The sequence below is a fragment of the Diaphorobacter sp. ED-3 genome, assembly GCF_027625375.1.
Taxonomy (GTDB): domain Bacteria; phylum Pseudomonadota; class Gammaproteobacteria; order Burkholderiales; family Burkholderiaceae_C; genus Diaphorobacter; species Diaphorobacter nitroreducens.
On record NZ_CP115182.1, the window covers coordinates 720,315 to 1,167,156 of the forward strand.

The following is a 446,842-nucleotide window of genomic DNA, read 5'->3' on the forward strand; positions in this document are numbered from 1 at the left end:
GATCCAGGATGTCATGCGGGGCTCTCTTTCTTGCCGGGAAGGAATGGGTTGCGGTGATCGTTCGCCGGTGTGCTCAGGGCCTGGCCCAGCGGCGCAGCAGGTTGTGGTACACGCCCGTGAGCTGTACCAGGCGCGGGTCGTCGGGCGCCACCAGCGGCGTGAGTTGCTGGATGGACTGGTCCAGGTCGAACAGCAGCGTGCGCTCGCCCTCGTCCTGCACCAGGCTCTCGATCCAGAAGAACGATGCCACGCGCGCCCCGCGCGTGACGGGCGTGACGCGGTGCAGGCTGCTGGAGGGGTACAGCACCATGTCGCCGGCGGCCAGCTTCACGGCCTGCACGCCGAAGGGGCCCTCCACTTCCAGCTCGCCGCCGTCGTATTCCTCGGGCTCGGCCAGGAACAGCGTGGCCGACAGGTCGGTGCGCATCTGCTGGTGGCTGCCGGGCAGGAACATGAGCGCGCTGTCCACGTGCGCGCCGTAGGTGCCGCCGTCGGCGTAGCGGTTGAACTTCGGCGGGTAGATGGTGCGCGGCAGCGCGGCGCTGATGAACAGCGGCGTGCTGCTCAGCCGGCGCAGGATGTGCTGGCCCAGGCGCTGGCAGAGTTCGCTGCCGTCGGTGATCTGCTGGTTGCGCTTGACGCTCTTGGCCAGCGTGCCGGCGGTGGCGGCGCCGTCGTCCCAGGCGGCGGCGTCCAGTTGGGCGCGAAAGTCGCGCACCTCCGTCTTGGAGAGGACCTGGTCGATGGAGATCAGCATGGTGGTTGCGGTGTGAGGCAATTGGGGGTGATGTCGCAGAGCTGGGCACAGCCGGCCTGGGCCATGCAGGCGTGCAGCTCCTCGGTCAGCAGCTGCAGCATGTGGGCCACGCCCAGCGCACCCGCCACGGCCAGAGCGTACATCTGCAGGCGCCCGATGAGCACGGCGTCGGCCCCCAGGGCCAGGGCCTTGAAGGCGTCGGCGCCGCTGCGCACGCCGCCGTCCAGCAGCACGGGGTAGCCCTCGCCCACGGCGGCGCGCACGGCGGGCAGGCGATGCAGGGACGCGGGCGCGCCGTCCAGGCTGCGCCCGCCGTGGTTGGAGACGATGAGGCCGGCCGCGCCCGCCGCCTGCAGCGCGCGGGCGTCGTCGGGGTGCATGACGCCCTTGATCCATACGGGCAGGCGGGTCTCGCCCAGCAGCCAGCGCAGGTCGTCCCAGGTAGGGGCGTGGCGCATGGCGCCCTGGAAGATGCGGCTGTCGTCCGCGCCCAGTACGGGCGGCGCGGGCGGTGGGTAGGCCGCCAGGTTGGCGGGCGTGCAGTCGGCGGGCATCACAAAACCCGCCTGCAGCGCGCTGCGGCTGGCCAGCTGGATGCTGGCGTCCAGCGTGAGCACGATGGCGCGGTAGCCCGCGGCCTCGGCGCGGCGCAGAAGGGCGAGCGTGTGTTTTCGCTCGGGCTGCAGGTACAGCTGGAACCAGCGCGCGGGGCCGGCGGCACCCGCGATTGCCTCCAGCGTGCACGACGACAGCGTGCTGGCCACCAGGCAGGTGCCCGTGGCCTGGGCGGCGCGGGCGGTGGCGACTTCTGCCTCGGAGTGGGCCAGGCGCTGGTGCGCCACCGGGGCCAGCAGCAGCGGGTGGGGCAGGTCCAGCCCACCCAGCGTGAGCCGCGTGTGGCCGCCGCGCACGTCGCGCAGCAGGCGCGGCACGATGGCCCAGGCGGCGAAGGCGGCGCGGTTGGCGGCCACCGTGCGGTCCCAGCCGCAGCCGCCGGCCACATAGGCAAGACGGCCCGCGTCCATGTGCTGGGGCGCGAGCCGCTCGTAGTCGATGGCGTTCCAGACGCCTGCGGGAATATGTGGTGTCATCAAATTTGATAGCTGCTAGCGCTTGTCCATCAAGCGCTAGCGGCCGATTTGATTACAAGTCCAGGTTCAGCGTCAGGCGCACTGCGCGGCCGTCGCCCTTGTACAGGAAGGCGCCCGAGCGGTACACGGCGGTGTAGTAGTCCTTGTCGGTCACGTTCAGCACGTTCAGGCGCAGGTCGGCGTGCTTGTTGATGCGGTAGGACGCGAACAGGTCGTACACGCTGAACGAGGGCACCGGCTGCGAGCACATGCCGTTGGTGTAGCCGGCGCCGGTGTCGGGCTGGCCGCCGCAGCGGCTGCTCTCGTAGCGCGCCACGGCGCCGAAGGAGAAGTCGCGCGTGAGCTGGTACTTGCCCTGTACGGTGAAGGAGCGGTCGGCGAAGTTGGACAGCGGGTTGCCCACGTTTGACGCCACGGCCGAGCGCAGCACCTTGGATTTCATAATCGCCGCTCCGGCTTGCAGCTGGAAGTTCTTGGTGACATTGCCGGCCAGGCCCAGTTCGATGCCGCGCACGCGGTTCTTGCCGGTGTTGAAGGTGCCTTCAGTGTCGTAGTTGGCGCCCTCCATCACGTCGTCCTTGGTGGTCTGGAACACGGCGGCGGTGGCCAGCAGCTTGTCGTCCAGCAGGTTCCACTTGGTGCCCAGCTCGATGTTCTGCGAGGTCTCGGGCTTGGCGCCGGCGGCGCTGCCGTTGTGGATCACCAGGCCGCCGTAGCCGCTGCTCGTGCCGGTGTCGGGTTCGCCGCCGTTGATGTCCTGCGCCGTGCCGTAGCTTGCATAGACCATACCCATGGGGTTGATCTTGTAGCTCACACCCAGGTGGCCGTTGAGCAGTGTGTCGTTGAAGCCGTAGTTGCCCGTGATCGCGCCCGTCTGGTTGTTGCGGGTGTCCAGCGACAGGTCGTAGTGGTCGGCGCGCAGGCCGCCGAACACGGTCCACTGGTCGGTCAGGTCCACCGTGTCCATGGCCGACAGCGCGAAGGTCTTCACGCGCCAGTCGCGTGTCCAACTGCGGCGTTCGTAGCTGCGGCCGGCCAGGTCGCCCAGGTTGCTCACGGGGTTGCCGTTCAGATCAGTGATGCACCAGCCGGCCTGCGGGCCGTTGCGGCCCGAAACGCGGCAGTTGGTGGCGCCGGTGTTGGTCACGCCGTAGTTGCCGGACTTCACCTTGTGGTCGGTGTATTCGAAGCCGAAGATGAATTCATGCTTGAGGCTGCCGATCTGCTTGTCCCAGCGCAGGTTGCTCTGGTGCGCGAAATATTTCACGTCCTGCCAGCCGGTGTGGCCGCCGTCCAGCACGCCGGCCGTGCCGATCGGGTTGTTGGCCGCGTCCAGCACCGTGCCGTTGGAGGCTCCCGTGGTGGCGTAGCGGTTGTCCGACTGGCCGTATCGCGTCAGGCTGGTGAGTTTGAGGTCGGGCGCAAAGCGGTAGGCGATGCGCGCGGTGACCGTGTCCACGTCGGAATTCAGGAAGTCGCTGTTCTGCGCATAGACCGGCACACCCGTGGCGGGGCGGCGGTTGGGCACCGTGCCCACGAGGTAGCCTCCCAGGTCGGGATGCTTGTCCTTGGCGCGCAGGCCGTAGTAGTCCAGCGTGACGGACAGGTCTTGGTTCAGCTCCCACAGGCCCGACAGCGCCAGGCCGTCGCGGCGGCGCTGCGAGGGGCTGCGGCCCGGCACGTCCTCGCCCGAGGTCAGGGCGTTGGCGCGCAGGGCGAACTTGTCGGTGAAGCCCTTGTTCATGTCCAGCGTCACGCGGTGGTGGCTGTCGGTGCCCACGCCGGCGGACACGCGGGTGAAGTCATAGTCCAGCGTGGCCTGCTTGGTCACGGCGTTCACCGCGCCGCCCGCCGAGCCGCGGCCCGCGAAGCTGGAGTTGGGGCCCTTGGTGACCTCCACCTGCTCGATGGCGAAGCTCTCGCGCGTGGTCATGCCGGGGTCGCGCAGGCCGTCCACGAACACGTCCGAGCGCGCCTCCTGGCCGCGGATGATGTAGCGGTCGCCAAAGGCGTTGCCGTTTTCGCCCGTTCCCAGGGTGATGCCGGGCTGCGCGGCCAGGATCTGCTTGAGGTCGGTGGCGCCGGAGTCGCGGATGGCCTCGCCGGTGACCACTTGGATGGTCTGCGGCGTCTCGGCCAGCGGGCGGGTGTGGCGCGTGTCGGCGGAGGTCTTGGCCTTGTAGGGCGCGCCGACCTCGGCGTTGGGGTTGGGATCGATGGCCTGCTCCTGCACCGTCACCGTGGGCAGGGTGGTGACGGGGGCGGGCGTGGGCTGCACCTGGGCGATGGCGCTCAGCGGCAGCAGGGCTGCGGCCATGCGCAGGCTCTTGGGCTTCTTGAGAGGGGAGGAGGAGGGCATTGCTGGAAACGAGAGGTTGGAATTATTCGCTAGGGATTATTGTTGCGAATCAATCTCGTTTGCGTCAATAAGTGCAAAAATGCCTCACCCACAGTGGCGGAAACGTCAGCAGCAGTGGTGTTTTGTGGTGGTTTGGCAACAAACACACGGTTGGGCGCGCGAAGTCCCGCCAAGTCCCGCCCAGCGCGGCAAGCATTCGGTCAATGCTGGCGCGTGCCCCGCTGCCGGATGGCACACGGCGGCAGGGCGATCAGGCGTTGAGCAGCGCGCGGCCCTCGCGCCGGGCCGCGCCGGCGTCCACCAGTTCCTGCATCAGCTGCTCGGCCCAGACGGATGCGGTCTGCTGCGCAAAGTGTCGCTGGTGCAGCATGCCGAAGTACGGTGTGGCCGCCAACCAGGCATGCACTTGCGCCAGCGGCGCCTGCTGCCATTCCAGCAGCTTGTACTTGAGCAGCACCTTGGCCGCGTGGCGCGCGTGTTTGACCGGGTCGGCCTCGAAACCCGCCAGCCGGCGCCGCGCCCGCGCCAGCGCGGCGGGCACGTCGCCAAACACGCTGCCGTGGCCGGGGATCACGGTGAGCGGATTCAGCCGCTCGATCAGGTCCAGCGTGGCGCCCACCTCGGCAAAGGCCTGCTCGCCGTCCAGTTCGGGGAACACCACGCCGAAGCCGTTCTCCCAGAGCGCGTCGCCCGAGATCAGCACGCGCGCGCGCGGCTCGAACAGCACCACGGCATGGGTGTCATGCCCCGGGGCTGCGTGCACCTGCCACGCGCGGTCGCCCAGCTGCACCTCGGTGGCGGGGGGCAGCACGCCGTCGGCACGAAAGCGCGGGCACTCTTGGCCGGTGGGCACGTAGCTCAGCGCCACCGGGTCCCAGTCCTGCACCTGTGCCCACTGCCCCGGGGGGATGCGGGTGGCAAGCTGCGGCCAGCGCGCCTGCAGCGCGGCATTGCCGCCGCAATGGTCGCTGTGCAGGTGGGTATTGAGCAACTGGTCCAGCACACGCCCGTCCAGCGCCGACTCCACCAGCGCCACGGTTTGCGGCGCGTGGGCGCAGTAGCCGCTGTCCACCAGCGCCGTGCAGTCGCGCCCCAACAGCAGCACGTTGTTGGCCGACAGCCAGCCGCGCTCGATGACAATGATTTCCGGCGGTAGGGCAGGTGGAACAAGCGGCATCAGCTATGAAAATTGGAGTAACCGGGGCGCGGCATCACTTGCCGTCGCGCAGCTCCCGTCGCAGGATCTTGCCCACGTTGGTCTTGGGCAGTTCGTCGCGGAATTCGATGTATTTTGGCCGCTTGTAGCCGGTCAGGTGTTCATGGCAGTAGCGCACCACGTCGTCCTCGGTCAGCGAGGGGTCGCTGCGCACCACGAACACCTTGATGGCTTCGCCCTGCTTGTCGTCGGCCACGCCCACGGCGGCGCATTCCAGCACGCCCGGGCACAGGGCCACCACCTGCTCCAGTTCGTTGGGGAAGACGTTGAAGCCGCTCACCAGGATCATGTCCTTCTTGCGGTCGATGATGCGCGTATAGCCCTCCTCGTCCATCACGCCGATGTCGCCCGTGCGCATGAAGCCGTCGGGCGTGAAGGCCTTGGCATTTTCCTCGGGTTGGTTGTAGTAGCCGGGCATCACGTTGGGGCCCTTGATGCAGATTTCGCCCGCCGAGCCGATGGGCAGGCTCGCGCCTGCGTCGTCCTTGATGGCGATGTCGATGCCCGGCAGCGGCAGGCCGATGCTGCCGCTGAAGGCGGTGCTGTTCACCGGGTTGTTGGTGCCGATGGCGCAGGTCTCGCTCATGCCCCAGCCTTCGATCATGGTGGCGCCCGTCACGGCCTTCCACTGCTGGGCCGTGGCCTCGGTCGCGGCCATGCCGCCGGCCTGCGCCACGCACAGCTGCGAGAAATCCAGATGGCGGAACTGCGGGTTCTGCAGCAGCGCGTTGAACAGCGTGTTCACGGCGGGCAGCATGTGGAAGGGGCGCTTCTTCAGCACCTCCACGAACTTGGGGATGTCCCGCGGGTTCGGGATCAGCGTCAGGCGCGAGCCCTGGCGGATGGCCAGCAGGCACAGCGTGAGCGCGAAGATGTGGTACAGCGGCAGCGCGGCAATGCTGTTGGCGCGGCTCAGGTCGCCGATCTTGCCCAGCGCGGGGGTGAACCAGGCCTCGGCCTGCAGCGTCGCGGCGACGATGTTGCGCTGGGTGAGCACTGCGCCTTTGGACAGGCCCGTGGTGCCGCCCGTGTACTGCAGGAAGGCCGGCGTGTCGGGCGCGACGCGCGCCGGGGTCAGCGTGCGCCGCTCGCCCAGGGCCAGCGCGCGCTTGAAACTGATCACTTGGCGCCCGCCCGTCAGGGGCAGCTCGTACGCGGGCACCATCTTGGCCAGGTGGCGCACGGCAAAGGTGATCCAGCGTCCGTACCAGGCGCCCAGCAGGTCGCCCATGGAGGCGATCACCACATGCTGCACGGCCGTGTGGTCGATCACCTCGGCCAGCGTGTGCGCGAAGTTCTCCAGGATGACGATGGCCGTGGCGCCCGAGTCCTTGAGCTGGTGCTCCAGCTCGCGCGCGGTGTACAGCGGGTTCACGTTCACGCACGTGTAGCCCGCGCGCAGCACGGCGGCCATGGTCACCGCGAACTGCGGCACGTTGGGCAGCATGATGGCCACGCGCGCACCGGGTGCGAGACCCTGGCCCTGTAGCCACGCGCCGAGCCGGGCCGACAGGCGGTCGAGTTCGCGGTAGCTCATCCACCGGTCCATGCACACCGAGAACGGGCTGTCGGCGTGGCGGTGGAAGGACTCCTCCAGCATCTGCGCCACCGAGGGGTAGGCATCGGCATCCACGTCGTGCGGCACGCCAGCGGGGTAGTTCTTGAGCCAGATTCGTTCCATGCAAGGGTCCTCGTTGCGGTATGGGGCAAGATCGCACCGATTGTGGAAGTGGCCTTGCACGCGCCATACCGGGCTTGTCCTAGTCCGGATGCCGCAGAGGTCACCCAAGCGACACACCACAACCACCACAAGGAGCTTCATGACGAACGCGCGTTGGCAACGCTGGGCGGTGGCCGTGCATCTGCTGTTGATCGCGGGGTGGATTGCCTGGTTCTGGGTCCGTTCGCCGGCGCTGGCGCTGGCGGGCGTGGCCGCGGTCCCGCTGATGTTCCGCCTGGGCATGGCGCCGCAATTTTTCTTGATGGCCTGGGTTTGCCGGGGGGATGCGACGCCGCGTCCGCGCGTCGGGCAGCTGCTGCGCGCCTGGTGGGCCGAGTCACGCTGGGCCAGCCTGGTCTTCGGTTGGTGGCAGCCGTTCCGCCACCAGGCCGTGGCGGACTGGCTGCCACCGCGCGCGTCGGACGTGCCCGGCCCGCGCGGCGTGGTGCTGGTGCACGGCTTCCTGTGCAACCGAGGGTTCTGGACGCCCTGGCTGGCGCTGCTGCGTGCGCGCGGCCATGCCTTTGTGGCCGTGACCCTGGAGCCCGCCTTCGGCTCCATCGACGATTACTGCCGCACCATCGACGATGCCGTGCGCAGCGTGGCCGAGGCCACTGGGCGGGCGCCGCTGATCGTGGGCCACAGCATGGGCGGTCTGGCCGCACGCGCCTGGCTGCGCGCCGTGCCGGGCAGCGAGCAGCGCGTGCACCGCATCGTCACGCTGGGATCGCCGCACCACGGCACCTGGCCCGCGCGCGGCGCACGCAGCACCAATGGCCGGCAGATGCGGTTGCACGGCCCCTGGGTACGCCAGTTGGGGCAAGACGAGCCGCCGGCACGCGCCGCAGTCTTCGTGTGCTGGTACTCCAACTGCGACAACGTGGTCTATCCGCCCGCGGCCGCAATGCTGCAGGGCGCGGACAACCGCTTCATCGAGGGGGTGGCGCACGTCGAGATGGCGTTCCACCCGCGCGTGCTGCAGGACTGCCTGGCGCTGCTCGAGCAGCCCTGAGCGTGTCGGCGACGCGCTTCAGGCCGGGAGCGGCTCGCGCGCATCGGCCGCGAACTCGGGCTGGCCGCGCAGCCGTTCGTAGATCGGCGCGAAATCCTGCGCCGTGAGTTCGAACAGCTGCTCGAAGCTGTCGATCACGAAGTAGGTCTGCTGGTAGGTGTCGATCTTGTAGCGCGTGCGCATGGTGCGTTCCAGCTCCAGTGGCAGGCGCTGCGGCTCGGGGCTGTGCACGGCGTAGGGCAGTTCGCCGCGCGAGCTGAGGATGCCCGCGCCATAGGCGCGCAGCCCGCCTTGCTCGCGGATCAGGCCGAACTCGATCGTGTACCAGTACAGCCGCGAGAGCATCTCGCAGGCGCCCAGTCCCGCCGCTTTCAGGCCTCCTTCGCCATAGCGCTGCACATAGTCGGCAAACACCGGGTTGAACAGCAGCGGCACGTGGCCGAACAGGTCGTGGAACACGTCGGGCTCGACGATGTAGTCGAACTCCTGGGGCGTGCGGATCCAGTCGGTGACCGGGAATTTGCGGTTCGCCAGCAGCGAGAAGAACGGCACCTCGGGGATCAGCCCCGGCACGGCCACCAGCTCCCAGCGCGTGGCGCGGTACAGGTGCTCGTTCACGTCATCGAAGCGCGGGATGCGCTCCTTGGCGCCCAGCAGCGGCAGGGCCTGGATGAAGGCCTCGCTCGCCAGGCCCTGCAGCTGGGCCGACTGGCGCTGGTACAGGCGGTGGTAGGTGTCGTGGTCGGTGGCGGTGTAGGCCGCGAAGTTCTGCGCGCAGGTGTAATCCTCCTGCGCACGCGAATAGTCGCCGCGCGGCGGGCGGCTGGATTGTCCGTAGACGACGGGGGCTTGTCCCATGGTGCTTGTCTCCTTGTTGGAACCGCGCCGTCGTCGTGCACCGCCGGCCTGGTGTGGGCCGGCGGGCGGGAGTGCAGGACGGCGTTCAGTCGATGTGGATCTTGGCGGCCTTGATGAGGAATTCGTACTTGCCCAGTTCCGAGCGCACGAAGCTGCCGAAGCCGCCCAGCGTGAGTTCTTCGGGCGTCAGGCCCATTTTCTGGAACTGCGCTTTGCCGGCCGGCGAGTGCATGGCTTTCGAGAACGCCGTGGCGTACTTCTGTGCATCGGCGGCGGGCAGCGTGGCGGGGGCAAACAGCCCGAACCAGGTGGACACGTTGAAGCCGGGCACCTCGCTGTTGATGCTGGGCACGTGGGGCAGGGCGTCGTCGCTGCCCAGCGATGTCACGCCCAGCGCCTTGAGCTTGCCGCCCTGGATCAGCGGCAGTGACGACGCCAGGTTGTCGAACACGATGTCCACGCCGCCGTCCTGCAGCGCCTTGAGCGCCGGGCCCGCGCCCTGGAAGGGCGCATGGGGCATGCGCGTGTTGGTGAGCGACTTGAACATCTCCCCGGCGATGTGGCCGATGCTGCCGTTGCCGCCCGAGCCGTACTTGAGCTGGTCCGGGTGGGCCTTCATGTACTTCACGAGGTCGGTGGTGGTGCTGATATCCAACGCCTTGGCCCGTTCGGCGCTCATCACCAGCACGTTCGGTGTGCGGGCGACGAGCACGATGGGCGTGAAATCCTTGACCGGGTTGTAGGGGAAATTCTTGTACAGCCAGGGATTCACGGCATGGGTGGCGACCGCACCCATCACCAGCAGGTTGCCGCTCTTGGGCGCCTTGGCCACCGTGTCTGCGCCCAGGTTGCCGCCGGCGCCCGGCTTGTTCTGCACCTGGATGGGTCCGAGCTGGGCCTGCGCCCCTTCGGCCAGGATGCGCGCGCTCTTGTCGAGCGGGCCTCCGGCCGCGTAGGGCACCACGATGGTCATGGGGGCGGATGCATTCTGTGCCTGTACGGCGCAAGCCATGCACAGCGCAAGGGAACCCACCAATTGACGGCGACGCAACATTGAATTTCTCCCGAGTCTCTTTGAAAGGGCGCTCAGTAAAGAAAGCCGTTGTTGCAGTGCGTCATTCCATGGCCGGGCCACGCCCAGGGCTCACGCCTGGGTCTGCAGGACGCCGCGCCGGATCTGGTCACGCTCCAGCGATTCGAACAGCGCCTTGAAGTTGCCTTCGCCGAAACCCTCGCGGTAGTTGCCCTGGCGTTCGATGAACTCAAAGAACACCGGCCCCAGCATGGGCGTGGAGAAGATCTGCAGCAGCAGACGGGGTGTGCCGTCAGCCGTGGTGCCGTCCAGCAGGATGCCGCGCGCCTGCAGTTCCGCCACGTTCTGGCCGTGACTCGGCAGGCGGGTGTCCAGCATGTCGTAATAGATGTCGTTGGGCGCCGGGGCCAGGGGCACGCCCGCCAGCCCCAGCTTGTCCACCACCTCGACGAGCGAGTCGCAGATCAGCGCGATGTGCTGGATGCCCTCGCCGTTGAACTGCATCAGGAATTCCTCGATCTGCCCGCCGCCCTGCTTGGCCTCTTCGTTCAGCGGGATGCGGATCTTGCCGTCCGGCGCCGTCATGGCCTTCGACGTCAGGCCCGTGTACTCGCCCTGGATGTCGAAGTAGCGGATCTCTCGGAAGTTGAAGAGCTTTTCGTAGAAATTGGCCCAGAATCCCATGCGGCCCCGGTACACGTTGTGCGTGAGGTGGTCGATCTCGTTCAGGCCGTGCCCCACAGGGCGCCGGTCCACGCCGGGCAGGAAGTCGAAGTCGATGTCGTAGATGGACTTGCCGTCCTCGAAGCGGTCGATCAGGTACAGCGGCGCGCCGCCAATGCCCTTGATGGCTGGCAGGCGCAGTTCCATGGGGCCGGTGGGGATCTCGATCGGCTGGGCGCCCAGCTCCAGCGCACGCCGGTAGGCCTGGTGCGAATCCTTCACGCGAAAGGCCAGCCCGCAGGCCGAGGGGCCGTGTTCGGCGCCAAAGTACGCGGCCTGGCTGGCCGGCTCGCGGTTCAGGATGAAGTTGATCTGGTTCTGCCGGTACAGCAGCACGTCCTTGGACCGGTGGCGCGCCACCAGCGTGAATCCCAGCTTCTCGAAGACCGCTTCCAGCAGCCCCGGGGTGGGCGAGGTGAACTCCACGAACTCGAAGCCCATCAGGCCCATGGGGTTCTCCCAGGCGTCGGCGTCATGGGTGGCGCGAAGGGGCAGGGCGGCAGTCATCGGTAGTCTCCTTAGGGTGTGTCGCTTCACTGTAGGAGGGGCGGGGCTCATGTTTCTGGCGAATGCGCACGGGTTTGAGTGTGGATATGCAGGAATGTTGCGCAACGTCAATGCGATGTGCATCCATTTCGCGTTAGGGAACACGCGGGTGCGTCTCGTGCGGCGCGTGCCTAGAATCCGCCGCCATGAGCGAACGCACCCCCGCCCTCGACAAGCTGGACCGTGCCATCCTGCGCCGCCTGCAGGACAACGGCCGCGAGACCTATGACGTGATCGGCGAACAGGTGGGCCTGTCGCCCAGCGCCGTGTTGCGCCGCGCCAAGCGGCTGGAGGAAGAGGGCGTGATTGACCGCTACGTGGCTCTGGTACGCCCCGAGCGCGTGGGCCTGGGACTGACCGCCTACCTGAACGTGCGCCTGGAAAAGCACACCGAGAGCCACAAGCGCAACCCGATGGACCTGTTCCGCGCCAGCGTGCAGACCTGGCCCGAGGTGGTGGAGTGCGCGTCGCTCACCGGCGAGATGGACTACCTGCTGCGCGTGGTGGTGGCCGACATGGCGCACTACAGCCGCTTCATCATGGACACGCTGCTCAAGCACCCCAGCGTGCAGGACTGCAAGACCAGCTTCGTGCTGGACCGGGTCAAGGCCACTACCGCCCTGCCGGTGTAGATAAAAAAGGCACGGCAGTCGCGTGGCGGACAGAGGAAGTCCTGTATTGATAGCTGCTTGCGCTTACTGGGTAAGGGCTAGAGGCCATTTTTCCCTTGGATCTGATTTCCCCCACTTTTTTGTTGCATTGCAGCATATGCGCCCCAGATTCCTAGGGAAAACCCTAGAATCGGCCGCATCATGCTTTCAACCAAAGACTGGCTTCGCGCTTCCTGGAACGCAGGGCGACAAATGCTGCGCCCCGCCGCCGGGGGACGCTTCCACCGAGGTTTTGCCATGAACACTGTGATGGTGCCCATCCGTTCGCTCGGCCCGCAGCACCGCGAGCGCATTGCCGCCCACCTGCTGCGCCTGGAGCCGCGCGACCGCTACCTGCGCTTTGGCTACGCCGCCAACGACGACCAGGTGCGCCGCTACGTCGAGTTGCTGGACTTCTCGCGCGACGAGGTGTTCGGCATCTTCAACCGCCGCCTGGAGTTGATCGCCATGGCCCATGTGGCGTTTGCGCCATCGGGCGAGTACGAAAGTTGCGCCGAGTTCGGCGTCTCGGTCTCGGCCACGGCGCGCGGGCGCGGCTACGGCGCGCGGCTGTTCGAGCGCGCGGTGATGCTGGCGCGCAACCGCGGCGTGAGCATGATGTTCATCCACGCGCTCACCGAGAACACGGCCATGCTCAAGATCGCGCGCAATGCCGGCGCCACGGTGCGCCGCGACGGATCCGAATCCGAGGCGTACTTGCAGCTGCCGCCCGCGCGCTTCGACACGCGCGTGTCCGAGATCATGGCCGAGCATTTCGGCGAAGTGGACTACCAGCTCAAGAAGCAGGCGCGGCAGTTCTGGCGCTTCCTGGCCGACCTGCAGGAAATCCGCCAGGGCGTGCGCGACGGCCGCCACCAGGCCGCCGAGTAGGCAGGCGTGCCCCGCGGGTGCGCGGGGCGATCCGCTATCCTTGGGGGCTGATCCACTCCCTGCACAACCTGCACCCGTCCCCGTGTCCGACCCCCACCCTGCGCGCGCCTCCGACAAGGAGGACAAGCGCACGTTCCTGCAGCGCCTCGTCGAGTTCATCAACCCCGGGCCGGACTCGACGGCCGAGCTCATCGCCACGCTGGCCGAGGCCGAGGACAACGACGTCATCAACGCCGATGCGCGGGTGATGCTGGAGCGCGTGCTGCGCATGGCCGAGATGACCGCGGGCGACGTGCTGGTGCCCGCGCCACGCATGGACATGCTGGACATCGACGCGCCGGTGGACGAGCTCATGCACCAGGTGCTGCAGACCGCGCACTCGCGCTTTCCGGTGTACCAGGGCGAGCGCGACAACATCATCGGCATCCTGCTGGCCAAGGATCTGCTCAAGCTCTGGCGCTCGCCGGGGCTGAACGTGCGCACGCTGGTGCGCCCGGCGCTGTTCGTGCCCGAGAGCAAGGGCCTGCATGACCTGGGGCGGGAATTCCGCAACACGCGCAACCACATGGCCATCGCCATCGACGAGTTCGGCCGCATCGCCGGTCTGGTGACGTTCGAGGACGTGATCGAGCAGATCGTGGGCGAGATCGAGGACGAGTTCGACATCCCCGAGGACGAGGGCGACATCTTCGGCCTGGCCGACCGCACCTTCCGCGTGAGCGGCGACACGCCCGTGGAGCGCGTGGCCGAGGCCTTCGGCGTGGCGCTGCAGGGCAGCGACCCCGATGAGAGCTTTGACACCATCGGCGGCCTGATCGCGCACGAGCTGGGCCGCATGCCGCGCAAGGGAGAGTCCGTGGTGCTCGGCGGCCTGCAGTTTGTGGTGATGCACACCAAGGGCGGGTCGGTGCGCTGGTTCAAGGTCGCACCGGCGGCGGCCACGCCCGAGTCCGAACGCTGATGGCCGTCGCACCGCCCCTGGCCGCGCACGCACCGCGCCGCGGCCCGTTGCCCTGGGTGCTGGCACTGGTGGCCGGGCTGGCGCAGGCCGCATCGCTGGCCTGGCCCTGGGGCGGGCAGCCGCTGTGGTGGCTGCAGATCCTGTCGCTGGCCTTGTGGGCGCATGTGCTGCTGGGCGCCGGCGGTACACGCCGGGCCGGCCTGCTGGGCTGGGTGTTCGCCACGGCGTGGCTCGCGGGCACGTTCTGGTGGCTGTTCATCTCCATGCACACGTATGGGGGACTGGCCGCGCCGCTGGCCGTGCTGGCGGTGCTGGGGCTGGCGGCGTTCCTCGGCAGTTATTACGCAGCGGTTTCTGCATGTTTTTGGGCTCTAGCGCCCGTCCATAGAGCGCTGGCAGCTATCGTTTTTGCTGCGCTGTGGTTATTGGCGGAATTGGCACGCGGCCAATGGTGGACCGGCTTTCCGTGGGGCGCGGGCGGCTACGCGCATGTGCAGGGGCCCCTGGCCGCGCTGGCGCGCAGCGTGGGCGTGTACGGCATCGGTGCCGCGGCGGCGCTCTTGGCCATGTTGCTGGCGCAGGCGCGCCGCGCCGACCTGCGCAATGCACGTGCGTGGGCGCTGGTCCTCGCGCTCACGGCCGTGGGGGCAGGGGCCGCCTGGCAGCGCCACTGCGCCGTCGAGGGCTGCGGTGCGCCGCCACCCGTGCATGCGCCGCTGTCGCTGGCGCTGCTGCAGGGCAACATCCCGCAGGACGAGAAGTTCCAGCCCGGCAGTGGCGTGCCGATGGCGCTGCAGTGGTATTACGACCAGATCCACGCGGCCAAGGCCAGCCTGGTGGTGGCGCCCGAGACGGCCATCCCCCTGCTGCCGCAGCAGCTGGTGCCCGGCTATTTGGAGGGCATGGCCGAGCGCTATGCCGCGGGCGGCCAGGCGCTGCTGCTGGGCATCCCGCTGGGCAGCCTGGAAGAGGGCTATACCAACTCGGTGCTGGGCTTTGCGCCCGAGCAGCCGCAGCCCTACCGCTACGACAAGCACCATCTGGTGCCGTTCGGCGAGTTCATCCCGCCGTTCTTCCGCTGGTTCACCGAGATGATGAACATCCCCCTGGGCGACTTCAACCGCGGCGCGGTGGGTCAGCCGTCGCTGGCGTGGGCCGGCGAGCGCATAGCGCCCAATATCTGCTACGAGGACTTGTTCGGCGAGGAAATCGGCGTGCGCTTTCTCGACCCGGCGAGCAGCCCGACCATCCTCGTGAACCTGAGCAACATCGGCTGGTTCGGCAACACCGTGGCGGTGGACCAGCACCTGGCCATCAGCCGTCTGCGCGCGCTGGAGTTCGAGCGTCCCATGGTGCGTGCCACCAACACCGGCGCCACGGCGGTGATCGACCACCGCGGGCAGGTCACGCACCGCATGCCGGCTTATCAGCGCGGCGTGCTGCGCGCCCAGGTGCAGGGGCGTGGTGGCGCCGCCACGCCGTACGCCCGGTGGGTGGCGCGCTGGGGGCTTTGGCCCCTGTGGGCGCTCGGGTTTGCAGTGGCGGGGCTGGCCTGGTGCCTGCGCGGGCGCACAGGGCGGGCGCGGGCTGGAAATTGATCCAGATCATCCCGGCGCGGTAGCCAGCGGGCTTTCCCGGGGCACGGTTACAGGCCAGAGCGCGCGCGAGCCTGGATAATAGAGGGCCTTCGCCGCCCGTGGCCGCGGGCCGCGCGCTGATTTTTTTGCATCAACGACCACCTACCGCGACGGCACGGGCCGTCTGGAGCACGATTGACAATGGCTGATTCCTTCTCGTACGAACAACTCATCGCCTCGGGCGAGGGCCGGTTGTTCGGTCCGGACAGCGGGCGCCTGCCCCTGCCCCCCATGCTGATGTTCGATCGCATCACGCACATCGACACCGACGGCGGCGCGCATGGCCTGGGAAGGATCGTGGCCGAACTCGACGTCAAGCCCGACCTGTGGTTCTTCGCCTGCCATTTCCAGGGCGACCCGGTCATGCCCGGCTGCCTGGGGCTGGATGCCATGTGGCAGCTCATCGGCTTCTATCTCACCTGGCTGCGCCTGCCGGGCCGTGGCCGCGCGCTGGGCGCGGGCGAGGTCAAGTTCACCGGCGAGGTGGGCCCGGACGTAAAGCTCGTGACCTACGAAATCGACCTCAAGCGCGTCATCAAGCGCAAACTCAACATGGCCATCGGCGATGCACGCCTGCTGGCCGACGGCAAGGAAATCTACGTGGCCAACGACCTGCGCGTGGGTCTGTTCCTGCGCGAAGGCGACGCACAGGGAAGCGCAGCATGACCAAGAAACGGGTGGTGATCACGGGCGCGGGCATCGTCTCGTGCATTGGCAACGATCTGCAGACCGTGGAGGAGGCGCTGCGCGCCAGCCGCTCCGGCATCAAGGCCGTGCCCCAGTTCACCGAGCTGGGCCTGCGCAGCCAGGTGGCGGGTGTGCCTGAGATCGACGTCGAGGCGCGCATCGACCGCAAGCAGCTGCGCTTCATGGGCGACGCCGCGGCCTATGCGCAGATTGCCCTGGAAGACGCCATCCAGCAGGCCGGCCTCACCCCCGAACAGGTCAGCCACCCGCGTACCGGCCTCATCATGGGCTCGGGCGGCGGCTCTCCCGCCAACCAAATCGAGGCGGCCGACACGCTGCGCGAAAAGGGCATCCGCCGCGTAGGACCCTACCAGGTCACGCGCTGCATGAGCTCCACCGTCTCGGCGTGCCTTGCGACCAACTTCAAGGTCAAGGGCATCAACTATTCCATTACCTCGGCCTGCTCCACGTCGGCGCACTGCATCGGCGCCGCTGCGCAGCAGATCGCCTGGGGCCTGCAGGACGTGATGTTCGCCGGCGGCGGCGAAGAGCTGTCCTGGGGCATGTCGCTGCTGTTCGACGGCATGGGCGCCATGTCCAGCAAGTACAACGCCACGCCCGAGAAGGCCTCGCGCGCCTATGACGCCAACCGCGACGGCTTCGTGATCGCCGGCGGCGGCGGTGCCGTGGTGCTGGAAAGCCTGGAGCATGCACTGGCACGCGGCGCCACCATCCTGGGTGAGGTCGTGGGCTTTGGCGCCACGAGCGACGGCGAAGATATGGTGGCCCCGTCGGGCGACGGCGCCATCGCCTGCATGCAGCAGGCCATGGAAGGACTGGGCGCGCCCATCGACTACATCAACACCCACGGCACCTCCACGCCTGTGGGCGACATGCAGGAAGTGCGTGCCATGCAGGCGGTGTTCGGCGAGGCCGTGCCGCCGTTCTCCAGCACCAAGTCGCTCACCGGCCATTCGCTGGGCGCCACCGGCGTGCAGGAAGCGATCTACTGCCTGATCATGCTGAACAAGGGCTTCATCGCCGGTTCGGCCAACGTGGAGACGCCGGACCCGCTGCTGGGCTCCATGCCGCTGGTGACCCAGACGCGCGACGCGCAGTTGACACACGTGCTGTCCAACAGCTTTGGCTTTGGCGGCACCAACGCCAGCCTGGTGCTGCGCCGCTGGCAAGGCCAGTGACGGCCTCGGGCCAGGTACGACGGGGGCTGCGGCCCCCGTTTTGCTTGGACGCCTAAAATTGCCGGTTCGCGCGTGCGAGCGCGCCCGCTCTCTCAGACACACAGCCATGCTGACATTCCAACAAATCATCCTCAAACTGCAGTCCTACTGGGCCGACCAGGGTTGCGCACTCTTGCAGCCCTATGACATGGAAGTGGGCGCCGGTACGTCGCATACAGCTACGTTTTTGAGAGCTCTGGGCCCGGAGCCCTGGAAGGCCGCCTACGTGCAGCCCAGCCGCCGCCCCAAGGACGGTCGCTATGGCGAGAACCCCAACCGCCTGCAGCATTACTACCAGTACCAGGTGGTGCTCAAGCCCGCGCCCGACAACATCCTGGAGCTGTACCTGGGCTCGCTCGAAGCCTTGGGCTTTGACCTCAAGAAGAACGACATCCGCTTCGTCGAGGACGACTGGGAGAACCCCACGCTGGGCGCCTGGGGCCTGGGCTGGGAGGTGTGGCTCAACGGCATGGAGGTGACGCAGTTCACCTATTTCCAGCAGGTCGGCGGCATCGACTGCAAGCCCGCCACGGGCGAGATCACTTACGGCCTGGAGCGCCTGGCCATGTACCTGCAGGGCGTGGACAACGTCTACAACCTGACCTGGACCGAGGGCCCGAATGGCGCGAAATTGACCTATGGCGACGTGTACCACCAGAACGAGGTGGAGCAGTCCACCTACAACTTCGAGCATTCCGACGCCGAGTTCCTCTTCACCGCCTTCGGCGCCCATGAAAAGCAGGCCAACCACCTGATGGGCGAGCAGCTCGCGCTGCCGGCCTACGAGCAGGTGCTCAAGGCGGCGCACACGTTCAACCTGCTGGATGCGCGCGGGGCGATCTCCGTGACCGAGCGCGCCGCCTACATCGGCCGCATCCGCAACCTGGCGCGCGCCGTAGCCAAGGCCTACCTGGACAGCCGTGCGCGCCTGGGCTTCCCCATGGCGCCCAAGGCGCATGCCGACGAGGTGCTGGCCGAGCTGGCCAAGGCCGCGGAACAACAGAACAAGAAGGCCGCCTGAGCGCACGCGCCGCGCAGCGAGAAACACACCATGAATCACCAGAATCTTCTTGTCGAACTGTTTGTCGAAGAACTGCCCCCCAAGGCCCTGCAAAAGCTCGGCGATGCCTTCGCGGGCGTGCTGCTGGAGCAACTGCAGGCGCAAGGCCTGACCTCGGCACATTCGCAGCTCACCGCCTTTGCCTCGCCGCGCCGGCTGGCGGCGCACATCACCGAAGTGCTGCCCGCCGCGGCCGACAAGGCGGTGTCGCAAAAGCTCATGCCCGTGGCCGTGGGTCTGGATGCGAGCGGCCAGCCCACGCCGGCGCTGCTCAAGAAGCTGACCGCGCTGGGCGCCGACGCCGCCAGCGTGCCGCAGCTCAAGCGCGTGCACGATGGCAAGGCCGAGGTGCTGTTCTTTGAAAGCATGGCCAAGGGCGCGCTGCTGGCCGACGGCCTGCAGAAGGCGCTGGACGAAGCCATTGCCAAGCTGCCGATCCCGAAGGTGATGCGCTACCAGCTGCAGGACGGTTGGACCAGCGTGCATTTCGTGCGCCCGGCCCACGGCCTGGTGGCGCTCCACGGCACGCAGGTGCTCGTCGGCGTGCAGGCCCTGGGCCTGACGGCCGGCAACACCACGCACGGCCACCGCTTCGAGGCCTCCGTGGACCCGGTCGTGATCCAGAGCGCCGACAGCTACGCCGAGCAACTGCGCAGCGAAGGCGCGGTGATTGCTAGCTTTGCCGAGCGCCGCGCCGAGATCGCGCGCCAGCTGCAGGCGGCCGCCGACCGTGTAGGCGGTGGCGTGCGGCCGATCGAAGACGCCGCCCTGCTGGACGAAGTAACGGCGCTGGTCGAGCGCCCCAATGTGCTGGTCTGCGAATTCGAGAAGGAGTTCCTCGCCGTGCCGCAGGAGTGCCTGATCCTCACCATGAAGGCCAACCAGAAGTACTTCCCGCTGCTGGATGCCGAGGGCAAGCTCACCCACCAGTTCCTGGTGGTGAGCAACATCAGCCCGCAGGACGCCAGCGCCGTCATCCAGGGCAACGAGCGCGTGGTGCGCCCGCGCCTGGCGGATGCCAAGTTTTTCTTCGATCAGGACCGCAAGAAGACCCTGGTCAGCCGCGTGGACCAGCTGGCCAAGGTGGTCTACCACAACAAGCTGGGCACGCAGGGCGAACGTGTGGAGCGGGTGCGCCATATCGCCAAGGCCATTGCCACGCAGCTGTTCACGGCGCTTGCGCAGGGTAACGCGGCGCTGGATTCCCAGGAAGGCGAGATCGCGCAGGACTATCTGCTGACCTGCGTGGACAACGCCGCGCTGCTGGCCAAGACCGACCTGGTCACCGACATGGTGGGCGAGTTCCCCGAGCTGCAGGGCATCATGGGCGGCTACTACGCGGTGAGCGACGGCCTGCCCGACGAGGTGGCGCACGCCATCGAGGACCATTACAAGCCCCGCTTTGCCGGCGACGCGCTGCCGCGCGAGAACGTGGGCGTGGTCGTCGCGCTGGCCGACAAGCTGGAGACGCTGGTGGGCATGTTCGGCATCGGCAACCTGCCCACGGGCGACCGCGACCCGTTTGCGCTGCGTCGCCATGCGCTGGGCGTGATCCGCATGCTGGTCGAGAAAGAGTTGCCGCTGGATCTGGATGCGCTGCTGGCCAGCGCGGTGCCGGCTTTCGGCGACAAGATCGAGGACACCAGCGCCCAGTTGGCCGACTTCATCTACGACCGCCTGGCTGGCTCCCTGCGCGAGCAGGGATACAGCGCGCAGGAGGTGGACGCCGTCATCGCCCTGCGCCCGCAGCGCCTGGCCCTGGTGCCCCGCCAGTTGGAGGCCGTGCGTGCCTTCACCCAACTGGAAGAAGCGCCCGCGCTGGCCGCGGCCAACAAGCGCGTGACCAACATCCTCAAGAAGGCCGGCGAGGTGGATCCGCACGTGAATGAGGAACTACTGCAAGAGCCCGCCGAGAAGGACCTGTACGCCGCGCTGCAGCGCTTCGTGCCCGAGGCCAACGCCCAGTTCGACAGTGGCGACTACACCGCCAGCCTGCAAACCCTGGCCGTGCTGCGCGCGCCCGTGGACGCGTTCTTCGACGACGTGATGGTCAATGCCGAGGAGCTGGCGTTGCGCCTGAACCGCCAGGGCCTGCTCAAGAAGCTGCACATGGCGATGAACCGCGTGGCCGACCTCTCGCGCCTGGCGGTGTGACCGTGCGCGGCTGTGGGGCCTGGACCGTTACGCCGGTGACGGCGGACGCGGGCGGCGCGGCAGCGTTGCTTTGATAATCGCGCCATGAAACTCGCCATCCTGGACCGAGACGGAACGCTCAACGCGCTGGGCGATGGCTTCATCGCCTCGCCCGACGAATGGGTGCCGGTGCCTGGCGCGCTGGAGGCCGTGGCGCGGCTGAACCACGCGGGCTGGCATGTGGTGGTGGCCACCAACCAGCCGGGCCTGGGCCGCGGCCTCTTCGATGCGCAGACCCTGGTGGCCATCCATGCGAAGATGCACCGGCAGCTGGCCACGCTGGGTGGGCGCATCGACGCGGTGTTCTACTGCCCCCACACCGAGAGCGAGCAATGCCACTGCCGCAAGCCCGCTCCGGGCCTGATGGAGCAGATCCGCGATCGCTACGGCGCGGAGGGGCAGGAAATTCTGGTGGCGGGCAGCAGTGCGGCCCACCTGCAGGCGGCGAGCGAGCTGGGCGCGCAACTGCACATGGTCTGCACCGGTCGCTCGGCCCACCTGGACCCGCGCCAGAGCCTGCCGCCCGGCTGGCCCGCCGGCACGCGCGCCCATGCCAGCCTGGGCGCGCTGGCGGATTTCATCGCCCCGCAGAACGGCGCCAGCCTGCCCGTGGCCCTGTGATGCGAAGACTATTGAATTGATAGCTGCTGGCGCTTACTGCATGGGCGCTAGAGGCCAAAAACACTGAAAACTGCTTCATGGCACTGATCCGCTCCATTCTTCATCTGCTGGTGATGGTCGTCACCGTAGTCCCCTACACCCTGGGCATCTTGCTGGTGCGTGTGCTGGGCGGCAGCCCGGCGGCGCGCTACCGCGTGGCGCGCGCCTGGCTGAAGCTGTGCATCGATTCGGCGCGCTGGCTGCTGGGCATCCGCACGCAGATCACCGGCATGGAGCACCTGCCCCAGGGCGAGCAGCAGGGCGCGGTGCTGCTGGTCAAGCACCAGTCCACCTACGAGACCTTCCTGATGCCGGCCATCATGCCGCACCCCCTCGCCTATGTGTTCAAGAAGGAACTGCTCTCGGTGCCGTTCTTCGGCTGGTCCATCGGCAGCCTGGACATGATCCACATCGACCGCGGCCAGCGCGCCCGCGCCTTCGCCAAGGTGCTGCAGCAAGGCCGCCGCCTGTTGGCCAAGGGCACCTGGGTCATCATGTTCCCCGAGGGCACGCGCACGGAACGCGGCGCCAAGGGCGACTACAAGAGCGGCGGCACGCGCCTGGCCATCGACGCCGGCGTGCCCGTGGTGCCGATCGCCGTGACCTCGGCCACGGTCTGGCCGCGCAAGGCCTTCATCAAGCGCCCGGGGGTGGTGCACGTGTCCGTCGGCCGGCCCATCCCCACCGAGGGGCGCAAGCCTGACGAGCTGATGCGCGAGGTGGAGGCGTGGATCGAGGGCGAGATGCGCCGCCTGGACCCCGACGCCTACCCCCCCACCGCCGGCTGACATGCAGCGGTTGGTGCAGCTGGCGCTGGACTTCCTGGGCGGCGGGAGCAGCCCGGATTCCGAGGTGCCACAGCCGAAACGGGCGATGGCGCCGGTCCAACAAGCGCCAGAAGCTCCTTTATTAGTAGCGCCAGCGCCGCCGCTGGGCGATCTGCTCACGCCCGCCGTGTTCCGCCACCCGGCGGCCAGCCGCGAGGTGCTGCTGGGCGACGCGGTGGTGGCCTATGCGCTGCAGCGTGCGCGCCGGCGCTCCATCGGCTTCACCGTGGGGCCCGACGGCCTGTCCGTGCGCGCGCCCTCCTGGGTCACGCTGGCGGGCGTGGATGCCGCGCTGCGCGACAAGGCGCCGTGGATCCTGCGCAAGCTTGGCGAGCAGCAGGCGCGCCGCCAGCAGGAAGAGCGTGCGCGCATCGTCTGGGGCGACGGCGCCGTGCTGCCCTACCTGGGCGAGCCGCTCACCGTGGTGCTGGACCCTACGCACGGCTTCGCCGCGCGCGGTGGAGCGCTCGAGGAGCAGGGCGGCGCAACCGGTCGCGCGCTGCGCATCGCCCTGGCGCGCAGCGCCGCGCCCGCCCAGGTGCGCGACGCGGTGCAGGCCTGGCTGATGCGCGATGCGCGCCGCTGCTTCACCGAGCGGCTGCACCACTTCGCGCCGCTGCTGGATGTGCGCTGGACGCGGCTGCGCCTGTCCAGCGCCAACACCCGCTGGGGCAGCGCGCGGGCCGACGGCTCCATCCGGCTGAACTGGCGGCTCATGCACTACCGCCCGGCCATCATCGACTACGTGGTCGCGCACGAGCTGTCGCACCTGCGCGTGATGGACCACAGCCCGCGCTTCTGGGACACCGTGGCCACCGTGGTGCCCGACTACGCCGCGCTGCGCCGCAGCCTGCGCGAGCAGCCCGCGCCGCCCTGGGACTGATGGGCGCGCGGCGGCCATGGTCTGCCAGAATGGCCGCCATGAACACGCCCACGCCCGACCTCCACGCTTCTGAGCAACCCCTGCCCGCCGAGGGCTACGCCGGCGACGTGAGCCCGCCGCTGGCGTGGCAATGGGTGCGCGCCGGCCAGGCGGTGCTGGTGGACGTGCGCACCGATGCCGAGCGCGACTGGGTGGGCTTCGTGCCCGGCGCCGTGGCCGCGGCCTGGAAGCAATGGCCCGGCATGCAGCCCAATGCCGATTTTGACGCGCAGTTGCGCGCGGCAGTGCCGCCCGGCGGCACGGCGGTGCTGTTGTGCCGCAGCGGCGTGCGCTCGGTGGCCGCGGCGCGGCGCGCGACCGAGCTGGGCATCACGGCCTACAACATCCTGGAAGGCTTCGAGGGCGAGCCGGACGAGAACGGCCAGCGCAACCGGCGCAGCGGCTGGCGCTTTCGCGGCCTGCCGTGGCGGCAGGGCTGAGCGGGTTGCTGGAGTTTTTTGCTCTCAAAAAAATAGCTGCCAGCGCTTGATGTGCAAGCGCTGGCAGCCGTTTTGGCTTGAGATTGCCGGGGCTTACTTGGCCAGCGGTGGAATGCGCAGCTTCTGGCCGGGGTAGATCTTGTCGGGGTGGGTCAGCATGGGCTTGTTGGCCTCGAAGATCACCGGGTACTTGTTGGCGTCGCCATAGAACTTCTTGGCGATGGCGCTCAGCGTGTCGCCGCGCACCACGTCGTGGTACTGCGCTTCGGGCTCGGGGTTGGTCACGCTCATCTGGTTGTCCACGCTGGTCACGCTGGCCACGTTGCCGCAGCACAGGGTGACTTTTTCCTTGGCCGCTTGCGTAGGTGCGGTGCCCTTCACCGTCACCTTGCCCTCGGGGCCTTCGAACTGGACCTGCACGTCGCTCACGCCCAGGTTCTGCGACGCGATGTAGGCCTCGATGGCCTTGCCGGCCTTGTCGTTGAGCTCGGCCTGCGTGGGCGCGGCGGCTGTGGAAGCCTGCGCGTCCTTGCCGCCAAACAGCTTCTCGCCGGCTTCCTTGATGAAACTGAAAAGACCCATGGCTTTCTCTCCTTCTTGGGGGTTGCAGAAACGGTCGGGACCACTATAGCCGTACTGTCCGGCACCGCCATGTCGGAAAAACGCCCGCGCCGGCGGCAGCGCGTGCATTTGCGGCGCTCTGCGGGAGGCAAAGGCAAAAAACGGATAATCCGCGCCATGACTTTCCTGGCCATCGACGTGGGCAACACCCGTCTCAAGTGGGCGTTGTTTGACGCAGCGCAGCCCGGTGCTGGCCTGCTGGCCCATGGCGCTGAATTCCTGGACCATATCGAACGCCTGGCCGAGGGCCCGTGGTCCCACCTGCCTGCGCCCCGGCATATGCTGGGTTGCGTGGTGGCGGGCGACGCGGTCAAGCGCCGCGTGGCCGAGCAGATGGAGCTGTGGGACGTGCCCGCGCGCTGGGTGGTGCCGTCCGCGCAGGAAGCCGGCGTCATCAACGGCTACGACCATCCCACGCGCCTGGGCGCGGATCGCTGGGTGGCCATGATCGGTGCGCGCCACCGCCTGCTGGCCCAGGGGCCCGCGCGGCCGCTGATCGTGGTGATGGTGGGCACCGCCGTGACGGTGGAGGCCCTGGACGCGGAGGGTCGCTTCCTGGGCGGCCTGATCCTGCCCGGCCACGGCATCATGCTGCGCGCGCTGGAGTCCGGCACCGCGGGGCTGCACGTGCCCACGGGCGAGGTGCGCCTGTTCCCATCCAACACCAGCGATGCGCTGACCAGCGGCGGCACCTATGCCATTGCCGGTGCGGTGGAGCGCATGTACCAGCACCTGCGGCAGCACTGCGGGCAGGAACCCGCCTGCATGATGACCGGTGGCGCGGGCTGGAAGATGGCGCCCAGCATGACGCGCCCGTTCGAGTTGGTGGAAAACCTGATCTTTGACGGCCTGCTGGAGATCGCGGCGCGCCGGTTTGCCGAGCTGCCGGCCTGACACGGCCCGCCAGCGCGGGTGTTAACCGGCCTGGTCGTAGGCCCCGACCAGCCGCGCCAGGTGCGCACGCTGGGTGGGCTCCAGGTAGGGCATGAGCAGCCCCAGCACATGCCGCGCGCCGTGCAGCAGCGCAGCCTGCGCGCTCTCGGGTTCCAGCGCCTGGCGCGGAGCGCGCACATACTCGAAGCTGAGCCAGTAGGTCAGCACCACCACCATGCTGGTCGCGGTAGGCTGCATGGCGTCCGCCGGTTCCATCTGCAAGGCGCCACGGCGCCGCAGTGCCTGCAGCAGATCGTGCATGGCGGCGGTCTTGGCTTGTAGCAGCACGGGGAACTGCTCTTCCAGCCGGCGGTTGCACGACAGCAGGTTGTTCAGGTCGCGGTAGAAGAAGCGGTACTGCCAGATCAACTCGAACAGCGTGTGCATGAAGAACCACGCGTCCTCCACGTCCTGCACGTCCGCACCCGCGTGCAGCAGGCCGCTCAGCGCTTCGTCGTAGCGCGCGAAGAGCGCGTTGACGATCTCTTCCTTGGCGGGGTAGTGGTAATAGAGGTTGCCTGCGCTGATGTGCAGGTCCGCGGCGATGGCCGTGGTGGAGACGTTGGGCTCGCCAAAGCGGTTGAACAGCGCCAGGCTGGACTCCAGGATGCGCTCGGCGGTGCGGCGGGGAGCTTTCTTCGCCATGGGCTGTCTCCTCCCATCGGGGGCGTTGTCGTGCTCCGGAAATCTACTCCAGTCGCCCGCGGGTGCACAGCCGGGTTGATGCGGAGGGTCGTTCAACCCTCGTGGGTGGATGGGCGCGACGGCGGCGGCGCGGTTGTCACGCCGTCGCGGTCGGCTTGGCGCTCCTGCAACGCTTGCAATTCCTGCGTGAGGGCGTCGATGCGCTCGTGCAGGGCCTGCACTTCCTGCGCGGTGGGTACGCCGAGGCGCTGCAGGGCCTTGGACACGCGCTCCTCGAAGATGCCCTCCAGCCGGTCCCACTGGCCGGCGGCGCGCTCGCCCAGTCCCGAGGCCATCTGCCCCATGCGCTGCGCGGCCTCGCCCCAATGCTCCTGGGCGGTGTCTTGGGTTTTGCGCTGCAGTGCCATGCCCTCGCGCACCAGGGCCTCAAAGACCCTGCCGCCCTCGGCCTGGGCCTTGGCAAAGGCGCCCAGGCCAGCCAGCCAGATTTGCTGTGCGGACTCCCGGGCCATGCGTGGGAATTCGCGCGCGGGGTCGGTGTCGTCATCGGGAGGAACGCGGGGCATAGGGGGCTCCTTGTGCATTGGCCGGAGTGGTGATTGTGGGTGCCCTCCAGCGTGCGCATGTAGGTGCAGCGCCCTAAATCGCGCCATGGGAGTTTGTTACATGCGGGTGTATGCCGATGGGATAATCCAAGGCTTTGTCCCGCAGGTGTTCTGCAGGCAGCTCTGGAGAAGGATTTCCCCCCATGATTCTGGTAACAGGCGGCGCAGGCTTCATTGGCGCCAACTTTGTGCTCGACTGGCTGGCTGTCGGTGACGAGCCGGTGGTGAACCTGGACAAGCTCACCTACGCGGGCAACCTGCACAACCTGGACAGCCTGCAGGGCGATGCACGCCACTGCTTCGTGCAGGGCGACATCGGTGACCGCACGCTGCTGGACCGTCTGCTGGCCGAGCACCAGCCACGCGCCGTGATCAACTTCGCCGCCGAATCCCACGTAGACCGCTCCATCCACGGCCCCGAGGACTTCATCCAGACCAACGTCGTCGGCACCTTCAGGCTTTTGGAGGCCGTAAGGCACTACTGGCAAGCGCTGCCAGCTACACAAAAAGAAGCATTCCGCTTCCTGCACGTGAGCACCGACGAGGTCTATGGCAGTCTGGCGCCGGCTGCTGCGGCCTTCACCGAAGAGCACAACTACGAGCCCAACAGCCCGTACTCTGCCAGCAAGGCGGCCAGTGACCACCTGGTGCGCGCCTGGCACCACACCTACGGCCTGCCGGTACTCACCACCAACTGCAGCAACAACTACGGCCCGCTGCACTTTCCGGAAAAGCTCATCCCGCTGATGATCGTCAACGCCCTGGCAGGCAAGAGCCTGCCCGTGTATGGCGACGGCATGCAGGTGCGCGACTGGCTCTACGTCAAGGACCACTGCAGCGCCATCCGCCGCGTGCTGCAGGCCGGCCGACTGGGCGAGACCTACAACGTCGGCGGCTGGAACGAAAAGCCCAACATTGAGATTGTGCACACCGTGTGCCGCCTGCTCGACGAACTGCGTCCGCGCGCCGACGGCCAGAGCTACGCCACCCAGATCAGCTACGTGACCGACCGCCCGGGCCACGACCGCCGCTACGCCATCGACGCGCGCAAGCTCGAGCGCGAACTGGGCTGGAAGCCCGCGGAAACCTTCGAGACCGGCATCCGCAAGACCGTGCAGTGGTACCTGGACAACCCGCAGTGGGTGAGTCAGGTACAAAGCGGCGTCTATCGCGACTGGATCGCGGTTCAATATCGAGTCTGATATGACGGAACCTAACCAACTCCCTGTTTGGCGGGTGTTGGCCCGGCAGGCTGATTATTATGGGAGCGAGTTTGACTTGCGAACCGCTTTCTCGGATCAGCCGCAGCGCTTCGGGCAATTGAGCCTGCGTGCGCCTTTTGTTTTCGCCGACCTGTCCAAGCAGCTGTGGGACGTATCGGTTCTGGCCGGGTTGCTTGAACTTGCGCGCACCAGCGGCTTGTCTGAGCGACAGAAGGCGCTGTTGACGGGGCAGATCGTCAATGACACCGAACGGCGCCCGGCTCAGCATGTTCAGCTACGCCGAGCAGTCGTCTGCGCTCCTCAGAGTTGCGAGCCGCTGTGCCGTGGCGTCAACCACATGCTCCAGCAAGCCGAGCAGATTCGTCGCGACAGCAATATTCACGACATCGTCCATATTGGCATTGGCGGCTCTGGCCTGGGGCCGGAGTTGGCCGTGCAGGCCCTGCAACCCTTCAAAACGAGCACCCAGCGTTTGCACTTTGTCTCCAACTTGGACGGACAGGAGCTGCACGAAGTGTTGCAACACGTGCGGCCTGCACACACCCTGTTCGTCGTTGCCTCCAAGTCCTGGTCGACCGCCGAAACCTTGTGCAACGCGCGGTCCGCGCTGCAATGGTTCCAGCAGCAGGGCGGGGCGGACATCGGACAGCATTTTCTTGCTATCACTGCCCGCGCTGAGCGGGCTCATGCGATGGGATTTGCCCAGGTGCTGGATTTACCGGAAGGCGTGGGTGGGCGCTTTTCCCTGTGGTCTGCCATCGGCTTGCCAATCGCTGTTGCCCTCGGCGAAGAGGGTTTCCGGCAGATGCTGCAAGGCGCCGTTGCCATGGATCGGCATTTTGAATGCGAGCCACTATCCGGGAATCTTCCTGTGTGGCTTGGCCTGCTCGACGTGTGGAACAGCACCTTCCTGCACATGGCCAGCCGCTGTGTCGTTCCCTACCACCATGGGCTGCGCCGCCTGCCCGCGTACCTGCAGCAGCTGGAAATGGAAAGCAATGGCAAGCGGGTGCACCGTGATGGTAGCCCCGTCAACTACTCCACTAGTGCCTCCGTCTGGGGCGAGCCTGGCACCAACGGTCAGCATGCTTTTTTCCAGTGGCTGCATCAGGGCACTGGGCGCGTGCCGGTGGAGTTCATCGCTGTTAAGCGCCCCGCCCATTCGCTCACTGAGCATCAGGTACCGCTCCTAACCAACGCTTTTGCACAGGCCCAGGCACTCATGCAAGGTGCTACGGCTGTCGAAGGGCAGATCCCAGGCCATCAGGACTTTCCGGGTAACCGGCCCAGTAGTTTCCTGCTACTCAATGACCTCAGTTCAGCTTCCTTCGGAGCCCTGCTCGCCCTGCAGGAGCATCGCGCCTTTGTTGCTGGCACCGTCTGGGGCGTCAACAGCTTCGACCAGTGGGGTGTGGAACTCGGCAAAACCCTCGCCAAGGACTTGCAGCAGTGTCTAGTCAGTGGGAAGACTGATGGTCTGGACGCCTCCACCGCCGGTTTGCTGGCTCTGTTAAGAGCCGCCTAGAAAATCTAAACCTTATGAAAATCCTTCTATTCGGCAAGAACGGTCAAGTCGGTTGGGAACTACAACGCAGCCTTGCTCCCCTGGGGTCGGTCATCGGCTTGGATCGTCACGGTGCCAGTTCCGACCTTGTCCTGTGCGGTGATCTTGCCGATCTGCAAGGTTTGGCTGACACCGTGCGGCAGGTTCGCCCTGATGTTATTGTCAATGCCGCCGCGCACACTGCGGTAGACAAAGCGGAAAGCGAGCCTGAACTGGCCCGTACTCTCAATGCCCTGGCGCCCGCCGTACTCGCGCAGGAAGCGGAGCGTCTTGGCGCATGGCTAGTGCACTATAGCTCCGACTATGTGTTTGACGGCAGTGGTACGACCCCATGGCGCGAGGCAGACGCGCCCGCGCCGCTCAGCGCCTACGGCCGCACCAAGCTAGAGGGAGAGCAGCTGATCGCGGCCCATTGCCGCCGCCACCTCATCTTCCGGACCAGTTGGGTCTATGCCGCCCGCGGTGGTAACTTTGCCAAGACTATGCTGCGCCTGGCTCAGGAGCGCGATAGGCTGACCGTGATCGACGACCAATGGGGCGCCCCCACGGGGGCTGAGTTGCTGGCAGATGTCACCGCTCACGCTATCTGGCAGGTGATGCAAGACCAGACACGGGCAGGCAAGGATGCAGGTATCTACCATTTGGTGGCAGGTGGCGAAACCACCTGGCATGCCTATGCCAGTCATGTCATTGCCCAGGCGCAGCGTCTGCAGCCCGCGATCACTATTAAAACAAAAGAGGTGGCACCAGTGCCTACCAGTGCTTTCCCAACACCGGCTGCCCGCCCACACAACTCACGGCTAAGTACTGCCAAACTGCAGGCCACCTTTGGTCTCACTCTGCCACTCTGGCAGCAAGGGGTGGACCGCATGCTGACCGAAATTCTCTAAATGCAACAATCAAGCACGACATGAACTCACGCAAAGGCATCATCCTCGCCGGCGGCTCCGGCACTCGTCTGCACCCGGCCACGCTTGCCATCAGCAAGCAGCTATTGCCGGTGTATGACAAGCCCATGATCTATTACCCGCTCAGCACCCTGATGCTGGCGGGCATACGCGAGATCCTCATCATTAGCACGCCGCAGGACACCCCGCGGTTCGAACAGCTGCTGGGCGACGGCAGCAAATGGGGCTTGAAGCTGCAATACGCCGTGCAGGAGAGCCCTGATGGCCTGGCCCAGGCCTTCCTGATCGGCGAGCAGTTCCTGTCGGGCAGCCCCAGTGCCCTGGTGCTGGGCGACAACATCTTCTACGGCCACCACTTCCACGAGCTGCTGGAGAGCGCCAACACCCGCGCCGAAGGTGCCAGCGTCTTTGCCTACCACGTGCATGACCCCGAGCGTTATGGCGTGGCCGAGTTCGATGCACGGGGCAAAGTTTTGTCGCTGGAAGAAAAGCCCAAGGCTCCGAAGTCCAACTATGCCGTCACCGGCTTGTACTTCTACGACGCCCAGGTCGTGGACCTGGCCAAGAGCCTCAAACCCTCGCCGCGCGGCGAGCTGGAAATCACCGACCTGAACCGTTTGTATCTGGAGCAGGCGCAACTCGACGTCGAAATCATGGGCCGCGGCTACGCCTGGCTGGACACCGGCACGCACGAGAGCCTGCTGGAGGCTGGCCAGTTCATCGCCACGCTGGAGCACCGCCAGGGCCTGAAGGTTGCCTGCCCGGAAGAAATCGCCTGGCGCCATGGATGGATAGACACAGCCCAATTGGAAAAACTGGCTCAACCCCTGGCCAAGAACGGCTACGGCCAGTACCTGCAACGCCTGCTGAAAGAAAAGGTGTACTGATATGCGTGCCACCCGTTTGCCCATTCCGGACGTAATGCTGATCGAGCCCAAAGTCTTTGGCGACGCCCGCGGCTTCTTCTTCGAAAGCTTCAACCAGCAGGCCTTCGACGAAGCCACCGGCACCAATTACCAATTCGTACAGGACAACCACAGCCGCAGTAGCCGAGGCGTGCTGCGCGGCCTGCACTACCAGATCCAGCAGCCGCAGGGCAAGCTCGTGCGTGTGGTGCGCGGCGCGGTGTTCGACGTCGCAGTGGACATCCGCAGGAGTTCCCCCACGTTTGGCCAGTGGGTCGGTGTGGAATTGAGCGAGGATAACCATCGGCAATTGTGGGTGCCGCCCGGGTTTGCCCATGGTTTCCTGGTGCTTAGTGACAGTGCGGATTTTCTGTACAAGACTACGGACTACTACGCGCCGCAGCACGAGCGGTGCATTGTCTGGAACGATGCGGAACTGGGCATTGGTTGGCCGAAAAACGTACAGCCGCTGCTCTCGGCCAAGGACGGCGCAGGGGCGCAGTTTTCCCGTGCAGAGGTGTTTTCTTGAATCCGCATGCTGATATACCTGCATCGCCGGTCGCTCTTGTAAGAAGCCTCTGGCGTAATCGGGAACTTATCGCCGCCATGGTCAGGCGTGATGTGGTCGGTCGCTACCGTGGATCGGCCATGGGTCTGCTATGGTCGTTTCTTCACCCCGTCTTCATGCTGACTGTTTACACCTTCGTCTTTTCAGTGGTTTTTAAGTCTCGTTGGGGTACAGATGCTTCCCAAGAGGAAAGCCGGACACTGTTTGCGATGTTGTTGTTCGCCGGCATGATCGTGCACGGTTTATTCGCCGATGTTCTTAATCGTGCACCTGGATTGATATTGTCCAATGCCAATTATGTTAAGAAGGTGGTTTTTCCTATAGAGATTCTACCCGTTGTGACAATGGGGAGCGCCCTCTTTCATGCAATGGTGAGTTTGTTGGTACTGATTGCGGCCTATCTTTTCCTTGATGGAGTGATCCACTGGACGATCATTTTTGTGCCTCTGGTCTTTGTTCCGCTAGTTTTGTTTGTTCAGGGCGTTGCGTGGTTTCTGGCATCTATTGGTGTGTATCTGCGTGATGTGGGTCAGACTATTGCTATTTTCACCATGATGATGCTTTTTTTGTCGCCTATTTTTTATCCGATCACCGCACTTCCTCTGGACTTCAGGCCGTGGCTATTGGCAAATCCATTGACATTTATTATTGAACAGACGCGCTCGGTGCTCATCTTGGGTAATATGCCGGATTGGCAGGGGTTGGGCCTGTATATGGTAGCGGCGTCTCTGGTGTGTTGGGTGGGTTATTTCTGGTTCCAAAAGACCAGAAAGGGATTTGCCGATGTCCTCTGAGAAAATCGCAATCCGCATACGTAATCTGGGTAAATGCTACCAAGTTTACGATAAACCGCGCGATCGACTGAAGCAGTTCGTGGCTCCCCGTTTGCAAGGGCTTTTCGGGATACCAAGAACTCAGTACTTTGATGAATTCTGGGCCCTTCAGGACATCTCCTTTGATATAAGAAAGGGAGAGACCGTTGGCATCATTGGGCGTAACGGTTCAGGGAAGTCCACACTGCTTCAAATCATCTGCGGAACATTGCATCCGACCGCCGGTGATGTTGAGGTGAACGGGCGTGTCGCCGCTCTCCTCGAGTTGGGCTCTGGTTTTAACCCGGAGTTCACTGGGCGCGAAAATGTCTTTTTGAATGCGGGAATACTTGGGCTTTCCCGGGAGCAGACAGAGGCGCGTTATGCCGATATCGTTGCTTTCGCCGATATCGGGGAGTTTATAGACCAGCCCGTCAAAACCTACTCCAGCGGTATGATGGTGCGTTTGGCATTTGCGGTCATTGCCCATGTCGATGCGGATATCCTGGTGATCGACGAGGCGTTGGCGGTAGGGGATACTTTCTTTACCCAGAAGTGCATGCGTTTTCTGCGCAACTTCATGCGCGCTGGCACGGTCTTGTTCGTCAGTCATGACACTACGTCCATTAGAAGCCTGTGTGGACGTGCAGTCTGGTTGGAGACCGGACGAATTCTCCAGGATGGTGATGCCAAGGAGGTGAGCGAACTCTATTTGCAAGCCTTTTATGAGTTGCAGCAAGGCCATAGTACGACGACTCGTCTGAAGCCAATAAAAAAACAGGGTGCCGACGTGCCGCTGAAAGATCAGCGTCTTGAGTTTGTCAATGCCAGTAATCTTCGAAATGATTTGCAGGTATTCGAATTTGATGCCTCCGCTGCTTCTTTCGGGAAAGGTGGCGCGCAAATCATAGATGTAAGGCTTGAGGATTTGAGTGGGAGGCCGTTGTCTTGGATTGTGGGTGGTGAATTCGTCGTCCTTCAGGTTTTTGTCAAGGTCAATGAAAATCTTGATTCCCCCATTATTGGTTTTTACATCAATGACAAGCTGGGGCAGACACTTTTTGGAGACAATACCTATTTGAACTATATGACATCACCCGTGACATGCCATGCGGGGGGGGTCTTGAAGGCGCAATTTAAGTTTCAGATGCCCATTCTTTCGACTGGGAACTTCAGCGTGACCGTGGCCATTGCGAACGGAACACAGGATGAGCACGTGCAACATCACTGGATTCATGATGCTCTTCATTTTAAATCTGAGTCAACCAGTGTATCGACAGGGTTGATTGGTATTCCCATGGCATCCATTACCATGGAGGTGGAAGATGACGTTCAATAAGGTTGGTAATGCAGAATTCATTGAGGCAGACATTCTGGGGGGGCTGCTAAATAGTTCCTCGCTCATTGTGCCGGAACGACTTGAGTTTCCCTATGGATGGATTGGGCATATCCCATTCGCGTCCTGGCTGGTGTCCATATTGAAGCCAAAGGTTTTGGTGGAGCTGGGAACTCATTCCGGTAATTCATACGGTGCCTTCTGTCAATCCATTGATCGAAATTCGTTGGATACGAGGGCCTACGCGGTGGATACCTGGCAGGGTGATGAGCATGCAGGCAATTATGATGAGAGCGTTTATGCGAATCTGAGGGCGTACCATGATTCTCGGTACGGTGCGTTCTCTAAGATGCTCCGGATGACATTTGATGAGGCGGCCGGACTCTTTGCGGATAAGTCGGTTGATCTCCTTCATATCGATGGTCTGCACACTTATGAGGCGGTGCGACACGATTTTGAGAATTGGTTGCCAAAGGTGTCAAGGCGTGGAGTCGTCCTTTTCCATGACACCAATGTTTATGAGCGGGATTTCGGAGTTCACCGGCTATGGATGGAACTCATTCAAACTTATCCGGGATTCGAATTTAAGCATAGCCATGGCCTAGGTGTTCTCCTGGTGGGAGAAGATCGGTCACCGTTGCTTATGTCTATGGTGGATGGCCCCAGTGCCGCCGGTACTCGTTTGTTGTCGCTGGATTTGTTTCAGAGACTTGGAGCGGCAATTGAGCGACAAGGCATTGTGTTGTACAACCAGCGTGAAATTAGTGAGCTTCGAGCCGATATGACGGCATTGGGCGTTGAGTCAGCCAATATTCGCCATATTCTTGAGCAGAAGGAGCTGCATATCGCAGAATTCCGTCGTGCTATAGAAGAGAAAACACATCTTTCTGTTGAGCTCCAACGCGCGAATGGGGAGAAGGATGCCGAAATTTCCCAGTTGAAGAAAGATCTTTCCGAAAGTCAAGTGCACTGCACTCTTGAAGTCGCCAAATTTCAGGCGAGCGTGGTGGCATTGGAGGGAGAATATGCCAATGCCCGTCATCTCCTTGAGCAGAAAGACGTGCAAATCGCAGAGTTTCGTCGCCATATCGACGAGAAGGAGCACCTTTCCACTGAGATTCAGCGGGCGAATACGGAGAAGGATGAAGAGATTCTTCGGCTGAAAAAAGACCTTTCCGAATGCCAAACCTGCAATGCCCATGAAATTGCCGAACTTCGGGGAAGTGTGACGGCATTGGATGCTGAGCATGTCCAGGCCCGTCATCTTCTGGGGCAGAAGGAGGAGCATATCGCGGAATTCCGCCGAGGGCTGGAAGAGAAGGACGTCGAGATTCTCCGGTTGAAGCAGGAGCTTTCCAATAGGCAGGCAGCAGCAGAGTCAGCCGATATGTCTTTGAGGCAGCGGGACGCTTACATCGTAGACTTAACGCAAAAGGTACAGTTTTTGTCTCACGATAATGATGCACTTCGAAACAGCTTTTCCTGGAAGGTGACGGCACTGCCTCGCACCGCCTTGCGCGATTTTCCGGCTACGAGGCGACTCATACGCCAGACTGTGAAACTGGTCTGGTGGGTCGGCACGGGTCAACTGGCGAGCAAGTTGCGGGCGAGAAAATTGCTGCGCGCGGGTGTCAGCGCCCAGGAAATGGGCGCCGCGCAGCAGGCTACAGCTGACGTTGAAGCGATTGGCAGCTTGCCGGCTGGTGAGCAGGCATTGTCGGCGGGCGACCGCGCGGCTGGGCACGCAGCCGTGCTTGAAGGAACGGCGCCGCACTTTGCACCGCCGCAAAGCGATTACAGCCTGGTTGTGCCTTTGTCATACGAGCCCCTCGCCTGGTCGAGCAAGCCGAGCATCGCGGTCATTTGTCATATTTACTACCCCGATCTTGCGGGTGAGATCCGGGGATACTTGCAGAATATTCCTTACCCGTTCGACCTGTTCATCACCACCGACACGGCAGAGAAGCAGGCCGAAATTGAGAAGGCCTTCCAGCAATGGGAAGCAGGGCGGGTGGAGGTTCGCATTGCGGCCAATCGTGGGCGAGATATCGCTCCGAAATTGATTGCCTGCCGTGACGTGTATGAGAACTATGAGTTCTTTCTCCATATCCATTCCAAGAAATCGCCCCATGCGAACGTATTGAATGGCTGGAGGACCTATCTGTTTGAGAGCCTGCTTGGCTCGCGGCAGCTTGTGCAGGGTATTTTTGAGGCCTTCCGCGTTGATCCGCAGCTCGGCATGATCGGGCCGCAGCATCTGTCAGTTGTTCGATCCTCTATAGGCTGGGGGTGGAACTTCAAGCAGGCTCGCGCTTTCGCCCAGTCGATGGGCATTGCCATTGATCTCGATGGTCGCGTGGACTTTCCCTCGGGCTCGATGTTCTGGGGGCGATCTGCGGCACTGAAGCCGCTGCTTGAGCGCAAGCTCAGAACTGAGGACTTTCAGGACGAAGGAAGCCAGATTGACGGCACCCTCGGGCACGTGGTGGAGCGGCTCTACTACTTTGTCTGTGAGGCAGCGGGCTACCGGTGGCTGAAGCTTGTGCAGCCGCGTTTGCCCGGGGCCTTCTTGGAGAGGGTTTGCTTTGTGGATAACCCGGAGCAACTGTCTGCTCTGACGGAAAACGGTCACTACAGCTTGACCGGTGGTGAAGAAAGTACCAGGGCCGTGAGCATTCACCGTCGAGGACCCGACTCGGATGTCTTTGACACGCAGCGGAATATCGATCGCCTCGTTCATGCGCTTTCGGATTATTCCGAGCTGAGCTTCGATACGTTTCAGCACGAATTGCAGAAACATGCGGCGGGGAGCGCCAGCGTGATTGACTTCAACGAGGCGTTCTATCTCGGGATGCACGGCGATGTCGCGCAAGCCCGTGCGCGGGGAGACATCTCGTGTGGATATGTGCATTATTGTCTGGCGGGCCGTGCCGAGCGCAGAATCTACAGCACCAATGCCATAGAGCGCAGATTCTCATTGCTTCCGCACTACCCGGGTGGCATGTTTGCGCCGTCGAATATGCGCCCTTTGCACCGTTCTCTAGCGGATATTTCGGCGTTGCCCGTGAGGGGGGAGCGCTGCCTGCTGGTGTTGTTGTCCCACCTGCAGGATGACTTGTTCTTCGCCGGGTACAGTGCATTTTTCAAGGATTTCAAGCCGGTGTTTGCGCGCTTCGACCGGGTCTATGTCGCGGTCGAAGCGGAGATGTTCGATGCCGAACTGGCGCGGCGGTATGGGGCCAACATCGAGGTGATTCGTCTCGGGGAGATCCCTGCGATCGGTCACAGGCCGGCATTGGTGGTCACATTCAACTCGCAATTGGCGGACCGAGCTCATTGCACATGGCGAGAAAAGTTGAACGTGGTGTATTACTGCCAGGACTTCGAGTCCGGCTTCTTCCCCTGGGGCTCGCGCTACATTCAGGCAGAGTCTGCGGTTGCCAATTCCAGGAACCTCATCGTCTCGACGGTGATGTTGAAGGACTTCCTGGCCGATCAAGGCTTGATCAATGCGGACCAGCGATTGTTCGTCACCAGTCCCAGGATCGCAGCGTTGACGGTGCAGCCCGAGAAGTCTCGGCGCTTGTTCTTCTACTTCCGGCCGGAATGTTTCCAGGAGAGAAACCTGCCGGAACTCTTGTTGGAAGCAATGCAAGAGTTCTGCCGGCGCCGCTCAGGATACGAAATCTATATGGTCGGTACCATTGACACCAGGTTGTCGTATGAACTGAACGGTAATCAGGTCTATGTCACCAGCAAGCTGCCGTTCGAACAGTACATGGAGCTGATTTCGTCCTGCGACGTGGTGGTCTCTATGATCTACTCGGCCCATCCGGGGGTGATAGCGTTCCAGACAGCGGCATCCGGTATTCCGACCATCACGAATGTCTTCGAAAACCGAGATGAGACGGTACTGAGGCAGATTTCGGATAACTTTGTGCCCTATGACCCTGTCCGCCAGGATCTCGTAGACCTCATTGAGAGTGCCTTGGAGATGCCCAAGGGCAAGCCTTCTTTCAATGAAGCCCTCTACGCCGGTTCGTCGAGCGAGACACTGGTGGAATACGTGGAGGGGATTCTCGACGCGGAAGAAAGTAGCGCTGACTATCGCTCAGAACTACAGGGAAATGACGCTCACTGATATATATGCTGCTCAGAATCGCCCTGGACGACAGTACTGCCCAGGTGATACGCCGATGGGGTGACGGGGCGGGCGTATATGCCCGCTTCGTTTCTGCGTGTGTCGATGGTGGCGTTTCGGCACTTTACTGATAGCGATGCTCACTTGTCTCCGCAGGGGTAGTAATGTGCCATATTTGACAACTGCTGGGCGAATGTGCCCAGGGGCGCAATGGCGACATGGTTTGGGAAACTCTTTAATTGTAAAAAATTGCTGTGTTATCTAAATCCGATTTAGTGGCCTTGATTGAACCAAGTCGTTTGGTTGCCCCGCCGCCCTGGGTGGGGCACATTCCATTCGCGGCTTGGCTTGTCCGCTTGATGGCACCGCAAGTCTTGGTCGAGCTGGGGACGCACACAGGCAATTCTTACTGTACGTTTTGCCAGGCAATCGCTGAAAGCGGGCTGGCCACCAAGGCCTATGCAGTGGACACGTGGCAAGGGGATGTGCAGGCGGGTCAATACGACGAGAGTGTCTATGAGGAGTTGACGCAGTTTCACGACCCACGCTATGGCCAATTCTCGACTTTGATGCGCATGACATTCGATGATGCGCGAAGCGCGTTTGCCGATGCAAGCATTGACCTTCTTCATATCGACGGTTTGCACACCTATGACGCCGTGCGACATGACTTCGAGAACTGGCTGCCCAAGATGTCGGTACGGGGCGTCGTGTTACTGCACGACACTTGTGTCGTGCGCGACGATTTCGGCGTTCACCGACTCTGGGCAGAGCTTCGTCAGCAGTATCCGAGCATCAGCTTCCCTCATTGCAACGGGCTTGGCGTCCTGTTGGTGGGGAAGGATCAGCCATCGGAACTGATGGCCCTGACCGATCGTGGGGGAAGCGCTGAATTGCGGGAGGGGGCGATCCGGTTCTTTGCGTTGCTGGGTGGGCGCTTCGAGACCAAGTTTGAAATCTCGGCTCACAAGGAGCATAACGCTAAGTTAGAAGAAGCCATTGCGGAGCAAAACGTGAAGGCCTTGGCTCTTTATGCGGCAATCTCGGACCGTGAGGCACAAATACATCGTCTCGGGGAAGATATGAAAGGACAAAGCGATGCCCTGAAGGAGAAAAGCGATGCCCTGAAAGAGAGGAGTGCTGATTTAGCACAGGCGCAGTTGCAAATTGAGCAACTTTTGAGTTCAAGGTCATGGCGGATGACCTCGGGCTTGCGGGCGATAGTTCATTGGGTGCATGAATGGGCCCATAGACCAACTGTGCGCTTTTTTCGCAATGGGTATGCCGTTGCTAGCGCGCAAGTCCGTCAACATGGATTGCGTGGTTTTATTCGGCGAGTTCCCTATTACATTCGAAACTTCAAAGGAAAGATCGGAGTAATCACCGGCGGCCCGATGCTGTTTGTCGAAAATCAATTCGGGAACGTTCCGCCTGATTTTCGAAGTATTCGACTCCATCCTGATTTGGGTGGGGAAATCCAATCCATTGAGACCAAGGTCTCCGTAATTATCCCGACGTTGAATGCGGGAGATGAGTTTGTCTTACTGCTGAGGAAGCTGCAATCGCAACAAGCAATCCAATCGGTCGAAATCGTCATTGTGGACTCGGGTTCTACCGACGGCACCGTAGGAGTGGCGCGATCAATGGGTTGCGTGGTTGTTGAGATACCGACAACCGATTTTTCGCATAGCTATGCCAGAAATCGGGGTGCCGATGCGGCGAGTGGTGACTACTTTCTGTTCATGGTCCAGGATGCCTATCCGATTGGTGATCATTGGATATATGGCATGGTTCGCTACCTCTTGGACTATGCTGGCGAGAAGCTTGTTGCCGCCTCGTGTGCCGAGTATTGCCGATCGGACAGCGACCTGATGTATGACTCCATGGTGCATACCCATTATCAGTTCCTGGGCTGCCAGAACTACGACCGGATCGGTTCCTTCCGTGGTGACGACCATATGGCCTTGCGTTCGCAGGGGCAGTTAAGTGATGTGTCGTGCCTCATCTCGCGGGAGGTGTTTTCGCGTTATCGGTATCGTGGTGATTATGCGGAAGATCTGGATCTAGGTATTCGGCTGATTCGGGATGGCTACCGGGTCGCCATGCTCGCGTCAGTGAAGGTGATCCATTCACATAATCGTCCTGCCTATTACTACCTTAAACGCTCGTTTGTTGACGTCATCTTCTTGGTGGGGATGTTTGATGACTTCCAGTTTCCAGAGGTGGATTCTTCAACGGGGTTGCTGTGGGGGATTTTTTCGGTTGCTTCGTATCTTGGCGAATGGTTGGCGGCGCGTGGCGCTCCCGACAGCGTACAGACGGTGGGCGAGGATCTGGCACATCTAATTGACGACTGGCGAGGACGCTTTAAGGAAGTCCGGTCGGAGATTGCGCTCCCGACGGGAGATGCAAGGCTGGATGCCTATCTCGCGAGTCTGAGGTCGCGTTTCGCGCTCCCCTTAGGGGAGCAGAATGATAAGGCGGTTCGCGCAGAATCGCAGCGATTCCTGGATGCGTTCCTGGCCCGATTGGATCACTTCAAGTCATTTGTGTCTCAGGTCTATGGGCCACTGGATGCCGCGCTGCAGGAGGAAATTTCGGCAGCCGTTCTGAAGACCTTTGCGGCGACTGTGGGATCCTCATTGGCATTTATGTACTTAAGCGAGGTGCGACGTGAGGGCCTACCTTCGGACATGACCAAGCGTATTTTCGATGAATTGAAGGCGGGGGTCTGATGCGAATTCTGTTTGTGCTGCATCAGTTTTATCCCGAGTTTGCGGGCGGAACTGAGCGGGTCACGCTCAATCTGGCTCGAAGCGCACAGCGTGCGGGGCACCATGTCCAGGTCTTGGCATGCAACGTGAACTCCAACTTGGAGCTGGGGCGGCCGTCGCCGGCTTTGCGGGGGGCCAGGGAGTATGTTCACCACGGCGTGCCGGTTTTTCTGCTGCCGCGGTCGGCTCTCCCGGCGACGGGGGATTTCTCTTTTGAAGTGAGTTCTCTCGCTGTGACGACGTTGGCCGCCTGGATGCGGCAATCGCAGTTTGATATCGCCCATGTGCTGCACTCAATGCGGATGGCCTCGGCCATCTTGGCGGCGCAGCAAGTCGGCTTACCCTACGTGATCACGCTGACAGATTTCTTCACTGCCTGTTTTCGATTCAATCTAGTCAACCTCCAGTCGAAGCTGTGTTCTGGACCGGAGGGGGGAGCCAGGTGCGTGCGGGACTGCATGACTTCGCCGTGGACCGAGAAAAGCTTTCGTGTTCGATATGAACAGGCCTTGTCTTTTCTCACTGCAGCTGGCGAGCGCGTCGTTCCCTCCGAATATGTTGGCAAGCAGCTGCAAAGCTCGTTTCCTGGTCTCGATTTCCGCGTTGTGCCTCATGGCATTGATCTTCTTGCTTTCAAACCAGACGTGAAGGTGCCCGTAACTCCTGGGGGGGGGGAGTCAGCTATCACTTTCGGTTACCTTGGATCTATTGTGAAAGCGAAAGGGCTTGACACGCTGCTCAAGGCCTTCCGGCGAGTTTCAGGCTCGGGACTGAGGCTGCGAGTGGTTGGGGGCTTCTATGGCGATACCGGATACCACCAGGAAATTCGAAAGCTGGCCGAGGCGGACGAGCGAGTCGAACTAGTTGGACAAGTGCATCCTGACGCTGTTCCTCATGAACTGGCGTTGTTTGACGTGTTGTGCCTGCCGTCGCGTGTGCCAGAGACGTTTTCCCTGTCGGTGAGCGAGGCCGCAGTTGCGGGAGTTCCAGCCTTGGTGTCGGACCTGGGCGCGCCTGCGGAGCGTGTGCGCAAAGTGGGAGGCGGGCGTGTTTTGCCTGTGGATGATGTCGATGCTTGGGCGTCAGCGATGACAGATGTGGTGCGCTCGCCAACGCAACTCTGCGCCTGGCAACGCATGCTTCCGTTGCCCTTGCGTGTGGAGGAAGAGGCCTTCTTCTACGAATCGCTCTACCGTCGCTTGAGCCTGTGTAGCAGGCCTTAGAGCAACCCCAGTGCCACTGCACCCAGAAGCCCGGCTTGTGCCAGTCTTCGCTGACGCCTAAGTCCTGCGCGGCGAGCTTGTCGTAGCCGCTCTAACACCGATGCGCCATGGCGCACTTTTCGATAGCTTGCTGCGGCGCTCACGCCTGCGGTCGCTAGCAGTGGCTCAAGATCTGCCAGGGCACCTTCCGTTGCCTGTCCCCATTCCCGGTAATTGCCCTTTCCCAGTTCCCAAAGCCGCTTTATTCTTCGTTTCCAACCAGGGCGCGCACCCACTACGTTGCCCCCGTGTTGCCGGTATAACAGACAGGGTCGCTCGTCATACGTCAACTCTCCTCCGCACGCAGTTGCCGCCAAGTACGTGCTCCAGTCATGCAGCACCATGTGCTCTGGCCGTATGCGTCGTACCGCTTGCAACAGCGCGGCGTTCAGCACCATGGTGTTGCCGCTCGCAGCGTTTTCCACCAGAGCATTGCCCAGACCCAGCCGGCGCGGCCTGCGCGAAAGGTACAGGGGATGAAGGGCCTCGTCGGTCACTACTGTGCGCGCCATGTACAGGCAAGGCCTGCCAGGCATCGCCCTCGCCGCATGCCAGTGCGCCGCCCGAGCGAGCTTGCCCGGCAACCACACGTCATCTTGATCGCAAAACGCCACCAAATCCCCCGTGCCCAGGCCCTGCACCGCGTGGATCAGAGTGCCAAAGTGGCGTGCCGCACCCAAGCCTGGGCCTTTCAGCAGGTGCACATGGCCTGGATGCGCCTGTGCGAACGCATGCAATAGATCCAGCGTGCTATCCGTCGAACCATCGTCGCTCACCCATAGTTTCCAGACCACTCCCTGTTGTGCCTCGATCGAGGCCAATTGCTTTGGTAGATACCGCGCGCCTTGGTAGGTCGCCATTAATATATGAACCGTGGTGTCTTGCATATCCTTTGCCTTGCTTACTCACGATGGATGATCGAAAACCAGAGCCGGCTCCGGTTGTTTGAACACACAGGAGCCGGCTCTGATCGCCTGCCGCTTGATTTGCTGAGCAAGTGCACGGTCGATCATCGCTTTGCGCTCAGCAAGTCGGCCTTATTGAGCGCGCCGGCTAAAAAATCGATCTCCAACGCCTGCCGACCGGTCTTGGCGTGCAAGTCCTTCAGGTCCGCCGCGGGGGCTTGGAAGGGGCGCCACCGGCACCAAACACGTCGGCAGCGCGGATCGAACAACTGGCGATGCCCCTCGGTCACTTGGTTGGGATGCACGCCGTGCTTCTGCGCCGCATCTGCAATCCTCTTGTCGCCCTTGACAGCGTCCAAGGCCACCTTGGCCTTGAAGGCCGCTGAGTGGTTGCGACGGGTCTTCTGCTCATCTGTCTGCTTCTGATCACGGGCTCTATCCTCGCCCAACCGAGCAGCTGATCCACTTTGCAGCGTGTTCCGAATTCCGAAACCGGCTCTCGGGGGGAGAATACCGTCTGATGAAAGCTTCTTCTCCGTCGCAAAATGTTTCTTCTTTTCGATCGTGTTTCCCCGGTAATTTGGCCGTTTCCATCGTAAGCCATGGGCATGGGGCATTTGTGCAGGGGTTGTTGTGGGATCTAGCGCGTATGAGTGCAGCCAGTGTTTCGCGCGTGGTGCTGACCCTGAACCTGCCCGAAACCGAACCACTGCCGCCGGATGGTGGCTGGCCTTTTGTGTTGCAAATAAACAATAATATCCATCCATCCGGCTTTGGCGCCAACCATAACCGGGCGTTGGCTGGCGCGGCCGAGCCTTTTGTGTGCGTGCTGAACCCCGATGTGGAACTGACAGGGGGCGACCCTTTTGCCGCGCTGGTGCAGGCGGCCGCCACACCGGGTGTGGGCTGCTCTTACCCCGTGCAGTTCGATGCGCAGGGCTGTCTGCAAGACAGCGAGCGCGAGTTGCCTACGCCCTGGGCATTGTGGCGCCGCCGCGCCTGGGGGCGGCACGAGACGAGCGTGGACTGGGTCAATGCGGCCTGCATGGTTCTGCCGCGGTCCGTGTGGGAGTCTGTGGGTGGCTTTGACGAGTCGTACCACATGTACTGCGAAGACGTGGACCTGTGCCTGCGGATCCAGTTGGCCGGTTATCGCCTGCAAAAGGCGGATTGCACGGTGGTGCATGCGGGCAGCCGTGCCAGCCACAGAAAATTGAATCATTTGCGCTGGCATATTTCCAGCATGTTGCGGTTGTGGGCGTCGCCCGCATACCGGCGGTACAGGAAAATGCGCCATTTGTTGCGCTAAGAATTCCCTCATGCTCTGGCTTGCTGTTGTTGCCTTTTTTTCCGCGGCCCTAGTGTCGCTGCTGGTGCTGCGCTGGGCGCGGCGACGCAATTTTTTCTATGACGAACAGTCGCCCCAGAAATTCCACGTTGGAGAGATTCCCCGCTTGGGCGGCATCGGTCTGTTGTGCGGAATTTTGATCAGTTGGCTCTTGGGAATGGTTTCGTCCCTATTTTTGGGCGATCCAGCCATTCTCCGCATGGGGGACTGGGTGGGGTTGTGGTGCGTCGCGCTGTTGCCCGCCGTGGTGGGTGGGGTCGCCGAGGATCTGACACAGCGCTTGTCCGTGCGCTACCGCCTGTTCCTAACTATGTCTACTGCCCTGCTTGCCGTTGCCTGGGTGGGCCTGTCTGTTCCGCGGCTGGGGTTGTTCTGGGTGGATGACTGGATGGTCTCCATGCCATGGATAGGGCTAGTATTAGCTGTGCTGGCGATCACCGGCTTGCCCCATGCCTTCAACATTATTGACGGCTACAACGGCTTGGCGGCCATGGTGGCTATTATCATTTGTCTGGCTCTGACTCATGTGGCGCTGCAGGTGGGTGATAGGGCACTGGCTGCCTTGTTGGTGTCCACTGCCGCAGCGACGGCCGGTTTTTTGATCTGGAACTACCCCCGTGGCCTGATCTTTGCGGGCGATGGTGGGGCGTACCTATGGGGCGTGGTGATTGCCTTTGCCAGTATTGCCCTGGTACAGCGTCATCCGCAAGTGTCGCCTTGGTTTCCAATGCTGCTGCTGATTTACCCGGTGTGGGAGACGGTATTCTCCATGTACCGCAAGTGGGCGCGGGGAGTTTCACCGGGCGTGGCGGATGCCTTGCATTTCCACCAGCTGATCTACCGGCGCATCGTGAGGGGGGTCTTCGATGACGATGACGAGGCGCGCGACATGCTCATGCGCAACAACCGCACCTCGCCTTACCTGTGGGCGTTTACGCTGTTGACCGTGGTGCCCGCCGTACTGTTTTGGAGCAATACGCTGGTGCTGATGCTGTGTTGCGCGCTCTTTGTGGTGCTTTACGCCATCGCCTATATGGCCATCGTTCGCTTCAAGCTGCCCAGCTGGCTGCAGTGACGTTGGCGTGTGCGGCACAATCGGCGCCGCATCTCCCCCGTTCGCCACCCCCCTATTTTTTTGCCATGACCGATCTTCTCTCCATTGCGCCGCGCGACAAGGCTGAAATCCTGGCCCAGGCGCTGCCGTACATCCGCAAGTTCCATGGCAAGACCATGGTCATCAAATATGGCGGAAACGCCATGACCGACCCGGCCCTGCAGGCCGACTTTGCGGAAGACGTGGTGCTGCTCAAGCTGGTAGGCATGAACCCGGTGGTGGTGCACGGCGGAGGCCCGCAGATCGAGCAAGCCCTGAACCGTCTGGGCAAGAAGGGCGAGTTCATCCAGGGCATGCGCGTGACCGATGCCGAAACCATGGAAGTCGTGGAATGGGTGCTGGCTGGCGAGGTGCAGCAGGACATCGTGGGCCTGATTCACCAAGCGGGCGGCAAGGCTGTGGGCCTCACGGGGCGCGATGGCGGCATGATCCGCGCCAAGAAACTCAAGATGGTGGACAACAAGGACCCGAGCGTCGAACATGACGTGGGGCAGGTCGGTGACATCGTGGCGATCGACCCGAGCGTGGTCAAGGCGCTGCAGGACGATGCCTTCATTCCCGTCATCAGCCCGATCGGGTTTGGCGAGGAAAACGAAAGCTACAACATCAACGCCGACGTGGTGGCGAGTAAATTAGCGACGGTGCTGCAGGCGGAGAAACTGGTACTGCTCACCAACACCCCCGGTGTGCTGGACAAGGAAGGCAAGCTGCTCACTGACCTGACGGCGCGCGAAATTGATGCATTGTTCGCTGATGGCACCATCTCCGGCGGCATGCTGCCCAAGATCAGCGGGGCGTTGGATGCGGCAAAGGCTGGCGTGAATGCCGTGCACATCATTGATGGCCGCGTACCGCATTCGATGTTGTTGGAAATTCTGACCGACCAGGCCTACGGCACCATGATCCGGAGTCACTAGGCTCTTTTCGGGCACGGCCTGGGTGTATTGGAGTCAAAAATGGCTGCAGCGCTTGTCCAGCAAGCGTTAGCAGCTATTTTTGGAAGCAATTCCAAGGGTTGCAGCAACAGCGAGCAGCCGTCACGCCGCTGGAGTCGTGGTGTGCGAGAATCAATTGCACACACTTGTTGCTCTCCCCCGATCCATGCCCCATGACTGAATTCACGCCTGCTATTGACGCGCCAGCCTCCACCGACGACGCGCCCGCCGCGCGCCGCCGGCCGCGGCCGGGCGAGCGGCGTGAGCAGATCCTGCAGACCCTGGCGGCCATGCTGGAGCAGCCCGGGGCCGAGCGCATCACCACGGCAGCGCTTGCGGCGCGCCTGCAGGTGAGCGAGGCGGCGCTGTACCGCCACTTTGCCAGCAAGGCACAGATGTTCGAGGGGCTCATCGATTTCATCGAGCAGAGCGTCTTTACCCTCGTGCACCAGATCATGGAGCGCGGTGGCGAGTCTGAGGGCGCGCAGCGCGCGGCGCGCATCACTGCCATGGTGCTGCAGTTCGGCGAGCGCAACCCCGGCATGGTGCGCGTGATGGTGGGGGATGCGCTGGTTTTCGAAAACGAGCGCCTGCAGCAGCGCATGAACCTGTTCTTCGACAAGGTGGAGGCCACGCTGCGCCAGTGCCTACGGCCCGTGGCCGACGCGGACGGCTCGGCGACACCCACGGTGCAGACACAGGTGCGGGCGGCCGCACTGTCCGACCTGATCCGCGGACGCCTGCAGCGCTACGCACGCACGGGCTTTCGCCGCATGCCGACGGAACACCTGGACGCCACTCTGGCACTGTGGCTGTAACGCCGGCGCAGGCAAGCGTGATGGCATGACCACCCGCGAAAGGCGCGGTAAGCATTTCGCCCTTGACACGGTCCCCCGCGATGGTGGGGCTCGATAAATCATCCACTTAGGGGTTTACCCCGAAGCGCGTTCTGCGCGCCAGGAAATACTGGCGTTACCTGCGTGTTTTATGCAAAATAGAACGATCGTTCGTTTTATTTTGCTTCATGTCTCTTTCTCCTTCCCCCACCAAGACGGTTCGCGCGCCACGCCGCGAGGGCCGGGCGCTGCACAAGGGGCAACACACCAAGGCCGTCATCATCGATGCCGCCCTGGGCCTGGCTACGCACATCGGCCTGGAGGGGTTGTCCATCGGTGCGCTGGCCGACGTGACGGGCATGAGCAAGTCAGGCGTGTTCGCGCACTTCGGTTCGCGTGAGGAGCTGCAGATCTCGGTGATCCGCGAGTACCACACGCGATTCGAGCAGGAAGTGTTCTACCCCGCGATGCAGGCCCCTCGCGGCGTGCCGCGCCTGCGCGCGCTGTTTGCCAACTGGATGAAGCGCACCTCCATCGAGATCGACTCCGGCTGCATCTACATCAGCGGCGCGGTGGAGTTCGACGATCGCACCGGCCCGGTGCGCGATGCGCTGGCCAACTCGGTGATGACCTGGCAGGCCGCGATGAGGCGCGCCATCCAGCAGTGCAAGGAATGCGGCGAGATCCGCGACGACGTCAGCGAGGACCAGATGCTGTTCGAGATCCACGGCCTGATCCTGGCGCTGCACTACGAGGCGCGCTTCCTGCACACCCCCGGTTCCATCGACCGGGCCAACACGGGCTTTGACAACATCCTGGCGCGCTACAGCGCGCTGCCCGGCCACCGCGGTTGAGCCCTGCCACCCGTATTTCGGTTTTTCTTCTTTTCCACCCTTCCTTCTTCCCAGGAGTCTCCACATGCCTACTTACACGCCTCCGCTGCGCGACATGCAATTCGTCCTGCATGAAGTCTTCAAGGTCACCGACGAATTCAAGGCCATGCCCGCGCATGCTGAAGTGGATGCCGACACGATCAACGCCGTGCTGGAAGAAGCCGGCAAGTTCGCCGCCGGCGTGGCGTTCCCGCTGAACATCAGCGGCGACACCGAGGGCTGCACGCTGAACCAGCAGACGCACGAGGTGACCACGCCCAAGGGCTTCAAGGAAGCCTATGCGCAGTACGTGGAAGGTGGCTGGGCGGCGCTGTCGTGCGACACCGCCTATGGCGGCCAGGGCCTGCCCTTCGTGATGAACCAGTGCCTGTACGAGATGCTCAACAGCGCCAACCAGGCCTGGACCATGTACCCTGGGCTGTCGCATGGCGCCTACGAGGCACTGCACGCCCACGGCACGCAGGAGCAGAAGCAGCTCTACCTGCCCAAGCTCACCAGCGGCGAGTGGACCGGCACCATGTGCCTGACCGAGCCGCACTGCGGCACCGACCTGGGCCTGCTGCGCACCAAGGCCGAGCCCCAGGCCGATGGCACCTACAAGATCACCGGCAACAAGATCTTCATCAGCGCCGGCGAGCACAACTTCACCTCCAACATCGTGCATCTGGTGCTGGCCCGCTTGCCCGACGCGCCCAAGGGCAGCAAGGGCATCAGCCTGTTCGTGGTGCCCAAGTTCAAGGTGAACGCCGACGGCTCGCTGGGCGAGCGCAACCCCATCTACTGCACGGGCCTGGAGCACAAGATGGGCATCCACGGCAACGCCACGGCGCAGATTGCCATCGACGGCGCCATCGGCACCCTGGTGGGCGAGCCCAACAAGGGCCTGGCCGCGATGTTCGTGATGATGAATGCCGCCCGCCTGGGCGTGGGCAACCAGTCGCTGGGCCTGACCGAAGTGGCCTTCCAGAACGCGCTGGCCTACGCCAAGGACCGCATCCAGATGCGCAGCCTGTCGGGCACCAAGGCCAAGGACAAGGAGGCCGATCCCATCATCGTGCACCCCGACGTGCGCAAGATGCTGCTCACCGCCAAGGCCTACGCCGAGGGCGCGCGCGCGCTGCAGATTTTCTGCACGCTGCTGCTGGACAAGGCCCACAGCCACCCCGACGAGAAGGTGCGCAAGGACAGCGACGAGCTGGTGGCGCTGCTGACTCCCATCGTCAAGGCCTTCATCACCGACAACGGGCACATTGCCACCAACGCCTGCATGCAGGTCTTCGGCGGCCACGGCTTCATCAAGGAATGGGGCATGGAGCAGTTCGTGCGCGACAACCGCATCAACATGATCTACGAAGGCACGAACACCGTGCAGTCGCTGGATCTGCTGGGCCGCAAGGTGCTGGGCAACAACGGCGCCACGCTGAAGAAGTTCGGCAAGTTGGTCGGGCAGCTGGTGGCCGAAGAAGGCGTGAACGAGAAGATGGCCGAGTTCATCAACCCCATCGCTTACCTGGGCGACCAGATGACCAAGTTCACCACCGAGATCGGCTTCCGCGGCTTCCAGAACCCCGATGAGGTGGGCGCCGCCGCCGTGGACTACCTGCGCGTGGCCGGCCACCTGGTGTTCGGCTATATGTTCGCCCGCATGGCCCAGGTGGCGCTGCGCGAGATTGCCGCCGGCAACACCGACCCGTTCTACCAGGCCAAGCTGCAGACGGCGCGTTTTTACTTCGCCAAGCTGTTCCCTGAAGTCCACACGCTGATGCGCACCGCCCGCGCCGGCAGCAAGGTGCTCATGGACACCGACGCCGCCCTGGCCTGAGGCAGCGACTGCACGCATTGCCAATTTTGAACGTTATTGCACTGGAGGCCTTATGAGACAAGCGCTAGCAGCTATTATTTTTGCAGCAATCGCGGCCCCTGCATGGGCCCAGATGTCCCCCGTGGGCCTGTGGCGCAGCGTGGACGACAAGACGGGCGAGGCCAAGGCCGAGATCCGTATTGCCGAAACCAGCGGCGTGCTGAACGGCCGCATCGAGAAGTCCCTCAAGAAGGACGCCGACCCGGCCGCCACCTGCACCGAATGCAAGGACGACCGCAAGGGCAAGGCGATCGCGGGTCTGGAGATCATCCGCGGCGTCAAGAAGGCCGATGACAAAGAGGTCTGGGAGGGCGGCAAGATCCTCGACCCCGAAAACGGTAAGGAGTACCGCGCCAGCCTGACCCCCATCGAGGGCGGCAAGCGGCTGGAGGTGCGCGGCTTCCTGGGCCCGTTCTGGCGCACCCAGACCTGGCAGCGCGTGCAGTAAGCAAAGCAGTGAGCGCCACGGCGCCGCAGCCGGCCCGCCCGCGTGGCGCGGGGCCTGGCGCGCGGCCCCGTGCGTATCCCACCATCCAAGGAACAAGCAAATGTCCCGATTCCAAGTGAAGAAAGTCGCCGTGCTCGGCGCGGGCGTGATGGGCGCGCAGATCGCGGCCCACCTCGTCAATGTGAAGGTGCCGGTGGTGCTGTTCGATCTCCCCGCCAAGGAAGGTCCGAAGAACGGCATCGTCACCAAGGCCGTGGAGAACCTCAAGAAGCTTAAGCCCTCGCCCCTGGGCGTGGCGGACGACGCCGCGCTGATCCAGCAGGCGAACTACGAGGAGAACATGGCGCTGCTGGGCGAGTGCGACCTCGTCATCGAGGCCATCGCCGAGCGCATGGACTGGAAGCTCGATCTGTACAAGAAGATCGCGCCGCACGTCGCGCCGCACGCCATCGTGGCGTCCAACACCTCGGGCCTGTCGATCACCCAACTGTCCGAGGCGCTGCCCGACGCCATCAAGCCGCGCTTTTGCGGCATCCACTTCTTCAACCCGCCGCGCTACATGGTGCTGGTGGAGCTGATCAACACACCCACCACCCGCCCAGAGGTGCTCGACCAGCTCGAAGCCTTCGTCACCAGCGGCCTGGGCAAGGGCGTGGTGCGAGCGCACGACACCCCCAACTTCATCGCTAACCGCGTGGGCATCGCCGGCATGCTCTCCACGATGAAGGAGGTGGAGAACTTCGGCCTGACCTTCGACGTGGTGGACGACCTCACCGGCAAGAAGCTGGGCCGCGCCTCCAGCGGCACCTTCCGCACCGCCGACGTGGTGGGCCTGGACACCATGGCCCACGTCATCAAGACGCTGCAGGACAACCTGAACGAGCAGACCGACCCGTTCTACGGCAGCTTCGGCACGCCCGCCGTGCTGCAAAAGCTGATCGAGCTGGGCAACCTGGGCCAGAAGGCCAAGGCGGGCTTCTACAAGAAGGTGGGGCGCGACATCCTGCGCTTCGAGCTGGAGAGCGAGGAATATGTGCCCGCTGGCGCCAAGGCCGACGAGGTGTACGGCCGCATGCTCAAGAAGCCCGCCGCCGAGCGCCTGAAGCTGCTGCGCAACGCCGAGGGCGCGCAGGGCCGGTTCCTGTGGGCCATCCTGCGCAACAGCTTCCACTACGCTGCGGTGCATCTGGCCACGATTGCCGACACCGCGCGCGACGTGGACCAGGCCATGCGCTGGGGCTTCGGCATGAGCCAGGGGCCGTTCGAGCTGTGGCAGGAGGCGGGCTGGCTGGAGGTGGCCAGGATGGTCCAGGAGGACATTGACGCGGGCAAGGCACTGTCCAAGGCGCCGCTGCCCGAGTGGGTGTTCAAGGGCCCGGTGGCGGATGCCGGCGGCGTGCACACGGCGCAGGGTTCGTGGAGCGCGCGCCAAGGCAAGTTCGTGCCGCGCCGCCAGTTGCCGGTGTACGAGCGCCAGTACTTCCCCGAGAAACTGCTGGGCGAGGACAACCTGCCCGACTGGCGCAAGGCCGGCACCACCATCAGCGAGACCGATGCGCTGCGCACCTGGACGCTCGATGGCAAGGTATTGATCGCCTCCATCCAGAGCAAGATGCACGCGATCAGCCCCGACGTGATGGAAGGCCTGATGGAGGCCGTGGACCTGGCCGAGCGCGAGTACGACGGCATGGTCATCTGGTCGGGCGACGCGCCGTTCAGCGTGGGCGCCGACCTGCAGGCCACCATGCCTGCCTACGTGGTGGCCGGCATTGCCGCCATCGAGGGCGTGGAGCATGAGCTGCAGAACCTGATGCTGCGCCTGCGCTACGCCCAGGTGCCGGTGGTCTCGGCCATCCATGGCATGGCGCTGGGCGGCGGCTGCGAGCTGGCCGTGCACAGCGCACGCCGCGTGGCCCACATGGAAAGCTACATCGGCCTGGTGGAAGTGGGCGTGGGCCTGGTGCCCGGCGCCGGCGGCCTGACCTACATCGCCCGCCGCGCGGCCGAGAACGCCGCCGCCAGCACCGGCAAGGACCTTTTGCCCTTCCTGACCGAAGGCTTCACCGCCGCGGCCATGGCCAAGGTAGGCACCAGCGCCCTTGAGTCGAAGAAGCTCGGCTACCTGCTCGACAGCGACCTCATCGTGCCGCACAAGGACGAGGTGCTGTTCGTCGCCATCAACGAAGCCAAGGCCATGGCCGCCAGCGGCTGGCGCGCGCCGATGAAGCGCCTGTTCCCCGTGGCCGGGCGCAGCGGCATCGCCACCATCCGCGGCTCGCTGGTGAACATGCGCGACGGCGGCTTCATCAGCGAGCATGACCAGCACATCGCCACGCTGATCGCCGAAGTGGTGTGCGGCGGCGACGTGGACGCCGGCACGCTGGTGAGCGAGGAATACCTGATGGCGCTGGAGCGCAAGGCGTTCTGCGCCCTGATCGAGCACCCCAAGACCCAGGAGCGCATCCTGGGCATGCTCAACACTGGCAAGCCGGTGCGTAACTGAGGCCGCCCGAGGAGAGAAACCATGAAACAGATCCAAGACGCCTACATCGTTGCCGCCACGCGCACGCCCATCGGCCGTTCGCACAAGGGCTTTTTCCGCAACTACCGCCCGGACGACCTGCTGGCCACCACGCTCAAGAGCGCGCTGGCCCAGGTGCCGGGGCTGGACCCCGCCTCGATCGAGGACATCATCTGCGGCTGCGCCATCCCCGAGGCGCAGCAGGGCCTGAACGTGGCGCGCATCGGCGCCGTGCTGGCGGGCCTGCCCACCAGCGTGGGCGGCATCACGGTGAACCGCTTCTGCGCTTCGGGCCTGTCGGCCGTGGCCATGGCGGCCGACCGCATCCGCGTGGGCGAGGCCGAGGTGATGATCGCCGCCGGCGTGGAGAGCATGAGCATGGTGCCCATGATGGGCAACGCGCCCAGCCTGTCGCCCAGCATCTTCGAGCGTGACGGCGACGTGGGCATCGCCTACGGCATGGGCCTCACCGCCGAGAAGGTGGCCCAGCAGTGGAAGGTGAGCCGCGAGGCGCAGGACGCCTTCGCGCTGGAGTCGCACCGCCGCGCCATCGCCGCGCAGCAGGCCGGCGAGTTTGCCGACGAGATCACGCCCATCGAGGTGACCGACCGCACGGCCCACCTGGAGACGGGCGAAGTCATTGCCAGCACCCGCACCGTGAGCCTGGACGAGGGCGCCCGCCCCGACACCAGCCTGGAAGGCCTGGCCAAGCTGCGCACCGTGTTTGCCGCGCGCGGCACGGTCACGGCCGGCAACAGCTCGCAGACCAGCGACGGCGCCGGCGCGCTGATCCTGGCCAGCGAATCCGCCGTCAAGCGCTTCGGCCTCACGCCGCTGGCGCGCTTCGTCAGCTTCGCCAGCAAGGGCGTGCCGCCGTCCATCATGGGCATCGGCCCGATCGAGGCCATTCCCGCCGCGCTGCGCTATGCCGGTCTGAAGCAGGACGACATCGGCTGGTACGAGCTCAACGAAGCCTTCGCCGCCCAGTCGCTGGCCGTCATCAACACGCTGGGGCTGGACACGGCCAAGGTCAACCCCATGGGCGGCGCCATCGCGCTGGGCCACCCGCTGGGCGCGACGGGCGCCATCCGCTCGGCCACCGTGGTGCATGCGCTGCGCCGCAAGCAGCTCAAGTACGGCATGGTCACCATGTGCGTGGGCATGGGCCAGGGCGCGGCGGGTATCTTCGAGCGCGTGTAAGTAAGCGCCACTGCCGCGCGGCAGCGCGCGGGGATTGCAGCCGAGCCGGCGCAGACCGGCCGCCTTCATGGAGACAAGCCATGCAGAGTGAAACCCTGATGGTCGATGGCGCAGTGCCGCTGGCGCTGCGCGTGTACGCGCCGCGGCCCGGCCCCGCGCGCGCCAGCGTCGTCATTGGCGGCGCCATGGGCGTGCGCCAGGCCTTCTATGGGCCGTTCGCCGCCTGGCTGGCGCAGCAGGGCCTGCGGGTCACCACCTTCGACTACCGGGGGCAGGGCGAGTCGCTGAACGGTGGCATGCGCGAGGTGCGGGCCAACCTGTTCGACTGGGCGCGCGACTACGACGCGGTGATCGCCCATGCAGTCCAGGCACTGCCTGGCCAGCCGCTGCTGCTGCTGGGGCACAGCCTGGGCGCGCAGCTGCCCGGGCTGCTGCGCGAGCATGCGCGCGTGAGCGGCCTGCTGAGCGTCGCCGCGGGCAGCGGCTACTGGCGCGACAACGCACCCCGCATCCGCCGCGCCATGCCTGCGTTCTGGCATGTGCTGGTGCCGTTGTCGGTGCGGCTGTGCGGCTACTTCCCCGGGCGGCGCCTGCGCGCCGTGGGCGACCTGCCCGCGGGGGTGATGCTGCAGTGGCGCCGCTGGTGCCTGCACCCGCGCTACAGCGTGGGGGCGGAGGGAGAATCCGCCCAGCGCAGCTACGCGGCGGTGCGCTTTCCGGTACACGCCTGGTCCATGCAGGACGATGAGCTCATGACCTGGCGCGGCACGCAAAGCCTGTTGGCGCTGTATGCGAACGCGCCGTGCAGCGTGGAGCGCATCGCGCCGCACGAGGCGCAGGCGCGGCGCATCGGGCACTTTGGATTTTTCCGCGAACAGTTCCGCGACACGCTGTGGCCCCGCGCCTTGCAGCAGCTGGAGGCGTTGGCCCAGGCGCAGCCGCAGGGCACCGCAGGCTGAGCCGATTCACGGCACACTCGCACCCATGACTACGCACCACAGCATTCATCCCCTGGACGCGGCGCTGGCGCTCTCGTCCAGCCATTCCGAAGGGGCCGGGCAGTACACCGGCCACACCTCGCCGGCTTACTGGAACATGGTCGGGCCGTTTGGTGGCATCACCGCGGCCACGCTGCTGCAGGCCGTGATGCAGCACCCCGACCGCCTGGGCGAGCCCCTGTCGCTCACGGTGAACTACGCGGGCGCGCTGGCCGAGGGGCCGTTCACGCTGCAGGCCACACCGGTGCGCACCAACCGCTCCACCCAGCACTGGACGCTGTCGATCCTGCAGGCGGGGGCGGACGGAGCGCCCGTGGTCACCACCACGGCCACCGTGGTCACGGCCGCGCGGCGCGAGACTTGGGGTGCCGCCGACACGCCCATGCCGCAGGTCCCCGCGCCGGCGCAGTGCAAACCCGTGCAGCCGGCGTTCCGCTCGGAATGGCTGCAGCGCTACGAGATGCGCCCGGTGACCGGCGCGCTGCCCGAACAGTGGGACGACAGCGGCGACACCAGCCTGTCGCAGCTGTGGATGCGCGACGCGCCCGCGCGGGCGCTGGACTTCTGCGCGCTGGCGGCGCTGGCCGATGTGTTCTTCCCTCGCGTGTGGCTGCGCCGCGCGCGCCAGGTGCCCGCGGGCACCGTGTCCATCACCGTGTACTTCCATGCGGGCGCGGACCTGCTGGCGCAGACCGGCACGGGCTACCTGCTGGGCCAGGCGCGCGCGCAGGAGTTTCGCAACGGCTTTTTCGACCAGACCGTGCAGCTGTGGAATGAGGCCGGCGCCATGCTGGCCACCAGCCACCAGATCGTTTATTACAAGGAATGACCCCGGAGCAACACCCATGAGTACAACGAAAGCAGACATCCTGGTCCACGCCGAAGAGGGCGTGACCACCATCACCTTCAACCGCGTGGAGAAGAAAAATTCCATCACCACGGCCATGTACGCGCAGCTGGCGGATGCGTTCGAGGCCGCGGCGCAGGACGCTTCGGTGCGCGTGGTCGTGCTGCAGGGCGACGTGGCCATCTTCAGTGCGGGCAACGACATCGGCGACTTCCTGCAGCAGCCGCCCGCCACGCAGGACGCGCCCGTGTTCCGCTTCCTGCGCGCCATCGCCACCTTTCCCAAGCCCGTGCTGGCTGCGGTGTGCGGCCCGGCAGTGGGCATCGGCACGACCCTGCTGTTCCACTGCGACCTGGTGTACGCGGGGGACAATGCGGCGTTCTCGATGCCCTTCGTGAACCTGGGGCTGTGCCCCGAGGCCGCCTCCAGCCTGTTCGCGCCGCAGATGCTGGGCTACCACCGCGCGGCCGAGGCGCTGCTGCTGGGCGAGCCCTTCATGGCCGAGGCGGCGTTGGAAGTCGGCTTCGTCAACCGTGTGGTGCCGCCGACCGAATGCAACATGGTGACCCAGGCCCAGGCGCGCAAGCTCGCGGCCAAGCCGCTGTCGGCCCTGATCGAGACCAAGCGCCTGCTCAAGAAGAGCCAGACCGCCGCCGTGCTGGAGCGCATGGCCGAGGAGGGCCAGAGCTTTGGCCGCATGCTGCGCGAGCCCGCCGCCCGCGAGGCCTTCACCGCGTTCATGGACAAACGCCGCCCGGATTTCAGCGCCTGCTGACATCCGCCCCGCCACCGAACGGGGCGGGGCAGGGCGACGCCGGCATGGCGCGTTCGCCCAGCGCCGGGGTCGTGCGTGCTGGACAGGGTGGCCGTGCATTTGAATGAAAAATGGCTCTAGCGCTTGTCCAATAAGCGCTAACAGCTCCTGATAAGAGAGCAAAAATTCCATGAGCAAACCTGCCAGCCTGCCAGTGGGCTTCGAGCCCGAGTTCATCGCCGGCCTGCGCCAGATCTTTGAAGAGAAGATTCCCTTCAACCACTTGCTGGGCCTGAAGATCACGCGCCTGGAGCCCGCGGCCGTCGCTGCGCGCATCGACATGCGTCCCGATCTGGTGGGGCACTTTGCCTACAACCGGCTGCACGGCGGCGTCATCAGCGCGGGGCTGGATGCCATGGGCGGTCTGGCGGTGATGGCGGCCATCGGCGCCAAGCACATGGACGAGGCGCCCATGGACCGCCTGCACCGCTTTGCCAAGCTGGGCACCATCGACCTGCGCATCGACTATCTGCGCCCCGGCATCGGCAGCCACTTCGAGCTGCGGGCCGAGGTGCTGCGCCTGGGCTCGCGCGTGGCCACCACGCGCATGGAGTTCCTCGGCCCGCAGGGCGAGCTGATGTCCGCGGGAGCCGCGGCGTACATCGTCTCTTAGCGCGACCGTGCGAAGACGGCCGCGCCGGGCACGCGCCGTTTGGGGGATACGCGCTGTGTGCTGCTGCAAGCCCTGCAAGTGCATGCAACCATCGAACGGTTTGGTTACCGTTCTTGCGTAACAGGGGCGGTTTTGATCTGTGGCAACTCCTAGCATCTGCGGGTCTTTTCTAGGAGATCCGATCCGATGGCCGTGCAAAACCCCTTCTTTGGCAAACGCGAACCCGACACTTTCCAATCCCGCCAGCCTTCGTCAGCGCTGGGCGGCACCACCACCACCGCAAGCACCCCAACCGCCGCTCCCGCAACCAGAGCCGCTGTGTCCACCGCCTCCAGCGCCACGGCCGAGGGCAGCGGCAGCAAGCTGACCGTGGGCCCCAACATCAAGCTCAAGGGTGTGGAGATCACCGATTGCGACACCCTCGTCGTGGAAGGCACGGTGGAGGCCACCATGGATTCGCGCGTGATCCAGATCACCGAGCAGGGCGCGTTCCGCGGCTCCGCCGAGATCGACATTGCCGAAATCCACGGCGAGTTCGACGGCACGCTCACCGTGCGCCAGAAGCTGGTGATCTTCAGCACCGGCAAGGTGAGCGGCAAGATCCGCTACGGCAAGGTGGTGATCGAAGAGGGTGGCCAGCTCTCCGGCGAGATCGAGGTGGGCCTGGGTGGTGGCGCGCGCATGAGCGCGGCCTCGGGTTCGTCGTCTGCCGCATCCTCGGCCGCGCTGGCCGCGGCCTGACGCCGGCACACCCATCGCCGCCAGCGGGAGGCCGTGAGGCGCTCCCGTTTTTTTTACGGCGCGACGCTTTCGTCGCCCGGCTTCCGAATGGGGCGCGGGCGGCCGTTCTCGTCGATGGCCACATAGGTCAGCGACGCCTCGGTCACCTTCACGTAGCTGCCCTGGGTGCGGATGTGCTCGGCATAGACCTCCACCTGCACGGTCATGGAGGTGTTGCCGATGCGCGTGACTTCGGCAAAGAACGACAGCAGGTCGCCCACGCGCACGGGCTGCTTGAAGATGAATTCGTTCACCGCCACCGTGGCCATGCGGCCGCGGATGTACCGCGCGGGCAGCACGGAGCCGGCCAGATCCACCTGCGCCATGACCCAGCCGCCGAAGATGTCGCCATTGCCGTTGGTGTCGGCGGGCATGGGTATCACCTTGAGTACCAGTTCCTTGTCGGCGGGCAACTGGCTGTGGGAGGCGGGGCGATCCTGGGACATGGGCACAATCTTTGGTTTTGCTTGACTCCACGGATTGTCCATCATGCGCCGCTACGGCGAAGCCATCGCCTCCGACAGCCCACGCGTTCGTTCCGACCGGGCCACCCTGCAGCGCCTGCTGCCCTATCTGTGGCAGTACAAATGGCGCGTGGTCGCGGCCATGGCCTTCATGGTCGGCGCCAAGCTGGCCAACGTGGGGGTGCCGCTACTGCTCAAGAGGCTCGTCGATGCCATGACGCTGCCCGCCGGCAGCACCACGGCGCTGCTGGTGGTGCCCGTGGGGCTGCTGCTGGCCTACGGGGCGCTGCGCCTGGCCAACGCGGTGTTCAACGAGTTGCGCGAGCTGGTGTTCGCCAAGGCCACGCATGGCGCGGCGCGCGCCATCGCGCTCAAGACCTTCGAGCACCTGCATGCGCTGTCCCTGCGCTTTCACCTGGAGCGCCAGACCGGCGGCATGACGCGCGACATCGAGCGCGGCGTGCGCGGCATCGAGTCGCTGGTGTCGTTCGCGCTGTTCAACCTGGCCGCCACGCTGGTCGAGGTACTGCTGGTGCTGTTCATCCTGGCGCGCCAGTTCGACGTCTGGTTTGCCGTCATCACGCTCACCGCGCTGGTGCTGTACGTCGCCTTCACCGTGGGCGTGACGCAGTGGCGCATCCAGTTCCGGCGCCAGGCGAACCAGTTCGACTCGGCCGCGCACAGCAAGGCCATCGATTCGCTGCTGAACTACGAGACCGTCAAGTACTTCAACAACGAGCAGTTCGAGGCGCGCCGCTACGACGAAAGCCTGGAGCAATTGCGGCAGGCCCAGCTCAAGAGCCGCAGCACCCTGGGGCTGCTCAACAGCGGGCAGCAGCTCATCATCGCCGTGGGGCTGGTGGCCATGCTGTGGCGCGCCACCGAGGGCGTGGCCGCGGGGCGCATGACGCTGGGCGACCTGGTCATGGTCAACGCCTTCATGATCCAGATCTACATCCCGCTGAACTTCCTGGGCGTGATCTACCGCGAGATCCGGCAGAACCTGACCGACCTGGACAAGATGTTCACGCTGATGGACAGGGAGCAGGAGGTGGCCGATGCGCCCGGCGCCCAGCCGCTGACGGACCTGCACACGCCCACCGTGCGTTTCGAGGATGTGCACTTCGCCTACGACCCCGCACGGCCCGTATTGCAGGGGGTGAGCTTCACGATTCCCGCCGGCAAGACGGTTGCCGTGGTCGGCCCCTCGGGCGCAGGCAAGAGCACCCTGAGCCGCCTGCTGTACCGTTTCTATGACCTGCAGGGCGGGCGCATCACCATCGCGGGGCAGGACATCCGGGCGGTCACGCAGGACAGCCTGCGCCGCGCCATCGGCATCGTGCCGCAGGACACGGTGCTGTTCAACGACACCGTGGCCTACAACATCGCCTACGGCCGCACCGGCGCCAGCCAGGCCGAGGTCGAGCAGGCAGCGCGCGCTGCGCACATCCATGCCTTCATCGCAGCCCAGCCCAAGGGCTACGACACCATGGTGGGCGAGCGCGGGCTGAAGCTCAGCGGTGGCGAGAAGCAGCGCGTGGCGATCGCGCGCACGCTGCTCAAGAACCCACCCATCCTGATCTTCGACGAGGCCACCAGCGCCCTGGACTCTGCCAACGAGCGTGCCATCCAGGCCGAGCTGGCCAGCGCCGCGCAGAACAAGACGACCCTGGTGATCGCCCACCGCCTGTCCACCGTGGTGGACGCGCACGAAATCCTGGTCATGGAGGCCGGCCGTATCGTCGAGCGTGGCACGCACGCGCAGCTGCTGGCCCACGGCGGGCACTACGCGCGCATGTGGGCGTTGCAGAAGAATGATGGTCAAAATGGGCTGTAGCGCTTATGTGGCAAGCGCAAGCAGCTATCAAAATGAAAGCACGGAGCGTTGAGCATGGATATCGCCGCCCTGCAGCGTGAACTGCGCGCCTTCGCCGCCGCGCGTGACTGGCAGCCCTTTCACACGCCCAAGAACCTGGCCATGGCGCTGATGGTGGAGGCGGCCGAGCTGCAGGAGCTGTTCCAGTGGCTCACGCCGGAGCAGTCGCGCACCTTCACCCAGGACGCCACCGCCCACGAGCGGGTGGGCGACGAGATGGCCGATGTGCTGCTGTACCTGCTGCAGCTGGCGGACTACGCGGGCGTGGACCTGGAAGTTGCCGTGCGGCGCAAGCTGGCCAAGAACGCCGTCAAGCATCCCGTTCCCTGATGCGTGAGGCGTAAAAAAGCGGCTAGCGCCCGTGGTTAGGGCGCTAGCCGCTTTTGATTTGATAGCGCTGGCAGAGCCTGCGCTATGGGGCAAGGCGCCCCATTACTGCGCCATTACTGCTTGCGCGCCGCAATCGCCTTCTCGGCTGCGCTTACCAAATCGGCGCCGATCTGGCCCTTCCACTTCTCGAACACGGGGCGCGTGGCCTTCACGAAGGCGTCGCGCTCGGCGGGGCTCAGCTGCGTCACGGTCACGCCATTCGCGGCGATGTCCTTGAGCAGGGGCTTGTCGGCCTCGACCATGCCCTTGCGCGCGATGGCAATTTCTTCCTTGCCGGCCTCGATGGCGGCCTGGCGCACCGCCTCGCGGTCGGCGGGCGTCCAGCTGTTCCACACGTCCTTGTTCACCACGAAGATCAGCGGGTCGTTCATGTAGCCCCACATGGTCACGTGCTTCTGTGCCACGGTGTGCAGCTTGGCGGCCTGGTACACGGCGATGGGATTCTCCTGGCCATCCACGGCGCCGCTGGCCATGGCGGGCTGCGCGTCGGCCCAGCTCATCTGCGTGGGGTTGGCGCCCAGCGCGGTGAAGGTGTCGAGGAACAGGGGCGAGCCCACCACGCGGATCTTCAGACCCTTGAGGTCGGCGGGGCTCTTGATGGCGTGCTTGGAGTTGCTGATCTCGCGGTAGCCGTTCTCACCCCAGGCCAGTGGCACCACGCCGGCCTTTTCCAGCGTCTGGAAGATGCTCTTGCCGACTTCGCCCTGCGTGACCGCATCGACAGCCGCGTAGTCGGGGAACAGGAAGGGCAGCGAGAACAGGTTCAGCGCCTTCACCTGGGGCGACCAGTTGATGGTGGAGCCCACGGCCATGTCGATCACGCCCTGGCGCAGCGCGGAAAACTCACGCGTCTGGTCGCCCTGGATCAGCGACACGCCCGGGTAGAGCTTGATGTTGATGCGGCCCTGGGTTTTCTCCTTGACCTTCTGTGCCCAGATCTCGCCGCCCTTGCCCCACGGGAAGGCGGTGCCCAGTACCAGCGACATGCGGTATTCGCTCTTGTAGTTCTGCGCCAGCGCGGGTGTGCCGAAGGCAAGGGCCGCAGCAGCGGCGACGGCGGAAGTGAGGAAAGTGCGAAGTTTCATGGGACAGGTCTCCTTGGAAAAAATGCGAACGAATCAATAGCCCAGCTGGGCAGGCAGCCACAGGGCCAGCTGCGGGAAGGCGATCACGGCCACCATCACCAGGAACATGGCCAGCAGCATGGGGCCGACCCAGCGCACGGTGGACTCCATGCGCACGCCTGCGATGCGGCAGCTGACCATCAGGTTCACGGCCAGCGGCGGCGTGAACTGGCCCAGTGCGACCTTCAGGGTGAGGATCACGCCGAACCACACCGGGTCCCACTGGTAGTGCTGCATGATGGGCAGCAAGAGCGGCACGAAGATCAGGAAGATCGAGATGCCGTCCAGGAACATGCCCACGGTGATGAGCAGCAGGATCAAAAGCGCCAGCACGCCGTATTCGCCCAGGCCGGAGTTCACGATGGCGTTGGCCACCGGGTCGATCACGCCCAGTGTGGACAGTGAGAACGCGAAGATGCCCGCCAGCGACACCACGATCAGGATCACGGCCGACAGCTCGCCCGCTTCGCGCAGGATGGTGAACAGGTCGCGCACCCGAATGGTGCGGTGGATCACCATGCCCACGAACAGGCCATAGAACACGGCCACCACGGCGGCTTCGGTGGGTGTGAACCAGCCCGCGCGCATGCCGCCCAGGATCAGCACCGGCGCGGCCAGGCCCCAGGAGGCTTCCTTGAGGCTCTTCCAGAACGGCGGGCGCGGCATGGACGATTCGAGCGCGCCCATCTTGTGTTTGCGGGCCATCCACACGGCCGGGGCGATCAGCGCCACGCCCGCCAGCACGCCCGGCACCATGCCGGCCGCGAACAGCGCCGGCACCGACGCCGTGGGCACCAGCACCGAGTAGATGATGAAGGCCACCGAGGGCGGGATCAGGATGTCCGTGGCCGCTGCGGCGCCCACCACGCTGGCCGAGAAGCTGCCCGGGTAGCCCGCGCGGCTCATGGCCGCAATCATCACGCCGCCCACGGCCGCCGCGTTGGCAGGGCCCGAGCCCGAGATGCCGCCCAGGAACATGGCCACGGCGATCGCCACCAGCGGCAGCATGCCGGGCCCGCGCCCGACGATCGCCACGGCAAAGTTCACCAGGCGCAGCGCCACGCCCGAGCGGTCGAAGATCGAGCCCACCAGCACGAACATGGGAATCGCCAGCAGCGGGTACTTGCCCAGCCCGGCGTAGAAGTTCTGCGGCACGGCGAGCAGGCCAAACCACTGCGTCTCGGCATTGGCCAGCGCAATGGCGGCGGCGCCGGCCAACCCCAGGGCGGCGCCGATGGGCACACCCACGAACATCAGCACCAGGAAGGCGACGAAGAGCAGCGTGGCGATCATGGCTGGCGCTCTCCGTTGTCGTCTGCGTCATTGCCGAGAAACTCCACGTCCGGCTGGCGCGTGCGGCGGATCAGCAGGCCAATGGCGCGCCAGGTGATGAGCAGCGAGAGGATGGGCAGCCAGACCGAGTACCACCACTGCGGCACGCCGATGCCGGGCGAGGTTTCTTCGAAGCGGTAGTCGTCCCAGACCACGCGCACGCTGAGCACGGCGATCACCGCGAACAGCACGGCCACCAGCAGTGCGCCCAGTTGTGCCAACCGGCGGCGGCGGGCTGCGGAGCCGCTGTCGCAGAAGAATTCGATGCGGATGTGGCGGTCGCGCGCCACGGCGGCAGAGCCAGCCACCAGGGCCAGCACGATCATCAGGAAGACCGAGAGCTCCTCGGTCCAGGCAAAGGACGAATTGGTGAAATAGCGCACGAGCACGTTGGCAAACGTGATCAGCGCCAGCAGCGCCATGACGATGACGGTGAGCCAGTCCTCGATGCGCAGGGAACGGGGTTCGCTGGAGGCGGGGGCGCTAGAGACGCGCGCGCCATCCGGGGCGGCATCGTCGGCCGGCCCGGGGGTAGGTAGGGAGGACATGGGGGCAGAGAACAGAAAAGTCGAACATGAAAGGCTGGCCGCTCTGCCCTCCGGTGTTGTGCACCAGGGGCCTGGTCGAAGGATTGCGCTGTGGGCGCGAGGGGGCCTATTTGCAATCAAACGTACGGTGCTCCGCCGCAGGGTGTTCCCCAGGAGGGTGCTGGGGCGGGCCAGTCGCGCTCAACAGGGGGAGAAGGCCTGCCTGGGCGCATCGATAATGCGGGCCATGGAAACCAAATGGCTCGAAGACTTCGTCAGCCTGGCAGAAACGCGCAGCTTCAGCCGCTCGGCGCAATTGCGCCATGTGACACAGCCCGCTTTTTCGCGGCGCATCCAGGCGCTGGAGGCCTGGGCCGGCACCGATCTGGTGGACCGCAGTTCCTACCCCACGCGGCTGACGGCCGCGGGCAACACGCTGTACGACCAGGCGCTGGAGGTGCTGCAGGCGCTGCAGAACACGCGCGCCATGCTGCGCGCGCACACCAGCGCGGGCACCGACATGATCGAGTTCGCCGTGCCGCATACGCTGGCGTTCACTTTTTTCCCGGCCTGGGTGTCGGCGTTGCGGGCGGACTTCGGCCCGCTCAAAAGCCGGCTGATCGCCCTGAATGTGCACGACGCGGTGATGCGCCTCGTGGAGGGCGGCTGCGATCTGCTCATTTCCTACCACCACCCATCGCAGCCCCTGCAACTGGACCCGGACCGTTACGAGATGGTGACGCTGGGGCAGGAGGTCCTGGCCCCCTACGCCAAGGCGGGCGCTGATGGTCAGCCGCTGTTTTGCCTGCCGGGCCGGCCTGGCGAGCCGCTGCCCTACCTGGGGTATGCGCCGGGGGCCTACTTGGGGCGCGTGACGGAGCTGATCCTCAAGCAGGCGGGGACGGCCATCCACTTGGACCGCGTGTACGAAACGGATATGGCCGAAGGCCTGAAGGCCATGGCGCTGGAAGGGCACGGCGTCGCCTTCTTGCCCTACAGCGCGGTGAAGAAGGAGCTGCGTTCGCGCAAGCTCCTGAGCGCGGCGCCGCCCGACGCGCAGGACCTGCAGATGGTGATGGAAGTGCGCGCCTACCGCGAAAAGCCCTCGCGCAAGGAGCCTGCCAAGGGCCTGGCCCAGTCCCTGTGGACGTACCTGCAGACGCGCGCCGGACAGAACCCCATCTGACGCGGGCGCACCACACTTGGCATGCAAGTCTTGCATGCAAACCCACATCCCTGGCATTGGATTGCGTGGTCACGCGACATTACAGTCTTTGAAACTAAATGTGGCAACGCACGGTCGCACCGAAACATGGCGCGCACCTGGTGCGGAGATTGCTAAGCCATGCACAAGGGAGACCCTCTGAATGAATTGCAAGCAAGGATGGAAGGCGCTGGGCGCCGCGGTGGCGCTGTGCTGCGCCGTGGGCGCGCAAGCCCAAGGGGTGCTGGAGCGTGTGCGCGGCGGCGGACCGCTGGTGCTGGCGCACCGTGAATCGTCGGTGCCGTTTTCGTACGTGCACGAGGGCAAGCCCATGGGCTACGCCCTGGACCTGTGCCTGCATATCGCCGAAGTGGTGCGCAAGAAGACCGGCATGAAGAACATGCCGGTGCAGTTGGTGCAGGTGACACCCGCCAATCGCATTGAGATGGTGAAGACCGGCAAGGCCGATATGGAATGCGGCTCCACCACCAACAACGCCGAGCGCCGCAAGGATGTGGCCTTCACCATTCCGCACTTCATCACGGGTGCGCGCCTGCTGGTGCCCGCGGCCAGCACGGTGACGCGCATGGAGGATCTGGAAGGCAAGAAGCTCGTGTCGACCAAAGGCACGACGCCCTACAAAGCGGCCGAGCAGGCCAACCGCGAACGGCTGATGCGCATCCAGATGGTGGAGGCGCCCGACCATGAGGCCGCGGTGGTCATGGTGGAGAAGGGCCAGGCCGACGCCTTCGTGATGGACGATGTGCTGTTGTATGGCTTGGCGGCCAACCGCCCCGACCCCAAGGCGCTGAAGGTGGTGGGCCGCTTCGTCACCACCGAGCCGCTGGCGATCATGCTTCCCAAGAACGATCCCGAGTTCAAGAAGTTGGTGGACGAGGAGATGCGCCGCCTGATCGTGAGCAATGAGATCAACGCCATCTACGACAAGTGGTTCATGCAGCCCATTGCGCCTACCAACCGTGCGCTGAACCTGCCCGTGAGCTACCTGCTGCGGGACTTCTGGAAATACCCTACCGATCAGGTCCCCTTCTGAACCCACAATACGCCCCTGTCTTGAACGCGCCGCAGGGTGTGGCTTGACCGCCATCGGTTCCTCAGAACGGTCGTTCGATTTCAATACACTTCGCTTTTCGCTTCACCCACAAGGAGATATTCATGAAGAAGCATTTGCTGGCCGCAGCCATTACCGTCCTGGCCGCTGGTAGCGCGTTCGCACAGGCCAACGACACCCTGGCCAAGATCAAATCTACGGGTGCCGTGACGCTGGGCGTGCGCGAGTCCTCGGGCCTGGGCTACACCCTGGGCAACGGCAAGTACGTGGGCTTCCACACCGAGATGGGTGAGCGCATCCTGGCCGACATCCAGAAGCAGCTGGGCCTGGCCAACATGGAGATCAAGTACCAGCCGGTGACCTCGCAGAACCGCATTCCGCTGGTGACCAACGGCACGGTGGACATCGAGTGCGGTTCCACCACCAACAACACCGCCCGCCAGAAGGAAGTGGCCTTTGCCGTGACCACCTATGTGGAAGAGGTGCGCATTGCCGTGAACGCCAAGTCGGGCATTACCGGCATCAAGGACCTGAACGGCAAGACCATCGTGACCACCACGGGCACGACCTCCGTGCAGACGCTGCGCAAGCACAAGCGCGCCGATGGCCTGAACTTCAAGGAAGTCATGGGCAAGGACCACGCCGACAGCTTCCTGATGCTGGAGACGGGCCGTGCCGACGCTTTCATCATGGACGGCTCCATCCTGGCGGCCAACATCTCCAAGTCCAAGAACCCCTCTGACTTTAAGATCGTGGGCGAAGTGCTGTCGGTGGAGCCCATCGCCTGCATGATCCGCAAGGACGATCCCGCCTTCAAGAAGGCCGTGGACGACTCCATCAAGCGCCAGATTGCCGATGGCTCTCTGGCCAAGCTGTACGACAAGTGGTTCATGCAGCCCATCCCGCCGGCCAACGTGAAGATCGGCCTGCCGCTGTCCGAAGCTACGAAGAACGCATGGGCCCACCCCAACGACAAGCCTATGGAGTCGTACGAAGTCAAGTAATCGGCTTGCATTGCATCGCCCCTTCGGCCTCTGGGCCCGAAGGGGCGTTTTTTGTTGTTGCGCCAGCGCCGCCATGTGCCGCCGCGGCAACACGGATCGAAGAATAGAAGGGGTGCTCCTATGAATTGGGATTGGCAGGTGTTCTGCCAGGACACCATTACCCAAGAGGTCGGTCAAAGCTGCTTCGGCAAGAACGGCGACATCACCTACCTCGACTGGATGCTGTCAGCCTGGGGCTGGACGGTATCCGTTTCCTTGCTGTCGCTGGCCGTTGCGCTGGTGGTCGGTTCGCTGGTCGGCACGCTGCGCACGCTGGAAGGCCGTCCATGGACGGTGCGCCTGGGCAACGCCTGGGTCGAGCTGTTTCGCAACATTCCGCTGCTGGTGCACATCTTTGTGTGGTACCACGTGGTGCCGTCGATCTTCCCGGCCATGAAATCGCTGCCGGGCTTCGTGCTGGTGGTGTTTGCGCTGGGCTTCTTCACCTCGGCGCGTATCGCCGAGCAGGTGCGCTCGGGCATCCAGGCATTGCCGCGCGGCCAGCGCTATGCGGGCATGGCGCTGGGCTTCACCACGTTCCAGTACTACCGCTACGTGCTGCTGCCGATGGCGTTTCGCATCATCATCCCGCCGCTCACCAGCGAGACCATGAACGTGTTCAAGAACTCGTCGGTGGCGTTTGCCGTTTCGGTGGCCGAGCTGACCATGTTCGCCATGCAGGCGCAGGAAGAGACTTCACGCGGCATCGAGGTGTACCTGGCCGTCACGGCGCTGTACATCATCTCGGCCTTTGCCATCAACCGCATCATGGCGTTCATCGAAAAGCGCACGCGGGTGCCGGGCCTGATTGCCGCAGGCGGGGGAGGACACTGATATGAACCTGAATATCGATTGGTCCTTCTTCACCTGGGAGCTGTTCAGCAACTTCGTGATCAAGGGGCTGTACTTCAGCCTGGTGCTGACGGTGATCGCCACCGTGGGCGGCATCCTGCTGGGCACGGTGCTGGCGCTCATGCGCCTGTCGGGCAAGAAGTGGCTGGACGTGCCGGCCACCATCTATGTCAACGGCATGCGCTCGATTCCGCTGGTGATGGTGATCCTGTGGTTCTTCCTGCTGGTGCCCATGATCATCGGTCGCCCCATCGGCGCCGAGGTGTCGGCCGTGGTGACCTTCATCGCCTTCGAAGCCGCCTACTTCAGCGAGATCATGCGCGCCGGCATCCAGTCCATCCCGCGCGGCCAGGTGTTCGCGGGGCAGGCGCTGGGCATGACCTACGGGCAGAACATGCGCCTGGTGGTGCTGCCGCAGGCCTTCCGCAACATGCTGCCGGTGCTGCTCACGCAGACCATCATCCTGTTCCAGGACACGTCGCTGGTGTACGCCATCGGTGCCTACGACATGCTCAAGGGTTTCGAGATCGCGGGCAAGAACTATGGCCGCCCGATCGAGGCCTACCTGGCCGCGGCCGTGGTCTATTTCATCCTCTGCTACGCGCTGTCCTGGCTGGTCAAGCGCCTGCACAAGAAGATCGCCATCATTCGCTGAAGCGGCGTTCCAAGGAATTGCAATGATTGAACTGAAGAACGTTTCCAAGTGGTACGGCAGCTTCCAGGTGCTCACGGACTGCTCCACGAACATCCAGAAGGGTGAGGTGGTGGTGGTCTGCGGGCCCTCCGGCTCCGGCAAGTCCACCCTCATCAAAACCATCAACGCGCTGGAGCCCTTCCAGAAGGGCGAGATCTTCGTGGACGGCGTGGCCGTGCACGACCCCAAGACCGACCTGCCCAAGCTGCGCAGCCGCGTGGGCATGGTGTTCCAGCACTTCGAGCTGTTCCCCCACCTGTCGGTGACCGAGAACCTGACCATCGCGCAGATCAAGGTGCTGGGCCGCAACCCCACCGACGCCAAGGCGCGCGGCCTGAAGATGCTGGAGCGCGTGGGCTTGACGGCGCACAAGGACAAGTTCCCCGGCCAGCTGTCGGGCGGTCAGCAGCAGCGCGTGGCGATCGCACGCGCACTGTCGATGGACCCCATCGTGATGCTGTTCGACGAGCCGACCTCGGCGCTGGACCCCGAAATGGTGGGCGAGGTGTTGGATGTCATGGTGGGCCTGGCCCAGGAGGGCATGACCATGATGTGCGTGACGCACGAGATGGGCTTCGCACGCAAGGTGAGCAACCGCGTGATCTTCATGGACGTGGGCGGCAAGATCCTGGAGGACTGCTCGAAGGAGGAATTCTTCGGCAACCCCGAGGCGCGCCAGCCGCGCACCAAGGACTTCCTCAACAAGATCCTGCAGCATTGATTCTGCACACCCCCTGAGGCGCTTCGCGCCTTCCCCCACACTCGCAGCGCTGCGCTGCAGGAGGGGGCGCAGCCGGCGGCAGGGCAGAGCCCGGCCCACGGCTGCCATGGTCCGGGGCGCGCCAGTGGGATGGGCCGTGGCCCAGGCTTGCCCGGGTGGCGTACAAAAGCAAAAGGGCAAAAGGGCAAAAGGGCAAAAGGCGCCATTGGCGCCTTTTGCTTTTATTTTGATAGCTGCTAGCGCTTTATGGATGGGTGTTAGAGCCTGATTTGGCTTGAGTCGGTCAAGCCACGCGCCGCAGCCGCGTGCGGCCTTGGGCGCCAGCGCCGCGCGTGCGGCCGAACAGGTCCTTGGGGTCGTCTGTGGGCACCAGCTCCACATCCACACCCAGGCCGCGCGCCTGGGCCTGCTGGTACAGGTAGCGCAGTGCGGAGTAGTCCTCCAGCGCAAAGCCCACGGAATCAAACACCGTGACTTCGTCGGCCCGCGTGCGCCCCGGCGCGTCGCCGCGCAGCACCCGCCAAAGCTCGGTAACGGGATGGTCCGCGGGCAATTGCTGGATCTCGCCCTCCACGCGGCTTTGCGGCTCGTATTCCACGACCACGCGCGCCCCGCGCAGCACATCGGGGTGCAGTTCCGTTTTGCCGGGGCAGTCGCCGCCCACGGCATTCAGGTGCATGCCGGGTTCCACCATCGCGGGAGTGAGGACGGTGGCGCGGCTCTTGTCGGCGGTGACCGTGGTCACGATGTCCGCGCCGCGCACGGCCTCGGCCGTGCTGGCGGCGCGCTCCACGGTGAGGCCATCGACGTGCGCCAGGTTGCGCACCAGCTTGTCGGTGGCGGCGGGGTCGGTGTCGTACACCCGCAGTTCGCGGATGCCCAACAACGCGTGGAAGGCCAGGGCCTGGAATTCCGCCTGTGCGCCGTTGCCGATCAGCGCCATGCGGCGGCTGCCGGGTCGTGCAAGCGCCTGCGCCGCCAGCGCCGACGTGGCAGCGGTGCGCAGCGCCGTGGTCAGCGTCAGCTCCGACAGCAGCAGCGGATAGCCTGTACGGACCTCCGCCAGCACGCCGAAGGCCATCACTGTAGGCAGTCCGCTGGCAGGGTTGCCGGGATGGCCGTTCACATACTTGAAGCTGTAGAGCGCATCGTCAGCCACGGGCATCAGCTCAATCACGCCGCGCGGGCTATGGCTGGCCGTGCGGGCGGACTTGTCAAAAGACTCCCAACGCAGGAAGTCGGCGCGAAGCTCGGTCGCCAGCTCGGTCATGCAGCGTGCGGCACCCCGTTCATGCACGAAGGCAGCAAGGGTCGGCAAATCAATGAGGCGTGTCATGGTGTCGGTCCAACGTGTTTCCCCATTGTGGACAGGCCCTGCGCTTGCGGCCAGCCTACAAACTGCTCAATAAGCGCAAAAAACTGGCGTTTCGCCAGCAACCCGTGGCAGTATGCGCAACATGGACGACGTCGACCGCGAGATCATTGCGCTGCTGCGTGCGGATGCACGCATGCCGGTGGCGGCGCTCGCCGTACGTCTGCGCGTGGCCCGCGGCACCGTTCAGAACCGCCTGCGCCGGCTGGAGGAAGAGGGCGTCATCGTCGGCTACACCGTGCGGCTGCGCCCCGAGTCGGAGCCCCACCGGATCCGCGCCTGGATGAGCATTGCAGTGCAAGGGAACGCGGCGCCTGACGTGATTCGCGCCCTGCGTGGAGAGCCGCTGGTCGGCGCGCTGCACAGTACCAACGGCCGCTGGGACATCGTGGCCGAGCTGCATGCGCAGAGCCTGGAGGAATTCGACCTGGCGCTCACGCGCATTCGGCTCACGCCGGGCATCGCGCGCACCGAAACCAGCATCCTGCTGTCCACGTACAAGCTGTGATCGCCCCGCCCGAGCGGGCGGTGCTTCACTGCATCGACGAGACGTACGCCACGAGCGACTCGATGTCGGCGTCCGTGAGGAGCTTGGTGTTGGGCGTCATGATCGAATTGGCGCGCGTATTTGGGCCGTCGCGGTAACGCTTGAGAGTGCTGCGCAGGTAGTCGGTCTGCTGGCCGGCAATGCGTGCGATCTGGTCGTTGCCCCGGCCCATGTCGCCATGGCAGCGAAAACAGTTCTTGCCGAAGATCTCCTGCCCCTTGGCCAGCAGCGCTGCGTCCGCCACGGGTTTGGGAGTGACGGGCTGCGCGGCGTAGAAGAGCACCATGCCGATCTTCTCGTCGCTGTTCATCGCGCGGATCATGCCTTCCATGAACTCGTAGCGGCGGCGCCCGTCCGCGAACTGCCGCACCTGCTCCAACAGATAGGCCGGGTTCTGGCCCGCGAGGTTGGGTACCGAGGGTTTGGTGCTGTTGCCTCCGTCGCCATGGCAGTTGGCGCACACCGCCGAGACCTTGCGGCCCACCTTGTAGAGCTCGTCGGCCAGCTTGGGGTCCGCCATGGCTTGCTGCAAGCGCGTGTCGATGTCCACCTTGCTGCGGCCGGCCTGGGCCATCGCCGCGGGTTGCCACGCCAGCCCGGCGAACAACGCCAGCGCCAGCATTGCGGGAATGCGCCTTGCCATGGTGTAACCCTTTTTGTGAAAAGGGTCATTTTAGAAGGCGAGTTGTGAAGCCCCGGTGGTGTTTTGGTAGTGCAACGCGCACCTGGACGGTCGATGTCAGCGATCGTTGATGGCGAGCAAGGATTGCGCAAGTTCTGCAAACCCTGCCCCGCGCTCGCCCTGCGTCACATAGCGCGGCAGATGCTGCAGTTGGGGCACGAAACGCGCAATATTGGCCACACCCACGCTGTGCGGGAAGTGCGCAAACATGAGCTGGTCATTGGTGGAGTCACCGATGTAGACCCAGCGCTCCAGCTCGGCGTCCAGATCACGCCCGAACAGCTCGCGCACGATCCATCGCGCACCCTCCAGCTTGTTGTGCGCGCCGAACCAGCCGTTGATGTGGATGCTGCTCACGGTGGCGTTCATGCCCGCGGCATGCATCAGGGCAACCGCCTGGTCGATGGCCGCCTGGGGCAGGTGCGTGAATTCACTGTGGTCGATGGCGATGTCCGTCTCGCGCCCGGGCGAGTCGGTGGCGCGCCGGGCGCCGGGCACGGCGGCTTCAATCTCGGCCAGCACCTGTTGCATGCGCGCGAAGTTGGAGGCGCGCGTGGCGGCGTCCTGTTGATACAACTTTAATAGCTGCTCGCGCTTATCGCACGGGGACTGTAGGCCATTTGGGGCAAAATTTCGGGGCGCCCGCAGCAGCGCCACCGCACCGTTCTCAGCAACGATGCTGTCCACCGGCCAGGCAGCGGCAAAAGGCTCGCTCCAGCCCACCGGCCGGCCCGTGATCGGAATGACGTGCAGCCCTGAGGCTTTCAGGTCGGCCAGCGCCTGCAGGGCATCGGCGGTGATGGCGCCATCGGTGGTCAGGGTGTCGTCGATGTCGGTGAGCACGCCGGTGATGCACGTGCGCGCCAACTCGTCCCATGAGGCAAGAGGGAGCATGGCGGATGGGGGTCGCGTCAACTGTTCTGCAACGCCAACCCCGCATGCTCCCGCAGCGGATGGAAGTGAATCTTCGGGAACCGCTCCTGCGCCAGCCGTACGTCATATGGGCTCGTGCACAGGTAGGCCAGCGTGTCCGCCGCATCGCGCGCCATGCGCATGGGGTAGGCGTTCTCGAACTCGCGCAGTTCGGCCGGCGTGTCGGCAGTGATCCAGCGGGCTCCCGTGTACTGGCAGGCTTCCAGACGGATGTCGCAGTCGTATTCGGTGTTCAGACGGTGTTGCACCACTTCGAACTGCAGCTGGCCCACGGCACCCAGCAGCATGTTGCCGCCGGCCTCGGGCTTGAAGACCTGGATGGCGCCTTCCTCGCCCAGCTGCATCAGGCCCTGCTGCAGTTGCTTGGTGCGCAGCGGGTTCTTCAGCACCACGGTCATGAACATCTCGGGTGCGAAGAACGGCAGGCCGGTGAACTGCAGGTTGGCGCCGTCGGTGATGGTGTCGCCCAGCTGCACGCCGCCGTGCGTGGTGAAGCCGATGATGTCGCCGGCGTAGGCCTCTTCCACCGCCTCGCGGCGCTGGCTCATGAAGGTGACCACGCTGGTGGGGCGCAGTTCCTTGGCGGTGCGCTGGACCTTGAGCTTCATGCCGGGCGTGTACTTGCCGCTGGCCACGCGCACGAAGGCGATGCGGTCGCGGTGGTTGGCGTCCATGTTGGCCTGCACCTTGAACACCACGCCCGAAAAGCCTTTGTCTTCGGGCAGGATGGTCTTCTCGACGGTCTGCTTGTTGACGACGAGCGAGCTCTTGCGCGGGCCGGGCGGGGGCGACATGTCCACCACCGCATCCAGCACTTCCATCACACCGAAGTTGTTCACGCCCGAGCCGAAGAACACCGGTGTGAGCTTGCCAGCCAGGAAGGCTTCATGGTCCCAGGGTGCCGAGGCACCTTGCGCCAGCTCCATGCTTTCCAGTGCGTCGTCAAAGGCCTGACCGAAGCGCGCGCGCAGCTTGTCGGCGTCGGAAAGAGGAATGACCTCGAAGTCCTGCGGGCGCTTTTCGCTGCCGGGCTGGAAGACCGTCATGCTTTGCGTGCGCAGGTTGATGATGCCGCCGAAGCTCTTGCCCTGGCCCACGGGCCAGGTGATGGGGCAGCAGGGCATGCCCAGCTCACGCTCCACCTCGTCGAGGATGTCCAGCGGGTCGCGCACCTCGCGGTCCATCTTGTTGACGAAGGTGATGATGGGCGTGTCGCGCTGGCGGCAGACCTCGATCAGGCGGCGCGTCTGCGCCTCCACGCCGTTGGCCGCGTCGATCACCATCAGGGCCGAATCGACGGCCGTGAGCACGCGGTAGGTGTCTTCCGAGAAGTCCTTGTGGCCCGGCGTGTCCAGCAGGTTGATGACATGGTCGCGGTAGCTCATCTGCATCACGCTCGACGCCACCGAGATGCCGCGCTGCTTCTCGATTTCCATCCAGTCGGACGTGGCGTGGCGGCTGGCCTTGCGGCCCTTCACGGCGCCGGCGATCTGGATGGCGCCGGAGAACAGCAGCAGCTTTTCCGTCAGCGTGGTCTTGCCGGCGTCGGGGTGGGAGATGATGGCAAAAGTCCGGCGGCGCCGGGTTTCTGGGGCGTACGACACAGTGATTCTGGGTGAGGGCCGCGCGGTGCGCTGCGGCCGGTGCGAGAAGAGGCGGGCGCACCCTGCGGGAGCGCCCTGGCATTGGGCGGGGATTCTACGGCGCGGCGCGTGGCGCGGGGGCACCGGTATAATCTTGCACTTTCCGAGGAGCGTTGCAGCGTCCCCAGCACGGCGGGGCGCGAGGCTCGGAAGTCATACCCAGCAACGACGCTCACCCACGCCTTGCGGTGCGGTGAGCCCCATCCCCCAGGCGCGGTTTTTTCAGATACCCATCAAGGAAACCACCATGAGCGCTGTTCTCAAGTCCCCAGCCGACTCCGCGATTGCCGATATCTCCCTGGCCGACTGGGGCCGCAAGGAGATCCGCATCGCCGAAACCGAGATGCCTGGCCTGATGGCCATCCGCGAGGAATTCGCGGCCAAGCAGCCCCTGAAGGGCGCGCGCATCACCGGCTCGCTGCACATGACCATCCAGACGGCCGTGCTGATCGAGACGCTCAAGGCCCTGGGCGCCGACGTGCGCTGGGCCTCGTGCAACATCTTCTCCACCCAGGACCACGCCGCCGCCGCGATTGCCGCCACCGGCACGCCGGTGTTCGCCATCAAGGGCGAGACCCTGGTGGACTACTGGGACTACACCCACCGCATCTTCGACTTCGGTCCCAAGGGCAGCGAGGGCGAAGGCCCGAACATGATCCTGGACGACGGCGGCGACGCCACGCTGCTGATGCACCTGGGCAAGCGCGCTGAAAAGGACGCCTCCGTGCTGGCCAACCCCGGCAGCGAGGAAGAGCGCATCCTGTTCGCCGCCATCAAGGCCAAGCTGGCCGAGGACAGCACCTGGTACAGCCGCAAGAGCGCCCAGATCATCGGCGTGACCGAAGAGACCACCACCGGCGTGCACCGCCTGAAGGAAATGTCGGCCAAGGGCACGCTGCTGTTCCGTGCGATCAACGTGAACGATTCGGTGACCAAGTCCAAATTCGACAACCTGTACGGCTGCCGCGAGTCGCTGGTGGACGGCATCAAGCGCGCCACCGACGTGATGATCGCCGGCAAGGTGGCCGTGGTGGCGGGCTATGGCGACGTGGGCAAGGGCTCGGCCCAGGCGCTGCGCGCCCTGAGCGCCCAGGTGTGGGTGACCGAGATCGACCCCATCAATGCCCTGCAGGCTGCCATGGAAGGCTTCAAGGTCGTGACCATGGAGTGGGCCGCCGACAAGGCCGACATCTTCGTCACCACCACGGGCAACCGTGACGTCATCACCTTCGAGCACATGAAGGCCATGAAGGACCAGGCCATCGTCTGCAACATCGGCCACTTCGACAACGAGATCCAGGTCGCCAAGCTCGAAGAGCACTGCCAGTGGGAAGAAATAAAGCCCCAGGTCGACCATGTGATCTTCCCGGACGGCAAGCGCATCATCCTGCTGGCCAAGGGCCGCCTGGTGAACCTGGGCTGCGGCACGGGCCACCCCAGCTTCGTGATGTCCAACTCGTTCGCCAACCAGACGATCGCGCAGATCGAGCTGTTCACCCACCCCGAGGGCTACGACGTGGGCAAGGTCTACGTGCTGCCCAAGCACCTCGACGAGAAGGTGGCGCGCCTGCACCTGAAGAAGGTGGGCGCCATGCTGACCGAGCTGAGCGACGAGCAGGCCGCCTACATCGGCGTGCCGAAGCAGGGCCCCTACAAGCCCGACACCTACCGCTATTGATTGTTAAAAAGCATAGCTGCTTGCGCTTGCCAGTAGTCGTTTTCAGCATGAAAAATTGCTGAAATTGGCTCGCTGCAAGCGCTGCCAGCTATCGATATGAGAGGATAGCGCGATGCGCGCGGACGTATTTCTGGTGGAAGGCGGCTACGCGGCCACCCGGTCGCAGGCCCAGCGGTTGATTGCCGCCGGCGTGCAGTGGCGCCTGGCGCCCACGCTGCCGTGGCAGAAGGTGGCCAAGAACGGCGACGACATTCCTGCGGGGGTTGAGGTGCAGCTGCTGGACGCTGCGGAGGCCAAGTACCTCTCGCGCGGCGGCCTCAAGCTTGAAGGCGCGCTGGCGGCCACGGGCATGCAAGTGGCTGGCCTGCGCTGCCTGGACGTGGGGCAGAGCACCGGCGGTTTCACCGACTGCCTGCTGGCACATGGCGCCGCCCAGGTGATTGGCGTGGACGTGGGCCACGGCCAGTTGCACGAGCGGCTGCGCGCCGACCCGCGGGTGGTCTGCGTGGAAGGCGTGAATGCCCGGGCCCTCACGCCCGAGGCGTTGCAGAACGCCTGCGACGTGGCGCTGTCCGAAGTCATCGAGGACGCGGAAGACAACGACACCCAGCCCCAGGCCCCCTACGCCTGGATGCGCAACGGCGGCATGGTGGACGATGAGTACGACGACAGCGACGACGCCAAGGAGCATGAGATCGAGAGCTTCAAGGCCGAGCGCGCCGCCAAGGCCAAGGCACGCGCCGAGGGCTCATTGCCCGTGCAGCGCCGCCGCCGTCCCGGGTGCGAGGACGTGGACATCACGCCAGCGTTCGATCTCGTCACCGGCGACCTGTCCTTCATCTCGCTCACGCTGGTGCTGCCTGCGCTGGTGCCGCTATTGAAAGAGCAGGGCCAGCTGCTGATGCTGGTCAAGCCGCAGTTTGAGTTGCAGCCCGGCCAAGTGGGCAAGGGCGGCATCGTGCGCGATGCGCAGCTGTATCCGCAGGTGGAGCAGCGCATCCGAGACTGCTGCACGGAGCTGGGGCTGCACGTGGTGGCCTGGATCGATAGCCCCATCGAGGGGGGCGACGGCAACCGCGAGTTCTTCATCCATGCAAGGAGGAAGGCATGAGCCTTTCCACGGCCTTTCCGGTCAGCTTTGAATTCTTCCCGCCCAAGACGCCCGAGGGCGCCGACAAACTGCGCGCCGTGCGCCAGCAGCTGTATGCGCGCCGGCCCGAGTTCTGCTCCGTCACCTACGGCGCGGGGGGCTCCACGCAGGCGGGCACCTTCGGCACGGTGCGCGAGATCCTCGCCGAGGGCGTGAGCGCGGCCTCGCACTTCTCGTGCATCGGCGCCACCAAGGACGGCGTGCGCGCGCAGCTCGCCGAGCTGAAAGCCATGGGCGTGAAGCGCCTGGTTGCGCTGCGCGGCGACCTGCCCAGTGGCTACGGCATCGGGGGCGAGTTCCATTACGCGAGCGATCTGGTGGCGTTCATCCGCGCCGAGACGGGGCGCGACTTCCACATCGAGGTGGCGGCCTACCCCGAGGTCCATCCCCAGGCCCGTTCGTCTGATGCCGACCTGCAGGCCTTTGCCACCAAGGTGCGCGCGGGCGCCGACTCGGCCATCACACAGTACTTCTTCAATGCCGACGCCTACCTGCGCTTCGTGCAGGACGTGCGCCGCCTGGGGCTGGACGTGCCCGTGGTGCCGGGCATCATGCCGATCATGGGCGCGTCGCAGCTGCTGCGCTTTTCGGACGCCTGCGGCGCCGAGATCCCGCGCTGGATCCGCCTGCGCCTGCAGGGCTATGGTGACGATGTGGCGAGCATTCGCGCCTTCGGCCTGGATGTCGTCACGCACCTGTGCGAGCAACTGCGCCGCGAGGGCGTGCCGGGCCTGCACTTCTACACCATGAACCAGAGCGCGGCCACGTTGGAAATCTGCGACCGCCTGGGGCTCTGAAGCAGCGGGGATGGGTAATATCGGCAGCTTTTTCCCGTCCTCTTCCTCCTATCCCCTGCGCGTTTGCGGTATGAGTCCCGTCATTGCCTTCCTGCTGTTCACCACGCTGTCGCTTGCGATGGCATCGCCCGCGTCGGCGCAGACGCGCTATTCCTGCCGCGACGAGCAGGGCGCCGTCTACACCCTGGCGCGCCCGTGCCCCAAGGGCATGGTGACCACCGCCGTCTCGGCGGGACCGGTGGAGCCACGCGTCGAGCCCCGCAGCTACGCGCCCACCCCGTCCCGGCGCAGCAGTGCGATGCGCGAGGTGCCGGAATACGAGAGCTACATGAGCGGGCGCTGCCGCACGCTGCAAAACAGCATCCGCGGGGCATCGGCCAACGGCTCCAGCTACGACGTCATCGCAGGCATGCAGCGCGAATACCGGCGCGACTGCAGCGACGAGGAGAGCGATGCCGCCTCGCGCTACTACCGCGAGCGCCGCGAGGCACGCAGCCAGCGCCGCACAGAGCGCGAGCGCGAGGAACAAGCCCAACTGGCGCAGGAGGAGCAGGAAAGCCGCAAGGCGCTGCAATGCGCGGAGTCCAAACGCATCCTGGCCGCCAAGAGAGCGCGCACCGACCTGACACCGGGTGAACGCAATGATCTGCGCCGTTTTGAGACCAACGTCATCACCCGCTGCGGCGACTTCTGACCCTTTGCAACCCGGCCGTATGGGACGGTGGTTGGCCGGCGTGCTGTTGGCGGCCGTGCTGGCGGGTTGCGCAGCGCCACCCGCCGATGCGCCCCCTGTGGTAGCACCTGGCCCGACGCAGGCGCTGCCGGGACCGGCGGGCGCGCAGGCGGACAGCCCACCCGACTCCGGCGTATCGGCCCCGCCGCGGGCTCGCAAGGAGGGCAGGGTGCGCTCGGCACCGTCCTCTCCGCGTGAAGCCGATACCGCGATCGAGCGCGGCCGCGAAGACGAGGAAGAAAGCGGCGTGCTGCTCGGGCGCGGGCTGGCCTCCTGGTACGGCGGCAGCCTGCATGGCCGGCGCACGGCCAGCGGCGAGCGTTTTGACCGTGGGGAACTCACCGCCGCACACCGCACGTTGCCTTTCGGGGCGCGGGTATGCGTGCGCAGCCTGGTCAACGGCAAGGTGGTGGTGGTGCGCGTCAATGATCGCGGACCGTTCGCGCCAGGCCGGGTCATCGACCTGAGCCAGGCCGCGGCGCAGGAACTGGGCATGGTGGGCCTGGGTATCAAGCCCGTGGAGATCTGGCACATGGGGCCGGACGACGACAGCTGCCCCGAAGATCTGCCAGAGCTGGACCCGTCGTCCACGCCCGCAGCCTCGCCGGCCGCTGCTCCAGCGGGCGCCGCGCAAGCGCGCACAAATCAGGGCGCAGCGCGCACTACTCCCCGCAAGAGCCGGGCCCGGCGGCGCTAAACCACGGCATCCCAGGGACCGTGCGGGCGCCGCTGCCCCGGGGCTTAACCCACCTCCAACGTGTGGGACGCGTTGCGGTCCTGGGCCAGCAATTGCGCCATCTGCGGCAACGCCTCGCGCAGCACGCCCTGCAGCGTGAAGGGAGGGTTGACCACGAACATGCCGCTGGCCGGCAGGCCGGGCCGGCGCGCGCCTTCGCCGGCCGCAGGGGAGGCCAGTTTGCTGGATTTCACGGTCAGCGTCGCATGCAGCCAGGGCTTGCCCGCCTTCTGGGCCAGCGTCTTGAGCCGGCGCGGCAGATCGTGCGCCTCCGCCCGCGGAATGATGGGGTACCAAACGGCATACACGCCGGTCGCAAAGCGCTTCAGCGCATCCTGCAACAGCGCCTGCACGCGCAGGTAGTCGCTCTTGATTTCATAGCTGGGATCGCACAGTACAAGCGCGCGGCGGGCCGGTGGGGGGATGAACTTCTTGATGCCCTCAAAACCGTCCTCCTGCAGCACGGCCACCTGCCTGCCTGCTTCAAGCTGGGCTATGTTGCCTGCGAGGGAGCGGGCGTCGGTGGGGTGCAGCTCGAACAGTTTGAGCTTGTCCTGGGCGCGCAAGAGGCGCTGCGTGATGAAGGGCGAGCCGGGGTAGACGCGCGTGGCATCGCCCTGGTTGAAGGCGCGCACCATGTCCACGTAGTCCTGCAGCGCGGGTGCCAGGGCGGGAAGAGCCGCTGGCGGCACGAGGCGCAGGATGCCGTCCGCGGATTCGGCGCTGGTGGAGGCATAGTCTCCGTCCAGCCGGTACAGGCCCGCGCCGGCGTGGGTGTCCAGAACGGTCAGGGCCGCGTCTTTCTGTAGAAGGTGTTGCAAGGTGGCAATGAGCACCGTGTGCTTGAGCACATCGGCGTGGTTGCCTGCGTGGAAGGCGTGGCGGTAACTGAACATGCACCCAATGGTAACCAGCGCCATCGCGGGCACAATGCGGGTCCGCCTGGTACGGGAAGTGATGTTTTTGGCAGACAGGATGCGCTTTGTTGCGCGTCGGCCTGGCTGCCTGGCGCATCATGGCGTCCGCTGCGGCGTGCTGCGGCGTGCTGCGGCGTGCTGCGGCGCTTCCTCCGCTTCCTCGTTAGACTTCGCTGCCCTCGCTGATCCGCATCCCTTGTCCGCAACGCCCTCCATGTCTTCGCTTCCCCCCCGCTTCACGCCCGCCAGCGTCGCGCACCACGTCGACGCCCTCCCGGCGGGCACCCGGTTGGGAGAGTTTGAGATCGTGGCGCTGCTGGGCGTGGGCGGCTTCGGCATGGTGTACCAGGCGTTCGACCATTCCCTGCTGCGTTTCGTCGCGATCAAGGAATACATGCCTGCCGCCCTGGCGGGCCGCGCGGACGGGCATTCGCTCTGGGTGCGTTCCTCGTCGGACGAGCAGTCTTTCCAGGCGGGCCTGGCCTCGTTCGTGGACGAGGCGCGCCTGCTGGCGCAGTTCGACCATCCCTCGCTGGTGAAGGTCTTCCGGTTCTGGGAAGCCAATCACACGGCCTACATGGTCATGCCCCTGTACAGCGGCTTGACCCTCAAGCAGGCGCGCGCGCACATGCGCACGCCGCCCCCCGAGGAATGGCTGCGCAAGGTGTTGTGGTCGGTCACCAGCGCGTTGCGGGTGCTGCACGAAGGACAGACGCTGCACCGCGACATCTCGCCGGACAACATCTTCCTGCAGGACCATGGCCCACCAGTGCTGCTGGACCTCGGCGCCGCGCGGCATGCGATCAGCGACCGGGACCAGAAGCACACGGCCGTGCTCAAAGTCAACTACGCGCCCATAGAGCAGTACACGGACGCGGCATCGCACCTGCACCAAGGGCCGTGGAGCGACCTGTATTCGCTGGGCGCCGTCGTGCATGGCTGCCTGTGCAACGACACGCCGTTGCCCGCCACCTTGCGCGCCATACGTGACCGCATGGTGTCGTTCTCCCGCGTAGCACGCACGGTGCGCAAGCAGTTCGGCGTGGAATACTCGCGTCCGTTCGTCGATGCGGTGTCGCAATGCCTGGCGCTGCAGCCGCAAGACCGTCCGCAATCGATCGACGCGTTCCTGCAGACGATGGGCATGACGGCTGCGCCCGCGGGACTGGACGGGTTCGACTTCCGTGCCGAACTGGGCTCCATCTGGGTGGAGCCCTCGAGCAAGGATGCGCAGGGCGTGGCAGTCCCGATGATCGACCTCACGGCGATGTCGCAGCCGCAGGATTCCCGGCCGCAGGCCGCCACCGTTGTGGCGGCGTCGGCTAGCGCGCCGGCAGACCTCATGGCGTCACCCGTGGAGCCTGCGACCGTGTTTGCGGAAACCGTTGCCGATGCGGGCGACACGCAGGCCTTCGCAGATACGCGCGAGATGCAACATGACGCGCCGACCGGTACACGCCACCCGACGCACGCGCGCGCACCCCGCCCCCAGAAGGCTGCACGCCATGCATCAGCCCCCCGTGTTGTCAGAGCAGGCCATGGCGGACGGGCACGCCTGGTGTGGGGTATGGCTGCCTCTCTGGCGCTGCTGGTCATCGCCAGCAGTCCGTGGTGGGGAGGCCGGGAGAGCACGCCGCGGTATACGCCCGAAAACGAGATCATCACGGAACTTGCGTCACCAGCCCCAGCACCGGAGCCGGCAGAGGTGGTGATGGTGTCGCATGAGGCGGCGGACCCCGCGTCGGCGCCAATGGCAGTGCAGCCAGAGGCTGCGTCGGTGGCTGAGGCCCGGCCGGCGGCCGTCTCCAAACCCCGGCTTGCGCGCAAGGCTGCCGAGGCGACCGCGCCTGCCCCAGCGCCCGCCCCTGTGACTCCGGCTCCCGAGCCGGCGCCGCCTCCCCCTGCGCCGTCACGCCCTGCGGTGCCCGCAAGGGTGCCCGGGCCTGACGAGGCCTGCGAGGCATCCAGTTTCTTTGCACGCCCGTTGTGCATTCACGAGCAATGCCAGAAGCCGGGGCTGGCCAACCATCCCGTTTGCGTGGAAAACCGCCGCCGGCAGGAAGCCGAGGAGCGCAGGCGACAGCTTTACTCGCAGTAGGGCACTGCGCAGCGGTCGATTTTGTATAATGGCCGGCTTCGCAGCGATTTTTAGGTCCCGCGGCGAAGCGCGACATCCCACCTAAGAGGCTTTCATCAGAAAAGCACCGACCGTGGAAAAGGACCGCCAAACCACCTCTAGAAAAGAGAAACTCATGTCCACATTCAGCGCAAAGCCCGCTGAGGTCGTGCACGAGTGGTTTGTGATTGACGCCACCGACAAGGTGCTCGGCCGGGTAGCCAGCGAAGTTGCCCTCCGTCTGCGCGGCAAACACAAAGCCATTTACACGCCTCACGTTGATACCGGCGACTACATCGTCATCATCAACGCCTCCAAGCTCAAGGTCACCGGCACCAAGTCCCTGGACAAGGTGTACTACCGCCACTCGGGTTATCCCGGCGGTATCACGGCCACGAACTTCCGCGATCTGCAAGCCAAGCACCCCGGCCGCGCGCTGGAAAAGGCCGTCAAGGGCATGCTGCCCAAGGGCCCGCTCGGCTACGCCATGATCAAGAAGCTCAAGGTGTACGGCGGCGCGGAACATCCGCACACCGCTCAGCAGCCTAAAGCGCTGGAAATCTAAGGAGCCTTGAATGATTGGTGAATGGAACAATGGCACCGGCCGTCGCAAGTCCAGCGTCGCCCGCGTGTTTCTGAAGAAGGGTTCCGGCAAGATCACTGTGAATGGCAAAGACATTCAGCAGTACTTCGGCCGCGAAACCTCGATCATGATTGCCAAGCAACCCCTGGCGTTGACCAACCATGTCGAAACCTTCGACATCCAGATCAACGTGCACGGCGGTGGTGAATCCGGCCAGGCTGGCGCTGCCCGCCACGGCATCACCCGCGCTCTGATCGATTACGACGCGACGCTGAAGCCCGCACTGAGCCAAGCCGGCTTCGTGACGCGTGATGCCCGTGAAGTCGAACGTAAGAAGGTCGGCCTGCACTCCGCACGCCGCGCCAAGCAGTTCTCGAAGCGCTAAGCCTCGGCCACTGCCTTGCGTTATGCTGCAGCGCCCCTCGGCGTGCTGCAGACTGCAGAAACCGCCCTTCGGGGCGGTTTTTTTGTTTTTGGGCGTTGCCGCGGGCGGCGACCATCCCACTGAAAGAAACGTGCACTGCCCATGCGTTACCGACTGCTGCGCCGCCGCCTCACGATCTCCGCTCCGCGCGTCACCGTGCGCAGCGCGCTTCCATGGCCGCTGCGCTGGGCGGCCGTGGCCATCGTCCTGGGCCTGTGCGCGGCCATGACGCTGTGGGCCTTCGACCTGGGCAAACGGATCGCCGGGCTGGACGCGGGCGGCCGGGAGGAATTGCAGCGCCTTCGTGCAGAGGTGTCGCAGTTGCGCGAGCACAACCGTCTCCAGCACGAAAAGCAGGAAGCCGCGGGCAGCCTGCGCATAGCCGAGCAGGCGGCCATGGATCGCCTGCTGGAGCAACTGCGGCAACTCGAAGCCGACAACCGTAGCCTGCGGGAGGACCTGGGCTTCTTCGAGAAGCTGACCCCCACCGGCAAGCCTGGCAACCTGACCATCCGTGGGCTGCATGCCGAGACCTTGGAAGGAGGTGGGCAGTTGCGCTGGCAGGTGCTGGCCATGCAGCCCATGCGCAATGCGCCGGAATTCAAGGGTCGGCTGGAACTGCTGCTGGCGGGCACGCTGAACGGGGCGGAGTGGTCCTCCACGTCTCCAGCGGTCATCCAGCCGCTTCAGTTCCGGCAGTACCGACGGGTTCAGGGCGTGGCGGCCCTGCCGCCGGGCGCCATGTTAAAAACCGTGACCGCGCGCCTGATGGATGGAACCTCGTTGCGCGCCGCCCAGACTTTTTCACTAGAGCCATAGGGCCCGGCTGCGGACCCGCATGGCAATCACCAATACACCCGAGGGAGTACCACATGTTTTCGCGCAAGAAGCCACCCCCGATCAAGAGCCTGATTGCGCAAGGAACGCGCGTGCAGGGCGATGTACTGTTCGCGGACGGATTGCGGGTGGATGGCGAAGTGATCGGCGACCTGCGGTCTTCGGCTGAACCCAGCATTGTGGTGGTGTCCGAATCAGCAAAGGTGGAAGGTGCGGTGCATGCCGCCCATGTCATCGTCAACGGAACGGTGGAGGGGCCCGTATATATGCCACGGAGCTGCTGGAGGTTCAGCCCAAGGCGCGGATCACAGGTAACGTGCATTACAAGGCCCTTGAAATGCACCAGGGCGCGGTGATTGCCGGGCAGCTCTGCCCGGCCGCGCCGCTGCTGCTGGAAGAAAAGCCCACACTGAAACTGGCGTCAAACGCACAGTGAACGGAGCGCTGGGGGGCTATGCCTTACCATCGAAACAAAGACTGACCCAAGGAGCCCTTCATGAGCGCCGTTGCCGAGAACACCACGACCGAGATGCCCGCCCCCATCCTTTTCACCGACAGCGCCGCCGCCAAGGTGGCCGAGTTGATTGCCGAAGAAGGCAATCCTGACCTCAAGCTGCGGGTCTTCGTGCAGGGCGGGGGATGCTCGGGCTTCCAGTATGGTTTCACATTTGATGAAATCACGAACGAAGACGACACCACCATGACCAAGAACGGTGTGTCACTGCTCATCGATGCCATGAGCTACCAATACCTGGTGGGTGCAGAGATCGACTACAAGGAAGACCTGCAGGGTGCGCAGTTCGTCATCAAGAACCCGAATGCCGCCTCGACATGCGGCTGCGGCTCCAGCTTCTCCGTGGAAGACCACTGACGCACAGCCCATGAGAATCCGCCGCCTACGGGCGGCTTTTTTATGGCTGCGTGGCAGGTTGCTCAGGCGGGGTGGATGGCGCCGAGGATGCGCTCCCCGCGGGCGCCCGTGACCGCGGGCAAGTTGGCTGTCTGGCCGCTGATGCATTGATGCGCCAGCCACGCGAAGGCAGCCGCTTCGACCTGCAGGGGAGGCAGCCCGTGGTGATCGGAGCTTTCGACGCGAACCGTCGGCGCCAATTGCTGCAGGCGCTCCATCAGATAGCGGTTCAGTGCCCCGCCGCCGCAGACGATCAACAGCCCGCAGTCCCGTGCGTGCCGTGACAACTCCTGGACGCACGTAAGGGCCGTGTACTCGGCAAGGGTGGCCTGGACATCCTGGGGCGCGGCGCCCTCGGCGCTGGCGGCAAGGCGTGTGGCCAGCCATTGCGGATGGAACAGGTCACGCCCTGTGCTCTTTGGGGGCGCAAGGGCGAGGAATGGCTCGTCCAGCATCACCTCCAGCAGGGCGGGCAGGACATGGCCGCTGCGTGCCCAGGCGCCTTCGTGGTCGTAGGGCTGCCCCGTATGCCGCTCGCACCAGTGATCCATAAGGGCGTTGGCCGGGCCGCAGTCAAACCCCACGGTGGTCCCGTCGGCCCGCAGGATGCTCAGGTTGGAAATGCCCCCCAGGTTCAGCACCGCCACGGTGCGTCCGGCTTGGCCGAACACGCCGCGGTGGAAGGCGGGCACCAGCGGCGCGCCCTGGCCGCCCGCCGCCACGTCCCGGCTGCGGAAGTCGGCCACGACGGTAATGCCGGTGATTTCGGCCAGCAAGGCGGGCTGGTTGAGTTGCAGCGTGTAGCCCGTGCCATCGAACGCCTGCGGCCGGTGGCGCACCGTCTGCCCATGCGCGCCCAGGGCCTGCACCGCGGCCGCCGTGAGGCCCGCTTGGTCCAGCAGACGGTGGACTACCTTCGCATAGGTACGCGCCAGCGCATTCGCGGCGAGCGCCGCGCGGTGCAATTCGTCGTGGCCGGTGCTGTTGAGAGCGAGGAGTTCTGCTCTTAAATTAGGAGCTAGTGGCGCTGATGCATGCTGGGCTACAGCGCATTTTTGGCCTGAAAAATGCGCGAGCACACCATCCACGCCGTCCAGCGACGTGCCCGACATCAGCCCGATGAACCACCGTGGCGGCGTATCCATGGGCGAAGGGCGTTACTCGGCGCTGGCTTGCAGGATCTGTGCGGCGGAGGACAGCTGCACGCGCATGTTGCCGGCCAGGCGGTCGAATGCCGGACGTGCGGCGGCCGAGACCGGCTGGGCTGCCTCGCTCTGGCGCGCAATAACCATCGGGTCCTTGTGCTCGCCCGCGACGCGGAATTCGAAGTGCAGGTGCGGGCCCGTGGCCCAGCCGGTGGAGCCCACGGCGCCAATCTTCTGGCCCTGCTCCACGCTTTCGCCCTTGCGCACGTCGATGCGGCTCAGGTGCGCGTAGACGGTGACGTGCTGGTTGCGGTGCTTGATGTACACCACGTTGCCGTAGCCGTTCTGCACGCCGGCGAAATCCACCACGCCGTCGCCTACCGTGCGTACGGAAGTACCGGTCGGTGCCGCGAAATCGGTACCCAGGTGCGCGCGCCAGGTCTTGTGGATGGGGTGGAACCGCATCGCAAAGCCGCTGGAGACGCGGGAGAACTCGACCGGCGACGACAGGTAGGCGCGGCGCATGCTCTCGCCGTCCAGCGTGTAGTACGAGCCCTTGGTGGCTCCCGGCTCCTGGAACCAGACGGCGCTGTGGGTCTTGTCGCCATTGTGGAACTCGGCGCTCAGCACGCGGCCGCTGCGCAGGGGCTCGCCATCTGCCTCTAGGGTTTCATACACCACCGAGAAGCGGTCTTCCTTGCGCAAGGCGCGCCGGAAGTCGATGTCACCGGAGAACACCTCTGCCAGCTGCACGGCGACGGCGTCGGGAATGTTGGCGGCATCCGTTGCTGCAAACAGCGAGCTGCGGATGATGCCGCCCGCCAGGCGGCTGCCCACCGTCAGCGGCGCCGTCTCGATGCGCGAGGCGAAGCTGCCGTCCTGCTGGCGCTCGACCACCAGGCGCTTGAAGCTCCCGCTGTCGTCGGGGGCCCAGCGCGCCGTCAGGCGGGTGAGGCGGTGGTCGTCGGTCGTCTCGGCGGACATCGAGCGGCCGGTGCGTCCCAGCAGGTTCTGCCGCACGTTGGCGTCACTGCGCAGGAAGGCCGAAGCCGCGGGGTCTGCCACGCCCAGGCGCTGCAGGATGCTCTCGGCGGTATCGGCGCTGCGGGTGACGTCGGAGCGGTACAGCGCGTACTGCGGGATGTCCACCAGCGACGACAGTGGTTCGTCTGCCGCCAGCGACTGCACAGCCTGGGTGACGGTGCGCACGGGCAGGTCGGCCGGGTCGGGAGCGAACGAAGCCACTGCGAAGGCGCCGCCGCCGCCGGTGAGCAGCAGGGTGGCCACGGCGGCGGTGATGCGTTTTGGATGTTTCTGAACGGACTGCTTCAGTTGGTTGAGCAATACCAGGCAGGCGGTCGTCAAGCCGTTGTTCAAGAGTCTTACCCCAGGCGTCTGTGTGCTTCCAGGCCCCGGGCCAGGGGTCTTAAAGGGCGGGAGGCACTGTCAATGTCGTAGTGCTGTGGAAGGGAGCGAACGCCGGGCGTACGGGTGGCCCACTAGAATCCACGGCTGGAAAGTGCCCGGAAGTATAGTCGTTGGGGCCCTGGCGGCACCCCAAAAAACCCTTATGAATCAATCTGCTGTTACAACATTCCCGGTGACCGATGGTGTAGGACGGGCGCTTGAAGTCTCCCTGCGCGGGGTCGACGAGCTTCTGCCCCAAGAAGAATGGACCCAGAAACTGGCGCGTTCGGAGGCCACGGGCCAGCCGCTGCGCATCAAGCTCGGGCTGGACCCCACGGCGCCGGACATCCACCTGGGCCATACGGTGGTGCTCAACAAGATGCGCCAATTGCAGGACCTGGGCCACCAGGTCATCTTCCTGATCGGCGACTTCACCACGCTGATCGGCGACCCGTCGGGCCGCAACAGCACGCGCCCGCCCCTGACGGCCGAGCAGATCAAGGCCAACGCCGAAACCTACTACACCCAGGCGGCCAAGGTGCTGGACCCTGCACGCACCGAGATCCGCTACAACAGCGAGTGGTGCGACCAGTTGGGTGCGCGCGGCATGATTCAGCTGTCGGCCAAGTACACCGTGGCACGCATGATGGAGCGCAACGATTTCCACCAGCGCTTCACCGACGGCAGCTCCATCAGCCTGCACGAGTTCCTCTACCCGCTACTGCAGGGCTATGACTCGGTAGCGCTCAGGAGCGACCTGGAACTGGGCGGCACTGATCAGAAGTTCAACCTGCTCATGGGACGCCATCTGCAGCAAGAATGGGGGCAGGAGCCGCAGTGTGTGCTCACCATGCCGCTGCTGGTGGGGCTGGATGGCGTGGACAAGATGTCCAAGTCCAAGAACAACTACATCGGCATCACGGAGGACGCCAACTCCATGTTCGCCAAGGTGCTCTCCATCTCGGACACCCTGATGTGGGACTGGTACACGCTGCTGTCGTTCAAGAGCCTGGGCGAAATCGCCGCGCTCAAGGCCGAGGTGGCGGCAGGCCGCAATCCCAAGGATGCCAAGGTGATGCTGGCCAAGGAGATCACCGCGCGCTTTCACAGCGCCGCACTGGCCGACGCGGCCGAGCAGGATTTCATCAACCGCAGCAAGGGCGGCATCCCCGACGACATTCCCGAAGTCCGCCTGGCGGGCGCGCCCCTGGGCATCGGTGCGCTGCTCAAGCAGGCCAACCTTGCGCCCTCGACCAGCGAGGCCAACCGCCTCATCGACGGCGGCGGCGTGCGCGTGGACGGCGGCGTGGTCAGCGACAAGGGCCTGAAGCTGGAAGCGGGCAGCTACGTGGTGCAGGTCGGCAAGCGCAAGTTCGCGCGCGTCACCCTGGCCTGACGCCCGGCGGGGCGCGACCGCTTACCGCTTTGCCAAGCCACTCCGCGCAGTGGCTTTTTTCCATGCCCTTTCAGGCCAGGGCGGCGGTGCGTTGCGCCTGCAGCGCCTCGCGCATGAACGGCAGGTAGGCGCGGTGCACCTTGCAGATGTGGTGCACCAGCCATTGCTTGAGGAATTCCAGCGCCTCCAGCGAGACCTCCTGCCCGCCGTCGAAGCGCGTCAGCAGATCCATGGCCTTGCGCGTGAAGCCGTCATGCTCGGCCTTATGGACAGGAGTCTCGGCGTAGTCGTGCTGCTGGAACAGCACCTCCTCCACGATGAAGTGGTTGTGCGCGTAGTCCACCCGGCCTTCCAAAATTTCGCCCACGGCGCTGCGGCGCGGGCTCGCCGCGCTCAGTTCATCGTGCAGGGCGTTGGTCAGCGCGACCAGTTGACGGTGCTGGTCGTCGATTTCGGGCAGGCCAAGTTCCAGTTCCGCGGTCCAGGGCATGAAAGGCATACAGGGTCTTCTCTTCTGTCCATTGGTGTTGTCGGGGGCGGGGCATAGCCTGCCGACGGTCGCAGACCTTTGCGTGACAACCCATAGGGGAAGACCATGCCATTCGCATGGATTTGCATGGGCCTTGATCTTCGTCAGACGAAGCGCCCGGCTGCGTGAGCGGTTTGCCACGCATTCCTGGGCAAAAAAAGCCAAACGCGCCCGCCCATCGCGCGCTAGGTGCTATAAATAGAGGAGCAACCGTGCCGCGCTCAGGAGATGTCTTCGATCAGGTCCGTGTCCGGCACTTCGCCGACGGCTTGGCGCGTGGCTTCGGCCTGCAGCAGCAGCCAGGCGCTGAACGCCTGGATTTCGGGGCGCTGGCCGCTGCGCGGGCCGACGACCAGCCAGTACACCAGCGGAGAGTCCAGCCGGTGGCCCGGCAGCACCTCCTGCAGGTCGCCCGAGGCGAGGCTTTCCGCGATCAGCGGCATGCGCGCCAGCGCCAGGCCCTGTCCGGCCAGCGCGGCCTGCACGATCTGCTGCGCGTAGTTGAAGTACAGCCAGCGCTTGGGCTGCAGCCGCCCCAGGCCGTGCAGTTCGAACCAGCGCCGCCAGGTGATCCACTCGAAATAGGGCATGCGGTGCGCGTCGCCTGCCTCGATGAGCGTGAACTGCGCCACGTCGGCCGGCGTGCGGATGGGCGGCATGCTGTTGAGGAGCCAGGGGCTGGCCACCACCGCCAGTTGCTCGCCAAACAGCCGCTGCGCGCCCGCGGCCTGCGTGCCGGGCACGCTGGAGCGCAGGGCCAGGTCCACGTCGGCCGTCTCCAGGTCCACGATGGTGTCGGTTGCGTCGATGCGGATGTCGATGTCAGGGTTGTCGCGCTGGAATTCCTCCATGCGCGGGATCAGCCACATGGACGCAAAGCTGGCCCAGGTGGTGATGGCAACGCTCTTGCGCCCCGCCGTCTGGCGCACCAGGCGCACGGCCGCGTCCATGCGCTCCAGCGCGGGCGCCACGGCGCGCTGCAGCTGGCCGCCGGCGCTGGTGAGCTCCACGGCGCGTGTGTGGCGCAGAAACAGGGGCACGCCCACTTCGTCCTCCAGCGCCTGGATCTGGCGGCTCACCGCCGACTGGGTCAGGGCCAGTTCCTCGGCCGCGGCGCGGAAGTTCAAATGCCGCGCCACGGCCAGAAATGCGCGCCAATGGCCTACGGCCACGGGCCGGGTGCGCAGATGCGCGATGGGAGGAGCGCTGGCGGGCAAGAGGGGGGAGTTCATGGCAGATTGATGACCATTGGGAATCAAAATGCTAGCGCTTTTTCATCGATCGCGCAGCAGGCTGCTCAGGCAGCGGGAGCACCGCTGGCGGTTGCCGTCCCCCGGGGCATGGGGTGATACCGTGATTGATGCCGTTCCGTAATCGATGAGGCCCTCCGTTTTCATTGGACGGTGCCCGGGTCGCAGTCGCACACTGACGTCACTTCAAAGGGTTTACCAGGAGATGACCGTGACCACCTCGCAAGTTCTGCATTCGCAAGCCTCCAGCGTTCCCGCCGGCGTTGCCGGACCGGAACTGTGCACCATTCCCCAGGGCGCGGCGCGCAGCCTGCACCCCCGCGCGCCGATGCAACTGCGCGTGGTCAGCGGACTGGCCTGGGTGACTTTGAGCGACGGCCCCCATGGCTGGCGCGAGGATTCGGGGGACCTCATGCTGCACGCGGGCCAGAGCGTGTGCGTGGCCTCCGGCCAGCACGCCGTGGTCGAGCCGATGGGCCGCGAGCCGCTGCAGTTCCAGTGGCGCAGCGCCGCCGCGGTGCGCGCACCGTCACCGCAGCACGCCGCCCCCCGGGGCGATGTCTGCCGCGCCTGACCGTCTGGCCATCGCATCAAACTGGCTGCTAGCGCCCGAATGACGGGCGCTAGCAGCTATTTTTTTTAGGAGCAATCAGAGGCGGTGGTGCAGCCGCGCCGCAGAGGGGCAGCGCATGGGCGGCGGGATAATGGCGGAGGGCTGCCGGCCTGGGCTGGCAGGACACGACGACCTTCCACTCTCCACACCTTCATGACAGCACTGGACATCATCATCATGGCCGCGGGCAAGGGCACGCGCATGAAAAGCCGCATTCCCAAGGTCCTGCAGCGCCTGGCCGGCCGGCCCCTGCTGCACCATGTGCTGGGCCAGGCCGCCAGCCTGCAGGCGCGCCGCGTGGTGGTGGTAACGGGCCATGGCGCTACAGAAGTAGAAGCTGCTTGCGCAGGATTGGCGGGCGTTGGAGGCACTTTTGACTTGAAATTCGTGCGCCAGGAGCCGCAGTTGGGCACGGGCCACGCGGTGCAGCAGGCCACGCCCGCGCTGGCGGGCGATGGCACGGTGGTGGTGCTGTCGGGCGACGTGCCGTTGACCCAGGCCGCGACGCTGCGCGCGCTGGTCGAGGCCGGGGCGGGCGAGCGCCTTGCGCTGCTCACCGTGCGCCTGCCCGATCCCACAGGGTACGGCCGCATCGTGCGCGGCGAGGGCGGAACGGTGCAGCGCATCGTGGAGCACAAGGATGCAAACGATGCCGAGCGCGCCATCGACGAGGTCTACAGCGGCATCATGGCCGTGCCCGCGCAGCGCCTGGCGGGCTGGCTGGCGCGTCTGACCAACGACAACGCGCAGGGCGAGTACTACCTGACCGACATCGTGTCCATGGCTGTGGCGGACGGCGTGCCCGTGGCGGCCCACTGCATTGGCGATGCGCTGCAGGTGGCGGGCGTGAACAGCCCCGCGCAACTGGCCGAGCTGGAGCGCGCGCACCAGCGCGCCCAGGCCGCGGCACTCATGGAGCAGGGCGTTCGCCTGGCCGACCCCGCGCGCTTTGACCTGCGCGACGATGCGCGCAGCGGCGCGCGCGGCGAAATCCTCTGTGCGCAGGATGTGGAGATCGACGTGGGCTGCATCTTCACCGGCCGCGTGGAACTGGGCGAGGGCGCGCGCATCGGCGCCTATTGCCACATCAGCAACGCCACCATCGCCGCGGGCGCTGTGGTCCACCCCTTTACCCACATCGATGGCGAGAAGGCCGGCGCCCATGTGGGCGAAGGCGCACTGATTGGTCCCTTCGCGCGCCTGCGCCCCGGCGCGCAACTGGGGCGTGAGGTGCACATTGGCAACTTCGTCGAGGTGAAGAACAGCACGCTGGCCGACGGCGCCAAGGCCAACCACCTGGCCTACCTGGGCGACGCCAGCGTGGGCGAGCGCGTGAACTACGGCGCCGGCAGCATCACCGCCAATTACGACGGTGCCAACAAGCACCGCACGGTGATTGAGGCCGACGTGCACATCGGCAGCAACTGCGTGCTGGTGGCGCCCGTCACCATTGGGGCGGGTGGCACGGTGGGTGGCGGCTCCACCATCACCAAGGACACGCCACCGGGTGTGTTGAGCGTGGCGCGTGGCCGGCAGGTGAGCATCGCGAACTGGAAGCGCCCCGCCAAACAGGCCAAGGGTTGAGGCCATGACCGGCGAGGGCATTCCACCGGCGGACACGCTGGCGCAGCTGCGCAGCGAACTGGCCCAGGCGCGCCAGCAGATCAGCGATATGGTGGCGGCGCAGGAGGACTTTCTACGGGGTGTGTCGCACGACCTGCGCGCGCCGCTGCGCCACGTCACCTCTTATGGCGCGCTGGTGCGCGAGGTACTGCAGGAGCAGCCGCCGCAGGTGGACGAGGCGCTGGGTTTCCTGGCCACGATGGAGCAGTCCGCGCGCCGCATGGCGCAGATGATCGACGGGCTGCAGGCCATCGCCCGCGCGCGCAGCGCTGCGCTGCGGCCCCGGGCCGTTGCGCTGACCGTGGCTGTGCAGGACGCTCGGCAGGCTTTGGGTGCGGCGGCCGAAGGCGCGGCATGGAACATTGCGCCGGATCTGCCCGTCGTGCAGGCCGATGCCGAGCAGTTGGCCCAGTTGCTGGTGCAACTGCTGGGCAATGCGGTGAAGTTCTCGCGCGGCGTGGCGCAGCCCCATGTGCAGGTGCAGGCCGAACCTGCGGCGCAGGGCGGTGTGCGCATCACCGTGCGGGACAACGGCGTGGGCTTTGATGGCACGCGCGCGCAGCAGCTCTTTGGCGTGTTCCAGCGCATGCACCGCGAAGCCGAATTCGAGGGCGTGGGCGCGGGTCTCGCGCTGTGCCAGGCGATCGCGCAGCGCCATGGCGCCCGCATCCAGGCCACCGCGGCGCCCGGTGCGGGCTGCACGGTGGCGCTGGAGTGGCCGGCTGCGGCGCGGTAGCGGCCTGCGCTTGCCGCACTTCCCGCCGCCGCGCTCAAGGCATCGCCGCAGGCAGGCCCAGGCGCGTCTGCAGCTCGCGCAGGCGCTGGCGCAGCGCGGTCACTTCCTCGATCAGGTCTGCCGTCAGTGCGGCCAGCTCGGGGTCGGCGTCAAAAGTGGATTCCAGGCGTGCCAGCCGCCGCGCGCGCACCACACTTGCGCTGCTGAATCGCCAGTGCCCGCCTGCCTGCTCGCCTTGCAGCAAGCCGGCCTCCAGGCGCTCCACGACCCAGTCGGGGCCCATGCAGCAGGTGCGTGCCAGGTCTTCCAGCGTGAGGCGGGGCTGCTCGTCCAGCAGCTCGGCCAGGGCATGATCAACAAATGGGGGCGTGGGCATGCTCAGGCTCCTTGCGTAGAGGGCTTGCGGGGCTGGAATTGCGGGAAGGCCTGCGCGAACGCGCGGTAGGCCTGCTGCTGGGCCTCGTTGGTGGCGGGGGGCAGGGCCACGTGCAGTTCCAGGTACAGGTCGCCGGGCGTGGCGGCGGGAATGCCGCGCTCCTTCAGGCGCAGCTTGCGGCCGGGTTTCCAGCGCGGCGGCACGGTCACTTCCACGGTGGCGCCGCCGGGTGTCTGCACCTCGACGGGGCCGCCCAGTTCGGCCTCCCAGGGCGCGAGGATAACGGACTGGTACACGTCGCGGCCTTCGGCGCGCCAGCGTGCGTCGGGCTTGAAATGCACCTCCAGGAACAGGTCGCCCGCGGGCGCGCCGCCCAAGCCCGGGCCGCCCTGGCCGCCCAGGCGGATGAGCTGGCCCTCGCGCACCCCCTTGGGGATGTTCACCTGCAGCTGGCGTTCTTCATTGACCAGGTGGCCGCTGTCGTCCAGCCGCGCACCGCGCAGCGTCAGCGTGCGCTCGGCGCCCAGGTACGCATCGCGCAGGTCCAGCTCGATGCTGGCGTGGTGGTCGCGCCCGCGCTGTGGTGAGGTTCTGTCGCTCCCATCATGGGCTGACGGGCCCGCGTGCCGGCTGCGCTGGGCGTGGGCGGCGCGGCCGAAGAGCTGCTCGAAAAAGTCGCTGAACTGCGCCGCGTCCATGCCCTCGGCGCCGGGCGTGCCGGTGAACTCGAACCCTGCGTCCCAGTTCGGCGGCGGGCGGAAGTCCTGCCCCGCGCGGTGCGGTGCCTCGCGGCCCAGCGCGTCGTAGGCGGCGCGCTTCTCCGGGTCCGACAACACGGTATTGGCCTCATTCACCTCGGCCATGCGGGCCGCGGCATCGGCCTCCTTGCTCACGTCGGGGTGGTACCGGCGCGCGAGCTTGCGGTAGGCCTTCTTGATGTCGGCGGCAGTGGCGTCGCGTGCCACGCCGAGGATCTGGTAGTAGTCCTTGAACTCCATGCGTCCCTCCATGCATGGCCGGCCCGCAGTGGGCGCGGCCTTGAGGTTCACAGAGTGGAGTCGATGTCCCGGAAGGTCAAGAGGTCGTGCAGGATAGCTATAAATTCAATAGCTGTTGGCGCTTGCTAGATAAGCGCTAGAGGTACTTTTGTTTCAAACTTTGCACGGTGGACCGAGAAGAACGCCTTCACGTTGCGCACATTGGCGTCCTGCGTGAACAGCCGCTGCGACAGGGCCAGGTAGCCCGGCATGTCGCGCGTGTGCACGATGAGCACGAAGTCCGGCCCCGGCGAGACGCGCCAGCATTGCTGGACCTCGTCTTCGGCGACGGCGCGGGCCTCGAACGCGTCCAGGTGCTCGGCACCCTGGCGGTCCAGTGCAACCTCGACGATCGCAGCCAGCCCGTGGCCCTGCAGCGCGGCCAGGCGGTCGGGCTGCAACAGCGCCACCTGCCGCTCGATCAGGCCCAGGGTGTGCAGCCGCCGCACGCGGCGCAGGCAGGTGGGTGGGGAGACATGCACTTGTTCTGCCATAGCTTGGTTGCTGAGGGAGGCGTCGCGCTGCAGCAGGTCCAGCAATTGCAAATCCACGGCATCCAGCGAGGAATCAGATTCCATTAAAGTGTGTTTTATGAAGAAATATTTCTTAGATTATGGCGGAAGAAATTTTTGTTCATATGTAATGAAAATCAGATCGAAAATTTCTTGAGAGGCCGCCTAGCATCTCGCCCATTCTTTCATCGGAGCAGTATTTATGTGCGGCATCGTCGGCGCGGTATCCACCCGCAATATCGTTCCCATCCTGGTGCAGGGCCTGCAGCGGCTGGAGTACCGCGGCTATGACTCCTGCGGCGTCGCCGTGCACGAGGCGAGCCTGGGCGAAATGCCCGCGGGTGGCCTGCACCGTGCGCGCAGCACTGCCCGCGTGGCCGAATTGCTGGCGCAGGTGAACCATGAACACCTCCAAGGCGCCACTGGCATCGCCCACACCCGCTGGGCCACGCACGGCGCCCCCGCCGTGCACAACGCCCATCCCCACTTCAGCCACGGACCCGGTGCCGCGCCGGCGCAGGCAGAGCGCCCCGGCCGCGTCGCGCTGGTGCACAACGGCATCATCGAGAACCACGAGGAGTTGCGCGCCGAGTTGCAGGCGCGCGGCTACGTGTTCTCCAGCCAGACCGATACCGAAGTCATCGCGCATCTGGTGGACAGCCTGTACGACGGCGACCTGTTCCAGGCCGTGCGCGCCGCGACTGCGCGGCTGCACGGCGCATTCGCCATCGCCGTGATCCACAAGGACGAGCCGCACCGCGTGGTGGGTGCGCGCGCGGGCTCGCCCCTGGTGCTGGGTGTCGGTGAGGGTGAGCACTTCCTGGCCAGCGATGCCATGGCCCTGGCTGGTGTGACCGACCAGATCGTGTACCTGGAAGAGGGCGACCTGGTGGACCTGCAATTGGGCCGTTACTGGATCACCACGGCCGATGGCCAGCCGCTGGACGCCGGCAGCCGCCCCGTGCGCACCGTGCACGCACACAGTGGTGCGGTGGAGCTGGGGCCCTATCGCCACTACATGCAAAAGGAAATTTTCGAGCAGCCGCGCGCCATTGCCGACACGTTGCACGGCCTGCAGGGCATCGTGCCCGAGCTGTTCGACGGCGTGGGCCAGCCCGGGCAGCAGGGCGCGGCAGCCTGGCGTGTGTTCAAGGAGATCGACTCCGTGCTCATCCTCGCCTGCGGGACCAGCTACTACAGCGGCTGCACCGCCAAGTACTGGCTGGAGGGCATCGCGGGCATTCCCACCCAGGTGGAAGTGGCCAGCGAATACCGCTACCGCACCAGCGTGCCCAACCCGCGCACGCTGGTGGTGACCATCAGCCAATCCGGCGAAACCGCCGACACCCTGGCCGCACTGCGCCATGCGCAGAGCCTGGGCATGCGCCACACGCTCACCATCTGCAACGTGGCCACCAGCGCCATGGTGCGCGAGTGCGAGCTGGCCTACGTCACCCGCGCCGGCGTGGAGATTGGCGTGGCGTCGACCAAAGCCTTCACCGCGCAGCTGGCGGGACTGTTTCTGTTGACCCTGGCGCTGGCGCAGTCGCGCGGGCGCCTGACCGAGGAGGCCGAGGGCAACTACCTGAAAGCCATGCGCCACCTGCCCGCCGCACTGCAGGCCGTGCTGGCGCTGGAGCCGCAGATCATCAGCTGGTCCGAGGACTTCGCGAAGAAGGAGAACGCCCTGTTCCTGGGCCGCGGACTGCACTACCCCATTGCACTGGAGGGTGCCCTCAAGCTCAAGGAGATCAGCTACATCCACGCCGAGGCGTACCCCGCGGGTGAACTCAAGCACGGCCCGCTGGCTCTCGTCACCAGCAGCATGCCGGTGGTGACCGTGGCGCCCAACGATGCGCTGCTGGAGAAGCTCAAGAGCAACATGGAAGAAGTGCGCGCCCGTGGCGGCGTGCTCTACGTGTTGGCTGATGCCGATACCCATATCGACAGCAGCGAAGGTCTGCACGTCATCCGCATGCCAGAGCACTACGGCGCCCTGTCGCCGCTGCTGCACGTGGTGCCGCTGCAACTGCTGGCCTACCACACGGCCTGCGCGCGCGGAACGGATGTGGACAAGCCCCGTAACCTGGCCAAGAGCGTCACGGTGGAGTAAGGCCAAGCACACCGGCGGCATGGTTAATCCGGGCAATTAAAGTCGTAAACTCGCAAATAAAGTCGTAAACAGGCCTCTAGCATTCATGCGGGTTTGCGGGGCGGTCATTTGTAACTGTAAAGTCGTAAACTCGAATTCAACGGGTGAAGAAGACCAATACATGCGAATGTCGCCTAGGTCTGGATTGGACTTTTTGCTATACAAAAAAGAGCGCTCAAGGTGAGCGCTCTTTTTCTTCGGTTTTCCCAGAAGTTCTTGCGGTCCGAGCAGCCCCTAAACGCTCCGATGACTGCAAGAGGCTGCAAGCCGACGCTCAGTCTCGGACGCTGAGCGGCTGCTTCGAACGATAGCTGTCGTCGGCTATTTGGCCGGCCCTTTGCCGTTGTTGCGCCGGGAGTGCAGCACCAGCAGGCCGATTAGCATCTTGTCCTGCCCCTTGTGTAGCTTGACGATCACGTCTTTCTGCTAGCGATGGGCTGTCAAAGCAATCCTTCATCACTGCGCCCTCATCGGGCCGCAGCGGCCCCTTTATCGTGCGTACGATCTAAGGTGTCAACAGCTTCACCGGATCGGTAGGGCGTTCAGCTTTTTTCCCGGCCAGTTGCTTCTTAAAGTCAACCAACTCTGTCTCCTATTTTGGATCTGTGTCCGCGGGTCACTCAGTCGCTTCGACTTCCACTTCGACCTCGTTGCCCTCGATCTCGACTTCGGTCTGGGCCTGAAGTTCGGCTATTGCTGCGCGCAGCGGTTCATAGATCGTGATTTCGCCGCCCAGGATTTCAAAGGTCACCGCGAGCACATAGCGCGCCGTCGAGTCCGGGTCATGACTCCAACCCTGATGGCCGACCACGGCGATGCAGAAGTGGTCGGGAAGGCTGTTCGAGCGGACGACCGCCCAGTCCTTCTGCACCGTCCCGCTGTTGCGCTTGAAGTCGCGGATCAGGCCATCCTGGGGCTTGTCATGCAGCACCCAAGGCAGCGTGGTGCCAGGCAGCGGCGCCTCGCCGTTTGCCGCGTCCTTCATAGCGCGCACTCGGAAATCATGCAGCCCCTCGCCCAGCCTGCTGGCCTTCCAATCGACCCAGGTTGAAAGATACCGGCGCAGGTTGCGGCGCGTGCGCCGCGGCTGGGCGACGTAGGACATGGTCACGTCAATCCGGATATCGAATTCATCGGCCTGCTGACGCAGCTCGGCGGGAATAGGCACTTGATAGATGTGACACTCACCGGCATGTATACCGATCTCCCTGCTCGTAATGAGTGTCGTTCGATGGTCAGTATTGGTAGTGGCTCGTTCCGCATCCGGAATACCGAAACCCAAGCTGCGTAAAGCACTAGACGCCGAGGCGAGTAGAGCCTGCTTTTCTTGAGGCGTCATGCCGGGCGGCGGATTGCGCAAACGTGTCAGCAGGTCTTCTGCCCACGCCGGCCACTGCGCTGATTGCACGACGAGTGCGCGGTACAGCAGCGCCGGCTCAGCAGGCAGGACACGCTGTATTTGGGCGGCAATGCGCGCGACCTTCGGCACTGCATAAGAGGTGCCGGCAGTGTCACGGTCAGCTGCGGGTCCGGGACCATACAGCGTCGAGCGGACGAGATAGGGGCAAGCGGCAGGGATGACGCCACCGGCCTGTAGGTCGGGCGGCTCATTGTTTGAGAGAGCGGCATCGCCGCCATACTCCACAACTTCAGGCTTGATGACGTTCCAGATGCCAGGGCCCGTCCGCGAGAATGCAGACGGACCTGCAGGCTGCGTAGCGAAGGTGCGCCATGCCCCTTGCTCTGCCGCGTCATAGACGATTGAGCCAACGGTCAATGCCTGCAGGCTTTGACCTGGGTTAGCGATGCGGGCTGAGCTTTCCACCAGGTAAGCCGGGTAGTCGCGGCCGGCGGTCAGATGGTCGGCGATGCCCAGGAATGGCGGCGTGCCTTTCAGCGGCAGGTTGCCGGCGCTTTGCACGATGAGCACATCCCGTTCATTGCACAACTGGTCAATCTCCGCCGCCCACGACGACATGTAGCGCGTGCGACAGTAGCTGCGCGCGTTGATTGAATGATTGAAGATGCGGGTCTGACGCGGGCTGTCGTTGAAGCGTTCGACCGCCTTGCGCAGCGCCTCGGGCGGGAACAACTCGACCGGCATCGCATTCTGGGCATCGAGCACGCGGGCGTTTTGAATCCAGAACGGCAACTGCGGTGCGCCGTCAGCCGGAATATCTTCGCCATAAAGCACTGCGCCAGCGACGCGTGTGCCGTGGCCACCTGGCGCGACTTCATCGGCGACGGCTGTCGCTGCTTGACCCGGTAGGAAGCAATATGAGGTTGCTTGATCGATACCCGGCTGGAGCATGACGTGCGCTTCTTGGATACCGCTGTCGATGACACAGACGGCGGGCGCATCAGCGGCGGGTGCGACCGGCGCGACGGCGGTTGCCGCTTGCACGCCTTGCTGGCTCAGGTGCTGGGGCAGCGCGATATCTTCCGGTTCGACGACTTCGAAGATGTAGGGATAGTTCAGGACGAAGTCCTTCAGCCCCTTGCCCGAGATTTTCAGCCGAACCGTAAAGCTGTCAGGCAAGACGCCCGCGTCGAAGTCGGCGCTATCCCGCATGTGCAGGATTTCGGCTTGGTAGAAATCTGTGAACTTCTGGATGGAAGTCTCGCGTTCGATCTTGATGTCGTCCCACTCGTTGTACGCACTGGCCCGCCGCTCAGACCATTCATACTCCTTGGCCGCCCACTGGGCGTCAGTCGCGCGCTTGCCTCGCACCGGACGAGGCGGAATTTCCTGCGTGCCGGCACAGGCGATGCCAACGTCAACGATGTAGAGCTGGTCTTCGTCGATGTAGCCCCACGAAGCTATCAACTGGTCGGAAAGGATGCGGCCCAGCCGGTCTGTCTGGTTGGGATCGTCGAACAGCGTGTGGACCTCGGCGATGGTCGCCGAGCCGTGCACGGTGACAGCAAATCCCCGGGCCATGTTGCGGAACGCCGTCAGCTGAATGTCCTCAGACGCCACAATCACATAGCCGTCTTCCTGTTCCGCCACGATCTCGAATTCGAATTTGGCGCGCAGCGCGTCTAGGTCGAGGCCGGTGTCGATCTGCAGCAGGATGGGAATGCCCGCCGGGATGTCGGGCAAGACCAGCCCTGCCGCCAGTCGCTGCGCCTTGCGGGCCTGCCAGTTCTGACTGAGCGCCTGCGCCGCCGTGTCCAGGGCGACGCTGTGCGCTTGGCGTTGCGCTCCCTTATTGGCGAGCGTTTGCGGCGACGGATCGCCGCCTCCGCGCAGGCGCGCTTTGCCTTGATAGCGCAGTAGCAGTGGCAGGTGTTCAAAGTTGTGCGCACCCGGCATGGCTTAGGCTTTCTGCGCTGCGTCATGCCGCTGAAGCTCGTCGATGGCCTTAAGCAGCTTGTCTTGCGACAGGGAGGGGTGGCCGGCCAGCACGGCAGCTTTGGCGGCGTCCTGGCCGGCCTTCACGACCATCGCGGCAGACGATCCTTCGAGTCTGGTAACTAGAGCATCCCAGTGGATAGGTTTGTCCATCCGCACGCTGGAGAGCGTCAACTTAAGCAACTTCTCGATCTCTGCTTTTCCAGGCAGCGGGATTGCGAAGACATCGTCAAAGCGTCTGAACAGCGCCGGGTCCAATGCGGACTCCAAATTCGTCGTCGCGACCAGTAGGCCCGGCGCGTCGTATTCCTCCATCAGTTGCAGCAAGGAGTTGACGATGCGAGAGACTTCGCCGATGTCTTTGGAGGCCGTGCGTGACCGGGCAATAAAGTCGCATTCGTCGAGCAGCAGCACGCAGGGCTTCTCGCGGGCGCTGCTGAAGATGGATCGCAGGTTCTGGGCTGACTCGCCGAAAAAAGACGAAATCAGCACATCGAAGCGCACTTTCATCAGTGGCAAGCCAGTATTCCAAGCCAACCGCTTAGCGCCCAGCGATTTGCCGCAGCCCGGTGGCCCGTATAGCAACACAGTCTTGCGGGGCTTGAGCCCGAAGGTACGCAGCCTGTCACGTGCCGCGTACTCGGCTTCGATGCGGGCGAAGCGCTGCTCTACCGCTTCGGGCAGCACCATGTGGTGTTCCAACTGGTCGTGCGGAATGAGCGTGGCCAGCGTCTCCCCGTGACGCCGGCTCATGGGCAGCTCTTTCAGCGTGCGCTCAATGTCAGCCGACGGAGTCGGCGACGGCGGCGCACGTCTTGTCTTGGGCTGCTTAAGGATGGCCTCCAGCTGCTCAGCCAGTCTGACGTGGCCTGTCTTGCGTTCTGCTTCGACGATCTTGCCGGCAAGCCGGTCCAAGTCGGATTGCGAACCATCGGCAATGGCTCGTACTACTCTTTTCAGAATATCGGCGTTCATGCGGTATCACCTTTAATTGCGAGCCGTCGGACGAGTGATAGCACGCAGACAGACTGGATTTCATTGCCGAAGCCTGGTCCGCAAACTTGCGGTCGGATCGAGTGTTGCAGGAGCATCGCAGTCATGCGACAACCTCCAGGCCGCGCTTCTGAACGAGGTGCAGCAGCTTGAGCGCAGTGCCCGCGGGCTTCTTCTGCCCGATCTCCCACTTCTGAACGGTCGAGAGACTTGTGTTCAGCAGGCGCGCAAAAACCGCTTGGCTGACATGAGCGCTTTCGCGGATGCGTTTGATTTCGGCCGGCTCCAATGGCTCGACCGGAGGCAACCACAGCGGGTCGATTTCGCGCAGTGTGACCTGATCCATCACGCCTGCTTTCCGAAGGCCTTTGGTGGTGTCGCGCACGGCTTCAATGACGGGTGACCTCATCTTGCTCATCGCTGTCCACCTCCTCCAGCGTTCCGTCAACTAAACCCGTATCTTATAGCACCTGGTGCTACAGACTCTTAAGCTGGAGTTCCTCAGGAAGGGGCACTGCTCCCAGCGGCCGGTCGCGGTCCGACTGCGGTACTTCGGCCGCCAGGCTCAAATGGCTCCTTACGCTGCATTGCAGAAACCGAGCCGATCCTTCCCTTAGACAACCTGCAGCGGTGACTCGAAATCCTGCAAGACAAGACACCTTGCGGAGCGACCTCCTTCGGCATAGCCTACCGCGATGCCAGAAACGGACAAACTCTTTCCCGAGTACCAGCTCCTGTCCTGGCTGCGTGACGAGACATTCTTCAGTCTGGTTAGCCGTCACCACCAGCTTTGGGGGCATGTCACATCTGCGCAAACCTGCCAACTGATGTTCGGCAGCGCACGTGCCGGTGTCCACCATGATCTACCCAACAGTCTTGGCGTCTTCGCGCAGCGCACGAATGCATTGCTGGGTGACGTCGATTCCATTGCGAGAGAGCGGACACTGCTCAATTTCTACGCGGCTTTCGCCCCACCAGACGAGACTGCAAACGCTGTCGCGTGTATGTCCGGTGCCAGTGTGGCCCATCTGAAGCTGCGCCTGGGCATCGTCAGCATCAGGGACGCGCCTGCGCCGCTGGCGCGCTGCAGACCCCAGGCGAGCGCCACCGGCCCGACCAATGCGCCGAAGAAGGCCACCCCGGCCAGCCAAGGCAAGTCGCGCCTTGTCAGTCGGGCCTCCTGCGAGCCTGGCTGGCGCAGCAGCGCACCCGCAACTGCAGCGCCGGCGTACAGCAGGGCCGCAGTCCAGAAGGGCCCAAGCCCATGGCCGGCGCGCTGCACCAGAGGCGTGCTCAGTCCGAACAGCGCCGCCGCCAGCGCGGCCAGCACCGCGCCGGCCACCGCGGGCCCGCGCAGGCCGGGCGTGCTCACTTGCCGGTGAAGTTGGCCGCCACGACGTTGCCGGGCAGGCTGAGGAACACGTACAGCGTCTGCTTGCTCGCGTCGGTCACCTGCGGGTTCTTGAAGGTGACCTTCCACTCCTTGCCCTTCTTGCCGTCTACCTGCTCGATCTTCTCGTGCTTGACCGCCTTCCAGCTCGCGTCCAGCTTGCCGGACGACACCAAGGAGTCCTTGCGCTGGGCGGCACAGGTCAGGACCGTCTCCTCAGCGGCCGGCTTGGAGCCATGAAAGTGGCAGGAGCTGCCCTTGTCGGCGAAGGCAGGAGCGGCGCCCAAGAGCGCGGCGGCAGAGACGATGGCGATGGTGAGGTGTTTCATTGGATGTCCTTTCAGTGGGTCAGTTGATGTTGTCCCGGGTGGGATCGGGTTTGCTGATCTCCATGTCCTCATGGATGTGCTTGTGCTCCTCGGTCGGGAAGCGGAAGCCGTCGGGGTCGGAGTCGTGCCAGTAGCCATGCAACTGCATCACGAGCAGCAAGCCGCCAATGAACATCAGGGCCGTGTTCGCGGCCACTGAGAACTTGGCAAAGCTCGGGCGCCGCCGCCAGGCAGCCAGCAGCACCAGCATGGCCGTCAGGGCCGCGATCTGACCCAGTTCGACGCCGACGTTAAAGCTCAGGATGCGGCCCAGCATGCCGGCCTTGTCCTCTCCCAACGGCAGTTGCTGCAATCGCGTGCACAGGCCAAACCCGTGGATGAGGCCGAACGCGAACACGGCCCCGAGCATGTTGGGCGACTTCATGTCCAGGTGCCGCTGGAAGCCGCCGTTGTTGTCAAAGCCCTTGTAGATGACGGTCAAGGCGATCACGGCGTCCACCAGCCAGTAGTTCCAGGTGATGCCCAGGAACGTGGCGAAGATCGGGTTGCTGCTGGAGGCAGAGACTGCCGCCCGTAAGTCTCGCAAGCTCAACCGGCTGGTGCGCGTGGCAAGCCTGCCCGAGACGGCAGCGTTCGAGGACCTGGACACGCGGGCGAGCCGCGGCCTCTACAAGGCATTGCTTTCGTCGCTAGCCAGCTGCAGCTGGATCGCGCGAAGGCAGAACCTGATGATCCTAGGACCTACTGGCGTTGGAAAGACTTGGCTGGCCAGTGCCTTCGGACAACAGGCATGTCGTCTTGGCATGACGGCGGCGTTTCATCGGGTCAGCGACCTGTACGGCGCGATCTCTGAGTCGGTGCTGGACGCCTCACTGCCGAAGCTGAAGGCCGCGCTCTACAAACCCAGCCTGCTGATCCTCGATGACTTCGGCATTGGAGAGATGACGCCCGTGGCTGCGCAGGTGCTGCTGGATGTCGCCGACCGTCGAATGCGCTCAGGCTCATTGCTGATTACCAGCCAGTATCCCTCTGAGAAGTGGCACGACTTCTTCCCTGATCCGACAATCGCTGACGCCGTCCTCGATCGCGTGGTGCACCAGGCGCATCGCCTGCAGCTCAAGGGTGAGTCGATGCGAAAACTCAGAGGACGGGCGGCCCTGGCATCTGCCTAAGAGCCAATTCTGGATGGCTTGGAGCAGCCGCAAATCGACCTCTAGGCACTTTTCGCGCTTCGGGCGCGCGCAGACTCACATTGCGCGAGCGCCCGCAAGTCTGGCGCTCACGATCGCCCATTGGATGTTTTGGAAGAAGGCATCAACGTACTTCGCCGCCGCAGAGGGTGTGCAGAATTTTGTGTAAACGGACAATCCACCGCCGGCGTAAGCCGGCCTGTCCGTAAGCACAATGAACACCAAGAAACACGACGTACCCGAAGAACTGCTGTCTGGCCTGCTGGCCAACTACAAGAAGCCCGAAGACCTCATCGGCGAGAACGGCCTGCTCAAGCAGTTGACCAAGCTGCTGGTGGAGCGAGCCCTGGACGCTGAGCTGACTGAGCACCTGGGCCACGAACGCAACGAAGCGGTAGCCAACACCACTGGCAACACCCGCAATGGCAAGAGCAAGAAGACCCTCAAGGGCGATTTCGGCGAGTTGCCCATCGAGGTGCCACGTGACCGCCATGGCAGCTTCGAGCCCCAGCTCATCCCCAAGCACCAGACCCGCTGGGCCGGCTTCGACGACAAAATCATCTCGCTGTACGCCCGCGGCATGACGGTGCGCGAGATACAGGCCCACCTGGAGGAGATGTACGGCACCGAGGTCTCGCCCAGCCTGATTTCCTCGGTGACCGACGCCGTGGCCGATGAGGTCAAGACCTGGCAAGCCCGCCCGCTCGATGCAATCTACCCCATCGTCTATCTGGACTGCATCCATGTGAAGGTGCGCGAGGGCGCTGTGCGGGTCAAGGCTGTGTACCTGGCCATTGGCATCACCATGACGGGCGACAAGGAGGTGCTGGGCCTGTGGCTGGCGCAGACCGAGGGTGCCAAGTTCTGGCTGCAGGTGATGACCGAATTACGCAACCGGGGCGTGCAGGACATCTTCATTGCCTGTGTCGACGGGCTCAAGGGCTTCCCTGACGCCATCGAGGCCGTCTTCCCCAAGGCGGTGGTGCAGCTGTGCATCGTTCACATGGTGCGCCACAGCCTGAACTACGTCTCATGGAAGCGCCGCAAAGAAGTAGCCGCCGACCTGCGACGCATCTACACGGCAACCACCGCCGAGGAGGCCGAGCTGATGCTCGGTGAATTCGAGGCCCGCTGGGATGCCGAGTACCAACCCATCGGCCAGTCCTGGCGCAGGAACTGGAGCCGGCTGATTCCGTTCTTTGACTACCCACCCGAAATCCGCAAGGTCATCTACACCACCAACGCCATCGAGTCGGTCAACATGAGCCTGAGGAAGCTGACCAAGAACCGGGGCTCGTTCCCCAGTGACGAAGCGCTGACCAAACTGTTCTATCTGGCCCTGCGCAACATCAGTCAGAAGTGGACCATGCCCATCCGGGATTGGAAGGCTGCGCTGACCCGCTTTACCATTCAGTTCGGAGACCGCATCTCCGTCAATTGAAGTCCGAACCGTTTACACAAAAATTCGGACACGCCCGGCACGGGGCTTTCGGTTCGTTCTCAGTGCGCCACAGTGAAGCGCCGGCCGCGGTGTTTCGCGGACTCTGCTTCATCCACCATGGCGACCGCATAGTCCTCCAGCGAGATGTCGCTGGGCCCGCTATCGCCCATGATTACGGCATCGTTCGCGGTCCGGTACTGTCCGGTGCGGGTTCCCGGGTGGATCATGGGCGGGGGGCTCAGCACCGTCCAATCCACATCGGGTGTTTCGCGCAGCAGTTTCAGGGCTGCTCGGGCACCCTCGGCCGTCGCTTTCCATTGTTCAGGGAACGACGGTGTGTCGAGCAATTGCACGCCGGGCTCGACCTCCAGACTGCCCGCCCCGCCGACGACCAGCAGGCGGACGCCCGTGGCACGCGCTGCATCGATGATGGAGTGCATTCCTTTGAGGTAATAGCCATATACGTCGGAGTTGGCATGGCCACTGAATGCGCTGATCACCACGTCGTGCCCACGGAGAACCGCGCGCAATTGCTGAGAGTCCAGGGCATCTGCGCCCTGAACCTCAAGGCCCTGCGCGGCGGGGAGTCTTGCGGGGTTGGACACGATGGCGGTCACGTGATGACCGCGCGAGAGCGCCTCTTGGCGGATGGCGGAGCCGATAAAGCCAGTGGCGCCGATCAGTGCGATACGCATGGAATGTTCCTTTCTTTGACCCGCGGATTCGGGGTGCGGGGTCAATGATCCTCTTGCCGCATCGTCAGAAAAAGAGGACAAAAAGAACAATACTGGTATCTAATTCGAACCAATCATGCCATCCCCCGTGGGCGATCTCAACCTGTTGCGCGCTTTCCTGGCCGTCGCCGATGCGCGCAGCTTCACGGCCGCCGCCGAACGTCTGCACATTGCGCGTCCGCAGGTGAGTCTTCAGATTCGCCGTCTGGAGAACGTGCTTGGCGCGGCCCTGTTCCACCGTACGACGCGCACGGTTACGCTCACCGATGCCGGGCAACGGTTGTTCGAAGAAAGCGCGCCTCTCATGCAGGGGCTTGAGCAAGTGCTGCAACACGCCGGATCGCGTGGATCGGGTCTGCGTGGCCGCTTGCGTGTCAGTGCGCCTGTTGAATATGCCGTTCAGGTCATGTCGCCGGTGGTGGCGGAGTTCGCTGTCCGCCATCCCGAGGTCAGTTTGGAACTTGTGGTCAGTGACAAGGTGCAAGACCTCGTTGGCGAGGGCATCGACGTGAGCATCCGTGTGGGGTGGTTGCGCAATTCAAGCGCGCGGGTTGCGAAACTGGGGGAATTTGGGCAGGCGGTCCTGGCGTCACCCGAGTATCGGGCCCGCTGTCCGCGTCCGGAGGCTCCCGAGGACCTGGCGCATCACCGGTGGATCGCGCTGACCTTGCTGCCGGCGCCCCTCACATGGTCATTCACCAACGGGACAAAGGACATCACGGTGCGCATGGCGCCCAAGCTGCGCACCGATTCCGCTGTCGCCTTGCGCGCCTTGCTGCTCAATGGCGCAGGCGTTTCGGTTGGCAGTTTGCTTCACTTGGAGAGTGACATCCGCAGTGGAACGCTGGTTCGGCTGCTCCCGGAATGGACATTGCGCAAAGGAGGCGTCTATGCCGTGTATCCGCCCGGCACAGCCATTGCACCTGCGGCGCGCGCCTTCGTCGAGCTTTTGAAGGGCGAAATGCTCCGGAGGGCTTGATGCAGGGGTCCAAATCCAACTCGAAGTCTTCTGGTCGAAATCCTCTACCTCCTGTAGTGCGCGGTACTGCGCCTCTGTCAGCAGGGTGACGCCCATGGCCGCGGCCGCTTCGATGGCGCTGTTCTGCGGCTTGTGCAGCTTGCGGGCATGCAGGGCCTGTGCGTCGTAGCACAGGCTCCTGCGCCCGCTCGGGCTCTCCGCCGTGCAATCGCAGAAAAGGTAGGTTCCGTCCGCGGTGGCACTGCCGACGATGTCGGGCTCGCCGCCCGTTGCCTCCATGTCCTGCAGCGCCTCCAGTTTGTTGGCATTCAAGCGTGCATGGACATCGGCCCAGGCGACGGTGGGGTGCCGGTGCATGTGGCTCTCGAACCGCTTTTTCAGCGTCTGGCCAAGGACATCACGTTGTGCTGTTTTCATGTCTGCTCCTGGCAACGGCGCCTTCAGCGCTCGGGTGGTGGCTTGTTGCACCGTCAGCGGGCCCAAACGACGACGCATGGCATGTCCTGCGGCGACCTTTTTTGGGCGCGAGCGCTGTGGCATGCCGAACCCGAGTAGGCTGGCATAGACGTCACGGTTTCACGCCACCGGGCCGGTGCGGAGGTGGGCAAGCAGCCGTTTCACCACCGCACGGTGTGGGGGTGTCATCGTGTCCTTCATGTCAACTCCTTGGTCTGGGGGCATGGCCAGGCTGAGGGACCGTTGACGCGGTTCTACTCCAGCAACGCCCTGCCTTTCAGCGTCGCCCGGAGGAAGGCAGGCCCTGCCTCAGGCCGGAAGTGCCGATAAGATTCTGTTCCGAAACGCATCGGACCGAACCTGTACAACAGGGGCGTGAGCCATTCACAGGAGAACCCCATGACCGTCAAAGCCTACGGCGCCCACGCGAGCGACCGCCCCTTGCAGCCCCTGGAGATCGCACGGCGCGCACCGGGCGCGCACGACGTGCAGATTGGCATTGCCTATTGCGGTGTGTGCCATTCCGATTTGCACCAGGTGCGTTCGGAATGGGCGGGCACGCTGTATCCGTGCGTGCCGGGGCATGAAATCGTCGGGCGCGTAGTGGCCGTGGGCGCGCAGGTGTCGGCGTTCCAGGCGGGCGACCTGGTCGGCGTGGGCTGCATTGTCGACAGCTGCCGGCATTGCCAGGATTGCGACGAAGGGCTGGAGAACTATTGCGGCCACATGGTCGGCACCTACAACGGCCCGACCGAGGACGCGCCCGGCCACACGCTGGGCGGATACTCGCAACAGATCGTCGTACATGAGCGCTATGTGCTGCGGGTGCGCCATCCGCAAGGGCAGTTGGCCGCGGTTGCTCCGCTGCTGTGCGCGGGCATTACCACCTACTCGCCATTGCGCCATTGGAAGGTGGGTCCGGGGCATCGCGTGGGTGTGGTCGGCATCGGCGGGCTGGGCCACATGGGCATCAAGCTGGCGCACGCAATGGGGGCGCATGTGGTGGCATTCACCACCTCTGAATCCAAGCGCGCTGCGGCGCTCTCGTTAGGTGCGCACGAAGTGGTGGTTTCCCGTCATCCGCAGGAGGTGGCCGCGCATGCCAACAGTCTCGACTTCATCCTCAACACGGTGGCGGCGCCGCACGACCTGGATGCCTTCCTGCGCCTGCTGCGGCGCGACGGTGCGATGACGCTGGTGGGTGCGCCAGCGTCGCCCCATCCGTCGCCCAACGTGTTCAACCTCATCATGAAGCGGCGCACGCTGGCTGGCTCCTTGATCGGCGGCATTCCCGAGACCCAGGAGATGCTCGATTTCTGCGCGGAGCATGGCATCGTGGCGGATATCGAGTTGATCCGCGCCGATGAGATCAATACCGCCTATGAACGCATGTTGAAGGGCGACGTGCAATACCGCTTCGTCATCGATATTGCCACGCTGGCCGAATCAGCCGGGGCCTAGCGGCGATGGGGCGAGGGGCGGCGCGGTGCGCCGCCGGCACGCGGCTCCAGGTGGCGGAAGGTGATACGGCCCTTGGTGAGGTCGTAGGGGGACATCTCCAGAGACACGGTGTCGCCCGCAAGCACTCGAATGCGGTGCTTGCGCATCTTTCCGCCCGAATAGGCGATGAGGGTGTGTCCGTTCTCGAGGACCACGCGAAAACGGGAATCCGGCAGCACTTCGTCTACCTTGCCTTGCATTTCAATCAACTGCTCTTTATTGGACACGGAACTCCTTTGAGATCAACGGCAAGAGCCAGCATGGGCATGCCCTTGCCTGGGGGCCTGTGAGAGCACAGGCTGCGGAACGCGCCGGCCGTCCGGCGCGATAGACGAGGTATTGCCCGTCTTTTGCTGCGCTGGCGCGTTGCCACCTGCGGCAGTGAAATGAAGGGCCGTAAGCGCGCTGTAGAACGCACAGTGCGGCGGATCACCGAGGGAAGGGGTGGGAAGCCGGCGCTTGCCGCTGCGGGGATCTGCTCCCCCGGGCGCGCGTAACGCGGGAAAGGATGGGAGTTTAGGACAATTACATAAACCTTGCTGACCAGTGATGGATTGGCCCTGCCGGCAGGTGCGACATAAGATCGCTAGAGGGATACGCTGCGGTGAAGACGTTGCCCTACAGGAGCAAGGGACCCGTTGCTCCTGTCATCGCGCGGCAATGTTTACTCCACGTCACACATGACTGTCTCCAGTTCCGATGCTCGGCCCCGTGCGGCCATCCGAGGGGGCATGCCCGTCCGCCTGATGGTGGGATTTGCTTTGGCGGCATTTGCCGCCCTGTTGATCGCCGTGCTCACCTACCGGTCCAACGACGAGCGCGCGAAAGCCGTGGACAACCTCAACGCGACGGTCGAACGGATCACGCAGATCCAGATGGTCTGGTCGCATTTGAAGGACGCTGAATCCGCCAAGCGGGGCTACCTGCTGTCAGGGCAGGAGCAGACGCTGGGCTTGTTCACCGTAGCCCAGGCCGCCGTGCCGGTGGCCCTGGAAAAGCTGCGCGGGATGACGCGCGGGAGCCTTTTGGAGCAGCAGCGCTTCGATCAATTGCAGAGTTTGGCCACCAAACGCATGACCGAACTTGCGCACATCGTTGCGCTACAGCGCGAGGGCCGGCGCGAAGAGGCCCTGGAGGCCATGCGCGGCGACGGTCAAGCCACCATGGAAACCACCCGCACGCTGGTGCGCGAGATGCTCAACACCGAACAGCAGCAACTGCAGGCCCAGCGGGAGGTGTGGGAAGGAGCGTTTGCCATCTCGGCCTACCTGACGTGGGGCAGTGCCGCCGTGCTGTTGCTGCTGACCTGTGCGTCTGCGGTGATGACCATGGCGGAGTACCGCAGCCGCGAGGTCGAGAACTGGATCAAAGGCAACCTTGTAGGGCTGGGCACGCGGCTGCAAGGTGAGCAGCGCATCCATGACATGGCGGGTGCTGTCATCGGCTATCTGGCGACGGAGTTGGATGCCAGGGTAGGGGCCATCTACGTGACGCAAGGCCACGGCATCTTCGAGCGCATGGGCGGCTATGCGCTGGCGCCCGACACCGGCCCTGGGGCCGTGCGGGCGGGAGAGGGCCTGCTGGGCCAGGCGTTGCAGAGCCGCACTCTTCAGCATGTGCGCCACGTGCCCAGCGGGTATCTGCCAGTGACCTCCGGCACGGGCCAGGCCACGCCCGCCGAATTGGTGATGATGCCCATCGTGCTCAATGGCGTAGCGCTCGCGGTCGTCGAAATGGGGTGGTTCCGCGCGGTTGCTCCGCACGAAGTTGACTTCCTTGTGCGCGCCGGGGAGCAGTTGGCCCAGGCCGTTCGGGGCGCATTGGATCGCTCGCGCCTGGAGAGTCTGCTGGACGAGACGCAGCGCCAGGCGGAGGAGTTGCAGGCACAGCAGGAAGAGCTGCGCGTCAACAATGAGGAACTGGAGCAGCAAAGCCGCATGCTGCAGGAGTCCCAAAACCTGATGCAGGCGCAGCAGGCGGAGTTGGAGCACAGCAACGCCCAACTGGAAGCGCAGACCGAGCAGCTGCAGTACCAGAAGCAGCGCCTGCTGACTGCACAGGACGCCCTGGAGGCCAAGGCGCGTGATTTGGCGCAGGCCAGTCAGTACAAGAGCGAGTTCTTGGCCAACATGAGCCATGAATTGCGCACGCCGTTGAATTCCAGCCTGATACTGGCCAAGCTGCTGGCCGACAACAAGCAGCAGAACCTGACGGCGGAACAGGTCCGCTACGCGCAGACCATCCACAACGCTGGCACCGATCTGCTGAACCTCATCAACGACATCCTCGATCTGGCAAAGATCGAGGCGGGGCAGACCTCGGTCGAGATTGGCCAGGTGACGGTGGCCAAGGTGGTGGCGGGCGTGATGGAACCGCTACGGGCCCAGGCGCAGGACAAAGGCCTGCAATTCAACGCGGTGGTGGAGCCGGGCGTGCCGGCATTCATAACCTCCGACGCGCAGCGCCTGGCGCAGATTCTCAAAAACCTGCTTTCCAATGCGCTCAAGTTCACCGCGCGCGGCGAAGTGACCATGCGCGTCTTTGCAGGAGACAACGACACGCTGTGCTTTGCCGTGCGGGATACGGGCATCGGCATCGCGCCCGACCTGCAAGAGCGCATCTTCGATGCCTTCCACCAGGCCGATGGCAGTACCCATCGCAAATACGGCGGCACTGGCTTGGGCCTGTCGATCTCCCGGGATCTGGCGCAGTTGCTCGGCGGCAGCATCGCGGTGCAGAGTGCGCCGGGCGAAGGCAGTGTCTTCACGCTGACCCTGCCCATCACGGCGCCCCTTGTCGGCGATCCGGGCGAGCGCCCTGCAAAGCTGCCAGTGGCGCCGGCGCTTGCCACACGCGCTGCCGAACCGCCGCGTGCGAGCCAGCCAGAGGCCCCGGTGGGGAAACCATGCGCTCCCGTGCACGTCCTGCCGGATGACCGGGAGCAGTTGGAACAGGGGCGTTACACCATCCTGGTCATCGAGGACGACCCGCGGTTTGCGCGCATCCTGTGCGACCTCGCGCATGAGATGGGTTTTCAGTGCGTCATCGCCTCGACGGGCAGCGACGGCCTGGCGGCTGCACAGGAATACGGCCCCAGCGCGGTGGTGCTGGACATGAACCTGCCGGATTTCTCCGGCCTGGGCGTGTTGGACCAGCTCAAGCGCAACCCGGCCACGCGCCATATTCCCGTGCACGTGGTCTCGGTGGCCGACTACATGCAGGAGGCCATGGAGCGCGGCGCCATCGGCTATGCGCTCAAGCCCGTCAAGCGCGAGGAACTGGAGCAGGCGCTGCTCCACATGCAGGCCAAATTCACCCAGAGCATGCGCCGCGTGCTGGTGGTGGAGGACGACGCGCGCCAGCGCGAGAGCGTGCACCATCTGCTGGCAACCGACGGCGTGGAGATCGTGGGCGCCGCCACTGCGCGGCAGGCATTGGACCTGCTCAAGGGCAGCACGTTCGACTGCGTGGTGATGGACCTGCACCTGCCCGACCTGAACGGGTACGAGCTGCTGCAGCAGATGGCCGAGCAGGAAGAGGTGTCCTTTCCGCCCGTCATCGTCTATACCGGGCGCAACTTGTCGCGCGACGAGGAACAGCAACTGCGACGCTTCTCCAAGTCCATCATCATCAAGGACGCGCGCTCGCCCGAGCGCCTGCTGGACGAGGTCACGCTGTTCCTGCACCAGGTGGAATCCACCTTGCCGGACGACCGGCGCCGCATGCTGCAGCTGGCGCGCGACCGTGAGTCCACTTTCGAAGGGCGCACCATTTTGGTGGTGGAGGACGACGTGCGCAACGTGTTCGCGCTGTCCAGCGTGCTGGAGCCCACGGGGGCGCGCGTGGAGATCGCGCGCAACGGACGCGAGGCGCTGGAGGCGCTGGAGCGTTCCAACGCCGCCGGCGAGAGCGCCGTGGACCTGGTGCTGATGGACATCATGATGCCCGAGATGGACGGCTTCGCCGCCATGGCGGAAATCCGCCGGCGCCCCGAGTGGCGTCGTCTGCCGATCATCGCGCTGACCGCCAAGGCCATGAAGGACGACCAGGAAAAATGCCTGGCCGCCGGCGCCAACGATTACATCGCCAAGCCGCTGGACGTGGAGAAACTCCTGTCGCTGGTGAGGGTGTGGATGCCCAAGTGAGCGTGCGCCAGCGCGCGGAGACACACGATATCGGAGCCAACACTTGCCGCACCAACGCAAGACCGCAGAGATCGAGCAGCAGCTGCTGATCGAGGCCATCTACCTGCGCTATCACTACGACTTCCGCGGATATGCGCAGTCGTCGCTCAAGCGCCGGCTCCAGGCCGCGCTCACGCGGTTCGATTGCGAGACGCTGTCCCAACTGCAGCATCGGCTGCTGCACGAGCGCGCGGTGTTTCCTGCGCTGCTGGACTACCTTACCGTGCAGGTCAGCGATGTGTTTCGCGACCCGGAGTACTTTCGCGCGCTGCGCGAAAAGGTGGTGCCGCTGTTGCGCACCTACCCCTCGCTCAAGATCTGGGTCGCAGGCTGCAGTACGGGAGAGGAGGCGTATTCGCTCGCCATCCTACTGCGTGAGGAGGGGTTGCTGGAACGCTCGTTGATTTACGCCACCGACATCAACAGCACGGCACTGCAGCGTGCCGAGGCGGGCGTGTACGACATTGAGCGCGTGCCCGGCTTCACCGAAAACCATGCGCGCTCGGGCGGGCGTTCCTCGCTGTCCGACCACTACAGCGCCGCCTACGGCCGCGTGGTGTTCGACAAGAGCCTGCGCCGGCATATCGTTTTCTCCGACCACAGTCTGGCGACCGACAGCGTATTTGCCGAGGTGCACCTCATCTCCTGCCGCAACGTGCTGATCTACTTCGACCGTACGCTGCAGGACCGCGCCCTGGGCCTGTTCCGCGAGGCCCTGTGCCGGCGTGGATTCCTGGGCCTGGGGGCCAAGGAATCCCTGCGCTTTTCCTCGCACGCGCCGGCATTCGAAGACTTCGTGGCGCCCGAGCGCATCTTTCAGAAGAGAGGTGACGCATGAGGCAGGCGGCTTTGCCACGCGCGCGCCTGGACGCCATCGCCATTGGCGGGTCGGCCGGCAGCATCGAAGCGCTGGGTGTGGTGCTTCCCGCGCTGCCTGCGGGTTTCCATGCGGCCCTGCTGGTCGTGCTGCACCTGCCGCGCGAGCGGCCCAGCCTGCTGTGCAACATCTTCCGCCAGCGCTGCGCCCTGCCGGTGCGCGAGGCCCAGGACAAGGAGCCCGTGGAGCCGGGCACGGTGTATTTCGCGCCGCCTGACTATCATTTGCTGGTGGATTCGGGGCCGAGGCTGTCCCTGTCCGTGGATGCACCGCTGAATTTCTCGCGCCCGTCGATCGACGTGTTGTTCGAATCCGCCGCTGATGAATACGGGCCGCGGCTCATGGCCGTGCTCCTGTCGGGCGCGAACAGTGACGGAGCGCGTGGCTTGCGCGCAGTGCAGGCCGCTGGCGGCGCCACGGTGGTGCAGTCGCCCGACAGCGCTTCGTCCATGGCCATGCCGCAGGCGGCGCTGGCCCTGATCCAACCCGATCAGGTGCTTCCCCCGGCACGCATCGCCGCGCTGTTGACCACCTTGCATAAGGAGGGACTTTCGTGATTTTTGCCCCACCGGCTGCACAGCCCGCGAGTCATCGGACCGGCGCGTGCGTGAAATGCCTCATCGTGGATGACGTTCCTGAAAACCTCGTCGCATTGCAGGCGCTGTTGAAGGATGAGGACGTCGAGATCCTCATGGCCGGCTCCGGCGCCCAGGCGCTGGAACTGCTGCTGGCCCACAACGACGTGGCGCTGGCGCTGCTGGACGTGCAAATGCCCGAGATGAACGGTTTCGAACTGGCGGAGTTGATCCGCGGCAGCGAGCGCACGCGGCACATCCCGCTGATCTTCATCACCGCCGGCTCGCGGGACCAGGGCTGGCAGTTCCGCGGCTACGAAAAAGGTGCGGTGGACTTCCTCTACAAACCCGTCGACCCCCACATGCTGGTCAACAAGGCCCGGGTGTTCTTCGACCTGCAGCGCCAGCGGCATGCGCTGGCACGCGAGCTGCAGGAGCGCACCGAGGCGTTGTACATCAACGAGATGTTCATGGCCGTGCTCAGCCACGATCTGCGCAGCCCGCTCAGCGCCATCATGGCCGTGGCCAGTGTGCTGCAGCGCGCTCCCGAGCCCGCCAAGGTGCAGGCTCTGGCGTGCAACGTGCAGCAGGCCGGGCGGCGCATGGGCCGCATGATCGAGGACCTGTTGGATGTGACGCGCGCCCGCCAGCATGGCAGGCTGGCCATCGAGCCTGCACCCATGGACCTGGGGCAGCAGGCGCAGCGCGTGGTGCAGGAAGTCCGCGCCGGCCACCCCGAGCGCCACCTGCGGCTTGAGCAGCAAGGGGATCTGCGCGGCGAGTGGGACGAAGAGCGCCTGGGCCAGATGCTGGCGAACCTGCTGGGCAACGCCATGCACCACGGCACGCCCGACCAGCCGGTGGAGTTGTCACTGGACGGCGCCGCCGCCGATACCGTGGTGCTGCGCGTGAGCAACGGCGGTGCGATTGACGCCGAACTGCTGCCCCGGCTGTTCGCGCCATTCACCGGCCGGCGCAACCGGGCCGGTCAACACCAGGGGTTGGGGCTGGGGTTGTTCATCGTGCACCAGATCGTGCAGGCCCATGGCGGGACGATCGACGCCGCCTCGCAGGCGGGGCGCACCTGCTTCACGGTGACGCTGCCGCGGCGCGCGGTGGCGGCTTGACAGGACGGGGGCGGGGGGATGCCGGGCCTTCAGCGGCCCGGCAGGTGCCGCCTCAGGCGGGGCTGGCGCTTTGCAGGTGGCTGGCGATCACGTCCAGCAACTCCTCCAGCTCTTCCAGCTCGAACGGCTTGAGCAGGGACCGCACATGCGGGCCCAGCGTGCCCACCCCGTGCTCCAGCGGATAGCCCGAGCACAGCACCACCCAGCGCTGGGGGTTGCTTGCCAGCAGGTGGCGGCACAGATCCAGCCCGCTCATGCCGGGCAGGCTCACGTCGGACACCACCACGTCGTGCGGCTGGGCCGCATCGCGCTGCAAGGCCTCCTCGGCCGTGGCGCAGGTGACGACGGTGCGGCCTTCTCCCTCCATCAGCAGGCCGATGGTGTCTCGCAGTTCGCAGTTGTCTTCGACGTAGAGGATGCGCAAGTGAGGTCCTTGGGATGCGGGCTCTGCCGCAGGGCAAAGGAGCATTGTGCGGGGAACGTCTTACGCCGGTGTAAGACAATGTGCCGTTCTGCGAAATTATCGTTAAAAATGGCTACAAGATCCGCCCAGTAAGCGCAAGCAGCTATCAAACATGTAGCATCAGGTGGCCTTGCGCAGCGTGAGGTTGATGCGGCATTCGCCCGTTGCCGGGTGCTGGCCCGGCGCCACCGGCAGCACGCCGTGAAAGCGCAGTCGGTCCACCCCGCCCCAGACCACCGTGTCGCCATGGCGCAGCGGCACGCGCAAGGCGCGCTCGCCACGTGTGGCGCCACCCCACAAGAAGGTGGCGGGCAGACCCAGCGAGATGGACACGATGGGCGCTGCCAGGTCCTGCTCGTCGCGGTCCTGGTGCAGCGACAGGCGCGTGCCGGGGGCGTAGCGGTTGATCAGGCAGGCGTCGGGCACGAAAGCGGCAAAGCCGGCCTCCTGCGCTGCGGCATGTGCCAGCTGCGCGAAGTCCGCGGGCAGGGCGGGCCAGGGCTTGCCGGTCAGCGGGTCCAGCGCAGCGTAGCGGTAACCGCGCCGGTCGCTCACCCACGACAACGGCCCGCAGCCTGTGGTGGCTACCGACATCGCCTTGCCTCCAGGGGTCTGCATGTGGCGCCACGGCGCTTGGCGCACCACCTGTCGCACTTCTTCCAGCAACTGGGGTGCCTGTGCCAGCGCGAAGCCGCGCAGCAGCACGGCCTGCATGCCCAGCGCCAGCGTGGATGGCTCCGCGGGGTCGTCGGCAAACAGGTCTTCGGAGGGCGCAGATGGCATGCCCGTAGTGTGAGCCAAAACGGCCTCCGGCTCTTAACCATCCAGCGCAACGTGCTACTGATAAAGGAGCAATCGGTTGGTCGGTGCTCATCCCCGCCAGGGATTTCCCTTGTGTATTTCTGCGACTGTGCGCGCTGCCGGCGCTTGCCTATAGTCGCACCAGGAGACAACGCGACAACCCCATGAACATTGCCCACCTGTTGCAGCGCAGCGCGCTGGTGCATGGCGAGCGGCCCGCGCTGCTGGCCGGCACATGCCTGCTGCACGACTACCGTACCCTTGCCGCGCGCGTGGCCGCGCTGGCCGCACACCTGCGCGCGCATTGCGGCGTGCAGCCGGGCGAATGCGTGGCCATCTTCTCGGCCAATGGTCCGCAGTATCTGGAGGCGCTGCACGCCATCCACTGGTGCGGCGCCATCTCGGTGCCCGTCAACTACAAGCTGCATGCGCGCGAGCTGGCCTACGTGCTTGCCGACAGCGGCGTGCGCGTGGTGTGCGTGTCTGCGGCGCTGCACGATGCGGCGCTGGCTGCGGGCGCCGACGCCGCGGCGGTGCAGGTGTTGGGGGCATCCGCCTGGGAGCAGGCGGCGCAGGGCGCGCCGCTGGCGCTGCAGGAGCGCGCCCCCGACGACGTGGCCTCGCTGTTCTATACCTCGGGCACCACCGGGCGGCCCAAGGGCGTGATGCAGACGCACCGCAACCTGCTGGCCATGACCATGGCCTACTTCACCGACGTGGACGATGTGCAGCCCGGCGACGCCATGGTCTATGCCGCGCCCATGTCGCATGGTGCGGGCTTGTACAACTACGCCCACATGCTGCGCGGCGCGCGCCATGTGGTGCCCGCGTCCGGCGGGTTCGACCCGGCCGAGCTGGTGCAGCTGGCCGCGGACGTGGGCCGCCTGTCGCTGTTTGCGGCGCCCACCATGGTGCATCGGCTGGTGGAGCACGTGCGCCGCACGGGTGCCAATGTGGACGGCTTCAAGACCATCGTCTACGGCGGCGGTCCCATGTATGTGGACGACCTGCGCCGCGCCATCGACACCATGGGGCAGAAGTTCGTGCAGATCTATGGCCAGGGCGAAAGCCCCATGACCATCACCGCGCTGGCGCGCGAGCACCTGGCCGACACGGCGCACCCGCGCTGGGCCGAGCGCATCGCCTCGGTGGGCGTGGCGCATGCGTGCGTACAAGTGCGGGTGGTGGATGGCGATGACCGGCCCGTGCCCACGGGCGAACTGGGCGAAGTGGTGGTGCGCGGCGACACCGTGATGGCCGGCTACTGGCGCAATCCCGAGGCGACGGCGCAGACGCTGCGCGGCGGCTGGTTGCACACGGGCGATGTCGGCAGCCTGGACGCGCACGGGTTTCTGACCCTGCGCGACCGCAGCAAGGACGTGATCATCTCGGGTGGCTCCAACATCTACCCGCGCGAGGTGGAGGAGGTGCTGCTGCTGCACCCGCGCGTGAGCGAGGTGGCCGTGGTGGGCCAGCACGATGCCGACTGGGGCGAGGTGGTGGTGGCCTTCCTGGTGGCGGGCGAGGGCGGCGCCGTGGACGATGCCGCGTTGCATGCGGAACTTGACGCGGAACTTGACGCTTTGTGCCTGGACCACATCGCGCGCTTCAAGCGCCCCAAGGCCTACCGCTGGGTGCCGGCCCTGCCCAAGAACAGCTATGGCAAGGTGCTCAAGACCGAGCTGCGCGCATGGCTGCAGGCCGAAGGGGCGGGGCGCGGGCCGTAACAAACCCGGGGCCGGCGCGGACATTGCGCCGCCCCTACCATGGGCGCTTTGCCCCGGCTGGAGCCCTTGCCATGACCCAACCCGTCTCCCTTAAGATCGACTTCGTCTCCGACGTGTCATGCCCCTGGTGCGCCATCGGCCTGCACGCGCTGGAGCAGGCCGCGAAGCGGCTGGACGGCGAGGTGGCGCTGGATCTGCACTTTCAGCCCTTCGAGCTGAACCCGCAGATGGGCCCCGAGGGCCAGGACATCGGCGAACACCTGCAGCAAAAGTACGGCGCCACGCCGGAGCAATCACAGCAAAACCGCGAGGCCATCGCCGCGCGCGGCGCGCAGTTGGGCTTTACCTTCAACATGGACCGGCGCGGCCGCATCTACAACACTTTCGACGCGCACCGCCTGCTGCACTGGCTGGAGGAAGAGGGCACGCCGGAGCAGCAGGGCGCGCTCAAGCATGCGCTGTTCACCGCGTATTTCACGCAGGGCGAGAACCCTGGCGACCACGGCGTGCTGCTGCGGCTGGTGGCGCAGCTGGGGCTGGACGAGGCGCGCGCCCGCGCCGTGCTGGCGTCCCAGGAATATGCCGAGGCGGTGCGCGAGCGCGAGGCCTTCTACCAGGGTCACGGCATCCATTCGGTGCCGGCGGTGATCATCAACGACCGCCATTTGATCCAGGGCGGCCAGCCGGTCGAGGTGTTCGAGCAGGCGCTGCGGCAGATCGCGCAGCAGGCTTGATGCTCTTTTATTGATAGCTGGTAGCGCTTGCCCATCAAGCGCTGCAGCCTGTTTTGGCTTGAAACCTGTCAGCGCAGCGGGATCGGCGTGCCCCGGTCCACGGGCACGGCCGTCACGCTGTTTTGCGGCGAGCCGTCGATGAGCTTCTCGGAGTAGGTCAGGTACACCAGCGTGTTGCGCTTGGCGTCCACCATGCGCACCACGCGCAGGCGCTTGAACAGGATGGACATGCGTTCGCTGAACACTTCCTGCTGCGCCTTGAGCGGCTGCATGAAGGTGATGGGCCCGACCTGGCGGCAGGCGATGGAGGCCTCGGCGCGGTCCTCGGCCAGGCCCAGCGTCCCTTTGATGCCGCCGGTGCGCGCACGCGACACATAGCAGGTCACGCCCTGCACAGCGGGGTCGTCATAGGCCTCCACGATGATGTCGTGGTCGCGGCCGATCCACTGGAAGGCGGTATCCACGGTGCCGATCTTCTCGGCCTGGGCCGCGGCCGGCCCGGCAGCCAAGCCCAGGGCGCATGCCAGCAGGGCCAGGCTTGCCATGCCCGCGCGCAGGCCGCCGCGCGCATTCATGGCGCAACCGCCGAGGCTTCGCTGCAGCGCTGCGCCAAGTGGGCCAGGGCTTCCTCCACCTGGTCCACCAGCACCAGGCACAGGTCGCCCGGTTGCAGGCGCTCCAGCGCATGGTCGATGGCGAGGAACTCGCCGTGGATCTCGGTCACGTAGCGCGTGCGCGGCGCGCCCTGCAGGCCCTGGCGCAGCAGCGCCAGCACCTCGCCGTCGGCACGGCCGCGCTGGCAGGCGTCCTGGTACAGCACCACGTCGTCAAAGGACTGGCCCAGGATCTGGGTCTGCTCGACGATGTCCTGGTCGCGCCGGTCGCCCGCACCGCTGATCACCACGCTGCGTTGCTGGGCCGGCATGGCCTGCACGGCCTGCACCAGCGCGCGCATGGCGTCAGGGTTGTGGCCATAGTCGGCGATCACGGTGGCGCCGCGGTAGTCCATCACGTTGAAGCGGCCGGGCGCGTTGTCGCTGTCGTTCATGAAGCCGGCCAGGCCGCGGCGGATGGTCTGCCAGGGCAGGCCCACGCCCCAGGCCGCGCCGATCGCGGCCATGACGTTCTCGACCTGGAAGCCGATGGTGCCGCCGCGCGTGATCGGGATCTCGCGCAAGGAGATGGTCTCGCGCCACGAGCCCTCGGCCGCCACGATGGAGTCCCCATCCACGTAGACCACTCGGTTGCCCTGGGCGCGGTGCGTGGCCATGACGGGGTGGTGGCGGTCGGCGGCGAAGAAGATCACCTTGCCCGGGCATACGCTGGCCATGGCGGCCACGTGCGGGTCGGCGGCGTTGAGCACGCCGTAGCCATCGGCGGCCACGTTCTGCACGATCACGCGCTTGAGCACGGCCACGTCTTCCACGGTGGTGATGAAGTTCAGCCCCAGGTGGTCGCCCGCGCCGACGTTGGTGACCACGGCCACCTGGCAGCGGTCAAAGCCCAGGCCTTCACGCAGGATGCCGCCGCGCGCGCATTCGAGCACGGCCGCGTCCACCTCGGGGTGGAACAGCACGTTGCGCGCGCTCTTGGGGCCCGAGCAGTCGCCGCTGTCGATCTGGCGGCCGTTCACGTACACGCCGTCGGTGTTGGTCATGCCCACGCGCAGGCCGTGCGCTGCGAACAGCTGGCCGATCAGGCGCGTGGTGGTGGTCTTGCCATTGGTCCCAGTGACGGCCACCAGCGGGATGCGCCCGTCCTGGCCGGGCGCGAACAGCTCGTCCACCATCGGCACGCCCACGTTGCGCGGCTTGCCGAACGACGGGGCCAGGTGCATGCGCAGGCCCGGCGCAGCATTCACCTCGACGATGCCGCCGTTTTGCTCTTCCAGGGGTTTGAGCATGGTTTCGCAGACCACGTCCACGCCGCAGATGTGCAGGCCGATGGTCTGCGCGGCCTCGATGGCGCGCGCGGCGATCTCGGGGTGCACGTCGTCGGTCACGTCGGTGGCACTGCCGCCGGTGGACAGGTTGGCGTTGTTGCGCAGCACCACGCGCTGGCCCTGCACGGGCACGGAGTCGGGCGTGAGGCCTTCGGAGGCGATGCGCGCGATGGCGATGTCGTCCAGGCGCACCTTGGTCAGCGCCGTGCCGTGGCCCGAGCCGCGGCGCGGGTCCTGGTTGACGATGTCCACCAGCTCGCGAATGGTGTGCTGGCCGTCGCCCAGCACCTGGGGCGGCTCGCGGCGCGCGGCGGCCACGAGCTGGTGGCCCACCACCAGCAGGCGGAAGTCGTGGCCGGGCAGGAAGCGTTCGACCATGATCTCGTCGCCGAATTCGCGGGCGGTCTTGTAGGCGGCCTCCAGCCCCTCGCGGGTGGTGATGTTGACCACCACGCCCTTGCCCTGGTTGCCGTCCTGGGGCTTCACGACCACGGGCAGGCCCACTTCCTGGGCCACCACCCAGGCGTCCTCCACGTCGACCACCGGGCGCCCCAGCGGCACGGGCACGCCGGCGGCGTGCAGCAGGCGCTTGGTCAGGTCCTTGTCCTGTGCGATGGATTCGGCCACGGCGCTGGTGGTGTCCAGCTCGGCGGCCTGGATGCGGCGCGCCTTGGAGCCCCAGCCCAGCTGTACCAGTGAGCCGCTGGTCAGGCGCCGGAACGGGATGCCGCGCGCCACGGCGGCGTCGACGATGGAGCCGGTGGACGGGCCGATGCGCTCGTCCTCGTCCAGCTCGCGCAGCTCGGCGACCACGGCGTCGGCGTCGAAGGGGGTATCGGCCAGCGCGGACTGCAGCAGGGCGCCGGCGTGCTCCATGGCCAGGCGGCCCACGGCCTCCTCGGTGTACTCCACCACCACCTGGTAGGTGCCTTCTTCCAGCGTGGCGTGGGTGCGGCTGAAGGTCACGGGGCACCCGGCCTGGGCCTGCAGCGACAGGGCGGCCACTTCGAGCACGTGGGCCAGCGACAAGCGCTGCTCGGCGCCATGGGGCTGCAGGGCGCCGATCTTGGGAAAGCGCGCGCGCAGGCGGTCTTCAAAACCCGCGATGTCTGCGTAGCCGCACTCTTGTGGCTCGCAGTGCACAACGGCTTCGATGGCGGTGTTGCGGCTCCAGAGGTTGGGGCCGCGCAGGGCGCGGATGCGGGTGATCTGCATGGTGTTTTCTTTCAGCCCGATTTTTCAGTCAAATTGGCCTGTAGCGCTTGTGGGATAAGCGGTGGCAGCTATGCTTTTGAAAGCAACGGCGGCGTCACGCGGCATAGTCGAAGGTCTTGATGCCCGCGGCGATCAGGTCCGGCCCGATGTCCATGGACCAGGCTGCGGCAATCGCGGCCAGCATCGCGGCCGTGTCGGGGCGGTGGCCGCCGGGCAGGCTCAGCGCGTCCAGCGTGCCCAGCACGCGTTCGCTGGCGCCCGTGGCCAGCACCACCTGCTCGCCGCGCACGAACACGGCGCGGCCTTCGCCCTCGGCACGGTGCGCGGCGACGAAGGGGTTGTCTGGCGACAGGGAATACAGAAGGACCTCGCCATCACACAGGCGCGCCAGGTCGGCCACCTGCTCGATGTCGGCATTGAGCACGCCTGCGCCCTCGTCCAGCACCACATCGATCTGGGTGCGCAGCACGCGCGTCATCTGGGCCTGCTCCAGCACGTCATGGTCGGCCAGGGTCTCGAAACCGTCCATGTCGGTCACCACGCCGACCAGGCAGCGGTCGTAGGCCAGGCCTTCCTCCAGGATGGAGCGGGCAGTGGTCTGGATCACGGCGGCCTGTGCCAGTCGGTTGGTCAGCAGGCGGTGCGCGCCGGCCCAGTGGGCGGTGGCGCTCTTTTGTGTGCGGCGGTTGTTGAGGAACATGCCTTCGCTGCTGGCCACGCCCGTGAGCTTGCCCGACAGCTGCAGCAGCCAGCCCACGAAGCGCGCGGTGAACGCGTTGTGGCGCGTGCCCGCAATGCCCACGATGGGGATGCGGCCCGCGCCCGTGCCCCTGCCGGCGCCTTCGTCGGTGACCGGGAACAGGTGTTCCACGATCGCCTGGCCCACAGGGCGGGGCGCACCGCTGGTGGGCTTGAGGTGCATCAGCAGGCCGGGGCCGGCGTTCACCTCCAGGATGGCGCCGCCCTGTTCCTTCATGGGCTTGGAGACATCCTGCAGGATCATGTCCATGCCGGCGATGTCCAGGCCCACGATTTTCGCGGCCAACTGGGCGTAGTAGGCCACGTCGGGGTGCACGTCGTCGGTGCAGTCGATGGCCATGTTGCCGTTGCGCTGCAGCAAGATGGCCTGGCCCGACGGCACCACGGTGTCGGGCGTCACGCCTTGGCGCTTGAGCTCCAGTTGCACGGCGCCTTTTTCCACATCGATCCAGTCCAGCGGGTACTCCTGCTCAGGGCCGCGCCGCGGGTCTTCGTTGAGCACGGCCACCAGCTCGCGCAGCGTGGACTGGCCATTGCCGTGCACGCTGACCGTCTCGCCCTTGGTGGCGGCGACCACCTTGCCGCCGACCACCAGCAGGCGGTGCTCCACGCCGTCGATGAACTTCTCGACGATGACATCCGAGCCCTCGGGCTCGGCCAGCGCGAAGGCGGCCTTGATATCGGCCTCGCGCGAGAGCTCCAGCGTCACGCCGCGCGCGTGGTTGCCGTCCGAGGGCTTCACCGTAACGGGGAGGCCGATCTCCTGCGCCACTTCCCAGGCCTCATCGGCGTTGCGGACGATCTGGCCCTCCGGCACGGGCACGCCGCAGGAGGCGAGCAGCCGCTTGGTGAAATCCTTGTCCTGGGCGATGCCCTCGGCGATGGCGCTGGTCTGGTCGCTCTCGGCGGTCCAGATGCGGCGCTGCGCGGCGCCGTAGCCCAGTTGCACCAGGTTGCCGTCGTTCAGGCGGATGTGCGGAATGCGCCGGGCGCTGGCGGCGTCCACGATGCAGCCGGTGCTGGGGCCCAGGTAGCGGTCGTTGATGGCGGTCTTGATGGCGTGGATGGCGGCCTTGAGGTCGAATGCCTCGTCATTGATGGCGGCCATCAGCAGACGGTGGCCATGCTCCAGCGCCACGCGGGCCACGGCCTCTTCGGGGCAGCGGAACACCATGCGGTACACGCCGCGCCGGGAGATCTCGCGCGTCTGGCCGAACTCGGCCGGCATGCCCGAGAGGTTGAGCAGCTCGATGACCACGTGCTCCAGCACGTGCCCCATCCAGGTGCCTTCCTTCAGGCGCAGCAGGAAGCCGCCGCGCTCACCCACGCCGCAGTGGTGTTCCACCAGATCCGGCAGCCAGGTGGTCAGGCGCTCGTTGAGGCCGGGAATCTTGTTGGAGGGGTAGTCTTCCAACTCCCCCAGGTCCAGCCAGACTTCGAGGACCGGGCGGTAGGTCCAGACACTGGGGCCGCGCAGATAGGTGGTGCGCAGGAGTTGGATATCGTTGAATTTGGCCATGAAGTGCAGCGTGGAAGATTCGGATACCCGCCCGGTTCAGGCGAGTGTGGCGATGCCCATGGGCTGAGATTGTGCGCCGATACTGGCGCAGCTCAGCACTGGCGGGTGTCAGCCGCGGGCTGATGATGTGCGTTACGAGGGGATACCGCGGCGGCGCAAGGGCCTGGGGCCCGGTGGCCGACAATGCCCCCCATGGGCCCGGACTGGCCTGCCAACGCCCCGTCCGTGCGGGGGTGGACATACAAAACCAAATGCAACATCACCATTCTGTGGACGCCTCGGGTGTCTTGTCTGGCCCCTGGGGGGCCGAGATGCGGGCACTGCTCGCTCCTGACGAAAACGTGCAGGCCGCCTTCGAGGTTGACCTGACGCCCGACCTGCGCTTTGCCCCCGGCCTGCTGGTGCTGACCGAGCGGCGCCTACTGGCGCGCGCCGGTGACGCGCCGGCGCAGGAATGGCCGCTGGCGCCCGGCATGGCGCTGCGGCTGCTGGACCATGGCGGCGTGGGCACGGTGGAGCTGCACGATACCGACCGGCGCCTGGCGCTGTGGCGCTTCACGCTGGGGCGCCATCCCCAGGCGCTGCACCTGCAGCAGCGGCTGGACGCCCAGGTGCGGCGCCTGGACAGCTTGCAAGGCGCCATCGCGCCCGAAGCGCAAGACGTGCCGCGCTGCGCCGTGTGCGGCACGCCGCTGCCGCCCGACAGCGACGAGTGCACGGCCTGTGCGCGCCAGCAGGCGCCGCAGACCTCCACCTGGGTGCTGTTGCGCCTGTGGCGTTTCGCCCGGCCTTACAAAAAGCAGCTGGCCGCGGGCTTCGCGCTCACGCTGGCCTCCACCGCCGCCTCGCTGGTGCCGCCGTACATGACCATCCCGCTCATGGACGACATCCTCATTCCCTACCAGAGCGGCCAGCAGATCCCCACCGGCATGGTGCTGCTGTACCTGGGGGGGTTGCTGTTGGCGGCGCTGCTGGCCTGGGCGCTGGGGTGGGCGCGCACTTACATCCTGGCCCTGGTGTCCGAGCGTATCGGCGCCGACCTGCGCACCACCACCTACGAACACCTGATGCGCCTGTCGCTCGACTACTTCGGCAGCAAGCGGACCGGCGACCTCATGGCGCGCATCGGCTCCGAAACGGACCGCATCAACGTCTTTCTGTCGCTCAACGCGCTGGATTTCGCCACCGACGTGCTGATGATCGTGATGACGGCGGCGATCCTGTTCTCCATCAACCCGTGGCTGGCGCTGGTCACGCTGGTGCCGCTGCCCTTCATCGCCTGGCTGATCCACACCGTGCGCGACAAGCTGCGCACCGGCTTCGAGAAGATCGACCGCGTGTGGTCCGAAGTGACCAACGTGCTGGCCGACACCATCCCCGGCATCCGCGTGGTGAAGGCCTTCGCCCAGGAAAAGCGCGAGGCGGACCGCTTCCGTGCCGCCAACCAGCACAACCTGGAGGTGAACGACAAGCTCAACAAGACCTGGAGCCTGTTCTCGCCCACCGTCTCGCTGATGACGGAGGTGGGGCTGCTGGTGGTCTGGGGCTTCGGCATCTGGCTGGTGGCGCGCAACCAGATCACCGTGGGCGTGCTGGCGGCCTTCATCGCCTACATCGGGCGCTTCTACATACGGCTGGATTCGATGAGCCGCATCGTTTCCGTCACGCAAAAGGCGGCAGCCGGCGCCAAGCGCATCTTCGACATCCTGGACCATGTGAGCAACGTGCCCGACCCCGTCAACCCGGTGAAGGTGGACCGCGTGCAGGGCGCCATCGAGATGCGCGACGTGGGCTTTCGCTACGGCAGCCGCACGGTCATCAAGAACCTGTCGCTCACCATCCGCCCCGGCGAGATGATCGGCCTGGTGGGCCACAGCGGCTCTGGCAAGAGCACCCTGGTCAACCTCATCAGCCGCTTCTACGACGTGAGCGACGGCGCCATCCTGGTGGACGATGTGGACATCCGCCGCATGGCGGTGGCGGACTTCCGCCGCCACATCGGCCTGGTGCTGCAGGAGCCTTTCCTGTTCTTCGGCACCATTGCCGAGAACATCGCCTACGGCAAGCCCGACGCCACGCGCGAGGAAATCGTCGCCGCCGCGCGCGCCGCGCATGCGCACGAGTTCATCCTGCGCCTGCCGCATGGCTACGACAGCCTGGTGGGCGAGCGCGGCCAGGGCCTGTCGGGCGGCGAGCGCCAGCGCATCTCCATTGCGCGCGCGCTGCTCATCGACCCGCGCATCCTGATCCTGGACGAGGCGACCTCCGCCGTGGACACCGAAACCGAAAAGGAAATCCAGAAGGCGCTGGACAACCTGGTGCAGGGCCGCACCACCATCGCCATCGCCCACCGCCTGTCCACGCTGCGCAAGGCCGACCGCCTGGTGGTCATGGACCGGGGCGAGGTCGTCGAAGTGGGGCCGCACGACGAACTGATGGAAAAGCAGGGTGCCTACTGGCGCCTGTACGAGGCGCAGGCGCGCCGTGCCGAGGAAGACGCCCAGGCCGCGGGCGTGCGCATCGAAGTGCGCGAGCACTCCGCTCACCCCGCGGGCAACACCTGAGCGAGAAAGACACGCGATGACCCTTCACACATCCCTCTCCACCGCTTCGGCACTCGCGACAGGCTGGGACCTGCACCGTAATCCCCATGGCCGGCTGGTGCTGCGCGCGGCCGACGGCACCGCGCATGTGGGCGTGACGCCCGTGCGCGCCTTTCCCATTGCCGCTCCCGGCGAAGGCCTGTCGCTGGTCGGGCCGGACGGCCATGAACTGGCCTGGGTGCCCCGCCTGGAACAACTGGCTCCTGCCATGCGTGCGCTGATTGAGGAGGAATTGGCCGCACGTGAGTTTGTGCCCACCATCACGCGCATCCGCTCCGTGTCGAGCTTTTCCACCCCCAGTACCTGGGAGGTGGACACCGACCGCGGCGCCACGCAGTTGGTGCTCAAGGGCGAGGAAGACATCCGCCGGCTGGAGGGGCGCACCAAGCTGCTCATCGCCGCCAGCGACGGGCTGCAGTTCCATGTACCGGATGTCACGGCGCTGGACCGTGCATCGCGCAAGCTGCTGGAGCGTTTTTTATAGCGCCTGGCGCTTGCCTGGCGCTTGCCTGGGGCGGCCTGTGCCCGTTTGTCCCTGTCATAGCCCACGTCAATCAGACATGGTGGTTGCATGAATTTGTGACAAAAGGCTAATAAGGCCTCAATTTCCCCTTTTGTTTGCCGTAATGAATGTACGACGAGGTGGTAGTTGCGACTGCCGCCGGCCGCATTCACGAGGGGACCCATGCCATGCAACTGCCACCTGTAGACCGATCGCCCGCCCAGTGGCGTACCACGGGCGCGGACTTGTATTCCACGGGCGCCTCGGGGGCCGTGGCGGTGCGACCCGTGAACGCTGCCAATCCTGTCGAGTCCACGGACCGCTTGGGCGAGGGGGCCAGCCTGCGCGAGCCCACCAAGCCCTCGGCGCCCGACGAAAACAACCGCGACTGGACCCTGGCCGAGGCCAAGAAGGAAGCCCCGAAGGAGCCCGAGGAGCCGCCCAAGGAGCCCATCTACAAGCAACTGCTGGAATTCATCCAGTCGATGTGGCGTGCCAGCGGCAGCGCGGTGGAGCTGGCGCAAGACATCAACAAGAACACCCTCCAGGAGCGACTGGCCCAGCAGGGGCAGGACCGTCAGTCGCTCACGTACTCCGATCCCAAGGTCAAGCGCACGGGTGGCTTGTGAGTGGTGTCACGACGGTTGCTATCAGATAAGTAGCTGTTAGCGCTTATTGGTAAAGCGCTGGAGGCCAATTGGACTGGTATTTTTGGGTCCGCCGGCGCTCTCAGCGCGCCGCCGCGCGGGCGCCGTCCCGCTCGGCGCGGTACTTGATGGCGAAGGCGCGCACCTCGTCCAGCGTCACGTAGTTGTCGCGGTTGGTGTCCGCATCATCGAACGCCGCAGCCACCTTGGGCACGATGGCCACTTCAGCACGGCTGAGCTTGCCGTCGCCGTTGAAATCCAGCATCTCGAACTGGCGGATCGCCTTGATCTCGCCCTTGGTCAGGGGCGCACTGGCGCTGTGCCGGGGCGCGGTGGCATGGGCCACGCCCTGCGCCTGAGCGGCCAGCGGAGCCGTCAGCGCGCAGGCCATGAGCCACGCGCAGGCTGTCGGGGCCGTCAGCAGGCGTGTAAAGGGGCGGAAGGAGCGTGAAGGCAACATTCAGGAGTAGAGCCGGCGCGCCGCCACAGGTTCAACGCCGCGGGGGGCGGGCTGTATCACCCTGTAGCGCAGCCGCTGTGTTGGCGATGCCGCTGCTGACATGCCCCGCCGGAACATGGCGTGCGGCGGATGCCACGTGGCCCGTCTGGTCATCGAAGAAGAAGTCGGGCTCGAACTCGCGCAGGAAGGGGCCTTTTTCCAGCCCGCCGAGGAACATGGCCTCGTCCACGGTGATGCCCCAGTCGAGCAGCGTGCGGATCGCGCGCTCGTGTGCCGGTGCGCTGCGCGCGGTGACCAGCGCGGTGCGGATGCGCATCTGCGAGGCGTCCGCCTGCTGCTGCAGCCGGTGCAGCGCGGCCAGCAGCGGCTTGAAAGGCCCTTCGGCCAGCGGCGTGGCGGCATGGGACACCTCGTGCTGCAGGAAGGCCGGCAGGCCGCCCTGCCGGTACACACGCTCGGCCTCGTCGGAGAACAGCACCGCGTCGCCGTCGAAGGCGATGCGCACTTCGCGCGGATAGCGGTCGCCCGCGGGCGTGGAGTCGATCATCACCCGTGCGGCGGGAAAGCCGATGGACAGCGCCTCGCGCACATCCGTCTCGTTGGCTGAAAGGAAGAGGTGCGCGCCCAACGGCCGCAGATAGGAAAACGGGTTGCGCCCGCGCGTGAACACGCCGCGCTCGATGCGCATGCCCGCCGCCTTGGCCGAGGCGAACACGCGCATGCCGCTGGCGGGATCGTTGCGCGACAGCATGACCACCTCGACGCGCGCGGCATCGGGCGTGTTGAACGCCAGGAGCTTTCTCACCAGAGGGAAGGCAATGCCGGGGCGCGCGGGCTCATGCACCAGCTCCAGCTGGCGGCGCATGTAGGCTTGCTCGTCGCCGGCCTCGAACAGGCGGTTCTCTTCCTCGAAATCGAACAGCGCGCGCGAGGAGATCGCGACGACGAGCTTGTCCTGCAGAGTGGCGCTCATTTGACGAACTGGTTGAGCTGGATGATCGGCATGAGCACCGCCAGCACGATCAACATCACGATGCCGCCCATGGCCACGATGAGCAGCGGCTCCAGCACCGTGGCCAGTTGCATGGCGCGGCGCTGCACCTCGGTGCCCAATTGCGTGGCGGCGCGCTGCAGCATGGTGGGCAACTGGCCCGTCTGTTCGCCCAGCCGCGCGAACATGGCCACCAGGCCGGGGAACCGCTTTTTCTGCGCCAGTGCCGAGGCCAGCGGCGCGCCCTCGCGCACCAGCACCAGCGCGTCGAGTGCGTCCGCGCGCAGGGCGCGGTTGTTCAGCGTCTCGGCCGCGGCCTGCAGCGCCTTGAGAATGGGCACGCCCGCGCCTGCCAGCATGGCCAATGTGCCGGCGAAACGCGCCGCGTTGTAGCCGCGCGCCAGCTTGCCGACGAGCGGCAGGCGCAACCAGGCGGCGTCGAATTTCTCGCGCAGCCGCGGCTGGGCCAGCGCGGCGCGGGCGCCGAACGCCAGCAGGACCAGCCCGCCCAGCAACGCCCAGCCGTAGTTGCGCACCACGTCGCTCAAGGCCAGCATGGCCACCGTGAGGAAGGGCAGGGCGTGCTTGGTGCCCGCGAATACGCTGGCCACCTGCGGTACCACGTAGCCCACCAGGAACAGCACGATGACGATCGCGATCACGGTGACGATGGCCGGGTACAGCGCGGCGCCGATGAGCTTGGCGCGCAAGGCCTGGCGCTGCTCCAGATCGTCCGCCAGGCTGTCCAGCACTTCGGCCAGGCCGCCGCTGGACTCGCCCGCGCCGATCACGGCGCAGTAGATGTCGGAGAACTCGCGCGGGTGCTGCGCCAGCGCGCGTGCGAAGGTGGAGCCGGCGTTGACCTCGGCGCGCAGCGCGGCCAGCAGGTGGCGCTGGCGCTCGTCGTCCGCCTCTTCGGCGAGCGCGGTCAGCGCACGCTCCAGCGGCAGGCCCGAGCCCACCAGCCCGGCGAGCTGGCGCGTCCACACGCCCAGCCCCGTGGCGTTGAACACCGGCCGCGTGAACAGCCGCTGCGCCAGCGTGGGGGGTGTTCCGGGGGCGGTGCCAGCGGCCAGCGCCTCCACATCCAGGGGCACCAGGGCCTGGGCGCGCAGCAGGCTGCGGGCGGCCTTGGGGCTGTCGGCCTCCAGGGTGCCGCGGCGCACATGGCCTTGGGCGTCCAGGGCTTCGAAGGAATAGGCGGGCATGCGGGAAAGTCAGCGGCGGTGGGCGAGCAGGGGCAAACTGGGCGGGCCGCAGTCGACCCGTTCAGCCCGCCATGGTAGCCGCTGCGGGTGACAGTGCCGCGTGCGCCTGGGCGGTGATCTCCAGCGAGCGCAGGCGCAGCGCCGGGTCGTACACGTCGCTCACCAGCATGAATTCGTTGGCCTGCGTGGCGGCCAGCAGCGCCTGCAGGCCCTCGCGCACGGTCTGCGGGCCACCGACCACGCCGACCGCGAGGAAGTCGGCCACGGCGGCGCGCTCCTGCGGCGCGAGGCTCTGCAGATAACCTTCTACGGGCGGCTGCAGCAGTCCGCGCTGGCCGGTGAGAATGCCCAGCACGCGCTGGTAGGTGCTGCTGGCCAGATACTGCGCCTCGTCATCGGTGGGTGCGGCGATCACGGGCACACCGATCATCACGTAGGGCTTGGCGCAGGCTGGCGAGGGGCGGAACAGCCGGCGGTAGATGTCGATGGCCGCGTGCAGCATGCGCGGCGCGAAGTGCGAGGCGAAGGCGTAGGGCAAGCCCATCTGCGCCGCCAGCTGCGCCGAGAACAGGCTGGAGCCCAGCAGCCAGATGGGCACCTGCGTGCCGGCGCCCGGCACGGCGGTGATGCGCTGGCCCGGCTGCGCGGGCGCCAAGAGCTGCTGCAGCTCGGCCACGTCGCGGGGGAAGTCGGCCTCGGTCTCCACGCGGTCGCGGCGCAGGGCGCGCATGGTGGCGGCGTCGGTGCCGGGCGCGCGGCCCAACCCCAGGTCGATGCGGCCGGGGTAGAGCTCGGCCAGCGTGCCGAAGGCCTCGGCCACCACCAGCGGCGCATGGTTGGGCAGCATGATGCCGCCCGAGCCCACGCGGATGGTCTGCGTGGCCCCGGCCACGTGGCCCACCAGCACCGCCGTGGCAGAGCTGGCGATGCCCGGCATGTTGTGGTGCTCGGCCAGCCAGTAGCGCTTGAAGCCCAGCGCCTCCGCATGCTGCGCCGTCTGCACGGCGACCTGCAGTGCCTGGGCCACGGTGCCGCCCTCGCGCACGGCCACGAGATCAAGCATGGAAAGTAAAGGTAGGGAATGTGTGGTCATGGCACCGATTGTGGGCAGCGGGTGAAATCCGTGCTGCGCCGCGGGTATGGCGGTGCAGTGGTCCCCGAATGATGCATAGCGTTTTGCTATTGATATACTGAATTTGTTTTAAATCAACACACGAAACATATTGTCACTTTTGGCGTCCTGTGCGACGCTGCCAGGAAGTGATGCACGGGGCGTGCGGGGGGTGTCTATGGGGTTCTTCAGCCGTTTGTTTCAGCCGCGTGCCGACGGCCTGGCCGCGCCTGAGGACTGGACTTCGCTGCCTGCGAGCGAGGCCAGCGCGCTGGTGCTGTACGACGAAGAGGCTTCGCGGCTCCTGGCGGCGTTCGACATCGAGGCTGCCATCGTCATGCACGAGCGCTGGCTGCCCTGGCTGGCCCAAGCGCTGGCGGGCGCGCGCGACGAACAGCTGCGTCCCGAAACGGTGGTGGACGACACCTGTTCCGAGCTGGGCCGCTGGCTGCACGGCAGCGGGCGCGTGGCGCTGGGGCACTTTCCTGCTTTCGACATGCTGATGCGCCGCCACCAGTACTTTCACCACCAGGCGGCTGTGCTGCTGACGCATCTGGCGCAGGGCGATCAATTGCGGGCCGATCAGGCGTTCAAGAGCTGCCAGCATGCGTCGCGCCAGGTGGTGCTGCTGCTCAAGGAGCTGCAGCGCGGGCTGGACCACGGGAAGCGTCCTCCCCAGCCGATGGCCGCAGGTGAACGCTGAAATGCGCTATTGATATAGGAGCTACTAGCGCTTGTCTGTAATGGTTTTCAATGCAATTCGTATTGAAAACCCAGTCTTGGCAAGCGCGCCGCGCTCCTGTTTTTGAAAGGCGCCGCTGCGGCCTGTCCGCTCAGTCGCGCGTCACACGCAGCACTTCTTCGCGGCTGGTGATGCCGGCGTGGATCAGCCGCTCGCCATCGTCGCGCATCAGCGTCATGCCACCGGCCAGGGCCTGGGCGCGCACCTCGGCCTCCGGGGCCTGGTTGTGGATCTGTGCGCGGATGGCGTCGTCCACCACCAGCAGTTCGAACACGCCGGTGCGCCCCGCGTAGCCGGTATGGCCGCAGTGCTCGCAGCCTGCACCGTGGCACTCGCCGCAATATTTGCGCACCAGGCGCTGCGCCAGCACCCCCAGCAGCGACGAGGACAGCAGGAACGGCTCCACTCCCATGTCGGTCAGGCGCGTGATGGCGCTGGCCGCGTCGTTGGTGTGCAGCGTGGCGAGCACCAGGTGGCCGGTGAGCGAGGCCTGGATGGCGATCTGCGCGGTCTCGAAGTCGCGGATCTCGCCGATCATGATCACATCGGGGTCCTGGCGCAGGATGGCGCGCAGGGCCTTGGCAAACGTCAGGTCGATCTTGGCATTGACCTGCGTCTGGCCCACACCGGGCAACTCGTACTCGATGGGGTCTTCCACCGTCATGATGTTGCTGCGCGCGGCGTCCAGCCGCGCCAGCGCCGCGTACAGCGTGGTGGTCTTGCCCGAGCCCGTGGGGCCGGTCACGAGGATGATGCCGTGCGGCTGCTGGATCAGGTGCGCGAGCCGCGCCAGCACCTCGCCCTGCATGCCCACGGCCTCCAGGTTCAGCTTGCTCTCGCTCTTGTCCAAGAGGCGCAGCACGGCGCGCTCGCCATGGGCGTTGGGTAGGGTGGACACGCGCACGTCGACGGCGCGGGTGCCCAGGCGCAGGCTGATGCGCCCGTCCTGCGGCAGGCGCTTTTCGGAGATGTCCAGGTCCGCCATGATCTTCAGGCGGCTGATCAGCGCGGCGTGCAGCGCGCGGTTGGGCTGCACCACCTCGCGCAGCGTGCCGTCCACGCGAAAGCGCACGCTGGAGTGGCGCTCGTAGGGCTCGATGTGGATGTCACTCGCGCCGTCGCGCACGGCCTGCGTGAGCAGGGCGTTGAGCATGCGGATGATGGGCGCGTCGCCCGCGGACTCCAGCAGGTCTTCCACGGCGGGCAGCTCCTGCATCATGCGCGAGAGGTCGGCGCCTTCTTCCACCTCGCTCACCACCGTGGCTGCGCTGGATTCGCTTTGCGAATACGCCGCGCTGATGCGCTGCGCCAGCGTGGGTGCGTCCAGCGGCATGAACTGGTGCACGGCATGCTTGCGCAGCACTTCGGACAGCGCGCCAGCGTCCGGCTGCGGGCCGTGCCACAGCACGAGCTGCTGGCCGTCGTCTTCCAGCAGCAGCTGGCTGCTGCGCGCAAATGCGTAGGGCAGGGGGTGGCGCATGCGGCGGGCCCCTTACTGCGGGCTGTAGGGCGACTGGCCCATGCTGGGCGGCGTGGTGGTGCGCGCGGGCGGCTGGGGTGCGAGCGGCGCCAGCGGCGCAGGTGCGGCCGCGGGCTGCACGGGCGCGGCGGGAGAGGCGGGGGCGGGCAGGGGCGGCAGCACTGGCGCCTCGGACACACCGCTCATCACCGTGCTGGGCGCGGGCTGCGTGCTTTGCTGCAGCGCTCGGATGGCCTCGTAGCGGTCCACCATCAGCGCGTCGCTGGTGGCGCTGTCGCGGATCACCATGGGGCGCAGGAAGACCATCAGGTTGGTCTTCTGGCGCGTGCGCTTTTCATTGCGGAACAGTCCGCCCACCACGGGCAGGTCGCCCATCACCGGCACCTTGTCCTGGCCCAGCGCATAGCTGTCTTCCAGCAGGCCGCCGATCACGATCACGCTGCCGTCGTCCACCAGCACCGTGGACTCGATGGAGCGCTTGCTCGTGGAGGGGCCGTTGGCATTGGACAGCGTGCTCTCCGCAACCTTGGAGACCTCCTGGTACATCGTGAGCTTGACGGTGCCGTTCTCGTTGATCTGTGGGCGCACGCGCAGCATCAGGCCTACGTCCTTGCGCTCCACGGTGGTGAACGGGTTGACCGCGCCGCCGCTGCCGCCGGTGTTGGCGTAGGAGCCCGTCACGAACGGCACGTTGTTGCCGATGATGATCTGCGCCTCCTCGTTGTCCAGCGTGAGCAGGTTGGGGGTGGACAGCACGTTGGCATCGCCCGTGTTTTCCAGGAAGTTGGCCAGCGCCCCGAGGTAGTACTTGCCGTTGATGCGCGGCGCGACGGCCAGGTTCATGCCGGCGGCCGGCTTGGCATTGGCGATGGAGGTCACGTTGCCGGTGGCCGCCGCCAGCGCCAGATCCAGGATGTTGCGTCCGGCCACGCTGGAGTTGTTGCCCAGCACGCCCAGCGTGCTGCCGTAATTGCCCAGCACGCCTTGCCACTGGATGCCGAACTCGGCCACCTTGTTGGCGCTCACCTCCACGATCAGGCTCTCGATGAGTACCTGCGCGCGGCGACCATCCAGCTTGTCGATCACGGCGCGGATCTGGCGGTACAGCGGCTCCGGCGCGCTGATGATGAGCGAGTTGGTCGTTGGGTCGGCCTGGATGATGCCGCCGGTGGACGGCTGGTTGGCATCGCTGCTGCCGCTGCTGCCCTGGCCCGTTCCCAGGCCCGAACTGCCCAGGCCCCCGGCATTGCCGCTGGCATTGGTGCTGTTGCCCAGGCCGCTGGTCTGGCCCAGGCCCGATGCGCCGGTCCGCGTGAGGCCGCCCGACAGGTTGCCGGCTCCCGTGCCGCCGCCGCTGCTGGTGCCGCTGCCCCCCGCGCTGCCCAGCGCTGCGCGCAGGGTGGTGGCCAGCTTCACGGCGTCGGCGTTCTTCAGGTACACCACGTGGATGTTGCCGCTGGCAGCGGAGCTGCCCGGCGCGGCCGGTTGGTCCAGCTTGGCCACCAGTGAGCGCACCAGCGCCACGCGCGCCGGGTTGGCCGCGCGCACGATCAGCGCATTGCTGCGCGGCTCGGCCAGCAGCGTGGTCTTGAACGAATTGTCGGTCTGCCCCTGGGCCACGCCCTGCGCAGTGCCTGTGGCAGTGGCGCTGCCGCCCTCGATCAGGCGCGACACCAGCGGCGCCAGGTCGGTGGCGATGGCGTGCTGCAGCGGGATCACCTCCACGTCGCTGGCGTTGGAGACGTCCATGGCCGCCACGATGCGCGCCAGGCGCTGCAGGTTGTCGGCGTAGTCGGTGATCACCAGCGAGTTGTTGCCGGGGTTCACGTTGATGGTGTTGTTGGGGCTGATCAGCGGGCGCAGCACCGGCACCAGGTTGGCCGCGTTCTCGAAGTTGAGCTTGAAGATCTGCGTGACGACCTGCCCGCCCGCGGGCGTGCCGCCCGCGCCGCCCTGGGACACGCTCACGTTGCCGGTCTGCAGCTTGGCATCGGCCTCGGGCACGACCTTGTACAGGCCCGCCGACTCGACCACCGTGAAGCCCTGCAGCCGCAGCGCGGCCAGGAACTGCTGGAAGGCCGCGTTGGGCTGCACCGCGTTCTCGGTCACCAGCGTGATCTGGCCCTTCACGCGCGGGTCCACCACCACGTTCTTGCCGGTGATGGTGGCCATGGTGCGCGCCACGGCCTCGATGTCGGCGTTGGCAAAGTTCAGCGTCACCGGCTCGCTGGGCCGCACGCTGCCGGCGCGCTGCCCGGAGGTTTGTGCATGAATTTGGCTGCTAACGCCCGTCAGTAAAGCGCTAGCAGCTATCAAATGAAGAGTGAACCGCAGGGAATGGCGGGGCAAGTTGGTCATAGGGTCAACCCACGGTGATGATGGAGCGCGCGCCACTGCGCCGCCCGATGATATTCAGTAGATTCGCCAGGGCCGCCTCCCGCCCGGGCGCGGCGCTGGCCTCGCCCGTGAAGCGCAGGCGTTTGCCCACCCACTGGCCGCTGCCCGACAGCAGCAGCGCGCCCTCCAGGGTGGACAGCTGCAGCGTGGGCGCGCCGCCGCCCTGCACCTGCAGCCGGTAGCTGCCCATGGGCCGCAGCGTGGACAGGCGCGAGGACAGGCCCAGCGCATCCAGCTGCACCTGGCCCTGCATTTGCAGGCGCCCCGCGGCCCATTGCAGCGCGAACGCCTGGGTGCGCAGCTGCAGGCGGCCCTGCGGCTGCACGGTGTTCCAGGGGGTGCCCAGGCCCGCGAGCGCCGCAGCCGGCCACTGGCTCTGGCCATCGGCCACCTGGGCGCGCACGGCACCCAGGCCCAGCGCCACCTGCACCTGCAGCGGCGCGGTGGCGGGAATGCAGCAGTCGGCCATCAGGCGGGCGCTGAGCCCGTTCCACGCGGGGCGCAGCTGCCACTGCAGCCGGCCGGGCAGGGCGGCCTGGTCCTGGCTGTCGGCGCCACCGGTCAGTACCAGGCGGGCCGAGCCGTTCCAGACGGTGCCGCGTGCCTGCTGCAGCTGCAGTTGCCCGCCGCTGGCCTGCTGCACGCCTGTGGCCAGCCAGCGCGCCGGGGCCCATAGCACCAGCGCGGGCAGCGCGCCCAGGCACACGCCGGCCACGGCCCAGCGCCAGGGCGCGCGCGGCAGTGTCAGCGAAGGGGTCGGGCGCAGGGAGCGTGGCACGGGCAGGGGGCGTGGACTATTGCGGGGGCAGCGCCAGCACCAGCGTGCCGTCCCAGCGGACGGCGGCCGCGGCGGCGTTGGCGGGCGCGGCGCTTTGCACCAGGCGGGCTTCCAGCGGCACGGCGCGCGCGGTGCTGCGCGCCTGGTTCAGCCACTGGGCAAGGGCCTCGGCGGGGGCGCCCTTGAGGGTGACGGTGGCGCGGTCGCCCGCGACGTTCATCTGCGCGGCTGCGCCCAATTGCTGCGCCAGCGTGGTCTGCAGTGTGCGCAGGGCCTCGCCGCCGGGTGGGCGGGGCGCGTCCTTGAGCTGCAGCGCTTCGGCCTGCAGGGCCTGCATGCGCTGCAGTTGCGCGTCCACGGCTGCGTGGCGTGCGCCCGAGCCGCGCAGCTGCTGCAGTGCGGGCGCCAGCAGCACCCACCACAGCAGGGCCAGCCCCACCACGGCCGCGGCGGCCAGCACCAGGGACTGTTCGCGCGGCGCCATGCGGGCCCAGTGGGCGCGCAGCGCGGCCAGCGCCGGGCGGATCGATGCGGGCGAGGTCGAAGCGGGGCGGGTGTTCATGGGCGGTCCTCGGCGCGCACCAGCAGGGCGCCATCGCGCGGCTGCGCGCTCAGGCTTTCCGCGGCCAGGCGCTGGTTCATGGCGGTGAGTTCCTCGGGTGCCAGCTCCAGGCCGCGCAGGCGCAGCTCGCCATTGGCATATTCGATCTGCGTGGGCACGCGCGGCGGGGGCAGCGCGGCACCTGCGGCGGCCATGAGCGGCTCCAGGTCGCGCCGCGACACGCTGCCGGCGGCCTGGCGCAGCTGCGCCAGTTCGCGCTCCATCTGCACCGGTGCATCCACGACGACCTTGACGTGCGGGAAGGTCTGGGTCAGCGCGTTGCGCACGCCGGCCTGTTTGGCCGCCAGCGCCTGGCGGTCCTGCCACGCCCAGAGATTGAGCCCCACGACCTGCACCACCACGGCCACGGCCAGTGCCCAGCGCGCGGCCCGCCATTGGGGTGCGCGCGCAAAGGCGCTGGCGCCGCTGCCCAGCTTGCGCAGCGCGCGCGTGTGGCCGGTGCTGGCCAGGTCGAACTGCGCCAAGTCCCAGTCGCCACGCGCGGCCACCAGCGCGCGCTGGCTGGCGGTGTGCAGCTGCACCGGGCGGTTCAGCAGCCGCTCGGCCAGGGCGGCCACGGCGGGTTCGGCGCGCACGGCGGGCGGTGCATCATCGGCGGGGCGCGCCGCCAGCGCGGCGGCCGCGGCCAGCGGCAGCACGGCCACGGCCTGTTGCGGCCCGTGGCCGGTCAGTACCAGTTGGGCGTCCTCGGGAGTGCCGAGCACGTCGCATTCCTCTTGCCCGCTGGCGGTGGGGCCGGGAGCGAACTCGGGCACCACGCGGTCCACCGGCCGCCCCGCGGCTTCCAGCGCCTGCAGGGCGCCGCGCAGCCAGGCGCGGTCGCACACGGCCACCCAGGCAGGGCTGCCCGGCTGGGCGCCGGGCTGCAGCGCGAAGTGCAGTTGCGCGGGGTCGTCGAGCAGGTGTTCTTCGAGCAGTCCTTCCAGGACCGCGCGCAGCCGGCCGGCCTGGGCCGTTGCGCCCTGCGGCAGCGTTACCTGCTGCCATGACAGCGCGCGCGCAGGCACCACGGCCACGATCTCGCCGGCGCGGCCCGGGTCGGGCAGCAAGGCGGCGGTGGTGCTGGCGTGGCGGGTGGCGGTGTGGCCGTCGGCCGTGAGCGTGTAGCTGTATTCGGCGGCGGGCCCCGGCGTTCCCAGGGGCAGAGTTAGGACAAGGGTGCTCATGAATGGGTTAACAGACCATTTTAGGGGCGTGATTTGACGCTTTGTGCCAAGGCGCCCGGTCAACGCGCACCAGTGGCCGCAGTGCCGGGAGCCGTCGTGCGCACGAGGCCGCCACGTTCGCGCCACAGCGTGCGCACGTCCCCGCGCTGTTTGTAGACCAGCGAGCGCTCTTCGACCACGGCCATGTCCAGGCGCAGTCGCCCGCGCACTTCGAAGTAGCTGGACGACACCGTATGCACCGTGGCCGAGATGCGGCTGGAGTTGCCCAGCAGCTTGGCGGCGTCGGCCTCGCTGCGGAAGTGGTTGGAGTCGCGTGCCTGCACCAGGCGCTGCGCCTCGGCCATGTCCAGCCCGTCGGCGCTGGCCCACAGCACCACGGCGCTGGCGGTGTTGAGGTTGACCTTGGTGCGCACGGGCAGCAGCGTGACGTAGGGCGCGAGCGCATCCACGCTGCGTTGCGGCAGGCCCCACCACCCCAGTTGCGCCACGCTTTGCGGCAGCAGCGGCGCGGCGCTCGCGGTGTCACTGTCCTTGGCCTCGGCGCGCAGCATCTGCCGCGCCAGCATGTCCAGCTGTGCCCGCGGCAGTCCGAGGTACTCGAAGAGCCGCTGGAATTGCCGCAGCGCCGTGGCGTCCACCTGCCCCTCGTTGGCCAGGTTGCGCAGGTTCAGCAGGGCCTGCAGGTCGGTGATCTGGCCCGACAGGAAGGCGTTGGTGGTGTCGGTGCTCGCGTCTTCCACCTGGGCCACATTGCGGTCGGCCGCGAGGAACGTGGACAGGCGCGCTTCTTCCAGCGGCACCGACCAGGGTTCGGAGAGGTTGTCGGTGCCGTCGCCGCTGCGGGCAATGGAGTCTTCGCGCAGGATCAGGCGGGACCAGTCCAGCGCGCCGATCAGGATCCACGCCGACTGGATACGTGCGCGCTCGGCGGTTTCGACTTCGATGGCGCGCCACTGCTGCCACATGGCCGCGGCCGCGAACGTGGCAACCAGCGTCACGGTGAGCATGGCGGCCAGCAGTGCGGCGCCGGCTTGATGAGAAACACCCCGAGAGGCTTTGCGTCCACCCACCGCTCCCGTTACGCGGGCGGGGCGGCGCCACCAGTGCGTCGGGACGACCCTGACACGGCGGCCCTCGCCCGGTGCGCGCCAGTCGCGTGTGTTGGAGGCGGCGGGCAGGGCGGCGGATAGCGGGCAGGAATCGGTCACGACTTGCCTCCACCCAGCAGCGGATTGGCCCAGTCCCGCGTGACCACGCCCGAGAGTGCGCCACCCGGCGGCAGCGTGAGCTGCAGGCGCACCCCCTCGGGGATGCTGGCGGCGGCGCTGCTCAGCCCGCCGACCGTGCGCGGTGCGCTGGCGCTGGTATCGGTGGACAGCGCATTGGCCCAGGCGCCGCTGCGGTAGTAGTACAGCTGCCAATTGGCCAGCGGCATCAGCACGGTTTCCTGCCGGCGCTCGGCCTCGCCGGGTGTGCGCGCCCACTGGGCTGCGCGCTGCCAGGCGGCATTCCATTCCGCGCGGGTGCGCACCGGAGGGGACTGCCAGCGCAGCCAGCGGGCGGTGCCGTCCACGCTGCGCCGCGCCCAGGCGACGACCAGCGCCCCCTCGTCGGGCTGGCGCGTGCCGCGCCGCGTGAGGCGCAGCACCTGGCCGTCCCAGGCGATGGGTTCGGTATGGTCGATGGCCTGCAGGGCATCCAGGTCGGCCGCCCACTGGGCCAGCACGGTCTGCAGCACCAACAGCTCGTCGGTGCGCTCGCGCGTGAGCTGCTGCGAGCGCGCCATGCCATCCAGCCCGCGCCAGCTGGCGATGGCGAGCAGCGCCATTACCGCGATGGCCACGAGCAGCTCCACCAGCGTGAAGCCGCGCAGCGTACGGTGGCGCACCTTAGCCGTGTGCTGTCTGTCGCATAGGGCGCATGCTACGCAACGGGCGCTACCCAGCTCAGCAGCAGCCGTGGAGCGGGCTTGGCCCGGCCACCGGCTGCGTCCCACTTCCCGCGCGTAGCGCGAGAGAAGGGGGAAGCGGCGTGGCCGCTCAGGGGGTTGTTGCATATCAATACCGCCCCACGATGGTGGACAGCCGCAGCACGGGCAGCGCGGCCTCGAAGACCTGCGCGTCCACGCGACGGAACTGTGGATTGGGTGTGGGCGAAACCGTCACCGCCACGTCGTAGCGCCGACCCGCCTGCTCGCAGGCCACGCGCGTGTCGCCGATGGACGGCATCTGCGACGACAGGCGCACCCGGCTCAGCTCGTTCTCGGCGCACAGGTGGGCCAGCACCACGTCGGTCTGGCGCGCGGCGTTGCGCGTGAGGGCGGAGGTGGCCTGCAGCCCTGCCATGAGGGCGATGGCGACGATGCCCAGTGCCACCAGCACCTCCACCAGCGTGAAGCCGCGCGCCGCGCCGCGCCGGCGCCGCGCCCCCGTGCCCGATCGCGCGCGGTGGCTCATGGCAGCGCCTGCACGGCAAACGGGCGCAGCCCGTCGGTGGCCACGCGCACCGCGCGGTCGGGGTGCGCGCCGCTCACGATCACCACTTGTTGCGGGCCGATGAGGGGTTCCGGCCCCAGCCACAGTTCCGCAGGGCCCTGCACGCCGGTGGCGCTGTCCAGCCAGCGGTTGGGCAATGTGTCGGGCGGCACGCCCTCGAAGCGAAAGCCCTGGGCATCGGCACGCCAGCGCACCGCCGCGCCGGAGGCGCGCGATTGCGCGCGCGCCGACTCCAGCAGCGCTGCCAGCCGCTCGCCTTCGCGCTGCAGTTGGGTGGCGCCGCTGTCGCGCAGTGCCAGGCCCACGCCGGCGGTCGCCAGGGCGATGATGGAAATGACCACCAGCAATTCAAGGATCGTAAAACCCCGCTGGGCGACGGCTGCGCGGCTTTGCCTGTCTCGCCTGCTGCGCAAGGGGCGGGGGGAGAAGAAGCCTGCGCGGCGTAGTGGCGCGGCCGGCCGAGGCCCCTGCGCGGCGTCCGCTGGGCTGGGGTGTGCCCGTGTCATGCGTGGGATGGCGCCGGCGCCGGGCCCTGCGGCTTACTGCCAGCTGCCGATGTCGGCATCCTTGCCCTCGCCGCCGGACTGGCCATCGGCGCCGAAGGACATCACGTCCACCTCACCCTTGATGCCCGGGCTCAGGTACTGGTAAGGGCGGCCCCACGGGTCGTTGGGCAGCTTCTCCAGGTAGGGGCGCCAGTTGTTCGGCACCGGGCCGGCGCTGGGCTTGGCGATCAGCGCCTGCAGGCCCTGTTCGGCCGTGGGATAGCGCTGGTTGTCCAGGCGATAGAGCTTGAGCGCCTGCATGATGTTGGTGACGTCGGTGCGCGCGGCCGTGCTGCGGGCGTCGTCGGCGCGGTCCAGCACGTTGGGCACGATCAGCGCGGCCAGCACGCCGATGATGACCAGCACCACCATGAGCTCGATCAGGGTGAAGCCCGCGGACTGGCGGCGGCGGGCGCGTTGCGCGAGGGAGGAGGGGCTGGGCTGCATCTCGAAGCGGCGACTCGGAATGGACATATCCGGTCAATCATAATCGTGCGATGGTGACAAACACATACGGCCGCTGGGCCCCGCGCCTGGCCACGCTGCTGCTCTGGGCGCTGGCGGGCGCGACTGCTGTCTATTGGGGGTTGAAGCTGTCCGCAAGCCCGGGCGGCACGGCGCCGGCGGCCGCGGCGCCCGAGCCGGTGGTGACCGACACGCAGGCGCTCGCGCGCCTGCTCGGGGCCAGCCCGGTGCTGGCGGCCGCCGAGGCGGCACCCTCTGCAGCCAGCCGCTTCGTGCTCATGGGCGTGCTGGCCGGCACGGCCAGCGGCGGCGGCGCCGCGCTGATCGCGGTGGACGGCAAGCCGGCCAAGCCCTACCGCGTGGGCGCGAATGTGGAGCCGGGGCTGGTGCTGCAGTCCCTGGGCAAGGGCGCCGCGCGGCTGGGGGCGTCGATGGACGGCGCCACGACGCTGGCGCTGGAGATGCCGCGCAAGCGGCCCTGACCTGGCGGGGATCCCGCGCCGGCGGGGCCTGCATATCCGACGGGAGCGCCCATAACCTAACCGCGCGCCGGTGCTGCCTGCGGTCGGCCTTTCAGTGGCAGAAGTACCGTGGTCCAGGCGCCGTAGCCCGGAGCCGATTGCGGCCATTCATGGGACAGCGGCATGCGTGCGGCGCCGTGCGTCAGCAGCCAGTGCACGCAGCGGGCCACCCCGGCATGCGTGATCCAGACCACATCGCCACCGCCGGCGTGCGCCTGGGCCGCGGCCTCGTCCAGCGCGGCGGACACGCGCGTGAGCATGGCCGCCAGGGGCTCGCCGCCGCCGGGCGCATGGTGGCCGAAGCGCGTGGTCCAGGCGTCGATGTCCGCACGGGCGATGTCGTTCCACGCGCGGCCCTCCCACTGGCCGAAGTCCATTTCGGTGATGCGGGGCTCAGCCTTTGAAGCCAAATCGGCCCGCAGGGCAAGCAGGTCCTGCGCAAGCAGCTCACATCTTTGTAGCGGAGAGTGGTGCAGGGCGGCCAGACGGGGTGGCAGCGCCTGTGCCAGCAGGCGTGCGCTCTCCCGGCTATGGCGCACGTTGGCGGCAACGTCCAGGCGGCCGTAGCACAGGCCGGGTGCCACCTCGGGGCGCGCATGGCGCACCAGCCACAGGCGCGGCGCGCTCATGCCGTCCGTTGCGCCAGCGCGATGGCCGCGCCCAGATAGAAGCCGATCTCGCCCACCTGCTGCGTGGCGCCTAGGCAGTCGCCGGTAAAGCCCTGCAGTCGACGCGCAAAGCGCCACAGCATCCAGGCCGCGCCGGCGGCGCTTGCCAGCAGGCTTGCTATCAATACCAAAGCGCCCAGCGCTTGATATACAAGCGCTAGCGCCGGAAAACACCACAAGGCCGCGGCCGCCAGCGCGCGTACGGAAATCTGGTCCGCCAGCGGCTTGCTCTTGGACGTGGCCGTGTCGCCCACATGCGGCAGCGCGCGCACGATGACGAGCGGCCACAGGCGCGACAGCACATGCGCCCCGGCCAATGCCGCCAGCGCGCTGGACAAGCCGAGGTGGCCGAGCTGCGCCAGCAGGGCCACCTTGGCCTGCAGCGCCAGCACCAGCGCCATGGCCCCGAAGGCGCCGATGCGGGAATCCTTCATGATCTCCAGCGCGCGCTCGGGCTGGTAGGCGCCGCCCAGTCCGTCGGCCACGTCGGCCAGGCCGTCCTCGTGGAAGCCCCCGGTCACCAGCACCGTGGCGATGGTGCAGCCCACCGCCGCCGCCAGCGGTGCAAAGCCCGCGCCGCCCAGCCCCAGCCACAGTGCCGCATAGCTGCCCACCGCCACGGCGGCCACCAGCCAGCCCACACCGGGGAAATGTGCGCTGCTGGCGCGCAGCATCGCAGGGCTGTAGCCCACCCACGTGGCCAGCCGGCCCGTGACGGGGATGCGCGTGAAGAACTGCACGGCCAGCAGATAGTGGCGCAGAGCCTGCATGAACACTATTAAATCAATAGCTGTTAGCGCTTGATAGACGGGCGCTGGAGGCCAAAATGGCTTGCATCATGCGCCGTTGGCCTGCAGGAACAGGCGGTAGGCCGGGTTCTGCGTTTCCTCGACATAGGGGTAGCCCAGCGTCTGCAGGAAGGCATCGAACTGCGCTGCGTCGTCGGCCGGCACCTGCATGCCCACGAGGATGCGCCCATAGTCCGCGCCCTGGTTGCGGTAGTGGAACAGCGAGATGTTCCAGGTGGGCTGCATCAGGCTCAGGAACTTGAACAGCGCGCCGGGGCGCTCGGGGAAGGTGAAGCGCATCAGCCGCTCGTCGCGCGCCAGCGCCGAATGGCCGCCGACGAGGTGGCGCAGGTGCTCCTTGGCCAGCTCGTCGTGCGTGAGGTCCAGCGCCTCGAATCCATGCTTGTGGAAGTTGCGCGCGATCTTCTCGGACTCGCCGCGGCCCGTGGTGGACAGGCCCACGAACACATGGGCGCGCCGCTCGTGGCTGATGCGGTAGTTGAACTCGGTCACGTTGCGCGGTCCGCCGGGCAGGGCCCCCACCACCTCGCAAAAGCGCTTGAAGCTGCCGCGCTCCTCGGGGATGGTGACGGCGAACAGGGCTTCGCGTTCCTCGCCCACCTCGGCGCGCTCGGCCACGAAGCGCAGCCGGTCGAAGTTCATGTTGGCGCCGCACAGGATGGCGGCGTAGGTTTCGCCCTTGGTCTTGTGCTTGGCCACGTACTGCTTGATGGCGGCCACGGCCAGGGCGCCCGCGGGCTCCACGATGCTGCGTGTGTCCACGAAGATGTCCTTGATCGCGGCGCAGACGGCATCGGTGTCGACGATCACGTAGTCGTCCACCAGGTTCTGCGCGACGCGGAAGGTTTCCTCGCCCACCAGTTTCACGGCCGTGCCGTCGGAGAACAGGCCCACGTCCGGCAGCGTGACGCGCTGATGCGCCTTGACCGATTGCGCCATGGCGTCCGAGTCGTTCATCTGCACGCCGATGACCTTGATGCCAGGGCACACGGCCTTGATGTAGTTGGACACGCCGGCGATCAGCCCGCCGCCGCCGATGGCGACGAACACGGCATCCAGCTTGCCGCCCAGCTGCTGCACCTGCCGCAGGATCTCCATGGCGATCGTGCCCTGGCCGGCGATCACGTCCGGGTCGTCGAAGGGGTGCACGAAGGTCAGGCCTTCTTCCTTTTGCAGCTGCGCGGCGCGTTCGTAGGCGTCGGAATAGCTCTCGCCGCTCAGCACCACTTCGCCGCCCAGCGTCTTCACCGCGTCGATCTTGAGCTGCGGCGTGGTGGTGGGCATCACGATCACGGCGCGCGTGCCCAGCTTGCTGGCGCTCATCGCCACGCCCTGCGCGTGGTTGCCGGCCGAGGCGCAGATCACGCCGCGCGCCAGCTGCTCGGGCGAGAGCTGCGCCATCTTGTTGTAGGCGCCGCGCAGCTTGAAGCTGAAGACGGGCTGCTGGTCTTCGCGCTTGAGCAGCACCTTGTTGTGCAGCCGCCGCGACAGGGCGCGGGCGGGCTGCAGGTCGGACTCCACCGCCACGTCATAGACACGCGCGGTGAGGATCTTTGTCAGGTAATCGAACGGGGTGAGAGGCTGGGTCATGGTGCAAACCGGCGGGCGGCGCTGCCGTGGGGACGGGGCGTCCAGGGCGCGCTCAGCCGGGCGCACATCATAGGACGGTGCGCCCGCAGGGTTAGGGACGGCTCACCGCAGGGCAAAAAAAAAGCCCCAAGCGGTAAAGCCTGGGGCTGAATCCATCCTTTGAGGAGATGGAGGAGACAATCGGTGCGAACCCCGCTGTGCGAACAGTGCGAAGCGGGTAACGCATGGGTGCATTGTAGCGCTGCGGTTGTTGCGTTGCAGCAAAATCGCACCTGCGTTCATCATTTGCTACAGATTCACCCTGATTTTTTGGAGAAAAACAACATGGAATGCACCGTCAGCTGGACCGGCAACGCCGGCACGCGCTCCGGCATGGGCTTTGTTGCGGAGACCGGCAGCGGCCATGTGCTGGTCATGGACGGGGCGCCCGACGCCGACCGTCCCGAGAACGGCGGCCAGAACCTGGCCCCGCGTCCCATGGAGACCGTGCTGGCCGGCACGGGCGGCTGCACGGCCTACGACGTGGTGCTGATCCTCAAGCGCGGCCGGCACGATGTGCGCGGCTGCAGCGTGAAGCTCACCTCCGAGCGGGCGCAGGTCGATCCCAAGGTGTTCACCAAGATTCACATGCAGTTCACGGTGACCGGGCGCGGCATTCCGCCGGCGGCCGTGGAGCGTGCCATCGCCATGAGCCATGAGAAATACTGCTCGGCCAGCATCATGCTGGGCAAGACCGCGCAGATCACGACGGGCTTTGAGATCGTCGAGGCCTGAGGCGCGGCGGGACGTACTAGATGTAATGTGCAGTCGTCGTCATGACCTTGGCGGCGGCTTTCATCAGCCAACGCGCCGGGGGCGGTAGAGGAAGGGCGCCTGCCGCCTGCGCCTGGGCCGCGTGGCGTTCCTCATCCCGCTGCATGCGGTCGACGATGGCGCGCGAGGGCAGGTCCGCCTCCGGCAGGCGGCGCAGGTGCCCTTGCAGATGGGCGGATACCTGCCGCTCCGTCTCCACCACAAAACCCAGACTGGCCTGGTCGCTGACCCGGGCCGCCACCAGACCGATGGCGAAGGCGCCAGCGAACCACAAGGGGTTGAGGAGACTGGGCCGGCTCCCCAGGGCGTCGAGCCGCTCGCGGGTCCAGGCCAGGTGGTCGGTCTCCTCGCGCGCCGCGGCCAGGAGATCGCTGCGCAGCTGGGGGGCGCGGGTCACGCACGACTGGGCCATGTACAAGCCCTGGGCACACACCTCCCCGACATGGTTGACGCGCATCAACGCGCTGGAGAGACGCCTTTGCTCGACGGACAGGTCCACCGCAGGCAGGGAGCGTGCCGGTGAGGGTTCTCCCGCTCTCGGACGAGCGAACAAGGTTCGCAGGGCACTATCTGCGGCAACGAGGAGTGTGTCCATGGGTAACAAAAACGTTGTTTACGCGCACGTAATGGCGCAGGTAACGCAAAAACCGTACGGTAAGTGCTTACTCGGAGCAACAATAAGACGGTTTTGCTGCCGTTTTGGCCATGTTGCGGTACAGCAACGAAAACCCGCTTTTGGCCCGATTCTGAGGGATTTCCTTTGCGAAACCTGGCGGGCTCTGTTGCAATAGGACCAACTTCCCCACCAGGAGGTTGGCCCGGGGAACCGGCGGGGCTGTGCGTGAGCCGCACATCCAAGTCCTCTACGATCCGGGGCCCTCTGTTTAACCTTGGAGTAACTCGCAATGAAAAAATCCCTGATTGCACTGGCAGTGCTGGCTGCTTCCGGCGCCGCAATGGCCCAATCCTCCGTGACGCTGTTCGGTATCGTTGACACCGCTTTCGGCTACGTGGACAACGCTAACGCCGCTGGCGACAGCGTGTATGGTCTGAGCACCAGCGGCAACGCAACGAGCCGTCTGGGCTTCCGCGGCGTGGAAGACCTGGGTGGCGGTCTGAAGGCTGGCTTCTGGCTGGAAGGCGAAATCTTCGGTGACAACGGCAACGCAGCTGGCTTCAACTTCCAGCGCCGTTCCACGGTCAGCCTGGCTGGTGGTTTCGGTGAAGTGCGCCTGGGCCGTGACCTGACCCCTGGCTACTCCAAGTTCATCTCCTACGACCTGTTCGGCCAGGTCGGCATCGGCCAATTCATGGGCTGGAGCAACTGGTACGGCACGAGCGGCGATGCCAACGGCATCCGTTCGAGCAACATGATCAGCTACTACACCCCCAACTTCAGCGGCTTCACCGCTGGCCTGGGCTATGGCTTTGACGAGCAAACCTCTGGCAAGGCCGGCCGCTACGTCGGTGGCTACGTTGCCTACGAAAACGGCCCCCTGGGCGTGGCTGTGTCGTACGACCAGCGCAACCTGGCTGCCGACGTGGACCGCAACGCTCTGACCGTGGCTGGTTCTTACAACCTGAACGTTGTGAAGCTGAACGCCATCGTCCAGCAGACCAAGGATGACGTGCCCGGCGCTTCCGACCGCAAGGTCAACGCCTACGCTCTGGGTGCTTCCGCTCCCGTGGGCGCTGGCGAAGTCAAGCTGCAGTACGCTCTGTACGACCAGAAGGCTATCGACTCCAAGGCTCACCAGATCAGCCTGGGTTATGTCCACAACCTGTCCAAGCGTACGGCTCTGTACGGCACCGTGGCTTACATGAAGAACAAGGACGCTTCCAACCTGGGCCTGGCTGCCAAGAACCTGAGCACCGGCGGCCCCGGCGCTGGCGAGAACCAGACTGGCGTGCAACTGGGTATTCGCCACTCCTTCTAATCTCGGGCTGGCGTGAGGCCAGCTTGGATAAAGAAGACAAAACCGCTGCCTTCGGGCAGCGGTTTTTTTTCGTCTGCGGTTTGGTGTCTCTTGTGCGACGATTTTTCGGGTTAACCCCTGTGGCTGTAAAGCGATGGACTCTTGCCCCTGCTCGGCGGGTTTTCAACAATGAAGCCTCCTCGCTTCCTGCCAAGAACACGATTTGGCCGCAGGGCCCCTGGTGGAGGAGAAGTCGAGTGTTGTGAAGCGAGTGGCGCACGTCCAGTGAGCGAGTTCATCAAGGCGTGGCTGCGAATCTTGAGCCGGTTATCAATCCAAGAGGAGTCTGTCGTATGCAAAAGAAAATTGTGGCTGCCCTGGCGCTGTGCGGCGCGGGCGTGGCAATGGCCCAGTCCGCCGGTACCAGCAAGGTGGAGCTGTGGGGTATCGTGGATGCCGCCGTGCGCCACACCAACAACGAAGGTGCCGGCAAGGATGGCCTGACGAGGATGATCGGTGGCGGCATGTCGCAAAGCCGCTGGGGTATCAATGTGGAGGAGGACCTGGGTGGCGGGTCCAAGGCCCTGGTGGTGCTGGAAAACCGTCTCAATGCTGATGACGGCAGTGTTTCCACCCCCTTCTTCCAACTGTCCTATCTGGGTCTGCAAGGCCCTTATGGCCGCCTGACTGTCGGACGTCAGTGGAATGTCCTGTTCGACGTGGTGACCAGCACCTACGGCTCGTTCCCGTACTCCCCCTACATGGAAGCCTACAAGCCTGAGTTGGGAATGGCCATGGGCGCGCGTACCAGCAACATGCTGAAGTACACCTTCGCAACGCCGGACCGCAGCTTCGTAGGCTCGCTGCAATATTCGTTTGACGAGAACAACGACACCAAGGCATTGGAAGCTGGCCTGCCTGCCTCGGCGGCGCAAGTGCCTGCCTACGTTGCAGGCACCCTGGGTGGTGGCGCCTGGAAGACGGCTGGCGGCTACCTGCGCTACTCCGCGAGCGGGTTTGCCGTCGGCGGCGGCTACATGCGCACGACGCTGCCAGGCGGCACCGACGTAGACGCCTGGACTCTGGGCGGTTCGTACCGCACGGGTCCGTGGTACTTCAACACGGGCTATGGCCTGAACAAGGCGAAATACGCTACGGTGACCAACCCGATCCAGGGTTTCCGTAACCTCGTAGACGGAGCGATCCTGGGGCAATTCTGGGCCGGCCAGACCAATGGCGGCTTCCAGCCGGGCGACGCCAACAAGCGGCAGCTGTTCAAGGTGGGCGTGGGCTATCAGTTGACGCCTCAGCTCAACCTGGGCGCGCACTACTTCCGCGGTAAGCAGTCGGGCTCGGCCACGGGTGCTTCCAACGGCAATGTCAACTTCTACGTGGCCGTGGCGGACTATGCCTTCAGCAAGCGCACCGATGCCTATTTCGGCGTGGACCACACCAGCATCAGCGGTGGCAGCGCACTCGTGCTGGATGCGGCGAGCGGCGCACGCAGCCGTACCGGCATCACCGTGGGTGTCCGCCATCGCTTCTAACGCGCATTGAGTGGGGAGGGGAAGGGTCCTTGTGGGCCCGCCCCGATTTCAAACAACCTCCTTCGGGAGGTTGTTTTTTTCTCGAAGTACGGTTTTTGCCCCGCCGAGCGTAGATACGCAGTCCGGGCATTGGTTTTGCATCAGCACTGCGGATGAATGGCGGCGCATCTGCGATGCACCATTTCAGGGATTTCCCTTTGCCAGTGGCCACGGCCACGCTGCCATAGTCGCTCCTTTCTATAAAAGAGGATTCCCATGCGAATCAATGCCTTGATCCTTTCTCTTGCGGCGGTCTGCGCGGCGGCTGTGGTTCCAGCGGCGCATGCCAAGACCTTCAAATGGGCCAGCCAGGGCGAAATCGCCACCTGGGATATCCACTCCCAAAACAATGCGCTGCAAAACGCCATCCATTCGTATGTGTACGAGAGCCTGGTGTACTACAACAGCCGTACCTTCGAGGTCGAGCCTATGCTGGCGACGGCGTGGCGAGAGGTCAGCCCCACACAAGTGCGTTTCACGCTGCGCCAGGGCGTGAAGTTCCACGATGGTTCCGCCTTCACGGCCGATGACGCCGTGTACTCGCTGCAGCGCGCCATGTCCAAGACATCGAACTACACGCCGTATGTGCAAGGCATCGACAAGGTGGTGAAGGTGGATGCGCAGACCATCGACATCTTCCTCAAGTCGCCCAACCCCGTGCTGCTGCGGCAGATGACCGAGTTGCGCATGATGAGCAAGGCCTGGGCCGAGAAGAACCGATCGGTGGAGCCGAAGGACATCAAGGGCACCGATGAGAACTTTGCCCATCGCAATGCCATGGGCACGGGCCCCTATACGCTGGAGACATGGTAGCCCGACGTGAAGATGGTCTTCAAGCGCAATCCGAACTGGTGGGGCCAGATGGAAGGCAATGTGACCGAGATCGTCTACACCCCCATCAAGTCGGCCGCCACGCGCATTGCCGCCCTGCTGTCGGGTGAGGTGGACCTGGTGCTGGACCCCTCGCCGCAGGATCTGCCCCGCCTGCGCTCGTCGGGCACCATCAAGGTGGTGGACGGGCTGGAGAACCGTACCATCTTCCTGGGCATGGACCAGTTCCGGGATGAACTCGTGGGCTCCAACATCAAGGGCAAGAACCCCTTGAAGGACCTGCGCGTGCGCAAGGCGCTGTACCAGTCCATCGACGCCAATGCCCTCACGCGCAACATCCTGCGCGGCCTGGGCAAGCCGACGGGTACCCTGGTGGCGCCGCAGGTCGCAGGCTGGTCGGAGGCCGTGGGCAAGCGCATGCCCTACGACGTCGAGGCCGCGAAGAAGCTGCTGGCCGAGGCCGGCTATGCCGACGGTTTCGAGGTGGACTTCGCCTGTCCCAACAATCGCTACATCAACGACGAGGCCATCTGCCAGGCGGTCACCGCCATGTGGGCGCGCATCGGTGTGAAAGCCAAGCTGCGTACGCTGCCGCTGGTGACCTACTTTCCCATGATCCAGCGCAGCGAAGCCAGCATCTACATGCTGGGTTGGGGCGTGCCGACCTTTGACGCGCTGTACAGCCTGCAATCGCTGGTGCGCAGCGTGGGCACTGGTGGCGATGGCAACTACAACGTGGGCCGCTACCGCAATGAGCGCATGGACTACCTGGTGGACCGCATCAAGGCCGAGACGGACGCTCCGGTGCGCGCGCGCATGCTGACCGAGGCGCTGCAGCTCTCCAACGACACGGTCTCGCATCTGCCGCTGTACGACCAGGTCATCCCCTGGGCCATGAAGAAGAATGTGGAGCTGGTGCATCGCGCCGACAACCGCATCGACATGCGCACCGTCAAGGTCCAGTGAGCGGCCGTGCCATAACGTATCGCCTGCGTGCGGAAAGCCCCCGCGCAGGCGAACCACGGCCAGGCTAAGCACCCGGCCGCTGCGGGGACGAGCCTTGGCTGCGCCCCGATGCCTGCTAGCATGGCCCGACATCTTGCAATAGCCCGAGAATGCTTGCCTTCATACTGCGCCGACTTATCCAGGCCGTGATCGTCATGGTCGCCGTGGCCTTCATCTCGTTCATGCTGTTCCAGTTCGTGGGCGACCCCGTGGTCTTCCTGCTGGGGCAGGACGCCACGCCCGAGCAGATCACCGAGATGCGTGCTGCCCTGGGGTTGGACCAGCCATTCATCGTGCAGTTCTGGCACTTCCTGGTGAATGCGGCGCAGGGCGAATTCGGGCTCTCCCTGCGCCAGGGGGCCAAGGTCTCGCGGCTGATCGCCGAGCGCTTCCCGGCCACGCTGGAGCTGGCGCTGGTGGCCGCCTTCATCGCCCTCGCGGTGGGAATGCCCATGGGGGTGTATGCGGCGCTCAAGCGCGGCACCTTCACCAGCCAGGTGTTCATGACGCTGTCGTTGCTGGGTGTGTCGCTGCCTACGTTCCTGATCGGCATTTTGCTGATCCTGGTGTTCTCGGTCACGCTCGGGTGGTTCCCGAGCTTTGGGCGCGGTGATGTCACGCAGCTGGGCTGGTGGAGCACGGGTTTGCTCACGGCCAAGGGTTGGCACCACATCACGCTGCCGGCCATCACGCTCGCCATCTTCCAGCTCACGCTGATCATGCGCCTGGTGCGCGCCGAGATGCTGGAAGTGCTGCGCACCGACTACATCAAGTTCGCCCGTGCGCGTGGCCTGACCGACCGCGCCATCCATTTTGGCCATGCGCTCAAGAACACGCTGGTGCCGGTGATGACCATCACCGGCCTGCAACTGGGCGGCCTGATTGCGTTTGCCATCATCACCGAGACGGTGTTCCAGTGGCCCGGCATGGGCCTGCTGTTCATCCAGGCCGTGACCTTTGCCGACATCCCCGTGATGGCCGCTTACCTCTGCCTGATCGCGCTGATCTTCGTGGTCATCAACCTGGTGGTGGACCTGCTGTACTTCGCCGTGGACCCGCGCCTGCGCGTGGGCGGCAAGGCGGGAGGGCACTGACATGCAAGCTGTGCAGCAACGCTTGAAGGCAGGCGGACGCGCTTTCGCCCACATCGCGCAGTACCACCCGGAGCTCACCGCATTCCGCCGCGACCTGCATGCCCACCCCGAGCTGGGCTTTGAAGAGGTCTACACCAGCGCCCGTGTGCGCGAGGCGCTGCGGCACGCCGGCGTGGACGAGGTGCACGAAGGCATCGGCCGTACCGGCGTGGTGGGCATCATCCACGGCCAGGGACGCAGCAGCGGCAGCATGATCGGTCTGCGGGCCGACATGGACGCGCTGCCCATGGCCGAGCACAACGATTTCGCCTGGAAGTCCTGCAAGAGCGGCCTGATGCATGGCTGCGGCCATGATGGGCACACGGCCATGCTCGTGGGTGCAGCGCGCTACCTGGCGGCCACGCGCCATTTCGACGGCACGGCGGTGCTGATCTTCCAGCCCGGCGAGGAAGGCCTGGGCGGTGCGCGCGTGATGATCGAGGACGGGCTCTTCGAGCGCTTTCCCGTGCAGTCGGTGTACGCCATGCACAACTGGCCGGCCATGCGGCCCGGCACCGTGGGTATCAACAGCGGCGCCATGATGGCTGCGGCCGACCGCGTCACGATCGAAGTGACCGGGCGCGGCGGCCACGGTGCGCATGCGTACCAGACGGTGGACGTGGTGCTGGTAGCCGCGCACATCGTCACCGCCGTGCAGGGGATCGTCTCGCGCAACGTGCGGCCGCTGGAGAGTGCAGTCATCAGCCTGTGCGCGGTGCAGGCGGGCGACCTGGGCGCGTTCAGCGTGCTGCCGGGCACGGCCACGCTGGTGGGTACGGTGCGCACGTTCGACCCCGCCGTCCAGGAGATGGTGGAGCGCCGCATCAAGGAGCTGTGCAACGCCATCGCGCTGGGCTTTGGCGCTACCGCCACCGTTCGCTACGAGCGCATCTACCCGGCCACCATCAACACCGAGAGCGATGCGCGCTTCGCAGGCGACGTGGCTGCGTCGCTGGTGGGCGAAGAAAACGTGGACCGCGACCTGGAGCCGAGCATGGGCGCGGAGGACTTCTCCTTCATGCTGCAGGCCCGGCCCGGCGCCTACCTGCGCCTGGGGCAGGGCATGGGTGCTGGCAACAGCACCTTGCACAACAGCCGCTACGACTTCAATGACGACGTGCTGCCCCTGGGCGCGGCCCTGCATGCCGGCCTGGTCGAGCAGGCCATGCCCCTGGGGCAAGCGCAGTGAGACCGCACGGTACAGCAGCATGATGCGGAGCACGGTCTGGATGCGAAATATGGCCCTGGCGCTTGTACTGCAAGCGCTGGCAGCTATATTTTTGGTAGCTAATGCGCAAACCATCCGTGTGGCCAACCAGGGCGATGCGCTGTCGATGGACCCGCATGCGCTCAATGAATCGCTGCAGCTCAGCCTGACCGGCAATGTGTACGAGCCTCTGGTGGGACGCAACAAGGATCTGAGCCTGGTGCCTGCGCTGGCGCTGGCCTGGCGCGCGACCACTCCCACCGTGTGGCGCTTCGAGTTGCGCCGCGGCGTGTCCTTTCACGACGGTGCGCTTTTCACGGCCGACGATGCGGTGTTTTCGCTGCGGCGCGCGCAGTCCGAAGGCTCGGACATGCGCAGTTACCTGAGCGGCGTGCGCGAGGTGCGCAAGCTGGACGCGCACACCATCGAGATCGAAACCCGCGAGCCCACGCCGCTGCTGCCGGCCCTGCTGTCGCACGTCTACCTGATGAACCAGCGCTGGAGCGAGGCGCAGGGTCTCGCGCAGGTAGGCGACGCGCGCGGGGCCGCGGGGCAGGCCGCCGCGCTGCGCGCCAATGGCACGGGGCCTTTCCGCCTGGCCGAGCGCCGCCCGCAGCAGCGCACCGTGTTCGAGCGCAACACGCGCTACTGGGGCACCATCGAGAGCAACGCACGCCAAGTCGTCTTCCTGCCCATTCCGGACAACGAGGCGCGCGTGGCCGCGCTGCTGGCCGGCCGCGTGGACGTGATGGAGCCCGTGCCGGTACAGGACATCGAACGCGTGAGCGCCGCCGGACTGGTCCGCGTGGTCACGGGGCCCGAGTTGCGCTCGCTGTTCCTGGGCATGGACCAGCACAGCGACGAGCTGCCGTACGCCAGCGTGCGCGGCGCCAACCCCTTCAAGGACCGGCGCGTACGCCAGGCCTTCTACCAGGCCATCGACATCGATGCGCTCATCAAGAACGTGATGCGCGGCGCTGCCACGCCGGCCGCGCTCATCGTGGGACCGGGCGTCAATGGCTTTCAGCCCGACGTCAAGCGGCTGCCGCACGACGTGGCGGCCGCGCGCGCGCTCATGGCGCAGGCCGGCTATGGCGAGGGCTTCGCGCTCACGCTGGACTGCCCCAGCGACCGCTATGTGAACGACGCGGCACTGTGCACCGCCATCGCTGCACAGCTGGCGACCCTCCAGGTGCGCGTGACGGTGCGCGCGGAGCCCAAGGCGCAGTACTACCCGCGCATCCTGCGACGCGACGCGGGCTTCTACCTGATGGGCTGGACGCCCTCCACCTACGACGCACACGGTGCGCTGAACGCGCTGGCGGCCTGCCCGCGCGGCGAAGGCGCGGGCCACTTCAACCTGGGGGGCTATTGCAACCCGCGGCTGGACGCGCTGCTGCTGCAGGTCCAGACGCAGACCGACAAGACCCGGCGCGATGTGCTGCTGCGCGAGGCTTTGCTGCTGCAGGCCGCCGACATTGCCTACATCCCGCTGCACCAGCAGGCCCTGGCCTGGGGCGTGTCCAAGAAGATCCGCCTGGTGCAGATGGCCGACAACACCATGCCTTTCAAGTGGATGGGCGTGGGCCCCTGACCGTACGACCTTGCCGCCTTCCCCTTTTTTGCCTTGACCCTTCGCTCATGAAACAAACGCTCTTGCGCTGGTACGACAGCGACGTGGCCCACAGCTTTCGCACCTCGCCCGTGGCCATCATCGCGGCGCTGATTGCCGCCGTGTGCGTGTTCTGCTCCATCTTTGCCGGCTGGGTGGCGCCACACAACCCGTTCGACCTGAGCACGCTGGAGCTGTCGGACGCGCGCTTGCCGCCCGTGTGGCAGGCCGAAGGCACCTGGAAGTACGCCCTGGGCACCGATGACCAGGGCCGCGACATCCTTTCGGCGCTGATCTACGGCGCGCGCATCTCGCTGGTGGTGGGCCTGGCCTCCGTGGCGCTGTCGGTCGTCGTGGGCGTGGCGCTGGGGTTGGTGGCGGGCTTCCGCGGCGGATGGGTGGACGGCGTGCTCATGCGCCTGTGCGACGTGATGCTGTCGTTCCCCGCCATCCTGATCGCGCTGCTGATTGCCGGCGTGGGGCGTGCGGTGTTCCCCAACGCGCCCGATTCGCTGGCCTTCGGCGTGCTGATCCTGTCGATCTCGCTCACGGGCTGGGTGCAGTACGCGCGCACCGTGCGCGGCTCCACGCTGGTGGAGCGCAACAAGGAATACGTGCAGGCCGCGCGCGTCACCGGCGTGTCGCCGCTGCGCATCATGCGCAAGCATGTGCTGCCCAATGTGCTGGGGCCGGTCATGGTGCTGGCCACCATCCAGGTGGCCACTGCCATCATTACCGAAGCCACGCTGTCCTTCCTGGGAGTGGGCGCGCCGCCCACGTCGCCCTCGCTGGGCACGCTGATCCGCATCGGCAACGACTACCTGTTCTCCGGCGAGTGGTGGATCACTGTCTTCCCCGGCGTGATGCTGGTGCTGATCGCGCTGTCCGTGAACCTGCTGGGCGACTGGCTGCGCGATGCACTCAACCCGCGCCTGCGCTGAAATGGAACGGCCCCTGAGTCGCTTTGCGCCTTCTCCCCGCTCTCGCATGGCTGCGCCATGCGGGCAGGGGGGCGCAGCCCTCGCTGCGGCGCGGCGCGGCCGGCCCGGACCCCTGCTCGGCTGCCCTCGTTTTGGGGGGCGCCCGTTTCATGCGATGCGGGCGGCGCGCACTGCACTGGATAACTGATATGTCACTTCTCGAAGTCCACAACCTCGTCGTCGAATTCCCTGGCCGCCGCGGCACGCTGCGCGCGCTGGACAACGTGTCGTTCTCCATCGCGCCGGGCGAGATCCTGGGTGTGGTGGGCGAGTCCGGCGCGGGCAAGTCGCTCACGGGCGCGTCCATCATCGGTCTGCTGGAGCCGCCGGGGCGTGTGGCCTCGGGCCAGATCGTGCTGCAGGGCCAGCGCATCGACAACCTGCCGCACGAGCAGATGCGCCACATCCGCGGGCGCAAGATCGGCGCGATCTTCCAGGACCCGCTGACTTCGCTCAACCCGCTGTACACCGTGGGCCAGCAGCTGGTGGAGACCATCCTCACCCACCTGCCCATGAGCGCCGCGCAGGCGCGCCAGCGGGCCATCGACCTGCTCAAGGACACCGGCATTCCCGCGGCCGAGCAGCGTATCGACCACTACCCGCACCAGTTCTCGGGCGGCATGCGCCAGCGCGTGGTGATTGCCCTGGCGCTGGCGGCCGAGCCGCAGCTCATCGTGGCGGACGAGCCCACCACGGCGCTGGACGTGTCCATCCAGGCGCAGATCATCCAGTTGCTCAAGAGCATCTGCAAGACGCGCGGCGCGGCCGTGATGCTGATCACCCACGATATGGGCGTGATCGCCGAGACCTGCGACCGCGTGGCCGTGATGTACGCCGGCCGCGTGGCCGAAATCGGCCCCGTGCACGAGGTCATCAACCAGCCCGCCCACCCCTACACCGCCGGCCTCATGGCGTCCATTCCCGACATGGAGCAGGACCGCGAGCGCCTCAACCAGATCGACGGAGCCATGCCCCGCCTGAACGCCATTCCCGAGGGCTGTGCCTTCAATCCGCGCTGCCCGCGCGCCTTCGACCGCTGCCGCCAGGCGCGCCCCGACCTCATGCCCGCCGGCGCTACGCAGGCCGCCTGCTGGCTGCACGACGTGACGAGCGAGGTGGCCGCATGAGCTCCACGACGACCACCACCGCACCGCTGGTGCAGGCGCATGACCTCGCCAAGACGTTCGACGTCTCCGCGCCCTGGCTCAACCGCGTCATCGAGCGCAAGCCGCGCGCGCTGCTGCATGCGGTGGACGGCGTGGGATTCACGATCGAGCGCGGCAAGACGCTGGCCCTGGTGGGCGAGTCCGGCTGCGGCAAGAGCACCGTGGCGCGCCTGCTGGTGGGGCTGTACGAGCCCACGCGCGGCGGCCTCACCTTCGACGGGCAGGACGCGCACGCCGCTTTCAAGGGCAAGGATGCGCGCGCCATGCGCCGGCGCATCCAGATGATCTTCCAGGACCCCTATGCCAGCCTGAACCCCCGATGGCTGGTGGAGGACATCATCGGCGAGCCCCTGCGCGAGCATGGTCTCATCACCGACGCTGCACAGCTCAAGAAGCGCGTGGGCGAACTGCTGCAGTCCGTGGGCCTGTCGCCGCTGGACATGGCCAAGTACCCGCACCAGTTCTCGGGCGGGCAGCGCCAGCGCATCTCCATCGCGCGTGCCCTGGCCACCGAGCCCGAGTTCCTGGTGTGCGACGAACCCACCAGCGCGCTGGACGTGTCGGTGCAGGCGCAGGTGCTCAACATCATGAAGGACCTGCAGCGCCAGCGGCAGCTCACCTACCTGTTCATCAGCCACAACCTGGCCGTGGTGCGCCACGTGAGCGACCAGGTGGGCGTGATGTACCTGGGCCGGCTGGTGGAGCTGGCCGACAAGAAGGTGCTGTTCGAGAACCCGCGCCACCCTTACACGCGCATGTTGCTGGACGCCATCCCCAAGATGCACGACACCGGCCGCGCGCGCACGCCCGTGCAAGGGGAGGTGCCCAACCCGCTCAACCCGCCGCCGGGCTGCGCGTTCAACCCACGCTGCCCCTACGCCAACGACCGCTGCCGCACCGAGCGCCCCCAGCTCATTGATGACGGCGGCACGCGCGTGGCCTGCCACGGCGTGCAGGAAAAACGCATCCCGTTGGTGGAGTTGGCGGTATGAGGGTTCGATAGAAAAACGGCCCTAACGCTTGTACAACAAGCGGTAAATGCTCTTTTTATGTGAGCAAAAAGGGGCCGCGCGGCCCCTGTTCAATGGGCGCGCGCGTGGGGCTTTCACGGCGCTGTCATCCTTGCTTCCCACCATCTCCACTCTGTAACGATTCAACAGGGAGCGAGAACATGGGTTCGTGGATGCCATGGGCCAACAAGCCCTACGGGCGGCGGGTGCGGATGGGCGCGGTGGCGCTGGCGGCATGTGGCGTGCTGGCGGCATGCGGTGGCAACGATGACGACGAGGCCCAGCCGCTGGAGCTGACCGTCCTGCACATCAACGACCACCACTCCACGCTGGACGCCAAGTCCAAGACGCTGAAGCTGTTCACGGGCGGCGCTGCGCCTGTGGACGTGGCCGTCGAAGCCGGTGGCTTTGCGCGCGTCACCGCGGCCTTCGACAGCCTGGCCAAGGCCGCGGGCGCCAACGTGCTCAAGCTGCATGCGGGCGACGCGCTCACCGGCACGCTGTACTTCAACCGCGCTGGCGCGGACGGCGAGGCCGACGCCGCGCTGATGAACACCGTGTGCTTCGACGCCTTCACGCTGGGCAACCACGAGTTCGACAAGGGTGACGCGGGCCTCAAGGGATTCCTGGACCTGCTCAAGAAAGGGTCCTGCAAGACGGCGGTGCTCAGCGCCAATGTGAAGTTCGGTGCCGGCTCGGCGCTCAACGCCACCAAGGCACCCGGTTACGTGCAGCCTTCCACTGTGGTGGAGCGCAGCGGCCAGAAGATCGGCATCGTCGGCCTGACGATTGCGGGCAAGACCAAGGCCTCGTCCAGCCCGGATGCGGACACCACCTTCGAGGACGAAGTCACGGCGGCGCAGCGTGAGATCGACAAGCTGCGTGCCCAGAGCATCAACAAGATCATCGTCATGAGCCACGTGGGCTATGGCTACGACAAGGAAATCGCCGCCAAGCTCAGCGGCGTGGACGTGATCGTGGGCGGCGATTCGCACACGCTGCTGGGCCCCGATGCGCTCAAGACCACGGGCGTGGGCACGCCCGGTGGCGCCTATCCCACGCGCGTGACCGACAAGGACGGCAAGAACGTCTGCGTGGTGCAGGCCTGGGAATACGCGCAGGTGGTGGGCGAGCTGAAGGTGCGTTTTGACGGCAAGGGCGAGGTCACGCAGTGCAGCGGCACGCCGCATGTGCTGATCGGTAGCGACTTCACCATCAACAAATTGCCCCCGACCGATGCCGAAAAGAAGGCCATCGATGCCGACGTGGCGGCCAAGGGCTTTCTGCGCGTGACGCAGCCAGCCGCCGCTGCCACCACGGCGCTGCAGCCGTTCAAGGACCGCGTGGCCGTTTTCAACAAGACCAACGTGGCGGTGGTGCCGAAGGAGTTGTGCTTCCGCCGCGTGCCGGGCAATCCCGGCTCGGGCGGCTCCAGCCCCACATGCAACGCCGAGGGCAGCGTGCATCTGCGCGGTGGCGACATCCAGCAGCTGGTGGCGCAGGCCTACGTGGACGAGGGCAATGCCAAGTACGGCGGCGCCGACATCTCGCTGCAAAGCGGCGGCGGTGTGCGCATTGCGCTGGACGGCACGGTGACAGCAGCGCAGGTGATCCAGGTGCTGCCTTTCGGCAACATGCTGTTCCGTCTGGACGTGACCGGCGCGGAGGTGAAATCCATGCTCGAAGACGGTCTGGAGGCCGTGTTCAAGGCGGGCGGCTCGACCGGGCCCTATCCCTATACCGGCGGCCTGCGCTTCGACGTGAACGCCTCGGCCGCCTTCGGCCAGCGCGCCTCCGGTCTCGAAGTGCGCAACGCCGCCACCGGCACCTGGGGGCCGATCGATCCGGCCAAGACCTACAGGCTCTTCGTGTTGAGCTTCAACGCCACGGGCGGCGACGGCTACAAGACGCTGGCGGCCGTGCCCGCGGCGCGGCGCCTGGACATCGGCGTGCTGGATGCCGATGTCTTCTTCAGCTACATCGACAAGCAGCCGCGCGACGCCGCCACCGGCCTGCCCGTGCTGAACCGGCTGCCGCACGAGCTCTACAGCACCAAGAGCTTCGCGGGGCAGTGACGGGACCCGTGAAGTGAATGGCGGGAATGCGCGGGCATACTGACGCTTTCCCGTCAACGAACCGCAGGAGTACCGCGCATGACCGCCTTCACCCTCACCAGTCCCGACATCGCCGACGGCAGCACCATTGCACAGAGCTTCGAGTTCGACGGCTTTGGCTGCAGCGGTCGGAACCAGTCGCCCGTGCTGCGCTGGAGCGGCGCGCCCGAGGGCACGAAGGGCTTTGCCGTGAACGTGTACGACCCCGACGCGCCCACGGGCTCGGGCTTCTGGCACTGGTATGTGATCGATCTGCCGGCTTCGGTGAGTGAGCTGCCCGCCAACGCCGGCGCCAAGGGCGGCGCCCACCTGCCGGCTGGCGCGCGCCAGATCCGCAACGACTACGGGCAGTACGCCTGGGGCGGCATGTGCCCGCCGCCGGGCGACAAGCCGCACCGCTACATCTTCACGGTGCATGCGCTGTCGGTGGAGCGTATCGATGTGCCCGACGACGCCCCCGCCGCGCTCGCCGGCTTCATGGTGAACGCCCACACCCTGGCCAAGGCGAGCTTCACCGCCACCTACGGGCGCTGAAACGACGCTCTGAAAAAGAGAGCTGCTACCGCTTGTTATTGCTTGATTTCAGATGCTTTTGAACCTGAAATCAAAGCAGGACAGGCGGTAGCAGCTATTGTTTTTGTACTTCGCCATAGGGCGCCCGGCATGGAACTGGCGCGCCCCATCCCAGCAACCGCCGCGCAACGGGCTTGGCCCGGGCGCTGGCGGTGTCCCTCTCCCGTAGCGCAGCGCGTAGAGAGAAGGGGGGAAGCGGCGCAGCCGCTCAAGAGGATACCCTCAGGTATACCGCTTGGCCCGCAGGTTGTTCTTCATCTGCTGCAGCACCGGCTGCAGCGGCTCGCCGATGCGCAGCGCCACGCAGGTGGCGACTACGTCGATGATGAGCAGGTGCAGCAGGCGCGACACCATGGGGCTGTAGCGGTCGTAGCCCTCGGGGTGGTCGGCCGCCAGGTGGATGCGGCAGGTGTGTGCCAGCGGCGAGCCGCTGGCGGTGATGGCGATGGTGGTTGCGCCGTTCTTGCGCGCGATGTCGGCTGCGTCCATCAGGTCGCGCGTGCGGCCCGAGTTGCTGATGATCACCGCGCAGTCGCCCGGGCCCAGCAGCGTGGCGCTCATCACCTGCATGTGGCCGTCGCTGGTGGAGATGCTGGTGATGCCTAGGCGAAAGAACTTGTGCTGCGCGTCCTGCGCCACGATGCCGGAGTTGCCCGCGCCGTAGAACTCGATGCGCCGCCCCGTCTGCCAGGTGCTGGCGATGGCCTCGGCCGCACGCTCCAGCGCATTGGTACTGGCGGCGTTGCGGTACTGCAGGAAGGCGGCCACGGCGTTGTCCACCACCTTCACCAGCACGTCGTTGGTCTTGTCGTCGGCGTCCACGCTGCGGTGGATGAAGGGCACGCCCTCGCTCACACTGCCGGCCAGCTTGAGCTTGAAGTCCGCCAGGCCGTCATAGCCCATGCTGCGGCAAAAGCGCACCACTGTCGGCTTGCTGACGCGCGCGCGCGCGGCCAGCTCGCGCACCGGCAGGTGGGCAAAGGCGCGCGGGTCGTCCAGCACGAGCTGGGCCACGCGCTGCTCGGCGGGGGCGAGCGAGGGCAGGGAAGCGGTGATGCGGTCTAGCATTCTTCCATCCAGGTGTGTCCTTCGCGGGCCACCAGCGCGCTGGCGGCGCTGGGGCCCCAGCTGCCAGCGGCATAGGGGCGCGGGCCTTCACCACGGGCGTCCTGCTCGGCCCAGGCCTGCATGATGGGTTCCACCCAATGCCAGGCGGCTTCCTGTTCGTCGGCGCGCACGAACAGATTCAGGCGCCCGGCGATCACGTCCAGCAGCAGCCGCTCGTACGCTCCCACGCGCTGGCTGCCAAAGCGCTGGTCGAAGTCCAGGTCCAGCTGCACGGGCGCCAGCGCCTGGGCTTCGGAAATGCGCATGCCGCGCTTTTCCTGCCCCGCGGCAAACAGGTGCAGCGCCACGCCGTCGCGCGGCTGCAGGTGGATCACCAGGCGGTTGGCCGCGCCCAGCGGCGTGCGGTAGATGGCGTGGGGCGTGGGGCGGAAGTTGATGGCGATGTGTGCCTCGCGCGCGGCCAGGCGCTTGCCGGTGCGGATGTAGAACGGCACGCCCGCCCAGCGCCAATTGGCGATCTCGGTGCGCAGGGCGACGAAGGTTTCGGTGGTGCTGCCGGGCGCCACGCCGTCCTCGTCGGCATAGGCGCGCACGCCCTCGCAGGCCGTGGTGCCGGTGGAATACTGGCCGCGCACCACGTCCCGCAGCAGCGTGGCGGGTGTCCACGTACTCAGCGAACGCAGCACCTTGAGCTTCTCATCGCGGATGGCATCGGCATGGGCGTTGATGGGCGGCTCCATGGCGATCGCGCACAGCAGCTGCAGCGCGTGGTTCTGCACCATGTCGCGCAGCGCGCCGGTCTGGTCGTAGAAGGCGCCACGCTGCTCCACGCCCAGCTGCTCGGCCATGGTGATCTCGATGCTGGCCACGGTCTCGCGCCGCCACAGGGGTTCGAACAGCGCGTTGCCAAAGCGCAGCGCCAGCAGGTTCTGCACCGAGGGCTTGCCCAGGTAGTGGTCGATGCGGAAGATCTGCCGTTCGTCGAACACGCTGCGCACCGCGGCGTTGATGGCACGGTTGGAAGCCAAATCGTGCCCCAGGGGCTTTTCCAGCACCACGCGGGTGGCGGGCGTCGCCAGGCCGGCAGCGCCGAGCTGCTCGCAGACGGTGGTGAACAGCGCGGGCGCGGTGGCCAGGTACATCACCACCGTGTCGGCGTGGCGCTCGTGCAGGCGCCGCGCCAGCAGGGCGTAATCCTCTGGCTGGGACAGATCCATGCGCTGGTACTGCAACAGCGCGGCAAAGCGTTCGAATTCTTCGTCGCTGGGGCGTTTTTCTCCCTCCACATCGGCAAAGCGCCGGGCAATCAGCGCGCGGTAATCGCCGTCGCTCAGCGCGTCGCGCGCCACGCCGATGATGCGCCCCTGCGGCGGCAGCGACCCGTGGCGAAAAGCCTGGAACAAGGCAGGCAGCAGCTTGCGCCAGGCGAGGTCGCCCGTGCCGCCGAAGAGGACCAGATCAAAGCTCATGAGCCAGCTGCGGTGATGTGTAGAGGGTTGATCGATGGGAAAACGGTGCCCGCATGTGGTCCGTATCCAGTGCACGATGTTATCGAGTTTCATGGTCGGCATTGACCGATACGGGACGGGCCGTGGCCGCGCATACACTTGCCGGTTACGCGCCGGGGCTGGGCTCCCCGCGCCTTTCTCCCTGGACAACACGCCATGAACCAACTCGACGCGCTCAAGCAGTACACCACCGTGGTGGCCGACACCGGCGATTTCAAGCAGCTGGCCCAGTTCCAGCCGCAGGACGCCACCACCAACCCTTCGCTGATCCTCAAGGCCGTGCAAAAGCCCGAGTACGCGCCGCTGCTCAAGGACTGCGTGACGCGCTGGCATGGCCGCGCCATCGACGAGCTGATGGACCGCCTGATCGTGCGTTTCGGCTGCGAGATCCTGTCGATCATCCCTGGGCGCGTGTCCACCGAGGTGGATGCACGCCTGTCGTTCGATACCGCGGCGACCGTGGCGCGTGCGGAGCGCATCGTGGAGCTGTACCAGGCCGAAGGGCTGCACATCGACCGCGTGCTCATCAAGATCGCCGCCACGTGGGAGGGCATCCAGGCCGCGCGCCAACTGGAGCAGCGCGGCATCCACACCAACCTTACGCTGCTGTTTTCGTTTGCACAGGCGGTGGCCTGTGGTCAGGCGAAGGTGCAGCTCATTTCGCCTTTCGTCGGACGCATTTACGACTGGTACAAGAAGCAGGCCGGCGCAAACTGGGACGAGGCCGCCATGGCTGGCGCCAATGACCCGGGCGTGCAGTCCGTGCGCGCCATCTACAACCATTACAAGCACTTCGGCATCGGCACCGAGGTCATGGGTGCCAGTTTTCGCAACACCGGGCAGATCGTCGCGCTGGCGGGCTGCGACCTGCTGACCATTGCCCCCGAACTGCTGGCCCAGCTGGCCGCCAGCGATGCACCGGTGGCACGCGTGCTCGACCCCGAGGCGGCACGCCGCGTTGCGCTGCAACCCGTGCAGTACGACGAGGCGGGCTTTCGCTATGCGCTCAATGCCGACGCCATGGCCACCGAGAAGCTGGCCGAAGGCATCCGCGCATTTGCGGCGGACGCGGCCAAGCTGGAACAACTGATGCAAGCCGCTGCATGAATTTTGACGATCCCCGCACCCGCTGCGACCACACGACCGCGTGGCAGCGCCTGCGTGCCCATTACGAAAGCGCCGGCCGCAGCTTCGACCTGCGCGCCGCATTTGCGCAGGATGCGCAGCGTTTCGAGCGCTTCAGCCAGGACGCTCCGCATGTGTTTGCGGACCTGTCCAAGAACCTGATCGACGCGCCCACCGAAGCGCTGCTGCTGCAGCTGGCGCGTGAATGCGGCGTGGTGGCCTACCGCGATGCGATGTTCGAGGGCCGACCGATCAACAACACCGAGCAGCGCGCGGTGATGCATTGGTTGTTGCGAAAACCGGCTCCAGGGCATACAGGTCAAGCGCGAGTAGCTATCGATACAGTAGCGCCTGAAATTGCCTCTGCCTTGCACGACGTGCACGCCACGCTGGAGGACATGCTGGCCCTCGCCGAGCGCGTGCGCACTGACGACGGCATCACCGACATCGTGAACATCGGCATCGGCGGCTCGGACCTGGGGCCGGCGATGGTGGTCAAGGCACTGGACGACCTGCGCCACCCGGGCAAGCGCCTGCACTTCATCTCCAACGTGGACGGCATGGAGCTGGGCAGCCTGTTGCGCCAGCTGCGGCCCGAAAGCACGCTGTTCCTCATTGCGTCGAAGACCTTCACCACCGCCGAGACCATGTCCAACGCACAGGCGGCGCGTGCATGGTTCCTGGACCAGGGCGGCAGCGAGGACGCGCGGGCGCGGCTGCCGCTGGCGCGCCATTTCTATGCACTGACGACCAACCTGGAAGCGGCGGCGCAGTTCGGCATCACCACCACGCTGGGCTTCTGGGACTGGGTGGGCGGACGCTATTCGCTGTGGTCCGCCATCGGGCTGCCGATTGCCATTGCCGTGGGTGCGCCGCAGTTTCGCGCACTGCTGGCGGGTGCACATGCGATGGACGAGCATTTCCGCACCGCGCCGTTGGAATCCAACCTGCCCGTGCGGCTGGCGCTGCTGGACCTGTGGTACCGCAATTTCCACGACTTCTCCAGCCGCAGCATGGCACCTTATAGCCATGGCCTGCGCCGCCTGCCGGCGTACCTGCAGCAATTGGAGATGGAGAGCAACGGCAAGGGGGTGGATGCGCACGGCCAGCCGCTGCCCTATGCCACTTCTCCCGTGGTTTGGGGCGAGCCGGGCACCAATGGTCAGCATGCGTTCTTTCAGATGATCCACCAGGGGCCCGACACCGTGCCCGTGGAGTTCATCGCGCTGCGCGAGCCGGGGCGTGATTTGCCGGACCAGCACCCGCGTCTGGTGGCCAACGCTTTGGCCCAGGCCCGGGCGCTGATGATGGGACGGCCCGAAGAAGCCGACGGCCACCGGCGCTTCAGCGGCAACCGGCCGAGCACATTTCTGGTGCTGGAGCGTCTGGACCCGGCGTCGCTGGGCGCGCTGATCGCGCTGTACGAGCACCGGGTGTTCACCAGCGGGGCGCTCTGGGGCATCAACAGCTTCGATCAGTGGGGTGTGGAACTGGGCAAAGGCATCGCCAAGGACCTGGAGCCGCGTCTGGCCACGGGGGATGTGCAGGGGCTGGACCCGTCCAGCGCGGGGCTGTTGCGCCGTCTTGCGGCCTGAAACGGGGTGCGCTTCCCGCTCTGACGGGGCTCAGGCGCGCGCTGCCTGGGGCGTGGCCGGCGCATCATCTACAGGCGCCGGCTGGAGTTCTGGAGCCAGGGCCACCCGGTTGCGGCCCTGGTCCTTGGCGGCGTAGAGCGCCTGGTCGGCACGCTCCAGCGTTTCCTGGGGTGACGAATGGGGCAGGTGCAGCGCCAGGCCGGCGGACATGCTCAGGCGCAGGCCCGGCGGTGCGTTGGGCACGGGCAGGGCAGCGATGGCTTCGCGCGTGCGCTCCAGCAGGGTCTGGGCGCTGCGTGGTTCGATGTCGCTGAGCAGCAGCAGGAACTCGTCGCCGCCCCAGCGCGCCAGCACATCGGTTTCGCGCACATTGGCGCGCAGGGCGTCGGCGAACACCCGCAGCACATGGTCGCCCATGGCGTGGCCGTGGTGGTCGTTGACGCGCTTGAAATGGTCCACATCGATCATGGCGAACAACAACGTGCCCTGCCCGCGACGGCGCCGCCGGCACTCCAGCTGGATCAGCTCGACCATGGCGCGGCGGTTGTACAGGCCCGTGAGCTCGTCGCGCATGGCCAGCGCCCGGTTTTCCGCGAGGGCTTCGGCCAGCGCCTCACGTTGCCGGTCCAGGCGCTGGCGCATCTGCTGCACGCGCAGGTTCACCACCATGCACCCGGCCAGCACGATCAGGATCATGGCTGCGTAGGCGCCATCCATGACGTCGAACGTCGTGGTGCGTAGAAACGCGGCGAGACGACCACCGACACCGAGAACGCCGCCATCGCGTAGAGCCCGATGCCTACGACCTGGCGCGGCGGCAGGCCCAGTGCACCGAAGAACAGGATCATGGCCAGCACGGAGGGCACCACGCCTCGGCCTTCCCCTGCCAGCACGTAGGCCACGGCGCCGCTGGTAATGGTCCACGCCATTTGAACCAGGGTCAGGGACGGATCGCGCAGCCGCTCGGACCAGCCGGTGCGGATCAGCAGCGTGATGACTGCGAGCCCCCCCACCGAAAGTGCCGCCCACCACCGCACAGCGTCCAGGTGGTGGTTTGCGCTGGGGTGGTGCAGAAACAGCATTACCAGGGCGCTGGAGCTCATCAGCAGCAGCGCGAGCAGCGCCATGCCGACGCGCACACGCCGGTAGGGGTCGCGGGAGAGGATGCAGGGAAAGAGACGGCGAGGGGTCGTGTGCATGGCGGAGGCTCCTGCGAAGGGCCGTGCGATGGCGGTACGGCCAGAGTGAACCGCTAGCAATGAATTACTAATATTTACACATAAATACAATTATGCGAGGAGCGCAAAGCTTGCTTTTGCGTAGGGGTATTGGGGGACGGCAGGCCAGATCCGCGCGCGGTGCGCCGCGGAAGGTCACCCGCCACACACGCAGGCGAAAAAAAACCCGCAAGCACTGCTTGCGGGCTGGGTGCTGCCTGCGCCTTCAGGGCGCAGACAGGGTCCTGGCAATTACATGCCCATGTCACCCATGCCGCCGGGCATGGCGGGGGCTGCGGACTCGTCCTTCGGAGCCTCGGCCACCATGGCTTCGGTCGTCAGCAGCAGCGAGGCCACGGAAGCGGCGTTCTGCAGGGCCGTGCGGGTCACCTTGGTGGGGTCCAGAATGCCCATTTCCAGCATGTCGCCGTAGGTGTCGTTGGCTGCGTTGAAGCCGTAGTTGCCCTTGCCGTTGAGCACTTCGTTCACCACCACCGAGGGCTCGCCACCAGCGTTGGCCACGATTTCGCGCAGCGGAGCTTCCACAGCCTTGAGCACCAGCTTGATACCGGCATCCTGGTCGACGTTGTCACCCTTGACCTTGTCGCCCACGGCTTGCTTGGCGCGCAGCAGGGCCACGCCGCCACCGGCCACAATGCCTTCTTCCACGGCAGCGCGGGTAGCGTGCAGGGCGTCTTCCACGCGGGCCTTCTTTTCCTTCATCTCGACTTCGGTGGCAGCGCCCACCTTGATCACGGCCACGCCGCCGGCCAGCTTGGCCACGCGCTCTTGCAGCTTCTCACGGTCGTAGTCGCTGGTGGCTTCCTCGATCTGGATGCGGATCTGCTTCACGCGGGCTTCGATGTCGGCAGCGGCACCAGCACCGTCGATGATGGTGGTGTTTTCCTTGCCCACTTCGATGCGCTTGGCCTGGCCCAGGTCGGCCAGCGTCACCTTCTCCAGCGTCAGGCCCACTTCCTCGGCGATCACCTTGCCGCCCGTCAGGATGGCGATGTCTTCCAGCATGGCCTTGCGGCGGTCGCCGAAGCCGGGCGCCTTCACGGCCACGACCTTCAGGATGCCGCGGATGGTGTTCACCACCAGCGTTGCCAGGGCTTCGCCTTCGACATCTTCAGCAATGATCAGCAGAGGACGGCCAGCCTTGGCCACTTGCTCCAGCGTGGGCAGCAGGTCACGGATGTTGCTGATCTTCTTGTCGAACAGCAGCACGAAGGGGTTGTCCAGGATCGCGGACTGCTTCTCGGGGTTGTTGATGAAGTAGGGCGACAGGTAGCCGCGGTCGAACTGCATGCCTTCCACGACTTCCAGCTCGTTTTCCAGCGACTTGCCGTCTTCCACGGTGATCACGCCTTCCTTGCCCACCTTGTCCATGGCGTCGGCAATGATCTTGCCCACGGACTCGTCGGAGTTGGCGGAGATCGAACCCACCTGGGCGATTTCCTTGGAGGTGGTCGTGGCCTTGGAGGCTTTCTTCAGCTCTTCCACCAGGGCCGCCACGGCCTTGTCGATGCCGCGCTTGAGGTCCATGGGGTTCAGGCCGGCGGCCACGTACTTGGAGCCTTCGCGCACGATGGCCTGGGCCAGCACGGTAGCGGTGGTGGTGCCGTCACCAGCGATGTCGTTGGTCTTGGAAGCCACTTCCTTCACGAGCTGCGCGCCCATGTTCTGCAGCTTGTCTTTCAGTTCGATTTCCTTGGCCACGGACACGCCGTCCTTGGTCACCGTGGGGGCGCCGAACGAGCGCTCCAGCACCACGTTGCGGCCCTTGGGGCCCAGGGTCACCTTGACCGCGTTGGCCAGGATGTTCACGCCTTCAACCATGCGAGCGCGGGCTTCGCCGCCGAACACTACGTCTTTTGCTGCCATTTTTGGCTCCTACAAATTTGAATCAAATGGGCTGCCAACGCTGGTCTATCAAGCGCAGGCAGCTATGAAAAATGAGTTGACCAGAAGGGATTACTTCTCGACGACCGCGAACAGGTCGTCTTCCTTCATCACCAGCAGCTCGTCGCCATTGACCTTCACGGTCTGGCCGCTGTATTTGCCGAACAGCACGCGGTCGCCGACCTTCACGTTCAGGGCGATCAGCTCGCCCTTGTCGTTCTTCTTGCCAGGGCCAACGGCCAGCACTTCGCCTTGATCGGGCTTTTCCGCAGCGTTGTCGGGGATCACGATGCCCGAGGCGGTCGTGGTTTCGCTTTCGATACGTTTGACGATCACGCGATCGTGCAGGGGGCGAAGATTCATTGCATCTCTCCTGATAACAAAAAGGATTGCGACATCAAACAACGCGCCCTCAACGCGGGCGCAGGGAACTGACACAGCGGTGTTGTTAGCACTCGTCTGTTTCGAGTGCTAATGATAGAGGCATTCGTGACAGTTTCAAGGCCGCAGTGTCGGCAGGGCCTGCGATCAAGGTGCTGGACTGCGGAGGGCAGCCGCACTTCTCCGTCCGCCTCAGTGGACTGTGAGGCGCAAGAAGTGGTCCAGCATGTGGAAGTGGTCTTCAAAGAACGCTTCTTCCATGCCCGCGAGCCGGTCGATGGCCACCCACTCGGCATGCGCCGCGTCGTCAGCCGCCTGCACCGGGGGCAGCGGAGCGTCCTGCAGGTCGAAGTAGTGCGCGTGGGTGATGGTGCGGCCGCGTTGGCTGCGGTCGGGGTGGTCGAACACCGTCACACTGCGCAGCGCCGCGCGCAGCGTGGCCTCGGGCAGGGCGCAATTCGTTTCCTCTGCCAGTTCACGCAGGCAGGACTGCCACAGCGTCTCGCGTTGTTCGATGAAGCCGCCGGGCACCGCCAGCAGGCCACGCCCTGGTGCGTGGGCGCGGCGGATGAGTAGCACGTGGTCCTGGCAGCGCAGTACCGCGTCCACGGTCACGAACACGGGCGGGTAGGGCGCCGTTGCCCAGGCGGCGCGGTAACCGCGCAGCATCTGCCATTCCTGCTGCAGTGTGGCGAAGTGCGGCGTGTGGGCGAATTGCTCCAACAGCGCTTGCGTGGCGGGCGGCAGCATGGGCGCCAGCGGCTGCAGCGCATGGGCCACGGTGGCGGGTGTGGCGCCGAAGTAGGCGTCGCGGATGGCGGTCGCGTCGATGCGGCCCTGGCGCTCCATGCGTATCAATTCCCAGCCCGGAAAGGCGCTGAGGTAGCTGCTCGTGGCGTCCTTGAAATGGCCGACCAGCCCCACGCGCGCCTGCGGCGGGCTGTGGCGCGCCACCGCGTTGCGCACGGCTTCCACCCACACCGCCTCGTTGTAGTAGTCGCGCACCGGCAGCACGGTGAGGCGCGTGCGGTCGCCCTCGGGCAGAGCACCGCGCAGCATGGCTTCGCGTTCGTGCCAGGTGAACGGATTCTTGGGTGTGCGCGCCTGGAAGGCCGAGCCGACGATGACGATGACCTGCCGCGCCTGCACCAGCGCTTCGCGCAGCAGGGCGAGATGGCCGGTGTGGACGGGCTCGAAGCGGCCGATGAGGATGGCGGTGTCGTACATGCGGCGATTCGTGTGTTCTCAAAAAAGTGAGCTGCTCGCGCTTGATGGATAAGCGCTAGAGGCAAATTTCGCTTGAAGTCGCCAGCCGTGCACCCTGGGCGTGCATCGCCTCCAGGAAGGCCTCATGCTGCGCCTCGAAGCCGGCCACGGGGCTCATGCAATCGGTAAGCAGCACCAGGCGCCGCGGGCTCCACCCGGGGTGCAGGCGGGCCAGGTGCTGGATGATGTGCTCGGTGGTGGCGCGCACGCAGTGGCTGCTGGCCTCGCCTGCGATGAGCAGCAGGTCTGCGCTGGCCAATTGGTCCAGCAGATGGGTGTTCAGGGCGGTGTGCGGGTCGGCCGCGTCGGGTACTTCGGCCTGCACGGCGCTGTAGTGCTCGGTCCAGGGGCTCATGCCCTTGAAGACGGACTGCACGGCGCGCACGCGATGCGCCTGCCAGTCGCTGCACGCGGCCAGCACGTCGGTATGCACGCCATGGCCCCAGCTGCCGATTTCGCAATGCACGGGCCAGACCATGAGGGTGTAACGGCCCTGGGTTTCCAACGTGTCCAGGTAGTCCAGTGTGCGCGCCAGCGCGGCAGGGTCACGCGGCGCAAACGCACCCGCGCGGACCTGCGCAGCGGTGATGGCGGTGAAGGGCGCCACCGCGCCCCCGTCGCTGCGCTGCCAGTAGGCGGGGTGCGCCACGTCGTACCGCTGGTGCGAGTCGAGGGTGACAGTGATGTGGTCGATACCTGCCCCCTGCGCGCGGATGAACGCTGCCAGGCGCTGCATGTCCGCATGCGCGCCGGGAACGGGCAGCGCCGGGACGGTTACCGCGCCGCCATGGGGATCGCGCGAGTGCCACGCGGCGGGCAGATCGCAGAAGTCGTTCTGGGGATCGATGGCGAGCAGGTGGACGGTGCGGGTCATGGCGCGGATGCGAGCGTGCAGGGCCTGCAGTGTAGGCAACTGCGGGGCCGCATCCGGCCGGCACCGCTATTTGATGGCTTTGCGCGCGGCCCCGATACCCAGCAGCGCGAGCACCACGAACAGCACGGCCAATACCAGGAACACCACGAACAGCACCTTGGCGATGGCGGCCGAGCCAGCGGCCACGCCGGTGAACCCGAGCGCGCCGGCGATGAGCGAAATGATGGCGAAGATGATCGCGTACTTGAGCATGGGATAGGCCTCCTTGGGATGGGCCGCCGGCGGGTGCGGCGGCTGGGCACCAGAGTAGGGGCGCCGGCGCAGGCGCTCCGTCATCTGGCGAAACGGCAGCGTGTAGGAGGGTGTTGACAGTGCTGCCGGTTATCGCAGCGCATGCAGCGCCACGCCGCCGGCGATCGGCAGCAGCACGGCGCCCGTGCGTTCTGTAGCGGCCATTAGCAGTTCCCTTTCAGCATGATGGCAACCGTCCAGGCGCTGTACAGCCGCTGCTGCACAGGCGGCGTGCCCGCCAGCAGCAGGAACAGGTGGGCGTGAGCAGCGCATTCTCAGGCAGCCTGGACGCGGGGGGCAGGGGGTGTATTGGAAAAAAATGGCGTCTGCGGGGGCATGCATTCGCGGCCTTGCCCAGGGCATCGCTGCGGCCCTGCAGCAGGCCGCCGCCCTTAGCGCCGAGAATCTCCCGGCGCAGTCGCCACGCCTTCGCGGAACGCGTTGTGGAAGTGGCGCTTCAAAGCCCAGTTCCTGCGCCACCGCGGCCGGCGCACCTCCAGCGGCCAGCAGCGCGCGCGGCGTTGACACGCGCGCCTGCACAGGATTACAAGCCGGCCGCTTAGCGCCACGCGGCGGCGTACTGGTCTGCGTTCGCAACGCGGCGCGATATGAACTCTGCCCCCAAGCTCAGGGACTGCCTGGACGCAGACGCGGGGTTCATAGCCCCGCCGCTGCGCGCAGCGCCTGGGCTTTGTGCCGCAAGGCTGCCGCACCCGCTGGTGGGGGTCGCCGTGCCTTACAGCCCGGCCGCTGCACGCAGCGCGGCAGCCTTGTCCGTCCTCTCCCAGGTGAACTCGGGTTCCTCGCGGCCAAAGTGGCCGTAGGCGGCGGTCTTCGCGTAGATGGGGCGCAGCAAGTCCAGCATCTGGATGATGCCCTTGGGGCGCAGGTCGAAGTGCTCCTGCACCAGTTGGGCGACCTGGTCGTCGGGGATCACGCCGGTGCCCTCGGTGTACACGGTGATGTTCATCGGGCGCGCCACGCCGATGGCATAAGCCACCTGGATCTGGCACTGGCGCGCCAGGCCGGCGGCCACGATGTTCTTGGCCACGTAGCGCGCAGCGTAGGCGGCGCTGCGGTCCACCTTCGTCGGATCCTTGCCGCTGAACGCACCGCCGCCGTGCGGGCAGGCGCCGCCGTAGGTGTCCACGATGATCTTGCGGCCCGTCAGGCCGCAGTCGCCCTGCGGCCCGCCGATGACGAAGCGGCCCGTGGGGTTGATGAGGTACTTGGTGTCCTGCAGCCATTCCTTGGGCAGCACCGGCTTGATGATCTCCTCGATGATGGCCTCGGTGAAGCTGGCCTTCATCTTGGTGGCGGTCTCGCTCTGGTCGGGGCTGTGCTGGGTGGAGAGCACCACGGTGTCGATGCTGTGGGGCTTGCCGTCCACGTAGCGCATGGTCACCTGGCTCTTGGCGTCCGGGCGCAGGAAGGGCAGGCGGCCGTCCTTGCGCAACTGGGCCTGGCGCTCGACCAGGCGGTGCGCGTAGTAGATGGGCGCGGGCATCAGTTCGGGCGTCTCGTCGCAGGCGTAGCCGAACATCAAGCCCTGGTCGCCCGCGCCGGTGTTCAGGTGGTCGTCGCTGGCGTGGTCCACGCCCTGGGCGATGTCGTTGGACTGCTTGTCGTAGGCCACGAGCACTGCGCAGCCCTTGTAGTCGATGCCGTACTCGGTGTTGTCGTAGCCGATGCGCTGGATGGTGTCGCGCGCCACCTGGATGTAGTCCACGTGTGCGTTGGTGGTGATCTCGCCGGCCAGTACCACCAGGCCGGTGTTGGTCAACGTCTCGGCTGCCACGCGGCTGCGGGGGTCTTGCGTGAAGATTGCGTCCAGAATGGCGTCGGAGATCTGGTCCGCCACCTTGTCGGGGTGGCCTTCAGAGACCGATTCGGACGTGAAGAGGAAATCGTTCGCCATTTGAATAAACTCCGTGTTGTCAGCATTTGGGCGTTGCCCAGAGCCTCATGGAGCCTCGGCGAACGCTTTAGCAGTTGTGTTTAACGTCGCCCTGCAAGTTGCTCATTTAACTCGGCGACGGCCGTCATTGTAATGTCATCCCTCTTTCGGCTCGTTTCCGCGCTGCCCTTGTGGTTGCTGCATGTCATTGGCGCGGCGCTTGGCTGGGTGGCGTTTTGCGCATCGCCCACCTACCGCCGCCGCTTCATCGACAACGCCGCGCGCGCGGGCTATGCCTTGCGTGACGTGCGTGCGGCCATAGCGCACGCGGGGCGCATGGTGGCCGAGGCGCCGCGTCTGTGGCTGTGGCCCGAGCCGCCGGCCTGCGAGATACGCGGGGCCGAATGCGTGCAACGGGCCTGGGGCCAAGGCCGCGGCATCGTGTTCCTCACGCCGCACATTGGCTGTTTCGAGTTGTCGGTGCAGGCGGCGGCGCGGCGCTGGTCGCCGGAGCACGGCCCCATCACCATCCTGTACCGGCCCGCGCGCCAGCGCTGGCTGGCCGAGGTGATGCAGACCGCGCGCAACCGCCCCGGCATCCAGGCCGTGCCCACCACGTTGCAGGGCGTGCGCCAGATGATCAAGGCGCTGCGGCGCGGCGAGGCGGTGGGCCTGCTGCCTGACCAGGTGCCGCCGCAGGGGCTGGGGGTGTGGTCGCCGTTCTTCGGCCGCCCGGCCTACACCATGACGCTGGCTGCGCGCCTGGTGCAGCAGACCGGTGCGGCGGTGATCCTGGCGCGGTGCGAGCGCCTGCCACGCGGACGCGGCTATGTGCTGCACCTGGAGGATTTGCCCCAGCCGCTGGCGCCTACACTCGACGCGGCCGTGCTGCAGCTCAACCAAGCCATGGAATACCTCATCCGCCAAAGCCCCGACCAATACCTGTGGGGCTACGCCCGCTACAAGCAGCCCCGCGCGGAGATGCATACCTCTGCCGGGGCCGATGCACCGCCGGAGGGCCGCGCATGATGGCGCGCGCGGGCATCGCGCTGCTGAATTTGCTGGGTCGCCTGCCGCTGCCGGCGCTGCGTGCGCTGGGGCGATTCATCGGCCGGGTGCTGTTCGTGCTGGCCGTGCCGCGGCGCAGGGTGGCGCTGCGCAACCTGGCCCTGTGCTTCCCGGAGGTGCCCGAGTCGCAGCGCCGCGCGTGGGCGCGCGAGTCCTTCGTGGTGTTCTGCCAGACCTTCCTGGACCGCGGCTGGTTGTGGTCGGGCTCCGAGGCGCTGGTGCGCAGCCGCGTGAAGCTGGTGGGCGCGCTGCACGAGCTGGAAGGCGACACGCCGACCATCGTCTTCGCGCCGCACTTCTACAGCATGGACGCGGGCGGCCTCGCCTTGCCGCTGAACACGCGGCGTGAGTTCACCTCGATCTTCGCCACCAACCCCGACCCGGTGCTGGACGCATGGTTCATGGCGGGCCGCCAGCGCTTTGGCAACGTGCGCATGCTCAACCGCGCCGACGGCGTGAAACCCATCATCTCGTGCCTGCGCAAGGGCGGGCTGCTGTACCTGCTGCCCGACATGGACTACGGCAGGAACGACTCGGTGTTCGTGCCCTTCTTCGCCATGCCGGACGCGGCCACCATCCCGTCACTGTCGCGCTTTGCGCGCCTGGGGCGCGCCAAGGTGGTGGCGCTGTACAGCCGCATGACGCCCGAGGGCTACGTGGCCGAGCTGACCCCCGCCTGGGACCACTTTCCCACCGAGGACCATGTGGCCGACACGGCGCGCATGAACCGCGAGCTGGAAGCCGCCATCCGCACCATGCCCGCGCAGTACTACTGGGTGCACAAGCGCTTCAAGACCCGCCCGGAGGGGCAGGATTCGGTGTACCAGTAAAAATGGCTCTAGCGCTTATCTGGTAAGCGCTAGCAGCTACGAAAATCATAGTTCCTGGCGAAGAAGATCCGCCAGGGTGTCGCGCACCAGCCCCGGCTGCTCGTGCACCACCCAGTGCGTGGCGCCTGGCACTTGCTGCACCTGCAGGCGTGGCACCCAGGCTTGGAGCCCCTGCAGCAGACCGGGCAGCAACGCGGGGTCGTCCATGCCCCACAGCACTTGCGTAGGTACGGGCACCTGCAGCATGTCGGCGGGCAGCGTGAGGGAGCGGATGTCCGGCGTCCCGTCGTCCTGGGAAGACGAGGGCAGCGGCGGCCGCAGCGGGCTGGCGCGGTAGTAGTTGCAAGGCCCGGCAAGCCCCGCCGCCCACTGCGCGCGGTAGTGCGCGCGCAGTGCAGGGGTGAGCCAGCCGGGCGCGCTGCCATCGGCGCGGCGAAAGAAGCCGAACAGGCGCGCGAAATCGTTCTCGGCCAGCAGCGACTCGGCATCGGGGCGGCACAGGAAGTGCATGTACGCACTGGCCTCCTGCTGCGCGGCACTGCCCTGCAACTCGCGCAAGAGGGCGCCAGGGTGAGGCGCGTTGATGACCATCAGGCGCTTGAGCAGTCCGGGATGCTGGTTGGCCAGGTTCCAGGCCACGGCCCCGCCCCAGTCGTGTGCCACCAGTGCCGCCAGCGGCGTGCCGGCACCGGCTTCCTGGGCGATCAGCGCGGCGATGTCCTGCACCAGATGTTTGGGGCGGTAGGCCTCTATTGCAGCCGGCGCGCTGGAGGGTGCGTAGCCGCGCAGCCAGGGCGCCACGCAGCGGTAGCCGCCGTGTGCCGGATCGGCGAAATGGCCCAGCAGCGCGTCCCAGATGAACGCGCCCTCGGGAAAGCCGTGCAGGAACAGCAGCACCGGGCGCCCCGGCATGCCGGCCACGCGGCAGTGCAGCGTGATGCCGTGCGGCAGTGTGTGGGTGATCGTCTCCGCCATACGCTACGCCTTTCATAGCTGCCAGCGCTTGATGGACGGGCGCTGGCGTCAGTTTTGGTCTTCAGATGGCGGCAGGGCTTCCACGGCCGCATCCTCTTTTTGGACGGGGTGGGCCCACTGCCACAGCAGTTGCGCCACTTCGTCCACGCCCTGCTTCTTGAGCGCGGAGAACATCCTGACCTCACCGCCGCCGGCCTGCAGTCGCGTGATGGACAGTGCCTTGGCCTGCTCGGCGCGCGTGAGCTTGTCGGCCTTGGTGAGCAGCACCAGGAACTTGAGCCCTGCCTCCACGCGCGGCCGCACGGCGTTCAGCAGCGCCTCGTCCAGCTCGGTCAGGCCCAGGCGCGGGTCGCACAGCAGCACGATGGCGGTGAGACTTTCGCGGCTCACCAGGTAGCTCAGCATCACTTGCTGCCAGCGCAGCTTGTCCGAGCGCGACACGGCCGCGTAGCCGTAGCCCGGCAGGTCGGCCAGCACCGCGTCCGTCGCGCCCTGCTTGCCCAGCGCGAACAGGTTGATGTGCTGGGTGCGCCCGGGCTTCTTGGATGCAAACGCCAGTTGGCGCTGCTGGGTGAGGGTGTTGATGCAGGTGGATTTGCCTGCGTTGGAGCGGCCCACGAAGGCGATCTCGGGCACCTCGATGGCGGGCAAATGGTGCAACTGCGCGGCCGTCGTCAGGAAGCGCGCGGTGTGCATCCACCCCATGGCGACCTTGGCGTCCGGCGCTGGCGGGAGGGAGCCAGCAACTGGCGCATGTGATGTGGTCGGCATATATGGGTTTTCCAAGGGATAGGGCGAAACAGGGGGCATTGTAGAATCGCGGGGTTTTGCGCTCATAACACAAGATCCCCCGATATGAAGTTGCTCGCCTCCCTGCTGATGGCTGCCGCACTGGCAGTCCCCGCTGCCTCGGCCCTTGCCGCAGGCGAAACCCCGGCGCCGCAAAAGGCAGCGAAGCCTGATCTCGTGAAGGGCGAGGCCAGCTACGCCGCCGTGTGCGCCGCCTGCCACGCCGCCGACGGCAATTCCACCATCGCAGCCAACCCCAAGCTGGCGCAGCAGCACCCGGAGTACCTGGTCAAGCAGCTGCAGGAGTTCAAGGCCGGCAAGCGCGCTGACCCGATCATGCAAGGCATGGCCGCCATCCTCTCCGAGGACGACATGCGCAACGTGTCGTGGTGGCTGGCCTCCAAGCAAGCCAAGGAAGGCTTTGCCAAGGACAAGGATCTGGTCGCCATGGGCGAACGCATCTACCGCGGCGGCATCCAGGACCGCAACATTGCCGCCTGCGCCGGCTGCCACAGCCCCAACGGTTCCGGCATTCCTGCCCAGTACCCGCGCCTGTCGGGCCAGCATGCCGACTACACGGTCAAGCAGCTGGTGGACTTCCGCGACGGCAAGCGTGGCAACAACGTGCAGATGCGCGACGTGGCCGCCAAGCTCAACGACCGCGAGATCAAGGCCGTGGCTGACTACATTGCCGGTTTGCGTTGATTCACGTCAAATTTCCAGGGGTGCTCCGATGCGCCTTTGGAACCTACCGCCGATAATCGCACCCAAGACGGGCGGGCTCATCTGAACGGATGGCCCGCCTTTTCTCATGGGCCTACGCACGCAGGGTTGACTGGCGTAGGTGGATTCCTCCCGGCCTTCGCGTCTTTCATGTCTGACACCACTTTCGGTCCTAGCAGCGCCCCCCGGACGCACGCCATGCGGTCGATGACCGAGCTGCTGGCGTCCATGCGCTTCGCGATCGCGTTGCTGACCGTGATCTGCATTGCCTCGGTGATCGGCACGGTGCTCAAGCAGCACGAGCCGGCCGTCAACTATGTGAACCAGTTCGGCCCATTCTGGGCGGAGGTGTTCCTGGCGCTCAAGCTGAACGCGGTCTACAGCGCCTGGTGGTTCCTCGTGATCCTGGGCTTTCTGGTGGTCAGCACTTCGCTGTGCATTGCCCGCCATGCGCCCAAGTATCTGGCGGATCTGCGCACCTACAAGGAAGACATCCGCGAGAAGAGCCTGCAGGCGTTCCACCACAAGGCCAGTGCGGAGCTGGCGGCCGAAACGCCCGAGGCGGCCGCGCGCCGCGTGGGCCAGCAACTGGTTGCCAAAGGCTGGAAGGTACGCCTGCAGCAGCGCCAGACCCCGGCAGGTGACGGCTGGATGGTGGCCGCCAAGGCCGGTGCCGCCAACAAGCTGGGCTATATCGCCGCGCACAGCGCCATCGTGCTGGTGTGCCTGGGCGGCCTGCTGGACGGCGATCTCGTCGTGCGGGCACAGATGTGGTTTGGTGGCAAGACGCCCTATGCCGGCTCTGGCCTGATCTCCGAGGTCAAGCCCGAACACCGGCTGTCCGAGCGCAATCCCACGTTCCGCGGCAATCTTGTGGTGGCCGAGGGCACGCAGTCCGGCACCGCCATCCTGAGCCAGTCCGACGGCGTACTGCTGCAGGAGCTGCCGTTTGCCGTCGAGCTCAAGAAGTTCATCGTGGAGCATTACTCCACCGGTATGCCCAAGCTGTTCGCCAGCGAGATCGTGATCCACGACCGCGCCACGGGCGAGGCCACGCCGGCGCGCGTGGAGGTCAACCATCCCGTGAGCTACCGGGGCATCGAAATCTACCAATCCAGCTTTGACGATGGCGGCTCCGAAGTGCACCTGCGTGCGCGTCCCATGGCGCCGGGCGCGGAGCCCTTCGATGTGCAAGGCGTGATCGGCGGCTCCACGCGCCTCACGCACTCGGGCTCGGGCGAAGGCATGACGCTGGAGTTCACGGGGCTGCGGGTACTCAATGTGGAGAACTTCGGCGATACCGGCGCCAGCGGTTCGGGCGCTGACGTGCGCAAGGTGGATCTGCGCGAATCGATCGAATCGCGCCTGGGTGCCGGTAACAAGACCGTGAGCAAGCGCGAACTGCGCAACGTGGGCCCCAGCATCACCTACAAGCTGCGCGATGCCGCGGGCCAGGCGCGGGAGTTCCACAATTTCATGCTGCCCGTGGACACGGGCGACGGTCAGCCCATGTATTTGCTGGGTGTGCGTGAGACCCCCGCGGAGCCCTTCCGCTATCTGCGCGTGCCGGTGGATGCCGAGGGTGGCATGGACGGCTTCTTGCGCATGCGCCTGGCACTGGCCGATCCGCAGATACGCGAACTGGCGGTGCGTCGCTACGCGGCAGCGGCCGTGGATGGGGCGCGCCCCGAGCTGGCCGAGCAACTCGCGCAGTCGGCGGGGCGCGCGCTCGCGCTGTTCGCCGGTGCGATCGACGAGCCTGCTGCGGCGGGCGGCCGGCCGCGCGGCGGGCTGCAGGCGATATCGGACTTCATGGAGGCCAATGTGCCCGAAGACGAGCGCAACCGCGCCAGCGAGGTGCTGGTGCGCATCCTCAACGGCGCCTTGTTCGAACTGGCGCAGATCACCCGCGAACGTGCAGGCCTGGCCCCCTTGCCACAGAATGGCGCAACGCAGGCGTTCATGACGCAGGCGGTGTTGAGCCTGAGCGATGCACAGGCCTATCCGGTGCCCCTGGCGTTCGAGCTGCGTGACTTCAAGCAGGTGCAGGCCAGCGTGTTCCAGGTGGCGCGCGCGCCGGGCAAGAACGTGGTGTACCTGGGCTGCGCGCTGCTGATCATCGGAGTGTTTGCCATGCTCTACGTGCGTGAACGCCGCGTATGGGTATGGCTGGCACCCCAGGAGACTGGCGCTCGCGCGACGATGGCGCTGTCCACCAACCGCAAGACGCTGGACGCGGATCGTGAATTCGCGCAGCTCACCACCCAATTGATCGGAACATCCCCGCACGGAGGTGCCTCATGAATACAGCCACGACCACGCTCACGTTGAGCGAAGGGTATTTCGCACGCCGCAGCTGGTGGGACTGGCTGTTTGCGTTGTTGGTGGTCGCGGGGGGCGTGTTCGCGCTGCAGCGCTATGCGGCGTACATGGATGTGTATGAGAAGGCCATTTTGCTGGGCTCCATTCCCAGCGTGATCTGGCTGGGCTGGTTCTGGCGCCCGCTGAGCACACTGATGCTGATGGTGGCCGCGTGCTCGCTGCTGGCCATCGGGCTGTACCAGAACAATGGCGCGGGCGACCTGGCGCGCGCGGACACGGTCTTCGGACTCAAGTACTTTCTGTCGAGCCAGTCGGCCATCCTGTGGATGAGCATGCTGTTCTTCATGAGCACCGCGTTCTATTGGGTGGGCATGCTCTCGCGCGGTCAAGGGCAGACGATGATGCGCATCGGCTCGCGCATTGCGTGGGTGGCCGTGGCGCTGGCACTGATCGGCACCATGGTGCGCTGGTACGAAAGCTACCTGATCGGCCCGGATATCGGCCACATCCCGGTGAGCAACCTCTACGAGGTGTTCGTCATGTTCTGCTGGATGACGGCCGTGTTCTACCTGTACTACGAGGAGCAGTACGAAACCTGCGCGCTCGGCGGCTTCGTGATGCTGGTGGTGAGCGCCGCCGTGGGCTTTCTGCTGTGGTACACGGTCGTGCGCGAGGCGCATGAGATCCAGCCGCTGGTGCCCGCGCTCAAGAGCTGGTGGATGAAGCTGCATGTGCCGGCCAACTTCATCGGCTACGGCACCTTCGCGCTGTCGGCCATGGTGGCCTTTGCCTACCTGATCAAACAGCAGGCGAGCGAAACGCGCTGGTGGAAACTGGCACCGCTGTGGCTGTTGGGCGTGGTGCTGTGCTTTGAGCCCATCGTCTTTCGCCAGGGTGCGGCCGACAACGGCGGTGGCTACTGGATGGTGTATTTCGGTGTTTCTGCGCTGATCGTGGCGGGCATCTTGCTGGCGCGCCGGCGCATTGCCGAGCGGTTGCCGTCCTTCGAGATCCTGGACGATGTGATGTACAAGTCCATCGCCGTGGGCTTTGCGTTCTTTACCATCGCCACGGTCCTGGGAGCGCTGTGGGCCGCGGAGGCCTGGGGCGGTTACTGGAGCTGGGACCCCAAGGAAACCTGGGCGCTGATCGTGTGGCTCAACTACGCGGCATGGCTGCACATGCGGCTGATGAAGGGTTTGCGCGGCACCATGTCGGCGTGGTGGGCGCTGGTGGGCCTGGCGGTGACCACCTTCGCCTTTCTGGGCGTGAACATGTTCCTGAGCGGGCTGCACAGCTACGGAACCTTGTAACCCTCGGCGTCCAAGGGGGGAACCTGCGGGCCCTGCGGGCAGTCTGTGTCTCATGCAGACTGTGGCAGATGCGGCTGCCAGAAGGACCCCCATGTTGATTCCTACCCGAGACAACGGTTACATCCACCCTTGCGCCGGCGAGATCACGCCGCGCGCCGTCTATGAGCAGCGACGCGCCATGCTCCGCCTGCTGGCAGCGGGTGCGGGTTGCGCGGCGATGGCGGGCTGGGCAGGGCGTGTTGCCCTCGCTGACCAAGTCCGCCGCCCGGGGCGGCTCGCACCCCTGCCGGGTGCGCCGTCCGCCGTGCCGGGCGCGGTGACCATGGAGAAGGTCACCGAGTACCAAGATGCCACCACGTACAACAATTTCTACGAATTCGGCACGGACAAGAGCGACCCCGCGCGCAATGCCCATACCCTGAAAACCCACCCCTGGACCGTGGAAGTGGAAGGCTTGGTCAACAAGCCACGGCGCTTCGATATCGACGAGCTGCTCAAGCTCAGCGCGCAGGAGGAGCGCATCTACCGCCTGCGCTGCGTCGAGGGCTGGTCCATGGTGATCCCCTGGGTGGGGTACTCGTTGGCAGAGTTGATCAAGCGGGTGGAGCCGCAGGGCAGTGCCAAGTACGTCGAGTTCGTCACGCTGGCGGACAAAGCCACCATGCCTTATGTGGGCTCGCGTGTGCTGGACTGGCCTTACACCGAAGGCCTGCGCTTGGACGAGGCCATGCATCCGCTCACGCTGCTAGCCTTCGGCATGTATGGCGAGGTGTTGCCCAATCAGAATGGCGCACCGGTGCGCATCGTCGTGCCGTGGAAGTACGGCTTCAAGAGCGCCAAGAGCATTGTCAAGATCCGCTTCGTCGAGAAGGAGCCTGGTACCGCGTGGAACAAGGCTGCACGGCAGGAGTACGGCTTCTATTCCAACGTGAATCCGGATGTGGACCACCCGCGCTGGAGCCAGGCCACCGAACGGCGTATCGGCGAGGGCGGACTGTTCGCCAAGAAGCGCAAGACCCTGCTGTTCAATGGCTACGAGGCCCAGGTGGGACAGCTCTACGCGGGCATGGATCTGCGCAAGTTCTACTGATGGCGCGTGCACGCCTTTCGGGCAATACTCCCGCGCTGACGGGTCGCGGCTGGGGCGCGCGCGTGTTGTTGCACCCGGCAGCCAAGCCGGTGCTGTTTGTGCTGTGCCTGCTACCGCTGGCCTGGCTGGTGTATGGGGCGGCCGCCGATCGCCTGGGCGCCAACCCTGCCGAAGCCCTGATCCGCTCCACGGGCGACTGGACGCTGCGCATGCTGTGCCTCACCCTGGCAGTCACACCCCTGAGGCTGGCGCTGGCCCAGCCGCCGCTGGCACGCTTTCGGCGCATGCTGGGGCTGTACACCTTCGCCTACGCGGCACTCCACTTGCTGTGCTACAGCTGGTTCGACATGGGGCTGGATGTGCCGGAAATCCTTCGTGACGTGCTCAAGCGCCCCTTCATCCTGGTGGGCATGGGCTGTTTTGCGGTGCTCCTGGCGCTGGCGGCCACGTCGTTCAACCGGGCCATGCGCTGGATGGGCGGGCGGCGCTGGCAGCAACTGCACCGCGGCGTGTACCTGGCCGCGGGGCTGGCGATCCTGCACTTTTTCTGGATGCGGTCGGGCAAGAACGACTTTGTCGAGGTGGCGGTCTATGCCGCCATCCTGGCGGCGTTGCTGCTCGCTCGGCCTTGGTTGCGCCGGCGCCGCCGTGCGGACTGATTGCTATTATTTAGATAGCTGCTAGCGCTTTCTGGGTAAGCGCTAGAGCCGATTTTCTATCAAACCTTCAGGCGCGCACGGCCTGCAGCGCAGGGCGCACCTGGCGGGTGACGGGATCGATGTGACCCGTGGGGATCTGGTAGGCGCGGTCATCAAACAGGTCGATGCCACACATCAGGCTGTCGAGCCATTGGAAGAAGTCGTCGATGGCCGGCTTGCCCATGATGGGCGCGCCGTGCTGCGGAACCACCATGGCGATGTCGAGTTGCCGCGCCATGCGCGTCCACAGGCGCAGGATCTTGTTGGAGACCATGTAGCGGCGGTGAAAGCCTTCCATGCGTGGAATGTGCGGTGCCAGATGGGTCACCGGCACGCGTGCGTCGGCGCCCGAGGTCATGGACACGCCCAGGTCGCCCGTGAACAGGATGCGGCTGACCGGGTCGTAGAAGTGGAAGTTGCCTTCGGAATGCATGAAATGCGCCGGCAGCAGCACCAGTTCGTGCCGGCCCAGCGGCAGGCGGCCGCCGCTGTCGGGCACCCCGATGATGCGGTTCTCGGTTTTGCCGAGCTTGGTGAAGTGCGGCGCGAAGCGCTCCCAGATGCGTGAGATGACCAGCGTCGCCTTGGTGCTGCTCAACCAGCGGTCCAGCGAGGCGATGATGTCGGGGTCGGCGTGCGACGCAATCAGGTAGGACAGCTTGTGGGGCGGAAAGTGCTTGGACATGCCCATGAACAACTCGTTGAACGCCAGATTGCCGCCCGGGTCGATGATGGCGCCCGTGTCGTCGTCCACGATCAGGAACTGGTTGGCCTGAACCGCCTGCCCATCCTCCTCGACAAGGTCCGAGAACATCAGACAAGTGTGGTTCTTGTCCCGGTAGAGTTCAAGAGGTTCCTGAGGCATGCACGTGACTCCGCAATGAAAGTGCAATAGTACTCAAAGCGAAATGGTTATTCCTTGATGGTTATCAAGGGTTGCCCTGCGGTACCAGCTTTTCGCTGCGGAAGATGTCGTTCACGCTTTCGCGCGTGCGGATGAGGTGGGCTCGCGCTCCGTCCACCAGCACCTCGGCGGGTCGGGGGCGGGTGTTGTAGGTGCTCCCCATGGAACTGCAGTACGCCCCGGCGGACAGCACCGCCAGCATATCGCCCGCTGCCACCGCCAGGTTGCGGTCACGGCCGATCCAGTCCCCGCTTTCGCAGATCGGGCCGACGACGTCATACACGTGCGACACGGCCGTCGGGGTGGCCGCCTGCAGGGGCACGATGGCGTGGTAGGCCTGGTACATCGCCGGCCGCGGCAAATCGTTCATGGCCGCATCGACGACGCAGAAGTTCTTTTGCTCGCCGGGCTTGAGGTAGAGCACCTCCGTCAGGCAAACACCGGCGTTGCCCACCAAGGAGCGACCGGGCTCGATCATCAATTGGCGGTCACCGTAGCCGCGCGCGTCCAGCTTGGCCAACAGCTTGGCCCACAGCGCGTCGGCCCGTGGTGGCGTGTCGCCGTTGTAATCGATGCCCAGACCACCGCCAAAATCGATGTGGTGGATCGCGATGCCTGCGGCCTCGATGGCTTGCACGAGGTCCAGCATGCGATCCATGGCGTCCAGATACGGGCTCTCTTCCGTGATCTGGGAGCCGATGTGGCAATCGATGCCCACCACGCGCAAGCCGGGCAGGGCGGCTGCGCGCTGGTAGGTGGCAACCGTGCGTTCATGGGCGATACCGAACTTGTTGCCCTTGAGGCCCGTGGAAATGTAGGGGTGGGTCTTGGCGTCCACGTTGGGATTGACACGAATGCTGATCGGTGCGCGCAATCCCATGGATTGGGCCACTTCGCTCAGCACGTCGAGTTCTGCCTCGCTCTCCACGTTGAAGCAGCCAATGCCGACCTCCAGCGCCTGGCGCATTTCTGCGCGCGTCTTGCCTACGCCGGAAAAGATCACCTTCGCCGGGTCGCCGCCGGCTGCAATCACGCGTTGCAGTTCGCCGGCAGAAACGATGTCGAAGCCGCAGCCATGGCGTGCGAAAAGCTGCAGGACAGCGAGCGACGAGTTCGCTTTCATGGCATAGCAGATCTGCACCTTGCGCCCAGCGAACCCGCGCTGGTAGGCCCCCAGGGCGTCCAGCATGGCTGCCTGGGAATAGACGTAGAGGGGCGTGCCGAACTCCCGGGCCAGGTCGGCAAGGCGAAGGCCCTCCAACTGAAGCGCTTGGTCGTGGTAGTGCAAGTGGGGGTGGCCGGGCAGAACGGGATGGGTCATGGACGGGTGGTGGAAGCGGAATCGGCTGGCGACGAGGCGGGAGCCCGCGAGGCGGTGGGGTTGAGGGTTTCAGGGAGTGTGGCGCGCTGCGCGGCAGCCGGGTCCGTGGGCAGGTAAAGCGGACCCCGTTGGCCACAGGCCGCGAAGGCTGCCGTGCTCACAGCAAGGACAATCGTCCTGACTAGAATTTGACGGGCTCTGAACATACGCAAATTGTACTTTTCGACCTCAACGCCCACTTTGATTGCTATGACAAAGAACCAAGTACTTTTTTCGTGCACTCGTGATTTTTTCCGCGCCCTATTTATTTGCCGTGGTGAAACAAGACGACTAGCCATGCGGCTGGAATGGCAAACATTCTGGAAAACCCTTCGGACCGACCTTGGCTAAAGCAAAATACAGGCGCGCCGTGACAGCTACGCCCCAATCCTCGCACGCGTGAGATACGGCGCATCGGGACGAATCACGCGATAGATGGCGCACTTCACAGTGCCTATCCCAACGCCCCACAAATCAGCCAGCTCACGCATAGTGCGACCGCCCGCCAAGTACATGGCAACCAATTCCGCTTCATCATCCGGCGAAAGCACGCGCCTACGACCCCAACGCTTGCCACGCGCACGCGCCGCCGCCTGCCCCGCCATGACCCGTTCACGGATCATTGACCGCTCAAGCTGCGCCACGGCACCGAGCACCTGAAACGTAAATTCCCCAAAAGGGCTTGTCGTATCAAGCGGCTCAGTAAGACTCCGAATACATGCGCCCGCACCCTTTAGCCGCCCCTGAATCGCAAGCAAATCAGGCAAGCTCCTAGCGACTCGATCGAGCTTCCAAACGACAAGAGTATCGCCACGCTGAAGCGTTGAAAGCGCCACCTGCAATTGCGGCCGAGGCCCCACACCCGAGCCCGACTCAGTAAAAACACGACGCACGCCGTGACGCTCAAGCGCGTCACGCTGCAAAGCCGTATCCTGATCCTGCGTGCTAACACGCGCATAGCCGACCAACATCACCCCCTCCTTTGCGTCACCGGGAACGAAACGCCAAAATCTAGCGTCAATACCACCGCCCCAATTTCGCAAATAGCGCCTTAAAACCGCTTTGGCTACACTCCCCGAAATGGACTCAATAGCGTTGGCGGCACAATGGACAATCACCCATCCATGGCATCTACTGGGTGGACTGGCGATCCTGGCGGCAGCGGTGAAGATCGCAGGGAATCTGCGCGCGGGTTCGAGACGCCGGAAAGCATCGGCAGTGAGGTTACGGACGCGGCGTGAGCAGAACCAGTTTGATCCCGTTCAGACCGTATATTCTCCGAAACAGTACCGGAAGCCGCGCCCACCGCGCTAGCCTGCGGCGGGAGCGTGTAGGGATCAAACGGCCTACGCTTGATCCAGCTTGAACATGCTTCACTGGACACTTCAAGCTCAGCGCCGTCACTAGACACACACACGCACCGCCCACCCATGCACACACCACCCGCGATAACAGGCATGCGAACGACCTGACGCAGATGATCATAGGCGGGCGCAGTCCAAGGACGATCCGACAACCGGGGAACAAACGCCACGCGCTCATCCGGCGCAGCCGCCATATCTACAGCCGGCGAGGCCTGCATGGCGGGATTCACAGCAGAAGGCGCAGCAGACGCACCCGACGAAGCTGCAACCACGGCAGCGGGCTTAGGATTCATCCGCTCGCCAATCTTTTGATAGGCGAGCCAGGACAACGCACCAACAGACACCAGTGCGCCGAACATGACAACAAGCATCCAGGGCACGGACCGCACAGGCTTTACGTGCAAGCTCGCGCTTTTGTACTTACTGAAAATGTGCTTCGGGAGTCTGTAACGCTTTTTAATCGGCGCATTCTTCCACGCCGTTCGACAGTTATCCGCACATTCCGGCCACTCGTACCACCAGCGGCCCAACACTCCCAAGTCACGCAAGTGAACGTGCCGTCCAACCAGCGCGCGCACGTTCGAATCAACCAGATTAGGCCCCTGCGTGATGATGTACACATCCAGGCCGCGATGGCGATGCGTCTCCAACATCGCCACATGATCAGGCACCTTTTGACCAGGACCGCGAGGCCGCCAAATGCGCTGCACTTCATCAATAACGATAACCGCCCCATCTGGCACCAGCTCAGGCCAGCGCTCAGGCTCTTCCAGCTTTTCATGCGGGATGAGCAATTCAGGGATGCCATTGACGTACAACTGCCGCCCCGCGCCCAGCTCTTCCAGCATCGAAACAAGCGCAGCAGTTTTCCCCGTACCGGGACCACCTGTAAGCAGCGTAATCATGATGCCCCCTGGCCGGTTGTCTGTAGCGCGAAACGCTTCATGACCATCCACGCGAGCCCTGAAACAATGCCCCCGCTAGTGATCGCCATGGCATCAAAAAATCCAGCCATGGCCAGCAACTGAAGCACCTCAGGGAGCATGCCAGTCATCGCCGCCTTTGCACCATTCAACGCGCCACGCAGCGCCGTATCCGCACCTTCATAAGTGGTGTATCCGAAACCAAGCGCCACCAGCACCCGCGACACCAACGGCCAGGAAATGCGCGCCAGCCAATCAGCAATGCCTTCCATGCTCACACCTCCTTACGACTCAGACCGAGAAACGCGAGCGCCGCACTCAGGTACGCGAACCCCACCAAAAGAGGACGAATGCCACTTGCGAAATCGCATATCAAATCCCACCGAAATGCCATTTGCTTACCGAGAATGACGAACTCTTTCGGCGCGGGGCACGCCCCATCCGCCGGCCCGAAACCATCTTCCCTCTGAATCGACACAGGAACCGTCTTAGACGCCAACGCCTCAGGCTGCACATCGCCCAACTTCTGACAAGCAACGATGTCAGGATGCTTTTCGCACAACGACTGCTGCTCTTCGGGTTTAGGCCTATCCCCGTCACCGGGTTCAGGATCGGGCTGCGGCTGTGGATTCGGGTCAGCAGACCCCACCGGACGATCCACAGGCTGCATATCCACTTGCCACGGATTACTAGGAGTCGGGCTAGGGACGATGCGCACCCCAGGCTGCAAATAAGGCTGATTGGCAGGCCCCACCGGGCTATTGGGGTCATACTTGGGATTCGGCACAGGGTTGCCAGTAGGGACAAACTGCGGGCGATGCGCAGGATTCGGCCCAGGCTCAGGATTAATAAAGGGCTGCTCAACAGGCAAAGGAGTACCCGGAGGAAGCTCAAGAGGAACACTGTCGGGCATGGGCCAGCCCGGCTGATTAGCAGGGTTCAACAACTCTTCAAACCGAGGCTGCTGCACAGCGGGACTTAGGCAACCAGCAGGCGAAAACGTCCACCCGGAGGGGCACTGCGTCGCAGTTGCAGCACGCTTAATCAAAGAAGTACTATCCGGATCAGCCGTGCACGTCCGGCCTCCAGTACCGCAAACGTAGGTGGCGATAAAGGTAACATGACTTGCATTACAGCCAACGATTGAAAAGCTAGTACCCGCCGCTGCATTTTCTTGATAAACCGCAATAGCACGCGCGCAAGCGCCATCGGGATTCGGGAACCATCGATTCAGCGGATCGATAGCAGCGGCGTATTCAAATCCATCAGTACTTATCTGATCCCCAACTTCGCGCCACATGCCGCCAGATGCATCCCAAACGAGCTTGCCAGCACCAAGCCATAAAGCGATCCCCGCCGCAGTACGAATGCCAGGATGCAAAAAAATAGCCTGCGCAGCTATACGAGGAGCATTGGCCGCAAGCCTATATGCCGCAGGCATCCTGACCGCCTGCCCGCCCACGTTTGCAGTAAGCGCACCAGACTGGTGGATGACACGCCCAAACACCTGATCATTAGCGGCAGCGGCATAGCCGAATGCACCAGCACCGCCAGAAAACCCTGGTGGCGGCGCAAGTTGAGCATAACCAGCATGCGCAGTCAGAGAAAAGGCAGCAAGTAGCACCGCTACCAGCGCGCGCAGATAAGCCATACAGCCCCCAGGACGCCGATAAATGCGGCATAAAACTCAGGCGTCGCCATCGTTATCACCCCCGACATGAAAAACGGTGCGCGCAATGAACACGATGGCATACACCGCGATCCAAACGCCCGCGACCATCCAACCCATGCTTAAACCATCCTCAACACCGAGGAGATTGCAGGGTTGCGCGACAAAATCACTAACGAGCTGGAGAGGCACACCACCACCCACAGGCCGAAGCCCGTAAGTGATAGACGCTTCGGTCACCGACAGCAGATCGACCACATAGGCCGATCCGCCATGGTTCACCACTGCGCCAAGCTGGGCCGAAGCCACAGCTTGCGCAGCTTGCAGGGCCGTGCCATAGCAGGCTGCACCGACCTGAAACATCACCAGCGCCCCCGGCGCTCTTCACCAGAGATAACACCCCGGAGAAAATTGAACGTCATCACGGCGATGCGGGCAGAAAAAACCGCTATGGCTATGAGTAGAGCGTTGGCAGCCATGTCAGCCAACGCTGCCAACACCAACGGCATTACAGACCTTTGCGGATGAACTTGAACGCGTACACCGCGACGATCGCAGCGAGGACGATGCCCGCAACGGTCAGAGCATCGGTGGACAGGTTATCCAGGGCAGTTTGCACTTCCGTAGGAATGGCAGCGTGAGCGCTGCCAGCGGTAGCAGCAACGAATGCGGGGATCAGAGCCAGACGGGCCTTCACAGACTTGGTCATTTCATTTCCTTTGGTTAAAACGGTGCGGATTGCACCCGGAGGCCCTCGACGTTTCACAACGCTGGAGGGCTACCGGCTGGAATCAGCTACTGCCGCACATCGAAGGTGCGGAACACCACACCCTCACCGCTCAAATGATCCTGCACGGCATCAACCGCCGCTTCGGGCGTGCTGAACGGAGTCGCGTTGGTAATCAACGGCGTGGAGTCAACGCCGCCTTCACCATCCGCGCGCAGAAACGTGTAGTCATCGGTGGACTGCACGAAATAGCGTGGCGTGATCTGCATGGCGTACCCGGGAACGTTTTGAGTACTTTTAGCGTTGATAGGGAGGTGGCCTTAGGCCCCCTTAGCCCCTGCAACGGCCTTGGGCGTCAACACATGCATCACGGTCTTCATGGTCTTGCCATTCGTGACCATTTCCATCTCAGCTTCTGCCGTGAAAGGAAATGGCAGATGCTTGTATTTCTGGAACTCTTCGCTGGTGCCGAGCGTAAATTCACTGACAGCACTACCCTTTGCAGTGCCCTTGCTGTCATCCAGCGGCATCAACGCATAGACCTTGGTGCTGTCATAGGCCATGCCACTTTCGAGCTGGCCTTTACTGGACTTCATCCCGACCACCTGAATGGTTTGATTGAACTTCATAGCTTGATTCCTTTACTTGAATTCCGGCAGAGTCAAAGAGCCACTGCGGCCGGTGCGCAGGGGTTAGTGAATTTCTTGAGCGCGCACTCCAGGCCATGCGCCATCGTCGCGTGATCGAGGCCACGAAGCCCGCGAGGGATACGGCGGTGCGCCTGATCAACAACCAGACCGATCAACCAGTCCTCATTGGGCATGACCTTGGACACCTGCACCAAGGTAGGCGCGACAACACGCTGCAACCAGTTCACAACGCGCTGCGCGCTGGCCTCAGCGACTTTTTGGCCGGTAGGAATACGGGTAGCCGTATCGGTGTTCGCCACAAGCTGGAGCGCAGGGTATGCACCCGCGAAATACTCAGCGGTGCTGATCAACGCATCCCAAGGAATGATGCGATTGACGTTACGCAGCTCAGCCTCGGCACGGAGCCACCGGCTGTCCATCATTGCGAACTGGTGGCCCTTTTCATAGAAGCGTGCGAGCTTGCCGCTCTCGCGCTTGCCGACCTGAAAAGTACGACTATGACCAAGCATCGGCATGCCATCAGCATCGCGACCAAGAGACCAACAACCGTGCGTGGTGTACTTTGGCTTGCGGTTGCGATAGCTGAATTCATCGTGCTTATAGAGGTGCACAACTTCCTCGATGGTCAACTCGCCCTCAAAAAAATCCTTCGCCAAATCCACCCGCGTAATGGTCGGGTGCATATCCGCGAAATAGTCATGCACGCGCTTTTCCCAACCCTTGCGCGCCATGGTGCAACCCTCGCCTTTGAGGGTGAAACAGATAGTTCCGCGCTGCCCTTCGCCACCCGCGCTCACGCTGGCGACTTCATGACCAAAGGCGTTATCAATGGTGGTGGTGAACTCGTAGTAATCACGCCCCGGACGATCCATGCCCAACGTGTAGCCCAGCAGTTGCGCAAACACGTTGGCGTACCACCGGGCCAAGTCCTGGTCATCGGTGTAGCGAGGAATGCGCTTCGTTTCCGGGATTAATTCACGGCGCAGGGTGAAGCGCAGGTAGTCAACGATGACACCGTTTTGAGCCTTGGCCTCAAGCTGGCGTTTCTGGCAGACAACTTTCAATTTGCCGCCCTCAATAACCAGCTTTTCATCATTGGTGTTCATCGCCGTTCCCCACTTCCGAAATTTTGTTTACCCCCGTGTTACTCGGGGGGGCATCGATGCGCGGCGCGCCCGCGTCCGCGCTTCGCTTGCATGACGCGGGCGCGCCGACGCAAGCAGGGCCGCAGCCTGCGCATGACGCAGGGCACACAGAGGCCGAACGCACGCCAGTGGCCAGGAAATCCGCAACCGCCCGCCATGCCTGCGCGTTGGCAGAGCAGGGGACAGGAGCAGAGGGAGCAGGAGAGACAGACAGGGGCGCAGATGGCGCGGCTGCTGCGGATTCAGGCACTGGGCGCGTCCCTGCGGGACCGGGCTCTATGGCTTCGCCACCAAGCCCCTGCGGATCTTGGCCCATGCGGGTGACGATCCCTCGCGCTGGAGAACCAGCGACGGCGCGCACAGCATGGGGCACGGGTTGCGCAAGGCTTGACATGGGGTTTGGCACCCCATACCCCGCCCCCACCGAGCCCGCTTCGCGGGACGCGCTATTCGCGCTTCGGCGGGGCCCCAGCTTGTCTCCAAGAAGGGGGGTGGGCAGGACGCGCGCCAAATGGGTAAGAATGCGCTTCATGCAGCACTCCGAGCCCAGGCAGCGAAGGCGGCGCGCTTAGCCGCAGCACGCAAACGACGCGCAGCCTGGTCGCTGTTACTGCAACCCTGGTCCGCTGCAACAGCGACCAGGCACGACTGCACCGCGGTGGCTGCGACAGCCGACGGGCCGCAGCTCGGAGTAACAGCGAGATGCGCGGCCGGCGGCTGTAACTGCGAGCCGGCACACTTCGCGGCCAGCTCGACCAAGAAGGCCGCAAACGCGGGCGGGGTACGCTCACGATCAGCGGGCGACAGCTCCAACGTGCGACCAGCAGCTCGACGTAACTGCACGGGCAACTCGCCCACCTGATCGCGGCTTGCGCCGACGATGTACAGATAAGTGGGCTTCGGGGCGGCATGGCCCCACCAGCCTTGATCTACCAGCAGCGTCCAACCACCCCAGGCATCCACATGGCCGGGGTGAGGCAGGCCAGCAACGGGCCATAACGTGCTACCCCAAGGATGCTCCAGCACACCACCGCAGCGGCGCACCTGCTTAACCGCGAAAAGGGCCAGAGCTTTTTCGCCGGGGCGCGGTTTGGCCCACTGGCGCAGACGGCCCCAGCCACGACATGGCGGATGACAGACAACAGGATTGGAGCCCACGTATCCGCGCGCATCACGCTCGGCATCCCACACATCGGCCACCAGGTCAAAGTAACAAGAGTCCGAACGGGCAAAGAGGACCGACACACCTGGCCGCTGTAACTGACTCATGGCAGCAGCCCTTGCGCGCCCTCGAGACGCAGGACGTACAGGCGGGCGCGGTCGGGCGTCTTGCCGTCGCGCAGGTACGCGGCGCAGGCCTGCGCGGCGGCTTTGTAGTCGGCTACAGAGCGGACATTGCCGTCGCGGACGGATGCAGGCACCGGCGCCGCAAGGGCGCGACGACAGCGGTATTGCAGGTCGCGTTTGGCTTCGGGGCTCATTGCAGAACCCCGTCACGGCGCGCGCCATACAAGCCGACGTGCTTCCAATTGCGATTGCACTGAGCAAAGCGCACCATCGACTGAAGCAACTCGTTCACGCTGCAATCGAGCATGGCGGCCGTCTCGCGCAGCTTCGCAATAATCTCGGGCTTGTCGGTGAAATCGACCCGAGCCTTATCAGCGCGGTAAGCAGCCTTACGGGCGGCAGCGCTGGCATGCTTCGCCTTACGACCACGACGCGCCGCAGCATGCCTTTCACGGAATTCACGCGCCAACTCATCCGGCACAAGAAAAACATCATCGATGTTCTCAGGCTCGGTGCCACCCTCGCCGCCAACCTCAGCCAGGAGGGATGCAGGCGCGCCCGCACAGACGGGAGGGTGACAAACGTTTACCGCATCGCATGCGGCAATCTCAGGGAAAAGCAGTTGAAGGTCTGGCATAGCTGGCCCCATGCGTGATAAAGTGGCATTAGCATTTTTGCGATACATAGCAAAGTTGCTAACTAGTCCACATATTAGCAAAGGTGCTAACTATGAGCCAATTGAATTTATTAATCGAAAAAGCGGCATCGATAGCTGGTAGCGAATACAAGCTAGCGCAAATGCTGGGCATGCAGCAGCCCACCATCACCGCATGGAAAACGGGCAAACGGCCATGCTCAGCACCAGACCGCGCGGCACTCGCAGATGTAGCAGGAGAGAACGCAGCCGAAGCCGCAGTAGAGGCAGTGATCGAGGGAATCAACCTCGAGACGCCAAAGGGTCAACGCGCTAAAGACGCTCTAATGCGGGCCCTAGAGAACATTCGAAAACTGTAATGACCGACCTCGAATTCATGGACCGTGCAGAAAAGCTGCTGCTGGCGGTGGAACAAAGCTGCGACCGTATCAACGACACCACCGACGCTGATCTGGATGGCCAGCGTACGGGGGGCATGGTGACCATCACCTTCCGCAACCGCAGCCAGATCGTGATCAACCTTCAAAAGCCGCTGCACGAGATATGGATGGCGGCGCAATCCGGCGGATATCACTTCCGCCATGACGGGACGGCGTGGATGGATACCAAGGGTGCCGGCGAGTTCTTTGCAGCGCTCAGCCACAACGCCACTTTGCAAGCGGGGGAAGCGCTCCAGTTCACCGACTAGCGGCGACAGCGCGGCTCGGCCAACAAGCGAAGGGCTGCGCAAATGATTGCGCGGGCGCACAGGCTCGCCTCTTCATCAATTACGGAACAGGTCTAGGATACGGTTGCGCTCTTCGGGTGGAGGCGGTGTTCCCGGAGCCGGCGCACCGTCGGTGGGGGTGGCGCTCTCCATACCCACACTGGCGACGCCCGCGTTGCGTGCATATTCTTCGTAGAACCATTCGCCACTCACGTTCACGACGCCAGCGGGTACGGTGGGCTCTGCCACTGGGACGCCCTTAAGCGCTTTTTCCATGAAGCTGATCCAGACCGGCAGGCTGAGTCCGCCACCGGTCTCACGGCTTCCGAGGTTGCGCGGCGTGTCATAACCGATCCACGTCACAGCAGCCAGCGTGGGCTGGAAGCCTGCAAACCACGCATCGACTGCGTCATTGGTCGTTCCTGTCTTGCCATAGATATCGGGGCGTTTGAGCGTGGCCTGTGCACGTGCCGCCGTGCCGGAGCGCGCGACTTCCTGAAGCATGCTGTTCATGATGAACGCGTTGCGTGGCTCAATGGCGCGGGGGTTGTCTGTGACGGCGGGAGGTTGGAAATCCGACAGGATGCGTCCCTTGTGGTCCGTGACACGGGTGATGAGATAGGGGTTGACGCGGTAGCCGCCGTTGGCAAACACCGCGTAGGCCGAAGCGAGTTGCATCGGGGTGACAGAGCCTGCGCCCAGCGCCATCGTCAGATAGGGAGGATGCTTGTCGGCTTCGAATCCGAAACGGGTCACCCAGTCCTGCGCGTTCTTGGGGCCGACAGCCTGCAGGATGCGAATGGAGACGACGTTCTTGGAGCGGGCAAGCCCTGCGCGCATGGTCATGGGACCGTCGTACTTGCCATCGTAGTTCTTGGGCTCCCAGGGTTGCCCGCCTGTCACGCCCGCACTGAAGAACAAGGGAGCGTCGTTGATCACCGTGGCAGGTGTGAAGCCCTTTTCCAGAGCGGCGGAGTAGATGAACGGCTTGAACGCCGAACCTGGCTGGCGCCAGGCCTGGGTGACATGGTTGAACTTGTTCTTGTCGAAGTCAAAGCCGCCCACCAGGGCACGGATGGCACCGGAACGCGGATCGATGGCCACGAAAGCACCTTCCACCTCAGGAAGCTGGGTGATTTCCCAAGTCTTCTTGGGTGTTTGTACGACCCTGATGACCGCGCCCCGGCGCAGTTTGATGTTGGGCGGGGCTTTCTCGCTGAGTCCGGACTGCGCGGGCTTGAGGCCTTCGCCCGTGATCTCGATCTGTTCGCCATCGGCGCGGGCCGCCAGAATCCTCTTGGCGTTGACCTCCAGCACGACCGCGGCGAGCACATTGCCGTTATCCGGGTGGTTGGCCAGAGCGTCGTCGATGGCGTCTTCGGTCTCCTCAGACGCGGAGGGTAGGCTGACAAACCGCTCAGGCCCGCGGTAATGCTGTCGGCGCTCGTAGTCCATGATGCCCTTGCGCAACGCGGTGTAGGCTGTCTCCTGCTCGCCGGCATTCAGCGTGGTGTACACATTCAATCCGCGCGTGTATGCCTCGGGGCCGTACTGCGCGTAGATGAGTTGACGCGCCATCTCGGCCACGTACTCCGCATGGATGCGGGTCGAGTCCGTCGACGAGCGCAGCTTGAGATCTTCTTGCTTTGCAGCAGTGGCTTCCTCGGCAGTGATGAAGCCGTTTTCCAGCATGCGATCAATGATGTACAGCTGCCGGATCCTTGCGCGCTTGGGGTTAGAGATGGGGTTGTAAGCGGACGGGGCCTTCGGAAGGCCAGCAAGCATGGCTGCTTCGGCAATGGATATGGACTTCAGCGGCTTGCCAAAATAAGTTTCTGCGGCTGCTGCAAATCCATAGGCGCGATTTCCCAGATAAATCTGGTTCATGTAGATCTCGAGAATCTGGTTCTTTGTTAACAGATGCTCGAGCTTAAATGTGAGCAATATTTCGTAAATTTTTCTGGTAAATGTTTTTTCGGAAGAAAGATAAACATTTCGCGCCACTTGCATGGTAATAGTGGAAGCACCCTGGCTTTTTACGCGTCCTAGATTGGCCAGCGCAGCGCGCAACACCCCTTTGTAGTCCACGCCACCGTGCTGGAAGAAGCGTGCGTCTTCGATCGCCAACACTGCATTGGTCATCACAGGGGGGATGTCCTGGATGGGCGTCAAGTTGCGCCGCTCCTCACCGAACTCTCCCAGCAATGCGCCTTCTGCGGAGTACACCCGCAGGGGTAGCTTAGGGCGGTAGTCCGCCAGATCGGACACATCAGGCAGATTGGGATATGCCACCGCAAGGCCCAGTCCGATGGCGAGAGCACCGGTCAACGTTGCGGCGGCGCCCAGGCCAAGGATCCACGTGAACCCCAGCAGAAGCCAGCGCACGGCGCGTGGCATTGAGGATGTGGGCGGGGAAGATGTTCTGTCGGGAGGCTGTGGCATAGGGTCTCGATACGAGGCAACCCGTCATTATAAAAATCTTGGCGTTTCGCCTTGGCTGGGACGCCTTGCCTTGGTCACCGCGCGAAAAATAGGACCGACGATTCAGCGATAGCACCTGAAAATCGTCTGCTTTTGACAACGCCGCTTTTGTGTGAGAAAGGTAAAACTCTTGGCTGGTGAAGAACCTTACTGATAGCATTCATGTGAAGTGTTAAGTTTTGTTGCGTCATATAGATAAGTAGCGGAGGGGCACCTTGATCTCAATGGGGTCGTTGTTCAGTCGTCAGTCTGCCCCATTGCTGGGTGTGGACATCAGCTCTTCCAGCGTCAAGCTGGTGGAGTTGGGACGAGATAAGGGAGGGGCGCTGGTTCTCGAGTGCTGTGCAATCGAGCAACTGGAGCGTGGGTGGATCACGGATGGCAACATCGAAAAGTTCGATGAAGTCGCCGAGGCGTTGCGTCGCGTTGTGAAGAAGAGCGGGACCAAAACCAAGAATGTCGCCCTTGCATTGCCATCCTCTGCTGTGATCACCAAGCGCATCACGCTGCCCGGCGGGATGTCCGAGCAGGAACTGGAAGTGCAGGTGGAATCCGAAGCCAACCAGTACATTCCTTTTTCGCTAGACGAGGTGAGCCTCGACTTCTGCGTGGTGGGCCCCAGCAAGAGCGCGCCAGGCGATGTCGACGTGCTGATTGCGGCCTCTCGCAAAGAGAAGGTGCAAGATCGTCAAGGTCTCGCGGAGGCGGCTGGACTGAAACCCGTGGTCGTCGACATTGAGTCGCATGCGGCACGCTTGGCAGCAGGGCGGCTGATTGAAGGGTTGCCCAATCGGGGCGTCGATGCGGTCGTTGCCCTCTTTGAGGTGGGGGCAATGACGACGAGCATGCAGGTCATTCGGAATGACGATGTCTTGTATGAACGCGACCAAGCTTTTGGTGGTGCGCAGTTGACCCAGTTGATCGTGCGCCAATATGGGTTTTCACAAGAAGAAGCAGAGGGCAAGAAGCGCAATGGCGACTTGCCTGAAGACTATCAATCTGCTGTCCTGCGCCCCTTCGTGGACAGTCTCGCTCAGGAAATCAGCCGCGCGCTGCAGTTCTTCTTTACGAGTACACCATACAACCGCGTGGATCACATCATGCTCGCAGGCGGATCTGCCCCTCTGCCCGGCTTGACGGAATCCGTCATTCAGAACACGGGGTTTGCGTGTAGCGTCATCAACCCCTTTGATGGCATGGAAGTGGGCGGGGGGGTTCGCCTCAAAAAGATGGTGCGCGAGGCGCCGTCCTACTTGACCTCCTGTGGGCTGGCAATGCGGAGGTTCCTGCAGTGATTCTTATCAACCTACTCCCGCATCGGGAGGCCGCTCGTAAACGCAGGCGAGAGGCGTTTCAAGCCATCATGCTCGCTTCAGCATTGGTGGGGCTTGCCATTGCCGCGGCTATTTATTGGTGGTTTCAGATGATGATCACTGACCAGCAAGATCGCAATAATTTTCTACGAAGCGAAATCGGAGTCCTTGAGGGACAAATCAAGGAAATCGCGACTATTGAAGAAGAAATTGCAGCTCTACAAGCGCGGCAGAAAGCAGTAGAGGACTTGCAATCTGATCGAAATTTGCCTGTGCACCTCCTCAATGAATTGGTGGCGCAATTACCTGATGGTGTCTATATCACCAGTTTGAAGCAAATAGATCAAACTGTAACTATGCAGGGTATGGCTCAGTCTAATGAGCGCGTCTCTGAAATGCTGCGCAATCTTGCCAACAATACCCCATGGTTTTCGAAGCCTGAATTGGTGGAAATCGTCGCAGCAAATGTTGCCTTAACTCCAAAGGACCAGCGTCGGGTTGCCTCTTTTAATCTGCGTTTCCGGCTGGTGCGAAGCGCCGAAGCGCAGAAGGCGATGGAGGCCGCCAGTGCCGTGGCTGCGAGGAAGTAACATGGCAAAAAAGAATAAGCCAAAACTTGATTTCGCAAAGCTGCAGGGTGATCTGCAACGGCAGTTTCACAACTTAGATCCTAAAGATCCTTCTTTATGGCCAGTGTTGCCCCGTGCATTGCTTTGTGCACTCATCGCTGCGGGCGTCGCCACCTTTCTTTGGTTCTTTAAGTTGACTGAGTATGAGCAAGAACTGACGGCCGAGCGGAATACTGAGCAGACGCTTCGGGAGGATTACCAGAAAAAACTGGTTAAGGCGGTCAGTCTGGAAGCGTTAAAAAAACAACGAGAACAGATTCAGCAGTATGTGATTCAATTGGAAAAGCAACTGCCTAGCAAGGCGGAAATGTCTGCTCTGCTCTCTGATATCAACCAGGCGGGGCTTGGGCGGAGTCTGCAATTTGAATTGTTTAGGCCCGGGCAAATAGTGGTCAAGGACTATTACGCTGAGCTGCCTATTGCTATTCGCGTGGCAGGGAAGTACCACGACATGGGTGCTTTTGCCTCAGATGTGGCCAACTTATCCCGCATTGTTACTTTGAACAATTTGGCAATTACTCCTATTTCAAAGGATGCAGCCGGCAATTTGACGCTTGAGGCGACAGCAAGAACGTTCCGTTATCTGGATCCTGAGGAAATACAGGCGCAGAAGGCGGCTAAGGGGGGTAAGAAATGAAGCGGATTACTGCCCTGATTGCCTTGAGTGCTGTCTTTGCGCTGGCGGGATGCGGACCCAGCGGGGAAGAAGAGCTTCGTCAGTGGATGTCGGAATTGCGCGCAACAACCAAGCCGCGTATTACCCCGCTGAAAGAGCCTAAGCAATTCTTTCCTCAAGATTATGTTTCGGATAGTGGTATTGATCCGTTCAATTCAATGAAACTGACATTGGCTTTGCGGCGGGACTCGGCGGAATCAGCGGCTAATGCTTCCCTGATTGCCCCGGAGATGGCAAGGCGGAAGGAGCCGTTGGAGGCATATCCGCTCGATGCAATCCGGATGGTGGGGAGCATGAATAAGGCAGGTATACCTACCGCATTGATCAGTGTCGATAAGTTGCTGTATCAAGTCCGGGCGGGTAACTATCTAGGACAAAACTACGGGAAAATCGTCGGTATTACCGAGACCAATATGCGCCTGCGAGAGATTGTCCAAGATCCGACGGGCGATTGGGTAGAGCGTATGACAACACTGGATCTGCAAGAGGGGAATGAGGTGAAGAAATGATTCAAGAGAAGCTTCGTTTACACGCGTACTGGCGGATGTTGGGAGCCGCAGTTGTGGCTGCGCTGACGGTGTCTGTGGCGCAAGCTCGCGGATCTATTGATTCCATCTCTGTTTTTTTGCAAGGTGGTGCCGAAGTTCTGCGGATTGAATTTTCTGAGCCGCAAGCAGAATTGCCCACTGGGTTTTCTATCCAAAACCCTGCGCGCATTGCACTGGACTTTCCTGGAGTGAGCAATGGGACCGGGCGCTCATCAATAGATATCAATCAGGGGAATATCAAGTCTGCCAACATTGTGCAAGCAGGAGCGCGGGCACGTGTAGTTTTGAATCTCAAGCAGCCCACTTCTTACCGCGCAGAGTTGCAAGGCAAGACAGTCCTGGTGCTGTTGGATGCTGCGTCCTCGGCTGTAAAGATGCCTCCTCCTCAGGTGACGACATTCGCAGAAAGTCAAAATATTGACAATTTGCCGCTGAAGGATCTTGATTTTCGACGTGGAGCAGATGGGGCCGGTCGTATTGTTGTTGGGTTGCCTAACAATCAGGTGGGCGTCGATTTGCAGCAGCAGGGTAAGGGGCTGATTGTTGATTTCCTGCGTTCATCATTGCCCGAAGGCCTGCGCCGCAAATTGGACGTTTCTGACTTCGGTACACCCGTGCAAACCATTACTGCATCACAACAGGGTGAGCGTGTGCGTCTGACAATTGACCCTGTTGGTGAATGGGAGCATAGCGCTTATCAAAGTGATAATCAGTTTGTAGTCGAGGTGCGGCCGAAGAAGGTTGATTTGACTAAATTGACACAAGGTCCTGCATATTCTGGAGAGAAACTCTCTCTGAATTTTCAAAATATTGAAGTTCGTTCGTTGCTGCAAGTGATTGCGGATTTTACTAATTTCAATATTGTCACATCGGACACTGTTACTGGTGCTTTGACCTTGCGGCTGAAGGATGTTCCCTGGGATCAGGCTCTCCAGATCATCATGGACGCAAAGGGGCTTGGTATGCGCAAGTCTGGCACGGTACTGTGGATCGCGCCCAAAGACGAAATAGACGAGCGCACGAAGAAGGATTACGAAGCCGCTTTGGCGATTCAGAAACTGGAGCCTTTGCGAACCCAGGCTTTCCAATTGAATTATGCAAAAGCCGCCGACATGGTCACCCAACTGACCATGAGCAGTCAGGGTGGATCGTCCACGAGCGGTTACTCCAATCGATTCCTGTCGGATCGCGGGAGTGCAATCTCGGAGCCGCGCACCAATCAGCTATTTGTTACGGATACTTCGGCCAAACTTGAAGAAGTTCGCCAGTTGTTGGCGACGCTTGATGTACCGGTGCGGCAGGTGATGATCGAGGCGCGTATCGTGGAAGCGCGGGATACGTTTGGTCGTTCCTTGGGGGTGCGACTGGGAGGAGGGTCGCGCACGGGCGGAAGTGCAGTTGGCGGTACCTACGATAATGTGGCCGGCCCCACCGGGGGGAGTGGCATGTCACCGTTCGTTAGCCTGCCTGCATCTTTATCAGGGGTCTCCACTGTTGGATCATTCGCATTGTCGATCTTCAATTCCAACGCCAGTCGCTTCCTCTCTCTGGAGTTATCTGCGATGGAAGCGGATGGACAGGGCAAGATCGTTTCCAGTCCGCGTTTAATTACGGCTGATCAGACCAAGGCGCTTATCGAACAGGGGACGGAATATCCTTATTCGGTTACCGCTCCGAACGGTGCGACAACCATCGCCTTCAAGAAAGCCGTATTGAAACTGGAAGTGACGCCTCAGATCACCCCTGAGGGCAACATCATTCTTGATCTGGACGTCAACAAGGACAGTCGAGGAGAGACCACCACGCAGGGGGTGGCCATCGATACTAAGCACATCAAGACCCAAGTGTTGATCGAGAACGGCGGCACCGTCGTGATCGGGGGTATTTTTGAGATGGAAGAGACCAACCAAGAGAACAAAATACCTGTCTTGGGTGACGTTCCCGTGGTCGGGAATCTATTCAAAAATAGAACGAAGGAGTCCACCAAGCGGGAGATGCTGGTGTTTATTACTCCGAAGGTCATCACAGATCGCGGGCCGGTACGCTGAGGCACGTGTTCAGTTGGTTCGACAGGGGGTGGTTCACCCCCCTGTTTTTATTGGGTAGATGGAGTGGCATGTATGGCAAAGATGGCTACGGTACAGATCGAACTAGGGGATCGGGGCTACGCCATCTATATCGGCAACGGTCTGCTGGAGAATGCAGGCACCTACAAGGGCTTGCCCGCAGCGTACGCCGCGCTCATTGTCAGCAATACCTCGGTTGCACCGTTGTATGCGCAGAGATTGCGGAATGCCCTGCGGATGCAATATGCGCAGCTGCACGAAGTTGTCTTGCCAGATGGCGAATCACACAAGGATTGGCATACGCTGAATCTGATCTTTGACGGTCTGCTGAAGCACGGCTGCGACCGTAGGACGGTTTTATTCGCGCTGGGCGGCGGCGTCATCGGTGACATGACCGGTTTCGCTGCGGCGTGCTACATGCGCGGCGTGCCCTTCGTGCAAGTGCCCACCACATTGCTGGCGCAAGTGGATTCGTCGGTGGGCGGCAAGACTGCCATCAACCATCCGCTGGGTAAGAACATGATCGGCGCGTTCTATCAGCCTCAGTTGGTGGTATGTGATCTGGACACGTTGGACACTTTGCCGGCGCGCGAGTTGGCGGCGGGCCTGGCCGAGGTGATCAAGTACGGGCCAATCGCAGACATGGAGTTGTTTGCCTGGCTCGAGGCCCACATGGACGCGCTCGTCGCGCGGGAGCGCGGCGCGCTGGCCCATGTGGTCAAGCGCAGCTGCGAGATCAAGGCGGCGGTGGTAGGCGCGGATGAACGCGAAGCCGGGCTGCGTGCCATTTTGAATTTCGGCCATACCTTTGGCCATGCCATCGAGGCGGGCATGGGCTACGGCGTGTGGCTGCATGGCGAAGGGGTTGCCGCAGGCATGGTGATGGCCGCGCATCTATCGCAGCGGCTGGGTTTGGTGGACGGCTCCTTCGTTGAACGCCTCACGCGCCTGATCGAGCGGGCCGGTCTGCCCACACGGGGGCCGGTGCTCGACGCGCAGGACAATGCGGGGCGCTATCTGGAACTCATGCGCGTGGACAAGAAGGCAGAAGGCGGTGAGATCCGCTTCGTGCTGATCGACGGACCCGGCAAAGCCGTCATGCGCGCCGCGCCGGATGCGCTGGTGCGCGAAGTCATCGACCAGTGCTGCGCATCCTAATGTTTGCTATAAAAATAATAGCTTATTGCGCTTGTCTGGTGGGCGTTATGGGGCAGTTTGGTGCTTGAGGCGCATTTGGCGTCGTATGCCTGTCATTCGGCGTGCACTCAAGGCAGGCGCCATCCCGAGGCGCCGGCGCCTACGCGTACGGAATACCAGCGGGACCGCGACCGCATCGTGCATTCCACCGCGTTCCGGCGGCTGGTCTACAAGACCCAGGTATTCCTCAACCATGAGGGCGATCTGTTCCGTACGCGGCTCACGCATTCACTGGAGGTTGCGCAGTTGGGGCGCTCCATCGCGCGGTCGCTGAGGCTGAACGAAGACCTTGTCGAGGCCATTTGCCTGGCGCATGACCTGGGACATACGCCATTCGGCCATGCAGGGCAGGATGCGCTCAACGAGTGCATGGCGGACCATGGAGGCTTCGAGCACAACCTGCAGAGCCTGCGTGTGGTGGACACGCTGGAAGACCGCTACCCCGCCTACGATGGCATCAACCTGACCTACGAGACGCGCGAGGGCATCCTCAAGCACTGCTCGCGGCGCAACGCCGAGCAATTGGAGGCGCGCGAACCCGGCGGTGTGGGGCGGCGTTTCCTCCTCGGCCAGCAGCCGAGCCTGGAGGCGCAGCTGTGCAACCTGGCCGATGAGATTGCCTACAACGCCCATGACATCGATGATGGTGTGCGCTCGGGCCTGATTACGCTGGAGCAGTTGCGCGACGTACCGCTGTTCGACCGCTACCGCGCGCAAGCGCAGAACGACTACCCGCATCTCGCGCAGTCCGAAGGGCGGCGCCGTTTACTGAGCGAGGCCATCCGTCGCATGCTCAGCGAGCAGGTGTACGACGTGATCGATGCCACGCGCGCAGCGCTGGCAGAGCATGCGCCCGCTGATGTGGAAGCGGTGCGCCGGCTGCCTGCCCTGGTCGGCTTCTCGCAGGCCATGCGCGCGCAGTCGCAGGTGCTCAAGCGGTTCCTGTTCCAGTCGCTGTACCGCCATCCCCAGGTCATGCAGACCACGGACCGTGCCCGTCAGGTGGTGCGCGACCTGTTCGCCATCTACCAGGCGTACCCGCGGGAAATGCCACCGGTGCAGGCCGGCTGGGCGTTGGATGGCGACGATGCACGCCGTGCGCGCACGGTGGCGGATTTCATCGCAGGCATGACCGACCGGTTCGCCGCCCGAGAGCACGAACGCTTGACCGGTCAGCGCTTGCTGGCCTGACGCGCCAGCCCCGGTCCGCCTGTGCGCCAGGGCAGAGACATACAATGCGAGCCCTCTTCAGACCACGCCCGCCATGACCACCAGCCCTATGCCCGACCAGCCCCGCGAGGATGCAGCCGCCTGCGATGACAACGTGGTGGTGGCGGACATGGTGCGCTGGCTCGAGCGTGCCGTCATCGGACTCAACCTGTGCCCGTTCGCCAAAAGCGTGCATGTGAAGGACCAGATCCACTACGTGGTGAGCCATGCCACGGATGCGCGTGAACTGTTGCAAGACCTGGCTGCCGAGTTGGAGGCGCTGGCCGAAGCCTCTCCCGAAAAGCGGGACACCACGCTGCTCATCGCGCCGCTGGCCATGCCGGACTTTCTGGATTTCAACGACTTCCTGGAGTTGGCCGACGAGCTCGTCGAATCCATGGACCTGGCGGGCATCCTGCAGGTTGCGTCGTTCCACCCGCACTTCCAGTTCGAGGGCACCCTCGCTGACGATGTGACCAACTGCACCAACCGCGCGCCTTATCCCACGCTGCATTTGCTGCGCGAGGAAAGCATCGACCGCGCGGTGGAAGTGTTTCCCGAGGCGCAAGAGATCTTCGAGCGCAACATTGAACTGCTGGAGCGCCTGGGCGCGGCCGGATGGGCCGATCTGGACGTGGGGCCCCACTGGCCAGAGGGCGCGGCTGCGAAGGGTGCTCCGCAAGTATGAGCCGCTCCACCACCACCGGGCAACCGCACCGCAGTGCGCGTGCCAAGTCGGGCACGCAGCAGACGGGCGCCGCCGACGCTGCGGTGCTGGCCGAACTGCGGCCAGGCCAATCCGTGGAGTTGCTCAAGGAACTGCACATCCTCACGCGCGAGGGACGGCTCAACCAGGACTCGCGCCGCAAGCTCAAGCAGGTCTATCACCTCTACCAGTTCATCGAGCCACTGCTCGCCGAGCTGTCCGCCGATGGCCACGCGCCACTGCTGGCCGACCATGGCGCGGGCAAGTCCTACCTGGGTTTCATTCTCTACGACCTGTTCTTCAAGCAGCTCGGACGTGGCGAGATTTACGGTATCGAGTGGCGCGCGGAATTGGTGCAGCGTTCACGTGAATTGGCGCAGCGCTTGGGGTTCGCACGCATGCACTTCCTGGACATGGCGGTGGCGGATGCTGCGGGCGCGGCAGAGCTGCCCGAGCGCTTTGACATCGTGACTGCGCTGCATGCCTGCGACACGGCGACTGATGATGCGATTGCCTTCGGCCTGCGCAAGCAGGCGCGTGCCATGGTGCTGGTGCCTTGTTGCCAAGCCGAGGTGGCGGCCTGCCTGCGCGGCACCAAGGCGCTGAGCCTGTCGCGCACGCCGCTGGCCGAGTTGTGGCGCCACCCGATCCACACGCGCGAGATGGGCAGCCAGATCACCAATGTGTTGCGGTGCCTGCATCTGGAAGCCAGCGGCTACCAGGTCACGGTGACGGAGTTGGTGGGCTGGGAGCACAGCATGAAGAACGAGCTGATCCTGGCGCGCTACACCGGCCAAAAGAAGCGCAGCGCGCGTGAGCGGCTGGCGGCCATACTCGAAGAGTTCGGGTTGGCGCAAGCCCTGGGGTCGCGCTTCGGTCTGGATGACGCCGGGTCGGTGGCGGTATGAGCCATTTAAGCCTCTAGCGCCCGCCAATAAAGCGCTAGAAGCTATAGATTTAAGAGCAATTGAACGGTCCCAAGACGGTTTCATGGCCCGCCTTCCCCGCCTCGCCCTCGCTGGCTACCCGCACCACATCATCCAGCGCGGCAACAACCGCCAGCCGATTTTCCTGGATGCCGCGGACCGGGAGCTCATGTGGTCGTTGCTGGTCGAGCATGCGCGGCAGCAGCAAGTGGCGGTGCACGCCTATGTGCTCATGGACAACCATTTCCACCTGCTGGCCACGCCGCAGGAGGGCAAATCGCTGCCTCTGATGATGCAAGCCGTGGGGCGCAGCTATGTGCGGCGCTTCAACCAGCGCCATGGGCGTTCGGGCACGCTATGGGAAGGGCGCTACCGCAGCGCCGTATTGCAGGCCGAGCGCTATCTGCTGCCCTGCATGGCATATCTGGATCTCAACCCCGTGCGCGCGGGCCTGTGCGTAGCGGCGGCGGACTTCCGGTGGTCCAGCCACGGCCACTACATCGGCCTGCGCAGTGATCGTCTCATCACGCCGCATGCCCTCTACTGGGCCTTGGGCAACACCCCCTTTGCCCGCGAAGCGGCCTATGCCGCACTCGTGCAGGCGGGGATTTCCGCCAGCGAACAGGCGGCACTGACGCAGTCGGGCCTGAACGGTTGGGCCCTGGGGGATGACGGGTTTGTGCAGGCTCTGCAACAGCTGACCCCCCGTCGGCTCACCCGAGCACGCGCGGGGCGTCCCGCTTCCGTGGTTCCACCCAAACCGTAATTGGCCTGCACTTCCTTTGTAATGACTGGGTTTTCTGCTCCTGAACTTGATATGTCCCTAATAAAAATGCACCAATAAAGTGCGTCAACTTTTTGGTATCTGACCCCAATTAAAATGCTTGCGTGGCCATGTTGCGTTGCACTACGCTTGCGTTCCCTGCGAATCTTTGAGGAAGCGCGCCATGACCAAGGCTGCCGAAATCCAGCATCTGCAACAGCACGGCCTGTATGCATCCAGCAATGAACACGACGCCTGTGGCCTGGGCTTCGTGGCCCATATCAAGGGCGTGAAGCGGCACGACATCGTGACCGGCGCGCTCAAGATTCTGGAGAACCTGGACCACCGCGGCGCCGTGGGGGCCGACAAGCTCATGGGCGACGGCGCGGGCATCCTGATCCAGATTCCCGACCAGCTCTACCGCGAGGAAATGGCGCGTCAGGGCGTGGAGTTGCCCCCCGCCGGCGAATACGGCGTGGGCATGATCTTCCTGCCCAAGGAGCATGCCAGCCGCTTGGCCTGCGAGCAGGAGATGGAGCGCGCCATCAAGGCCGAGGGCCAGGTGCTGCTGGGCTGGCGCGACGTGCCGGTGAATCTGGACATGCCGATGTCGCCCACCGTGCGCGAGAAGGAGCCCATCCTGCGCCAGGTGTTCATCGGCCGCGGCTCCGACGTGATCGTGCAGGACGCCCTGGAGCGCAAGCTCTACGTGATCCGCAAGACCGCCAGCGCCGCCATCCAAGCGCTCAAGCTCAAGCACAGCAAAGAGTATTACGTGCCCAGCATGAGCAGTCGCACGGTGGTCTACAAGGGCCTGCTGCTGGCCGACCAGGTGGGCGTGTACTACAAGGACCTGGCCGATGATCGCTGCGTCTCGGCCATTGGCCTGGTGCACCAGCGCTTCTCGACCAACACCTTCCCCGAATGGCCGTTGGCCCACCCCTACCGCTATGTGGCCCACAACGGTGAAATCAACACCGTGCGCGGCAACTACAACTGGATGCTGGCGCGCGAAGGCGTGATGGCGTCGCCCGTGCTGGGTGAAGACCTGAAGAAGCTGTACCCCATCAGCTTCGCCGGCCAGTCCGACACGGCCACGTTCGACAACTGCCTGGAACTGCTCACCATGGCGGGCTACCCCATCAGCCAGGCCGTGATGATGATGATCCCGGAGCCCTGGGAGCAGCACGAATCCATGGACGAGCGCCGCCGCGCGTTCTATGAGTACCACGCCGCCATGCTGGAGCCCTGGGATGGCCCGGCCTCCATCGTGTTCACCGATGGCCGCCAGATCGGCGCCACGCTGGACCGCAACGGCCTGCGCCCCTCGCGTTACGTGGTGACCGACGACGATCTGGTGATCCTGGCCTCCGAAGCCGGCGTGCTGCCCGTGCCGGACGGCAAGATCGTGCGCAAATGGCGCCTGCAGCCGGGCAAGATGTTGCTGATCGACCTGGAGCAGGGCCGCCTGATCGAGGACGACGAGCTCAAGGCCAACATCGTCAACACCAAGCCCTACAAGCAGTGGATCGAGAATCTGCGCATCAAGCTCGATGACGTGAAGGTGGGCGAATCGGCCGTGCATCCGGCCGCGTCCGCGCTGCCGCTGCTGGACCGCCAGCAGGCGTTTGGTTTCACGCAGGAGGACATCAAGTTCCTGCTGGCGCCCATGGCCAAGAACGGCGAGGAGGGCGTGGGCTCCATGGGCAACGACAGTCCGCTCGCCGTGCTGTCGGACAAGAACAAGCCGCTGTACAACTACTTCCGCCAGATGTTCGCGCAGGTGACCAACCCGCCGATCGACCCGATCCGCGAGGCCATCGTTATGTCGCTGGTCAGCTTCGTGGGTCCCAAGCCCAACCTGCTGGACATCAACCAGGTCAATCCCCCGATGCGCCTGGAACTGCAGCAGCCGATCCTCGACTTCGAGGGCATGGCCAAGCTGCGCCAGATCGAGCAGTACACGCACGGCAAGTTCAAGAGCGCGACCATCGACATCACCTACCCGCTCGACTGGGGCAAGCAGGGCGTCGAAGCCAAGCTCGCCTCGCTGTGCGCACAGGCCGTGGATGAGATCAAGGGTGGCGCGAACATTCTGATCATCAGCGACCGCAACATCTCGCCCACGCAGGTGGCCATCCCTGCGTTGCTGGCGCTGTCGGCCATCCACCAGCACCTGGTGCGCGAAGGGCTGCGCACCACGGCCGGCCTGGTGGTCGAAACGGGCACCGCGCGTGAAGTGCACCACTTCGCCGTGCTCGCGGGCTATGGCGCCGAGGCCGTGCATCCCTACTTGGCGCTGGAAACGCTGCAGGACATGCACAAGGACCTGTCGGGCGACCTGTCTGCCGACAAGGCCATCTACAACTACATCAAGGCGGTGGGCAAGGGCCTGTCCAAGATCATGTCCAAGATGGGCGTGTCCACCTACATGAGCTACTGCGGCGCCCAGCTCTTCGAGTGCGTCGGCCTGAACAGCGAAACGGTGCAGAAGTACTTCACCGGCACCGCCAGCCGCGTGGAAGGGATCGGCGTTTTCGAAATCGCCGAAGAAGCGATCCGCACCCACCTGGCCGCATTTGGCGACGACCCGGTGCTTGCCACCATGCTCGATGCCGGCGGCGAATACGCCTGGCGTGCCCGTGGCGAGGAGCACATGTGGACGCCCGACGCCATCGCCAAGCTGCAGCATTCCACGCGTTCGGGCAGCTTCAACACATACAAGGAATACGCGCAGATCGTCAACGACCAGAGCAAGCGCCACATGACGCTGCGCGGCCTGTTCGAGTTCAAGTTCGATCCTGCCAAGGCCATTCCCGTGGAAGAGGTCGAACCCGCGTCCGAAATCGTCAAGCGCTTCGCCACCGGCGCCATGTCGCTGGGGTCGATCTCCACCGAGGCCCATGCCACCCTGGCCGTAGCCATGAACCGCATTGGAGGCAAGAGCAACACCGGCGAAGGCGGCGAAGACCCCAAGCGTTACCGCAACGAGCTCAAGGGCATTCCGATCAAGAAGGGGGAAACGCTGGCCTCGGTTATCGGCACCGACAAGGTCGAGAGCGACATTGAGCTCCGTGACGGCGATTCGCTGCGTTCCAAGATCAAGCAGGTGGCTTCGGGACGCTTTGGCGTGACGGCGGAGTATCTGGCGTCTTCCGACCAGATCCAGATCAAGATGGCCCAGGGCGCCAAGCCTGGCGAGGGCGGCCAGCTGCCCGGCGGCAAGGTATCTGACTACATCGGCCAACTGCGCCACAGCGTGCCGGGCGTGGGCCTCATCAGCCCGCCGCCGCACCACGACATCTATTCGATCGAGGACCTGGCCCAGCTCATCCACGATTTGAAGAACGTCGCGCCGCATGCCGACATCTCCGTCAAGCTGGTGTCCGAAGTGGGTGTGGGCACGATCGCCGCGGGCGTGGCCAAGTGCAAGAGCGACCACGTCGTGATCGCAGGCCATGACGGCGGCACGGGCGCCTCGCCCTGGTCGTCCATCAAGCATGCGGGCTCGCCCTGGGAAATCGGCCTGGCCGAAACCCAGCAGACCCTTGTGCTCAACCGCCTGCGCGGCCGCATCCGCGTGCAGGCCGACGGCCAGATGAAGACGGGCCGCGACGTGGTCATCGGCGCGCTGCTGGGTGCCGACGAGTTCGGCTTCGCCACGGCGCCGCTGGTGGTCGAAGGCTGCGTCATGATGCGCAAGTGCCACCTCAACACCTGCCCCGTGGGCGTGGCCACGCAGGACCCGGTGCTGCGCAAGAAGTTCACCGGCAAGCCCGAGCACGTGGTGAACTACTTCTTCTTCGTCGCCGAGGAAGTGCGCCAGATCATGGCGCAGCTGGGCGTCCGCAAGTTCGACGAGCTGATCGGCCGCACGGACCTGCTCGACACCCGCAAGGGCATCGCGCACTGGAAGGCACAGGGTCTCGACTTCTCGCGCCTGTTCGCCCAGCCGCAAGTGCCTGCCGATGTGCCGCGCTACCACGTGGAAACGCAGGACCACAAGCTGGACAAGGCGCTGGATGTGAAGCTCATCGAGCGCTGCCGCCCCGCCATCGAGCGCGGCGAGAGCGTGCGCATCATGGAGGTGGCCAAGAACGTCAACCGCTCGGTGGGCGCCATGCTGTCGGGCGCGGTGACCAAGGTGCATCCCGAAGGGCTGCCGGACGACACCGTGCGCATCCACTTCGAGGGCACGGGCGGCCAGTCCTTCGGCGCATTCCTGTGCAAGGGCGTCACGCTGAACCTGACGGGCGAGGCCAACGACTACACCGGCAAGGGCCTGTCGGGCGGCCGCGTGATCGTGCGCCCCAGCCACGAGTTCCGCGGTGAGGCCGTGGGCAACACCATCGTCGGCAACACCGTGATGTTCGGCGCCACCAGCGGCGAGGCGTTCTTCGCCGGCGTGGCGGGCGAGCGCTTCGCGGTGCGCCTGTCGGGCGCCACGGCAGTGGTCGAGGGCGTGGGCGACCACGGCTGCGAGTACATGACCGGCGGCACCGTGGTGGTGCTGGGCAAGACGGGCCGCAACTTCGCGGCGGGCATGAGCGGCGGCATTGCCTACGTCTACGACGAGGACGGCAAGTTCGACTCGCGTTGCAACCTCTCCATGGTGACGCTGGAGCGCATCCTTCCGGGCGAGGAGCAGGCGGTCCACATGGGCCGCGGCATCTGGCACCGCGACCAGACGGACGAGGCCCAGCTCAAGAAGCTGCTGGAGGACCACAGCCGCTGGACGGGTAGCAAGCGCGCCCGCGAGATCCTGGACAACTGGGCCGCGTCGCGCAGCAAATTCGTCAAGGTCTTCCCGACCGAGTACAAGCGTGCCCTGTCGGAAATCTATGAAAGAAAAGTGCTGGAAGAGCAGGCTACACCTGCGGTAGCAGCTCCTAAAACGGAAGCGGTAGCCGCCAAATAACCCGCGCGGGCGGGGCCTGGGGCCCCGCTGCGGCAGCATGCACAAAGACAGGACACCACGATCATGGGCAAGACCACGGGTTTCATGGAATACGAGCGCATCGAAGAGGGCTACAAGCCCGTTGGCGAGCGCCTCAAGCACTACAAGGAGTTCGTCATCGGCCTTGATGACGCCCAGGCCAAGATCCAGGGCGCGCGTTGCATGGACTGTGGCACGCCGTTCTGCCACAACGGCTGCCCGGTGAACAACATCATCCCGGACTTCAACGACCTCGTTTACCACCAGGACTGGAAGAGCGCGATCGCGGTGCTGCACAGCACCAACAACTTCCCCGAGTTCACCGGCCGCATCTGCCCCGCACCCTGCGAGGCCGCCTGCACGCTGAACATCAACGACGACGCGGTGGGCATCAAGAGCATCGAGCACGCCATCATCGACCGCGCCTGGGAGCACGGCTGGGTGCAGCCGCAGCCGGCTGCCCGCAAGACGGGCAAGAAAGTGGCCGTGGTGGGCGCCGGCCCGGCGGGCCTGGCGGCCGCGCAGCAACTGGCGCGCGCCGGGCATGACGTCACGCTGTTCGAGAAGAACGACCGCGTGGGCGGCCTGCTGCGCTACGGCATCCCCGACTTCAAGCTGGACAAGGCGCACATCGACCGCCGCGTGGAGCAACTGGTGGCCGAGGGCGTGACGATCCGTACCGGCGTCTTCATCGGCGCGGCCAAGGACGGTCTGGGCAAAGGCAGCAAGGTCACCAACTGGTCCAAGGAAACCATCACGCCCGAGCAGCTGCGCAAGGACTTCGACGCCGTGCTGCTGACGGGTGGCGCCGAGCAGTCGCGCGACCTGCCCGTGCCGGGGCGCGAACTGGACGGCATTCACTTCGCGATGGAGTTCCTGCCGCAGCAGAACAAGGTCAACGCGGGCGACAAGCTCAAGGGCCAGATCCGCGCGGACGGCAAGCACGTCATCGTCATCGGCGGCGGCGACACGGGCAGCGACTGTGTGGGCACCAGCAACCGCCATGGCGCGGCCAGCGTCACGCAGTTCGAGCTGATGCCCATGCCGCCAAGCCAAGAGAACAAGCCCCTGGTGTGGCCCTATTGGCCGTACAAGCTGCGCACCAGCTCCAGCCACGAGGAGGGCTGCGAGCGCGCGTTCGCCATCGCCACCAAGGAGTTCATCGGCGACGGCAAGAAGGTCACGGGCCTCAAGACCGTGCAGGTGGAGTTCAAGGATGGCAAGTTCATCGAGGTCCCCGGCACCGAGAAGGAATACCAGGCCGACCTGGTGCTGCTGGCCATGGGTTTCGTGAGCCCGGTGGCTGCCGTGCTGGACGCCTTCGGGGTGGACAAGGATGCGCGGGGCAATGCCCAGGCCACGACGGACTTCACCGGCGGCTATGCGACCAGCGCGCCCAAGGTGTTCGCCGCCGGCGACATGCGCCGCGGCCAGTCGCTGGTGGTCTGGGCCATCCGCGAAGGCCGCCAGGCCGCGCGTGCGGTGGATGAATTCCTGATGGGGGAAAGCAGTCTGCCGCGCTGAGGCGGGAATCCCTCGCCATTGGGCAATTACAGAAGGCGGTCGCAGCCGCAGTCTGCATGCCCGTCTATCCGCACAACGGCGCCCTGGGCGCCGTTGTGCTCATTTTTTGATAGCTGCTTGCGCTTGCTGGACGTGCGCTGCGGCAGTTATTGGCATCAAATCCCCCGTTCCAACGCTGGCAGTGGGCGCAGTCTCCGCATCGGTGGGACAATTCAGGGTTTGCCCGGTCATGGGCTTGCTGCGCGACCTTAATGGTCGGGTGGCGTGCCCGGGCCGTTTGTTCGTTCCGACTGTTCTTTTCAAGAATCGCTACACCATGAAGAAGTTTGCCGCCGTTGCCCTGCTGACCCTGGGCGCCGTGCTGGTGGGTTGCTCCAAGCAGGAACCCGCCGCCCCCGCAGCCGCGCCTGCACCCGCCCCGGCCGCCGTCACGAAGATCGTCGTGGGCCTGGACGACAACTTCCCGCCCATGGGCTTCCGCGACGAGAAGAACGAGCTGGTGGGCTTTGACATCGACATGGCCAAGGAAGCCGCCAAGCGCCTGGGCGTGGAGGTGGAGTTCAAGCCCATCGACTGGAGCGCCAAGGAAGCCGAGCTGTCCGGCAAGCGCGTGGATGCGCTGTGGAACGGCCTGACCATCACCGAGGAGCGCAAGCAGAACATCCTGTTCACCGCGCCCTACATGGAGAACCACCAGATCATCGTGGTGCCCGCAGGCTCCGCCATCAAGGCCAAGGCCGATCTGGCCGGCAAGGTCGTCGGTGCGCAGGAAGGCTCCAGCGCCGTGGACGCCATCAAGAAGGAAGAGGCTGTCTTCAAGTCGTTCAAGGAACTCAAGACCTTCGGCGACAACGTGACCGCCCTGATGGACCTGACCACCGGCCGCCTGGAAGCCGTGGTGGTGGACGAGGTGGTGGGCCGCTACTACGTGGCCAAGAAGCCTGACCAGTACGCCGTGCTGGACGACAACTTCGGCACCGAAGAGTACGGCGTGGGCGTGCGCAAGGACGACACCGAACTGCACGGCAAGCTGGACAAGGCGCTGGCCGACATGAAGCAGGACGGCAGCGCCGCCAAGATTGCCGAGCAGTGGTTCGGCAAGAACATCATCAAGTAATAGCGAACAACCCCCTGTGTCGCTTCGCTCCTTCCCCCTTCTCTCGAATTGCTGCGCAATTCGGGAAGGGGGACGACGCCAGCGCGGCGGGGCGGCCCTTGCGCGGCGTCCGCTGGCCTGGGGCGCGCCAGTTTCGACGGTTGCGTGCTGTGCAAGGCACTGAATTCTCGTGACCCCATGGACTACCTACTCTCCCTCCTGGGGCCGCTGGCGCAGGGCGCCACCGTCACCCTGAAGCTGTTCTTCATCACGCTGGTGCTGGCCGTGCCGCTGGGCCTGGCGCTGGCGCTCATGCGGCTGTCGCGCTGGAAGGCCCTGTCGGGCGCGGTGAACGGCTACATCTGGCTCATGCGCGGCACGCCGCTCATGCTGCAGATGCTGTTCATCTACTTCGCGCTGCCCTTCGTGCCGGTGATCGGCGTGCGCCTGCCGGACTTCCCCGCCGCCGTGGCGGCCTTCGCACTGAACTACGCGGCCTATTTCGCCGAGATCTTCCGCGCCGGCATCCAGTCGGTGGACCGTGGCCAGTACGAGGCCGCCAAGGTGCTGGGCATGAGCTACGGCCAGACCATGCGCCGCATCGTGCTGCCGCAGATGGTGCGCAGCATCCTGCCGCCCATGAGCAATGAGACCATCACCCTGGTCAAGGACACGTCCCTCATCTACGTGCTGGCCCTGAACGACCTGCTGCGCGCCGCGCGCGGCATCGTGCAGCGCGACTTCACGACCACACCCTTCATCGTTGCCGCCGCCTTCTATCTCGTCATGACCCTGGTGCTCACCTGGGGCTTCCAGCGCCTGGAGAAACGCTATGCCAAGTTTGACCAGTGACGCCACGCAGATGATCGAGGCGCGCGACGTGCGCAAGGCCTTCGGCCATGTGCAGGTGTTGCGCGGCGTGTCGCTGTCGGTGCACCGTGGCGAGGTGGTGGCGGTGATTGGTCCCTCGGGCTCCGGCAAGAGCACCTTTCTGCGCTGCCTGAACCACCTGGAAACCATCGACAGCGGCCACATCGCCATCGAAGGCGAAACCCTGGCCACGACCGACGCGCAGGGGCGCTGCGCCTACGTGTCCGATGCCGAGGTGCGCCGCATCGGCGCCAAGACCGGCATGGTGTTCCAGCATTTCAACCTGTTCCCGCACCTCACGGTGCTGGAGAACCTCATCGAGGCGCCCATGGTGGTGCAGGGCCTGGCGCGCGACGCGGCCATCGCCCGCGCCGAGGCCCTGCTGGACAAGGTGGGCTTGGCGCAGAAGCGGGACAACTATCCCTCGCGCCTGTCGGGCGGCCAGAAGCAACGCGTGGCGATCGCGCGTGCGCTGTGCATGGAGCCCGACATCATGCTGTTCGACGAGCCCACCTCAGCGCTGGACCCCGAACTCACGGGCGAGGTGCTGCGCACCATGCGCGAGCTGGCCGAGGAGCGCATGACCATGCTGGTCGTCACGCACGAGATGGGTTTTGCGCGCGAGGTGGCGAATACCGTGGCCTTCATGGACCAGGGTGAACTCATCGCGGCGCGTCCGGCCGGGGAGTTCTTTGCCGATCCCGGGCATGAGCGGGCGCGGGCGTTCCTGCAGCACATGCTTTGAAGGTCTAGCGCCGAATTGGGCTCTAGCGGTTATGGGATAAGCGCTGGAAGCTATGCTTTTGGTAGCTAATGGGGTTCTGTGTCACTGGCGGGGACGGCCTCGGCCAGCGACATCCAATCCTGCGCAGGGGCTTAAAAAAGATAGCTGCCAGCGCTCGCCCAGCAAGCGCTAGGCGGCGATTGGGCTAGACATTACGCGGCAGCGGACACCACCACCTCCGGCAACTCCGCCGGGTCCCGCACCTCTTCCAGCACATCCCCGCTGTGCAGCGGCAGCGCAGGCCGATCCAGCAGCGCACGCACGAAGTTCGGCTGCGCCAGCAGCGCATGGTGCACGGCCCCGTTGTACAGCTGCAGATCGCCCAGGCCGCGCGCGGCGATGCGTGCGTCCACCTCGTCGGCGCTGAGCCGGGCGGGGTCGGTGCTGTCCGATGCCATGCCCATGCACCACAACGTGCCGTACAGCGGCACGTACTGCAGGTAGGGCCGGAAGATGGGAAACACCGCGCGCACCGAGGCGGCGATGCGCCCCAGGCTCTCGGGCAGGTGCACGGGCGAGCCCAGGTGCAGCGACAGCACGCCGCCGGGGTTCAGCGCGCGGCGGCAGGCGGCGTAGAACTCCACGGTGTACAGCTCCACGGCGGGGCCGAAGGGGTCGGTCAGGTCCAGGACGATCTGGTCGAAGCGCTCCTCGGTCTGGCCGATGAAGGCGCGCGCGTCGCCCAGGCGCACCTCCAGGCGCGGGTCGTCAAAGGCGCCACGGTGGATCTGGCCCAGCCAATCGCGGGCCATGGCAATAACCTCGCCATCCAGCTCGGCCAGCACCACCTGCTCGATGCCGGGCAGCTTCAGCAACTCCTCGGCGGCGCCGCCGTCCCCCCCGCCCACGACCAGCGCACGGCGCACGCCGGGGTGGGCGATGGCCGGCAGGTGCACCATCGGCTCGTGGTAGAAGAATTCGTCGCGCTCGCTGGTCATGAAGCAGCCGTCGATGCGCATCACGCGGCCGAACTGCGGGTTGTCGAAGACCTCGATGTGCTGCCAGGCCGACTGGCGTTCGGCCAGTAGGCGGCGGTCGCTGAGGTAAAAGCCGAAGTCGGCGTTCAGGCGCTCGGCCACGTAGCGCGTGGCCTGCGCGGTGGGGGCGCCGCTCATCAGGCGCGGTCGACGCGGTGCAGGTGCGGATCGGCCGGGTTGAAGGCGGCCTGCAGGTCGTCGAAGAGCTTCTGCGCCTTGGGGCGGTTGTTCTCGGTGTAGTTGCACACGTACACGTCCAGCGTGACGTAGCCCGCCTCGGGCCAGGTGTGGATGGACAGGTGCGACTCGGCCAACACCACCACGCCGGTGACGCCGCCGCCTTCGCCAAAGCTGTGGAACAGGCTGCCCACGGTGGTCAGCCCGGCGGCGGCCACGCGCTCCCTGCAGAACGATTCCAGGTGCGCGGCGTCCAACATCAGGCGGCTGTCGCAGAGGCAGCCATACAGGTCGCCGATCAGGTGCAGGCCCGTGGCCTGGCGCTGGGGGACAGGAGCCGGGATGGGAACGACGGACTGGAGATTCTTCATTATCTGGAGCCTTTTCTCTTTCTGCGGGGGTGGCAGGAAACGGCGCCGCGGTCGGACGCCGTCCGCCGGGTACCGACCAGCACGCTGCCGGGAGGCAGACGCGCAACGGAAGAAAAGGGAATGTCGCAGGCACATTGCCGCGCCTTCGTTCCGTTGTGCGTCGATGACGCCCATGCAGCAACGCTGACAAGCAATCCGCCCGGAGGGTCGGGCGGGACATTTCTTAAGAACCGGCAAGTATAGCCAAACGTCATATGCAAACCACAGGTTTTAATGAGAGGCGCAGCCGAGCAGAGGGGTTTCCCCTATGATGCCGGGTTCGCCTCGCGCTCTGTCGTAGAGCTGGGCGTATCTGCATACACCATGTCCTCCCCACCCTCATCGCCGGGCGACGCCCTCGTGGAACTGCGCAACGTCACCTTCGGGTACGGCGAGCGGGTGATCCTGCGCGACCTGTCGCTGGCCGTGCCGCGTGGCAAGGTCACGGCGCTGATGGGTGCTTCGGGCGGGGGCAAGACGACGGTGCTGCGCCTCATTGGCGGCCAGCAGCGTGCCCAGCAGGGCGAGGTGCTGGTGGGCGGCCAGGACGTAGGGCGCATGGATACCGCACAGTTGTATGCCGCGCGCCGACGCATGGGCATGCTGTTCCAATTCGGCGCATTGTTTACCGACATGAGCGTGTACGAGAACGTGGCCTTTCCGCTGCGCGAGCACACCGATCTGCCCGAGGACCTGATCCGCGACATCGTGCTCATGAAGCTGCATGCCGTGGGCTTGCGTGGCGCGCGGGACTTGATGCCCAGCCAGATCTCCGGCGGCATGGCGCGGCGGGTTGCCCTGGCACGGGCCATTGCCCTGGACCCCGAGCTCATCATGTACGACGAGCCGTTCGCCGGGCTTGACCCGATCTCGCTGGGTACTGCTGCGCAACTCATTCGCCAACTCAACGATGCCATGGGGCTGACCACCATCGTCGTCTCGCACGATCTGGAAGAGACCTTCCGCCTGGCGGACCACGTCATCATCCTGGGACCCGGCACGGTGGCCGCCCAGGGCACGCCCGAAGAGGTGCGCGCCAGCACGGATCCGCTGGTGCACCAGTTCGTGCACGCGCTGCCTACCGGGCCGGTGCCGTTCCACTACCCCGGCCCCAGCGTGGCCGACGATTTCGGCCCCTTGCGCTCGCCCAGCGTGGACGCCCACGCCAGCGGAGGTACCCCATGAGCTGGTGGCGTCCCACGCACGTAGGCTACGCCGTGCGCACGAAGCTGGCCGATGTGGGCATGGGCGCGCGCCTGTTCGCGCGGCTGCTGGGGCTGTTCGGCGACGTGATGCGCCGCCCTGGCCTGGTGCGTGACCAGGTGCACTTCCTGGGCAACTATTCGCTGTCCATCATCGCCATGTCGGGCCTGTTTGTGGGCTTCGTGCTTGCGCTGCAGGGCTACAACGTGCTGCAGCTCTATGGCTCGGCCAACTCACTGGGCCTGGTGGTCACGTTGGGCCTGGTGCGCGAGCTGGGGCCGGTGGTCACGGCGTTGCTGTTTGCCGGACGCGCGGGCACGTCGCTCACGGCCGAGATCGGTTTGATGCGCGCCGGCGAACAGCTGTCGGCCATGGAAATGATGGCCGTGGACCCGGTGCGCCGCATCCTGGCGCCGCGCTTTTGGGGCGGCGTGATCGCCATGCCGCTGCTGGCACTGGTGTTCAACGCGGTGGGTGTGATCGGTGGCTGGCTGGTCGGCGTGGTGCTCATCGGCGTGGACGGCGGGGCGTTCTGGGGCCAGATGCAAAGCGGTGTCGACGTCTGGAAGGACGTGGGCAACGGCATCGTCAAGAGCCTCGCGTTCGGCGTGGCCGTCACCTTCATCGCGGTGCTGCAGGGCTTCGTGGCCAAGCCGACGCCGGAAGGCGTCTCGCGCGCCACCACGCGCACGGTGGTGATGGCGTCGCTGTCCGTGCTGGGGCTGGACTTCGTCCTCACCGCCTTGATGTTCAGTATCTGACGGCGACCATGCGTCTGTCTTGAGGAAATTCACCATGCAGCATTCCAAAAACGATTTCTGGGTGGGGCTGTTCGTCCTGCTGGGCGGCGCGGCGCTGGTCTTCCTGGCCCTGCAGTCGGCCAACCTGTTGAACCTGAACTTCCGCTCGGGCTATACCGTGACGGCGCGTTTCGACAACATCGGCGGGCTCAAGCCCAAGGCCGCGGTGCGCAGCGCCGGCGTGGTGGTGGGGCGCGTGCAGTCCATTGGCTTCGACGTCACGACCTACCAGGCGCGCGTGACACTGGAGCTGGAAAAGCGCTATGTGTTCCCCAAGGACAGTTCGCTCAAGATCCTGACCAGCGGCCTGTTGGGCGACCAGTACATCGGCATCGAGCCGGGTGCCGACGAGAACAACCTGGCCGAGGGCGACATGGTGACCGCCACCCAATCCGCGGTAGTGCTGGAAAACCTGATCGGCCAGTTCCTGTATGGCAAGGCCGAAGAAGGTGCTTCGTCCAATGGAGGTACCAAGAAATGACAAATCAACCTCGCTTCACGGGCTGGACTGCCCGCTGGGCGGCGCTGTTGCTCGGCGCGGCCCTCATGAGCGGCTGCGCCACGGGCCCCAACGCCAACCCCGCAGATCCGTTCGAACCCTTCAACCGCGGCGTGCATTCGTTCAACGACAGTGTGGACAAGGCGGTAATCAAACCCGTCGCCACCGTTTACCGCGACGTGACGCCGCAGCCGGTGCGTACGGGCGTGAGCAACTTCTTTGGCAACCTGGGCGATGCCTGGTCGTTCGTCAACAACCTGCTGCAGTTCCGCGGGCTGGAGGCTTACGAGAGCCTCGTGCGCTTCACCACCAACACCTTCTTCGGGCTGGGCGGCGTACTGGACATTGCCAGCGAGGCAGGCATCGAGCGGCACAAGCAGGACTTTGGCCTGACGCTGGGCCGCTGGGGCGTGCCCACGGGGCCGTATCTCGTGCTGCCGCTGCTGGGGCCGTCCACCGTGCGCGACACGGCCGCTTTGCCGGTAGACAGTTGGGGCAACCCGCTGGGCCAGCTCGACCCGGTGGAGGTCCGCAATTCCCTGTACGGCCTGCGCCTTGTCGATAAGCGCGCTAGCTTGCTGCGCGCGGGCTCGGTGCTGGATACGGCGGCCCTGGACCCCTACAGCTTCACGCGCGACGTGTACCTCAAGGTGCGTAGTGGCGTGTCAGGCGCACGCGACGAGGGCGCCTATGAGGAAAACGGGGGCAAGCTGCCTGACGACGAGTACTGAAAACCCGCAAAGGCCGGCCTGACAAGCACTCGGGCCCCTGGCTGACAGGCGCGGTTGCAGTTGCTTGCATCCCTGCACGGTGGCGACGCATGTGCAGCGCGGGGCGCCCTCCACAATCTACCCAACGAAACCAGACATGGCAGCGCACGGCGTGGCGCTGCACGCAAGGAGCCTCACCATGATGAACCGCCGTACCCTGATCCATGCCGCCGCCGCGATGGCGGTGGCCACGTGGGTGGCCGTGCCCCAGGCCGCGCTGGCGGCCGACGAGGCGCCGGATGCCCTCGTCAAGCGCCTCTCGGTCGATGTGCTGGAGACGCTGCGCAAAGACAAATCCATCAAGGCCGGCGACGTGGACCGCATCATGGCGCTGGTGGACAAGACCATCATGCCCCACGTGAACTTCCGCCGCATGACGGCAGCGTCCGTCGGGCCGGGCTGGCGCAAGGCTACGCCGGAGCAGCAGGCGCGCCTGCAGGACGAGTTCAAGACACTGCTGGTGCGCACTTACGCGGGCGCGCTCAGCCAGGTCACGGACCAGAGCATCGTTGTGAAGCCGCTGCGCGCAGCCGCCGAAGACAAGGACGTGCTCGTGCGCACCGAAATCCGCGGCCGGGGCGACCCGATACAACTGGACTACCGCCTGGAGAAGACGCCGGGCGAGGGTGCGGGCTGGAAAATCTACAACCTCAACGTTATGGGTGTGTGGCTGGTGGAAACCTACCGCAGCCAGTTCGCGCAGGAGATCAACGCCAAGGGCGTGGATGGCCTGATCGAGGCGCTGGTGGCGCGCAACAAGGCCAACGCCGCCTCCAGCGCCAAGTAACCAGAACAGAAAGAACCGAAAGGCCTGTGCATGCTGGTGCTGCCCGCTGAACTCACCCACCGCCACGCTGGCGCCACCCTGCGCATGCTGCTGCAAGGGCTCAAGGCCCAGGACGAATCGCTGGTGGTGGTGGATGCCGGTGCGCTGACGGCCTTCGACTCCTCCGCACTCGCGGTGCTGCTGGAGTGCCGCCGCGCAGCGGTGTTCGAGAACCGCGGTTTCGTGGTCAAGGCCCTGCCGCCGGCGCTGTCCAGCCTGGCGGGGCTGTACGGGGTGCAGGAACTGCTGCCCGCCCTGTAGCGGCGGCCTGCGGGGCTGCCCGCACCTGCGGGTTGCCTGCCGGCCAAACCCCTGCGGACACGCGCGCAAGAGCCCCCCTTTAGAATGCCGCTCTTCCATGCCCGCCGTCTCCTTCCAATCCATCTCCAAGAGCTTTTCCACTCCCCGAGGGCCTTTCCAGGCGCTGCAGGATGTCAGTCTGGACATCGAGGAGGGCGAGTTCTTCGGCCTGCTGGGCCCCAACGGCGCCGGCAAGACCACGCTGATCAGCATCCTCGCCGGGCTGGCGCGCGCCACCAGCGGGCGCGTCAGCGTGCTGGGCCATGACGTGCAAACCCAGTATGCCGACGCGCGCAGGCTGCTGGGCGTGGTGCCTCAGGAACTGGTGTTCGACCCGTTCTTCAACGTGCGCGAGACGCTGCGCATCCAGTCCGGCTACTTCGGTGTGAAAAACAACGATGCCTGGATCGATGAGCTGCTGGAGAACCTGGGGCTGGCCGACAAGGCCACGGCCAACATGCGCCAGCTCTCGGGCGGCATGAAGCGCCGCGTGCTCGTGGCCCAGGCGCTGGTGCACAAACCGCCCATCATCGTGCTGGACGAGCCTACGGCCGGTGTGGACGTGGAACTGCGCCAGACGCTGTGGCAGTTTGTGGCGCGCCTCAACAAGCAGGGCCACACGGTGCTGCTGACCACCCATTACCTTGAAGAGGCCGAGGCGCTGTGCACGCGGCTGGCCATGCTCAAGCGCGGGCGCGTCGTGGCCTTGGCGCGCACGTCCGAGCTGCTGCAGGCGGCCTCCACCAACGTCCTGCGGTTCAAGACCGACGATACGCTGCCGGCCGACCTGGCAGCGCTGGCGCGCGTGACCGGCCGCGTGGCCCAGTTGCCCGCGCAGGACGCGCAGGAGATCGAGCAGTTGCTGGCCCGGCTGCGCGCCGCCGGCGTGCTCGTGGAGGATGTGGAGATCCGCAAGGCCGACCTGGAGGATGTGTTCCTCAACGTCATGGCGGCCGAGCAGGAGGAGCACGCATGATCGGCTGGCAGACCCTGTTCTACAAGGAAGTGCTGCGCTTTTGGAAGGTGGGCTTCCAGACCGTGGCGGCGCCGGTGCTCACGGCGGTGCTGTACCTGCTGATCTTCGGCCATGTGCTCGAAGACCATGTCAGGGTCTATGACCGGCTGAGCTACACCGCCTTCCTGGTGCCCGGCCTGGTGATGATGAGCGTGCTGCAGAACGCCTTTGCCAACAGCTCGTCCAGCCTGATCCAGAGCAAGATCATGGGCAGTCTGGTGTTCGTGCTGCTCACGCCGCTGTCGCACCGTGCCTGGTTCGCGGCCTACGTGGGCTCGTCCATGGTGCGCGGCCTGGTGGTGGGCCTGGGTGTGTTCATCGTCACGCTGGCGTTCGCCACGCCGCAGTTCGCCGCGCCGTTGTGGATTCTTGCGTTCGCGCTGCTGGGCGCGGCGCTGCTGGCCACGCTGGGGGTCATCGCGGGACTGTGGGCCGACAAGTTCGACCAGATGGCGGCATTCCAGAACTTCATCATCGTGCCCATGACCTTCCTGTCGGGCGTGTTCTATTCGGTGCAATCGCTGCCGCCGTTCTGGCAGGGCGCAAGCCACCTGAACCCGTTCTTCTACATGATCGACGGCTTCCGCTACGGCTTCTTCGGCGTGAGCGACGTCTCCCCCTGGCTCAGCCTGGGCGTCGTCAGCCTGGCATGGGCGCTGGTCAGCTTGCTGGCGCTGCACCTGCTGCGCACGGGCTACAAAATCAGGAACTGACATGACTGCAGACCAACTCAAGGACATCATCAGCGCGGGCATGGCCTGCGACCACATCACGCTGGAGGGCGACGGCCGCCACTGGTACGCCACCATCGTGTCGTCCGAGTTCGAGGGCAAGCGCCCCATCCAGCGCCACCAGCGTGTCTACGCCACACTGGGCGCACGCATGCAGTCGGACGAGGTGCATGCGTTGTCCATGAAGACCTTCACCCCCGCCGAGTGGGCGCAGGCCCAGGCGGGCGACTGATACGGCCCCGTCCTTCGCAAGATGGCCGTGCGGCCGGGACCGTGCCCCGGCGCGGGGGCGGCATGGGCGTCATGCCCCGGTCCTCGCCGGTGGATGGGCGCATACACCGTCGCGCGGCGTTCCCCCAAAGAAGTCGCGCACTATTCTTTTAATAGCTGCTACCGCTTGATAGATAAGCGCTAGAGCCATTTTTGGCACTGAATGCAGCAACCGGCAAACCCATGGACAAACTCCTGATTCGCGGTGGCCGCCCCCTGGTGGGCGAGGTGCCGATTTCCGGCGCCAAGAACGCCGCGCTGCCCGAGCTGTGCGCCGCGCTGCTCACGACCGACCCGGTCACCCTGCACAACGTGCCGCGCCTGCAGGACGTAGCCACCATGCTGCGGCTCATCCGCAACATGGGCGTGCAGGTGGACCGCATCGCCAACCCCGACTGCTCCGTGGCCGATGCGGCCGGCATAGTGCGCCTGGACGCGGGCGGCCTGTCCACGCCCGAGGCGCCCTACGATCTGGTCAAGACCATGCGCGCCTCGGTACTGGCGCTGGGGCCGCTGCTGGCGCGCTTCGGCGAGGCCACGGTGTCGCTGCCGGGCGGCTGCGCCATCGGATCGCGTCCGGTGGACCAGCACATCAAGGGGCTGCAGGCCATGGGCGCGCAGATCGTGGTCGAGCACGGCTACATGATCGCCAGGCTGCCGCAGGGGTGGACGCGACTCAAGGGGGCGCGCATCACCACCGACATGGTCACGGTGACCGGCACCGAGAATCTGCTCATGGCCGCCACGCTGGCTGAGGGGGAGACCGTGCTGGAGAACGCCGCGCAGGAACCCGAGGTGGCGGACCTGGCCGAGATGCTCATCAAGATGGGCGCGCGTATCGAGGGCCATGGCACCAGCCGCATCCGCATCCAGGGTGTCGAGCGGCTGCACGGCTGCGAGCACGCCGTCGTGGCCGACCGCATCGAGGCCGGCACCTTCCTGTGCGCCGTGGCCGCCACGGGCGGCGATGCGCTGCTGCGCCACGGGCGTGCCGACCACCTGGACGCCGTGATCGACAAACTGCGCGACGCGGGCGTGCAGGTGGCCCCGGAAGAGGGTGGCATCCGCGTGCGCAGCCCTGGCGCGGCGCTGCTCAAGGCGCAGGGCTTTCGCACCACTGAGTACCCGGGCTTTCCCACCGACATGCAGGCGCAGTTCATGGCGCTGAACGTGGTGGCCCAGGGCACCGCCACGGTGGCCGAGACGATCTTCGAGAACCGTTTCATGCACGTCAACGAGCTGCTGCGCCTTGGCGCGAAAATCCAGACCACGGATGGCCGCGTAGCGGTGATCGAGGGGCTGGGCGGCGCCGCGCCTGCGGGCGCGCGGCTATCGGGCGCCACCGTCATGGCCACCGACCTGCGCGCCTCGGCCAGCCTGGTGATCGCCGGGCTGGTGGCCGACGGGGAAACGCTGGTGGACCGCATCTACCATCTGGACCGCGGCTACGACTGCATGGAAGCCAAACTGCGCGGCCTGGGGGCCGACATCGAGAGAATTCAATGACGCAGCAGATCACACTCGCCCTGTCCAAGGGCCGCATCTTCGAAGAAACCCTGCCTCTGCTGGCCGCTGCCGGCATCGAGGTGCTGGAAGACCCGGAGAAGTCGCGCAAGCTCATCCTGCCCACCAGCCGCCCCGAGGTGCGCGTGGTGCTGGTGCGTGCCACCGACGTGCCGACCTACGTGCAATACGGCGGCGCCGATCTGGGGGTGGCCGGCAAGGACTCGCTCATCGAGCACGGCGGCCAGGGGCTGTTCCGCCCGCTGGATCTGAAGATTGCCAAGTGCCGCGTGAGCGTGGCCGTGCGCGCCGATTTCGACTACCGCGAGGCCGTCACCCAGGGCTCACGCCTGAAGGTGGCCACCAAATACACCAGCATCGCGCGCGATTTCTTCGCCAGCAAGGGCGTGCACGTGGACCTCATCAAGCTCTACGGCAGCATGGAACTGGCGCCGCTCACCGGCCTGGCCGATGCCATCGTGGACTTGGTCTCCACTGGCAACACGCTCAAGGCCAACAACCTGGTGGAGGTCGAGCAGATCATGGACATCAGTTCGCACCTGGTGGTGAACCAGGCCGCGCTGAAGCTGAAGCAGGCGCCGCTGCGCCGCATCATCGACGCATTCGCCTCCGCCGTGCCGCAGGGCTGAGGGGTGCGCAGGGCTGCGTCTGCGCCGCTTTGGTTCCGCGTCCATCGCCCGGCGTTGCAACCGCGCGCCGTGGCCCGAGTTATGGTGAGAACATCGTGGCCGGGCACCCCTCGGCTTCCGCAACGGCGCGCCGATTTCTTTCGTACATTCTGAGTAGGTCCACTATGCAATTCGTAGCTGCTCCCGTCCGCCTGTCCACCGCTGACGACACTTTCGAGGTGGAGTTTTCCGCACGCCTGCACTGGTCGGCGGACACGGATGCGGCCATCGAGCAGCGCGTGGCGGGCATCCTGGCCGACGTGCGCGAGCGCGGCGACGCCGCAGTGCTGGAGTACACGCAGCGCTTCGATGGCCTGCATGCGCAGGGCTTGCCGTCGCTGGAGCTCAAGGCCAGCGAACTGCAAGCCGCCTTCGACGGCCTGCCCGCGGCGCAGCGCGACGCGCTGACGGCCGCCGCTGCCCGCGTGCGCCGCTACCACGAGGCGCAGAAAAAGGCCAATGGCGAAAGCTGGAGCTACCGTGACGAGGACGGCACCCTGCTGGGCCAGAAAGTCACGCCGCTGGACCGCGTGGGCATCTACGTGCCGGGCGGCAAGGCCGCGTACCCGAGCAGCGTGCTCATGAACGCCATTCCCGCGCACGTGGCGGGCGTGCAGGACATCATCATGGTCGTGCCCACGCCCCAGGGCACCAAAAACCCGCTGGTGCTGGCCGCGGCGCATGTGGCGGGCGTCACGCGCGCCTTCACCATCGGCGGCGCGCAGGCCGTGGCGGCGCTGGCCTATGGCACGCAGACCATTCCCAAGGTGGACAAGATCACCGGCCCCGGCAACGCCTACGTGGCTAGCGCCAAGAAGCATGTGTTCGGCACCGTGGGCATCGACATGATCGCCGGCCCCAGCGAGATTCTGGTGCTGGCCGACGGCAGCACGCCGGCGGAATGGGTGGCGATGGATCTCTTCTCGCAGGCCGAGCACGACGAGCTGGCGCAGTCCATCCTGCTGTGCCCCGATGCGGCCTACATCGACCAGGTCCAGTCCGCCATCGACCGCCTGCTGCCCCAGATGCCGCGCGCCGAGATCATCGCCAAGAGCCTCACCGGGCGCGGCGCGCTCATCCACACGCGCAGCATGGAAGAGGCGTGTGAGATCAGCAACCGTATCGCTCCCGAGCACCTGGAGGTGAGCAGCCGCGAGCCGCACCGCTGGGAGCCGCTGCTGCGCCACGCGGGCGCGATCTTCCTGGGCGCCTACACCAGCGAATCGCTGGGCGACTATTGCGCCGGGCCCAACCACGTGCTGCCCACCAGCGGCACGGCACGCTTTTCGTCGCCGCTGGGCGTGTACGACTTTCAAAAGCGCAGCAGCATCATCGAGGTGAGCGAGCAGGGCGCGCAGAGCCTGGGCCGCATCGCCAGCGTGCTGGCGCATGGCGAGGGGCTGCAGGGGCATGCACGGGCGGCGGAGATGCGGCTCAAGTCCTGACCACTCCGACAGCCTGTACGCCTCTACCAAGCCACCTTGCGAGGTGGCTTTGTCTTTTCAAAAATGAGAGCGCTTGGCGCTGAATGAACAAGCCTTAGAAGCGAAAAACACATCAAACTGAATGAACACGAATTTCGTGTGACACGAAATTCGTGTACGATGAGCGCATGAAGAACGTCACCATTACCGTGGACGACCCGGTGCTCGAATGGGCCCGGATCGAGGCGGCGCGGCGCGGCACCAGCGTGTCGCGCATGGTGGGGGACTTTTTAGGCGAGATGCAGCGCCGCGAGGACGCCTACGAGCGTGCCTACCTCGCCTGGCGCACGGACGAGCGCACCTGGCGCGCGGGCGCCGCAGCGCGGCGTATCCACGGCTTCGAGCGCAGTCCTGCCCACGTAGGTGAGGCGCCGCAGCCGCTGCAGCGCAGCCTGGCGCAACCCGTGTTTGTGGACACGGCCGTGCTGGTCGCCGCCGAGGACGGCGCCGATGCCGCCCTGCAAGCCCCGGTGCTGGCCTGTCTGGACTTGCTGTGGCGCGAGCGCCTGGGGCGTGTCAGCAGCCAGGTGCTGGCCGAGTTTTACGACACCGTGACGCGCGCCGCCAGCGCGCCCATGCCGCACGGCGATGCACGCGCGGCCATCCGCCGCTACCACAGCTGGACGCCCTGGCAGATCGATGCTGCCACGCTGGAGACCGCCTGGGCGCTGGAGGCGCGGCACCAACTGGCCTGGGGCGACTGCCTGGCGCTGGCCGCCGCGCAGCATAGCGGCTGCGCGAGTCTGTTGTCGCTGAGTCTGCCGCAGGGTGCGCAGTATGGCGGTGTGGAGGTGCTGCACCCGCTGCATTGCGCGTTGGCTGTCCCTTGATGTGGCGGCGCCGCCCGATCGAATGGAGTGAAGAACGCATGACAACCCCCTCTGCCGAACTGCCCGCGCTGGCGCGCATCCGCGACGACGTGCGCGCCATGCAGGCCTACGTCGTGGCCGATGCGACCGGCTACCTGAAGATGGACGCGATGGAGAACCCCTTCGGCCTGCCGCCCGCGCTGCAGGCCGCGCTGGGGCAGCGCCTGGGGCAACTCGCGCTCAACCGCTACCCCGGTACGCGCCAGAACGACCTGAAGGCTGCGCTGGCAGCCTACGCCGGGGCGCCGGCAGGCTCGGCCGTGCTGCTGGGCAATGGTTCCGACGAGCTCATTTCCCTCGTGGCGCTGGCCTGCGCGCGTGCGCAGGCGACCGTGCTGGCGCCCGTGCCGGGCTTCGTGATGTATGCGATGAGCGCGCAGCTGCAGGGCTTGGGCTTCGTGGGCGTGCCGTTGACGGCGGACTTCGAGCTGGACGAGGCCGCGATGCTGGCCGCGATCGCCCAGCACCGCCCGGCCATCACCTTCCTGGCCTATCCCAACAACCCCACGGCCACGCTGTGGGACGAGGCCGTGGTGCAGCGCATCATCGACGCCGCCGGCGCGCAGGGCGGCATCGTGGTCATGGACGAGGCCTACCAGCCCTTTGCCAGCCGCAGCTGGATCGAGCGCATGCGCGCGCAGCCCGAGCGCAACGGCCATGTGCTGCTGATGCGCACGCTCTCCAAGTTCGGCCTGGCCGGCGTGCGCCTGGGCTACATGATCGGCCCCGCCGCGCTGGTGGCCGAGGTCGACAAGGTGCGCCCGCCGTACAACGTGAGTGTGCTGAACACCGAGGCCGCCCTGTTCGCGCTGGAACATGCCGACGTGTTCGCCGCCCAGGCCGACGAGCTGCGTGCCGCGCGCACCGAGCTGCTGGCCGCGCTGCGCGCCATGCCCGGCATTGAGCGCGTGTGGGACAGCCAGGCCAACATGGTGCTGGTGCGTGTGCCCGATGCCGCCCGCGCCTATGAGGGCATGAAGGCCCGCAAGGTGCTCGTCAAGAACGTTTCTACAATGCATCCATTGCTGGCAGGCTGCCTGCGTCTGACGGTGGGCAGCAGTGCCGACAACGCCCAGATGCTCACAGCGCTCCAGGCATCCCTATGACTTCCTCCGCACTCGTTCCTTCTTCCGCAGAACTCTGCCCCGACCGCACGGCCGAGGTCAGTCGCACGACGGCCGAGACGCGCATCACCGTGCGCGTGAATCTCGACGGCACCGGCGCGGCCAGCCTGCACACCGGCATCGGCTTCTTCGACCACATGCTCGACCAGATCGCGCGCCATGGGCTGATCGACCTGCAGATCGACTGCGACGGCGACCTGCACATCGACGGCCACCACACGGTGGAAGATGTGGGCATCACGCTGGGCCAGGCTTTCGCGCGGGCCGTGGGCGACAAGAAGGGCATCCGCCGCTACGGCCATGCCTACGTGCCGCTCGATGAAGCCCTGTCACGCGTGGTGGTGGACTTCTCGGGCCGCCCGGGGCTGCACCTGCACATTCCGTTCACCGCCGGGAGCATTGGCGGTTTCGACACCCAGCTCACCTACGAATTCTTCCAGGGCTTCGTGAACCATGCGGGCGTGACGCTGCACATCGACAACCTGAAGGGCATGAACGCCCACCACCAGTGCGAGACGGTGTTCAAGGCCTTCGCGCGCGCGCTGCGCGCCGCGCTGGAGCGCGACCCGCGCGCCGCAGGCGTGATCCCCTCCACCAAGGGTTCCCTGTAAAATTCAAGCCAAATTGGCCTGTAACGCTTATCCATCAAGCGCAAGCAGCTATGAATAGTGAAGCAAAAACCGTCGCGGTCGTGGACTACGGCATGGGCAACCTGCGCTCCGTCTCGCAGGCCGTGCAGGTCGCGGCGCAGGGCAGCGGTTTCCGGGTAATGGTTACCGCGCACCCCGATGAGGTGCGCGCGGCCGACCGTGTGGTGTTGCCCGGCCAGGGCGCCATGCCGGACTGCATGCGCGAGTTGCGGGAGTCGGGCCTGCTCGAATCCGTGCTGGAGGCTGCCGCGTCCAAGCCGCTGTTTGGCGTATGTGTGGGCATGCAGATGCTGCTGGACCACAGCGCCGAGGGCGACACCCCCGGGCTGGGCCTGATCCCGGGCGAGGTGCTCAAGTTCGACCTGGCCGGGCGCACCCAGCCCGACGGCAGCCGCTACAAGGTCCCCCAGATGGGCTGGAACCGCGTGCGCCAGGCGCGCCACGGCGGCGTGGCGCACCCGGTATGGGCGGGCGTGCCCGACGACAGCTACTTCTACTTCGTGCACAGCTTCTACGCGCGCCCGGCCAACCCGCTGCACTGCGCCGGCGAGGCTGACTACGGCGGCCCCTTTGCTGCGGCCATCGCACGCGATAATATTTTTGCTACCCAGTTCCACCCGGAGAAAAGCGCCGAGCACGGCCTGGCGCTGTACCGCAACTTCTTGCACTGGAAGCCCTGATTCTTCAACCCGGCAGGGCCGGGCCTTGTGCGGCTCGCCCCATTCCCCGCTCACCATCATGCTGCTCATCCCCGCCATCGACCTCAAGGACGGCCACTGCGTACGCCTCAAGCAAGGTGACATGGACCAATCGACCACCTTTGGCGAAGACCCCGCCGCCATGGCCCGCAAGTGGGCGGATGCGGGCGCGCGCCGCCTGCACCTGGTGGACCTGAACGGCGCGTTTGCCGGCCAGCCCAAGAACAAGGCGGCCATCAAGGCCATCCTGGCCGAGGTGGGCGCCGACATTCCGGTGCAGCTGGGCGGCGGCATCCGCGACCTGGACACCATCGAGCGCTACATCGACGCCGGGCTGCGGTACGTCATCATCGGCACGGCCGCGGTGAAGAACCCCGGCTTCCTCAAGGATGCGTGCAGCGCGTTTGGCGGCCACATCATCGTGGGCCTGGACGCCAAGGACGGCAAGGTGGCCACCGACGGCTGGAGCAAGCTCACCGGCCACGAGGTGGTTGATCTGGCGCGCAAGTTCCAGGACTGGGGCGTGGAATCCATCATCTACACCGACATCGGCCGCGACGGCATGCTCTCGGGCATCAATATCGAGGCGACGGTGAAGCTGGCCCAGGCCCTCACCATCCCAGTGATCGCCTCGGGCGGCCTGGCCGGCATCGCGGACATCGAGAAGCTCTGCGAAGTCGAAAACGAAGGCGTGGAAGGCGTCATCTGCGGGCGCGCCATCTACTCGGGCGACCTGGACTTCGCCGCGGCCCAGGCGCGCGCCGACGAGCTGGCCGGCGCGTAGGAAAGCTCAGCAGCCGGGCAGGGCGCGGCCCTTGTTGATGGCGTCCGCCGTGCCCAGCATCTGCTCCCAATAGGCCGGAAGCGTGGCCCAGGGGTTGCCCGTGTTCGTGGGGTAGTCATAGTGCCGGTCCGTGGCGTAGACCAGGCCGGTGTTGCGCTGAGGCGTGTTGGCGGACCGCAGCACCTCCTGCATGGCGCCGCAATTCGCCGCGTCATGCACCAGCGCCGCCTGCGCGCCGTTGGCCAGGTTGTAGACCCACTTGTTTGCGGGCTGGGGGGTGACGCTGCGGTAATCGACGGCCTGGCCCTCGAAGCTCACAAGGGCATCGACCACGCTGGCGGAATCGGCGACCGGGTAGGTGCCAGGGTTGCCCACCACGCGCAACCGGGAGTCCAGGCCCTTGATGTACTGGTAGATCTCGCGGTAGAAGCCCAGCTGCTTGCTGGTCGCGTCCATCTCGTCGAGAAAGAAGCCATCGACCTGCGTGCCGTAGATCTTGCGGTAGTTGTCGATGTTGCGCTGGATGTCGGCGACCGAGCGCGCTCCTGTGCCATAGCGGGTGTAGACGTAGCCCAGCACCTTTCCGCCGTTTTGCCGGAAGGCGGTGATGGCCGCCGTGAACAGGGGGTCTTCCTTCGTGAAGATGCCGTTGCTCGGGTTCAGGATGGCCGTGATGGGCACCGCCGGAAAACTCTGCGCGCCGCTGGCCAGCTTTTCCCAATCCGAACCGGGGCCCGCGCTGAAGTACGCCGGGACCAGCAGTTCCAGCGGCTGGGGCTGCGGGCGGATGTACAGCGTGCGCGTGGCGGCGCCGGCCTTGTCCTGCGTTGCCGCCGCGAGGGCCTGCAACTGCATCTCGCCGGCTTGCGCGGCGGTCAGGCTGGAGGTGGCCACCCCGCCGCGGGTCTGCGGCTGCACGGGCGCGAAGCTGGCGCTGGCCGGGCCGCTCAGGGTGATGGCCGTGCCGTCGGGTGCCGCCGCGCCGGCGATCTTGACGCTCAGCTGCAGTTGCACGGGAGTGTTGACGGTATGCACGTTGTCGGCTTCGGCGGGGGCGGTGAAGGCCACCTCGGCGCTGGATGCGGCGGGCGAAGAGCCGGAGTCGCTTCCCTGGCCCGATCCACCGCCGCAGCCGGTCAAGGCCGCGGCCAGGGTCAGCAGAGATGCGGCAAGGGAATGAGAGGGGCGCGAACGGAGATGCATGGGGTCTGGGAAGTACTTGCGGGACTGCAGCTGCGATTGTGCCCACAGCGCCGGTTCCCGAATCGCTCTATTGCAGCATGAAAGTCTGGTACTCCAGCCGATGCAGGCGCCGCGACAGCAGCAGCAGGCCTGCGGCCAGGGTCAGCAGGGTGGCCAGGGCGAAGCCGTAGCCATACAGGGCGGCGCCGAACGCCAGGGTCAGGCCCGTGAGCGCCACGTTGAGCAGCACGAACATGGCGCACAGCAGCAGCACGGTGCGCCGCTGGTCCAGGTAGAAGAACACGTTGAGCACGGCCATCAGGCCCACCTGCAGGCCGGCGCCGACCACCTGCACGTGCAGCAGCGGCAGGTACAGGCGCGAGATGCCCAGGGTGTCGAGCAGCCAGGGGCCGGCTACGAAGGTCACGAGCACGGCCAGGGTCTGGATCTTGGCGATCTCGCCCAGGCCCTGCTGGATGGCGTAGACCATCTCATCGCGCATGGCCTCTATGTATTCGAGCGAGCCGCCGCCGCGCACCGCGTCGTAGAACTTGTCGTAGTACTCGACGAAGTCGGTCTCTATGCGCACCAGGAACACCGCCATGCCGGGGATGATGGACAGGTAGGACAGGAACACCGGCAGGTCGTAGATCAGCGAGGCGCGCAGGTGGCCGATGATGGGCTGCGAGGTGGGCGGGAAGAACCAGAACATGAACTTGTCCGCCCAGATGCCCAGGTTGTAGAGGAGGCCCACCGCCACCAGCGACGGGTAGAGCTTGTCGGGCTGCAGGAAGTCAAAGGAGATCAGCTGCCGCGCGGGATGGAACTCCTTGACCACCAGCAGCCACATGCCCGCCAGCAGCACGAAGTGGCCGAGCACGAAGGCGCCCAGCAGCCCCTCCAGGCCCCAGGGGCGCAGCAGCAGGGCGCTGGCCACGATCAGCCCGTAGGCCAGGCCGAACAGGCCGACGATGGCCTTGTAGCGCTTCATGCCCGACAGCAGCACCGTGAGCACCCATACGCCGCTCATCAGCATGAAGCCCGCCAGCATGAGCAGCCGGTAGGCCAGGCCCAGGCCCGGCAGCACGATGAACAGCGCCAGCGTGGCCAGAACCCCAGCCCCCAGCAGCACGATCACCATCAGGCCGTGCAGGTTGGGCATGACCAGGTGCTTGTGCTTCTCGAACAGGCGGTCGGAGATGAAGCGGGTGAACGCGAGCTGCACCAGGCTGGTGTAGATCAGACTGCTGGCCACCAGGTAGGTGACCGAGGTCTGGAACTGCGTCACCAGGGTGGCCGGCACGACCACGCTGGCGCTGAAGATGCCGACGAGCAGGATGCCGACGATGGACAGCACCCAGGGCCCCGAGCCGATCACGCCCGCGTAGGCGTAGGCCTGCACCAGGCTCAGCAGGGTGTTCTTGCGCAGCATGTGGCGCAGTTCGAATCCAATGCCGGCCATCAGGCTGCTCCCGGGGTGCGTGCCAGGGCGTGTTCGTAGACCTGGCGGTAGCGGTCGAACATCAGGGTGTCGGTGTAGTAGCGCTCCACGCGGGCGATGGCCGCGCGGCTGGCGGCCTGCCAGGCGGCGGTGTCACCCAGCAGCTGCAGGGCGGCATCGGCCAACTGCTGCGGCTCGGCGATCGGCACCACCGCGCCAGAAGGCCCGAGCGCGCGGTCTTCCTCGTCGAGCCCTTCGAGGAGCTGGCGGCACGAGCCCACGTCGGTGGAAACGGCAGGCACGCCGGCCGCGTAGCCTTCGAGCAGCACCAGGGGCAGGGCTTCGCTGATGGAGGACAGCACCACCAGGCCGATGCGCGGCATCAGGTCCTCCACGCGCTGCATGCCGAGGAAGCGCACATGCTCCTGCAGGCCCAGGCTGCGCACCAGGTTACTGCATTCCTCGGCATAGGCCGGGTCTTCCTCGGCGGGGCCGGCGATCCAGCCCTGGGCGTCGGGGCGCTGGTTGACCACGCGGCGCATGGCGCGGATGAAGGTCTTGATGTCCTTGATGGGCACCACGCGCCCTATCAGGCACAGCACCGGCGGCGGCTCAAGCGGCCGCTGCGCGCGCAGCGGGGCGAAGCGTTCGAGCTTTATGCCGTTGGGGATGTTGGCGGTGCGCTCGGGCGCGGCGCCGTCCTGCACCTGGCGCAGCCGGTTGGCCTCGTACAGGGCCAGGATGGGATCGGCATGCGCGTAGCAGTAGCGCCCCAGCCACTCGAAGAAGTGGATCCACATCTGGCGGAAGTACGACAGCTCGGTCGGGTCGCGCTGGAAGATGTTGCGGTTGTCGCGTATCCACTCGCTCTTGAACAGGTCGATCTTGCGTTCCTTGGTGTAGATGCCGTGCTCCGACAGGATGAGCGGCACCCCGCGCGTCTGCGCCAGCAGCGCGCCCAGGAAGCCCGCGTAGCCGGTGGAGGCGCAGTGCACCGCGCGCACGGGGATCAGCTGCCGCGCCACGCGCGCCAGCAGCCACAGCGGCTGCAGCATGAGGCGCACGGTCCAGAAGAAATCGACGAACGAGGGGTCGGCGCAATGTGCGCGGTAGATGCCGCAGATGATGTCCCAGGCGCGCTTGCTGTAGAGGAAATCCCCGAGCTGCACGGATCCGCCGGGCATCATCTGCTGCGCCACTTCGCGGAATGCCTCCATGGCTCGGGGAGCCGCCGGGCCCTGGTCGAAGGCGTCCAGCAGGCGCTGCACCAGCGCCTGGCCCTGCGCGTCGCCCCTGCGCGCGGCCGGCTGCGGGTGCCAGTGGGCCTGCTCGTGCAGGAAATGCTCCTCGAAATGCACCACGTTGTCGGGCAGCGGGTACTTGAAGCCGCCGTAGTCCTCGCGCCGGCTGCCCAGGAAGACGATGGCGAAGCGGTACTCGGGGTAGGCGCGGATGATCTGGTTGATCCAGCTCGACACTCCGCCGCTCACGTAGGGGAACGTGCCCTCCAGCATCAGGGCGATGTCGGCCGACTGTGCCTTGGGGTGGTTCATGGCCGCTGGCTCCAGTAGTCGATTACGGGGCGCAGGCGCGGCAGCGCTCCCCATTGCCTGAGCTCGCGCATCAGCGCCTGCGCCTGCGCGTGGTCGCGCCGCTCGAAGGCCAGCTGCGCCAGGTAGGGCAGCACCCGGGTCGCGGGCAGGCCCAGGGCGCGGGCTTTGTCGTAGGCGTGTTCCGCTTCCTGGGTGCGGCCCAGCGCATGCAGCAGGCGCCCGCGGCGCAGGTGCATGGCGGCGTTGCCTTCCTGCCGCTGCAGCACCAACTGGCAGTAGCGCAGGGATTCCTGGATGGCGTGCGCGTGTAGGTCGCCCTGCACCAGCGCCTGGTACACCAGCTCCCAGTACAGGTCGGACAGGCGGTGCGCGCTTTGCAGCTGCTGGCTGCTGTCCGGGAGCGCGGCCTGCAGGGCGTCGAGCTCGCTGTCGATGGCGCGGTTGATGCGTTTCTCCAGGTTGTCGAGCATGCCGTAGGCCAGTAGGCGCAGGTCTTCGCTCGCGTCGCCGAGCACGCTGCGCAGGAGCGGCGAGGCCGTGCGCCCCGAGGCGTATTGCAGCGCGGCCATGGCGCGCATGCGCGCCTGTACCGGCACCTGGGCGTTGGTCAGGAACGAGTGCAGGCCGGCGTGGCGGAACTGGCTCTGCCGGCGCTGGTGCTGGTCGAATTCGGGCAGCTGCACCGCATCGAAGTCTTCCGGGAGCGACCTGCGGCGGTACAGGCGCAGGATGACGAAGGCCGCTATCACGCCCAGGAACCCCGCCACGGGCACGGCGTAGCTGCAGGCCGTCATGAGCAGCAGGGTGGCCCAGCGCGGCTTGGACAGGCGCGGCGGCAGCAGCGGCAGCAGCGACAGCGACAGCAGCACGCTGGCCGCGGCGTGCAACAGCAGATAGCTGGCCAGGGCCGCGTCCGAGCGCTCGGCCAGCAGCCATGCGCCGCTCCAGGCGCTGACCTCCAGCCCCAGTGCCGACAGGCCTAGCTTGAGGTTAAGCATGGGCGATGGCGTGCAGGCGCTGCACGGTGCGCACGGGCTGCGCGCTGTCGGGCTGCACCACGTGCGGGAAGATGCCGGCCTGGGCCAGCGATTGCTGGCTCTTGTGCTGCATCCAGCCCTCCAGGCGGTGGATGTAGCCCTCGGCCGTGGTGGCGTTGCCCAGCGGCATGAGCACGGCCAGCACCTGGCGTCCGGGCGCCTCGATCCGCCAGACCTCGTCGAGCTCGCGTTTGAGGCGCTCGATCTGCGGGGGCAGGTCCTGCTCCAGCGCGCGCTGCTGGAGCTCCAGGGCCACGACGATGCTGGGCACCTGGGTGCTTCTGTGGATGTGGGCCAGGCGCTGGAGCTCGAAGGCGAAGAGCGGCGGGCAGTCCGGGAACTGCTGCACGATGGGCTGGGCCAGCTGGCTCATGGACAGGCCGTCGGTGTAGTAGCCCAGCAGCAGCTGCATGGTCTGCAGGCTTTCCTCCTGCAGGGCGAAGAAGGGCATGTCCTGTACCACCAGCAGGCCGTACATGTCGCCCGCCAGGTCGAGCAGCGGCGCGGCGACCAGGTAGCGCGTGTCCTGCTGCGCCGTCACGGCCTGGCTCACGTGGCACAGCTGGCCCGTTTGCAGGGCCTGGCGCACCAGCGGGTCGTCGGCGTGCAGGCCGTCGTAGGCGCCTATGCTGGCGCTGGGCCGGGCGGCGGCGTGCCCGTCGGACACCGCGTGCATGGCCGCGCACTCCAGCTGGCAGTACTGCGACAGCAGCCGCAGCAGCGCCTGCGGGGCGAGGGCGTCGCCGCCGTCCTCGCTCCCGGCGTGGCGCAGCGCCGCGAGCGCGTCGCGCATGGACATGGGGCGGGCGATGAGCTCCTGCTCCAGGCGGTCGTGCGACAGGCGCAGCAGGTAGTGCTGGCGCACCAGGTGCTCCAGGCGCTGGTCCAGGTACAGCTGCAGGGTCTCGGCGCGGCGCGTGCGCGCCTGCCAGAGGCTGGAGAACTCGCCCACCAGCATCACCAGGATCAAGCCCCCCAGGAAGTACAGCTGGGGGAAGTCGCCCCAGTGCCCCGCGTTGAGCCCCAGCCAGCAGGCCAGCAGCACGCTGGCGCCGCCCAGGCCCGCCATGGGGCCGTAGCGCAGGGCCAGCACCACGGGCGCCAGCCAGGGCCATGGGAATGTGGCCTGGATCTGCAGCGGGTCCTGTGGCGCCCAGGCCAGGCCCAGTGCGACGGCCAGCAGGGGCAGCAGCAGGGTCTCGCCCACGGTGACGGCGGGATGGGTGGCCGCGATGGCCAGCCTGCCCAGCAGATGCCTGGGCAGGCCCGTGCCTGGGAGCGCCCGTGGACGGGCGTTTTCACCGGCCGTCTGGCGGCGTGCGCCGGGGCTGTCGGAGGGTGTTGGCATGCGGCGTTCAGCGGCTGCCGGCCAGGCCGGATTGCAACAGCTTGCGGATCAGCTTCTGCGCCACCGCCGACAGCGCCTCGCGGCTCCAGCCGCTCTGGCCGCCCGAGCCGCTCCACAGGGTGTCGCCCGTGGCCACGTCCAGAATCTGCAGGGTGACGCCTGCGGCGGGCTCACCGTCCACGCCCACCTTGTAGCGCCACTCCTCCACGCTGCCCGCGAGGGCGTAGCGGATCTTCTGCTCGCGCGCCCAGGCCAGCGCGTCTTCGGAGCGCTGCGCGTCGCCGGCGCCGAACAGCGCTTCCTGCTGCGTGGTGGCGGGAGTGCGGCGCACCTGGCCCACGCCCTGCGCGCTCAGCAGCGCCTGGGCGATGGCCTCGGCGCGCTGGCCCGCCAGCGGGGTCTCGGTGTGGTTGGCGAAGGGCAGCACCACCCAGCTCGCCTGGCGGGCCAGCTGCGGCGGGTGGCTCTGGTCCAGGGTGGAGCAGGCGCTGAGAAGGGCGATCGCGCCCGTGGCCAGCAGCAGTCCCAGCTGGCGTGCACGAGAGGGGCGGCGGTGGAGCATGAAGGGTTCTCCTCGATGGTCTTAAAAATGAAGCCGGTACGACAGTTCCAGCACGCGCGTGAGTCCCAGGGACTGCACGCCTGACTTGCCCAGGCCGAAGCTCAGGCGCAAATGGTCCGGGCCCAGCACGCTGCCGGCCAGCCCCAGGCGCAGGTCGTAGCCCGCGCCCAGCAGGCTGTGCCGGGTGAGGCTTACGCTCGCGAAGGGCCGCAGCGCGCGCGTGTGGTCCTGCTCGAAGCGCATGTTGGTGGACAGCCGCACGCCGTAGAACTGGAAGCTCTCGGGCAGGAAGTAGTCCAGGCCCAGGCTCGTGACGCCCGCGGGCGCGAAGCGCTGCAGGAAGTCCTGGCCCTGCTGGCCCAGGAAGAAGGGGTGGCGGCGCTCGAAGCGGTGGGTGGACCAGAAGGCGCCCCATTCCCACGTGGGCGCGTCCTGGCGGTAGGCGTGCGAGTATTCGATCGCGGTGTGGCGCCCGCGGCCCACCTCGGCGCCCGTCTGCAGGCGGTACTGCTCGCTCCACTGCGACAGCAGCAGGCTGTCCTGGCGCGTGGCCTGGTAGCGCAGGTGAGCGGCCACGCGCGTCTTCATGCCGCCCAGGCGCAGCGCCAGGCTTTCCTCGCTGGGCAGGTGCCAGCCCAGTTCGCCGCGCAGGGACAGGCGGTTGTCCAGGCGCTGCTCGTGCTCGATGGACAGGGGCGTGGTGTCCGCGTACCCCCGGCGGCTGGCCACGCGCAGCCGGGTCTCGCCGTCGGCATGGCCCCAGCGCAGCAGCGCGCCCGCGATGTCCTCGCCGGGTGCGTCGCGCAGCTGGTCGGGCGCCGTGACGCGGCGCTGGATGCGGCTCGCGTCCAGGTCCAGCGACAGGCGCGGGCTGATGGCCAGGTGCAGCCGGGCCTCGGCCTGATCTTCGTCGATGGCGCCCAGGTCGCTGTGCCGCGAGAGCATGCCGGCGTGGTCGCTGAAGGCCAGCAGGTTGTCCGTGAGCTGCAGGTGCAGCGGGTTGTCGTCGGGCTGGCTTTCCTGCGTCTCGAAGGCGGCGCTCTGCGCCAGGCGGATGTCGCCCACCGCGGCAGCGGTATTGACGCGGTCGTAGCGCGGCAGGCGCTCGTCGAATTCCTGCAGCAGCTGGCCCGCGGCGGCCTTGTCGTCCTCGGCCAGGGCCACGGTGATCTCGGCCCACAGCGGGCGATTGGTGCGCAGGCTGCGGCTGCGCGCGTACTGGTGCCACAGGAAGCCGCGTTCGGCCGTGTATTCGCCGGCGTCCTGCAGCCAACCTATGGCGGTTTCGGCCGCGGCGTTGGAGTAGCCGCCCTGGGCATCGCGATCCAGGCGCAGTAGCTCGCGCAGCACCTCCTGTGCAGGGTCGCCGGGCCTTTGCAGCAGGATCAGGCGCGCGCGGGCGACGCGCTGCGTGGCCTCCAGCCCTTCCTCGGTGAGCCAGCGCTGGCGCGCCTGCGCGGGAGTCAGGCGCCGGCCGTTCCGCCCCTCCTGCCATTGTTGCGACAGCAGGTGGCGGCGCAGGCGCCAGGCGCGATCCGCCTCCTGGTTCTGCTCCAGGGCATCGGCGTAGTTCATGAGCCAGAGGAAGTCGCCTTCGCGTTCGGCCACATGGGGGCTGAGGTAGCGGTGCAGCGCCACCTGGGGCAGCGACAAGGCCTGGTAGGCGGCCGCCAGCGCCTCATGCAGGTCCTCGTCCGCGCTCCAGGCCTGTTCGTGCGCGGCCAGCAGCCGGCGGATCGAGGCCGCGTCGTTGCTGTCGATGAGCAGCCACAGCAGTGCCTGGCGCATGTCGGAGGACGCCGGATCGATGGCCAGCCCCTCTTCGTAGTACTGCCGCGCCTCTGCGAACCGCCCGGCGTTGTGGTGGTAGCCGCCCACCAGGCGCAGGAATTGCCCCGAGCGGCGCATTCGGGCCAGGGAATGGCGCGCGGCGTCGGGGGTGGGGTCGAGCTGATCCAGGGCGTGCGCGAATTCGTTCCACTGGTTGCGGCTGGAGTACAGGGTCAGGGCCTCGATCAGGTGGCGCGGCTCATCGTGCTGCTGCCAGGCCAGCAGTGCCACCTTGGCGGCCTCCAGGGGCTGGTCCTGCTGCAGCAGGCCGATGAGTGCGTCGTAGTCCGCGACGTCGGCATGTTGCGCGTCCACCAGCTTGCGGTAGGCGGCAATGGCGAGCTGGTCGCGCGCCCGGCTCCTGGCCAGGTCGCCCGTGAAGCGCCACAGCTCGGCGGCCGCTTCAGCGGACGCAGGAGGGTGGTCCTGCACGGCCTGCAGCCATTGCAGGCCCAGTTCGGGCTGGCGGTGCTGCAGGGCCAGCACGGCGGCATGCATGGCGCGCTCGGGGGTGATCTGTGCAGGGTCGGCCAGCAGTTGCCGCCAGGTCTGCAGGGCCAGATCGGGCTGGCCTGCGCGTTCGGCCAGCTGCGCCAGCAGCTCCAGCGCCTCGGGGTCCTGCGCGTGCTGGCGCAGGTAGTCGATGGCGGGCTGGGGTTCACCCAGGCGTTCCTGCGCATCGACCAGGGCGCGCATCAGGCGCGGGTCGCCGGAGCGGCTGCGCAGCTGGTGGCGCAGCGCCTGCACCAGCGCTGCATCGTCGAACTGGCCCGGCGCCAGCCGCAACACGGCCTGCCAGGCGGCGTCCTGGTTCGTCTGGCGCGCCAGGACGAGCCAGTTCTCCAGCGCGATGCCGGGGCGCTGCGTCCACTCAGACACCTGTGCCAGGCGCTCGCGCCATCGCATGTCGGCGGGGTTCTGGCGCACCGCGGCGTTGGCGATGGTCCAGGCGTCCTCGAGCTTGCGGTTTTCCAGGAACACCTCGTAGCCCAGGGTGTAGGTCTTGTCGTCGAAGGGCAGGGCGGGCGAAGGCCGGGCGGAGGCCTTGTCCGCCACCTGCTGCGCGAGGCGCAGGGCCGGATGCACGAGCAGGTCGGCGCCATCGTCGAACACCGGCCCCGCCAGCGCGGCAGGCGGCTGCGGGCGCCAGGCGACGGGCCGCAGCGCGAAGTCCTGCTCGGCGCTGGCCCATTGGGTGGCCTGCCGTTCGAGCGCCATGCGCAGCAGGCGGCGCACGTAGTGCTCGGCCACGTCGGGGCGGCCTGCGGCGCGTGCCAGCTGCGTGAGCATGAACAGGGTCTGCGGGTCGTCGGCCAGGGGGCCCAGCTCGCGCTCGGCCAGCTCCAGGGCGGCCGCGGTCTGGTTGCCCGACCGCAGTGCGGCAATGGCCGCGCCGTAGTACGCCTTGGCCTGGGCTGGGTCGGGGGTGCTGTCGCGCGCGGACAGGTAGAGCTGCGCGCAGCCCTCGTAGTCGCCGCGCGCCAGCGCTTCCCTGGCTTCGCGCTCGTAGTACAGGGCGGCCTCGCGCGGGTCCTGCGGGGCTTCCCGGCGACTGAGTGCCAGGGCGATCTCCTGCTCGCCGAACTGACTGGCCAAGGCTGCCAGCCTATCCTGCCGCTCCTGGGGCCAGCCTTCCTGCGCCAGCTGGCGTATGTGCCGCCGCAGCCCATCGAGCAGCGCGAGCCGCCTGTCAGGCTCGCGGTCCGGGACATGCCGGTACTCGGAGTGGAGCAGGTCCCATTGCGCCCACAGCGCTTCCTTGCGCAATGCGGGGTCGGCCGAGTCCAGGGCGGGCTGCAGCGTCGTGCGCGCGCTGGCGGTGTCGCCATGGGCGATCTGGCGCTGCGCGAGCAGCAGGCGCAGGCGCGGGTTGTCGGGGTCGCTGCGCAGCAGGTTGTTCAGGTAGGCGGTGGACAGCTCGGTCTCGCCGCTCGTCGCCAGGCGCTGCTCCAGGTCCTGGCGCGGGTATAGCAGCCACAGCGCGCCGCACGCCATGGCGGTGAGCAGCGCGACGAGCCAGTTGGGCGCAAGGATGGGCCGCTCAACGCTCTGGGCAGAGGATCTGGATCTGGGCGGCGGCATCGGGCAGCTTGAACTGTTGCACTGCGGTGCGGTCCTGTGCGGCAGGGCGCAGGGCGGTGAGGGTGCGCTGGCCGGCGCGCACCTGGCAGGCCTGGGTGTTGGCCAGGGCAAACTCCAGCGGCACATGGCCCTGGAGCGTGAATTGCACGCGCCGGCCATCGCCCTCGGCCTGCCAGTCGACCAGGCGGGCGTTGGCGTCGTGCAGGTAGGGGGTGGCGGCCTCGCGGCCGTCCGTTTGCAGGAAGGCGGACGGTCCGCTCAGGTGCACGTACAGGCCTTCGCCGCCCCGGCGCCAGCCCGCCACGGCCTGGCTGGCGCCTAGCCGGGGCAGCCCCAGCGCCGGGGGCAGCCGCACGGTGCGCAGGGCGCCATTGCTGCTGCGCAGGCGCCAGCCCTCGCCATCGCGGGCCATGGCGTAGTCGTAGAAGTCCTGCACCTTGGTGACGAACTCGGAGGCGTGTACGGGGTGCAGGGGCTGCGCGAGGGCCCAGTCGTAGACTTTCTTCAGCGCCTTGAGCGCGGCGGGCTTGCTGGCCGAGTAGGTGTGGTAGTAGATGCCCACGGGCTTGATGCGCCGGGGGCTGTCCGTCATCTCGAAGGTCTCTATGGCGCGCTCGAAACCGTAGTACGGCCCCGTCCACAGGTTGGTGTAGATGTTCTCGTTGGTGATGGGGGCGTAGACCTGCAAGAACCCGCCCTTGCGGATGCCCAGCGCCCCCACGGCCGTGAGCGAGGGGTTGGCGCGGCTGATGGAGGTGTCGCCGCCGTTGATGTTCAGCAGCCCGGCGCGGTGGGTGATCTCCAGCGCACGGGCGCTGGGCGCCGTGTCGCCCGTCCATTGCAGGACCTTGACGGGCTTGCCGCTGGGCGCCAGGCGCTCGTTGATGTAGTGGCTTGAGCCCACGATCTCGCGCTCCAGGTCCATGGTGTAGCCGGGAACCACCAGGGACTGCGCCGCCTCCGGGTTCTCCTTGAAAAGACCGTGCTGCACGTTCGCGTCCCACAGGAAGGGGTGGCTATAGGTATGGCTGCCGACCTCGATGTGGGGCAGGCGGAACATCTTGCGCGCCACTTCCTCCATGCGCGGGCTCAGGCCGGGGTACAGGCCGTCGGGGGCCACCTCGGCTTCGATGACGGACATGGTCTGGGGGATGCGGTACTTCTCGAATATCTCCTTGAGCAGCACCTGGGCGGCCAGCGGGCTGCCGGGGAACTCCGCCAGCGAGGGAAAGCCGTCGCCGTCCACATGGGCCAGCAACAGGCGGCGGCCGTTCTCCGTGGTCGTGTCGGGCACCGGAATGGCGGGCAGGCGCAGGGCCTGCTGCAGGAAGGCGAAGGGATCGACCAGCCAGCGCGCGTCCTCCGTTCCGGGGATCTCGAACAGCACGTTGGGGTCGAGAATGAAGCCGCCCCAGGGGGTGATGGCGCCGCCAACGAAGGTGCGGCCGCGGGCGTCGCGCAGCTCCACCAGGGGCTGGGCCTGGCGCGCCATGTCGGGCGCCAGCTGCACCAGTTCGGTCTGCCGGGAGGGCAGGGGGAGCGGGTTCTCCAGCCCCATCATGGGGGCGAGCTGCACCTGGCGCAATGCGCCCTGGGGCTCGGCCCTGTCGAGCGCCAGCCCCAGGCTACGCGTGAGGACGCGGTCGGGCGTCATGCCCCAGTCGCCCACCACCGCCAGCGGCATGCCTTCGTGGATGCGCGCCTGCAGCCATTGGCTCAGGCCGGCGCGTTTCGCCGCAGGCACGTAGCCGGAGAACCAGCTCACCACGCCGGCATAGCGGTCGCGCGCCATCAGGCCGGGCAGGCTGTCGCGTACGTCCACGTAGTCCGTCACGTAGCCCATGTGGTTGAGCGGCATCTGCAGGAAGCGGTGGGCGTTGGCGTAGTTGAGCGCGGGCGATTCGCCGCCGTTGTAGAGCACCAGCACGCGCCGCGGCACCGGTTCGATGCTGCCCATGCCGATGGTCGCCAACTGCGCGTCGGTGACCCAGGGGATGAAGCCATCCTGCAGGATCCTTTGGGCTGTGGCGCGCGTGAGCGCCCGGTCGTGCGGCGAGACGTAGTCGATCACCAGCACGGGCAGGCCGTCGCGCTGCCGGACGGTGCGCAGCTGGTCCATGAGCCATTGCCGGTCCTGGTTGGGCACTTCCTCGTAGCGCCGGGTCTTGGCATTCCAGCGCTGGTAGAGCGATTCGGCGGCCACCATCTCGACCATGCCCCGCACCTGCGGCAGGATGTCGAAACCCCGGTTGAGGATGAGCCGGATGCCGGGGAAGCGCTGGTGCAGTGTCTCGATCACCCGCACAAGCCCCTGCTGCTGGGCCTGCTCGTCGAACGTGCCCGCCAGGCGGTAGGAGTCCAGCGTGTCGAGGAAGAACCCCCGGAAGCCGCGCTCCCACAGGGGGGCGACGACGCGGCTGGCGAAGAAATCGGGCCATGCCGCCACGCTCTGGTCGATGACCTCCGACTGCCAGTCCTGGTTGCGCGCCAGTTTCCAGTCCGCCGGGATGTCCGCGTGGTAGCCGCGCGAGGGCTGCACTTCGGTCACCGAGACATAGGCATACACCTTGGTGGCGGGCTCCAGCGCGCGGGCCTGGCGCGCCGCCTCGTGGTCGGGGTCCACCACCAACAGATCGAAGGCGCGGAACTCGCCCAGGGGGATTTCATGGCCGTAGTACAGCGCCACCGCGGGCGTGGCGGCCTGGGCGCTCCAGGCCAGCGGCAGCAAGGCCAGCCCCCATGCCAGGCGCGTGCACAACTGCAACAACTGCAAAAGGAAGCGGAAGGCCATGGGACCGGAAGGGGCTGCCAATAGGGTTTTGGAGGGCTTGCGTACCCAAAATTCGAATTGTATTGGGTGCAAAATCGTATCGATTGATTTCCCAATCCATCGGATTGTCACGTTTGTTAACACTGCGTTTGCCACAATCCCGACCAGACTTGTACGCATATAGGAGGGATCTGTGATCTTGGTGACCGGAGGCGCGGGCTACATCGGCTCGCACATGTGTGTGGCGCTGGCTCAGGCGAACGAGCCGTTCCTGGTATTGGACAACTTTGGCAACAGCCGCCCCTCGGTGCTGGAGCGCATCGGGCGCATCACGGGGCGCGAGCCCGAATGCGTGCGGGGCGACGTGCGCGACGCGGCGCTGCTGCAGCAGTTGTTTGCACGCCACGAATTCACGGCGGTGATCCACTTCGCCGCGCTCAAGGCGGTGGGCGAATCGGTGCGCGAGCCCCTGGCGTACTACGACAACAACGTCGCGGGCACGGTCACGCTGCTGCAGGCCATGCGGCAGGCGGGCGTGCGCCAGCTGGTGTTCTCGTCGTCCGCCACGGTGTATGGCGACCCGGCCTCCTTGCCGATACGCGAGGACTGCCCGCTCTCGGCCACCAACCCCTACGGCTGGAGCAAGCTGATGATGGAGCAGGTGCTGGCCGACGTGGACGCGAGCGAGCCCGGCCAGTGGCGCATTGCGCGGCTGCGCTACTTCAACCCCGTGGGCGCGCACGAGAGTGGCCTGATCGGCGAGGACCCGCAGGGCGTGCCCAACAACCTCATGCCCTACGTGGCGCAAGTGGCCTCCGGCCAGCGCGAGTTCCTGAACGTCTGGGGCAGCGACTACCCCACGCCCGACGGCACGGGGCTGCGCGACTATATCCATGTCTGCGACCTGGCCGAGGGCCACGTGGCGGCGCTGCGCTACCTACGCGAGCACCCGGGCCTGCTGACGGTGAACCTGGGCACGGGCCGGCCCGTGTCGGTGCTGGAGATGGTGCGCGGCTTCGAGCAGGCCAGTGGCCGCCCCGTGCCCTACAGGCTCGCCGAGCGCCGCCCGGGCGACGTGGCGGCATGCTGGGCCGACCCGGGCCTGGCCGAGCGGCTGCTGGGCTGGCGCGCCACGCGCGACGTGCAGGCCATGTGCCAGGATGCCTGGCGCTGGCAGGACGGCGTGGCGCGCACGCTGCAGCCGGCGTGAGCCGTGGTATCTTGCGCGCCCCAGCCGTAGAACGATTCCCATGCTTGCCAAACGCATCATCCCCTGCCTGGACGTGACCGGTGGCCGCGTCGTCAAGGGCGTCAACTTCGTCGAACTGCGCGATGCGGGCGACCCGGTGGAGATCGCCGCGCGCTACAACGAGCAGGGCGCCGACGAGCTCACCTTCCTCGACATCACCGCCACCAGTGACGGGCGCGACCTGATCCTGCCCATCATCGAGGCCGTGGCTAGCCAGGTCTTCATTCCGCTCACCGTGGGCGGCGGCGTACGCACGGTGGCCGACGTGCGCCGCCTGCTCAACGCGGGCGCGGACAAGACCAGCTTCAACTCCGCGGCCATCGCCAATCCCGACGTGATCGACCAGGCGTCCGGTAAGTACGGCGCGCAGTGCATCGTGGTGGCCATCGACGCCAAGCGCCGCCAGGGCCAGGAGGTGGCCGAGCGCGGCGAGGGCTGGGACGTGTACAGCCACGGCGGGCGCAAGAATACGGGGCTGGACGCCGTGCGCTGGGCCGAGGAGATGGTGCGCCGCGGCGCGGGCGAGATCCTGCTCACCAGCATGGACCGCGACGGCACCAAGAGCGGCTTCGACCTGCAGCTCACGCGCGCCGTGAGCGACGCCGTGGGCGTGCCCGTGATCGCATCGGGCGGCGTGGGCAACCTGGATCACCTGGCCGACGGCGTGCAGCAGGGCGGCGCCGACGCGGTGCTGGCCGCCAGCATCTTCCACTACGGCGAATTCACCGTGCGCCAGGCCAAGGAGCGCATGCGCGAGCGCGGTATCCCCGTGCGGCTCTGATGCCGCGAATGGATGCCGATAAGGCCTGTAGCGCGCTTCCAGCAAGCGCTGTAAGCTATAAAAAATGCAGCATACATCGGCGTTATAGCTGCCGATGACCGACAATGGACACCATGAACTGGCTTGATCAAGTGAAATGGGATGCGCAGGGCCTGGTGCCCGTGATTGCGCAGGAGGCCGCCACGGGCGACGTGCTGATGTTCGCCTGGATGAACCGCGAGGCGCTGGCCAAGACCGCCGAGCTGGGCCGCGCCGTGTACTACAGCCGCTCGCGCGGCAAGCTGTGGTTCAAGGGCGAGGAGTCGGGCCATGTGCAGCAGGTGCATGACATTCGCCTGGACTGCGACAGCGATGTGGTGCTGCTGAAGGTGACGCAGCTGGGCCACGAGCCCGGCATTGCCTGCCACACGGGCCGTCACAGCTGCTTCTTCAACGCTCTCCAGAATGGCGCGTGGCAGGCTGTCGATCCGGTCTTGAAAGACCCCGAATCCATCTACAAATAAGAAGCCATGACCCGCACCGATACCCATGCCCCTCTGTCGCAGGACGCGCTTGCGCGGCTGGCCGGCGTCATCGAAAGCCGCAAGCCCGCCAACGGCGGCGACCCTGACAAGAGCTACGTCGCGCGGCTGCTGCACAAGGGGCCTGACGCCTTCCTCAAGAAGGTGGGCGAGGAGGCGACCGAGGTGGTCATGGCGGCCAAGGACTTGGACCATGGCGCCGACAAGGCGAAGCTGGTGTACGAGGTGGCCGACCTGTGGTTCCATTCGATGATCGCGCTGGCGCACTACGGGCTTGCCCCCGCCGACGTGATTGCCGAGCTGGAGCGCCGCGAGGGCATCAGCGGCATCGAGGAAAAGGCCCTGCGCAAGGCCGCAGCCCGCAGCAGCGAAGAAGGAGGTGCGTGATGAACAACGATATCGTCGACGTGGAGCCCAGCGAGCGGGCCGAATCCCTCAAGACGGTCGGATGGGTCAGCTACATCCTGCACCTGATCGTGGCCGTGGCGGCGGTGCTGCCGGGCGCGCAGCCTAGCGCCGCGCTGCTCATCGTCGCGCTGGTGATCGACCTGGTGAAGAAAAGCGATGCCGCGGGTACCTGGCAGGCCAGCCATTTCTCCTGGCGCGTGCGCACCGTGATCTGGGCCGGCGTGCTGTACGCGGTCACTGCGCCGCTGTGGCTGGTTTTCTTTTTTCCGGGTTGGATCGCCTGGGGCCTGATCTCCATCTGGTTCCTCTACCGCATCGTGCGCGGCATGGTGGCCATGAACAAGGGGCAGGCCATCGATGCCTGAGCAGGGCGCGCCGCAGCGGCTCAACCTCGCGCTGCAGGGCGGCGGCTCGCATGGCGCGCTGACCTGGGGCGTGCTGGATGCGTTGCTCGAAGACGGCCAGTTCCTCATCGACGGCGTGAGCGGCACCAGCGCCGGTGCCATGAATGCCGTTGCGCTGGCCCACGGATTCGCCCAGGCCGCGCGGGAACACAAAGACCCGCTGGAGGCGCACCGCGCCGGCTGCGAACTGGCGCGCGCCACGCTGGCGCGGCTGTGGGAAGGCGTGGGCACACTCGGCAGCCTGACCTGGGGCATCCCCTTGCCCGGTGCCGGGCCGCTGCTGGGCATGATGTCCCACTGGCTGTCGCCCTACCAGACCAATCCGCTGGACATCAACCCCCTGCGGAGGGTGCTGGAGCGCGAGGTGGACTTCGAGGCCCTGGCTTCTGCGCGTGTGCCGCAGTCCACCACTGTGCCGCAGGTGTTCGTGTGCGCGACCAATGTGCGCACCGGGCGCGGGGAGATTTTCACCGGCAAGCGGCTCAGCGCCGATGCCGTCATGGCCTCGGCCTGCCTGCCGCTGCTGTTCAAGGCGGTGGAGATTGACGGCGAGCATTACTGGGACGGTGGCTATTCCGGCAACCCCGCGCTGCACCCGCTGATCTACAAGACCGACTGCGCCGATGTGCTGCTGGTGCAGATCAACCCCATCGAGCACCAAGGCGTGCCCGACAGTGCCAGCGAGATCATGGAGCGCATGAACGAGATCACGTTCAACGCCGCCCTGCTGTCCGAGCTGCGCGCCATCGAGTTCGTGCGGCGGCTGCTGGCCGAAGGCAAGCTGGACGCGCGCCGCTACAAGAGCGTGCGCATGCACCGCATCGATGGTGGCGCGGTGCTCGAGCCGTTCGGAGCCGCCAGCAAACTGCGGGCGGACCTGGCCTTCGTGCGCCGCTTGTTCGACCTGGGCAGGGCGGCCGGCCAGGACTGGCTGCAGGCCCACCGGGCGGACGTGGGCGTGCGCACCACGGTCAACATCGCCGACAATGCATGACCTTTCCACTGCCTGTTGACCGCCTTTTAGCCCTCCGCCATGCAGCACGACCCGAACTGCCTCTTCTGCAAGATCATCGCCGGCCAGATCCCCTCGAAGAAGGTGTACGAGGACGAGCGGGTGTTTGCCTTCCACGACATCCACCCCTGGGCGCCGGTGCATTTTCTCGTGGTGCCCAAGGTCCATCTGCATTCCATGGCGGCGGTCACGCCCGAGCACGCGGACCTGCTGGGGCACATGATGACGCTGGCGCCCAAGCTGGCGCAGGAGCAGGGCTGCAACCCTTACCCGGATGGAGGATTCCGCATCGTGGTAAATACCGGTTCCGAGGGCGGCCAGGAGATCCACCACCTGCACATGCACGTGATCGGCGGTCCCCGTCCCTGGCTCAAGGGGTAAGTCGGCACGCCTGCAGCTGCCGTGAAGTTGCTAGGGATATGAGGGGCCCGACATATCCGCCGTCTAGAATGGGCCGTATTCGTTAGGAGATTTTCATGGGTTCGTTTTCCATTTGGCACTGGCTCATCGTGCTGCTGATCGTCGTGATGGTGTTCGGCACCAAGAAGCTCAAGAACATCGGCTCCGACCTGGGCGGCGCGGTCAAGGGTTTCAAGGACGGCATGAAGGATGGCGCCAGCACCGATGACTCGGCCACCACCAGCGCGCCCGCGGGCCAGGTGACCAACAACAGCACGGCTGCCGACAAGACCACCATCGACGTCGAAGCCAAGCACAAGAGCTGAACGCCCACGCCTTTCCTGCCTGAGCGTTCCTCATGATCGACATTGGCCTGTCCAAAATGGCGCTGATTGGCGCCGTGGCCCTCATCGTCATCGGCCCCGAGAAGCTGCCGCGCGTCGCGCGCACGGTGGGCACCTTGCTGGGCAAGGCGCAGCGTTACGTGGCCGACGTCAAGGCGGAGGTCAACCGCTCCATGGAGCTGGACGAGCTGCGCAAGATGAAAGACACCGTGGAGAACGCGGCGCGCGACGTGGAGCAGACCATCCACACCAGCGCCAGCGATTTCCAGAAGGACATGGAGCACAGCCTGGGCGACGCCTCCGCTTCCGGCAACAGCTACGGGGTGGACCAAGGCCTGTCCACCGTGGTCCCGGCGTACAAGCACCCAGCCAAGAACTGGCGCCTCAAGCGCGGTGCCATGCCCCAGTGGTACAAGGCGCGCGCGGGCGTGCGCACCCGGGTGCAGTCAGGCGCGGCGCGCGTGGCACGGTTCCGCCCCCAGAAATTCCATTGATCCCCTGATGGGCTGCGCCCTGCGCAGCCCGCGCGGGCCATGATCCCGCCCCCACCCCCACCATGTCCGAAACACCGAACCAAGAAGACGAGCTCGCCGGTACCGAGCAGCCTTTCGTGCAGCACCTGATGGAGCTGCGCGACCGCCTCGTGAAGGCTATGATCGCGGTGGGGGTCGTCGCGGCCGCCCTGTTCTTCTACCCCGGTCCCGGCCAGCTGTACGACTTCCTGGCCGCGCCCTTGGTGGCCCACTTGCCGCAGGGGGCGACCATGATTGCCACCTCGGTGATCTCGCCCTTCATGGTGCCGCTCAAGATCCTGCTGATGTCGGCGTTCCTTGTGGCGCTGCCCTTCGTGCTGTGGCAGGTGTGGGCCTTCGTGGCCCCGGGGCTGTATTCGCACGAGAAGCGCCTGGTGCTGCCGCTGGTGGTTTCCAGCACGGTGCTGTTCTTCATCGGTGTGGCGTTCTGCTACTTCTTCGTGTTTGGACAGGTGTTCAGCTTCATCCAGGGTTTTGCACCCAAGAGCATCACCGCCGCGCCGGACATCGAGGCCTACCTGGGCTTCGTGATGACCATGTTCCTCGCCTTCGGCCTGGCCTTTGAGGTGCCGATCGCCGTGGTGGTGCTGGCGCGCCTGAACGTCGTGAGCGTGGAAAAGCTCAAGAGCTTCCGCGGCTACTTCATCGTGGTCGCGTTCGTGATCGCCGCCATCGTTACGCCGCCGGACGTGGTGTCGCAACTGGCGCTGGCGATCCCCATGTGCCTGCTCTACGAGTTGGGCATCTGGGCGGCGCAGCTGTTCATCCGCCATACCAAGGCACCCGAAGATCCGCAGGAATCCGCGCCGTGAGCGTGCACTGAGCCACCGCCGCGCTGCGAGGGGGCGCCGGCGCCCGGTGGTGCACCGTTCAGGAGTGGAACAAAAATAGCTTCCCGCGCTTTGTAGACAACCGCGGGAAGCTTTTTTTTTGATAGCAATGCCGTTCAGCGGCGCTGCTGCACGCGGGGCCGCGTGCCCGGCACGACCGATACCTCCAGCCGCGCGTCGCCGCGCTGCAGCGCAAAGCTGGCCGCGGAGCCGGGCTTGAGGGACGCCACCGCCGTGAGCAGTTGCGACACATTGTTGGTGGCTTTGTCCTCCACGCTCAGGATCACGTCGCCCGGCCGCACCCCCGCCACTGCCGCGGGACCGCCCTGCAGCACGCCGGTGATGATCACGCCCTCCGTGGCCTTGACGCCAAAGGTCTGCGCCAGTTCCGGGGACAGTTCGTTGGGCTCCACGCCGATCCAGCCGCGCGTGACCTGCCCGTCGCGCACGATACCGTCCAGCACCAGCTTGGCCGTCGACACGGGAATGGCGAAGCCGATGCCCATGCTGCCGCCTGAGCGTGAGTAGATGGCGGTGTTGATGCCCATCAGATTGCCATTCACGTCCACCAGCGCGCCGCCGGAGTTGCCGGGATTGATGGCCGCGTCGGTCTGAATGAAGTTCTCGAAAGTGTTGATGCCCAGTTGGCTGCGACCCAGGGCCGACACGATGCCGCTGGTGACCGTCTGGCCCACGCCAAAGGGGTTGCCGATGGCCAGCACCTGATCGCCCACGGCGAGCTGGTCGGAATCGCCCAGCACGATGACGGGCAGCTTGTCGAGATCCACCTTCAGCACGGCCAGGTCGGTTTCAGGGTCGGTCCCGATCACGGTGGCGCGTGCGCGCCGGCTGTCGGTGAGCGTGACCTCGATCTCGTCGGCGCCCTCCACCACGTGGTTGTTGGTGAGGATGTAGCCGTCGGGGCTGATGATCACGCCGCTGCCCAGGCCGGTTTGCGCCTGGGTGCCCTGGTCGCCAAAGAAGAACTGGAACCACGGGTCGTTGCTGCGCGGGTGGCGCACGGCCTTGCTGGTGTTGATGCTGACCACCGCTGGCGCCGCCTTGCGCGCCGCCCCACTGAAGCTGCCCGCCGCGGGCTGGGCGGACGTGGAGGAGGGCGCCTCGATGAGCGATATGCCAGCGCCGCTGCGTGTGGCGCCGCGCTGCAGCCAGTCGGGCTGCAGGGTGGCCACCACGAAGTACGCAGCCAGCAGCACGGTGACGGATTGGGAGAGCAGGAGCCAGAGGCGTTTCATGGGGCGTGATGCGGTTGGAAGGCGAGCGCAAATTGTAGGCGTGTGCCCCGGTTTCGGGGCGTGGGACGGCGCGGAGCGAGTCCCCACGGATGTAGTTGCGGGCCTGGCGTTGCGAGGGGCCTGCCTCGCGTCGCATCAGCGCATCTGGAACAGTTCCTGGTGGAAGGCCTGCGTGGGCAGGCCGTGCGCGGCCAGGTCTGCCCGCAGGGCAGAGGCGAACGGTATCGGGCCGCAGAACCAGACGCTGGCGTTTCGCCATTCGGGCACCAGCGCTCGCAGACGCTCGCCGTCCAGGCGCCCGTCCTGTGCATCCACGAAGAGGTGCAGGCGCACGCCGGCGGCCTGCGCATCGACACGCAGCTTGTCCAGCGCCACCGGGTCGTGGTCGGCGGTGGTGTGGAACAGGTCGATGGGCCGGGCGGAGTGGGAGCCCCCGTGCGCGAGTTGTTTCATGCGTGCGATGAACGGCGTAATGCCGATGCCGGCGCCGATCCAGATCTGGCGTGGACGCGCGTCGTCGAATGTGAAGCAGCCGTACGGCCCCTCCACCGTCACGTGGTCGCCCACGCGCAGGCGGTCGGGCAGGCGGCTGGTGTGGTCGCCGAGGGCCTTGGTGATGAAAGTGACGCACGGGTCTTGTGGCATCCACGCCGATGCGATGGTGTAGGGGTGCGCGCCTTCCTTGGGGTCGGAGGTGACGAAGGCGAATTGCCCCGCGCGGTGCCCCGGCCAGAGGCCGTCGAGACGGATGCGCGTTTCCAGCACGCGCAGCGCGGGATAAGGCTGCAATGAAACGATGCGACCCTGAACGGTGCGGCGCCCGCCCACGCGGCGGGTTAGTACCAGCACGGCTGATACCGTGCCGGCGGCCACCAGCAGGGCCAGCAGCCAGCCGATCGGCTGCGACCAGTAGCTCCACTGCACCAGCACCACGGTGTGGAAGACCAGCGCCAGGTAAGCCACGGCCAGCAACTGGTGCGTCTTGGCGAACAGCCGGTACGGAAAGCGCTTGACCAGCGCCAGCACGATGAGCAGTACCGCTGCGTAGAACGCCCACTCGCCCACGCCTTCGGCGAGGCCGCGCCAATCGCGCAGCGTGGCCTCGGCAAGGCCCAGATTCTCGGCAGGCGGGCGCGGCCCGCGCGGCGGTCGGGTAAGCCAACCCCATCCCACGGCCCATTTGGTGCCCTTGGCCCAGAGCCAGTGCACCGTGCCGATCGCCAGCGCGGCGATGCCCAGCCACTTGTGCAGACGGTACATCTTGTCCAGCCCGTCCAAATGCCGCTCCAGCCACACGGGGCGCACGGCCAGCAGCATGGCGAGCGACATCGCGCCCATCACCAGCACACCGCTGTATTGCACCCAGACGGTGCGCAGCGCGAAGTAGCCCGGCTGCGCGGGCCATAGCGTGTCGGCCATCAGCCACAGCGCGGTGAGGCCGAGCAAGAAGGCCCAGAAGGCCCACGTGATGCGTTTCATCCCAGTTCCCTGTTGGTTGTCATGGTGGTTTGCCAGGCAGTCTAGGAGCGCGTTTGCGCGGGATTTTTTAAGCAGTGTGAAGCATGGGTAAACACGTTTGATGTGGGTCAGCGCAGGGGCACATCGCGGACAATTGCCGCATGTCTCATCCTTCGCATACCGACCGGGACGCGCTGCTGGCGGCCTTTGATGCCGAACTGCAGCCCGAACGCTTCAAGGATTACGGGCCCAATGGGCTGCAGGTAGAAGGCAGGCGCGAGATCGCGCGCATCGTCAGCGGAGTCACGGCCAGCCGCGCGCTGATCGATGCCGCCGTTGCCGCGCGGGCCGACGCCATCTTCGTGCACCACGGCTTGTTCTGGCGGGGCATGGACGGCCGCGTGACCGGCTGGATGAAGCAGCGCCTGCAGCGCCTGCTGGCACACGACATCAATCTGTTTGCCTACCACTTGCCACTGGACGCGCATGCGCAGTGGGGCAACAACGCACAGCTGGGGCGCGTGCTGGGCTGGCAGCCCGACCAGCGGTTTGGCGAGCAGGACCTGGGCTTTGCTGCGCCGGCGGACTTCGCAGATGTGGGTGCGCTGGCCGCGCACGTGCAAGCGGCGCTGGGCCGTGCGGCCACGGTGGTGGCGCCGGAGCAGGTGCGTCCCATCCGTCGCGTGGCCTGGTGCACGGGCGGCGCGCAAGGGTTCTTCGAGTCCGCCATCGCCGCGGGGGCGGATGCCTTCATCACCGGCGAGATCTCCGAACAGCAGACCCACCTCGCGCGCGAGACGGGCGTGGCCTTCATCGCAGCCGGCCACCATGCCACTGAACGCTACGGTGCGCCGGCGCTCGCGGCCCATGTCGCGCAGCGGTTGGGGTTGGAGCACCGCTTCATCGATATCGACAATCCTGCTTGAGCTGTGCTATTAAAAATATAGCTACTTGCGCTTTATGGTAGAGCGCTAGAGCCCTATTTGATCTATAGGCTTATTCATGAATGCACTTCCCGCGCTTGCCATCACCCAGGGGGATCCCGCAGGCATCGGTCCGGAAATCGTGGCCAAGGCGTTTCGCGATGCGCCACAGGTGATGCGCGGCTGCTTCGTGGTGGGAGACCTGCCGACCATGCGCCGCGCGGCGTCGTGCATCATGCGGCCGGGCCAGCCCAGTCTGCCCGTGGCGCGCCTGGATGCGTACCGTGCGCCGGTCGACCTGGCCGACATTCCGCCGCGCTGCCTGCCCGTATGGCAACTGCCGGAATTGGAGGGCGTGGCCCCTGCGCCCTGGGGGCGGGTGAGCGCCGAAGCCGGGCGTGCCGCGGCGGCGTGCGTGGTGTGGGCTGCGCGTGCTGCATTGCGTGGCGAGGTTGCGGCGCTGGTGACGGCGCCTTTGCACAAGGAGGCGCTCGCGGCCGCGGGCGTGCACCATCCCGGTCACACGGAACTGCTGCAAGCCGAGGCGGCGCTGCATGCGGGCGTGTCCCTGGAGCAGATGCCCGTGCGCATGATGCTCGCGAATGACGAGCTGCGCACCGTGCTCGTCAGCATCCACGTCGCGCTGCGCGATGCCATTACCGCGGTGACGCAGGACAGCGTGCTGCAGACGCTGCGGATCACCCATGCCGCGCTCTCGCGCAGCCTGGGGCGCGCTCCGCGCATTGGCGTGGCGGGGCTCAATCCGCATGCGGGCGAGGGGGGCTTGTTCGGCCGCGAGGAGCTCGAAATCATCGCGCCGGCCGTGACGCAGGCGCGCAGTGAGGGGATCGATGCCCACGGCCCGTTTGCACCCGACACCATTTTCATGCGCGCCCGCTCCACGCCGCAGCGCGCCGGCGAGTTTGACGTGGTGCTGGCCATGTACCACGACCAGGGCCTGATCCCGGTGAAGTATTTGGGCGTGGACAAGGGGGTGAACGTCACGCTCGGGTTGCCGCTCGTGCGCACCAGCCCCGACCACGGCACGGCCTTCGACATCGCGGGGCAGGGGACGGCGGATGCGGAGAGCCTGATCGAAGCCGTGCGCATGGCGCGGCAGTTGGCGCGGCCCTGAACGTCTCCCTGAAATGCAAAGGCCCGCCGCCCCGGGAAGGGCGGTGGGCCTTTTTACGCGCCCTCTGCGTGCTGTCAGCGCTTGAGGCTGTCGCGGATCTCGCGCAGCAGCTGGATGTCCTCGGGAGTGGCGGGCGGGGCTGGCGGCTCGACGGGTGTCTCACGCTTGAGCCGGTTGATCTGTTTGACCATCACGAAGATGATGAACGCGAGGATCACGAAATTGACCGCGACGGTGATGAAATTGCCGTAAGCCAGTACCGGCACGCCCGCTTTGCGAATCGCCTCCAGCGTATAGGGCGTGCCCTCCGGCACGCTGCCCAGCACGATGAACAGGTTGGAGAAGTCCAGCTTGCCGAGCACCAAGCCCACGACCGGCATGATGAGGTCGCTGACGACGGAGTCGACGATCTTGCCGAAGGCACCACCGATGATCACGCCGACCGCGAGGTCAATGACGTTGCCCTTAACGGCAAACTCCCGAAACTCTTTGGCAATGCCCATTTCGTTTCTCCTTTGATATAGATGAAAACACTGAACTATTGCCTAGCTTAAGTCCAGCAGCAGCGTTGGAATAACCATTTTCACTCCGCTACAATTTGCGGTTGACCCCTTAGCGAAGCATACCGAGGATCCCCATGAGTGAAACTCCGATCGACTCCAGCAAGCGGACGTGGCTGATTGCGTCCGGCTGCGCTGGTGCGGTGGGCGGCGTGGCGACTGCCGTTCCTTTTGTGAGCACTTTCCAACCGTCTGAAAAGGCCAAGGCAGCAGGTGCTGCCGTCGAGGTGGATATCTCGGGTCTCAAGCCCGGCGAAAAAATCACCGTGGAATGGCGTGGAAAGCCTGTTTGGATTGTCAAGCGCACGCCCGAGCAGCTTGCCGAGCTGCCCAAGCTGGATGCGCAGCTTGCCGATCCCAAATCGGCGCGCAACCCTGCGGAGCTCACGCCGGAATATGCGCGCAACGAATGGCGCTCCATCAAACCCGAGGTGTTCGTGGCCGTGGGTATCTGCTCCCACCTTGGCTGCTCTCCCACGGAGAAGTTCGCGCCGGGTCCGCAGCCTTCCCTGCCTGACGACTGGAAGGGCGGTTTCCTGTGCCCTTGCCATGGCTCCACATTCGACATGGCGGGCCGTGTGTTCAAGAACAAGCCTGCGCCTGACAATCTCGAAGTGCCGCCGCACATGTACCTGTCGGAGACCAAGCTCCTGATCGGTGAAGACAAGAAGGCCTGAGGGAGGCACTGACAAATGGCTGCTTATCGCGAATTCAAGGAAGTCTCGCCCAACGCGTCCGCGCGCGTGAAGGTCACCAACTGGCTGGAAAACCGTTTCCCCACGGCTTTCGATGCCTACAAGGTGCACATGTCGGAGTACTACGCTCCGAAGAACTTCAACTTCTGGTACATCTTCGGCTCGCTGGCGCTGCTGGTACTGGTGATCCAGATCGTCACCGGCATCTTCCTCGTGATGCACTACAAGCCCGACGCTGCCAAGGCGTTCGAGTCTGTCGAGTACATCATGCGCGATGTGCCGTGGGGCTGGCTGATCCGCTACATGCACTCGACCGGTGCGTCGGCCTTCTTCGTGGTCGTGTACCTGCATATGTTCCGCGGCCTGCTGTACGGCTCCTACCGCAAGCCACGCGAACTGGTGTGGATTTTCGGTTGCGCGATCTTCCTGGCGCTGATGGCCGAGGCTTTCATGGGCTATCTGCTGCCCTGGGGCCAGATGTCCTACTGGGGCGCACAGGTGATCGTGAACCTGTTCTCCGCCATTCCCTTCATCGGCCCCGATCTGGCGCTGCTGATCCGTGGCGACTATGTGGTGAGCGATGCGACGCTGAACCGCTTCTTCAGCTTCCACGTGATCGCTGTGCCGCTGGTGCTGCTGGGCCTGGTGGTTGCGCACTTGCTGGCGCTGCATGACGTGGGCTCCAACAACCCTGATGGCATCGAAATCAAGGGCCCCGGCAAGCCGGTGGATGAGCATGGCCACCCGCTGGACGGCGTACCTTTCCACCCTTACTACACGGTGCACGACATCCTGGGCGTGGGCGTGTTCCTGTTCATCTTCTCGGCGGTGGTGTTCTTTGCTCCGGAACTGGGTGGCTACTTCCTGGAGTACAACAACTTCATCCCGGCCGATCCGCTGCAGACGCCTGCCCACATCGCCCCGGTGTGGTACTTCACGCCCTTCTATTCCATGCTGCGCGCCATCACCACCGAGATGATGTACGTGTTGATCGCATGTGTGGTGCTGGGTGCGGGCTTCGGTGTATTCAAGGCCCGTTTGCCTGCGCTCATCAAGGGTGGCGTAGCGCTGGCAGCCGCCGTCGCCATCGCCCTCATGCTGGCTATTGATGCCAAGTTTTGGGGCGTGGTGGTGATGGGTGGTGCCGTGATCATTCTGTTCTTCCTGCCCTGGCTGGACCAGAGCCCTGCACGCTCGATCCGCTATCGCCCGACCTGGCACAAGTACCTGTACGCAGTATTCGTGGTTGTGTTCGTCATCCTGGCCTACCTGGGCGTGCAACCGCCATCGCCCATCGGCGAGCGGGTTTCGCAAGTGGGTACGCTGTTCTACTTTGGTTTCTTCCTGCTCATGCCCTGGTGGAGCCGCTTGGGTACACCCAAGCCTGTGCCGGACCGCGTGACTTTTGCTGCGCACTGAGCTGGAGACGACAACAATGAAAAAACTCATCCTCACGTTGGTTGCAGCTCTGGGTCTGGTGGCTGGGGCGCATGCCGCCGGTGGTGGCATGGCCTGGGACAAGGCGCCTGTCAATACCAGCGACACGGCGTCCTTGCAGAACGGTGCGAAGCTCTTCGTCAACTATTGCCTCAACTGCCACTCGGCTGCCTTCATGCGTTTCAATCGCTTGAAGGACATCGGTCTCACGGACCAGCAGATCAAGGACAACCTGCTGTTCACGACCGATAAGGTGGGCGAGACCATGAAGTCCGCCATCGATCCCAAGCAGGCCAAGGTGTGGTTCGGCGCCAACCCGCCTGATCTCACGGTGATTGCACGTTCGCGTGCAGGCGCTGGCGGAACGGGCGCCGACTATCTCTACACCTTCCTGCGCACCTTCTATCGGGACGACACCAAGGCCACGGGCTGGAATAATCTCGCGTTCCCCAATGTGGGCATGCCCCATGCCTTGTGGCAACTGCAAGGCGAGCGCCGCCCGATCTTCGAAGAGCGTGAAAGCCACGGCAAGACCGAGCATGTGCTCAAGGGCTGGGAGCAGGTTACTGCAGGCAGCATGACGCCGTTGCAATACGACCAAGCTGTAGGTGATCTCGTGAATTATCTGCAGTGGATGGGCGAGCCAGCGCAAAATACACGTGTTCGCATTGGCGTATGGGTGTTGATCTTCCTCGGCGTGTTCACGTTCATCGCATGGAGGCTCAACGCCGCCTTCTGGAAAGACGTTAAGTAAACGCTAGGTTCTTTGTCGCGCATTTCTGCGCTGCCGAGCATGTACAGAGTGGGTGCCCTGGCACCCACTCTTTTGATTTTTAGGAGCTGCTCACCATGATGGTGCTTTATTCGGGTACGACCTGCCCCTTTTCCCATCGCTGCCGTTTCGTCCTCTTCGAAAAAGGCATGGATTTCGAGATCCGCGATGTGGACCTGTACAACAAGCCCGAAGACATCAGCGTGATGAATCCCTATGGCCAGGTTCCCATCCTGGTCGAGCGCGACTTGATCCTGTACGAGTCCAACATCATCAACGAGTACATTGATGAGCGCTTCCCCCACCCGCAACTGATGCCGGGTGATCCGGTGGACCGCGCGCGCGTGCGCCTGTTCCTGCTGAACTTCGAGAAGGAATTGTTCGTTCACGTGAACGCGCTGGAGTCGCGCGCCACGAAGGGGAATGAAAAGGCATTGGAGAAGGCGCGCACGCACATTCGCGACCGGCTGACGCAGCTCGCTCCGGTGTTCTTGAAGAACAAATACATGTTGGGCGAGGGTTTTTCCATGCTTGATGTGGCTATTGCACCCTTGTTGTGGCGCCTGGACTATTACGGCATCGAGTTGAGCAAGAACGCTGCACCATTGCTCAAATATGCCGAGCGCATTTTCTCCCGCCCGGCATATATCGAGGCGCTGACGCCTTCCGAGAAAGTCATGCGCAAATAAGCTGCTGCGCCTTTTTCTTTTGCTTGCGTACGATGAAGCCCCAGGAATTTCCCTCCACGCGCCCCTATCTCATTCGTGCTCTTTATGAGTGGTGCACGGACAACGGCTTCACGCCCTATCTGGTGGTGCGTGTGAACGAATCCGTTCAGGTACCGCGTGAGTACGTCAACAACGGCGAGATTGTCCTGAACGCAAGCTACGACGCGACGAGCGGGCTGCAACTGGGCAACGATTTCATCGAGTTCAAGGCACGCTTCGGCGGCAGGCCGCACGACATCATGGTCCCGGTGCGCCGGGTCGTCGCCATCTACGCCCGTGAAAACGGACAGGGTATGGCCTTCCCGTTGGAAGAAGAAGTGTCCGTGCCGCCGGCCGCTGCTGTAGTGTCATCCGAGGACTTGGACGCTGGACCGGGTGTCCCTGGCTCCGCGGTTTCCGAGCGTGGACCTGTTCAGTTGCAATCGGTTGACGGCTCTTTGAGCGATGCGCACGAGGAGGCGCCGCGACCGCCTCCGCCCACAGGAGGCGCAGGGCGTCCTTCGCTCAAGCGCATCAAATGAGGCATCTTTCAAGGTGCATCAATTTGAGCCGTGCGTTTTGAACGCTAGAATCTGGAGTTCGCCGATTTAGCTCAGTTGGTAGAGCACCCGCCTTGTAAGCGGTAGGTCGTCAGTTCGAATCCGACAATCGGCACCATTGCACAGGCCGCATGTTCGCAGGGACATGCGGCTTTTCTTTTGCGTGCGGCCTTTTCTTTACGACGCCATGCCTGCGGCATAGCTGGCGTCTTTCGCCTGAGTGCTCAGGTTTGAACTTTCAGGCGTATGGAGTTAACCTCCCATCCCCGACTGCGCAGATGTGCCTCGAATGCGGGCAGCAATTGCCGGACTTTTGCGGCGGCGGCATTGCTGCGGACCAGCAGGCACCAACAAGCGCCTTCAATCGGCCCTGCCTGAATGGCGGGGCGCAGCATCGGGGGTATCAAGCCCTCGATGGCTTTCAGCCGGGCACTGGACTCCTGGGTGAGCGCGGTCAGCTTCGCCAACGTCGGCGACTCCTGCGTGGCTTGCTGGAGTGAGATGGCGTGGTGACGACGATTCATACAGAGACTGGTCCAACCAGCGACGAGGGAAAAACGTGCAGGTGATTATTACGGATGCGTGGCTCGCGCGAAGCCGCGCCATACACCTCAGTGGTGTGCAACTGATCTGCGCTCTAGCTGGGATTTTCTTGGCACTGCTGTTCATGACCGTGATGGCATACCACTGGGTGCTGATGCATGGCGTGCGCGAGGGCTGGCCCGTAGTGGGCTCCATGGCACGACTGGCTGTGCAGGATGAGCAAGCCCAGCGCGAGCGGTTCATGCGCGCCAACATCGATGCGATGGCGCGCAAGCTCGGAGACATGCAAGCCCGTGTGCTCCAGCTGGAATCGCTGGGTGAGCGTGTGCGAGGCCTGGCCGGGCTGCCTGCGTCCGAGGTGCAGAGAGCCTGCCGGGCCGTGGAGGCATGCTGGTGGCTGGGCGCTCGCTGGGGCTCGACGAACTGAATGCGGCCTTGGACGACCTGGTCGCCATCACCGGCCGGCGGACGGATTTGATGACGGTGGCAGAGTCACGCCTCTTTGACCAGCACATCCGCAAGCACTTGGTCCCGACCCAGGTTCCCGTGCGCGACACGGCTGTTGGTTCGCCGTTCGGCTGGCGCATTGATCCTTTTACCGGCCAGTCCGCGTTGCATACCGGGCTGGACTTCTCGGCCGGAACCGGCACGCCCATCGTGGCCGCGGCCGGCGGCGTGGTGATCGCCCAGGAGTACCATCCCGCCTATGGCAACATGGTGGAAATAGACCACGGAAGCCAACTCGTCACCCGCTACGCCCACGCCTCCAAAACCCTGGTGAAGGCGGGAGACATCGTGCGCCGGGGACAGAAAATCGCGGAAGTGGGGAGTACGGGCCGCTCCACGGGGCCGCATTTGCATTTCGAAGTGTGGGTGCAAGGCGTGCCGCAGGATCCGCAGAAATTCCTCTTCGCGGGAGAGCCCGCACCGATGTCACACGCCCTCACGGGGCGCGCGGCCATGGGGCACCTGGCGCACAGGTAGAATCTTTCGATCAGGCCCGCCACCTCGGATTGCAGGCACTTGCAATGGTGGACGGGGGTCTCCATCTGGATTCACATCATCACAGGGATTCCGGTCGCTCTGCCGCTCGTTGGCGTGTAGTGCGGTCGTGTTCGCATGGCCACCAACTTCCTCACCAAAATATTCGGCAGTCGCAATGACCGCCTGCTCAAGCAGTATCGCAAGACGGTTGCTCGCATCAATGCGATGGAGCCCGACTATGAGAAGCTGAGTGACGAGGCGCTGCGGGGCAAGACGCAGGAATTCAAGGATCGCATTGCACAGGGCGAATCGTTGGACGCTCTGCTACCCGAAGCCTTTGCCGTGGTGCGCGAGGGTTCCAAGCGCATCATGAAAATGCGCCACTTCGACGTGCAGCTGGTGGGTGGCATGGCGCTGCATTACGGCAAGATCGCCGAGATGCGCACGGGCGAAGGCAAGACGCTGACGGCGACGCTGCCCGTTTACCTGAACGCCCTGTCGGGCCAGGGCGTGCACGTGGTGACAGTGAACGACTATCTTGCGGGCCGTGACGCGCAATGGATGGGGCGGCTGTACAACTTCCTGGGTCTCACGGTGGGTATCAACCTGCCTCAAATGCCCCGCGAAGAAAAGCAGGCCGCCTACCAGGCGGACATCACCTACGGAACGAACAACGAGTATGGGTTCGACTACCTGCGCGACAACATGGTGTACGACGCGCGCGAGCGCGTGCAGCGCGGCCTGAACTACGCCATCGTCGATGAGGTGGACTCCATCCTGATCGATGAGGCGCGTACCCCCCTGATCATCAGCGGCCAGGCAGAGGACCACACGGCGCTATATGTGGCCATGAACAAGGTGGTGCCCCTGCTGGTGCGCCAGGAGGGTGAGGCCGACCCGCGTACGGGCGAGGGCGTGACCAAACCGGGGGATTTCACCCTCGACGAAAAGACGCACCAGGTGTTCCTGACGGAGCAGGGCCACGAGAATGCAGAGCGCATCCTGGCCAGCCAGGGCCTGATTCCGGAAGGGGCGTCACTCTACGATCCGGCCAACATCACGCTGGTGCATCACTTGTACGCGGCGCTGCGCGCCAACCATCTCTACCACCGCGACCAGCACTACGTCGTGCAGAACGGCGAGATCGTGATCGTGGACGAGTTCACGGGCCGCCTGATGGCCGGCCGCCGCTGGAGCGAAGGCCTGCACCAGGCCGTCGAAGCCAAGGAAGGCGTGAACATCCAGGCCGAGAACCAGACGCTGGCCTCCATCACCTTCCAGAACTACTTCCGCCTCTATAACAAGCTGTCGGGCATGACCGGTACGGCCGATACCGAGGCCTATGAGTTCCAGGAAATCTACGGACTGGAAACCGTGGTGATCCCGCCCAACCGGCCCAGCAAGCGCGACGACCAGCTCGACCGCGTGTACAAGACGACGCGTGAGAAGTACGAGGCTGCGATTGCCGACATCCGCGAATGCCACGAGCGTGGCCAGCCGGTGCTGGTGGGTACCACTTCCATCGAGAACTCGGAAATCATCGCCGAGTTGCTGAACAAGGCAGGCCTGCCGCACCAGGTACTCAACGCCAAGCAGCACGCGCGCGAGGCCGATATCGTCGCCCAGGCGGGACGCCCCGGCATGATCACCATCGCCACCAATATGGCGGGCCGCGGTACCGACATCGTTCTGGGCGGCAACGTGGAAAAGGCGATCGCCGCGCTGGAGGCCGATGAGTCGCTGTCAGAAGCCGAGCGAGCCGCGCGTGTGCAGGAACTGCGCGCGCAGTGGAAGCTCGACCACGAGAAGGTGACGGCACTCGGCGGCCTGCGCATCATCGCGACCGAGCGCCATGAATCCCGCCGTATCGACAACCAGCTGCGCGGCCGCTCGGGCCGTCAGGGCGATCCGGGCTCTTCGCGCTTCTATCTGAGTCTGGATGACCAATTGATGCGCATCTTCGCGGGCGACCGCGTCAAGGCCATCATGGACCGGTTGAAGATGCCCGACGGCGAAGCGATCGAGGCGGGTATCGTCACGCGCAGCATCGAGTCGGCGCAGCGCAAGGTTGAGGCGCGCAACTTCGACATCCGCAAACAGCTGCTGGAGTACGACGACGTCGCCAACGACCAGCGCAAGGTGATCTACCAGCAGCGCAACGAGATCCTGGACGCCCCCGACCTGGGCGTGTTGATCGACGCCATGCGCGACGATTGCATGGCCGACGTGGTGCGCCAGTACGTGCCTGCCGAGTCCGTGGAAGAACAGTGGGACCTCGCAGGCCTGGAAAAGGCGCTGGCCAGCGACTGGCAAGTATCGTTGGCGCTGCAGAAAGAGGTGGAAGGCTCGGACGCCATCACCGACGAAGAGATTCTGGAGAAGGTGCAGCAGGCCGCTCGCGAGGCCTTCCAGGCCAAGGTGAGGCAGGTGGGCGCGGAGAACTTCACGCAGTTCGAGCGCATGGTGCTGCTGCAGAGCTTCGACACCAACTGGCGCGATCACCTCTCCGCGCTGGATTATTTGCGCCAGGGCATCCACCTGCGCGGCTACGCGCAGAAGCAGCCCAAGCAGGAATACAAGCGCGAGGCGTTCGAGCTCTTCCGCCAGCTGATCGACCAGGTCAAGAACGAAGTCACGCGCCTCATGATGACCGTGCAGGTGCAATCCAGCGCCCAACTGGACGAGGCCACGCAGGCCATGGAAGACCGGGGTGAGGGCATCAGCAACGTTACCTACAGCTCGCCCACCGAGACCGGCGAAGTGGAGACGGTGGCCGATGCCGCCACCGCCGCGCAGCCTGCCGCCGCCGGCGTGCGCGTGGGCCGCAACGACCCCTGCCCGTGCGGCAGCGGCAAAAAGTACAAGCAGTGCCACGGCAAGCTGGCGTGATGCCGGCACAATGAAGAACACGGGCTGCGGCCCGTGTTCGCACTTTGGCAGTGCCTTTTCTCCTGTTTCCCCGACGTCTCTTTCTGAAGGAATACGACGCATGCCCGTGAATCTCTCCGCTCCTCTTGCATCGGATTTGCACCCCGTGGCCGGTGTGCGCATCGGCGTGACCGAAGCCGGTGTGCGCAAGGCGCAGCGCAAAGACCTGACCGTGTTCCTGCTGGACGAAGGCACCACCGTCGCGGGCGTGTTCACGCAGAACCGTTTCTGCGCCGCGCCGGTACAGGTGTGCCGTGAGCACCTGGACGGCGGCCAGGCGATTCGCGCCATGGTGGTGAACACGGGCAACGCCAACGCCGGTACGGGCGCGGACGGCCTCGCGCGTGCGCGCGCCACCTGCGAGGCACTGGCCGGCCACCTGGGTCTGGCGGCCAGCCAGGTGCTGCCGTTTTCCACCGGCGTCATCATGGAGCCGCTGCCGCACGAGCGCATTGCAGCCGCGCTGCCCGCCGCGCTGGCCGATGCACAGCCCGGCCACTGGGCGCGCGCGGCCGAAGGCATCATGACCACCGACACGCTGCCCAAGGCGTTCAGCACGCAGGTGCAGTTGGGCGGTGCAACAGTGACCATTACCGGCATCTCCAAGGGCGCGGGCATGATCCGCCCCAACATGGCGACCATGTTGGGCTTCCTGGCCACGGATGCCTGCATCGCGCCCGAGTTGCTGCGCCCGCTCGTGCGCGAGCTGGCGGACCAGTCCTTCAACCGCGTGACCATCGACGGCGACACCAGCACCAACGACTCGTTCGTGCTGATGGCCACGCACAAGGCGCGGCACGCACCCATCACCTCGCTCGACAGCGCCGAGGGCCGTGTGCTCAAGGCCGCGTTGCTGGAAGTGGCGCAAAAGCTGGCACAGGCCATCGTGCGCGATGGAGAGGGTGCGACCAAGTTCATCACGGTGCGCGTGGAGGGCGGCCAGACGGGCGAAGAGTGCCGGCAGGTGGCCTATGCCATCGCGCATTCGCCGCTGGTCAAGACGGCCTTCTTTGCCAGCGACCCGAACCTGGGCCGCATCCTGGCGGCCGTGGGCTACGCAGGCATTGCGGACCTGGACCAGACCAAGATCGACCTGTTCCTGGACGACGTGCATGTGGCCGTGCAGGGCGGGCGCAATCCGGCCTACCGCGAGGAAGACGGCCAGCGCGTGATGAAGCAAAGCGAGATCACCGTGCGCGTGGTGCTGGGCCGCGGTACGGCGGTGGACACGGTGTGGACCTGCGACCTGAGCCACGACTACGTGACCATCAACGCGGATTACCGCTCTTGAATGCTTCCCTTTTGATAGCTGTCAGCGCTTGTTAGATAAGCGCTAGAGCCGGAAATGACTGATAAATTCGACCAGCTGATCGCACGTGCGGAGCAGCTCATCTCCCGTATCGAGGCGGTCTTGCCGCAGCCATTGTCGGCGCCGGACTGGGCGGCCTCCATCGCCTGGCGTTACCGCAAACGCAGCGGCGGCCATGGTGTGCTGGAGCCGGTGCGCCATGTGGCCGCCATGCAGCTGTCCGATCTCAAGGAGATCGATGCGCAGAAAGAAAAGATCCAGCGCAACACCCAGCAGTTCGTCGAAGGCAAGCCCGCCAACAACGTGCTGCTGACCGGTGCGCGCGGCACGGGCAAGTCCTCGCTCATCAAGGCATGCCTGAACAGCTATGCACCCCAGGGCCTGCGTCTGATCGAGGTGGACAAGGCGGACCTGACGGATCTGCCCGACATTGTGGACGTGGTCTCCGGCCGGCCCGAGAAGTTCATCGTTTACTGCGATGACCTGAGCTTTGAGGATGGAGAGGCCGGGTACAAGGCCCTCAAGTCGATCCTGGACGGCTCGGTCGCCGCGGCCACGCCCAATGTGCTGGTGTATGCCACCAGCAACCGGCGCCACCTGCTCCCTGAATACATGAAGGAGAACCTGGGCTACACCCACACCGACGATGGCGAGGTCCATCCGGGCGAGGCGGTGGAGGAAAAAATCTCGCTGTCCGAGCGCTTCGGCCTGTGGGTGAGCTTCTACCCGTTCAGCCAGGACGAGTACCTGGCCATCGTGGCGCAGTGGCTGGCTGCGCTGGGCGTGCCCGCCCAAGCTATCGAGGCCGCGCGCCCGCAGGCGCTGGTGTGGGCGCTGGAGCGCGGCTCGCGCAGCGGCCGCGTGGCCTATCAATTTGCCCGGGATTTCGCAGGGCGGGAGGGCGAGGGCGCATGAGCGAATCGACCAGCACGCCACAGCGCAAGCACACCGAGGTCGCCGTGGGCATTCTGCTGCGAGAGGACGGGGCGATGCTGTTGTCCACCCGCCCCACGGGCAAGCCCTACGCGGGCTACTGGGAGTTCCCGGGCGGCAAGATCGAAGCCGGGGAAACCGTGGAGCAGGCGCTGCGCCGCGAACTCATCGAGGAACTGGGCGTGACCATCGGCCCGGTGGAGGCCTGGAAGGTGACCGAGCATGACTACCCGCATGCCCTCGTGCGCCTGCACTGGTGCAAGGTGCGGGAATGGAGCGGTGCGTTCGAAATGCGCGAGGGCCAAACTATGGCCTGGCAGCACTGGCCGCTGCAGGTCAAGCCGGTACTGCCGGGCGCCTATCCCGTGCTGCAGTGGCTGGCCGAGGAGCGTGGCGAGGTCTTCGACGCTTCGCTGCTGGCGTGAGACATTGCTTCAAAATACATAGCTGCTTGCGCTTGCTGGATAAGCGCTAGCAAGCCTTTTCTTCAAATATCACGGCTGGCGTTTGGGATCGCCGAACTCCGCATCCTCCGGCGGCGCCTCGGCCGGCATGCGGAAATTTTCGGCTGCCCAGGCCCCCAGATCGATCTGCTTGCAGCGTTCACTGCAAAACGGGCGGAAGCGGTTGGCCGGGCTGTACAGGCTCGGGCCGCCGCAGGTCGGGCAAGGCACTCGCTTGCCTTGGGGCGCAGGTGTGTCGGAGCGGGAGGGTGTGCCGGTCATGTCGTGTCAGGCGCACAGGGTCAGTTCAAATGCCGCGTCCTCGGTGCTGGGAACCAGGCGGCCGCCTTCTTCCTGGCGCATCAGCCGCACCGAAACGATGAGGCGGTTGCCGCTGATCTCCGGGATGAGTTGCAGTGCGGGGTCGATCGCCATGCGCAGCAGCTGGAAGGTGCGGCCCTGGGGCAGGTTCTGCTGGAACTGCCCGCGCTCGGCCGCCACTTTCTGCGGCAGCCCCGAATCACGCAGCAGGCGCAGCAGCACGTAGACGGACTCTGCCAACGGCCCCAGCGTGGCGGCCCAGTGGTGCAGGTCGTGCTGGCGGTCCTGGGGCAGACGGTGCTGCCACGCGTAGTAGGCGGGCAGATCAAAGCCGCAGGTGCCCCCGGGGATGCCCACGCGGCTGCGAATGCTCATGAGCCAATCGTTCTCGGTCAACGCCTGGCCGGCCTTGCCGGTTTGCGCGTTGAGTGCGGCAAAGCACTGGTCGAGCTGGGCGATCACGCCGTCCAGGGCTTCCTCGGAGATGGAGGGGTTGCCGCGATAGGCATCCAGCTGGTGCTTGTGCTTTTCCAGATCCTTGAGCACGTCGGCTTTGAGATCGGCGCGGGCCGCCACGTCCATGACCTCGAACATGGTCACGAGGGCATAGTGATGGTCCAGGGGATGCGGGCGCGCGATGAGCTCGCCCAGCCGGCGAAACAGCTGCTCAAGCCGCAGATAGGTTCTCAGGCGTTCGTTGAAAGGGTATTCGTAAAGGATCACGCTACGGGGTTCCTGAGTGCGCACGGTGTGGGGCGGGGTGCGAGCGCTGCGCTGCGGCAGACCATTGCACACCACGCCGGTGCGAACACATCATAGCCCGAAGAATACGGCGATCTCGCGTGCCTTTGTTTGCAAATCTGACAGCGCCAACCCGTCGTTGTAGATCACCAGGTCGGCGGCCGCGCGGCGCGTGGCGCGTGGGCTCTGTGTGGCCATGATGGCGCGCACGGCATCGGCGGTCAGACCGCTGCGCATCTGCACACGCTGGATCTGCGTCTCCTCCCGGCAGTCCACGACCAGGACGGCGTCCAGCTGCCGGGCCCAACGGGGCGACTCCGTCAGCAGCGGAATGTCGAACACGATGAGTGCGTGGCCCGCGCGGTGCGCCTGTGCTGCAGCGTGTGCGATCTCGCGTCCCACGAAGGGGTGAACGATGGCTTCCAGGCGCTGCTTCGCCGTGGGATCGCTGAAAACGAGGGTGCGCATGCGTGCCCGGTCCAGCGCGCCGTCGGTGATGTAGTCGGGGCCGAACTCGTCGCGCAGGGCCGCGATGGCGGCGCCTTCCGCCTCGGTCACCGAGCGGGCGATGGCATCGGCGTCGATCAGTGCCGCGCCGTTCTGTCGCAACATGCCGGCCACCGTGCTTTTGCCGCTGCCGATGCCGCCCGTCACGCCCAGTTTCACCGAGCGGGGACCGGCCTGCCGAGAGCCCACCTTAGAGCCCCAGCACGGAAAAGACGGCCTGCATGATGCGCCCGGGGCCCCATAGCATGGCTGCCATGCCTCCTCCCACCAGGAACGGGCCGAAGGGAACGTACTTGCCTTCGCGCAGGGTGCTGGCCAGCTTCATGGCGATACCGACGATGGCGCCGATGACAGAGGCCAGCAGAATGATCGGCACGAGCGCCTGCCAGCCAAACCAGGCGCCCAGGGCGGCGAACAGTTTGAAGTCGCCATAGCCCATGCCCTCCTTGCCTGTGGCCAGCTTGAACCCCCAATACACGGACCAGAGGGACAGGTAGCCCGCCGCGGCGCCGATGACGGCATCCACGGGCTGCACTTCAATCCAGCGCAAGACGGCCGCAAGCAGGCCCGCCCACAGCAGCGGCAGCGTGATGTCGTCGGGTAGAAGCGTGGTGTCCCAGTCGATGCATGCCAGCGTGACCAGCGCGGCCGAGAAACCGCACCATGCGGCGGTCGTGAGGCTCCAGCCCCAGCGGAGCGCGCATGCATAGAACAAGGCACCCGTCGCCAGCTCTACCAGCGGATACCGGGGGCTGATGCGCGTGCCGCAACCCGCGCACCGGCCTCGCAGGGCTAAATAGCTCAGGACCGGAATGTTTTCGTACCAGCGGATCGCGTGGCCGCAGCAGGGGCAGCGTGAGCGCGGCTTGGACAGGCTGAGGGGCTCGTTGTCGGCCTCAGGAAGCGCCGCCGAGGAAAGCAGCCCTACATCCTGCCCGTACTGCCGGCATTCTGCGGCCCATTGCCGTTCCATCATGCGCGGAAGGCGATGAATCACGACGTTGAGAAAGCTTCCGATCAGCATCCCCAGGACGCCCACCAGCACGGCGTCCACTGCTAGCGAGCCTGACATCAAACCACTTGCCCGAGCTTGAAGATCGGAAGGTACATCGACACCACGATGCCACCGATCAGCGTGCCCAGGAACACGATGATGATGGGCTCCATCAGGCTGGACAGGCCGGCCACCATTTCATCCACTTCGGCTTCATAGAAGTCGGCGGCCTTGCCCAGCATGTGGTCGATGGAGCCTGATTCCTCGCCGATCGCGCACATCTGCAGCACCATGGAGGGGAATACGTTGGCATTCCCCATGGCGGCCGTCAGGCTGGTACCTGTGGAGACTTCCTGCTGAATCTTCTCCGTCGCGATGGCGTAGACCGAGTTGCCCGATGCACCAGCCACCGAGTCCAGTGCCTCCACCAATGGCACACCGGCAGCGAACATGGTCGACAGGGTGCGGGTCCAACGGGCAACGCAGGACTTGTCGATCAATGCACCGAAGATGGGCATTTTCAGCAGGAAACGGTCCATGAAACGCTGCATTTTCTCGCTGCGCTTCCAAGCCTGCATGAAGAAGTAGAACCCCCCGCCGATGACGCCGAATATCAGCCACCAGTAAGCCACGAAGAATTCGCTGATGGCCATCACGAACAGGGTAGGAGCGGGCAGGTCGGCTCCGAACGAGGTGAAAACCTCTTTGAACGCGGGAATCACGAAAATCATGATGATCGTCACCACGACAAACGCAACGATGATCACCGAGATCGGGTACATCAGCGCCGACCGGATCTTGGATTTGATGGCCTCGGTCTTCTCCATGTACAGGGCCAGCCGGTCGAGCAACGCTTCCAGGATACCGGCGGCTTCGCCGGCCTCTACGAGGTTGCAGTAAAGGCTGTCGAAATACATCGGATATTTACGGAATGCGGCATTCAGGGACGTTCCTGTCTCCACATCTCCGCGGATATCGTTGAGCAGCTTGGTCACACTGGGATTGGTATTACCCCGGCCCACGATATCAAATGCCTGAAGCAGCGGAACGCCGGCCTTCATCATCGTGGCCATCTGGCGCGTGAACAGCGCGATGTCTTTGGGCTTGATCTTCTTGCCCGCGCTCATCCGGCGCTTCTTGATCTTGGTCGGCAGAACGCCCTGCCGCCGCAGCGTCGCCTTGACCTGGTTCTCTCCCGCAGCGCGTACTTCGCCGCGCACGATCTTGCCGCTACGATCCTTGCCCTCCCACTCGAAGACAAAGTCCTTGATGCCCCTCGATGCAACGGTCGCCATTGTTTTCTCTCTCGATTTGTTTATTCGTTGGTGACAGCCAAGACCTCTTCCAAGGAGGTCAATCCCATTTTTGCCTTGTGAAGCCCGGATTCACGCAGAGAACGGACGCCTTCCAGGCGTGCCTGTTCGGCAATTTCCAGTGCGCTTCCATCGCGCAGGATGATGCGCTGGATTTCTTCGGACACCGGCATGACCTGGTAAATGCCCACGCGCCCCTTGTATCCGTTATTGCAGGCGGAGCAGCCCACCGGTCGGTAGGTAACCCATGAGCCGTCGATCTCCTCGTCCCGGTAGCCGGCCTCCAGCAGCGTCTCATGCGGAATGTCCACGGGCGCCTTGCAATTGGGGCACAAGCGACGCGCCAGTCGCTGCGCCGTAATAAGAATCACGCTGGATGCGATATTGAAGGGCGCGATGCCCATATTGCGCATGCGCGTCAATGTCGTGGGAGCGTCATTGGTGTGCAGGGTAGAGAGCACCAAGTGACCCGTCTGCGCGGCTTTGATTGAAATGTCTGCCGTTTCCAGATCCCGGATTTCACCCACCATGATGATGTCCGGATCTTGGCGAAGGAATGACTTAAGCGCGACGGCAAACGTGAGGCCGGCTTTCTCGTTGACGTTGACTTGGTTCACACCGGGGAGGTTGATTTCCGAAGGGTCCTCAGCGGTCGCAATATTGACGCCGGGCTTGTTCAAAAGATTGAGACATGTGTAGAGCGATACGGTCTTCCCGGAGCCCGTGGGTCCGGTCACCAAGATCATTCCATAAGGGCGGTTGATGGCCTGCAGCAAACGCTCCTTTTCCTCGGGCTCATATCCCAGTGCGTCAATACCCAGCTTGGCGCTGCTCGGATCGAGAATACGGATCACGATCTTCTCGCCAAAGAGCGTAGGCAGGGTGCTGACGCGGAAATCGATAACCCGGTCCGGCCCAACCTTGAGCTTCATGCGGCCATCCTGGGGCACGCGTTTTTCCGAAATATCCAGGCGGGAGATCACCTTGATGCGCGAGGCCAGCTTCTCCTTGATGGCAATAGGCGGCGATGCGATTTCGCGCAATTCGCCATCTATGCGGAAGCGGACACGGTAATGGTGCTCATAGGGCTCAAAATGCAGATCGGATGCACGCATATTGAAAGCATCCAGCAGCATCTTGTGCAGAAATTTGACAACGGGAGCATCCTCGACTTCCGCGGGATTGTCGGCATCCTCGTCCGGAGCTTCATCAACGGGAATATCGCCGAACTCAAAATCATTACTGCTGTTGATGCCGTCGAGCGTTTCTGTACCGCTCTTCGTGCTCGCCTCAATCAAGCGGAGCAGCTTGTCATATTCCGCGATGATCCAGTCCACCCCCATTTGTGTGGTGAACTTGATCTTTTCTGCGGCCTCTTGAAATGTCGGATCCGCGGTGGCGACGATGAGCCGGTTATTGCGCTTACTGAGAGCGATGACTTTGTAGGACTGGCACAGTTTGACGTCCAACAGATCTTTGGGGATGCGCTGCCGGTCGATCGCATCGACATCTAGCAAGGGGGCACCAAATACGGTTGATACCGTATGGGCCAGATCACTTGGCGTGATGATTTTCGATTCCGTGAGCTCTGCAATAAAGCTACTGCGGCTATTTTGTGACTTTTTGTAAATTTCTTCCGCCGCTTTTTGATCCAATTTGCCCACAGACATCAACGCGCGCGCCAGTCCGGGTAGGGCAATCGGTTGAGCTTCTTTCTGTGTGTCGATAGCAGCCATGTAACTAGCGGATTCTTATGGAAGGAAGGGAAACTCTTCAATCATCGCCGATCGCCCAAGGTGTGTACAGGCTTAATGGCGCAAGCGTTGTGTGAGTGACATTTGCTCCAGCCGGCGGCTTAAGGGCAGCATGGGCTCTGCGAGGGCAACCGCATTAAAGATCTGCGGTTCCTTGGCATTCCGGGCGGCGTCCAGATGCAAAAAAGCCCCGCGATGCAGGGCTTGGGCATGAAAATAACTGGTCGGGGTGAGAGGATTCGAACCTCCGGCCTCTACGTCCCGAACGTAGCGCTCTACCAGGCTAAGCTACACCCCGATTCTGCCACGATCGCCGATGTTAAGTTCGACGCTCCAACAGCTGAGCCGCCAATTGTAGCAAACCTTTGGAGTGCGGATTGCTTGGTAAGTGAGCCGCTGCATCCATCGCGAGTTGCGCCTGTGTGGCGGCAGCCTGGCGCGTGGCATCCAAGGCGCCGGTCTTTTTGATAATGGAAATGACGGAGGATAGTTCGTCGGTGCTTCCCGTCTCGATGATGCTGCGCAGCAATGCTTGCTCTTGGGTATTGCCTCGCTGCATAGCGATGATCAGCGGCAGGGTGACTTTTCCTTCCCGCAGATCGTCGCCCAGATTCTTGCCCATTTCCTGGGCATTTCCATCGTAGTCCAGCACATCGTCGATTACTTGGAACGCGGTGCCCAGAGCTTGGCCGTAGCTCGCGCAGGCGTGTTCTATTCCTGGCGGACTGGCTGCCAGAACGGCCGCGAGACGCGCGCTGGCCTCGAACAGCTTGGCCGTTTTTGAACGTATGACGTTCAGATATCCTGATTCACTCAGGGACGCGTCATGCGTGTTCATGAGTTGCTGTACTTCGCCCTCGGCAATGACATTGGTTGCCTCTGCCAGGATCTCCATCACGCGCAGGCTACTGGTCTCCACCATCATTTGGAAGGCGCGCGTGTACAGGAAGTCACCCACAAGTACGCTGGCGGGATTGCCAAAATTTTCATTGGCTGTCGGTCGCCCGCGCCGCAGCGTAGATTCATCGACCACGTCGTCATGCAGCAAGGTGGCTGTGTGAATGAATTCCACTACTGCCGCCAGATTGAACCGTTGCGAACCGGTATATCCGAGGGCGCCGCTCATCAGCAGAAGCAGTGCCGGCCTCAGGCGCTTGCCGCCGGCGGAGATGATGTAACGGGCGACTTCGCCGACAAGCGGGACGGCGGATTGCAGGCGGGATGCGATGACCTTGTCCACCTCTTGCATGTCGTCGGCTATCAAGGCGAGGGTGGCGGCGGTGCTGGGGGAGTTGGCGGCCAAGGTGAGTGCGGGTGCGGAGAAGAAAGAAGGATTATAGGAAGGGTGGCGGGGCTGTCTGCCTGCGGGAAGCACAGGAGGCTGCTGCCTCTAGGCGGAGTTGACGACTCATGCTAGAATCGCCGGCTCTGCGGAAGTCCGTCCGTAGAACTCCAACTCAGATGAGGTTTACATGTACGCGGTCATAAAAACCGGTGGCAAGCAGTATCGCGTTGCTGCCGGCGAAAAAATCAAAGTAGAACAGATTGCTGCGGAAGTAGGCCAGGAGATCGTGATTGACCAAGTTCTGGCTGTCGGCAACGGCGCTGAACTGAAGGTTGGCACGCCCCTGGTGTCCGGCGCAACGGTGAAGGCCACGGTCGTGGCTCATGGCAAGCACGACAAAGTGCGCATTTTCAAGATGCGTCGTCGCAAGCACTATCAGAAACGTCAAGGCCATCGCCAGCAGTTCACCGAACTGCAGATCCAGGCGATTGCTGCTTAAATCAGGGAGCTGATCTCATGGCACAGAAAAAAGGCGGCGGCTCTACGCGAAACGGGCGCGACTCCAAGCCCAAAATGCTCGGCGTGAAGGCTTACGGTGGTGAGCTGATCAGCGCGGGTTCCATCATCGTGCGCCAGCGTGGCACGCGCATCCATCCCGGCGTGAACGTCGGCTTGGGCAAGGACCACACGCTGTTTGCCCTGGTGGATGGCCACGTGTCGTTCGGCACGAAGGGCGCTCTGTCCAAGCACACGGTCAGCGTGACGCCTGCTTAAGGCCCTTCGCCGCTGAAGCGACAACAAAGCCCCGACCCGTCGGGGCTTTGTTGTTTTCAGCGCCTGGCGCAGCCGCGCGCATGCGTGATGGCGCCCTTTTGCGCACCCTCCGGCGCCCAGGTGCGCTTTTTGTAAACTGGATACCCATGAAGTTCGTCGACGAAGCCTTTATTGACGTAGCCGCCGGTGACGGTGGCAACGGCTGTGTCTCGTTCCGGCACGAGAAATACAAGGAGTTCGGGGGGCCCGACGGTGGAGACGGCGGGCGTGGCGGGCATGTGTTCGCCGTGGCGGATCCCAATCTCAATACGTTGGTGGACTTCCGTTATTCACGCCGGCACGAGGCCAAGCGTGGCGAGCACGGCAAGGGCTCCGATATGTTCGGTGCCGCGGGTTCCGATATCACGCTCAAGATGCCCGTGGGCACCATCATCAGCGACGCCGACACGGGTGAGGTGCTGTTCGAACTGCTGACGCCGGGCGAAGTCATCACCATCGCCAAGGGCGGCGACGGTGGTTTTGGCAACATGCGCTTCAAGAGCGCGATCAACCGTGCGCCGCGGCAAAAGACGCCCGGCTGGCCCGGCGAGCGTCGCAACCTCAAGCTGGAGCTGAAGGTGCTGGCCGATGTGGGCCTGCTGGGCATGCCGAACGCCGGTAAGTCCACTTTCATTGCGGCGGTGTCGAACGCGCGGCCCAAGATTGCCGACTACCCTTTCACGACGTTGCACCCCAACCTGGGCGTAGTACGCGTGGGGCCGGAGCAGAGCTTCGTCGTCGCCGACATTCCCGGCCTGATCGAAGGGGCCTCCGAGGGCGCTGGCCTGGGGCACCAGTTCCTGCGCCACCTGCAGCGCACACGGCTGCTGCTGCACGTGGTGGACCTGGCACCCTTCGACGAGGCGGTGGACCCGGTGGCCCAGGCCAAGGCCATCGTGGGCGAACTGAAGAAATACGATGCCGGACTGTATGAAAAGCCCCGCTGGCTGGTCCTCAACAAGCTGGACATGGTGCCATCCGAAGAGCGCGCTGCGCGGGTGAAGGACTTCGTGAAGCGCTTCAAATGGAAGGGCCCCGTGTTCGAAATCTCCGCGCTGACGCGCGAAGGCTGCGAGCCCCTGGTGCAGTCCATCTTCCAGCACGTGCACGCCCAGCAGCTGGCGCAGAATGCGCCGGCTGAGGTGGACCCGCGCTTCGCTGGTGAGCCACCGCGTGGGTGATGCGAGGATTGCTATTTAATTTATAGCTGTTGGCGCTTGCCTGACAAGCGCTAGGGCCTAATTTCTTATAAAAATGGTGTCCAGTGTATTGCGCGACGCGCGTCGCATCGTGGTCAAGGTAGGGTCCAGTCTCGTCACGAATGAGGGACGGGGGCTGGACGAGGTGGCCATTGGGGAGTGGTGCCGCCAACTGGCAGCGCTGGTGCGGGGGCAGGGGGGCGAGCCGCGCGAGGTCATCATGGTCTCCAGCGGAGCGATCGCCGAAGGCATGAAGCGCCTGGGCTGGAGCAGCCGCCCCGGCGAGATCCACGAACTGCAGGCCGCTGCTGCCGTGGGACAGATGGGGCTGGCGCAGATGTACGAGACCAAGCTGCGCGAGCAAGCCATGGGCAGTGCGCAGGTGCTGCTGACCCATGCCGACTTGGCGGACCGCGAGCGCTACCTGAATGCCCGCTCCACCCTGCTGACGCTGCTGCGCCTGGGCGTGGTGCCGGTGATCAATGAGAACGACACCGTAGTCACCGACGAGATCAAGTTCGGTGACAACGATACTCTGGGGGCTCTCGTCGCCAACCTCGTCGAAGCCGACGCGCTGGTGATCCTGACCGACCAGAAGGGGCTGTACACCGCCGATCCGCGGCGCGACCCGCAGGCGCAGTTCGTCCACGAGGCACAGGCTGGCGATGCGGCGCTGGAGGCGATGGCCGGCGGCGCGGGCTCCAGCATCGGCAAGGGCGGGATGATCACCAAGATCCTCGCGGCCAAACGTGCGGCGGGCTCGGGTGCTTCCACCGTCATCGCATGGGGGCGGGAGCCGGACGTGCTGCTGCGGCTGGCCCGGGGCGAATCGATCGGCACGTTGCTCGTGGCGCAGACGCAGAAGAACCAGGCGCGCAAGCAGTGGATGGTGGACCACCTGCAACTGCGTGGCTCCGTGACGGTGGATGCCGGCGCGGCGGCCAAGCTGCGCGAAGACGGCAAGAGCCTGCTGCCGATCGGCATGGTGGCGGTGGAGGGCGACTTCGTGCGCGGCGATGTGATCGCGGTGCGCGACCCCGGCGGCACAGAGATTGCCCGCGGTCTCGCCAACTATGCGAGCGCCGAGGCGCGCCTGCTGTGCCGCAAGCCTTCCGCAGAGTTTGAGCGCCTGCTGGGGTACGCGGCCGAACCGGAGATGGTTCACCGCGACAACATGGTGGTGCTCGGCGCGCGATGACGCTTAAGAAGGGTGCGTCTTGCGGACGCGTGCCTTCTTACACACGCTAGGCGTCCAGTGGTTTCTTGGGGACGGGCAGGGTAGGCAGCGCCTCCAACGGCGCTGGCACGCTGTTTTGCGGGTCAGGGTCGAAGCTGGCGCCCGGAGGCAGTTCCATACCGGGCTTGACCAACAGTGAACTGGTACGGGGCAGCGAGGCTTGGCCGCTGCTCTCGTGCTCGCGCGTACGCATGCCGCTGCGCAAATAGCGGTTGCGCTGTTCATGGCGCGGCAGAAAACGCGCCAGTTCAGTCAGCGCCATCTCATATACGCCTCGCTTGAACTCGACCACCACGTCCAGCGGAACCCAGTAGTCGTTCCAGCGCCAGGCATCGAACTCTGGATGGTTGGTGGCGCGCAGGTTCAGGTCCCAGTCGTGCCCCAGCAATTGCAGCAGGTACCAGATCTGTTTCTGACCCTTGTAGTGTCCGCGTGCATCGCGGCGGATGAACCGGTCTGGCACCTCGTAGCGCAACCAGTCCCGCGTACGGGCAATCACACGCACCTGGGGCGGCAGCAGTCCTACCTCTTCGTGCAGTTCCCGGAACATGGCCTGCTCGGGGGTTTCTCCGCGGTCGATGCCGCCTTGAGGGAACTGCCAGCTATGGGTGCGTATGCGCTTGCCCCAGAATACCTGGTTTCTCTGGTTGAGCAGGATGATGCCGACATTTGGGCGGAATCCGTCCCGGTCGAGCATAATCTAACCCCAAATTTTTAAAACTGCGGTCATTATGCACGCTACCTCGCGTGCGGCAAGCGCACCCGCCCCAGTTGTCAAGCCCGTTCGATGAAAGCTTCCCAATTTTTCATTTCCACCTTGAAAGAGGCGCCTGCCGACGCCGAGGTTGTCAGTCACCAACTCATGATGCGCGCAGGCCTCATCAAGAAGTTGGGTGCCGGGATTTACAACTACATGCCCATGGGCCTGCGCGTGATCCGCAAGGTGGAAGCCATCGTGCGCGAGGAGATGAACCGCGCAGGTGCAGTGGAATGCACCATGCCCCTGGTGCAGCCCGCCGAGCTGTGGCAGGAGACCGGGCGCTTCGACAAGATGGGCCCCGAATTGCTGCGTATTCACGACCGCCATGGGCGTGACTTCGTGATCCAGCCCACCAGCGAGGAAGTGGTCACTGACATCGCACGCCAGGAGCTGCGCAGCTACAAGCAGCTGCCCAAGAACCTCTACCAGATCCAGACCAAGTTCCGCGATGAACGCCGCCCGCGCTTCGGACTGATGCGCGGGCGCGAATTCATCATGAAGGACGCCTACAGCTTCGACCGGGACCAGGCCGGCGCCAAGGCGAGCTACCAGGTGATGGCGCAGGCCTATCGCCGCATCTTCGACCGCTTCGGCCTGCGCTACCGCGCCGTGGCGGCGGATTCGGGCGCCATCGGCGGCGACTTGAGCGAAGAGTTCCAGGTGATCGCCGCCACGGGTGAGGACGCGATCGTCTACTGCCCCGCCAGCGATTACGCGGCCAACATGGAAAAGGCCGAAGCGCTGGCCCCCGCGGGCGCGCGTCCCGCGGCCAAGCAGCCGCTGACGGTGACACCCACGCCCGGCAAGAGCACCTGCGCGGACGTGGCCGAACTGCTGAGCGTGCCGCTGAGCACCACGGTGAAGTCGCTGGTGCTGGCCACGGACGAAACCGACGCGGCGGGCGAGATCATCCGCAGCCAGGTCTGGCTGCTGCTGCTGCGCGGCGACCACGACATGAACGAGATCAAGGTGGCCAAGGTGCCGGGCCTGGACGCGGGTTTCCGCTTTGCCACCGTGGCCGAGATCGTGGACCACTTTGGCTGCAAGCCGGGCTACCTGGGCCCGCTGAACCTGCAGAAGCCGGTGAAGCTGGTGGTGGACCGCGACGTGGCCGTGATGGCCGACTGGATCTGCGGAGCCAACCAGGAAGGTCACCACCTCACCGGCGTGAACTGGGGCCGCGACCTGCCGGAGCCCGACATGGTGGCCGACCTGCGCAATGTGGTGGCTGGCGACCTGTCGCCGGACGGCCAGGGGGAACTTGCCATCGAGCGCGGCATCGAAGTCGGCCACGTGTTCTACCTCGGCACCAAGTATTCCAAAGCCATGAATGCCACCTTCCTCGGCGAAGACGGCAAGCCCGCCTTCTTCGAGATGGGCTGCTACGGCATTGGCGTCACGCGCCTGCCGGCAGCGGCCATTGAGCAGAACCATGACGAGCGCGGCATCATCTGGCCCGACGCCATCGCCCCGTTCACCGTGGTCATCTGCCCCGTGGGCATGGACCGCAGCGAAGCCGTCAAGGCACAGGCCGAGTCGCTGTACGCCGACCTGCTAGCCGCCGGTGTGGACGTGATCCTGGACGACCGTGGCGAGCGCCCGGGCGCCATGTTTGCCGATTGGGAACTGATCGGCGTGCCCCATCGCGTGACCATTGGCGACAAGAGCCTCAAGGAAGGGCAGGTCGAATACCAGCACCGCCGCGATGCATCTGCCACCAAAGTGGGCGTGGCGGACATCCTGGCGCATGTGAAGGAACGGCTGGCAGCATGAACGCGGCGGGAGGTGGTCCAATGACCGACGAACGGCAGGGCCGGCTGTCGCGCCGCGCCTGCCTGGCTTCGCTGGCGGCGGGGCCGGCTGCATGGCTGGGCGTGGCTGCACCTGCGCATGCGGGGAGCCAGCTGGAGGAGCCGTTGATCGATTCCGTGCGCACCGCGCTCAGCTCCGCCGTGGCAGACCTGGCACCGCCCGAGCCGCTGTTTGCCTCCACCGAGGCACGTCTGCTGTATTTGCGCTGGCTTGGCACCATGAGCGACCGCCTGCGCCGGCGCAAGCCCGAATGGGAAGTGCGCCGCGACTTCCTGCAGACGGTGTGGTACGAGTCCAAGCGCTCGGGGCTGGATGTGTCCCTGGTCATGGGTCTGATCCAGGTGGAGAGCGCATTTCGCAAGTTCGCCGTCTCTCCGGTGGGCGCGCGCGGCTATATGCAGGTGATGCCATTTTGGACCCGCGTGATCGGTGACGGCGACCCGGGCAAGCTGTTCCACATGCAGACCAACCTGCGCTTTGGCTGCGTGATCCTGCGCCACTACCTCGACCGCGAGCGGGGCGACCTGTACATGGCGCTGGGCCGCTACAACGGCAGCCGGGGCAAGGCGCCGTATCCGAGCGCCGTGTTCGCAGCGCAGCGCAACTGGTTCTTCCAGGAGCGTACTTCGGACGCCTGATCTGCCGTCGGCCAGCGGGCCATACCCGTCTTGCGGATGGCCACGCACGCCGGCAGGTGCTGCCCTTGTCAGCAGCGCCGCTCCTTATTCAACGGGCAGCACTGGTTTGGACGCGCCTTCCAGCCTTGACACCATCACCTGGTCGATGCGATAGCTGTCCACGTCCAGCACTTCGAACTTGTAGCCCCCGAAGGTCACGCTGTCGGTGCGGCGCGGCACCCGGCGCAGCATCACCATCAGAAAGCCCGCCAGGGTCTCGTACTCATCGGCGTGCGGCAGCTCGTCCAGGCCCAGGGCGTGCAGCACGTCGGACACGGGCGTGGTGCCGTCGATGAGCCAGGAATTCTCGTCGCGGCGCACGATCTGCTCCTCGTCTGCCGGGCCCACCAGGTCACCCATCACCGTGCTCATCACATCGTTGAGTGTGACCACGCCCACGACCAGGCTGTATTCGTTGACGATGACGGCGAAGTCCTCATGCACCTGGCGGAACTGCTCCAGCACTTCGGCCAGCGACAGCCGGTCCGGCACGATGAGCACCTTGCGTACCAGGCCTTCGTCGGCCAGCGAGATGGGCTGGTTGTTCAGCACGCGCTGGAACAGGTCCTTGGCGTCCACGTAGCCGACCACGTGGTCGATGTCGCCTTCGCACACGGGGTAGGTGGAAAACGGCTCGGCCGCAATGCGTGCGCGGATCACCGTGTCGGGATCGTCGCGCAGGAAGTAGGCCACGCGGTCGCGCGGCGACATGCTGCTCGCCACACTGCGCGTGTCCAGCTCGAACACGTTCTCGATCACCTGCTGCTCGCGCGCGGCCAGCACACCGGCGCGTGCGCCAGCTTCCATCATGGCCAGGATGTCATCGGAGGTGACGCGGTCGTCGCGCAGCGCGTTCATGCCCAGCACGCGGAACAGCAGGTCCGCGCAGCGGCTGTACAGCCACACCACGGGCCGCAACAGCGCCATGGTGGCCTGCATGGGCGCCACCACGCGCAGCGCCAGGCGCTCGGGCTCCGCCATGCCCATGCGCTTGGGGAACAGGTCGGCAAACAGGATGAACAGCGACGTGATGACGGTGAATGACAGCAGGAAACCCGCCGTCTGCGCATGCGATGCGCCCAGCCACATACCGAAGAAGCCGGAGAAGTGCGGGCTCAAGGCGCCTTCGCCCACGATGCCGCCCAGCACGGCCACGGCGTTCTGACCGATCTGCACGGCGGTGAAATAGTCGCCCGGGTTTTCCTGCAGCCGCAGCACGCGGTCGGCGCGGTGGTCCCCCTCGTCGGCCAGTTGGCGCAGCCGCAGGCGGCGCGATGCCGCAAGGGAAATCTCGGCCAGCGAGAAGAAGGCACTGGCCCCGATGAGGGCGGTGATGACGATCAGGCTTTCGGACAAAGGCATGGAGCGAGGATGCAATGCCGCGCGCCTGTCGTGCAGCGGGGTGTGCCAAGCACGCAGACACGGGGCCACAGGTGCCGCCAAGTGTAGCGGGCCCGCGTGGCGGGGCGCTGCGCGCCGGCGGACAAAAAACCGCCCGAAGAGGGCGGTTGGTCCACTAGCGGCAGGACGCGGCGCTTCAGGCGGCGTCGCCGGTGCCCAGCACCTGCTGCAGTTCACCGGATTCGTACATCTCCATCATGATGTCCGAGCCACCGATGAACTCACCCTTTACGTAGAGCTGGGGGATGGTGGGCCAGTGGCTGTAGTCCTTGATGCCCTGGCGGATTTCCTGGTCGTCCAGCACGTTCACGGTGGCGATGTTCTTGGGGTCCACGCCGCAGGCCTTGAGGATCTGCACGGCGCGGCCCGAGAAGCCGCACATCGGAAAGCTGGCGTTGCCTTTCATGAACAGCAGGATGTCGTTGGTCTTGACCAGTTGGTCGATGCGTTGCTGGACGTCGCTCATGGGGTTCTCCTGAAGGGGGGCGCCCTGGGGCAGGGCGGCCATGGGGGGATTATTTCACTGCGGGGCGCCGCCGGGCATTGACCCGCCGGAGCATCGGGCTATGCCGGCCAGATCGTGGCGGCTTTGCACCTGGTCAAAGCCTGCGTCGCGCAGCAGTGCTTGCACGGCCTCGGCCTGGTCCCACCCATGCTCCAGCAGCAGCCAGCCGCCGGGCGCCAGCCGCGCAGGCGCCTGCGCCACGATGGTGCGGATGTCCTCCAGGCCGTCGGCGCCGCTGGCCAGCGCGGACAGCGGCTCATGGGTGAGCGCGGCCAGGTGCGGGTCCTGCGCGGGGATGTAGGGCGGGTTGCTGACGATGGCATCGAACGGACCATCCACCCCATGCAGCCAGTTGCCTTGGATGAAGCGCACGGGCAGGCCCAACTGCCCGGCATTGGCGCGGGCGACGGCCAGCGCGCCGGCGCTGGCGTCCACGGCCAGCACCTGGGCGTCGGGGCGCTCGTGCTGCAGCGCCAGGGCGATGGCCCCGCTGCCCGTGCCCAGATCGGCCACGCGCGGCGCGGCGCGGGTGGCCAGCACCTCCAGCGCCCACGCCACCAGTGTCTCGGTGTCCGGGCGCGGGTCCAGCACGCGCGCGTCCACGGACAGTGGCAAGCCCCAGAACTCTTTGCGCCCAAGGAGGTAGGCCACGGGTTCTCCCTTGGCCCGGCGCGCGCACAGCGCGGCGTACTGTTCCATGGCCGCCGCGGGCAGCGTGTCGCCGTCGTGCGCCAGCAGCCAGGCGCGGTCGGCCGGCGCACGCCCCAGCACATGCAGCAGCAGCATCTGCGCGTCGATGCGCCCCAGCCCTTCGGCTTGGGCCTGGGTCAACGCCTGGGCCAGCGTGGGTGAAGGCATGGGTGCTTCTCTATGGATAGCTGTTGGCGCTTGCTGCGTGGGCGCTAGAGGCCAAAATCACTCCAAACCCAGTTCGGCCAGCAGCTCGGCCTCGCGCGCATGCTGCAGGGCCTGCAGCACCTCGCCCAGGTCGCCTTCCATGATGGCCAGCAGCTTGTACAGCGTGAGGTTGATGCGGTGGTCGGTGAGGCGCCCCTGCGGAAAGTTGTAGGTGCGGATGCGGTCGCTGCGGTCGCCGCTGCCGATCAGGCCCTTGCGCAGCGCGGCCTCCTTGGCGGCGCGCTCGCTGCGCTCTTTCTCCTGGATGCGCGCCTGCAGCACCTGCAGCGCCTTGGCCTTGTTGCTGTGCTGGCTGCGCCCGTCCTGGCACTCGGCCACGATGCCGGTGGGCAGGTGCACCACGCGCACGGCCGAGTCGGTCTTGTTGATGTGCTGGCCGCCCGCGCCGCTGGCGCGGAAGGTGTCGATGCGCAGGTCCGCCGGGTTCAGCGTGATGGCCTGCTGCTCGTCGGGCTCGGGCATCACCGCCACGGTGCAGGCGCTGGTGTGGATGCGGCCCTGCGTCTCGGTGGCGGGCACGCGCTGCACGCGGTGGCCTCCGGATTCGAACTTGAGCGCGCCGTACACACCGCTACCGGAGGGGCCCGTACCGGGCTGGCCCTCGATGCGCAGCACCACTTCCTTGTAGCCGCCGATCTCGCTCTCGTTGGCGCTCATGACCTCGACCTTCCAGCCCACGGTGGCGGCGTAGCGCGTGTACATGCGCGCCAGGTCGCCCGCGAACAGGGCGGATTCGTCGCCGCCCGTGCCGGCGCGGATTTCGATGAAGGCGTTGCGCTCGTCGTCGGGGTCTTTGGGCAGCAGCAGGCGCTGCAGCTCGTCCTCCAACTGCACGAGTTCGGTCTCTGCGGCGTGGATTTCCTCCTGCGCCATCTCGGCCATGTCGGGGTCTTCGAGCATCTCGCGCGCGCCGGCCAGGTCGGCCTCGCGCTGCTGGTAGCGGGCGTAGCGGCCCGCGACCTGGGTGACCTCGGCGTGCTCGCGCGAGATGCTGCGGTACTGCTGCATGTCCGCCATGATGTCTTCGCGCGAGAGCAGGAAGTCGAGTTCCTGCAGGCGTTGCGCGTAGCGTTCCAGCTGGCTGCGGAGAAAGGGTTTCATCAAGGGGTGTGAAAGAAGGGTTTTGCTACCAGTCTGGTAGCTGCTTGCGCTTGTCTGGTAAGCGCGGTAGGCCGATGGGGCTTATGAAATCAGGGGTGCGCGAGCGAGCGCCGCTACAGCCCGTTTTTGCTGTGCGAGCGCAGGAACAGGCGCGAGACGGCCTGTGCGGTCTGGGCGCGCGCTTCGGCATCGCCCGCGCGCAGCTCGGCCATGGTGCCGTGCAGCATTTTTTGCGTGAGGCCGCGCGACAGCGCCTCAAGCACGGTCTCGATGTCCTCGCCCTTGGCCAGGCGCTTCTTGGCGCGGGCGATCTCCAGGGCGCGCCATTCGTCGGCCTGGGAGTTGAGTTGCTGGATCAGCGGCACCACGCCGCCGTTCTGCGTGGCGGGGCTGCGCAGCTCCATCCAGTGCACGAAGCTCTGCACGCCCGCGTCGATGATGGCCTCGGCCTGCGCCACGGCGGCCTGGCGATGCGCCTGTGCCGTCTGTACCACGCTGGCCAGGTCGTCCACGGTGTACAGGTACACGTCTTCGAGCTGCTTGACCTCGGGCTCGATGTCGCGCGGCACGGCCAGGTCCACCATGAAGATGGGGCGGTGGCGGCGCTTTTTCAGCGCGCGCTCCACGGCGCCCAGGCCAATGATGGGCAGGGTGCTCGCAGTGCAACTGATGACCGCGTCGAACTCGTGCAGGTGGTCGGGCAGGTCGGCCAGGCGCATGACCTCGCCGCCAAAGCGCGTGGCGAGCTTTTCGCCGCGCTCCAGCGTGCGGTTGGCGATCGTGATCTGCTGGGGCGTCTTGGCCGCGAAGTGCGTGGTGCACAGCTCGATCATCTCGCCCGCGCCCACGAACAGCACGCGGATCTTCGTCAGGTCTTCGAACAACTGGCCGGCCAGCCGCACGGCCGCGGCGGCCATGCTGATGCTGTGTGCGCCGATGTCGGTGCTGGTACGCACCTCCTTGGCCACGGCAAAGCTGCGCTGAAAGAGCTGGTTGAGCGTGGTGCCGAGCGCTCCTGCGCCTTCAGCGGCGCGCACGGCGTCCTTCATCTGGCCGAGGATTTGGGCCTCGCCCAGCACCATGGAATCAAGCCCGCTGGCCACGCGGAAGGCGTGGCGGGCGACGAGGCCGTTTTCCAGGCTGTAGGAGTGCGAACGCAGCAGCGCGGGGCTCACGCCGCCGCTGTGGGCCAGCCAGTCCAGCGTGTGGTCCAGCGCCGGGGCCTCGGCTGCGCAGTAGATCTCGGTGCGGTTGCAGGTGGAGATGATGGCCGTCTCCACGCCCGGGTGGCGGCCCGAGGCGCTGGACAGCGAATCGCGCAGCCCGTGCAGCGTGGGTGCGATCTGGTCCAGGGCGAACGCGAACCGGCCCCGCAGATCAAGCGGAGCGGTGTGGTGGTTGATGCCGAGGGCCCAGACTGCCATGGGGTGGGATTATAAAATCCGCCGCGCACTCAGGCAGGCCACCGCGCCAATGGCTTGATCTGCATCATGACTCCATGGACCTGCTGCTCGCCCTCAACCATCTGCTGAACTTCACCGCACCCGCGCTGGCGGTCGCCGTGCTGCTGGTGGCATGCAGCCACGTCTTTATGCGAAAACTGGCCAGAGCGCACGGCTGGATTGCGCCAATAGCTATCAACTTTGTAGTGGGGTGTTGCGTCCTCGTGGCGGGGTTGGTGCTGCTGGGGCGCGACGGCCGCATGGCCACCTACGCTGGCTTGGCGGCTGCCTGCGCCACCAGCCAGTGGTTGCTGCTGCGCGCCTGGCGCGGCTGATTCAACTCCCGCCCTGTCCGCACGCCTGCGCCAGCAGCCAGCCGCGCAGGTCGTCCAGGGCCGGATTGGGCGCGCGCCCCGTCGGAATGCACAGGTGGTAGCCGCGGTCCAGCAGCACGGGGTGGTCGATGGCGATGGCGATGCGCCCGGCGGCCAGCTCCGGCTCCACCAGCGCGCGCTGCACCACCGCCACGCCCAGGCCGGCGATCACCGCCTGCACCAGCAGCGACACCAACTCGAAGTCCGCCGCCGGCGTGAGCGGCCCGTGGACACAGCCCACACCGGCGAACCAGTGCGCCCAGTTGTCCGGGTAGTTCGTGTGGAACAGCAGCGGCCGCGCGAGCAGATCGGCCGGTGCGCGGATGGCCTGGGGCCCCTGCAGATCGGCCGGGCGGCAGATGGGTACCAGCTCGCGCCCCACCAGGTAGTCGGCCGCGATGCCCGCGGGCCAGTCGGCGCGGCCCACGCGGATCCAGGCATCGATCTCAGGTGCGCTCAAAGGGTCGTCGCGCCGGTAGGGTGCGAACGACAGTGCGATGCCGGGGTGGCGCGCGTGGAAATCGGGCAGGCGCGGGATCAGCCAGTGGCTGAACAGCGTGGGCGCCACCGACAGGCGCAACTGGCGCGGGTTGCGCCGCGTGCGCACGGCCAGCGTGGCGGATTCGATGGTGGCGATCGACGGGCCCACCGCCTGCAGGTAGTCGGCCCCCGCGCGCGTGAGCACGCTGCGCCGGCCCTCGCGCGCGAACAGCGCCACGCCCAGGTGCTCCTCCAGCCGGGCGATGGCGCGGCTGATGGCGCCCTGGGTCACGCTGAGTTCATCGGCCGCCTGCGAGAAGCTGCCCAGCCGCGCCGCGACGGCAAAGGCGTGCAGTTCGGGCAGCGACGGCGAGTGGATGCGCATGGGCGGTCGATTGATGAGTGTTGGTAATGGGTTGCCGCCATTTTGTCGCTTTTCGTCAACGCGGGGGCGCTCAAGAATGGGGCTGTCCCCATTCATCCAAATACCGAGGAGATCTCCATGGCACTGCGCCGCACCCTGCTGTCCACCCTGGCTGCCTGCGCCGCCGCTGCGGCCTTCGCACCCCTGGCGCACGCCCAGGCGGGCGACTACCCCAACCGCCCCATCAAGCTGATCGTGCCGTTCGCGCCCGGCGGCTCCACCGACATGGTGGCCCGCCTGCTGGCTGACAAGATGGGGCCCATCCTGGGCAAGGCCGTGGTGGTGGACAACAAGGGCGGAGCCGGCGGCTCCATCGGCGCCGACGCCATCGCCAAGGCGGCACCGGACGGCTACACCATCGGCATGGCCACGGTGAGCACCCACGGCGCCAACCCCGCCATCTACGCCAAGCTGCCGTATGACGCGGTGAAGGACTTCGCCCCCATCACCAACGTGATGAGCGTGCCCAGCGTCTTCGTGGTGCACCCCAGCGTGCCCGCCAAGACCATGCAGGAGTTCGTGGCGCTGGCCAAGGCCAACCCCGGCAAGTACACCTTCGCCTCGCCAGGCACGGGTTCGCTGGGGCATGCCAACATCGAGAACTTCATGAACCTGGCGGGCATCGACCTGCTGCACATCCCCTACAAGGGCGCGGGCCAGGCCGCGACCGATGCGCTGGCGGGCCAGGTCAACGCGATGACGGACAACCTGCCCTCCACGCTGGCCAACATCCAGTCGGGCAAGCTGCGCCCGCTGGCCGTGCTGGCCTTGAAGCGCAGCCCCGTGCTGCCCGACGTGCCCACCTACACCGAGCTGGGCTACGCCGGCATGGGTGACGGCGGGTGGTTCGGCCTGGTGGCGCCCGCGGGCACGCCCAAGGAGATCATCAGCCAAGCTGAACGCCGCCGCGCACAAGGCCATGGCCATGCCCGACTACCTGGAGAAGCAAAAGAGCATCTCCGGCGAATCCATGGCCAACACGCCCGCGCAGTTTGCCAAGCAGATCGACGCCGCCATCGCGCGCTACACGGCCGTGGCCAAGCGCGCCAACATCAAGCTGGACTGATGGTGCGCCTTTGACAGCGTTGCATGACGACCTGAGCCCCAGGCCGGACACCCCGGTCGAGGTCTGGCAACCCACGGGGCAGCCGCTGCCGCTGGTGTGCGACTCGCCCCACAGCGGCACGGCCTATCCCGAAGACTTCGGCCACGCCGTGCCGCTGGCGCTGCTGCGCCGCGGCGAGGACACGCACGTGCACCGCCTCTGGCATACCGCGCCCGCGCACGGTGCCACGCTGATCGCCGCGACCTTCCCGCGCACCTACATCGACGTGAACCGGGCAGACAACGACCTGGACCCCGCGCAGATCGACGGCGCGTGGCCCGTGCCGCTCGCACCCGGCCCCAAGACGCGCCAGGGCCTGGGCCTGGTCTGGCAGCAGATCAGCAAGGACGGCGTGGCCACGCCGCTGTATGCGCGTGCGCGCACGGTGGCCGAGGTGCAGCGGCGCATCGAGGGCTACTGGCGCCCCTACCATGCGCAGCTGCAGCAGGCGATCGACGCGAGTGTGCAGCGCTTTGGCCGCGTGTGGCACCTGAATTTGCATTCGATGCCCAATGACGTGTACCGGCGCCTGGGCCGCACGGACGCGCCGCCGCTGGCCGACTTCGTGCTGGGCGACCGCGACGGCACCACCTGCGCGCCCGAGTTCGTGCACCTGATCGCCGAGCAGCTGCGCGGCTTTGGCTACAGCGTGGCGCTGAACGAGCCCTACAAGGGTGTGGAGCTGATCGGCCGCATCGGCCAGCCGCACCTGGGGCGCCACAGCCTGCAGATTGAGATCCGCCGCCCGGTGTACATGGACGAGGACACGCGTGCGCCCAACGCCGGCTTTGCACCGCTGCAGCAGCACCTGGACCAGTTGCTGGGAGTGGTGGCGGGCTATGTGCGGTCGCAGCTGTCGGTTTGAAGCAAAATTGGCCTGTAGCGCTTGCCTGATAAGCGCTAACAGCTATTGAAACAGGAGCGAATCAGGCGCCGTTCAGACGCGCTCCGACAGCGGCGGCGCCTCCTGGGCGGCGTCGCGCGGCGCCTGCGCCACCGAGGTGGTGGCTGGAGGCGACAGCGACAGGCCCGCGTCGCGCAGCGCCTCCAGGATGGCGAACAGCACGTCGCTGCGCACGCCTCCCGCGTTGCGCGGGCTGCTCACGTAGCCGATCGCCAGGAAGGTGAGCGTGCCGCTCTGGATGCCTTCCAGCGTCACCGATGGCGCGGGGCTCTCCAGGATGTCCTCGTGCGCATGAAAGGCCTGCAGGATCAGCTCGCGCATGCGCCGCGCGTCGGTGTCCAGCGGTGCGGGCAGGCGCAGCAGCACCCGGCCCTGGGCGCTGCCCAGCGTCATGTTGCGCACGGTCTTGGTGATGAATTCCGAGTTGGGCACGATCACCGTGGAGCGGTCGCCCAGCTGGATCTCGGTGGCGCGCACGTTCACGCGGCGCACGTCGCCCTCGGTGTCGCCCAGCACCACCCAGTCGCCCACCTTCACCGGCCGTTCGGCCAGCAGGATCAGGCCCGAGATGAAGTTCTGCACGATGGCCTGCAGGCCGAAGCCGATGCCCACCGACAGCGCGCTCGCCACCCAGGCGATGCGCTCCACGCTGATGCCCAGGCCCGCCAGCGCCACGGCGATCACCACCACGCCGCCCACGTAGCCCAGCAGCGTGACGATGGAGCTGCGCATGCCCGGCTCCAGCGATGTGTGGGGGAAATAGCGGTCGCTGAGCCAGCGCTTGACGATGCGTATCGCCAGGAAGCCCGCACAGATCACCGCCAGCGCCGTGAGCAGTGCCTGGGGCGCCAGCGTGAAGTCGCCGATCTGCAGGTTGTGGTCCAGCTTGCTGCCGCGGCGGAACAGCTCGTCCGGGTTGGTGCCCAGCGGCGCCATCAGCGCGATCGCCATGTAGAAGAACAGCGCCACACGCAGCACGCCGGCCAGCAGCACCGCGGCCTGGTCCAGCAACTGGGCGTCGATGGCCAACGCGGCGTGGATGCGCGCGCCCAGGCCGCCGTGGGAGGAGAGCAACGCGTCGCACAGGTCGTCCACCAACTGCATCAGCAGATAGGTGGTGGCAAACACCACGCCCGACCACACCATCTGCCGCGCCAGCGTGCCGCCCAGCGCCACGAAGCCCAGCAGCACGGCCAGCGCGGCCGCGGCCGCGGCAAGGCCTGCGCTGGCCAGGATCAGCCCCACCCAGAGGGGGCGGCCCGCCTTCTCCGCGGGCGCCGCGTCGGTGGCGCTATCGGCCGCGTCCGCTGCCTGGGGCGTTGCCCACAGCCGGCCCAGCGCGACGGCCACCGTCACCGACAGCAACACCGCGGACACGGCGTGCACCAGCACTTCGGCCGCCAGGCTGGCGCCCACGATGGCGTTGACCTGTGTGACCAGCCCGCCCAGCGCCGACAGTGCCCCGATCCACCACGGGAAGGGGCTGAGCCGGCGGGCGAGCGCGTCGGAGATGGGCAGCAGCCGCCAGGAACTGCGCCGGCGCGACAGCAGTGCGTGCCCCAGCGTGATAACGAAGGTGGCGTAGGCCGCGGCACGCAGGCTGGCCTGCTGCACGGCGCGCACGTCCTCGTCCAGCTCGCCGCCGAGCTTGACCCCGCTCCACGCGAGTTGCAGCGCAGCGCTGACGATCAGCACGTTCGCCACCACCGCCGCCGCCGCCAGCAGCGTGCGCCGCAGCCGGGTGGCCGGCAGCCGCGCGGGCAGCGCGCGCACCAGCACACGCTCCGCCAGCCAGGTGCCCCCCACGGCCAGGGCGACGGCCAGGGCCAGGTAACCCAGGAAGGTGCCGCGGCGCGGCGAGTCCAGCGTGGCCTGCACGGCGCGGCGCAGGTTGGCGCCCAGCGCCTGCAGCCGCGCACTGTCGCCGGGCGCGGCGTAGCGCAGGCTGCGCCAGAAGGCGGGGGCCAGTGGCGAATCGACGCGCGTTGTGAGGGCCGCCTGGAATAGCGCTCGCCGCTGGCGCCCGATCTCCGCGCTGCGCTGCTCGGCATCCACGGCCACCAGGCGGGCGAGCTTGAGTTCCGCATCGATCACGCCGCGCTGCTTGTTCAGCGCGGTGCGCTGCTCGGCCACGTCGGGCGCATCCGCGGGTGCGCCCTTTTCGGGCGTGGGGCCCAGGCCTTCCAGGCGGCGGTCCAGGTCCGCCAGGTCGCTGGTGCGCTGGGCGACCACGCGCTCGGCCGCGGTGCCGATGGCGGCCAGCTCGGTCAGCAGCTTGCGGCCGTCGTCCTCCTCGCCGAGCTTTGCGGGAATGGCGTCGAGCTGCTTGCGCAGTTCATCCACCGAGGGCAGGGGGGCGTTGTCCTCACCCAGCGTGTCCACCGCGCTGGCCGCGGCGGAGGCGGTGGCCGCAGCGGGCCGGGTCTGGGCAAGGGCGGGCGTGCCGCCCAGCCACAGGCAGCAGGCCAGTACCAACCACTGCCAAAGGTGGCGTGCGCTCTGCGGGGGGAGACGGCGGCGCAGCGGGCGCGCGCCGGTGCGGGAAAGGCGATGCATGCGCGCATTGTCCGCTGTCGAGCGGCCCCGGCCTTGCCAGACGGCAGCGCGAGTGGCGTGCCCGGCACGGCCCGCCGGCGTGGATGGGTGGCGCCGCGTCAGGCCTCGGCGGGGCTGAACAGGTCCACGCGGTCGGTGATGATGCCGTCGGTGTGCAGCGCCACCAGCCGCTGGGCGGCCCAGTCGTCGTTCACGGTGTAGCTCAGGGCGCGCATGCCGGCCAGGTGCACCTCGGCCACGGTGGCGGCGCTCCACAGCGCATGGTTGCAGACCACGGCCACGCAGCCCCACTGGCGCGCAGTGTCCAGCCAGCCGTCATGCAGTTGGTCCAGCAGCAGGCCGCGGGGCAGATGCGGCGCGGTCTCGCGCGCGCCGGCCAGTGCCTGCGGTTTGAACGAGGTGAGCAGCGGTGGCACGCTCTGGCCGTGCCACAGGCGTGCCGCCAGCGCGGCCACGGCGCGGCCGGTTTCGGCTTCGGTACCGGGCGTGGGCTTGATCTCGATGTTGAGAAAGTGGCCGTTGGCGATGCACCAGCGCGCCAGGTGCTCCAGCGTGGGCAGCGGCTCGCCCGCGTACGTGCGCGAATGCCAGGCACCGGCGTCCAGCTGGGCCAGCGTGCCCCAGGGCTGATCGCCTGCGGTGCCGTGGCCGTTGGTGGTGCGCTCCAGCGTGGCGTCGTGCAGCAGGAAGGCCACGCCGTCGCTGCTCAGCTTGGCGTCGCATTCGAACATGCGGTAGCCGTGCTGCGCGCCCAGGCGGAAGGCGGCCAGCGTGTTCTCGGGCGCCAGCTTGCCGGCGCCGCGGTGGGCGATCCAGCGGGGGTAGGGCCAGGCGGAAGGTGTCGTCATGCGCGGTGCTCCAGGCGGTCGGGTGCTACAGGCGCTTGCCGGTGCCGGCATCGAAGGTGTGCAGGCGGTGGGCGCGCGGCGTGACGTGGATGGTGTCGCCCGGCTGTGGCGCGGGGGCGCCTTCCTCGATGCGCACGATGAGCTGTTCGTCGCCCACGCGGCCATACACCAGGCGCTCGGCGCCCAGCAGCTCCACCGTCTCTACCTGCACGGCCCAGCCGCCGTCGGCGGTGATGTCCAGGTGCTCGGGGCGGATGCCCAGCGTGGTGCCGGCCTGGGCGCCCGGGGCGTGGTTGAGCAGGTTCATCGGCGGCGAGCCGATGAAGCTGGCCACGAAGGTGGAGGCCGGTGTGTGGTAGACCTCCTCGGGCGTGCCGAACTGCTCCATGTTGCCGGCGTTCATGACGATCATGCGCTGCGCGAGCGTCATGGCCTCCACCTGGTCGTGGGTCACGAACAGGCTGGTGATGCCCAGTTCGCGGTGCAGCTTCTGGATTTCGATACGGGTCTGCGCGCGCAGCTTGGCGTCCAGGTTGGACAGCGGCTCGTCGAACAGGAATACCTGGGGCTGGCGCACGATGGCGCGGCCCATGGCCACGCGCTGGCGCTGGCCGCCCGAGAGCTGGCGCGGCTTGCGCTCCAGCAGGTGGCCCAGTTCGAGGATCTTGGCGGCCTTGTCCACGCGCGCCTTGATCTCGTCCTTGGCCACCTTGGCGATCTTCAGGCCGTAGGCCATGTTGTCGAACACGCTCATGTGCGGGTACAGGGCGTAGTTCTGGAACACCATGGCGATGTCGCGCCTGGCGGGCTCCAGGTTGTTGACCACGCGCTCGCCGATGGCGATGGTGCCGCCGGTGATTTCCTCCAGGCCGGCCACCATGCGCAGCAGGGTGGATTTACCGCAGCCCGAGGGGCCGACGATGACGATGAACTCGCCGTCCCGGATCTCGGCGTTGACGCCGTGGATCACGGGCACGATCTGCTTGCCGCTGCCGTAGTGCTTGACGACGTTGGTGAGGGTAAGGGATGCCATATGTGCTATTTAATCAATAGCTGTTTGCGCTTGTAGGGTGGCGCTACAGCCGGTTTTGATGTTTATTTCTCGGTGTCGACCAGGCCCTTGACGAACCACTTCTGCATCAGGATCACCACGGCCGTGGGCGGCAGCATGGCAACGATGGCGGTGGCCATCACGATGTTCCAGTCCACGGCGGCCTCGCCGCCGGCCAGCATGCGCTTGATGCCGATCACCACCGGGTACATGTCTTCGGAGGTGGTCATCAGCAGCGGCCACAGGTACTGGTTCCAGCCGTAGATGAACTGGATCACGAACAGCGCAGCGATCGAGGTGCGCGACAGCGGCACCAGCACGTCCTTGAAAAAGCGCATGGGCCGGGCGCCGTCGATGCGCGCGGCCTCCACCAGCTCGTCGGGCACCGTCAGGAAGAACTGGCGGAACAGGAACGTGGCGGTGGCCGAGGCGATCAGCGGCAGCGTGAGGCCGGCGTAGCTGTTGAGCAGGCCCAGGTCTGCCACCACCTTGTAGGTGGGCAGGATGCGCACTTCCACCGGCAGCATCAGCGTCACGAAGATGGCCCAGAAGCACAGCATCTTGAACGGGAAGCGGAAGTACACGATGGCGAACGCCGACAGCAGCGAGATGGCGATCTTGCCCACGGTGATGACCATGGCCACCACGAAGCTCACCCACATCATGTGCACCACGTTGGTGTTGGAGCCCAGCTTGCCCGAGCCGAACAGCGCGGCCTGGTAGTTCTCCCACAGGTGGCTGCCCGGCAGCAGCGGCATGGGCGACTGCACGATGGCATCCGCCGTGTGGGTGGAGGCCACCAGCGCCAGGTACAGCGGGAAGGCCACGATGGCCACGCCGAGGACCAGCACGGCGTGCGAAATGAAATTGAGCCAGGGGTTACGGTCGATCATGGTCAGTACTGCACTTTCTTCTCGACGTAGCGGAACTGCACCACGGTGAGCGCGATGACGATCAGCATCAGGATCACGGACTGCGCCGCCGAGCCGCCGAGGTCCAGCGCCTTGAAGCCGTCCTGGTACACCTTGTAGACGAGGATGGACGTGGACTGCCCCGGCCCGCCCTGCGTGGCCGCGTCGATGATGCCGAAGGTGTCAAAGAATGCGTACACGATGTTGATCACCAGCAGGAAGAACGTGGTGGGCGACAAGAGCGGCAGCTGGATGTTCCAGAAGCGCCGCCATGCACCCGCGCCGTCGATGGAGGCCGCCTCGATCAGCGCCTTCGGAATCGACTGCAGGCCCGCCAGGAAGAACAGGAAGTTGTAGGAGATCTGCTTCCACACCGAGGCGATGACGATCAGCGTCATGGCCTGGTTGTCGTTCATCATGTGGTTCCAGCCGTAGCCCAGCTCACCCAGGTAGTAGGTCACCACGCCGATGGAGGGCGAGAACAAGAACACCCACAGCACGCCCGCGATCACCGGGGCCACGGCATAGGGCACGATGAGCAGGGTCTTGTAGACCATGGCAAAGCGCACGATGCGGTCCGCGAAGATGGCCAGCGCCAGCGACACCACGATGCCGATGCCCGCCACCAGCACCGAGAACAACGCCGTGCGCTGGAAGGATTCCAGATAGGACGGATCGTCGAAAAGCTGCTTGAAGTTGTCCAGTCCCACCCACTCGGTGCTCATGCCAAACGCGTCTTCCATCTGGAAGGACTGCAGGATGGCCTGGCCCGCGGGCAGGAAGAAGAAGATGCCGATGACGAGCAACTGCGGGGCGATCAACACCCAGGGCAGCCACGCCGAGCGGAAAAGTACGCGTTTTTCCATGACGTTCACAAACGAGAAAACCGCTGGCGCAAGGCTGCACCAGCGGGAAAAGGAAAAGCGGCCCCCAGGCAGGGGCCGCTGACCGAAGGGGCGTTCATGGGAACGCCTCGCCCGTCACGGATGACAGGGCTTACTTCTTGTACGAGCGCTCGAAGCGCGCCAGCAGTTCGTTGCCGCGGCTCACGATGGAGTCCAGGGCTTCCTTGGCCGTCTTTTTGCCGGCCCACACCTGTTCGAGTTCTTCGTCCTCGATGGTGCGGATCTGCACATAGTTGCCCAGGCGGATGCCGCGCGAGTTGTCGGTCACCTTGCGCACCATCTGGTTCACGGCCGTGTCGGTGCCGGGGTGCTTGGCGTAGAAACCGGACTTTTCGGTCAGCTCATACGCACCCATGGTGATGGGCAGGTAGCCCGTGCGCTGGTGGCTGGCGGCCTGCACCTTGGTGTCGGACAGGAACTCGAAGAACTTGGCCACGCCCTTGTATTCGGCGGGCTTCTTGCCGGCCATGACCCACAGCGATGCGCCGCCGATCACGGTGTTCTGCGGTGCACCCTTCACGTCGGGGTAGTAGGGCAGGGGCGCCAGGCCGTAGGCGAACTTGGCGTTCTTGGCCACATCGCCGTAGAAGCCCGACGACGTCTGGATCATGGCGCACTCACCCGAGGTGAACGACGCCTGGGCCGCCGAGCCGCGGCCCTTGTAGACGAACTCGCCCGCCTTGGCGGCCTGCGACAGGTTGTCGATGTGGCGCACGTGCAGCGGCGAATTGATCTTCATGCGGGCCTTGTAGCCGTTGGGCGACAGGCCGTTCTTCTCGGTGGCGAACTCCACGTTGTGCCAGGCGGAGAACGATTCGAGCTGCGTCCAGCCCATCCAGGCCAGCGTCATGGGGCAGCTGTGGCCGCTGGCCTTGAGCTTCTTGGCAGCCTCGAACACTTCGGGCCAGGTGGCGGGAGCCTTGTCGGGGTTCAGGCCGGCCTTCTTGAAGGCGTCCTTGTTGTAATAGAAGATGGTGGTGGAGCTGTTGAACGGAAAGCTCAGCATCTGGCCGTTGGGGTCGGTGTAGTACGCAGCCACGGCGGGGATGTAGGCGCTCGGGTCGAAGGCAGCGCCCCCGTCCTTCATCACCTTGCCCACGGGTACGGTGGCGCCCTTGCTGGCCATCATCGTGGCCGTACCCACCTCGAACACCTGCAGGATGTGCGGTGCATTGCCCGAGCGGAACGCGGCGATCGCGGCCGTCATGCTTTCGTCATACGACCCCTTGAAGGTAGGGATGACCTTGTACTCCTTCTGGCTCTCGTTGAACTGCTTGGCCAGGTCATTGACCCACTCGTTGTTGACAGCCGTCATGGAGTGCCACCACTGGATCTCTGTTTGAGCTTGTGCGGCCAGGCTGGTGGCGGCCACTGCGGCGGCCAGCGCCAAGTGTTTGATCTGCATGAATACTCCTCGTTGATAGACGATAGGCAGGAAAGCGGCGATGGTGGTCGCGTTCCGTGACAGGAATGTGTCGTTCTCGCACACTGCAAAAAGCGCAGCAACGGGGTAAACCCCGCGGCGCTTGGGTGACGAATTGTGTCACTGGCATGACGGTGTTGTGACAAACATCCGGCCGCGCTGGGGGCATGCATGGGCCGCCGCGGGCAATCGCATGGAAGCCGACAGGGATTTGTGCATTGCACAATGATCCCCTCTCCTGCCCAGCGGTGCGCGCCGCCTGGGTGTTTTCATTTCCTCTCAATTTGCACGCCATGGCCAAGACTTCCCTGGATAAAAGCAAGATCAAGTTCCTGTTGCTGGAGGGCATCCATCCCTCTGCGGTGGAAGTGTTGCGGTCCGCGGGGTATACGCAGGTCGAGGTGCTGGCCGGGGCGCTGGAGGGCGAGGAACTGCGCCGCAAGATCGCCGACGTGCACTTCATTGGCATCCGCTCGCGCACGCAGCTCACGGCGGACGTGTTCGCTCATGCGCACAAGCTCGTGGCCGTGGGGTGCTTTTGCATCGGCACCAACCAGGTAGACCTGAACGCTGCGCGCGAGCGCGGCATCGCCGTGTTCAATGCGCCGTATTCCAACACCCGCTCCGTGGCCGAGCTGGTGCTGGCCGAGGCCATCCTGCTGCTGCGCGGCGTGCCCGAGAAGAACGCTGCGGCCCACCGCGGCGGCTGGCTCAAGAGCGCCACGAACGCCTACGAGATCCGCGGCAAGACGCTGGGCATCGTGGGCTACGGCTCCATCGGCACCCAGCTGTCGGTGCTGGCCGAGGCGCTGGGCATGCACGTGATCTTCCACGACGTGGTGCACAAGCTGCCGCTGGGCAATGCGCGCCAGGTGGGTTCGCTGCACGAGCTGCTGGGCCAGGCCGACATCGTGACCCTGCACGTGCCTGAGCTGCCTTCTACCCAGTGGATGATTGGCGCCGCCGAGATCGCGGCCATGAAGCCGGGCGGCATCCTCATCAACGCCTCGCGCGGCACGGTGGTGGAGATCGACCCCCTGGCCCAGGCGCTGAAGGGCGGCAACTTGCTGGGCGCGGCCGTGGACGTGTTCCCGGTGGAGCCCAAGAGCAACAAGGACGAGTTCGTCTCGCCGCTGCGCGGGCTGGACAATGCCCTCCTTACGCCCCACATCGGCGGCTCCACCATGGAGGCGCAGGCCAACATCGGCCTGGAGGTGGCGGAAAAGCTTGTCAGGTACAGCGACAACGGCACCAGCACCTCGTCGGTCAACTTCCCCGAGGTGGCGCTGCCCGAGCATGCGGGCAAGCACCGCCTGCTGCACGTGCACCACAACGTGCCGGGCGTGCTCTCGCAGATCAACAGCATCCTGTCGGACAACCACATCAACATCGCGGCGCAGTACCTGCAGACCAACGAGAAGATCGGCTACGTGGTGATCGACCTCGACGCGCGCTCGTCCGACCTGGCGCTGGAGAAGCTGGCCCAGGTGCCCGGCACCATCCGCAGCCGCGTGCTGTATTAAATAGCTATTGTTTTAATAGCTGCTTGCGCTGAATGGACGGGCGTTGGAGCCTGATTTGGCTCTTGCCCGTCCTTGGCCGCCCCGCGCCAGCGGCGGGGCTCTACGGGCAGGACAGTGCGGTAACGGGCACTGGCTTAAAATCCCGACCCCGAGGCACGAGGGCGCCCTGCACGCCCAACCCAGGTTGATCCCATGAATGTTCCGATTGCGCTGGCCGCCCTGCAGACGCAAGGCGCCGAGCCTGCCCGTTTGCGCGAAATTCCGTACAACTACACCTCGTTTTCCGACCGGGAAATCGTGATCCGCCTGCTGGGCGCCTCCGCCTGGGATGTGCTGGACCAGTTGCGCCGCGAGCGCCGCACGGGCCGATCCGCCCGCATGCTGTACGAAGTGCTGGGCGACATCTGGGCCGTGCAGCGCAACCCCTACCTGCAAGACGACCTGCTGCACAACCCCGCCCGGCGCAAGCTGCTGGTGGATGCGCTGCAGCACCGCATGGCCGAGATCGAAAAGCGCCGCCTGCCGCAGGAAGACGCCGAGCGCGACCGCCGCGTGGGCGTGCTGGTGGACGCAGCGCGCCGGGCCATCGACGAGTTCGACGCCACGCTGGTCGAGGCCAGCGACCTGCGCAAGAAGGTGGCGCGCCGCCTGGGCCGCCACACCGCCAAGGACAACATCAAGTTCGACGGCCTGTCGCGCGTGTCGCACGTGACCGATGCGACCGACTGGCGCGTGGAATACCCGTTCGTGGTGCTCACGCCCGACACCGAGGCCGAGATGGCCGCGCTGGTCAAGGCCTGCATCGAGCTGGAGCTGACCATCATCCCGCGTGGGGGCGGCACCGGCTACACGGGGGGCGCCATTCCGCTTACCTGGCGCAGCGCCGTCATCAACACCGAAAAGCTCGAGGCCATGACCGAGGTGCAGATGCGCCGCCTGCCGGGCCTGGACGCCGAGGTGGCCACCATCTGGACCGAGGCCGGCGTGGTCACCCAGCGCGTGGCCGACGCGGCCGAGGCCGCCGGTTTCGTGTTCGCCGTGGACCCGACCAGCGCCGAGGCTTCGTGCGTCGGCGGCAACATCGCCATGAACGCGGGCGGCAAGAAGGCCGTGCTGTGGGGCACGGCGCTGGACAACCTGGCCAGCTGGCGCATGGTGACGCCTGAAGGGCAGTGGCTGGAGGTCACGCGCATCGGGCACAACCTGGGCAAGATCCACGACGCTGACGTTGCCAGCTTCGAACTGCAGTACTTCCAGGCCGACGGCAAGACGCCGATCCGCACCGAGCGCCTGGACATCCCGGGCAAGACCTTCCGCAAGGAGGGCCTGGGCAAGGACGTGACGGACAAGTTCCTCAGCGGCCTGCCCGGTGTGCAAAAGGAAGGCACCGACGGCCTGATCACCAGCGCGCGCTGGATCGTGCACCGTATGCCCGAGCACACGCGCACCGTGTGCCTGGAGTTCTTTGGCAACGCCAAGGACGCCGTGCCCAGCATCGTGGAGATCAAGGACTTCATGTTCGCTGAGCAAAAGCGCAGCGGCGTGCTGCTGGCGGGCCTGGAGCACATGGACGACCGCTACCTGCGTGCCGTGGGCTACACCACCAAGTCCAAGCGCGGCGGCCTGCCCAAGATGCTGCTGGTGGGCGACATCGTGGGCGACGACCCCGACGCCGTGGCCCGCGCCACCGCCGAGGTGGTGCGCATCGCCAACAGCCGCAGCGGCGAGGGCTTCACGGCGGTGAGCGCCGAGGCCCGCAAGAAGTTCTGGGCCGACCGCAAGAAGACGGCCGCCATCAGCCGCCACACCAACGCCTTCAAGATCAACGAAGACGTGGTGATCCCGCTGCCGCGCATGGCCGAGTACACCGACGGCATCGAGCGCATCAACATCGAACTCAGCCTGCGCAACAAGATCGAGCTGGCCGACGCGCTGGAGGAGTTCCTCGCGCGCGGCAACCTGCCGCTGGGCAAGCCCGAGGCGGGCGGCGAGCCGCCTTCGCCCGAGCTGCTGGAGGAAAAGCTGGCCCTGGCCCTGGCCCTGGTGCGCGAGACGCGCGCGCTCTGGCAGGACTGGCTGCAGCGCGTGGAAGAACTGTTCCCCCAGCTGCAGGACCACCGCCTGCGCGCCAGTTGGAAGACGCAGATCCGCGATCCGCTGCGCAACATCTTCACCGGCAGCGACTTCGAGCCGCTGATGCAGGCGCTGGGTGACGTGCAAAAGCGCGTGCTCAAGGGCCGGGTGTGGGTGGCGCTGCACATGCACGCCGGCGACGGCAACGTGCACACCAACATCCCCGTGCACAGCGACAACTACGCCATGCTGCAGACCGCGCACGAGGCGGTGGCGCGCATCATGGTGCTGGCGCGCAGCCTGGGTGGCGTGATCTCGGGCGAGCACGGCATTGGCATCACCAAGCTGGAGTTTTTGACCGACGAGGAACTGGCGCCGTTCGCCGAGTACAAGCGCAAGGTGGACCCGCAAGGCCGCTTCAACCGCGGCAAGCTGCTACGCAATCAGGAGCTGCTCGCGCAGGACGGGCAAGCGCTGCAGGCCCATTTGGCGCATAAAGGCTCGCGCACCTCGCTGATGTTCGCGGACCTGACCAACGCCTACACGCCCAGCTTCGGGCTGATGGGGCACGAGTCGCTGATCATGCAGCAGAGCGACATCGGCGACATCGTTGCCAGCGTGAAGGACTGCCTGCGCTGCGGCAAGTGCAAGCCCGTGTGCTCCACGCACGTGCCGCGTGCCAACCTGCTGTACAGCCCGCGCAACAAGATCCTGGCCACCTCGCTGCTGGCCGAGGCGTTCCTGTACGAAGAGCAGACGCGCCGCGGCGTGTCCATCCGCCACTGGCAGGAATTCGAGGACGTGGCCGACCACTGCACCGTGTGCCACAAGTGCTACTCGCCGTGCCCGGTCAAGATCGACTTCGGCGACGTGACCATGAACATGCGCAACCTGCTGCGCAAGATGGGCAAGAAAAGCTTCCGCCCCGGCAACAAGATGGCCATGGCGATGCTCAACGCCACCAACCCCGACACCATCAAGCTGCTGCGCGCGGGCATGGTCAACGTAGGCTTCAAGGCCCAGCGCATGGCCGTGGACGTGCTGCGCAGCGTGAGCCGCAAGCAGACCGCGCACCCGCCCGCCACCGTGGGCACGGCGCCGGTCAAGGAGCAGGTGATCCACTTCGTGAACAAGAAGCTGCCCGGTGGCCTGCCCACCAAGACGGCGCGCGCGCTGCTGGACATCGAGGACAAGGACTACGTGCCCATCATCCGCAACCCGGCCGCCACCTCGGCCGACACGGAGGCGGTGTTCTACTTCCCCGGCTGCGGGTCGGAGCGCCTGTTCAGCCAGGTGGGGCTGGCCACGCAGGCCATGCTCTGGCACGCCGGCGTGCAGACTGTGCTGCCGCCGGGCTACCTGTGCTGCGGCTATCCGCAGCGCGGCAGCGGCCAGTTCGACAAGGCCGAGAAGATGATCACCGACAACCGGGTGCTGTTCCACCGCGTGGCCACCACGCTGAACTACCTGGACATCAAGACGGTGGTGGTCTCGTGCGGCACCTGCTACGACCAGCTGCAGGGCTACCAGTTCGACAAGATCTTCCCCGGCAGCCGCATCATCGACATCCACGAATACCTGCTGGAAAAGGGCATCACGCTGCCCGCGGGGCAGGGCGGCTACCTGTACCACGAGCCCTGCCACAACCCGATGAAGCAGGGCGACTCGATGAAGACCGTGCGCGCCCTGGTAGGCGACAAGGTGCTCAAGAGCGACCGCTGCTGCGGCGAGTCGGGCACGCTGGGCGTGACGCGCCCCGATGTTGCCACCCAGGTGCGCTTTCGCAAGACCGAGGAAATCCGCAAGGGCGAGGCGGCCTTGCGTTCCAGCGGCGCGGTGGGCGCGCAGGACAACATCAAGATCCTGACCAGCTGCCCCAGCTGCCTGCAGGGCATCTCGCGCTACCAGGACGACCTGTCCACCGGCCTGCTGGAAGCCGATTACATCGTCATCGAGATGGCCAAGCAGCTCCTGGGCGAGAACTGGCTGCCCGAGTACGTGCAACGCGCCAACGCCGGCGGCATCGAGCGGGTGCTGGTATGAGCCAGGCCGCCATGCCCGGCATGTCCGCGCCTTCCACGGGTGGCGCTGGCGCGTGCCCCCTGTGTGACTCCGACGCGGGTGCGTTGGTCTGGCGCGGCGCCAAGCTGCGCGTGATCCATGCGCAGGAGGCCGGCTTTCCGGCCTTCTACCGCGTGATCTGGGCGGACCATGTGGCGGAGTTCTCCGACCTCTCCCCCGCCGACCGCCAGCACTGCATGGAGGCCGTGACGCTGGTGGAGCAGGCGCTGCGCGAGCAACTGGCGCCGGCCAAGATCAATCTGGCCAGCCTGGGCAACGTGGTGCCGCACCTGCACTGGCACGTGATCGCGCGCTACGAGTGGGACAGCCACTTCCCTGCACCCGTCTGGGCGCACCCCCAGCGCGAGTGCGACACCGCGCGCGAGACGCTGGTGGCCGAGCGCTTGCCCGCCCTGCACGCGCTGATGCGCGAGCGCCTGGAGCGCTGGGCCGACCTGGGTGAGCAGTGATACTCATCAATTGATAGCTGCCAGCGCTTTCCCCTTGGGCGCTGGGGGCTGATTTGGCTCGCATCGCGCCGCCTTGGCTCCGGCGGCGGACAATAGCGGCAGGGCGGCGGTGCGCGGTCTCCGCCGCCGGTGTTCATTCCTTTTCATTGCGCAGGTGAAATCCATGGCAGGTCTGACGGCGGGCGCGCCCATGCCCCAATCCATCACGGTGCACGAGCAGTCGCGCGTGCTGGAGGTGACGTTTTCCGACGGCGCACACTTTCGCATCCCGTTCGAGCTGATGCGCGTGTATTCCCCCTCGGCCGAAGTGCAGGGCCATGGGCCGGGCCAGCAGGTGCTGCAGACCGGAAAACGCGACGTCACGTTGACGCGGCTGGAGCCGGTAGGCAACTACGCCGTGCAGCCCGCCTTCTCCGACGGGCACGACAGCGGCATCTTCTCGTGGGACTACCTGTACGAACTGGGCCGTGACGAGCAGGCGCTGTGGGCAGACTATGTCGAGCGGCTGGCCGCCGCCGGCGTGGACCGTGATGCACCCATGGCGCCCAAGGCCGGCGGCCACGGCTGCGGCGGGCATTGAGGCGCAGCACGGCCCGCCCGCGTGGCCGCGCCGCGCCACGCTTTAGCCTAAATAGCGACAGATGACCTAGGCGCATGCGGGGTTGCCGCTGTACGCATGGTCAGTGGGCGCTTAGCATCGTGGTATGAGTACCACGCATTTCGGATTCCAGTCGGTTCAGGAAGAGGACAAGGCGCGCCACGTGCGCGGCGTGTTCGATTCTGTCGCGCCCAAGTACGACCTGATGAACGACCTGATGTCGGCCGGGTTGCACCGCGCCTGGAAGGCCTACACCGTCATGGTGGCCAACCTGCGCGAGGGCGACCAGGTGCTGGACATCGCGGGCGGCACGGGCGACCTGTCGCTGGCCTTTTCCAAGAAAGTGGGCGCCACGGGCCGCGTCGTGCATACCGACATCAATGAGGCCATGCTGCGCGTGGGACGCGACCGGCTGATCAACGAAGGCGTGGTGCTGCCCACGACGGTGTGCGATGCCGAGCACCTGCCGTTTCCTGACAACCACTTCGACCTGGTGAGCGTGGCCTTCGGCCTGCGCAACATGACGCACAAGGACGCTGCGCTGCGCGAGATGTGTCGCGTGCTCAAGCCGCGCGGCCGGCTGCTGGTGCTGGAGTTTTCCCGCGTGGCCAAGCCGCTGGAAAAGGCCTATGACTGGTATTCGTTCCAGGTGTTGCCGCGGCTGGGCAAGCTGGTGGCGGGCGACGATTCGAGCTACCGCTACCTGGCCGAGTCCATCCGCATGCACCCGGGCCAGGAAGAGCTCAAATCCCTCATGCAGCAAAGTGGCTTTGGGCATGTGGACTATCACAACATGACCGGCGGCATCGTCGCGTTGCATGTTGGAATCAAGTGCTGAAAGAGTTCATTGAAAACTATCGATATTTCGGAGAAGCCATGATGAAACTGTGGTCAGTGGTCTTGGTCGCCATGTTGGCGGTCGTGCATCTGGATGCGGATGCGCGCCGTCTCGGGGGCGGCAAATCCATCGGCAAGCAGTCCAGCAACGTGACCCAGCGCGACGCTGCGACGCCCCCCGCCGCTCCTGCCGCACCCACGCAGAATGCGGCGGCAGGCACCACTGCGGCCAAGCCCGCCGCGGCGCCTAATACCGCCGCAGCCGCCCCCAGGAAGCCTTGGGGCGCCATGCTGGGCGGCCTGGCCGCGGGCCTGGGCCTGGCCTGGCTGGCCAGCTCGCTGGGCCTGGGCGCAGAGTTCGGCCAGTTCCTGCTGATCGCCCTGCTGGCACTGGTGGTCATGGTGGTGGTCGGCATGGTCATGCGTGCGCGCAAATCCGCGGGCGCACCGGTGAACGCCTCGCCCTTCGCCTTCCAGGGCGCGGGTTCCGCGCCCGCCGCAGATGCGCGCATGCCGCGCCAGTACAGCCCGGACAAGGTGGGTAACGACGCGTCCGCGCGCCCGTGGGAGCGCGGCGGGATGGCCTTCCAGGCGCCGGCCGCAGCCGCTAACGGCGGGATCATCGGCTCGGCGCTGTCGGGTTCGCAGAACTGGGGCGTGCCGGCCGGCTTCGACACCGAAGGCTTCCTGTCGGCCGCCAAGCGCAACTTCACTACGCTGCAGGCCGCCTGGGACCGCTCCGACGTCGCCACGCTGCGCTCCATGATGACCGACAGCATGGTTGACGAGATCCGCACGCAGCTCAACGAGCGCGAATCGCACCGCGGCGACCAGCAGCCCAACCAGACCGATGTGATCATGCTCGAGGCGCAACTGCTGGGTATCGAGGACCTGGGCGACGGCTACATGGCCAGCGTGGAGTTCTCCGGCATGATCCGCGAGGAGCCTTCGGCCGGCCCGAGCCCGTTCCGCGAGGTCTGGAACATGACCAAGCCCAAGAACGGCGCCAGCGGCTGGCTGGTTGCGGGCGTGCAGGCGCTGCAGTAAGCATGGCGCCGCTGGAACCGGGCGGCGCACGGCGAAAAAGCCTGCTGCGCTGCGCCCAGTTCGGGGAATAATCGGGGACTATGGCAACACGGTCCCCTTTTTCTTTCCTGGACGGGCTCTTCGAACGCGTCATGTCTGGCCCCCTGCCGCCCGCGTGGCTGGTGCATGAGGTGCAGCACCGCACGGTGCTGTTCCTCAACCATGTGCTGATGCAGGAGCGGGAAGCCATGGACCGTCTGGCACGCCAGCGCGGCCGCGTCGCGCGCGTGCAGTGGCGCATCTTCTCGATGGCGCTGCAGGTGACGCCCGCCGGGCTGTTCGATCTCGCGCCCCCAGAGGCCGTGGCCGACCTCCGGCTGGAAGTGTCCGAGACCTCCCCGCTGTCGCTGGCCGGCAGTGCGCTGCGCGGCGACAAGCCCACCATCCGCATCGAAGGCGACGTGCAGTTCGCGGCCGAGATCAATTGGCTGGTGGACCATGTGCGCTGGGATGTCGAGGAAGACATGGCGCGCGTGATCGGCGACGCCCCGGCCCGCGCCGTGGCATCCGTCGTGGGACGCGCCGTGCAGGCGTTGCGCAGCTTCGTGGGCGCACGCGTGCCCGGCGGCCAGGCGCCCGCGCCCGCAGCGGGCGAGTTGCCGGACCGCTCCCCGCCATGAGCCGCTTTGCCCGCGGCATCACCATCGTCTGGGTGGTGCTGCGCTATGGACTCGACGAACTGGTGCTGTCGACCTTCCGGCAGCCGTGGCTGCGCGCCGTCACGCGGGTCATCACCTTCGGTCGCAAGCTGGACGCGCCGCGCGGCCAGCGGCTGCGCGAGGCCTTGGAGAGCCTGGGTCCGATTTTCGTGAAGTTCGGGCAGGTCCTGTCCACGCGCCGCGACCTCATGCCGCCGGACATTGCGGACGAGCTGGCGCTGCTGCAGGATCGCGTGCCGCCGTTCGACCCCGATGTGGCGATCGCCACCATCGAGCGCGCGTTTCGCCGCCCGATCGGCGAGGTGTTCGTCTCGTTCGACCGGCAGCCCGTGGCCAGCGCGTCCATCGCACAGGTGCACTTCGCGGTGATCCGTGACCGCCAAGGGCACGCGCGTGAAGTCGCCGTGAAGGTGCTGCGCCCCGGCATGCTGCCGGTGATCGACAAGGATTTGGCGCTCATGCGCATGATGGCCGGGTGGGTGGAAAGCCTGTCCGCCGACGGCAAGCGCCTCAAGCCCCGCGAGGTCGTGGCCGAGTTCGACAACTACCTGCACGACGAACTCGACCTGGTGCGCGAGGCGGCCAACGCGGCGCAGCTGCGCCGCAACATGCAGGGGCTGGACCTGGTGCTCATCCCGGAGGTGTTCTGGGATTTCTGCCATGCCGAAGTGTTGGTGATGGAGCGCATGAAGGGCGTGCCCATCAACCAGGTGGATCGCCTGCGCAGCGCGGGTGTGGACATTCCCAAGCTGGCCCGCGACGGCGTGACCATCTTCTTCACCCAGGTGTTCCGCGACGGGTTCTTTCATGCCGACATGCATCCCGGCAACATCCAGGTGAGCCTGGCGCCCGAGACCTTCGGCCGCTACATCTCGCTGGACTTTGGCATCGTCGGGACGCTGACCGAGTTCGACAAGGAATACCTTGCGCAGAACTTCACGGCTTTTTTCAGGCGCGACTACAAGCGCGTGGCCGAACTGCATATCGAAAGCGGTTGGGTTCCCGCCCATACCCGCGTGAACGAACTGGAGGCCGCTATCCGCACCGTGTGCGAGCCGTATTTCGACCGGCCGCTCAAGGAAATCTCTTTGGGCATGGTGCTGCTGCGGCTGTTCCAGACCTCGCGGCGCTTCCAGGTGGAGATCCAGCCGCAGCTGGTGCTGCTGCAAAAAACCTTGCTCAACATCGAAGGGTTGGGCCGGCAGTTGGACCCCGACCTGGACCTGTGGAGCACGGCCAAGCCCTTCCTGGAGAAGTGGATGCTCGATCAGCTGGGTCCCCAACGCCTGTGGCGCGAGCTGCGTGCCGAGGCGCCGCACTACGCCAAGATCCTGCCCGACCTGCCACGCCTGCTCCACGACTTCCTGCGCCAGCGGCCCCATGACAACCGGGGCGATCTGCAGGAACTGCTGGCCACCCAGAAGCGCACCAACCGGCTGCTGCAAAGCATCATCTATGGCGGCCTGGGCTTCGTGCTGGGGCTGCTGGTCATGCAGCTCTTCGTGCGCGTGCGCATCTTCTAACTTCCTTCCCTCTCTCATTCCTCAGGAGTACCAGCGTGTTGCTCTTCATGGTGATTGCCTACCTGTTTGTCACCATCGGCATTGGCTTGTGGGCTGCCCAACGGGTGAAGAACACGGCTGATTTCGCGATTGCCGGGCGCCACCTGCCCATGTACATGATCATCACCACCACGTTCGCCACGTGGTTCGGCTCCGAGATCGTGTTGGGCGTGCCCGCCAAGTTCATCGAAGGCGGGCTCAAGGCCGTGGTGGAAGACCCGTTCGGCGCCGGCATGTGCTTGATTCTGGTGGGGTTGTTCTTCGCGGCCAAGCTCTACCGCATGACGCTGCTGACCATCAGCGACTACTACCGCGAGCGCTACGGCCGTGCAGTGGAGGTGATCTGCTCGCTCATCATCATGCTCAGCTACCTGGGCTGGGTGTCGGCGCAGGTCACGGCGCTGGGGCTGGTGTTCAACCTGCTGTCCGGCGGTGCGGTGAGCATCCCCATGGGCATGGCCATCGGCGTGCTGTCCATCCTGGTCTACACGCTGTGGGGTGGCATGTGGTCGGTGGCGGTGACCGATTTCATCCAGATGATCATTCTGGTGGTCGGCCTGGTGGTGCTGGCCTGGTTCGCCAGCGACATGGCGGGGGGCGCGGGCAAGGTGATCGAGCTGGCCACCAGCCGCGACCTGTTTCAGTTCTGGCCCGAACCCACCTGGCACGAGATCATCTTCTTCTTCGGTGCCGCCATCACCATGATGCTGGGCTCCATCCCGCAGCAGGATGTGTTCCAGCGCGTCATGTCGGCCAATACCGAGCGTGCCGCCACGCATGGCACGGTGATCGGCGGTACGGCCTACATCTTCTTCGCCTTCGTGCCCATGTTCCTCGTGGCAAGCGCGCTGCTGATCATGCCGCAGGAGACGGCTGAACTGCTCAAGGATGACCCGCAGAAGGTGCTGCCCACTCTGGTGATGGACAAGATGCCGCTCGTCATGCAGGTGCTGTTCTTCGGTGCGCTACTGTCGGCCATCAAGTCCTGCGCCTCGGCCACACTGCTGGCGCCCAGCGTCACCTTCACCGAGAACATCTGGCGGCAGTTCCGCCCTGAAAAGATCAGCGACCGCGAGAACCTGCTGGCCATGCGCATCAGTGTGCTGGTGTTCGCGGTGGGTGTGCTGGCCTATTCCATCAAGATGGAAGGCACGCCCATTTACGAGCTGGTGTCCAGCGCCTACCAAGTGCCGCTGGTGGGGGCGTTCGTGCCGCTGGTATTCGGCCTGTACTGGAAGCGTGCCAACACGCAAGGCGCGCTGTGCGCTGTGGCGTTGGGCATTGGCGTGTGGCTGGTGTTCATGGTCACCCCCGCGCTGCATGAGGCGTTCCCCCAGCAACTCGCCGGCCTGCTGGCCGCCATGGTCGGCATGGTTGCCGGTTCGCTTGCGCCGCAGGTGGTGCGCAATTCCCATGCGCCGCACCACCGGGTGGTGGGGGTGGAGTGACGCACGGGCGCACGGTGCGGCCTGGGGTGCATGCCTATAATTGAAGGTTTTGCACATTCTTCGCACTTCTTCGTAATGCCTATTTACGCCTATCGATGCGGTTCCTGCGGCCATGCCAAGGACGTGCTGCAAAAAATCTCCGACGCGCCGCTCACCGTCTGCCCGTCCTGCGGTGCGCCGGCTTTTTCCAAGCAGCTGACGGCCGCGGGCTTTCAACTCAAGGGCACGGGTTGGTATGCCACCGATTTCAGCGGCCGTGCCAGTGCGCCTGCTGCGGCATCGGATGCTCCTAAAACAGAAGCTGCCAGCGCTGCTCCAGCAAGCGCTACGGCCAATTCTGACTCCTAACCTCGGATAACTCGCATGGCTGCCTTGCGCAAGTGGCTGTTCACGGGTCTGCTGGTCATCGTGCCCGGCGTCATCACCGCATGGGTGTTGAGCTGGATCGTGAGCACCCTGGATCAGACCCTCGCCATCCTGCCGGGCTCCTGGCAGCCAGACAAACTGCTGGGCTTTCACATCCCCGGCTTCGGGGTGCTGCTCACGCTCAGCATCCTGCTGGTGGTGGGGGCCTTGGCGAGCAACTTCGCGGGGCGCAAGCTGGTGGAGTGGGGCGACCGTCTGGTCAGCCGCATTCCCGTGGTGCGTTCGATCTACTCCAGTGTCAAGCAGGTTTCCGACACGCTGTTCTCTGAAAGCGGCAACGCCTTTCGCACCGCCGTGCTGGTGCAGTGGCCGCGCGAGGGGGTGTGGACGGTGGCCTTCATCACCGGCGCGCCCAGCGGCGAGGTGGCGGCTTACCTGCGTGACGAGTATGTGAGCGTCTACGTGCCCACCACGCCCAATCCCACGGGCGGGTACTTCGTGCTCATGCGCAGGAGCGACTGCATCGAGCTGGACATGAGCATCGATGCGGCCCTCAAGTACATTGTGTCGATGGGGGTGGTGTCGCCACCCGACCCCGTTGCCACGGAACCCGCTCCATAAGAAAACCGTCGTCGCCCGCCCGTGCCTGTGCGCCGAGTGGGTGGAAAGAACAACCATCGTCGCGTCCCACGAGGACGCAGGAAGACTGATCCATGGCCATGCGCTCCCACTACTGCGGTCTTGTGACCGAAGCCCTCCTGGGCCAAACCGTCACCCTGTCGGGCTGGGTGAACCGTCGCCGCGACCATGGCGGCGTGATCTTTATCGACCTGCGCGACCGCGAAGGCTATGTGCAGGTGGTCTGCGACCCTGACCGTCCCGAGATGTTCAAGGTGGCCGAGGACGTCCGCAACGAGTTCTGCGTGCAGGTCAAGGGTTTGGTGCGCGCGCGCCCCGAAGGCACGACCAACGACAGCCTCAAGAGCGGCAAGATCGAGGTGCTGTGCCAGGAGCTCAACGTCCTGAACCCGTCCGTGACGCCGCCCTTCCAGATGGACGACGACAACCTGTCGGAAACCACGCGCCTCACGCACCGCGTGATGGACCTGCGCCGCCCGTACATGCAGCGCAACATGATGCTGCGCTACAAGACGGCCATCCAGGTGCGCAACTTCCTGGACAAGGAAGGCTTCATCGACATCGAAACACCCATGCTGGGCAAGAGCACGCCCGAGGGGGCGCGCGACTACCTCGTGCCCAGCCGCGTGCACGACGGCCAGTTCTTCGCGCTGCCCCAGTCGCCCCAGCTCTACAAGCAGATGCTGATGGTGGCCGGCTACGACCGCTACTACCAGATCACCAAGTGCTTCCGCGACGAGGATCTGCGCGCCGACCGCCAGCCCGAGTTCACGCAGATCGACTGCGAGACCTCGTTCCTGAATGAGGAAGAGATCCGCGCCATCTTCCAGCGCATGATCAAGGAAGTGTTCCAGCAGCAACTGGGCGTGGACCTGGGTGAATTCCCCACCATGACCTACCAGGAAGCAGCGCACCGCTTCGGCTCCGACAAGCCTGACCTGCGCGTGAAGCTCGAATTCACCGAGCTGACCGATGTCATGAAGGACGTGGACTTCAAGGTCTTCTCCGGCGCCGCCAACATGAAGGGCGGCCGTGTGGTGGCCCTGCGCGTGCCCGGTGGCGCCCGTGAAGAGGGCGGCCTGTCGCGCGGCGAGATCGACGGCTATACCGAGTTCGTGAAGATCTACGGCGCCAAGGGTCTGGCTTACATCAAGGTCAACGACAAGGCCAAGGGCCGTGACGGCCTGCAGTCGCCCATCGTCAAGAACATCCATGACGCCGCACTGGCCGAAGTGCTCCAGCGCACGGGCGCGCAGGACGGCGACCTGCTGTTCTTTGGCGCCGACAAGGAAAAGATCGTCAACGACGCCATCGGCGCACTGCGCCTGAAGGTCGGCCACAGCGAATTCGGCAAGAAGAACGGTCTGTTCGAGAACCGCTGGGCGCCGCTGTGGGTGGTGGACTTTCCCATGTTCGAGCATGACGAGGAAGAAGACCGCTGGGTGGCCGTGCACCACCCCTTCACGTCGCCGAAGGACGGCCATGAGAACCTCATGGACACCGACCCCGGCAAGTGCATTGCGAAGGCCTACGACATGGTGCTGAACGGCTGGGAGCTGGGCGGCGGCTCGGTGCGTATCCACCGCGCCGATGTGCAGGCCAAGGTGTTTGCGGCGCTCAATATTGGCCCGGAAGACCAGCGCGCCAAGTTCGGCTACCTGCTGGACGCGTTGCAGTACGGCGCGCCTCCGCACGGCGGCCTGGCCTTCGGCCTGGACCGCCTGATCACGCTGATGACAGGAGCCGAGTCCATCCGCGACGTGATCGCCTTCCCCAAGACCCAGCGCGCCCAGGATCTGCTGACCCAGGCCCCTTCGCCTGTGGACGAAAAGCAGCTGCGCGAACTGCACATCCGCCTGCGCAACCCGCTGCCTGCAGCCCACTGAGGGGCGCGCGGGCTCCGACACCTAAGCGGCAGGCGCGTTCACGTGCCTGCCGTTTTTGTTTGCCATAACGTGTCCACAAGCTCTTGGAGGGAGACCATGCGCATGCTGTTTCGACGGCTGTCCCATACCGGTTTGCTGCTGTGCGTGGCGCTGGGGGTATCGGCTTGCGGCGAGAAGAAAACCGAGCTGGGCGAAGGCGGTTCGGTGGTCACTGGCTCGGCCGGGCCCCAGGGCCCGCGCAACGCCGCGCGCGAGCTGCTGCGCTGCGACAGCCCCGTGGCCACCGTGGCGCTGGCCGAGAGTCCCCACGGCTATGCCACGGGTGGTTACAACCTGCCCACCTCGCCCGTGCCGCTGATCAAGCTCATGGTGCAACAAAGCGGCTGCTTTCGCGTGATGGATCGTGGCGCGGGGCTGCGTGGTACGGTACAGGAGAGCGAGTTGCGTGAATCCGGCGTGCTGCGCCCCAACTCAACCGTGGCCAAGGGGCGCGGCTATGAGGCGCAGTACACGCTCACTCCCAGCCTGACCTTCAGCGAAAGCGATGCCGGGCGCGGCCTGGCGGGCATCATGGGCATGATTCCGGTGCTGCGCGACCTGGCCGGCCTGATCGGCCTGGCCGAGCAGGTGAAGTTCAAGGAGGCGCAGACGGCGCTACTGCTGTCGGACAACGAAACCACCGAACAGGTGGCTGCCGCCACGGGCGCGGCCCGCACCACCGATCTGGGCATCGGCGGCATCATGATCGGGCGGCTGGGGGGCGCATCCGGGGCAGGTTGGAGCAACACCAACGAAGCGAAGGTGGTTGCCGCCGCCTTCTTGGATACGCACAACGCCCTGGTGGAGCAGGTGCGGGCGCTGCAAGCCAAGCCCCTGCCGCCGCCGGTGCCGAGCCGCTAGCGCAGCGCGCATGCAAAGGGACGGCGCCATGTACAAAATTCCCGAATCCGTGCTGGTGGTGGTGCATACGCCTGCGCTGGACGTGCTGCTGCTGCGCCGTGCCGACTCGGCCGAAGATTTCTGGCAATCGGTCACCGGCAGCAAGGATTTTGCGGGCGAGGACTGGGCCGTCACCGCCGCGCGCGAGGCGGCGGAGGAAACCGGCATCCAGGCCGCCGCTGCGTGCTGCGCGCTGCGCGACTGGGGCATGGAGAACATCTACAGCATCTACCCGCAATGGCGGCACCGCTACGCGCCGGGTGTCTGCCTGAATACCGAGCGTGTCTTCGGCCTGTGCGTGCCGGCGCAGACGCCAGTGGCCTTGAATCCGCGCGAACACACGGCATATGCTTGGATGGGCTGGCGCGAAGCCGCAGACCGCTGCTACTCGCCTTCCAATGCCGAGGCCATACTCTGGCTGCCACGATTCGTTGGACGATGACCGCAACACCGATCGAACTGCCTGCCGAGCATTCCGGCATCCTGCGCGTAGCGACCTATAACATCCACAAGGGTGTGCAGGGGCTGGGCCCCGCGCGCCGGCTGGAGATCCACAATCTGGGCCTGGCGGTCGAGCAGCTCGATGCAGACATCGTCTGTCTGCAGGAGGTGCGCAGGATGAACCGCAAGGAGGCCAGCTACTTCGAGCGTTGGCCCCATGTGCCGCAGGCCGAGTACCTGGCCCCCGAAGGTTACGAAGCCATCTACCGCACCAATGCCTTCACGCGCCACGGAGAGCACGGCAACGCGCTGCTCACGCGCTGGCCGGTGATCGGCCACCAGCACGAGGACATCTCCGACCATCGCTTCGAGCAGCGCGGCCTGCTGCATGTGGAAGTGGAGATACAGGGCCGCCGGGTGCATGCCATCGTGGTGCACCTGGGCCTGGTGCCCGGCAGCCGCATCCGCCAGGTGGCGCAGCTGCAGCGCTTCATCGCGCGCGAGGTGCCCGAGGATGCCCCGCTGGTCGTTGCGGGTGACTTCAACGACTGGGGGCTGCAGATCAAGCGCATGCTTGCGGGCTTCGGGCTCTTCGAGTACGACGATGCGCCCCAGGCCTTCACCTACCCCGCCCGCCTGCCCATGGTGCAGCTGGACCATGTGTACGTGCGGGGCCTCACCCCGCTGGGGCTGCAGGTGCCACGTGGGCGGATCTGGTGGCGCATGTCGGACCATTTGCCGCTGATCGCAGAGTTCAAGCTCTGACTCCATGGTCGCCCCCACGCGCGCGCACGCTACCGGCCGAGACCACCAGATCCAGCTGCTGCAGGGCACGCAGGAGTTGTTCCCGGCGCTGATCGCCGAGATGGATGCGGCGCTGTCCGATATCCAGTTCGAGACCTACATCTTTGACTGCACTGGCGCGGGCGCCGACGTGGCCGAGGCGCTGATGCGCGCAGCCCGGCGCGGCGTGCGCGTGCACCTGGCGCTGGACGGCGTGGGCACGGGGCGGCTGCCCGAGCCTTGGCGCACCCGCATGGTGCAGGCCGGCGTGCACGTGCAGGTGTATTCGCCGCTCGGCCCGCTGGGCCTGCTGCTGCCGATGCGCTGGCGCCGGCTGCACCGCAAGCTGTGCGTGGTGGATGGCTGCGTGCTGTTCTGCGGCGGCATCAACGTGCTGGACGACTTCCACGACCCCAACCACGGCGCGCTCACCGCGCCGCGCTTTGACTTTGCCGTGCGCGCCGAGGGCAGCCTGGTGCAGCAGGCCAGCGAGACCATGGAGCAACTGTGGTGGCGCATGCGCGCGGTGCGCGACGTGCGCCAGCGCCGCCTGTCGCTGGCGCTGGCCGACCTGCGCGCCGCCAGCGCCGCACGCCTGGCGGCGCGGCGCGCCGAGAGCCGTGCGCGGGGCATGCGCGCCGAGCTGGTGCTGCGCGACAACGTGCGCAACCGTGCACGCATCGAGCGCGCCTACCTGCGCGCCATTGCCCGCGCGCGGCATGAGGTCATCATCGCCAACGCCTACTTCGTGCCCGGTGGCAAGCTGCGCCGCGCGCTGGTGCTGGCGGCGCGGCGCGGCGTGCGCGTACAGCTGCTGCTGCAGGGGCGGTACGAATACTTCATGCAATACCACGCAGCGCGGCCGGTGTACGGCACGCTGCTGGCGGCGGGCGTGGAGATTCATGAATACGCGCCCAGCTTCCTGCACGCCAAGGTGGCGGTGATCGACGCGGACAGCCGCCGCGCCTGGGCCACGGTGGGCTCGTCCAACCTGGACCCGCTGTCGCTGCTGCTGGCGCGCGAGGCCAATGTGATCGTGCGCGACGCCCCCTTTGCCCAGGACCTGCGCAAGCGGCTGCGCCACGCCATGGCCCACGAGGGCCGCCGGCTTGACCCGCAGCGCTACGCCGAACGCCCCTGGCGCGAGCGCGCGCTGGACCGCATCGCCTTCGGCATCATGCGCGCGGCCCTGTGGGTGACGGGCAACCGCTACTGAATGCCGCGCCCCTGCCGGTGGGAAAATATTGCTATTGTTTCGATAGCTGCTGGCGCTTGTCCCATAAGCGCTAGAGGCATAAAAGGCTTATAAAGCCTGGATCGGCATTCGCTGGTACCATGCCGCCATGTCTTCAGAACCCCCAGCACCCCTGAGCGGCGCCGCGCCCGACGAGGGTACGCCCGTCTCCGTCAAGATTCGCGAACGGCTGAACGCGGCGCGCCGGCGCTTCCATGCCAACGACAACATCGCGGAGTTCATCCAGCCCGGCGAGCTGGAGCGCCTGCTGGACGAGGTCGAGGCCAAGATGCAGGGCGTCCTCGACAGCATGGTGATCGACACAGCGGGCGACCACAACACGCAGGCCACGGCGCGCCGGGTGGCCAAGATGTACCTCAACGAGGTCTTCAAGGGCCGCTACGTGCAGCCGCCGGCGATCACCGAGTTTCCCAACGCCGAGCACCTGAACGAGCTGATGATCGTCGGCCCCGTCACCGTGCGCAGCGCCTGCAGCCACCACTTCTGCCCGGTGATCGGCAAGATCTGGATCGGCGTGCTGCCCAACGAGCACACCAACGTGATCGGTCTGTCCAAGTACGCGCGCCTCGTGGACTGGGTCATGGGGCGTCCCCAGATCCAGGAGGAGGCCGTGGTGCAGCTGGCCGACCTCATCATGGAAAAGACCCAGCCCGACGGGCTGGCCATCGTCATGGAGGCCAGCCACTTCTGTATGTCCTGGCGCGGTGTGCGCGAGATGGACAGCAAGATGATCAACTCGGTGATGCGCGGGGTGTTCCTCACCAACCCCACGCTGCGCCGCGAATTCCTGGCCCTCATTCCCCGAAGGAGCTGACCCATGCTGGTCCGTCTTCTCTACGTCAGCCGCGCCGTCGATACCTCGTCCGAGGCCATCGAGGCCATCCTCACCCAGTCGCGCCAGCACAACCCCGCCAGTGGCATCACGGGCGTGCTGTGCTACGGCGGCGGCATCTTCCTGCAGGCCATCGAAGGCGGGCGCTCGGCCGTCAGCGACCTGTACGGCCACATCCAGCGCGACCCGCGCCACAAGGACGTGGAATTGCTGGCCTTCGAGGAAATCACCGAGCGCCGCTTTGGCGGCTGGACCATGGGCCAGGTCAACCTGACCAAGCTCAACCACTCCATCGTGCTCAAGTATTCCGAGCGGCCCGAGTTCGACCCCTATGCAGCCTCGGGCAAGGTGTCGTTCGCGCTGCTCGAAGAACTCATGGCCACGGCCAGCATCATCGGCCGGGCCTGAGGGTGGGCCGCCCCCTGAGCGGCTTGCGCCGCTGTCCCCGACTCCCGCGCGACGTGCGGGACGGGGGCGCCGTCAGTATGGCGGGGCGGTGGGGCCGGTCCAGGCGCTTGCCGGGCGGCTCCCGTCTGGCGCATGCCGGTGCCGCCGTGGCGCACTGATGCCGCCGACCACCTCCTGAACGCCGCAGCCGGCCGCGAGGCGCTGCGGCGGCGGGCCCTTCATGTCGCTCAACGCCTTCGCACTCATCCTCCTCGCCGGCCTGATCCACGCCGGCTGGAACATCGCCGCCAAGAAGGCCGGCGGCGATGCGCGTTTCGCCTTCTTCACCTCGGTGCTCATGATGCTGGTGTGGGCACCGCTGGGCTGGTGGCTTGGGCGCGACGCCGTGCCGCTGTGGGGCGCGCGCGAGTGGGCCATCGTGGCCCTGAGCGGCGTGCTGCACGTGCTGTACTACGTGATCCTGCTGCGCGGCTACCGCAAGGCCGACCTCACCGTGGTCTACCCCCTGGCGCGGGGCACGGGGCCGCTGCTGACCGCGCTGGTGGCCGTCACGCTGCTGGGCGAGCGGCTGTCCGCCTGGGGCGTGCTGGGCATCGTGGCGGTGGTGGGCGGCGTCTTCCTGATTGCGGGCGGCCCCGGGCTGTTGCGCGCGGCGCACGACCCCCAGGCGCGCCTGCGGGTGCGCGCGGGCCTGCGCTACGGCGTGCTGACCGGCATCTTCATCGCCAGCTATACCGTGGTGGACGGCTACGCCGTCAAGGCCATGCTGCTGTCGCCCGTGCTGGTGGACTACATGGGCAACTTCGTGCGCGTGGCAGTGCTCGCCCCCGTGGCCCTGCGCAACCGCGCCGAGACGGCGCGCCTGTGGGCCGGGCAGTGGCGCTTTGCGCTGCTGGTGGCCGTGGTGAGCCCGATCGCCTACGTGCTGGTGCTGTTTGCCATGCAGGAGGCGCCCATGGCCCACGTGGCGCCGGCGCGCGAGGTCTCCATGCTGTTCGCGGCGCTCATCGGCGGGCACCTGCTGGACGAGGGCGACCGCGCCGCGCGCCTGGCGGGGGCGCTGCTGATTGCCGCCGGCGTGGTGGCGCTGGCGCTGGGCTAGGGACTGTTCACACTGTTTTTGCCAGATGCGTTGCGATCAAAAGGGGCCAGGCGCAAGGCGCCAAACGAAGCTGGGGTGTGACCCCGGCGCGGCTTGGCACCGCCGCGAATGTCCCGTTTTGATCGCAACCCGAGGGGGCCGGAGTGAGAACCGCGCTACGCGTCGTTGCCCTCCTAGCCAAGGCCCCGGCCTTGGCGTCGTCACGCGCCTAGATTGGCGCGGTTTTCACGCCCTTCGCACTGGCAAAAATAGTGTGAACAGGCTCTGGCTGCAATGCTGCTGGTAGGGTGCGATTTTTCCAGCAGTCCCAGCCGGCGCAAGCCCATCGTGCTGGCGCTGGGCGCGCTGCAAGGCGGCAGCGTGGTGCTGCAAGACCTGCAGCCGCTGGATACGCTCGCCGCCTTCGGCCGATGGCTGGCCGCGCCGCGCGCGTGGGTGGGCGGCTTCGATCTGCCCTTCGGCCTGCCCCGCGAACTGCTCACCGGACTCGGCTGGCCGCTCGAATGGGCGAGCAGCATCGCGCACTACCGCGGCCTCACGCGCGCGCAAGTGCGTGAAACCTTTGCCGCGTTCTGCGCCGCGCGCCCTGCCGGCGCCAAGCTGGCCCACCGCGCCACGGACCGTCCCGCGGGCTCCAGCCCGTCGATGAAATGGGTGAACCCACCCGTGGCCTACATGCTGCATGCGGGCGTGCCGCTGCTGCTGGAGGCCGGCGTGCACCTGCCTGGCCTGCATGCCGGGGACCCGCGGCGCGTGGCGCTGGAGGCCTACCCCGGCCTGCTGGCGCGCGAGCTGATCGGGCGGCGCAGCTACAAGAGCGACGCGCGTGCGCGCCAGACGGCCGACCGGCACGCGGCGCGCACGGAACTGCTGCGCCGCCTGGAGTGCGGCGACACCCGCCTGGGCCTGCGCCTGACAGTGGATGCCGCGCAGCGCGCGGCACTGCTGGACGACGGCAGCGGCGACCGCCTGGATGCGGTGCTGTGCCTGCTGCAGGCTGCATGGGCATGGCGCTGCCGGCAGCAGGGCGACCTGCGCTACGGCCTGCCGCCCGACATGGACCCGCTGGAGGGCTGGATCGTCACGGCGTAACGTCTGGTCGTGCAGGTGCCGCGTCCAGCTCCACCCAGCCTGCGCCGCATTGCACATGCGCGCCGCCATGCCGCGCCAGGCAGAGCAGCGCAGCGGCATCCAGTGGCGGGACTGGCTGGGACGCGAATGCCGCCAGGCCGGCGTCCGCCTGTCCGTCCGCCTGCACCCGCAGGCCGCTGCGGCCTTGCACGGCCTGCAGCGTGATGCGTGCGGGAGGCGGGGAGCCCGCTTCCGCCAGGTGATAGAGGGCGCCCAGCAGCAGGCACAGGGTGGTGTGTGCCGCGACGGGCGTCTCGGGCAACGGGCCGGGCGCTTGCAGGTCGGTGCCGCGCATGGCCAGCAGCGGCCGGGCCAGCTGAACCGTCTGGGCGGCCACGGCCGCCAGGGGCTGAGCGCTGTCCTGCGCGGGCAGGTCCCAATGGCGCAGGCGCTTGGCACTGTCGGCCAGGCGGGTCAGGTGGCCTTCGAACTGCTCCACCCGCTCCACTGCCTGTGCGGGCGGCAACTCGCCCGTACCGAGCCGGCGTTTGAGCACGGTGGCCGCCATGCGCATGGCCGACAGCGGCCCCGCCAGGTCGTGCCGCACGGCGGGCATGGTGCGCGCAAGGATGGCGCTTTGCACGCCCAGCGCCATCCAGGCCTGGACGGGATCGTTGTCGGTGGGGAGGGTATTCATGGGCTGGCTGATTGGAACCGGGCGCCGGCGCCGGCAGGGTAGGACGGGGGCGCGAGTTGCCGCGCCCGCCGCGCTTCAGCGCGCTGGGCCGGTCAGGGCGAGGTAGGCGGCGCGCGTTTCCGGCGAAACCGCAGCCACCAGCTGGGCGTGCGGCGTCTGGTGGCGCGCCAGCGTGCGGGCCGATGCCACGGTCTTGGACTTGCAGAACCAGTGGCAGGTGTGCTGCATCAGCAGCAGCTCGGCCGTCATGGTGAAGGCCTTGTCGCGCGGCGACAGGCCGGCGTCGTTGCGCGCCACGCGGGCGATGCCGCGCGCGTGCACGTCAATGGCCTCGCGCATGTCGAAGGTGGCGGCGGGCAGCAACTGCGTGGCAAACGGCAGGCCCAGCGCCAGGCGGCTCGCGCGCGCCAGCGGTGCGGGCACGCGGCGGAAGTCCGCCGCAAAGCGCTCAAACTGTTCGCTCAACTGTGCCTCGCTGCTGGCCAGCAGGTTCAGCACCTGCTGGCGGCGCTCGGGATCCTGTTCGCCCATGGCGCGCAGGTAGCCCTGGGTCAGTGTCTCCATGAGCCGTTCGATCTGGTAGGGCTGCAGATGCTGCGCCAGCAGCACGATGCGCCGGCGCTGCTGCTGGGTGTTGAGCATGTAGGCGCCGGTGGCCGCGAGGGCCACCACGAATAAAAGGTCCATGGCAGACAAGTCCGTGAAAAGCGGGCGAAACCGTCGATTGTCGTGCCTGCGCACGCGGGCGCCGTGTGCGCGGTGCAGAATGGTGCGCCGCCGCTCCGGCGGTTCTCTGTCCCACCCTCAGACCGTCCCATGCCTTCGATCGAAACCCTTGTCGCGTTCTTTGGTGTTTCCGTGCTGCTGGCGCTCACGCCGGGGCCCGACAACCTGTTCGTGCTGCTGCAGTCGGCCCAGCGCGGCTGGCGCGCGGGCATGTGCGTGGTGCTGGGGCTGTGCCTGGGGCTGGTGGGGCACACCACGGCCGTGGCGCTGGGACTGGCGGCCGTGTTTGCCGCGTCGGCCGTGGCGTTCACGGTGCTCAAGTTCTGCGGCGCCGCCTATTTGGCCTATCTGGCCTGGGGGGCGTTGCGGGCGCCGGCCAGCGTGCCCGAGGAGGCGCCCGCCACGGGCGCGGCGATGGCGCCGGGCGCCCGCGTGCCCGGTGGTGCACTGCGCATGGTGGGGCGCGGTGTGGTGATGAACCTGACCAACCCCAAGGTGCTGATCTTCTTCCTGGCCTTCCTGCCGCAGTTTGCCGACCCCGCGCGCGGCGGCATGGCGCGGCAGATCCTGGTGCTGGGGGTGGTGTTCATGCTGGCCACGTTCCTGGTGTTCGGGGCCATCGCATGCTTCAGCGGGGCGTTCGGCGCGCTGCTGCAGCGCTCGGCGCGCGCGCAGCGCATGCTCAACCGCGTGGCGGGCCTGGTGTTCCTGGGCCTGGCCGTGCGGCTGGCCACAGCCGAGCGCTGATACTTCACTTTTTATAGCTGCTAGCGCTTGTCTATCAAGCGCTGGAGGCCATTTTGGCTTGTGCCTTCAAGGTGCGGGCGGCGCGGGCCAGGGCCGCTGCGCGCCGCGCAACTGCTCGAAGGCGTGGGCCAGTTGCAGTACGCCCAGGTCGTCAAAGCGCTGTCCGGCAATCTGCAGCCCGATGGGCAGGCCGCTGGCGCTGTAGCCGCAGTTGACCGACGCGGCCGGCTGCTCCGACATGTTGAACGGCACGGTGAAGGCAATGTGCTCCAGCGGCCGCAGCGGGTCGTCGGTGGGCGAGGGCAGCTCGGCCGCGAAGGCGGTGATGGGCGCCACGGGCGAAAGCACGTAGTCGTACCCCGCGCAGGCGCGCACCGTGGCTACGCGCGTGGCGTGGAACTGCTGGCTGGCCTCGTACACCTGGGCCGCGTTGAGCGTGGCGGCGCTATCCGCCCAGGCGCGGATGTAGGGCAGCACCTTGGCCCGCTGCTCGACGGTGAGCGTGCGCATGTCCATGTGCGAGCGCATGCGCCAGAAGTGGTCCATGCCGTCCAGCATGGCGCGCGTGAGGAACGGCTCCATGGGCTCGACGATGGCGCCCGCGTCGGCCAGGCGCTGCGCGGCGGCCTGCACGGCGGCGCGCACCTCGGGATCGGTAGCCAGGCCGCAGCCCGCGTCCAGCAGCAGCCCCAGGCGCAGGCCGCGCAGGCGCTGCGTGCCGGGCGCGAGCCGCAGCCAGTCGATGGGCTGTGCTGGCAGGCTCATGCTGTCGCGCGCGTCGGGCTGCGACAGCACCTGCATCATCAGCGCGGCGTCCTCCACGCCGCGCGTCATGGGGCCGGCCGCGCGGCCGGTGTAGGGCGGATCGATGGGAATGCGGCCCAGGCTGGGCTTGAGCGTGAAGATGCCGCACCAGCTGGCCGGCAGGCGCAGCGAGCCGCCGATGTCCGTGCCCACGTGCAGCGGCCCGTAGCCCGCCGCCGCCGCCGCGCCCGCACCGGCGCTGGAGCCGCCCGGGCCCTTGGACAGGTCCCAGGGGTTGCGCGCCAGCGGATGAAAGCTCGACAGCCCCGAGGACAGCATGCCGTAGTCGGGCATGGTGGTCTTGGCCAGCAGCACCGCGCCTGCCTCGCGCAGACGGGCTGCAGGCGGTGCGTCGGCCGCGGCGGGCACCAGGGGGAGCGCCGCGGTGCCCAGCGGTGTGGGATCGCCCTGTGTAGCGATGTTGTCCTTGAGGGTGACCGGCACGCCGTCCAGCGGGCCGCAGGGGGCGCCGCGCAGCCAGCGGGCCTCGCTCTGGCGGGCCTGGGCCAGCGCAGCCTCGGGGCGCAGCAGGTAGGTGGCCTGCAGGTGGGGCTCCCACCGCGCGACGTGGCTGAGCACGTCGAGCAACGCGTCTACCGGAGAGATCTGGCGGCTGCGGTAGCCGGCGAGCAGTTCGCTGGCGGACAGCTCGTGCAATTGCGTCATGGCGATCCTTGTGTCATCGCGGAGGCGGTGTGGAGAGAACGGCTGTTCCACCCGGGCGGAAGTGGCCGTGCCGAGGGGGCTGGCGCTACCGCGCGCCAGCTCCTTATGCCCAGTGCAATGCCGACAGGTCGTTGACGAACACCGGCATGTCCTTCCACAGACCGCGCAATTGCTTGTGGGCCACGGTGACCCATTGCGGCTGGTACAGGAAGGCGTGCACTGCGTCCTCGGCCAGCAGGCGCTGCGCGTCGCCCAGAAGGCGGGCGCGGTCGGCCGGGCGGGTGGCGGTCTTGATCTGCTCGTACAGCTGGTCGAATTTTTCCGAGTGGTAGCCCCAGTAGTAGTCCGGCTTGGCGAAATTGCCCAGGTCGAAAGGCTCCACGTGCGAGATCAGCGTCAGGTCGTAGTTCTTGTTGCCGTAGGTGCCGCTGAGCCATTGGGCCCACTCTACGTTCTGCAGCTTGGCAACGATGCCCACCTTGGCGAGCTGTGAGGCAATCAGCTCGCCGCCCTGGCGTGCGTAGGGCGCCGGCGGCAGCGTCATGGTGAGGGTGAGGGGTGTCTTCACGCCGGCCTCGGCCAGCAGGCGCTTGGCCTTCTCCACGTCATGCGGATTGATGCCCGTGGTGTCCACGTAGCCGAAGGCGCCGGGCACGTAGTGACTGCCGATGGGCACGCCCAGGCCGTCGGCCGCGCCCTGGATGATGGCCTTGCGGTCGATCGCGGCGGCGATGGCGCGGCGCACGCGCACGTCGTTCAAGGGCTTGCGCGCGTTGTTGATCGCGAGGATGGTCTTGGCGCGCGAGCCGCTCACCACTACCTGAAAGCGCGGGTTGTTCTTGAACTGCGCCATGCTGCGCGGCGTGACGCGCGGGAAGGCGTCCACGTCGCCCGCCAGCAGCGCGGCTACCTGCGCCGCCGCATCGGGAATGAAGCGGAACGTGGCGCGGCGGATGCGGATGCTGGACGGCTGGCGCCACCCCGGCCATGCGGCCAGCGTGATGGAGGCGCCGCGGCTCCAGCCGGCGAGCTTGTAGGGCCCCGTGCCCACAGGCTTGGTGGCGTTGGTGGCGGCGCTCTTGGGTTCCACGATGATGGCCGTGGCCTGGCCCAGCACGAACAGCAGGTCGGGGTCGATGTCCTTGTTGAGCACCACCACGGTGTACTCGTCCACCGCCTGCGTGCTCAGGTTGGCAAAGCTGCGCTTGTCCTTGTTGGTGCTCTTGTCGCCGCCCGCGCGGTCGAAGGAGAACTTCACGGCCGCGGCATTGAGCGGCTCGCCGTTGTGAAACGTGACGCCCTTGCGCAGGCGGAAGGTGTAGGTCTTGAGGTCGGGTGAGACCTCCCAGCTCTCGGCCAGCAGCGGCGAGACGCTGCCGTCCGGGTTGATCTTGGTGAGCGTCTCGTAAATGTTGTAGAGCGTGACCTCGGCAATCGAGGACGCCGCGCCGGCCGTGGGGTCCAGCCCCGGCGGCTCCAGGGCGAGGGCCAGGGTCACGGCGTCCTTCTTGCCTTGCGCCAGCGCGTGCAGCGGCGTGGCCAGCGCGGCGGTGGCCAGGGCGCCGGAGGCGAGGGCGGTACGGCGGGTGAACATGGGCGGGATCTCCTTGGACGGGTGGAATGCGTGCGGCGGGTTGTGCTCTGCTTTTTACTACAGGGCGCGGCCGGGCGTGGCGCGCTGGCGCCGTGCGGCTAGAGCGCGATGCGCGGTACCGCGGCCACCAGCGCCTGCGTGTAGGGGTGTTGCGGCGTGCTGAACAGCGTGTGCGGCGCGCCGCGCTCCACCACGCGCCCCTCGTACAGCACCAGCACCTCGTCGCACAGGTGCTGCACCACGGCCAGGTCGTGGCTGATGAGCAGGTAAGTGACGCCCAGGCGCTCCTGTAGGTCCTGCAGCAGGTTCAGCACCTGGGCCTGCACGGACACGTCCAGCGCGCTCACGGGCTCGTCGGCCACGATGAGGCGCGGCCGCGTGATGAGCGCGCGCGCGATGGCGATGCGCTGGCGCTGGCCGCCCGAGAATTCGTGCGGGTACTTGTGCGCATCGCCCGCGCGCAGGCCCACCTGTTGCAGCACGGCGGCGGCCTGCTCGCGCAGTTCGGCGCGTGTGGCGCTTCCCAGGGCCTGCAGCGGCTCGGTGACGATGCGCTCCACCGTCTGGCGCGGGTCCAGCGAGCCGTAGGGATCCTGGAACACCATCTGGAAGTCGCGCCGTGCGGCGCGCAGCGCGTGCGCGGGCAACCGGTGCAGGTCGCGCCCCAGCAGGTGCACGCTGCCGGCGCTGGGCGTGTCCAGCGCCATCACCAGGCGCGCCAGCGTGGACTTGCCCGAGCCCGATTCACCCACCACGCCCAGGCTGCGGCCGGTGTTGATGTCCAGGTCCACACCCCGCAGCGCCTGCACCTGCGCACGCGGCCCCCACGGCCGTGTGCGGGGCAGCGGATAGTCCCGCTGCAGGCCGCGTACGCGCAAAAGGGGTGCATTCGCGTCAAAATGGCCTGTAGCGCTTGTAGGGAAAGCGCTGGCAGCTATTGAATTGATAGTGTTCACACGCTCTCCCCCAGCCGTATGCAGCGCGCCATGTGGCCCGGGCCCAGCGCCGTGGCGGGCGGCAGGGCGGCGTGGCAGTCGGGCACGGTGAGCGGGCAGCGCCCAGCGAACGGGCAGCCCGGCGGCAGATCGGCCAGGTCGGGCACGGTGCCAGAGATCGTGGGCAGGCGTGCACCGGGCACGCGTGCGGAGCCCCACTGCGGGCGTGCGGCGAACAGGCCGCGGGTGTAGGGATGGGCCTGCGTGCGGAAGACTTCGCGCGTGGGGCCGGCCTCGACCACCGTGCCGCCATACATCACCAGCGTGCGCTGCACGTTCTGCGCGATCACGCCCAGGTCGTGCGAGATGAGGATCAGCGCCATGCCGCGCTCGGCCACCAGACCCTGGATCAGCTCCAGGATCTGGCGTTGCAGCGTCACGTCCAGCGCCGTGGTGGGCTCGTCGGCAATCAGGAGCTGCGGCCCGCAGGCCAGCGCCATGGCGATGGTGATGCGCTGGCGCTGCCCGCCCGAGAACTGGTGCGGGTAGGCGTCCAGCCGCTGCGCGGCCTGTGCGATGCCCACACGTTCCAGCAACGCAACGGCCTCGGCACGCGCCTGCCGGTCGGACAGGCCGCGGTGCAGGCGCAGCGGCTCGGCCACCTGCCGCCCGATGGTGTGCACGGGGTTGAGCGCGGTCATGGGTTCCTGGAACACCATGCCGATGCGGTCGCCGCGCAGCCGGCACCACTGGGGCTCGGTCATCGGCAGCAGTTCCTGCCCGTCCAGGCGGATGCTGCCCTGCACGCGCGCGCCTTCAGGCAGCAGGCCCATGAGCGCGAGCGCGGTAAGGGACTTGCCGCAGCCCGATTCACCGATCAGGCCCAGCGTGGCGCCGGGCTGCAGGGCGAAGTCCACGTCATGCACGGCGCGCACCGGGCCGCGCGGCGTGCGCAGCGTGATGGTCAGTTGCTGTACGTCCAGCAATGGCGCAGGGGAGGGAGGTGCGTGCGCTGGTGTCATCGCTGGCGGGACAGTCGGGGGTCCAGCAGGTCGCGCAGCCCGTCGCCCAGCAGGTTCAGGCCCAGCACCGCCAGCGCAATCGCCACGCCCGGCCACACGGCCAGCAGCGGCGCCTGGAACATGAGGGTCTGGGCCTCGGCCAGCATGCGTCCCCACGACGGTTGCGGGGGCTGCGTGCCCAGGCCCAGATATGAAAGCGCGGCCTCGGCGAGGATCGCCAGCGCGAACTGGATCGTGGCCTGCACGATGAGCACGGAAGCGATGTTGGGCAGCACATGCTCGAAGGTGATGCGCCATGGGCCTTTGCCGCAGGCGCGCGCCGCCAGGATGTATTCACGCGCCCACACCGCCTTGGCCGATGCGCGCGTGACGCGGGCAAAAGTCGGTATGTAGAAGATGCCGATGGCGATGATGGCGTTCACCATGCCGGGGCCGAAAACGGCCGTGAGCATGATGGCCAGCAGCAGCGCGGGGAACGCGAAGGTGAAGTCCGCCAGGCGCATGACGGCTTCCTCCACCCAGCCGCCGCGCGCCGCTGCCAGCAGCCCCAGCGCGGCGCCCAGCGCCAGGCCGATGCCCACGGCGATCACGCCCACCGCGATGGACGCGCGCGCGCCCACGAGCAGTTGCGAGGCCACGTCGCGCCCGTAGGCGTCGGTGCCCAGCCAGTGCTGCGCGCCGGGGGGCTGCAGGGCGGCATCCATCGCCATCTCATAAGGCGGCCATGGCGTCCAGACGAAGGAGAGCAGGGCGGAGAGCACCAGCGCCAGCGTGAGCACGGCACCGATCGCGCAGCTGGGGTGGCGCAGCGCGCGGCGCCAGAACGCCGGCGTGTGCGGCTGGGGCGCGGGGAAGGTCGGCAGCGCGCTCATAGGCCGCGGGCCTTTACGCGCGGGTCGATGGCCGCGTACAGCAGGTCCACCACGAAGTTCACCACCACCACCATGGCCGCCAGCAGCATCACGCAGTTGCGCACCACCACCAGGTCGCGGTTGGCGATGGACTGGAAGATCAGCCGGCCCAGCCCGGGCAGGTAGAACACGTTCTCCACCACGATGGTGCCGGCCAGCAGGTTGGCGAACTGCAGGCCCATCACCGTCACCACGGGGATCATGGCGTTGCGCAGCACATGGCCCCACAGCGCCGCGCGTTGCGAGAGCCCCTTGGCGCGCGCCGTGCGCACGAAGTCCTCGCGCAGCACGTCCAGCACGGCGGAGCGCGTGATGCGCGCCAGGATGGCGGCCTGCACCACGGCCAGGGCCACGGCGGGCAGCAGCAGGGCCTGCAGCGCGGGGAGCACGCCGCCGCCGGCTTCGACGCTCCAGCCGGGAAAGCCCCCGGCCGAGAACCATTGCAGCTGCACCGAAAACAACAGGATCAGCAGGATGGCAAACCAGAAGTTGGGAATGGCGATGCCCAGTTGCGCCAGCCCCATCACTCCCCAGTCACCCAGGCGGTTGTGGCGCGATGCCGCATACACGCCAGCGGCCAGCGCCAGCGCGGTGGTCAGCAGCATGGCCAGCAGGGCCAGCGGAATGGTCAGCGCCAGGCGCTCGCCGATCAGGTCGGCCACGGGCGCGCTGTAGGCATGGCTGTCCCCCAACTGGCCCGTGAGCAGTCCACCCAGCCACTGCCCATACCGCACGAGCGCGGGTTGGTCCAGGCCCAGCCGGGCGGCGAGCTCGGCCACGGCCTCGGGTGTGGCGTCAGGCCCCAGCAGCACTTCGGCCGCGTTGCCCGGCAGGACCTCCAGCACCACGAACACCACGGCCGACGCGCCCAGCAGCGTGGCGATCAAAGTGGCGAGGCGTTGGAGGAAGAACAGGGCCATGGGAGGGAAGGCCGCGGCGCGCGGCCGGGGCGGTGGTGGGCCGAGCATAGGACAAAAACCGCGGGCGCATGGCGGCCATCCCCACGGGGGCACAGGGGTGGGCGGATAATTGCAGGATGCTGTTCACCGCCCGCCTGTCACCGCATTACGCCATGTGCCGCAAGGGAGTTGCGCCATGGCGTTGATGATCACGGACGAGTGCATCAACTGCGACGTGTGCGAGCCCGAATGCCCCAACGAGGCCATCTTCCTGGGCCAGGAGCATTACGAGATCGAGCCCTCCAAGTGCACCGAATGCGTGGGCCATTTCGATGAGCCCCAGTGCGTGGCCATCTGTCCCGTGGCCTGCATTCCGGTCCACCCGGCCCACCAGGAAAGCCGCGAGACGCTGTGGCAGAAGTTCCAGCGCCTGAAGCCACCAAAAGTGGCCTGAATGTGGAGGTCTTTGGGCCGCTAGCGCTTATCTGGTAAGCGCTACCAGCTATCAAAACAATAGTTAATCTGCGCCCGCTTGTGGTGCGGCCTGCGCCTGGGCGGGGCGTGCGGTCTTGGGGCGGGGCGGCTTGGTGGTGTGCACGAGGAGCGTGGCCTTGTCCATGTCACCGGCCAGCAGGGCGGGGTAGGCCTTGAGCGAATGCAGGATGCTGTCCTCGATCAGCGTGCGCTGGTCGGGCGCGGGCTTCTTGAGCACCCAGTTCACCACCTCCGCCTTTACGCCGGGGTGGCCGATGCCGATGCGCAGCCGCCAGTAGTCGCTGGTGCCCAGTTGCGCGTGGATGTCACGCAGCCCGTTGTGGCCTGCGTGGCTGCCGCCGCGCTTGAGCTTGGCCTGTCCGGGCGGAATGTCCAATTCGTCGTGTGCGACGAGGATTTCCTCCGGCGGAATCTTGAAGAAGCGCGCAAGGGCCGCCACCGACTTGCCTGAGAGGTTCATGAAGGTCTGCGGCTGCAGCAGCCAGACGCTGTGGCCGGCAACGCTGGCGCGCGCGACCAGGCCGTGGTAGCTGCGCTCGGGGACCAGGGTGACCTTGAGTTCGCGCGCCAGCGCGTCGATCCACCAGAACCCCGCGTTGTGGCGTGTGGCCTCGTACTCCGGGCCGGGGTTGCCCAGGCCCACAAACAGTTTGATCATGTTGCGATTATCCGGCGCGCCTGAAGCGGCGCGACGTGCGCCTGCAGGGGACCACAAAACGCCAACGGCCCACGCGAGGTGGGCCGTTGAGAGGCAAGAGGCCGCCCCTGAGGTCGACGGCCCGGCAGAAGTGCTTACTTCTTGCCCTTCTTGGCGGGTGCGGCTGCGGGTGCTGCGGCTGCGGTCGCGTCGGCCACCACTTCGGGCAGCTTGATCGACACCAGGGCGGGGTTCTTGTTGGAACCACGCACCACGGCCTTCACACCGTGGGGCAGCTTCACGGACTGCAGGCCCATGGTGGACTTGGAGGTCAGGCCGCTCAGGTCCACCTTGATGAACTCGGGCAGTTGCGCGGGCATGCACATCACGTCCAGTTCATGGATCAGCGGGGTCACCGTGCAGCCTTCCACCTTCACGGCCTGCGAGCCTTCGACGCCTTCGAAGTGCAGCGGCACCTTCAGGTGCACACGGGTCTTCTCGTCCACGCGTTGGAAGTCCACGTGCAGCACTTGCTGCTTGAAGGGGTGGTACTGCACGTCACGCAGCAGCACCTTGGTGACTTGGCCGTTCAGCTCCATGTCCAGGATGCTGGAGTGGAACGCTTCCTTCTTGAGGGCGTGCCACAGGGCGTTGTGATCGATCTCGATCAGCTGGGGCTCGGCGGAGCCGCCATAGACGATGCCGGGGGCCTTGCCCGAAATGCGCAGACGGCGGCTCGCACCCGTACCTTGCTTGGCGCGCTCAAAAGCGACGAATTGCATGTTTGAACTCCTGAAGGGGCCGGCCGCGACCAGCCTGGCCCTGTTGATAAAGACCGCACGCCACCATGGCATGGGCCCGTGCTGTCTCCGAACAAGCAAGCCTCCCGAAGGAGGCTTGGGGCTGTGACACCTCCGCCAGCGGCGGAGCGATCATCAAGCCTGGTCGGAGAACAGGCTCATCACCGACTCACCCTTGGCAATGCGCTGGATCGTTTCGGCGATCAGCGGCGCCACGGAGAGCTGGCGAATCTTGGAACACCCCTTGGCGGCATCGCTCAGGGGGATCGTGTTGGTCACCACCACTTCATCGAGGGCTGTGCCTTGCGCGATGCGCTCGATGGCCGGGCCCGAGAAAATGGGATGCGTGCAATAGGCGTAAACGTTCTTGGCGCCGCGTTCCTTGAGCACTTCGGCGGCCTTCACCAGCGTGCCGGCGGTGTCGATCATGTCGTCCATGATCACGCAGTTGCGGCCTTCGATGTCGCCGATCACGTGCATGACTTCCGACACGTTCGCCTTGGGGCGGCGCTTGTCGATGATGGCCAGATCGGTGCCGAGCTGCTTGGCCAGGGCGCGTGCACGCACCACGCCGCCCACGTCCGGGCTCACCACGATCAAGTTCTCGTACTTCTTCTGGTTCAGGTCACCCAGCAGCACCGGCGACGCGTAGATGTTGTCCACCGGAATGTCGAAGAAACCTTGGATCTGGTCGGCATGCAGGTCCATGGTCAGCACGCGGGCGACGCCCACTGCCTGCAGCATGTTAGCCACCACCTTGGCGGAGATCGGAACGCGTGTGGAACGCGGACGGCGGTCCTGGCGAGCGTAACCAAAGTAGGGAATCACGGCGCTGATGCGTTCGGCCGAGGCGCGCTTGAGCGCGTCGACCATGATCAGCAGTTCCATCAGGTTCTCGTTGGTCGGCGCGCAGGTCGACTGCACCACGAATACATCGCGGGCGCGGACGTTTTGCTTGATTTCGACGGTGACTTCGCCGTCGGAGAACCGGCCCACATCAATGGCGCCGAGAGTGGTGCCAAGATTTTGAGCGATCTCGGCAGCCAATCCAGGGTTGGCATTGCCCGTGAAAACCACGAAGTCGGGGGGATTGGTTTGCATGAGCGACTCAGCCGTCTGAATTTAAATCCCGTGTGGGAAATAATCTTTGGCAGGGGAGGAAGGACTCGAACCCTCGCATGCCGGAATCAAAATCCGGTGCCTTAACCAACTTGGCGACTCCCCTACGCAGGTCAGCTGTCTTGCGTCAGCTCACCCAGTATTTTTTCATCCAAAAACCCAATCCGCTAGCGGATGAGACTTTAGATTTTCACACACTTTGACATGCCATGCAGCGGGTGCATCGTGCAGATCGACAGCGTGTGTGATTTGTGCAAACACCGCACTTCCAGAGCCTGTCATGCGTCCTTGCAACCCTTTTGATTCAAGCCAATTGATGGCTTGCGTAATCTCGGGGCACAAGGCCTGTGCGACTGGCTGCAGGTCATTACTTCCAAATTGGTAGTGTGTTGCAGCAAAGCCTGAAATTGTAGCACAACTCGAATCACGTTTAAGGGAGGGATGCGAAAAAATCATTCTCGTATCCAGCCCCGCTTCGGGCTTGACCACCGCGAAAGCCGCAGGCGGAAGTTGGTGCTCCAACTCAAGAGGGCAAATTATGTCACCAATTCCCTCGACCCAGGCGCTTGCGCCGCACAAAAAAAACGGAACATCGGCGCCCAGCGTCAGGGCGATCGAGTGCAACTGCTGCCGAGACAGTTTCAACTTCCACAAGCGGTTGAGCGCCAGCAACGTGCTGGCCGCGTCCGAAGATCCGCCACCCAAGCCGGCTTGTGCGGGGATGTGTTTAGAGACGCCGATATGTACCCCTTGCGGGCAACCGGTGGCCTTTTGCAGCGCACGTGCGGCGCGCACGACCAGATCGTCCGCAGGCAGGGCGCTGGTAAGGTCTTCACGTGTGACGGTCCCAGTGCCGCGCACCTCGAAATGCAAAACATCGCACCAATCGATCAACATGAAGACCGACTGCAGCAGGTGATAGCCATCGGGCCTGCGACCCGTGACATGCAGAAACAGGTTCAGTTTGGCCGGCGCCGGCACATCGTACAGGGCTTGCATGGAAAGCGGTCAGAGGCTCAAGACAATGCGCAGCGTAGTGCGAGGCAGCGGCTGCTCGCGCGTGGCCGACAAGCGGCCCTGCTGCAGGGCATCGAGGTTGGTGCGCCAGCCGGCGACCTGGAGGGCTTCGCCCTTCAGCCAGCTGAAAAGCGCGTAAATGGGTAGGTCGCTGCCGGTCAGGTCATGTACCAGGGTCTGCAGCGAGGCAGCCTCCCTGCGTTCCTGCCCCTGGACGAGCACGGCGCGATGCGGAGTCCATTCCACACGCGCGATGATGTTGCCCAGCGGGTTGATGAGAGTGAGCTCTCCCGCAGAGGGGTGGCCCTTCAATTCAAAACCGGCACTGAAGGATTGGCCTGCATCGTCTTCCACCTGAACGGCCAGCCGGCCCGACCAGTGGTCCGGGCTGGCGTCCGCAGGGCGTGGCGGCTGCGCGCAGGCGACCAGGGTTGCCGCTGCGACGATCCCGAGCACCAGCCGGCCGCGCAGAGGGCGGGGGTCAGCCGCCAGTTGCGGTTGGCTCACAGACGCACTCCCAGCCGGTCGAGCGTGCCCTTGAGTGTGTCGTTGTCTTTGTTGATACGCAGGCCCTCGCGCCAAATGTCACGCGCGCGATCATGCTGTCCCAGAGACCACAGAACTTCCCCGATGTGGGCCGCTATCTCTGCGTCCGGTTGTGTTTCGTAAGCGCGTTTCAGGATGGTCAGCGCTTCCTGGCGGTTGCCCAGGCGGAATTCCACCCAGCCCAGACTGTCGGTGATGAACGGATCGTTCGGTGCAAACTCCAGCGCTTTGACGATGAGCGCCTTGGCTTCCTCCAGACGCACGCCCCGCTCTGCGAGGGAAAAACCCAGGGCATTGAGTGCGTGGTGGTAGTCGGGTTGGCGGGCGATGATGGCGCGCAAGAGGCGTTCCATGTCGTCGAGGCGGCCCGCCTTTTCCGCCAGCATGGCTTGGTCGTAGGCGAGGTCGTTGTCCGCGGGCGCCAGCGCTACGGCCTTGCCGAGGACCGTGTAGGCCTGTGCATATTGTTTTGCTTCGCGCAGCAACTGGGCTTCGGCCTGCAACTTGAGGCGTTCCTGATCCGGGGTGCTTGCGGGCACGGCGCGGATCAGTGCGCGCGCCTCTTCCAATTTGCCCTGGCGTGCGAGCAGTGCAGCGCGGCGGCTTTGAGCCGTGAGCAGTTCGGCGGCATCTTCAATGCGCGAAAGCCAACCTTCGGCCCCGGCGTAGTCGCCACGCTTCTCCGCTACTTGCTCGTGCATCAGATACGCCTGGGTGAGCGCGCGCTTGCGTTGGGGCGTGGCGGGCAGGTCTTCGAGCAAGCCGGTAAAACGCCGCAGTGCCTCCTCCGCCTGGTCCAGCCGTCCGCCTTGCAGGTGTAGCGAAGCCTGCAACAACCAGGCTTCGGGCATGTCGGCCTGTTCGCGATTGACTGCATCCAGCTGGAACTGTGCGTCTGCCAGGCGCTGAGACTCCAGCAGCAGGCGTGCGTAGGCCATGCGGACTTCGGGCAGGGGCTTGCCGGCCAGGTAACCCGCGAGCAGCGGCTCCGCCTGCGTGACGCCCTCTGCGAGCAGCTCGAGCGCCAGCATGGCGGCGCCATCGTCGGCGGGGTCTTGTGCATGGGCCTGGCTCGCCGCCTCCAGGGCGCCCGCCTTGTCGCTGGCTGCCAGGTCCATGCGCCCCACGGTGGTCCATGCAATGGGACCGATGGCCGGGTGGTTCAGTTCTGCCTGCAGGGCCTGGCGCACCACCTGCGCGGCCAGTGCCTTGTCGCTGGCACGGCCATAGAGCTGAGGCAGCGCGCGGATGGTGGATATCTTGTCGCGCGTCGGCGCGGTGCTCAATTCCTGCTTCAAGGGTTCGGCGCTATCGCCGATGCGATTGAGGGCGACCAGGATGCGCAGCATGTAGCGATTGGCATCGCGCGACTGCGGCAGGGCCTCCTTCCACGCTCGCGCGGCCATCAAGGCGTATTCGCCCGAGCGCGACTGCAGGGCGATCTCGGTGGCGCGGCGGTACAACTGTGGGTCGCCGCTGCGGCGTGCAGCGTCCAGCATCAGGGCATAACCGGTGCCGGGGTCGCCCCGGCTGGTGGTCATCTCGCCCAGCAGCAATTCGTAGAACAGCTCGGCATTCAAGGCGGCTGCATCGTCGCTGGCAGCCGCATCGGTATCTTCCAGCTCGGCTGGGGGGGCGGGGACGGTGGACTGGGCAGGCGTCTGGGCCATGGCCGGCAGCATGCTCGCTGCAGCCCAACATGCCAGTGCGACGGCCCTGAAACGAAGAGATTGCACCATCGGCCCATAATAATCCATGGCTCTTGAACTTCTTGACGAGTATTGCGATGCCTGAGCTGCCGGAGGTGGAAGTCACGCGGCGCAGCTTCGCTGGCGCGATCGAGGGCGCAACTGTCCGCGGCATTGCGGTGGGCAAGCCCTTGCGCTGGCCGCTGGGCATGGAGCCCGCAGTATTGATCGGACGGCGCGTGTGCGGTGTGCGCCGGCGCGGCAAATACCTGTTGCTGGATCTGGATGAAGGGCTGCTGCTCATTCACCTGGGCATGTCGGGCAGCTTGCGCTTTGCGCGCGACCTGCCCGCGCGCGGCGCCCACGATCATTTCGAACTGATAACGGACCAGGGCACGCTGCGGCTGCACGACCCGCGGCGCTTCGGCGCCGTGGTCTGGGCGGCGGGTGAGTCCGATCCCCGTGCACGCAAGCTGCTCGATGGGTGGGGATTGGAGCCGCTGGGCGAGGACTTCGCCTTCGAGTCCTTCCACGCGGGGCTGCGCGCCAAACGCACCCCCATCAAGCAACTGCTGCTCGCTGGCACGGTGGTCGTGGGCGTGGGCAATATCTATGCCTGCGAAGTGCTGTTCCTCGCGGGCATCCGGCCAACCATCCGCGCTTGCGCGATCGGACCCCAGCGAGCCCGGCGCCTGCACGGCGCAATCCGCGAGGTGCTGGCGCGCGCGGTGGAGCGGGGCGGCAGCACGCTGCGTGATTTCTCCAGCGCCGACGGCAGCGCCGGGCATTTCCAATTGGAGGCCAATGTCTATGGCCGCGCGGGCCTGCCGTGTCGCCAGTGCGGCACGCCCGTGCGTCTGTTGCGCCAGGGGCAGCGCAGCACCTATTTCTGTCCGCACTGCCAGCGCGCCTGACCGGGCTGCGTGGCGGCGGACCGGCGCAATGGCGATGCTATATTGCGCCATCTCCCGCCCACGCGGGCGCTTGCATTGATATCCGGGAGCAAAGTGGGACCTTCATTCAACGAACAGTTTGACCAGCACGGCGCATGGAGGCGTGCTTTCGCCCAGCAACTCAAGCGCCTGGGGCAATGGATGGGTTCGCACGACCTCATGGACGCGGCTGTGGAGGAGCGTCTGCAGCGGCTGGAAGAGCAGGTGCGCAGCGACAAGGTGACTGTCGCTTTTGTGGCGGAGTTTTCGCGCGGCAAGTCCGAGCTCATCAATGCGATCTTCTTCGCCGGCTATGGCCGGCGCATCATGCCGGCCAGTGCGGGGCGCACCACCATGTGTCCGACCGAGCTGGGCTATGAAAACGGCACCGCCCCCAGCCTGCGCCTGCTGCCTATCGACACGCGCATGCAGTCCCTGGGGCTGGCCGAGTGGCGCCTGAAGGCAGACCGCTGGGTGAAGGTGCCGCTGGACATGGACGACCCGGCCCAACTCGCCCAGGCGCTTGAAAAAGTATCGGAAGTGCGCCGCGTGTCCGTGGATGAGGCGCGTGCGCTGGGTTTCTGGAGCGATGAGGCCGCAGACGAGAACCCCGTGCTGGACGCTGCGGGCATGGTCGAGGTGCCGATGTGGCGGCACGCGGTCATCAACATTCCGCATCCGCTGCTCAAGCAGGGGCTCGTGATCCTGGATACGCCGGGCCTGAACGCCGTGGGCGCGGAGCCCGAGCTCACCATCAACCTCATCCCGCAGGCCCACGCCGTGGTGTTCATCCTGGGCGCGGACACGGGCGTGACGCGCTCGGACCTGACTATCTGGCGCGACCACCTGGGCACGGCTGAAGACGCGACCGATGCGCGGCTGGTGGTGCTCAACAAGATCGACACGCTGTGGGACACGCTCAGTTCCCCGTCGCAAGTGCAAGCACAGCTGGAGCGCCAGCGCCAGACATCGGCCGAATTGCTGGGCGTGCCGCTCAGCCATGTCGTGCCCGTGTCGGCCCAGAAGGGCTTGGTGGCCAAGATCAACTGTGACGACATCCTGCTGGAGTCCAGCGGGCTGCCGCTGCTGGAGGAAGCGCTGGCCGAGGGCATCATGGGCCGGCGCCAGGCCATCCTGCGGGCCACGGTGGCCAGCGGCGTGGCAAGCCTGCAGTCCGAGACGCGGCGGGTGATCAACATCCGCCGGCGCGATCTGGATGATCAGATGCTGGAGTTGCGCAGCCTGCGCGGCAAGAATGCCTCGGTGATCGACGCCATGCGCGGGCGCATCGAGCAGGAGCAGCAAGAGTTTGAAGCCAGCACGGCCAAGATCCAGGCCGTGCGAGCAGTGCACCTGAAGATGCTGCGCGAGGTGTTCCACCAGCTTGGGCCGCGTTCGCTCAAGGCGCAACTGGTGGAGCTCACCGAGGCGCTGCAGCCCAAAGGGCTCAAGCTGGGCGTGCGCAAGGTATATGGCGACACCTTCGCCAAGGTGCGCACCATCATGGAGGCCGCGCAGTCCACGGGCATCGAGATCCAGGCCATGCTGGGCGGCACCTTCCGCCAGCTCAACACGGAGTTCGGCTTCTCGTTGCAAGTACCTGCGGCGCCCCAATTGGGTAACTATGTGCAGGAGATCGTGGCCATCGAGCAGCGGCACCTGCAATACGTGGGCATGGGCAACACGCTGCGCCTGGCGCAGCCAGAGTTCGCGCAGCGCTTGTTGCGGGCCATGGGCCTGCGCCTGCGCACCGTGTTCGAGTCCGCGGCCAACGAGCTGGAGCTGTGGAGCAAGACGGCCACGGCGCAGCTGGACGCGCAACTGCGTGAGCGCAAGCGCAGCTTCTCGCGGCGTATCGAGGCGGTGAACCGCATCCAGCAGGCCGCCAACGGGCTGGTGGACCGCATCGCCGAGATCGAAGAGGCCGAGCAGCACCTCGCCGAACTGGAGCAGCGGCTGGCCGAGCTGACCTCCGACCTCGTGCGGCAGCCGCAAGCGCCTGAGGGCGTGGACATCGACATACCCCTTACCGAACCCCAGCCGCTCGCGGCGTCATGAGCGGTCCGTCCGCAGAGCTGGCGACCCAGGTGGTGCGCTGGCAGGCAGCGCATGGGCGCAACCACCTGCCTTGGCAGAACACGCGCGATGCATACCGCGTGTGGCTGTCGGAGATCATGCTGCAGCAGACCCAGGTGGCCACGGTGCTGGAGTACTACGCGCGCTTTCTGGCGCGCTTTCCCGACGTGCGCCAACTGGCTGCTGCGGCGCAAGACGAGGTACTGGCGCTGTGGAGCGGACTAGGTTACTACAGCCGCGCGCGCAACCTGCACCGCTGCGCGCAGATCGTCGTGCACCAGCACGGTGGGGAATTCCCCCGCACGGTGGATGAGCTGGCGGCCCTGCCGGGCATCGGCCGCTCCACGGCAGGGGCGATAGCCGCTTTCTGCTTCGGCGCACGGGCGCCGATCCTGGATGCCAACGTGCGACGCGTGCTCACGCGGGTGCTGGGGTTCGGCGCCGACCTGGCCGAGGCGAAGAACGAGCGCGCGCTATGGCAGCAGGCCGAGGCGCTGCTGCCACGGCAGGACCTGTCCCATGCCATGCCGCGCTACACGCAGGGCCTGATGGACCTGGGTGCCGGCATCTGCCTGCCCCGCAACCCCAATTGCCTGCTGTGCCCCTTGCAAGAGGCCTGCGTGGCGCGCCGCGACGGCAACCCGCAGGACTACCCGGTGCGCACGCGCAAGCTCAAGCGCAGCGCGCAGGCCTGGTGGCTGCTGCTGCGCCAGGATGGTGCGGGCCGGCTGTGGCTGGAGCGGCGTCCGCCCATCGGCATCTGGGCGGGGCTGTACTGTCCGCCGGTCTATGACAGCCGCGCGGCGCTGGATGAGGCGCTGCAGCTGCACGCCAGCTGCGATGCGCGGGATCTGCCGGCCTTCACCCACGTGCTGACGCACCGCGACCTGCACCTGCATCCGGTGCTGGCGCGCGATGCAACGCCGCAGCCGAACGCGCATTGCGCCGAGCAGCAGTCGGGGTGGTTCGCTCCGGCGCAATGGCCGGCGCTGGGGCTGCCCGCGCCCGTGCGCAAGCTGCTCGCCTCCCTTGGGGACGGCTGTCAAAAATGAGAGCTGGCAGCGCCCGTAGATAGGCGACTTCCGGTAGAAAACTATTGCAAGTCATTCAATAGCAAGCGCTAGCAGCTACTAAAACAATAGCTGTCACCTAGCGGTGCATGCTAGATGCCGTCGAGCTCGCGGTGGCGGCGCAGCGTATTCCAGCGGCCCTCGAAGCGCGCCGCCAGCTGCTCCACCAGGTAGACGGAGCGGTGCTGTCCTCCCGTGCAACCGATGGCCACGGTCACGTAGCTGCGGTGGTTGTGGGCCAGCGCGTCCAGCCAGTGGTCCAGGAAGTCGCCAATGTGCGCCAGCATCAGCGCTACTTCGGGCTGCTGACGCAGGTAGTCGATGACCGGCGCGTCCTTGCCCGTGAGGGCGCGCAAGAGCGGCTCGTAGTGGGGATTGGGCAGCATGCGCACGTCGAACACATAGTCGGCGTCCATGGAGATGCCGCGCTTGAACGCAAACGACTGGAACACCAGGGTCAGCCGACTCGGCGGCACCGACAGCAGGTCCTTCACATAGCTCAGCAATTGCGCGGACCGCAGGGTGCTGGTGTCGATGACGTGTGCCTGCTCGCGCAGCGGGGCCAGTAGCTCGCGCTCCAACCGCATGGTGTGCAAAAGCGGGCGCGGACCTTCGCGCATCTCGGCCTGGGACAGAGGGTGGCGGCGCCGGGTTTCTGAAAAACGCCGCACCAGCACGTCGTCGGTAGCGTCCAGGAACAGTTGGCGCACCTGCACGCCCTGCTCGCGCAGGCCGGCCAACTGCTGCGGCACCAAGGGCAGGGCGGTGGCGCTGCGCACGTCCATGGCCACGGCAACGCGGTGGCCGTGGTGCGCGTGCTCCAGCTCCACGAAGGAGGTCAAAAGTTCCGGCGGCAGGTTGTCCACGCAGTAGTAGCCCGCGTCTTCGAGCGCATGCAGCGCGACGGACTTGCCCGAGCCGGACATACCGGTGATGACGACGACTTCCAGGTCCATGGCTCAGGGTGTGGGTTTGGCGGCGCCCTGCAGCATCTCGCGTGCATGCGCCAGGGTGGTAGGGGACAGACGCTCGCCGCCCAGCATGCGCGCAATCTCGGCCACGCGCGCCTCCTCGTTGGCGGCGGCCACGCTGCTGGTGGTGCCCTCGGCGTGCTTGTGTTTGGCCACCACAAGGTGATGGTCCGCGCACGCGGCCACCTGGGGCAGGTGGGTGACGGCCAGTACCTGCCGGGCCGTCCCGAGCTGCTGCATCAGACGGCCCACGGTCTGCGCCACGGCGCCGCCCACGCCCGAGTCCACCTCGTCAAAGATCAACGTGGGCGCCTCGCCCAGCTCGCTGGTGGTGACCGAGATCGCCAGCGCCATGCGCGACAGCTCGCCCCCCGATGCCACCTTGCCGATGGGCCGCGGCGTCATGCCCGGGTGGCTGCTGACCAGGAAAGCCACCTGGTCGATGCCGTGCGGCCCAGGCTCGGCCTTGTCCAGTTGCACCTCGAAGCGCCCGCCCGCCATGCCCAGGCCCTGCATGGCGCGGGTGATGGCCTGCGCCAGTTGCGGCGCAGCCTTGGCGCGCTTTTGCGACAGGGCGCGTGCGGCCTTCTGGTAAGCGGCGCCATGGGCTTGCTCGGCAGCCTGCAATGCGGCCAGGTCAGTGGCGCTGTCCAAACGGTGCAGCGTGTCCTTCCAGTCTTGCAGCAGCGCGGGTAGTTCGGGTGGGGTGCGCTTGTAGCGGCGCGCGAGCTGCATCCACTGCGATACGCGGGCGTCCAGCTGCTGCAGCCGATCCGGGTCGGGCTCGGCGTGGCGCAGGTAGCTTTGCAGAGAGTGCGCCACATCGCCCGCCTGGGCGATGCAGGAGGTCAGCACCTCATTCATGGTGCGAAACGACGGGTCCACATGCTCGTAGTCCTGCAGCAGGTGCTGTGCCTGCGCCAGGGCCCGCAGCGCGCCGCCCGCGTCTTCGTCCTCCAGCACACTCAGGGCGGCCTGGGCGTTGTCCAGCAGCGACTGGGCGTTGGACAGTCGCGCATGCTCGGCATTGAGTTCCTCCCATTCGCCATCGCGCGGCGCCAGCTTGTCCACTTCGCCGATCTGCCACTGCAGGCGCTCGCGTTCCTGTTGCAGCGTGTCCTGGGCAGCGCGGGCGTGGGTCAGCGCCTGCTGCGCGTCGCGCCAACTCGTCCACAGCGCGGCCAAGGGTTGCACCTGCGCGCCAGCATAGGCGTCCAGCAGGCCGCGCACGGCGTCGGGCCGCGTCAGGCTCTGCCAGGCGTGCTGCCCATGAATGTCCAGCAGATGCTCGCCCACGGCACGCATCTGCGCTGCCGTGGCGGGGATGCCGTTGATCCAGGCGCGGCTCTTGCCTTGCACATCGACGGTGCGGCGCAGCAGCAGCGTGTCGTCGCGCGGAAAGCCCGCCTCGTCCAGCCAGGCTGCCAGCGCGATGGTGCCACCGTCGAATTCGGCGCAGACGTCGGTGCGCTGCGCGCCTTCGCGGATCACACCGGAGTCGGCACGCGCGCCCAGCACCAGTTGCAACGCGTCGATCAGGATGGACTTGCCGGCACCGGTTTCACCGGTGAGCACGGTGAAGCCGGCATGCAGGTCCAGCTCGAGCGATCGCACGATCACGAAATCGCTCAGGGCGATCCGCCTCAGGGCCATGGTCAGGAACCTCCCTCGTACCAACCCAGCTTCTTGCGCAGGGTGGCAAAGTAACTCCAGCCGCGCGGGTGCAGAAAGCACACCCGGTGCGCGGAACGGCGCACCAGTATGCGGTCGCCATGTTGCAGCGATGCGAGCGACTGCATGTCGAAGTTGGCGCTGATGTCGCGCCCGCCCGCCACCTCAATGGCCACCTCGGTCGCGTCGGAAAGCACGATCGGCCGGTTGGACAGGGTGTGCGGCGCGATCGGCACCAGCACCCAGCCGGGGATCGATGGGTGCAGCATGGGGCCGCCTGCAGACAGGGCATACGCCGTGGAGCCGGTGGGCGACGCGACGATCAGGCCGTCTGCGCGCTGGTTGGAAACGAATACGCCGTCCACCTCCACGCGCAGCTCCACCATGCCGGAGGTGGAGCCGCGGTTGACCACGACGTCGTTGAGGGCCAGCGCCTCGAACACGCACTCGCCACCGCGCATCACGCAAGCCTGCATCAACGGGCGCACGTCTTCTTCGTAGTCTCCGTGCAGGATGGGCGTGAGCGCGTCCTGGTAGCCCTCCAGCGGAATGTCGGTAATGAAGCCCAGCCGCCCCTGGTTGATGCCCACCAGCGGCGTGCCGTAGCCGGCCAGCCGCCTGCCCACGCCCAGCATGGTGCCGTCGCCGCCCACGACCAGGCACAGGTCGCATTGCCGGCCGATCCCCTCCACATCCAGCGTGTGGTATTGCGTGAGGCCCGTGTGGGCGGCGGTTTCGGCCTCCAGCGTCAACTCGCAGTCCTGCTGGGTGACGAACTGGGCAATGCTCTCGATGATCTGCCGTGCGCTGTCGGACGCTGAAACGGCGCCAGGCCCCGGGTATTTGCCTATGACTGCAACGCGGCGGAAGATGGGCTTCATGCAGAAATTACATCATTAAAATGATTCAATGCTTGATGACCGCTCCAAGTTGTTACTCAAGGCCTTGGTGGAACGCTACATAGCCGAGGGGCAGCCAGTCGGCTCCAGAACCTTGTCGCGGGCATCAGGGCTTGAATTGTCGCCCGCCACCATACGCAATGTGATGGCAGACCTGGAGGACCTGGGGCTTATTGCCAGCCCCCACACCTCCGCGGGCCGCGTGCCCACCGCCAAGGGCTATCGCCTGTTCGTCGACACCATGCTCACCGTGCAGCAGGAGCAGTTGCCGACAGTCCAGCTCATGCCCGAGCAGCCGCAGAAGGTGATCGCCAACGCCGCCCACCTGTTGTCGAGCCTGTCGCAGTTCGTGGGTGTGGTGATGGCGCCGCGGCGCGCCTCGGTGTTTCGCCACATCGAATTCCTGCGGCTGTCCGAGAAGCGCTTTTTGGTGATCATCGTCTCGCCCGACGGTGATGTGCAGAACCGCGTGACCTTTACCGAGGTCGATTACTCCCAGTCGCAACTGGTGGAGGCCGCCAACTTCCTCAACGCCAACTACGCGGGCCTCACCATGGAGCAGGTGCGCGAGCGCCTGAAGCTGGAGGTGGACAAGCTGCGCGGAGAAATCGCGGCGCTGATGCAGGCCGCGGTGAGCGTGGGCTCGGAGGCCATGTCCGGGTCGCAGGACGAGGTGGTGTTCTCGGGCGAGCGCAACCTGCTGTCCGTGAGCGATTTTTCCAGCGACATGAGCCACTTGCGCCGTGCGTTCGACCTGTTCGAACAAAAGACGCAGATCCTGCGCCTGCTGGACATTTCCAGCCGGGCAGAAGGGGTGCGCATCTTCATTGGCGGAGAGAGCCAGGTGGTGCCATTTGAAGAGCTGTCCGTGGTGAGTGCACCCTATGAGGTCGACGGTCAGGTGGTGGGCACCCTGGGCGTGATCGGCCCCACGCGCATGCCCTATGACCGCATGATCCAGATCGTGGACATCACCTCCAAGCTGGTCTCCAACGCCCTGAGTCACCGAAAGTAGCCCCTACAATACGCGCCGCTGCGCCGCCTACGAGGCAGGGCAGCGCACCCCTTGGGGCGTTAGCTCAGTTGGTTAGAGCAGAGGACTCATAATCCTTTGGTCGTTGGTTCAAGTCCAACACGCCCTACCAAAATGTTGAATTGAATCAGGCACTTACTGCGGAAGCGCGGTAGGTGCCTTTTTCTTTGCTTCATTGGCAAATTTTTTGGCGCTGTTCGCGTTACGTATTGATTTCGTCCATACTGTTGACCAGCAAGGGAGGCAGTGATGCGACTCGACCACTTCCAGCGCGTTCTAGGCAAGATAGGAAACATGACCCTTGACCAGCTCAAAGAGTTGGCTCAGGCCATTGAACAACGACAAGCGGCCCTGGAGTCCTTCCGTGCGCTGGACGAGGCTCGCGGCCTCGTATGCTGCCGCCACTGCGGCAGTCTCTCGGTCGTCAAAAACGGTCGAGCTCATGGGTTACAGCGGTATCTCTGCCGCGATTGCAACCGCACATCCGGCGTAACAACGAATACGCCCTTGGCTCGCCTGCGTCGCAAGGAACGGCTGGCCGCTAATGCCGCCTGCATGGCGTCTGGAATGACGGTTCGCGATACCGCTGCCGACACCGGTGTGGCGGTCTCCACCGCCTTCCGGTGGCGCCATCGCTTCCTTACTGCCGTCGTTCCGCAGCAGCCCAAGGCTCTGGAGGGCTTATTGGAGGTGGACGAGACCTACTTTTTGCACTCCCGCAAAGGCGAGCGGAATCTACCGCGCGAAGCCCGCAAGCGCGGGGGCAAAGCATCAAAGCGGGGACTCTCCAAGGAGCAGGTTCCCGTCCTCATAGCCCGGGCCCGTGGCCAGCAGCACACAGCTGACCGGGTTATGCCTGCCATGAACGGCAAAGAACTGGTGGCCACGCTCCGACCGCTGGTGCGTCCTGACACCGTAGTGTGTTCCGACGGTAACTCGGCCTATTACGCGCTGCCGCGCGAACTGGGCGTCACGCTGAAGATGTTCAGCGCGTCCAAGCATGGCTCACCACAGAACCCCTCATTCCACGTCCAGACTGTCAACGGCTATCACTCACGCCTCAAGGGCTGGCTGAATTGCGAGTTGCGTGGCGTCGCCACCAAGTACCTGCCCAACTATTTGGCCTGGCAGCGGCTCCTGACATGGTTCAAAGACGGGATTTTGCCTGCGCAGTTCATCGCATCGGCCCTTGGTCGACAGCTCATCAATACTTAACGCGAACAGCGCCAATTTTTTTGCCAGAAATTTGCCAGAAATTCAGCCGAACCCCTTTGATTGGCTCCATGCTCGTTTGCCGCCTGTACTATCTGTTCCAGGGAGGCAAGCCGGCAGGAGGACTATGGTGAAATTCGTGCGGTGGTTGAGGGCTTTAGCTCACTGGATGCGTAGTGTCCCAGTCAAGTCCCACTACTGGTGGGCTTTAGCTGTTGTAGTGTTTTTCGTTGCAATGGCTGGCGTTCTCGGGTGGTCTGAGAAAGCTTTCCGTCTCTTGGGTATGGGCTTGCAGCTCGGTGGTGTGTTGACCGTGGTGTAAGACCGCTGCATAACTGGTAGCACTCCTGATGCGCGTCCTTGGCCGATGCGCTCCAATCGCCCCAGGAGGTGATGACCGATGGACAGCTTCTTTCTGATGGGCGCGCGCCCGCTGGTCGAGTTCAGCCCGAGCATGAAGCTGCACGAGTTGCTTGACTGGAGCGCCATTGCTGGGCAGTTGACGGGCCTGTACCAGCGCGAGATCAGCGGCGCCGGTGGTCCCCAGCCTTATTCGTCGCTGGGCATGTTCAAGCTCATGCTGCTGGGTCAGTGGCACGGTCTGTCCGATACCCAACTGGAGCAGGCCCTGCGCGTGCGCCTGGACTTCATGGTCTTCACTGGTTTCGAACCCTCGGCCGGTGAGTTGCCCGATGCCAGCACCATTTGCCGCTTCCGCAACCGCCTGGTCAAGGCCGAACTCGAGCAGAAACTGCTGGCGCTCATCAACAGCCAGTTGGAGCAACGAGGCCTGAAGGTGCAAGGCGCGCGCGGGGCCATCATTGATGCCACCATCATCCCCAGCGCTGCACGCCCGAGGCAGCACGTCGAAGGTGAAGGCGAGCAAGCCAGACTCGTTGACAGCGCCGACAGTGAAGCGCGCTGGGTCAAGAAAGGCAAACACGCCTTCTTCGGCTACCGGGGCCACACGGCAGTCGACAGCGAAGACGGCTACGTCGAGCATGTGCAGGTGCACCCAGCCAACGAAGCCGAGATCAACAAGTTGCCTGAGATCGTCGAGGCACTCTCGCCTGGGATAGAGGCCGTGCTGGCCGACAAGGGTTATGCGAGCAAGGCCAACCGGCAGTGGCTCGCCGAGCGTGGCATCGGTGATCTGATCCAGCACAAGGGCAGCGCGGGCAAGCCGGTGCATGCGCTACTCAAGCAATTCAACAAGCAGATCGGCTCCATCCGCTTCAAGGTTGAGCAGGCCTTCGGCACGATGAAGCGCAGGTTCCACTTGGGCAGGGCGCGCTACTTCGGCACAGCGAAGGTACAGGCGCAGATGTGCTGGGCGGCATTGGGGATGAATCTGCTGAAGGCCCATCGCAAGCTCAAAGCGATGGAGCTTGCTGGGGCAGGTGCGCCCTGAAAGGCGAAACGGGGCGCTGAAACGCCCCCAAGCACAGAAATCCGGGGCAACAAACGCTCGAAAACATCCAAGATGGCGCCGTAGACCAGCATCACGCCTCCATCCGAGCGGTTATGCAATGGTCTTCTGGCGATTTGAATAAATATTTGGCTGACTACTTGGCACCGGCATCCGCTGCACTTGCTGCTCTGGTTGCATATGTCGCTGTTTACAGAAACTCTCAGCCTCAGTTAGTTGCGTACTATCAACCCAGCAAGCGGACGCAATCTATTATTGAACTGGTAATTGAAAATGTGGGCACTGGAAATGCCTACGACATAAAATTTTCGAAGCCTATACCGATAAGCTGGTTTGGTATCGAAACCCCGTCTGGAGACGGGCGCTACATTCCAACATCAGGAATTCCATCTCTTGCCCCAGGGCAACGACTTGTGTTTTTTGGTGGCCAGTACAGCGGACTTCTGAAAGTTTTGGGAGACGCGGGAATGCCTGTAGAAATTTCGTACAGGTTCCACCCGCCTCTGTGGCGTGAAACATCGGCTACAGACAAATGCGTGCTCTCTGTTAAGCATCTTGAGGGTATGGCATCTGTGAAAAGCCTTGAGCAGGCAGTGGTTGACGCTATCGAGGGGACTAACGCAACTACTATCAAGGATATATGCGGCTCCCTTCAGAAGATTGAAAAGCATTTGGAAGCGATTAGCCGCGCGAAAGCTTCAGATGGCGGGCCGGAAAAATCGGATTCAAATGACTAGCAGGCTTGGGATTCCACAAACATTGTGGAAAGGCCACGGTAAACGCTCGTGATGCCTCCGACTCGGATCAATCCACTGAAGACAAACTAGCCTTCGCCTGCAAGCGCATTCGGCGCTCCACATCCATGAGCAGCTCTGACGGTGCGATGTCGAGGGCGTCACACAGTCCGAACATCAGGCGCACACTCGGACTGTTTCGGCCACGCTCGATCAACGAAACATAGTTGCGGTCAACGTCAGCCCGCAACGCCAAGTCGGTCTGCGTCCACTTCCGGATGGTCGTAAACGTGCCCGCCTTCAGGTGGTCTACAAGGGCTTCGTCATTGATCGCGTCAACGTCTACGCCGATACCGGTCAGCGTGGGATAGGGAAAGGGCGCTCAAGAACCCAGCGTTACCTACCCCCAGGCGGTGGAAATCGCACTCTGTTGGGGCTGGATCGACGGTCAGAAAAAAGCTCTCGACGATCAGCACTACCTCCAGCGTTTCACGCCGCGGCGCGCGCGCAGCATCTGGTCGAAAGTCAACATCGACAAGGTCGAGGCACTCATAGTGGCGGGCCGCATGCAGGCGCCTGGCTACGCCCAGATCGAAGCGGCCAAGGCCGATGGGCGCTGGGCACGGGCTTACGACAGCGCTCGTACGTCTACCGTACCCGAGGATCTGTTGGCCGCGTTGGAAATCGCTCCAAAGGCAAAAGCCTTCTTTGCAACGATCAATGCGGCCAATCGTTACGCAGTACTGTGGCGTATCCAGACAGCCGTGAAAGCAGAAACGCGCGCCAGACGAATCGCCCAGTTGGTTGATATGCTCGCACGCGGCGAAACCATCCACCTTTTCAAAGCTCGTTCTCGCGCCGGACAGTGAATGCCACGCGCATGGCGCGACGGCTTGGCGCATGAGCGTCACAGGGCCAGCGGAGGTAACGATCCGCCATCGTCACGGAGCTGCCGATATTAGTGTCTCCGCTGCTCTGCGCAAAATGGCGGCACACACCATACAAACGATGGGAGGCAGCCATGGCGAGACGTAAGAAAACCAGTCCATTGGAGGATGTCCTCGACCTGCTTGCAATGCTTCCCTGGTGGGCGTGCGTGATGCTGGCCGCGGTGAGTTATCTCTTGCTGCACCGCTTGGCGGCGCCCATCCAGGCCTCTGATCTCCAGGGTCAGGGTGGCGCGATGGTGAGCGCAATGATGCAGAAAGCCGTGATCCACGGCATGGCAACGGCTGGTCAATACATCGTCCCGCTGCTTTGCCTTGCTGCGGCGGGCCTTTCTGCCTTGCGAAGAAAGCAGCGCCAATCGTTGCTCGCGGACGTTGCACAAGCGTCCAATGCCGCCGCCCTGGACGGCATGAGCTGGCGGGAATTCGAACTGCTGGTCGGCGAGGCCTACCGCCTGCAGGGGTACCGCGTTACAGAGCTAGGGGGCGACGGGCCAGATGGTGGCGTTGATCTGGTGCTTACCAAAGGCGGCGAGAAGTTCTTCGTGCAGTGCAAACAGTGGAAGGCATACAAGGTGGGAGTGACCACCGTGCGCGAACTGTATGGCGTCATGGCGGCCAAGGGGGCGACGGGAGGCTTCGTTGCCACATCGGGACGCTTCACCGAGGATGCCAAAGAGTTCGCGCAAGGGCGGAACATTCAGCTGATTGACGGTCCCCAACTCTTCGCGATGGTTCAACGTGCAAGACAGGCACAGGGGCAGTTTGCCAATCAGCAACGCGAATCTGCGAACGAGATGGACACCCCACGGACCCAAGCTAAGGCCTCCACCACTGAGCCTATAACCCCTGCCCAAGACGCCCCTCGACCAGACTGTCCGCGTTGTGGGGCGGCCATGCAACTGCGCACTGCCCGCCAGGGTGCCAATGCTGGCAGCGTTTTCTGGGGCTGCTCAACGTATCCGAAGTGTCGCGGGACGCGTGCGGCTGGGTAGGTTCTATTTCCGTTGCGCGCTCCTTGCGCTTCTTGCCAACTTCTGGCTTCGCTCTTGAACTCTTCTGCGCAATGGTGCGCCATGTACTTCTCGTGCTCCGGGCCAGTGCGATCGTCCAAGCTTGGCCGCCTTGGATGGCCCCAGAGAACGGTACTTCAGCAGACCCGCTATCTTGTTGATAGCGGGGTCCTGTCTTTTCGTCTGCGATCAACGCGACAGCGGTCGGCTGCGCGGCTGCTTTGTTCGGAAATTGCATTACGCGCAAATAGGCCGTCGCCTACGGCGCGGGACCGGTCCGCCTCACACCATGGGCTTCTCTTGCATTCCAACCCCACAACCTGGAGAAGACCCATGCCCAAGCCACGTTATGACGAAGTCCAGCTCAAGGATCTGCTGTTGCAGATGATGGAAACCGAGCTGGGTGGTGAGCAGGTGTACCGCGCGGCGATCGACTGCGCGACCAATGAAGACCTCAAGAAGGAATGGGAGGGCTACCTCGACGAGACGCTATCGCACCAAAACGTGGTACGCACGACCTGCGAAAAGCTGGGAATCGACCCCGACGAGGTGGTGCCTTCGCGCCTGGTGGTCAAGCACATCGGCGATTCGCTGGTCAAGGCGATCGAACTGGCCCGGCAGGCCGGCAATCCTGCGCAGGCCCAATTGGTTGCCTGCGAATGCGTGGTGCATGCCGAGACCAAGGACCACGCCAACTGGGAGCTGCTGGGCAAGGTGGCAGAGGTGGCGACCGGGGATGTCGGTCGCGCCCTGAAAGATGCCCATGAGCGCGTGGAGAAAGACGAGGATCACCACCTGTACCACACCAAGGGCTGGTGCCGCGAGCTGTGGATTGCAAGCCTGGGCATGCCGGCGGTGCTGCCTCCGCCGGAAGAGGTCAAACAGGTGGAGACCGCCATTGGCGCGTCGCGCGCGGAGCAGCAACGCGACGCGATGCTTTGAGGAGGCTGCGTGGCGCGCCCCGTTGCATTGCGCCGCACGCCGCTGCCGCGCAGCAAACACGTGCTGCTGTTGGTGGATGTGATCAATCCGCTGAATTTCCCTACAGCGGCAGACCTGCTGCCGGGAGCGGTACGCGCCGCGAACGCCATTGCGCGGCTGAAGACACGCCTGGCGCGGCGCGGGGTCACGGCGATCTATGCCAACGACAACTACGGCACGTGGCACAGCGACTTCCGTGACATTCTTACGGCCTGCCGCGCGCTGCCGGGGGCGCGCGGCGAGATGGCCTGCCTGCTTGCGCCCGCGCCGCAGGATCTGGTGATCCTCAAGCCACAGCATTCGGCGTTCCATTCGACTCCCTTGCAGCATTTGCTGGACAAGATGCAGACCGAGCAGCTGATCATCGTGGGCCTGGCCGCCGACATGTGCGTGATGCTGACGGCCACCGATGCGCGCATGCTGGGCTATAAGGTGTGGGTGCCGTCGGATTGCACCGCCGCGGAATCGGAACACCGCAAGACGGGGGCCCTGCGGCAATTGCATGAGGTGTTCAAGTGCGCCGTACGGCCTGCGGTACGGGCGGCTGCACGCTGACTGACCGGAGCGACCGCTATGTTCAACCTGGACTTACCCGCCGCGGAGCTGGTGCTGCGCGCCGTCATGGTCTACGGCCTGCTGCTGGCGCTCATGCGCGTCAGCGGCAAGCGCACCGTCGGGCAATTCACGCCGTTCGACCTGCTGGTGGTGATGCTGGTCAGCGAGGCCGCGGGCCCGTCCATGACGGGCAAGGACCAGTCGCTGTGGGGCGGTCTCATCGTCTGCCTGGTGCTGATCGGATTGAACATCCTGATGGGGGTACTCACGGCGCGCTTTCGCATGGCCGAGAAACTGCTGGAGGGCGAGGCGATCCTGCTGGGGCGCAATGGGCATGTCTTTGACACGGTGCGCAAGCGGCATCGCATATCGGAGAACGACGTGGAGCGGGCGTTGCGCGAGGCTGACTGCGAGAAAGAGGAAATGCGCTACCTCTTCCTGGAAGCCGACGGCAGCTTGAGCGTGCAAAAGCACCGCGAGGATTAGCCCAGTCTCCGCCGGGTTACCGATGGTGACGGCCCGTGCACCGCGGCTGCGGTATGGTGCTGCATTTTTCGGAGCAGGAGGCAACAGGCATGCGTTATTTCTTAAAGGCAGGCGGCGCCGTGGCCGTGGTGGGGCTGATGATGGCAGGTTGTTCGTCGATCGGACCGGGCAGCAGCCCGGCGCCCGCGCCCATTGGCGCCAGCACGGCCCCGGTGGGCGGTGAATGCAACGCCCAGGGCGCGCAGGCGGCGGTGGGTAAGAATGCCACGGCCAAGGTGGTGGAGGACGCGCGCGTGCGCTCCGGCGCGCGCTTGGCGCGCGTACTGCGCCCGGGCCAGATGATCACCAAGGAGTTCGACGGCCAACGCCTCAACCTGGAGGTGGACGCCAGCGGCAAGATCATTGCCGTGCGCTGCGGCTGATCAGCCGCAGGAATGTGGCGCTGATGAAGTGTGCGCGGCTGTGACCGGGCACGCTTCGTCGGTATGCTTTCGGCGCCCGCTCAGTCCGCCAGGAAGAGCGCCTGCAGGTCGCTTAGAAAGTCAAAGCCCCGCTGCGTGGGACGCACGCGCTCCATGTCGCGCGTGATCAGGCCCTGCGCCTCGGCCTGCTGCAGGCCAGCGGCTATGGCCGTGATCGCCAAGCCCGTACGGGCGGTGAAGTCCTGCAGCGCAAAACCCTCCTGCAGCCTTAGCGCATTGAGCATGAACTCGAACGGCAGGTCCGCGCGGCGCACGTCGTCGTCTTGCGCGATGGCGCGCCCTGCGAGTGCTCCGGCCATGTAGAGCTGCGGATCGCGCAGGCGCACCTGGCGCACCACCCGGTGCGCAAAGCTGAGCTTGCTGTGCGCGCCCGCGCCAATGCCCAGATAGTCGCCAAACTGCCAATAGTTGCGGTTGTGCACGCATTGGTGGCCCTCGCGTGCATAGGCCGATACCTCGTAGCGTGCAAGGCCTGCCGCGCCCGTCAGTTCGGTGATGCGGTCGAGCATGGCATAGGCTGCATCGTCCTCGGGCAGCGGTGGGGGGTATTTGGCGAAGTAGGTGTTGGGCTCGATGGTCAGGTGGTAGATGGAGATGTGCGGCGGCTGCAGCGCGAGCGCGGTGCGCATGTCCTCGTCCAGCTCGGCCGGCGTCTGGCCGGGCAGGGCGTACATGATGTCGAGGTTGAAGGTGTCGAAGGCCTGTGCGGCCTCTTCCACCGCGGCCAGCGCCTGTGCGCGGTTGTGCACGCGGCCCAGCGCCTGCAGGTGCCGGTCGTTGAAGCTTTGCACGCCGATGGACAGCCGCGTGACCCCCGCGCCGCGGTAAGCGCGAAAGCGCTCCTTCTCGAACGTGCCGGGGTTGGCCTCCAGCGTGATCTCGCAGCCCGCGTCCAACCGCAGGCGCGCGCGGATGTCGCCCAGCAGCCGGTCGATGGACTCGGGCGCAAACAGGCTGGGCGTTCCGCCGCCGATGAAGATGCTGTGCACCGTGCGGCCCCAGATCAGCGGCAGGGCGGCCTCCAGGTCGGCCAGCAGGGCGTCGATGTAGCGCGCTTCGGGCACGCCGCCATCGCCGCCCATGCCGCCGCGCGCCTCGTGCGAGTTGAAGTCGCAGTACGGGCATTTGCGCAGGCACCACGGCAGGTGCACGTACAGCGACAGCGGCGGCAGGCTGGACAGTTGCAGCAGGCCGGGGCGCATGTAGTGCTGCACGTCGCGTAGCGGCGCGCCGGACTGCGCGGCAGGGAGGATGGGGATGGTCATACGAGTCTAAAAACCATAGCTGCTGGCGCTTGCCTGACAACCGTTTCAGCATCAAAAGACATTGAAACCCTTATCTGGCAAGCGCTAACCGCTCACCTTTCTGATGTTCCGGCAAACCAATGCTCGCGCATCAGTTCCAGCATCTGGCGCGATGAGCGGCCGCGGTGGCTGTGGGCGTTCTTCACCTCGGGCGGCAGCTCGGCAAAGGTCTTGCCGAAGGCGGGTAGCACCATCACCGGGTCAAAGCCGAAGCCGCCCGTGCCGCGCGGCGCGCGTGCAATCTCGCCGGCCACGCGGCCCACGGCGATCAGTGGCTCGGGGTCCTGCGGGCTGCGCACGGCCACCAGCGTGCTGACCATCGCGGCGCGGCGGTCGTCGATGCCCTGCATCTGCTCCAACAGCGCGCGCACGTTGTTGGCGTCGCCCTTGTCGTAGCCGAACTGCGTGGCGTAGTAGGCCGTCTGCACGCCGGGCTGACCGCCAAAGGCCTGCACGCACAGGCCGGCGTCGTCCGCCAGCGCGGGCAGGCCGGTGTGGGCGCTGGCAAAGCGGGCCTTGGCCAGTGCGTTCTCGACGAAGGTGTGGAACGGCTCCTCGGCCTCGCCCACGCCCAGTTCGGCCTGGGGAATGAGCTGCACGCCCAGCGGGGCCAGCATGGCCTGCAGTTCGGCGAGCTTGCCGCGGTTGTTGGAGGCGAGTACGAGTTTCATGGTCAAAAAGGTCTTTAGCGCATATCAATCAAGCGCAAACAGCTATCAATTGCGTAGCGACTGCCGTTGCAGGGCGAGCAGCTCGGCGATGCCCTTCTCGGCCAGCGCCAGCAGTTGGTCCATTTCCTGGCGCGAGAAGGTCGCGCCCTCGGCCGTGCCTTGTACCTCCACATAGTGGCCGGTGCCGGTCATCACCACGTTCATGTCGGTGTCGCAGGCCACGTCCTCCACATATTCCAAGTCCAGCAGCGGTTGGCCCTGCACGATGCCCACGGACACGGCGGCCACCGCACCGGTGAGCGGCGATGCGCTGATCTTGCCCGCAGCCAGCAGGGTGTTGACCGCGTCCTGCGCCGCCACCCAGGCGCCCGTGATCGCGGCGGTGCGTGTGCCGCCGTCGGCCTGGATCACGTCGCAGTCGATCTGGATCGTGCGCTCACCCAAGGCTTTGAGGTCAAAGACTGCCCGCAGGCTGCGGCCGATGAGGCGCTGGATCTCCTGCGTGCGTCCGCTTTGCTTGCCGCGCGCGGCCTCGCGGTCGCTGCGGGTGTGGGTGGAGCGGGGCAGCATGCCGTACTCGGCCGTCACCCAGCCTTCGCCGCTGCCGCGCTTGTGCGGCGGCACCTTCTCCTCGACCGACGCGGTGCACAGCACGCGCGTGTTGCCGAACTCGATGAGTACCGCGCCCTCGGCATGCATGGTGTAGTGGCGCGTGATGCGGATGGGGCGCAGCTGGTCCAGGGCGCGGCCGCCGCTGCGGGCAAAGGGGGTGGTGTTCATGGCAGGTCCAGGTCAAAGAAGGGGCTCCCCGCGCTCCTGGCGGAGAGCGGAGGAGGCGGTGCGCCCGGGCCGCGGCCTACAGCTTGCGCGCGGCAGAGCGCCGGATGGCTTCGTTGATTTCGGCGATCGAGCGTTCGATGGTCTCGTCGTCCAGGTCGTCCGCAAAGCTCTCCAGCGGGCCAGCCTGGATGGTGGAGGCGAACACGTCGTCACTGATGCTGTCGGTGGAAATGCCCTGGGTGGACTCGAACGTGTCGGGGGTTTCCCACTCCATGGCCACCACGGTCACGTTGTCGCTGCCGTCCCCGGCCTTGCGCAGGGCGTCCTCGACCAGGTCGGGCACGGCGTTGGAGACGGTCTGGCGGCCCAGCTGGCGTACGATGGTCTCATCGTCCAGCGCGCCCCACAGGCCGTCGGAGCACAGCAGGATGCGGTCACCCTGCTCCAGCAGCACGGGGCCGGCCACGTCGTACAGCGGCTTGGTGGGAGAGCCCAGGCAGGTGAACAGCACGTTGCGGTTCACGCGCTCCAGCCCGGCGATGGCGGCGTTGCGCAACTCCAGGTAGGAGTGGTCACGCGTGCGCATGAGCAGCTCGCCCCCGCGCACGAGGTACAGGCGCGAATCGCCGCAGTGGATCCAGCTGGCGCGCCCGTCTTGCACCACGGCGATCACCAGCGTGGTGCGCGGCGTGTCGAGCATGTCCTTGGTGGTGCCATAGCGCAGGATCTGATGGTGCGCGCCCAGCAGTGCGGTGGAGAGGAACTCCTGCACGTCCTTCAGCGTGGGCTTGGCTTGGCGCTGGAACATCGCGGAGACCGTCTGGATGGCGATCTGCGCGGCGACCTCGCCCTCCGGGTGGCCGCCCATGCCGTCAGCCAGCACGAACAGCACCGACTCGCGCGTGTAGCAGTACCCCATGCGGTCTTCGTTCTTCTCGCGCCCGCCGCGGCGGCTGATCTGAAAGACAGAGAACTTCATTTAGGCCGCGCTCCCAGACCGGTGGCTTCGCCCACCTTTTGCACGTTTTTCTTGGTGTCCGACACCAGGGTGTCGAGCTGCATGCGCATCTTCTCGGCCACCGACAGCTTGGTATAGCGGCGCTCGCCCTCGCGGCTGAGCTCCTTTTGCAGCGCGAACACCGATTGCGGGCGCGACAGCGGATCGAGCGCCATGCACCATTCGACCACCTCGATCAGGTTGTCCGAATACACGCCGCGCAGCTTGTTCAGCGCCAGCGACAGGCGGTCCTTCTCCTGGCGCTGCGGCGCCTCGTTGGGCGGAAATCCCTGCATGCACGCATAGATGCAGGCGCCAACGGCGTAGATGTCCGTCCAGGGGCCCATCTGCGAGTCGCGGCGGTACATCTCGGGCGCAGCAAAGCCGGGGGTGTACATCGGGCGGATGAAGTTGCCCTCTTTGGAGAGTACCTCGCGCGCGGCGCCAAAGTCGATCATCACCGCGCGGTTGTCGTCGGTGATGAAGATGTTGGCGGGCTTGATGTCCAGGTGCAGCATCTTGTGCTGGTGCACGATGCGCAGGCCGCGCAGCACCTCATCGAACAGTGAGCGGATGGTGGACTCGCGGAACACCTTTTGCGTCTTGAGGTCGCGTGCGGTGATGATGAAGTCCTGCAGGGTCGCGCCCTCCAGGTAGTTCATCACCATGTAGACGGTCTCGTTCTCGCGGAAGAAGTTGAGCACGCTCACCACGGAGGCGTGCGAGATCTGCGCGAGCGCACGGCCTTCCTCGAAGAAGCTCTTGAGGCCCAGGCGGTAGAGCGAGAGCTTCTCGGGGGGCACCTTGGGCAGTAGTTCGCCCGGTGCACGCGTGGCCAGAGAAGCGGGGAGGTATTCCTTGATGGCCACTTGCTGGCCTTCGGCGTCAATGGCGAGGTACACCACGCCAAAACCACCGGAGGACAGCCGTCGCACCACGCGGTAGCCGCCAATGGCGGTATCGGGGGGCAGGGGGGCCGGCTTGATTTTTGACATAGGAAGCGAAGGCAGTCGTGGGCGCGGGTGGGGAACCCGGATAATCGCTGGATCGCAAGCAACCAACCACCGAAAAGTCCAATGGCAGTTTACAGCATGACCGGATACGCCAGCGTGCAGCGCGGCGTGGCTACTGCAGGGGACGACAAGGACGGGCCCGTACGGCGCCTGGGCCTGGAAATACGTGCGGTCAACAGCCGCTTTCTGGACCTGTCTTTCCGCCTGTCCGATGAACTGCGCGCCCAGGAGCCGGCGCTGCGCGCCCTGCTCACGCAGCGCCTCAAGCGCGGCAAGGTCGAGGTGCGCGCTTTCGTGGACAACGACGACTCCGCCGCGCTCGCCGAGCCATCCCCGCGCATCTTGCAACGGGTAGGCGCGGTGCAGGATGCAGTGCGTTCGTGGCTGCCCGACGCCAGGCCGCTGTCGGTAGCCGACGCGCTGCGCTTGTGCGCCAATGCCGGTGCCCCCGCGCTGGACTGGAGCGAAACGGCAGCGCGCGCGGCCGAGCAGGCGCTGGACGACCTGGTGGCCGCGCGCCAACGCGAGGGCGAACGCCTGGCCGCCATGCTGCAGGAGCGCATCGCGCAGTTGCGCGAGCTGGCCCGCCAGGCGGTGCCGCTGGTTCCGCAGCTCGTGGAGCAGCAGCGCCAGCGCTTCATGGAGCGCTGGAAGGAGGCCATGTCGCTGGCCGAAGGCGCGGTGGTGCCCGAAGCGGCCCAGGACCGCGCCCTGACCGAGGCCACGGCCTTTGCCATCCGCATCGACGTCGCGGAGGAAGTCACGCGGCTGCAGTCGCACCTGGACGAGATTGCCCGCCTGCTCAAAAAAGGCGGCGAGGTTGGCAAGCGGCTGGACTTTCTGATCCAGGAACTGCACCGTGAAGCCAACACGCTGGGCTCCAAGTCTGCCGCCATGGACCTCACGCGCATCAGCGTGGACATGAAGGTACTGATCGAGCAGATGCGCGAGCAAGTGCAGAACATCGAGTGATAATCCTGTTTTGATAGCGGCTCACGCACACTCCATATGGACTATCCCGGAAATTTGTTTGTAGTCTCTGCCCCCAGCGGGGCGGGTAAATCCAGCTTGGTCAAGGCCCTGCTGGAGCTGGACTCACATGTGCAGCCCTCCGTGTCGCACACGACCCGCGCGCCGCGCGGGCAGGAAAAGCACGGCCGCGAGTACTTCTTCGCTTCCGAGCAGGAGTTCGACGCGATGGTGGCGGCTAACGGCTTCGTCGAGTGGGCGAACGTCCATGGACGCCGTTATGGAACCTCCCGCAAGGTGATCGAGGAGCGCGTGGCCCAGGGGGCGGACGTGGTCTTGGAAATCGACTTTCAGGGCGCGCTGCAGATCAAGCAGGCCTTCGCGAACGCCGTGCTGGTCTTTGTGCTGCCGCCCAGCTGGGACGAGTTGCGCGCCCGGCTGGAACGCCGGGGCGAAGATGCGCCGGACGTGATCGACCTGCGCCTGGAGAACGCGGCAGAGGAAATGGCGCAGGCCAGCAAATTCGACTTCGTTATAATCAATGAGGTCTTTGAGCGAGCGCTTTTCGACCTGAAAACCATCGTTCATGCCCAGCGTCTCAAGTACGCAGCCCAGCGCCGCGCCCGGGCCGAAACCTTCGAGTCGCTCAATATTCCCTGATCCCTGGAGAACACCATGGCCCGCATTACCGTGGAAGACTGCCTCGAGCAGATTCCCAACCGTTTTCAACTGGTGCTCGCCGCCACCTACCGTGCCCGCATGCTCAGCCAGGGCCACGCCCCCAAGATCGAGAGCCGCAACAAGCCAGCCGTGACGGCACTGCGCGAAATCGCCGCCGGCAAGGTCGGCCTGGAAATGCTCAAGAAGGTTCCGGGCTGAGCGATCGTCGGCCTCCGGTGATCCCGGTAAAAGAGCACCGCGTGGCGGTGCTTTTTTTTGCCTGCGCTTGCCGCTCGGGCGGGGCGCGCTACATTTAAGCCATGAACGTCGTGTTGAACAAGGCAGCTGTTGACAATCCGCAGGCCGCCCCTGTGGCGGTTGACAGTTCTTCTGCTGCGGCCGCCAACGCCGCGGCGGCGAGCTTTGCTGCGCTGCTGGAAAAACTCGACTACCTTGACGAAGCTAGCGTCGAGCAGGTGCGCCAGGCGTACCGTTACGCCGATGAAGCGCACTTGGGGCAGTTGCGCAGCAGTGGCGAGCCCTACATCACGCACCCGATTGCCGTGGCGGCGCTGTGCGCGAGCTGGAAGCTGGATGTCCAGGCCCTCATGGCAGCCTTGCTGCACGACGCCATGGAAGATTGCGGCATCACCAAGTCCGATCTCATCGACCGGTTTGGTGCGCCTGTTGCGGAACTGGTGGATGGTCTCACCAAACTCGATAAGCTGCAGTTCAATACCCGTGAGGAGAATCAGGCCGAGTCGTTTCGCAAGATGCTGCTGGCCATGGCGCGCGACGTGCGCGTCATCCTCATCAAGCTGGCGGACCGCACGCACAATATGCGCACGCTCTCCGACATGCCGCGCAGCAAGTGGGGCCGCATTTCGTCGGAGACGCTGGAGATCTATGCGCCCATCGCGCATCGATTGGGGCTGAACCAGACCTACCGCGAACTGCAGGACCTCGCCTTTCGCCACCTGCATCCATGGCGCTATGCCACGCTGTCCAAAGCGGTCACGAAGTCGCGCAACCGACGCCGCGACATCGTGCAGAAGGTGCAGACGGAAGTGGATGCCGCATTTGCGCGGTTGGGCATGCACGTGCGGCTGGCGGGACGTGAGAAGACACTCTTTGCGATCTACCAGAAGATGATCACCAAGCACCTGAGCTTTGCGCAGGTGACGGATCTCTATGGCTTCCGTGTCATCGTGCATTCGGTGACGGACTGCTATACCGCCTTGGGTGTGTTGCACCAGATGTACAAACCGGTGCCCGGCAAGTTCAAGGACCATATCGCCATTGGCAAGCTCAATGGCTATCAGTCGCTGCATACGACGCTGGTGGGACCTGCTGGCCTGAATATCGAGTTTCAGGTTCGCACCGAGGAAATGCACATCGTGGCGGAAGCGGGTGTGGCGGCGCACTGGCTCTACAAGGCGAAAGATGCGGATGGCGCGGTGGCAGAACGCCTGGGCACCAAATGGCTGCAGTCCTTGCTCGACATCCAGAATGAAACGCGCGACGCGGCCGAATTCTGGGACCACGTCAAGGTGGACCTGTTCCCAGATGCCGTCTATGTCTTCACGCCCAAGAGCCAGATCATGGCCTTGCCCCGCGGAGCCACTGCGGTGGACTTTGCCTATGCGATCCACAGCGACGTGGGCGACCGCACCACGGCGGCGCGCATCAACAACGAACAGGTGCCCCTGCGCACCGAACTCAAGAACGGGGATGTGGTGGAAATCGTTACCACCCAGGGCGCCCGGCCCAACCCGGCTTGGCTGGGGTTCGTGCGCACAGGGCGCGCGCGTTCCAAGATTCGCCACTATCTCAAGACGCTGGCGCAGAACGAGTCGGCGGGCCTGGGCGAGAAACTGCTGACCCAGGCGCTGCGCGCCGAGGGCATCGAACAACTGCCTGACGTGCAGACCCAAGCGCCCATTTGGGAAAAACTGCTGCGCTTTACGGGCAATCGCAGCCGCGCGGAACTCATGACCGATGTGGGACTGGGCAAGCGCATTGCCGGCATCGTGGCCAAGCGCCTGGTCGTGTTGCTATCGGAAGATGGCCAGCGGCCTGATGCATTGCTGCTGACCCGCGAGCGCTACAGCTCCCATGAAACAGTCTCGCAAGGGAGTATCACCCTCGACGGCAGCGAGAATGCATCTGTTCAATATGCAGCGTGTTGCCGCCCGGTGCCGGGTGACCCCATCGTGGGATACCTGGGCCGCGGCGAGGGCCTGGTGGTCCATCACGCGCAATGCGGTGTAGCCAAGAAACTGCAGCACAAAGATGGCGAGCGCTTCATTGCCGTCGACTGGTCCGATGAGCCTACCCGCCAATTCGAGACCGGTATCACCGTGACCGTGACCAATGGCAAGGGGGTACTGGCTCGCATCGCATCCGAATTTGCCAACTCAGAGGCAGATATCGTCCGTGTGGACATGGACGATGCGATGGACACCACTGATCTGCGTTTTGTGGCAGCGGTGCGTGATCAACACCACGTAGAGGCCGTGTTGCGCAATCTGCGCCGCACGCATTCCGTATTGCGAGCGTTCCGCGTGCTTCCCCAGCCCGCTTGAGGGCCTGGGTTCGTCACCGAGGCGCCGCGACGGGGTATTCGACACGCAGGATTTCCAGGGTACGTAGGCCGGCGGGAGTCTGCAGGGTCACTTCGTCTCCCTCCCGGGCTTTGAGCAGCGCGCGCGCCACGGGAGAAATCCAGCTGATCTGCTGCAGGCTGTTGTCGGCTTCGTCAATGCCCAGAATCGTCACCGTGCGCTCCATGCCGTCCTCCTCGGCGTAGGTGACCGTGGCGCCGAAGAAGACTTGGTCACTGCCCGCGTGTACCGATGGGTCCACGACATCCGCGATTTCCAGCCGTTTCGTCAGGAAACGGATGCGCCTGTCGATCTCGCGCAGCCTTTTCTTGCCGTACAGGTAGTCGCCGTTCTCCGAACGGTCTCCGTTGCTGGCAGCCCAATGGACAATTTCCACCACCTTGGGGCGCTCATCATCGATAAGGTCCAGCAACTCGCGGCGAAGGCGCGCATATCCCTGGGGTGTGATGTAGTTCTTGCCGGGCCCCACCGGCGCCTGCGGGGGGAGGGACGGTTCGTCGTCGGTATCGGTTTCTTTGGTGAATGCCTTGCTCATATGCTTATCGTGCCTGAAAGGGAGCAAATGCCAAAAACGAAAAAGCCCTGGAACCTTGCAGTTCCAGGGCTTACCGTTTGGTGCGGCTGGCAGGAATCGAACCCACGACCCCTTGGTTCGTAGCCAAGTACTCTATCCAGCTGAGCTACAGCCGCTAAGCTTTGAATTATAGCACGAAGTTTTCAAGCTATTTCAAAAAATCGTCACTGGTTAATTAACTAACTCAGTCGATCAGCGCATTGTGACGATGGCGTGATTGTAGCGGAGTTTTCGCCCGGTTTTGCGAAATCGCTCGATGTTGCTCACTTGCGTGTGTAGCCCAGGCAGGCGCCTGCGTTGGGCATGCCCTTGCACTCCCGGTAGAGGCGCCGGTCGCGCTCTGCCTGGCTTTCGCCGGAATGGTTCTGCGTGTGCTTGATCCGGATGGCTTTGGACCTCTTTGAAGCGCTGGCTGCCTTCTCGGGTGTGGCTGCGGCATGGCTGTGAAGTGACGTAAAGGACAACAAGAGCGCGGTCACGCCGACACCCACTGGCAGGGAAAGAGACCGGCGGACAAACGTATCCATGAAGCGCATAGTGGTCTTTCAGAAAGGGCGTTGCAACGTTTTGCAGTACGGTTTGCATCATGCCCGAAAGCCTGCTGCACAGGGGTTGGGCGGCGGCGAAGAAGTGGGGAAAAGCGCAGCGGTATAATCTCAAGGTTTTGCATGGTGCAAGACGCACGCTGTCGACCCTTCCAGTCGCGGCGCAAGTACAACCAGAGCCATAGGCAGTTGGTGCAGCAATGCGGCTGCCTGCTTGGGCTCTTCTATCAAGGAAAAAACATGATCGCATCATCCGTCAAGGCCGAAGTCGTCAAGGCCAATGCCCGTTCCGCCAACGATACGGGTAGCCCGGAAGTCCAGGTGGCACTGCTCACCGCCCGCATCAACGAGCTGACTCCTCACTTCAAGCAGCATGCCAAGGACCATCATGGCCGCCGTGGTCTGCTGCGCATGGTGAGCCGTCGTCGCAAGCTGCTGGACTACCTCAAGGCCAAGGACGCCGACCGTTACACGGCACTGATCGCCAAGCTGGGCCTGCGCAAGTAAGCGCGCCGGCATGCCGAGACGCCTGGGTTAGCTCTGTCTAGCTCAGGCGTTTTTTACTTCGGAGACGCAACTGCAGAGCGAAGCTGTGTCATTCCAGGGGCCTTGCCTTCCGATGGGCAGGGCAGGGTCGCTGGAATGGCATCGTGTTCTGAATTGCGCTCCAAGCCTTGCTGGTACCGCGTTGCCAGCTATTATTTTGAGAGCAAGGAGTCATTATGAGCATTTTTAACAAGGTCACCAAGTCGTTCCAGTGGGGTGACAAGACCGTTGTCATGGAAACGGGTGAGATCGCCCGGCAGGCCTCAGGCGCCGTGCTGGTGAACATTGACGACACCGTAGTGCTCGCTACCGTGGTGGGGTCCAAGCAGGCCAAGCCTGGCCAGGACTTCTTCCCGCTGACGGTGGACTACATCGAGAAGACCTACGCCGCCGGCAAGATCCCCGGCAGCTTCTTCAAGCGCGAGGCCAAGCCCAGCGAGTTGGAGACGCTGACCAGCCGCCTGATCGATCGCCCGATCCGCCCGCTGTTCCCCGAGGGCTTCTACAACGAGGTGCATGTGGTCATCCACACCATCTCGCTGAACCCCGAAGTGGACGCTGACATCGCCGCCATGATCGCCGTGAGCGCAGCGCTGTCCGTTTCCGGTATTCCGTTCAATGGCCCCATCGGCGCCGCACGCGTGGGCTACGTCAATGGCGAATACGTGCTGAACCCCGGGCAGACCGCGCGCAAGAGCTCGCAGCTGGACCTGGTGGTGGCGGGCACCGAGGCCGCTGTGCTGATGGTGGAGTCCGAAGCGCAGCAGCTGTCCGAAGAGATCATGCTGGGCGCCGTGGTGTTCGGCCACGAGCAGGGCAAGGTGGCGATCAACGCCATCCATGAGCTGGTGCGCGACGCTGGCAAGCCCGTGTGGGACTGGCAGCCGCCTGCCAAGGACGAGACTTTCATCGCCAAGGTCACGGCCCTGGCAGAGGACAAGCTGCGCGCGGCTTACCAGATCCGCAGCAAGCAGGCCCGCACCCAGGCCTTGCGCGAGGCATCGGCCTCGGTGCTGGAATCGCTGAAGGGCGAGGGCGTGGAGTTCGACGCCGTGAAGGTCGAGGCCCTGCTGTTCGACATCGAAGCCAAGATCGTGCGCAGCCAGATCCTGGCCGGCGAGCCCCGCATCGACGGCCGCGACACGCGCACCGTGCGCCCCATCGAGATCCGCAACTCCGTGCTGCCGCGCACCCACGGCTCCGCCCTGTTCACGCGTGGCGAGACCCAGGCGCTGGTGGTGTCCACGCTGGGCACCGAGCGCGATGCGCAGCGCATCGACGCACTGGCCGGCGAGTTCGAAGACCGTTTCATCTTCCACTACAACATGCCTCCCTTCGCCACGGGTGAAGTGGGCCGCATGGGCTCGACCAAGCGCCGCGAAATCGGCCACGGCCGCCTGGCCAAGCGCGCCCTGGTGGCTTGCCTGCCGAGCAAGGACGAGTTCCCCTACACCATCCGCGTGGTGTCGGAGATCACCGAATCCAACGGCTCCTCGTCCATGGCATCGGTCTGCGGCGGCTGCCTGTCGCTGATGGATGCCGGCGTGCCCATGAAAGCGCACGTGGCCGGCATCGCCATGGGCCTGATCAAGGAAGACAACCGCTTCGCCGTGCTGACCGACATCCTGGGCGATGAGGACCACCTGGGCGACATGGACTTCAAGGTGGCTGGTACGACCAACGGCATCACCGCCCTGCAGATGGACATCAAGATCCAGGGCATCACCAAGGAAATCATGCAGGTCGCCCTGGCGCAGGCCAAGGAAGCACGTATGCACATCCTGGGCAAGATGCAGGAAGCCATGGGTGAAGCCAAGACCGAGATCTCGTCCTTCGCGCCCAAGCTCTACACGATGAAGATCAACCCCGAGAAGATCCGCGACGTGATCGGCAAGGGCGGCGCCACGATCCGTGCCCTGACGGACGAGACCGGGTGCCAGATCAATATCGAGGAAGACGGCACCATCACCATCGCAGCCACCGAGGCTGCCAAGGCTGATGAAGCCAAGCGCCGCATCGAAGAGATCACGGCCGAGGTTGAAGTGGGCAAGGTCTACGAAGGCCCGATCACCAAGATCCTGGACTTCGGCGCGTTGATCAACCTGCTGCCCGGCAAGGACGGCCTGCTGCACATCAGCCAGATCGCCCACGAGCGTGTGGAAAAGGTGGGCGACTACCTGCAGGAAGGTCAGATCGTGAAGGTCAAGGTGCTGGAGACCGACGACAAGGGCCGCGTCAAGCTGTCCATGAAGGCGCTGGCTGACCGCCCCGCTGGCGACAGCGGCCGTCCCGCCCCTGCGGAGCGGGGCGAGCGTCGTGAGCGCCGTGATGGCGGTGCTTCCGAGCAACAGCAGCAGTAAGCCGGGGGTGTTCCTTCGGGAACGCCTGTTTGCTATTGAAATGAGAGCTGCTAACGCCCGGTGGACGGGTGCTAGCGGCTCAAATGATTCAAAACTGCCATGAATGACGTGATGCAGGCCGTAGAGATTGCGGCGTTTGGCCCGCCTGAGGGGCTGCGTCTCGCCGAGCGCCCGGTGCCGCAGCCGGGAGACGGCGAGTTGTTGATCCGCGTGGCGGCCAGCGGGGTGAACCGCCCCGACGTGCTGCAGCGCAAGGGCAACTACGCGCCGCCCGCGGGCGTCTCCGATCTGCCCGGGCTGGAAGTGGCGGGCGTTGTCGAGTCCGGCGATGCCGCCGCCATGGCGCAGGCGGGCCTTCGCGTGGGCGACCGGGTGTGCGCTTTGGTTGCGGGCGGCGGTTATGCGCAGTGGTGCGTCGCGCCTGTTGCGCAATGCCTGCCGGTGCCGCAGGGCTTGAGCGACGTGGAGGCGGCCTCGCTGCCGGAAACCTTCTTTACCGTCTGGAGCAATGTGTTCGACCGCGGCCGCCTGCAGGCGGGAGAGGTCCTGCTGGTGCAGGGCGGCAGTAGCGGCATTGGCGTTACGGCTATTCAGTTGGCGCGTGCACGCGGCGCCACGGTCATCGTCACGGCGGGTTCGGACGAAAAGTGCGCAGCCTGCCTGGCGCTGGGTGCGCACCACGCGATCAACTACAAGACGCAGGATTTCGTGGCCGAGGCGCGGCGCCTTACCGATGGGCGCGGCGTGGACGTAGTGCTGGACATGGTGGCCGGCTCCTACGTGGCGCGCGAGGTTGAGTGCCTAGCCGAGGACGGCCGCGTGGTCATCATCGCGGTGCAGGGCGGGCTGGATGCGCAGTTCAATGCGGGGCTGGTGCTGCGCAGGCGGCTGACCATCACGGGCTCCACGCTGAGGCCGCGTCCCGTGGCGTTCAAGGGCGCCATTGCGCAGGCATTGCGTGAGCATGTCTGGCCGCTGCTGGCGTCGGGCGCGGTGAAGCCGGTCATCCACAGCACCTTCCCGGCCGCGCAGGCCGCGCAGGCGCACGCGCTGATGGAATCCAACCAGCACGTGGGCAAGATTGTTTTGACATGGACGACATGACACAGAAAAAGAAACTCATTGCCGGCAACTGGAAGATGAACGGCAGCCTGCAGGCGAATGCGGCGCTGCTGCAGGCGTTGCGTGATGGCTTGGGCGCGCCCGGTTGCGGCGTGGCGGTGGCCGTGCCAGCGCCCTACCTGGCGCAGGTGCAGGCCTTGGTCGCGGGCAGCGAAATCGCTCTGGCCGCCCAGGATGTGTCGCAGCATGAAAGGGGCGCGTTCACCGGCGAGGTCTCCGTGGGAATGTTGCGCGACTTTGATGCACGCTACGCGCTTGTGGGGCACTCCGAGCGTCGCCAATACCATGGCGAAACCGATGCCGTGGTCGCGGCCAAGGCCCAGCGGGCGCTCTCGGGCGGCGTCACGCCGATCGTATGCGTGGGGGAAACCCTGGCGGAGCGCGAGGCGGGCCAGACCGAGACCGTCGTCAAGCGCCAACTGGCGGCTGTGATCCATGCCGTGGGGCACTGCGTGAGCGAGATCGTGGTGGCCTACGAGCCTGTCTGGGCCATCGGCACCGGCCGCACGGCAACACCAGAGCAGGCGCAGCAGGTGCATGCGGTGCTGCGCGCTCAGCTCGCCGCCGCGACCGAAAGCGCGGATCGCGTGCTCATCCTGTATGGCGGCAGCTTGAATGCTGCCAACGCAGCCGAACTGCTGGCGCAGCCGGATATCGATGGGGGCCTGGTGGGCGGTGCGTCGCTCAAGGCCGCGGATTTCTTGAAAATTATCGCTGCAGCGCATAGCTGACAAGCGCTGCTAGCTATTAAATTAGGAGTGATGGGATTATGGGACTGGTTGTGAACGTGATTCTGGCGGTGCAGATGCTGACCGCCCTCGGGATGATTGGGTTGATCCTGATCCAGCACGGTAAGGGTGCGGACATGGGGGCAGCCTTCGGTAGTGGCAGTTCCGGCAGCTTGTTTGGGGCCAGCGGCAGCGCCAACTTCCTTTCGCGCACCACGGCGGTCCTGGCGACGGTGTTCTTCGTGGCAACCCTGGCATTGGCATACTTTGGCAACCAGCGTCCGGTGAGCACTGGTAGTGTTCTGGAGACGCCCGCAGCAGCTGTCCCCGCCTCGACGGCACCTGCGGTCGATGCCTCTGCGGCAGCTCCAGCGCCGGCGGTGGAGCCTGCCTCGGGCGCCGCTCAGATCCCGACCAAGTGAACGTTTGAGGCGTCGCAAAAAAACGCCTCATCCGTTTGTGACAGGGTTTTTCCGGGGTAGAATCCCGGATTGTCTGGAAAGCCAAAACCGTTATTTCCGGTCCTCATGCCATCCAGATGCATACAGCAGCCGTCGTGGTGAAATTGGTAGACACGCTATCTTGAGGGGGTAGTGGCGAAAGCTGTGCGAGTTCGAGTCTCGCCGACGGCACCAATCACAAGAAGCCGCCTCCCTGGTCCCCGTTGCGGGACATGCGAGGCGGTTTTTCAGCGGTGAGCACATCTGCCAGATGAACCTCGATCAATACCTCCCTGTCCTATTGTTCATTCTGGTCGGCATCGGTGTCGGTGTGGTGCCGCTTCTTCTGGGCTATGTGCTTGGCCCCAATCGCCCGGATCCGGCGAAAAACTCCCCCTATGAGTGCGGCTTCGAGGCATTTGAAGACGCGCGTATGAAGTTCGACGTGCGCTACTACCTGGTGGCCATCCTCTTCATCCTGTTCGACCTGGAAATTGCCTTCCTCTTCCCTTGGGCGGTGACTCTGCAAGAGGTGGGGGTGACGGGCTTTGTCGCTGTGCTGGTTTTCCTGGCCATCCTCGTGGTGGGCTTTGCCTACGAATGGAAAAAAGGCGCCCTCAACTGGGAATGAGCCGCCGCTCAAAGGAATGACGCAATGATTGAAGGTGTGATGAAGGAAGGCTTCATCACCACGAGTTATGACTCCGTGGTGAACTGGGCCAAGACCGGATCCCTTTGGCCCATGACCTTCGGACTGGCCTGCTGCGCTGTCGAGATGATGCATGCTGCCGCCGCACGTTATGACCTGGGGCGTTTTGGCGCGGAAGTGTTCCGGGCGAGCCCGCGACAGTCGGACCTGATGATCGTGGCCGGCACGCTGTGCAACAAGATGGCGCCCGCTCTGCGCAAGGTGTACGACCAAATGGCCGAGCCGCGCTGGGTCATCTCCATGGGCTCTTGTGCCAACGGCGGGGGCTACTACCACTACAGCTATTCGGTGGTGCGTGGCTGTGATCGCATCGTCCCTGTGGATGTGTACGTTCCGGGTTGTCCTCCGACGGCCGAGGCGCTGATCTACGGGATCATCCAGCTGCAGCAGAAGATCCGCCGCACCCACACCATTGCGCGCGCCTGAAGGGACGAAGATGACTGCTATTGCCATTCACCCCGAGAGCCTGCGGGACGTGGTTGCCTCCGCTCTGGGTGACCGCGTGCGCCAGATCTCGGTGGCGCTGGATGAGGTGACCGTGGTGGTGTCCGCTGCGCGCTATCTCGAAGCCATGCAAATCCTGCGCGATGCGCCCGATTGCAAGTTCGAGCAATTGATTGATCTGTGCGGCGTCGACTATTCTGCCTATGGCGCCACGGGCTCGGAAGGACCGCGCTACGCCGTGGTTTCCCATTTGCTCTCCGTTTCCCTCAACCAGCGGTTGCGCGTGAAGGTGTTCTGCTCCGACGACGACTTCCCCATCGTCGCCTCGGTTACCGACATCTGGAACTCGGCCAACTGGTTTGAGCGCGAGGCATTCGATCTGTTCGGCATCGTGTTTGATGGGCACAACGATCTGCGCCGCATCCTGACCGATTACGGATTCATCGGCCACCCGTTCCGCAAGGACTTCCCCTTGTCCGGCTATGTCGAGATGCGCTATGACGCCGACCAGCGTCGCGTGATCTATGAGCCCGTGACCATCGAGCCGCGCGAAGTGACGCCGCGCGTCATCCGCGAAGACAAGTACGGAGGCCTGCACTGAGGCGGCATGCCGCTTGGTGATCGACCATGGCTGAAATCAAGAACTACTCCCTGAACTTCGGACCGCAGCACCCGGCAGCACACGGCGTGCTGCGCTTGGTGCTGGAACTGGATGGCGAGGTCGTACAACGTGCCGACCCGCACATCGGGCTGCTGCACCGTGCCACCGAAAAGCTGGCAGAGCACAAGACCTACATCCAGTCCTTGCCCTACATGGACCGTCTCGATTACGTGTCCATGATGTGCAACGAGCAGGCCTACTGCCTGGCCATCGAGAAGATGCTGGGCATCGAGGTGCCGCTGCGCGCGAAGTACATCCGAACGATGTTCGGCGAAATCACGCGCCTGCTGAACCACCTGATGTGGCTGGGTTCGCACGGCAACGACTGCGGCAGCTCCACGATCCTCATCTATACCTTCCGTGAGCGGGAGGACTTGTTCGACATGTACGAGGCCGTTTCTGGCGCTCGCATGCACGCGGCCTACTTCCGTCCGGGGGGCGTGTACCGGGACCTGCCGGACAGCATGGCCCAGTACAAGGTCAGCAAGATCAAGAACGCCAAGGCTATCGAGGAGCTCAACCGTAACCGCCAGGGTTCGCTGCTGGATTTCATCGACGATTTCACGCAGCGCTTCCCCAAGTGCGTAGACGAGTATGAGACCCTGCTGACGGACAACCGGATCTGGAAGCAGCGTACGGTGGGTATCGGCGTGGTGCCGGCTGAGCGCGCGTTGAACCTAGGCATGACCGGTCCGATGCTGCGCGGCTCGGGCATCGCGTGGGACCTGCGCAAGAAGCAGCCCTATGACGCCTATGACCGTGTGGACTTCGATGTGCCGGTCGGGGTGACGGGCGATAGCTATGACCGCTACCTCGTTCGCGTGCAAGAGATGCGCGAGTCCAATCGCATCATCAAGCAGTGCGTCGATTGGCTCAGAGCCAACCCCGGCCCCGTCATCACGGACAACCACAAGATCGCGCCGCCCTCGCGCGAGGCCATGAAGTCCAACATGGAAGAGCTGATCCACCATTTCAAGCTCTTCACGGAAGGCTTCCGCGTGCCGGCCGGCGAGGCTTACGCGGCCGTTGAGCACCCCAAGGGGGAGTTCGGTATTTACATGGTGAGCGACGGTGCGAACAAGCCCTACCGCCTGAAGATCCGCGCACCCGGGTTCGCGCATCTGGCCACACTCGACGAAATGGCGCGGGGCCACATGCTGGCCGACGCCGTGGCCATCATCGGCACCATGGATATCGTGTTCGGAGAGATTGACCGATGATTACCGAAGCGACCAAGCAACGTTTTGCCCGCGAAGTGGCGAAATACCCCGCAGACCAGAAACAGTCGGCGGTGATGGCGTGCCTGTCCATCGTCCAGCAGGAACAGGGCTGGGTCAGCGCCGAGAGCGAGGCCGTGATCGCCGAGTACCTGGGCATGCCCCAGATCGCCGTGCATGAGGTCACCACGTTCTACAACATGTACAACCAGCAGCCGGTGGGCAAGTACAAGCTGGCCGTCTGCACCAATTTGCCATGTCAGCTGCGCCGTGGGCAGGATGCGCTGCACCACCTTGAGAAGAAGCTGGGCATTTCCATGGGCGAAACCACCGCCGATGGCCTTTTCACCTTGCAGCAATGCGAATGCCTGGGGGCCTGCGCCGACGCGCCCGTGATGCTGGTGAATGACCGCAACATGTGCAGTTTCATGGACGACGACAAGCTCGACCAGATGGTGGATGGCCTGCGCGCTGCGGAGGGCAAACAATGACCACGGCTGCACAAGTGCTGTCGCAATTTCAGGCGACGGGCGTACAGACCTGCTTCCATGACCGCCATATCAATCCGCAGATCTATGCGGGCTTGAACGGCAGCAACTGGAGCCTCAAGGATTACGAGGCCCGGGGAGGCTACCAGGCCCTGCGCAAGCTGCTGGGCAAGGATGGTGGTGAAGGCCTGACCCAGGACCAGGTGATCGCCACCATGAAGGAATCCGGTCTGCGCGGCCGTGGTGGTGCGGGCTTCCCGACTGGCCTGAAGTGGAGCTTCATGCCGCGTCAGTTCCCTGGCCAGAAATACTTGGTCTGCAATTCCGACGAGGGGGAGCCGGGCACGTGCAAGGATCGCGACATCCTGATGTACAACCCGCACATCGTGATCGAGGGCATGATCATCGCGGCCTACGCGATGGGCATCTCTGTGGGCTACAACTACATCCACGGCGAGATCTTCCAGGTCTACGAGCGCTTTGAAGCGGCGTTGGAAGAGGCGCGCGCTGCGGGCTATCTGGGTGACAACATCCTGGGCAGCAGCTTCAGCTTTCAGCTGCATGCGCACCATGGCTTTGGGGCGTATATCTGCGGCGAGGAAACGGCGTTGCTGGAATCGCTGGAAGGCAAGAAGGGCCAGCCGCGTTTCAAGCCCCCATTCCCGGCCAGCTTTGGCCTGTACGGTAAACCCACCACGATCAACAACACCGAGACGTTCGCCGCGGTGCCGTGGATCATCCGCAATGGCGGCCAGGCATACCTCGAGTGTGGCAAGCCCAACAACGGCGGCACCAAGATCTTCTCGGTGTCCGGCGACGTAGAGCGTCCAGGCAACTATGAAGTGCCCCTGGGCACGCCATTTGCCAAGCTGCTGGAACTGGCGGGTGGCGTGCGCAAGGGTCGCCAGCTCAAGGCGGTGATTCCGGGCGGTTCTTCCGCTCCTGTGTTGCCGGCGTCCATCATCATGGAATGCACGATGGACTACGACTCCATCGCCAAGGCCGGCTCCATGCTGGGCTCGGGCGCCGTGATCGTGATGGACGATTCCCGCAACATGGTGGAGAGCCTGCTGCGCCTGTCGTATTTCTACGCGCATGAATCCTGCGGTCAGTGCACACCCTGCCGCGAAGGCACGGGCTGGATGTGGCGCGTGATCAATCGTATCCAGCACGAAGCCGGGCGGGAGAGCGATCTGGACCTGCTCAATTCCGTCGCGGACAACATTCAGGGCCGGACCATCTGCGCGCTGGGCGATGCGGCAGCCATGCCGGTGCGCGCCATGCTCAAGCATTTCCGTCCGGAGTTTGAAGCGCTGATCCGAAACGCCCACCCATCGGGTTCCACCCCCGCCAGCGCCTGAACGCGAGTACAGCATATGGTTGAAATCGAACTGGACGGGAAGAAGGTAGAAGTCACCGAAGGCTGCATGGTGATGCATGCGGCCGAGAAGGTGGGTACCTACATTCCCCATTTCTGCTACCACAAGAAGCTTTCCATTGCCGCCAATTGCCGCATGTGCCTGGTGGAGGTGGAGAAGGCCCCCAAACCCCTGCCTGCATGCGCCACGCCTGTGACGCAGGGCATGATCGTGCGCACCAAGAGCGACAAGGCGATCAAGGCCCAGCAGTCGGTGATGGAGTTCCTGCTCATCAATCATCCGCTGGACTGCCCCATCTGCGACCAGGGCGGCGAATGCCAGTTGCAGGATCTGGCCGTAGGTTATGGCGGCGATTCCTCGCGCTATGGCGAGGAAAAGCGCGTGGTGGCGCACAAGGACGTAGGCCCGCTGATCTCCATGGAAGAGATGAGCCGCTGCATCCATTGCACGCGTTGTGTTCGTTTCGGCCAGGAAATCGCCGGCGTGATGGAACTTGGCATGGTGAACCGTGGCGAGCATTCGGAGATCACGACCGTGATCGGCGATACGGTCGACTCGGAACTGTCGGGCAACATGATCGACCTGTGCCCGGTGGGCGCACTGACCAGCAAGCCCTTCCGCTACAGCGCCCGCACGTGGGAACTTTCTCGCCGCAAATCCGTGAGTCCGCACGACTCCACGGGCGCCAATCTCATTGTGCAAGTCAAGAACCACAAGGTCATGCGCGTCGTCCCGTTCGAGAACGAGGATGTCAACGAGTGCTGGATTGCTGACCGCGACCGTTTTTCCTATGAGGCATTGAATTCCCCCGACCGCCTGACACGTCCCATGCTCAAACAGGGTGGGGAGTGGAAGGAAGTCGATTGGCAGACGGCCCTGGAATATGTGGCCAACGGTCTGCGGTGCGTCAAGACTGAGCACGGCGCCCAGAGCATCGGAGCGCTGGTAAGCCCGCACAGCACAGTAGAAGAGTTGTTCCTGGCCGGCGCGCTGGTGCGTGGGTTGGGTAGCGACAACATCGACCACCGTCTGCGCCATGCGGAGTTCGGCAAGGCCGAAGGTGTGCGCTGGCTGGGGACGTCCATCGCATCCCTGAGCACGCTGCAGTCCGTGTTGGTCGTTGGCTCGAATCTGCGCAAGGATCATCCCTTGTTTGCACAGCGAATTCGGCAGGCAGCGCGCCATGGGTGTGTGGTGAGTGCTATTAATTCAGTAGCAAGTGATTGGGCCATTCCGAATGTCCGCACCAAGCTGGCCCCAGCGGCCGGCTGGAGCACGGCGCTGGCGGAAGTCGCAGCCGCCATCGCTGCAGAGAAGGGCGTGGCTGCCCCCGTGCAAGGAGCTGCCACCAGCGAAGAAGCCCGGGCCATTGCTGCTGCATTGCTGACGGGGGAGCGCAAAGCCATTCTGCTGGGCAATGGTGCTGCCCATCATGCCCAAGCGTCAAGCCTGCTGGCGCTGGCGCAGTGGATCGGTGCCCAGACCGGAGCGACGGTGGGTTACCTGACGGAGGCCGCCAATACGGTCGGTGCGCAGTTCGTGGGTGCGCAACCCCAAGAGGGCGGGCTGAACGCTGCACAAATGCTGGATGGCCGCCTGAAGGCAGCCCTGCTGCTGAATGTGGAGCCTGAGCACGACTCCGCCATGGGTGCTGCAGCGGCTCAAGCTTTGGCGCAGACCGACATGGTCGTCACGCTGAGCCCGTTCAAGACCAACCTCGAGTTCAGCGACGTGCTGCTGCCGATCGCTCCGTTCTCCGAGACCTCGGGTAGTTTCGTCAACGCCGAAGGGCGCCTGCAGAGCTTCCATGCCGTGGTCAAACCGGCCGGCGAGGCGCGTCCCGCGTGGAAGGTATTGCGCGTGCTGGGCAATCTGCTCGGGCTGGAAGGCATGGACTACGAGACGTCCCAGGATGTGCTGGTCCGTGCGACCGGCAAGCCCGCAGGTGAGTGCACGCTGCTGCCTGCGGAGCGCCTGAGCAACGCCACATCGGCCGAGCCGAAGCTGGGCGGCGAGTGTGCTGAACCCGTCGTGGCAGCCATCTATCAGCTCGACAGCCTGGTGCGCCGCGCACCGTCGCTGCAACTGACTGCCGACGCGCGCGCGGCACGTGAAGGAGTCGCCGCATGATCGATGCAATCTACAACGGCGGCCTCAATCTGGTTGCGGCCGGATGGTGGACCGGGGTGGCTTGGCCCGTACTCTGGATCCTGATCAAGATCGTCTGCATCGTGGGCCCCCTGATGGGTGCCGTGGCCTACCTGACGCTGTGGGAGCGCAAGCTGCTGGGCTTCATGCAGGTGCGCATGGGTCCCAACCGCGTGGGCCCCTTCGGTTTGCTGCAACCTCTGGCTGACGGTCTGAAATTGCTCTCGAAGGAGTTGATCCAGCCCACGGCCGCGGCCAAGGGCTTGTTCTACCTCGGCCCGGTCATGGCCATCATGCCTGCCCTGGCGGCCTGGGTGGCGATTCCCTTCGGACCCGATGTAGCGCTGGCCAACGTCAATGCGGGTCTGTTGCTGATCATGGCCATCACCTCCATCGAGGTTTACGGCGTGATCATTGCGGGATGGGCGTCCAACTCCAAATACGCCTTTCTGGGCGCGCTGCGTGCGTCTGCACAGATGGTGAGCTACGAAATTGCCATGGGCTTCTGCTTCCTGGTCGTCATCATGGTGTCGGGCAGCATGAACCTGACCGAGATCGTGCTGGGCCAAGGGCAGGGCACGATGGCGGCCATGGGCCTGAACTTCCTGTCGTGGAATTGGCTGCCCCTGTTGCCCATCTTCTTGGTCTACCTGATCTCGGGCGTGGCCGAAGTGAACCGCCACCCGTTTGACGTGGTGGAAGGTGAGGCGGAAATCGTCGCCGGTCACATGGTCGAGTATTCAGGCATGGGTTTCGCCATCTTCTTCCTGGCCGAATACGCCAGCATGTGGCTGGTTTCCATCCTGGCGGTGGTGATGTTCCTGGGCGGCTGGCTGCCGCCGATCGAAGCCCTGGGCTTCGTTCCGGGCTGGATCTGGCTGGGCATCAAGACGTTCCTGGTGGTATCCATGTTCATTTGGATTCGTGCCACGTTCCCGCGCTTCCGCTATGACCAGATCATGCGTCTGGGTTGGAAGATCTTTATTCCGGTCACGCTGGTATGGCTGTTGATCGTGGGCGCCTGGTTGCTGTCGCCCTGGAACATCTGGAAATAAGCGGGGACATCCATGGCTGCTGTTGCTGCTCCTGCATCCTTTTCAATCAAGGATTTCTTCAAGAGCTTCATGCTCTGGGAACTGGCGAAGGGCATGGCCCTGACCGGTCGCTATACCTTCCGTCGCAAGGTCACTGTGCAGTTCCCCGAGGAGAAGACACCGTTGTCGCCGCGGTTTCGCGGCCTGCACGCGCTGCGCCGTTACGACAACGGCGAAGAGCGCTGCATTGCCTGCAAGCTGTGCGAAGCGGTGTGCCCGGCGCTGGCCATCACCATCGAGTCGAACGTGCGTGAGGACGGTTCGCGCCGTACCACCCGTTATGACATCGACCTGACCAAGTGCATTTTTTGTGGCTTTTGCGAAGAGAGCTGCCCGGTGGATTCCATCGTGGAAACGCAGATTTTCGAATACCACGGCGAGAAGCGCGGTGATCTGTACTTCACCAAGGACATGCTGCTGGCCGTGGGCGACCGCTACGAGCCCGAGATCGCAGCCGCCAAGGCGGCGGACGCCAAGTACCGTTGATCGGGTTGCCTCACCGCACCTGACTTTTTGAAAAGACCCGATTCATGGACGCCAAAACCGGTTTCTTCTACTTGTTCTCGGTAGTGCTGCTGTACGCGGCCTTCCGGGTCATAACGGCGCGCAACCCCGTGCATGCCGTGCTGCATCTGATTCTTGCCTTCTCGCAGGCCGCCGGCGTGTGGTTTCTGCTGAAGGCGGAATTCCTCGCCATCACGCTGGTGCTCGTCTACCTGGGCGCCGTGATGGTGCTGTTCCTCTTTGTCGTGATGATGCTGGACATCCGCATCGATACCGTGCGACGCGGTTTCTGGAAGCACTTTCCTTTGGCGGCATTCATCGGTGCCCTGGTGGCATTCGAGATGGCCGCTGTGCTCATGACTGGTTTTCGTGGCATCGAAGAGCCCAAGGCCGTCGAAGTGCTGGTGAATGCTGCGGGGCAGGTGGTGCCTTACTCGAACACCAAAGCCTTGGGCAAACTGCTCTACACAGAGTACCTGTACCCCGTTGAAGTGGCTGCGGTGATCCTGCTGGTGGCCATGATTGCAGCCATCGCCCTGACCTTGCGCCAGCGCAAGGACTCCAAGGCCATTGACCCTTCGGAGCAGGTGCGCGTGCGTGCCCGTGATCGCCTTGTCATGGTCCAGTTGCCCGTCACGCAGCAGGCCGCTGCGCCAGCAGTTCCCGAGTCTGCAGAGGAGAAGAAGCAATGACATTGACTCTGGGTCACTTTCTCTCGCTAGGCGCCATGCTGTTCGCCCTGGCGGTGATTGGCATCTTCCTGAACCGTAAGAACCTCATCGTCCTGCTCATGGCGATCGAGCTGATGCTGCTCGCGGTCAACATCAACTTCGTGGCCTTTTCTCATTACCTGGGCGATATGCACGGTCAGGTATTCGTGTTCTTCATCCTCACGGTGGCGGCTGCTGAGTCCGCCATCGGCCTGGCCATCCTGGTGCTGCTGTTCCGTAACAAGACCAGCATTGATGCGGAAGATCTCAACACCCTCAAGGGTTGATGGGTCGCCCCGGTACTTGCAAGGTTCTCAAGAATGAGTCAAACCCTTTCTGCTTCGACGCTGCTGGCGGTGCCCCTGGCGCCGCTCGTCGGCTCCGTGCTTGCGGGCATCTTTGGCACGGCCTTCGGCGGCAACTGGTTCGGTCGCCGTGCTTCCCATTCACTCACCATCCTGGGGGTGTTGGTCGCCTTCGTGCTCTCGGCGATGACGCTCAAGAGCGTGGCTGTGGATGGCGCCCGTTTCAACGAGACCATCTATACGTGGATGGTGGTGGGCGGTCTGAAGATGGAGGTGGGCTTCCTCATCGACAGCCTCACCGCCATGATGATGTGCGTGGTGACCTTCGTCTCCTTGATGGTGCACATCTACACCATCGGCTACATGGAGGAGGACGAAGGCTATAACCGTTTCTTCGCCTACATCTCGCTGTTCACGTTCTCCATGCTCATGCTTGTCATGAGCAACAACCTCTTGCAACTGTTCTTCGGCTGGGAGGCGGTGGGCTTGGTGTCCTACCTGCTGATCGGCTTCTGGTTCAACAAACAGTCGGCGATCTTCGCCAACATGAAGGCCTTCCTGGTCAACCGCGTCGGCGACTTCGGCTTCATCCTTGGCATTGGCTTGATCGCTGCCTACGCGGGCACCTTCAACTACAGCGAGATCTTCGCCAAGTCGGGCGAACTGGGCGCGATTGGCTTCCCCGGCACCGACTGGATGCTGATCACCGTGATCTGCATCTGCCTGTTCATCGGCGCGATGGGCAAGTCTGCTCAGTTCCCGCTGCACGTGTGGCTGCCCGACTCGATGGAAGGCCCGACACCGATTTCGGCGCTGATTCACGCGGCCACCATGGTGACGGCCGGCATTTTCATGGTGTCGCGCATGTCGCCGCTGTTTGAGTTGTCGGATACCGCGCTGAACTTCATTCTGGTGATCGGCGCGATCACCGCACTGTTCATGGGTTTCTTGGGCATCATCCAGAACGACATCAAGCGGGTGGTGGCGTATTCCACGCTGTCGCAGCTGGGTTACATGACCGTCGCCCTGGGCGCATCGGCCTATTCGGTGGCCGTCTTCCACCTGATGACGCATGCGTTCTTCAAGGCCTTGCTGTTCCTGGGCGCCGGCTCGGTGATCATGGGCATGCACCACAACCAGGACATCCGCTGGATGGGAGGCGTGCGCAAGTACATGCCCATCACTTGGATTACCTCGCTGTTGGGATCTCTGGCCCTGATCGGCACGCCGCTGTTCTCAGGCTTCTATTCCAAGGACAGCATCATCGAGGCGGTGCATGCCAGCACGCTGCCGGCTGCGGGCTTCGCCCATTTCGCCGTACTGGCCGGCGTGTTCGTGACGGCGTTCTACTCCTTCCGTATGTATTTTCTTGTGTTCCACGGCAAGGAACGCTACGACCAAAATCCCGATGCGCACCACGGCGACCACCATGGCCACGATGACCATCATGAGCCGCATGAGTCCCCGTGGGTGGTGACCGTGCCGCTGATTCTGTTGGCCATTCCCTCCGTGCTGATCGGCTTCATGACCATCCAGCCGATGCTGTTTGGCGATTTCTTCAAGGACGTGATCTTCGTGGACGCCGCCAAGCACCCTGCGATGGCGGAACTGGCGGAGATCTTCCACGGTCCGTTGGCCATGGCTCTGCACGGCCTGCAGACGGCACCGTTCTGGCTGGCACTGGCTGGCGTCGCGATGGCGTACTACATGTACATGGTCAACCCGGCGCTGCCCGCGGCCATCAAGCGTATGTTCCAGCCGATCTATACCTTGTTCGAAAACAAGTACTACCTCGACTGGATCAACGAAAACATCATCGCGCGTGGTGCCCGTGGCTTGGGCATTGCTCTGTGGAGGGGCGGCGACCAAGGCGTGATCGACGGGGCCCTCGTGAACGGCTCGTGGAAGCTCGTGGGACGTATCGCAGGCCTGGTGCGCTGGCTCCAGTCGGGCTATATCTACCACTATGCGCTGGTGATGATCCTGGGTGTGTTCGCGCTCATGACTTATTTCGTCTGGCTCAACAAGTAGGAGAAAAAAGAAAATGGGTTTGTTGAGTCTTGCCATCTGGGTGCCCATTGCCTTCGGCACCCTCCTGCTGGCCTTGGGGCGCGATGAGCATGCACGCATGGTCCGCTGGCTGGCGCTCATCGGCGCGCTGCTGGGTTTGGCCGTCACGCTCCCGCTCATGGGCGGCTTCGACAACGGCAGCGCGGCTGCACAGTTTGTCGAAAAGTCCATGTGGATCGAGCGCTTCAACGTCTACTACCACCTGGGTGTGGACGGCATCGCTTTCTGGTTCGTGCCGCTGACGGCGTTCATCACCGTCATCGTCGTGATTGCCTCCTGGGAATCGATCACCGAGCGGGTGAATCAGTACATGGGCGCGTTCCTGATCCTTTCGGGTCTGATGGTCGGCGTCTTCAGCGCCATGGACGGCATGTTGTTCTACGTGTTCTTCGAGGCCACGCTGATCCCGATGTACCTGATCATCGGTATCTGGGGCGGGCCGAACAAGATTTACGCGGCTTTCAAGTTTTTCCTGTACACGCTGCTGGGCTCGCTGCTCACGCTGATTGCGTTCATCTACCTGTACAACCAGTCGGGCGGCAGCTTTGACATCGCTACGTGGCACAAGCTGCCCCTGTCGGCGACCGCGCAGACCCTGCTCTTCTTCGCCTTCTTCGCGGCATTTGCCGTGAAGGTGCCTATGTGGCCGGTGCATACCTGGTTGCCCGATGTGCACGTGGAAGCGCCCACGGGCGGCTCCGCTGTGCTGGCCGCCATCATGCTGAAGCTGGGCGCGTATGGTTTCCTGCGCTTCTCGCTGCCGATCGCACCAGACGCTTCGCGCGAATGGGCGTGGCTGATGATCGCCCTGTCGCTGGTGGCTGTGATCTATGTGGGGCTGGTGGCCATGGTGCAAAAGGACATGAAGAAACTCGTGGCCTACTCGTCGGTTGCGCACATGGGCTTTGTCACGCTGGGCTTCTTCGTCTTCAATGAAATGGGTGTCTCGGGCGGCCTGGTCCAGATGATTGCGCACGGCTTCGTGTCCGGCGCCATGTTCCTGTGCATTGGCGTGCTGTACGACCGCGTGCATTCGCGCGAGATCGCTTCCTATGGCGGCGTGGTCAACACCATGCCCAAGTTCGCGGCCTTTGCGCTGCTGTTCACCATGGCCAATTGCGGGCTGCCGGCTACGGCGGGCTTCGTCGGTGAATGGATGGTCATCATCGCCGCCGTGAAGTTCGACTTTTGGGTCGGTCTTGGTGCGGCGTTGGCGTTGATCCTGGGCGCCAGCTATTCGCTATGGATGTACAAGCGCGTCTACCTGGGCCCCGTCACGAACGACAACGTGCGCGGCCTGACGGATATTGGCGGACGGGAATTCCTTGTGCTGGGGTTGCTCGCGATTGCCGTGCTGTACATGGGCGTCTATCCCAAGCCGTTCACGGACGTGATGGATGTGTCCGTGGCAGAGTTGCTCAAGCATGTGGCGCAATCCAAGCTCAACTGACCAGACTGAACCGAGAGATACGAGATGATTGACAACATCAGCTGGCTGGCGATTTATCCCGAAATCGTGCTGCTGGTCATGGCTTGCGTGATTGCCCTGGTGGACCTGGGCGTCAGCAGTGCGCGCCGCACGGGAACTTACGTGCTCACCATGCTCACCCTGGCGGTGGTGGCGGCGCTTCAGGCCATGTACGCCAGCAGTGGCAACACCTTCTATGCCTGGGGCAACATGGTGGTCAGCGATGCCATGGGCAATTGGCTCAAGTGCTTCGCGACCGTGGCCGTGATGGTCCTGCTCGTTTATGGCCGTCCCTATGCCGCGGACCGCGACATGTTGCGTGGTGGTGAGTTGTTCACGCTGACCATGCTCGCTCTGCTGGGGATGTTTGTGCTGATCTCGGCCAACAACTTCCTGCTGATCTATCTGGGCCTGGAACTGCTCACGCTCTCCAGCTATGCACTGGTGGCCCTGCGGCGCGACAACACCACGGCCACCGAGGCCGCGATGAAGTATTTCGTACTGGGTGCCATGGCCAGCGGCTTCCTGCTGTATGGCCTGTCCATGCTCTACGGCGCCACCGGTTCGCTGGACATCGGCCAGGTATTCAAGGCCATCAACGCGGGGCAGATCCGTCACCAGGTACTGGTGTTCGGCCTGGTGTTCGTGGTTGCCGGGCTGGCTTTCAAGATGGGCGTGGTCCCGTTCCATATGTGGGTGCCTGACGTGTACCAGGGCGCGCCCACGGCCGTGACGCTGTTCATCGGTAGCGCCCCCAAGCTGGCCGCGTTCGCCATGACCATTCGCCTGCTGGTGGACGGCCTGTTGCCGCTGGCCATCGACTGGCAGCAGATGCTCGCGGTACTGGCCATCGGGTCGCTGCTGGTGGGTAACCTTGCTGCGATCATGCAGACCAATCTCAAGCGCATGCTGGCGTACTCGACGATCTCGCAGATGGCATTCGTGCTACTGGGCCTGATGTCGGGTGTGGTGCATGGCAACGTGGACGCCACCGCTGTGGAGAACGCCTACAGCTCCGCCATGTTCTACGTGGTGACCTATGTGCTCACCACGTTGGCGGCCTTCGGTGTGATCCTGCTGTTGGCGCGCGAAGGTTTTGAAAGCGAAGAAATTTCCGACCTGGCCGGTCTGAACCAGCGCAGCCCGCTGTACGCAGGCGTGATGGCCGTGTGTCTGTTCTCGATGGCCGGCATTCCGCCGCTGGTCGGTTTCTATGCCAAGCTGGCCGTGCTGCAAGCGTTGGTCGCGTCCGGGCAGGTACTGCACATCGCCTTGGCGGTATTCGCCGTCATGATGTCGTTGATCGGCGCGTTCTACTACCTGCGCGTGGTGAAGGTGATGTACTTCGACGCACCATTGACTGCTACCAGCGTGTCCGCACCGTTGGACGTGCGTGTGGTGCTGACCATCAATGGCGCTCTGGTCCTGGTCCTGGGACTGCTGCCGGGTGGGCTGATGGCCCTGTGCGCCGATGCCATCGTGCGCGCCCTCGCCACCTGACCGGGCGCCGCGGCTGCCATGACCCAGACGGGGGCCATCTGGCTGGTAATTTTGGCCGCCCTTGTGGCGGCCAATCTCCCTTTCATCAATGACCGGTGGCTGGTCGTCGGCGCACGCGCCCGGGAAGGCAAACCCTTCTTCGTCCGCGCGCTGGAATTGGTGTTGCTGTACTTCCTGGTCGGTGGTCTGGCGTTGGCGCTCGAAAAACGGGCAGGGCAGATTGCGCCCCAGGGCTGGGAGTTCTACGCGGTCACCGGGGCGCTGTTCGTGACGCTGGCATTTCCGGGGTTCGTCTACCGCTACCTGATGCGTCGCCGCGACCGCAGTGCCGCCGAGGACTGATGAGGGTTGGCCTTGAAAGTACTCGACCTGCTGTGTTCGCTCGACCACACGTTTGAAGGCTGGTTTGCGAGTGAGGGCGACTTTCACAGCCAGCAGGCACGTGGCCTGGTGCAGTGTCCGATGTGCGGAGACTCGCAGGTGCGCAAGGGGGTCAGCGCTCCCCGGTTGAACCTGAGCACCGGGGCCTCCACATCGCGGGAAGCCACTGCGACGGCTCCCGCTCCCGTTCCGCCAGAGGGGGTATCCGCCGCCTTTCAGGCCGCATGGCTTGCCATGGCGCGCCGGGTCATGGCGCAGACCGAGGACGTGGGAGACCGCTTCGCATCCGAGGCACGCCGCATGCACTACGGCGAGACGGAAGAGCGCGGCATACGCGGCCAAGCGACGCCTCAGGAAACCGCCGAGCTGCTGAATGAGGGCATTGCGGTGCTGCCGCTGGCGTTGCCGCAGGCAGCGAAAGAGCCTCTGCACTAGGGTTCTGGCTCTGGCTGGCTCTAGCGCGTCGGCGCCGCCCCCACTTTCCCTTCAACGCGAGAACTGCAGCGCTGCCAAGCGGGCATAGACGCCGCCCTGGTGCAGCAAGTCCTCGTGCCGCCCCTGCTCGACGATGCTTCCATGGTCCATGACCACGATGCGGTCCGCATGCTGGACGGTGGCCAGCCGGTGGGCGATGACCAGGGTAATACGTTGGCGGGAATGCTGGCGAAGCGCGGTGTCCAGCGCAAGCTGCACGGCACGCTCGCTGTGCGCGTCCAGGGCGCTTGTGGCCTCGTCCAGGAGCAGTACGGGGGCGTTCTTGAGCAGCGCGCGGGCTATGGCAATGCGCTGGCGTTGGCCTCCTGAGACGCGCACGCCATGCTCGCCGAGAAAGGTGTCGTACCCCTGCGGCAGCGCGTCGATGAATTCATGGGCAAATGCGGCGCGTGCTGCCGCTTCCACGGCGTGTCGGCTCGCCTGCGGATCGCCATAGCGGATATTGTCCAGGGCCGATGCGGAAAAAATCTCGGCGTCTTGCGGAACCACGCCAATGTGGCTTCGCAGCACCTGCGGGTCCATGTCGCGCAAGTCCACGCCACCCAACGTGATGCGGCCCTCGCTCACGTCGTAGAAGCGTTGCAGCAATTGAAAGACGGTGGACTTGCCGGCGCCGCTGCTGCCCACCAACGCAACGGTTTCTCCTGGCAGCAGGCGCAGGTCGAAGTGGCGCAGCGCGGGTGGCACGGGGCGCGAGGGATAGGAGAAGCCTACGCCCGTGAACTCGATCGAAAGGTCTGTGGCCCGCGGCATGGCGGGCCGGGATGGTGCGGCAAGCGTGGGGCGTGTTGCGAGCAGTTCCATCAGCCGCTCCATCGCACCCGCGGCGCGCAACAGGTCGCCATAGACCTCGCCCAGCACGGCTACGGCACCCGCGAGAAACATCGCATAGAGAATGGTCTGCCCCAGTTGCCCGGCCGACAGCGTCCCTGCAAGGACCGCCTGGGCCCCGAGATACAACCCCCACAGCAACAGCGCGGCGCTGGCAATGATGATGAAGGCCATCAGCGCTGCACGGGCGCCGCTGCGGCGCAGGGCTGCACGCAGCGCACTCTCCGTAGCCGCCGCGAAGCGGGCGGCTTCCCGTGCTTCAGCCGTGTAGCTTTGCACCACGGGAATGGCGCCCAACACCTCTGCGGCGATGGCGCTGGCATCTGCCACGCGGTCCTGGCTTGCGCGTGACAGACGCCGTACACGCCGTCCGATCCACATCGACGGCAGCACGATGGCGACGATGGCCCCGAAGGCGAGCGCCATCACGTAGGGCGTGCTCCAGATCAGCATGCCCAGCGCCCCGGCGCCCAGCACGGCATTGCGCAGCCCCATGGACAGCGATGAGCCCACGACGGTCTGCACCAGTGTCGTGTCGGCCGTGAGGCGCGACAGCACTTCTCCCGTTTGCGTGGTTTCAAAGAACTCCGGGCTCTGCCGCAGCACGTGCGCGTAGACGGCGTTGCGCAGATCTGCCGTGACGCGTTCGCCCAGCCAGCTCATGAGGTAGTAGCGTGCGGCCGACGCCAATCCAAGTGCCACGGCGACCGCGAACAGCACTGCAAAGTGCGTGCGCAAGGCCGGTGCGCCGACGCCTTTTCCCCCGGGGGTGGCTGCGCTAATCGCGCCATCGATCAATTGACGCAGGGCCGTGGGAAAGGCCAGCGTTGCCAAGGCGGCGAGCAGCAGAAACGCCATCGCGCCAGCGAGGTGTATCCGGTAGGGACGCAGGAACGGCGCCAGTTCCCTCATCAGGTGGCGCATGTCCTGGGGTCTTTTCTGGGCGTTGGTGGACCTTGCCATGCGCCAGTGTAGGGCGTAAGAGTCGCTGGGTTACGTGGCGCCGAAGCGGTCCATGAACGCCGCTGCAAAGGCCGGGCCGCCACTGAGGGACAGCGTCAAGGTCACCCATGCCTGGGGCTGGGATTGTGGTCGTGGATGAATTTGCCGTTCGTGGATGTCGAACCCCAGCGCCAGCAAGGGCAACCCGTCGCGCTCGCACTGCAGGTCGTAGTCCCACAGTCCTCCCGTCTCGACCGGGCCGCGCAGAGCGCCGAACTCGGTGTGCGCCCAGTCCAGCAGCGCTGTAATCTCCGCCAGCAGCTCGGGCAGGCGTGCCGTGGGCACGCTGGCCACGGCATCCCAGGTGGCCGTGCCTTCCTCATCCTCGCTGTAGTCAAAATCCAGAAAATGCAAAGTCATGCGACAACCCAGCCCTGTGATGCGGGCGCTGTTTCCTCAGGAGAAATCATGCTGAAGTGCCCCGAGCCTATTGCATCCCCGCCCGCGTTGCGGGCCGACGGGATCTGCTTCGGCTTTGCGCAACGGCCCTTATTCCAGCATTGGAGCGCGGATTTTCCCGCAGGCCTGGTGCTGGTGCAGGGTGGGGATGGGGCGGGCAAGACCAGCCTGTTGCGCCTGATGGCCGGAGAGTGGACGCCGCAGGCCGGGCGGATGCTGCTGCATGGCACGAGCGCGACGCAGCATCCGGCGCAATACCGGGCACAGGTCTTTTGGCGCGACCCGCGTGCGCCGTGGCCGCAGGCGATGACGGCGCAGGACTGGGCCGCCGGGCAGCGCACGCTCCATGCGCGCTGGTCCGAGGAGGACTGGCGCGCCCACGCCGCGGGCTGGGGCATTGCCGGGCATTTGCACAAGGCCATGCACCAGCTTTCCGCAGGCAGCCAGCGCAAGGTGCTGATGGCCGGCGCACTGGCCAGCGGCGCCCCACTGACATTGCTGGATGAGCCGCTGGCCGGCCTGGACAAGGCGTCCATCACCTACCTGCTGCAGGCGCTGCAGCGGGAGGCAAGTGCACCCCGCACCCCTGGGCGCGTGTTGGTGGTGGCGCATTACGATGCGTTGGGCGATCTGCCCTGGCGCCACCGGGTGGTACTGCCGGAATAAACTGACGCACCTTTTTCCGCGCCCGCTGGCGCAAGGAGTTGTCGTGGAAGCCCTGCTGTTTGCCCCCGCCGCCGTTGCCATTGCGCTCACGCCCGGCCCCAACAATTTCTGCGGGCTCAACAACGGCATCCGCGCCGGTGTCGCAGCCGCGCTGATCGCGACCGTGGGGCGGGTGGCCGCATTCGCCATTTTCCTCAGTGTCTCGGCCGTGGGATTGGGGGCCATGCTGCTGGCTTCGGAGGCCGCCTTCACGGCCGTTAAATGGGCCGGCGCCGTTTATCTGTTCTGGATTGGCTGGCGCGCATGGCGCAGCCGGGAGTTCGGTGGCGCGGCGCTGGTCGAGGGAGATGAGGCACCCGCACCCGCGCACGCCTCGGTGCGCGCCCTGATGGCACAGGAGTTCCTGCTGGGCATCACCAACCCCAAGGCCATCATCCTCTTTGCGGCCGTCTTCCCGCAGTTCATCGATCCGGCACAGCCCGCGGCGCGGCAGTTCCTGGTACTGGGCAGCATCTACCTGATGGCGGAATTCGTGGCCACAGCGGTGTATGCCACGTGCGGGCGGCAGATCCGCCGCGTGATTCGCACGCAGCGCGGCGTGGTGCGGCTGAACCGTGCCACAGGTGGCTTCTTCATGGGAGCTGGCGGCTTGTTGCTGACGGCCAACCGCTAAAAAAAAGCCGGCCCAGGGGCCGGCTTGCGCGGTGTGCCGCAGGCGCGGGGCCTGCGCAGGGGTATCAGACCACGCCTTGCGCCAGCATGGCGTCGGCCACCTTCACGAAGCCAGCCACGTTGGCACCGTTGATGTAGCTCACGCTGCCATCGGCGCGCTTGCCGTATTGCAGGCAGGCGGCGTGGATGCCCTGCATGATCTGGAGCAGGCGCGCATCCACTTCGTCGCGGGTCCACGACAGGCGCATGGCGTTCTGGCTCATTTCCAGGCCCGAGGTGGCCACGCCACCGGCGTTGCTGGCCTTGCCCGGTGCGTACAGCACGCCCGCCTGCTCGAACAGTTTGGCTGCCTCGTTGGTCGAGGGCATGTTGGCGCCTTCGGCCACGCACAGCACGCCGTTCTTGATGAGGGTGCGGGCGTCGTTTTCGTCCAGCTCGTTTTGCGTGGCGCAGGGCAGGGCCACGTCCACCTTGACATGCCAGGGACGCACGCCGGCTTCGAACTTCACGCCGGTACGCGCGGCGTAGTCGCTCACGCGGCCGTAATGGTGGTTCTTCACGTCCATCAGGATGGCCAGCTTCTCGGGGGTGAAGCCGTCTTCGTCGATGATGGTGCCGCTGGAGTCCGACACGGTGATGACCTTGGCACCGAGTTGCATGGCCTTTTCCACGGCGTACTGGGCCACGTTGCCCGAGCCGGACACGGACACGCGCAGGCCGTCGAAGCTGCGGCCGCGGGTCTTGAGCATCTCGTCGGCGAAGTACACCGTGCCGTAGCCGGTGGCCTCGGGGCGGATCAGCGAGCCGCCGAAGGCCAGACCCTTGCCCGTGAACACGCTGGCGGCGTTGTTGGCCAGCTTCTTGTACATGCCCGCCATGAAGCCGACCTCACGGCCACCCACGCCGATATCACCCGCAGGCACGTCGGTGTCGGGACCCACGTGGCGGAACAGCTCCGTCACGAAGGCCTGGCAAAAGCGCATGACTTCGGCCGGGCTCTTGCCCTTGGGGTCGAAGTCCGAGCCACCCTTGCCGCCGCCCATGGGCAGCGTGGTCAGCGCGTTCTTGAAGGTCTGCTCGAAGGCCAGGAACTTCAGCACCGACAGGTTGACCGAGGGGTGAAAGCGCAGGCCGCCCTTGTAAGGGCCGATCGCCATGCTGTGCTGGATGCGGTAGCCGCGGTTGATATGCACATTGCCGTGATCGTCGAACCAGGACACGCGGAACATCACCACCCGCTCGGGCTCCACCAGGCGCTCCAGCAGGCCTTGCTCGGCATAGCGCGGATTCTTTTCGATGAATGGCCACAGGCTTTCCATGACCTCGGTCACGGCTTGCAGGTATTCGGGCTGGCCGGGGTTGCGCTGTGCAACCTGTTCAAGGAAATGGCCCACGGATTGGTGCTTCATAAGGACTTTCTGCTCAAGGGAAATTTAGCGATGCGGCAATGCAGCATCGAATTATGTCAAAAAGACATGTGGTTATGCACCATTTTGGATTTGATGCCTCGCAATGGGACAGGTTTTCGGGGTTGTCGCGCGTTGTTGGTGCGTTTTCTTGCGCGCTTTTGGTGCGAAGTCGGCGGCGAATGCCCTGTTGCGCGGGATTGCGCAACGGTTTGACAGGGGCACGGCTGCGCCGCCCTGGGCACCGCCAAAGCAGCGCTGGCAGTGCAAGGCAGTCGAGGGAGAAAGGTAGGGGAGAAAGGAATGCCGCTGGGTGGTAGCGGCGTGAGAGGGTGTGTGGATGCGCTCAGCGCCCGCGCAGGAACAGCGCGTCCAGCTCTTTCATGCTGAGCTGGCGCCAGGTGGGGCGGCCGTGGTTGCACTGGTCGGAGCGATCGGTGACTTCCATCTGGCGCAGCAGGGCGTTCATCTCGTCCAGCGTCAGCCGGCGATTGGCCCGCACGGCGCCATGGCAGGCCATGGTGGCAAGGATCTCGCTCTGCGCGCGCTGCACCACGGTGCTGGCGTCATGGGTGGCCAGCTCAGCCAGCACGCTGCGCGCCAGCTCCACGGGGTTGCCCTGGGCCAGCGTGGTGGGCACGGCGCGCACGGCCAGGGTGCGCGGCGAGAACGGCACGACCTCCAGTCCCAGCAGGGCCAACGTGTCGGCATGCGCCTCGGCGGTCGCCACCTCTTCGGGGGTGGCGGCAAAGGTGGCGGGGATGAGCAGTGGCTGGCTGGCGATGCGTGCACCTTGGTCCACCTGGGCCTTGAGCCGCTCGTACACGATGCGTTCGTGCGCCGCATGCATGTCCACCACCACCAAGCCCTGCGCGCTTTCGGCCAGGATATACACGCCATGGACCTGCGCCAAGGCGCGGCCCAGCGGCCACGTGTGTCCATCCTCGACGTGCGCAGTCGCCATATCGACGGCAGCCAGTGGAGCCGCGCTGGCGGGCGAGAAGGACGGCGCCGTGGGCGTGCCTGGAGCGACCGGTGCCATGGCGGTGGTTGCCGGCATACCGGGCGGTGGCGCAGCCGTGGATGTGCCCCAGAGTGCTTGTAAGTCAGAGACCTTGTGGCCTGCGCGTTCTTCAAATTTGATAGCTGCTTGCGCTTGCCAATAGGACGGTTGAGCTTGATTTTTATCCGCATCACCCACGGGTGGCGCGGCAGGTGCTACAGAAGTTGAAGCGGCAGCCGCCAGCGCCTGCGCGCGCGGCGCCGCCAGAGCGTTCTCCACCGCGTGGCGCACGGCCTGGTGCACCTCCCGGCTGTCGCGAAAGCGCACCTCGATCTTGGTCGGGTGCACGTTCACGTCCACACGCTGTGGGTCGATCTGTACGTACAGCGCGTATACCGGCTGCTTGTGGCCGTGCAGCACGTCCTCGTAGGCGCTGCGCGCAGCGTGCGTGAGCACCTTGTCGCGCACGAAGCGGCCGTTCACGTAGCAGAACTGCTGGTCTGCACGCGAACGGGCGGCATCGGGCAGCCCGGCGCGGCCCGTCACCGTGACCGCGCCCAGGCGCAGGTGCACGGGTACGGAGTCGCGAATGAAGTCCTCGCCCAGCACGTCGCTCAGGCGCTGCTGCAGGGCCTGCTGGCGTTTGCCCTCGTCCGCAGTGGCAGCGGGAGCCAGTGTGGCGCGCCACTGCTCCACCAGCTTGCCTTCGTGCCAGATGGCAAAGCCCACATCGGGCCGCGCCAGCGCATGGCGGCGCACGGCCTCGATGCAGTGGGCGAGCTCGGTTGCGTCGGTCTTGAGGAACTTGCGCCGCGCGGGGGTGGAGAAGAACAACTCCTTGACCTCCACGGTCGTGCCACGGCTGCGTGCCGCGGGGCGCAGTTCGCCGCTGCGCGCATCCAGCAGAAAGGCGCTGGCCTGCTGAGCGGTGCGCGACAGCAGCGCCATCTCGGACACCGACGCGATGGCGGCCAGCGCCTCGCCGCGAAAACCCATGGTGGCGACCGATTCCAGGTCGTGCAGGTTGGTGATCTTGCTCGTGGCGTGGCGGCGCAGGGCCACCGGCAGCTCATCCTGCGGGATGCCGCTGCCGTCGTCCTCCACGGCGATCAGGCGCACGCCGCCGGCCAGCAGGCGCACGGTGATCTGGGTGGCGCCCGCATCCAGGGCGTTGTCCACCAGCTCGCGCACGGCAGAGGCGGGGCGCTCCACCACTTCGCCCGCCGCGATCTGGCTGATGAGCTCGTCGGGCAGGTCGCGAATGGGGCGCCGGGGCGCGGGGGCGAGGGCGGTGTCGGAAGGCTGTGCGGTCACGCGGGGATTTTAGGTGGCGATGCGACCGCGGGTGCTGTAAGGGTCAGTGGCGGTGGCGGTAGCCGCGGTCGTTGTTGCGGCCGACCTCGTTACCGATCAGCGCGCCGGCAGCGGCGCCGCCCACGGTACCCAGCGTGGAGCCGAACACCGCGCTGCCCACCAGGCCGCCGGCCACGGCGCCGACGCCCGTGCCGATCTGTGCGTTGCTGGGCCGGTGGGCGCAGCCGCCCAGTGCAAGGGCGCCCGTGAGCAGTGCGGCAGTGGCGATCAGGCGGCTGTGGCGGAGGACGGTCATGGCGGTTCCTTTCGGGAAAATGGTCTTGTAATGAGGTGCGGCGCGGTGCGCACGCCGTGGGTGCACTATGGCGCGGCCGTGTGAAGTGTGCCCCGCGGTTTGTTTGCCAATTGCCAACAAGTGTGAGCAATTGCCAATGGTGGTGTGGTGCAACCAGGGGCATTGGGGGCGCGGGTACATTACGGCGCACTTCGCCAACGGGAGGTTTGTGTTTTGGAAGTCTTTGCGTTCCTGATCGATTTCATCCTGCATGTGGACAAGCATCTCGCCGCCTTCGTGGCCAGCTATGGCCCCTGGGTGTACGCGCTGCTGTTCATCATCGTGTTCGTGGAGACGGGCGTGGTGGTCATGCCCTTTCTGCCGGGTGACTCGCTGCTGTTCGTGGTGGGGGCGCTCAGCGGTGCAGGGTTGATGAACTTCCCGCTGGCCTGCGCGGTTCTGCTGGCTGCGGCGATCCTGGGCGACCAGTGCAACTACAGCATCGGGCGCTATTTCGGACCCAAGGTATTCCAGTGGGAAAGCTCGCGCTGGTTCAACAAGAAGGCCTTCGACCAGGCCCATGCGTTCTATGAGCGCTATGGCGGCATCACCATCGTGCTGGCGCGCTTCATGCCCTTCATCCGCACGTTCGCTCCCTTCGTGGGCGGCGTGGCGGCCATGGGGCGGGGCAAGTTCACGGCCTACAACATCGGTGGTGCGGTACTGTGGGTCGTGGGCATCTGCACGGCGGGGTACTTCTTTGGAAACATGGCCTGGGTGCAGCGGCATCTGGACAAGATCATCTGGGCCATGATCTTCATCCCCGGCCTGATTGCCATCTTTGGCGCATGGCGCGCCGGGCGCAAGGCACAGGGAACTGCGGTTGCTATTGAATAGATAGCTAGTCGCGCTTACTAGAAACGCGTTAAGGCCATATTCCATATAAAACGCCACCGCCTCGCGAGAGGGGTGGCGTTCTGCATGGTGAGGCTCTCAGGCGGGCCGTCAACGGCGGCGATCGCGGTCCCGGTCCTCACCCAATTCGTGGCCGATCAGCGCGCCAGCGGCGGCGCCGCCAATGGTGGCGGCCGTGCCGCCCACGGCGCTACCGAGTGCGCCGCCAGCCACGGCGCCGACACCGGTGCCGATCTGGGCGTTGGTGGGATTGGACGAGCAGCCCACCAGGCCCAGGGCGGCTGCGCAGGCGGCGGCGGAGAGAAGGTGGCGGTATTGCATGGTGGCTCCTTATGGTCAACAGACCCCGGTGTAGGGCCGTGACTCAACTGTCACCCCGCCGGCCCGGCGCCGGTGTAGGCCCGTCTTGCCGGCGCGTGTAGGACGCGGCGGCCCTCGGCCCTACCCCGGCGCGAGACAGATCGTCACCAGCAGCGAGGCGTCCTGCATCGCCCGCAGCACATGCGGAATGCGCGGCACCAGGTGCAGGAAGTCGCCTTCGCGCAGGGTATGCGACTGCGCGCCCGCCTGGAAAAGCACCTCGCCCTCCAGGCACAGCAGCGTGACCTCGCCCGGCGCGTCGTGCTGGTGCTGCTCTTTACCGGCAGGCAGCACGACACAGATTACTTCCAGCTGAGCGGCCTTGATGAGGGCGCTGGTGGGGGTGTCGCGCAGGCGCGACCCCAGGTGCCCGAGGTTCACTACTTCGCAGGACTGGGCGTGGGGCAGTGCCATGGCGGTCTCCTGGCCGCCGGCACGGCCGCGCTGCTCAGACGGTGCGGCTGCGCGCCAGCGGCGGGTTTTTCGCGAAGTATCGGACGATGCCGCGCATCAGCGCGTCGGCCAATTGCTCTTGATACGCGGCGGACCGCAGCTTGGACTCTTCCTCGGGGTTGCTGATGAAGGCCGTCTCCACCAGCACGCTGGGAATGTCGGGCGCCTTGAGCACGGCAAAGCCTGCCTGCTCCACGCGCGGCTTGTGCAGCTTGGCCATGCCACCGATCTCGCCCAGCAGCACGCTGCCGAGCTTCAGGCTGTCGTTGATCTGCGCCGTGGTGCTCATGTCCAGCAGCGCGCGCTGCACATGGCGGTCCTGCTGGGCGCCCAGGTTCACGCCGCCGATCAGGTCGGCCTCGTTCTCCTTGTTGGCCAGCCAGCGCGCGGCCGAGCTGGACGCGCCGCCCTGGCTCAGCGCGAACACGCTGGCGCCGCGTGCCGACGGGGTGGTGAAGGCGTCGGCGTGGATGGACACGAACAGGTCTGCCTGCACGCGCCGCGCCTTGTCCACGCGCGCCGCCAGCGGGACGAAGAAGTCACCGTCGCGCGTGAGAAAGGCGCGCATGGGATTGCCGCCCACCTGCGTGGCATTGATGCGGTCGCGCAGCAGGTGCGCCACTTTCAGCACCACGTCCTTTTCGCGCGTGCCGCGCGGGCCGATGGCGCCCGGGTCTTCGCCGCCGTGGCCGGGGTCCAGCGCGATGATGATGAGGCGGTCGGTGGAATACGCCGCGCGGGCCGTCGTAGGCGGGGTGGCGGGCGCGGCAGGGCGTGCCGGGGCGGCGGGTGCCGGCGCCACGGGTGCGGTTGCCACCGCCGTGCCCGGCACGGGCAGGGCAGGGGGCATGGCCTGCGGTGCGGAATGCCGTGCGATCAGGTCACCCAGAGGGTCCGTCAATGGGGTGACTGCCATGGCGCGCCCCGTACCCGCGCTGCCGGGCAGCGGCGCGGTGGCGTCGCGCAGCCGCTCGGCGATCAGTGCCTCCAGCGGGTCGGGCGGCTGCGCGGGATACAGGTCGAACACCAGCCGGTGCTGGTACGCGGCCACGGGCTGCAGCGTGAAGACCTGCGGCCGCGCCGCCTGCTTCAGGTCCACCACCAGGCGCACCACGCCGGGCGCGTTCTGGCCCACGCGGATGCCGGCGATGTTGGGATCGTCTGCGCGCACCTTGGCGACCAATTCGCGCAGCGAGGGGTTGAGGTCGATACCCTCGATGTCCACGGCCAGGCGCGGCGGCGTGTCCACGAAGGTCTGGCGGGCCGTGAGCGCGCGGTCCGATTCGATGGTCACCCGTGAATAGTCGGGCGCGGGCCAGACACGCACCGCGACGATGGTGGCGCCGCGTGCGATCTGTTGCGTGCCCAGCAGCAGCACCAGGCTACCCGCGCGCAGCAGGGTGCGGCGGCTGTGAAGGGGGGAAGGGCGGCGGGCATCGCTCATGGGGTGTCCAGTCCTTGCAGTATGGCGCTGCCATGGGGCGTGTGGGCTCGCAGCGTCACGTGCCGGGCTGAATCATCCTCCGCTTCAATGTGAATAGCAATATCCGCAGGCGGGATGAGGGTTCCTGCATGGCCAGGCCACTCGGCCAGCTTCAGGCCGGGGCTGGCGAAGATGTCGCGAAAGCCTGCGTCTTCCCACTCGCGCGGGTCGCTGAAGCGGTAGAAGTCGAAGTGCCAGATGTTCAGTCCTGGTGCCTGGTGCGGCTCGACCACGGCGTAGGTGGGGCTCTTGACGCGCCCCTGCACGCCCAGGGCGCGCAGCAGGTGGCGCACCAGCGTGGTCTTGCCTGCACCCAGGTCGCCATGCAGGGCGATGAAGGCATTGCGCAGGCCGGGCTGCGCGGCCAGGCGCACGGCGAAGCGCGCCGTGTCGTCCTCGTCCTTCCATTGCAGCGACAGGCAGTGCGGCGTTTTTACAATCGGGTGTTGATGGTGTGCAGCAGTCAACTCGTTCCTCAAATACAAGGCTGGGCCCGCGAGCTGGGATTTTCCCAAATCAAGGTGGCCGGCGTGGACTTGTCCTCCGCCGAGCCCGGATTGATGCAATGGCTGGCCCAAGGGTTCCATGGCGAGATGCATTACATGGCTGCGCATGGCTTGAAGCGTGCGCGCCCGGCGGAACTGGTGCCCGGCACCGTGAGCGTGATCACTGCGCGCATGGACTACCTGCCGCGCGCGATGGCGCTGGAAGCCTCCGAGGGCTGGCAGGCCATTGAACTTGGCCGGCTGGCGCGACCCACCGAGGCGGTGGTTTCCGTCTACGCCCGGGGACGCGACTACCACAAGGTGCTGCGCGCGCGGCTGCAAAAGCTCAGCGACCGTGTCGCCGAGGCAGTAGGGCCCTTTGGCCACCGCGTGTTCACCGACTCGGCGCCGGTGCTGGAGGCCGAGCTTGCGCGCCGCAGCGGCCAGGGTTGGCGCGGCAAGCACACACTGGTGCTGAGCCGCGAGGCCGGCTCGATGTTCTTTCTGGGCGAGATCTATGTGGATATGCCCCTTGAACCCACCGAGCCCGTCACGCACCACTGCGGCAGTTGCCAGGCATGTATCGACGTCTGCCCCACGCAGGCCATCATCGCGCCGTACCGCCTGGATGCGCGCCGCTGCATCTCCTACCTCACCATCGAGCACGCCGGGCCCATTCCGCTGGAGTTGCGCCCGCTCATGGGCAACCGCATCTATGGCTGCGACGATTGCCAGCTCATCTGCCCGTGGAACAAGTTTGCGCAGACCAGCAGCCTTCCCGATTTCGATGTGCGCGCGGGGCTGGTGGGGCAGCAGCTCGTGCATCTGTTTACGTGGGACGAGGAGACCTTCCTGCGCATGACCGAGGGCGGCCCGATCCGTCGCATCGGCCATGAGCGCTGGCTGCGCAACATCGCCGTGGCGCTGGGCAATGCGTTGCGCGCGACCCGCGACCCTGTCGTTCGCGCCGCGCTGGCTGCGCGCGCCAATGACCCGAGCCCGCTTGTGCGCGAGCATGTGGCCTGGGCGCTGGCACAGGAAAATGAATAAAAATGGCCTGAAACGCTTGCAGAACAAGCGCGAGTAGCTATTAATTAAATAGCGTCAACGCAACAAGCCCAGCGCGAAGGGCAGGCTCACCACCCCCAGCACGGTGGACAGCGTGACCAGGCCTGCGACATACGCGCCGTTGTAGCCCATGCGTGCGGCGAGTACATAGCAGGTGGATGCGGTGGACACGGCGCAGAACGCCATCAGCACCGAGGTCTGTATGGCGTCCAGCCCCAGCAGATGCGCGAACCCCCAGGCGATCAGCGGCTGCGCGAGGTGGCGAATGGTCAACACCGACACGGACAGCAGCTTGCTGCGCGTGAGCAGGCCGAACTGCATGCCCGCGCCCGCCGCCATGAGCCCCAGCGCCAGCGACGCGGCGCTGATGCGACCCACCGTGGGCTCCAGCCACGGCGGGATGCGAAAGCCCAGCAGGTTGGCCGCCAGCCCCGTCGCCGTGGCGATGATCAGCGGGTTGCGCAGCAGTTCGCGCACGAAGCCCTGCTGGCCGCCGCGCGCCATGGGCCACACGGCGGCCACGTTCAGCAGCGGTACGCACACGCCAATCAGCACCGCCACCATGAGCAAGCCCTGCGCACCCGCCAGGCGCTCGGCCAGGGCCAGCACGATGAAGGAGTTGAAACGGAAGGCCACCTGCGCCGCCGCTGCGTGGTCGCGCCGGTCGATGTGCCTGCCCAGCCAGGGCAGGTGCGGCAGGCTGTAGGCCAGTACCACGCCGCACAGGCCCGTGCCCACGCCAGCCACCACCAGGCCGGTGGCCTCGCCCACGTTGATGGGGCTCTTGACGATGGACTGGAACAGCAACACCGGGAACAGCAGGTAATACACCAGGCTTTCCACCGGCTGCCAGACGGAGCGGTTGAGGGGCGTGTAGCGGCACAGCAGGTAGCCGAACAGGATCAGCGAGAAATCCGGGAGAAGAAGCTGCACGTAACTCACGGCGCGCAGCATACCGTGGCGCTGTAGGCCGGCGGCGCGAATCATTGGGGAAACTCCCAACAAATCAGCGCGGCGCCCGCGGTGATCAAAGCGGCATGGCACCGTAGGATCGCCGCCTACCCCCTGTTTTTTCCACCAAACACAATTTGATGAGGAGATTTCGCATGCAACGTCGCAACCTGCTGGCTTTGGCGCTGGCGGCCACCGCGGGCACCGCCTTCGCCCAGGGCTACCCCAACAAGCCCGTCAAGCTGCTGGTGCCCTTCGCGCCCGGCGGCACCACCGACATCATCGCCCGCGTGATCGCCGACCCACTGTCGCGCGCGCTCGGCCAGTCGGTGGTGGTGGAGAACCGGGGCGGCGGCGGCGGCGTGATTGGCGCGCAGGAAACGGCGCGCGCAGCGCCCGATGGGTACAACCTGGGCGTGGCCACCGTGTCCACCACGGCGACCAATCCGGCCATCAACTCCAAGATCCCGTACAACCCGATCACGGACTTCACGCCCATCATCAACATCGCGGCCACGCCCAACATCATCGCGGTGCATCCCAGCTTCCCGGCCAAGGACTACAAGTCCTTCCTGGCGGAGATCCAGAAGAACCCCGGCAAGTACTCGTACGCGTCCTCGGGCACAGGCGGCATCGGCCACCTGCTGATGGAGCTGTACAAGAGCCTCACCAACAGCTTCGTCACGCATATTCCCTACCGCGGCGCGGGTCCGGCACTCAACGACACCGTGGCGGGTCAGGTGCCCATCATCTTCGACAACCTGCCCTCGGCGCTGCCCTTCATCAAGAGCGGCAAGCTCGTGCCCATCGTGGTGTCCGCGCCGCAGCGCGTGGCGGCACTGCCCAATGTGCCCACCTTCAAGGAAGTGGGTCTGGAGCCGGTGAACCGCATGGCCTACTACGGCATTCTGGGTCCCAAGAACCTGCCCAAGGAGGTGGTGGACAAGATCAACGGCGGCGTGAAGAAGGCGCTCGAAGATGCCGCCGTGCGCAAGCGCATCGAGGACACCGGCTCGATCATCGTCGCCAACACGCCCGAGCAGTTCGCCGAGCAGATCAAGGCCGAGTTCGGCGTGTACAAGCAGGTGGTGCAAAAGCAGAAGCTCACGCTGGAATAAGCGCGCCCCCAGCCCTCTGAAAAACGCCCGCCTGCCGCGGGCGTTTTTTTGATGCTATGGTTTTCGCCATGTTGCCCGACAGCCAGAACGCCATAGACCCCTTCATCGACGCCCTTTGGCTGGAGGACGGCCTGTCGCGCAACACGCTGGCCGCCTACCGCCGGGACCTCACGCTGTATGCCCAATGGCTGGCGCAGCAGAACCCTCCGCTGGCGCTGGATGCCACGGCCGAGCACCACCTGCAGGGCTACTTCGCTGCCCGCCACGCGCAAACGCGCGCCACGTCGGCCAACCGCCGCCTCACCGTGCTGCGGCGCTACTTTCACTGGGCATTGCGCGAGCGGCGCATCGAAGCCGATCCCACAGTGCGCCTGCAGGCCGCGCGCCAGCCGCTGCGCGTGCCCAAGACGCTGACGCAGGCGCAGGTGGAGGCCCTGCTGCATGCGCCGGACGATGCCACGCCGCTGGGCCTGCGCGACCGCACCATGTTGGAGCTGATGTACGCGAGCGGCCTGCGCGTGAGCGAGCTGGTCACGCTGAAAACCTTCCACCTGGGGCTGGCCGAAGGCGTGCTGCGCGTCATGGGCAAGGGCGGCAAGGAGCGGCTGGTGCCCTTTGGCGAAGAGGCGCACCGCTGGCTGCAGCGCTACCTGGCCGAGGGGCGTGGCGCCATCCTGGGCGGGCAGCAAACGGATGACCTGTTCGTCACGCAGCGCGGCGCGGCCATGTCGCGCGTGATGTTCTGGGTCATCGTCAAGAAATGCGCGCAGGCTGCAGGCATCACCGCGCCGCTGTCGCCCCACACGCTGCGCCATGCCTTTGCCACGCACCTGTTGAACCACGGTGCGGACCTGCGCGTGGTGCAACTGCTGCTGGGCCACGCCGACATTTCCACCACCACCATCTACACCCACGTGGCGCGCGAGCGGCTGAAGGCGTTGCATGCGCAGCACCATCCGCGCGGTTGAAGGGGCATGGCGCGGAGTGCCGGCGGACAGTGGCAAACGGGTGAAAAATCGCGCTCTTTCTTGAAACTCTGGAGTTGCAATGACAGATTCCGTGCGCCGTCGCGTGCTGGCCTCCCTCGCGCTGGCTGCCGCGCTGCCTCTGGGCGCGCAGGCCCAGACTTGGCCCGCCAAGCCCATCCGCATCATCGTGGCCTATCCCGCGGGCGGCGTCAGCGACGTGGTCGCCCGCGCGTTGGGCGACAAACTGTCCGAACGCCTGGGCACGGCCGTGGTGGTGGAGAACAAGGCCGGCGCGGGCGGCACCATCGGCATGGATGCGGTGGCCAAGGCGGCGCCGGATGGTTACACGCTGGGCTTCTCGGCGATCAGCCCGCTGGTGCTCAACCCGCACCTGGGCACGCCGCCGTACGACGCAACGCGCGACATCGTGCCCGTGGCCAGCGTGATGTACTCGCCCGTGCTGTTGTTGGGCACGCAGGCCGCCAAGGAGCGTGACTTCCGCAGCCTGCTGGCGACCGCCAAGGCGCAGCCGGGCCAGGTGCGATGGGCCACATCGGGGCTGGCGTCGCTGGGCCACATCATGCTGGAACACATCATGCAGGGCAGCGGCGTGCAGATCACGCACGTGCCCTACAAGGGCGGCGGGCAACAACTGAACGATGCGCTTTCGGGTCAGTTCGAGGTGCTGTCCACCAACGCCGGCCCGGCCGTGATGCAGCAGATCAAGGCGGGCAAGCTGCACCCGCTGGCCGTGGGTGCGCCCGCGCGGCTGACCACCCTGCCGAACGTGCCCACGCTGGGCGAACTGGGCCTGCCCGCGGCCAACCTGAATTCGGTGTTCGGCATGTTCGCGCCAGCGGGCGTGCCGGCCGCGGTGCTGGAGCGCTTGAATGCCGAGATCAACCGTGCGCTGGCGCTGCCCGACATCCAGGCGCGCCTGGAGGCTTCGGACAACGTGCCCACGGGCGGCAGCGCCGAGGCATTTCGCCGGCAGATCGCGGCGGAGTCGCAGAGCAATGCGCGCATCATCCGCGCCGCCAACATCCGCCTGAACTGACGGCTGCCCCGTGCGCGCGCCGGCCGGCCCGCGCACAGGGGGCATCGGGTTTATTCGTCGGCCGTCAGGCTCTCGGCCCAGGCCAGTGCCTGCAGGTGGGCCCAGTTGACCTGGCGGTTGGACAGGTGCAGCGCTTCGGCCGTGCGCGCGAAAGCCTCGTCGTCACCGCTTTCGCAGGCCTTGGTGAGCTCCAGGAAGGGGGCGAACACGCCCTTGTTGTGCAGCAGTGCGTCAAGCACCGGCTGGGGCAGGGCCACCGTTTCCAGGGCGTGCTCCAGCGGCACGCCCAGCATCGCATCCAGCAGCGAGAAGACCCCCACCACGAAGGCGTTGTCGCATTCCTCGGGGGGCAGCAGCTCGGCGGCCAGCAGTTCCATGAGGCGGCCGCGCACCACGGCCGTCTGGCCCACGGCGGGCGGCGAGCCGCTGGCGCGCGAGGTCGTCATCAACAGCGCCGCCCAGCGGAACAGCTTCTTCAGGCCCAGGATCATCACCGCGTGACGGAACGAGGTCACCTCGCACGACAGGCCGAAGCCCGAGGAATTGATGAAACGCAGCAGGTTGAAGGACAGCGTGGGGTCCTTCTTGAGCAGTTCCTCGATTTCTCCGGTGCTGGCCTGCTGGCGCACCAGGTTGATGAGCTGGATGATGGTCGCCTGCGAGGGTCGGATGGTTTGCGCCTTGACCAGCGAGGGCTGTGCGAACCAGTAGCCCTGGAACAGCTTCACGCCCAGCGAAGCCATGCGCTGGTACTGTTCGGCCGTTTCTACCTTCTCGGCCACCAGGGTGGCCTGCGAGTGGGCCTGGGCGAACTTCACGAGCGGCTCGGCGAGCTCCGGCTTGAAGGCCTGCATGTCCAGCTTGATGAACGAGGCCAGAGGCACCCAGCTGCTGTAGGCGCGCCGCAGCACGTCCTGGTTGAAGGCCAGCCGAAAGCCGCGCGCGCGCACCGCTTGCAGCGTGGGGATGTACTGCTCGATCTGCTCGGCCGTGGCCTGGGCGCCGAGCGTGGGTACTTCCAGCACCACTTTTTCAGGGTGGATCAGCTCCAGGTGTCCGCCGGCCAGGCTGTCATGCGTGCAATTGATGAAGACGGTTTTCTTGCCCACCAGCGCCTCGGAGCCCGCATACGACAGCGCGTTGAACAGCAGCGCCGCATCGCTGGCGGCGGTGTGCGCGTCCGCGGCGGTGGACCGGTCGAACAGTTCGTAGCCAAAGACGGTGCGCTGTTCGTCCAGGATGGCCTGTCGTGCGATGACGACCTGGTTCTGCGCCTCGGTGGCCTCGGGTGACGGCTGGGCGGAATCGGCGGGGAGCTGTGCGGCGGTGTCTGGAAGGCTCGACATGGATGGCGTGGGAAGTTCGTTGGATTCTAGGAGGTCGGCGCGGCAGTGGCTCAGGCGGGCGCCATCTGGTCCGCCCAGGCCAGGGCTTGCAAGTGGGCCCAGTTGATCTGCTGGTTCGTCAGGTGGAGCGATTGGGCGATCTGGTCGAAGGTGTGGTCGTCGCTGGTCTCGCAGGCTTCGGCGAGCGTCAGCAGTTGTCCGTACACGTTGCTGCGTTGTAGCAGGGCAGTGGACAGCTCTTCGGGCAGGTTGAGCAGCCCCACGGCGGAGGCCAGCGGCATGCCGAGCATCTGGTCCAGCATGGAGAAGATGCCGATCACGAACGCCTGGTCGGCTTCTTCGGCGGGCAGAAATTCCTGGGCCAGCAGTTCCATGAGGCGGCCGCGCACCACGGCCGTCTGCCCCACGGCCGGGGGCGTACCGCCGCTGCGCACCGCCGTGAGCAGCAGGGCGGCCCAGCGGAACAGCTTCTTGAGTCCCAGCAGCAGCACCGCCTGGCGAAAGGAGGTGATCTCGCGCGTCATGCCCAGCCCCGCGGAGTTGATCAGGCGCATCAGGTTGAAGGCCAGCCCAGCATCCTTTTTGAGGACCTCTTCGATCTCGTCGGTACTGGCCTGGCTGCGCACCAGGTTGAGCAGCTGCACGATGCTCGCCTGGCCGGGGGTGAGCAGTTTGGCCTCCACCAGCGTGGGGCGCGAGAACCAGTAGCCCTGGAACATTTCCACGCCCATGGACGACACCATGTCGTACTGTTGCGCAGTTTCGAGCTTTTCCGCGATCAGTTCGGCCTGGGAATGGCGCCCCGCGTAGTTGATCAGCACCGCGAGCTGGTCGCGCGCAAGCACCGACATGTCGAGTTTGATGTAGTCGGCCAGCGGCAGCCAGGGCGCGTAGGTGGATTCCAGCACCGTGTGATTGAAGGCGAGGTGAAAGCCCCGGCTGCGCAGCGCCTGCAGGATGGGAAGCCGCGCATGCACCTCGGCTGCGGCCACGTGGCCCAGCGGAGGGATCTCCAGCACCACCTTGTCGGGGTTCACCAGTTCCAGGTGCCCGCCCGTCAGGCTTTCGTGGGTGCAGTTCACGAAAATCAGCATCTTGCCCATCAGCTCTTCGGTGCCCGCATGCGACAGCGCGGTGAAGACCAGGATCACGTCGCTGGCGGCCGTGTGGCCGACGGTGGAGCGCGAGCGGTTGAAGAGTTCGTAGCCGACGACCGCCTGCTGGCCGTTCATGATGGCCTGCCGGGCGATCATGGAGCCGGTGCTGCCAGCCTGGGAGGCGCCGGCCGCCGAGGGAGAAGCGGGAGGTGTGGAGTTCGTCATGGAATGCCTGGGCGTGTGCGGAATACCGGGCGATGCGGATGCCCGCCGCAGGCGCGAGGGCTGGCGGCAGCGGCGTGGCGTATCGCTGCTGGCATTGTAGGGAAGAACCCCCGATGGCTCGGGGATGGCAGTGCGGCTGGAGGCGATTCAGCCGTGCTGCAGCCAGCGCATCTCCGCCTCGCTGAAACCGGCGGCGCGGCGTGCCGCCTCGTTCAGCGGCGGCTTCGGGCGGGGGGCTTCGTAACGCTGGACCAGCGCGGCGTAGTGCGCCACGGGGTCCAGTCCGGCGCGCGTGCACAGCCAGCCGTACCAGTGGTTGCCGATGGCCACGTGGCCCACTTCCTCGCGCAGGATGGTGTCCAGGATCGCCACGGCGGCCAGCGCGTCCGGTGTACCGACCTGGCGCAGTTTGTGCTGGATCAGCGGCGTGGCGTCCAGTCCGCGCGCCTCCAGGGTGCGCGGCACCAGGGCCATGCGCGCCACGATGTCGTCGGCCGTCTTCTCGCACATGCCCCACAGGCCCTGGTGCGCGGGAAAGTCGCCATAGTCATGGTGCAGTTGCCGGCGCAGGTGGTCACGCAGCAGGCGAAAGTGCTTCGCCTCCTCGGCCGCCACGCGCAGCCAGTCGCGGTAGAACGTCTCGGGCATGCCGGCAAAGCGCCAGATGGCGTCCAGCGCGAGGTTGATGGCGTTGAACTCGATATGGGCGATGGCGTGGATCAGCACCGCGCGCCCCTCGGGCGTGGCGGGCGAGCGGCGTGCCACGGCGGTGTGGTGCAGCAGCTGCGGCCGCGCGGGGCGGCCGGGCAGGGTGTCGGCGGGCGGGGCGGTGAGACGCATTTCCGTCGCTATTGAAATGCGAGCTGCTTGCGTATACATATCCAGCGCTGCGGCCGATTTTTCTTCAGGGTCGCAGAGGCGCAAGACCTCCAGGGCACGTTGGCGAAGCTCCATCCCTACAATTCTAGGTTCCCCCTACACAAACAACGGAGACAGACAAGCGATGGCGATCTATGAACTCGACGGCGTGGCGCCGCAGGTGGCCGCATCGGCCTGGGTGGCCGACAGTGGCCAGGTGATGGGCGACGTGGTGCTGGGCGAGGACGCCAGCGTATGGTTCGGCACCGTGGTGCGTGGCGACACGGCGCGCATCACCATCGGCGCGGGCACCAACGTGCAGGACGCGAGCGTGCTGCACGCCGACATCGGCCAGCCGCTGGTGATCGGTGAGCGCGTCACCGTGGGCCACCAGGTCATGCTGCATGGCTGCACCGTCGGGGATGAATCACTGATCGGCATTGGCGCCATCGTGCTCAACGGCGCGAAGATCGGCCGCAACTGCCTGGTGGGTGCAGGCTCGCTGGTCACCGAAGGCAAGGAATTTCCCGACGGATCGATGATCCTGGGCAGTCCGGCCAAGGTGGTGCGCCAGCTCACACCCGAGCAGATCGAAGGGCTGCGCCAGAGTGCGCGGCATTACATGGAAAACGCGCGCCGCTTCAAGGCGGGTCTGCGCAAGCTGGGGTAATAGCCCGGCCGTTGATTGACTGGAAATACTGCGTGTCCGAACTGCACAAGTTTTTGTTTGATGGCCTGCCCGTGCGCGGCATGATCGTGCGCCTGACCGACGCCTGGACAGAGTTGCTGCGCCGCCGCGCGGCCAACACCGAAACGGGGCCATACCCGGCGCCCGTGAGCGAGCTGTTGGGTGAGATGGCCGCCGCCGGCGTGCTGATGCAGTCGAACATCAAGTTCAACGGCGCGCTGGTGCTGCAGGTCTTTGGTGACGGCCCGGTCAAGCTGGCCGTGGCCGAGGTGCAGTCCGACCTGAGCCTGCGCGCCACCGCGTCGGTGTCGGGCGAACTGCCCGCGAACGCGGGCCTGCCGGACATGGTGAACGTGGGCGGCGGCGGGCGCTGCGCCATCACGCTGGACCCCAAGGACCGTCTGCCCGGCCAGCAGCCCTACCAGGGTGTGGTGCCGCTGTATGGCGACCACCAGGAAAAGCTGCACAAGCTCAGCGACGTGCTGCAGCATTACATGCTGCAGTCCGAGCAGCTCGATACCACGCTGGTGCTGGCTGCCAACGACCAGGTGGCCGCGGGCGTGCTGATCCAGCGCATGCCCCTGAAGGGCGAGGCCAACCTGGCCGGCGGCCATGGGCGCGAGGACGAGGACCAGATCGGCCGCAACGAGGACTACAACCGTATCGCCACGCTGGCGAGCAGCCTCACGCGTGAGGAGCTGCTCACGCTGGACGTGGACACCATCCTGCGCCGCTTGTTCTGGGAGGAAAAACTGCTGCGCTTTGCGCCTCAGCAGGGCGATAGCGGCCCGCGCTTCGCGTGCTCCTGCAGCCGCGAGCGTGTGGGCAACATGCTGCGCAGCCTGGGCACGGAAGAGGTCGAGAGCATCCTGGAGGAGCGTGGCAACATCGAGGTGGGCTGCGAATACTGCGGCCAGCAGTACCACTTCGACCCGGTGGATGCCGCGCAGCTGTTCACCGATCCGCACAAGCAGCCGCCCGCGCCGTCGCGCATGCAGTGATCCAGGCGGCCGCTCTGGGCGGCTTTTGCGAGCCAGCCTTGCGCGCCGCGGCGCTGCAGGTGGTCGCGCTTCAACGAGCGTGAAGCGTCCGCCTCACGCCTCTGCACCCAGGCCGCGCAGCGCGGTGAACAGCCGGTGCTCGCACTGGGGCTCCACGCATTCTTCGCAACCCCAAGCGCGCAGCCGAGGACGGCTGGGTTCAGGTTTCAATTCGACTTCTGCGCTTGATGGGAAAGCGCGAGTAGCTATTAAATCAATAGCGTGCAGTGCATTGCGAAGTTGCGCCGCTGGCGGCCCGTACAGCACCTGGTAGGCCGTGCCGGCCTGAGCCAGCGCGGCGCGCAGTTGCAGCTCGTGTGCATCGGGAAGGTCCAGTGCGCACAGCAGCGTGAGGTCCGCCGGCAGGGCTGGCAGATCGGGGCCGGCCGCCGCGACTGCGAGCGCGGGACAGTGCTGAGCGATGCCGTCGCGTAAGGCGGTGCAGGCGGGCGCGTGCGCACCCAGGATCGCGATGCGCACCGCCGCAGCGCCGGGCACGGGGCCGGGCGAGAGGCTCACTTGCGGGCCGGGGTGACGTGCACGTAGATCTCGCCAGGCTTGACCATGCCCAGTTCGCTGCGCGCCTTTTCCTCGACCATCTCCAGGCCGTCCTTCAGGTCCTGCACTTCGGCGGCCAGGCGCTCATTGGCCTGGCGCGCCTGCGCATTCGCCGCCTGCTGGGCGGCGATCTGCCGGCGCATGTCCTCTACATGGCCGACACTGCCGCGCCCGGTCCACAGCTGCGCGTGGATCCCCACGAGGAGCAGCAGCAGGGCGAGCGGAACGATGCGTGTGCCCATGGCGGGGCGCAGCGGCGCGGGTGGGCTTAGCGCAGGTTGTAGAACGCGGCGCGGCCGGGATAGAAGGCGATGTCGCCCAGGTCTTCTTCGATGCGCAACAGCTGGTTGTACTTGGCGATGCGGTCGGAGCGCGAGAGCGAGCCGGTCTTGATCTGGCCGGCGTTGGTGCCCACGGCGATGTCGGCGATCGTCGAGTCCTCGGTCTCGCCCGAGCGGTGGCTGATCACGGCGGTGTAGCCGGCGCGCTTGGCCATCTCGATGGCGGCGAAGGTCTCGGTCAACGTGCCGATCTGGTTGATCTTGATGAGGATCGAATTGGCGATGCGCTTGTCGATGCCTTCCTTCAGGATCTTGGTGTTGGTCACGAACAGGTCGTCGCCTACCAACTGCACGTTCTGGCCCAGGCGCTCGGTCAGGGTCTTCCAGCCGTCCCAGTCGCCCTCGGCCATGCCGTCTTCGATGGAGATGATGGGGTACTTGTCGCACCAGGTGGCGAGCATGTCGGTCCACTGCTGGGCGGTCAGGCGCAGGCCGCCTTCGCCTTCCAGGACGTACTGGCCGTCCTTGTAGAACTCGCTGGCGGCGCAGTCCAGGCCCAGGGCGATCTGCTCGCCCGCGGTGTAGCCGGCGGCCTCAATCGCCTGCAGGATCAGCTGGATGGCGGCTTCGTGGTTTTCCACGGAAGGCGCAAAACCGCCTTCGTCGCCCACGGCGGTGCTCATGCCCTTGTCGTGGATGATCTTCTTGAGCGCGTGGAACACCTCGGCGCCCCAGCGCACGGCCTCGCGGAAGCTCGGTGCGCCCACGGGGATGATCATGAACTCCTGCAGGTCCAGGCTGTTGTTGGCGTGCGCGCCGCCGTTGATGACGTTCATCATCGGCACGGGCAGCTGCATGCCGCCCATGCCGCCGAGGTAGCGGTACAGGGGCAGGCCGGACTCTTCGGCGGCGGCGCGGGCCACGGCCATGGAGACGGCCAGCATGGCGTTGGCGCCCAGGCGGCTCTTGTTGTCGGTGCCGTCCAGGTCGATCAGGGTCTTGTCCAGGAAGGCCTGCTCGGAGGCGTCCAGGCCCAGTACGGCCTCGCTGATCTCGGTGTTGATGTGCTCCACGGCCTTGAGCACGCCCTTGCCCAGGTAGCGGGCCTTGTCGCCGTCGCGCAGCTCGATGGCTTCGCGCGAGCCGGTGGACGCGCCCGAGGGCACGGCCGCGCGGCCCATCACGCCCGATTCCAGCAGCACGTCGCATTCGACGGTGGGATTGCCGCGGCTGTCCAGCACTTCGCGGCCTACGATGTCAACGATGGCACTCATGGGTTTCCTTTTGCGGGAGTTTTTAATCAAATTGGCCGCTAGCGCTTTTCCATCAAGCGCTGGCAGCTATCAAATGGGTAGCGTCAAAGGCCTTCGACGCACACCAGCCGCATGATGGCCGCGCCCTCGCGCGCCGCACGGGCCTTGCCGTATTCGGGCGAATGGTAGAACGCCTTGGCCGCCTCGAAGCTGGGGAACTTGGCGATCACCACACGCTCGGGCTGCCAGTCGCCCTCCATCACCTCCACCTGGCCGCCACGCACGCAGATCTCGGCGTTGTGCGCCGCGAAGGCGGCGGTGGACCACTTCTTGTATTCCTCGTACTGCGCGGGGTTGGTCACGCGGACGTTGGCGATGATGTAGCCGCTGGGCATGGTGTCAGGCTCCAAAGTTGTTTTCGAGAAAACCGTTCTTCTTGGTCACGTCGTCGAGCGCCACCAGCGTTTCAAGCAACGCGCGCATGTGCTTGAGCGGCACGGCGTTGGGGCCGTCCGACCAGGCCTCGGCGGGCTTGGGGTGCGTTTCCATGAACAGGCCCGCCACGCCGACGGCCACGCCGGCACGGGCCAGCACGGGCACCATGTCGCGCGCGCCTCCGCTCACGGCGCCCAGGCCGCCGGGCTTCTGTACCGAGTGGGTCACGTCGAACACCACGGGCGCGCCGGAATTGCGCATCTCGGCCAGGCTGGTCATGTCGGCCACGAGGTTGTTGTAGCCAAAGCTCACGCCGCGCTCGCAGGCCAGGAAGCGGTCTTCCGACAGGCCCACCTCGCGCGCGGCGGCGCGGGCCTTGTCGATGACGTTCTTCATGTCCCAGGGCGCAAGGAACTGGCCCTTCTTGATGTTCACCGGCTTGCCGGACTGCGCCACGGCGCGGATGAAATCCGTCTGCCGGCAGAGGAAGGCGGGAGTCTGCAGCACATCAACCACGCTGGCCACCTCGGCCACGTGCGAGGTGTCGTGCACATCGGTCAGGATGGGCAACTGCAGCTGGCGGCGCACTTCGTCCAGGATCTTCAAACCGGCATCCAGGCCGACACCGCGCTTGCTGGTGCCGGACGAGCGGTTGGCCTTGTCGAACGAGCCCTTGTAGATCAGCGGGATGCCCAGCGGCGCGCAGGCTTCCTTGAGCTGGCCTGCGACGTCTAGGGACATCTCCAGGCCTTCAATGGAGCAGGTGCCCGCGATCAGAAAAAAGCGATGTTGAAGGCCAACGTCGAATCCGCACAGCTGCATGGGCTTTCCTTCCAATCAGGCTTTCGCCGCTGGCTTCTGGTGTTCCACGGCCGCCTTGATGAAGGCGTTGAACAGCGGGTGGCCGCTCCAGGGCGTGGACTTGAACTCGGGGTGGAACTGCACGCCGATGTACCAGGGGTGAACGCTCTTGGGCAGCTCGACGATCTCGGTCAGGTGCTCACGCTGCGTGAGCGCCGAGATCACCAAGCCGGCGGTGCGCAGCTTGTCCAGGTACTGCACGTTGGCCTCGTAGCGGTGGCGGTGGCGCTCGGTCACCACGTCGCCGTAGATGCTATGGGCCAGCGTGCCCGGCTGCACGTCGGAGGACTGCGCGCCCAGGCGCATGGTGCCGCCCAGGTCGGAGTTGGCATCGCGCGTCTTGATGGTGCCGTCCTCGTCCTTCCACTCGGTGATGAGGGCGATCACGGGGTGCTTGCAGTGTGCGTCGAACTCGGTGGAGTTGGCGCCCGCCAGGCCCGCCACATTGCGCGCATATTCAATGGTGGCCACCTGCATGCCCAGACAGATGCCCAGGTAGGGCACCTTGTGCTCGCGGGCATAGCGGGCGGTGGAGATCTTGCCCTCCACACCGCGGCTGCCGAAGCCGCCGGGCACCAGGATCGCGTCGTATTGCGCCAGCTGTTGCGCGGCGTTGTCGTCGGTGATGGTCTCGGAATCCAGGTGGGTGATCTTCACGCGCACATGGCTTTGCATGCCTGCATGCTTGAGCGCCTCGTTGACGGACTTGTAGGCGTCCGACAGTTCCACGTACTTGCCCACCATGGCGATCTGCACCTCGCCGCGCGGGTGCTCGGTCTCATACACCAGGTCGTCCCAGCGCTTGAGGTTGGCGGGCGGTGTGTTCAGGCGCAGCTTGTCGCAGATCAGTCCGTCCAGGCCCTGCTCGTGCAGCATGCGCGGCACCTTGTAGATGGTGTCCACGTCCCACATGGAGATCACGCCCCATTCGGCCACGTTGGTGAAGAGGGAGATCTTCTCTTTCTCTTCCTCGGGCACGGCGTGCAGCGCGCGGCACAGCAGTGCGTCGGGCTGGATGCCGATCTCGCGCAGCTTCTGCACGGTGTGCTGCGTGGGCTTGGTCTTGAGTTCGCCGGCCGCGGCGATCCACGGCAGGTAGGTCAGGTGCACGAAGGCCGAATTGTTCGGGCCCAGCTTCAGCGAGAGCTGGCGCACCGCCTCCAGGAAGGGCAGCGACTCGATGTCGCCCACCGTGCCGCCCACCTCGCAGATGGCCACGTCCACGGCGTCTGGCGTGCCGATGCCGGCGCCGCGCTTGATGAACTCCTGGATTTCATTGGTCACGTGCGGGATCACCTGCACGGTTTTGCCAAGGTAGTCGCCGCGGCGCTCCTTCTCCAGCACGGACTGGTAGATGCGGCCGGTGGTGAAGTTGTTGGCCTGCTTCATGCGCGTTTCGATGAAGCGCTCGTAGTGGCCGAGGTCCAGGTCGGTTTCGGCGCCGTCGTCGGTCACGAAGACCTCACCATGCTGGAAGGGCGACATGGTGCCCGGGTCCACGTTGATGTACGGGTCGAGCTTGATGAGGGTGACTTTGAGACCCCGCGATTCGAGGATCGCGGCAAGGGAGGCTGAGGCGATTCCCTTGCCCAGGGAAGACACCACACCGCCGGTGACGAAGACGAATTTGGTCATGTCTTTGATGGTGGTGGGAAATTGGGATTGTAATCAGCCCACTGCAGGGATGCAGTGGCAGGGGCCATGCCCTCTGCTAAATTGCGCCCCCATGAACGAACAGTTGGCTGGCAAACACATTGTCCTGGGCTTGAGCGGCGGCGTGGCCTGCTACAAATCGGCGGATCTGTGCCGGCTGCTGGTGAAGGCCGGCGCCACGGTGCAGGTGGTCATGACCGAGGCGGCTGCGCAGTTCATCACGCCCGTGACCATGCAGGCGCTGTCGGGACGCAGCGTCTACACCTCGCAGTGGGACGCGCGCGAGGCGAACAACATGCCCCATATCAACCTGAGCCGCGAGGCGGACGCGATCCTCATTGCGCCGTGCAGCGCGGACTTCATCGCGCGGCTGGTGCAGGGGCGGGCCGACGAGTTATTGAGCCTGCTGTGTCTGGCACGGCCCCGGGATCGGGTGCCGTTGCTGCTGGCCCCCGCCATGAACCGCGAGATGTGGGGCCACCCGGCCACTCAGCGCAACCTGGCCCAGGTGGCGCGCGACGGCGCAACGGTGCTGGGCGTGGGCTTTGGTGACCAGGCCTGTGGCGAGACGGGCGACGGCCGCATGCTGGAGGCCGCGGAGATTCTGGAGGAACTGGAGGCCTTCTTCACCCCCCAGTTGCTTACGGGCCAGCACGTGCTGATTACCGCTGGCCCCACCTTCGAGGCCATTGACCCGGTGCGCGGCATCACCAACCTGTCCAGCGGCAAGATGGGCTTTGCGATTGCCCGCGCGGCGCGTGCCGCTGGCGCACAGGTCACATTGGTCGCCGGGCCGGTGCATCTGCCCACCCCGCGGGGCGTGCGCCGCATCGACGTGCGTTCAGCAAAAAATATGCTTGCAATCGTTGAGGAGCAAGCGCGAGAAGCTACTATTTTCATAGCTACGGCCGCGGTGGCGGACTGGCGTCCCGCCACTGCTGCGCTGCACAAGATCAAGAAAGACGGCACGGGCGACGTGCCGGCGCTGGAGTTTGTGGAGAACCCCGACATCCTGGCCACGGTGGCGCGCACCGAACGCGCGCGCGCTGGCCGTCTGTACTGTGTGGGGTTTGCCGCCGAGAGCGAGAACCTGCTGGAGCATGCCAGCGCCAAGCGCGAGCGCAAGGGCGTGCCGTTGCTGGTGGGCAATATCGGCCCGGCCACGTTCGGGCAGGACGACAATGCGCTGCTGCTGGTCGACGCGCAGGGCCATCGTGAACTGCCCCGTGCTTCCAAGGAGGCGCTGGGCCATCAGCTCGTGGCGGAGATCGCGCGGCGCCTTGCCGCCGTTTGAGCGGGTAGGGGCGCACCGGTTGGGCGATGATCGCGGGCTCGGCTCGCGGTGCTGCCGGCGTGACGCCGCTCGACCATTCCTTTGAACCTCTGCTCCCATGAAAATCGACGTCAAGATTCTCGACCCCCGCATGGTGGATCAATTGCCAACGTATGCCACGCCCGGCAGCGCGGGGCTGGACCTGCGCGCGTGCCTGGATGCGCCGCTCACGCTGGAGCCCAACGCCTGGCAATTGGTGCCCACGGGCATCGCCATCTACCTTCAGGACCCGGGCTATGCCGCGCTGATCCTGCCGCGCTCGGGGCTGGGTCACAAGCACGGCATCGTGCTGGGCAACCTGGTGGGCCTGATCGACAGCGACTACCAGGGGCAACTCATGGTCAGCGCGTGGAACCGCAGCCCCCAGGCCTTCACCCTGCAACCCATGGAGCGCCTGGCGCAGTTGGTCATCGTGCCGGTGGTGCAAGCCCAGTTCAACGTGGTGCAGGAGTTTCCGGCCAGCGAGCGCGGTGAGGGCGGCTACGGCTCCACGGGCAAGCACTGAGCGCCAGCGCCGCTGTCGGCCCCTGCCTACATGGCGGGTGCGCACTTCACTACGAGGCCCGCCGGGCGTGGCCGGCAGTGTGCAGGATGCTGTGGTGCTTCAATCTCCCAATGGGTGGCCGCTTTCATGTAGCCATGCTTGCATTGTTAAACCAAGGAGATTTCCATGCGTCCTCATTCCCGCTTCATCGCCTTGGCCGGCTCCGCGCTGGTGGCTGGCGCACTGGTCGCCTGCGCCGAACAGCCGCGCTATTCTGACTACCATCCGACGCCCGGTTACACCAGCCAACCGGCGCCGGGATACACCACCTACCCTAACCAGCAAGGTACCGAGTACGGCACCGTGGCCTACATCGAGGGACTGCAGGCGCGCAACCGCACGTCCGGCGCTGGCGCGATCCTGGGTGCCGTCGTGGGCGGCGTGCTGGGCAATCAAATTGGCTCGGGCTCCGGCCGCACGGCGGCTACCGCCATCGGGGCCGTGGGTGGCGCGGTGGCGGGCAACGCTATCGAAGGCCGCAATAACACCGGCGATTACGAGGCCTATCGCATCACGGTGAACCTGGACCGGGGCGGCCAGCGGGTGTACGAAGTGCCGTCGCCAGGCGATTTGCGCACCGGCGACCGCGTGCGGCTGTATGGCGGACAGATATCACGCATGTAAGACGATTGACGCGCCGATGGCGGCGCCGCGCACACACAACGGGCTCCCGAGGGGAGCCCGTTTTTTTGGGGCTGCTGTGTGTCGAAAGGTGCGTGGTTCAGTGGATCAGGTCGCTGCCCGGCGCCTGCGGCTGAATGCGGAAGAACCCCGTGCCCGCTGTGCCACGGCCGATTTCTTCCTCCGTGGCTTCGCGCACCGCGTGCACCTTGAGCTGCAGCCGCAGTGCGATGCCTGCCAGCGGATGGTTGCCGTCCAGCACCACGTGCTCAGGGTAGATCTGCGCCACGGTGTACAGCGCGTCGCGCCGTGCATCGGGGTTGACGCCTTGGGGCAAAGCCGTTCCCTCGAACGTCATGCCTTCTTCGATATCCGCGGGAAACAGTTGGCGGGGCTCCAGGAAGAGCAGCTTGTCCTGGTAGTCCCCAAAAGCTTCCTCGGGCTCCAGGTGCAGCGAGAGTTCGGCGCCGACGCCATGGCCCTGCAGGGCCTGGTCGATGCGGCCCAGCAGGTCGTCGCCCCCCACGAGGAATTCCACGGGATCGTCGAGCACATCCAGTTCCTCGCCCAGCGTGTCTTTCAGGACCCAGGTCAAGGCGACCACACATTGTTCGGTAATTTCCATAGGAGAATTGTCGCAGTTCACTGCCCTGCCGCGCGCGCGGCCATTTCGATTCCATGGACGTTCAACAACCGCTGGCCCTGCTCGGGGGCCTGAGCCCGGCGCAGTTCATGCGCCGCCACTGGCACAAGAAGCCGCTGCTGGTGCGCCAGGCCATCCCCGGCTTCAAGCCGCTGTTGAGCCGCGCCGAACTGCTGGAGCTGGCGGGGCAGGACGGTGTGGAGTCGCGCTTCATCCAGGATAAGGCCGGCCAATGGGTGCTGCGCCACGGGCCGTTGGCACGCCGCTCCCTGCCGTCCCTGGCCACGCCGCGCTGGACCGCGCTGGTGCAAGGCGTGGATCTGCACAACGATGCCGTGCACGCGCTGCTACAGCAGTTCCGTTTCGTGCCCGAGGCGCGGCTTGATGACCTGATGATCAGCTACGCCACCGACGGCGGAGGCGTGGGGCCGCATTTCGACAACTACGACGTCTTCCTGCTGCAGGCCCATGGGCGGCGGCGCTGGCGCATTGGCCGGCAAAAGGACAAGACGCTGCGCCCCGGCTTGCCGCTGAAGATCCTCGCGGCTTTCGAGCCCGAAGAAGAGCATGTGCTCGAGCCCGGCGACATGCTCTACCTGCCCCCGGGCTGGGCCCACGATGGCATTGCCGAGGGGGAATGCATGACCTATTCCATCGGCTTTCGCTCGCCCAATGGTGCCCAGTTGGCGCATGAGGTGCTGCAGCGCATGGCGGAGGCGGCGGCCGAAGAGGAGGGGGTCATCTACCGTGACGCACAGCAGTCCGCTGTTGCGAACCCGGGAGCCATCCCGGCCGAGTTGCAAGACTTCGCACGCAAGGTGGTGCAGCGCGCGTTGCAGCAGCCTCAGGCGCTGGAGTGCGCACTGGGCGAGGCTCTGACCGAACCCAAGCCCAACGTATGGTTCGAGCCGTCTCCGGCGGGCATGCTGGAGAGCGTGGTGCTGGACCGGCGCACGCGCATGATGTATGACGACAGGCATGTGTTCATCAACGGCGAAAGCTATCGCGCGGCCGGTCGCGATGCGGTACTGATGCGTCGCTTGGCCGACGAGCGTCTCCTGGACTCGCGGGACCTCGCGCGGGCGAGCGATGAAGCATTGGAGCTGCTGTCCGCTTGGTGCGAGGCAGGCTGGGCCCATGCGGGCGCGCAGGCCTGACGTGTCGCCGCCGGAGACAAACCATGGAAGACGCCATCTCGCACGCACAGTCATCGCTGCCCGCTGGCCGGTTTGAAGGGCGGGTGGCATTTCAGCAACTGGTGCGCGATGCCCTGGCATGCGCTGCGCGCGAAGGTTGGCCCGAGCTCATCCTGTCGGACGCCAGCTTCCACGATTGGCCGTTGGGGGAGCGCTCCGTGGCCGATTCCCTGCAGGACTGGGCGCGGGCGGGGCGGCGCTTCGTGCTGGTGGCGGCGGGGTTCGATGAAATCGTGCGGCGGCACGCGCGCTTTGTGCAGTGGCGCGTGCGCTGGGACCACATCATTGTCTGCCGCAAGGCGTCCGTCGCAGATCCGCAGGATGTGCCCAGTGCACTGTGGTCGCCGCTGTGGGCGCTGCAGCGGCACGACCCGGTGCGGTGCAACGGCGTCGCCGGCGCCGAGCCGGAGCGCCGCATCATCCTGCGCGAATCGCTGCAGGAGTGGGTAGACCGCAAGAGCACTCCTGGATTCCCTGCATCCGTACTTGGCCTGTGACGGATTCACCCTCTTTGTAACAAGGGTAGCCAGTTATTCGTGTTATCTACTATTGACGAAATCTTTCTATAATTCCGAACTGGTTTTGCCCCCCCGGCGTTTGCTTCGCAAAGCGTAGCGCCACTGCCTGACTAGCCGCGTGGATGGCGGCGTTGGGCTGTTTGATAACAATCGTTCCGCTTGATAGGACACCAAATGAAGAACTCCGTCGTTCTGGCTGCTTTGATCGCTGCTGCCGCTCTCGCCGCTTGCGGCAAGAAGGAAGAGCCCGCACCTGCTCCCGCTCCTGTGGAAGCTCCTGCTCCTGCACCGGCTGTTGAGCCCGCACCTGCTCCCGCGCCCGCAGCGTCTGTCGAGGCACCTGCTGCTGCCGCTTCCGATGCCGCCAAGGCGGCTGCTGATGCTGCTGCTGCCGCCGCTACCGGCGCTGCCGCTTCCGAAGCCAAGTAAGAACACTCTGATGCCGGGCCCCTCCAAGGGTCGGGCTTGCTGCAAACCCCGTACCGCAAGGTCGGGGTTTTCTTTTTGGCTCTGTCACCTAATCGTGTTGTTCCCCTCGACGAGTAGGGTTGCGGCAAGTCGGCCAAAGCACGCGCCACGCCTGGCTTTGCGGGGGATGCCCCATTTTCACCAACACAAACAGGTGACAGAGCCTTCTTTTTTGGGCAATGGCTCAGTAGCTGGCCTCGATCCAGGGAGTGCCCTCGCGCGGATCGGCCACTACGATGTCACTTGCATGCCACCCCACAGCTTGCGCCAGAGCGGATTGCGCGAGTTCCGGTCGGTTGTTGCGTGCGCTCAGGTGTGCAGCCACCACGTGTCGCAGATTCGGGTGATGTACGGCGTGCAGGATGTCCGCGCTGACATGGTTGGGAAGGTGCCCACGCGGACCTGCGATGCGCCGTTTCAGGAACACGGGATAGTCGCCCGACGCCAGAAGGTCGGCGTCGTGGTTGGCTTCGAGCAGCAGCGCGTGACAGCCCTGTAGCCGTTCCACCACCGTTTCTGCCGCATGGCCCAGGTCGGTCAGTAGGCCGATGTGCGTCGCGCCATCGCTGCAGCGCAAGTGCAATGGTTCACGTGCGTCATGCGGCACGCTGAAAGGATGTGCGCAAAAGCTGCCCATATCGACGGGTACGCCATCGCACGCCACATGCAACAGGCCGTCAAGGTCGGGTGACCCTAGGGCGCCGTAGGTGCCCTCGCTCATCCAAACGGGGATGCGTTCGCGCAGGGCGAGCTTCAGCACGCAGCCCACATGATCGGAATGCTCATGTGTGATGAAGACGGCATCCAACTGCGCCGGGGCCGTACCGGCAGCCTGCAGGCGCCATTGCAGTTGCCGGATGCCCAGCCCGCAATCCACGAGCAGGCGCCGGGTATGCGCGCCGCTGCGCCCTTCAACCAGCGTGGCGTTGCCGGTGCTGCCGCTGGCCAGATTGCGAAAGCGCAGCATCGTGTAGGCGCAAGCAGCGCGGCGCCGCCCCTTTTACTTCAGATCATCCGCGAGCACGCGCACGATGCGCTGTGCATTGGCGGAGGTCTCGGGCGCGCCTGCGGCGTTGAGCACCGACACCGTGCTTCGGTTGCCCTCGCTGCGCACCACGATGCGGTACTTCAGCGGCGGCACCGCGTCGGGCGAGCGGCTGAACAGCTTGCTGAAGAAGCCTTGCTCCTTCTTCTCGGTCGGGGCGACGTAGCGGACGAAGTACACGCCCTGGCTGCGGTCTCGGTCCTCCACGGTGAAGCCGGTGCGGTCCAGCGACACGCCTACGCGGCGCCAAGCGCGGTCGAAGCCTTCATCAAGCTGCACCACCGGCACGTTGTCGACCGTGGCCATGCGCGCGGACGGGGCGGAGGGTACGGGCGCTGCGGCGGCGGCCTTGGATTGCTCCTCGCTCACGCCCAGCTTGACCATCAGCCGGCGCAGGAATTCGGTTTCCAGTTCCGGATCAGCCGGGCGGGGCTGCCAGACGGTGTTGTCCTTCTGGGTGTTGGTGTAGACCTCCACCATGCCGCGGTGGCTGATGTAGATCTCCGTGCCGCCGCTGGCGTTGCGCTCCAGGCGGGTCCGGAACTTGTCGCGTTCGCCCGTGGAATACAGCGAATCGAAGACCTTGCCAATCGTGGAGCGGATGATGTCCTGCGGCAGCTTGGCGCGGTTTTCGGCCCAGTCGGTCTCCAGCAGGCCGAGCTTGGGTTGTTCCAGCACGTACACGAAGCCGTTTTCGATCCAGAAGTCACGCACCGGGTCCCACAGTTGGTCGGCAGGGCGGTCCACCACCAGCCATCGTTGGTTGCCGTCGCGCTCGATGCGTACGTCTCCAATGGACTTCGGGGCTGCGCTCGCCGCGCCGCGGGGCTGTTGCGCCTGGCCGGCTTCGAAAGCGGCAGCAGACACGACGCCGCCAGGCACCGTGTAGCGTGTGTCGCGCGAGAGCTGCGTCAGGTCCGGAGGCACCTCCAGCGTTGCCCCCTTGGTGGCGCTTTTGTAATCGATCTTGTCGTTCTCCAGCACGGAGCAAGCGGACAGGGTCACGGCAAGGCCCAGCAGGCCCAAACGGGTGGTAGCGTTCACGCGAAAATCCTCATTGATCCAGATTCGGCCGGGAGCGTTCCAAATACGCTGCAAGCTGGCAACAGGCTGGGTGAAATTAGAGCTTAGAGCAGCCCCGCGGCGCGCAGGGCGGCCTCGACCACGGCTTCGTTGCCCTGGCTCAGGGGCGTCATGGGCAGGCGCATAGCGCCGCCGCACAGGCCCATGCGTTGCACAGCCCACTTCACGGGGATGGGGTTGGCCTCTACGAACAGTTGCTTGTGCACGGGCATCAGGCGGAACTGGATCTCCATGGCACGGCGGGTGTCGCCGGCCAGCGCGGCTACGCACAGCTCGTGCATCAGGCGGGGCGCCACGTTGGCCGTCACGCTGATGTTGCCCTGGCCGCCGCACAGCATGAGCGCCACGGCCGTGGGGTCATCGCCGGAATACACGGCGAAGCCCTTGGGCACGTCGCGGATGAGCCATTGCGCGCGTTCGATGTTGCCTGTGGCTTCCTTGATGCCCACGATGCCCGGCACCTGCGTGAGGCGCAGCACGGTTTCGTGCTGCATGTCCGCCACCGACCGGCCGGGCACGTTGTACAGCACCATCGGCAGGTCGCCCACGGCCTCGGCGATCGCCTTGAAGTGGCGGTACTGGCCTTCCTGTGTGGGCTTGTTGTAATAGGGCACGACCTGCAACTGGCTGTCGGCGCCGACCTTCTTGGCGAACCTGGCCAGCTCGATGGCCTCGGCCGTGGAATTGGCGCCGCAGCCCGCCATGATGGGTACGCGCTTGGCGGCTTGTTCCACGGACACGCGAATGATTTCGCAGTGCTCCTCCACGTTCACCGTGGGCGATTCGCCGGTCGTGCCCACCACGCCGATGCAGTCGGTGCCTTCTGCGATGTGCCAGTCGATGAGTTTGCGCAGCGCGGGGTAGTCCACACTGCCGTCGTCATGCATGGGCGTGACGAGGGCGACGATGCTGCCGGTCAGGGGGGCGCTGGGAGAAGTCATGTCCGCGTTCAAAAACGGTAAAAACACATTCTAACTAGACGGGGCCCTGCAGCGGCGTGCGCAGCGGCGTGCGCAGCGGCGCGCGCAGCGGCCCGTCCATGGACGGCGCAGGCCGCACGGCGGCGATGCGCTGCACGAAGCGCGCGGGCGCGTCGAGGAAGCCTTCCTCGTAAGCCACGATGCGCAGGGCCCGGCAGGCCTGCAGCAGTTCGCCCGGCCTCAGCAGGAATTCGGCCCGCGCGGGCCGGCCGACAGTTTCGTTGCCCACGGCGAAGGTCTCATAGAGCAGCACGCCACCGGGCGCCACGCTGTCCACGATGGTGGGCAGCAAAGGACGCCACAGGTAATTGGTGACCACCACGCCGGCAAAGCGCTGCCCGGGCAGGGGCCAGGGGCCAGCCTCGATATCCGCAACGATCGTCGCGCCCCATGGTGCTATGCTTTCAATAGCTTCTGGCGCTTTATCTATGCCCGTTACCGGGTGTTTTCTTTCATAGAACCAGCGCATGTGACGGCCGTGACCGCAAGCCACGTCCAGCACACTGCCGCCCGCAGGCACCAGGTGGGACCAGCGCTGTATCCATTCCGAGGCCGCGGGCAGCGGCGCATGGGCGGTGCCGTGCGGGGCCATCGTCAGAAGCAGGCCCAGATCTGGTCCGCCAGCGTCAGCATGAAGTCGGGCTGCAGGTACAGCGCGAACACCCCCAGCAGCACCGCGAGCAGCGCAACTGCGACGATCGACCGCTTGTACAGGGTGCGCATGGTCAGGCCGCCTGAGGGGTGGCGCGCACGATGGCGCCCTCGCGTACGGGCAGGTTCACCAAGCCGGCGAGGATGCCCAACACAATCGCCAGGTACCACACGATGTCGTAGCTGCCCGTGCGGTCATACAGATAGCCGCCCAGCCACACGCCCAGGAAGCTGCCGATCTGGTGGCTGAAGAACACGAAGCCGCTGAGCATGGACAGGTGCTGCACCCCGAAGATCTGCGCAACGGTGGCATTGGTGGGGGGCACCGTGGACAGCCACAGTGCGCCGATCACGGCCGAGAACACGTAGACCGACAACGGCGACAGCGGCACCAGCAGGAAGATGGTGATGGCCACGGCGCGGGCGAAATAGATGAACGCCAGGATGTGGCGCTTCGGGATCCGTTGGCCCAGCGAGCCCGCGATATAGGTGCCGAACACGTTGAACAGCCCGATCAGCGCCAGCGCATAGCTGGCCACCTGGGGCGTGAGGCCCTGGTCGCGCAGATAGCTGGGCATGTGCACGCCGATGAACACCACCTGGAAGCCGCACACGAAGTAGCCGGCGGTGAGCAGCAGGAAGCTGCGGTAGCGCAGCGCCTCAGCAAAGGCCTCGCCCACGGACTGGGTACGTTTGACGGGGGCGCTGCCATGAAAGCCCGGCTCGCGCAGGCCGAAGGCCAGCGGAACGATCAGGATCACCATGGCCGAGAGCACCAGCAGGGCCTCTTGCCAGCCCAGGCGCAGGATCAGTTGCCCCTCCAGCGGCACCATGAGGAACTGGCCGAACGAGCCCGCCGCAGCGGCCACGCCCATGGCCCAGGAGCGCTTGTCGGCCGGGATCTGCCGGCCCAGCACCCCGTAGATGATGGCGTAGGTGGTGCCCGCCTGTGCAGCGCCGATCAGCACGCCCGTGGTCAGCGAAAACAGCAGCGGCGTGGGAGACAGCGCCATGCCGGCCAGGCCCATGGCGTAGAGCGCTGCGCCGCCGATCAGCACGCGGAAGGCGCCCAGGCGGTCGGCCAGCATGCCGCCAAAGATGCCGAACAGACCCCAGGACAGGTTCTGAATGGCCATGGCCAGGGCAAAGGTCTGGCGTGTCCAGCCCATGTCCTGGGTGATGGGCTGCAGCCACAGGCCGAAGCCGTGCCGGATGCCCATGGACAGAGTGACGATGGCGGCGCCGCAGATCAGCACCTGGGCCATGGACAGTTTTCGGGTTGCGTCGTGCATCCGGCGAATGTAGCGAAAACCCGTGTCGCCTGCTTGGCGCCCCCCTGTGCAGCACGCTGGCGGGGCAAGAAAGCGTCACCATCCTGGTTTTATATCCAGCACTACAATCCGCCGCCATGGCAGTCAAACCCGCATCCACCTCCGCCAGCGACTACTCCGAAGGCTCGATCCGCGTCCTCAAGGGACTGGAGCCCGTCAAGCAGCGGCCGGGCATGTACACCCGCACCGACAACCCCCTGCACATCATCCAGGAGGTGCTGGACAACGCGGCCGACGAGGCACTGGCGGGCTTTGGCAAGAAGATCAAGGTGACCTTGCACACCGACGGCTCGGTGAGCGTGGAGGACGACGGCCGGGGCATTCCGTTCGGCCTGCATCCCGAGGAGAACGCACCGGTGGTGGAGCTGGTGTTCACCCGCCTGCACGCGGGCGGCAAGTTCGACAAGGGCAAGGGCGGGGCCTACAGCTTCTCGGGCGGCCTGCATGGTGTGGGCGTAAGCGTCACCAACGCCCTGGCCACCCGGCTGGAGGTGGCCACCCACCGCGAGGGCCAGGTGGCGCGCCTGGTGTTTGCGGGCGGCGATGTGACCGAGCCGCTGGCGGTGCGCCCGCTGCAGGCGGGCGAGCGCAAGCAGGGCACCACCGTGCGCGTCTGGCCCGACGCCAAATACTTTGAGTCCAGCAACCTTCCGATGGGCGAGCTGACGCACCTGCTGCGCAGCAAGGCGGTGCTCATGCCCGGCGTCACGGTGCAGCTGGTCAATGAAAAGACGCGCGACACCCAGACCTGGCAGTACAAGGGCGGCCTGCGCGACTACCTGGCGCAGACGCTGAGCGCTGACCCGGTGATCCCGCTGTTCGAGGGCGAGGGCTTCGCCGACCGCCACAACGAGAGCTTTGCCGAGGGCGAGGGCGCCGCATGGTGTGTGGCCTTCACCGAGGAAGGCCAGCCGGTGCGCGAGAGCTACGTGAACCTGATCCCCACCAGCGCCGGCGGCACCCATGAAAGCGGCCTGCGTGACGGCCTGTTCAACGCGGTCAAGAGCTTCATCGAGCTGCACTCGCTTCTGCCCAAGGGCGTGAAGCTACTGCCCGAGGACGTGTTTGCGCGCGCCAGCTATGTGCTGGCGGCCAAGGTGCTGGACCCGCAGTTCCAGGGGCAGATCAAGGAGCGGCTGAACTCGCGCGACGCCGTGCGGCTGGTGTCCAGCTTCGTGCGCCCGGCGCTGGAGCTGTGGCTGAACCAGCACGTGGAATACGGCAAGAAGCTGGCCGAACTGGCCATCAAGGCCGCGCAGACACGGCAAAAGGCCGGCCAGAAGGTCGAAAAGCGCAAGGGCTCGGGCGTGGCCGTGCTGCCCGGCAAGCTCACCGACTGCGAAAGTCGTGACCTGGCCTACAACGAGGTCTTCCTGGTCGAGGGCGACTCGGCCGGCGGCAGCGCCAAGATGGGCCGCGACAAGGAAAGCCAGGCCATCCTGCCGCTGCGCGGCAAGGTGCTCAACACCTGGGAGGTCGACCGCGACCGCCTGTTTGCCAACACCGAGGTGCATGACATCTCGGTAGCCATCGGCGTGGACCCGCACGGCCCGAGCGACACCCCCGACCTGTCCGGCCTGCGCTACGGCAAGATCTGCATCCTTTCGGACGCGGACGTGGACGGCTCGCACATCCAGGTGCTGCTGCTCACGCTGTTCTTCCGCCACTTCCCCAAGCTCATCGAGGCCGGCCATATCTTTGTTGCCCGGCCACCGCTGTTCCGCGTGGACGTGCCGGCGCGCGGCAAGAAGCCCGCGGCCAAGGTGTATGCGCTGGATGAATCCGAGCTGGAAAGCATCCTCGACAAGTGCGCCAAGGACGGCGTGCCGCGCGAGAAGTGCCAGATCAGCCGCTTCAAGGGCCTGGGCGAAATGAACGCCGAGCAGCTGTGGGAGACCACGCTCAACCCCGACACGCGCCGCCTGCTGCCGGTGCAGTTGGGCACGTTCGACTTCACCGCCACCGAGGGCCTGATCACCAAGCTCATGGGCAAGGGCGAGGCCGCCGCGCGCCGCGAGCTCATGGAGCTGCACGGCGACCTGGTGGATGTGGACATCTGACGAAGGCACTCGCCATGACTGCGCGCCCGGGATACCGCATGCGTAACAGCCTTTTGGGGCTTTTGCGCACGGCTGGCATGTGCTGCGCGCTCCTGTTTTTGCAGCAAACCGCGCATGCGGACCTGTGGGCCTTCGTGGACGAGCGCGGCGTGACGCACTTCGCCGCGCAGCAGCTGGACGAGCGTTACGCGCTGTTCTTTCGCGGCAACGACTTCGACTCCGAGCGCGACGGCTCCAACACCGGACGTCAGGGTGCGGCCGATGTCTCCACCGGGCCGGCCAGTCCCTCGGGGGCGCGGCTGCTGGCCTTCTTCGAGGTGTCGCACGACTACAAGCTCGTGCGCCAGCACCTGCGCTCGGCGTCGGCGCGCCATGGCGTGGACTACGCGCTGCTGCAGGCGGTGATCGCCACCGAGTCGGGTTTCAACACCCGCGCGGTTTCGCCGCGCGGCGCCGTGGGGCTGATGCAGCTCATGCCCGCCACCGCCAGCCGCTTCGGCGTGAGCGGCGACGCCAGGCGCTCGGTGGAGCAAAAGCTGGTGGACCCCGCCACCAACGTGGCCGCGGGCACGCGCTACCTGCGCTACCTCATGGATCTCTTCGAGGGCCGCCTGGACTTGGCGCTGGCAGCCTACAACGCGGGCGAGGGTGCCGTGCAGCGCGCCGGCAACCGCGTTCCCGCCTACCGCGAGACGCGCAACTACGTACAGAGCGTGATGGGCCTGTATGCGCTGCTCAAGCCGCCGCTACCGACGCGCAATCAGCGCGCGAACCCGGGGCGCGTGCGCATGGAACTGCCCGCCACGCCCCATTCCCTATCCGATGCCGGTGAGCGCGGCGACACGCAGCGCATGTCCACGCCTGCGCCCACGCGCCTGGCCCGGCAGTCACCGACCGAGTCTGTCTTCACTGAATGAGCGACCAACCCACTCTCGACTTCTCCGCGCCCGCCGACCACGGCGACAGCCTGGAACTGGCCGGCTATGCCCAGCGCGCCTATCTGGAATACGCCCTCTCGGTCGTCAAGGGCCGCGCGCTGCCCGACGTGTGCGACGGCCTCAAGCCCGTGCAGCGGCGCATCCTCTACGCCATGGACCGCATGGGCCTGGGCTACAGCGGGCCAAACCGCAACGTGGCGGCCAAGCCCGTCAAAAGCGCCCGCGTGGTGGGCGACGTCCTGGGCCGCTTTCACCCGCATGGCGACCAGTCGGCCTACGACGCACTGGTGCGCCTGGCGCAGGACTTCAACCAGCGTTACCCGCTGATCGACGGCCAGGGCAACTTCGGCAGCCGCGATGGCGACGGCGCGGCGGCCATGCGCTACACCGAGGCGCGCCTGACCCGCATCGCCGGCCTGCTGCTGGACGAGATCGACATGGGCACGGTGGATTTCGTGCCTAACTACGACGGCAGCACGCAGGAGCCGCGCCAGCTGCCCGCGCGGTTGCCGTTCGCGCTGCTCAACGGCGCCAGCGGCATCGCCGTGGGTCTGGCCACGGAGATCCCCAGCCACAACCTGCGCGAGGTGGCCGACGCCTGCGTGGCCCTGGTCAAGAAGCCGCAGCTGAGCGACGAGGAGCTGTTCGCGCTGGTCCCCGGCCCTGACTACCCGGGCGGCGGCCAGATCATCAGCACTGATGCTGACATCCAGGACGCCTACCGCACGGGCCGCGGCAGCCTCAAGGTGCGCGCGCGCTGGAAGATCGAGGACCTGGCGCGCGGCCAGTGGCAGATGGTGGTGACCGAGCTGCCGCCGGGCGTCTCTGCGCAGAAGGTGCTGGAGGAGATCGAGGAACTCACCAACCCCAAGGTCAAGACCGGCAAGAAGGCGCTCACACAGGAGCAGACGCAGCTCAAGGCCGCGCTGCTGGCGCTGCTGGACGGCGTGCGCGACGAGTCCAGCAAGGACGCGCCGGTGCGCCTGGTCATCGAACCCAAGACCGGCAAGGTGCCGCAGCAGGACCTCATCACCGCGCTGCTGGCGCACACCAGCCTGGAGACTTCCGCGCCCATCAACCTGACCATGGTGGGGCTGGACGGCAGGCCCGTGCAGAAGTCGCTGCGCGAGATGCTGCAGGAGTGGATCGACTTCCGCCAGACCACCATCACGCGGCGCAGCCAGCACCGGCTGGACAAGGTGTTGGACCGCATCCACATCCTGGAGGGGCGGCAGCTGGTGCTGCTGAACATCGACGAGGTGATCGCCATCATCCGCCAGGCCGACGAGCCGAAGGCGGCGCTGATCGCGCGCTTTCACCTGTCGGACCGCCAGGCCGAGGACATTCTGGAAATCCGCCTGCGCCAACTGGCGCGGCTGGAAGCCATCAAGATCGAGCAGGAGCTGAAAGAGTTGCGCGACGAGCAGGGGAAGCTGGAGGACATCCTCGCCAACCCCGCCTCGCTGCGCCGCCTGATGGTCAAGGAGATCGAGGCAGATGCCAAACTGTTCGGCGATGCGCGCCGCACGCTGATCCAGGCCGAAAAGAAGGCCGTGGCCGAGGTCAAGGTGCTGGACGAACCCGTCACCGTGGTGGTGTCCGAAAAGGGCTGGGTGCGTGCGCGCCAGGGCCACGGGCACGAGGCGGGCAGCTTCGCCTTCAAGTCGGGCGACGGCCTGTACGGCACCTTTGAGTGCCGCACGGTGGACACGCTCATCGTCTTCGGCAGCAACGGGCGGGTGTACTCGGTGGCCGTGTCCAGCCTGCCGGGCGGGCGTGGCGACGGCCAGCCCATCACCACGCTGATCGAGCTGGAGGCCGGCACGCAGCCGGTGCACTACTTCGCCGGACCGGCCAACGCAGCGCTGCTGCTTGCGGGCTCGGGCGGCTATGGTTTCCTGTCCACCGTGGAGCACATGACCGCACGCAACCGCGGCGGCAAGGCCTTTGTGAACCTGGGTGAGGGCGAACGCCTGTGCCGCCCCTCGCATGCGGCGTTCACCAGCGGCAGCCAGCCGCTGGCGCCCGCCACCCATGTGTGCTGCGCATCCGTGGGTGGGCGAGTGCTCACGTTTGAGATCGCCGAACTCAAGCTCATGGAAAAGGGGGGCCGCGGGCTGATGCTCATCGACCTGGAGCCCAAGGACCAACTGGCCGGCGCGGCGGCCTACACGCGCAGCGTGCGCTTCGTGGGCGTGGGCCGTGGCGGCAAGCCGCGCGAGGAGCAACTGGAGATCCGCTCGCTCAACAACGCGCGCGCGGCGCGCGGGCGCAAGGGCAAGGCGGCCGACCTGGGTTTCAAGCCGTCCGACGTGCTGCGCGTAGAGTGATTCAAAAACAATAGCTGGTCGCGCTTGCTGGTACAAGCTTTTACGGATAAAAGCCGTTGAAGTTCCGGTGTAGAAAGCGCGAGAAGCTATTTTTTTGATAGCGATAGTATGTCGCGTGGGCGGCGGGGCTTCTTTGTTGCGTTTGGTAGCATTCTCGCAACCCTGCCATAACGAATTCCAGGAGCCCACCCCATGAGATCGCTGCGCATTTCCCACAAACTCTGGCTCGCCGTGGGCTGCATCGTGCTGGCCCAACTGACCGTCGTGGGCGTGGCTGGTGTGCGCTCTGCCAGGGCGCAGGCCGAATCCGACGCCTTGAGCCGCGAGATGACGCAGCGCGTGCAGACGGCCACACGCTGGGCCGGTCTGACCGAGACCAATGCGGCCCGCACGCTGGCGCTGGTGCTCAGCACCGACGCCGTGGTGGAGCAGGCGTTCAAGGGCGACATTGCCGCCACCTCGGCGCGCATCAGCGAATTGCAAAAGGGGCTGGAAGCCATGGCCCTCACGCCCGCCGACCGCGAGCAGATGGGGCGCATCGCCACGGCGCGCAAGGCCATGATCGATCTGCGCAACCAGGCCCGCCAGCTCAAGGACGCCGGCAGCCATGACGAGGCGGTGCGCCTGGCGCAGCAGTCCTACGTGCCCGCAGTGACCGCCTACCTGGGCACGCTGCAGGATTTCGTGCGCATGCAGGAGCAGACCGCCCAGGCGCGCCAGGCAGAGATGGCCGCCACGCGCATGCTCACGGTGAAGCTGGCGGCCGCGGCCGCAGTCATGATGCTCGCGGCCATCGTGCTGGGGGCGTATTTCCTGATCCGCAGCATCCAGCGCCCGCTGGCCGAGGCCAACGCACTCGCGGCGCGCGTGGCGGACGGCGACCTGCGCGAGCAGGCGGTGGATGTGCAGCGTGGCGATGAATTTGGCGAGCTGCTGCGCTCGCTGGCAGGCATGCGCGACTCGCTGGCGCGCATGGTGCAGGAGGTGCGCCACACCACCGACAGCATTGCCGTGGCCAGCGCGCAGATCGCCACCGGCAACCAGGACCTGTCCGCGCGCACCGAATCCACCTCCAGCAACCTGCAGCAAACCGCCGCGGCCATGGAGGAGTTCACCAGCACCGTCCAGCACAGCGCGGCGACGGCGGGCCAGGCCAGCCAGCTGGCCGGCGGCGCGAGCGACGTCGCGCGCCGCGGCGGCAGCGTGGTGGGGGAGGTGGTGTCCACCATGGACGACATCCAGCACAGCAGCCGCAAGATCGCCGACATCATCGGCGTCATCGACGGGATCGCCTTCCAGACCAACATCCTGGCGCTGAATGCGGCCGTGGAGGCCGCGCGCGCCGGTGAGCAAGGCCGGGGCTTTGCCGTGGTGGCGGGCGAAGTGCGCAACCTGGCGCAGCGTTCGGCATCGGCCGCCAAGGAGATCAAGGACCTGATCAGCGATTCCGTGGGCCGCGTGGAAAGCGGCTCGCGCCTGGTGCACAGCGCCGGCTCCACCATGCAGGAGGTGGTGCAGTCGGTGCAGCGCGTGGCCGACATGATGGGCGAGATCACCGCCGCCGCCACCGAGCAAAGCGCGGGCATCTCGCAGGTGAACCAGGCCGTGGGTCAACTGGACCAGATGACGCAACAGAACGCGGCGCTGGTGGAGGAGAGCGCCGCCGCGGCGCAAAGCCTGCGCGAGCAGGCCGATCACCTCACGCGCGTGGTGGCAGCATTCCGCATCGATGGCGCGGTAGCTGCTGTGCCGTCAGCCGCACGCCCCGTGCCGGCCGCTCCACAGGCACGTCCCATGCCGGTGGCACCAGTGGGCAAGGCACCCGCCGCGCCCCGCGCGGCGGCAGCGCCGGCACGGGCGCCGGCGCAGCGTGCAGCGGCCCCCCTGCGTGCGGCTGCTGCACCTGCCGCCGCCGCACGGCCTGCGGCACTGGCCCAAGGTGGTGAGGACGATTGGGAGTCCTTCTGATCCGCGTGCGGTCGCACGCCTTGCGCTGACGGGGCGCCTTGCTTGCCACGCGGGCGCGCGGGGCTGGCTCCTTCACCTTCCGCATGCCGCGACGAGCGCACGCGGGAGGCTGGGAAAGAACGCGGTGCGCGGCTCAGGCCAGCTCGGCGATCAACTCGATCTCCACGCAGGCACCCAGGGGGATCTGTGCCACCCCAAAGGCGCTGCGCGCGTGCTTGCCCTTGTCGCCGAACACTTCGCCCAGCAGTTCGCTGGCGCCGTTGGTCACCAGGTGCTGCTCGGTGTAGTCGCCCGTGGAGTTCACCAGGCTCATCACCTTCACGATGCGCTGCACGCGGTTCAGGTCGCCGCCGGTGGCGGCATGCAGCGTGCCCAGCAGGTCGACGGCCACGGCGCGTGCGGCGGCCTTGCCTTCCTCGGTGGTGATGTCGCGGCCGAACTGCGCGGCCCACGGCTTGCCGTCCTTGCGGGCAATGTGGCCGCTCAGGAACACCAGGTTGCCGGTCTGCACATAGGGCACGTAGGCGGCGGCGGGCACGGCCACGGGGGGCAGGGTGATGTTGAGTTCCTTCAGCTTGTCGTAAACGCTCATGGCAATCCTTGAAAACGAGGGCGGGCGCGGCACGGCCCGGGAAGCGCGCCCACGGCCGCCGACGCAGCGTGGGACCGGGCGAGTGTTGCACATCGCCACGCCGGCGGAGCGTTCACCGCGTGCGTTCGCATAGCATGCGGCCATGGACCAGTGGGCGCCCGAAGGGCCACAGCACCAGCAGGGAGGGAGCACCGCCGCGCGGGTGGCGACGGCGTCCGCTCGCGTGCCGGTCGCTCGCGTGCCTGTGGTGCGGGCCTGGCATCTGCCCGTTGCGCTGGCTGCGGGGGTGGTGGGCGTGGCGCTGCAACTGCAGCAGCCTGCGCTGTGGCCCTGGCCGTCCTATGCGGGGTTGATGGTTGGCGCGTTGCTGGCGGCCGGGGCGCTCGCCTGGTGGGCCGGTGTGCGCGGCACGCGCCGCTGGCACGGCAGCGGCGTGGCGATTCTGGCCGCGGTGCTGATGTACGGGCTGTGCGGTATGCGCGCTGCGGTCTTCCTGGAGCAGTCTCTGGCGCCGGCGCTGGAGGGGCGTGATCTGCGCGTAACGGGCGTGGTTGCCGCCATGCCGCAGCCGCGCGAGACCGGGTTGCGCCTGCGGCTGGAAGTGGAGGCGGCGCAACTGGACGGTGCGCCCGTGCGCGTGCCGCCGCTCATCGACCTGACCTGGTATGCCGGCGGGCTGGGTGGTGAGGCAGGCGCGGACAGTCCACCGCCCGCTGTGCGCGCCGGTGAACGCTGGCGCCTGACCGTGCGCCTGAAGGCGCCGCACGGCGGGCGCAATCCGCACGGCTTCGATTACGAGCTGTGGCTGTGGGAGCAAGGGGTGCAGGCCACGGGCTACGTGCGCACCAGCGCGCGGCTGGATGCGCTGCACGGCCCGCCTGAGCGGCTGGGCGCCACCTGGCGCCACCCCGTGGAGCAACTGCGCCAGCGGGTGCGCGACGCCATCGTGCGCACGCTGGTGGACCCTGCGCAGGATGCAGCCCGCCAGCGTGCGGCCGGGGTGGTGGCGGCGCTGGTCACGGGCGACCAGCGCGCCATCGAGCGGGCGGACTGGGATGTGTTCCGCGCCACGGGCGTGGCCCACCTCATGAGCATCTCGGGGCTGCACATCACGCTGTTTGCCTGGCTTGCGGCCGCACTGCTGGACCGGGCCTGGCGCCGCTCGCAACGCCTGTGCCTGGCCGTGCCCGCGCCCACGGCGGCGTTGGTGGGCGGTGTGCTGCTGGCCGCTGCCTATGCGCTCTTCAGCGGATGGGGCGTGCCCGCGCAGCGCACGGTGTGCATGTTGGCCACGGTGGCGCTGCTGCGCCTGTCGGGGCGGCGCTGGCCCTGGCCGCAGGTGTGGCTGCTGGCCTGCGCGGTGGTGCTGGCGGTCGATCCGTGGGCGCTGCTGCAGCCGGGCTTCTGGCTGAGCTTTGTGGCCGTGGCTGTGCTGTTTGCTACTGATTTGGGAGCTGCTAACGCTTATCCCGTGGGCGTTGCAGGTCGTTTTTATGCATTGCTGCGTGAACAGTGGGTGGTGACGCTGGCGCTCACGCCCCTCACGCTATTGCTGTTCGGGCAGGTTGCGCTGGTGGGGCTGCTGGCCAATCTGGTGGCGATTCCGTGGACCACGCTGGTGGTCACGCCGCTGGCGCTGCTGGGGGTGCTGTGGGCGCCGCTGTGGCAGGCGGCGGCGTGGTGCGTGCAGGCGTTGTCGGTGTTGCTGCAGTGGCTGGCAGCCTGGCCCTGGGCGCAGGTCGCTTTGCCCATGGCCCCGCTGTGGGCCGGCGCGGCAGCCGTGACCGGCGGCGTATTGCTGGCGCTGCGCCTGCCGTGGGGCGTACGTGCCCTGGGCCTTGCGCTGCTGCTGCCGGCGCTGTGGTGGCAGCCCGCGCGCCCGCAGCCGGGGCAGTTCGAACTGCTGGCCGCCGACGTGGGCCAGGGCCAGGCCGTGCTGGTGCGCACGGCGCGCCATGCGCTGCTGTACGACGCCGGCCCGCGCTACCACCAGGACAGCGACGCGGGCGAGCGCGTGCTGGTGCCCCTGCTGCGCGCGCAGGGCGAACGGCTGGACCTGCTGGTATTGAGCCACCGCGATACCGACCACACCGGAGGCGCCGCGGCAGTGCTGGCGCAACAGCCGCAGGCACGCCTGCTGGGGTCGATTGAGGCCGACCATGCACTGCAGGCCCTGCGGCCTGCCGAGCCTTGCCTGGCAGGCCAGCACTGGAACTGGGACGGCGTGCTTTTCGAAGTGCTGCACCCGCCGCGCGATGCGGGCGATGGGCCGGGCGCCCGTGCGCCGACGTCCAACGCCACGAGCTGTGTGCTGCGCATCGCAGCCGCGCGGACCAGTGACAACACCGGCGGTGCGGTGGCCCTGCTGGTGGGCGACATCGAGCGCGCGCAGGAACAGGCGCTGATCGATGGCGGTGCCGCGCTGGCGGCAGACCTGCTGCTGGTGCCGCACCATGGCAGCAAGAGCTCGTCCAGCGCGCCATTCCTGGATGCCGTGCAGCCGCGCACCGCGCTGGTGCAGGCCGGCTACCGCAACCGCTTCGGCCACCCCGCGCCCGACGTGGCGGCGCGCTACCGGCAGCGCGGCGTCTTGCTCGTGCAGTCGCCGCCCTGCGGCGCGGCGCGTTGGGTATCCGATGCGCCGCTGGCCGTGCACTGTGAACGAGAGGCCACGCGGCGCTACTGGCACCACCGCGTGCCCGAGGCGTCACTTTTGCCGCAGCCGTAGCGTTGCCGGGCCTGCAACTTGCTATCCTGGGTGCAGGAGGCACGCCGCATGCAGCAGTTCGACGAGATGTACACCGTGCTGCCCTTCGGGGGCAGCGACGTGCGGGCGCACTACCGGCATTACGGCCAGTGGCTGGCGCAGCAGCCGGCCGATGCCATGCAGGCCCGCCGCGCGCAGGCCGAGGTGATCTTCCGCCGCGTGGGCATCACCTTCGCCGTGTATGGCGACAAGGACGAGGAGGGCGCCGGGACCGAGCGGCTGATCCCCTTCGACCTGATTCCGCGCATCATCCCCGCGCAGGAATGGCGCCGCATGCGGCGCGGCCTGGTGCAGCGCGTCACGGCGCTCAACCGCTTCATCCACGACATCTACCACGGCCAGGACATCCTGCGCGCAGGCATCGTGCCTGCCGACCTGATCCTGGCCAATGCGCAGTTCCGTCCCGAGATGGTGGGCCTGGACGTCCCGCAGGACGTGTACGCGCACATCGCGGGCATCGACCTCGTGCGCGCGCCGGGCGCGGATGGCGAGGGCATCCACTACGTGCTGGAGGACAACCTGCGCGTGCCGTCCGGCGTGTCATACATGCTGGAAAACCGCAAGATGATGATGCGGCTGTTTCCCGAGCTGTTTGCGCTGCACAAGGTGGCCCCCGTGGCGCACTACCCCGACCTGCTGCTGGACACGCTGCGTGCCAGCGCGCCGGCCTGGAGCAGCGCCGACCCCACCGTGGTGGTTCTCACACCTGGCATGCACAACAGCGCCTATTTCGAGCACGCCTTCCTCGCGCAGCAGATGGGCGTGGAGCTGGTCGAGGGCCAGGACCTGGTCGTCAAGGACAACGTCGTCTACATGCGCACCACGCGCGGCCTGCAGCGCGTGCATGTCATCTACCGGCGCGTGGATGACGACTTCCTCGACCCACAGGTGTTCCGGCCCACCTCCACACTGGGCTGCGCGGGGCTCATGCAGGCCTACCGCGCGGGCAACGTGGCCATCTGCAACGCCGTGGGTACGGGCATTGCGGACGACAAGTCGGTGTACCCGTACGTGCCCGAGATGATCCGCTTTTACCTGGGCGAGCAGCCCATCCTGGCCAACGTGCCCACCTGGATGTGCCGCCGCCCTGAAGACCTGCAGTACGTGCTGGGGCATCTGCCGGAGCTGGTGGTCAAGGAAGTGCACGGCGCGGGCGGCTACGGCATGCTCATCGGACCCGCGGCCACGCGCGCCGAGATCGAGGCCTTCCGCGCCGCGCTCCTCGCCAATCCCGCGGGCTACATCGCCCAGCCCACGCTCTCGCTCTCGACCTGTCCCACCTACGTGGATGCGGGCATCGCGCCGCGCCACATCGATCTGCGGCCCTTCGTGCTCAGTGGACAGAAAGTGCAGATGGTGGCCGGCGGTCTCACGCGCGTGGCGCTCAAGGAGGGCTCGCTCGTCGTCAACTCGTCGCAGGGCGGCGGCACCAAGGACACCTGGGTGCTGGGGGACGAGGATGGAGGTCAATGAGATGCTGAGCCGCACTGCCGACCATCTGTTCTGGATGTCCCGCTACACCGAGCGGGCAGAAAACACCGCCCGCATGCTCAACGTCAGCTACGAGACCTCCCTGCTGCCGCAGTCCGATGCGCAGGCGCAGGAGGGCTGGCGCGGGCTGCTGTCGATCAGTGAGCTGATTCCCGCCTACACCGCGCGGCAGGGTGCGATCACGGCCACGGGTGTGCTGCGGTTCATGGTGTGCGACGAGGGCAACCCGTCGTCCATCGCCGCGTGCCTGCGCGCGGCGCGCGAGAACGCGCGCGCCGTGCGCGGTGCCCTCACCACGGAGGTGTGGGAGACGCTGAACCAGACCTGGCTGGAGCTGTCACGCCAGCTGCGCGAGGGGGCCTTCGAGCGCGACCCTGGGCAGTTCTTCGAATGGGTCAAGTACCGCTCGCACCTGTCGCGCGGGGTCACGCTGGGCACCATGCTGCAGGACGAGGCGTTTCACTTCCTGCGCCTGGGCACCTTCCTGGAGCGCGCCGACAACACGGCGCGGCTGCTGGACGTGAAGTTCCATGCGGTGCAGAGCGATTTTCATGGGTTGGCGGGCGATGCCCGCCGTTCCACGCCCGAGGCCGACTTCTACCACTGGAGCGCCATCCTGCGCAGCGTTTCGGCGTTTGAGGTCTACCGCAAGGTGTACCGCGACGTGATCACGCCCGAGCGCGTGGCCGACCTGCTCATGCTGCGGCGGGACATGCCGCGTTCGCTGCATGCCAGCATGCACGAGGTGGTGGACAACCTGGCCGCCGTCGCGCATGAGCATTCGGGGGAGACCGAGCGGCGGGCCGGACGCCTGCTGTCCGATCTGCGTTACGGCCGCATCGACGAAATCCTGGCCACCGGCCTGCATGCCTACCTCACGCAGTTCCTGGACCGCGTGAACGAACTCGGCGGCTGCATCAGCAGGGACTTTCTCGCGCCCGCGGCGGACTGACCGGCACTTCCGGGCCCGGGCTCCGGGGGGTGTTTATTGGCCCTGTGCCATCTGGCGGCTCTGGGCATCGTGCGCGCAGTTCGCGCGCGCGCCCTGGCGGGCAGGGGGCACCAGGCCGTACTGGGCCAGCACGCTGGCCTCCAGCTCGCCCGACTCGCGCGCGCATTGCAGTTCGGCAATCACTTCAGCGCGTGTGCGGCCGACAGCGTTGGTACGGTCGTGGGTGGAATGGGGCATGGCGGCCACCTGCGTCTGCGCCGCCGGGGGCGCGGGGGCGTGCTGCGGCACCTGGGCCAGCGCGCCCGTGGTGGCGGTGCCGGCCAGCGCCAGTACGGCACTGGCGATGGCGCCGCGCAGCAAGGGGCGGCGCGTGGAAGGGACCTGCGAGGTCAGCGTATGCAAGGCGTTCATGAGGGCTCCTGTGGGGGACACTGCCGGCGGCACCATGCCGTCCGTGGAGCCACTGTGCTGGCCCGCCCGTCGGCGTTCCAGCGCATTGCGACGAACCGCGCGCCGGCATGCGCCAGCTGCCGTGCACGTTCGCCAGTGCGACCGTCCCCGCGGTCAACGCGATGCGTTGCGCCGCTGCTCGCGCAGCATGAACAGGTACAGGCCCTCGACCTTTTCGCGCGCCCATGGCGTCTTGCGCAGGAACTTGAGGCTGGAGGCGACGCTGGGGTCGCTCTGGAAGCAGCGCACGGGAATGCGGCTGGCCAGACACTCCCAGCCGAAGTATTGCTGCAGCGCCACGACCATCGCCTCCAGCGTGATGCCATGCAGCGGATTGCGGGGCTGTGCGGGTGGTTGTGGGGCGGGCGCTGCAGGTTGGTCGGTCATGGACGGCGAGCATACGCGCTTGCCGCCCACGAACGCTGATTTGAAGGAAATTGCCCTATAGCGCTTATTTGGTAAGCGCCAACAGCTATTAAAAATATAGCAATTGCCTCTACTGGTGTTGCAGCAGCGGCTCGTTGGCAAACAGCTCCGCAGCCCAGTCGACGAAGGCGCGTACCTTGGCGCTCAGATGGCGGTTGGGCGGATACACCACGTACACGGGCAGCAGGGGGTGGGACCAGTCGGGCAGCACGCGCACGAGTTCGCCGCGCTCGAAGTGCTGCTGGGCCTGGAAGGTGGTGATCTGCCCCACGCCCTGGCCGGCGACGAGGGCGTTCAGATAGGCGTTGCTCTCGTTCACGGCCAGGTGAGAGGGGCCCGAGGTTTCGATCACCTCGCCGTCCTTGTGAAACTCCAGCGGATAGCGGCGCGCCGAGACGGGCGAGAAGTAGATCACGGTGCGGTGGCTGCGCTCCAGGTCCAGAGGGTGCGCGGGCACGCCAAAGCGCTACAGGTAGGCGGGCGCGGCCACGGTGATGAATTCCAGGTTGCCGATGCGCCGCGCCACCAGGGACTGGTCGGCCAGCTCGCCGCCGCGGATCACGCAGTCGACGTTGTCGCCGATGAGGTCCACGGTGCGGTCGCTCACGCCCAGGTCGATCTGGATGTCGGGGTAGCGCTCCTGGAACTGCGCCAGGTTTGGCACGATGAGCAGCCGCGCCACCGACGATCCGACGTCCACGCGCAGACGCCCGCGCGGGTTGGCGCGCGCCTGGCTCATGCTGGCTTCGAGGTCGTCGAAGTCGGCCAACAGGCGCACGGTGCGGTCGTAGAACGCGGCGCCGTCGGCCGTCACGGTGACGCGGCGCGTGGTGCGGTTGAGCAACTTCACGCGCAGGCGCTCTTCCAGCGCCTGGACGTGCTTGGTCACGGTGCCCTTGGGCAGTTGCAGTGAATCGGCGGCGCGTGAAGGTGCCAGCTTCGACCACCCGCGCGAATATGCGCATGGCCTGTATCTGGTCCATGTGCTTCTCCTTCTCGCTGGTGGATGAGAGTCTGGAGGCCTACCGCGGCACGCTGTACCTCACGCAGCGCCGCTACCAGGCGGGCGACGTGGCGGAGCTGGACGTGGCGCGCGTGCAGACGGAGGTGGCGGCCACTGAATCCGAAGCACTGGCGCTGGAGCGCCAGCAGGCGCAGCTGCGGCATGCATTGGCCGTGCTGGTGGGCGACGTGGCCATGGGCTTCTCGCTGCCACCGGCGGCGGTCGAGGCCGCGCTGCCGGTGATTCCGCCCGGCGTGCCCAGCACGGTCCTGGCGCGCAGGCCCGATGTGTCTGCGGCCCAGGCCGCGGTGCTGGCGGCGCAGGCACGCGTGGGCGTGGCGCAGGCGGCGTGGTTTCCCGCGCTGGCACTCACGGGCAGTGCGGGCTTTGCATCGCCCGATCTGGGCGGATCTGTTCAAGTGGTCGGCGCGTTCGTAGGGCATTGGCATGCTGCTGTCGCTGCCGCTCTTCGATGGCGGCCAGCGCGCCGCCCCGGAGGAGGGTGCGCGCGCCCGGCTGGAAGGGGCGCTCGCCGCCCACCGCGGCCAGGTGCTCACGGCCTTTCGCGAGGTGGAAGACCAGCTCAGCGCGCTGCGTCTGCTGGCCGGCCAGGCGCAGGCACAGGACCGCGCCGTGCAGTCCGCCGCGCGCGCTGCGCAGCTGTCCGATTCGCGCTACCGCAACGGTCTGGTGAGCCAATTGGAGTTGCTGGATGCGCGCCGCAGCGAGCTGCGCAACCGCCGCCAGGCGCTGCAGGTGCGCACAGCGCAGTACGTGGCCACGGTGGGGTTGGTGCGCGCGCTGGGCGGGGGTTGGGATACCACCAGCTGAGCGCGTGGGGATTCGCGCCCACGCGACTGCGCCGCGGGGCGTTGCACTCTATAGTGACCAGTTGCGGCCGGCGCGGGTCTTGCTCCTGCGCCTGGCGCCCGATTTTTCTTGACATGACACCCAGGAGCCTATTGCATGACCTATCCCGACACGCGCCTTTTCATCGCCGGCCAATGGCAGGACGCCGAGAGCGGCAAGACCATCGCCGTGCACAACCCGGCCACGGGCCAGGAAATCGGGCGGGTGGCGCATGCGGGCATTGCCGACCTGGACCGTGCGCTGGCGGCTGCGCAAAAGGGCTTCGAGGTGTGGCGCGACACGCCCGCCATCGAGCGCGCCAAGACCATGCGCCGGGCGGCGGCGCTGATGCGCGAGCGCGCCGACGCCATTGCCGCCATCCTCACGCAGGAGCAGGGCAAGCCCCGGGCCGAGGCGCGTGTCGAGGCCATGGCCGCGGCCGACATCATCGAGTGGTTTGCCGATGAGGGCATGCGCGTGTACGGCCGCATCGTGCCGTCGCGCAACCTGGCCGTGCGCCAGATGGTGGTGAAGGACCCGGTGGGGGTGGTGGCCGCGTTCACGCCCTGGAACTTCCCCATCAACCAGGTGGTGCGCAAACTGGGCGCGGCGCTGGCCGCGGGCTGCGCGGTGCTGGTCAAGGCGCCCGAGGAGACGCCCGCCAGCCCGGCCGAGTTGATCCGTGCGTTTGCCGATGCCGGCGTGCCCGCCGGTGCGGTGGGCCTGGTGTACGGCAACCCGGCCGAGATCTCCAACTACCTGATCCCGCACCCCATCGTGCGCAAAGTCACGTTCACCGGCTCCACCCCCGTGGGCAAGCAACTGGCGGGGCTGGCGGGCCAGCACATGAAACGTGTGACCATGGAGTTGGGCGGCCACGCCCCTGTGATCGTCTGCGAGGACGCGGATATCGAACTGGCGGTCAAGGCCTCGGGCGGCGCCAAGTTCCGCAACGCGGGGCAGGTCTGCATCTCGCCCACGCGCTTTTTGGTGCACGAGAGCGTGCGCGCCGACTTCGTGGCCGCGCTCACGCGCCATGCCCAAGGACTGAAGGTGGGCGACGGCCTGGCCGAGGGCACGCAGATGGGCCCGCTGGCCAACCCGCGCCGCGTGGCGGCCATGGCCGACCTGCTGGCCGATGCCGTGCAGCAGGGCGCCACGGTGCGCACGGGTGGCGAGCGGCTGGGCGAGGTGGGCAACTTCTTTGCGCCCACGGTGCTCGACAACGTGCCGACCCATGCACGCATCTTCAACGAGGAACCCTTCGGACCCGTCGCGGCCGTGCAGGGTTTCACGCAGCTCGAAGCGGCCATCGCCGAGGCCAACCGCCTCGCCTACGGCCTGGCGGGCTACGCGTTCACGCGCTCGCTCAAGAATGCGCACCTGCTGAGCCAGCGCGTCGAGGTGGGCATGCTGTGGATCAACCAGCCTGCGACGCCCTCGGCCGAGCTGCCGTTTGGCGGCATCAAGGATTCGGGCTACGGTTCCGAGGGCGGCCCCGAGGCGCTGGAGGCTTGCCTGAACACGCGCGCGATCTCCATCACCCACGTCTGACGCCGCCCTTCAGCACCACCAGCCCCGGCCTGCCGGGGCTTTTTTTACACCGCGCTCAGAAGCGGTAGGTGCCCGTCAGCAGCACGTTGCGGCGCTCGCCGTAGAAGCAGTCGCCGCGCGCCAGGCACTGGGTGATGTTGACCTTGTCCGTCAGGTTGTTGATGTTCAGCGCCAGGCGCCAATCGCCCGCGTCGTAGGCCACCATGGCATCGGCCAGCAGCACCGACGGGGTATCGATGGCCGGTGTGCCGGTCCACTGCGATCCGGTGTAGCGCACGCCGGCGCCTACCGTCCAGCCGCCCCGGCCCTGGGCCGCGAAGCGGTGCATGAGCCAGCTGGACGCCGTGTGCCGCGGCACGCCCGCCACGCGCTGGCCCTGGTCGCCCGCGTTGCTGCGGCTGATGGTGGCGTCGGCATAGGCATAGCCCAGCGTCCAGTCCCAATGGCGCGCCAGGCTGGCGGTCATCTCGGCTTCGAGACCCTTGATGGTGACCTCGCCGATCTGCAGGCTGTTGAGCGGGTTGCTCGGGTCGGTGGTCTTGCGGTTCTTCTCGCGCAGGTGGTAGAGCGCCGCAAAGGCCGAGATGCCGCGCCCTTCGGGCATCCACTTCACGCCGGCCTCCCACTGCTGGCCGCGCTGGGGTTTGTAGGCCGTGCCGTACACGTTGACGCCGCCCAGCGGTTGGAACGACTCTGAATAACCGACATACGGTGCCCAGCCCCCGCCGGCCTGGTAGGTCAGGCCCAGGCGCTTGGTCCAGGCCTTGTCGTCCACCGCCGCGGCGGGGCGGCCTTCGGTGTCGGTCTTGGCGCGGTCATGGCGCAGGCCCACCGTGGCGGTCCACGCACCCCAGCGCATCTGGTCCTGCAGGTACAGGCCCAGCTGGCGCTGTGTCACGTCGGGCAGGGCCGTCAGGGCGGCGCTGCTGGGCGGGGTGAAGTTGCCGTACACCGGTGCATACACGTCGATGGCGGGCGCCACGGCGCGCCAACTGGACTGGCTGGTGTGGTTGCGCTGACCATCCACGCCGACCAGCAGCGTGTGCTCTACCGCGCCCGCGCGCAGGTGGCCTTCCAACTGCGTGTCGATGAGCAGCAGGCGGCTGGCGTTGCGTTGCCAGGCGGCGTCGCGCAGCACGGTGCGACCATTGGCGTCGAACACCGGACGTGCGGGTCGGCCGCTGGCGGCATTGGCAGTGAAGCTGGTGTAGAGCGTGCGGTAGTCCACGTCGCTCACGGTGCGGCGCAAGTTCTGGCGCAGCGTCCAGTCGCCGTTCAGGCGGTGGCTGAAGAGGTAGCCCCAGGAGGCGTTCTCGGTGTCGTAGGCGTCCCAGCCCGGCTCGCTGATGAAGGTGTTGGTGGGAATACGCCCGTAGGCACTCGGCAGCCGCGTGCCCTGCCAGGGGAAGAAGCCGATCAGCGAGCCGCTTTGGTCCTTCTGGTAGTGCGCCTGCAGCGTGAGTGAGGTGTCCGCACTCGGCCGCCAGGTGAGCGATGGCGCGAACACCACGCGGTCATCGTCCACGTGGTCCACCTGCGTGCCGCTGTCGCGGCCTACGGCCACCAGGCGGTAGAGCCACCGGCCCTCGGCATCCAGCGGGCCGGTCAGGTCGGCGGCGATCTGCTTGCGCGCATGGCTGCCTACCTGCACCTGCACCTCGCGCTGGCGCTCGGCCAGCGGACGCTTGGACGTGAGGTTGAGCACGCCGCCCACGCTGCCCTGGCCGTAGAGCACCGAAGAGGGGCCGCGCAGGAATTCCACGCGCTCCAGCGTGTAGGGCTCTGCCTTGACATTGTTGTACGTGCCATAGGTGCGCAGCAGGCCGTCCAGGTACTGCGTCACATCGCCGCCGCGCGCCTTGAAGCTGTCCACGCGGCTGTCGAAGTAGCTCGACACGATGCCCGCGCTGTAGCGCGTGGTCTCGCGCAGCGTCCCTACTCCCTGGGCTTCCATCTGGTCGCGCGTGACCACGCTGATGGCCTGGGGTGTCTCGATGAGCGGCGTGTCGGTCTTGGTGGCCGACAGCGCGCGGCGGGCCACGAAGCCCCGTACCGGTTCGGTGGCGCTTTGCTGCGCCGGGTCGGCGCTGATGGTGACCGCGGGCAGGGCGGCTTCGGTGGTCTGGGCATGCGCGGCGGCGCCGCACAGCAGCGCCACGGCGGCCTGTGCGGCGGCAGTGCGCGTGGCGGGGAAAGGGCGAAAGATCATGGTGCTATGAATGGTGAAGCTGGTTGCGCAGGATGGACGGACGCTGCAGCGTGTTTTGATAGAAATTGAGGGGCTCAGAACGTGTAGTCCAGCGTGACGTAGAGCGAGCGCGGCTCGCCCGGTGTGACGGCCGCAAAGCCCGCGGCCGTGGTGGATGCGTCCACGTAGTAGCGCCGGTTGGCGGCGTTCTTCAGGTTGGCTTGCAGTCGCACGCCACCGCCGAACTGGTAGCCCAGCGCGAGGTCCGCCACGGTGTAGCCGGGCAGGCGCCACCGGTTGTCGTTGGCGGTGAACTTGTCGCCCTGGTGGACCAGCCCGCCGCCGACCCACAGGCCGGGCACCCCGGGCAGGCGGTACTGGGTCCACAGCGAGGCGGTGCGCCGCGGGGCGAGCGCGACGCGGTGGCCCACGTTGGCGCCGGGCACGGTGTCGGCCAGCACCTTGGGGTCGAGGAAGGTGGCCTGCGCGGTGACGCTCCAGCCCGGGGTGATGCGGCCTTGTGCCTCCACTTCCAGCCCCTTGATGCGCTGGCGGCCTGTCAGCACCGAGTAGCCGGGGTGCTCGGGGTCGTTGGCCGGTGCGTTGGTCAGTTCCAGCGCGAAGGCCGATACGGTGGTGAGCAGGCGCTGGCCCAGCCATTCCTGCTTCCAGCCCACCTCCAGCTGCTTGCCCTCGGAGGGCGGTGCCGCGCGGTCGCCCCACAGCAGCGTGCCCGAGTTCGCCTGGAACGAGCGCGCATGGCTCACATAGAACATGCTGGCGGGCAGGGGCTGCCAGCTCAGCGCGGCGCTGGGCTGGGTCTTGCTCAGATCCGTGGCGGGCTTGGTGTAAGCGTCCTTGAGCCGGTCGTGGCGCAGGCCCAGCAGCAGGCTGAAGTCGCCCAGGGCGAGCCGGTCCTGCACGAACAGGCCCGTGTTGCGCGTGTCCGAGGCCACGGCGGCCCTGCCGCCCGAAGCCGCGGGCGGCACCAGGCCCGTCACGGGCTGGTACAGGTCCACTGAACCCAGGTTGCCCGCGCCACGCGCACCGTACACGCCCTCGATGGCACGCCAATCCAGCCCGGCGAGCAGCGTGTGGCGCACGGGACCCGTCCGCACTTGTGCGCGCAGTTCGGCCAGCGCGGTGTCCGACGTGTAGTTCTGCCCCGGTGCCAGCCAGTAGCTGCGCGCCACCTGGCCGCCCGTCACCGGGCCGATGGGATAGACCATGTTCACGTTGCGAAAGGTCTCGTTGCGCGACAGGTGCACCCGCCCTTCAAGGCTGTCGGTGAAGCGGTGCTGCAGCTCGGTGGAATAAAAGCGCAGGTGCCCGTCGGTGCGCAGCCAGGGCTCGCCATAGAAGGTGCCTACCGGGAGCACGTCCGCGCTGCGCGGGTTCTGCGGGTCGGGCACCGCCAGCCCCACGGTGGATACGCCTTCCAGGCTTTGGTACTCGGCCTGTGCGCGCCAGCGCGTGTCCGGCGTGAGCTGCCATTCCAGGCTGCCGGCCAGGCCCTGCTTGCGCGGCGTGTTGCCGTCCACGAAGCTGCCGCCGCGGCTCGCGCCGCCGTCCAGCCGGTAGCGCAGCGTGCCGTCGGCATTCAGGGGGCCGGTGAGGTCGAATTCGGCATTGCGCCAGCCGTGGCTGCCCGCGCCGATCTTCACGCTGCGCAGCGGATCGGCCTGGGGCCGCTTGCTCACGTAGTTGACGAGGCCGCCCGGCGCCACCTGGCCGAACTCCAGCGCGGCCGGGCCCTTGATGACCTCGACGCGTTCGATGTTGAACAGCGGTGGATCGAGCAGGTGCACGAACTTGGCACCGTCGCGCAGGTAGTTGTAGGTGTTGTTGGCCCACAACCCGCGGATCGCGAACTGCGAGTACGAGCCTGCGTACTCGCTGCGCGAGGACACGCCGGCCGCGTTGCGCAGCACGTCGCGCTCCGTGGTGGCCAACTGCTGCTCCAGCAGCGCGCTGTCGATCACGCTCACGGCGCGCGGCGTCTCCAGCACTGGCAGGCCCAGGCGCGAGCTGCTTTGCGCGCGGCGCGCGGGCGTGGCGGCGGCGCCCGCCGTGGAGTCGACCACGTCTACCTGGCGCAGGGTGGCGGTTGCCGCCGGCGCGCCCGGCGGGGCCTCGGCGGTCTGCGCGATCGCGCTGCCGCACAGCAGCCACAGCGCGGCCTGCGCGGCCTGCGCGGCCAGGGCCACGGCCGTGCGCCGCGGGCGGGGAACAAGGGGAGGTTTCATGGCGGTGGGGGCTGCAAGGGGCGGGACACCGCTCAGCGCGCCTTGGCGGTCGGTGCGGGCAGGGCGGGCAGGGCGGGCAGGGCGGGCAGGGCGGGCAGGGCGGGCGATATGGCGCCGTGCGTCTGCACGAAGCTCAGCGTGGTCACGTAGCTCGCTTCGCCATAGGGCTGGCCCAGGTGCTCGCCGGGGGTCTTGTCGGTGTGCTGGACCTCGGCCACGTACTGGCCCTGCCATGGCAGGGCAAAGCGCACCGTGCCGTCTTCGCCGGTGGTGGCCTCGCGCGACCAGCCGGAGGGCGCCACCAGCGTCACCTTGGCCTTGGGCAGCGGGGCGCCCTGGAACACCACGCGCAGCGTGCCGTCCTGCCCCGTGGGCACGAGGTCCAGGGGCGCGGCGGCGTCCACCGGCTGCGCCAGGCTGGACACCCAGCGCGCCGCGGGGCGCCACAGCAGCGGCGGACGCTGCGTCTTGCTGCGGTCGATGAGCGGGTACGGGGCTTCCGCCCAGAGCGTGTCCGCAGCGCTTTGCGGCGCATAGACGAAGGCCGTGGGCGTGCGGCGGCCTTCGGTCGACCGCGC

420 protein-coding genes, 6 tRNA genes, 11 pseudogenes and 1 riboswitch (2 of these 438 only partly in view) are annotated in these 446,842 nt (G+C 65.8%); of the genes and pseudogenes, 252 read left to right on the top strand and 185 right to left on the bottom strand.

All coding sequences use genetic code 11. The annotated features are described in order from the left end of the window. From PCQ86_RS03550 to PCQ86_RS03575, 6 genes are all read right to left on the bottom strand, one after another. Positions 1 to 15 carry the 5' end (the start) of a PepSY domain-containing protein gene (locus PCQ86_RS03550; RefSeq protein ID WP_011803970.1) on the bottom strand. It extends 255 nt beyond the left edge of the window, so 15 of the gene's 270 nt are visible here — the first part of the coding sequence; its start codon is at positions 13 to 15; its stop codon lies off the left edge, out of view. Positions 16 to 73: 58 nt separating this feature from the next. Beyond that, positions 74 to 757 carry a Fe2+-dependent dioxygenase gene (locus PCQ86_RS03555; RefSeq protein ID WP_103738538.1) on the bottom strand — a complete coding sequence of 228 codons (684 nt, stop codon included), beginning with the start codon at positions 755 to 757 and terminating at the stop codon, positions 74 to 76. Then, the gene (locus PCQ86_RS03560; RefSeq protein WP_270174879.1) at positions 751 to 1,848 is read right to left on the bottom strand and encodes an alpha-hydroxy acid oxidase; all 1,098 of its coding nucleotides are present in this window, start codon (positions 1,846 to 1,848) and stop codon (positions 751 to 753) included. Before PCQ86_RS03560 ends, PCQ86_RS03555 begins: the two co-directional genes overlap by 7 nt. Positions 1,849 to 1,900: 52 nt before the next feature. Beyond that, the gene (locus PCQ86_RS03565) at positions 1,901 to 4,207 is read right to left on the bottom strand and encodes a TonB-dependent receptor (RefSeq protein ID WP_270174880.1); all 2,307 of its coding nucleotides are present in this window, start codon (positions 4,205 to 4,207) and stop codon (positions 1,901 to 1,903) included. A gap of 250 nt (positions 4,208 to 4,457) precedes the next feature. Further along, complete coding sequence (locus PCQ86_RS03570) at positions 4,458 to 5,384, bottom strand: MBL fold metallo-hydrolase (RefSeq protein WP_270174881.1); 927 nt, start codon at positions 5,382 to 5,384, stop codon at positions 4,458 to 4,460. A gap of 34 nt (positions 5,385 to 5,418) precedes the next feature. After that, positions 5,419 to 7,104, bottom strand: coding sequence for an AMP-binding protein (locus PCQ86_RS03575; RefSeq protein WP_047350070.1), 1,686 nt, complete (start codon positions 7,102 to 7,104; stop codon positions 5,419 to 5,421). Positions 7,105 to 7,243: 139 nt separating this feature from the next. On the opposite strand from PCQ86_RS03575, the gene PCQ86_RS03580 reads away from it, so the two are divergent. Then, a complete protein-coding gene (locus tag PCQ86_RS03580) occupies positions 7,244 to 8,155 on the top strand; it encodes an esterase/lipase family protein (protein ID WP_270174882.1) in 912 nt (303 codons plus the stop codon). An 18-nt stretch (positions 8,156 to 8,173) separates the two neighbouring features. Here the strand turns inward: PCQ86_RS03580 and phhA are convergent, their stop codons facing one another. From phhA to hppD, 3 genes are all read right to left on the bottom strand, one after another. Continuing rightward, a complete protein-coding gene (gene phhA / locus PCQ86_RS03585; RefSeq protein WP_270174883.1) occupies positions 8,174 to 9,013 on the bottom strand; it encodes a phenylalanine 4-monooxygenase in 840 nt (279 codons plus the stop codon). Between the two features lie 85 nt (positions 9,014 to 9,098). Further along, positions 9,099 to 10,067 (bottom strand): Bug family tripartite tricarboxylate transporter substrate binding protein, encoded by a 969-nt coding sequence (locus tag PCQ86_RS03590; RefSeq protein ID WP_172205772.1) that lies wholly within the window; start codon positions 10,065 to 10,067, stop codon positions 9,099 to 9,101. Between the two features lie 90 nt (positions 10,068 to 10,157). Next, positions 10,158 to 11,276 (bottom strand): 4-hydroxyphenylpyruvate dioxygenase, encoded by a 1,119-nt coding sequence (hppD, locus tag PCQ86_RS03595; protein ID WP_011803979.1) that lies wholly within the window; start codon positions 11,274 to 11,276, stop codon positions 10,158 to 10,160. A 185-nt stretch (positions 11,277 to 11,461) separates the two neighbouring features. Here hppD and PCQ86_RS03600 point away from each other — a divergent pair, with 185 nt between their 5' ends. From PCQ86_RS03600 to PCQ86_RS03655, 12 genes are all read left to right on the top strand, one after another. After that, the gene (locus tag PCQ86_RS03600) at positions 11,462 to 11,947 is read left to right on the top strand and encodes an Lrp/AsnC family transcriptional regulator (protein WP_011803980.1); all 486 of its coding nucleotides are present in this window, start codon (positions 11,462 to 11,464) and stop codon (positions 11,945 to 11,947) included. Positions 11,948 to 12,127: 180 nt separating this feature from the next. After that, positions 12,128 to 12,856 (top strand): GNAT family N-acetyltransferase, encoded by a 729-nt coding sequence (locus PCQ86_RS03605; protein ID WP_270174884.1) that lies wholly within the window; start codon positions 12,128 to 12,130, stop codon positions 12,854 to 12,856. 82 nt (positions 12,857 to 12,938) lie between these two features. Beyond that, positions 12,939 to 13,817, top strand: a complete 879-nt coding sequence (locus tag PCQ86_RS03610) for an HlyC/CorC family transporter (RefSeq protein ID WP_270174885.1) — start codon at positions 12,939 to 12,941, stop codon at positions 13,815 to 13,817. Continuing rightward, positions 13,817 to 15,415 carry an apolipoprotein N-acyltransferase gene (lnt, locus tag PCQ86_RS03615; protein WP_011803983.1) on the top strand — a complete coding sequence of 533 codons (1,599 nt, stop codon included), beginning with the start codon at positions 13,817 to 13,819 and terminating at the stop codon, positions 15,413 to 15,415. The genes PCQ86_RS03610 and lnt overlap by 1 nt, the downstream gene beginning before the upstream one ends. A gap of 180 nt (positions 15,416 to 15,595) precedes the next feature. Next, the gene (fabA, locus tag PCQ86_RS03620) at positions 15,596 to 16,120 is read left to right on the top strand and encodes a 3-hydroxyacyl-[acyl-carrier-protein] dehydratase FabA (RefSeq protein ID WP_047350077.1); all 525 of its coding nucleotides are present in this window, start codon (positions 15,596 to 15,598) and stop codon (positions 16,118 to 16,120) included. Beyond that, positions 16,117 to 17,340, top strand: a complete 1,224-nt coding sequence (fabB, locus tag PCQ86_RS03625; RefSeq protein ID WP_011803985.1) for a beta-ketoacyl-ACP synthase I — start codon at positions 16,117 to 16,119, stop codon at positions 17,338 to 17,340. The genes fabA and fabB overlap by 4 nt, the downstream gene beginning before the upstream one ends. Before the next feature lie 106 nt (positions 17,341 to 17,446). Next, positions 17,447 to 18,400 (top strand): glycine--tRNA ligase subunit alpha, encoded by a 954-nt coding sequence (gene glyQ / locus PCQ86_RS03630; RefSeq protein WP_011803986.1) that lies wholly within the window; start codon positions 17,447 to 17,449, stop codon positions 18,398 to 18,400. A 30-nt stretch (positions 18,401 to 18,430) separates the two neighbouring features. Then, positions 18,431 to 20,593: a glycine--tRNA ligase subunit beta gene (gene glyS / locus PCQ86_RS03635; RefSeq protein ID WP_011803987.1), complete on the top strand. Its 2,163-nt coding sequence runs from the start codon at positions 18,431 to 18,433 to the stop codon at positions 20,591 to 20,593. 84 nt (positions 20,594 to 20,677) lie between these two features. After that, entirely contained in the window at positions 20,678 to 21,253 is a 576-nt protein-coding gene (gmhB, locus tag PCQ86_RS03640; RefSeq protein ID WP_012655568.1) for a D-glycero-beta-D-manno-heptose 1,7-bisphosphate 7-phosphatase, read from the top strand. Between the two features lie 77 nt (positions 21,254 to 21,330). Beyond that, complete coding sequence (locus tag PCQ86_RS03645) at positions 21,331 to 22,080, top strand: lysophospholipid acyltransferase family protein (protein WP_012655569.1); 750 nt, start codon at positions 21,331 to 21,333, stop codon at positions 22,078 to 22,080. Position 22,081: 1 nt separating this feature from the next. Then, complete coding sequence (locus PCQ86_RS03650; RefSeq protein ID WP_172205782.1) at positions 22,082 to 23,002, top strand: M48 family metallopeptidase; 921 nt, start codon at positions 22,082 to 22,084, stop codon at positions 23,000 to 23,002. A gap of 29 nt (positions 23,003 to 23,031) precedes the next feature. Continuing rightward, positions 23,032 to 23,481 (top strand): rhodanese-like domain-containing protein, encoded by a 450-nt coding sequence (locus PCQ86_RS03655; RefSeq protein WP_370567729.1) that lies wholly within the window; start codon positions 23,032 to 23,034, stop codon positions 23,479 to 23,481. Positions 23,482 to 23,574: 93 nt separating this feature from the next. On the opposite strand, the gene lysM is transcribed toward PCQ86_RS03655, so the two are convergent. Next, positions 23,575 to 24,063 (bottom strand): peptidoglycan-binding protein LysM, encoded by a 489-nt coding sequence (gene lysM, locus PCQ86_RS03660; protein ID WP_172205784.1) that lies wholly within the window; start codon positions 24,061 to 24,063, stop codon positions 23,575 to 23,577. A gap of 156 nt (positions 24,064 to 24,219) precedes the next feature. Here lysM and PCQ86_RS03665 point away from each other — a divergent pair, with 156 nt between their 5' ends. Then, positions 24,220 to 24,996, top strand: coding sequence for a type III pantothenate kinase (locus PCQ86_RS03665; RefSeq protein WP_011803993.1), 777 nt, complete (start codon positions 24,220 to 24,222; stop codon positions 24,994 to 24,996). Positions 24,997 to 25,017: 21 nt separating this feature from the next. On the opposite strand, the gene PCQ86_RS03670 is transcribed toward PCQ86_RS03665, so the two are convergent. Continuing rightward, a complete protein-coding gene (locus PCQ86_RS03670) occupies positions 25,018 to 25,680 on the bottom strand; it encodes a TetR/AcrR family transcriptional regulator (RefSeq protein WP_270174886.1) in 663 nt (220 codons plus the stop codon). A gap of 92 nt (positions 25,681 to 25,772) precedes the next feature. Further along, positions 25,773 to 26,246, bottom strand: coding sequence for a phasin family protein (locus PCQ86_RS03675; RefSeq protein WP_270174887.1), 474 nt, complete (start codon positions 26,244 to 26,246; stop codon positions 25,773 to 25,775). A gap of 182 nt (positions 26,247 to 26,428) precedes the next feature. Between PCQ86_RS03675 and rfbB the strand changes: the two genes are divergently transcribed. The 10 genes from rfbB (at position 26,429) to PCQ86_RS03725 (ending at position 41,739) form a co-directional block, all read left to right on the top strand. Further along, on the top strand, positions 26,429 to 27,487 hold the full coding sequence (gene rfbB / locus PCQ86_RS03680; protein ID WP_270174888.1) for a dTDP-glucose 4,6-dehydratase: 1,059 nt from the start codon (positions 26,429 to 26,431) through the stop codon (positions 27,485 to 27,487). Between the two features lies 1 nt (position 27,488). Beyond that, positions 27,489 to 29,033 (top strand): glucose-6-phosphate isomerase, encoded by a 1,545-nt coding sequence (gene pgi, locus PCQ86_RS03685; RefSeq protein WP_270174889.1) that lies wholly within the window; start codon positions 27,489 to 27,491, stop codon positions 29,031 to 29,033. Positions 29,034 to 29,047: 14 nt separating this feature from the next. Further along, positions 29,048 to 29,962, top strand: a complete 915-nt coding sequence (rfbD, locus tag PCQ86_RS03690; RefSeq protein ID WP_270174890.1) for a dTDP-4-dehydrorhamnose reductase — start codon at positions 29,048 to 29,050, stop codon at positions 29,960 to 29,962. 20 nt (positions 29,963 to 29,982) lie between these two features. Then, positions 29,983 to 30,867 (top strand): glucose-1-phosphate thymidylyltransferase RfbA, encoded by an 885-nt coding sequence (rfbA, locus tag PCQ86_RS03695; protein ID WP_270174891.1) that lies wholly within the window; start codon positions 29,983 to 29,985, stop codon positions 30,865 to 30,867. A 1-nt stretch (position 30,868) separates the two neighbouring features. After that, on the top strand, positions 30,869 to 31,414 hold the full coding sequence (gene rfbC, locus PCQ86_RS03700; protein WP_270174892.1) for a dTDP-4-dehydrorhamnose 3,5-epimerase: 546 nt from the start codon (positions 30,869 to 30,871) through the stop codon (positions 31,412 to 31,414). Beyond that, positions 31,411 to 32,247: an ABC transporter permease gene (locus PCQ86_RS03705; protein WP_270174893.1), complete on the top strand. Its 837-nt coding sequence runs from the start codon at positions 31,411 to 31,413 to the stop codon at positions 32,245 to 32,247. The genes rfbC and PCQ86_RS03705 overlap by 4 nt, the downstream gene beginning before the upstream one ends. Next, positions 32,237 to 33,604 carry an ABC transporter ATP-binding protein gene (locus PCQ86_RS03710; protein WP_442874541.1) on the top strand — a complete coding sequence of 456 codons (1,368 nt, stop codon included), beginning with the start codon at positions 32,237 to 32,239 and terminating at the stop codon, positions 33,602 to 33,604. The genes PCQ86_RS03705 and PCQ86_RS03710 overlap by 11 nt, the downstream gene beginning before the upstream one ends. Next, positions 33,591 to 37,742, top strand: coding sequence for a rhamnosyltransferase WsaF family glycosyltransferase (locus tag PCQ86_RS03715; RefSeq protein WP_442874542.1), 4,152 nt, complete (start codon positions 33,591 to 33,593; stop codon positions 37,740 to 37,742). Before PCQ86_RS03710 ends, PCQ86_RS03715 begins: the two co-directional genes overlap by 14 nt. A 254-nt stretch (positions 37,743 to 37,996) precedes the next feature. Further along, on the top strand, positions 37,997 to 40,477 hold the full coding sequence (locus tag PCQ86_RS03720) for a class I SAM-dependent methyltransferase (protein ID WP_270174894.1): 2,481 nt from the start codon (positions 37,997 to 37,999) through the stop codon (positions 40,475 to 40,477). Beyond that, complete coding sequence (locus tag PCQ86_RS03725; RefSeq protein WP_270174895.1) at positions 40,477 to 41,739, top strand: glycosyltransferase; 1,263 nt, start codon at positions 40,477 to 40,479, stop codon at positions 41,737 to 41,739. Before PCQ86_RS03720 ends, PCQ86_RS03725 begins: the two co-directional genes overlap by 1 nt. Here PCQ86_RS03725 and PCQ86_RS03730 read toward each other — a convergent pair. Together PCQ86_RS03730 and PCQ86_RS03735 are read right to left on the bottom strand one after the other, a co-directional pair. After that, the gene (locus PCQ86_RS03730) at positions 41,736 to 42,665 is read right to left on the bottom strand and encodes a glycosyltransferase family 2 protein (protein ID WP_270174896.1); all 930 of its coding nucleotides are present in this window, start codon (positions 42,663 to 42,665) and stop codon (positions 41,736 to 41,738) included. The genes PCQ86_RS03725 and PCQ86_RS03730 overlap by 4 nt on opposite strands. A gap of 122 nt (positions 42,666 to 42,787) precedes the next feature. After that, complete coding sequence (locus PCQ86_RS03735; protein ID WP_270174897.1) at positions 42,788 to 43,300, bottom strand: hypothetical protein; 513 nt, start codon at positions 43,298 to 43,300, stop codon at positions 42,788 to 42,790. Positions 43,301 to 43,332: 32 nt separating this feature from the next. Between PCQ86_RS03735 and PCQ86_RS03740 the strand changes: the two genes are divergently transcribed. The 14 genes from PCQ86_RS03740 to PCQ86_RS03805 all read left to right on the top strand — a co-directional run bounded on the left by PCQ86_RS03740 (position 43,333) and on the right by PCQ86_RS03805 (position 57,852). After that, positions 43,333 to 43,992: a glycosyltransferase gene (locus PCQ86_RS03740; protein WP_270174898.1), complete on the top strand. Its 660-nt coding sequence runs from the start codon at positions 43,333 to 43,335 to the stop codon at positions 43,990 to 43,992. Between the two features lie 10 nt (positions 43,993 to 44,002). Continuing rightward, on the top strand, positions 44,003 to 45,106 hold the full coding sequence (locus PCQ86_RS03745; RefSeq protein WP_270174899.1) for a glycosyltransferase family 4 protein: 1,104 nt from the start codon (positions 44,003 to 44,005) through the stop codon (positions 45,104 to 45,106). Positions 45,107 to 45,171: 65 nt separating this feature from the next. Then, a complete protein-coding gene (gene argB / locus PCQ86_RS03750) occupies positions 45,172 to 46,062 on the top strand; it encodes an acetylglutamate kinase (protein ID WP_011804042.1) in 891 nt (296 codons plus the stop codon). Between the two features lie 191 nt (positions 46,063 to 46,253). Beyond that, entirely contained in the window at positions 46,254 to 46,898 is a 645-nt protein-coding gene (gene slmA, locus PCQ86_RS03755; RefSeq protein ID WP_270174900.1) for a nucleoid occlusion factor SlmA, read from the top strand. Positions 46,899 to 47,104: 206 nt separating this feature from the next. After that, positions 47,105 to 47,770, top strand: coding sequence for a TetR/AcrR family transcriptional regulator (locus PCQ86_RS03760; protein ID WP_270174901.1), 666 nt, complete (start codon positions 47,105 to 47,107; stop codon positions 47,768 to 47,770). Positions 47,771 to 47,834: 64 nt separating this feature from the next. Continuing rightward, complete coding sequence (locus tag PCQ86_RS03765) at positions 47,835 to 49,631, top strand: acyl-CoA dehydrogenase C-terminal domain-containing protein (protein WP_270174902.1); 1,797 nt, start codon at positions 47,835 to 47,837, stop codon at positions 49,629 to 49,631. Positions 49,632 to 49,683: 52 nt separating this feature from the next. Next, on the top strand, positions 49,684 to 50,118 hold the full coding sequence (locus PCQ86_RS03770) for a DUF2147 domain-containing protein (RefSeq protein ID WP_270174903.1): 435 nt from the start codon (positions 49,684 to 49,686) through the stop codon (positions 50,116 to 50,118). 100 nt (positions 50,119 to 50,218) lie between these two features. Then, on the top strand, positions 50,219 to 52,621 hold the full coding sequence (locus PCQ86_RS03775) for a 3-hydroxyacyl-CoA dehydrogenase/enoyl-CoA hydratase family protein (RefSeq protein WP_270174904.1): 2,403 nt from the start codon (positions 50,219 to 50,221) through the stop codon (positions 52,619 to 52,621). 21 nt (positions 52,622 to 52,642) lie between these two features. Beyond that, positions 52,643 to 53,839, top strand: coding sequence for an acetyl-CoA C-acyltransferase (locus tag PCQ86_RS03780; RefSeq protein ID WP_196996020.1), 1,197 nt, complete (start codon positions 52,643 to 52,645; stop codon positions 53,837 to 53,839). Between the two features lie 80 nt (positions 53,840 to 53,919). Then, positions 53,920 to 54,798: an alpha/beta hydrolase family protein gene (locus PCQ86_RS03785; RefSeq protein ID WP_270174905.1), complete on the top strand. Its 879-nt coding sequence runs from the start codon at positions 53,920 to 53,922 to the stop codon at positions 54,796 to 54,798. A 25-nt stretch (positions 54,799 to 54,823) separates the two neighbouring features. After that, entirely contained in the window at positions 54,824 to 55,666 is an 843-nt protein-coding gene (locus PCQ86_RS03790; RefSeq protein ID WP_011804051.1) for an acyl-CoA thioesterase, read from the top strand. A gap of 16 nt (positions 55,667 to 55,682) precedes the next feature. After that, positions 55,683 to 56,459, top strand: coding sequence for an enoyl-CoA hydratase (locus tag PCQ86_RS03795; protein WP_103738627.1), 777 nt, complete (start codon positions 55,683 to 55,685; stop codon positions 56,457 to 56,459). Positions 56,460 to 56,628: 169 nt separating this feature from the next. Continuing rightward, positions 56,629 to 57,111 carry a thioesterase family protein gene (locus tag PCQ86_RS03800; RefSeq protein WP_011804053.1) on the top strand — a complete coding sequence of 161 codons (483 nt, stop codon included), beginning with the start codon at positions 56,629 to 56,631 and terminating at the stop codon, positions 57,109 to 57,111. 186 nt (positions 57,112 to 57,297) lie between these two features. Then, positions 57,298 to 57,852, top strand: coding sequence for a bactofilin family protein (locus PCQ86_RS03805; protein WP_011804054.1), 555 nt, complete (start codon positions 57,298 to 57,300; stop codon positions 57,850 to 57,852). Between the two features lie 53 nt (positions 57,853 to 57,905). Here PCQ86_RS03805 and PCQ86_RS03810 read toward each other — a convergent pair whose 3' ends face one another. Beyond that, positions 57,906 to 58,337 carry an acyl-CoA thioesterase gene (locus PCQ86_RS03810; protein WP_135148808.1) on the bottom strand — a complete coding sequence of 144 codons (432 nt, stop codon included), beginning with the start codon at positions 58,335 to 58,337 and terminating at the stop codon, positions 57,906 to 57,908. A gap of 43 nt (positions 58,338 to 58,380) precedes the next feature. Here PCQ86_RS03810 and PCQ86_RS03815 point away from each other — a divergent pair, with 43 nt between their 5' ends. Together PCQ86_RS03815 and PCQ86_RS03820 are read left to right on the top strand one after the other, a co-directional pair. Next, the gene (locus tag PCQ86_RS03815) at positions 58,381 to 60,192 is read left to right on the top strand and encodes an ABCB family ABC transporter ATP-binding protein/permease (protein WP_196996017.1); all 1,812 of its coding nucleotides are present in this window, start codon (positions 58,381 to 58,383) and stop codon (positions 60,190 to 60,192) included. A 54-nt stretch (positions 60,193 to 60,246) separates the two neighbouring features. After that, positions 60,247 to 60,561, top strand: a complete 315-nt coding sequence (locus PCQ86_RS03820) for a nucleotide pyrophosphohydrolase (RefSeq protein WP_220638490.1) — start codon at positions 60,247 to 60,249, stop codon at positions 60,559 to 60,561. Positions 60,562 to 60,674: 113 nt separating this feature from the next. On the opposite strand, the gene PCQ86_RS03825 is transcribed toward PCQ86_RS03820, so the two are convergent. From PCQ86_RS03825 to PCQ86_RS03835, 3 genes are read right to left on the bottom strand one after another with little or no spacing between them, the layout of a single operon-like run. Further along, positions 60,675 to 61,706, bottom strand: coding sequence for a DctP family TRAP transporter solute-binding subunit (locus tag PCQ86_RS03825; protein WP_270174906.1), 1,032 nt, complete (start codon positions 61,704 to 61,706; stop codon positions 60,675 to 60,677). A gap of 33 nt (positions 61,707 to 61,739) precedes the next feature. Then, on the bottom strand, positions 61,740 to 63,038 hold the full coding sequence (locus tag PCQ86_RS03830) for a TRAP transporter large permease (protein WP_270174907.1): 1,299 nt from the start codon (positions 63,036 to 63,038) through the stop codon (positions 61,740 to 61,742). Further along, positions 63,035 to 63,625 carry a TRAP transporter small permease gene (locus tag PCQ86_RS03835; protein WP_012655605.1) on the bottom strand — a complete coding sequence of 197 codons (591 nt, stop codon included), beginning with the start codon at positions 63,623 to 63,625 and terminating at the stop codon, positions 63,035 to 63,037. Before PCQ86_RS03835 ends, PCQ86_RS03830 begins: the two co-directional genes overlap by 4 nt. Before the next feature lie 226 nt (positions 63,626 to 63,851). On the opposite strand from PCQ86_RS03835, the gene PCQ86_RS03840 reads away from it, so the two are divergent. The 6 genes from PCQ86_RS03840 (at position 63,852) to PCQ86_RS03865 (ending at position 69,190) form a co-directional block, all read left to right on the top strand. Then, entirely contained in the window at positions 63,852 to 64,790 is a 939-nt protein-coding gene (locus PCQ86_RS03840; RefSeq protein ID WP_011804061.1) for a LysR family transcriptional regulator, read from the top strand. Positions 64,791 to 64,971: 181 nt separating this feature from the next. Beyond that, a complete protein-coding gene (locus PCQ86_RS03845) occupies positions 64,972 to 65,862 on the top strand; it encodes an amino acid ABC transporter substrate-binding protein (protein ID WP_270174908.1) in 891 nt (296 codons plus the stop codon). 122 nt (positions 65,863 to 65,984) lie between these two features. Continuing rightward, a complete protein-coding gene (locus PCQ86_RS03850) occupies positions 65,985 to 66,884 on the top strand; it encodes a transporter substrate-binding domain-containing protein (RefSeq protein ID WP_270174909.1) in 900 nt (299 codons plus the stop codon). Positions 66,885 to 67,004: 120 nt separating this feature from the next. Then, the gene (locus PCQ86_RS03855) at positions 67,005 to 67,757 is read left to right on the top strand and encodes an amino acid ABC transporter permease (RefSeq protein ID WP_011804064.1); all 753 of its coding nucleotides are present in this window, start codon (positions 67,005 to 67,007) and stop codon (positions 67,755 to 67,757) included. A 1-nt stretch (position 67,758) separates the two neighbouring features. Continuing rightward, a complete protein-coding gene (locus PCQ86_RS03860) occupies positions 67,759 to 68,430 on the top strand; it encodes an amino acid ABC transporter permease (RefSeq protein WP_011804065.1) in 672 nt (223 codons plus the stop codon). Between the two features lie 22 nt (positions 68,431 to 68,452). Further along, on the top strand, positions 68,453 to 69,190 hold the full coding sequence (locus PCQ86_RS03865) for an amino acid ABC transporter ATP-binding protein (protein ID WP_011804066.1): 738 nt from the start codon (positions 68,453 to 68,455) through the stop codon (positions 69,188 to 69,190). Positions 69,191 to 69,473: 283 nt separating this feature from the next. Here the strand turns inward: PCQ86_RS03865 and PCQ86_RS03870 are convergent, their stop codons facing one another. Then, positions 69,474 to 70,526, bottom strand: a complete 1,053-nt coding sequence (locus tag PCQ86_RS03870; protein WP_270174910.1) for an ornithine cyclodeaminase — start codon at positions 70,524 to 70,526, stop codon at positions 69,474 to 69,476. A 112-nt stretch (positions 70,527 to 70,638) separates the two neighbouring features. Here PCQ86_RS03870 and PCQ86_RS03875 point away from each other — a divergent pair, with 112 nt between their 5' ends. Next, complete coding sequence (locus PCQ86_RS03875; RefSeq protein ID WP_012655610.1) at positions 70,639 to 71,070, top strand: Lrp/AsnC family transcriptional regulator; 432 nt, start codon at positions 70,639 to 70,641, stop codon at positions 71,068 to 71,070. Between the two features lie 25 nt (positions 71,071 to 71,095). On the opposite strand, the gene PCQ86_RS03880 is transcribed toward PCQ86_RS03875, so the two are convergent. From PCQ86_RS03880 to PCQ86_RS03890, 3 genes are all read right to left on the bottom strand, one after another. Then, positions 71,096 to 71,752, bottom strand: coding sequence for a c-type cytochrome (locus tag PCQ86_RS03880; protein WP_011804069.1), 657 nt, complete (start codon positions 71,750 to 71,752; stop codon positions 71,096 to 71,098). Positions 71,753 to 71,848: 96 nt separating this feature from the next. Then, positions 71,849 to 72,685, bottom strand: a complete 837-nt coding sequence (locus PCQ86_RS03885; protein WP_270174911.1) for an HAD-IIB family hydrolase — start codon at positions 72,683 to 72,685, stop codon at positions 71,849 to 71,851. A gap of 17 nt (positions 72,686 to 72,702) precedes the next feature. Further along, complete coding sequence (locus PCQ86_RS03890; RefSeq protein ID WP_270174912.1) at positions 72,703 to 74,328, bottom strand: peptide chain release factor 3; 1,626 nt, start codon at positions 74,326 to 74,328, stop codon at positions 72,703 to 72,705. Positions 74,329 to 74,466: 138 nt separating this feature from the next. Next, positions 74,467 to 74,548, top strand: a riboswitch (S-adenosyl-L-homocysteine riboswitch). A 66-nt stretch (positions 74,549 to 74,614) separates the two neighbouring features. On the opposite strand from PCQ86_RS03890, the gene ahcY reads away from it, so the two are divergent. The 5 genes from ahcY to PCQ86_RS03915 all read left to right on the top strand — a co-directional run bounded on the left by ahcY (position 74,615) and on the right by PCQ86_RS03915 (position 79,422). Next, positions 74,615 to 76,045, top strand: coding sequence for an adenosylhomocysteinase (ahcY, locus tag PCQ86_RS03895; RefSeq protein WP_270174913.1), 1,431 nt, complete (start codon positions 74,615 to 74,617; stop codon positions 76,043 to 76,045). A gap of 112 nt (positions 76,046 to 76,157) precedes the next feature. Beyond that, positions 76,158 to 77,156, top strand: a complete 999-nt coding sequence (locus tag PCQ86_RS03900) for a TlyA family RNA methyltransferase (protein WP_220638495.1) — start codon at positions 76,158 to 76,160, stop codon at positions 77,154 to 77,156. After that, complete coding sequence (gene metF, locus PCQ86_RS03905; RefSeq protein WP_012655616.1) at positions 77,153 to 77,992, top strand: methylenetetrahydrofolate reductase [NAD(P)H]; 840 nt, start codon at positions 77,153 to 77,155, stop codon at positions 77,990 to 77,992. The genes PCQ86_RS03900 and metF overlap by 4 nt, the downstream gene beginning before the upstream one ends. 70 nt (positions 77,993 to 78,062) lie before the next feature. Beyond that, positions 78,063 to 78,686, top strand: coding sequence for a DUF4124 domain-containing protein (locus PCQ86_RS03910; protein ID WP_231403454.1), 624 nt, complete (start codon positions 78,063 to 78,065; stop codon positions 78,684 to 78,686). Positions 78,687 to 78,705: 19 nt separating this feature from the next. After that, complete coding sequence (locus tag PCQ86_RS03915) at positions 78,706 to 79,422, top strand: septal ring lytic transglycosylase RlpA family protein (protein ID WP_270174914.1); 717 nt, start codon at positions 78,706 to 78,708, stop codon at positions 79,420 to 79,422. Positions 79,423 to 79,466: 44 nt separating this feature from the next. Here PCQ86_RS03915 and PCQ86_RS03920 read toward each other — a convergent pair whose 3' ends face one another. After that, entirely contained in the window at positions 79,467 to 80,357 is an 891-nt protein-coding gene (locus PCQ86_RS03920) for a 23S rRNA (adenine(2030)-N(6))-methyltransferase RlmJ (RefSeq protein ID WP_270174915.1), read from the bottom strand. A gap of 235 nt (positions 80,358 to 80,592) precedes the next feature. Here PCQ86_RS03920 and PCQ86_RS03925 point away from each other — a divergent pair, with 235 nt between their 5' ends. The 6 genes and pseudogenes from PCQ86_RS03925 (at position 80,593) to erpA (ending at position 85,209) form a co-directional block, all read left to right on the top strand. Next, positions 80,593 to 82,476: a serine/threonine protein kinase gene (locus PCQ86_RS03925; protein ID WP_270174916.1), complete on the top strand. Its 1,884-nt coding sequence runs from the start codon at positions 80,593 to 80,595 to the stop codon at positions 82,474 to 82,476. 154 nt (positions 82,477 to 82,630) lie between these two features. Next, positions 82,631 to 83,059: a 50S ribosomal protein L13 gene (gene rplM, locus PCQ86_RS03930; RefSeq protein ID WP_011804079.1), complete on the top strand. Its 429-nt coding sequence runs from the start codon at positions 82,631 to 82,633 to the stop codon at positions 83,057 to 83,059. Between the two features lie 10 nt (positions 83,060 to 83,069). Then, positions 83,070 to 83,462, top strand: coding sequence for a 30S ribosomal protein S9 (gene rpsI, locus PCQ86_RS03935; protein WP_011804080.1), 393 nt, complete (start codon positions 83,070 to 83,072; stop codon positions 83,460 to 83,462). 141 nt (positions 83,463 to 83,603) lie between these two features. Continuing rightward, the gene (locus tag PCQ86_RS03940) at positions 83,604 to 84,320 is read left to right on the top strand and encodes a DUF6776 family protein (protein WP_270174917.1); all 717 of its coding nucleotides are present in this window, start codon (positions 83,604 to 83,606) and stop codon (positions 84,318 to 84,320) included. A gap of 53 nt (positions 84,321 to 84,373) precedes the next feature. Further along, positions 84,374 to 84,774, top strand: a pseudogene (locus PCQ86_RS03945) (bactofilin family protein). A gap of 60 nt (positions 84,775 to 84,834) precedes the next feature. Next, positions 84,835 to 85,209 carry an iron-sulfur cluster insertion protein ErpA gene (erpA, locus tag PCQ86_RS03950; RefSeq protein ID WP_011804082.1) on the top strand — a complete coding sequence of 125 codons (375 nt, stop codon included), beginning with the start codon at positions 84,835 to 84,837 and terminating at the stop codon, positions 85,207 to 85,209. A 62-nt stretch (positions 85,210 to 85,271) separates the two neighbouring features. On the opposite strand, the gene PCQ86_RS03955 is transcribed toward erpA, so the two are convergent. Next, on the bottom strand, positions 85,272 to 86,393 hold the full coding sequence (locus PCQ86_RS03955) for an anhydro-N-acetylmuramic acid kinase (protein WP_270174918.1): 1,122 nt from the start codon (positions 86,391 to 86,393) through the stop codon (positions 85,272 to 85,274). 12 nt (positions 86,394 to 86,405) lie between these two features. Then, complete coding sequence (locus tag PCQ86_RS03960) at positions 86,406 to 87,770, bottom strand: M23 family metallopeptidase (protein ID WP_011804084.1); 1,365 nt, start codon at positions 87,768 to 87,770, stop codon at positions 86,406 to 86,408. 193 nt (positions 87,771 to 87,963) lie between these two features. Here PCQ86_RS03960 and tyrS point away from each other — a divergent pair, with 193 nt between their 5' ends. Then, entirely contained in the window at positions 87,964 to 89,196 is a 1,233-nt protein-coding gene (gene tyrS / locus PCQ86_RS03965; protein ID WP_135149672.1) for a tyrosine--tRNA ligase, read from the top strand. A 70-nt stretch (positions 89,197 to 89,266) separates the two neighbouring features. Here tyrS and PCQ86_RS03970 read toward each other — a convergent pair whose 3' ends face one another. Together PCQ86_RS03970 and PCQ86_RS03975 are read right to left on the bottom strand one after the other, a co-directional pair. Further along, the gene (locus PCQ86_RS03970) at positions 89,267 to 89,695 is read right to left on the bottom strand and encodes a bacteriohemerythrin (RefSeq protein ID WP_270174919.1); all 429 of its coding nucleotides are present in this window, start codon (positions 89,693 to 89,695) and stop codon (positions 89,267 to 89,269) included. A 251-nt stretch (positions 89,696 to 89,946) separates the two neighbouring features. After that, a complete protein-coding gene (locus tag PCQ86_RS03975) occupies positions 89,947 to 90,957 on the bottom strand; it encodes a LysR substrate-binding domain-containing protein (RefSeq protein WP_270174920.1) in 1,011 nt (336 codons plus the stop codon). Positions 90,958 to 91,180: 223 nt separating this feature from the next. Between PCQ86_RS03975 and PCQ86_RS03980 the strand changes: the two genes are divergently transcribed. From PCQ86_RS03980 to PCQ86_RS03990, 3 genes are all read left to right on the top strand, one after another. Further along, the gene (locus PCQ86_RS03980; protein ID WP_238526565.1) at positions 91,181 to 91,549 is read left to right on the top strand and encodes a DUF2917 domain-containing protein; all 369 of its coding nucleotides are present in this window, start codon (positions 91,181 to 91,183) and stop codon (positions 91,547 to 91,549) included. A gap of 192 nt (positions 91,550 to 91,741) precedes the next feature. Next, positions 91,742 to 93,172, top strand: a complete 1,431-nt coding sequence (gene glmU / locus PCQ86_RS03985) for a bifunctional UDP-N-acetylglucosamine diphosphorylase/glucosamine-1-phosphate N-acetyltransferase GlmU (RefSeq protein ID WP_270174921.1) — start codon at positions 91,742 to 91,744, stop codon at positions 93,170 to 93,172. Positions 93,173 to 93,176: 4 nt separating this feature from the next. Further along, positions 93,177 to 93,947, top strand: coding sequence for a sensor histidine kinase (locus PCQ86_RS03990; RefSeq protein ID WP_270174922.1), 771 nt, complete (start codon positions 93,177 to 93,179; stop codon positions 93,945 to 93,947). A 34-nt stretch (positions 93,948 to 93,981) separates the two neighbouring features. On the opposite strand, the gene PCQ86_RS03995 is transcribed toward PCQ86_RS03990, so the two are convergent. The 3 genes from PCQ86_RS03995 to PCQ86_RS04005 all read right to left on the bottom strand — a co-directional run bounded on the left by PCQ86_RS03995 (position 93,982) and on the right by PCQ86_RS04005 (position 95,938). Continuing rightward, complete coding sequence (locus tag PCQ86_RS03995) at positions 93,982 to 94,323, bottom strand: chaperone modulator CbpM (RefSeq protein WP_011804091.1); 342 nt, start codon at positions 94,321 to 94,323, stop codon at positions 93,982 to 93,984. 2 nt (positions 94,324 to 94,325) lie between these two features. Continuing rightward, complete coding sequence (locus PCQ86_RS04000) at positions 94,326 to 95,321, bottom strand: DnaJ C-terminal domain-containing protein (protein ID WP_270174923.1); 996 nt, start codon at positions 95,319 to 95,321, stop codon at positions 94,326 to 94,328. Positions 95,322 to 95,446: 125 nt separating this feature from the next. Further along, on the bottom strand, positions 95,447 to 95,938 hold the full coding sequence (locus tag PCQ86_RS04005; RefSeq protein WP_196996000.1) for an Lrp/AsnC family transcriptional regulator: 492 nt from the start codon (positions 95,936 to 95,938) through the stop codon (positions 95,447 to 95,449). 136 nt (positions 95,939 to 96,074) lie between these two features. Here PCQ86_RS04005 and glmS point away from each other — a divergent pair, with 136 nt between their 5' ends. Beyond that, complete coding sequence (gene glmS / locus PCQ86_RS04010; protein ID WP_012655631.1) at positions 96,075 to 97,985, top strand: glutamine--fructose-6-phosphate transaminase (isomerizing); 1,911 nt, start codon at positions 96,075 to 96,077, stop codon at positions 97,983 to 97,985. Positions 97,986 to 98,640: 655 nt separating this feature from the next. Here glmS and PCQ86_RS04015 read toward each other — a convergent pair. The 6 genes and pseudogenes from PCQ86_RS04015 to PCQ86_RS04040 form a co-directional block, all read right to left on the bottom strand. Then, positions 98,641 to 101,340, bottom strand: a complete 2,700-nt coding sequence (locus PCQ86_RS04015) for a S8 family peptidase (RefSeq protein ID WP_210434033.1) — start codon at positions 101,338 to 101,340, stop codon at positions 98,641 to 98,643. 3 nt (positions 101,341 to 101,343) lie between these two features. After that, on the bottom strand, positions 101,344 to 102,354 hold the full coding sequence (locus PCQ86_RS04020; RefSeq protein ID WP_103738607.1) for an AAA family ATPase: 1,011 nt from the start codon (positions 102,352 to 102,354) through the stop codon (positions 101,344 to 101,346). 121 nt (positions 102,355 to 102,475) lie between these two features. After that, a complete protein-coding gene (locus PCQ86_RS04025) occupies positions 102,476 to 102,790 on the bottom strand; it encodes a helix-turn-helix domain-containing protein (protein WP_103738606.1) in 315 nt (104 codons plus the stop codon). A 627-nt stretch (positions 102,791 to 103,417) separates the two neighbouring features. Further along, positions 103,418 to 103,744: pseudogene (locus PCQ86_RS04030) on the bottom strand (EamA family transporter); the annotation flags it as partial. Then, positions 103,741 to 104,091 (bottom strand): DUF6488 family protein, encoded by a 351-nt coding sequence (locus PCQ86_RS04035; RefSeq protein WP_270174924.1) that lies wholly within the window; start codon positions 104,089 to 104,091, stop codon positions 103,741 to 103,743. The pseudogene PCQ86_RS04030 and the gene PCQ86_RS04035, both read right to left, overlap by 4 nt. A 19-nt stretch (positions 104,092 to 104,110) precedes the next feature. Next, positions 104,111 to 104,677, bottom strand: coding sequence for a HupE/UreJ family protein (locus tag PCQ86_RS04040; RefSeq protein WP_270174925.1), 567 nt, complete (start codon positions 104,675 to 104,677; stop codon positions 104,111 to 104,113). Here PCQ86_RS04040 and istB point away from each other — a divergent pair. Both istB and PCQ86_RS04050 read left to right on the top strand, forming a co-directional pair. After that, a complete protein-coding gene (gene istB, locus PCQ86_RS04045; protein WP_270174926.1) occupies positions 104,610 to 105,263 on the top strand; it encodes an IS21-like element helper ATPase IstB in 654 nt (217 codons plus the stop codon). The genes PCQ86_RS04040 and istB overlap by 68 nt on opposite strands. 232 nt (positions 105,264 to 105,495) lie before the next feature. After that, the gene (locus PCQ86_RS04050) at positions 105,496 to 106,722 is read left to right on the top strand and encodes an IS256 family transposase (protein ID WP_270174927.1); all 1,227 of its coding nucleotides are present in this window, start codon (positions 105,496 to 105,498) and stop codon (positions 106,720 to 106,722) included. Between the two features lie 59 nt (positions 106,723 to 106,781). Here PCQ86_RS04050 and PCQ86_RS04055 read toward each other — a convergent pair whose 3' ends face one another. Then, entirely contained in the window at positions 106,782 to 107,417 is a 636-nt protein-coding gene (locus tag PCQ86_RS04055; RefSeq protein ID WP_270174928.1) for an NAD(P)-dependent oxidoreductase, read from the bottom strand. A 115-nt stretch (positions 107,418 to 107,532) separates the two neighbouring features. Between PCQ86_RS04055 and PCQ86_RS04060 the strand changes: the two genes are divergently transcribed. Continuing rightward, positions 107,533 to 108,435, top strand: a complete 903-nt coding sequence (locus PCQ86_RS04060) for a LysR family transcriptional regulator (RefSeq protein WP_011804096.1) — start codon at positions 107,533 to 107,535, stop codon at positions 108,433 to 108,435. A gap of 12 nt (positions 108,436 to 108,447) precedes the next feature. Here PCQ86_RS04060 and PCQ86_RS04065 read toward each other — a convergent pair. After that, positions 108,448 to 108,975, bottom strand: a pseudogene (locus PCQ86_RS04065) (DUF4256 domain-containing protein); the annotation flags it as partial. Between the two features lie 315 nt (positions 108,976 to 109,290). Here PCQ86_RS04065 and PCQ86_RS04070 point away from each other — a divergent pair. Next, complete coding sequence (locus PCQ86_RS04070; RefSeq protein ID WP_103738107.1) at positions 109,291 to 110,352, top strand: NAD(P)-dependent alcohol dehydrogenase; 1,062 nt, start codon at positions 109,291 to 109,293, stop codon at positions 110,350 to 110,352. Here PCQ86_RS04070 and infA read toward each other — a convergent pair. Next, a complete protein-coding gene (gene infA, locus PCQ86_RS04075; protein WP_011804098.1) occupies positions 110,349 to 110,618 on the bottom strand; it encodes a translation initiation factor IF-1 in 270 nt (89 codons plus the stop codon). The genes PCQ86_RS04070 and infA overlap by 4 nt on opposite strands. 504 nt (positions 110,619 to 111,122) lie before the next feature. Here infA and PCQ86_RS04080 point away from each other — a divergent pair. The 4 genes from PCQ86_RS04080 to PCQ86_RS04095 are packed head-to-tail and all read left to right on the top strand — an operon-like array spanning position 111,123 to position 117,154. Next, a complete protein-coding gene (locus tag PCQ86_RS04080; RefSeq protein WP_270174929.1) occupies positions 111,123 to 114,536 on the top strand; it encodes a response regulator in 3,414 nt (1,137 codons plus the stop codon). A 43-nt stretch (positions 114,537 to 114,579) separates the two neighbouring features. Further along, positions 114,580 to 115,413, top strand: coding sequence for a CheR family methyltransferase (locus PCQ86_RS04085; RefSeq protein WP_011804100.1), 834 nt, complete (start codon positions 114,580 to 114,582; stop codon positions 115,411 to 115,413). Continuing rightward, positions 115,410 to 116,009 carry a chemotaxis protein CheB gene (locus PCQ86_RS04090; RefSeq protein WP_012655638.1) on the top strand — a complete coding sequence of 200 codons (600 nt, stop codon included), beginning with the start codon at positions 115,410 to 115,412 and terminating at the stop codon, positions 116,007 to 116,009. The genes PCQ86_RS04085 and PCQ86_RS04090 overlap by 4 nt, the downstream gene beginning before the upstream one ends. After that, positions 116,006 to 117,154 (top strand): hybrid sensor histidine kinase/response regulator, encoded by a 1,149-nt coding sequence (locus PCQ86_RS04095; RefSeq protein WP_270174930.1) that lies wholly within the window; start codon positions 116,006 to 116,008, stop codon positions 117,152 to 117,154. Before PCQ86_RS04090 ends, PCQ86_RS04095 begins: the two co-directional genes overlap by 4 nt. A 52-nt stretch (positions 117,155 to 117,206) precedes the next feature. Here the strand turns inward: PCQ86_RS04095 and PCQ86_RS04100 are convergent, their stop codons facing one another. Both PCQ86_RS04100 and alkB read right to left on the bottom strand, forming a co-directional pair. Beyond that, positions 117,207 to 117,578, bottom strand: coding sequence for a response regulator (locus tag PCQ86_RS04100; protein WP_012655640.1), 372 nt, complete (start codon positions 117,576 to 117,578; stop codon positions 117,207 to 117,209). Between the two features lie 159 nt (positions 117,579 to 117,737). After that, positions 117,738 to 118,400, bottom strand: a complete 663-nt coding sequence (alkB, locus tag PCQ86_RS04105) for a DNA oxidative demethylase AlkB (RefSeq protein WP_270174931.1) — start codon at positions 118,398 to 118,400, stop codon at positions 117,738 to 117,740. Between the two features lie 182 nt (positions 118,401 to 118,582). Between alkB and PCQ86_RS04110 the strand changes: the two genes are divergently transcribed. Continuing rightward, complete coding sequence (locus tag PCQ86_RS04110; protein ID WP_270174932.1) at positions 118,583 to 120,145, top strand: AMP-binding protein; 1,563 nt, start codon at positions 118,583 to 118,585, stop codon at positions 120,143 to 120,145. Positions 120,146 to 120,216: 71 nt separating this feature from the next. Beyond that, complete coding sequence (locus PCQ86_RS04115) at positions 120,217 to 120,879, top strand: DsbA family oxidoreductase (RefSeq protein ID WP_047349114.1); 663 nt, start codon at positions 120,217 to 120,219, stop codon at positions 120,877 to 120,879. Between the two features lie 68 nt (positions 120,880 to 120,947). Here PCQ86_RS04115 and PCQ86_RS04120 read toward each other — a convergent pair whose 3' ends face one another. The 3 genes from PCQ86_RS04120 to PCQ86_RS04130 all read right to left on the bottom strand — a co-directional run bounded on the left by PCQ86_RS04120 (position 120,948) and on the right by PCQ86_RS04130 (position 126,314). Next, on the bottom strand, positions 120,948 to 121,454 hold the full coding sequence (locus PCQ86_RS04120; RefSeq protein WP_047349115.1) for a CreA family protein: 507 nt from the start codon (positions 121,452 to 121,454) through the stop codon (positions 120,948 to 120,950). After that, positions 121,451 to 124,036, bottom strand: a complete 2,586-nt coding sequence (gene cphA, locus PCQ86_RS04125) for a cyanophycin synthetase (RefSeq protein ID WP_103738114.1) — start codon at positions 124,034 to 124,036, stop codon at positions 121,451 to 121,453. Before cphA ends, PCQ86_RS04120 begins: the two co-directional genes overlap by 4 nt. A gap of 94 nt (positions 124,037 to 124,130) precedes the next feature. After that, entirely contained in the window at positions 124,131 to 126,314 is a 2,184-nt protein-coding gene (locus PCQ86_RS04130) for a cyanophycin synthetase (protein WP_135147760.1), read from the bottom strand. Positions 126,315 to 126,565: 251 nt separating this feature from the next. On the opposite strand from PCQ86_RS04130, the gene PCQ86_RS04135 reads away from it, so the two are divergent. The 3 genes from PCQ86_RS04135 (at position 126,566) to PCQ86_RS04145 (ending at position 130,048) form a co-directional block, all read left to right on the top strand. Further along, complete coding sequence (locus PCQ86_RS04135; protein ID WP_172206177.1) at positions 126,566 to 128,878, top strand: cyanophycin metabolism-associated ABC transporter; 2,313 nt, start codon at positions 126,566 to 126,568, stop codon at positions 128,876 to 128,878. A 16-nt stretch (positions 128,879 to 128,894) separates the two neighbouring features. Beyond that, positions 128,895 to 129,401, top strand: coding sequence for a cyanophycin metabolism-associated DUF1854 family protein (locus tag PCQ86_RS04140; protein WP_270174933.1), 507 nt, complete (start codon positions 128,895 to 128,897; stop codon positions 129,399 to 129,401). 206 nt (positions 129,402 to 129,607) lie between these two features. Continuing rightward, entirely contained in the window at positions 129,608 to 130,048 is a 441-nt protein-coding gene (locus PCQ86_RS04145) for a hypothetical protein (RefSeq protein ID WP_270174934.1), read from the top strand. Positions 130,049 to 130,148: 100 nt separating this feature from the next. Here PCQ86_RS04145 and PCQ86_RS04150 read toward each other — a convergent pair whose 3' ends face one another. The 4 genes from PCQ86_RS04150 to PCQ86_RS04165 all read right to left on the bottom strand — a co-directional run bounded on the left by PCQ86_RS04150 (position 130,149) and on the right by PCQ86_RS04165 (position 133,818). After that, positions 130,149 to 130,526, bottom strand: a complete 378-nt coding sequence (locus PCQ86_RS04150) for an EF-hand domain-containing protein (protein WP_270174935.1) — start codon at positions 130,524 to 130,526, stop codon at positions 130,149 to 130,151. 31 nt (positions 130,527 to 130,557) lie between these two features. Next, positions 130,558 to 131,499, bottom strand: a complete 942-nt coding sequence (locus tag PCQ86_RS04155; RefSeq protein ID WP_270174936.1) for a 5'-nucleotidase — start codon at positions 131,497 to 131,499, stop codon at positions 130,558 to 130,560. After that, on the bottom strand, positions 131,496 to 132,725 hold the full coding sequence (gspF, locus tag PCQ86_RS04160; protein WP_270174937.1) for a type II secretion system inner membrane protein GspF: 1,230 nt from the start codon (positions 132,723 to 132,725) through the stop codon (positions 131,496 to 131,498). The genes PCQ86_RS04155 and gspF overlap by 4 nt, the downstream gene beginning before the upstream one ends. Before the next feature lie 61 nt (positions 132,726 to 132,786). After that, entirely contained in the window at positions 132,787 to 133,818 is a 1,032-nt protein-coding gene (locus PCQ86_RS04165) for an LLM class flavin-dependent oxidoreductase (protein WP_270174938.1), read from the bottom strand. Between the two features lie 196 nt (positions 133,819 to 134,014). Between PCQ86_RS04165 and PCQ86_RS04170 the strand changes: the two genes are divergently transcribed. After that, on the top strand, positions 134,015 to 134,539 hold the full coding sequence (locus PCQ86_RS04170; RefSeq protein ID WP_011804117.1) for a CZB domain-containing protein: 525 nt from the start codon (positions 134,015 to 134,017) through the stop codon (positions 134,537 to 134,539). A 130-nt stretch (positions 134,540 to 134,669) separates the two neighbouring features. Here the strand turns inward: PCQ86_RS04170 and PCQ86_RS04175 are convergent, their stop codons facing one another. The 10 genes from PCQ86_RS04175 to gspG all read right to left on the bottom strand — a co-directional run bounded on the left by PCQ86_RS04175 (position 134,670) and on the right by gspG (position 144,508). Continuing rightward, a complete protein-coding gene (locus tag PCQ86_RS04175; RefSeq protein ID WP_270174939.1) occupies positions 134,670 to 136,058 on the bottom strand; it encodes a GspE/PulE family protein in 1,389 nt (462 codons plus the stop codon). A gap of 12 nt (positions 136,059 to 136,070) precedes the next feature. After that, positions 136,071 to 138,416 (bottom strand): type II secretion system secretin GspD, encoded by a 2,346-nt coding sequence (gspD, locus tag PCQ86_RS04180; RefSeq protein ID WP_270174940.1) that lies wholly within the window; start codon positions 138,414 to 138,416, stop codon positions 136,071 to 136,073. A 4-nt stretch (positions 138,417 to 138,420) separates the two neighbouring features. Further along, positions 138,421 to 139,233, bottom strand: coding sequence for a type II secretion system protein N (gene gspN, locus PCQ86_RS04185; protein WP_270174941.1), 813 nt, complete (start codon positions 139,231 to 139,233; stop codon positions 138,421 to 138,423). A gap of 16 nt (positions 139,234 to 139,249) precedes the next feature. After that, the gene (gene gspM, locus PCQ86_RS04190; protein WP_270174942.1) at positions 139,250 to 139,795 is read right to left on the bottom strand and encodes a type II secretion system protein GspM; all 546 of its coding nucleotides are present in this window, start codon (positions 139,793 to 139,795) and stop codon (positions 139,250 to 139,252) included. Further along, the gene (gene gspL / locus PCQ86_RS04195) at positions 139,792 to 141,021 is read right to left on the bottom strand and encodes a type II secretion system protein GspL (protein ID WP_047349125.1); all 1,230 of its coding nucleotides are present in this window, start codon (positions 141,019 to 141,021) and stop codon (positions 139,792 to 139,794) included. The genes gspM and gspL overlap by 4 nt, the downstream gene beginning before the upstream one ends. Before the next feature lie 59 nt (positions 141,022 to 141,080). Continuing rightward, complete coding sequence (gspK, locus tag PCQ86_RS04200) at positions 141,081 to 142,091, bottom strand: type II secretion system minor pseudopilin GspK (RefSeq protein WP_442874555.1); 1,011 nt, start codon at positions 142,089 to 142,091, stop codon at positions 141,081 to 141,083. 134 nt (positions 142,092 to 142,225) lie between these two features. Then, positions 142,226 to 142,909, bottom strand: coding sequence for a PulJ/GspJ family protein (locus PCQ86_RS04205; protein ID WP_196995988.1), 684 nt, complete (start codon positions 142,907 to 142,909; stop codon positions 142,226 to 142,228). A 169-nt stretch (positions 142,910 to 143,078) separates the two neighbouring features. Beyond that, positions 143,079 to 143,477, bottom strand: coding sequence for a type II secretion system minor pseudopilin GspI (gene gspI, locus PCQ86_RS04210; RefSeq protein ID WP_270174943.1), 399 nt, complete (start codon positions 143,475 to 143,477; stop codon positions 143,079 to 143,081). Beyond that, on the bottom strand, positions 143,474 to 144,022 hold the full coding sequence (locus PCQ86_RS04215) for a prepilin-type N-terminal cleavage/methylation domain-containing protein (RefSeq protein WP_270174944.1): 549 nt from the start codon (positions 144,020 to 144,022) through the stop codon (positions 143,474 to 143,476). The genes gspI and PCQ86_RS04215 overlap by 4 nt, the downstream gene beginning before the upstream one ends. Before the next feature lie 33 nt (positions 144,023 to 144,055). After that, positions 144,056 to 144,508 (bottom strand): type II secretion system major pseudopilin GspG, encoded by a 453-nt coding sequence (gene gspG / locus PCQ86_RS04220; RefSeq protein ID WP_270175418.1) that lies wholly within the window; start codon positions 144,506 to 144,508, stop codon positions 144,056 to 144,058. A gap of 50 nt (positions 144,509 to 144,558) precedes the next feature. Here gspG and PCQ86_RS04225 point away from each other — a divergent pair, with 50 nt between their 5' ends. Continuing rightward, a complete protein-coding gene (locus PCQ86_RS04225) occupies positions 144,559 to 145,008 on the top strand; it encodes a type II secretion system protein N (protein WP_047349130.1) in 450 nt (149 codons plus the stop codon). Positions 145,009 to 145,064: 56 nt separating this feature from the next. On the opposite strand, the gene PCQ86_RS04230 is transcribed toward PCQ86_RS04225, so the two are convergent. The 3 genes from PCQ86_RS04230 to ilvA form a co-directional block, all read right to left on the bottom strand. After that, entirely contained in the window at positions 145,065 to 145,676 is a 612-nt protein-coding gene (locus PCQ86_RS04230) for a histidine phosphatase family protein (RefSeq protein WP_047349131.1), read from the bottom strand. After that, entirely contained in the window at positions 145,673 to 146,485 is an 813-nt protein-coding gene (locus tag PCQ86_RS04235) for an adenosylcobinamide-GDP ribazoletransferase (protein ID WP_270174945.1), read from the bottom strand. Before PCQ86_RS04235 ends, PCQ86_RS04230 begins: the two co-directional genes overlap by 4 nt. A 66-nt stretch (positions 146,486 to 146,551) precedes the next feature. Further along, positions 146,552 to 148,114, bottom strand: a complete 1,563-nt coding sequence (ilvA, locus tag PCQ86_RS04240; protein ID WP_103738129.1) for a threonine ammonia-lyase, biosynthetic — start codon at positions 148,112 to 148,114, stop codon at positions 146,552 to 146,554. A 324-nt stretch (positions 148,115 to 148,438) separates the two neighbouring features. Between ilvA and PCQ86_RS04245 the strand changes: the two genes are divergently transcribed. Then, positions 148,439 to 148,888 (top strand): OsmC family protein, encoded by a 450-nt coding sequence (locus PCQ86_RS04245; protein ID WP_270174946.1) that lies wholly within the window; start codon positions 148,439 to 148,441, stop codon positions 148,886 to 148,888. A 16-nt stretch (positions 148,889 to 148,904) separates the two neighbouring features. Here the strand turns inward: PCQ86_RS04245 and coq7 are convergent, their stop codons facing one another. Continuing rightward, positions 148,905 to 149,522, bottom strand: coding sequence for a 2-polyprenyl-3-methyl-6-methoxy-1,4-benzoquinone monooxygenase (gene coq7 / locus PCQ86_RS04250; RefSeq protein ID WP_270174947.1), 618 nt, complete (start codon positions 149,520 to 149,522; stop codon positions 148,905 to 148,907). Positions 149,523 to 149,832: 310 nt separating this feature from the next. Between coq7 and PCQ86_RS04255 the strand changes: the two genes are divergently transcribed. The 11 genes and pseudogenes from PCQ86_RS04255 (at position 149,833) to PCQ86_RS04305 (ending at position 164,021) form a co-directional block, all read left to right on the top strand. Further along, positions 149,833 to 150,864 (top strand): porin, encoded by a 1,032-nt coding sequence (locus PCQ86_RS04255; protein ID WP_270174948.1) that lies wholly within the window; start codon positions 149,833 to 149,835, stop codon positions 150,862 to 150,864. A 332-nt stretch (positions 150,865 to 151,196) separates the two neighbouring features. After that, positions 151,197 to 152,390 carry a porin gene (locus PCQ86_RS04260; RefSeq protein ID WP_270174949.1) on the top strand — a complete coding sequence of 398 codons (1,194 nt, stop codon included), beginning with the start codon at positions 151,197 to 151,199 and terminating at the stop codon, positions 152,388 to 152,390. A gap of 255 nt (positions 152,391 to 152,645) precedes the next feature. After that, positions 152,646 to 154,226 (top strand): annotated as a pseudogene (locus PCQ86_RS04265) (ABC transporter substrate-binding protein). Positions 154,227 to 154,375: 149 nt separating this feature from the next. Next, the gene (locus PCQ86_RS04270) at positions 154,376 to 155,359 is read left to right on the top strand and encodes an ABC transporter permease (RefSeq protein WP_012655668.1); all 984 of its coding nucleotides are present in this window, start codon (positions 154,376 to 154,378) and stop codon (positions 155,357 to 155,359) included. Position 155,360: 1 nt separating this feature from the next. Beyond that, a complete protein-coding gene (locus PCQ86_RS04275; protein WP_088887584.1) occupies positions 155,361 to 156,587 on the top strand; it encodes a M20 aminoacylase family protein in 1,227 nt (408 codons plus the stop codon). A gap of 40 nt (positions 156,588 to 156,627) precedes the next feature. Beyond that, positions 156,628 to 158,199 carry an ABC transporter substrate-binding protein gene (locus PCQ86_RS04280; RefSeq protein ID WP_270174950.1) on the top strand — a complete coding sequence of 524 codons (1,572 nt, stop codon included), beginning with the start codon at positions 156,628 to 156,630 and terminating at the stop codon, positions 158,197 to 158,199. A gap of 47 nt (positions 158,200 to 158,246) precedes the next feature. Then, entirely contained in the window at positions 158,247 to 159,158 is a 912-nt protein-coding gene (locus PCQ86_RS04285; RefSeq protein ID WP_011804140.1) for an ABC transporter permease, read from the top strand. Positions 159,159 to 159,346: 188 nt separating this feature from the next. Then, positions 159,347 to 160,324: an ABC transporter ATP-binding protein gene (locus PCQ86_RS04290; RefSeq protein WP_012655671.1), complete on the top strand. Its 978-nt coding sequence runs from the start codon at positions 159,347 to 159,349 to the stop codon at positions 160,322 to 160,324. Beyond that, positions 160,321 to 161,355 (top strand): ABC transporter ATP-binding protein, encoded by a 1,035-nt coding sequence (locus PCQ86_RS04295; protein ID WP_011804142.1) that lies wholly within the window; start codon positions 160,321 to 160,323, stop codon positions 161,353 to 161,355. The genes PCQ86_RS04290 and PCQ86_RS04295 overlap by 4 nt, the downstream gene beginning before the upstream one ends. Positions 161,356 to 161,534: 179 nt before the next feature. Continuing rightward, positions 161,535 to 163,448, top strand: a complete 1,914-nt coding sequence (locus tag PCQ86_RS04300; protein WP_270174951.1) for a bifunctional metallophosphatase/5'-nucleotidase — start codon at positions 161,535 to 161,537, stop codon at positions 163,446 to 163,448. Positions 163,449 to 163,526: 78 nt separating this feature from the next. Further along, positions 163,527 to 164,021 carry a YbhB/YbcL family Raf kinase inhibitor-like protein gene (locus tag PCQ86_RS04305; protein ID WP_011804144.1) on the top strand — a complete coding sequence of 165 codons (495 nt, stop codon included), beginning with the start codon at positions 163,527 to 163,529 and terminating at the stop codon, positions 164,019 to 164,021. Between the two features lie 261 nt (positions 164,022 to 164,282). Here PCQ86_RS04305 and PCQ86_RS04310 read toward each other — a convergent pair whose 3' ends face one another. Together PCQ86_RS04310 and zwf are read right to left on the bottom strand one after the other, a co-directional pair. Then, entirely contained in the window at positions 164,283 to 165,128 is an 846-nt protein-coding gene (locus PCQ86_RS04310; RefSeq protein ID WP_011804145.1) for a MurR/RpiR family transcriptional regulator, read from the bottom strand. Beyond that, positions 165,122 to 166,597 (bottom strand): glucose-6-phosphate dehydrogenase, encoded by a 1,476-nt coding sequence (zwf, locus tag PCQ86_RS04315; protein WP_270175419.1) that lies wholly within the window; start codon positions 166,595 to 166,597, stop codon positions 165,122 to 165,124. The genes PCQ86_RS04310 and zwf overlap by 7 nt, the downstream gene beginning before the upstream one ends. Before the next feature lie 195 nt (positions 166,598 to 166,792). On the opposite strand from zwf, the gene tal reads away from it, so the two are divergent. Beyond that, positions 166,793 to 167,743 (top strand): transaldolase, encoded by a 951-nt coding sequence (gene tal / locus PCQ86_RS04320; protein WP_012655675.1) that lies wholly within the window; start codon positions 166,793 to 166,795, stop codon positions 167,741 to 167,743. Further along, positions 167,740 to 169,356 (top strand): glucose-6-phosphate isomerase, encoded by a 1,617-nt coding sequence (gene pgi / locus PCQ86_RS04325; protein ID WP_270174952.1) that lies wholly within the window; start codon positions 167,740 to 167,742, stop codon positions 169,354 to 169,356. The genes tal and pgi (PCQ86_RS04325) overlap by 4 nt, the downstream gene beginning before the upstream one ends. Before the next feature lie 30 nt (positions 169,357 to 169,386). Here pgi (PCQ86_RS04325) and PCQ86_RS04330 read toward each other — a convergent pair whose 3' ends face one another. The 8 genes from PCQ86_RS04330 to metK all read right to left on the bottom strand — a co-directional run bounded on the left by PCQ86_RS04330 (position 169,387) and on the right by metK (position 177,208). Continuing rightward, positions 169,387 to 170,073 carry a GGDEF domain-containing protein gene (locus PCQ86_RS04330; RefSeq protein WP_270174953.1) on the bottom strand — a complete coding sequence of 229 codons (687 nt, stop codon included), beginning with the start codon at positions 170,071 to 170,073 and terminating at the stop codon, positions 169,387 to 169,389. Further along, positions 170,049 to 170,555 (bottom strand): hypothetical protein, encoded by a 507-nt coding sequence (locus PCQ86_RS04335; protein WP_270174954.1) that lies wholly within the window; start codon positions 170,553 to 170,555, stop codon positions 170,049 to 170,051. The genes PCQ86_RS04330 and PCQ86_RS04335 overlap by 25 nt, the downstream gene beginning before the upstream one ends. Positions 170,556 to 170,825: 270 nt before the next feature. Continuing rightward, complete coding sequence (gene groL, locus PCQ86_RS04340) at positions 170,826 to 172,460, bottom strand: chaperonin GroEL (RefSeq protein WP_270174955.1); 1,635 nt, start codon at positions 172,458 to 172,460, stop codon at positions 170,826 to 170,828. A gap of 90 nt (positions 172,461 to 172,550) precedes the next feature. After that, positions 172,551 to 172,841, bottom strand: coding sequence for a co-chaperone GroES (locus PCQ86_RS04345; RefSeq protein ID WP_011804151.1), 291 nt, complete (start codon positions 172,839 to 172,841; stop codon positions 172,551 to 172,553). 210 nt (positions 172,842 to 173,051) lie between these two features. Further along, on the bottom strand, positions 173,052 to 174,086 hold the full coding sequence (locus PCQ86_RS04350; RefSeq protein ID WP_012655679.1) for a bifunctional nicotinamide-nucleotide adenylyltransferase/Nudix hydroxylase: 1,035 nt from the start codon (positions 174,084 to 174,086) through the stop codon (positions 173,052 to 173,054). A 55-nt stretch (positions 174,087 to 174,141) separates the two neighbouring features. Then, positions 174,142 to 174,999, bottom strand: a complete 858-nt coding sequence (locus PCQ86_RS04355) for a cysteine hydrolase (RefSeq protein ID WP_270174956.1) — start codon at positions 174,997 to 174,999, stop codon at positions 174,142 to 174,144. A gap of 66 nt (positions 175,000 to 175,065) precedes the next feature. After that, entirely contained in the window at positions 175,066 to 175,251 is a 186-nt protein-coding gene (locus PCQ86_RS04360) for a DUF1328 domain-containing protein (RefSeq protein ID WP_011804154.1), read from the bottom strand. Between the two features lie 775 nt (positions 175,252 to 176,026). Next, complete coding sequence (gene metK, locus PCQ86_RS04365) at positions 176,027 to 177,208, bottom strand: methionine adenosyltransferase (protein WP_047350975.1); 1,182 nt, start codon at positions 177,206 to 177,208, stop codon at positions 176,027 to 176,029. Between the two features lie 132 nt (positions 177,209 to 177,340). Here metK and PCQ86_RS04370 point away from each other — a divergent pair, with 132 nt between their 5' ends. Together PCQ86_RS04370 and PCQ86_RS04375 are read left to right on the top strand one after the other, a co-directional pair. Further along, positions 177,341 to 178,216 (top strand): lysophospholipid acyltransferase family protein, encoded by an 876-nt coding sequence (locus PCQ86_RS04370; RefSeq protein ID WP_172206233.1) that lies wholly within the window; start codon positions 177,341 to 177,343, stop codon positions 178,214 to 178,216. Further along, a complete protein-coding gene (locus tag PCQ86_RS04375) occupies positions 178,213 to 179,085 on the top strand; it encodes a lysophospholipid acyltransferase family protein (RefSeq protein WP_011804158.1) in 873 nt (290 codons plus the stop codon). The genes PCQ86_RS04370 and PCQ86_RS04375 overlap by 4 nt, the downstream gene beginning before the upstream one ends. A gap of 45 nt (positions 179,086 to 179,130) precedes the next feature. Here the strand turns inward: PCQ86_RS04375 and PCQ86_RS04380 are convergent, their stop codons facing one another. Together PCQ86_RS04380 and yihA are read right to left on the bottom strand one after the other, a co-directional pair. Then, positions 179,131 to 180,060, bottom strand: coding sequence for an alpha/beta fold hydrolase (locus PCQ86_RS04380; RefSeq protein ID WP_270174957.1), 930 nt, complete (start codon positions 180,058 to 180,060; stop codon positions 179,131 to 179,133). A gap of 48 nt (positions 180,061 to 180,108) precedes the next feature. Further along, complete coding sequence (gene yihA, locus PCQ86_RS04385) at positions 180,109 to 180,831, bottom strand: ribosome biogenesis GTP-binding protein YihA/YsxC (RefSeq protein WP_047350979.1); 723 nt, start codon at positions 180,829 to 180,831, stop codon at positions 180,109 to 180,111. Between the two features lie 84 nt (positions 180,832 to 180,915). Between yihA and PCQ86_RS04390 the strand changes: the two genes are divergently transcribed. The 5 genes from PCQ86_RS04390 to PCQ86_RS04410 all read left to right on the top strand — a co-directional run bounded on the left by PCQ86_RS04390 (position 180,916) and on the right by PCQ86_RS04410 (position 186,956). After that, on the top strand, positions 180,916 to 181,554 hold the full coding sequence (locus tag PCQ86_RS04390) for a c-type cytochrome (RefSeq protein ID WP_011804161.1): 639 nt from the start codon (positions 180,916 to 180,918) through the stop codon (positions 181,552 to 181,554). Positions 181,555 to 181,722: 168 nt separating this feature from the next. Then, a complete protein-coding gene (locus tag PCQ86_RS04395; protein WP_270174958.1) occupies positions 181,723 to 183,876 on the top strand; it encodes a cytochrome c biogenesis protein ResB in 2,154 nt (717 codons plus the stop codon). After that, positions 183,873 to 185,207, top strand: a complete 1,335-nt coding sequence (gene ccsB, locus PCQ86_RS04400; RefSeq protein WP_047350981.1) for a c-type cytochrome biogenesis protein CcsB — start codon at positions 183,873 to 183,875, stop codon at positions 185,205 to 185,207. Before PCQ86_RS04395 ends, ccsB begins: the two co-directional genes overlap by 4 nt. Before the next feature lie 91 nt (positions 185,208 to 185,298). Continuing rightward, positions 185,299 to 186,297, top strand: coding sequence for a protein-methionine-sulfoxide reductase catalytic subunit MsrP (gene msrP / locus PCQ86_RS04405; RefSeq protein WP_270174959.1), 999 nt, complete (start codon positions 185,299 to 185,301; stop codon positions 186,295 to 186,297). Continuing rightward, positions 186,297 to 186,956, top strand: a complete 660-nt coding sequence (locus tag PCQ86_RS04410) for a sulfite oxidase heme-binding subunit YedZ (RefSeq protein ID WP_270174960.1) — start codon at positions 186,297 to 186,299, stop codon at positions 186,954 to 186,956. Before msrP ends, PCQ86_RS04410 begins: the two co-directional genes overlap by 1 nt. 67 nt (positions 186,957 to 187,023) lie before the next feature. On the opposite strand, the gene PCQ86_RS04415 is transcribed toward PCQ86_RS04410, so the two are convergent. The 15 genes from PCQ86_RS04415 to PCQ86_RS04485 all read right to left on the bottom strand — a co-directional run bounded on the left by PCQ86_RS04415 (position 187,024) and on the right by PCQ86_RS04485 (position 197,661). Then, a complete protein-coding gene (locus PCQ86_RS04415; protein ID WP_172206242.1) occupies positions 187,024 to 187,860 on the bottom strand; it encodes an MBL fold metallo-hydrolase in 837 nt (278 codons plus the stop codon). A gap of 64 nt (positions 187,861 to 187,924) precedes the next feature. Then, positions 187,925 to 189,220: a diaminopimelate decarboxylase gene (gene lysA / locus PCQ86_RS04420; RefSeq protein ID WP_270174961.1), complete on the bottom strand. Its 1,296-nt coding sequence runs from the start codon at positions 189,218 to 189,220 to the stop codon at positions 187,925 to 187,927. Further along, entirely contained in the window at positions 189,217 to 189,558 is a 342-nt protein-coding gene (gene lptM / locus PCQ86_RS19825) for an LPS translocon maturation chaperone LptM (RefSeq protein WP_442874543.1), read from the bottom strand. Before lptM ends, lysA begins: the two co-directional genes overlap by 4 nt. Before the next feature lie 78 nt (positions 189,559 to 189,636). Further along, entirely contained in the window at positions 189,637 to 190,230 is a 594-nt protein-coding gene (locus PCQ86_RS04430; RefSeq protein WP_270174962.1) for a recombinase family protein, read from the bottom strand. 143 nt (positions 190,231 to 190,373) lie between these two features. Then, positions 190,374 to 191,528: a zonular occludens toxin family protein gene (locus PCQ86_RS04435; RefSeq protein WP_270174963.1), complete on the bottom strand. Its 1,155-nt coding sequence runs from the start codon at positions 191,526 to 191,528 to the stop codon at positions 190,374 to 190,376. Then, the gene (locus PCQ86_RS04440) at positions 191,525 to 191,818 is read right to left on the bottom strand and encodes a DUF2523 domain-containing protein (RefSeq protein WP_270174964.1); all 294 of its coding nucleotides are present in this window, start codon (positions 191,816 to 191,818) and stop codon (positions 191,525 to 191,527) included. Before PCQ86_RS04440 ends, PCQ86_RS04435 begins: the two co-directional genes overlap by 4 nt. 2 nt (positions 191,819 to 191,820) lie before the next feature. Beyond that, positions 191,821 to 193,197 (bottom strand): virulence factor TspB C-terminal domain-related protein, encoded by a 1,377-nt coding sequence (locus tag PCQ86_RS04445; RefSeq protein WP_270174965.1) that lies wholly within the window; start codon positions 193,195 to 193,197, stop codon positions 191,821 to 191,823. A 36-nt stretch (positions 193,198 to 193,233) separates the two neighbouring features. Further along, positions 193,234 to 193,578 carry a hypothetical protein gene (locus tag PCQ86_RS04450; RefSeq protein ID WP_270174966.1) on the bottom strand — a complete coding sequence of 115 codons (345 nt, stop codon included), beginning with the start codon at positions 193,576 to 193,578 and terminating at the stop codon, positions 193,234 to 193,236. A 145-nt stretch (positions 193,579 to 193,723) separates the two neighbouring features. Beyond that, entirely contained in the window at positions 193,724 to 193,924 is a 201-nt protein-coding gene (locus PCQ86_RS04455) for a major capsid protein (protein ID WP_270174967.1), read from the bottom strand. Between the two features lie 86 nt (positions 193,925 to 194,010). Next, on the bottom strand, positions 194,011 to 194,211 hold the full coding sequence (locus tag PCQ86_RS04460) for a hypothetical protein (RefSeq protein ID WP_270174968.1): 201 nt from the start codon (positions 194,209 to 194,211) through the stop codon (positions 194,011 to 194,013). A 51-nt stretch (positions 194,212 to 194,262) separates the two neighbouring features. Next, entirely contained in the window at positions 194,263 to 194,571 is a 309-nt protein-coding gene (locus PCQ86_RS04465; RefSeq protein WP_270174969.1) for a hypothetical protein, read from the bottom strand. 32 nt (positions 194,572 to 194,603) lie between these two features. Next, entirely contained in the window at positions 194,604 to 195,698 is a 1,095-nt protein-coding gene (locus PCQ86_RS04470; protein WP_270174970.1) for a replication initiation factor domain-containing protein, read from the bottom strand. A 567-nt stretch (positions 195,699 to 196,265) separates the two neighbouring features. Further along, positions 196,266 to 197,006, bottom strand: coding sequence for a hypothetical protein (locus tag PCQ86_RS04475; protein WP_270174971.1), 741 nt, complete (start codon positions 197,004 to 197,006; stop codon positions 196,266 to 196,268). Next, positions 197,003 to 197,218, bottom strand: a complete 216-nt coding sequence (locus PCQ86_RS04480; protein ID WP_270174972.1) for a hypothetical protein — start codon at positions 197,216 to 197,218, stop codon at positions 197,003 to 197,005. Before PCQ86_RS04480 ends, PCQ86_RS04475 begins: the two co-directional genes overlap by 4 nt. Continuing rightward, complete coding sequence (locus PCQ86_RS04485) at positions 197,215 to 197,661, bottom strand: hypothetical protein (RefSeq protein ID WP_270174973.1); 447 nt, start codon at positions 197,659 to 197,661, stop codon at positions 197,215 to 197,217. Before PCQ86_RS04485 ends, PCQ86_RS04480 begins: the two co-directional genes overlap by 4 nt. 92 nt (positions 197,662 to 197,753) lie before the next feature. Here PCQ86_RS04485 and PCQ86_RS04490 point away from each other — a divergent pair, with 92 nt between their 5' ends. Together PCQ86_RS04490 and cyaY are read left to right on the top strand one after the other, a co-directional pair. Next, positions 197,754 to 198,038 (top strand): hypothetical protein, encoded by a 285-nt coding sequence (locus tag PCQ86_RS04490; RefSeq protein WP_270174974.1) that lies wholly within the window; start codon positions 197,754 to 197,756, stop codon positions 198,036 to 198,038. After that, entirely contained in the window at positions 198,038 to 198,367 is a 330-nt protein-coding gene (gene cyaY / locus PCQ86_RS04495) for an iron donor protein CyaY (RefSeq protein WP_012655694.1), read from the top strand. The genes PCQ86_RS04490 and cyaY overlap by 1 nt, the downstream gene beginning before the upstream one ends. Positions 198,368 to 198,442: 75 nt before the next feature. Here the strand turns inward: cyaY and PCQ86_RS04500 are convergent, their stop codons facing one another. After that, the gene (locus tag PCQ86_RS04500) at positions 198,443 to 200,827 is read right to left on the bottom strand and encodes a penicillin-binding protein 1A (RefSeq protein WP_270174975.1); all 2,385 of its coding nucleotides are present in this window, start codon (positions 200,825 to 200,827) and stop codon (positions 198,443 to 198,445) included. Positions 200,828 to 201,081: 254 nt separating this feature from the next. Between PCQ86_RS04500 and PCQ86_RS04505 the strand changes: the two genes are divergently transcribed. The 15 genes from PCQ86_RS04505 (at position 201,082) to PCQ86_RS04575 (ending at position 220,070) form a co-directional block, all read left to right on the top strand. After that, a complete protein-coding gene (locus tag PCQ86_RS04505; protein ID WP_353846181.1) occupies positions 201,082 to 202,161 on the top strand; it encodes a pilus assembly protein PilM in 1,080 nt (359 codons plus the stop codon). After that, positions 202,158 to 202,769, top strand: a complete 612-nt coding sequence (locus tag PCQ86_RS04510; protein ID WP_270174976.1) for a PilN domain-containing protein — start codon at positions 202,158 to 202,160, stop codon at positions 202,767 to 202,769. The genes PCQ86_RS04505 and PCQ86_RS04510 overlap by 4 nt, the downstream gene beginning before the upstream one ends. Position 202,770: 1 nt before the next feature. Continuing rightward, positions 202,771 to 203,445, top strand: coding sequence for a type 4a pilus biogenesis protein PilO (locus PCQ86_RS04515; protein ID WP_011804183.1), 675 nt, complete (start codon positions 202,771 to 202,773; stop codon positions 203,443 to 203,445). After that, a complete protein-coding gene (locus PCQ86_RS04520; protein WP_011804184.1) occupies positions 203,442 to 203,993 on the top strand; it encodes a pilus assembly protein PilP in 552 nt (183 codons plus the stop codon). Before PCQ86_RS04515 ends, PCQ86_RS04520 begins: the two co-directional genes overlap by 4 nt. Then, positions 203,990 to 206,080 (top strand): type IV pilus secretin PilQ, encoded by a 2,091-nt coding sequence (gene pilQ, locus PCQ86_RS04525; RefSeq protein ID WP_103737821.1) that lies wholly within the window; start codon positions 203,990 to 203,992, stop codon positions 206,078 to 206,080. The genes PCQ86_RS04520 and pilQ overlap by 4 nt, the downstream gene beginning before the upstream one ends. Positions 206,081 to 206,152: 72 nt before the next feature. Next, positions 206,153 to 207,256: a 3-dehydroquinate synthase gene (gene aroB / locus PCQ86_RS04530; RefSeq protein ID WP_135149655.1), complete on the top strand. Its 1,104-nt coding sequence runs from the start codon at positions 206,153 to 206,155 to the stop codon at positions 207,254 to 207,256. 57 nt (positions 207,257 to 207,313) lie between these two features. Further along, positions 207,314 to 208,486: a deoxyguanosinetriphosphate triphosphohydrolase gene (locus PCQ86_RS04535; RefSeq protein WP_442874544.1), complete on the top strand. Its 1,173-nt coding sequence runs from the start codon at positions 207,314 to 207,316 to the stop codon at positions 208,484 to 208,486. 73 nt (positions 208,487 to 208,559) lie between these two features. Next, a complete protein-coding gene (locus tag PCQ86_RS04540; RefSeq protein ID WP_103737820.1) occupies positions 208,560 to 209,192 on the top strand; it encodes a DUF1415 domain-containing protein in 633 nt (210 codons plus the stop codon). Then, positions 209,189 to 210,118 carry a class I SAM-dependent methyltransferase gene (locus PCQ86_RS04545; RefSeq protein WP_012655703.1) on the top strand — a complete coding sequence of 310 codons (930 nt, stop codon included), beginning with the start codon at positions 209,189 to 209,191 and terminating at the stop codon, positions 210,116 to 210,118. The genes PCQ86_RS04540 and PCQ86_RS04545 overlap by 4 nt, the downstream gene beginning before the upstream one ends. An 82-nt stretch (positions 210,119 to 210,200) precedes the next feature. Further along, complete coding sequence (locus tag PCQ86_RS04550) at positions 210,201 to 210,902, top strand: transposase (RefSeq protein ID WP_172206254.1); 702 nt, start codon at positions 210,201 to 210,203, stop codon at positions 210,900 to 210,902. Positions 210,903 to 211,083: 181 nt separating this feature from the next. Next, positions 211,084 to 215,817, top strand: coding sequence for a glutamate synthase-related protein (locus PCQ86_RS04555; RefSeq protein WP_270174978.1), 4,734 nt, complete (start codon positions 211,084 to 211,086; stop codon positions 215,815 to 215,817). A 63-nt stretch (positions 215,818 to 215,880) separates the two neighbouring features. After that, on the top strand, positions 215,881 to 217,359 hold the full coding sequence (locus tag PCQ86_RS04560) for a glutamate synthase subunit beta (protein WP_270174979.1): 1,479 nt from the start codon (positions 215,881 to 215,883) through the stop codon (positions 217,357 to 217,359). Positions 217,360 to 217,675: 316 nt separating this feature from the next. After that, positions 217,676 to 218,476, top strand: coding sequence for an amino acid ABC transporter substrate-binding protein (locus PCQ86_RS04565; protein WP_041835888.1), 801 nt, complete (start codon positions 217,676 to 217,678; stop codon positions 218,474 to 218,476). Between the two features lie 177 nt (positions 218,477 to 218,653). Beyond that, positions 218,654 to 219,307, top strand: coding sequence for an amino acid ABC transporter permease (locus PCQ86_RS04570; protein ID WP_011804194.1), 654 nt, complete (start codon positions 218,654 to 218,656; stop codon positions 219,305 to 219,307). Beyond that, complete coding sequence (locus tag PCQ86_RS04575) at positions 219,288 to 220,070, top strand: amino acid ABC transporter ATP-binding protein (protein WP_011804195.1); 783 nt, start codon at positions 219,288 to 219,290, stop codon at positions 220,068 to 220,070. Before PCQ86_RS04570 ends, PCQ86_RS04575 begins: the two co-directional genes overlap by 20 nt. A 191-nt stretch (positions 220,071 to 220,261) precedes the next feature. Here PCQ86_RS04575 and speE read toward each other — a convergent pair whose 3' ends face one another. Both speE and speD read right to left on the bottom strand, forming a co-directional pair. Continuing rightward, on the bottom strand, positions 220,262 to 221,224 hold the full coding sequence (gene speE / locus PCQ86_RS04580) for a polyamine aminopropyltransferase (RefSeq protein ID WP_011804196.1): 963 nt from the start codon (positions 221,222 to 221,224) through the stop codon (positions 220,262 to 220,264). Continuing rightward, positions 221,224 to 221,634 carry an adenosylmethionine decarboxylase gene (gene speD, locus PCQ86_RS04585; RefSeq protein ID WP_103737813.1) on the bottom strand — a complete coding sequence of 137 codons (411 nt, stop codon included), beginning with the start codon at positions 221,632 to 221,634 and terminating at the stop codon, positions 221,224 to 221,226. The genes speE and speD overlap by 1 nt, the downstream gene beginning before the upstream one ends. 363 nt (positions 221,635 to 221,997) lie before the next feature. On the opposite strand from speD, the gene PCQ86_RS04590 reads away from it, so the two are divergent. From PCQ86_RS04590 to hisA, 18 genes and pseudogenes are all read left to right on the top strand, one after another. Beyond that, the gene (locus tag PCQ86_RS04590) at positions 221,998 to 222,858 is read left to right on the top strand and encodes an ABC transporter ATP-binding protein (protein ID WP_088887558.1); all 861 of its coding nucleotides are present in this window, start codon (positions 221,998 to 222,000) and stop codon (positions 222,856 to 222,858) included. Further along, a complete protein-coding gene (gene mlaE / locus PCQ86_RS04595) occupies positions 222,855 to 223,637 on the top strand; it encodes a lipid asymmetry maintenance ABC transporter permease subunit MlaE (RefSeq protein ID WP_011804199.1) in 783 nt (260 codons plus the stop codon). The genes PCQ86_RS04590 and mlaE overlap by 4 nt, the downstream gene beginning before the upstream one ends. Positions 223,638 to 223,671: 34 nt before the next feature. Further along, the gene (mlaD, locus tag PCQ86_RS04600) at positions 223,672 to 224,157 is read left to right on the top strand and encodes an outer membrane lipid asymmetry maintenance protein MlaD (protein ID WP_011804200.1); all 486 of its coding nucleotides are present in this window, start codon (positions 223,672 to 223,674) and stop codon (positions 224,155 to 224,157) included. Next, positions 224,154 to 224,906 (top strand): MlaA family lipoprotein, encoded by a 753-nt coding sequence (locus tag PCQ86_RS04605; RefSeq protein ID WP_270174980.1) that lies wholly within the window; start codon positions 224,154 to 224,156, stop codon positions 224,904 to 224,906. The genes mlaD and PCQ86_RS04605 overlap by 4 nt, the downstream gene beginning before the upstream one ends. Positions 224,907 to 225,084: 178 nt before the next feature. After that, positions 225,085 to 225,732, top strand: a complete 648-nt coding sequence (locus PCQ86_RS04610; RefSeq protein WP_047349918.1) for an MlaC/ttg2D family ABC transporter substrate-binding protein — start codon at positions 225,085 to 225,087, stop codon at positions 225,730 to 225,732. Between the two features lie 18 nt (positions 225,733 to 225,750). Then, positions 225,751 to 226,032 (top strand): annotated as a pseudogene (locus PCQ86_RS04615) (STAS domain-containing protein); the annotation flags it as partial. 97 nt (positions 226,033 to 226,129) lie between these two features. Then, positions 226,130 to 227,047, top strand: a complete 918-nt coding sequence (locus tag PCQ86_RS04620) for an ABC transporter ATP-binding protein (RefSeq protein WP_270174981.1) — start codon at positions 226,130 to 226,132, stop codon at positions 227,045 to 227,047. Then, positions 227,044 to 227,799, top strand: a complete 756-nt coding sequence (locus tag PCQ86_RS04625) for an ABC transporter permease (protein WP_135148863.1) — start codon at positions 227,044 to 227,046, stop codon at positions 227,797 to 227,799. Before PCQ86_RS04620 ends, PCQ86_RS04625 begins: the two co-directional genes overlap by 4 nt. 1 nt (position 227,800) lies before the next feature. After that, entirely contained in the window at positions 227,801 to 228,049 is a 249-nt protein-coding gene (locus tag PCQ86_RS04630; RefSeq protein ID WP_047349912.1) for a BolA family protein, read from the top strand. A gap of 221 nt (positions 228,050 to 228,270) precedes the next feature. Further along, positions 228,271 to 229,593 carry a UDP-N-acetylglucosamine 1-carboxyvinyltransferase gene (murA, locus tag PCQ86_RS04635; protein WP_270174982.1) on the top strand — a complete coding sequence of 441 codons (1,323 nt, stop codon included), beginning with the start codon at positions 228,271 to 228,273 and terminating at the stop codon, positions 229,591 to 229,593. Continuing rightward, positions 229,590 to 230,240 (top strand): ATP phosphoribosyltransferase, encoded by a 651-nt coding sequence (gene hisG, locus PCQ86_RS04640; protein WP_011804208.1) that lies wholly within the window; start codon positions 229,590 to 229,592, stop codon positions 230,238 to 230,240. Before murA ends, hisG begins: the two co-directional genes overlap by 4 nt. A 164-nt stretch (positions 230,241 to 230,404) precedes the next feature. Continuing rightward, on the top strand, positions 230,405 to 231,724 hold the full coding sequence (hisD, locus tag PCQ86_RS04645; protein ID WP_047349914.1) for a histidinol dehydrogenase: 1,320 nt from the start codon (positions 230,405 to 230,407) through the stop codon (positions 231,722 to 231,724). 167 nt (positions 231,725 to 231,891) lie between these two features. After that, positions 231,892 to 232,077 (top strand): annotated as a pseudogene (locus PCQ86_RS19830) (PIN domain-containing protein); the annotation flags it as partial. Between the two features lie 96 nt (positions 232,078 to 232,173). After that, positions 232,174 to 232,593: a PIN domain-containing protein gene (locus tag PCQ86_RS04650; RefSeq protein ID WP_256376608.1), complete on the top strand. Its 420-nt coding sequence runs from the start codon at positions 232,174 to 232,176 to the stop codon at positions 232,591 to 232,593. A gap of 38 nt (positions 232,594 to 232,631) precedes the next feature. After that, a complete protein-coding gene (hisC, locus tag PCQ86_RS04655; protein WP_011804211.1) occupies positions 232,632 to 233,738 on the top strand; it encodes a histidinol-phosphate transaminase in 1,107 nt (368 codons plus the stop codon). Beyond that, the gene (hisB, locus tag PCQ86_RS04660) at positions 233,735 to 234,367 is read left to right on the top strand and encodes an imidazoleglycerol-phosphate dehydratase HisB (protein ID WP_270174983.1); all 633 of its coding nucleotides are present in this window, start codon (positions 233,735 to 233,737) and stop codon (positions 234,365 to 234,367) included. The genes hisC and hisB overlap by 4 nt, the downstream gene beginning before the upstream one ends. A gap of 50 nt (positions 234,368 to 234,417) precedes the next feature. After that, positions 234,418 to 235,086, top strand: a complete 669-nt coding sequence (gene hisH, locus PCQ86_RS04665; RefSeq protein ID WP_011804213.1) for an imidazole glycerol phosphate synthase subunit HisH — start codon at positions 234,418 to 234,420, stop codon at positions 235,084 to 235,086. Between the two features lie 58 nt (positions 235,087 to 235,144). After that, a complete protein-coding gene (gene hisA / locus PCQ86_RS04670) occupies positions 235,145 to 235,888 on the top strand; it encodes a 1-(5-phosphoribosyl)-5-[(5-phosphoribosylamino)methylideneamino]imidazole-4-carboxamide isomerase (RefSeq protein WP_220638560.1) in 744 nt (247 codons plus the stop codon). 6 nt (positions 235,889 to 235,894) lie between these two features. Here the strand turns inward: hisA and PCQ86_RS04675 are convergent, their stop codons facing one another. From PCQ86_RS04675 to PCQ86_RS04710, 8 genes are all read right to left on the bottom strand, one after another. Then, positions 235,895 to 237,091, bottom strand: coding sequence for a spherulation-specific family 4 protein (locus tag PCQ86_RS04675; RefSeq protein WP_011804215.1), 1,197 nt, complete (start codon positions 237,089 to 237,091; stop codon positions 235,895 to 235,897). 67 nt (positions 237,092 to 237,158) lie between these two features. After that, entirely contained in the window at positions 237,159 to 238,532 is a 1,374-nt protein-coding gene (pelG, locus tag PCQ86_RS04680; protein WP_013517775.1) for an exopolysaccharide Pel transporter PelG, read from the bottom strand. Then, complete coding sequence (pelF, locus tag PCQ86_RS04685) at positions 238,532 to 240,064, bottom strand: GT4 family glycosyltransferase PelF (protein WP_011804217.1); 1,533 nt, start codon at positions 240,062 to 240,064, stop codon at positions 238,532 to 238,534. Before pelF ends, pelG begins: the two co-directional genes overlap by 1 nt. Then, positions 240,061 to 241,062: a membrane protein gene (locus PCQ86_RS04690; protein ID WP_011804218.1), complete on the bottom strand. Its 1,002-nt coding sequence runs from the start codon at positions 241,060 to 241,062 to the stop codon at positions 240,061 to 240,063. The genes pelF and PCQ86_RS04690 overlap by 4 nt, the downstream gene beginning before the upstream one ends. Beyond that, positions 241,055 to 242,449, bottom strand: a complete 1,395-nt coding sequence (locus PCQ86_RS04695) for a PelD GGDEF domain-containing protein (protein ID WP_270174984.1) — start codon at positions 242,447 to 242,449, stop codon at positions 241,055 to 241,057. The genes PCQ86_RS04690 and PCQ86_RS04695 overlap by 8 nt, the downstream gene beginning before the upstream one ends. 7 nt (positions 242,450 to 242,456) lie before the next feature. Further along, positions 242,457 to 243,011 carry a hypothetical protein gene (locus tag PCQ86_RS04700; RefSeq protein WP_011804220.1) on the bottom strand — a complete coding sequence of 185 codons (555 nt, stop codon included), beginning with the start codon at positions 243,009 to 243,011 and terminating at the stop codon, positions 242,457 to 242,459. Positions 243,012 to 243,032: 21 nt separating this feature from the next. Then, complete coding sequence (locus tag PCQ86_RS04705; protein WP_246867474.1) at positions 243,033 to 246,923, bottom strand: tetratricopeptide repeat protein; 3,891 nt, start codon at positions 246,921 to 246,923, stop codon at positions 243,033 to 243,035. Further along, a complete protein-coding gene (locus PCQ86_RS04710) occupies positions 246,883 to 249,714 on the bottom strand; it encodes a bifunctional glycoside hydrolase 114/ polysaccharide deacetylase family protein (protein ID WP_270174985.1) in 2,832 nt (943 codons plus the stop codon). The genes PCQ86_RS04705 and PCQ86_RS04710 overlap by 41 nt, the downstream gene beginning before the upstream one ends. A gap of 172 nt (positions 249,715 to 249,886) precedes the next feature. On the opposite strand from PCQ86_RS04710, the gene galE reads away from it, so the two are divergent. From galE to tatC, 10 genes are all read left to right on the top strand, one after another. After that, complete coding sequence (gene galE, locus PCQ86_RS04715) at positions 249,887 to 250,903, top strand: UDP-glucose 4-epimerase GalE (RefSeq protein ID WP_013721471.1); 1,017 nt, start codon at positions 249,887 to 249,889, stop codon at positions 250,901 to 250,903. Between the two features lie 40 nt (positions 250,904 to 250,943). Then, positions 250,944 to 251,723, top strand: a complete 780-nt coding sequence (hisF, locus tag PCQ86_RS04720) for an imidazole glycerol phosphate synthase subunit HisF (RefSeq protein ID WP_270174986.1) — start codon at positions 250,944 to 250,946, stop codon at positions 251,721 to 251,723. Between the two features lie 104 nt (positions 251,724 to 251,827). After that, a complete protein-coding gene (hisI, locus tag PCQ86_RS04725) occupies positions 251,828 to 252,226 on the top strand; it encodes a phosphoribosyl-AMP cyclohydrolase (RefSeq protein ID WP_011804225.1) in 399 nt (132 codons plus the stop codon). A gap of 6 nt (positions 252,227 to 252,232) precedes the next feature. Continuing rightward, a complete protein-coding gene (locus tag PCQ86_RS04730) occupies positions 252,233 to 252,631 on the top strand; it encodes a phosphoribosyl-ATP diphosphatase (RefSeq protein ID WP_011804226.1) in 399 nt (132 codons plus the stop codon). Beyond that, entirely contained in the window at positions 252,631 to 253,017 is a 387-nt protein-coding gene (locus tag PCQ86_RS04735; protein WP_012655727.1) for a DUF4870 family protein, read from the top strand. The genes PCQ86_RS04730 and PCQ86_RS04735 overlap by 1 nt, the downstream gene beginning before the upstream one ends. Continuing rightward, complete coding sequence (locus PCQ86_RS04740) at positions 253,010 to 254,050, top strand: patatin-like phospholipase family protein (RefSeq protein WP_270174987.1); 1,041 nt, start codon at positions 253,010 to 253,012, stop codon at positions 254,048 to 254,050. The genes PCQ86_RS04735 and PCQ86_RS04740 overlap by 8 nt, the downstream gene beginning before the upstream one ends. Positions 254,051 to 254,089: 39 nt before the next feature. Continuing rightward, entirely contained in the window at positions 254,090 to 254,449 is a 360-nt protein-coding gene (locus tag PCQ86_RS04745) for a histidine triad nucleotide-binding protein (RefSeq protein WP_012655729.1), read from the top strand. Positions 254,450 to 254,544: 95 nt separating this feature from the next. After that, on the top strand, positions 254,545 to 254,793 hold the full coding sequence (gene tatA, locus PCQ86_RS04750) for a Sec-independent protein translocase subunit TatA (protein ID WP_011804230.1): 249 nt from the start codon (positions 254,545 to 254,547) through the stop codon (positions 254,791 to 254,793). A gap of 32 nt (positions 254,794 to 254,825) precedes the next feature. Beyond that, entirely contained in the window at positions 254,826 to 255,305 is a 480-nt protein-coding gene (tatB, locus tag PCQ86_RS04755; protein ID WP_270174988.1) for a Sec-independent protein translocase protein TatB, read from the top strand. Between the two features lie 62 nt (positions 255,306 to 255,367). Then, the gene (gene tatC, locus PCQ86_RS04760) at positions 255,368 to 256,156 is read left to right on the top strand and encodes a twin-arginine translocase subunit TatC (RefSeq protein WP_047349954.1); all 789 of its coding nucleotides are present in this window, start codon (positions 255,368 to 255,370) and stop codon (positions 256,154 to 256,156) included. Between the two features lie 134 nt (positions 256,157 to 256,290). Here tatC and PCQ86_RS04765 read toward each other — a convergent pair whose 3' ends face one another. Together PCQ86_RS04765 and PCQ86_RS04770 are read right to left on the bottom strand one after the other, a co-directional pair. Further along, positions 256,291 to 257,430 (bottom strand): trypsin-like peptidase domain-containing protein, encoded by a 1,140-nt coding sequence (locus PCQ86_RS04765; protein WP_135148439.1) that lies wholly within the window; start codon positions 257,428 to 257,430, stop codon positions 256,291 to 256,293. Positions 257,431 to 257,565: 135 nt separating this feature from the next. After that, positions 257,566 to 258,909 carry a ferredoxin reductase family protein gene (locus tag PCQ86_RS04770; RefSeq protein ID WP_270174989.1) on the bottom strand — a complete coding sequence of 448 codons (1,344 nt, stop codon included), beginning with the start codon at positions 258,907 to 258,909 and terminating at the stop codon, positions 257,566 to 257,568. 140 nt (positions 258,910 to 259,049) lie between these two features. Here PCQ86_RS04770 and PCQ86_RS04775 point away from each other — a divergent pair, with 140 nt between their 5' ends. After that, positions 259,050 to 259,814, top strand: a complete 765-nt coding sequence (locus PCQ86_RS04775; RefSeq protein WP_270174990.1) for a Nif3-like dinuclear metal center hexameric protein — start codon at positions 259,050 to 259,052, stop codon at positions 259,812 to 259,814. Positions 259,815 to 259,890: 76 nt separating this feature from the next. Further along, entirely contained in the window at positions 259,891 to 260,946 is a 1,056-nt protein-coding gene (pdxA, locus tag PCQ86_RS04780; protein WP_270174991.1) for a 4-hydroxythreonine-4-phosphate dehydrogenase PdxA, read from the top strand. Between the two features lie 74 nt (positions 260,947 to 261,020). Here pdxA and mscL read toward each other — a convergent pair whose 3' ends face one another. Next, positions 261,021 to 261,449, bottom strand: coding sequence for a large conductance mechanosensitive channel protein MscL (gene mscL / locus PCQ86_RS04785; protein ID WP_270174992.1), 429 nt, complete (start codon positions 261,447 to 261,449; stop codon positions 261,021 to 261,023). 134 nt (positions 261,450 to 261,583) lie between these two features. Between mscL and petA the strand changes: the two genes are divergently transcribed. From petA to PCQ86_RS04815, 6 genes are all read left to right on the top strand, one after another. Continuing rightward, positions 261,584 to 262,183 carry a ubiquinol-cytochrome c reductase iron-sulfur subunit gene (gene petA / locus PCQ86_RS04790; protein ID WP_011804238.1) on the top strand — a complete coding sequence of 200 codons (600 nt, stop codon included), beginning with the start codon at positions 261,584 to 261,586 and terminating at the stop codon, positions 262,181 to 262,183. Between the two features lie 15 nt (positions 262,184 to 262,198). Further along, a complete protein-coding gene (locus PCQ86_RS04795; protein ID WP_011804239.1) occupies positions 262,199 to 263,620 on the top strand; it encodes a cytochrome b in 1,422 nt (473 codons plus the stop codon). A 16-nt stretch (positions 263,621 to 263,636) separates the two neighbouring features. Further along, positions 263,637 to 264,392, top strand: coding sequence for a cytochrome c1 (locus PCQ86_RS04800; protein ID WP_103737801.1), 756 nt, complete (start codon positions 263,637 to 263,639; stop codon positions 264,390 to 264,392). A gap of 95 nt (positions 264,393 to 264,487) precedes the next feature. Continuing rightward, positions 264,488 to 265,099: a glutathione S-transferase N-terminal domain-containing protein gene (locus tag PCQ86_RS04805; protein ID WP_011804241.1), complete on the top strand. Its 612-nt coding sequence runs from the start codon at positions 264,488 to 264,490 to the stop codon at positions 265,097 to 265,099. 32 nt (positions 265,100 to 265,131) lie between these two features. After that, positions 265,132 to 265,659 carry a ClpXP protease specificity-enhancing factor gene (locus tag PCQ86_RS04810; RefSeq protein ID WP_041835890.1) on the top strand — a complete coding sequence of 176 codons (528 nt, stop codon included), beginning with the start codon at positions 265,132 to 265,134 and terminating at the stop codon, positions 265,657 to 265,659. Positions 265,660 to 265,719: 60 nt separating this feature from the next. After that, positions 265,720 to 265,795 (top strand) — tRNA-Thr (locus PCQ86_RS04815). Between the two features lie 106 nt (positions 265,796 to 265,901). Here PCQ86_RS04815 and PCQ86_RS04820 read toward each other — a convergent pair. After that, the gene (locus PCQ86_RS04820; protein ID WP_135148434.1) at positions 265,902 to 266,201 is read right to left on the bottom strand and encodes a hypothetical protein; all 300 of its coding nucleotides are present in this window, start codon (positions 266,199 to 266,201) and stop codon (positions 265,902 to 265,904) included. 35 nt (positions 266,202 to 266,236) lie between these two features. Between PCQ86_RS04820 and PCQ86_RS04825 the strand changes: the two are divergent. From PCQ86_RS04825 to PCQ86_RS04845, 5 genes and pseudogenes are all read left to right on the top strand, one after another. After that, positions 266,237 to 267,204 (top strand): annotated as a pseudogene (locus tag PCQ86_RS04825) (M23 family metallopeptidase). Positions 267,205 to 267,339: 135 nt separating this feature from the next. Further along, complete coding sequence (gene secA / locus PCQ86_RS04830; RefSeq protein WP_270174993.1) at positions 267,340 to 270,093, top strand: preprotein translocase subunit SecA; 2,754 nt, start codon at positions 267,340 to 267,342, stop codon at positions 270,091 to 270,093. Positions 270,094 to 270,193: 100 nt separating this feature from the next. Next, positions 270,194 to 271,423 carry a bifunctional glutamate N-acetyltransferase/amino-acid acetyltransferase ArgJ gene (gene argJ / locus PCQ86_RS04835; RefSeq protein WP_012655744.1) on the top strand — a complete coding sequence of 410 codons (1,230 nt, stop codon included), beginning with the start codon at positions 270,194 to 270,196 and terminating at the stop codon, positions 271,421 to 271,423. 54 nt (positions 271,424 to 271,477) lie between these two features. Further along, positions 271,478 to 272,356, top strand: a complete 879-nt coding sequence (locus PCQ86_RS04840; RefSeq protein ID WP_011804247.1) for an ATP-binding protein — start codon at positions 271,478 to 271,480, stop codon at positions 272,354 to 272,356. Further along, positions 272,353 to 272,799 (top strand): NUDIX domain-containing protein, encoded by a 447-nt coding sequence (locus tag PCQ86_RS04845; protein ID WP_012655746.1) that lies wholly within the window; start codon positions 272,353 to 272,355, stop codon positions 272,797 to 272,799. The genes PCQ86_RS04840 and PCQ86_RS04845 overlap by 4 nt, the downstream gene beginning before the upstream one ends. 69 nt (positions 272,800 to 272,868) lie before the next feature. Here PCQ86_RS04845 and PCQ86_RS04850 read toward each other — a convergent pair whose 3' ends face one another. The 8 genes from PCQ86_RS04850 to PCQ86_RS04885 form a co-directional block, all read right to left on the bottom strand. Continuing rightward, positions 272,869 to 273,099, bottom strand: coding sequence for a DNA gyrase inhibitor YacG (locus PCQ86_RS04850; RefSeq protein WP_270174994.1), 231 nt, complete (start codon positions 273,097 to 273,099; stop codon positions 272,869 to 272,871). 6 nt (positions 273,100 to 273,105) lie between these two features. Then, the gene (gene zapD, locus PCQ86_RS04855) at positions 273,106 to 273,861 is read right to left on the bottom strand and encodes a cell division protein ZapD (protein ID WP_172206340.1); all 756 of its coding nucleotides are present in this window, start codon (positions 273,859 to 273,861) and stop codon (positions 273,106 to 273,108) included. A gap of 90 nt (positions 273,862 to 273,951) precedes the next feature. Further along, a complete protein-coding gene (gene coaE / locus PCQ86_RS04860) occupies positions 273,952 to 274,575 on the bottom strand; it encodes a dephospho-CoA kinase (RefSeq protein WP_172206343.1) in 624 nt (207 codons plus the stop codon). Between the two features lies 1 nt (position 274,576). Continuing rightward, a complete protein-coding gene (locus PCQ86_RS04865; protein WP_270174995.1) occupies positions 274,577 to 275,458 on the bottom strand; it encodes a prepilin peptidase in 882 nt (293 codons plus the stop codon). Then, on the bottom strand, positions 275,458 to 276,675 hold the full coding sequence (locus tag PCQ86_RS04870) for a type II secretion system F family protein (RefSeq protein ID WP_012655750.1): 1,218 nt from the start codon (positions 276,673 to 276,675) through the stop codon (positions 275,458 to 275,460). The genes PCQ86_RS04865 and PCQ86_RS04870 overlap by 1 nt, the downstream gene beginning before the upstream one ends. 20 nt (positions 276,676 to 276,695) lie before the next feature. Further along, the gene (gene pilB, locus PCQ86_RS04875; RefSeq protein WP_012655751.1) at positions 276,696 to 278,429 is read right to left on the bottom strand and encodes a type IV-A pilus assembly ATPase PilB; all 1,734 of its coding nucleotides are present in this window, start codon (positions 278,427 to 278,429) and stop codon (positions 276,696 to 276,698) included. Positions 278,430 to 278,668: 239 nt separating this feature from the next. After that, positions 278,669 to 278,745, bottom strand: a tRNA-Pro gene (locus PCQ86_RS04880). A gap of 21 nt (positions 278,746 to 278,766) precedes the next feature. Then, positions 278,767 to 279,750: a polyprenyl synthetase family protein gene (locus tag PCQ86_RS04885; protein WP_270174996.1), complete on the bottom strand. Its 984-nt coding sequence runs from the start codon at positions 279,748 to 279,750 to the stop codon at positions 278,767 to 278,769. A gap of 169 nt (positions 279,751 to 279,919) precedes the next feature. Between PCQ86_RS04885 and rplU the strand changes: the two genes are divergently transcribed. The 4 genes from rplU (at position 279,920) to proB (ending at position 282,942) form a co-directional block, all read left to right on the top strand. Beyond that, entirely contained in the window at positions 279,920 to 280,231 is a 312-nt protein-coding gene (gene rplU / locus PCQ86_RS04890; protein ID WP_012655753.1) for a 50S ribosomal protein L21, read from the top strand. A 17-nt stretch (positions 280,232 to 280,248) separates the two neighbouring features. Then, on the top strand, positions 280,249 to 280,506 hold the full coding sequence (gene rpmA / locus PCQ86_RS04895) for a 50S ribosomal protein L27 (RefSeq protein ID WP_270174997.1): 258 nt from the start codon (positions 280,249 to 280,251) through the stop codon (positions 280,504 to 280,506). A 146-nt stretch (positions 280,507 to 280,652) separates the two neighbouring features. After that, a complete protein-coding gene (gene cgtA, locus PCQ86_RS04900; protein WP_012655754.1) occupies positions 280,653 to 281,726 on the top strand; it encodes an Obg family GTPase CgtA in 1,074 nt (357 codons plus the stop codon). 73 nt (positions 281,727 to 281,799) lie between these two features. Next, the gene (gene proB, locus PCQ86_RS04905; RefSeq protein ID WP_270174998.1) at positions 281,800 to 282,942 is read left to right on the top strand and encodes a glutamate 5-kinase; all 1,143 of its coding nucleotides are present in this window, start codon (positions 281,800 to 281,802) and stop codon (positions 282,940 to 282,942) included. 46 nt (positions 282,943 to 282,988) lie between these two features. Here proB and PCQ86_RS04910 read toward each other — a convergent pair whose 3' ends face one another. Continuing rightward, positions 282,989 to 283,678 (bottom strand): RNA pyrophosphohydrolase, encoded by a 690-nt coding sequence (locus PCQ86_RS04910; protein ID WP_011804289.1) that lies wholly within the window; start codon positions 283,676 to 283,678, stop codon positions 282,989 to 282,991. A gap of 90 nt (positions 283,679 to 283,768) precedes the next feature. Between PCQ86_RS04910 and PCQ86_RS04915 the strand changes: the two genes are divergently transcribed. Together PCQ86_RS04915 and PCQ86_RS04920 are read left to right on the top strand one after the other, a co-directional pair. After that, complete coding sequence (locus PCQ86_RS04915) at positions 283,769 to 285,514, top strand: proline--tRNA ligase (protein WP_172206349.1); 1,746 nt, start codon at positions 283,769 to 283,771, stop codon at positions 285,512 to 285,514. After that, a complete protein-coding gene (locus tag PCQ86_RS04920; protein WP_047349969.1) occupies positions 285,511 to 286,191 on the top strand; it encodes a lytic transglycosylase domain-containing protein in 681 nt (226 codons plus the stop codon). The genes PCQ86_RS04915 and PCQ86_RS04920 overlap by 4 nt, the downstream gene beginning before the upstream one ends. Positions 286,192 to 286,275: 84 nt before the next feature. On the opposite strand, the gene PCQ86_RS04925 is transcribed toward PCQ86_RS04920, so the two are convergent. From PCQ86_RS04925 to hemA, 5 genes are all read right to left on the bottom strand, one after another. Beyond that, positions 286,276 to 287,592 carry a hemolysin family protein gene (locus tag PCQ86_RS04925; RefSeq protein WP_270174999.1) on the bottom strand — a complete coding sequence of 439 codons (1,317 nt, stop codon included), beginning with the start codon at positions 287,590 to 287,592 and terminating at the stop codon, positions 286,276 to 286,278. A 175-nt stretch (positions 287,593 to 287,767) separates the two neighbouring features. After that, positions 287,768 to 288,097: a Grx4 family monothiol glutaredoxin gene (gene grxD, locus PCQ86_RS04930; RefSeq protein WP_011804293.1), complete on the bottom strand. Its 330-nt coding sequence runs from the start codon at positions 288,095 to 288,097 to the stop codon at positions 287,768 to 287,770. 54 nt (positions 288,098 to 288,151) lie between these two features. Then, on the bottom strand, positions 288,152 to 288,994 hold the full coding sequence (gene prmC / locus PCQ86_RS04935) for a peptide chain release factor N(5)-glutamine methyltransferase (RefSeq protein WP_270175000.1): 843 nt from the start codon (positions 288,992 to 288,994) through the stop codon (positions 288,152 to 288,154). A 57-nt stretch (positions 288,995 to 289,051) separates the two neighbouring features. Then, positions 289,052 to 290,155: a peptide chain release factor 1 gene (gene prfA / locus PCQ86_RS04940; protein WP_196995924.1), complete on the bottom strand. Its 1,104-nt coding sequence runs from the start codon at positions 290,153 to 290,155 to the stop codon at positions 289,052 to 289,054. Positions 290,156 to 290,268: 113 nt separating this feature from the next. Further along, positions 290,269 to 291,579, bottom strand: coding sequence for a glutamyl-tRNA reductase (hemA, locus tag PCQ86_RS04945; protein WP_220638587.1), 1,311 nt, complete (start codon positions 291,577 to 291,579; stop codon positions 290,269 to 290,271). Positions 291,580 to 291,653: 74 nt separating this feature from the next. Between hemA and PCQ86_RS04950 the strand changes: the two genes are divergently transcribed. Further along, positions 291,654 to 291,932 (top strand): hypothetical protein, encoded by a 279-nt coding sequence (locus PCQ86_RS04950; RefSeq protein ID WP_012655762.1) that lies wholly within the window; start codon positions 291,654 to 291,656, stop codon positions 291,930 to 291,932. A 1-nt stretch (position 291,933) separates the two neighbouring features. Here PCQ86_RS04950 and PCQ86_RS04955 read toward each other — a convergent pair whose 3' ends face one another. Continuing rightward, on the bottom strand, positions 291,934 to 292,836 hold the full coding sequence (locus PCQ86_RS04955; RefSeq protein WP_123675060.1) for a LysR substrate-binding domain-containing protein: 903 nt from the start codon (positions 292,834 to 292,836) through the stop codon (positions 291,934 to 291,936). A 117-nt stretch (positions 292,837 to 292,953) separates the two neighbouring features. Between PCQ86_RS04955 and PCQ86_RS04960 the strand changes: the two are divergent. Next, positions 292,954 to 293,941, top strand: a pseudogene (locus PCQ86_RS04960) (tripartite tricarboxylate transporter substrate binding protein BugE). Positions 293,942 to 293,951: 10 nt separating this feature from the next. Then, positions 293,952 to 294,845 (top strand): N-formylglutamate amidohydrolase, encoded by an 894-nt coding sequence (locus PCQ86_RS04965; RefSeq protein ID WP_172206363.1) that lies wholly within the window; start codon positions 293,952 to 293,954, stop codon positions 294,843 to 294,845. A gap of 72 nt (positions 294,846 to 294,917) precedes the next feature. Here the strand turns inward: PCQ86_RS04965 and PCQ86_RS04970 are convergent, their stop codons facing one another. The 6 genes from PCQ86_RS04970 to ugpB all read right to left on the bottom strand — a co-directional run bounded on the left by PCQ86_RS04970 (position 294,918) and on the right by ugpB (position 302,560). Next, positions 294,918 to 297,440, bottom strand: a complete 2,523-nt coding sequence (locus tag PCQ86_RS04970) for a DUF3772 domain-containing protein (RefSeq protein WP_270175001.1) — start codon at positions 297,438 to 297,440, stop codon at positions 294,918 to 294,920. A gap of 98 nt (positions 297,441 to 297,538) precedes the next feature. Beyond that, positions 297,539 to 298,288 (bottom strand): glycerophosphodiester phosphodiesterase, encoded by a 750-nt coding sequence (ugpQ, locus tag PCQ86_RS04975; RefSeq protein ID WP_270175002.1) that lies wholly within the window; start codon positions 298,286 to 298,288, stop codon positions 297,539 to 297,541. A gap of 25 nt (positions 298,289 to 298,313) precedes the next feature. Continuing rightward, positions 298,314 to 299,321, bottom strand: coding sequence for a sn-glycerol-3-phosphate import ATP-binding protein UgpC (locus PCQ86_RS04980; RefSeq protein WP_011804303.1), 1,008 nt, complete (start codon positions 299,319 to 299,321; stop codon positions 298,314 to 298,316). 62 nt (positions 299,322 to 299,383) lie between these two features. Further along, on the bottom strand, positions 299,384 to 300,232 hold the full coding sequence (ugpE, locus tag PCQ86_RS04985; protein ID WP_103737785.1) for a sn-glycerol-3-phosphate ABC transporter permease UgpE: 849 nt from the start codon (positions 300,230 to 300,232) through the stop codon (positions 299,384 to 299,386). A gap of 2 nt (positions 300,233 to 300,234) precedes the next feature. Further along, positions 300,235 to 301,116, bottom strand: a complete 882-nt coding sequence (ugpA, locus tag PCQ86_RS04990; protein ID WP_011804305.1) for a sn-glycerol-3-phosphate ABC transporter permease UgpA — start codon at positions 301,114 to 301,116, stop codon at positions 300,235 to 300,237. A 130-nt stretch (positions 301,117 to 301,246) separates the two neighbouring features. Beyond that, a complete protein-coding gene (gene ugpB / locus PCQ86_RS04995; protein ID WP_270175003.1) occupies positions 301,247 to 302,560 on the bottom strand; it encodes a sn-glycerol-3-phosphate ABC transporter substrate-binding protein UgpB in 1,314 nt (437 codons plus the stop codon). 311 nt (positions 302,561 to 302,871) lie between these two features. Here ugpB and serA point away from each other — a divergent pair, with 311 nt between their 5' ends. The 20 genes from serA (at position 302,872) to PCQ86_RS05095 (ending at position 324,638) form a co-directional block, all read left to right on the top strand. After that, entirely contained in the window at positions 302,872 to 304,101 is a 1,230-nt protein-coding gene (gene serA / locus PCQ86_RS05000) for a phosphoglycerate dehydrogenase (protein WP_041835901.1), read from the top strand. 192 nt (positions 304,102 to 304,293) lie between these two features. Further along, positions 304,294 to 308,217 (top strand): FAD/FMN-binding oxidoreductase, encoded by a 3,924-nt coding sequence (locus tag PCQ86_RS05005; protein ID WP_270175004.1) that lies wholly within the window; start codon positions 304,294 to 304,296, stop codon positions 308,215 to 308,217. Further along, positions 308,214 to 308,705, top strand: a complete 492-nt coding sequence (locus tag PCQ86_RS05010) for an HIT family protein (RefSeq protein ID WP_011804309.1) — start codon at positions 308,214 to 308,216, stop codon at positions 308,703 to 308,705. The genes PCQ86_RS05005 and PCQ86_RS05010 overlap by 4 nt, the downstream gene beginning before the upstream one ends. Positions 308,706 to 308,868: 163 nt before the next feature. Beyond that, positions 308,869 to 309,285: a gamma-butyrobetaine hydroxylase-like domain-containing protein gene (locus PCQ86_RS05015; protein WP_103737781.1), complete on the top strand. Its 417-nt coding sequence runs from the start codon at positions 308,869 to 308,871 to the stop codon at positions 309,283 to 309,285. Between the two features lie 124 nt (positions 309,286 to 309,409). Beyond that, complete coding sequence (gene ubiE, locus PCQ86_RS05020) at positions 309,410 to 310,141, top strand: bifunctional demethylmenaquinone methyltransferase/2-methoxy-6-polyprenyl-1,4-benzoquinol methylase UbiE (protein WP_012655775.1); 732 nt, start codon at positions 309,410 to 309,412, stop codon at positions 310,139 to 310,141. 38 nt (positions 310,142 to 310,179) lie between these two features. Next, complete coding sequence (locus PCQ86_RS05025) at positions 310,180 to 311,187, top strand: Tim44 domain-containing protein (RefSeq protein ID WP_270175005.1); 1,008 nt, start codon at positions 310,180 to 310,182, stop codon at positions 311,185 to 311,187. 80 nt (positions 311,188 to 311,267) lie between these two features. Then, the gene (locus PCQ86_RS05030; protein ID WP_011804313.1) at positions 311,268 to 311,846 is read left to right on the top strand and encodes a hypothetical protein; all 579 of its coding nucleotides are present in this window, start codon (positions 311,268 to 311,270) and stop codon (positions 311,844 to 311,846) included. Then, on the top strand, positions 311,843 to 313,408 hold the full coding sequence (gene ubiB / locus PCQ86_RS05035) for a ubiquinone biosynthesis regulatory protein kinase UbiB (protein ID WP_088887519.1): 1,566 nt from the start codon (positions 311,843 to 311,845) through the stop codon (positions 313,406 to 313,408). Before PCQ86_RS05030 ends, ubiB begins: the two co-directional genes overlap by 4 nt. Before the next feature lie 35 nt (positions 313,409 to 313,443). Continuing rightward, positions 313,444 to 314,895, top strand: a complete 1,452-nt coding sequence (locus PCQ86_RS05040) for a sodium:solute symporter family protein (protein ID WP_012655779.1) — start codon at positions 313,444 to 313,446, stop codon at positions 314,893 to 314,895. Positions 314,896 to 314,970: 75 nt separating this feature from the next. Continuing rightward, a complete protein-coding gene (locus PCQ86_RS05045; RefSeq protein ID WP_270175006.1) occupies positions 314,971 to 315,243 on the top strand; it encodes an FmdB family zinc ribbon protein in 273 nt (90 codons plus the stop codon). A 15-nt stretch (positions 315,244 to 315,258) separates the two neighbouring features. Then, entirely contained in the window at positions 315,259 to 315,882 is a 624-nt protein-coding gene (locus PCQ86_RS05050) for a DUF502 domain-containing protein (RefSeq protein WP_011804317.1), read from the top strand. Between the two features lie 92 nt (positions 315,883 to 315,974). After that, positions 315,975 to 317,786, top strand: coding sequence for an aspartate--tRNA ligase (gene aspS / locus PCQ86_RS05055; protein WP_011804318.1), 1,812 nt, complete (start codon positions 315,975 to 315,977; stop codon positions 317,784 to 317,786). A gap of 96 nt (positions 317,787 to 317,882) precedes the next feature. After that, entirely contained in the window at positions 317,883 to 318,686 is an 804-nt protein-coding gene (locus PCQ86_RS05060; protein WP_088887516.1) for a curli production assembly/transport component CsgG, read from the top strand. 10 nt (positions 318,687 to 318,696) lie between these two features. Then, positions 318,697 to 319,167: a dihydroneopterin triphosphate diphosphatase gene (gene nudB, locus PCQ86_RS05065; protein WP_270175007.1), complete on the top strand. Its 471-nt coding sequence runs from the start codon at positions 318,697 to 318,699 to the stop codon at positions 319,165 to 319,167. Continuing rightward, positions 319,164 to 319,931, top strand: a complete 768-nt coding sequence (locus PCQ86_RS05070; protein ID WP_011804321.1) for an endonuclease/exonuclease/phosphatase family protein — start codon at positions 319,164 to 319,166, stop codon at positions 319,929 to 319,931. Before nudB ends, PCQ86_RS05070 begins: the two co-directional genes overlap by 4 nt. 4 nt (positions 319,932 to 319,935) lie before the next feature. Beyond that, positions 319,936 to 321,165: a cardiolipin synthase ClsB gene (gene clsB, locus PCQ86_RS05075; RefSeq protein WP_123675071.1), complete on the top strand. Its 1,230-nt coding sequence runs from the start codon at positions 319,936 to 319,938 to the stop codon at positions 321,163 to 321,165. A 127-nt stretch (positions 321,166 to 321,292) separates the two neighbouring features. Beyond that, entirely contained in the window at positions 321,293 to 322,018 is a 726-nt protein-coding gene (gene folE, locus PCQ86_RS05080) for a GTP cyclohydrolase I (RefSeq protein ID WP_011804323.1), read from the top strand. A 3-nt stretch (positions 322,019 to 322,021) separates the two neighbouring features. Then, entirely contained in the window at positions 322,022 to 322,444 is a 423-nt protein-coding gene (locus PCQ86_RS05085; RefSeq protein ID WP_011804324.1) for a BLUF domain-containing protein, read from the top strand. A gap of 220 nt (positions 322,445 to 322,664) precedes the next feature. Further along, positions 322,665 to 323,546: an EamA family transporter gene (locus PCQ86_RS05090; RefSeq protein WP_012655785.1), complete on the top strand. Its 882-nt coding sequence runs from the start codon at positions 322,665 to 322,667 to the stop codon at positions 323,544 to 323,546. Positions 323,547 to 323,819: 273 nt separating this feature from the next. Continuing rightward, positions 323,820 to 324,638, top strand: a complete 819-nt coding sequence (locus tag PCQ86_RS05095) for a DUF429 domain-containing protein (protein WP_172206381.1) — start codon at positions 323,820 to 323,822, stop codon at positions 324,636 to 324,638. On the opposite strand, the gene PCQ86_RS05100 is transcribed toward PCQ86_RS05095, so the two are convergent. Both PCQ86_RS05100 and PCQ86_RS05105 read right to left on the bottom strand, forming a co-directional pair. After that, positions 324,628 to 325,314 carry a hypothetical protein gene (locus tag PCQ86_RS05100; RefSeq protein WP_047349990.1) on the bottom strand — a complete coding sequence of 229 codons (687 nt, stop codon included), beginning with the start codon at positions 325,312 to 325,314 and terminating at the stop codon, positions 324,628 to 324,630. The genes PCQ86_RS05095 and PCQ86_RS05100 overlap by 11 nt on opposite strands. A 75-nt stretch (positions 325,315 to 325,389) precedes the next feature. After that, positions 325,390 to 326,001: a hypothetical protein gene (locus PCQ86_RS05105; protein WP_252101204.1), complete on the bottom strand. Its 612-nt coding sequence runs from the start codon at positions 325,999 to 326,001 to the stop codon at positions 325,390 to 325,392. A 129-nt stretch (positions 326,002 to 326,130) separates the two neighbouring features. Between PCQ86_RS05105 and PCQ86_RS05110 the strand changes: the two genes are divergently transcribed. After that, a complete protein-coding gene (locus PCQ86_RS05110) occupies positions 326,131 to 326,787 on the top strand; it encodes a LysE family translocator (protein WP_011804329.1) in 657 nt (218 codons plus the stop codon). Between the two features lie 66 nt (positions 326,788 to 326,853). Here PCQ86_RS05110 and PCQ86_RS05115 read toward each other — a convergent pair whose 3' ends face one another. The 6 genes from PCQ86_RS05115 to PCQ86_RS05140 form a co-directional block, all read right to left on the bottom strand. Next, complete coding sequence (locus PCQ86_RS05115) at positions 326,854 to 328,257, bottom strand: amidase (protein ID WP_270175008.1); 1,404 nt, start codon at positions 328,255 to 328,257, stop codon at positions 326,854 to 326,856. Positions 328,258 to 328,360: 103 nt separating this feature from the next. Continuing rightward, on the bottom strand, positions 328,361 to 329,851 hold the full coding sequence (locus PCQ86_RS05120) for an ABC transporter substrate-binding protein (protein WP_011804331.1): 1,491 nt from the start codon (positions 329,849 to 329,851) through the stop codon (positions 328,361 to 328,363). Between the two features lie 98 nt (positions 329,852 to 329,949). After that, positions 329,950 to 330,807 (bottom strand): ATP-binding cassette domain-containing protein, encoded by an 858-nt coding sequence (locus PCQ86_RS05125; protein WP_270175009.1) that lies wholly within the window; start codon positions 330,805 to 330,807, stop codon positions 329,950 to 329,952. Then, a complete protein-coding gene (locus PCQ86_RS05130) occupies positions 330,804 to 331,808 on the bottom strand; it encodes an ABC transporter ATP-binding protein (RefSeq protein ID WP_270175010.1) in 1,005 nt (334 codons plus the stop codon). Before PCQ86_RS05130 ends, PCQ86_RS05125 begins: the two co-directional genes overlap by 4 nt. After that, positions 331,805 to 332,680, bottom strand: a complete 876-nt coding sequence (locus PCQ86_RS05135) for an ABC transporter permease (RefSeq protein WP_270175011.1) — start codon at positions 332,678 to 332,680, stop codon at positions 331,805 to 331,807. Before PCQ86_RS05135 ends, PCQ86_RS05130 begins: the two co-directional genes overlap by 4 nt. Continuing rightward, entirely contained in the window at positions 332,677 to 333,639 is a 963-nt protein-coding gene (locus PCQ86_RS05140; RefSeq protein ID WP_270175012.1) for an ABC transporter permease, read from the bottom strand. The genes PCQ86_RS05135 and PCQ86_RS05140 overlap by 4 nt, the downstream gene beginning before the upstream one ends. 175 nt (positions 333,640 to 333,814) lie before the next feature. On the opposite strand from PCQ86_RS05140, the gene PCQ86_RS05145 reads away from it, so the two are divergent. Continuing rightward, positions 333,815 to 334,072 (top strand): YfhL family 4Fe-4S dicluster ferredoxin, encoded by a 258-nt coding sequence (locus tag PCQ86_RS05145; protein WP_011804336.1) that lies wholly within the window; start codon positions 333,815 to 333,817, stop codon positions 334,070 to 334,072. 63 nt (positions 334,073 to 334,135) lie between these two features. On the opposite strand, the gene pth is transcribed toward PCQ86_RS05145, so the two are convergent. The 7 genes from pth to PCQ86_RS05180 form a co-directional block, all read right to left on the bottom strand. Further along, complete coding sequence (gene pth, locus PCQ86_RS05150) at positions 334,136 to 334,771, bottom strand: aminoacyl-tRNA hydrolase (RefSeq protein ID WP_011804337.1); 636 nt, start codon at positions 334,769 to 334,771, stop codon at positions 334,136 to 334,138. A gap of 134 nt (positions 334,772 to 334,905) precedes the next feature. After that, positions 334,906 to 335,532, bottom strand: coding sequence for a 50S ribosomal protein L25/general stress protein Ctc (locus tag PCQ86_RS05155; RefSeq protein ID WP_011804338.1), 627 nt, complete (start codon positions 335,530 to 335,532; stop codon positions 334,906 to 334,908). 153 nt (positions 335,533 to 335,685) lie between these two features. Further along, positions 335,686 to 336,651 (bottom strand): ribose-phosphate pyrophosphokinase, encoded by a 966-nt coding sequence (locus PCQ86_RS05160; protein WP_011804339.1) that lies wholly within the window; start codon positions 336,649 to 336,651, stop codon positions 335,686 to 335,688. A 47-nt stretch (positions 336,652 to 336,698) separates the two neighbouring features. Continuing rightward, a tRNA-Gln gene (locus PCQ86_RS05165) sits at positions 336,699 to 336,775 on the bottom strand. 41 nt (positions 336,776 to 336,816) lie between these two features. Further along, positions 336,817 to 337,668, bottom strand: a complete 852-nt coding sequence (gene ispE / locus PCQ86_RS05170; RefSeq protein ID WP_270175013.1) for a 4-(cytidine 5'-diphospho)-2-C-methyl-D-erythritol kinase — start codon at positions 337,666 to 337,668, stop codon at positions 336,817 to 336,819. A 9-nt stretch (positions 337,669 to 337,677) separates the two neighbouring features. Further along, the gene (locus PCQ86_RS05175) at positions 337,678 to 338,193 is read right to left on the bottom strand and encodes a lipoprotein insertase outer membrane protein LolB (protein ID WP_172206395.1); all 516 of its coding nucleotides are present in this window, start codon (positions 338,191 to 338,193) and stop codon (positions 337,678 to 337,680) included. Next, the gene (locus PCQ86_RS05180) at positions 338,190 to 339,989 is read right to left on the bottom strand and encodes a tetratricopeptide repeat protein (protein ID WP_270175014.1); all 1,800 of its coding nucleotides are present in this window, start codon (positions 339,987 to 339,989) and stop codon (positions 338,190 to 338,192) included. Before PCQ86_RS05180 ends, PCQ86_RS05175 begins: the two co-directional genes overlap by 4 nt. A 29-nt stretch (positions 339,990 to 340,018) precedes the next feature. Between PCQ86_RS05180 and mutM the strand changes: the two genes are divergently transcribed. From mutM to mutY, 3 genes are all read left to right on the top strand, one after another. Continuing rightward, entirely contained in the window at positions 340,019 to 340,834 is an 816-nt protein-coding gene (gene mutM, locus PCQ86_RS05185) for a bifunctional DNA-formamidopyrimidine glycosylase/DNA-(apurinic or apyrimidinic site) lyase (RefSeq protein ID WP_270175015.1), read from the top strand. A 93-nt stretch (positions 340,835 to 340,927) separates the two neighbouring features. Then, positions 340,928 to 342,910, top strand: a complete 1,983-nt coding sequence (locus PCQ86_RS05190) for a dynamin family protein (RefSeq protein ID WP_135148464.1) — start codon at positions 340,928 to 340,930, stop codon at positions 342,908 to 342,910. Then, positions 342,907 to 343,980: an A/G-specific adenine glycosylase gene (gene mutY / locus PCQ86_RS05195; RefSeq protein ID WP_270175016.1), complete on the top strand. Its 1,074-nt coding sequence runs from the start codon at positions 342,907 to 342,909 to the stop codon at positions 343,978 to 343,980. The genes PCQ86_RS05190 and mutY overlap by 4 nt, the downstream gene beginning before the upstream one ends. 110 nt (positions 343,981 to 344,090) lie before the next feature. On the opposite strand, the gene rapZ is transcribed toward mutY, so the two are convergent. From rapZ to PCQ86_RS05210, 3 genes are read right to left on the bottom strand one after another with little or no spacing between them, the layout of a single operon-like run. Continuing rightward, on the bottom strand, positions 344,091 to 344,954 hold the full coding sequence (rapZ, locus tag PCQ86_RS05200; protein ID WP_011804346.1) for an RNase adapter RapZ: 864 nt from the start codon (positions 344,952 to 344,954) through the stop codon (positions 344,091 to 344,093). 3 nt (positions 344,955 to 344,957) lie between these two features. Next, positions 344,958 to 346,622 (bottom strand): DNA repair protein RecN, encoded by a 1,665-nt coding sequence (recN, locus tag PCQ86_RS05205; protein WP_270175017.1) that lies wholly within the window; start codon positions 346,620 to 346,622, stop codon positions 344,958 to 344,960. Positions 346,623 to 346,624: 2 nt separating this feature from the next. Next, positions 346,625 to 347,521, bottom strand: a complete 897-nt coding sequence (locus tag PCQ86_RS05210; protein WP_012655803.1) for an NAD kinase — start codon at positions 347,519 to 347,521, stop codon at positions 346,625 to 346,627. 28 nt (positions 347,522 to 347,549) lie between these two features. Between PCQ86_RS05210 and hrcA the strand changes: the two genes are divergently transcribed. The 5 genes from hrcA to PCQ86_RS05235 all read left to right on the top strand — a co-directional run bounded on the left by hrcA (position 347,550) and on the right by PCQ86_RS05235 (position 351,950). Continuing rightward, a complete protein-coding gene (gene hrcA / locus PCQ86_RS05215) occupies positions 347,550 to 348,554 on the top strand; it encodes a heat-inducible transcriptional repressor HrcA (RefSeq protein WP_103739188.1) in 1,005 nt (334 codons plus the stop codon). Between the two features lie 53 nt (positions 348,555 to 348,607). Continuing rightward, positions 348,608 to 348,684: transfer RNA gene (locus tag PCQ86_RS05220), tRNA-Ile, on the top strand. A 137-nt stretch (positions 348,685 to 348,821) separates the two neighbouring features. Beyond that, positions 348,822 to 349,787 carry an IS1595 family transposase gene (locus PCQ86_RS05225; protein WP_235575184.1) on the top strand — a complete coding sequence of 322 codons (966 nt, stop codon included), beginning with the start codon at positions 348,822 to 348,824 and terminating at the stop codon, positions 349,785 to 349,787. A 397-nt stretch (positions 349,788 to 350,184) separates the two neighbouring features. Further along, positions 350,185 to 351,195: an IS5 family transposase gene (locus tag PCQ86_RS05230; protein WP_015914568.1), complete on the top strand. Its 1,011-nt coding sequence runs from the start codon at positions 350,185 to 350,187 to the stop codon at positions 351,193 to 351,195. Between the two features lie 113 nt (positions 351,196 to 351,308). Beyond that, positions 351,309 to 351,950 (top strand): hypothetical protein, encoded by a 642-nt coding sequence (locus PCQ86_RS05235; RefSeq protein WP_270175018.1) that lies wholly within the window; start codon positions 351,309 to 351,311, stop codon positions 351,948 to 351,950. Positions 351,951 to 352,017: 67 nt separating this feature from the next. On the opposite strand, the gene PCQ86_RS05240 is transcribed toward PCQ86_RS05235, so the two are convergent. Beyond that, positions 352,018 to 352,308: a helix-turn-helix domain-containing protein gene (locus PCQ86_RS05240; RefSeq protein WP_333489989.1), complete on the bottom strand. Its 291-nt coding sequence runs from the start codon at positions 352,306 to 352,308 to the stop codon at positions 352,018 to 352,020. Positions 352,309 to 352,321: 13 nt separating this feature from the next. Between PCQ86_RS05240 and PCQ86_RS05245 the strand changes: the two are divergent. The 6 genes and pseudogenes from PCQ86_RS05245 to PCQ86_RS05270 all read left to right on the top strand — a co-directional run. Further along, a pseudogene (locus PCQ86_RS05245) lies at positions 352,322 to 352,816 on the top strand (YdeI/OmpD-associated family protein); the annotation flags it as partial. A 152-nt stretch (positions 352,817 to 352,968) separates the two neighbouring features. Then, positions 352,969 to 353,889, top strand: coding sequence for a restriction endonuclease (locus tag PCQ86_RS05250; protein ID WP_270175019.1), 921 nt, complete (start codon positions 352,969 to 352,971; stop codon positions 353,887 to 353,889). A gap of 351 nt (positions 353,890 to 354,240) precedes the next feature. Beyond that, on the top strand, positions 354,241 to 354,849 hold the full coding sequence (locus PCQ86_RS05255) for a hypothetical protein (RefSeq protein ID WP_270175020.1): 609 nt from the start codon (positions 354,241 to 354,243) through the stop codon (positions 354,847 to 354,849). 9 nt (positions 354,850 to 354,858) lie between these two features. Beyond that, positions 354,859 to 355,443, top strand: coding sequence for an isochorismatase family cysteine hydrolase (locus PCQ86_RS05260; RefSeq protein ID WP_270175021.1), 585 nt, complete (start codon positions 354,859 to 354,861; stop codon positions 355,441 to 355,443). An 18-nt stretch (positions 355,444 to 355,461) separates the two neighbouring features. Further along, on the top strand, positions 355,462 to 355,929 hold the full coding sequence (locus PCQ86_RS05265) for a DUF421 domain-containing protein (RefSeq protein ID WP_270175022.1): 468 nt from the start codon (positions 355,462 to 355,464) through the stop codon (positions 355,927 to 355,929). 89 nt (positions 355,930 to 356,018) lie between these two features. Then, a complete protein-coding gene (locus tag PCQ86_RS05270; protein WP_088888594.1) occupies positions 356,019 to 356,351 on the top strand; it encodes an I78 family peptidase inhibitor in 333 nt (110 codons plus the stop codon). Between the two features lie 80 nt (positions 356,352 to 356,431). Here the strand turns inward: PCQ86_RS05270 and hemW are convergent, their stop codons facing one another. The 5 genes from hemW to PCQ86_RS05295 form a co-directional block, all read right to left on the bottom strand. After that, on the bottom strand, positions 356,432 to 357,676 hold the full coding sequence (hemW, locus tag PCQ86_RS05275) for a radical SAM family heme chaperone HemW (protein ID WP_088887494.1): 1,245 nt from the start codon (positions 357,674 to 357,676) through the stop codon (positions 356,432 to 356,434). Positions 357,677 to 357,768: 92 nt separating this feature from the next. Continuing rightward, positions 357,769 to 358,386, bottom strand: coding sequence for an RdgB/HAM1 family non-canonical purine NTP pyrophosphatase (gene rdgB / locus PCQ86_RS05280; protein WP_011804363.1), 618 nt, complete (start codon positions 358,384 to 358,386; stop codon positions 357,769 to 357,771). Positions 358,387 to 358,431: 45 nt separating this feature from the next. Then, positions 358,432 to 359,166, bottom strand: coding sequence for a ribonuclease PH (rph, locus tag PCQ86_RS05285; protein ID WP_270175023.1), 735 nt, complete (start codon positions 359,164 to 359,166; stop codon positions 358,432 to 358,434). A 76-nt stretch (positions 359,167 to 359,242) separates the two neighbouring features. Further along, positions 359,243 to 360,145 carry a PP2C family protein-serine/threonine phosphatase gene (locus PCQ86_RS05290; protein ID WP_270175024.1) on the bottom strand — a complete coding sequence of 301 codons (903 nt, stop codon included), beginning with the start codon at positions 360,143 to 360,145 and terminating at the stop codon, positions 359,243 to 359,245. Continuing rightward, the gene (locus PCQ86_RS05295) at positions 360,142 to 361,158 is read right to left on the bottom strand and encodes a serine/threonine protein kinase (RefSeq protein WP_015912601.1); all 1,017 of its coding nucleotides are present in this window, start codon (positions 361,156 to 361,158) and stop codon (positions 360,142 to 360,144) included. The genes PCQ86_RS05290 and PCQ86_RS05295 overlap by 4 nt, the downstream gene beginning before the upstream one ends. A gap of 96 nt (positions 361,159 to 361,254) precedes the next feature. On the opposite strand from PCQ86_RS05295, the gene PCQ86_RS05300 reads away from it, so the two are divergent. From PCQ86_RS05300 to PCQ86_RS05315, 4 genes are all read left to right on the top strand, one after another. After that, positions 361,255 to 362,148: a YicC/YloC family endoribonuclease gene (locus PCQ86_RS05300; RefSeq protein ID WP_041835906.1), complete on the top strand. Its 894-nt coding sequence runs from the start codon at positions 361,255 to 361,257 to the stop codon at positions 362,146 to 362,148. 36 nt (positions 362,149 to 362,184) lie between these two features. Further along, positions 362,185 to 362,805 carry a guanylate kinase gene (gene gmk, locus PCQ86_RS05305; protein ID WP_011804388.1) on the top strand — a complete coding sequence of 207 codons (621 nt, stop codon included), beginning with the start codon at positions 362,185 to 362,187 and terminating at the stop codon, positions 362,803 to 362,805. A gap of 15 nt (positions 362,806 to 362,820) precedes the next feature. Next, positions 362,821 to 363,024, top strand: coding sequence for a DNA-directed RNA polymerase subunit omega (gene rpoZ / locus PCQ86_RS05310; protein WP_011804389.1), 204 nt, complete (start codon positions 362,821 to 362,823; stop codon positions 363,022 to 363,024). 101 nt (positions 363,025 to 363,125) lie between these two features. After that, on the top strand, positions 363,126 to 365,390 hold the full coding sequence (locus PCQ86_RS05315) for a RelA/SpoT family protein (protein ID WP_270175025.1): 2,265 nt from the start codon (positions 363,126 to 363,128) through the stop codon (positions 365,388 to 365,390). A 13-nt stretch (positions 365,391 to 365,403) separates the two neighbouring features. On the opposite strand, the gene greB is transcribed toward PCQ86_RS05315, so the two are convergent. The 3 genes from greB to PCQ86_RS05330 all read right to left on the bottom strand — a co-directional run bounded on the left by greB (position 365,404) and on the right by PCQ86_RS05330 (position 366,539). Continuing rightward, the gene (greB, locus tag PCQ86_RS05320) at positions 365,404 to 365,964 is read right to left on the bottom strand and encodes a transcription elongation factor GreB (RefSeq protein WP_047350017.1); all 561 of its coding nucleotides are present in this window, start codon (positions 365,962 to 365,964) and stop codon (positions 365,404 to 365,406) included. Positions 365,965 to 366,042: 78 nt separating this feature from the next. Continuing rightward, positions 366,043 to 366,119 (bottom strand) — tRNA-Arg (locus PCQ86_RS05325). Positions 366,120 to 366,266: 147 nt separating this feature from the next. After that, positions 366,267 to 366,539, bottom strand: a complete 273-nt coding sequence (locus tag PCQ86_RS05330) for a hypothetical protein (protein ID WP_047350018.1) — start codon at positions 366,537 to 366,539, stop codon at positions 366,267 to 366,269. Between the two features lie 249 nt (positions 366,540 to 366,788). Here PCQ86_RS05330 and rpsO point away from each other — a divergent pair, with 249 nt between their 5' ends. The 22 genes from rpsO (at position 366,789) to PCQ86_RS05440 (ending at position 387,257) form a co-directional block, all read left to right on the top strand. Then, entirely contained in the window at positions 366,789 to 367,055 is a 267-nt protein-coding gene (gene rpsO / locus PCQ86_RS05335; protein WP_011804393.1) for a 30S ribosomal protein S15, read from the top strand. A 215-nt stretch (positions 367,056 to 367,270) separates the two neighbouring features. Continuing rightward, positions 367,271 to 369,454 (top strand): polyribonucleotide nucleotidyltransferase, encoded by a 2,184-nt coding sequence (gene pnp, locus PCQ86_RS05340; RefSeq protein WP_103737351.1) that lies wholly within the window; start codon positions 367,271 to 367,273, stop codon positions 369,452 to 369,454. Between the two features lie 99 nt (positions 369,455 to 369,553). After that, on the top strand, positions 369,554 to 370,558 hold the full coding sequence (locus tag PCQ86_RS05345; RefSeq protein ID WP_015912607.1) for an NAD(P)H-quinone oxidoreductase: 1,005 nt from the start codon (positions 369,554 to 369,556) through the stop codon (positions 370,556 to 370,558). After that, positions 370,555 to 371,307, top strand: coding sequence for a triose-phosphate isomerase (gene tpiA, locus PCQ86_RS05350; protein WP_011804396.1), 753 nt, complete (start codon positions 370,555 to 370,557; stop codon positions 371,305 to 371,307). Before PCQ86_RS05345 ends, tpiA begins: the two co-directional genes overlap by 4 nt. 38 nt (positions 371,308 to 371,345) lie before the next feature. Beyond that, the gene (secG, locus tag PCQ86_RS05355) at positions 371,346 to 371,726 is read left to right on the top strand and encodes a preprotein translocase subunit SecG (protein WP_015912609.1); all 381 of its coding nucleotides are present in this window, start codon (positions 371,346 to 371,348) and stop codon (positions 371,724 to 371,726) included. Between the two features lie 128 nt (positions 371,727 to 371,854). Next, positions 371,855 to 371,939: transfer RNA gene (locus PCQ86_RS05360), tRNA-Leu, on the top strand. 76 nt (positions 371,940 to 372,015) lie between these two features. Continuing rightward, positions 372,016 to 372,375 (top strand): NADH-quinone oxidoreductase subunit A, encoded by a 360-nt coding sequence (locus PCQ86_RS05365; protein WP_011804398.1) that lies wholly within the window; start codon positions 372,016 to 372,018, stop codon positions 372,373 to 372,375. Between the two features lie 24 nt (positions 372,376 to 372,399). Then, entirely contained in the window at positions 372,400 to 372,879 is a 480-nt protein-coding gene (locus PCQ86_RS05370; protein ID WP_011804399.1) for a NuoB/complex I 20 kDa subunit family protein, read from the top strand. 10 nt (positions 372,880 to 372,889) lie between these two features. Next, a complete protein-coding gene (locus PCQ86_RS05375) occupies positions 372,890 to 373,498 on the top strand; it encodes an NADH-quinone oxidoreductase subunit C (protein ID WP_103737349.1) in 609 nt (202 codons plus the stop codon). Positions 373,499 to 373,524: 26 nt separating this feature from the next. Continuing rightward, positions 373,525 to 374,778: an NADH-quinone oxidoreductase subunit D gene (locus PCQ86_RS05380; RefSeq protein WP_011804401.1), complete on the top strand. Its 1,254-nt coding sequence runs from the start codon at positions 373,525 to 373,527 to the stop codon at positions 374,776 to 374,778. Then, positions 374,775 to 375,266, top strand: a complete 492-nt coding sequence (nuoE, locus tag PCQ86_RS05385) for an NADH-quinone oxidoreductase subunit NuoE (protein WP_011804402.1) — start codon at positions 374,775 to 374,777, stop codon at positions 375,264 to 375,266. Before PCQ86_RS05380 ends, nuoE begins: the two co-directional genes overlap by 4 nt. Beyond that, positions 375,263 to 376,624 carry an NADH-quinone oxidoreductase subunit NuoF gene (gene nuoF / locus PCQ86_RS05390; protein ID WP_015912612.1) on the top strand — a complete coding sequence of 454 codons (1,362 nt, stop codon included), beginning with the start codon at positions 375,263 to 375,265 and terminating at the stop codon, positions 376,622 to 376,624. Before nuoE ends, nuoF begins: the two co-directional genes overlap by 4 nt. 15 nt (positions 376,625 to 376,639) lie before the next feature. After that, positions 376,640 to 378,772 carry an NADH-quinone oxidoreductase subunit NuoG gene (nuoG, locus tag PCQ86_RS05395; protein WP_270175026.1) on the top strand — a complete coding sequence of 711 codons (2,133 nt, stop codon included), beginning with the start codon at positions 376,640 to 376,642 and terminating at the stop codon, positions 378,770 to 378,772. After that, positions 378,769 to 379,845, top strand: a complete 1,077-nt coding sequence (gene nuoH / locus PCQ86_RS05400) for an NADH-quinone oxidoreductase subunit NuoH (protein ID WP_088887486.1) — start codon at positions 378,769 to 378,771, stop codon at positions 379,843 to 379,845. Before nuoG ends, nuoH begins: the two co-directional genes overlap by 4 nt. A 12-nt stretch (positions 379,846 to 379,857) precedes the next feature. Continuing rightward, positions 379,858 to 380,370 (top strand): NADH-quinone oxidoreductase subunit NuoI, encoded by a 513-nt coding sequence (gene nuoI / locus PCQ86_RS05405; protein WP_270175027.1) that lies wholly within the window; start codon positions 379,858 to 379,860, stop codon positions 380,368 to 380,370. 44 nt (positions 380,371 to 380,414) lie between these two features. Continuing rightward, positions 380,415 to 381,080 (top strand): NADH-quinone oxidoreductase subunit J, encoded by a 666-nt coding sequence (locus PCQ86_RS05410; protein WP_015912616.1) that lies wholly within the window; start codon positions 380,415 to 380,417, stop codon positions 381,078 to 381,080. After that, entirely contained in the window at positions 381,077 to 381,385 is a 309-nt protein-coding gene (gene nuoK, locus PCQ86_RS05415) for an NADH-quinone oxidoreductase subunit NuoK (RefSeq protein WP_015912617.1), read from the top strand. Before PCQ86_RS05410 ends, nuoK begins: the two co-directional genes overlap by 4 nt. A 33-nt stretch (positions 381,386 to 381,418) precedes the next feature. Next, complete coding sequence (gene nuoL, locus PCQ86_RS05420) at positions 381,419 to 383,434, top strand: NADH-quinone oxidoreductase subunit L (protein ID WP_270175028.1); 2,016 nt, start codon at positions 381,419 to 381,421, stop codon at positions 383,432 to 383,434. Positions 383,435 to 383,447: 13 nt separating this feature from the next. Beyond that, positions 383,448 to 384,923 carry an NADH-quinone oxidoreductase subunit M gene (locus PCQ86_RS05425; RefSeq protein WP_270175029.1) on the top strand — a complete coding sequence of 492 codons (1,476 nt, stop codon included), beginning with the start codon at positions 383,448 to 383,450 and terminating at the stop codon, positions 384,921 to 384,923. Between the two features lie 24 nt (positions 384,924 to 384,947). Continuing rightward, positions 384,948 to 386,441, top strand: a complete 1,494-nt coding sequence (gene nuoN / locus PCQ86_RS05430) for an NADH-quinone oxidoreductase subunit NuoN (RefSeq protein WP_015912620.1) — start codon at positions 384,948 to 384,950, stop codon at positions 386,439 to 386,441. An 18-nt stretch (positions 386,442 to 386,459) separates the two neighbouring features. Next, positions 386,460 to 386,783, top strand: a complete 324-nt coding sequence (locus PCQ86_RS05435; RefSeq protein WP_015912621.1) for a DUF2818 family protein — start codon at positions 386,460 to 386,462, stop codon at positions 386,781 to 386,783. Positions 386,784 to 386,795: 12 nt separating this feature from the next. Next, positions 386,796 to 387,257 carry a DUF1178 family protein gene (locus tag PCQ86_RS05440; RefSeq protein WP_270175030.1) on the top strand — a complete coding sequence of 154 codons (462 nt, stop codon included), beginning with the start codon at positions 386,796 to 386,798 and terminating at the stop codon, positions 387,255 to 387,257. A gap of 51 nt (positions 387,258 to 387,308) precedes the next feature. Here the strand turns inward: PCQ86_RS05440 and PCQ86_RS05445 are convergent, their stop codons facing one another. Both PCQ86_RS05445 and PCQ86_RS05450 read right to left on the bottom strand, forming a co-directional pair. After that, positions 387,309 to 389,111, bottom strand: coding sequence for an ABC transporter transmembrane domain-containing protein (locus PCQ86_RS05445; protein ID WP_270175031.1), 1,803 nt, complete (start codon positions 389,109 to 389,111; stop codon positions 387,309 to 387,311). Between the two features lie 30 nt (positions 389,112 to 389,141). Next, a complete protein-coding gene (locus PCQ86_RS05450) occupies positions 389,142 to 389,510 on the bottom strand; it encodes a hypothetical protein (RefSeq protein WP_270175032.1) in 369 nt (122 codons plus the stop codon). A 48-nt stretch (positions 389,511 to 389,558) separates the two neighbouring features. On the opposite strand from PCQ86_RS05450, the gene PCQ86_RS05455 reads away from it, so the two are divergent. Together PCQ86_RS05455 and PCQ86_RS05460 are read left to right on the top strand one after the other, a co-directional pair. After that, positions 389,559 to 390,215, top strand: a complete 657-nt coding sequence (locus PCQ86_RS05455) for an ABC transporter ATP-binding protein (RefSeq protein WP_270175033.1) — start codon at positions 389,559 to 389,561, stop codon at positions 390,213 to 390,215. Between the two features lie 43 nt (positions 390,216 to 390,258). Then, on the top strand, positions 390,259 to 390,888 hold the full coding sequence (locus PCQ86_RS05460; RefSeq protein WP_270175034.1) for a LysE family translocator: 630 nt from the start codon (positions 390,259 to 390,261) through the stop codon (positions 390,886 to 390,888). Positions 390,889 to 390,952: 64 nt separating this feature from the next. On the opposite strand, the gene gdhA is transcribed toward PCQ86_RS05460, so the two are convergent. The 3 genes from gdhA to PCQ86_RS05475 all read right to left on the bottom strand — a co-directional run bounded on the left by gdhA (position 390,953) and on the right by PCQ86_RS05475 (position 394,905). Further along, the gene (gdhA, locus tag PCQ86_RS05465) at positions 390,953 to 392,296 is read right to left on the bottom strand and encodes an NADP-specific glutamate dehydrogenase (protein ID WP_088887479.1); all 1,344 of its coding nucleotides are present in this window, start codon (positions 392,294 to 392,296) and stop codon (positions 390,953 to 390,955) included. Between the two features lie 343 nt (positions 392,297 to 392,639). Continuing rightward, the gene (mutL, locus tag PCQ86_RS05470) at positions 392,640 to 394,610 is read right to left on the bottom strand and encodes a DNA mismatch repair endonuclease MutL (protein ID WP_270175035.1); all 1,971 of its coding nucleotides are present in this window, start codon (positions 394,608 to 394,610) and stop codon (positions 392,640 to 392,642) included. A gap of 43 nt (positions 394,611 to 394,653) precedes the next feature. Next, on the bottom strand, positions 394,654 to 394,905 hold the full coding sequence (locus tag PCQ86_RS05475) for a glycine zipper domain-containing protein (protein ID WP_011804420.1): 252 nt from the start codon (positions 394,903 to 394,905) through the stop codon (positions 394,654 to 394,656). 213 nt (positions 394,906 to 395,118) lie between these two features. Between PCQ86_RS05475 and PCQ86_RS05480 the strand changes: the two genes are divergently transcribed. After that, entirely contained in the window at positions 395,119 to 395,781 is a 663-nt protein-coding gene (locus PCQ86_RS05480; protein ID WP_011804421.1) for a DedA family protein, read from the top strand. 108 nt (positions 395,782 to 395,889) lie between these two features. On the opposite strand, the gene PCQ86_RS05485 is transcribed toward PCQ86_RS05480, so the two are convergent. From PCQ86_RS05485 to tsaE, 4 genes are all read right to left on the bottom strand, one after another. Further along, complete coding sequence (locus PCQ86_RS05485; protein WP_015912630.1) at positions 395,890 to 396,120, bottom strand: glycine zipper domain-containing protein; 231 nt, start codon at positions 396,118 to 396,120, stop codon at positions 395,890 to 395,892. Between the two features lie 120 nt (positions 396,121 to 396,240). Continuing rightward, the gene (locus PCQ86_RS05490) at positions 396,241 to 396,573 is read right to left on the bottom strand and encodes a cupin domain-containing protein (protein WP_270175036.1); all 333 of its coding nucleotides are present in this window, start codon (positions 396,571 to 396,573) and stop codon (positions 396,241 to 396,243) included. Positions 396,574 to 396,607: 34 nt separating this feature from the next. Beyond that, positions 396,608 to 398,056: an N-acetylmuramoyl-L-alanine amidase gene (locus PCQ86_RS05495; protein ID WP_011804424.1), complete on the bottom strand. Its 1,449-nt coding sequence runs from the start codon at positions 398,054 to 398,056 to the stop codon at positions 396,608 to 396,610. After that, positions 398,053 to 398,562: a tRNA (adenosine(37)-N6)-threonylcarbamoyltransferase complex ATPase subunit type 1 TsaE gene (tsaE, locus tag PCQ86_RS05500; RefSeq protein ID WP_270175037.1), complete on the bottom strand. Its 510-nt coding sequence runs from the start codon at positions 398,560 to 398,562 to the stop codon at positions 398,053 to 398,055. The genes PCQ86_RS05495 and tsaE overlap by 4 nt, the downstream gene beginning before the upstream one ends. Between tsaE and queG the strand changes: the two genes are divergently transcribed. Beyond that, the gene (queG, locus tag PCQ86_RS05505) at positions 398,545 to 399,630 is read left to right on the top strand and encodes a tRNA epoxyqueuosine(34) reductase QueG (protein WP_047350037.1); all 1,086 of its coding nucleotides are present in this window, start codon (positions 398,545 to 398,547) and stop codon (positions 399,628 to 399,630) included. The genes tsaE and queG overlap by 18 nt on opposite strands. A gap of 54 nt (positions 399,631 to 399,684) precedes the next feature. On the opposite strand, the gene PCQ86_RS05510 is transcribed toward queG, so the two are convergent. Beyond that, a complete protein-coding gene (locus PCQ86_RS05510) occupies positions 399,685 to 400,602 on the bottom strand; it encodes an AEC family transporter (RefSeq protein ID WP_011804426.1) in 918 nt (305 codons plus the stop codon). Between the two features lie 152 nt (positions 400,603 to 400,754). Between PCQ86_RS05510 and PCQ86_RS05515 the strand changes: the two genes are divergently transcribed. The 3 genes from PCQ86_RS05515 (at position 400,755) to PCQ86_RS05525 (ending at position 403,742) form a co-directional block, all read left to right on the top strand. Next, entirely contained in the window at positions 400,755 to 401,717 is a 963-nt protein-coding gene (locus PCQ86_RS05515) for a tripartite tricarboxylate transporter substrate binding protein BugE (RefSeq protein WP_270175038.1), read from the top strand. Between the two features lie 68 nt (positions 401,718 to 401,785). Continuing rightward, positions 401,786 to 402,685: a site-specific tyrosine recombinase XerD gene (xerD, locus tag PCQ86_RS05520; RefSeq protein ID WP_220638627.1), complete on the top strand. Its 900-nt coding sequence runs from the start codon at positions 401,786 to 401,788 to the stop codon at positions 402,683 to 402,685. 79 nt (positions 402,686 to 402,764) lie between these two features. Beyond that, positions 402,765 to 403,742 carry a Bug family tripartite tricarboxylate transporter substrate binding protein gene (locus PCQ86_RS05525; RefSeq protein ID WP_252102226.1) on the top strand — a complete coding sequence of 326 codons (978 nt, stop codon included), beginning with the start codon at positions 402,765 to 402,767 and terminating at the stop codon, positions 403,740 to 403,742. Between the two features lie 50 nt (positions 403,743 to 403,792). Here PCQ86_RS05525 and PCQ86_RS05530 read toward each other — a convergent pair whose 3' ends face one another. The 3 genes from PCQ86_RS05530 to PCQ86_RS05540 form a co-directional block, all read right to left on the bottom strand. Continuing rightward, complete coding sequence (locus tag PCQ86_RS05530; RefSeq protein ID WP_270175039.1) at positions 403,793 to 405,088, bottom strand: EAL and HDOD domain-containing protein; 1,296 nt, start codon at positions 405,086 to 405,088, stop codon at positions 403,793 to 403,795. Between the two features lie 50 nt (positions 405,089 to 405,138). Next, complete coding sequence (locus PCQ86_RS05535; protein WP_270175040.1) at positions 405,139 to 406,410, bottom strand: EAL and HDOD domain-containing protein; 1,272 nt, start codon at positions 406,408 to 406,410, stop codon at positions 405,139 to 405,141. A 147-nt stretch (positions 406,411 to 406,557) separates the two neighbouring features. After that, positions 406,558 to 407,364, bottom strand: a complete 807-nt coding sequence (locus PCQ86_RS05540) for a ferritin-like domain-containing protein (protein WP_252102229.1) — start codon at positions 407,362 to 407,364, stop codon at positions 406,558 to 406,560. A 49-nt stretch (positions 407,365 to 407,413) separates the two neighbouring features. On the opposite strand from PCQ86_RS05540, the gene PCQ86_RS05545 reads away from it, so the two are divergent. Together PCQ86_RS05545 and hslO are read left to right on the top strand one after the other, a co-directional pair. Then, complete coding sequence (locus tag PCQ86_RS05545) at positions 407,414 to 407,938, top strand: gamma carbonic anhydrase family protein (protein WP_011804433.1); 525 nt, start codon at positions 407,414 to 407,416, stop codon at positions 407,936 to 407,938. A gap of 32 nt (positions 407,939 to 407,970) precedes the next feature. After that, positions 407,971 to 408,957 carry an Hsp33 family molecular chaperone HslO gene (gene hslO / locus PCQ86_RS05550; protein ID WP_088887469.1) on the top strand — a complete coding sequence of 329 codons (987 nt, stop codon included), beginning with the start codon at positions 407,971 to 407,973 and terminating at the stop codon, positions 408,955 to 408,957. A 93-nt stretch (positions 408,958 to 409,050) separates the two neighbouring features. On the opposite strand, the gene PCQ86_RS05555 is transcribed toward hslO, so the two are convergent. The 6 genes from PCQ86_RS05555 to PCQ86_RS05580 all read right to left on the bottom strand — a co-directional run bounded on the left by PCQ86_RS05555 (position 409,051) and on the right by PCQ86_RS05580 (position 414,019). Further along, entirely contained in the window at positions 409,051 to 409,515 is a 465-nt protein-coding gene (locus PCQ86_RS05555; RefSeq protein ID WP_011804435.1) for a hypothetical protein, read from the bottom strand. Then, positions 409,512 to 409,796, bottom strand: coding sequence for a septum formation initiator family protein (locus PCQ86_RS05560; RefSeq protein ID WP_011804436.1), 285 nt, complete (start codon positions 409,794 to 409,796; stop codon positions 409,512 to 409,514). Before PCQ86_RS05560 ends, PCQ86_RS05555 begins: the two co-directional genes overlap by 4 nt. Before the next feature lie 26 nt (positions 409,797 to 409,822). Beyond that, positions 409,823 to 411,109 (bottom strand): phosphopyruvate hydratase, encoded by a 1,287-nt coding sequence (gene eno, locus PCQ86_RS05565; protein ID WP_015912643.1) that lies wholly within the window; start codon positions 411,107 to 411,109, stop codon positions 409,823 to 409,825. A gap of 83 nt (positions 411,110 to 411,192) precedes the next feature. Beyond that, the gene (locus PCQ86_RS05570) at positions 411,193 to 411,483 is read right to left on the bottom strand and encodes a DUF1330 domain-containing protein (RefSeq protein WP_103737324.1); all 291 of its coding nucleotides are present in this window, start codon (positions 411,481 to 411,483) and stop codon (positions 411,193 to 411,195) included. A 4-nt stretch (positions 411,484 to 411,487) separates the two neighbouring features. After that, positions 411,488 to 412,345 carry a 3-deoxy-8-phosphooctulonate synthase gene (kdsA, locus tag PCQ86_RS05575; protein ID WP_220638631.1) on the bottom strand — a complete coding sequence of 286 codons (858 nt, stop codon included), beginning with the start codon at positions 412,343 to 412,345 and terminating at the stop codon, positions 411,488 to 411,490. A gap of 15 nt (positions 412,346 to 412,360) precedes the next feature. Continuing rightward, positions 412,361 to 414,019 (bottom strand): CTP synthase, encoded by a 1,659-nt coding sequence (locus PCQ86_RS05580; protein ID WP_270175041.1) that lies wholly within the window; start codon positions 414,017 to 414,019, stop codon positions 412,361 to 412,363. Between the two features lie 91 nt (positions 414,020 to 414,110). Between PCQ86_RS05580 and coaBC the strand changes: the two genes are divergently transcribed. The 3 genes from coaBC to PCQ86_RS05595 all read left to right on the top strand — a co-directional run bounded on the left by coaBC (position 414,111) and on the right by PCQ86_RS05595 (position 416,538). Further along, on the top strand, positions 414,111 to 415,331 hold the full coding sequence (coaBC, locus tag PCQ86_RS05585) for a bifunctional phosphopantothenoylcysteine decarboxylase/phosphopantothenate--cysteine ligase CoaBC (RefSeq protein WP_270175042.1): 1,221 nt from the start codon (positions 414,111 to 414,113) through the stop codon (positions 415,329 to 415,331). A gap of 97 nt (positions 415,332 to 415,428) precedes the next feature. Beyond that, positions 415,429 to 415,875, top strand: coding sequence for a dUTP diphosphatase (gene dut, locus PCQ86_RS05590; protein WP_270175043.1), 447 nt, complete (start codon positions 415,429 to 415,431; stop codon positions 415,873 to 415,875). 165 nt (positions 415,876 to 416,040) lie between these two features. Further along, a complete protein-coding gene (locus PCQ86_RS05595; protein WP_015912649.1) occupies positions 416,041 to 416,538 on the top strand; it encodes a glycine zipper 2TM domain-containing protein in 498 nt (165 codons plus the stop codon). A gap of 97 nt (positions 416,539 to 416,635) precedes the next feature. On the opposite strand, the gene PCQ86_RS05600 is transcribed toward PCQ86_RS05595, so the two are convergent. Next, entirely contained in the window at positions 416,636 to 417,160 is a 525-nt protein-coding gene (locus PCQ86_RS05600) for an FKBP-type peptidyl-prolyl cis-trans isomerase (protein WP_011804443.1), read from the bottom strand. A 53-nt stretch (positions 417,161 to 417,213) separates the two neighbouring features. On the opposite strand from PCQ86_RS05600, the gene PCQ86_RS05605 reads away from it, so the two are divergent. From PCQ86_RS05605 to PCQ86_RS05615, 3 genes are all read left to right on the top strand, one after another. After that, positions 417,214 to 418,335, top strand: coding sequence for a cupin domain-containing protein (locus PCQ86_RS05605; RefSeq protein WP_270175044.1), 1,122 nt, complete (start codon positions 417,214 to 417,216; stop codon positions 418,333 to 418,335). A gap of 23 nt (positions 418,336 to 418,358) precedes the next feature. Then, positions 418,359 to 418,871, top strand: a complete 513-nt coding sequence (locus tag PCQ86_RS05610; RefSeq protein WP_015912652.1) for a hypothetical protein — start codon at positions 418,359 to 418,361, stop codon at positions 418,869 to 418,871. Between the two features lie 195 nt (positions 418,872 to 419,066). Next, positions 419,067 to 419,321: a hypothetical protein gene (locus PCQ86_RS05615; protein WP_270175045.1), complete on the top strand. Its 255-nt coding sequence runs from the start codon at positions 419,067 to 419,069 to the stop codon at positions 419,319 to 419,321. 223 nt (positions 419,322 to 419,544) lie between these two features. Here PCQ86_RS05615 and PCQ86_RS05620 read toward each other — a convergent pair whose 3' ends face one another. The 6 genes from PCQ86_RS05620 to PCQ86_RS05645 all read right to left on the bottom strand — a co-directional run bounded on the left by PCQ86_RS05620 (position 419,545) and on the right by PCQ86_RS05645 (position 424,411). Beyond that, positions 419,545 to 420,327, bottom strand: a complete 783-nt coding sequence (locus PCQ86_RS05620; protein ID WP_270175046.1) for an MBL fold metallo-hydrolase — start codon at positions 420,325 to 420,327, stop codon at positions 419,545 to 419,547. A gap of 33 nt (positions 420,328 to 420,360) precedes the next feature. Further along, a complete protein-coding gene (gene bamC, locus PCQ86_RS05625) occupies positions 420,361 to 421,449 on the bottom strand; it encodes an outer membrane protein assembly factor BamC (RefSeq protein ID WP_015912654.1) in 1,089 nt (362 codons plus the stop codon). 83 nt (positions 421,450 to 421,532) lie between these two features. After that, on the bottom strand, positions 421,533 to 422,429 hold the full coding sequence (dapA, locus tag PCQ86_RS05630; protein WP_123675126.1) for a 4-hydroxy-tetrahydrodipicolinate synthase: 897 nt from the start codon (positions 422,427 to 422,429) through the stop codon (positions 421,533 to 421,535). Positions 422,430 to 422,463: 34 nt separating this feature from the next. After that, positions 422,464 to 423,060 carry a class I SAM-dependent methyltransferase gene (locus tag PCQ86_RS05635; protein WP_270175047.1) on the bottom strand — a complete coding sequence of 199 codons (597 nt, stop codon included), beginning with the start codon at positions 423,058 to 423,060 and terminating at the stop codon, positions 422,464 to 422,466. A gap of 2 nt (positions 423,061 to 423,062) precedes the next feature. Then, positions 423,063 to 423,191, bottom strand: coding sequence for a hypothetical protein (locus PCQ86_RS05640; RefSeq protein ID WP_255352793.1), 129 nt, complete (start codon positions 423,189 to 423,191; stop codon positions 423,063 to 423,065). A 2-nt stretch (positions 423,192 to 423,193) separates the two neighbouring features. Beyond that, on the bottom strand, positions 423,194 to 424,411 hold the full coding sequence (locus PCQ86_RS05645; protein ID WP_011804452.1) for an MFS transporter: 1,218 nt from the start codon (positions 424,409 to 424,411) through the stop codon (positions 423,194 to 423,196). A 116-nt stretch (positions 424,412 to 424,527) separates the two neighbouring features. On the opposite strand from PCQ86_RS05645, the gene PCQ86_RS05650 reads away from it, so the two are divergent. The 4 genes from PCQ86_RS05650 to PCQ86_RS05665 all read left to right on the top strand — a co-directional run bounded on the left by PCQ86_RS05650 (position 424,528) and on the right by PCQ86_RS05665 (position 431,746). Next, positions 424,528 to 426,510, top strand: a complete 1,983-nt coding sequence (locus PCQ86_RS05650) for a DNA topoisomerase IV subunit B (RefSeq protein WP_270175048.1) — start codon at positions 424,528 to 424,530, stop codon at positions 426,508 to 426,510. A 38-nt stretch (positions 426,511 to 426,548) separates the two neighbouring features. Next, positions 426,549 to 427,427 (top strand): lytic transglycosylase domain-containing protein, encoded by an 879-nt coding sequence (locus PCQ86_RS05655; RefSeq protein ID WP_442874556.1) that lies wholly within the window; start codon positions 426,549 to 426,551, stop codon positions 427,425 to 427,427. Continuing rightward, a complete protein-coding gene (gene parC / locus PCQ86_RS05660) occupies positions 427,424 to 429,778 on the top strand; it encodes a DNA topoisomerase IV subunit A (protein WP_011804455.1) in 2,355 nt (784 codons plus the stop codon). Before PCQ86_RS05655 ends, parC begins: the two co-directional genes overlap by 4 nt. A gap of 192 nt (positions 429,779 to 429,970) precedes the next feature. After that, entirely contained in the window at positions 429,971 to 431,746 is a 1,776-nt protein-coding gene (locus tag PCQ86_RS05665) for a methyl-accepting chemotaxis protein (RefSeq protein WP_270175050.1), read from the top strand. A 133-nt stretch (positions 431,747 to 431,879) separates the two neighbouring features. On the opposite strand, the gene PCQ86_RS05670 is transcribed toward PCQ86_RS05665, so the two are convergent. Next, positions 431,880 to 432,338 (bottom strand): RidA family protein, encoded by a 459-nt coding sequence (locus PCQ86_RS05670; protein WP_011804457.1) that lies wholly within the window; start codon positions 432,336 to 432,338, stop codon positions 431,880 to 431,882. A gap of 142 nt (positions 432,339 to 432,480) precedes the next feature. On the opposite strand from PCQ86_RS05670, the gene PCQ86_RS05675 reads away from it, so the two are divergent. From PCQ86_RS05675 to PCQ86_RS05685, 3 genes are read left to right on the top strand one after another with little or no spacing between them, the layout of a single operon-like run. Further along, positions 432,481 to 435,066: a DNA internalization-related competence protein ComEC/Rec2 gene (locus PCQ86_RS05675; protein WP_270175051.1), complete on the top strand. Its 2,586-nt coding sequence runs from the start codon at positions 432,481 to 432,483 to the stop codon at positions 435,064 to 435,066. Positions 435,067 to 435,114: 48 nt separating this feature from the next. Further along, positions 435,115 to 436,578 carry a circularly permuted type 2 ATP-grasp protein gene (locus PCQ86_RS05680; RefSeq protein ID WP_088887454.1) on the top strand — a complete coding sequence of 488 codons (1,464 nt, stop codon included), beginning with the start codon at positions 435,115 to 435,117 and terminating at the stop codon, positions 436,576 to 436,578. Between the two features lies 1 nt (position 436,579). After that, complete coding sequence (locus PCQ86_RS05685; RefSeq protein WP_011804459.1) at positions 436,580 to 437,548, top strand: alpha-E domain-containing protein; 969 nt, start codon at positions 436,580 to 436,582, stop codon at positions 437,546 to 437,548. Between the two features lie 33 nt (positions 437,549 to 437,581). On the opposite strand, the gene PCQ86_RS05690 is transcribed toward PCQ86_RS05685, so the two are convergent. The 3 genes and pseudogenes from PCQ86_RS05690 to PCQ86_RS05700 all read right to left on the bottom strand — a co-directional run bounded on the left by PCQ86_RS05690 (position 437,582) and on the right by PCQ86_RS05700 (position 439,407). Further along, on the bottom strand, positions 437,582 to 437,959 hold the full coding sequence (locus PCQ86_RS05690) for a hypothetical protein (protein WP_270175052.1): 378 nt from the start codon (positions 437,957 to 437,959) through the stop codon (positions 437,582 to 437,584). A gap of 153 nt (positions 437,960 to 438,112) precedes the next feature. After that, complete coding sequence (locus tag PCQ86_RS05695) at positions 438,113 to 438,385, bottom strand: VF530 family protein (RefSeq protein ID WP_270175053.1); 273 nt, start codon at positions 438,383 to 438,385, stop codon at positions 438,113 to 438,115. 109 nt (positions 438,386 to 438,494) lie between these two features. Then, a pseudogene (locus PCQ86_RS05700) lies at positions 438,495 to 439,407 on the bottom strand (LysR family transcriptional regulator). 16 nt (positions 439,408 to 439,423) lie between these two features. On the opposite strand from PCQ86_RS05700, the pseudogene PCQ86_RS05705 reads away from it, so the two are divergent. Further along, a pseudogene (locus tag PCQ86_RS05705) lies at positions 439,424 to 440,258 on the top strand (efflux transporter outer membrane subunit); the annotation flags it as partial. Positions 440,259 to 440,393: 135 nt separating this feature from the next. Further along, positions 440,394 to 441,830: an NAD-dependent succinate-semialdehyde dehydrogenase gene (locus tag PCQ86_RS05710; RefSeq protein WP_011804463.1), complete on the top strand. Its 1,437-nt coding sequence runs from the start codon at positions 440,394 to 440,396 to the stop codon at positions 441,828 to 441,830. A 55-nt stretch (positions 441,831 to 441,885) separates the two neighbouring features. Here the strand turns inward: PCQ86_RS05710 and PCQ86_RS05715 are convergent, their stop codons facing one another. The 3 genes from PCQ86_RS05715 to PCQ86_RS05725 all read right to left on the bottom strand — a co-directional run. After that, the gene (locus PCQ86_RS05715; RefSeq protein WP_270175054.1) at positions 441,886 to 444,039 is read right to left on the bottom strand and encodes a TonB-dependent siderophore receptor; all 2,154 of its coding nucleotides are present in this window, start codon (positions 444,037 to 444,039) and stop codon (positions 441,886 to 441,888) included. 74 nt (positions 444,040 to 444,113) lie between these two features. Further along, a complete protein-coding gene (locus tag PCQ86_RS05720; RefSeq protein WP_270175055.1) occupies positions 444,114 to 446,264 on the bottom strand; it encodes a TonB-dependent siderophore receptor in 2,151 nt (716 codons plus the stop codon). 32 nt (positions 446,265 to 446,296) lie between these two features. Continuing rightward, positions 446,297 to 446,842, bottom strand: the 3' portion of a protein-coding gene (locus PCQ86_RS05725; protein ID WP_270175056.1) for a DUF4198 domain-containing protein. Its footprint extends 207 nt past the window's final position; only the last 546 of its 753 coding nucleotides appear in the window; its start codon lies beyond the right edge, outside the window — the gene reads right to left on this strand; the stop codon is at positions 446,297 to 446,299.

Coding starts and splice junctions, on each gene's coding strand:
- dut (WP_270175043.1), top strand. CDS start 415,429: ATGAAAATCGACGTCAAGATTCTCGACCCCCGCATGGTGGATCAATTG.
- PCQ86_RS04795 (WP_011804239.1), top strand. CDS start 262,199: ATGGCTGCTTATCGCGAATTCAAGGAAGTCTCGCCCAACGCGTCCGCG.
- PCQ86_RS03760 (WP_270174901.1), top strand. CDS start 47,105: ATGTCTCTTTCTCCTTCCCCCACCAAGACGGTTCGCGCGCCACGCCGC.
- mlaD (WP_011804200.1), top strand. CDS start 223,672: ATGCAGCATTCCAAAAACGATTTCTGGGTGGGGCTGTTCGTCCTGCTG.
- rplU (WP_012655753.1), top strand. CDS start 279,920: ATGTACGCGGTCATAAAAACCGGTGGCAAGCAGTATCGCGTTGCTGCC.
- PCQ86_RS05490 (WP_270175036.1), bottom strand. CDS start 396,573: ATGGCACTGCCCCACGCCCAGTCCTGCGAAGTAGTGAACCTCGGGCAC.
- PCQ86_RS05635 (WP_270175047.1), bottom strand. CDS start 423,060: ATGGCCCCGCACGGCACCGCCCATGCGCCGCTGCCCGCGGCCTCGGAA.
- PCQ86_RS03730 (WP_270174896.1), bottom strand. CDS start 42,665: ATGCAAGACACCACGGTTCATATATTAATGGCGACCTACCAAGGCGCG.
- dapA (WP_123675126.1), bottom strand. CDS start 422,429: ATGACTTCTCCCAGCGCCCCCCTGACCGGCAGCATCGTCGCCCTCGTC.
- PCQ86_RS05160 (WP_011804339.1), bottom strand. CDS start 336,651: ATGCAAACCAATCCCCCCGACTTCGTGGTTTTCACGGGCAATGCCAAC.
- PCQ86_RS04520 (WP_011804184.1), top strand. CDS start 203,442: ATGAAGCGGATTACTGCCCTGATTGCCTTGAGTGCTGTCTTTGCGCTG.
- PCQ86_RS03555 (WP_103738538.1), bottom strand. CDS start 757: ATGCTGATCTCCATCGACCAGGTCCTCTCCAAGACGGAGGTGCGCGAC.
- PCQ86_RS05045 (WP_270175006.1), top strand. CDS start 314,971: ATGCCTATTTACGCCTATCGATGCGGTTCCTGCGGCCATGCCAAGGAC.
- PCQ86_RS04710 (WP_270174985.1), bottom strand. CDS start 249,714: ATGGCCTTCCGCTTCCTTTTGCAGTTGTTGCAGTTGTGCACGCGCCTG.
- PCQ86_RS04350 (WP_012655679.1), bottom strand. CDS start 174,086: ATGTACGACACCGCCATCCTCATCGGCCGCTTCGAGCCCGTCCACACC.
- PCQ86_RS04225 (WP_047349130.1), top strand. CDS start 144,559: ATGGTGACAAACACATACGGCCGCTGGGCCCCGCGCCTGGCCACGCTG.
- speD (WP_103737813.1), bottom strand. CDS start 221,634: ATGAAGAATCTCCAGTCCGTCGTTCCCATCCCGGCTCCTGTCCCCCAG.
- PCQ86_RS04175 (WP_270174939.1), bottom strand. CDS start 136,058: ATGCGCCACCCCCTGCCCTACGCATTTGCGCGCAGCAGCCAGCTGCTG.
- PCQ86_RS05120 (WP_011804331.1), bottom strand. CDS start 329,851: ATGTTCACCCGCCGTACCGCCCTCGCCTCCGGCGCCCTGGCCACCGCC.
- PCQ86_RS03735 (WP_270174897.1), bottom strand. CDS start 43,300: ATGCCCCATGCCCATGGCTTACGATGGAAACGGCCAAATTACCGGGGA.
- aspS (WP_011804318.1), top strand. CDS start 315,975: ATGGCCATGCGCTCCCACTACTGCGGTCTTGTGACCGAAGCCCTCCTG.
- PCQ86_RS04465 (WP_270174969.1), bottom strand. CDS start 194,571: ATGAAGTTCAATCAAACCATTCAGGTGGTCGGGATGAAGTCCAGTAAA.
- rdgB (WP_011804363.1), bottom strand. CDS start 358,386: ATGAAACTCGTACTCGCCTCCAACAACCGCGGCAAGCTCGCCGAACTG.
- gmhB (WP_012655568.1), top strand. CDS start 20,678: ATGAAACTCGCCATCCTGGACCGAGACGGAACGCTCAACGCGCTGGGC.
- PCQ86_RS03590 (WP_172205772.1), bottom strand. CDS start 10,067: ATGTTGCGTCGCCGTCAATTGGTGGGTTCCCTTGCGCTGTGCATGGCT.
- ccsB (WP_047350981.1), top strand. CDS start 183,873: ATGAATACAGCCACGACCACGCTCACGTTGAGCGAAGGGTATTTCGCA.
- PCQ86_RS05445 (WP_270175031.1), bottom strand. CDS start 389,111: ATGGCAAGGTCCACCAACGCCCAGAAAAGACCCCAGGACATGCGCCAC.
- prmC (WP_270175000.1), bottom strand. CDS start 288,994: ATGCCTTCACCCACGCTGGCCCAGGCGTTGACCCAGGCCCAAGCCGAA.
- PCQ86_RS04730 (WP_011804226.1), top strand. CDS start 252,233: ATGACCCGCACCGATACCCATGCCCCTCTGTCGCAGGACGCGCTTGCG.
- PCQ86_RS05675 (WP_270175051.1), top strand. CDS start 432,481: ATGGACCAGTGGGCGCCCGAAGGGCCACAGCACCAGCAGGGAGGGAGC.
- PCQ86_RS05110 (WP_011804329.1), top strand. CDS start 326,131: ATGCCTTCGATCGAAACCCTTGTCGCGTTCTTTGGTGTTTCCGTGCTG.
- hisI (WP_011804225.1), top strand. CDS start 251,828: ATGGACACCATGAACTGGCTTGATCAAGTGAAATGGGATGCGCAGGGC.
- serA (WP_041835901.1), top strand. CDS start 302,872: ATGGCCAAGACTTCCCTGGATAAAAGCAAGATCAAGTTCCTGTTGCTG.
- speE (WP_011804196.1), bottom strand. CDS start 221,224: ATGAGCGGCGCCCCCACCGCGCAGGCCACGCGCTACGTGGCCGAGCGC.
- aroB (WP_135149655.1), top strand. CDS start 206,153: ATGGCAAAGATGGCTACGGTACAGATCGAACTAGGGGATCGGGGCTAC.
- PCQ86_RS05100 (WP_047349990.1), bottom strand. CDS start 325,314: ATGAATACCCTCCCCACCGACAACGATCCCGTCCAGGCCTGGATGGCG.
- PCQ86_RS04345 (WP_011804151.1), bottom strand. CDS start 172,841: ATGAATCTTCGCCCCCTGCACGATCGCGTGATCGTCAAACGTATCGAA.
- PCQ86_RS05580 (WP_270175041.1), bottom strand. CDS start 414,019: ATGACCAAATTCGTCTTCGTCACCGGCGGTGTGGTGTCTTCCCTGGGC.
- prfA (WP_196995924.1), bottom strand. CDS start 290,155: ATGAAACCCTTTCTCCGCAGCCAGCTGGAACGCTACGCGCAACGCCTG.
- metK (WP_047350975.1), bottom strand. CDS start 177,208: ATGGCGAACGATTTCCTCTTCACGTCCGAATCGGTCTCTGAAGGCCAC.
- PCQ86_RS04245 (WP_270174946.1), top strand. CDS start 148,439: ATGGAATGCACCGTCAGCTGGACCGGCAACGCCGGCACGCGCTCCGGC.
- ugpE (WP_103737785.1), bottom strand. CDS start 300,232: ATGATCGACCGTAACCCCTGGCTCAATTTCATTTCGCACGCCGTGCTG.
- tatA (WP_011804230.1), top strand. CDS start 254,545: ATGGGTTCGTTTTCCATTTGGCACTGGCTCATCGTGCTGCTGATCGTC.
- PCQ86_RS05530 (WP_270175039.1), bottom strand. CDS start 405,088: ATGTCGAGCCTTCCAGACACCGCCGCACAGCTCCCCGCCGATTCCGCC.
- PCQ86_RS04020 (WP_103738607.1), bottom strand. CDS start 102,354: ATGAACGCCGATATTCTGAAAAGAGTAGTACGAGCCATTGCCGATGGT.
- rfbA (WP_270174891.1), top strand. CDS start 29,983: ATGAACTCACGCAAAGGCATCATCCTCGCCGGCGGCTCCGGCACTCGT.
- PCQ86_RS04485 (WP_270174973.1), bottom strand. CDS start 197,661: ATGCCAGACCTTCAACTGCTTTTCCCTGAGATTGCCGCATGCGATGCG.
- PCQ86_RS05485 (WP_015912630.1), bottom strand. CDS start 396,120: ATGCAATACCGCCACCTTCTCTCCGCCGCCGCCTGCGCAGCCGCCCTG.
- nuoN (WP_015912620.1), top strand. CDS start 384,948: ATGATTGACAACATCAGCTGGCTGGCGATTTATCCCGAAATCGTGCTG.
- PCQ86_RS03865 (WP_011804066.1), top strand. CDS start 68,453: ATGATTGAACTGAAGAACGTTTCCAAGTGGTACGGCAGCTTCCAGGTG.
- PCQ86_RS04870 (WP_012655750.1), bottom strand. CDS start 276,675: ATGGCGACCGTTGCATCGAGGGGCATCAAGGACTTTGTCTTCGAGTGG.
- PCQ86_RS03920 (WP_270174915.1), bottom strand. CDS start 80,357: ATGTTCAGTTACCGCCACGCCTTCCACGCAGGCAACCACGCCGATGTG.
- PCQ86_RS05650 (WP_270175048.1), top strand. CDS start 424,528: ATGGCAGTCAAACCCGCATCCACCTCCGCCAGCGACTACTCCGAAGGC.
- queG (WP_047350037.1), top strand. CDS start 398,545: ATGGTGTGCAGCAGTCAACTCGTTCCTCAAATACAAGGCTGGGCCCGC.
- PCQ86_RS05295 (WP_015912601.1), bottom strand. CDS start 361,158: ATGTCAAAAATCAAGCCGGCCCCCCTGCCCCCCGATACCGCCATTGGC.
- PCQ86_RS05560 (WP_011804436.1), bottom strand. CDS start 409,796: ATGGGCACACGCATCGTTCCGCTCGCCCTGCTGCTGCTCCTCGTGGGG.
- PCQ86_RS04460 (WP_270174968.1), bottom strand. CDS start 194,211: ATGCAGATCACGCCACGCTATTTCGTGCAGTCCACCGATGACTACACG.
- PCQ86_RS03560 (WP_270174879.1), bottom strand. CDS start 1,848: ATGACACCACATATTCCCGCAGGCGTCTGGAACGCCATCGACTACGAG.
- PCQ86_RS04865 (WP_270174995.1), bottom strand. CDS start 275,458: ATGTCAGGCTCGCTAGCAGTGGACGCCGTGCTGGTGGGCGTCCTGGGG.
- ugpA (WP_011804305.1), bottom strand. CDS start 301,116: ATGGAAAAACGCGTACTTTTCCGCTCGGCGTGGCTGCCCTGGGTGTTG.
- PCQ86_RS04605 (WP_270174980.1), top strand. CDS start 224,154: ATGACAAATCAACCTCGCTTCACGGGCTGGACTGCCCGCTGGGCGGCG.
- PCQ86_RS05510 (WP_011804426.1), bottom strand. CDS start 400,602: ATGCTGCGCGCCGTGAGTTACGTGCAGCTTCTTCTCCCGGATTTCTCG.
- gspI (WP_270174943.1), bottom strand. CDS start 143,477: ATGAGCCACCGCGCGCGATCGGGCACGGGGGCGCGGCGCCGGCGCGGC.
- PCQ86_RS05210 (WP_012655803.1), bottom strand. CDS start 347,521: ATGAAGCCCATCTTCCGCCGCGTTGCAGTCATAGGCAAATACCCGGGG.
- PCQ86_RS05250 (WP_270175019.1), top strand. CDS start 352,969: ATGGCGAGACGTAAGAAAACCAGTCCATTGGAGGATGTCCTCGACCTG.
- PCQ86_RS03790 (WP_011804051.1), top strand. CDS start 54,824: ATGACTACGCACCACAGCATTCATCCCCTGGACGCGGCGCTGGCGCTC.
- pgi (WP_270174952.1), top strand. CDS start 167,740: ATGAATTTTGACGATCCCCGCACCCGCTGCGACCACACGACCGCGTGG.
- PCQ86_RS04675 (WP_011804215.1), bottom strand. CDS start 237,091: ATGCATCTCCGTTCGCGCCCCTCTCATTCCCTTGCCGCATCTCTGCTG.
- PCQ86_RS04590 (WP_088887558.1), top strand. CDS start 221,998: ATGTCCTCCCCACCCTCATCGCCGGGCGACGCCCTCGTGGAACTGCGC.
- PCQ86_RS05005 (WP_270175004.1), top strand. CDS start 304,294: ATGAATGTTCCGATTGCGCTGGCCGCCCTGCAGACGCAAGGCGCCGAG.
- PCQ86_RS04150 (WP_270174935.1), bottom strand. CDS start 130,526: ATGTTGCCTTCACGCTCCTTCCGCCCCTTTACACGCCTGCTGACGGCC.
- PCQ86_RS04545 (WP_012655703.1), top strand. CDS start 209,189: ATGAGCCGCTCCACCACCACCGGGCAACCGCACCGCAGTGCGCGTGCC.
- PCQ86_RS05115 (WP_270175008.1), bottom strand. CDS start 328,257: ATGACGCAATTGCACGAGCTGTCCGCCAGCGAACTGCTCGCCGGCTAC.
- PCQ86_RS04395 (WP_270174958.1), top strand. CDS start 181,723: ATGTCTGACACCACTTTCGGTCCTAGCAGCGCCCCCCGGACGCACGCC.
- PCQ86_RS03975 (WP_270174920.1), bottom strand. CDS start 90,957: ATGAACTCCCCCCTCTTGCCCGCCAGCGCTCCTCCCATCGCGCATCTG.
- fabB (WP_011803985.1), top strand. CDS start 16,117: ATGACCAAGAAACGGGTGGTGATCACGGGCGCGGGCATCGTCTCGTGC.
- PCQ86_RS05645 (WP_011804452.1), bottom strand. CDS start 424,411: ATGCACGACGCAACCCGAAAACTGTCCATGGCCCAGGTGCTGATCTGC.
- hisB (WP_270174983.1), top strand. CDS start 233,735: ATGACTTCCTCCGCACTCGTTCCTTCTTCCGCAGAACTCTGCCCCGAC.
- cphA (WP_103738114.1), bottom strand. CDS start 124,036: ATGCAGATCACCCGCATCCGCGCCCTGCGCGGCCCCAACCTCTGGAGC.
- PCQ86_RS05685 (WP_011804459.1), top strand. CDS start 436,580: ATGCTGAGCCGCACTGCCGACCATCTGTTCTGGATGTCCCGCTACACC.
- PCQ86_RS03830 (WP_270174907.1), bottom strand. CDS start 63,038: ATGATCGCCACGCTGCTCTTCGTCGCCTTCCTGGTGCTGATGTTCGTG.
- lysM (WP_172205784.1), bottom strand. CDS start 24,063: ATGGGTCTTTTCAGTTTCATCAAGGAAGCCGGCGAGAAGCTGTTTGGC.
- PCQ86_RS03860 (WP_011804065.1), top strand. CDS start 67,759: ATGAACCTGAATATCGATTGGTCCTTCTTCACCTGGGAGCTGTTCAGC.
- tatB (WP_270174988.1), top strand. CDS start 254,826: ATGATCGACATTGGCCTGTCCAAAATGGCGCTGATTGGCGCCGTGGCC.
- PCQ86_RS04330 (WP_270174953.1), bottom strand. CDS start 170,073: ATGGATGGCGCCTACGCAGCCATGATCCTGATCGTGCTGGCCGGGTGC.
- PCQ86_RS04260 (WP_270174949.1), top strand. CDS start 151,197: ATGCAAAAGAAAATTGTGGCTGCCCTGGCGCTGTGCGGCGCGGGCGTG.
- PCQ86_RS03800 (WP_011804053.1), top strand. CDS start 56,629: ATGAGCAAACCTGCCAGCCTGCCAGTGGGCTTCGAGCCCGAGTTCATC.
- PCQ86_RS03655 (WP_370567729.1), top strand. CDS start 23,032: ATGGCCGCCATGAACACGCCCACGCCCGACCTCCACGCTTCTGAGCAA.
- PCQ86_RS05410 (WP_015912616.1), top strand. CDS start 380,415: ATGGACGCCAAAACCGGTTTCTTCTACTTGTTCTCGGTAGTGCTGCTG.
- PCQ86_RS04700 (WP_011804220.1), bottom strand. CDS start 243,011: ATGCTCCACCGCCGCCCCTCTCGTGCACGCCAGCTGGGACTGCTGCTG.
- PCQ86_RS05090 (WP_012655785.1), top strand. CDS start 322,665: ATGTCGCTCAACGCCTTCGCACTCATCCTCCTCGCCGGCCTGATCCAC.
- PCQ86_RS04015 (WP_210434033.1), bottom strand. CDS start 101,340: ATGCCGGGTGCGCACAACTTTGAACACCTGCCACTGCTACTGCGCTAT.
- pgi (WP_270174889.1), top strand. CDS start 27,489: ATGACGGAACCTAACCAACTCCCTGTTTGGCGGGTGTTGGCCCGGCAG.
- PCQ86_RS04810 (WP_041835890.1), top strand. CDS start 265,132: ATGAAGCCCCAGGAATTTCCCTCCACGCGCCCCTATCTCATTCGTGCT.
- rfbD (WP_270174890.1), top strand. CDS start 29,048: ATGAAAATCCTTCTATTCGGCAAGAACGGTCAAGTCGGTTGGGAACTA.
- lptM (WP_442874543.1), bottom strand. CDS start 189,558: ATGGCTAGTCGTCTTGTTTCACCACGGCAAATAAATAGGGCGCGGAAA.
- PCQ86_RS04255 (WP_270174948.1), top strand. CDS start 149,833: ATGAAAAAATCCCTGATTGCACTGGCAGTGCTGGCTGCTTCCGGCGCC.
- rfbB (WP_270174888.1), top strand. CDS start 26,429: ATGATTCTGGTAACAGGCGGCGCAGGCTTCATTGGCGCCAACTTTGTG.
- PCQ86_RS04120 (WP_047349115.1), bottom strand. CDS start 121,454: ATGAATGCGCGCGGCGGCCTGCGCGCGGGCATGGCAAGCCTGGCCCTG.
- PCQ86_RS04290 (WP_012655671.1), top strand. CDS start 159,347: ATGTCACTTCTCGAAGTCCACAACCTCGTCGTCGAATTCCCTGGCCGC.
- murA (WP_270174982.1), top strand. CDS start 228,271: ATGGACAAACTCCTGATTCGCGGTGGCCGCCCCCTGGTGGGCGAGGTG.
- PCQ86_RS04070 (WP_103738107.1), top strand. CDS start 109,291: ATGACCGTCAAAGCCTACGGCGCCCACGCGAGCGACCGCCCCTTGCAG.
- mlaE (WP_011804199.1), top strand. CDS start 222,855: ATGAGCTGGTGGCGTCCCACGCACGTAGGCTACGCCGTGCGCACGAAG.
- PCQ86_RS03815 (WP_196996017.1), top strand. CDS start 58,381: ATGCGCCGCTACGGCGAAGCCATCGCCTCCGACAGCCCACGCGTTCGT.
- PCQ86_RS04155 (WP_270174936.1), bottom strand. CDS start 131,499: ATGAGCGCCACTCTGCAGGACAAGCTCGTCGTCGCGATCTCCTCGCGC.
- PCQ86_RS04390 (WP_011804161.1), top strand. CDS start 180,916: ATGAAGTTGCTCGCCTCCCTGCTGATGGCTGCCGCACTGGCAGTCCCC.
- PCQ86_RS04140 (WP_270174933.1), top strand. CDS start 128,895: ATGACCCTTCACACATCCCTCTCCACCGCTTCGGCACTCGCGACAGGC.
- PCQ86_RS05230 (WP_015914568.1), top strand. CDS start 350,185: ATGGACAGCTTCTTTCTGATGGGCGCGCGCCCGCTGGTCGAGTTCAGC.
- PCQ86_RS03785 (WP_270174905.1), top strand. CDS start 53,920: ATGCAGAGTGAAACCCTGATGGTCGATGGCGCAGTGCCGCTGGCGCTG.
- PCQ86_RS03805 (WP_011804054.1), top strand. CDS start 57,298: ATGGCCGTGCAAAACCCCTTCTTTGGCAAACGCGAACCCGACACTTTC.
- metF (WP_012655616.1), top strand. CDS start 77,153: ATGAGCCTTTCCACGGCCTTTCCGGTCAGCTTTGAATTCTTCCCGCCC.
- PCQ86_RS04415 (WP_172206242.1), bottom strand. CDS start 187,860: ATGCCTCAGGAACCTCTTGAACTCTACCGGGACAAGAACCACACTTGT.
- PCQ86_RS04270 (WP_012655668.1), top strand. CDS start 154,376: ATGCTTGCCTTCATACTGCGCCGACTTATCCAGGCCGTGATCGTCATG.
- PCQ86_RS03915 (WP_270174914.1), top strand. CDS start 78,706: ATGGGACGGTGGTTGGCCGGCGTGCTGTTGGCGGCCGTGCTGGCGGGT.
- PCQ86_RS04355 (WP_270174956.1), bottom strand. CDS start 174,999: ATGACCCGCACCGTCCACCTGCTCGCCATCGATCCCCAGAACGACTTC.
- proB (WP_270174998.1), top strand. CDS start 281,800: ATGGTGTCCAGTGTATTGCGCGACGCGCGTCGCATCGTGGTCAAGGTA.
- pilQ (WP_103737821.1), top strand. CDS start 203,990: ATGATTCAAGAGAAGCTTCGTTTACACGCGTACTGGCGGATGTTGGGA.
- PCQ86_RS04215 (WP_270174944.1), bottom strand. CDS start 144,022: ATGACACGGGCACACCCCAGCCCAGCGGACGCCGCGCAGGGGCCTCGG.
- PCQ86_RS04515 (WP_011804183.1), top strand. CDS start 202,771: ATGGCAAAAAAGAATAAGCCAAAACTTGATTTCGCAAAGCTGCAGGGT.
- PCQ86_RS05600 (WP_011804443.1), bottom strand. CDS start 417,160: ATGGAAATTACCGAACAATGTGTGGTCGCCTTGACCTGGGTCCTGAAA.
- PCQ86_RS03955 (WP_270174918.1), bottom strand. CDS start 86,393: ATGGATACGCCGCCACGGTGGTTCATCGGGCTGATGTCGGGCACGTCG.
- PCQ86_RS03855 (WP_011804064.1), top strand. CDS start 67,005: ATGAATTGGGATTGGCAGGTGTTCTGCCAGGACACCATTACCCAAGAG.
- PCQ86_RS04745 (WP_012655729.1), top strand. CDS start 254,090: ATGCAGCACGACCCGAACTGCCTCTTCTGCAAGATCATCGCCGGCCAG.
- PCQ86_RS04805 (WP_011804241.1), top strand. CDS start 264,488: ATGATGGTGCTTTATTCGGGTACGACCTGCCCCTTTTCCCATCGCTGC.
- nuoL (WP_270175028.1), top strand. CDS start 381,419: ATGAGTCAAACCCTTTCTGCTTCGACGCTGCTGGCGGTGCCCCTGGCG.
- PCQ86_RS03940 (WP_270174917.1), top strand. CDS start 83,604: ATGCGTTACCGACTGCTGCGCCGCCGCCTCACGATCTCCGCTCCGCGC.
- PCQ86_RS05615 (WP_270175045.1), top strand. CDS start 419,067: ATGAAGAACTCCGTCGTTCTGGCTGCTTTGATCGCTGCTGCCGCTCTC.
- PCQ86_RS04695 (WP_270174984.1), bottom strand. CDS start 242,449: ATGCCAACACCCTCCGACAGCCCCGGCGCACGCCGCCAGACGGCCGGT.
- rpmA (WP_270174997.1), top strand. CDS start 280,249: ATGGCACAGAAAAAAGGCGGCGGCTCTACGCGAAACGGGCGCGACTCC.
- PCQ86_RS03715 (WP_442874542.1), top strand. CDS start 33,591: ATGACGTTCAATAAGGTTGGTAATGCAGAATTCATTGAGGCAGACATT.
- PCQ86_RS05640 (WP_255352793.1), bottom strand. CDS start 423,191: ATGCGCACCCTGTACAAGCGGTCGATCGTCGCAGTTGCGCTGCTCGCG.
- PCQ86_RS03995 (WP_011804091.1), bottom strand. CDS start 94,323: ATGCCCACGCCCCCATTTGTTGATCATGCCCTGGCCGAGCTGCTGGAC.
- PCQ86_RS04575 (WP_011804195.1), top strand. CDS start 219,288: ATGCCAAGTTTGACCAGTGACGCCACGCAGATGATCGAGGCGCGCGAC.
- PCQ86_RS04360 (WP_011804154.1), bottom strand. CDS start 175,251: ATGCTCAAGTACGCGATCATCTTCGCCATCATTTCGCTCATCGCCGGC.
- PCQ86_RS05425 (WP_270175029.1), top strand. CDS start 383,448: ATGGGTTTGTTGAGTCTTGCCATCTGGGTGCCCATTGCCTTCGGCACC.
- rfbC (WP_270174892.1), top strand. CDS start 30,869: ATGCGTGCCACCCGTTTGCCCATTCCGGACGTAATGCTGATCGAGCCC.
- PCQ86_RS04740 (WP_270174987.1), top strand. CDS start 253,010: ATGCCTGAGCAGGGCGCGCCGCAGCGGCTCAACCTCGCGCTGCAGGGC.
- PCQ86_RS05050 (WP_011804317.1), top strand. CDS start 315,259: ATGGCTGCCTTGCGCAAGTGGCTGTTCACGGGTCTGCTGGTCATCGTG.
- PCQ86_RS04440 (WP_270174964.1), bottom strand. CDS start 191,818: ATGGAAGGCATTGCTGATTGGCTGGCGCGCATTTCCTGGCCGTTGGTG.
- PCQ86_RS05475 (WP_011804420.1), bottom strand. CDS start 394,905: ATGACCGTCCTCCGCCACAGCCGCCTGATCGCCACTGCCGCACTGCTC.
- hisA (WP_220638560.1), top strand. CDS start 235,145: ATGCTGCTCATCCCCGCCATCGACCTCAAGGACGGCCACTGCGTACGC.
- hisD (WP_047349914.1), top strand. CDS start 230,405: ATGCAATTCGTAGCTGCTCCCGTCCGCCTGTCCACCGCTGACGACACT.
- coaBC (WP_270175042.1), top strand. CDS start 414,111: ATGAACGAACAGTTGGCTGGCAAACACATTGTCCTGGGCTTGAGCGGC.
- PCQ86_RS04235 (WP_270174945.1), bottom strand. CDS start 146,485: ATGCAGGCTCTGCGCCACTATCTGCTGGCCGTGCAGTTCTTCACGCGC.
- hrcA (WP_103739188.1), top strand. CDS start 347,550: ATGCTTGATGACCGCTCCAAGTTGTTACTCAAGGCCTTGGTGGAACGC.
- PCQ86_RS05070 (WP_011804321.1), top strand. CDS start 319,164: ATGACCGCAACACCGATCGAACTGCCTGCCGAGCATTCCGGCATCCTG.
- PCQ86_RS03745 (WP_270174899.1), top strand. CDS start 44,003: ATGCTCTGGCTTGCTGTTGTTGCCTTTTTTTCCGCGGCCCTAGTGTCG.
- parC (WP_011804455.1), top strand. CDS start 427,424: ATGAGCGACCAACCCACTCTCGACTTCTCCGCGCCCGCCGACCACGGC.
- PCQ86_RS03600 (WP_011803980.1), top strand. CDS start 11,462: ATGAGCGAACGCACCCCCGCCCTCGACAAGCTGGACCGTGCCATCCTG.
- ubiE (WP_012655775.1), top strand. CDS start 309,410: ATGAGTACCACGCATTTCGGATTCCAGTCGGTTCAGGAAGAGGACAAG.
- gmk (WP_011804388.1), top strand. CDS start 362,185: ATGGACTATCCCGGAAATTTGTTTGTAGTCTCTGCCCCCAGCGGGGCG.
- nuoF (WP_015912612.1), top strand. CDS start 375,263: ATGACCACGGCTGCACAAGTGCTGTCGCAATTTCAGGCGACGGGCGTA.
- cgtA (WP_012655754.1), top strand. CDS start 280,653: ATGAAGTTCGTCGACGAAGCCTTTATTGACGTAGCCGCCGGTGACGGT.
- PCQ86_RS05095 (WP_172206381.1), top strand. CDS start 323,820: ATGCTGCTGGTAGGGTGCGATTTTTCCAGCAGTCCCAGCCGGCGCAAG.
- PCQ86_RS04850 (WP_270174994.1), bottom strand. CDS start 273,099: ATGACCGGCACACCCTCCCGCTCCGACACACCTGCGCCCCAAGGCAAG.
- nuoI (WP_270175027.1), top strand. CDS start 379,858: ATGGCTGCTGTTGCTGCTCCTGCATCCTTTTCAATCAAGGATTTCTTC.
- PCQ86_RS03850 (WP_270174909.1), top strand. CDS start 65,985: ATGAAGAAGCATTTGCTGGCCGCAGCCATTACCGTCCTGGCCGCTGGT.
- PCQ86_RS04475 (WP_270174971.1), bottom strand. CDS start 197,006: ATGAGTCAGTTACAGCGGCCAGGTGTGTCGGTCCTCTTTGCCCGTTCG.
- PCQ86_RS03740 (WP_270174898.1), top strand. CDS start 43,333: ATGAGTGCAGCCAGTGTTTCGCGCGTGGTGCTGACCCTGAACCTGCCC.
- ubiB (WP_088887519.1), top strand. CDS start 311,843: ATGAGCCGCTTTGCCCGCGGCATCACCATCGTCTGGGTGGTGCTGCGC.
- PCQ86_RS03970 (WP_270174919.1), bottom strand. CDS start 89,695: ATGCCTTTCATGCCCTGGACCGCGGAACTGGAACTTGGCCTGCCCGAA.
- hisH (WP_011804213.1), top strand. CDS start 234,418: ATGAATAGTGAAGCAAAAACCGTCGCGGTCGTGGACTACGGCATGGGC.
- PCQ86_RS03990 (WP_270174922.1), top strand. CDS start 93,177: ATGACCGGCGAGGGCATTCCACCGGCGGACACGCTGGCGCAGCTGCGC.
- phhA (WP_270174883.1), bottom strand. CDS start 9,013: ATGGGACAAGCCCCCGTCGTCTACGGACAATCCAGCCGCCCGCCGCGC.
- istB (WP_270174926.1), top strand. CDS start 104,610: ATGCCCAGGAACGTGGCGAAGATCGGGTTGCTGCTGGAGGCAGAGACT.
- PCQ86_RS04955 (WP_123675060.1), bottom strand. CDS start 292,836: ATGCGCATCCACTCGCCGTCGCTGCCCGAACTGCACGCCTTTGCCGTC.
- PCQ86_RS04555 (WP_270174978.1), top strand. CDS start 211,084: ATGACCAAGGCTGCCGAAATCCAGCATCTGCAACAGCACGGCCTGTAT.
- mutY (WP_270175016.1), top strand. CDS start 342,907: ATGAGCGGTCCGTCCGCAGAGCTGGCGACCCAGGTGGTGCGCTGGCAG.
- PCQ86_RS04455 (WP_270174967.1), bottom strand. CDS start 193,924: ATGACCAAGTCTGTGAAGGCCCGTCTGGCTCTGATCCCCGCATTCGTT.
- PCQ86_RS03565 (WP_270174880.1), bottom strand. CDS start 4,207: ATGCCCTCCTCCTCCCCTCTCAAGAAGCCCAAGAGCCTGCGCATGGCC.
- PCQ86_RS04705 (WP_246867474.1), bottom strand. CDS start 246,923: ATGCCGCCGCCCAGATCCAGATCCTCTGCCCAGAGCGTTGAGCGGCCC.
- alkB (WP_270174931.1), bottom strand. CDS start 118,400: ATGCCATCTGCGCCCTCCGAAGACCTGTTTGCCGACGACCCCGCGGAG.
- PCQ86_RS03770 (WP_270174903.1), top strand. CDS start 49,684: ATGAGACAAGCGCTAGCAGCTATTATTTTTGCAGCAATCGCGGCCCCT.
- gspD (WP_270174940.1), bottom strand. CDS start 138,416: ATGACCAACTTGCCCCGCCATTCCCTGCGGTTCACTCTTCATTTGATA.
- PCQ86_RS04540 (WP_103737820.1), top strand. CDS start 208,560: ATGACCACCAGCCCTATGCCCGACCAGCCCCGCGAGGATGCAGCCGCC.
- glyS (WP_011803987.1), top strand. CDS start 18,431: ATGAATCACCAGAATCTTCTTGTCGAACTGTTTGTCGAAGAACTGCCC.
- clsB (WP_123675071.1), top strand. CDS start 319,936: ATGGTCGCCCCCACGCGCGCGCACGCTACCGGCCGAGACCACCAGATC.
- nuoE (WP_011804402.1), top strand. CDS start 374,775: ATGATTACCGAAGCGACCAAGCAACGTTTTGCCCGCGAAGTGGCGAAA.
- PCQ86_RS03645 (WP_012655569.1), top strand. CDS start 21,331: ATGGCACTGATCCGCTCCATTCTTCATCTGCTGGTGATGGTCGTCACC.
- hppD (WP_011803979.1), bottom strand. CDS start 11,276: ATGACTGCCGCCCTGCCCCTTCGCGCCACCCATGACGCCGACGCCTGG.
- rplM (WP_011804079.1), top strand. CDS start 82,631: ATGTCCACATTCAGCGCAAAGCCCGCTGAGGTCGTGCACGAGTGGTTT.
- PCQ86_RS05375 (WP_103737349.1), top strand. CDS start 372,890: ATGACTGCTATTGCCATTCACCCCGAGAGCCTGCGGGACGTGGTTGCC.
- PCQ86_RS03925 (WP_270174916.1), top strand. CDS start 80,593: ATGTCTTCGCTTCCCCCCCGCTTCACGCCCGCCAGCGTCGCGCACCAC.
- gspG (WP_270175418.1), bottom strand. CDS start 144,508: ATGCAGCCCAGCCCCTCCTCCCTCGCGCAACGCGCCCGCCGCCGCCAG.
- PCQ86_RS04230 (WP_047349131.1), bottom strand. CDS start 145,676: ATGAGCGCGCCGCGCCTGTGGCTGGTGCGCCATGCGCGCCCCGAGGTG.
- PCQ86_RS04005 (WP_196996000.1), bottom strand. CDS start 95,938: ATGGAATCTGATTCCTCGCTGGATGCCGTGGATTTGCAATTGCTGGAC.
- msrP (WP_270174959.1), top strand. CDS start 185,299: ATGTTGATTCCTACCCGAGACAACGGTTACATCCACCCTTGCGCCGGC.
- PCQ86_RS05010 (WP_011804309.1), top strand. CDS start 308,214: ATGAGCCAGGCCGCCATGCCCGGCATGTCCGCGCCTTCCACGGGTGGC.
- PCQ86_RS04435 (WP_270174963.1), bottom strand. CDS start 191,528: ATGATTACGCTGCTTACAGGTGGTCCCGGTACGGGGAAAACTGCTGCG.
- PCQ86_RS05330 (WP_047350018.1), bottom strand. CDS start 366,539: ATGCGCTTCATGGATACGTTTGTCCGCCGGTCTCTTTCCCTGCCAGTG.
- cyaY (WP_012655694.1), top strand. CDS start 198,038: ATGACCGACCTCGAATTCATGGACCGTGCAGAAAAGCTGCTGCTGGCG.
- PCQ86_RS04305 (WP_011804144.1), top strand. CDS start 163,527: ATGACCGCCTTCACCCTCACCAGTCCCGACATCGCCGACGGCAGCACC.
- fabA (WP_047350077.1), top strand. CDS start 15,596: ATGGCTGATTCCTTCTCGTACGAACAACTCATCGCCTCGGGCGAGGGC.
- PCQ86_RS04060 (WP_011804096.1), top strand. CDS start 107,533: ATGCCATCCCCCGTGGGCGATCTCAACCTGTTGCGCGCTTTCCTGGCC.
- zwf (WP_270175419.1), bottom strand. CDS start 166,597: ATGAGCTTTGATCTGGTCCTCTTCGGCGGCACGGGCGACCTCGCCTGG.
- PCQ86_RS05720 (WP_270175055.1), bottom strand. CDS start 446,264: ATGAAACCTCCCCTTGTTCCCCGCCCGCGGCGCACGGCCGTGGCCCTG.
- PCQ86_RS05450 (WP_270175032.1), bottom strand. CDS start 389,510: ATGACTTTGCATTTTCTGGATTTTGACTACAGCGAGGATGAGGAAGGC.
- PCQ86_RS05715 (WP_270175054.1), bottom strand. CDS start 444,039: ATGATCTTTCGCCCTTTCCCCGCCACGCGCACTGCCGCCGCACAGGCC.
- PCQ86_RS04735 (WP_012655727.1), top strand. CDS start 252,631: ATGAACAACGATATCGTCGACGTGGAGCCCAGCGAGCGGGCCGAATCC.
- PCQ86_RS05655 (WP_442874556.1), top strand. CDS start 426,549: ATGCGTAACAGCCTTTTGGGGCTTTTGCGCACGGCTGGCATGTGCTGC.
- eno (WP_015912643.1), bottom strand. CDS start 411,109: ATGAGTGCCATCGTTGACATCGTAGGCCGCGAAGTGCTGGACAGCCGC.
- PCQ86_RS04690 (WP_011804218.1), bottom strand. CDS start 241,062: ATGCTTAACCTCAAGCTAGGCCTGTCGGCACTGGGGCTGGAGGTCAGC.
- hisG (WP_011804208.1), top strand. CDS start 229,590: ATGACGCAGCAGATCACACTCGCCCTGTCCAAGGGCCGCATCTTCGAA.
- PCQ86_RS03775 (WP_270174904.1), top strand. CDS start 50,219: ATGTCCCGATTCCAAGTGAAGAAAGTCGCCGTGCTCGGCGCGGGCGTG.
- hisF (WP_270174986.1), top strand. CDS start 250,944: ATGCTTGCCAAACGCATCATCCCCTGCCTGGACGTGACCGGTGGCCGC.
- PCQ86_RS03765 (WP_270174902.1), top strand. CDS start 47,835: ATGCCTACTTACACGCCTCCGCTGCGCGACATGCAATTCGTCCTGCAT.
- coq7 (WP_270174947.1), bottom strand. CDS start 149,522: ATGGACACACTCCTCGTTGCCGCAGATAGTGCCCTGCGAACCTTGTTC.
- PCQ86_RS05540 (WP_252102229.1), bottom strand. CDS start 407,364: ATGGAGCTTCGCCAACGTGCCCTGGAGGTCTTGCGCCTCTGCGACCCT.
- PCQ86_RS05015 (WP_103737781.1), top strand. CDS start 308,869: ATGGCAGGTCTGACGGCGGGCGCGCCCATGCCCCAATCCATCACGGTG.
- gspM (WP_270174942.1), bottom strand. CDS start 139,795: ATGAACACCCGCCCCGCTTCGACCTCGCCCGCATCGATCCGCCCGGCG.
- nuoH (WP_088887486.1), top strand. CDS start 378,769: ATGATCGATGCAATCTACAACGGCGGCCTCAATCTGGTTGCGGCCGGA.
- glmS (WP_012655631.1), top strand. CDS start 96,075: ATGTGCGGCATCGTCGGCGCGGTATCCACCCGCAATATCGTTCCCATC.
- PCQ86_RS03845 (WP_270174908.1), top strand. CDS start 64,972: ATGAATTGCAAGCAAGGATGGAAGGCGCTGGGCGCCGCGGTGGCGCTG.
- PCQ86_RS03670 (WP_270174886.1), bottom strand. CDS start 25,680: ATGGCGAAGAAAGCTCCCCGCCGCACCGCCGAGCGCATCCTGGAGTCC.
- PCQ86_RS05290 (WP_270175024.1), bottom strand. CDS start 360,145: ATGAAGTTCTCTGTCTTTCAGATCAGCCGCCGCGGCGGGCGCGAGAAG.
- ugpB (WP_270175003.1), bottom strand. CDS start 302,560: ATGCAGATCAAACACTTGGCGCTGGCCGCCGCAGTGGCCGCCACCAGC.
- PCQ86_RS04610 (WP_047349918.1), top strand. CDS start 225,085: ATGATGAACCGCCGTACCCTGATCCATGCCGCCGCCGCGATGGCGGTG.
- PCQ86_RS04770 (WP_270174989.1), bottom strand. CDS start 258,909: ATGAAACGCATCACGTGGGCCTTCTGGGCCTTCTTGCTCGGCCTCACC.
- glyQ (WP_011803986.1), top strand. CDS start 17,447: ATGCTGACATTCCAACAAATCATCCTCAAACTGCAGTCCTACTGGGCC.
- PCQ86_RS05665 (WP_270175050.1), top strand. CDS start 429,971: ATGAGATCGCTGCGCATTTCCCACAAACTCTGGCTCGCCGTGGGCTGC.
- PCQ86_RS05155 (WP_011804338.1), bottom strand. CDS start 335,532: ATGCAATTCGTCGCTTTTGAGCGCGCCAAGCAAGGTACGGGTGCGAGC.
- PCQ86_RS05025 (WP_270175005.1), top strand. CDS start 310,180: ATGATGAAACTGTGGTCAGTGGTCTTGGTCGCCATGTTGGCGGTCGTG.
- PCQ86_RS05145 (WP_011804336.1), top strand. CDS start 333,815: ATGGCGTTGATGATCACGGACGAGTGCATCAACTGCGACGTGTGCGAG.
- PCQ86_RS04165 (WP_270174938.1), bottom strand. CDS start 133,818: ATGACCACACATTCCCTACCTTTACTTTCCATGCTTGATCTCGTGGCC.
- PCQ86_RS04980 (WP_011804303.1), bottom strand. CDS start 299,321: ATGGCATCCCTTACCCTCACCAACGTCGTCAAGCACTACGGCAGCGGC.
- kdsA (WP_220638631.1), bottom strand. CDS start 412,345: ATGCAGCTGTGCGGATTCGACGTTGGCCTTCAACATCGCTTTTTTCTG.
- PCQ86_RS03665 (WP_011803993.1), top strand. CDS start 24,220: ATGACTTTCCTGGCCATCGACGTGGGCAACACCCGTCTCAAGTGGGCG.
- PCQ86_RS03980 (WP_238526565.1), top strand. CDS start 91,181: ATGACCGTGACCACCTCGCAAGTTCTGCATTCGCAAGCCTCCAGCGTT.
- PCQ86_RS05535 (WP_270175040.1), bottom strand. CDS start 406,410: ATGACGAACTCCACACCTCCCGCTTCTCCCTCGGCGGCCGGCGCCTCC.
- pth (WP_011804337.1), bottom strand. CDS start 334,771: ATGATCAAACTGTTTGTGGGCCTGGGCAACCCCGGCCCGGAGTACGAG.
- tyrS (WP_135149672.1), top strand. CDS start 87,964: ATGAATCAATCTGCTGTTACAACATTCCCGGTGACCGATGGTGTAGGA.
- PCQ86_RS03840 (WP_011804061.1), top strand. CDS start 63,852: ATGGAAACCAAATGGCTCGAAGACTTCGTCAGCCTGGCAGAAACGCGC.
- glmU (WP_270174921.1), top strand. CDS start 91,742: ATGACAGCACTGGACATCATCATCATGGCCGCGGGCAAGGGCACGCGC.
- PCQ86_RS05525 (WP_252102226.1), top strand. CDS start 402,765: ATGACAGATTCCGTGCGCCGTCGCGTGCTGGCCTCCCTCGCGCTGGCT.
- PCQ86_RS04410 (WP_270174960.1), top strand. CDS start 186,297: ATGGCGCGTGCACGCCTTTCGGGCAATACTCCCGCGCTGACGGGTCGC.
- secA (WP_270174993.1), top strand. CDS start 267,340: ATGGCCACCAACTTCCTCACCAAAATATTCGGCAGTCGCAATGACCGC.
- PCQ86_RS03825 (WP_270174906.1), bottom strand. CDS start 61,706: ATGAAACTTCGCACTTTCCTCACTTCCGCCGTCGCCGCTGCTGCGGCC.
- PCQ86_RS04110 (WP_270174932.1), top strand. CDS start 118,583: ATGAACATTGCCCACCTGTTGCAGCGCAGCGCGCTGGTGCATGGCGAG.
- PCQ86_RS04480 (WP_270174972.1), bottom strand. CDS start 197,218: ATGAGCCCCGAAGCCAAACGCGACCTGCAATACCGCTGTCGTCGCGCC.
- rapZ (WP_011804346.1), bottom strand. CDS start 344,954: ATGGACCTGGAAGTCGTCGTCATCACCGGTATGTCCGGCTCGGGCAAG.
- PCQ86_RS04470 (WP_270174970.1), bottom strand. CDS start 195,698: ATGAACACCAATGATGAAAAGCTGGTTATTGAGGGCGGCAAATTGAAA.
- PCQ86_RS04285 (WP_011804140.1), top strand. CDS start 158,247: ATGAAACAAACGCTCTTGCGCTGGTACGACAGCGACGTGGCCCACAGC.
- PCQ86_RS04765 (WP_135148439.1), bottom strand. CDS start 257,430: ATGAAACGCCTCTGGCTCCTGCTCTCCCAATCCGTCACCGTGCTGCTG.
- PCQ86_RS03820 (WP_220638490.1), top strand. CDS start 60,247: ATGGATATCGCCGCCCTGCAGCGTGAACTGCGCGCCTTCGCCGCCGCG.
- PCQ86_RS03675 (WP_270174887.1), bottom strand. CDS start 26,246: ATGCCCCGCGTTCCTCCCGATGACGACACCGACCCCGCGCGCGAATTC.
- PCQ86_RS03885 (WP_270174911.1), bottom strand. CDS start 72,685: ATGCTCCCTCTTGCCTCATGGGACGAGTTGGCGCGCACGTGCATCACC.
- PCQ86_RS03710 (WP_442874541.1), top strand. CDS start 32,237: ATGTCCTCTGAGAAAATCGCAATCCGCATACGTAATCTGGGTAAATGC.
- PCQ86_RS05370 (WP_011804399.1), top strand. CDS start 372,400: ATGATTGAAGGTGTGATGAAGGAAGGCTTCATCACCACGAGTTATGAC.
- PCQ86_RS05180 (WP_270175014.1), bottom strand. CDS start 339,989: ATGGATTATTATGGGCCGATGGTGCAATCTCTTCGTTTCAGGGCCGTC.
- PCQ86_RS04845 (WP_012655746.1), top strand. CDS start 272,353: ATGAGCGAATCGACCAGCACGCCACAGCGCAAGCACACCGAGGTCGCC.
- PCQ86_RS04910 (WP_011804289.1), bottom strand. CDS start 283,678: ATGCTCGACCGGGACGGATTCCGCCCAAATGTCGGCATCATCCTGCTC.
- PCQ86_RS04375 (WP_011804158.1), top strand. CDS start 178,213: ATGATGGCGCGCGCGGGCATCGCGCTGCTGAATTTGCTGGGTCGCCTG.
- PCQ86_RS03575 (WP_047350070.1), bottom strand. CDS start 7,104: ATGGAACGAATCTGGCTCAAGAACTACCCCGCTGGCGTGCCGCACGAC.
- rpsO (WP_011804393.1), top strand. CDS start 366,789: ATGATCGCATCATCCGTCAAGGCCGAAGTCGTCAAGGCCAATGCCCGT.
- PCQ86_RS05620 (WP_270175046.1), bottom strand. CDS start 420,327: ATGCTGCGCTTTCGCAATCTGGCCAGCGGCAGCACCGGCAACGCCACG.
- PCQ86_RS03900 (WP_220638495.1), top strand. CDS start 76,158: ATGCGCGCGGACGTATTTCTGGTGGAAGGCGGCTACGCGGCCACCCGG.
- PCQ86_RS04775 (WP_270174990.1), top strand. CDS start 259,050: ATGTCTCATCCTTCGCATACCGACCGGGACGCGCTGCTGGCGGCCTTT.
- PCQ86_RS04300 (WP_270174951.1), top strand. CDS start 161,535: ATGGGTTCGTGGATGCCATGGGCCAACAAGCCCTACGGGCGGCGGGTG.
- PCQ86_RS04820 (WP_135148434.1), bottom strand. CDS start 266,201: ATGAATCGTCGTCACCACGCCATCTCACTCCAGCAAGCCACGCAGGAG.
- PCQ86_RS05270 (WP_088888594.1), top strand. CDS start 356,019: ATGCGTTATTTCTTAAAGGCAGGCGGCGCCGTGGCCGTGGTGGGGCTG.
- hemW (WP_088887494.1), bottom strand. CDS start 357,676: ATGACCATCCCCATCCTCCCTGCCGCGCAGTCCGGCGCGCCGCTACGC.
- hisC (WP_011804211.1), top strand. CDS start 232,632: ATGACAACCCCCTCTGCCGAACTGCCCGCGCTGGCGCGCATCCGCGAC.
- PCQ86_RS03810 (WP_135148808.1), bottom strand. CDS start 58,337: ATGTCCCAGGATCGCCCCGCCTCCCACAGCCAGTTGCCCGCCGACAAG.
- nudB (WP_270175007.1), top strand. CDS start 318,697: ATGCAAAGGGACGGCGCCATGTACAAAATTCCCGAATCCGTGCTGGTG.
- PCQ86_RS03880 (WP_011804069.1), bottom strand. CDS start 71,752: ATGGCAAGGCGCATTCCCGCAATGCTGGCGCTGGCGTTGTTCGCCGGG.
- PCQ86_RS04025 (WP_103738606.1), bottom strand. CDS start 102,790: ATGAGCAAGATGAGGTCACCCGTCATTGAAGCCGTGCGCGACACCACC.
- tal (WP_012655675.1), top strand. CDS start 166,793: ATGAACCAACTCGACGCGCTCAAGCAGTACACCACCGTGGTGGCCGAC.
- PCQ86_RS03780 (WP_196996020.1), top strand. CDS start 52,643: ATGAAACAGATCCAAGACGCCTACATCGTTGCCGCCACGCGCACGCCC.
- recN (WP_270175017.1), bottom strand. CDS start 346,622: ATGGCCCTGAGGCGGATCGCCCTGAGCGATTTCGTGATCGTGCGATCG.
- PCQ86_RS04090 (WP_012655638.1), top strand. CDS start 115,410: ATGAGGCAGGCGGCTTTGCCACGCGCGCGCCTGGACGCCATCGCCATT.
- grxD (WP_011804293.1), bottom strand. CDS start 288,097: ATGAGCGACGTCCAGCAACGCATCGACCAACTGGTCAAGACCAACGAC.
- PCQ86_RS04295 (WP_011804142.1), top strand. CDS start 160,321: ATGAGCTCCACGACGACCACCACCGCACCGCTGGTGCAGGCGCATGAC.
- PCQ86_RS04970 (WP_270175001.1), bottom strand. CDS start 297,440: ATGCATCGCCTTTCCCGCACCGGCGCGCGCCCGCTGCGCCGCCGTCTC.
- PCQ86_RS03835 (WP_012655605.1), bottom strand. CDS start 63,625: ATGTCCTCCCTACCTACCCCCGGGCCGGCCGACGATGCCGCCCCGGAT.
- erpA (WP_011804082.1), top strand. CDS start 84,835: ATGAGCGCCGTTGCCGAGAACACCACGACCGAGATGCCCGCCCCCATC.
- PCQ86_RS05315 (WP_270175025.1), top strand. CDS start 363,126: ATGAACGTCGTGTTGAACAAGGCAGCTGTTGACAATCCGCAGGCCGCC.
- ispE (WP_270175013.1), bottom strand. CDS start 337,668: ATGCAAGCCCTGTACGATGTGCCGGCGCCGGCCAAACTGAACCTGTTT.
- yihA (WP_047350979.1), bottom strand. CDS start 180,831: ATGCCGACCACATCACATGCGCCAGTTGCTGGCTCCCTCCCGCCAGCG.
- ilvA (WP_103738129.1), bottom strand. CDS start 148,114: ATGACCCAGCCTCTCACCCCGTTCGATTACCTGACAAAGATCCTCACC.
- nuoK (WP_015912617.1), top strand. CDS start 381,077: ATGACATTGACTCTGGGTCACTTTCTCTCGCTAGGCGCCATGCTGTTC.
- PCQ86_RS04000 (WP_270174923.1), bottom strand. CDS start 95,321: ATGGAGTTCAAGGACTACTACCAGATCCTCGGCGTGGCACGCGACGCC.
- PCQ86_RS05710 (WP_011804463.1), top strand. CDS start 440,394: ATGACCTATCCCGACACGCGCCTTTTCATCGCCGGCCAATGGCAGGAC.
- PCQ86_RS05515 (WP_270175038.1), top strand. CDS start 400,755: ATGCAACGTCGCAACCTGCTGGCTTTGGCGCTGGCGGCCACCGCGGGC.
- PCQ86_RS04380 (WP_270174957.1), bottom strand. CDS start 180,060: ATGGCGGAGACGATCACCCACACACTGCCGCACGGCATCACGCTGCAC.
- rpoZ (WP_011804389.1), top strand. CDS start 362,821: ATGGCCCGCATTACCGTGGAAGACTGCCTCGAGCAGATTCCCAACCGT.
- PCQ86_RS05300 (WP_041835906.1), top strand. CDS start 361,255: ATGACCGGATACGCCAGCGTGCAGCGCGGCGTGGCTACTGCAGGGGAC.
- PCQ86_RS03910 (WP_231403454.1), top strand. CDS start 78,063: ATGAGTCCCGTCATTGCCTTCCTGCTGTTCACCACGCTGTCGCTTGCG.
- PCQ86_RS04925 (WP_270174999.1), bottom strand. CDS start 287,592: ATGCCTTTGTCCGAAAGCCTGATCGTCATCACCGCCCTCATCGGGGCC.
- PCQ86_RS05140 (WP_270175012.1), bottom strand. CDS start 333,639: ATGGCCCTGTTCTTCCTCCAACGCCTCGCCACTTTGATCGCCACGCTG.
- argJ (WP_012655744.1), top strand. CDS start 270,194: ATGCCCGTGAATCTCTCCGCTCCTCTTGCATCGGATTTGCACCCCGTG.
- slmA (WP_270174900.1), top strand. CDS start 46,254: ATGACTGAATTCACGCCTGCTATTGACGCGCCAGCCTCCACCGACGAC.
- PCQ86_RS05570 (WP_103737324.1), bottom strand. CDS start 411,483: ATGCCCAGCGGCTACATCATCGCCAACGTCCGCGTGACCAACCCCGCG.
- pilB (WP_012655751.1), bottom strand. CDS start 278,429: ATGGCTGCTATCGACACACAGAAAGAAGCTCAACCGATTGCCCTACCC.
- PCQ86_RS04630 (WP_047349912.1), top strand. CDS start 227,801: ATGACTGCAGACCAACTCAAGGACATCATCAGCGCGGGCATGGCCTGC.
- PCQ86_RS04920 (WP_047349969.1), top strand. CDS start 285,511: ATGAACGCGGCGGGAGGTGGTCCAATGACCGACGAACGGCAGGGCCGG.
- PCQ86_RS04430 (WP_270174962.1), bottom strand. CDS start 190,230: ATGTTGGTCGGCTATGCGCGTGTTAGCACGCAGGATCAGGATACGGCT.
- PCQ86_RS05130 (WP_270175010.1), bottom strand. CDS start 331,808: ATGACACCAGCGCACGCACCTCCCTCCCCTGCGCCATTGCTGGACGTA.
- PCQ86_RS05690 (WP_270175052.1), bottom strand. CDS start 437,959: ATGAACGCCTTGCATACGCTGACCTCGCAGGTCCCTTCCACGCGCCGC.
- PCQ86_RS04565 (WP_041835888.1), top strand. CDS start 217,676: ATGAAGAAGTTTGCCGCCGTTGCCCTGCTGACCCTGGGCGCCGTGCTG.
- PCQ86_RS05380 (WP_011804401.1), top strand. CDS start 373,525: ATGGCTGAAATCAAGAACTACTCCCTGAACTTCGGACCGCAGCACCCG.
- xerD (WP_220638627.1), top strand. CDS start 401,786: ATGTTGCCCGACAGCCAGAACGCCATAGACCCCTTCATCGACGCCCTT.
- gdhA (WP_088887479.1), bottom strand. CDS start 392,296: ATGAAGCACCAATCCGTGGGCCATTTCCTTGAACAGGTTGCACAGCGC.
- argB (WP_011804042.1), top strand. CDS start 45,172: ATGACCGATCTTCTCTCCATTGCGCCGCGCGACAAGGCTGAAATCCTG.
- PCQ86_RS04115 (WP_047349114.1), top strand. CDS start 120,217: ATGACCCAACCCGTCTCCCTTAAGATCGACTTCGTCTCCGACGTGTCA.
- PCQ86_RS05060 (WP_088887516.1), top strand. CDS start 317,883: ATGCGCATGCTGTTTCGACGGCTGTCCCATACCGGTTTGCTGCTGTGC.
- PCQ86_RS04625 (WP_135148863.1), top strand. CDS start 227,044: ATGATCGGCTGGCAGACCCTGTTCTACAAGGAAGTGCTGCGCTTTTGG.
- PCQ86_RS05695 (WP_270175053.1), bottom strand. CDS start 438,385: ATGACCGACCAACCTGCAGCGCCCGCCCCACAACCACCCGCACAGCCC.
- PCQ86_RS05495 (WP_011804424.1), bottom strand. CDS start 398,056: ATGAGCGATGCCCGCCGCCCTTCCCCCCTTCACAGCCGCCGCACCCTG.
- PCQ86_RS04055 (WP_270174928.1), bottom strand. CDS start 107,417: ATGCGTATCGCACTGATCGGCGCCACTGGCTTTATCGGCTCCGCCATC.
- PCQ86_RS05365 (WP_011804398.1), top strand. CDS start 372,016: ATGAACCTCGATCAATACCTCCCTGTCCTATTGTTCATTCTGGTCGGC.
- PCQ86_RS05135 (WP_270175011.1), bottom strand. CDS start 332,680: ATGAGCGCGCTGCCGACCTTCCCCGCGCCCCAGCCGCACACGCCGGCG.
- PCQ86_RS04550 (WP_172206254.1), top strand. CDS start 210,201: ATGGCCCGCCTTCCCCGCCTCGCCCTCGCTGGCTACCCGCACCACATC.
- pelF (WP_011804217.1), bottom strand. CDS start 240,064: ATGAACCACCCCAAGGCACAGTCGGCCGACATCGCCCTGATGCTGGAG.
- PCQ86_RS05030 (WP_011804313.1), top strand. CDS start 311,268: ATGGCAACACGGTCCCCTTTTTCTTTCCTGGACGGGCTCTTCGAACGC.
- PCQ86_RS04560 (WP_270174979.1), top strand. CDS start 215,881: ATGGGCAAGACCACGGGTTTCATGGAATACGAGCGCATCGAAGAGGGC.
- PCQ86_RS05105 (WP_252101204.1), bottom strand. CDS start 326,001: ATGGACCTTTTATTCGTGGTGGCCCTCGCGGCCACCGGCGCCTACATG.
- PCQ86_RS05235 (WP_270175018.1), top strand. CDS start 351,309: ATGCAATGGTCTTCTGGCGATTTGAATAAATATTTGGCTGACTACTTG.
- PCQ86_RS05225 (WP_235575184.1), top strand. CDS start 348,822: ATGCGACTCGACCACTTCCAGCGCGTTCTAGGCAAGATAGGAAACATG.
- PCQ86_RS04800 (WP_103737801.1), top strand. CDS start 263,637: ATGAAAAAACTCATCCTCACGTTGGTTGCAGCTCTGGGTCTGGTGGCT.
- PCQ86_RS05545 (WP_011804433.1), top strand. CDS start 407,414: ATGGCGATCTATGAACTCGACGGCGTGGCGCCGCAGGTGGCCGCATCG.
- PCQ86_RS04275 (WP_088887584.1), top strand. CDS start 155,361: ATGCAAGCTGTGCAGCAACGCTTGAAGGCAGGCGGACGCGCTTTCGCC.
- hemA (WP_220638587.1), bottom strand. CDS start 291,579: ATGGCAGTCTGGGCCCTCGGCATCAACCACCACACCGCTCCGCTTGAT.
- pdxA (WP_270174991.1), top strand. CDS start 259,891: ATGAATGCACTTCCCGCGCTTGCCATCACCCAGGGGGATCCCGCAGGC.
- mutM (WP_270175015.1), top strand. CDS start 340,019: ATGCCTGAGCTGCCGGAGGTGGAAGTCACGCGGCGCAGCTTCGCTGGC.
- PCQ86_RS04130 (WP_135147760.1), bottom strand. CDS start 126,314: ATGGCCAAATTCAACGATATCCAACTCCTGCGCACCACCTATCTGCGC.
- PCQ86_RS03605 (WP_270174884.1), top strand. CDS start 12,128: ATGCTTTCAACCAAAGACTGGCTTCGCGCTTCCTGGAACGCAGGGCGA.
- PCQ86_RS04050 (WP_270174927.1), top strand. CDS start 105,496: ATGAACACCAAGAAACACGACGTACCCGAAGAACTGCTGTCTGGCCTG.
- lnt (WP_011803983.1), top strand. CDS start 13,817: ATGGCCGTCGCACCGCCCCTGGCCGCGCACGCACCGCGCCGCGGCCCG.
- PCQ86_RS04080 (WP_270174929.1), top strand. CDS start 111,123: ATGCCCGTCCGCCTGATGGTGGGATTTGCTTTGGCGGCATTTGCCGCC.
- gspF (WP_270174937.1), bottom strand. CDS start 132,725: ATGCCCGCCTATTCCTTCGAAGCCCTGGACGCCCAAGGCCATGTGCGC.
- PCQ86_RS05610 (WP_015912652.1), top strand. CDS start 418,359: ATGGAAGACGCCATCTCGCACGCACAGTCATCGCTGCCCGCTGGCCGG.
- PCQ86_RS04145 (WP_270174934.1), top strand. CDS start 129,608: ATGCAACTGCCACCTGTAGACCGATCGCCCGCCCAGTGGCGTACCACG.
- PCQ86_RS04570 (WP_011804194.1), top strand. CDS start 218,654: ATGGACTACCTACTCTCCCTCCTGGGGCCGCTGGCGCAGGGCGCCACC.
- PCQ86_RS04035 (WP_270174924.1), bottom strand. CDS start 104,091: ATGAAACACCTCACCATCGCCATCGTCTCTGCCGCCGCGCTCTTGGGC.
- PCQ86_RS03870 (WP_270174910.1), bottom strand. CDS start 70,526: ATGACACGCCTCATTGATTTGCCGACCCTTGCTGCCTTCGTGCATGAA.
- PCQ86_RS03725 (WP_270174895.1), top strand. CDS start 40,477: ATGCGAATTCTGTTTGTGCTGCATCAGTTTTATCCCGAGTTTGCGGGC.
- PCQ86_RS04370 (WP_172206233.1), top strand. CDS start 177,341: ATGTCATCCCTCTTTCGGCTCGTTTCCGCGCTGCCCTTGTGGTTGCTG.
- ugpQ (WP_270175002.1), bottom strand. CDS start 298,288: ATGACGACACCTTCCGCCTGGCCCTACCCCCGCTGGATCGCCCACCGC.
- ahcY (WP_270174913.1), top strand. CDS start 74,615: ATGAGCGCTGTTCTCAAGTCCCCAGCCGACTCCGCGATTGCCGATATC.
- PCQ86_RS04915 (WP_172206349.1), top strand. CDS start 283,769: ATGAAAGCTTCCCAATTTTTCATTTCCACCTTGAAAGAGGCGCCTGCC.
- PCQ86_RS04490 (WP_270174974.1), top strand. CDS start 197,754: ATGAGCCAATTGAATTTATTAATCGAAAAAGCGGCATCGATAGCTGGT.
- petA (WP_011804238.1), top strand. CDS start 261,584: ATGAGTGAAACTCCGATCGACTCCAGCAAGCGGACGTGGCTGATTGCG.
- PCQ86_RS04950 (WP_012655762.1), top strand. CDS start 291,654: ATGGACCTGCTGCTCGCCCTCAACCATCTGCTGAACTTCACCGCACCC.
- PCQ86_RS04170 (WP_011804117.1), top strand. CDS start 134,015: ATGGGGTTCTTCAGCCGTTTGTTTCAGCCGCGTGCCGACGGCCTGGCC.
- PCQ86_RS05455 (WP_270175033.1), top strand. CDS start 389,559: ATGCTGAAGTGCCCCGAGCCTATTGCATCCCCGCCCGCGTTGCGGGCC.
- PCQ86_RS05680 (WP_088887454.1), top strand. CDS start 435,115: ATGCAGCAGTTCGACGAGATGTACACCGTGCTGCCCTTCGGGGGCAGC.
- PCQ86_RS05435 (WP_015912621.1), top strand. CDS start 386,460: ATGACCCAGACGGGGGCCATCTGGCTGGTAATTTTGGCCGCCCTTGTG.
- mscL (WP_270174992.1), bottom strand. CDS start 261,449: ATGGGCATTGCCAAAGAGTTTCGGGAGTTTGCCGTTAAGGGCAACGTC.
- PCQ86_RS05595 (WP_015912649.1), top strand. CDS start 416,041: ATGCGTCCTCATTCCCGCTTCATCGCCTTGGCCGGCTCCGCGCTGGTG.
- PCQ86_RS05085 (WP_011804324.1), top strand. CDS start 322,022: ATGCTGGTCCGTCTTCTCTACGTCAGCCGCGCCGTCGATACCTCGTCC.
- PCQ86_RS05255 (WP_270175020.1), top strand. CDS start 354,241: ATGCCCAAGCCACGTTATGACGAAGTCCAGCTCAAGGATCTGCTGTTG.
- tatC (WP_047349954.1), top strand. CDS start 255,368: ATGTCCGAAACACCGAACCAAGAAGACGAGCTCGCCGGTACCGAGCAG.
- PCQ86_RS03570 (WP_270174881.1), bottom strand. CDS start 5,384: ATGCCGCTTGTTCCACCTGCCCTACCGCCGGAAATCATTGTCATCGAG.
- PCQ86_RS04445 (WP_270174965.1), bottom strand. CDS start 193,197: ATGGCTTATCTGCGCGCGCTGGTAGCGGTGCTACTTGCTGCCTTTTCT.
- PCQ86_RS03795 (WP_103738627.1), top strand. CDS start 55,683: ATGAGTACAACGAAAGCAGACATCCTGGTCCACGCCGAAGAGGGCGTG.
- tpiA (WP_011804396.1), top strand. CDS start 370,555: ATGACACAGAAAAAGAAACTCATTGCCGGCAACTGGAAGATGAACGGC.
- PCQ86_RS04335 (WP_270174954.1), bottom strand. CDS start 170,555: ATGCACACGACCCCTCGCCGTCTCTTTCCCTGCATCCTCTCCCGCGAC.
- PCQ86_RS04310 (WP_011804145.1), bottom strand. CDS start 165,128: ATGCTAGACCGCATCACCGCTTCCCTGCCCTCGCTCGCCCCCGCCGAG.
- PCQ86_RS04620 (WP_270174981.1), top strand. CDS start 226,130: ATGCCCGCCGTCTCCTTCCAATCCATCTCCAAGAGCTTTTCCACTCCC.
- PCQ86_RS05605 (WP_270175044.1), top strand. CDS start 417,214: ATGGACGTTCAACAACCGCTGGCCCTGCTCGGGGGCCTGAGCCCGGCG.
- rpsI (WP_011804080.1), top strand. CDS start 83,070: ATGATTGGTGAATGGAACAATGGCACCGGCCGTCGCAAGTCCAGCGTC.
- folE (WP_011804323.1), top strand. CDS start 321,293: ATGTCTTCAGAACCCCCAGCACCCCTGAGCGGCGCCGCGCCCGACGAG.
- pnp (WP_103737351.1), top strand. CDS start 367,271: ATGAGCATTTTTAACAAGGTCACCAAGTCGTTCCAGTGGGGTGACAAG.
- gspL (WP_047349125.1), bottom strand. CDS start 141,021: ATGAGCACCCTTGTCCTAACTCTGCCCCTGGGAACGCCGGGGCCCGCC.
- groL (WP_270174955.1), bottom strand. CDS start 172,460: ATGGCAGCAAAAGACGTAGTGTTCGGCGGCGAAGCCCGCGCTCGCATG.
- PCQ86_RS03875 (WP_012655610.1), top strand. CDS start 70,639: ATGCGCAACATGGACGACGTCGACCGCGAGATCATTGCGCTGCTGCGT.
- PCQ86_RS05265 (WP_270175022.1), top strand. CDS start 355,462: ATGTTCAACCTGGACTTACCCGCCGCGGAGCTGGTGCTGCGCGCCGTC.
- greB (WP_047350017.1), bottom strand. CDS start 365,964: ATGAGCAAGGCATTCACCAAAGAAACCGATACCGACGACGAACCGTCC.
- lysA (WP_270174961.1), bottom strand. CDS start 189,220: ATGACCCATCCCGTTCTGCCCGGCCACCCCCACTTGCACTACCACGAC.
- secG (WP_015912609.1), top strand. CDS start 371,346: ATGGGACTGGTTGTGAACGTGATTCTGGCGGTGCAGATGCTGACCGCC.
- PCQ86_RS04135 (WP_172206177.1), top strand. CDS start 126,566: ATGCAACATCACCATTCTGTGGACGCCTCGGGTGTCTTGTCTGGCCCC.
- nuoG (WP_270175026.1), top strand. CDS start 376,640: ATGGTTGAAATCGAACTGGACGGGAAGAAGGTAGAAGTCACCGAAGGC.
- rph (WP_270175023.1), bottom strand. CDS start 359,166: ATGAACACCACCCCCTTTGCCCGCAGCGGCGGCCGCGCCCTGGACCAG.
- PCQ86_RS03650 (WP_172205782.1), top strand. CDS start 22,082: ATGCAGCGGTTGGTGCAGCTGGCGCTGGACTTCCTGGGCGGCGGGAGC.
- PCQ86_RS04500 (WP_270174975.1), bottom strand. CDS start 200,827: ATGCCACAGCCTCCCGACAGAACATCTTCCCCGCCCACATCCTCAATG.
- PCQ86_RS03580 (WP_270174882.1), top strand. CDS start 7,244: ATGACGAACGCGCGTTGGCAACGCTGGGCGGTGGCCGTGCATCTGCTG.
- PCQ86_RS05345 (WP_015912607.1), top strand. CDS start 369,554: ATGAATGACGTGATGCAGGCCGTAGAGATTGCGGCGTTTGGCCCGCCT.
- PCQ86_RS04450 (WP_270174966.1), bottom strand. CDS start 193,578: ATGTTTCAGGTCGGTGCAGCCTGCTATGGCACGGCCCTGCAAGCTGCG.
- pelG (WP_013517775.1), bottom strand. CDS start 238,532: ATGGCCGGCATTGGATTCGAACTGCGCCACATGCTGCGCAAGAACACC.
- PCQ86_RS04840 (WP_011804247.1), top strand. CDS start 271,478: ATGACTGATAAATTCGACCAGCTGATCGCACGTGCGGAGCAGCTCATC.
- PCQ86_RS04280 (WP_270174950.1), top strand. CDS start 156,628: ATGCGAAATATGGCCCTGGCGCTTGTACTGCAAGCGCTGGCAGCTATA.
- PCQ86_RS05670 (WP_011804457.1), bottom strand. CDS start 432,338: ATGAGCGTTTACGACAAGCTGAAGGAACTCAACATCACCCTGCCCCCC.